General features: G+C 33.6%; 393 protein-coding genes, 4 tRNA genes, 6 pseudogenes and 2 riboswitches (1 of these 405 only partly in view). Of the genes and pseudogenes, 154 read left to right on the forward strand and 249 right to left on the reverse strand.

All coding sequences use genetic code 11. The features are described 5' to 3' along the window. Nucleotides 1–283: 283 nt before the first annotated feature. Both BUB42_RS00005 and BUB42_RS00010 read right to left on the reverse strand, forming a co-directional pair. Nucleotides 284–1519 carry an ABC transporter permease gene (locus tag BUB42_RS00005; protein ID WP_073015987.1) on the reverse strand — a complete coding sequence of 412 codons (1236 nt, stop codon included), beginning with the start codon at nucleotides 1517–1519 and terminating at the stop codon, nucleotides 284–286. Nucleotides 1520–1675: 156 nt separating this feature from the next. Next, complete coding sequence (locus BUB42_RS00010; RefSeq protein WP_073015989.1) at nucleotides 1676–2170, reverse strand: YkgJ family cysteine cluster protein; 495 nt, start codon at nucleotides 2168–2170, stop codon at nucleotides 1676–1678. Between the two features lie 127 nt (nucleotides 2171–2297). Between BUB42_RS00010 and BUB42_RS00015 the strand changes: the two genes are divergently transcribed. Next, the gene (locus BUB42_RS00015; protein ID WP_073015991.1) at nucleotides 2298–3014 is read left to right on the forward strand and encodes a class I SAM-dependent methyltransferase; all 717 of its coding nucleotides are present in this window, start codon (nucleotides 2298–2300) and stop codon (nucleotides 3012–3014) included. A gap of 91 nt (nucleotides 3015–3105) precedes the next feature. On the opposite strand, the gene BUB42_RS00020 is transcribed toward BUB42_RS00015, so the two are convergent. From BUB42_RS00020 to BUB42_RS00055, 7 genes are all read right to left on the reverse strand, one after another. Further along, nucleotides 3106–3738, reverse strand: a complete 633-nt coding sequence (locus BUB42_RS00020; RefSeq protein WP_073015993.1) for a 7-carboxy-7-deazaguanine synthase QueE — start codon at nucleotides 3736–3738, stop codon at nucleotides 3106–3108. 202 nt (nucleotides 3739–3940) lie between these two features. Beyond that, nucleotides 3941–5635 carry a tetratricopeptide repeat protein gene (locus BUB42_RS00025; RefSeq protein ID WP_317614883.1) on the reverse strand — a complete coding sequence of 565 codons (1695 nt, stop codon included), beginning with the start codon at nucleotides 5633–5635 and terminating at the stop codon, nucleotides 3941–3943. Continuing rightward, on the reverse strand, nucleotides 5625–6542 hold the full coding sequence (locus BUB42_RS00030; protein WP_073015995.1) for a PstS family phosphate ABC transporter substrate-binding protein: 918 nt from the start codon (nucleotides 6540–6542) through the stop codon (nucleotides 5625–5627). The genes BUB42_RS00025 and BUB42_RS00030 overlap by 11 nt, the downstream gene beginning before the upstream one ends. Nucleotides 6543–6775: 233 nt before the next feature. Further along, the gene (locus BUB42_RS00040; protein ID WP_073015999.1) at nucleotides 6776–7576 is read right to left on the reverse strand and encodes an energy transducer TonB; all 801 of its coding nucleotides are present in this window, start codon (nucleotides 7574–7576) and stop codon (nucleotides 6776–6778) included. Nucleotides 7577–7610: 34 nt separating this feature from the next. Further along, the gene (locus BUB42_RS00045; protein WP_073016001.1) at nucleotides 7611–8165 is read right to left on the reverse strand and encodes an ExbD/TolR family protein; all 555 of its coding nucleotides are present in this window, start codon (nucleotides 8163–8165) and stop codon (nucleotides 7611–7613) included. 18 nt (nucleotides 8166–8183) lie between these two features. After that, nucleotides 8184–8795, reverse strand: a complete 612-nt coding sequence (locus tag BUB42_RS00050; RefSeq protein ID WP_073016002.1) for an ExbD/TolR family protein — start codon at nucleotides 8793–8795, stop codon at nucleotides 8184–8186. A 36-nt stretch (nucleotides 8796–8831) separates the two neighbouring features. After that, nucleotides 8832–9650, reverse strand: coding sequence for a MotA/TolQ/ExbB proton channel family protein (locus BUB42_RS00055; RefSeq protein WP_073016004.1), 819 nt, complete (start codon nucleotides 9648–9650; stop codon nucleotides 8832–8834). A gap of 367 nt (nucleotides 9651–10017) precedes the next feature. Here BUB42_RS00055 and BUB42_RS16850 point away from each other — a divergent pair. The 3 genes and pseudogenes from BUB42_RS16850 to BUB42_RS00070 form a co-directional block, all read left to right on the forward strand. Further along, nucleotides 10018–10305: pseudogene (locus BUB42_RS16850) on the forward strand (helicase HerA-like domain-containing protein); the annotation flags it as partial. A 231-nt stretch (nucleotides 10306–10536) separates the two neighbouring features. Further along, nucleotides 10537–11799 (forward strand): NAD(P)/FAD-dependent oxidoreductase, encoded by a 1263-nt coding sequence (locus tag BUB42_RS00065; RefSeq protein WP_073016006.1) that lies wholly within the window; start codon nucleotides 10537–10539, stop codon nucleotides 11797–11799. 124 nt (nucleotides 11800–11923) lie between these two features. Then, the gene (locus BUB42_RS00070; RefSeq protein ID WP_073016008.1) at nucleotides 11924–12283 is read left to right on the forward strand and encodes a cupin domain-containing protein; all 360 of its coding nucleotides are present in this window, start codon (nucleotides 11924–11926) and stop codon (nucleotides 12281–12283) included. A 4-nt stretch (nucleotides 12284–12287) separates the two neighbouring features. On the opposite strand, the gene BUB42_RS00075 is transcribed toward BUB42_RS00070, so the two are convergent. From BUB42_RS00075 to BUB42_RS00085, 3 genes are all read right to left on the reverse strand, one after another. Then, nucleotides 12288–12572, reverse strand: a complete 285-nt coding sequence (locus BUB42_RS00075) for a hypothetical protein (protein ID WP_073016009.1) — start codon at nucleotides 12570–12572, stop codon at nucleotides 12288–12290. A 395-nt stretch (nucleotides 12573–12967) separates the two neighbouring features. Further along, the gene (locus BUB42_RS00080) at nucleotides 12968–14308 is read right to left on the reverse strand and encodes an FAD-dependent oxidoreductase (protein WP_073016012.1); all 1341 of its coding nucleotides are present in this window, start codon (nucleotides 14306–14308) and stop codon (nucleotides 12968–12970) included. A gap of 59 nt (nucleotides 14309–14367) precedes the next feature. Next, nucleotides 14368–16761, reverse strand: a complete 2394-nt coding sequence (locus BUB42_RS00085) for a penicillin acylase family protein (RefSeq protein ID WP_073016014.1) — start codon at nucleotides 16759–16761, stop codon at nucleotides 14368–14370. 157 nt (nucleotides 16762–16918) lie between these two features. On the opposite strand from BUB42_RS00085, the gene BUB42_RS00090 reads away from it, so the two are divergent. Next, a complete protein-coding gene (locus tag BUB42_RS00090; RefSeq protein WP_073016016.1) occupies nucleotides 16919–17560 on the forward strand; it encodes a flavin reductase family protein in 642 nt (213 codons plus the stop codon). Nucleotides 17561–17562: 2 nt separating this feature from the next. Next, a complete protein-coding gene (locus BUB42_RS00095; protein WP_073016017.1) occupies nucleotides 17563–19095 on the forward strand; it encodes a cryptochrome/photolyase family protein in 1533 nt (510 codons plus the stop codon). Between the two features lie 64 nt (nucleotides 19096–19159). On the opposite strand, the gene BUB42_RS00100 is transcribed toward BUB42_RS00095, so the two are convergent. Both BUB42_RS00100 and kynU read right to left on the reverse strand, forming a co-directional pair. Further along, nucleotides 19160–19591: a YMGG-like glycine zipper-containing protein gene (locus tag BUB42_RS00100; RefSeq protein ID WP_073016019.1), complete on the reverse strand. Its 432-nt coding sequence runs from the start codon at nucleotides 19589–19591 to the stop codon at nucleotides 19160–19162. 87 nt (nucleotides 19592–19678) lie between these two features. After that, nucleotides 19679–20965, reverse strand: a complete 1287-nt coding sequence (gene kynU / locus BUB42_RS00105) for a kynureninase (RefSeq protein ID WP_073016021.1) — start codon at nucleotides 20963–20965, stop codon at nucleotides 19679–19681. Between the two features lie 155 nt (nucleotides 20966–21120). Here kynU and BUB42_RS00110 point away from each other — a divergent pair, with 155 nt between their 5' ends. Then, nucleotides 21121–21855 (forward strand): SIMPL domain-containing protein, encoded by a 735-nt coding sequence (locus tag BUB42_RS00110; RefSeq protein ID WP_073016023.1) that lies wholly within the window; start codon nucleotides 21121–21123, stop codon nucleotides 21853–21855. 79 nt (nucleotides 21856–21934) lie between these two features. Here the strand turns inward: BUB42_RS00110 and queA are convergent, their stop codons facing one another. From queA to BUB42_RS00125, 3 genes are all read right to left on the reverse strand, one after another. Beyond that, entirely contained in the window at nucleotides 21935–22984 is a 1050-nt protein-coding gene (queA, locus tag BUB42_RS00115; protein WP_073016024.1) for a tRNA preQ1(34) S-adenosylmethionine ribosyltransferase-isomerase QueA, read from the reverse strand. A 215-nt stretch (nucleotides 22985–23199) separates the two neighbouring features. After that, entirely contained in the window at nucleotides 23200–24420 is a 1221-nt protein-coding gene (gene aroA, locus BUB42_RS00120) for a 3-phosphoshikimate 1-carboxyvinyltransferase (protein ID WP_073016026.1), read from the reverse strand. 98 nt (nucleotides 24421–24518) lie between these two features. Further along, nucleotides 24519–24845, reverse strand: a complete 327-nt coding sequence (locus BUB42_RS00125) for a nucleotide pyrophosphohydrolase (protein ID WP_073016027.1) — start codon at nucleotides 24843–24845, stop codon at nucleotides 24519–24521. Nucleotides 24846–25119: 274 nt separating this feature from the next. On the opposite strand from BUB42_RS00125, the gene BUB42_RS00130 reads away from it, so the two are divergent. Together BUB42_RS00130 and BUB42_RS00135 are read left to right on the forward strand one after the other, a co-directional pair. Next, nucleotides 25120–26862: an APC family permease gene (locus tag BUB42_RS00130; RefSeq protein ID WP_073016029.1), complete on the forward strand. Its 1743-nt coding sequence runs from the start codon at nucleotides 25120–25122 to the stop codon at nucleotides 26860–26862. Nucleotides 26863–26872: 10 nt separating this feature from the next. After that, nucleotides 26873–27688, forward strand: a complete 816-nt coding sequence (locus BUB42_RS00135; RefSeq protein WP_073016031.1) for a mechanosensitive ion channel family protein — start codon at nucleotides 26873–26875, stop codon at nucleotides 27686–27688. Nucleotides 27689–27693: 5 nt separating this feature from the next. On the opposite strand, the gene dtd is transcribed toward BUB42_RS00135, so the two are convergent. The 7 genes from dtd to BUB42_RS00170 all read right to left on the reverse strand — a co-directional run bounded on the left by dtd (nucleotide 27694) and on the right by BUB42_RS00170 (nucleotide 35225). Then, entirely contained in the window at nucleotides 27694–28146 is a 453-nt protein-coding gene (gene dtd, locus BUB42_RS00140) for a D-aminoacyl-tRNA deacylase (protein ID WP_073016032.1), read from the reverse strand. Nucleotides 28147–28279: 133 nt separating this feature from the next. Beyond that, nucleotides 28280–29257, reverse strand: coding sequence for a ribosome small subunit-dependent GTPase A (rsgA, locus tag BUB42_RS00145; RefSeq protein ID WP_073016034.1), 978 nt, complete (start codon nucleotides 29255–29257; stop codon nucleotides 28280–28282). A 200-nt stretch (nucleotides 29258–29457) separates the two neighbouring features. Next, nucleotides 29458–30540: a bifunctional 3-deoxy-7-phosphoheptulonate synthase/chorismate mutase type II gene (locus tag BUB42_RS00150; protein ID WP_073016036.1), complete on the reverse strand. Its 1083-nt coding sequence runs from the start codon at nucleotides 30538–30540 to the stop codon at nucleotides 29458–29460. A 34-nt stretch (nucleotides 30541–30574) separates the two neighbouring features. Beyond that, complete coding sequence (locus tag BUB42_RS00155) at nucleotides 30575–31519, reverse strand: prephenate dehydrogenase (RefSeq protein WP_084118250.1); 945 nt, start codon at nucleotides 31517–31519, stop codon at nucleotides 30575–30577. Nucleotides 31520–31529: 10 nt separating this feature from the next. Beyond that, the gene (locus BUB42_RS00160) at nucleotides 31530–32711 is read right to left on the reverse strand and encodes a pyridoxal phosphate-dependent aminotransferase (RefSeq protein ID WP_073016038.1); all 1182 of its coding nucleotides are present in this window, start codon (nucleotides 32709–32711) and stop codon (nucleotides 31530–31532) included. A 53-nt stretch (nucleotides 32712–32764) separates the two neighbouring features. Then, nucleotides 32765–33598: a prephenate dehydratase gene (locus BUB42_RS00165; RefSeq protein ID WP_073016040.1), complete on the reverse strand. Its 834-nt coding sequence runs from the start codon at nucleotides 33596–33598 to the stop codon at nucleotides 32765–32767. 382 nt (nucleotides 33599–33980) lie between these two features. Continuing rightward, nucleotides 33981–35225: a dicarboxylate/amino acid:cation symporter gene (locus BUB42_RS00170; protein WP_073016042.1), complete on the reverse strand. Its 1245-nt coding sequence runs from the start codon at nucleotides 35223–35225 to the stop codon at nucleotides 33981–33983. Nucleotides 35226–35389: 164 nt separating this feature from the next. Here BUB42_RS00170 and gldA point away from each other — a divergent pair, with 164 nt between their 5' ends. Continuing rightward, complete coding sequence (gene gldA / locus BUB42_RS00175; RefSeq protein WP_073016044.1) at nucleotides 35390–36289, forward strand: gliding motility-associated ABC transporter ATP-binding subunit GldA; 900 nt, start codon at nucleotides 35390–35392, stop codon at nucleotides 36287–36289. Nucleotides 36290–36293: 4 nt separating this feature from the next. Here the strand turns inward: gldA and BUB42_RS00180 are convergent, their stop codons facing one another. From BUB42_RS00180 to BUB42_RS00290, 20 genes are all read right to left on the reverse strand, one after another. Further along, the gene (locus BUB42_RS00180) at nucleotides 36294–37601 is read right to left on the reverse strand and encodes a TIGR00341 family protein (protein ID WP_073016046.1); all 1308 of its coding nucleotides are present in this window, start codon (nucleotides 37599–37601) and stop codon (nucleotides 36294–36296) included. Between the two features lie 282 nt (nucleotides 37602–37883). After that, complete coding sequence (gene metF, locus BUB42_RS00185; protein ID WP_073016047.1) at nucleotides 37884–38840, reverse strand: methylenetetrahydrofolate reductase [NAD(P)H]; 957 nt, start codon at nucleotides 38838–38840, stop codon at nucleotides 37884–37886. A gap of 115 nt (nucleotides 38841–38955) precedes the next feature. Further along, on the reverse strand, nucleotides 38956–42462 hold the full coding sequence (locus BUB42_RS00200; protein ID WP_084118251.1) for a vitamin B12 dependent-methionine synthase activation domain-containing protein: 3507 nt from the start codon (nucleotides 42460–42462) through the stop codon (nucleotides 38956–38958). Between the two features lie 435 nt (nucleotides 42463–42897). Further along, entirely contained in the window at nucleotides 42898–43947 is a 1050-nt protein-coding gene (locus tag BUB42_RS00205) for a homocysteine S-methyltransferase family protein (protein ID WP_073016049.1), read from the reverse strand. 251 nt (nucleotides 43948–44198) lie between these two features. Next, a riboswitch (SAM riboswitch) is annotated at nucleotides 44199–44321 on the reverse strand. A 93-nt stretch (nucleotides 44322–44414) separates the two neighbouring features. Next, nucleotides 44415–45467 (reverse strand): NAD(P)/FAD-dependent oxidoreductase, encoded by a 1053-nt coding sequence (locus BUB42_RS00210; protein WP_073016051.1) that lies wholly within the window; start codon nucleotides 45465–45467, stop codon nucleotides 44415–44417. Nucleotides 45468–45681: 214 nt separating this feature from the next. Then, nucleotides 45682–46293, reverse strand: a complete 612-nt coding sequence (locus tag BUB42_RS00215; protein ID WP_073016053.1) for a precorrin-2 dehydrogenase/sirohydrochlorin ferrochelatase family protein — start codon at nucleotides 46291–46293, stop codon at nucleotides 45682–45684. Further along, the gene (gene cobA / locus BUB42_RS00220) at nucleotides 46280–47074 is read right to left on the reverse strand and encodes a uroporphyrinogen-III C-methyltransferase (RefSeq protein WP_073016055.1); all 795 of its coding nucleotides are present in this window, start codon (nucleotides 47072–47074) and stop codon (nucleotides 46280–46282) included. The genes BUB42_RS00215 and cobA overlap by 14 nt, the downstream gene beginning before the upstream one ends. Continuing rightward, on the reverse strand, nucleotides 47064–49157 hold the full coding sequence (locus BUB42_RS00225) for a nitrite/sulfite reductase (protein ID WP_073016057.1): 2094 nt from the start codon (nucleotides 49155–49157) through the stop codon (nucleotides 47064–47066). The genes cobA and BUB42_RS00225 overlap by 11 nt, the downstream gene beginning before the upstream one ends. Before the next feature lie 108 nt (nucleotides 49158–49265). Further along, the gene (locus BUB42_RS00230; RefSeq protein ID WP_073016068.1) at nucleotides 49266–50510 is read right to left on the reverse strand and encodes a sulfate adenylyltransferase subunit 1; all 1245 of its coding nucleotides are present in this window, start codon (nucleotides 50508–50510) and stop codon (nucleotides 49266–49268) included. A 79-nt stretch (nucleotides 50511–50589) separates the two neighbouring features. After that, entirely contained in the window at nucleotides 50590–51489 is a 900-nt protein-coding gene (gene cysD / locus BUB42_RS00235; RefSeq protein WP_073016070.1) for a sulfate adenylyltransferase subunit CysD, read from the reverse strand. Nucleotides 51490–51547: 58 nt separating this feature from the next. After that, on the reverse strand, nucleotides 51548–52285 hold the full coding sequence (locus tag BUB42_RS00240) for a phosphoadenylyl-sulfate reductase (RefSeq protein ID WP_073016071.1): 738 nt from the start codon (nucleotides 52283–52285) through the stop codon (nucleotides 51548–51550). After that, the gene (locus tag BUB42_RS00245) at nucleotides 52285–53187 is read right to left on the reverse strand and encodes a sulfite exporter TauE/SafE family protein (RefSeq protein ID WP_139257254.1); all 903 of its coding nucleotides are present in this window, start codon (nucleotides 53185–53187) and stop codon (nucleotides 52285–52287) included. Before BUB42_RS00245 ends, BUB42_RS00240 begins: the two co-directional genes overlap by 1 nt. Before the next feature lie 111 nt (nucleotides 53188–53298). Next, on the reverse strand, nucleotides 53299–53709 hold the full coding sequence (locus BUB42_RS00250) for an RrF2 family transcriptional regulator (protein WP_073016073.1): 411 nt from the start codon (nucleotides 53707–53709) through the stop codon (nucleotides 53299–53301). A gap of 131 nt (nucleotides 53710–53840) precedes the next feature. Beyond that, on the reverse strand, nucleotides 53841–55013 hold the full coding sequence (locus tag BUB42_RS00255; protein ID WP_073016075.1) for a trans-sulfuration enzyme family protein: 1173 nt from the start codon (nucleotides 55011–55013) through the stop codon (nucleotides 53841–53843). Nucleotides 55014–55115: 102 nt separating this feature from the next. Beyond that, on the reverse strand, nucleotides 55116–55547 hold the full coding sequence (locus BUB42_RS00260) for an OsmC family protein (protein WP_073016077.1): 432 nt from the start codon (nucleotides 55545–55547) through the stop codon (nucleotides 55116–55118). 498 nt (nucleotides 55548–56045) lie between these two features. After that, on the reverse strand, nucleotides 56046–58460 hold the full coding sequence (gene thrA / locus BUB42_RS00270) for a bifunctional aspartate kinase/homoserine dehydrogenase I (protein WP_073016081.1): 2415 nt from the start codon (nucleotides 58458–58460) through the stop codon (nucleotides 56046–56048). 16 nt (nucleotides 58461–58476) lie between these two features. Continuing rightward, a complete protein-coding gene (locus BUB42_RS00275; RefSeq protein ID WP_244533848.1) occupies nucleotides 58477–59439 on the reverse strand; it encodes an alpha/beta fold hydrolase in 963 nt (320 codons plus the stop codon). Between the two features lie 78 nt (nucleotides 59440–59517). Further along, a riboswitch (SAM riboswitch) is annotated at nucleotides 59518–59625 on the reverse strand. A gap of 228 nt (nucleotides 59626–59853) precedes the next feature. Beyond that, nucleotides 59854–60063 carry a hypothetical protein gene (locus tag BUB42_RS00280; RefSeq protein WP_073016083.1) on the reverse strand — a complete coding sequence of 70 codons (210 nt, stop codon included), beginning with the start codon at nucleotides 60061–60063 and terminating at the stop codon, nucleotides 59854–59856. A 493-nt stretch (nucleotides 60064–60556) separates the two neighbouring features. Next, nucleotides 60557–60844 carry a hypothetical protein gene (locus BUB42_RS00285; protein WP_073016085.1) on the reverse strand — a complete coding sequence of 96 codons (288 nt, stop codon included), beginning with the start codon at nucleotides 60842–60844 and terminating at the stop codon, nucleotides 60557–60559. A gap of 262 nt (nucleotides 60845–61106) precedes the next feature. Continuing rightward, nucleotides 61107–62399, reverse strand: coding sequence for an O-acetylhomoserine aminocarboxypropyltransferase/cysteine synthase family protein (locus BUB42_RS00290; RefSeq protein ID WP_073016087.1), 1293 nt, complete (start codon nucleotides 62397–62399; stop codon nucleotides 61107–61109). A gap of 562 nt (nucleotides 62400–62961) precedes the next feature. Between BUB42_RS00290 and metK the strand changes: the two genes are divergently transcribed. Continuing rightward, the gene (gene metK, locus BUB42_RS00295; protein WP_073016089.1) at nucleotides 62962–64212 is read left to right on the forward strand and encodes a methionine adenosyltransferase; all 1251 of its coding nucleotides are present in this window, start codon (nucleotides 62962–62964) and stop codon (nucleotides 64210–64212) included. A 62-nt stretch (nucleotides 64213–64274) separates the two neighbouring features. Here the strand turns inward: metK and BUB42_RS00300 are convergent, their stop codons facing one another. Together BUB42_RS00300 and BUB42_RS00305 are read right to left on the reverse strand one after the other, a co-directional pair. After that, nucleotides 64275–67025 carry a peptidase associated/transthyretin-like domain-containing protein gene (locus BUB42_RS00300; RefSeq protein ID WP_073016091.1) on the reverse strand — a complete coding sequence of 917 codons (2751 nt, stop codon included), beginning with the start codon at nucleotides 67023–67025 and terminating at the stop codon, nucleotides 64275–64277. Nucleotides 67026–67064: 39 nt separating this feature from the next. After that, nucleotides 67065–67988 (reverse strand): GLPGLI family protein, encoded by a 924-nt coding sequence (locus BUB42_RS00305; RefSeq protein WP_073016093.1) that lies wholly within the window; start codon nucleotides 67986–67988, stop codon nucleotides 67065–67067. Between the two features lie 112 nt (nucleotides 67989–68100). On the opposite strand from BUB42_RS00305, the gene BUB42_RS00310 reads away from it, so the two are divergent. Both BUB42_RS00310 and BUB42_RS00315 read left to right on the forward strand, forming a co-directional pair. Beyond that, the gene (locus BUB42_RS00310) at nucleotides 68101–68892 is read left to right on the forward strand and encodes a hypothetical protein (RefSeq protein ID WP_073016094.1); all 792 of its coding nucleotides are present in this window, start codon (nucleotides 68101–68103) and stop codon (nucleotides 68890–68892) included. Further along, nucleotides 68892–69506, forward strand: a complete 615-nt coding sequence (locus BUB42_RS00315) for a deoxynucleoside kinase (RefSeq protein ID WP_073016096.1) — start codon at nucleotides 68892–68894, stop codon at nucleotides 69504–69506. Before BUB42_RS00310 ends, BUB42_RS00315 begins: the two co-directional genes overlap by 1 nt. Nucleotides 69507–70456: 950 nt before the next feature. On the opposite strand, the gene BUB42_RS00320 is transcribed toward BUB42_RS00315, so the two are convergent. From BUB42_RS00320 to BUB42_RS00330, 3 genes are all read right to left on the reverse strand, one after another. After that, nucleotides 70457–72814, reverse strand: coding sequence for a sodium-translocating pyrophosphatase (locus tag BUB42_RS00320; protein WP_073016098.1), 2358 nt, complete (start codon nucleotides 72812–72814; stop codon nucleotides 70457–70459). Nucleotides 72815–72925: 111 nt separating this feature from the next. Beyond that, nucleotides 72926–73456 carry an inorganic diphosphatase gene (locus BUB42_RS00325; protein ID WP_073016100.1) on the reverse strand — a complete coding sequence of 177 codons (531 nt, stop codon included), beginning with the start codon at nucleotides 73454–73456 and terminating at the stop codon, nucleotides 72926–72928. Between the two features lie 160 nt (nucleotides 73457–73616). Next, nucleotides 73617–74375, reverse strand: coding sequence for an alpha/beta fold hydrolase (locus BUB42_RS00330; protein WP_073016102.1), 759 nt, complete (start codon nucleotides 74373–74375; stop codon nucleotides 73617–73619). 201 nt (nucleotides 74376–74576) lie between these two features. On the opposite strand from BUB42_RS00330, the gene BUB42_RS00335 reads away from it, so the two are divergent. After that, nucleotides 74577–75950 carry a hypothetical protein gene (locus BUB42_RS00335; RefSeq protein WP_073016104.1) on the forward strand — a complete coding sequence of 458 codons (1374 nt, stop codon included), beginning with the start codon at nucleotides 74577–74579 and terminating at the stop codon, nucleotides 75948–75950. A 52-nt stretch (nucleotides 75951–76002) separates the two neighbouring features. On the opposite strand, the gene BUB42_RS00340 is transcribed toward BUB42_RS00335, so the two are convergent. The 3 genes from BUB42_RS00340 to BUB42_RS00350 all read right to left on the reverse strand — a co-directional run bounded on the left by BUB42_RS00340 (nucleotide 76003) and on the right by BUB42_RS00350 (nucleotide 80115). Continuing rightward, nucleotides 76003–76857: a DUF4249 domain-containing protein gene (locus BUB42_RS00340; protein ID WP_073016723.1), complete on the reverse strand. Its 855-nt coding sequence runs from the start codon at nucleotides 76855–76857 to the stop codon at nucleotides 76003–76005. A 6-nt stretch (nucleotides 76858–76863) separates the two neighbouring features. Then, the gene (locus tag BUB42_RS00345; RefSeq protein WP_073016106.1) at nucleotides 76864–79152 is read right to left on the reverse strand and encodes a TonB-dependent receptor; all 2289 of its coding nucleotides are present in this window, start codon (nucleotides 79150–79152) and stop codon (nucleotides 76864–76866) included. 249 nt (nucleotides 79153–79401) lie between these two features. Continuing rightward, on the reverse strand, nucleotides 79402–80115 hold the full coding sequence (locus BUB42_RS00350) for a pyridoxine 5'-phosphate synthase (protein ID WP_073016108.1): 714 nt from the start codon (nucleotides 80113–80115) through the stop codon (nucleotides 79402–79404). 114 nt (nucleotides 80116–80229) lie between these two features. On the opposite strand from BUB42_RS00350, the gene BUB42_RS00355 reads away from it, so the two are divergent. The 8 genes from BUB42_RS00355 to murI all read left to right on the forward strand — a co-directional run bounded on the left by BUB42_RS00355 (nucleotide 80230) and on the right by murI (nucleotide 88782). Further along, nucleotides 80230–80889, forward strand: a complete 660-nt coding sequence (locus tag BUB42_RS00355; protein WP_073016110.1) for a CBS domain-containing protein — start codon at nucleotides 80230–80232, stop codon at nucleotides 80887–80889. A 96-nt stretch (nucleotides 80890–80985) separates the two neighbouring features. Next, a complete protein-coding gene (locus tag BUB42_RS00360) occupies nucleotides 80986–81870 on the forward strand; it encodes an NAD kinase (protein WP_073016112.1) in 885 nt (294 codons plus the stop codon). A 162-nt stretch (nucleotides 81871–82032) separates the two neighbouring features. Next, nucleotides 82033–82707 carry a type IX secretion system protein PorG gene (gene porG, locus BUB42_RS00365; RefSeq protein WP_073016114.1) on the forward strand — a complete coding sequence of 225 codons (675 nt, stop codon included), beginning with the start codon at nucleotides 82033–82035 and terminating at the stop codon, nucleotides 82705–82707. 5 nt (nucleotides 82708–82712) lie between these two features. Continuing rightward, a complete protein-coding gene (locus tag BUB42_RS00370) occupies nucleotides 82713–83453 on the forward strand; it encodes an isoprenyl transferase (RefSeq protein ID WP_073016725.1) in 741 nt (246 codons plus the stop codon). Next, nucleotides 83386–86115, forward strand: a complete 2730-nt coding sequence (locus tag BUB42_RS00375) for a BamA/OMP85 family outer membrane protein (RefSeq protein ID WP_073016116.1) — start codon at nucleotides 83386–83388, stop codon at nucleotides 86113–86115. The genes BUB42_RS00370 and BUB42_RS00375 overlap by 68 nt, the downstream gene beginning before the upstream one ends. Nucleotides 86116–86126: 11 nt before the next feature. Beyond that, nucleotides 86127–87350, forward strand: a complete 1224-nt coding sequence (locus BUB42_RS00380) for an OmpH family outer membrane protein (RefSeq protein WP_317614884.1) — start codon at nucleotides 86127–86129, stop codon at nucleotides 87348–87350. A 43-nt stretch (nucleotides 87351–87393) separates the two neighbouring features. Next, the gene (locus BUB42_RS00385; protein ID WP_073016119.1) at nucleotides 87394–87894 is read left to right on the forward strand and encodes an OmpH/Skp family outer membrane protein; all 501 of its coding nucleotides are present in this window, start codon (nucleotides 87394–87396) and stop codon (nucleotides 87892–87894) included. A 111-nt stretch (nucleotides 87895–88005) separates the two neighbouring features. Beyond that, entirely contained in the window at nucleotides 88006–88782 is a 777-nt protein-coding gene (gene murI / locus BUB42_RS00390; protein WP_073016120.1) for a glutamate racemase, read from the forward strand. 13 nt (nucleotides 88783–88795) lie between these two features. Here the strand turns inward: murI and BUB42_RS00395 are convergent, their stop codons facing one another. Together BUB42_RS00395 and BUB42_RS00400 are read right to left on the reverse strand one after the other, a co-directional pair. Next, nucleotides 88796–89308, reverse strand: a complete 513-nt coding sequence (locus tag BUB42_RS00395) for a gamma carbonic anhydrase family protein (protein WP_073016121.1) — start codon at nucleotides 89306–89308, stop codon at nucleotides 88796–88798. Between the two features lie 11 nt (nucleotides 89309–89319). Further along, nucleotides 89320–90318, reverse strand: a complete 999-nt coding sequence (locus tag BUB42_RS00400) for a PorP/SprF family type IX secretion system membrane protein (RefSeq protein ID WP_073016122.1) — start codon at nucleotides 90316–90318, stop codon at nucleotides 89320–89322. Between the two features lie 161 nt (nucleotides 90319–90479). Here BUB42_RS00400 and BUB42_RS00405 point away from each other — a divergent pair, with 161 nt between their 5' ends. From BUB42_RS00405 to BUB42_RS00415, 3 genes are all read left to right on the forward strand, one after another. Then, nucleotides 90480–91379, forward strand: a complete 900-nt coding sequence (locus tag BUB42_RS00405; RefSeq protein ID WP_073016123.1) for a NifU family protein — start codon at nucleotides 90480–90482, stop codon at nucleotides 91377–91379. Between the two features lie 428 nt (nucleotides 91380–91807). Continuing rightward, entirely contained in the window at nucleotides 91808–92527 is a 720-nt protein-coding gene (locus BUB42_RS00410; RefSeq protein WP_073016124.1) for a hypothetical protein, read from the forward strand. 124 nt (nucleotides 92528–92651) lie between these two features. Next, nucleotides 92652–93488: a mechanosensitive ion channel family protein gene (locus tag BUB42_RS00415; RefSeq protein WP_073016125.1), complete on the forward strand. Its 837-nt coding sequence runs from the start codon at nucleotides 92652–92654 to the stop codon at nucleotides 93486–93488. Nucleotides 93489–93515: 27 nt separating this feature from the next. Here BUB42_RS00415 and tsaB read toward each other — a convergent pair whose 3' ends face one another. The 7 genes from tsaB to BUB42_RS00450 all read right to left on the reverse strand — a co-directional run bounded on the left by tsaB (nucleotide 93516) and on the right by BUB42_RS00450 (nucleotide 101464). Next, complete coding sequence (tsaB, locus tag BUB42_RS00420) at nucleotides 93516–94184, reverse strand: tRNA (adenosine(37)-N6)-threonylcarbamoyltransferase complex dimerization subunit type 1 TsaB (RefSeq protein ID WP_073016126.1); 669 nt, start codon at nucleotides 94182–94184, stop codon at nucleotides 93516–93518. Between the two features lie 84 nt (nucleotides 94185–94268). Further along, nucleotides 94269–95570 carry an efflux RND transporter periplasmic adaptor subunit gene (locus tag BUB42_RS00425; protein ID WP_073016127.1) on the reverse strand — a complete coding sequence of 434 codons (1302 nt, stop codon included), beginning with the start codon at nucleotides 95568–95570 and terminating at the stop codon, nucleotides 94269–94271. A 7-nt stretch (nucleotides 95571–95577) separates the two neighbouring features. Continuing rightward, the gene (locus BUB42_RS00430; RefSeq protein ID WP_073016128.1) at nucleotides 95578–97014 is read right to left on the reverse strand and encodes a TolC family protein; all 1437 of its coding nucleotides are present in this window, start codon (nucleotides 97012–97014) and stop codon (nucleotides 95578–95580) included. Between the two features lie 83 nt (nucleotides 97015–97097). Beyond that, complete coding sequence (locus tag BUB42_RS00435) at nucleotides 97098–98213, reverse strand: efflux RND transporter periplasmic adaptor subunit (protein ID WP_073016129.1); 1116 nt, start codon at nucleotides 98211–98213, stop codon at nucleotides 97098–97100. Nucleotides 98214–98257: 44 nt separating this feature from the next. Beyond that, a complete protein-coding gene (locus tag BUB42_RS00440; RefSeq protein WP_073016130.1) occupies nucleotides 98258–99523 on the reverse strand; it encodes an ABC transporter permease in 1266 nt (421 codons plus the stop codon). A 2-nt stretch (nucleotides 99524–99525) separates the two neighbouring features. Further along, nucleotides 99526–100770: an ABC transporter permease gene (locus tag BUB42_RS00445; protein WP_073016131.1), complete on the reverse strand. Its 1245-nt coding sequence runs from the start codon at nucleotides 100768–100770 to the stop codon at nucleotides 99526–99528. Further along, nucleotides 100763–101464, reverse strand: a complete 702-nt coding sequence (locus tag BUB42_RS00450; RefSeq protein WP_073016132.1) for an ABC transporter ATP-binding protein — start codon at nucleotides 101462–101464, stop codon at nucleotides 100763–100765. Before BUB42_RS00450 ends, BUB42_RS00445 begins: the two co-directional genes overlap by 8 nt. Nucleotides 101465–101629: 165 nt before the next feature. Between BUB42_RS00450 and BUB42_RS00455 the strand changes: the two genes are divergently transcribed. Then, nucleotides 101630–103024, forward strand: coding sequence for a DUF4403 family protein (locus tag BUB42_RS00455; protein ID WP_073016726.1), 1395 nt, complete (start codon nucleotides 101630–101632; stop codon nucleotides 103022–103024). Between the two features lie 3 nt (nucleotides 103025–103027). On the opposite strand, the gene BUB42_RS00460 is transcribed toward BUB42_RS00455, so the two are convergent. The 28 genes from BUB42_RS00460 to BUB42_RS00595 form a co-directional block, all read right to left on the reverse strand. Then, nucleotides 103028–103276 carry a hypothetical protein gene (locus BUB42_RS00460; protein ID WP_073016133.1) on the reverse strand — a complete coding sequence of 83 codons (249 nt, stop codon included), beginning with the start codon at nucleotides 103274–103276 and terminating at the stop codon, nucleotides 103028–103030. After that, entirely contained in the window at nucleotides 103266–103808 is a 543-nt protein-coding gene (locus tag BUB42_RS00465) for a DUF420 domain-containing protein (protein WP_073016134.1), read from the reverse strand. The genes BUB42_RS00460 and BUB42_RS00465 overlap by 11 nt, the downstream gene beginning before the upstream one ends. 2 nt (nucleotides 103809–103810) lie before the next feature. Then, a complete protein-coding gene (locus BUB42_RS00470) occupies nucleotides 103811–104497 on the reverse strand; it encodes an SCO family protein (protein ID WP_073016135.1) in 687 nt (228 codons plus the stop codon). Nucleotides 104498–104508: 11 nt separating this feature from the next. Continuing rightward, entirely contained in the window at nucleotides 104509–105150 is a 642-nt protein-coding gene (locus tag BUB42_RS00475; protein WP_073016136.1) for a hypothetical protein, read from the reverse strand. Nucleotides 105151–105578: 428 nt separating this feature from the next. Continuing rightward, on the reverse strand, nucleotides 105579–105929 hold the full coding sequence (locus tag BUB42_RS00480; protein WP_073016137.1) for a cytochrome C oxidase subunit IV family protein: 351 nt from the start codon (nucleotides 105927–105929) through the stop codon (nucleotides 105579–105581). Nucleotides 105930–105947: 18 nt separating this feature from the next. After that, the gene (locus tag BUB42_RS00485) at nucleotides 105948–106925 is read right to left on the reverse strand and encodes a cytochrome c oxidase subunit 3 (RefSeq protein WP_073016138.1); all 978 of its coding nucleotides are present in this window, start codon (nucleotides 106923–106925) and stop codon (nucleotides 105948–105950) included. A 42-nt stretch (nucleotides 106926–106967) separates the two neighbouring features. After that, nucleotides 106968–107555 (reverse strand): cytochrome c oxidase subunit 3, encoded by a 588-nt coding sequence (locus BUB42_RS00490; RefSeq protein ID WP_073016139.1) that lies wholly within the window; start codon nucleotides 107553–107555, stop codon nucleotides 106968–106970. 2 nt (nucleotides 107556–107557) lie between these two features. Further along, nucleotides 107558–108460, reverse strand: a complete 903-nt coding sequence (gene cyoE, locus BUB42_RS00495) for a heme o synthase (protein WP_073016140.1) — start codon at nucleotides 108458–108460, stop codon at nucleotides 107558–107560. Between the two features lie 102 nt (nucleotides 108461–108562). Then, complete coding sequence (locus BUB42_RS00500) at nucleotides 108563–110716, reverse strand: gliding motility protein RemB (protein WP_073016141.1); 2154 nt, start codon at nucleotides 110714–110716, stop codon at nucleotides 108563–108565. Further along, entirely contained in the window at nucleotides 110706–111449 is a 744-nt protein-coding gene (gene deoC, locus BUB42_RS00505) for a deoxyribose-phosphate aldolase (protein WP_073016142.1), read from the reverse strand. The genes BUB42_RS00500 and deoC overlap by 11 nt, the downstream gene beginning before the upstream one ends. Nucleotides 111450–111662: 213 nt before the next feature. After that, nucleotides 111663–112040 carry a VanZ family protein gene (locus tag BUB42_RS00510; protein WP_073016143.1) on the reverse strand — a complete coding sequence of 126 codons (378 nt, stop codon included), beginning with the start codon at nucleotides 112038–112040 and terminating at the stop codon, nucleotides 111663–111665. Then, nucleotides 112033–112413, reverse strand: a complete 381-nt coding sequence (gene gcvH / locus BUB42_RS00515) for a glycine cleavage system protein GcvH (RefSeq protein WP_073016144.1) — start codon at nucleotides 112411–112413, stop codon at nucleotides 112033–112035. The genes BUB42_RS00510 and gcvH overlap by 8 nt, the downstream gene beginning before the upstream one ends. A gap of 89 nt (nucleotides 112414–112502) precedes the next feature. Next, a complete protein-coding gene (sov, locus tag BUB42_RS00520) occupies nucleotides 112503–119648 on the reverse strand; it encodes a T9SS outer membrane translocon Sov/SprA (RefSeq protein ID WP_073016145.1) in 7146 nt (2381 codons plus the stop codon). Between the two features lie 24 nt (nucleotides 119649–119672). Then, complete coding sequence (gene ruvA / locus BUB42_RS00525; protein WP_073016146.1) at nucleotides 119673–120254, reverse strand: Holliday junction branch migration protein RuvA; 582 nt, start codon at nucleotides 120252–120254, stop codon at nucleotides 119673–119675. Between the two features lie 88 nt (nucleotides 120255–120342). Next, entirely contained in the window at nucleotides 120343–122631 is a 2289-nt protein-coding gene (locus BUB42_RS00530; RefSeq protein WP_073016147.1) for an NADP-dependent malic enzyme, read from the reverse strand. Nucleotides 122632–122789: 158 nt separating this feature from the next. Next, a complete protein-coding gene (locus BUB42_RS00535) occupies nucleotides 122790–123215 on the reverse strand; it encodes a CBS domain-containing protein (RefSeq protein WP_084118252.1) in 426 nt (141 codons plus the stop codon). A 70-nt stretch (nucleotides 123216–123285) separates the two neighbouring features. Beyond that, nucleotides 123286–125151, reverse strand: coding sequence for a trehalase family glycosidase (locus BUB42_RS00540; RefSeq protein ID WP_073016149.1), 1866 nt, complete (start codon nucleotides 125149–125151; stop codon nucleotides 123286–123288). 24 nt (nucleotides 125152–125175) lie between these two features. Beyond that, entirely contained in the window at nucleotides 125176–126423 is a 1248-nt protein-coding gene (locus tag BUB42_RS00545) for an MFS transporter (protein ID WP_073016150.1), read from the reverse strand. A 19-nt stretch (nucleotides 126424–126442) separates the two neighbouring features. Continuing rightward, nucleotides 126443–127378, reverse strand: coding sequence for a carbohydrate kinase family protein (locus BUB42_RS00550; protein WP_073016151.1), 936 nt, complete (start codon nucleotides 127376–127378; stop codon nucleotides 126443–126445). Then, nucleotides 127379–128557, reverse strand: coding sequence for a glycoside hydrolase 100 family protein (locus BUB42_RS00555; RefSeq protein WP_073016152.1), 1179 nt, complete (start codon nucleotides 128555–128557; stop codon nucleotides 127379–127381). After that, complete coding sequence (locus tag BUB42_RS00560) at nucleotides 128554–129858, reverse strand: MFS transporter (protein ID WP_073016153.1); 1305 nt, start codon at nucleotides 129856–129858, stop codon at nucleotides 128554–128556. The genes BUB42_RS00555 and BUB42_RS00560 overlap by 4 nt, the downstream gene beginning before the upstream one ends. Before the next feature lie 135 nt (nucleotides 129859–129993). Next, entirely contained in the window at nucleotides 129994–130911 is a 918-nt protein-coding gene (locus BUB42_RS00565) for a GyrI-like domain-containing protein (protein WP_073016154.1), read from the reverse strand. A 2-nt stretch (nucleotides 130912–130913) separates the two neighbouring features. After that, on the reverse strand, nucleotides 130914–132239 hold the full coding sequence (locus BUB42_RS00570) for a vanadium-dependent haloperoxidase (RefSeq protein ID WP_073016155.1): 1326 nt from the start codon (nucleotides 132237–132239) through the stop codon (nucleotides 130914–130916). A 25-nt stretch (nucleotides 132240–132264) separates the two neighbouring features. Continuing rightward, nucleotides 132265–135525, reverse strand: coding sequence for a VCBS repeat-containing protein (locus BUB42_RS00575; RefSeq protein ID WP_073016728.1), 3261 nt, complete (start codon nucleotides 135523–135525; stop codon nucleotides 132265–132267). After that, on the reverse strand, nucleotides 135518–138850 hold the full coding sequence (locus BUB42_RS00580; protein ID WP_244533849.1) for a VCBS repeat-containing protein: 3333 nt from the start codon (nucleotides 138848–138850) through the stop codon (nucleotides 135518–135520). Before BUB42_RS00580 ends, BUB42_RS00575 begins: the two co-directional genes overlap by 8 nt. 142 nt (nucleotides 138851–138992) lie before the next feature. After that, a complete protein-coding gene (locus BUB42_RS00585) occupies nucleotides 138993–140513 on the reverse strand; it encodes a RagB/SusD family nutrient uptake outer membrane protein (RefSeq protein ID WP_073016157.1) in 1521 nt (506 codons plus the stop codon). An 11-nt stretch (nucleotides 140514–140524) separates the two neighbouring features. After that, entirely contained in the window at nucleotides 140525–143518 is a 2994-nt protein-coding gene (locus BUB42_RS00590; RefSeq protein WP_073016158.1) for a SusC/RagA family TonB-linked outer membrane protein, read from the reverse strand. Between the two features lie 751 nt (nucleotides 143519–144269). Then, complete coding sequence (locus BUB42_RS00595) at nucleotides 144270–146276, reverse strand: kojibiose hydrolase (RefSeq protein WP_073016159.1); 2007 nt, start codon at nucleotides 146274–146276, stop codon at nucleotides 144270–144272. Nucleotides 146277–146470: 194 nt separating this feature from the next. On the opposite strand from BUB42_RS00595, the gene BUB42_RS00600 reads away from it, so the two are divergent. The 5 genes from BUB42_RS00600 to BUB42_RS00620 all read left to right on the forward strand — a co-directional run bounded on the left by BUB42_RS00600 (nucleotide 146471) and on the right by BUB42_RS00620 (nucleotide 152799). Then, nucleotides 146471–148060: a glycoside hydrolase family 32 protein gene (locus tag BUB42_RS00600; RefSeq protein ID WP_073016160.1), complete on the forward strand. Its 1590-nt coding sequence runs from the start codon at nucleotides 146471–146473 to the stop codon at nucleotides 148058–148060. Between the two features lie 50 nt (nucleotides 148061–148110). Further along, on the forward strand, nucleotides 148111–149436 hold the full coding sequence (locus BUB42_RS00605) for a sugar porter family MFS transporter (protein WP_073016162.1): 1326 nt from the start codon (nucleotides 148111–148113) through the stop codon (nucleotides 149434–149436). 5 nt (nucleotides 149437–149441) lie between these two features. Next, on the forward strand, nucleotides 149442–150332 hold the full coding sequence (locus tag BUB42_RS00610) for a carbohydrate kinase family protein (protein ID WP_073016163.1): 891 nt from the start codon (nucleotides 149442–149444) through the stop codon (nucleotides 150330–150332). Nucleotides 150333–150549: 217 nt separating this feature from the next. Further along, nucleotides 150550–151569, forward strand: coding sequence for a LacI family DNA-binding transcriptional regulator (locus BUB42_RS00615; protein ID WP_073016165.1), 1020 nt, complete (start codon nucleotides 150550–150552; stop codon nucleotides 151567–151569). Nucleotides 151570–151767: 198 nt separating this feature from the next. Further along, nucleotides 151768–152799, forward strand: a complete 1032-nt coding sequence (locus tag BUB42_RS00620) for a LacI family DNA-binding transcriptional regulator (protein ID WP_073016167.1) — start codon at nucleotides 151768–151770, stop codon at nucleotides 152797–152799. Nucleotides 152800–152806: 7 nt separating this feature from the next. On the opposite strand, the gene queG is transcribed toward BUB42_RS00620, so the two are convergent. The 10 genes from queG to BUB42_RS00670 all read right to left on the reverse strand — a co-directional run bounded on the left by queG (nucleotide 152807) and on the right by BUB42_RS00670 (nucleotide 166375). Continuing rightward, complete coding sequence (gene queG, locus BUB42_RS00625; RefSeq protein WP_073016169.1) at nucleotides 152807–153727, reverse strand: tRNA epoxyqueuosine(34) reductase QueG; 921 nt, start codon at nucleotides 153725–153727, stop codon at nucleotides 152807–152809. A 103-nt stretch (nucleotides 153728–153830) separates the two neighbouring features. Beyond that, complete coding sequence (gene ruvB / locus BUB42_RS00630; protein ID WP_073016171.1) at nucleotides 153831–154853, reverse strand: Holliday junction branch migration DNA helicase RuvB; 1023 nt, start codon at nucleotides 154851–154853, stop codon at nucleotides 153831–153833. 79 nt (nucleotides 154854–154932) lie between these two features. Then, nucleotides 154933–156726 (reverse strand): cytochrome c oxidase subunit I, encoded by a 1794-nt coding sequence (locus BUB42_RS00635; RefSeq protein WP_073016172.1) that lies wholly within the window; start codon nucleotides 156724–156726, stop codon nucleotides 154933–154935. Between the two features lie 30 nt (nucleotides 156727–156756). Further along, nucleotides 156757–157914 carry a cytochrome c oxidase subunit II gene (locus BUB42_RS00640; RefSeq protein ID WP_073016174.1) on the reverse strand — a complete coding sequence of 386 codons (1158 nt, stop codon included), beginning with the start codon at nucleotides 157912–157914 and terminating at the stop codon, nucleotides 156757–156759. A gap of 19 nt (nucleotides 157915–157933) precedes the next feature. Next, complete coding sequence (locus BUB42_RS00645; RefSeq protein WP_073016176.1) at nucleotides 157934–159406, reverse strand: cation-translocating P-type ATPase; 1473 nt, start codon at nucleotides 159404–159406, stop codon at nucleotides 157934–157936. Nucleotides 159407–159433: 27 nt separating this feature from the next. Next, nucleotides 159434–159982 (reverse strand): c-type cytochrome, encoded by a 549-nt coding sequence (locus BUB42_RS00650; RefSeq protein ID WP_073016178.1) that lies wholly within the window; start codon nucleotides 159980–159982, stop codon nucleotides 159434–159436. 8 nt (nucleotides 159983–159990) lie between these two features. After that, entirely contained in the window at nucleotides 159991–160515 is a 525-nt protein-coding gene (locus BUB42_RS00655) for a DUF3341 domain-containing protein (RefSeq protein WP_073016179.1), read from the reverse strand. Further along, nucleotides 160508–161911: an NrfD/PsrC family molybdoenzyme membrane anchor subunit gene (gene nrfD, locus BUB42_RS00660; RefSeq protein WP_073016181.1), complete on the reverse strand. Its 1404-nt coding sequence runs from the start codon at nucleotides 161909–161911 to the stop codon at nucleotides 160508–160510. Before nrfD ends, BUB42_RS00655 begins: the two co-directional genes overlap by 8 nt. Before the next feature lie 37 nt (nucleotides 161912–161948). Further along, nucleotides 161949–165005: a TAT-variant-translocated molybdopterin oxidoreductase gene (locus BUB42_RS00665; protein ID WP_073016191.1), complete on the reverse strand. Its 3057-nt coding sequence runs from the start codon at nucleotides 165003–165005 to the stop codon at nucleotides 161949–161951. A gap of 29 nt (nucleotides 165006–165034) precedes the next feature. Beyond that, nucleotides 165035–166375 carry a c-type cytochrome gene (locus tag BUB42_RS00670; protein ID WP_073016193.1) on the reverse strand — a complete coding sequence of 447 codons (1341 nt, stop codon included), beginning with the start codon at nucleotides 166373–166375 and terminating at the stop codon, nucleotides 165035–165037. A 212-nt stretch (nucleotides 166376–166587) separates the two neighbouring features. Between BUB42_RS00670 and BUB42_RS00675 the strand changes: the two genes are divergently transcribed. Beyond that, nucleotides 166588–166977 carry a sporulation protein gene (locus BUB42_RS00675; RefSeq protein WP_073016194.1) on the forward strand — a complete coding sequence of 130 codons (390 nt, stop codon included), beginning with the start codon at nucleotides 166588–166590 and terminating at the stop codon, nucleotides 166975–166977. 1334 nt (nucleotides 166978–168311) lie between these two features. On the opposite strand, the gene infB is transcribed toward BUB42_RS00675, so the two are convergent. From infB to rimP, 3 genes are all read right to left on the reverse strand, one after another. After that, nucleotides 168312–171221, reverse strand: a complete 2910-nt coding sequence (infB, locus tag BUB42_RS00680; protein WP_073016196.1) for a translation initiation factor IF-2 — start codon at nucleotides 171219–171221, stop codon at nucleotides 168312–168314. A 113-nt stretch (nucleotides 171222–171334) separates the two neighbouring features. Beyond that, on the reverse strand, nucleotides 171335–172588 hold the full coding sequence (gene nusA / locus BUB42_RS00685) for a transcription termination factor NusA (RefSeq protein ID WP_073016198.1): 1254 nt from the start codon (nucleotides 172586–172588) through the stop codon (nucleotides 171335–171337). Between the two features lie 13 nt (nucleotides 172589–172601). Beyond that, nucleotides 172602–173066, reverse strand: a complete 465-nt coding sequence (rimP, locus tag BUB42_RS00690; RefSeq protein ID WP_073016200.1) for a ribosome assembly cofactor RimP — start codon at nucleotides 173064–173066, stop codon at nucleotides 172602–172604. Nucleotides 173067–173244: 178 nt separating this feature from the next. Here rimP and BUB42_RS00695 point away from each other — a divergent pair, with 178 nt between their 5' ends. Next, on the forward strand, nucleotides 173245–174075 hold the full coding sequence (locus BUB42_RS00695) for a universal stress protein (protein WP_073016202.1): 831 nt from the start codon (nucleotides 173245–173247) through the stop codon (nucleotides 174073–174075). Between the two features lie 276 nt (nucleotides 174076–174351). Further along, a complete protein-coding gene (locus BUB42_RS00700; RefSeq protein ID WP_073016204.1) occupies nucleotides 174352–175740 on the forward strand; it encodes a phage integrase SAM-like domain-containing protein in 1389 nt (462 codons plus the stop codon). 107 nt (nucleotides 175741–175847) lie between these two features. On the opposite strand, the gene BUB42_RS00705 is transcribed toward BUB42_RS00700, so the two are convergent. Then, nucleotides 175848–176264 carry a hypothetical protein gene (locus BUB42_RS00705; RefSeq protein ID WP_139257240.1) on the reverse strand — a complete coding sequence of 139 codons (417 nt, stop codon included), beginning with the start codon at nucleotides 176262–176264 and terminating at the stop codon, nucleotides 175848–175850. A 47-nt stretch (nucleotides 176265–176311) separates the two neighbouring features. Next, entirely contained in the window at nucleotides 176312–177148 is an 837-nt protein-coding gene (locus BUB42_RS00710) for a hypothetical protein (RefSeq protein ID WP_073016209.1), read from the reverse strand. 201 nt (nucleotides 177149–177349) lie between these two features. Between BUB42_RS00710 and BUB42_RS00715 the strand changes: the two genes are divergently transcribed. Continuing rightward, the gene (locus tag BUB42_RS00715) at nucleotides 177350–177979 is read left to right on the forward strand and encodes a recombinase family protein (RefSeq protein ID WP_073016211.1); all 630 of its coding nucleotides are present in this window, start codon (nucleotides 177350–177352) and stop codon (nucleotides 177977–177979) included. A gap of 464 nt (nucleotides 177980–178443) precedes the next feature. On the opposite strand, the gene BUB42_RS00720 is transcribed toward BUB42_RS00715, so the two are convergent. The 4 genes from BUB42_RS00720 to BUB42_RS00735 all read right to left on the reverse strand — a co-directional run bounded on the left by BUB42_RS00720 (nucleotide 178444) and on the right by BUB42_RS00735 (nucleotide 179962). Beyond that, nucleotides 178444–178695 (reverse strand): hypothetical protein, encoded by a 252-nt coding sequence (locus BUB42_RS00720; RefSeq protein WP_073016213.1) that lies wholly within the window; start codon nucleotides 178693–178695, stop codon nucleotides 178444–178446. Continuing rightward, nucleotides 178695–179219: a hypothetical protein gene (locus BUB42_RS00725; protein WP_073016215.1), complete on the reverse strand. Its 525-nt coding sequence runs from the start codon at nucleotides 179217–179219 to the stop codon at nucleotides 178695–178697. Before BUB42_RS00725 ends, BUB42_RS00720 begins: the two co-directional genes overlap by 1 nt. A 241-nt stretch (nucleotides 179220–179460) precedes the next feature. After that, nucleotides 179461–179640, reverse strand: coding sequence for a hypothetical protein (locus BUB42_RS00730; protein ID WP_073016217.1), 180 nt, complete (start codon nucleotides 179638–179640; stop codon nucleotides 179461–179463). 251 nt (nucleotides 179641–179891) lie between these two features. Next, nucleotides 179892–179962 (reverse strand) — tRNA-Gln (locus BUB42_RS00735). A gap of 237 nt (nucleotides 179963–180199) precedes the next feature. On the opposite strand from BUB42_RS00735, the gene BUB42_RS00740 reads away from it, so the two are divergent. After that, the gene (locus tag BUB42_RS00740) at nucleotides 180200–183511 is read left to right on the forward strand and encodes a glycosyltransferase family 117 protein (RefSeq protein WP_073016222.1); all 3312 of its coding nucleotides are present in this window, start codon (nucleotides 180200–180202) and stop codon (nucleotides 183509–183511) included. A gap of 131 nt (nucleotides 183512–183642) precedes the next feature. Continuing rightward, nucleotides 183643–184284, forward strand: coding sequence for a polysaccharide deacetylase family protein (locus BUB42_RS00745; RefSeq protein WP_073016224.1), 642 nt, complete (start codon nucleotides 183643–183645; stop codon nucleotides 184282–184284). On the opposite strand, the gene BUB42_RS00750 is transcribed toward BUB42_RS00745, so the two are convergent. The 3 genes from BUB42_RS00750 to BUB42_RS00760 all read right to left on the reverse strand — a co-directional run bounded on the left by BUB42_RS00750 (nucleotide 184285) and on the right by BUB42_RS00760 (nucleotide 187562). Next, nucleotides 184285–184581 (reverse strand): thioredoxin family protein, encoded by a 297-nt coding sequence (locus tag BUB42_RS00750; RefSeq protein ID WP_073016226.1) that lies wholly within the window; start codon nucleotides 184579–184581, stop codon nucleotides 184285–184287. It lies immediately after the preceding gene. Nucleotides 184582–184655: 74 nt separating this feature from the next. After that, a complete protein-coding gene (locus tag BUB42_RS00755) occupies nucleotides 184656–185891 on the reverse strand; it encodes a metallophosphoesterase (protein ID WP_073016228.1) in 1236 nt (411 codons plus the stop codon). Nucleotides 185892–186095: 204 nt separating this feature from the next. Continuing rightward, entirely contained in the window at nucleotides 186096–187562 is a 1467-nt protein-coding gene (locus BUB42_RS00760; protein ID WP_244533851.1) for a hypothetical protein, read from the reverse strand. Nucleotides 187563–187877: 315 nt separating this feature from the next. Between BUB42_RS00760 and polA the strand changes: the two genes are divergently transcribed. Further along, on the forward strand, nucleotides 187878–190706 hold the full coding sequence (gene polA / locus BUB42_RS00765) for a DNA polymerase I (RefSeq protein WP_073016230.1): 2829 nt from the start codon (nucleotides 187878–187880) through the stop codon (nucleotides 190704–190706). 183 nt (nucleotides 190707–190889) lie between these two features. On the opposite strand, the gene BUB42_RS00770 is transcribed toward polA, so the two are convergent. Continuing rightward, entirely contained in the window at nucleotides 190890–191915 is a 1026-nt protein-coding gene (locus tag BUB42_RS00770) for a LacI family DNA-binding transcriptional regulator (RefSeq protein ID WP_073016231.1), read from the reverse strand. 340 nt (nucleotides 191916–192255) lie between these two features. Here BUB42_RS00770 and rplM point away from each other — a divergent pair, with 340 nt between their 5' ends. From rplM to BUB42_RS00800, 6 genes are all read left to right on the forward strand, one after another. After that, the gene (gene rplM / locus BUB42_RS00775; RefSeq protein ID WP_073016233.1) at nucleotides 192256–192711 is read left to right on the forward strand and encodes a 50S ribosomal protein L13; all 456 of its coding nucleotides are present in this window, start codon (nucleotides 192256–192258) and stop codon (nucleotides 192709–192711) included. After that, nucleotides 192711–193097 carry a 30S ribosomal protein S9 gene (gene rpsI, locus BUB42_RS00780; protein ID WP_073016235.1) on the forward strand — a complete coding sequence of 129 codons (387 nt, stop codon included), beginning with the start codon at nucleotides 192711–192713 and terminating at the stop codon, nucleotides 193095–193097. The genes rplM and rpsI overlap by 1 nt, the downstream gene beginning before the upstream one ends. A 199-nt stretch (nucleotides 193098–193296) precedes the next feature. Beyond that, nucleotides 193297–194112, forward strand: a complete 816-nt coding sequence (gene rpsB, locus BUB42_RS00785) for a 30S ribosomal protein S2 (protein ID WP_073016237.1) — start codon at nucleotides 193297–193299, stop codon at nucleotides 194110–194112. A gap of 136 nt (nucleotides 194113–194248) precedes the next feature. Further along, the gene (gene tsf, locus BUB42_RS00790) at nucleotides 194249–195073 is read left to right on the forward strand and encodes a translation elongation factor Ts (RefSeq protein ID WP_073016239.1); all 825 of its coding nucleotides are present in this window, start codon (nucleotides 194249–194251) and stop codon (nucleotides 195071–195073) included. A gap of 161 nt (nucleotides 195074–195234) precedes the next feature. Then, nucleotides 195235–195888 (forward strand): queuosine precursor transporter, encoded by a 654-nt coding sequence (locus BUB42_RS00795; RefSeq protein WP_073016241.1) that lies wholly within the window; start codon nucleotides 195235–195237, stop codon nucleotides 195886–195888. Continuing rightward, nucleotides 195885–196472: a DNA-3-methyladenine glycosylase I gene (locus tag BUB42_RS00800; RefSeq protein WP_073016243.1), complete on the forward strand. Its 588-nt coding sequence runs from the start codon at nucleotides 195885–195887 to the stop codon at nucleotides 196470–196472. Before BUB42_RS00795 ends, BUB42_RS00800 begins: the two co-directional genes overlap by 4 nt. Nucleotides 196473–196530: 58 nt before the next feature. On the opposite strand, the gene aat is transcribed toward BUB42_RS00800, so the two are convergent. The 3 genes from aat to BUB42_RS00815 form a co-directional block, all read right to left on the reverse strand. Beyond that, entirely contained in the window at nucleotides 196531–197169 is a 639-nt protein-coding gene (gene aat / locus BUB42_RS00805) for a leucyl/phenylalanyl-tRNA--protein transferase (RefSeq protein WP_073016731.1), read from the reverse strand. 153 nt (nucleotides 197170–197322) lie between these two features. Continuing rightward, the gene (locus BUB42_RS00810) at nucleotides 197323–197703 is read right to left on the reverse strand and encodes a DUF3127 domain-containing protein (protein WP_073016732.1); all 381 of its coding nucleotides are present in this window, start codon (nucleotides 197701–197703) and stop codon (nucleotides 197323–197325) included. A gap of 30 nt (nucleotides 197704–197733) precedes the next feature. Beyond that, nucleotides 197734–198609: a flavin reductase family protein gene (locus BUB42_RS00815; protein WP_073016245.1), complete on the reverse strand. Its 876-nt coding sequence runs from the start codon at nucleotides 198607–198609 to the stop codon at nucleotides 197734–197736. A 174-nt stretch (nucleotides 198610–198783) separates the two neighbouring features. On the opposite strand from BUB42_RS00815, the gene BUB42_RS00820 reads away from it, so the two are divergent. Next, nucleotides 198784–199932, forward strand: coding sequence for a sensor histidine kinase (locus tag BUB42_RS00820; RefSeq protein ID WP_073016246.1), 1149 nt, complete (start codon nucleotides 198784–198786; stop codon nucleotides 199930–199932). An 11-nt stretch (nucleotides 199933–199943) separates the two neighbouring features. Here BUB42_RS00820 and BUB42_RS00825 read toward each other — a convergent pair whose 3' ends face one another. From BUB42_RS00825 to greA, 3 genes are all read right to left on the reverse strand, one after another. Next, nucleotides 199944–201101, reverse strand: a complete 1158-nt coding sequence (locus tag BUB42_RS00825; RefSeq protein WP_073016248.1) for a transglutaminase domain-containing protein — start codon at nucleotides 201099–201101, stop codon at nucleotides 199944–199946. Between the two features lie 94 nt (nucleotides 201102–201195). Continuing rightward, nucleotides 201196–201582 (reverse strand): HIT family protein, encoded by a 387-nt coding sequence (locus tag BUB42_RS00830; RefSeq protein ID WP_073016250.1) that lies wholly within the window; start codon nucleotides 201580–201582, stop codon nucleotides 201196–201198. A 67-nt stretch (nucleotides 201583–201649) separates the two neighbouring features. Then, nucleotides 201650–202126 carry a transcription elongation factor GreA gene (gene greA, locus BUB42_RS00835; protein WP_073016251.1) on the reverse strand — a complete coding sequence of 159 codons (477 nt, stop codon included), beginning with the start codon at nucleotides 202124–202126 and terminating at the stop codon, nucleotides 201650–201652. Nucleotides 202127–202288: 162 nt separating this feature from the next. Here greA and BUB42_RS00840 point away from each other — a divergent pair, with 162 nt between their 5' ends. After that, nucleotides 202289–202702, forward strand: a complete 414-nt coding sequence (locus BUB42_RS00840) for a Rieske (2Fe-2S) protein (protein ID WP_073016253.1) — start codon at nucleotides 202289–202291, stop codon at nucleotides 202700–202702. A 162-nt stretch (nucleotides 202703–202864) separates the two neighbouring features. On the opposite strand, the gene BUB42_RS00845 is transcribed toward BUB42_RS00840, so the two are convergent. From BUB42_RS00845 to BUB42_RS00875, 7 genes are all read right to left on the reverse strand, one after another. After that, on the reverse strand, nucleotides 202865–203299 hold the full coding sequence (locus BUB42_RS00845; protein WP_073016255.1) for a hypothetical protein: 435 nt from the start codon (nucleotides 203297–203299) through the stop codon (nucleotides 202865–202867). 279 nt (nucleotides 203300–203578) lie between these two features. Further along, nucleotides 203579–205801 carry a TonB-dependent receptor gene (locus BUB42_RS00850; protein ID WP_073016257.1) on the reverse strand — a complete coding sequence of 741 codons (2223 nt, stop codon included), beginning with the start codon at nucleotides 205799–205801 and terminating at the stop codon, nucleotides 203579–203581. 397 nt (nucleotides 205802–206198) lie between these two features. Then, entirely contained in the window at nucleotides 206199–206600 is a 402-nt protein-coding gene (gene arfB / locus BUB42_RS00855; RefSeq protein ID WP_073016259.1) for an alternative ribosome rescue aminoacyl-tRNA hydrolase ArfB, read from the reverse strand. 22 nt (nucleotides 206601–206622) lie between these two features. Next, a complete protein-coding gene (locus BUB42_RS00860) occupies nucleotides 206623–208737 on the reverse strand; it encodes a DUF4301 family protein (RefSeq protein WP_073016261.1) in 2115 nt (704 codons plus the stop codon). Next, on the reverse strand, nucleotides 208698–209321 hold the full coding sequence (pnuC, locus tag BUB42_RS00865; protein ID WP_073016262.1) for a nicotinamide riboside transporter PnuC: 624 nt from the start codon (nucleotides 209319–209321) through the stop codon (nucleotides 208698–208700). Before pnuC ends, BUB42_RS00860 begins: the two co-directional genes overlap by 40 nt. A gap of 12 nt (nucleotides 209322–209333) precedes the next feature. Next, nucleotides 209334–210128 (reverse strand): phosphoglycerol geranylgeranyltransferase, encoded by a 795-nt coding sequence (locus BUB42_RS00870; RefSeq protein ID WP_073016264.1) that lies wholly within the window; start codon nucleotides 210126–210128, stop codon nucleotides 209334–209336. A 609-nt stretch (nucleotides 210129–210737) separates the two neighbouring features. Then, the gene (locus tag BUB42_RS00875) at nucleotides 210738–211376 is read right to left on the reverse strand and encodes a 4'-phosphopantetheinyl transferase family protein (protein WP_073016266.1); all 639 of its coding nucleotides are present in this window, start codon (nucleotides 211374–211376) and stop codon (nucleotides 210738–210740) included. Between the two features lie 276 nt (nucleotides 211377–211652). Between BUB42_RS00875 and ahcY the strand changes: the two genes are divergently transcribed. After that, entirely contained in the window at nucleotides 211653–212969 is a 1317-nt protein-coding gene (ahcY, locus tag BUB42_RS00880; protein WP_073016267.1) for an adenosylhomocysteinase, read from the forward strand. Between the two features lie 409 nt (nucleotides 212970–213378). Continuing rightward, nucleotides 213379–213945, forward strand: coding sequence for a hypothetical protein (locus BUB42_RS00885; protein WP_073016269.1), 567 nt, complete (start codon nucleotides 213379–213381; stop codon nucleotides 213943–213945). Between the two features lie 79 nt (nucleotides 213946–214024). Here the strand turns inward: BUB42_RS00885 and BUB42_RS00890 are convergent, their stop codons facing one another. The 3 genes from BUB42_RS00890 to BUB42_RS00900 all read right to left on the reverse strand — a co-directional run bounded on the left by BUB42_RS00890 (nucleotide 214025) and on the right by BUB42_RS00900 (nucleotide 215215). After that, complete coding sequence (locus BUB42_RS00890) at nucleotides 214025–214279, reverse strand: HepT-like ribonuclease domain-containing protein (protein WP_084118253.1); 255 nt, start codon at nucleotides 214277–214279, stop codon at nucleotides 214025–214027. Continuing rightward, nucleotides 214269–214562, reverse strand: coding sequence for a nucleotidyltransferase family protein (locus BUB42_RS00895; protein ID WP_073016272.1), 294 nt, complete (start codon nucleotides 214560–214562; stop codon nucleotides 214269–214271). Before BUB42_RS00895 ends, BUB42_RS00890 begins: the two co-directional genes overlap by 11 nt. 206 nt (nucleotides 214563–214768) lie before the next feature. After that, on the reverse strand, nucleotides 214769–215215 hold the full coding sequence (locus tag BUB42_RS00900; RefSeq protein WP_073016274.1) for a nucleoside deaminase: 447 nt from the start codon (nucleotides 215213–215215) through the stop codon (nucleotides 214769–214771). Nucleotides 215216–215304: 89 nt separating this feature from the next. Here BUB42_RS00900 and BUB42_RS00905 point away from each other — a divergent pair, with 89 nt between their 5' ends. Together BUB42_RS00905 and BUB42_RS00910 are read left to right on the forward strand one after the other, a co-directional pair. Then, nucleotides 215305–217086: a 1-deoxy-D-xylulose-5-phosphate synthase gene (locus tag BUB42_RS00905; protein ID WP_073016275.1), complete on the forward strand. Its 1782-nt coding sequence runs from the start codon at nucleotides 215305–215307 to the stop codon at nucleotides 217084–217086. 38 nt (nucleotides 217087–217124) lie between these two features. Next, nucleotides 217125–218159: a DUF3078 domain-containing protein gene (locus tag BUB42_RS00910; RefSeq protein WP_084118254.1), complete on the forward strand. Its 1035-nt coding sequence runs from the start codon at nucleotides 217125–217127 to the stop codon at nucleotides 218157–218159. A gap of 51 nt (nucleotides 218160–218210) precedes the next feature. Here BUB42_RS00910 and dgt read toward each other — a convergent pair whose 3' ends face one another. Further along, a complete protein-coding gene (gene dgt, locus BUB42_RS00915) occupies nucleotides 218211–219554 on the reverse strand; it encodes a dGTP triphosphohydrolase (RefSeq protein WP_073016277.1) in 1344 nt (447 codons plus the stop codon). A gap of 276 nt (nucleotides 219555–219830) precedes the next feature. Beyond that, complete coding sequence (locus BUB42_RS00920; protein WP_073016279.1) at nucleotides 219831–221594, reverse strand: DUF885 domain-containing protein; 1764 nt, start codon at nucleotides 221592–221594, stop codon at nucleotides 219831–219833. Nucleotides 221595–221773: 179 nt separating this feature from the next. Here BUB42_RS00920 and BUB42_RS00925 point away from each other — a divergent pair, with 179 nt between their 5' ends. Then, complete coding sequence (locus BUB42_RS00925) at nucleotides 221774–223921, forward strand: M3 family metallopeptidase (protein WP_073016281.1); 2148 nt, start codon at nucleotides 221774–221776, stop codon at nucleotides 223919–223921. Between the two features lie 78 nt (nucleotides 223922–223999). Here BUB42_RS00925 and BUB42_RS00930 read toward each other — a convergent pair whose 3' ends face one another. From BUB42_RS00930 to BUB42_RS00955, 6 genes are all read right to left on the reverse strand, one after another. Beyond that, nucleotides 224000–224362: a nuclear transport factor 2 family protein gene (locus BUB42_RS00930; protein WP_073016283.1), complete on the reverse strand. Its 363-nt coding sequence runs from the start codon at nucleotides 224360–224362 to the stop codon at nucleotides 224000–224002. A gap of 81 nt (nucleotides 224363–224443) precedes the next feature. Beyond that, a complete protein-coding gene (locus BUB42_RS00935) occupies nucleotides 224444–225352 on the reverse strand; it encodes a pseudouridine synthase (protein ID WP_073016285.1) in 909 nt (302 codons plus the stop codon). A 256-nt stretch (nucleotides 225353–225608) separates the two neighbouring features. Continuing rightward, nucleotides 225609–226562 (reverse strand): geranylgeranylglycerol-phosphate geranylgeranyltransferase, encoded by a 954-nt coding sequence (locus tag BUB42_RS00940; protein ID WP_073016287.1) that lies wholly within the window; start codon nucleotides 226560–226562, stop codon nucleotides 225609–225611. A gap of 124 nt (nucleotides 226563–226686) precedes the next feature. After that, nucleotides 226687–227625, reverse strand: coding sequence for a mevalonate kinase family protein (locus BUB42_RS00945; RefSeq protein WP_073016289.1), 939 nt, complete (start codon nucleotides 227623–227625; stop codon nucleotides 226687–226689). 45 nt (nucleotides 227626–227670) lie between these two features. Beyond that, nucleotides 227671–227865: a hypothetical protein gene (locus tag BUB42_RS00950; protein WP_073016290.1), complete on the reverse strand. Its 195-nt coding sequence runs from the start codon at nucleotides 227863–227865 to the stop codon at nucleotides 227671–227673. A gap of 41 nt (nucleotides 227866–227906) precedes the next feature. Continuing rightward, entirely contained in the window at nucleotides 227907–229031 is a 1125-nt protein-coding gene (locus BUB42_RS00955) for a diphosphomevalonate decarboxylase (protein WP_073016291.1), read from the reverse strand. Nucleotides 229032–229143: 112 nt separating this feature from the next. On the opposite strand from BUB42_RS00955, the gene BUB42_RS00960 reads away from it, so the two are divergent. After that, nucleotides 229144–229626, forward strand: a complete 483-nt coding sequence (locus BUB42_RS00960; protein WP_073016736.1) for a TspO/MBR family protein — start codon at nucleotides 229144–229146, stop codon at nucleotides 229624–229626. A gap of 44 nt (nucleotides 229627–229670) precedes the next feature. Here BUB42_RS00960 and BUB42_RS00965 read toward each other — a convergent pair whose 3' ends face one another. The 12 genes from BUB42_RS00965 to BUB42_RS01020 all read right to left on the reverse strand — a co-directional run bounded on the left by BUB42_RS00965 (nucleotide 229671) and on the right by BUB42_RS01020 (nucleotide 243690). Then, entirely contained in the window at nucleotides 229671–230408 is a 738-nt protein-coding gene (locus tag BUB42_RS00965; RefSeq protein WP_073016293.1) for a hypothetical protein, read from the reverse strand. A 176-nt stretch (nucleotides 230409–230584) separates the two neighbouring features. Further along, the gene (locus tag BUB42_RS00970; protein WP_073016295.1) at nucleotides 230585–230860 is read right to left on the reverse strand and encodes a Txe/YoeB family addiction module toxin; all 276 of its coding nucleotides are present in this window, start codon (nucleotides 230858–230860) and stop codon (nucleotides 230585–230587) included. Then, entirely contained in the window at nucleotides 230842–231063 is a 222-nt protein-coding gene (locus tag BUB42_RS00975) for a DUF2683 family protein (RefSeq protein WP_073016296.1), read from the reverse strand. The genes BUB42_RS00970 and BUB42_RS00975 overlap by 19 nt, the downstream gene beginning before the upstream one ends. A gap of 77 nt (nucleotides 231064–231140) precedes the next feature. Continuing rightward, nucleotides 231141–232364, reverse strand: a complete 1224-nt coding sequence (locus BUB42_RS00980; RefSeq protein WP_073016298.1) for a BaiN/RdsA family NAD(P)/FAD-dependent oxidoreductase — start codon at nucleotides 232362–232364, stop codon at nucleotides 231141–231143. Between the two features lie 36 nt (nucleotides 232365–232400). Then, nucleotides 232401–232808, reverse strand: a complete 408-nt coding sequence (locus BUB42_RS00985; RefSeq protein WP_073016300.1) for a GxxExxY protein — start codon at nucleotides 232806–232808, stop codon at nucleotides 232401–232403. A gap of 571 nt (nucleotides 232809–233379) precedes the next feature. Beyond that, nucleotides 233380–234057: a glycerophosphodiester phosphodiesterase gene (locus BUB42_RS00990; protein WP_084118255.1), complete on the reverse strand. Its 678-nt coding sequence runs from the start codon at nucleotides 234055–234057 to the stop codon at nucleotides 233380–233382. 100 nt (nucleotides 234058–234157) lie between these two features. Further along, complete coding sequence (locus BUB42_RS00995; RefSeq protein WP_073016304.1) at nucleotides 234158–235855, reverse strand: alpha-amylase family glycosyl hydrolase; 1698 nt, start codon at nucleotides 235853–235855, stop codon at nucleotides 234158–234160. 13 nt (nucleotides 235856–235868) lie between these two features. Then, on the reverse strand, nucleotides 235869–237674 hold the full coding sequence (locus tag BUB42_RS01000) for a glycoside hydrolase family 13 protein (RefSeq protein WP_244533852.1): 1806 nt from the start codon (nucleotides 237672–237674) through the stop codon (nucleotides 235869–235871). Nucleotides 237675–237913: 239 nt separating this feature from the next. Continuing rightward, nucleotides 237914–240220: a glycoside hydrolase family 65 protein gene (locus tag BUB42_RS01005; RefSeq protein WP_073016307.1), complete on the reverse strand. Its 2307-nt coding sequence runs from the start codon at nucleotides 240218–240220 to the stop codon at nucleotides 237914–237916. A gap of 99 nt (nucleotides 240221–240319) precedes the next feature. Continuing rightward, complete coding sequence (gene pgmB, locus BUB42_RS01010; protein ID WP_073016309.1) at nucleotides 240320–240982, reverse strand: beta-phosphoglucomutase; 663 nt, start codon at nucleotides 240980–240982, stop codon at nucleotides 240320–240322. Nucleotides 240983–240994: 12 nt separating this feature from the next. Then, the gene (locus tag BUB42_RS01015) at nucleotides 240995–242401 is read right to left on the reverse strand and encodes an MFS transporter (protein WP_073016311.1); all 1407 of its coding nucleotides are present in this window, start codon (nucleotides 242399–242401) and stop codon (nucleotides 240995–240997) included. A gap of 266 nt (nucleotides 242402–242667) precedes the next feature. Continuing rightward, nucleotides 242668–243690, reverse strand: coding sequence for a LacI family DNA-binding transcriptional regulator (locus tag BUB42_RS01020; RefSeq protein WP_073016313.1), 1023 nt, complete (start codon nucleotides 243688–243690; stop codon nucleotides 242668–242670). Between the two features lie 233 nt (nucleotides 243691–243923). Here BUB42_RS01020 and BUB42_RS01025 point away from each other — a divergent pair, with 233 nt between their 5' ends. From BUB42_RS01025 to BUB42_RS01050, 5 genes are all read left to right on the forward strand, one after another. Further along, nucleotides 243924–246899, forward strand: coding sequence for a SusC/RagA family TonB-linked outer membrane protein (locus tag BUB42_RS01025; protein ID WP_073016315.1), 2976 nt, complete (start codon nucleotides 243924–243926; stop codon nucleotides 246897–246899). Between the two features lie 38 nt (nucleotides 246900–246937). Next, nucleotides 246938–248545, forward strand: a complete 1608-nt coding sequence (locus tag BUB42_RS01030) for a RagB/SusD family nutrient uptake outer membrane protein (RefSeq protein WP_073016317.1) — start codon at nucleotides 246938–246940, stop codon at nucleotides 248543–248545. 24 nt (nucleotides 248546–248569) lie between these two features. Beyond that, nucleotides 248570–249388, forward strand: coding sequence for a SusE domain-containing protein (locus tag BUB42_RS01035; RefSeq protein ID WP_073016319.1), 819 nt, complete (start codon nucleotides 248570–248572; stop codon nucleotides 249386–249388). Between the two features lie 71 nt (nucleotides 249389–249459). Next, nucleotides 249460–252798: an alpha-amylase family glycosyl hydrolase gene (locus BUB42_RS01040; protein ID WP_084118256.1), complete on the forward strand. Its 3339-nt coding sequence runs from the start codon at nucleotides 249460–249462 to the stop codon at nucleotides 252796–252798. 2 nt (nucleotides 252799–252800) lie between these two features. Continuing rightward, nucleotides 252801–253505, forward strand: coding sequence for a fibronectin type III domain-containing protein (locus BUB42_RS01050; protein WP_073016321.1), 705 nt, complete (start codon nucleotides 252801–252803; stop codon nucleotides 253503–253505). A 182-nt stretch (nucleotides 253506–253687) separates the two neighbouring features. Here the strand turns inward: BUB42_RS01050 and BUB42_RS01055 are convergent, their stop codons facing one another. Next, nucleotides 253688–254119: a tellurite resistance TerB family protein gene (locus BUB42_RS01055; RefSeq protein WP_073016323.1), complete on the reverse strand. Its 432-nt coding sequence runs from the start codon at nucleotides 254117–254119 to the stop codon at nucleotides 253688–253690. A gap of 177 nt (nucleotides 254120–254296) precedes the next feature. On the opposite strand from BUB42_RS01055, the gene BUB42_RS01060 reads away from it, so the two are divergent. The 3 genes from BUB42_RS01060 to BUB42_RS01070 all read left to right on the forward strand — a co-directional run bounded on the left by BUB42_RS01060 (nucleotide 254297) and on the right by BUB42_RS01070 (nucleotide 256963). Then, a complete protein-coding gene (locus tag BUB42_RS01060) occupies nucleotides 254297–254890 on the forward strand; it encodes a HupE/UreJ family protein (protein ID WP_073016325.1) in 594 nt (197 codons plus the stop codon). A gap of 1 nt (nucleotide 254891) precedes the next feature. Next, on the forward strand, nucleotides 254892–255323 hold the full coding sequence (locus BUB42_RS01065) for a deoxycytidylate deaminase (RefSeq protein ID WP_073016327.1): 432 nt from the start codon (nucleotides 254892–254894) through the stop codon (nucleotides 255321–255323). A 62-nt stretch (nucleotides 255324–255385) separates the two neighbouring features. Continuing rightward, nucleotides 255386–256963 (forward strand): S41 family peptidase, encoded by a 1578-nt coding sequence (locus tag BUB42_RS01070; protein WP_073016329.1) that lies wholly within the window; start codon nucleotides 255386–255388, stop codon nucleotides 256961–256963. Nucleotides 256964–257330: 367 nt separating this feature from the next. Here the strand turns inward: BUB42_RS01070 and BUB42_RS01075 are convergent, their stop codons facing one another. The 3 genes from BUB42_RS01075 to BUB42_RS01085 form a co-directional block, all read right to left on the reverse strand. Continuing rightward, nucleotides 257331–257609, reverse strand: a complete 279-nt coding sequence (locus BUB42_RS01075) for a hypothetical protein (RefSeq protein ID WP_073016331.1) — start codon at nucleotides 257607–257609, stop codon at nucleotides 257331–257333. Nucleotides 257610–258117: 508 nt separating this feature from the next. Then, on the reverse strand, nucleotides 258118–258318 hold the full coding sequence (locus BUB42_RS01080) for a hypothetical protein (protein WP_073016333.1): 201 nt from the start codon (nucleotides 258316–258318) through the stop codon (nucleotides 258118–258120). 117 nt (nucleotides 258319–258435) lie between these two features. After that, nucleotides 258436–259014, reverse strand: coding sequence for a MarC family protein (locus BUB42_RS01085; protein ID WP_073016737.1), 579 nt, complete (start codon nucleotides 259012–259014; stop codon nucleotides 258436–258438). Between the two features lie 247 nt (nucleotides 259015–259261). Here BUB42_RS01085 and BUB42_RS01090 point away from each other — a divergent pair, with 247 nt between their 5' ends. The 13 genes from BUB42_RS01090 (at nucleotide 259262) to BUB42_RS01145 (ending at nucleotide 272476) form a co-directional block, all read left to right on the forward strand. After that, nucleotides 259262–259837: a DUF3109 family protein gene (locus tag BUB42_RS01090; protein ID WP_073016334.1), complete on the forward strand. Its 576-nt coding sequence runs from the start codon at nucleotides 259262–259264 to the stop codon at nucleotides 259835–259837. 251 nt (nucleotides 259838–260088) lie between these two features. After that, nucleotides 260089–261066, forward strand: coding sequence for a ribonucleotide-diphosphate reductase subunit beta (locus BUB42_RS01095; RefSeq protein ID WP_073016336.1), 978 nt, complete (start codon nucleotides 260089–260091; stop codon nucleotides 261064–261066). Nucleotides 261067–261371: 305 nt separating this feature from the next. Continuing rightward, nucleotides 261372–263801: a ribonucleoside-diphosphate reductase subunit alpha gene (locus BUB42_RS01100; RefSeq protein WP_073016338.1), complete on the forward strand. Its 2430-nt coding sequence runs from the start codon at nucleotides 261372–261374 to the stop codon at nucleotides 263799–263801. Between the two features lie 346 nt (nucleotides 263802–264147). Further along, nucleotides 264148–264600, forward strand: coding sequence for a hypothetical protein (locus tag BUB42_RS01105; protein WP_139257242.1), 453 nt, complete (start codon nucleotides 264148–264150; stop codon nucleotides 264598–264600). A gap of 227 nt (nucleotides 264601–264827) precedes the next feature. Then, on the forward strand, nucleotides 264828–265799 hold the full coding sequence (locus BUB42_RS01110; protein WP_073016342.1) for a hypothetical protein: 972 nt from the start codon (nucleotides 264828–264830) through the stop codon (nucleotides 265797–265799). Nucleotides 265800–265992: 193 nt separating this feature from the next. Further along, nucleotides 265993–266862: a S1 family peptidase gene (locus BUB42_RS01115; protein ID WP_084118257.1), complete on the forward strand. Its 870-nt coding sequence runs from the start codon at nucleotides 265993–265995 to the stop codon at nucleotides 266860–266862. A gap of 233 nt (nucleotides 266863–267095) precedes the next feature. Beyond that, a complete protein-coding gene (locus BUB42_RS01120; protein WP_073016344.1) occupies nucleotides 267096–267302 on the forward strand; it encodes an addiction module protein in 207 nt (68 codons plus the stop codon). Next, nucleotides 267303–267608, forward strand: coding sequence for a type II toxin-antitoxin system RelE/ParE family toxin (locus BUB42_RS01125; protein WP_073016346.1), 306 nt, complete (start codon nucleotides 267303–267305; stop codon nucleotides 267606–267608). Nucleotides 267609–268009: 401 nt separating this feature from the next. Next, nucleotides 268010–268261, forward strand: coding sequence for a DUF6364 family protein (locus BUB42_RS01130; protein ID WP_073016348.1), 252 nt, complete (start codon nucleotides 268010–268012; stop codon nucleotides 268259–268261). Then, nucleotides 268261–268680 (forward strand): type II toxin-antitoxin system VapC family toxin, encoded by a 420-nt coding sequence (locus tag BUB42_RS01135; RefSeq protein ID WP_073016350.1) that lies wholly within the window; start codon nucleotides 268261–268263, stop codon nucleotides 268678–268680. Before BUB42_RS01130 ends, BUB42_RS01135 begins: the two co-directional genes overlap by 1 nt. Nucleotides 268681–269206: 526 nt before the next feature. Next, the gene (locus BUB42_RS01140) at nucleotides 269207–271393 is read left to right on the forward strand and encodes a prolyl oligopeptidase family serine peptidase (protein ID WP_073016352.1); all 2187 of its coding nucleotides are present in this window, start codon (nucleotides 269207–269209) and stop codon (nucleotides 271391–271393) included. Between the two features lie 155 nt (nucleotides 271394–271548). After that, the gene (locus BUB42_RS16335; RefSeq protein WP_170857169.1) at nucleotides 271549–271689 is read left to right on the forward strand and encodes a hypothetical protein; all 141 of its coding nucleotides are present in this window, start codon (nucleotides 271549–271551) and stop codon (nucleotides 271687–271689) included. Between the two features lie 319 nt (nucleotides 271690–272008). Further along, the gene (locus BUB42_RS01145) at nucleotides 272009–272476 is read left to right on the forward strand and encodes an RDD family protein (protein WP_073016354.1); all 468 of its coding nucleotides are present in this window, start codon (nucleotides 272009–272011) and stop codon (nucleotides 272474–272476) included. A 419-nt stretch (nucleotides 272477–272895) separates the two neighbouring features. Here BUB42_RS01145 and BUB42_RS01150 read toward each other — a convergent pair. After that, nucleotides 272896–272977, reverse strand: a tRNA-Leu gene (locus BUB42_RS01150). Nucleotides 272978–273081: 104 nt separating this feature from the next. On the opposite strand from BUB42_RS01150, the gene BUB42_RS01155 reads away from it, so the two are divergent. Then, nucleotides 273082–274470 carry a dipeptidase gene (locus BUB42_RS01155; RefSeq protein WP_073016356.1) on the forward strand — a complete coding sequence of 463 codons (1389 nt, stop codon included), beginning with the start codon at nucleotides 273082–273084 and terminating at the stop codon, nucleotides 274468–274470. Between the two features lie 1737 nt (nucleotides 274471–276207). Continuing rightward, complete coding sequence (locus tag BUB42_RS01160) at nucleotides 276208–276636, forward strand: hypothetical protein (protein ID WP_073016358.1); 429 nt, start codon at nucleotides 276208–276210, stop codon at nucleotides 276634–276636. Nucleotides 276637–276763: 127 nt separating this feature from the next. Here the strand turns inward: BUB42_RS01160 and BUB42_RS01165 are convergent, their stop codons facing one another. Next, nucleotides 276764–278134, reverse strand: a complete 1371-nt coding sequence (locus BUB42_RS01165; RefSeq protein WP_073016360.1) for a saccharopine dehydrogenase family protein — start codon at nucleotides 278132–278134, stop codon at nucleotides 276764–276766. Nucleotides 278135–278580: 446 nt separating this feature from the next. Between BUB42_RS01165 and BUB42_RS01170 the strand changes: the two genes are divergently transcribed. The 3 genes from BUB42_RS01170 to BUB42_RS01180 all read left to right on the forward strand — a co-directional run bounded on the left by BUB42_RS01170 (nucleotide 278581) and on the right by BUB42_RS01180 (nucleotide 281974). After that, complete coding sequence (locus BUB42_RS01170; RefSeq protein WP_073016371.1) at nucleotides 278581–279000, forward strand: DUF423 domain-containing protein; 420 nt, start codon at nucleotides 278581–278583, stop codon at nucleotides 278998–279000. 47 nt (nucleotides 279001–279047) lie between these two features. Further along, nucleotides 279048–280649, forward strand: a complete 1602-nt coding sequence (gene pckA, locus BUB42_RS01175) for a phosphoenolpyruvate carboxykinase (ATP) (protein WP_073016373.1) — start codon at nucleotides 279048–279050, stop codon at nucleotides 280647–280649. Between the two features lie 224 nt (nucleotides 280650–280873). Further along, on the forward strand, nucleotides 280874–281974 hold the full coding sequence (locus BUB42_RS01180; RefSeq protein ID WP_073016375.1) for a DUF4407 domain-containing protein: 1101 nt from the start codon (nucleotides 280874–280876) through the stop codon (nucleotides 281972–281974). A gap of 209 nt (nucleotides 281975–282183) precedes the next feature. Here the strand turns inward: BUB42_RS01180 and BUB42_RS01185 are convergent, their stop codons facing one another. The 5 genes from BUB42_RS01185 to ruvC all read right to left on the reverse strand — a co-directional run bounded on the left by BUB42_RS01185 (nucleotide 282184) and on the right by ruvC (nucleotide 286052). Next, nucleotides 282184–282897, reverse strand: coding sequence for a PH domain-containing protein (locus tag BUB42_RS01185; protein WP_073016377.1), 714 nt, complete (start codon nucleotides 282895–282897; stop codon nucleotides 282184–282186). A 68-nt stretch (nucleotides 282898–282965) separates the two neighbouring features. After that, nucleotides 282966–283337 (reverse strand): MmcQ/YjbR family DNA-binding protein, encoded by a 372-nt coding sequence (locus tag BUB42_RS01190; RefSeq protein WP_073016379.1) that lies wholly within the window; start codon nucleotides 283335–283337, stop codon nucleotides 282966–282968. A 13-nt stretch (nucleotides 283338–283350) separates the two neighbouring features. Further along, nucleotides 283351–284118: a cyclase family protein gene (locus tag BUB42_RS01195; RefSeq protein WP_073016741.1), complete on the reverse strand. Its 768-nt coding sequence runs from the start codon at nucleotides 284116–284118 to the stop codon at nucleotides 283351–283353. 85 nt (nucleotides 284119–284203) lie between these two features. Next, nucleotides 284204–285442 (reverse strand): radical SAM family heme chaperone HemW, encoded by a 1239-nt coding sequence (hemW, locus tag BUB42_RS01200; protein WP_084118258.1) that lies wholly within the window; start codon nucleotides 285440–285442, stop codon nucleotides 284204–284206. After that, nucleotides 285429–286052, reverse strand: coding sequence for a crossover junction endodeoxyribonuclease RuvC (gene ruvC, locus BUB42_RS01205; RefSeq protein ID WP_244533853.1), 624 nt, complete (start codon nucleotides 286050–286052; stop codon nucleotides 285429–285431). Before ruvC ends, hemW begins: the two co-directional genes overlap by 14 nt. A gap of 189 nt (nucleotides 286053–286241) precedes the next feature. Here ruvC and BUB42_RS01210 point away from each other — a divergent pair, with 189 nt between their 5' ends. Both BUB42_RS01210 and BUB42_RS01215 read left to right on the forward strand, forming a co-directional pair. Continuing rightward, nucleotides 286242–287228, forward strand: a complete 987-nt coding sequence (locus BUB42_RS01210; protein ID WP_073016381.1) for a lysylphosphatidylglycerol synthase transmembrane domain-containing protein — start codon at nucleotides 286242–286244, stop codon at nucleotides 287226–287228. Next, the gene (locus tag BUB42_RS01215; RefSeq protein ID WP_073016383.1) at nucleotides 287225–288340 is read left to right on the forward strand and encodes a glycosyltransferase family 2 protein; all 1116 of its coding nucleotides are present in this window, start codon (nucleotides 287225–287227) and stop codon (nucleotides 288338–288340) included. The genes BUB42_RS01210 and BUB42_RS01215 overlap by 4 nt, the downstream gene beginning before the upstream one ends. A gap of 47 nt (nucleotides 288341–288387) precedes the next feature. On the opposite strand, the gene BUB42_RS01220 is transcribed toward BUB42_RS01215, so the two are convergent. Continuing rightward, nucleotides 288388–288864 carry a hypothetical protein gene (locus tag BUB42_RS01220; RefSeq protein WP_073016744.1) on the reverse strand — a complete coding sequence of 159 codons (477 nt, stop codon included), beginning with the start codon at nucleotides 288862–288864 and terminating at the stop codon, nucleotides 288388–288390. A 245-nt stretch (nucleotides 288865–289109) separates the two neighbouring features. Here BUB42_RS01220 and BUB42_RS01225 point away from each other — a divergent pair, with 245 nt between their 5' ends. The 16 genes and pseudogenes from BUB42_RS01225 to BUB42_RS01295 all read left to right on the forward strand — a co-directional run bounded on the left by BUB42_RS01225 (nucleotide 289110) and on the right by BUB42_RS01295 (nucleotide 302754). Next, entirely contained in the window at nucleotides 289110–289610 is a 501-nt protein-coding gene (locus tag BUB42_RS01225; RefSeq protein ID WP_073016384.1) for a DUF456 domain-containing protein, read from the forward strand. Nucleotides 289611–289709: 99 nt separating this feature from the next. Further along, nucleotides 289710–289783 (forward strand) — tRNA-Ala (locus BUB42_RS01230). A 400-nt stretch (nucleotides 289784–290183) separates the two neighbouring features. After that, the gene (locus tag BUB42_RS01235; RefSeq protein WP_073016386.1) at nucleotides 290184–290555 is read left to right on the forward strand and encodes a hypothetical protein; all 372 of its coding nucleotides are present in this window, start codon (nucleotides 290184–290186) and stop codon (nucleotides 290553–290555) included. A gap of 461 nt (nucleotides 290556–291016) precedes the next feature. Continuing rightward, complete coding sequence (locus tag BUB42_RS01245; protein ID WP_073016390.1) at nucleotides 291017–291646, forward strand: DUF3347 domain-containing protein; 630 nt, start codon at nucleotides 291017–291019, stop codon at nucleotides 291644–291646. A gap of 1 nt (nucleotide 291647) precedes the next feature. Continuing rightward, nucleotides 291648–291791: a hypothetical protein gene (locus BUB42_RS16620; protein ID WP_244533854.1), complete on the forward strand. Its 144-nt coding sequence runs from the start codon at nucleotides 291648–291650 to the stop codon at nucleotides 291789–291791. After that, nucleotides 291767–292110 (forward strand): annotated as a pseudogene (locus tag BUB42_RS01250) (heme-binding domain-containing protein). The gene BUB42_RS16620 and the pseudogene BUB42_RS01250 overlap by 25 nt, the downstream one beginning before the upstream one ends. Before the next feature lie 5 nt (nucleotides 292111–292115). Then, on the forward strand, nucleotides 292116–293408 hold the full coding sequence (locus tag BUB42_RS16800; protein ID WP_073016391.1) for an efflux RND transporter permease subunit: 1293 nt from the start codon (nucleotides 292116–292118) through the stop codon (nucleotides 293406–293408). Then, complete coding sequence (locus tag BUB42_RS16805) at nucleotides 293408–295345, forward strand: efflux RND transporter permease subunit (protein WP_073016393.1); 1938 nt, start codon at nucleotides 293408–293410, stop codon at nucleotides 295343–295345. The genes BUB42_RS16800 and BUB42_RS16805 overlap by 1 nt, the downstream gene beginning before the upstream one ends. Nucleotides 295346–295388: 43 nt before the next feature. Further along, the gene (locus BUB42_RS01265; RefSeq protein ID WP_244533855.1) at nucleotides 295389–296585 is read left to right on the forward strand and encodes a TolC family protein; all 1197 of its coding nucleotides are present in this window, start codon (nucleotides 295389–295391) and stop codon (nucleotides 296583–296585) included. A 2-nt stretch (nucleotides 296586–296587) separates the two neighbouring features. Beyond that, the gene (locus tag BUB42_RS01270; protein ID WP_073016396.1) at nucleotides 296588–297835 is read left to right on the forward strand and encodes a heavy metal-binding domain-containing protein; all 1248 of its coding nucleotides are present in this window, start codon (nucleotides 296588–296590) and stop codon (nucleotides 297833–297835) included. A gap of 2 nt (nucleotides 297836–297837) precedes the next feature. Then, nucleotides 297838–299052, forward strand: a complete 1215-nt coding sequence (locus BUB42_RS01275) for an efflux RND transporter periplasmic adaptor subunit (RefSeq protein ID WP_073016398.1) — start codon at nucleotides 297838–297840, stop codon at nucleotides 299050–299052. A gap of 312 nt (nucleotides 299053–299364) precedes the next feature. After that, on the forward strand, nucleotides 299365–300240 hold the full coding sequence (locus BUB42_RS01280; protein ID WP_073016409.1) for a DUF2911 domain-containing protein: 876 nt from the start codon (nucleotides 299365–299367) through the stop codon (nucleotides 300238–300240). A 312-nt stretch (nucleotides 300241–300552) separates the two neighbouring features. Beyond that, a complete protein-coding gene (locus BUB42_RS01285) occupies nucleotides 300553–301320 on the forward strand; it encodes an enoyl-CoA hydratase/isomerase family protein (RefSeq protein WP_073016411.1) in 768 nt (255 codons plus the stop codon). Between the two features lie 8 nt (nucleotides 301321–301328). Beyond that, the gene (locus tag BUB42_RS16340) at nucleotides 301329–301499 is read left to right on the forward strand and encodes a hypothetical protein (RefSeq protein WP_170857170.1); all 171 of its coding nucleotides are present in this window, start codon (nucleotides 301329–301331) and stop codon (nucleotides 301497–301499) included. A 34-nt stretch (nucleotides 301500–301533) separates the two neighbouring features. Further along, nucleotides 301534–301986, forward strand: a complete 453-nt coding sequence (locus BUB42_RS01290) for a 6-pyruvoyl trahydropterin synthase family protein (protein ID WP_073016413.1) — start codon at nucleotides 301534–301536, stop codon at nucleotides 301984–301986. A gap of 9 nt (nucleotides 301987–301995) precedes the next feature. Next, entirely contained in the window at nucleotides 301996–302754 is a 759-nt protein-coding gene (locus BUB42_RS01295) for a UDP-2,3-diacylglucosamine diphosphatase (protein WP_073016415.1), read from the forward strand. Here the strand turns inward: BUB42_RS01295 and BUB42_RS01300 are convergent. The 8 genes from BUB42_RS01300 to BUB42_RS01335 all read right to left on the reverse strand — a co-directional run bounded on the left by BUB42_RS01300 (nucleotide 302751) and on the right by BUB42_RS01335 (nucleotide 311078). Beyond that, the gene (locus tag BUB42_RS01300; protein ID WP_073016417.1) at nucleotides 302751–303107 is read right to left on the reverse strand and encodes a hypothetical protein; all 357 of its coding nucleotides are present in this window, start codon (nucleotides 303105–303107) and stop codon (nucleotides 302751–302753) included. The genes BUB42_RS01295 and BUB42_RS01300 overlap by 4 nt on opposite strands. A gap of 292 nt (nucleotides 303108–303399) precedes the next feature. After that, on the reverse strand, nucleotides 303400–304680 hold the full coding sequence (locus tag BUB42_RS01305) for an MFS transporter (RefSeq protein WP_073016419.1): 1281 nt from the start codon (nucleotides 304678–304680) through the stop codon (nucleotides 303400–303402). Further along, a complete protein-coding gene (gene recJ / locus BUB42_RS01310) occupies nucleotides 304680–306368 on the reverse strand; it encodes a single-stranded-DNA-specific exonuclease RecJ (RefSeq protein WP_073016420.1) in 1689 nt (562 codons plus the stop codon). Before recJ ends, BUB42_RS01305 begins: the two co-directional genes overlap by 1 nt. A gap of 153 nt (nucleotides 306369–306521) precedes the next feature. Next, on the reverse strand, nucleotides 306522–307712 hold the full coding sequence (locus BUB42_RS01315) for an ATP-binding protein (protein ID WP_073016422.1): 1191 nt from the start codon (nucleotides 307710–307712) through the stop codon (nucleotides 306522–306524). Nucleotides 307713–307895: 183 nt separating this feature from the next. Further along, on the reverse strand, nucleotides 307896–308243 hold the full coding sequence (locus tag BUB42_RS01320; protein WP_073016424.1) for a HopJ type III effector protein: 348 nt from the start codon (nucleotides 308241–308243) through the stop codon (nucleotides 307896–307898). A gap of 12 nt (nucleotides 308244–308255) precedes the next feature. Then, nucleotides 308256–309308, reverse strand: coding sequence for a flavin monoamine oxidase family protein (locus tag BUB42_RS01325; RefSeq protein WP_073016426.1), 1053 nt, complete (start codon nucleotides 309306–309308; stop codon nucleotides 308256–308258). After that, nucleotides 309308–310024 carry a 16S rRNA (cytidine(1402)-2'-O)-methyltransferase gene (gene rsmI, locus BUB42_RS01330; RefSeq protein WP_073016428.1) on the reverse strand — a complete coding sequence of 239 codons (717 nt, stop codon included), beginning with the start codon at nucleotides 310022–310024 and terminating at the stop codon, nucleotides 309308–309310. The genes BUB42_RS01325 and rsmI overlap by 1 nt, the downstream gene beginning before the upstream one ends. 49 nt (nucleotides 310025–310073) lie before the next feature. Continuing rightward, nucleotides 310074–311078: a hypothetical protein gene (locus BUB42_RS01335; RefSeq protein WP_073016429.1), complete on the reverse strand. Its 1005-nt coding sequence runs from the start codon at nucleotides 311076–311078 to the stop codon at nucleotides 310074–310076. 199 nt (nucleotides 311079–311277) lie between these two features. Between BUB42_RS01335 and BUB42_RS01340 the strand changes: the two genes are divergently transcribed. Then, nucleotides 311278–311883 carry a thymidine kinase gene (locus BUB42_RS01340; protein ID WP_073016431.1) on the forward strand — a complete coding sequence of 202 codons (606 nt, stop codon included), beginning with the start codon at nucleotides 311278–311280 and terminating at the stop codon, nucleotides 311881–311883. Between the two features lie 169 nt (nucleotides 311884–312052). On the opposite strand, the gene BUB42_RS01345 is transcribed toward BUB42_RS01340, so the two are convergent. After that, nucleotides 312053–312832 (reverse strand): DUF2490 domain-containing protein, encoded by a 780-nt coding sequence (locus tag BUB42_RS01345; RefSeq protein ID WP_073016443.1) that lies wholly within the window; start codon nucleotides 312830–312832, stop codon nucleotides 312053–312055. Then, nucleotides 312832–313602 (reverse strand): carbonic anhydrase, encoded by a 771-nt coding sequence (locus BUB42_RS01350; RefSeq protein WP_211517666.1) that lies wholly within the window; start codon nucleotides 313600–313602, stop codon nucleotides 312832–312834. The genes BUB42_RS01345 and BUB42_RS01350 overlap by 1 nt, the downstream gene beginning before the upstream one ends. 303 nt (nucleotides 313603–313905) lie before the next feature. Between BUB42_RS01350 and BUB42_RS01355 the strand changes: the two genes are divergently transcribed. Both BUB42_RS01355 and BUB42_RS01360 read left to right on the forward strand, forming a co-directional pair. Further along, on the forward strand, nucleotides 313906–315807 hold the full coding sequence (locus tag BUB42_RS01355; RefSeq protein ID WP_073016445.1) for a S9 family peptidase: 1902 nt from the start codon (nucleotides 313906–313908) through the stop codon (nucleotides 315805–315807). A gap of 111 nt (nucleotides 315808–315918) precedes the next feature. Next, entirely contained in the window at nucleotides 315919–318351 is a 2433-nt protein-coding gene (locus BUB42_RS01360; RefSeq protein WP_073016447.1) for a hybrid sensor histidine kinase/response regulator, read from the forward strand. On the opposite strand, the gene BUB42_RS01365 is transcribed toward BUB42_RS01360, so the two are convergent. The 9 genes from BUB42_RS01365 to pdxA form a co-directional block, all read right to left on the reverse strand. Beyond that, nucleotides 318348–319688 carry a sigma-54-dependent transcriptional regulator gene (locus BUB42_RS01365; RefSeq protein WP_073016449.1) on the reverse strand — a complete coding sequence of 447 codons (1341 nt, stop codon included), beginning with the start codon at nucleotides 319686–319688 and terminating at the stop codon, nucleotides 318348–318350. The genes BUB42_RS01360 and BUB42_RS01365 overlap by 4 nt on opposite strands. A gap of 119 nt (nucleotides 319689–319807) precedes the next feature. Then, nucleotides 319808–320104: a hypothetical protein gene (locus tag BUB42_RS01370; RefSeq protein ID WP_073016451.1), complete on the reverse strand. Its 297-nt coding sequence runs from the start codon at nucleotides 320102–320104 to the stop codon at nucleotides 319808–319810. Nucleotides 320105–320138: 34 nt separating this feature from the next. Further along, nucleotides 320139–320435 carry a hypothetical protein gene (locus BUB42_RS01375; protein ID WP_073016452.1) on the reverse strand — a complete coding sequence of 99 codons (297 nt, stop codon included), beginning with the start codon at nucleotides 320433–320435 and terminating at the stop codon, nucleotides 320139–320141. A gap of 262 nt (nucleotides 320436–320697) precedes the next feature. Then, nucleotides 320698–322044: an acetyl-CoA carboxylase biotin carboxylase subunit gene (accC, locus tag BUB42_RS01380; RefSeq protein WP_073016454.1), complete on the reverse strand. Its 1347-nt coding sequence runs from the start codon at nucleotides 322042–322044 to the stop codon at nucleotides 320698–320700. Between the two features lie 79 nt (nucleotides 322045–322123). Continuing rightward, the gene (accB, locus tag BUB42_RS01385; protein WP_073016456.1) at nucleotides 322124–322588 is read right to left on the reverse strand and encodes an acetyl-CoA carboxylase biotin carboxyl carrier protein; all 465 of its coding nucleotides are present in this window, start codon (nucleotides 322586–322588) and stop codon (nucleotides 322124–322126) included. A gap of 22 nt (nucleotides 322589–322610) precedes the next feature. Continuing rightward, entirely contained in the window at nucleotides 322611–323609 is a 999-nt protein-coding gene (locus BUB42_RS01390) for a beta-ketoacyl-ACP synthase III (RefSeq protein ID WP_073016457.1), read from the reverse strand. A gap of 170 nt (nucleotides 323610–323779) precedes the next feature. Continuing rightward, nucleotides 323780–323974 (reverse strand): 50S ribosomal protein L32, encoded by a 195-nt coding sequence (gene rpmF, locus BUB42_RS01395; protein ID WP_007137315.1) that lies wholly within the window; start codon nucleotides 323972–323974, stop codon nucleotides 323780–323782. A gap of 9 nt (nucleotides 323975–323983) precedes the next feature. Then, nucleotides 323984–324526: a YceD family protein gene (locus tag BUB42_RS01400; protein ID WP_073016459.1), complete on the reverse strand. Its 543-nt coding sequence runs from the start codon at nucleotides 324524–324526 to the stop codon at nucleotides 323984–323986. Between the two features lie 96 nt (nucleotides 324527–324622). Beyond that, nucleotides 324623–325672 (reverse strand): 4-hydroxythreonine-4-phosphate dehydrogenase PdxA, encoded by a 1050-nt coding sequence (pdxA, locus tag BUB42_RS01405; protein WP_073016461.1) that lies wholly within the window; start codon nucleotides 325670–325672, stop codon nucleotides 324623–324625. A 58-nt stretch (nucleotides 325673–325730) separates the two neighbouring features. Between pdxA and BUB42_RS01410 the strand changes: the two genes are divergently transcribed. Next, nucleotides 325731–326318, forward strand: coding sequence for a riboflavin synthase (locus tag BUB42_RS01410; RefSeq protein ID WP_073016748.1), 588 nt, complete (start codon nucleotides 325731–325733; stop codon nucleotides 326316–326318). Nucleotides 326319–326333: 15 nt separating this feature from the next. On the opposite strand, the gene BUB42_RS01415 is transcribed toward BUB42_RS01410, so the two are convergent. The 3 genes from BUB42_RS01415 to mce all read right to left on the reverse strand — a co-directional run bounded on the left by BUB42_RS01415 (nucleotide 326334) and on the right by mce (nucleotide 327353). Further along, complete coding sequence (locus BUB42_RS01415) at nucleotides 326334–326546, reverse strand: hypothetical protein (protein ID WP_073016463.1); 213 nt, start codon at nucleotides 326544–326546, stop codon at nucleotides 326334–326336. Nucleotides 326547–326734: 188 nt separating this feature from the next. Next, nucleotides 326735–326808: transfer RNA gene (locus tag BUB42_RS01420), tRNA-Ile, on the reverse strand. 143 nt (nucleotides 326809–326951) lie between these two features. Next, the gene (gene mce / locus BUB42_RS01425) at nucleotides 326952–327353 is read right to left on the reverse strand and encodes a methylmalonyl-CoA epimerase (protein ID WP_073016465.1); all 402 of its coding nucleotides are present in this window, start codon (nucleotides 327351–327353) and stop codon (nucleotides 326952–326954) included. 164 nt (nucleotides 327354–327517) lie between these two features. On the opposite strand from mce, the gene BUB42_RS01430 reads away from it, so the two are divergent. After that, complete coding sequence (locus tag BUB42_RS01430; protein WP_317614885.1) at nucleotides 327518–329212, forward strand: Ig-like domain-containing domain; 1695 nt, start codon at nucleotides 327518–327520, stop codon at nucleotides 329210–329212. Between the two features lie 4 nt (nucleotides 329213–329216). Here the strand turns inward: BUB42_RS01430 and BUB42_RS01435 are convergent, their stop codons facing one another. The 3 genes from BUB42_RS01435 to BUB42_RS01445 form a co-directional block, all read right to left on the reverse strand. After that, nucleotides 329217–329987 carry a nitrilase family protein gene (locus BUB42_RS01435; protein WP_073016466.1) on the reverse strand — a complete coding sequence of 257 codons (771 nt, stop codon included), beginning with the start codon at nucleotides 329985–329987 and terminating at the stop codon, nucleotides 329217–329219. A gap of 843 nt (nucleotides 329988–330830) precedes the next feature. Beyond that, on the reverse strand, nucleotides 330831–331067 hold the full coding sequence (locus BUB42_RS01440; RefSeq protein ID WP_073016468.1) for a hypothetical protein: 237 nt from the start codon (nucleotides 331065–331067) through the stop codon (nucleotides 330831–330833). Nucleotides 331068–331070: 3 nt separating this feature from the next. Continuing rightward, complete coding sequence (locus BUB42_RS01445) at nucleotides 331071–331607, reverse strand: RNA polymerase sigma factor (RefSeq protein WP_073016752.1); 537 nt, start codon at nucleotides 331605–331607, stop codon at nucleotides 331071–331073. A 111-nt stretch (nucleotides 331608–331718) separates the two neighbouring features. Here BUB42_RS01445 and BUB42_RS01450 point away from each other — a divergent pair, with 111 nt between their 5' ends. The 3 genes from BUB42_RS01450 to BUB42_RS01460 all read left to right on the forward strand — a co-directional run bounded on the left by BUB42_RS01450 (nucleotide 331719) and on the right by BUB42_RS01460 (nucleotide 337046). Next, nucleotides 331719–332483 (forward strand): hypothetical protein, encoded by a 765-nt coding sequence (locus tag BUB42_RS01450; protein WP_139257244.1) that lies wholly within the window; start codon nucleotides 331719–331721, stop codon nucleotides 332481–332483. Nucleotides 332484–332754: 271 nt separating this feature from the next. Next, nucleotides 332755–334620, forward strand: a complete 1866-nt coding sequence (locus BUB42_RS01455; RefSeq protein ID WP_073016471.1) for an OmpA family protein — start codon at nucleotides 332755–332757, stop codon at nucleotides 334618–334620. A 62-nt stretch (nucleotides 334621–334682) separates the two neighbouring features. Then, on the forward strand, nucleotides 334683–337046 hold the full coding sequence (locus BUB42_RS01460; RefSeq protein WP_073016473.1) for a tetratricopeptide repeat protein: 2364 nt from the start codon (nucleotides 334683–334685) through the stop codon (nucleotides 337044–337046). Nucleotides 337047–338094: 1048 nt separating this feature from the next. On the opposite strand, the gene BUB42_RS01465 is transcribed toward BUB42_RS01460, so the two are convergent. The 4 genes from BUB42_RS01465 to BUB42_RS01480 form a co-directional block, all read right to left on the reverse strand. Continuing rightward, complete coding sequence (locus tag BUB42_RS01465; protein WP_084118268.1) at nucleotides 338095–338625, reverse strand: nitrilase-related carbon-nitrogen hydrolase; 531 nt, start codon at nucleotides 338623–338625, stop codon at nucleotides 338095–338097. Between the two features lie 275 nt (nucleotides 338626–338900). Next, on the reverse strand, nucleotides 338901–339647 hold the full coding sequence (locus tag BUB42_RS01470) for a succinate dehydrogenase/fumarate reductase iron-sulfur subunit (protein WP_073016476.1): 747 nt from the start codon (nucleotides 339645–339647) through the stop codon (nucleotides 338901–338903). Nucleotides 339648–339730: 83 nt separating this feature from the next. Then, on the reverse strand, nucleotides 339731–341731 hold the full coding sequence (locus tag BUB42_RS01475; protein WP_073016478.1) for a fumarate reductase/succinate dehydrogenase flavoprotein subunit: 2001 nt from the start codon (nucleotides 341729–341731) through the stop codon (nucleotides 339731–339733). Between the two features lie 13 nt (nucleotides 341732–341744). Then, entirely contained in the window at nucleotides 341745–342410 is a 666-nt protein-coding gene (locus BUB42_RS01480; RefSeq protein ID WP_073016480.1) for a succinate dehydrogenase cytochrome b subunit, read from the reverse strand. Nucleotides 342411–342776: 366 nt separating this feature from the next. Between BUB42_RS01480 and BUB42_RS01485 the strand changes: the two genes are divergently transcribed. Next, nucleotides 342777–344138, forward strand: coding sequence for a hydroxymethylglutaryl-CoA synthase family protein (locus BUB42_RS01485; protein WP_073016481.1), 1362 nt, complete (start codon nucleotides 342777–342779; stop codon nucleotides 344136–344138). A gap of 76 nt (nucleotides 344139–344214) precedes the next feature. Here the strand turns inward: BUB42_RS01485 and BUB42_RS01490 are convergent, their stop codons facing one another. Beyond that, nucleotides 344215–345696: a helix-turn-helix domain-containing protein gene (locus BUB42_RS01490; RefSeq protein WP_073016483.1), complete on the reverse strand. Its 1482-nt coding sequence runs from the start codon at nucleotides 345694–345696 to the stop codon at nucleotides 344215–344217. A gap of 162 nt (nucleotides 345697–345858) precedes the next feature. Here BUB42_RS01490 and aceB point away from each other — a divergent pair, with 162 nt between their 5' ends. Together aceB and aceA are read left to right on the forward strand one after the other, a co-directional pair. After that, nucleotides 345859–347460 (forward strand): malate synthase A, encoded by a 1602-nt coding sequence (aceB, locus tag BUB42_RS01495; RefSeq protein ID WP_084118269.1) that lies wholly within the window; start codon nucleotides 345859–345861, stop codon nucleotides 347458–347460. Nucleotides 347461–347506: 46 nt separating this feature from the next. Further along, the gene (aceA, locus tag BUB42_RS01500) at nucleotides 347507–348787 is read left to right on the forward strand and encodes an isocitrate lyase (protein ID WP_073016484.1); all 1281 of its coding nucleotides are present in this window, start codon (nucleotides 347507–347509) and stop codon (nucleotides 348785–348787) included. Nucleotides 348788–348860: 73 nt separating this feature from the next. On the opposite strand, the gene BUB42_RS01505 is transcribed toward aceA, so the two are convergent. Beyond that, nucleotides 348861–351698 (reverse strand): WD40/YVTN/BNR-like repeat-containing protein, encoded by a 2838-nt coding sequence (locus BUB42_RS01505; protein WP_073016755.1) that lies wholly within the window; start codon nucleotides 351696–351698, stop codon nucleotides 348861–348863. A gap of 290 nt (nucleotides 351699–351988) precedes the next feature. Between BUB42_RS01505 and BUB42_RS01510 the strand changes: the two genes are divergently transcribed. Continuing rightward, entirely contained in the window at nucleotides 351989–353281 is a 1293-nt protein-coding gene (locus BUB42_RS01510; RefSeq protein ID WP_073016486.1) for an aminopeptidase P family protein, read from the forward strand. A 361-nt stretch (nucleotides 353282–353642) separates the two neighbouring features. Further along, nucleotides 353643–354443, forward strand: coding sequence for a TIGR00266 family protein (locus BUB42_RS01515; protein WP_073016488.1), 801 nt, complete (start codon nucleotides 353643–353645; stop codon nucleotides 354441–354443). Between the two features lie 35 nt (nucleotides 354444–354478). Here the strand turns inward: BUB42_RS01515 and BUB42_RS01520 are convergent, their stop codons facing one another. Further along, nucleotides 354479–355705 carry an AbiH family protein gene (locus BUB42_RS01520; protein WP_073016490.1) on the reverse strand — a complete coding sequence of 409 codons (1227 nt, stop codon included), beginning with the start codon at nucleotides 355703–355705 and terminating at the stop codon, nucleotides 354479–354481. 153 nt (nucleotides 355706–355858) lie between these two features. Between BUB42_RS01520 and BUB42_RS01525 the strand changes: the two genes are divergently transcribed. Then, nucleotides 355859–356641, forward strand: a complete 783-nt coding sequence (locus BUB42_RS01525; protein ID WP_073016492.1) for an alpha/beta fold hydrolase — start codon at nucleotides 355859–355861, stop codon at nucleotides 356639–356641. On the opposite strand, the gene BUB42_RS16630 is transcribed toward BUB42_RS01525, so the two are convergent. From BUB42_RS16630 to BUB42_RS01555, 6 genes are all read right to left on the reverse strand, one after another. Continuing rightward, entirely contained in the window at nucleotides 356638–356931 is a 294-nt protein-coding gene (locus tag BUB42_RS16630; protein WP_170857171.1) for a P-loop NTPase family protein, read from the reverse strand. The genes BUB42_RS01525 and BUB42_RS16630 overlap by 4 nt on opposite strands. 5 nt (nucleotides 356932–356936) lie before the next feature. Beyond that, the gene (locus BUB42_RS16635) at nucleotides 356937–357308 is read right to left on the reverse strand and encodes an ATP-binding cassette domain-containing protein (protein WP_170857172.1); all 372 of its coding nucleotides are present in this window, start codon (nucleotides 357306–357308) and stop codon (nucleotides 356937–356939) included. A gap of 294 nt (nucleotides 357309–357602) precedes the next feature. Further along, nucleotides 357603–360368: a PD-(D/E)XK nuclease family protein gene (locus BUB42_RS01540; protein WP_073016505.1), complete on the reverse strand. Its 2766-nt coding sequence runs from the start codon at nucleotides 360366–360368 to the stop codon at nucleotides 357603–357605. 65 nt (nucleotides 360369–360433) lie between these two features. Beyond that, entirely contained in the window at nucleotides 360434–361867 is a 1434-nt protein-coding gene (locus tag BUB42_RS01545; protein ID WP_073016507.1) for an OmpA family protein, read from the reverse strand. Nucleotides 361868–361979: 112 nt separating this feature from the next. After that, nucleotides 361980–363173: a glycine C-acetyltransferase gene (kbl, locus tag BUB42_RS01550; RefSeq protein WP_073016508.1), complete on the reverse strand. Its 1194-nt coding sequence runs from the start codon at nucleotides 363171–363173 to the stop codon at nucleotides 361980–361982. Between the two features lie 46 nt (nucleotides 363174–363219). Continuing rightward, nucleotides 363220–366483, reverse strand: a complete 3264-nt coding sequence (locus BUB42_RS01555) for a UvrD-helicase domain-containing protein (RefSeq protein ID WP_073016757.1) — start codon at nucleotides 366481–366483, stop codon at nucleotides 363220–363222. A gap of 380 nt (nucleotides 366484–366863) precedes the next feature. On the opposite strand from BUB42_RS01555, the gene rbfA reads away from it, so the two are divergent. Together rbfA and BUB42_RS01565 are read left to right on the forward strand one after the other, a co-directional pair. After that, entirely contained in the window at nucleotides 366864–367256 is a 393-nt protein-coding gene (rbfA, locus tag BUB42_RS01560) for a 30S ribosome-binding factor RbfA (RefSeq protein ID WP_073016510.1), read from the forward strand. Nucleotides 367257–367259: 3 nt separating this feature from the next. Next, a complete protein-coding gene (locus BUB42_RS01565; RefSeq protein ID WP_073016512.1) occupies nucleotides 367260–368459 on the forward strand; it encodes an ABC transporter permease in 1200 nt (399 codons plus the stop codon). 91 nt (nucleotides 368460–368550) lie between these two features. Here BUB42_RS01565 and dusB read toward each other — a convergent pair whose 3' ends face one another. The 4 genes and pseudogenes from dusB to BUB42_RS01585 all read right to left on the reverse strand — a co-directional run. Then, nucleotides 368551–369543, reverse strand: a complete 993-nt coding sequence (gene dusB / locus BUB42_RS01570) for a tRNA dihydrouridine synthase DusB (protein ID WP_073016513.1) — start codon at nucleotides 369541–369543, stop codon at nucleotides 368551–368553. Nucleotides 369544–369678: 135 nt separating this feature from the next. After that, on the reverse strand, nucleotides 369679–369930 hold the full coding sequence (locus tag BUB42_RS01575; protein WP_073016515.1) for a DUF5615 family PIN-like protein: 252 nt from the start codon (nucleotides 369928–369930) through the stop codon (nucleotides 369679–369681). Continuing rightward, nucleotides 369930–370160, reverse strand: coding sequence for a DUF433 domain-containing protein (locus BUB42_RS01580; RefSeq protein WP_073016517.1), 231 nt, complete (start codon nucleotides 370158–370160; stop codon nucleotides 369930–369932). The genes BUB42_RS01575 and BUB42_RS01580 overlap by 1 nt, the downstream gene beginning before the upstream one ends. Before the next feature lie 143 nt (nucleotides 370161–370303). Further along, a pseudogene (locus tag BUB42_RS01585) lies at nucleotides 370304–370495 on the reverse strand (tRNA-dihydrouridine synthase); the annotation flags it as partial. Nucleotides 370496–370608: 113 nt separating this feature from the next. On the opposite strand from BUB42_RS01585, the gene BUB42_RS01590 reads away from it, so the two are divergent. From BUB42_RS01590 to BUB42_RS01610, 5 genes are all read left to right on the forward strand, one after another. Beyond that, nucleotides 370609–371817 (forward strand): helix-turn-helix domain-containing protein, encoded by a 1209-nt coding sequence (locus tag BUB42_RS01590; protein WP_073016518.1) that lies wholly within the window; start codon nucleotides 370609–370611, stop codon nucleotides 371815–371817. Between the two features lie 119 nt (nucleotides 371818–371936). Beyond that, a complete protein-coding gene (locus tag BUB42_RS01595; RefSeq protein ID WP_073016519.1) occupies nucleotides 371937–372296 on the forward strand; it encodes a hypothetical protein in 360 nt (119 codons plus the stop codon). A 75-nt stretch (nucleotides 372297–372371) separates the two neighbouring features. Continuing rightward, nucleotides 372372–373040, forward strand: a complete 669-nt coding sequence (locus tag BUB42_RS01600; RefSeq protein WP_073016521.1) for a GIN domain-containing protein — start codon at nucleotides 372372–372374, stop codon at nucleotides 373038–373040. Nucleotides 373041–373060: 20 nt separating this feature from the next. After that, the gene (locus BUB42_RS01605; protein ID WP_073016523.1) at nucleotides 373061–373549 is read left to right on the forward strand and encodes a DoxX family protein; all 489 of its coding nucleotides are present in this window, start codon (nucleotides 373061–373063) and stop codon (nucleotides 373547–373549) included. Next, a complete protein-coding gene (locus BUB42_RS01610) occupies nucleotides 373546–373905 on the forward strand; it encodes a hypothetical protein (protein ID WP_073016525.1) in 360 nt (119 codons plus the stop codon). Before BUB42_RS01605 ends, BUB42_RS01610 begins: the two co-directional genes overlap by 4 nt. 18 nt (nucleotides 373906–373923) lie before the next feature. On the opposite strand, the gene BUB42_RS01615 is transcribed toward BUB42_RS01610, so the two are convergent. Next, nucleotides 373924–374562, reverse strand: coding sequence for a pyridoxamine 5'-phosphate oxidase family protein (locus BUB42_RS01615; RefSeq protein ID WP_073016527.1), 639 nt, complete (start codon nucleotides 374560–374562; stop codon nucleotides 373924–373926). Between the two features lie 418 nt (nucleotides 374563–374980). Between BUB42_RS01615 and lepA the strand changes: the two genes are divergently transcribed. The 3 genes from lepA (at nucleotide 374981) to BUB42_RS01630 (ending at nucleotide 377471) form a co-directional block, all read left to right on the forward strand. Then, nucleotides 374981–376777 (forward strand): translation elongation factor 4, encoded by a 1797-nt coding sequence (lepA, locus tag BUB42_RS01620; RefSeq protein WP_073016528.1) that lies wholly within the window; start codon nucleotides 374981–374983, stop codon nucleotides 376775–376777. 169 nt (nucleotides 376778–376946) lie between these two features. Next, nucleotides 376947–377156 carry an addiction module protein gene (locus BUB42_RS01625; RefSeq protein ID WP_073016530.1) on the forward strand — a complete coding sequence of 70 codons (210 nt, stop codon included), beginning with the start codon at nucleotides 376947–376949 and terminating at the stop codon, nucleotides 377154–377156. A 39-nt stretch (nucleotides 377157–377195) separates the two neighbouring features. Then, nucleotides 377196–377471 (forward strand): type II toxin-antitoxin system RelE/ParE family toxin, encoded by a 276-nt coding sequence (locus BUB42_RS01630; RefSeq protein ID WP_139257248.1) that lies wholly within the window; start codon nucleotides 377196–377198, stop codon nucleotides 377469–377471. 33 nt (nucleotides 377472–377504) lie between these two features. Here BUB42_RS01630 and BUB42_RS01635 read toward each other — a convergent pair whose 3' ends face one another. The 3 genes from BUB42_RS01635 to BUB42_RS01645 form a co-directional block, all read right to left on the reverse strand. Further along, a complete protein-coding gene (locus BUB42_RS01635) occupies nucleotides 377505–379283 on the reverse strand; it encodes a cytochrome c peroxidase (protein WP_073016533.1) in 1779 nt (592 codons plus the stop codon). Between the two features lie 79 nt (nucleotides 379284–379362). Continuing rightward, the gene (locus BUB42_RS01640; RefSeq protein WP_073016535.1) at nucleotides 379363–380823 is read right to left on the reverse strand and encodes a PhoX family protein; all 1461 of its coding nucleotides are present in this window, start codon (nucleotides 380821–380823) and stop codon (nucleotides 379363–379365) included. Nucleotides 380824–381295: 472 nt separating this feature from the next. Beyond that, the gene (locus BUB42_RS01645) at nucleotides 381296–382225 is read right to left on the reverse strand and encodes a 1-phosphofructokinase family hexose kinase (RefSeq protein WP_073016758.1); all 930 of its coding nucleotides are present in this window, start codon (nucleotides 382223–382225) and stop codon (nucleotides 381296–381298) included. Between the two features lie 189 nt (nucleotides 382226–382414). On the opposite strand from BUB42_RS01645, the gene thiL reads away from it, so the two are divergent. Next, entirely contained in the window at nucleotides 382415–383461 is a 1047-nt protein-coding gene (gene thiL / locus BUB42_RS01650) for a thiamine-phosphate kinase (RefSeq protein ID WP_073016537.1), read from the forward strand. Between the two features lie 71 nt (nucleotides 383462–383532). On the opposite strand, the gene BUB42_RS01655 is transcribed toward thiL, so the two are convergent. From BUB42_RS01655 to BUB42_RS01670, 4 genes are all read right to left on the reverse strand, one after another. Further along, nucleotides 383533–384252, reverse strand: coding sequence for a response regulator (locus BUB42_RS01655; protein ID WP_073016539.1), 720 nt, complete (start codon nucleotides 384250–384252; stop codon nucleotides 383533–383535). Further along, nucleotides 384243–386153: an ATP-binding protein gene (locus BUB42_RS01660; protein ID WP_244533856.1), complete on the reverse strand. Its 1911-nt coding sequence runs from the start codon at nucleotides 386151–386153 to the stop codon at nucleotides 384243–384245. The genes BUB42_RS01655 and BUB42_RS01660 overlap by 10 nt, the downstream gene beginning before the upstream one ends. A gap of 221 nt (nucleotides 386154–386374) precedes the next feature. Then, entirely contained in the window at nucleotides 386375–386662 is a 288-nt protein-coding gene (locus BUB42_RS01665) for a 3-oxoacyl-ACP reductase (RefSeq protein ID WP_073016760.1), read from the reverse strand. Nucleotides 386663–386833: 171 nt separating this feature from the next. Next, a complete protein-coding gene (locus tag BUB42_RS01670) occupies nucleotides 386834–387646 on the reverse strand; it encodes a LytR/AlgR family response regulator transcription factor (protein WP_073016543.1) in 813 nt (270 codons plus the stop codon). A 480-nt stretch (nucleotides 387647–388126) separates the two neighbouring features. Between BUB42_RS01670 and BUB42_RS01675 the strand changes: the two genes are divergently transcribed. Beyond that, nucleotides 388127–388657: a DUF3575 domain-containing protein gene (locus BUB42_RS01675; RefSeq protein ID WP_073016544.1), complete on the forward strand. Its 531-nt coding sequence runs from the start codon at nucleotides 388127–388129 to the stop codon at nucleotides 388655–388657. 111 nt (nucleotides 388658–388768) lie between these two features. Here the strand turns inward: BUB42_RS01675 and BUB42_RS01680 are convergent, their stop codons facing one another. After that, nucleotides 388769–390310, reverse strand: coding sequence for a glycine--tRNA ligase (locus BUB42_RS01680; RefSeq protein WP_073016546.1), 1542 nt, complete (start codon nucleotides 390308–390310; stop codon nucleotides 388769–388771). A 98-nt stretch (nucleotides 390311–390408) separates the two neighbouring features. Here BUB42_RS01680 and BUB42_RS16855 point away from each other — a divergent pair, with 98 nt between their 5' ends. The 8 genes from BUB42_RS16855 (at nucleotide 390409) to BUB42_RS01720 (ending at nucleotide 396668) form a co-directional block, all read left to right on the forward strand. Then, entirely contained in the window at nucleotides 390409–390648 is a 240-nt protein-coding gene (locus BUB42_RS16855) for a hypothetical protein (RefSeq protein ID WP_073016547.1), read from the forward strand. Nucleotides 390649–391191: 543 nt separating this feature from the next. Further along, nucleotides 391192–391491 (forward strand): hypothetical protein, encoded by a 300-nt coding sequence (locus BUB42_RS01690; protein ID WP_073016549.1) that lies wholly within the window; start codon nucleotides 391192–391194, stop codon nucleotides 391489–391491. Next, entirely contained in the window at nucleotides 391479–392948 is a 1470-nt protein-coding gene (locus BUB42_RS01695; protein ID WP_073016551.1) for a hypothetical protein, read from the forward strand. The genes BUB42_RS01690 and BUB42_RS01695 overlap by 13 nt, the downstream gene beginning before the upstream one ends. Nucleotide 392949: 1 nt before the next feature. Further along, entirely contained in the window at nucleotides 392950–393384 is a 435-nt protein-coding gene (locus BUB42_RS01700) for a hypothetical protein (RefSeq protein WP_073016552.1), read from the forward strand. A 278-nt stretch (nucleotides 393385–393662) separates the two neighbouring features. Next, the gene (locus BUB42_RS01705) at nucleotides 393663–394184 is read left to right on the forward strand and encodes a hypothetical protein (RefSeq protein ID WP_073016554.1); all 522 of its coding nucleotides are present in this window, start codon (nucleotides 393663–393665) and stop codon (nucleotides 394182–394184) included. Between the two features lie 47 nt (nucleotides 394185–394231). Further along, nucleotides 394232–394573: a hypothetical protein gene (locus tag BUB42_RS01710; protein WP_073016556.1), complete on the forward strand. Its 342-nt coding sequence runs from the start codon at nucleotides 394232–394234 to the stop codon at nucleotides 394571–394573. Between the two features lie 473 nt (nucleotides 394574–395046). Beyond that, nucleotides 395047–395730, forward strand: coding sequence for a ComF family protein (locus tag BUB42_RS01715; protein WP_073016558.1), 684 nt, complete (start codon nucleotides 395047–395049; stop codon nucleotides 395728–395730). 329 nt (nucleotides 395731–396059) lie between these two features. Then, the gene (locus BUB42_RS01720) at nucleotides 396060–396668 is read left to right on the forward strand and encodes a superoxide dismutase (protein ID WP_073016560.1); all 609 of its coding nucleotides are present in this window, start codon (nucleotides 396060–396062) and stop codon (nucleotides 396666–396668) included. A 320-nt stretch (nucleotides 396669–396988) separates the two neighbouring features. Here BUB42_RS01720 and BUB42_RS01725 read toward each other — a convergent pair whose 3' ends face one another. From BUB42_RS01725 to BUB42_RS01740, 4 genes are all read right to left on the reverse strand, one after another. After that, nucleotides 396989–398887: an amidophosphoribosyltransferase gene (locus tag BUB42_RS01725; RefSeq protein WP_073016562.1), complete on the reverse strand. Its 1899-nt coding sequence runs from the start codon at nucleotides 398885–398887 to the stop codon at nucleotides 396989–396991. A 130-nt stretch (nucleotides 398888–399017) separates the two neighbouring features. After that, nucleotides 399018–399941: a PfkB family carbohydrate kinase gene (locus tag BUB42_RS01730; protein ID WP_073016762.1), complete on the reverse strand. Its 924-nt coding sequence runs from the start codon at nucleotides 399939–399941 to the stop codon at nucleotides 399018–399020. A gap of 239 nt (nucleotides 399942–400180) precedes the next feature. Beyond that, complete coding sequence (locus BUB42_RS01735; protein ID WP_073016564.1) at nucleotides 400181–400573, reverse strand: hypothetical protein; 393 nt, start codon at nucleotides 400571–400573, stop codon at nucleotides 400181–400183. Continuing rightward, complete coding sequence (locus tag BUB42_RS01740) at nucleotides 400557–401144, reverse strand: RNA polymerase sigma factor (RefSeq protein ID WP_073016566.1); 588 nt, start codon at nucleotides 401142–401144, stop codon at nucleotides 400557–400559. The genes BUB42_RS01735 and BUB42_RS01740 overlap by 17 nt, the downstream gene beginning before the upstream one ends. Nucleotides 401145–401438: 294 nt before the next feature. Between BUB42_RS01740 and BUB42_RS01745 the strand changes: the two genes are divergently transcribed. Further along, complete coding sequence (locus BUB42_RS01745) at nucleotides 401439–401786, forward strand: DUF6249 domain-containing protein (RefSeq protein WP_073016568.1); 348 nt, start codon at nucleotides 401439–401441, stop codon at nucleotides 401784–401786. Nucleotides 401787–401849: 63 nt separating this feature from the next. Here the strand turns inward: BUB42_RS01745 and BUB42_RS01750 are convergent, their stop codons facing one another. Further along, a complete protein-coding gene (locus BUB42_RS01750; protein ID WP_073016570.1) occupies nucleotides 401850–402326 on the reverse strand; it encodes a ribonuclease HI in 477 nt (158 codons plus the stop codon). A 61-nt stretch (nucleotides 402327–402387) separates the two neighbouring features. Continuing rightward, complete coding sequence (gene purN, locus BUB42_RS01755; protein ID WP_073016571.1) at nucleotides 402388–402945, reverse strand: phosphoribosylglycinamide formyltransferase; 558 nt, start codon at nucleotides 402943–402945, stop codon at nucleotides 402388–402390. Nucleotides 402946–403121: 176 nt separating this feature from the next. Between purN and BUB42_RS01760 the strand changes: the two genes are divergently transcribed. The 6 genes from BUB42_RS01760 to BUB42_RS01785 all read left to right on the forward strand — a co-directional run bounded on the left by BUB42_RS01760 (nucleotide 403122) and on the right by BUB42_RS01785 (nucleotide 408483). Continuing rightward, nucleotides 403122–403358, forward strand: coding sequence for an acyl carrier protein (locus BUB42_RS01760; protein ID WP_007137004.1), 237 nt, complete (start codon nucleotides 403122–403124; stop codon nucleotides 403356–403358). Nucleotides 403359–403533: 175 nt separating this feature from the next. Then, nucleotides 403534–404787 carry a beta-ketoacyl-ACP synthase II gene (gene fabF, locus BUB42_RS01765; protein ID WP_073016573.1) on the forward strand — a complete coding sequence of 418 codons (1254 nt, stop codon included), beginning with the start codon at nucleotides 403534–403536 and terminating at the stop codon, nucleotides 404785–404787. Between the two features lie 4 nt (nucleotides 404788–404791). Then, a complete protein-coding gene (gene rnc, locus BUB42_RS01770; protein ID WP_073016575.1) occupies nucleotides 404792–405532 on the forward strand; it encodes a ribonuclease III in 741 nt (246 codons plus the stop codon). Between the two features lie 113 nt (nucleotides 405533–405645). Continuing rightward, complete coding sequence (locus BUB42_RS01775) at nucleotides 405646–406134, forward strand: IPExxxVDY family protein (protein ID WP_073016577.1); 489 nt, start codon at nucleotides 405646–405648, stop codon at nucleotides 406132–406134. Between the two features lie 5 nt (nucleotides 406135–406139). Then, entirely contained in the window at nucleotides 406140–407573 is a 1434-nt protein-coding gene (gene pyk, locus BUB42_RS01780) for a pyruvate kinase (protein WP_073016579.1), read from the forward strand. Nucleotides 407574–407718: 145 nt separating this feature from the next. Then, nucleotides 407719–408483: a Bax inhibitor-1/YccA family protein gene (locus tag BUB42_RS01785; RefSeq protein ID WP_073016581.1), complete on the forward strand. Its 765-nt coding sequence runs from the start codon at nucleotides 407719–407721 to the stop codon at nucleotides 408481–408483. A 47-nt stretch (nucleotides 408484–408530) separates the two neighbouring features. Here BUB42_RS01785 and BUB42_RS01790 read toward each other — a convergent pair whose 3' ends face one another. The 3 genes from BUB42_RS01790 to BUB42_RS01800 form a co-directional block, all read right to left on the reverse strand. Next, nucleotides 408531–409046 carry a PAS domain-containing protein gene (locus tag BUB42_RS01790; RefSeq protein ID WP_073016583.1) on the reverse strand — a complete coding sequence of 172 codons (516 nt, stop codon included), beginning with the start codon at nucleotides 409044–409046 and terminating at the stop codon, nucleotides 408531–408533. Nucleotides 409047–409141: 95 nt separating this feature from the next. Next, nucleotides 409142–410224, reverse strand: coding sequence for a DNA polymerase IV (gene dinB / locus BUB42_RS01795; protein ID WP_073016584.1), 1083 nt, complete (start codon nucleotides 410222–410224; stop codon nucleotides 409142–409144). A gap of 49 nt (nucleotides 410225–410273) precedes the next feature. Then, on the reverse strand, nucleotides 410274–412343 hold the full coding sequence (locus BUB42_RS01800) for a recombinase (RefSeq protein WP_073016586.1): 2070 nt from the start codon (nucleotides 412341–412343) through the stop codon (nucleotides 410274–410276). Nucleotides 412344–412617: 274 nt separating this feature from the next. Between BUB42_RS01800 and BUB42_RS01805 the strand changes: the two genes are divergently transcribed. Continuing rightward, complete coding sequence (locus BUB42_RS01805; RefSeq protein ID WP_073016588.1) at nucleotides 412618–413085, forward strand: CYTH domain-containing protein; 468 nt, start codon at nucleotides 412618–412620, stop codon at nucleotides 413083–413085. Here BUB42_RS01805 and BUB42_RS01810 read toward each other — a convergent pair whose 3' ends face one another. The 14 genes and pseudogenes from BUB42_RS01810 to uvrC all read right to left on the reverse strand — a co-directional run bounded on the left by BUB42_RS01810 (nucleotide 413086) and on the right by uvrC (nucleotide 431480). Next, on the reverse strand, nucleotides 413086–413604 hold the full coding sequence (locus BUB42_RS01810) for a septal ring lytic transglycosylase RlpA family protein (RefSeq protein ID WP_396177443.1): 519 nt from the start codon (nucleotides 413602–413604) through the stop codon (nucleotides 413086–413088). 72 nt (nucleotides 413605–413676) lie between these two features. Continuing rightward, nucleotides 413677–414102 carry a hypothetical protein gene (locus tag BUB42_RS01815; protein WP_073016592.1) on the reverse strand — a complete coding sequence of 142 codons (426 nt, stop codon included), beginning with the start codon at nucleotides 414100–414102 and terminating at the stop codon, nucleotides 413677–413679. Between the two features lie 93 nt (nucleotides 414103–414195). Further along, nucleotides 414196–417498: a TonB-dependent receptor gene (locus BUB42_RS01820; protein WP_073016594.1), complete on the reverse strand. Its 3303-nt coding sequence runs from the start codon at nucleotides 417496–417498 to the stop codon at nucleotides 414196–414198. Between the two features lie 354 nt (nucleotides 417499–417852). Further along, nucleotides 417853–419505 (reverse strand): glucose-6-phosphate isomerase, encoded by a 1653-nt coding sequence (gene pgi / locus BUB42_RS01825; protein WP_073016596.1) that lies wholly within the window; start codon nucleotides 419503–419505, stop codon nucleotides 417853–417855. Nucleotides 419506–419839: 334 nt separating this feature from the next. After that, nucleotides 419840–421060, reverse strand: coding sequence for a M23 family metallopeptidase (locus BUB42_RS01830; protein WP_073016598.1), 1221 nt, complete (start codon nucleotides 421058–421060; stop codon nucleotides 419840–419842). Between the two features lie 21 nt (nucleotides 421061–421081). Continuing rightward, complete coding sequence (locus BUB42_RS01835) at nucleotides 421082–422014, reverse strand: tryptophan 2,3-dioxygenase family protein (protein WP_073016600.1); 933 nt, start codon at nucleotides 422012–422014, stop codon at nucleotides 421082–421084. A gap of 2 nt (nucleotides 422015–422016) precedes the next feature. Continuing rightward, a complete protein-coding gene (locus tag BUB42_RS01840; RefSeq protein ID WP_073016602.1) occupies nucleotides 422017–422784 on the reverse strand; it encodes a DUF3108 domain-containing protein in 768 nt (255 codons plus the stop codon). Nucleotides 422785–423077: 293 nt separating this feature from the next. Next, nucleotides 423078–424238 carry a 4-hydroxyphenylpyruvate dioxygenase gene (hppD, locus tag BUB42_RS01845; protein ID WP_073016604.1) on the reverse strand — a complete coding sequence of 387 codons (1161 nt, stop codon included), beginning with the start codon at nucleotides 424236–424238 and terminating at the stop codon, nucleotides 423078–423080. A gap of 248 nt (nucleotides 424239–424486) precedes the next feature. Beyond that, nucleotides 424487–424609 (reverse strand): annotated as a pseudogene (locus tag BUB42_RS01850) (four helix bundle protein); the annotation flags it as partial. A 241-nt stretch (nucleotides 424610–424850) separates the two neighbouring features. Next, nucleotides 424851–426008, reverse strand: a complete 1158-nt coding sequence (locus tag BUB42_RS01855; protein WP_073016606.1) for a homogentisate 1,2-dioxygenase — start codon at nucleotides 426006–426008, stop codon at nucleotides 424851–424853. A 438-nt stretch (nucleotides 426009–426446) separates the two neighbouring features. After that, nucleotides 426447–426909: pseudogene (locus BUB42_RS16640) on the reverse strand (putative polyvalent protein kinase domain-containing protein). 8 nt (nucleotides 426910–426917) lie between these two features. Next, complete coding sequence (locus BUB42_RS16650; RefSeq protein WP_244533858.1) at nucleotides 426918–427067, reverse strand: hypothetical protein; 150 nt, start codon at nucleotides 427065–427067, stop codon at nucleotides 426918–426920. A 194-nt stretch (nucleotides 427068–427261) separates the two neighbouring features. Further along, nucleotides 427262–429676, reverse strand: a complete 2415-nt coding sequence (locus BUB42_RS01865; RefSeq protein WP_084118262.1) for a patatin-like phospholipase family protein — start codon at nucleotides 429674–429676, stop codon at nucleotides 427262–427264. 10 nt (nucleotides 429677–429686) lie between these two features. Beyond that, complete coding sequence (gene uvrC / locus BUB42_RS01870; RefSeq protein WP_073016608.1) at nucleotides 429687–431480, reverse strand: excinuclease ABC subunit UvrC; 1794 nt, start codon at nucleotides 431478–431480, stop codon at nucleotides 429687–429689. 491 nt (nucleotides 431481–431971) lie between these two features. On the opposite strand from uvrC, the gene BUB42_RS01875 reads away from it, so the two are divergent. The 3 genes from BUB42_RS01875 (at nucleotide 431972) to BUB42_RS01885 (ending at nucleotide 433997) form a co-directional block, all read left to right on the forward strand. After that, a complete protein-coding gene (locus BUB42_RS01875) occupies nucleotides 431972–432958 on the forward strand; it encodes a succinylglutamate desuccinylase/aspartoacylase family protein (protein ID WP_073016610.1) in 987 nt (328 codons plus the stop codon). 237 nt (nucleotides 432959–433195) lie between these two features. Continuing rightward, nucleotides 433196–433759, forward strand: coding sequence for a 5-formyltetrahydrofolate cyclo-ligase (locus BUB42_RS01880; protein WP_073016612.1), 564 nt, complete (start codon nucleotides 433196–433198; stop codon nucleotides 433757–433759). 43 nt (nucleotides 433760–433802) lie between these two features. After that, nucleotides 433803–433997 carry a hypothetical protein gene (locus BUB42_RS01885; protein WP_073016614.1) on the forward strand — a complete coding sequence of 65 codons (195 nt, stop codon included), beginning with the start codon at nucleotides 433803–433805 and terminating at the stop codon, nucleotides 433995–433997. A 176-nt stretch (nucleotides 433998–434173) separates the two neighbouring features. On the opposite strand, the gene BUB42_RS01890 is transcribed toward BUB42_RS01885, so the two are convergent. From BUB42_RS01890 to ileS, 4 genes are all read right to left on the reverse strand, one after another. Further along, complete coding sequence (locus tag BUB42_RS01890; RefSeq protein WP_073016616.1) at nucleotides 434174–436645, reverse strand: zinc-dependent metalloprotease; 2472 nt, start codon at nucleotides 436643–436645, stop codon at nucleotides 434174–434176. A 296-nt stretch (nucleotides 436646–436941) separates the two neighbouring features. After that, nucleotides 436942–437538 carry a lipoprotein signal peptidase gene (locus BUB42_RS01895; RefSeq protein WP_073016617.1) on the reverse strand — a complete coding sequence of 199 codons (597 nt, stop codon included), beginning with the start codon at nucleotides 437536–437538 and terminating at the stop codon, nucleotides 436942–436944. Nucleotides 437539–437648: 110 nt separating this feature from the next. After that, nucleotides 437649–438029, reverse strand: coding sequence for a TraR/DksA family transcriptional regulator (locus tag BUB42_RS01900; protein ID WP_073016619.1), 381 nt, complete (start codon nucleotides 438027–438029; stop codon nucleotides 437649–437651). 7 nt (nucleotides 438030–438036) lie between these two features. Continuing rightward, nucleotides 438037–441492, reverse strand: coding sequence for an isoleucine--tRNA ligase (gene ileS / locus BUB42_RS01905; protein WP_073016621.1), 3456 nt, complete (start codon nucleotides 441490–441492; stop codon nucleotides 438037–438039). 273 nt (nucleotides 441493–441765) lie between these two features. On the opposite strand from ileS, the gene BUB42_RS01910 reads away from it, so the two are divergent. Further along, nucleotides 441766–442563 carry a T9SS type A sorting domain-containing protein gene (locus BUB42_RS01910; RefSeq protein ID WP_073016623.1) on the forward strand — a complete coding sequence of 266 codons (798 nt, stop codon included), beginning with the start codon at nucleotides 441766–441768 and terminating at the stop codon, nucleotides 442561–442563. A 91-nt stretch (nucleotides 442564–442654) separates the two neighbouring features. Here BUB42_RS01910 and recO read toward each other — a convergent pair whose 3' ends face one another. The 3 genes from recO to gdhA all read right to left on the reverse strand — a co-directional run bounded on the left by recO (nucleotide 442655) and on the right by gdhA (nucleotide 447241). Then, a complete protein-coding gene (gene recO / locus BUB42_RS01915) occupies nucleotides 442655–443368 on the reverse strand; it encodes a DNA repair protein RecO (protein WP_073016625.1) in 714 nt (237 codons plus the stop codon). Nucleotides 443369–443403: 35 nt separating this feature from the next. Next, on the reverse strand, nucleotides 443404–445692 hold the full coding sequence (gene porZ / locus BUB42_RS01920; protein ID WP_073016627.1) for a type IX secretion system anionic LPS delivery protein PorZ: 2289 nt from the start codon (nucleotides 445690–445692) through the stop codon (nucleotides 443404–443406). 205 nt (nucleotides 445693–445897) lie between these two features. Then, the gene (gene gdhA, locus BUB42_RS01925) at nucleotides 445898–447241 is read right to left on the reverse strand and encodes an NADP-specific glutamate dehydrogenase (protein ID WP_073016628.1); all 1344 of its coding nucleotides are present in this window, start codon (nucleotides 447239–447241) and stop codon (nucleotides 445898–445900) included. A 276-nt stretch (nucleotides 447242–447517) separates the two neighbouring features. Here gdhA and BUB42_RS01930 point away from each other — a divergent pair, with 276 nt between their 5' ends. Further along, complete coding sequence (locus tag BUB42_RS01930) at nucleotides 447518–448318, forward strand: THC0290_0291 family protein (protein ID WP_073016630.1); 801 nt, start codon at nucleotides 447518–447520, stop codon at nucleotides 448316–448318. A 68-nt stretch (nucleotides 448319–448386) separates the two neighbouring features. Here the strand turns inward: BUB42_RS01930 and BUB42_RS01935 are convergent, their stop codons facing one another. Then, nucleotides 448387–449532 (reverse strand): cystathionine gamma-synthase, encoded by a 1146-nt coding sequence (locus tag BUB42_RS01935; protein WP_073016632.1) that lies wholly within the window; start codon nucleotides 449530–449532, stop codon nucleotides 448387–448389. A gap of 183 nt (nucleotides 449533–449715) precedes the next feature. Here BUB42_RS01935 and BUB42_RS16655 point away from each other — a divergent pair, with 183 nt between their 5' ends. Then, nucleotides 449716–450000: a hypothetical protein gene (locus tag BUB42_RS16655; protein WP_244533859.1), complete on the forward strand. Its 285-nt coding sequence runs from the start codon at nucleotides 449716–449718 to the stop codon at nucleotides 449998–450000. A gap of 33 nt (nucleotides 450001–450033) precedes the next feature. Then, on the forward strand, nucleotides 450034–450459 hold the full coding sequence (locus BUB42_RS16660; RefSeq protein ID WP_244533860.1) for a DUF3298 and DUF4163 domain-containing protein: 426 nt from the start codon (nucleotides 450034–450036) through the stop codon (nucleotides 450457–450459). A gap of 332 nt (nucleotides 450460–450791) precedes the next feature. Here the strand turns inward: BUB42_RS16660 and BUB42_RS01945 are convergent, their stop codons facing one another. Both BUB42_RS01945 and BUB42_RS01950 read right to left on the reverse strand, forming a co-directional pair. Then, nucleotides 450792–451013, reverse strand: coding sequence for a type II toxin-antitoxin system RelE/ParE family toxin (locus BUB42_RS01945; protein ID WP_244533861.1), 222 nt, complete (start codon nucleotides 451011–451013; stop codon nucleotides 450792–450794). After that, nucleotides 451003–451239, reverse strand: a complete 237-nt coding sequence (locus BUB42_RS01950; RefSeq protein ID WP_073016634.1) for a hypothetical protein — start codon at nucleotides 451237–451239, stop codon at nucleotides 451003–451005. Before BUB42_RS01950 ends, BUB42_RS01945 begins: the two co-directional genes overlap by 11 nt. A 468-nt stretch (nucleotides 451240–451707) precedes the next feature. On the opposite strand from BUB42_RS01950, the gene BUB42_RS01955 reads away from it, so the two are divergent. Then, a complete protein-coding gene (locus BUB42_RS01955; protein WP_073016636.1) occupies nucleotides 451708–452307 on the forward strand; it encodes an REP-associated tyrosine transposase in 600 nt (199 codons plus the stop codon). A 308-nt stretch (nucleotides 452308–452615) separates the two neighbouring features. On the opposite strand, the gene BUB42_RS01960 is transcribed toward BUB42_RS01955, so the two are convergent. The 4 genes and pseudogenes from BUB42_RS01960 to BUB42_RS01975 all read right to left on the reverse strand — a co-directional run bounded on the left by BUB42_RS01960 (nucleotide 452616) and on the right by BUB42_RS01975 (nucleotide 454914). Then, a complete protein-coding gene (locus BUB42_RS01960) occupies nucleotides 452616–452948 on the reverse strand; it encodes a type II toxin-antitoxin system RelE/ParE family toxin (protein ID WP_073016637.1) in 333 nt (110 codons plus the stop codon). Beyond that, nucleotides 452938–453159: a DUF2683 family protein gene (locus BUB42_RS01965; RefSeq protein ID WP_073016639.1), complete on the reverse strand. Its 222-nt coding sequence runs from the start codon at nucleotides 453157–453159 to the stop codon at nucleotides 452938–452940. The genes BUB42_RS01960 and BUB42_RS01965 overlap by 11 nt, the downstream gene beginning before the upstream one ends. Nucleotides 453160–453330: 171 nt before the next feature. Then, nucleotides 453331–453465 (reverse strand): annotated as a pseudogene (locus BUB42_RS01970) (hypothetical protein); the annotation flags it as partial. Between the two features lie 993 nt (nucleotides 453466–454458). Then, entirely contained in the window at nucleotides 454459–454914 is a 456-nt protein-coding gene (locus BUB42_RS01975) for a DinB family protein (RefSeq protein ID WP_073016641.1), read from the reverse strand. 83 nt (nucleotides 454915–454997) lie between these two features. Between BUB42_RS01975 and BUB42_RS01980 the strand changes: the two genes are divergently transcribed. From BUB42_RS01980 to nadD, 6 genes are all read left to right on the forward strand, one after another. Further along, nucleotides 454998–455354: an arsenate reductase family protein gene (locus BUB42_RS01980; protein ID WP_073016765.1), complete on the forward strand. Its 357-nt coding sequence runs from the start codon at nucleotides 454998–455000 to the stop codon at nucleotides 455352–455354. After that, nucleotides 455347–456243, forward strand: a complete 897-nt coding sequence (locus tag BUB42_RS01985) for a DMT family transporter (protein ID WP_073016642.1) — start codon at nucleotides 455347–455349, stop codon at nucleotides 456241–456243. The genes BUB42_RS01980 and BUB42_RS01985 overlap by 8 nt, the downstream gene beginning before the upstream one ends. Nucleotides 456244–456316: 73 nt before the next feature. Next, nucleotides 456317–457177, forward strand: coding sequence for a YicC/YloC family endoribonuclease (locus tag BUB42_RS01990; RefSeq protein ID WP_073016644.1), 861 nt, complete (start codon nucleotides 456317–456319; stop codon nucleotides 457175–457177). Nucleotides 457178–457484: 307 nt separating this feature from the next. Then, entirely contained in the window at nucleotides 457485–458063 is a 579-nt protein-coding gene (gmk, locus tag BUB42_RS01995; protein ID WP_073016646.1) for a guanylate kinase, read from the forward strand. 226 nt (nucleotides 458064–458289) lie between these two features. After that, a complete protein-coding gene (locus BUB42_RS02000; RefSeq protein ID WP_244533862.1) occupies nucleotides 458290–458577 on the forward strand; it encodes a four helix bundle protein in 288 nt (95 codons plus the stop codon). A 102-nt stretch (nucleotides 458578–458679) separates the two neighbouring features. Next, nucleotides 458680–459261, forward strand: coding sequence for a nicotinate (nicotinamide) nucleotide adenylyltransferase (nadD, locus tag BUB42_RS02005; RefSeq protein WP_073016650.1), 582 nt, complete (start codon nucleotides 458680–458682; stop codon nucleotides 459259–459261). Here nadD and BUB42_RS02010 read toward each other — a convergent pair whose 3' ends face one another. Further along, nucleotides 459262–460158: a LysR family transcriptional regulator gene (locus tag BUB42_RS02010; RefSeq protein WP_073016652.1), complete on the reverse strand. Its 897-nt coding sequence runs from the start codon at nucleotides 460156–460158 to the stop codon at nucleotides 459262–459264. 86 nt (nucleotides 460159–460244) lie between these two features. Between BUB42_RS02010 and BUB42_RS02015 the strand changes: the two genes are divergently transcribed. Both BUB42_RS02015 and BUB42_RS02020 read left to right on the forward strand, forming a co-directional pair. After that, the gene (locus BUB42_RS02015; RefSeq protein WP_084118264.1) at nucleotides 460245–461015 is read left to right on the forward strand and encodes a type 1 glutamine amidotransferase domain-containing protein; all 771 of its coding nucleotides are present in this window, start codon (nucleotides 460245–460247) and stop codon (nucleotides 461013–461015) included. Nucleotides 461016–461019: 4 nt separating this feature from the next. Then, a protein-coding gene (locus BUB42_RS02020; RefSeq protein WP_073016654.1) for an iron-containing alcohol dehydrogenase crosses the window boundary here: on the forward strand, nucleotides 461020–461373 show its 5' end (the start). The gene runs 810 nt beyond the window's last position; only the first 354 of its 1164 coding nucleotides appear in the window; the start codon lies at nucleotides 461020–461022; the stop codon falls past the right edge of the window.

Raw genomic sequence — 461373 nt, forward strand, 5'->3', positions numbered from 1 at the left:
AGATAGGAAAGGATAAATAAATTTGTGAAAATGAAAACGATTTCGAAATCCTATGATTGAAATAACTTGCAATGGTTGCTAAAAATCCCAAGGTTGAAACCGTAGGGTTTGCTTGGGTTGAGAAATAAATTTGTGTAAATGAAATGAATCTTGAAATCGTAAAGCTGAAATTGCAAGTGCAAGTTGATGAAAATCCCACCTTTGCAACCGTGGGGTATGGTTGGGAAAGGAAAAATAACTTTATATAAATAAAATGATTCTTGAAATTGTACGGTGGAATAACTTAATCGTACCGGATGGCTTTTACGGGAGAAATTTTAGTGATTATATATGAGGGAATGAGCAGAACTGTGAAACAAATTAGTATAGTAAGCGCATTTAATAACATAATGTATCCCCAATTAAAGTAAACCGGAGCTTGATTCACATAGTAGTTTTCTGGGTTAAGTTTTATTATACCAAAATGTTGCTGCATTAACAATAGCAGTATTCCTATCAAGTTTCCCCAGAAAAGTCCCCTTGCAATTAGGTAAAGAGCATTGTAAAGAAATATTTTTCTAACGGACCAATTGTTTGCTCCCAATGCTTTGAGTATTCCAATCATTTGTGTGCGTTCCAAAATGAGCACTAATAATGCAACTACCATGTTTATTGTAGCCACAAGTATCATTACCACTAAAATTACAATAATATTGAAATCAAATAATTTAAGCCATTCAAATATATAATCGTACTTTTCTATTATTGTTTTAGTATCTAAGGTTGAGGAAGTTTGCGCATAAACCTGTTCTCCAGTATTTTTAATGTCATCAAAATCATTAATGAAAACTTCAAATGCTCCTACTTGATTTGCCGTCCATTTATTAATGCGTTGCAAATGCCGTATATCTCCTATTACATAAGTAGCGTCAAATTCTTGAAATCCTGAATTAAATATACCCGTGATTTTAAATCTTCGAATGTTAGGCAATTTATTTTGCTCTTCTTTAATAAAAAAAGTATTGAAGACATCACCTACTTTAAGATTTAGTCTATTAGCTAAAAATTGAGAAATTACGACTTCTGGATTAAGACTCTTTGATAAATCTGGCAATTTACCTGAAACTAAATATTCTTTTATATTATTCCACTTGTAGTCTTTGCCTACTCCTTTCAGAATTATTCCTTCAAATGCAGTTTCTGTTCGTATTATTCCGGCTTTAGTAGCTACTGCTTGAATATGATTTATTCCTGTAACAGAAGTAAAACTGGGATAAAAGTCTTGCTTTTTGGAAATGGGTGTTAAAGTAACTTCGGAAAGATTGTTATCATAGTTTGAAATAATAATATGTCCATTAAAAGCGGCAATTTTTTCACGGATTTTTTTTTGGAGACCTATTCCAGTTGCCACCGATATGATCATCATTATCATTCCAATTGCAATTGCGGCAATTGCAATTTTTATTATTGGTGCCGATATGCTGCTTTTGTAATGTTTTGCAGTGATTAGTCTCGTAGCGATAAAATATTCTAAATTCAAATGATTGTGTGTGAAATGACAATTTAATTACTAGCCATTAATGTTAAGCCCAAAAATACAGCTAAAACCTTTAAATGTCTAATTGATAGAACTAAAAATTTAAAGGAAAGATTATTATATCTTGTGAGCTAGTGATTATCATTATTTAGCGTTTTTCTATAATGGTAATCTTTTTTTCATTTCTTCAACAATGTTGAAAGCTGCGGGACAAATGCTCACATTTTTCAGAGTAAGATCTGTAATTTGTTGAAACTTTTTTCGATCAGTATGTGGAAATTCTCTGCATGCTTTTGGACGTACATCGTAGATCATACAAGCATTGTCTTGATCTAGAAAAGTGCAAGGTACACTTTGCAAAACGTAATCCTGATCCTCGTCAATACGTAAATACTGATCTATAAAGTGTTGTGGTTTTTGTCTTAAATATTTTGAAACACGTTCGATATCGGCTGACGTAAACAGCGGCCCTGTTGTTTTACAGCAATTTGCACATTTTAAACAATTTGTCTTTTTAAATTCAGCATCGTGCAAATCTTGCATTACGTAATCTAAATTTTTTGGTGTTTTCTTTTTTAACTTATCGAAATACTTTTTGTTTTCGATATGCTTATCTTTGGCTTCTTTAGGCAGGTCGTTTAAAGTTGGTTTCAATTTTACGTTTTAAAGTTGATGCTACAAAAGTAGGGACTACAACCTCTAAATGTCAAACAAATAACAAATAATTGAGAATTCCATTGCTTTTCACAATATTAGAATAGCTATTTCTCACACATACTTTATGAAAGATCTTTTTGGAAAAGCCATACTTGACTATCAAACTAATAATTCTCCTGAGGATTTAATTACAGAGACTTCCATTTCTGATGAAGACGAAATGTCTGTCAGCTACTTATTTCGCTCTTTTGAAGACATGCCAATACTTGAGCAAAAAGCAATGCTACTTTCAAAGGGTAAGATTCTAGATATTGGTTGCGGTGCAGGAAGTCACAGTTTGTATTTACAGAAGGAACGAAATTTAGAAGTAACTGCAATTGACATCTCTGAAAATGCAGTTAAAGCCTGTATACTTCGCGGTTTGCAAAATGTAAAAATTCAAAATATCCTTAAAATGGAATCTAATAATTCCGAAAATAAATTTGATACAATTTTATTACTTATGAATGGGACAGGGATTTTTGGCACACTAAAAAATACATCTCAATTTCTTCAAAAATTAAAATCCTTATTAAATCCTAATGGTCAAATCCTAATTGACAGTTCAGATATTATTTACATGTTTGATGAAGATGATGAGGGAGCGTTTGTAATTCCCGCAGATGGTTATTACGGAGAATTACAATTTACTGTAACTTATAAAGGAGAAAAAGAAGATTCTTTTCCATGGCTTTATCTTGATTACAACACGTTGCAAAATGCTGCTAATGACAATGGACTCAGGTGTAATTTAATTTTAGAAGGAGAACATTACGATTATTTAGCAAAGCTTTTCATTTAAATGATGAAAAAAATTAGATATTTCAATAAGGGCATTTATTTTTAATTATAAACCCCTTAATCATTTAAAAAGTTTAAGGGGTTTATAATTATTATGGAATATTTAAATATTTATGCGTTTGCAATGAAACTCTCCATTTCGGATTTTTCATTACATACTCTACAATAAAGGGTGTCATTTCCTCACTTTTACTCCATTCTGGCTGAAGAAATAAAATCGCCTTTGGATTCACTTTTTCTGCTTGCTCTTCTGCAAAGATAAAATCATGTTTATTGTAAATAATAACCTTTAACTCATTTGCATTATTGTACACAGTTTCTGTAGGTAACTTATTTTTCTTTGGCGAAAGACAAATCCAATCCCATGACCCAGATAAAGGGTAGGCGCCAGAAGTTTCAATATGAACTTTTAAATTGAGATTTTTTAGCCTCTGCGTAAGTAAACTCATATCCCACATTAAGGGCTCACCACCAGTTACAACAACCGTTTCCGAATATTTACTAGCATTATTGACTATCAAATCAATAGCTGTAGGCGGATGTAATTCGGCATTCCAACTTTCTTTGACATCACACCAATGACATCCAACGTCACATCCTCCAATTCTAATAAAATAAGCTGCTTTACCTGTATGAAAACCTTCTCCTTGAATGGTATAAAATTCCTCCATCAGAGGTAACATTGCTCCTCTATTAACTTCTAGTTGTACTTCTTTTGATAACATTGATTTAATTTAAAGTGCAAAGATAGGTAATTTGAAAAGGAACTTATTTGAAAAACGTAGTAATCTAAGAATGCGATAAACATATCTTAGAATTACTTTAAAATCACTTTAAAATGTAGAACAAATACCTTGGCGCGTAAAAAGTTTAATCAAAAAAAAACCGATAATCGCAAGATTATCGGTTTCAATACTTTTAAATAATTTACTTCAATATTTTAATAGATTCTGCTGCATAATTATTAGTTGGATCAATTGCCAAAGTCTTATTAAAAAACTCAATGGCTTTAAGTTTATTTGTATTAGCAAAACTCGCTGCCATGTTGTTGTAAGATTCAACAAATTTAGTTTTAACAGCTGGTTTGGCTATTTCTTCTGCACCAAGCGCGGTTGTTTTTGCAATATAATCTTCATAGTTTTTAACCATTAGATCATCCTTTTCTAACAATCTATTTGTTCTTGCTTTATATAAATACGCTTCTAAATAAATAGGTGATGCTACTAATACTTTGTCGAAAGCCGCATCGCCTTTTTGCAAAGCAACGATATCTACTTTCACATCTTTACCACTATTGGCATAATAATTTGCTAAACCAAAGTATACATTATCATCCAAAAAGCTTTTTGATTCCGGTGTACTTGCTCCAAATTCAAAAATACTTGCCGCTTCTTTATACATTTTTTGAGTAAAAAGATTTTTCCCAACTGCGCTTAATTCCTGCACAGCGAGCGGTTCCATTTCAATTGATTTTTTGATATCCATTAATCCTGTTTTAAACGCAGTTGAATCAATAGCTGTCCCTTCAGGATTAGTTCCTTTTTTAATTTTGGTTAAACCTAAGTATAAATAATCTAATGCGATAGGTTTGTTTCCAGGAGAATTAATAAAATTTTCTAAGGATTTAATAGCAACATCAACATTTCCATTTTTATAAGCTGAATAACCTAAATAACGATAGATTCTCGGATTTACTTTATCTAATTCGATCATTTTTTTTGCTTCAACCTCAAGAGCTACATAATCCTCAATCAAAATTAAGAAATCGGCACGACGCATTCTTGAATTAATAGAATAATCAGTTAAAGACATGTACTTATCATAATGACCAAGGGCGATTTTATAATTGGCTGCGGCTTGGGATGGCTTATTACGCGCGATTTTATAATAAGTTTCGGCTAATTCTCTATAAACGGGACCATAATTAGGATTTATAGCTATTACTTCATTGTAGGCTTTTGAAGCTTCATCATAAGATTTTGCGCCTTTCAATAAAACACCCAATTGCATTTTAGCTCTAAGCAAACTGCTATCTAATTGAAATGCACTTCGATAAGCTATAAAAGCTTCATTTTGCTTTCCCTCTCCGTAATATGCATCTCCTAATGCCAACTGCAATTGTGCATCTTGAGAATTAATAACAACTGCTTTGTTTAAAGTTGTTAACGCGTTTTTATAATCAGGTTTCTCAGCGTTCATATAAGCTCTTGCGATATAAATGAACTCCTGAAAATCTTTCCTTTTCATCTCTTTAGTTGCAAGTGCAAAATTAGCTTGCGCTGCTGGGACATTATTGGAATTAAGATCCATTTGACCTAAACCGATATAATTTAATTGGCCTTCATCAGATGCGGTTATACCCTTGTCAAAATAAATTTTAGCGGAATCCTGAATCTTTTGTGTTAAATAAACATTACCTAAGGTATAGAACGCCTCTCCGTTCGCAGGTTTATCTTTAATTATAGTTTTTAAAATTGTTTTTGCACTTTCAAATTGTTCGGCATCAACTGCTTTTTTAGCTTGATTAATGTCCTGCGCTTGTACCGTAAAAGCTGATGCTAAAATGGCAACACTTAAAATTGTTACTTTATTCATATTCATTGTAGTTAATTTATTTATCATCATTTTTGGATTTTGTTCTAATTAGAATCTTTCTGCCTGGGATGCGTATTGGTAGCAATCCTGATTTTAAAACTATTCTTTGTCCTACATCACCAGCAACGAATGAAGCGAAACCCATTCCTAATCCTGATGTGCCTTGACAATTAATTATAAACAAATCACGTGCCAAAGGATAAGATCCTTCCGCCAAATTATTTTGAGTTGGTGGAAAAAACGTTGTACTTCCCTTTCCTTGTACACTTAAAACATTAATATTTTCAACATATTTAATTATGTCAGTAGAAGGTTGATATAACCAATTGAGCCCAACAACACCTATCATTCCTTCATTTTCCGAAACAAATTTTATCACTTCTTTATTTGACTTATAAGAAAAGACATCTTTTTGTGGTAAGTTACTAATTCCAGCCAAATCAGTAATGTATCTTACAGTACTTGAGTTTGGATTATCAAACACCAATCCTTTTATTCTCCTTTGAGGTTTCCCTTGCATAAAGAGTATTACCTCAGCCAACGAAATTAACGTGTCTTTATTGCTTTTATTCGAAATAAAAGCAATAGCATCAGATGCTATTTGTGTGACTTTTGGCTTTATTTGCATTTTTTCAAAATGTGTTTTCTCCTCATCATTCAATTTCCGAGACAGAATAACGATACGAGAAGTGTCTTGAAGAAACGAACGAATTATTTCTTTTTCAGACTTTGCATCTATTACTATTTTAGCATTATACTGACCTTGAAAAACAGCTACCTGATCTTCAATTATTGGTAGAAAAGATTCATCAACTAATAAATTAGTGGTCCCTTTAATAATAGTTTCATTGTTGGAGTCTGCGTTTTTACAGCCAATAGCAAGTAACGCTATAACAAATCCTGAAAAGCAGGCGCGATTTAAAAAATAATTCATTATTTAGTCTTTATTATCAATTATTATGCGGTAGCATCGAACAAAAGAATATATGATTAACAGACATCCAAAAGCAATCCTATATTTATAATCCATATTAAGCGGAAAATTTTTCATAAATATAACAAATAATCCTAAAGCAAAATAAAGCAATAAAAACAAAATTGCCATAACTAGAAGAAATCGCTCTTTCGGCGATTTCTTCATAATATTGTCTAATATGTTATTTGGCATTAATCAGGTGATTGAATTGTTATTGGTAAAGAAAAAAGCACTCTTACAGGCTTACCATTTTGAACTCCTGGAGCCCATCTTGGCGATTTTTTCAATACTCTAATCGCTTCTTTTCCTGTCCCATAACCAATATCTCTAATAACTTTTATATCAGTCAAAGATCCATCTTTTTCTACAACAAAAGTTACATAAACTTTTCCTTTTAAACCTTCTTCTTCTGGTGTAACATAGTTACTACCTACAAATTTATAGAATTTCTCTATTCCCCCAGGAAAATCTGGTTTAACTTCAATACCAGCCGTATTATAAATTGTATTATCATCAGCTGCTTCTACTACTGCTGCCTTACCAGTTCCAACTGGCTCAACAGTTAAGATCGCATCTGGATCACCCTTTATAGTTACTGCACCCAACTTCTTCTCCTTAATTTCAATAATTTTAGGTGGCTCTTCAGTTACATCCTCTGCTTTCGCAACCACTGGCTTCACAAATTTTACTTGATCGACCTTTGGAGGAGGTGGAGGTGGTGGTGGAACATTTAACTTCGGTTTTTCTTGTTTTGGAGGCAATTTAATGGCGGTTAATTTAATATCCCGGTCCATATCTTTATCTTCGCCTTTAGGAATTAAGTTTATCAGAACAGGGGCAGCCACAGCAAGACCAAAAAAAACAGAACCAATAATTAGCGCTTTAATTGTAGTTTTTCTGTTTGACTTTCTTAACTGATAAGCTCCGTACGCTTTATTACGTCCTTCAAATACAATATCAAGCCATTGATTTTTTAATATGTCTAATTTCATTTTTCTTAATTATTAGGTTATTAAGAAAACAAGATTACTCTTGTTTTCCTTCTAACAATTTTGTTTCCTCAGGCGAAAAATCATTAACAATCGTGTAAGTAGGAACGTCAGAAATTGCCATTTCATCAAGGATGTCTATCACATTTTTGTAATTAGACTTCTTACTTGGTTTAATTATTACAATCATTCCCTGGTCAGGCTTGCCCTTTGCAGTTGAATATGCTAAAACTTCTTTCTTTCTTTTTAACAATTCTTGACGAATACCGTCTTTTCCAAAAACCAAATCTTTCGGACCTGCTAATGGAGTTGATAATAATCCCATGTAAAAAACTAACTTGTTATTATCTCCCAGCAAAACAGTCATAGTTCGATTTTCATCGACTTTAATATCTTCCCCTTTTTCGTTTTTATCTGGCAATCCCAAGCTCATCGATTGAGGTTTAGACAACGTAGTAGTAAGCATAAAGAATGTAATAAGCAAGAAAGCTAAATCAACCATTGCAGTTAAATCTACTTTTGCATTTGCCTTTTTACTTCTTACTTTTCCACCTTTTTTGCCTCCACCGTCGCCAGTATTTAATTCAGCCATTTTAGTGTCTTTTTTTTATTAAAAATCTTTTCCTCTTAAACCAGTAACTAAACTAAAGCTATTGATTTTTTGATTTTGTAAAATATCCATCACTTTTCTAATTGCTGGATATTCCTCTTTTGCATCACCTTTAATGGCAATTTGCAATTCCTTATCATTAATCTCGATATTAGCAAGTCGAGCATTACGAACCCAGTCTTGCAATTGATTATCTAAAGAATCCACAGGAATTCCCGGTTGATTTGCTTTGCTTCTATCAGCCGCTTTTAAATCGATTATCTGTTTAAGACTTTCAATTGGAACACCAAAGTCATCCATTAAGGCAAATTTTTCTTTATCTTCTTCTGAAAAAGCTACACCATATTTTTCACCCATTAATTGCAGGGTTTTTTTACGAATAGCTCTTCCTTTAAGATCAAAGAATACTTTTCCTTTACCCACAGTTAAAGTTGCTAAATCTGTTTCAGGTAATTTTGTCTGAACAGTTGAAGCGGGAGTATCTACAGGTAAAGCCTCTGGAATTTTAGCAGTAGATGTCATCACAAAAAAGGTAAGTAACAGGAATGCGACATCACACATCGCAGTCATGTCTGTTGACCCCGCATTTTTCTTTATAACTATTTTAGCCATTCTTTTAATTTTTTAATTGATACGAATATCAATATATTATTGCTTCAAACTTCCTCTGAATCTTCTGTAAGAATTTACAATTGAAACAGCAGCTTCATCAATTGAATAAGTTAAATCATCAATTTTAGAAGTAAAGAAATTATAAGAGATAATTGCAACAGCTGAAGTACCAATACCTGTAGCAGTATTAATAAGCGCTTCAGAAATACCAGCCGCAAGCGCAGCTTGATCAGGAGTTCCAGCAGCAGCTAGAGCACCAAAAGCTTTAATCATACCAGCAACCGTACCTAATAATCCAACAAGTGTACCTAAAGAAACTAATGACGAAATGATGGTCATGTTCTTTTGCAACATTGGCATTTCAAGAGAAGTAGCTTCTTCTATTTCTTTGTGAATAGTCTCAGCTGCTTCTTCACTATTGAAACCTTCTTTCTTAACTGCTTGATATTTTACTAATGCTGATTTAATCGCATTTGCAACAGAACCCTCTTGTTTGTCACATAAAATAATAGCGTCGTCAATCTCGCCAGTTTTGATACTCAACTGAATTTTTGTCATAAAAGCATCTAATTTAGTTTTGCCAGCTGCTTTAGATATTACAACAAATCTTTCAATAGAAAAAACAAGAACCATCAATAACATTCCTAGTAATATTGGAACAACAATTCCTCCATGGTAAACTTGTCCTAAAGTATTCAATGGAACTCCTGTTTCAGGATTTCCTCCTTCAAAATTCGAAGGATTTCCCATGATGAATTTCCAAATCAAAACTCCAACACCAATACATGCAGCAATAATCAGTCCTGAAACCATTCCTCCTCCGTTAGCCGTTTTTTCTTTTTTAACGTTTGCCATTTTTTTTAATTTTAATAGTTTTAAATAAATTATCTTAGTTATAATAACTTGTAGTGGAGCAAATTTATATTTTTAGTTTAAATAAAAAAACTTTTTTTTATATAATTACATTTAAATAAATTTTATAATCATTTTTATCGCATTTTTCGTTGCATTTTTGTTGAAATCTGCAGATATATTAGTTAGAATAGATGTAATAAAGTAACATTTTATGAATATTTAGAACAATTTTTTAAAATCAAAATTCTTTAAACGACCACGTAAATTTACTACATTAACAAGATAAAAGCAAGAAAAATGAATTTTATACTAAAATTGCTGATTTTGTAAAAAGCTAATAACCTGCCTCACGTTGAAAATCTATTAAATTACAAACAAATTACAGTCTTTCAACAACCACATACTCGAGGGTTACAGTTTTAAAGGAGAAAGTATTATTCTAGGCGGAGCGTTCTTGGAAGGAGAACCAATTGCATCGGCTTTGGTGCGAGTTCCTCTAAAAACTATGAATCGCCATGGATTAATTGCAGGAGCAACCGGAACTGGAAAAACAAAGACCATTCAAGTATTTTATTAACAGTTGTCCTTTTTTGGAAGTCCTTTTTTAGCGATGGATATTAAAGGCAATTTTAGTGGAATTGCTAAAGAAGGTCAAAACTATTGCATAAAAAAAATGAATCAACTAATAATCAGGTAAAAACCTCTGATTGTTGCTTCAAGTTAATTCATACAAATTCGAACAAACAACTGTTCAAAATTACAATTTTTTTAAAGCTTTACATTACTATTTCACTATCGATAAACCCTTATTTTCTATAGGAAACGTTAATAAAGAAGACTAACTTCTTAGCTATTTGTACCTTTGCGGTTCGAAAAGAAAGTAGATATGGAAATTCAAAAAAAAATTATAATTATTGGTGCGGGCTTTGCTGGTTTACGATTAGCGCAGGATCTAGAAAATACAGATTTTGACGTTTTATTAATCGACAAAAATAATTACCATCAATTTCAACCTTTAATGTATCAAGTTGCTACTGCAAGACTCGAACCTTCCAGTATTTCATTTCCTCTACGAAAAGTATTTCAGCACTCTAAAAACGTTCGAATTAGGATTGCTGACGTGCTTAGTGTGGATACTTCTAATAAAGTTTTAAAAACTTCAATAGCCGATTTTGATTATGATCATCTTGTAATAGCATTTGGATGCACAACCAATTATTTTGGAAATGCAGAAATAGAAAAATTTGCCTATCCTATGAAGTCTGTTCCAGAAGCCATTCAGCTTCGAAATGAAATTTTGCAAACTTTTGAGGATGCTTTAATTGCTACTCCCGAAGAATTTCAGGCCTTAATGAATTTTGTAGTCGTTGGAGGCGGACCAACAGGAGTGGAACTCGCAGGAGCTTTAGCAGAAATGAAAAAAAATATTCTCCCAAAAGATTACCCTGATAAAGATTTTTCCAAATTAACAATATATTTACTAGAGGGTTCTCCCAATGTTTTGAATCCCATGAGCGTTGATTCTCAAAAAATGGCGCGAAAGTATTTAGAAGAATTAGGCGTAATTGTAAAAACAAGTACGATTGTTAATCATTATGATGGCAAAAATGTTAGTCTGCTGAATGGGGAAATTATAAAATCTACTAATGTCATTTGGGCAGCAGGAATTATTGGCAACACACTCGAGGGAATTCCTTTAGAAAGCGTAACAAGAGGAAGTAGATTTATAGTTAATAGATTTAATAAGATTGAAAATCTAGAAAACGTTTATGCACTCGGCGATATTGCATTTATGACTACACCTAAATATCCTAACGGTCATCCTCAAGTGGCAAGTGTAGCAATTGAACAAGCAAAAATACTGGCCAAAAATTTCAAGCTCGGTAAAAAAAATAGAGCATTAATCGAATATGAATACCATGACAAAGGTGCCATGGCAACGGTAGGTAAGCGAAAAGCAGTTGTTGACTTACCCAAATTTAGTTTTCAAGGGCGATTGGCTTGGTTTACATGGATGTTTGTTCATTTAATGTTAATACTAAGTGTTAAGAATAAACTCTCCATTTTTGTAACTTGGATGTTTAGCTATTTTAGTAATGACAGTACTTTACGCGTAATGTTAAAACCATCTTCGAAAATTGAAAAATAACAAATTTATCCCATCAATTTTACTTCACTTTTAAATTTAAATTTACTGTAGCGTTTGTTTCTCGCTATTTATTTAGAAAAAAATAATCATTAATTAATTTTTGTTAAAATGCTACTATTTTAAAATGAAAAAATACTTTATCCAAACCAGTCCGTTCATTGTTCCTACAACCGATGGAAAATTAATTGAAGAGCACCACGGTTTAGCAACAACTCAAAATAAAGACATTTCTATTGCGCACATGATTGCTCCAGTAGCATGGAGTGAACCTTTTCAAACACCCGAATTTGACGAATATACCTATATTATTTCTGGAAAGAAACAATTTATTATTGAAGACGAAAAGATAATTTTAGAAGCTGGTCAATCTATAAAAATCGAATCCAATACTAGAGTGCAATATTCAAATCCCTTTGATAAACCTTGTGAATATATTGCTATTTGTACTCCTGCTTTCGATTTTAAGAAAGTGCATAGAGAATAGTAAATTAATCCTTTTTCATGTCTTTTAACAATCCTATTGCAAAATAACCAATAATTGCAACTGCGAATAGTATACAAATCCACATAAATGCTTTTGATTGCCAAAACGGTTTTTCAGAAGCATTTTTCTCTTTAATTTTAACTTTTTGTAGATCTGTAATCGTAGCTTGTAGATAATCCATTTTAGATTCTTTGATAAAACCTTCTAAATCATATTGTGGTTTTGAGAGCGTAGAATCAATTATAACCAGATATTTTTCGTTGGCCTTTAAATCAGATATTACAAACAATGAATTTTGAAGAACTTCAATTTTGGAAAACGCTAGGGGTTGATTGTCATGGTTTTCAATTTCTACAGTAAAATCTTTTTCGAAAAATCCGTCAATTAGAAATGAGGTCGATGAATTAGATTTAAATATAAAATCTGAAATATTTTATCTAAAATTTTTTGTCTATTTTATAATCTTTTTGAGTTCTATTACAAAATAGAAAAGCTTTCCTTGACAATAAGTAAGATCAAAATAATTTCACTTTTTTTAAGCAGATAAGAAAATTCGGCCCAACACATTTTTGTATAACTATTTCCCTCCTAGTCTTACAATTCATCAGAGAAAAAAATTATAGTCTGAGTTATAGAATAAAGTGATAATTAGTATCTGCAATTCCCGTTGATGTTAAAGTTTCTTTAAATTAAAAGTTCCAAAATTTTATCCTCAACGTCTTTTGAATCCCAAATCACTGCAATATTGTCCATTTCTAAAACCTTTTGCATAATTTCATTTTGGTACTCACCAATAGCCAAGGCTTCAGCGTAAGGCTGTAAACTAAAAGTTACTCGACTATATAAAGGCATCCATTTATCCGGATGTTTGTCTGAAAACCATTTTTCGATTTTCTTTTGTAACAAGAAATTTTCATCGGCTGTTTTAGCGCTCATTTCATTAAAATTTCGTTCCGCTAACTCAGCGATAGCATCGGCATTGGGTTTGCGTGATTTTTGATATTCAGAAAAAATAGTGTGCCAATCATCTCCATACTGAGAAATTAGTTCACTTAAAATCGTAATATCTTCAAAGCCAGCATTCATGCCTTGTCCGTAAAATGGCACTACTGCATGGGCAGCGTCGCCTATTAAAGCGACTTTGTCCTCATAAGTCCACGGATAACATTTCATTTTAACTAAATAACTCGTTGGATTCTTGAAAAAATCTTCTACTAAATCAGGGATGACAGCAGCGGTATCAGGAAAATAAGTAGCAAAGAAATCAACTAAAGATTTTTCATCTTGTAATTGCTCAAATGAGTTTTCTCCTTTAAACGGCATAAATAAAGTACAGGTAAAACTTCCATCAAGATTAGACAATCCCATTAGCATAAATTCGCCACGAGGCCAAATGTGTAATGAGTTTTTATCAATTTTATGACTTCCATCAGGATTAGCTGGAATATGTAATTCTTTGTAACCAATTTTCATGAATTCCTGCGAATAATCAAACATAGATTGACGTTGCATTTTGTGCCGAATTCTCGAGAAAGCTCCATCAGCTCCAAATACTTTATCAAATTTTATTTCAGTCCATTCGCCACGTTCGGTTTCTCCCGTATGTAAAGTTGCATTTGACAGAGTGACATCCCATATTTTTTGGTTAAAAAAGAATTCAACACCTGATTTTTCGGCCAGGTCAATCATTTTTCGGTTTAAAATCCCTCTCGAAAGTGAAAAAATAGCTTCCCCTTCCTTTCCATAATTTTGCGTTATATAACTACCATCTTGCAAGTGAATTCCTCTTTTATCAACTGGTATTCCGATACTGCGAATTTCGTCATCAAGACCAATGTCTTCGAGTGTTTTCCAGCCACGATTTGACATTACCAAGTTGATTGAACGACCAGAAAATTCAACATTACGAATGTCAGGACTTCTATCATAAACATGAACTGTGTGACCTAATTTTTTTAGATAGATTGCTAATAAAGTTCCAACTAATCCAGAACCGACAACCGCAATTTTTTGAGGAGTTTGCATTATATTTTTTTCAAAAGTTAAGCAAAACTACCACTTTATTATTTCGGAAACTTTAAAAGTCATTTCTTTTTAACGGGCTTGAACACTAATTTTGTTGAAGTTCTAACAATCTCCGCTTTATTGAGCAACATTCTTCTAAATTTACCTGCATTGTACAACTCAGCTTGATCGCTGTAATGAGCACTCAGTGGATTTCCTGATTGTCCAGTAGGTAAAATACTCCAGCTATTTTCAACATCCGAAAAATCAACGATCCGTCTGGTTGATGGGCCACCTTTTACTTCGTAGGTTCCGTCTCCCGTAAAATCAAAAAATAGATTATTGATTACTTCAGTAGCTCCAGAAACTTCAAAAGGACCAACATTAAAAATCCCTTTTAAAGCCGCCACTTTACCCAGCGGATGTTGGTGCTCAACAGTATGTACATTGTTCCATGTCCATTTTTCAACATCTGTTCCTAATTGTTCTTCTAACGCTACAATAGATTCTTTGAATGATTTTGAAACTATTTGAGTTCTATTTTCTTTTACATCTTTTGTATTTGTATTATCCCACCACAATGAATTTTCATTTTTGACTTGTCTGGCAACTATTTGTTTGATAATGTGTGTGCTAAGAAACATTTTAAAGTTTTCAGCACCAAGCTCATCTTCGAAAGTGTTTTTTAAATAGTTAAAAATCCATTTGTTATAAATTGTAGGAGCAACATCGTTAAGATTATTGGAGCCTTTCCATCTTTTGAGAATTTCTACTGCTTGCTGTTCATTTTGAGAAAGCAATTTTTCATCAAGATTCGAAAGTAAGTTTTTTACAACTTCTGGTGAAACAGAAGATGTGTTGTCAAAAAGCATATTACCAACAGAGGCCATATCCCAGTTTGACTTACGATCTAATAATTTAGTAATTCTTTTGGCACGATCTTCTGGGAGATAATAACCTGGATATAAAAATCCGTCAATTCGCTCTGGTTGATTGTTTGCGGAATAAACGTAGTTCCACTTTGGATTTTCAGCCGAAGGATTTTTGGAGAAATCCAAATATTCAGCAATATCATCTTTTCCTGTTGCACCATTTAAAATGAAATTTGGATTTACACCCTGATTGTGCTTGTATAATTTGCCAGTTGCCCACCAAGCCACATTTCCCTCAGCATCGCCGTACATTACATTTAATCCTGGAGCAGCAATAAGAGCTACTCCTTTCTGAAAATCTTGCTTACTTTTAGCGTGCGAAAGCATATAAACGGCATCTAAAATTTGGATGGGCTGTTGTGTGTAAATCCACGACATTGAAACGGGTTTATCTTTTTGCAGACCATCTACTAAATCATTTACAACTGGACCATGACGTGTTATTTTTAGATTTAAAAAAACATCAGCGCTATCTTTTACTTTTATCGTTTTTTTTAGTGTTTGATACGCACTGAAACCACTGGCTGTTTTATAACTATTATTATCTTTTGGGTTAATTTCTTCTTGATAAAAATCAATGTCATCGTTCTCAAACATTGTTAAACCGTATGCATATTCTCTATTATGTCCCAATAAAGGATACGGAGTACCCGCTAAATAAGACCCATATAATTCAAAATCAGGTGTAACTAAATGTGCTTCGTACCAAGTGCCTGGCTGTGAAAAGCCAATATGAGGATCATTAGCAAAAATAACTTTTCCTTTTTTCGTTTTCTTAGGAGCAAGTACCCAGCTATTACTTCCTATAAATGGGGAAATTGGTGACTCATCTAAGATTGCTACAATCGATTTTGAAATTGCAGCATATTGTTGTGATTTGTCCTTAGCATTTTTAATTCTTGTCGTATTATAGGAACTATCTAAACCAAATTCCTTTAGATATTCCATTCCATATTTATTACGAATATCCGTCATTAACGGATCTGACTTTTGAGCCATCGCAAAACTAAAGGACATATACCCAAAAATATTGTAAATGTCTTTAATTGTAAATTTTTCTTTTTTGATTCCAAGTAAACTAAACTCAACAGGCGTTGTTCCCTCTATGAGATATTGATTAATTCCGTCTAGGTATGACATTGTTAACTGGTAACTCTGACTGTTTTTATCTAATTTTGCAATTGCTTTTGCAGAAGCTTCCTCGATTCCAATCCCGGCAAAAAATTTATCATTCTTCAACGCAGCAGACCCAAATATTTCAGACAGCCTTCCTGGCGCTATGCGTCTCATCAATTCCATTTGCCACAATCGATCTTGCGCATGAACATAACCTAGAGCGACCATTGCGTCCTTAGATGATGATGCATAAATATGCGGAACACCAAAATCATCAAAATATACTGTTGTTTCCTTTTGAATGTTTGCAAGTTGTTGTTCGCCTTTGTATTTTGGTTTTGAATAAATTCCGTAAATAAATGCTGCAGTGATTATGAGTGCCATTATCAAAAATAATGTAAATGCGATTTTTTTGAGTATCTTCATTTTGTAAAAATTGAAAAACAAATATATATGATTTTAAGTTCCTGAATAGAAAACAGGAACTACTAAACGACTAAGGTTTCAAAATTATTTAATTTTTGTTTAATTTATTTTATACTTGGTTAAACAAAAAGTATCTTTGTTTGAAATTTACAAGAATATGAAACACATTTCAAGAGATGATATTTCTCAAATGGAGAAAATTGAAAGACTAAATTTAATCAACTCCTGCACTGGTTATAAATCGGCTAGTTTAATTGGAACAAAATCCTTAGACGGAAAGTCAAATGTTGCTATTTTTAGCAGTGTAACGCATTTAGGAAGTAATCCAGCTATGATTGGATTTATTATGCGTCCTACAACGGTTCCCCGTGGTACTTACAAAAACATTAAGGAAACTGGATATTTTACAGTAAATCATATCACAGTTGATATGATTGAGGACGCACATCACACCTCCGCTAACTATGATCTAGATATTTCTGAATTTGACAAAACAAATTTGGAGGAAGAATATAAAAATAACATTGCAACTCCGTTTGTAAAAGGGAGCCCAGTGCAATTATATTGTAAATATTTAAACGAATATTACATCAAAGAGAATGATACCATTCATGTAATCGCTTCAATCGAAAATTTATTTTTTGAAGAACAATTGGAACACAAAGATGGTTGGTTGCAGTTAGACAAGGGAAATGTTATTGCTATAAATGGTCTTGATGGGTATTGCTTACCCAAATTAATTGATCGGTATCAATATGCTCGAAAAGAAATTCCGTCAACTTCATTTTTCAAAAAATAAGAATGAAAAAACTCCGCTTAATCCTTGGTGATCAGCTAAATTTGACACATTCTTGGTTTCAAGAATGCGATGAAAATACCATTTATGTTTTAGCAGAAATGCGTCAGGAAACTGATTATGTAAAACATCATATCCAGAAAGTTGTGGCGTTTTTTCAATCGATGCGCAATTTTTACACAACCATAAAAGGTCAAGGACATCAGGCTATTTATTTTCAAATTACGGATGTCAAAAATCCTCAAGACTTAGAAAAACTCATTCTACTTTGCATCAAAAAATACTCCGCTGAAAAATTCGAATACCAGCTGCCAGATGAGTACCGCTTAGACGAGCAATTAAAAACTATTTGTTCCAATTTAAAAATTGAATCTGAAGCTTTTGATTCTGAGCATTTTTTTACGACTCGCAATGAGCTTTCTGATTTTTATGAAGGAAAGAAGTTGCTGTTGATGGAAAATTTTTATCGCAACATGCGAAAAAAACATCATATCTTGATGAATGGCTCAATTCCTGTGGGCAAGCAGTGGAATTTTGATGCTAGTAATCGCAAGAAATACAAAGGCGAAGTTCCTATTCCAGCAGAAAAAAATTTTCATGCAAACGTGTCAGAACTTGTTACGCAAATCAAAGAAGCTGGTATTAAAACTTTCGGGAATATTGATGAAAATAATTTTAGTTGGCCCACATCGAGAGAACAATCTCTTGTTGTTTTAGATTATTTCTGTAGCCATTTGTTGAAGCACTTTGGCGATTATGAAGATGCGATGCACACTGATGAAAAATTTCTTTTTCATTCCCGCTTGTCTTTTGCAATGAATAGTAAAATGCTTTCGCCAAAAGAAGTCATTGAAACCGTTGTTTCTTTTTATCATGCCAATGAAACTTACATTTCTATTTCACAAGTTGAAGGATTTGTGAGACAAATTTTAGGGTGGCGAGAATATATTAGAGGAATTTACTGGAAAGAAATGCCAAATTATTCCCAGATGAACGTTTTGAATAACACAAATAAACTGCCTGATTTTTTCTGGACAGGAAAAACTAAAATGAATTGCATGAGTCACGCCATCAATCAAAGTTTAGATGAAGCTTATGCCCATCACATTCAACGACTCATGGTAATTGGAAATTTTGCTTTGCTTACTCAAATACATCCTGATGAAGTAGATGCATGGTATTTAGGAGTTTATATCGATGCGATTGAATGGGTTGAAATGCCTAACACTCGAGGAATGTCACAATATGCAGATGGAGGTATTATTGCTACAAAGCCTTATGTATCTTCGGGCAGTTACATCAACAAAATGAGCAATAACTGCGCTAAATGTCATTACAATGTAAAGGAAAAATTTGGAGACAAGGCATGTCCTTTTAACACATTATACTGGAATTTTCTGGATGAAAAAAAGGAGTATTTTAAAGGAAATCAAAGAATGGCAATGATGTTGAATCTTTTAAACAAAATCAATCCAGAGGAATTGTATAAAATAAAAGTAAAGGCAAATGAGATAATTGATAATATGGATTCCTATTAACAAAAAAAAGAGTGTTTAAATTCATAACGAATTTAAACACTCTATAATTTTTAAAAAGACAAATTTAATCTTTTTTCTGCGCGTCTAATATAGCTCCTGTACCCGCACCTACTCCGGCACCAGCAACACCACCAATAATTGCACCTTGTACTTTTTTCTTGCTAATTATAGCTCCAGTCGCAGCACCAACACCTGCACCTATAACAGCGCCTTTAGCTGTATTGCTCCATCCTTTCTTTTTTGTAGTGGTACTTGTTGTAGTAGTTGTTGATCTTGGAGCTTGTTGATTAACAACAATAACTTCCTTTTTAGTTTCAACTTTCGCCTCTTCAATTTTGACCATTTCTTGTTGCATAGAATCAATGACTCTTTGTTTTTCAATAACCACGTTCATTGAATCTACAGTAGCTTTTTTTGCTGCTTGCACATCCATTTTTCCTTGATTTTGACACGATATCATTACTAATGACAATAGAAAAAAATATACTAATTTCATAATTTATTGAATTTGTTTTTAAATCGCAAAGTACGGCTTAATATTGTAAACTAGTGTTACACAATTAGCATTAATATTTACAAAGCGTTAAACACTAATTTTACTCATAATTCCCGCTTTCAATATTTGACCGAAATTATACATGTCCTCGTAAGATGTGTACAATGGAGCGGGCGCTAAGCGAATAACATTTGGTTCGCGCCAATCTGTAATTACACCATTTTTCATTAAATAATCAAACAAGCTTCTACCTTCGCCATGAAGCAAAACAGATAATTGGGAAGCTCTATCGGTGGGATTTGCTGGCGTAATAATTTCAAATGTACTATCTGTTTCTTTATCTATTTCGTGCAAAATGAATTCTAAATAAGAAGTTATTGAATCTCGTTTTTGCATTAAGGCGTCCATTCCTATTTCATCAAACATTTCAACTGAAGCTAAGTAAGGCGCTAAAGAAAGAATTGGTATATTGCTTATTTGCCAACCGTCGGCTCCATGAACCGGATCAAAAGTTTGTTCCATCTTGAAACGGCGTTCTTTATTGTGCCCCCACCATCCGGCAAATCGTGGTAACGTTGCGTCATTGTGATGTTTTTCATGAATAAAACAACCTGATGCGTTTCCAGGTCCTGAATTCATGTATTTATAACTGCACCAAGAAGCAAAATCTACGTTCCAATCGTGTAATTGTAATTTCACATTTCCTGCAGCATGTGCTAAGTCCCACCCAACACAAGCTCCTACTTTGTGACCTGCAGCAGTTATTGTTTTCATGTCAAACACTTGTCCTGTGTAATAATTTACACCACCAATTAAAACTAGAGCGAGTTCTTCACCTACTTCTTCAATTTTTGCTAAAACATCTTCTAAACGAATGTTGTGTTCGCCATCGCGTCGCTTAATTTCTACAATTGCATCTTCCCGTTTGTAACCGTGAAAATCAACTTGACTCTGAAACATATATTGATCTGATGGAAAAGCTTTTTCTTCACAAATAATTTTATATCTTTTTTTTGTTGGACGATAAAAAGAAACCATTAATAAATGAAGATTAACTGTAAGCGTATTCATTACTGTAACTTCACTTGGCAGAGCGCCAACAATTTTACTTAACGGTTCTGCAAAACGTTCATGGTAATCCCACCACGGTTTTTTAGCATAAAAATGTCCTTCAACAGCAAGATTTGCCCAATCATCCATTACCTCATCAACATACTTTTTAGTTCTTTTCGGCTGCAAACCGAGAGAATTTCCAGTGAAATAAATGACTTTTTTATCATTAACCTGAGGAAAAATAAATTCTTCTTGGTATTTATGTAGTATATCATTTGCATCAAGTTGCTGCGCAAATTCAAGTGTGTTTTTAAAATTCATAATTAATAAATTGAATGGTAAAAATACTAAAAAAAGAAAATAGAGCACAGATATTGGATTGAAGATTATGATTTAATTTCAGTTAGCGGACACTTTAAACTAGATTCATGGTCTAATAATTGATTACATTTGTTCAACTATCAACATATTTAACTATGCTTAAAAACAGTTTAAACGTAATTATAATTGCTATTGCCATTGTAATTTCTTCGTATTTATTTTCAAATGCTTTTCAAAATCGGAATAAAAGCAGTGACAATATCAGCGTTACTGGTTCTGGGAAAAAAGACTTTGTATCCGATTTAATTGTTTGGAGCGGCTCTTTCTCTAAAAAAAGCATGACTTTAAAAGAGGCATACTCTGAATTAGATTCTGATAGGGCAAAAATTAAAAGCTATATGTCAAGTAAAGGAATTGCTGCTAATGAAATGGTTTTCTCTGCTGTAAATTTTAATAAAGAGTTTGAAACTAGTTATTATGAAAATGGGACAATGAGACAGCAGACATTCACTGGATTTACTTTGACCCAAAGCGTAAATATACAGTCTAAAGAAGTAGATAAAATTGAAGAAATATCGAGACAATCCAGCGAATTGATCAATTCAGGAGTTGAATTTTACTCCTCACCTCCAGAATATTATTATACGAAACTAGCCGAATTAAAAATACAAATGATTGCTGAAGCCACAAAAGATGCTAGCTCCAGAGCCAAAAGTATTGCTGAAAATGCAAATGCTAGTTTGGGAAATCTTAAAAAATCGGATATGGGTGTTTTCCAAATTACAGGTCAAAACTCCTCGGAAGATTTTTCTTATGGGGGCTCTTTTAATACACAATCAAAAAACAAAACAGCTCATATTACAGTGAGACTTGCGTATCAGGTTGATTAAAGAATTTTGATTTTAGTTAAAGCAAAAAAAAATCTCGCCATTACTGACGAGATTTTTTTGTTTCTAAAAAGATTTCAGATTATATGATTAACATAGCATCACCGTATGAATAAAATTTATATTTTTCTTCGATTGCTTCAGCGTAAGCTCTTTTCATTAAATCATGACCACAAAATGCAGAAACCATCATTAACAATGTTGATTTTGGTGTATGAAAATTTGTAATCATGCAGGTTGGAATTGCAAAATCATGCGGAGGAAATACAAATTTATTAGTCCATCCGTCAAAAGGGTTTAACGTATTTTGAGAAGAAACTGAGCTTTCAACAGCACGCATTGAAGTTGTTCCTACAGTACAAATACGTTTCTTTTTGGCTTTAGCCTGATTTACAATGTCACACGCTTCTTGCGTTATTTTTAATTCCTCAGAATCCATTTTGTGTTTCGATAAATCCTCAACTTCCACTGGATTAAAAGTTCCTAACCCTACGTGAAGTGTTACTTCGGCAAAATTAATTCCTTTAATTTCTAATTTTTTCAACAAATGCTTCGAAAAGTGTAATCCTGCTGTTGGTGCAGCCACAGAACCTTCTTCTTTAGCATAAATAGTTTGGTAACGTTCCGCATCTTCTGGAGTTACATCTCTAGAAATGTATTTTGGGATTGGAGTTTCTCCAAGTTCCGTTAATTTATTTCTAAATTCTTCATACGAGCCATCATAAAGAAAACGCAATGTTCGTCCACGAGAAGTTGTATTATCAATGACCTCAGCGACTAAGGAATCATCATCGCCAAAATACAATTTGTTTCCAATTCTAATTTTACGTGCTGGGTCAACTAGCACATCCCAAAGTCTTTGTTCAGAATTCAGTTCTCTTAACAAGAAAACTTCGATTCTTGCTCCTGTTTTTTCTTTATTACCGTATAAGCGCGCTGGAAAAACTTTAGTATTATTTAGAATTAAAACATCTCCTTCGTCAAAATAATCGATAACGTCTTTAAACAATTTATGTTCAATAGTTTGTTTCTTACGATCAATAACCATTAAACGAGCTTCGTCTCTATTTTCAGCAGGATATTCTGCAAGTAGTTCTTTGGGTAAATCGAATTGAAAATGTGATAATTTCATATTAAATTTTGGATTTTAGATTTTAGATTTAGGATTTATTAGAATCCAAAAATCTTTCAGCTGCAAATATACGATTGTGAGATAGGCGTTGTCAAGTGTTTTGCTGTTTATTTTCAAAAGGAGCTGATTTACTGCGCTTTTAATAAAAGGTCGTTTTTTTTTACTGTGTCATAAAGACACAAATTAATTAAAAAGTTAACTTTTGATCGCTAGTTTTATTCCGAAATTTCAAAACCTAGGCTTTTTAAATCCTTCCAAAAATCAGGATACGATTTAGAAACTACCTCAGCATTTTCTATGATTATTGGTACTTTTATAGCTAATGGAGCAAAAGCCATTGCCATTCTATGATCGTTATAAGTTGCGATTTTTACATTTTGATTAATGCTATGGGAAGCGATCAATGTTAAACTATCATCAGTCACGGTGATCGTTGCACCTAACTTTGTCAACTCGATTCTTAAGGCTTCCAGCCTGTCGGTTTCTTTTATTTTTAAAGTATGAAGTCCTGTTAAATGGCATCCAATTCCTAATCCGAGACAAGTCATTACAATTGTTTGCGCAATATCTGGAGTGTTATTTAATTCGAAGTTTACGTCTGCTAATTGAAAATGCTGCTGTTTTGTAAGCGTGATTTTATTTTCTCCAAAATAAGTTTCCACGCCAAGTTTTTTATAAATAGCAACTAATTCTGAATCGCCTTGTAAACTATTTTCTTTATAACTAGTTAATGAAATAGTTGCTTGATCAGCCAAAGCGACCAAACTAAAAAAGTAAGAAGCGGAGCTCCAATCGGATTCCACAACCATTTCTTTAGCTTCAACTTCTTTCTTAGGAAACACAGTAATTACATTTCCATTAAAACTAGTTTGAATAGCTAAGTCATTTAGCAAAGCCAAAGTCATTTTGATATATGGAACCGAAGTGATTTCTCCTTCTAATTTCAATTCTAGTCCGTTTTCTAATTGTGGCGCAATTAATAACAAAGCTGAAATATATTGGCTACTCACATTAGCTTCAATTGCCACTTTAGAAGCTGTGATTTTTTTTCCTTCGATGCGAATTGGCGGATATCCAATCTCTTTTTCATAAGAAATTTTAGCACCCAATTGTTGTAATGCTTCTACCAAAACTTTTATTGGCCGTTCTTGCATTCTGCTCGAACCAGTCAAAACTACTTCACGTCCTTCTTGCACAGCAAAATAGGCGGTTAAAAAACGCATTGCCGTTCCTGCATGATGAATGTCAATTATTTCTTCGTTACCATTTAATGCTACTTGCATTACTTCACTATCATCAGAATTTGATGTATTTGCTAGCGTAACATTTGGAAACAATGCTTTTAATAACAGCAAGCGGTTGGTTTCGCTTTTAGAGCCAGTAATTGCAATTTCAGCTTTTAAATTTGAGTTGGAAGTTTGTAACAGTAAATCCATATTATGGTGATGAGTTAAAATGCAAAATTAAAATTACTATAATTCAAGTTCGCAATTTAACATTCCTCGTTTGTAATTCATAATTTATCGATGGCAAATTATTTGAGTTTTTCGTTGTTTTTGTGACGATCTTTATCTCTAATTGATTTCAAATCCATCTTTTTATCAAAAGCAGCTTGAAGATCAATTCCCGTTTGATTTGCCAAACATAAAACCACAAAAACAACGTCGGCTAGCTCTTCACCAAGATCTTTGTTTTTATCGCTTTCCTTTTCAGATTGTTCTCCGTAGCGCCGGGCAATAATTCGAGCAACTTCACCTACTTCTTCAGTAAGTTGTGCCATATTTGTAAGTTCGTTAAAGTACCGAACACCGTGTTCATTGATCCAATTATCTACGTCGAGTTGGGAGTTTTTTAGGTTCATAGTTGTGATTTTAGACAAATATACAATGCTAGAAGTCTACTGTATTACTTTTGCAAACTATTTCGATTAAAATCCTATTTGTAAATATTTTATTTAAAAACTTTTAAATTTAAAAAATTATGGAAAGAGTAAGAATTTTAAAATTGGATTTTCATCAGTTTATTTTATCTTTGAATATAAATAAAAACGGAAACGCAATTAATTTCTATTTATTCCCTCAACTCTAGAGCGTTACCAGTTTAAAATTTAGGTAGCCATTACCCATTATTTAGAAATGACAAAAACTTCCCAAAAAAAATTAAATCAATTAGAATCTACTGCAATTTGTGGCAATGACATTAGCTCATCGTGTTTATATGTTTCTGCTTTAACAATAGGTTTCGCAGGACAATATGCATGGATTTCATTACTCTTTGTTGGAGTAGTATTGTTTTTATTCCGAAAAATTTATGGCGAGGTAGTTGGCGCATTGCCATTAAACGGGGGTGCATATAATGTTTTACTAAACACGTCATCTAAAAGAATGGCGTCGATTGCAGCTGTACTGACAGTGCTTTCTTATATGGCAACTGCTGTTATTTCAGCATCAGAAGCCATGCATTATTTACATAATATTATTGATTCAATCTCTATTCCTATTGCAACAATTGTTGTTTTAGTATCCTTTACAGTTCTGGCTATTGTTGGAATTGGTGAATCAGCTAAAGTTGCCGTTGGTATCTTTATTTTTCACTTAATTTCTTTAATTTTACTGGTTGCAACTTCCATTTTGTTTGTTGTTTTCAATGGTTTACAAACTTTTCATCTCAACTGGGCAATCCCACTAACTACGCATAGCTTACTGTACACCTTGTTTTTGGGTTTTTCAGTTGCTATGTTAGGAATTTCCGGATTTGAAAGTTCTGCAAATTTTGTGGAAGAGCAACAAGCTGGAGTTTTCCCGAAAACATTGCGCAATATGTGGGTGATTGTTACTTTTTTTAACCCAGTTATTGCGTTATTATTAATTGCCATTATTCCTATTGCACAATTAGGAGATCATAAAGAATCATTATTAGCTTTTTTAGGGCACACCGCAGGAGGAAATTGGCTATCATTATTGATTTCAGTTGATGCCGTTTGTGTGCTATGCGGTGCCGTTTTGACCTCATTTGTAGGCGTAACTGGATTATTGAAAAGAATGACCTTAGATCGTATTTTACCCAACTATTTTTTAAAAGAAAATAAACGCGGATCTAATCACAGAATAATAATTAGCTTTTTAATTTTATGCATTTCTGTATTATTTGTTACTAAGGGAAATTTAGTGTCGTTAGCAGGTGTCTACACTTTTTCATTTCTTGCTGTTATGGCAATGTTTGGAATTGGAAATTTATTGCTGAAGTTTAAACGAAAAAAACTACCTCGTCCAGAAAAAGCGAAGGGACTATCTGTGATTTTAGCTATTTCGCTAATTATCGTGGCCTTTACCGGGAACTATATTTTAAATGAGAAATCATTCTTTACTTTCTTAAAATATTTAACTCCTGCGGTAGCTTTTATTTTCATTATGCTAAACAGATTAATTATCATTGAGTTTATAATAAAAGCAATGGAATATTTTTATAATCCACTGCGGAGATTTGTTGTGACGAGTAGTCTTTTTTTAAACAAACTTCATAATAATATTAATTCTCAAGAATTTGTTTTCTTTACAAAAGGGGATAATGTTGCTATTCTTAATAAAGTTATGCAATATGTTCAAAACAATGAAACCACTAAAAAACTTAAAATTGTTAATGTAATTCAAGAATCAAATTCAAATCTAAAATTAAAAATAGACTTAGAAGTTTTAGATCGAGCATATCCGGAAATCCATATTGAATTTATAGAAATCGAAGGAGTTTTTGGTCCTACATTAATAACCGAATTATCCGAAAAATGGAAAATCCCAAAAAACTTTATGTTTATAGGCTCCCCAGGAGATAAATTCTCCTATCGCGTGGCTGATTTAGGTGGTGTCCGATTGATAATGTAACTAACTTATTATGAAAGAAATTTTCAATTATACCATTTTTACTTTTGATGGTTTCACATTTAAAATTGCTACTTTAATTAAAATTGTTATTTTGTTTACAATAATCGCAGTAATTTTAAAACTAGTTCGCCTCAGTATTTACAAAACTGCGAGATTTGATCAAGCTAAAAAATTCTCAATTTATACGTTGACAAAGTATGTCATTATTATTTTCTCTATTATTTATGGCTTAAATGTGATTGGTTTCAACATCTCAGTTCTTTTAGCAGGATCTGCTGCGCTTTTAGTTGGATTTGGACTTGGAATGCAAAACTTGTTCAGCGACTACATTTCAGGACTGATAATTTTGATAGATTCTACAATTAGAGTTGGAGACATCCTTGAAATAAATGGATTGATTTGTACTGTTGAACAAATAAACTTGCGAACTACAACCGTTTATACAAGGGAAGATACTAGTATTATTTTACCTAATACAGATTTGACCCGAAATCAGTTGATAAACTGGACACATAGCGGCACTAATGCTCGTTTTGAAGTCTCCGTTGGCGTAGATTACAGCTCCGATGTCGAGCAAGTAATTGCTATTATGCTTAGTATTACGACAAATTTTGATCAAATAAAAAAAGAGCCACAAGCATTTGTTCGATTCAAGGAATTTGGTGATTCTTCTTTAAATTTTTCAATTTTCTTTTGGTCAGACGAAATTTTTAGGATCGAAAAAATAAAGAGCGACTACCGCATTGCGCTTTTCAAAGCTTTTAGAGAACACAATATTGGCATACCGTTTCCACAACGTGTGATTCACAATGCGAGTATTCAATAACTACTTTACTCTTTATTTTTACTATCAATCACAATTGTTACTGGACCATCGTTTAACAAAAGTACTTTCATATCAGCACCAAAAACTCCTGCTTGAACTTTTTTCTCTAAATTAAACTCTAATTTTTGAATAAATTTATCGTAAAGTGGTATAGCAATTTCTGGCTTAGAAGCTTTAATATAAGAAGGGCGATTACCTTTTTTAGTCAAGGAGTGTAACGTAAATTGGGAAACCACAATTACATCGCCACCAACGTCTTTTACGGATAAATTCATCACTTGATTCTCATCAGAAAAAATGCGCAAATTAGCAATCTTTTGGCAGAGCCAATCGATATCTTCTTGTGTGTCGGCATCTTCTATTCCCACTAAAAGCAATAAACCATTCTGGATTTCAGCTACTACTTTATTTTCAATAGTTACAGAGGCACAAGAAACTCTTTGAATTACTACTTTCATAGCCCCTTAACTCCAATGGAGCAATTACAATGTAAATAAAAATATTCAATCATATTTCAAAATGAATTAAACCGTAAAATACACTTAATTTAAACACCCCTAATTGAGTTCCCCCTTCGGGGGTTAGGGGGCTTTACTCCCTCGTTTTATCACTAATGATTCGGTCTTCATTATGAATATCAGTGCGGTAATTTTCATCATCGCCTTCTAGAATTTTTAAGTAGCTTCTATAGCGTGACCAAGCGATTTCATCTCTTTCTAAAGCTGCTTTTATTGCGCAATGAGGTTCGTCCTTATGTAAGCAATTATTGAACTTACATTGCTCTTTCAATTTGAAAAACTCGGGGAAATAACCACTGATCTCTTCTTTTTCCATATCTACAATTCCAAAACCTTTAATACCTGGAGTATCGATGATTTTGGCATCAAAAGACAAATCATACATTTCAGCAAAAGTCGTCGTGTGCTGTCCCTGCTTACTAGCTTCTGAAATAGTCTTTGTTTTTAAGTGTAAAGAAGGTTCCATGGCATTTACTAGTGTTGATTTTCCCACACCAGAATGCCCCGAAAACATGCTCACTTTACCAATCATCAGTTGTTTAAGTTCTTCCAGTCCTTTCATTTCGGTTGAAGAAACTCGCAAACACTTATACCCTATTTCTTGATAAACGTGTTGCATGTATAATTGTTCGTCAAGCGTAGCATCGTCAAAAGTATCTATTTTATTGAAAACTAGAATTGTTTCTATTCCGTACGCTTCTGCAGTTACCAAAAAACGATCTATAAAATTAAAAGTTGTAGGCGGATTATTGATAGTTATTAATAGAAAAACACGATCAATATTAGACGCAATAATATGCATTTGATGTGATAAATTCACTGATTTACGTACAATGTAGTTCTTTCTTTCGTGAATATTATGAATGGTTCCTGTAACAGTATCTGAGGATTCTTCAAGTTCATAATCGACAATATCGCCCACAGCAATAGGATTGGTGCTTTTAATTCCTTTAATTCGGAATTTACCTTTCATACGGCATTCGATAAAATCTCCTTGTTCAGATTTTACGGTGTACCAACTTCCTGTAGATTTATAAACGAGTCCTGTCATATAGGATTTATGATTGAAGATTAACAATTTTAGATCTGTGATGCAAATCTAGTAATTTGCAAAGATAAAGGATTTATGATTTAGGAATACTGATTTTAGACCTATGATTTTATAAGAATTCTTTAAATACAAAAATCCCAAAACAATAAGCTTTGGGATCCTAAAATTTGAGATCTGAAAAATCTTGAATCTTAATTTATTTAAGCATTCAGTATTTTTTCTTGGTGTCCTATACTTTCCTGGTGAATTGCTTTGAACATTCTTAGCACAAACTCTTCCGTCAAGCCTTTTGACTCTCCATCCAAAATCATTTTTCCTAATATTTCATTCCAACGATTGTTTTGCAATACAGCAACATTTGCTTCTTTTTTCACTTGGCCTATTTCATCTGCTACTTTCATTCTTTTACCCAAAAGCTCTATTAAAGTGGCATCCAAAACATCAATATTAGCCCTTAATTTTTTCATTTTTAGAGTAAATTCGTCTGAGACATCGTTCAATTTTCGAACTTTTAAATCAATAAAAATTTGCTTCAATGCATCTGGTGTTACCTGTTGTGCAGCATCACTCCAAGCATTATCCGGATCGATATGCGTTTCTATAATCATACCGTCATAATTTAAATCTAATGCTTGCTGAGTCACCTCCAGAATCATTTTGCGATCTCCAGTAATATGCGATGGATCTATGATTAAAGGTAAATCAGGAAATTTATTTTGCAACTCAATAGCAATTTGCCATTCTGGAATATTTCTATATTTTGTTTTTTCATAAGTCGAAAACCCTCTGTGAATTACCCCTAATTTCTCAATTCCAGCATTATATAAACGCTCTACACCACCTAACCACAAAGACAAATCTGGATTTACAGGATTTTTAACCAAAACAATTTTCTTAGTTCCTGCAAGTGCATCTGCAATTTCTTGAACTGCAAACGGATTTACTGTCGTTCTAGCCCCAATCCATAAAACGTCAATGTCATATTCTAGAGCCAGTTTTACATGAGTAGCATTTGCTACCTCTGTTCCCATCAATAATCCTGTTTGTTCCTTAGCTTTTTTCAACCATTTCAATCCTATTTCACCTACACCTTCAAATCCTCCGGGCCGTGTACGTGGTTTCCAAATACCTGCTCTAAAAATACTTACATCAGAATCTTTTAATTCGTGCGCTATTTTCAATACTTGTTCTTCTGTTTCAGCGCTGCAAGGTCCTGCTATGACAAGTGGATGAGTTAAATTAAACTCACTCAACCAGTTTCTCATTTCTTTTTTATTTTCCATTTTATCTAATTATTTATTTTTTTTAAGTCTAATTTCATTTATTAACAGCCTCTGCTTTTAAGGTTGAAGGACTCATCCCATTCAATATTTCTTTTATTCTATTTACACTTTCCATCTCTTCAAATATCGCATCATAATCCTCATTTACTAGCAAATCTTTAAATTGAGTGAGATTAGAAATATATTCCTCAAGTGTTTTCACGACTTGCTTTCTGTTCTGTTTAAAAATGGGTGTCCACATTGCAGGTGAACTCTTAGCTAATCGTACTGTACTCTCAAATCCTGAACCCGCCATATCAAATATGTCTTGCTCGTGTTTCTCTTTTTCAATAACGGTTTTACCCAACATAAAAGCCGAAATATGAGACAAATGCGACACATAAGCAATATGTTTGTCATGTGATTTTGGATCCATATATCTAATCCTCATCCCCATTTGCTTGAATAAATCTAGCGCTTTTTCTTGTAATTTGAAAGATGTTCTTTCAACCTCACAAATAATATTAGTTTTTCCTTGAAACAATCCGGTTATTGCTGCTGACGGTCCTGAGAATTCGGTTCCTGCAATGGGATGCGTAGCAATAAAATTTCTTCTTCTTGGATGATTTGAAACTGCTTCGCAAATAGGAATTTTAGTAGAACCCACTTCAAAAACGATCGTTTGGTCGCCAATCGCATCTAAAACTTTTGGTAAAACAGTCAGCGCCGCATCAACCGGAACCGAAACAATTACAAAATCAGCATTAGCTAAATCATCAAAAGTCGATCCAGCATCAATTACACCAAGAGCAATAGCTTCGTCCAAATGGCTTTCATTACTGTCAATCCCAAAAATCGTAGCTTCGGGACGCAGCGATTTAATGTCTAATACCATTGAACCGCCTATTAATCCTATTCCTATAACAAAAATCCTCTCCCCAACCCTCTCTAAAGGAAAGGAAGCCGGAACTTGAAATTTGTTTAAATTGCTCTCTATCATAATTACTATATTAGTTTCTCAAAGCCCGTCCTTCGCCGGGTTTGGGGAGGAATCTATCAATTGCTTCTTGCACTTTTTCTTCTTTTACACACAACGCAAATCGAATGTACCCCTCGCCATTACTCCCAAAAATAGTTCCGGGCGTAATAAATATTGATTTCTCATATAAGATTTTATCAATAAACTTTTCCGCTGATGTGATTCCGTCCGGTAATTTTGCCCAAACAAATAATCCAACGCCTTCTTTGTGTACTTCACAGCCCAACTTCTCTGCCAATAATTCAGTCAGAACGCGTCTTCTTTTATAAATTTCGTTCATCGCATCAAACCATGATTTGTCACTTTTTAAAGCTTCAATTGCTCCTTTTTGAATTCCAAAAAACATTCCGCTATCCATATTACTTTTTACTTTCAAAACGGCATCGATACAAGCAGCATTTCCTAAAACCATCCCAACTCTCCAGCCTGCCATGTTGAAAGTTTTACTTAACGAGTTCAATTCTAATGATACTTCTTCAGCTCCTTCCACTTGCAACAAACTCATTGGATTATCATTCAATACAAAACTATATGGATTGTCATTAACCAATAAAATTTGATGCTTTTTAGCAAAAGCCACCAGCTTTGAAAATAATTCTAAGCTTCCTCGAGCTCCTGTTGGCATATGCGGATACCCAATCCACATAATTTTCACTTTCGATAAATCTAATTTTTCTAAGGCTTCAAAATCAGGCTCCCAATTTGTGCGTTCTGTTAAATCATAAAATACTGGAACCGCCCCTACTAAATTTGTGACCGATGTGTAGGTAGGATATCCAGGATTTGGTATCAGGACATGGTCTCCTTCATTCAAAAAAGCTAGTGAAATATGCATAATTCCCTCTTTTGAACCCATCAATGGTAAGATTTCAACAGCGGGATTCAAGTCAACATTATAATTTTTTTTATAAAAATCAGCCATTCCTTGACGCAATTCAGGCAACCCTTGATAACTTTGATATTGATGTGCATTTGGATCACTCATGGCTAAACTCACCGCATCAACTACCGCTTGTGATGGCTGTAAGTCAGGACTTCCAATTCCCATATTGATAATGGGTTTCCCCTCAGAAGCAAGTTGTCTCACTTCTCTCAATTTACTAGAGAAATAATATTCTTCAATTGTATCTAAACGTTTAGCTGTTGTTATCATTTTGTGCTGATATTTTCATTTAATCAATCTTATACCTATTCCTTTTTTCTAGCTTAGTAGGACTCTTTTGTGTTTTTATACTCTCCTAAAACCTTAAAATACTCCGCCATAATTACTAACAAAGATTTTGCTTTGGAGTAATCTTCGTATTTTTCGAAAGTAACATCAACAAAAAAAGAATATTTCCAAGGTGTATCTATTTTTGGTAACGACTGGATTTTGGTCAAATTCAATTTGCAGTCACTCATTACATTCAAAACGGCGGCCAAACTCCCTCGTTTATGATCTAATTCAAACTTGATTGAAGCTCTTTGTATTTCATTTTCGGCAACGAACGAATTTTCTTTTTTAATTATAACAAAACGAGTCATATTATTTTTAATCGTTTGGATTTCTGGAGCTAGAATTTCCAAATCATACATTTCCGAAGCAGTTGTACTGGCGATTGCTGCAATTCCTTTAAGCTTATTTTCTTGGATTCTGCGCGCTGTTTCAGCAGTATCTTTATCTTCTACTAATTTAATTTTTGGATACTTTTTTAAGAAATCCATACATTGTAAAATAGCCATTGGGTGCGAATGTACTTCGTGAATATCTTCTATTTTCTGGCCTTTTAAAGCCATTAAATTCTGATGAATTTGTAAATAATGCTCTCCTATAATATGTAAATTATTTTTATCAATTAATGCATAATTTGGAATAATGGGCCCAGCAATCGAATTTTCTATCGCCATAATCGCTTGATCTGATTTGCCCGATAGTAAGCTGTCTACCAATTCCTCAAAAGACAAACACTCATCGACAATCACGTTTTGTTCATAATATTCCTGTGCCACCTGATGATGAAAAGATCCCTTTATTCCTTGAATTGCAACTTTGTTATTCATTTTTTTTAAATATTAGGCAAAAAAAAATCCCGATTCACATCGGGATTGTATACTATAATTATCAATTTAATTTTCTAATTAAATAACCATACGACAATCCCTATCCTGTTTCCAGAAAAAATAATAAGAATTGCTAAAATAAAATCGGTTACTTAACATTGTAGTACTTGTTTGTATTAAACTCTGTGCGAATGTATTAATTATTTCCACCTCTTCAAAAAAAAAGTCGCTTTTTTTTAAACAAAAAAAGAATTCTCGAGAAATCAATTATTAAAATGCACTATAATTAAAAAAATGACCAAAAAATACCATTTAAATTTTACTGCTGTATAATTTAGGATCTTTTGATCGTACATTTCAAAAAAACAAAACAGTAAAAAAACTAAGGAACAAGTTGACTTGAAAGCCATTTTTTACCTTCAGAAATTCGTGTTATTAACATTGCTGAAACCACATCGCCATTAGCGTTTAATAAAGTTGCCATAGGATCTACTAATGTTCCTACAATCATAGCTGCTGGTAATGCTTGTTCCATTGGAAATCCATAAATCGTAATTGCTAGTATTTCGCCTATGTAACCACCATTTGGAATTCCGCCTTCAACAACTGACACTATTATTGTAATCCCCAACGCAACAAGAAGAACGTAAGGATCTGTAAAATCCTTACCAAATATAGCAAAAATCACTGCAATTTTAATCACTGATGACATACTCGACCCGTCCTTGTGCAGCGGTGCGCCCAGCGGAATTGCAATATTTCTAATATAGGAGGGAATATGCATTTTAGTTGTTGCTTCTAAGTTTGCGGGAATGGTCGCAATACTGCTGCAAGTGCCTAGTGCGGTTAACGCTGGCGTTATGTTATTACTCCAGAATACTTTTATTCCTAGTTTTCCGCCAGCGACAAAAGCATAAAAAGTAAAAAACACAATAAAATAAAAGGCACAAACCGCATAATAAAGTCCAAGTGGTTTTGCGTAAGCTCCAAACAATTGAGGTCCAAAAATCCCCACTTGATAGGCAAAATAAGCACCCAAACCAATTGGCGCCATTTTCATTATAATATGTAACAATTGCTTCATTACTTCATCTCCGGATGTTAAAAAAGCTCTAAAACTAAATCCCTTTTCGCCTGAGCGTAAACTCGCAAACCCTACTAAAAAGGAAAATATAATGAGTGCCAACATACTTTTACGAGAAAGCAATTCATAAAAATCATTGGCCGTAAGCAACTGTGTGATTTGTGAACCAGAACTCAAGTCCTGAATACTTTCAAACGGAATTTTAGAAATAATAATTTCTTGATGAATAGGAAAAATTAACACCGCAACAATCATTAAAACAGCTGAAATAATCACCGTTGATAAAAAAACACCAATAACAACAACAAATAACTTTCCTAATTTTTCTGATCTTTCAAGATTTGAAATTGAAGATGCGATCGTAAAAAATATCAATGGGATAATCGCTGTAAATAATAAATTTAGAAATATATCGCCTAATGGCTTGATAATTTCTACGTCTTTCCCAAAAACTAAACCCAGAATACTGCCAGCTGAAATTCCACAGAGAAGCCAAATGATACTGCTGTACGTTTTAAATAGATTGTTCTTTTCCTTAATCATGTTATTTATAAATTGTCTTTATTTTTTTATAAATATATAAATCTAAATATCAAATACAATCTTTGACGAGAGAAAACTAATACCAATACGGTTTTACATAATAGAAGTTGAAAAATAATGTCCGTCCCGTTTTTCTTTTTACTTTTGCAACAAATAATTAGTTCATGTCAATAGAAGTAAACAATATATCTAAAAGTTATGGTGCTCAAAAAGCATTGGACAACATTTCATTTTCTGTAAATAAAGGGGAAATTGTTGGTTTCTTAGGTCCAAACGGAGCTGGAAAATCAACACTAATGAAAATCTTGACTACTTATATTAATGCTGATGAGGGTTCAGCTATTGTAAACGGACATGATGTAATTACCAACCAAAAAGCGGTTCAGCTTTCTATTGGTTATTTGCCAGAACATAATCCGCTGTATTTAGATCTATATGTGCGAGAATATTTAGCGTTTAATGCTGATGTTTACAAAGTAGCGAAATCTCGAATTGAAGAAGTAATTCAACTTACTGGTTTAGCAACTGAGAGTCATAAAAAAATTGCACAGCTTTCAAAAGGATACCGTCAGCGTGTAGGACTTGCTAATGCTTTATTGCACAATCCTGATGTTCTAATTCTAGATGAACCAACGACTGGTTTAGATCCAAACCAATTAATTGAAATACGAAATGTGATCAAAAATGCTGGGAAAGACAAAACTGTTTTTCTCTCCACTCATATTATGCAAGAGGTTGAGGCCATTTGCGACCGTGTAATTATCATTAATAATGGTAAAATTGTTGCCGATAAAAAATTAGATAAACTAATTTCTGCCGATAAGGAACAAGTAATTGAAGTCGAGTTTGATTATAAAATAGAGGAGCAAGTAATTGCTAAAATCGAAAATCTTACTTCATATAAAAATACTCATGACATGACATGGGAATTAACATTTCTAGCTGATAAAGATATGCGTCCAATAGTTTTTGATTTTGCTACAGCAAATGGATTAAAAACATTACAACTGAATCAAAAAAATAAAAATCTAGAAGCTGTTTTTAGAGAGATTACCAAGAAGTAAATTTTTAAATTTGTCTATAAATCTCAATTTTTTCTTTAGAAAGCCTTTGCTTTAGCCATAAAATTAGCTTTACTTGTGAACTTCTAGAAAGTTCTTTTTTACTTTTGTAAACCATAACGGGAACAACTTTCGCATTATTACTGTTTTCATCAAAAATGTGATTTGAAATCGAAAGATTTTCAATTTCAGGGAAAATAATTTTAGCTTCAGCCAAAATTGCCGCATTGTTATAAGAGTTTTTCTTTATTTGATTACTCAAGTTGGCGATAAGCACATCCTTTTTATTCAAGGTTGATTTTTCAAAATTGATTTGATTTGAAATGTATTTCTTGATATCTGTTGTGTCCTGTCTTATTCTCAGTTGCGTATTTTCGATTCCGTAAGTCTTTAATCTTTGGTTTAGTATTTTCAACTCATTGTCAGTTGTTTTCTTTGCTAGAAACACTAGTTCGATTTTCTTAGGGACAACGTTCGTTATAATTTTTTTGTAAAGAATTGTATACCCTTTATCTGTGAATTCATTTGTAATAAATCGCTCAATTTTTTGATTAAATTTTTTTTCCTCAATTAATATATATGCAAAATAAATGCTGGGAATAATCATCACTAAGATCAGAGACGTCATTGCATACTTTACCTTTTTTGCACGCTGTTCATCAACTTGCTTTACGGGCTTATATTTCAAATATTTTACAATTAAAAAGGTTGCAATACATATAAAAACACAGTTAATGGTGTATAAATAAATAGCTCCAAAAAAGTAACTGAAATTACCTACTGCTAAACCATAACCTGCCGTACAAAGTGGTGGCATTAAAGCTGTAGCAATGGCCACGCCCGGAATTGGATTTCCCTTTTCAACTCTTGTTATTGCAATAACACCTACTAATCCTCCAAAAAAAGCAATGAAAATATCATAAATATTAGGAGAAGTTCTAGACAGTATCTCTGATTGTGTTTCTTTAAATGGACTGAGATAAAAATAAAATGTTGAAACCGACAATCCTACTATTGTTGCAATTAGCAGATTTTTTAATGCTCTTTTAAGCAAATCGAAATCGTAAATTCCTAAACCAAAGCCGGCACCCACAATAGGACCCATTAATGGAGAAATAAGCATCGCTCCAATAATCACTGCGGTTGAATTGACATTTAAACCAATTGATGCAACCACAATAGCGCAAGCTAAAATCCAAAGATTTGAACCTCGAAATGAAATGTTAGCTTTTACATTTTCTAATACTTTATGTCTGTCCTCTTCTCCTGAATTAAGATTTATAAAACCTATAATTTTGTTTACCGTATCCCTCATCAAATTCGCATTTAGTGCTTTTAAAATTAGAAATAAAAAAGCAGATCAACTTTAATAATTTATGTAAGCAAATCTAATGCTATTTTTTCGAAAAAATTACAATGAAATTGGGACCACAGCTTATATTTACGGTTACATATTATATTTAAAATACACAAAATCTTTCTACAATATAAAAGCTATCCTAAAGCAGGATTTAAAGAGGTATTACGATTAAACCCAGATTATGTGTTTGTAAAAAATTTAAATGCATAATCCGAGTTTGAGTATGTGGTTAAAGATTTAAAAAAGTTGACTCGCAATTTGGCGAATATTCTCTGATTTCCCCATAGAATAATAATGCAAAACAGGAACGCCCGCTGCTTTCAGCTCCAGTGATTGCTGAATAGCCCATTCTATACCAACTTGCTTAATTGCAGCATTGTCTTTGCAATCATCAACTGCTTGAATAAGATCTTCTGGTAAATCAATACGGAAAATTTGAGGCAAAACCTGTAAATGTCTTTGTACCGCAAGTGGCTTAATGCCGGGTATAATAGGCACTGTAATTCCCATTTCGCGGGCTTTTGCAACAAACTGAAAATATTTTTCATTGTCAAAAAACATTTGAGTTACCACATAATCAGCTCCTGCATCGACTTTTTCTTTTAAGCGTTTTAAATCTGAAAGCAGTGATGGCGACTCTAAATGTTTTTCGGGATAACCCGCAACTCCAATACAAAAGTCAGATCTATTGTCAACATGAATTACATCATGCAAATACTTCCCTTCGTTCAATAATTTTATCTGCTGTACTAAATCTATGGCGTGGCAATTCCCACCCATTTTTGGCACAAAGGATTGCTCCTCTTTCATTGCATCGCCTCGCAAAGCCATTACATTGTTGATTCCTAAATAATGACAATCAACTAGCAAATACTCCGTTTCCTCTTTTGTAAAACCACCGCAAAGTACGTGTGGAACAGTATCGACATTGTATTTATGTTTGATTGAAGCACAAATTCCTAAGGTTCCAGGACGCATTCTTGTTAGCTTTTTGTCCAATAATCCATTGCCTTTATCAACATAAATAAACTCTTCACGAGAGGTAGTTACGTCAATAAATGGCGGTTTAAATTCCATTAACGGATCAATATTATCGTATAATTCCTGAATACTTTTCCCTTTTTGAGGCGGGATAATTTCAAAAGTAAATAATGTTTCTCCTTTGGCTTCTTCTATATGTTGGGTTACTTTCATAATCGTTCCCCGACCCCCCGCCACGGCGGGGGGAGAACTCGGGTAATTTTAATTGAACATTTTTTTATTCCTTTCTCAAATCCTCATCGCCGCGACGATAGGCTGGGTGGGGATTTTAATCTGCTATATTTGGACTCAACCACTTCGTCGCTACTTCAGTGGGCACGCTTCGTCTTTTAGCATAATCGATTACTTGATCCTCTTTTATTTTTCCAAGTCCAAAATATTTACTTTCTGGGTTTCCAAAATAATAACCTGAAACTGATGAAGCAGGCCACATTGCCATACTTTCAGTTAACGTCACTCCTATTTCTTCTTCCACATTTAGCAATTTCCAAATGGTAGGTTTCTCTAAATGATCTGGACAAGCAGGATAACCTGGTGCTGGACGAATTCCTTTGTACACTTCCTCAATCATTGCCTCCGTGCTTAAATTTTCATCGACCGCGTAACCCCAAATTTCTTTTCTGATTTTTTCATGCAGATATTCTGCGAAAGCTTCCGCAAAGCGGTCTGCTAATGCTTTGACCATAATTGAACTGTAATCGTCTAAATCCTTTTCAAATTCTGCCGCCCATTCATCCACACCAAAACCTGTCGTGACACAAAAACAGCCCATGTAATCAATCTTACCAGAATCTTTTGGCGCTATAAAATCAGCCAATGCAATGTTTGGCGCTCCTTTTGTTTTTTGAGATTGTTGACGGAGAGTCAAAAAAAGCCCCCTAACCCCCGAAGGGGGAACTATCATGTTAGTAGACAATTGTTTGCCAATACTCTGAATTGTTTCAAATAAATTGTTTAACACTTCTTTATTAGTATATCTAAAAACTTTAAACCCCTTAGATTCAAGCCAAATAGTTCTCTCTTTATCGTGTTCAATTTGTTCAGGTAAACTATGAATAGATCCATCCAGCTCTATAATTAGTCTTTTTTCTAAACATAAAAAGTCAACGATATAATCCCCTATGATATGTTGTCTTCTAAATTTGAAACCTTCTATTCCTTTATTAGACAAAACATTCCATAACATTTTCTCAGCTTCTGTTGGTTTGTTTCTCATTTCCTTCGCATTTTCTTTTAAAACATCATACAAAATAGGACTGGCTGTTTCCCAAGATTGCTTTTTTACCAATTCAGTAGCTCCCCCTTCGGGGGCGGGGGGGGCTTCGTATATCTCAATATCATCATCATTGACTTGGTTAGCCGGGAAAATTCCATAAATTCCTTTCGCAGTCAGTTTCTTTTCTTTCAAAATAACTTTTAACATGTCCTGTGCATCTACAAAAACAGAGGTAGCCTGCTCACCAACCACCTCATCAGTAAGAATAGCTGGGTATTTCCCAAACAATTGCCAAGTTCTAAAAAACGGTGTCCAATCGATATATGGAACTAAAACATCTAAATCAACTTCGATGGTTTTTGTTCCAATAAAATTAGGCTTCATCGGGTTGTAGTTTTCCCAATCCAATTGCAATTTGTTTTTCCGAGCTTGCTCGATTGTAAGGAAGTTTTTGTCGCGAGATCGATTCAAAAACGTCTCTCTGAAAGCGTCATACTCCGCTCGAATATCGCTTGCATATATTTTTTTATCTTTATTAAGTAAACTTCCAGCAACTGTTACTGCTCTAGAAGCATCGTTTACGTGAATAACGGTTTCTCTATATTGAGGTGCAATTTTCACGGCAGTATGTGCTCTTGATGTTGTTGCTCCACCAATCATTATTGGAATTTTCAACCCTCGTTTGTCTAATTCTTTGGCGAGATATACCATTTCGTCTAATGATGGTGTGATTAGTCCACTTAATCCAATAATATCCACGTTGTGTTCTATTGCAGCGGCAATAATTTTCTCTGGAGCTACCATTACACCAAGATCTACAATCTCATAATTATTACACGCCAACACCACCGACACAATGTTTTTTCCAATGTCGTGCACATCTCCTTTTACAGTTGCCATGAGGATTTTGCCAGCCCCCCCCGCCCCCGAAGGGGGAGCTATTAATAGTTCCGAAATTTTGTTTAGAACTTTCTCTAATTCTAATAAAACTTCATTATTTGTAAACCTTATAACTTGATACCCTTCATTATTTAACCATTTGGTTCTCTCATTATCACTGATTTTATTTTCTGGTAGTTGATGAATTGAACCGTCAACCTCAATAATTAAATTCTTCTTTAAGCATATGAATTCAGCAATGAAATTACCTATTATATGTTGTCGACGAAATTTAAAACCTTCCATTCCCTTCCCAGAAAGAACGTTCCACAACATTTTTTCGGCATCAGTGGGTTGATTTCGCATCCTTTTTGCAAACTCTTTCAACAGATTGTAATTAAGTGGATCGGCGGTTTCCCAATGCTGCGAGCTTTTAGCTCCCCCTTTGGGGGCGGGGGGGGCTTGGTTTATATATGGCAATAAATAAGCCACCGCTTTCTTCATTACCCGAGCTGATTTTACCACTTGCGGCAAAAACATTTTACCTGAACCAAATAAATCGCCAACTACGTTCATTCCCGCCATTAAGTTGATTTCGATAACTTCAATGGGTTTTGAAGCTGCCTGTCGTGCTTCTTCAACATCAATTTCTATAAATTCATCCACTCCTTTTACTAATGAATGCGTTAATCGTTCTTGAATAGTTCCTGAACGCCATTCTTGAATTGCTTTCTCAATGCTTTTTGTATCCCCTTTTACATTTTCAGCAAAATCCAATAAACGCTCCGTTGCATCATCGCGTCTGTTTAAAATTACATCTTCAACACGTTCCAAAAGATCCTTTGGAATTTCATCATAAATAGAAAGCATTTCTGGATTCACAATTCCCATTGTCATTCCGTTTTGAATGGCATGGTACAAAAAAACCGAGTGCATCGCTTCACGAACCGTGTCATTTCCTCTAAACGAAAAAGAAACATTACTTACACCTCCGCTAATATGTGCATGTGGAAGATTCTCGCGAACCCATTTTGTTCCTCTAAAGAAATCCAAAGCATTCAAGCGGTGCTCTTCCATTCCAGTTGCTACCGGAAATATGTTCAAATCAAAAATTATATCTTGAGCTGGAAAACCAACTTTATTTACCAAAATATCATACGAACGTTGACAAATTTCTACTCGACGCTCGTAATTATCCGCTTGCCCCGTTTCATCAAAAGCCATGATGATAACCGCAGCTCCATAGCGTTTGATTAATTTGGCGTGATGGATAAAAGCTTCTTCTCCCTCTTTTAACGAAATAGAATTTACCACACTCTTTCCTTGTACCACCTTCAAACCGGCTTCGATAATCTCCCATTTAGAGCTATCAATCATTATTGGAACCCGCGAAATATCAGGTTCGGCTGCAATTAAATTCAGGAATTTTGTCATCGCATATTCGCCATCCAGCATTCCTTCATCCATATTAATATCGATGATTTGAGCGCCGCCTTCCACTTGTTCTTTTGCAATACTTAGTGCTTCTTCGTATTTTTCTTCCTTTATTAACCGAAGGAATTTTCTAGAACCCGTAACATTTGTTCGTTCACCAATATTGACAAAAACGCTTTCCGGCGTAATAATCAAAGGCTCTAATCCCGCCAAAACAAGGTTTCTTCTAGTTTCTTTTTGTATCATTTTCTTTATTTTGAATTCTACACCATTTTCAAAATGAAATAGATTTGATCTTTATTTTTCTTCACCTTTTTCTGGGCGTGTCCCTTCAGTTGCTTCGTCGTTCCTCCCCGCAACTTCGGGTCGGGCTATTCGTTCCCGCTTTTTTTCTTGCAAAAAAGCAAGAAAAAAGAGCTCCACTGCTATCCCTCACGCGGTTTTGTGCTAACAACAATACTCTTTTTCTCATTCTTGTCATGCTGAGGAATGGGCACCATCTTGTTTCGCATTATTGTAATTCCACATTCTTGTTATTCTGCCATAGGAAGAATCTTTGTAAAGTGAACAACTTGATGAGATTGCTATAACTGTTCCCTAACGCTCGAATTTTCGTTAATTACAATGACAAAAGCACTTTTTTTATTCTCGAAAAAAGCTATAAATCTGCTCCCATTTTTTTTACATGGTTGCCGTTGAAACCCTCGGTTTATAATTCTTGGCGATATCTGCAATCAACTTAATATGTGCTGGTGTTGTTCCGCAGCAACCGCCTATGATGTTGACTAAATTGTCGTCTAAATATTCTTTGATGAATGCCTGCATTTGCTCTGGTGTTTCATCGTATTCTCCAAAAGCATTTGGCAATCCTGCGTTAGGATGTGCTGATACATTGAAAGAAGTATTCTGAGACAAAGTTTGCAAATACGGCTTCAACAAATCGGCTCCAAGAGCGCAATTAAAACCAACACTCAATAAGGGAATATGTGAAACCGAAACTAAGAAAGCTTCTACTGTTTGTCCTGAAAGTGTTCTCCCAGATGCATCGGTGATAGTTCCTGAAACCATGATTGGAATATCAATATTGCGCTCGTCTTTGACTTCTTCAATTGCGAAAAGTGCTGCTTTAGCATTTAACGTGTCGAAAATGGTTTCGACTAACAAAATATCGCTTCCGCCATCAATCAAAGCTTCTACTTGTTGCTTATATGCAATTCGCAAACCATCAAATGTTACAGCTCGGTAACCGGGATCGTTTACATCCGGCGACATACTTGCCGTACGGTTTGTTGGTCCTATGGAACCGGCCACAAAACGAGGTTTATCTGGATTCTTGGCGGTGAATTCATCGGCTACTTCGCGGGCGATTCGTGCGGATTCATAATTAAGTTCATAAACAATATCTTCGAGGTGGTAATCGGCCATGCCTATTGTTGTCCCTGAAAAAGTGTTGGTTTCAACGATATCTGCTCCCGCTTCAAAATAGGCTGCGTGAACTGCTCGAATCGCTTGCGGCTGAGTCAGCGACAATAAATCGTTATTGCCTTTAAGTGAATGTGGAAAATCTTTGAAACGTTCGCCGCGGAAATCCTCCTCCGAAAAATTGTAGCGTTGTAACATAGTTCCCATGGCTCCATCGAGTATGAGTATATTTTTTTTAATGGCTTCTTGGATGAGCTCCGATTTTCCGACAGGAACAACTCCCAAAATATCTTTTGAAATGGTTGACATAGCTTTTTATTACTTTAAAATCTCGATCAGCATCGCGATTTTTCTTTTGATTTATAATTACAAAAGTTCAATATATTAGCTCTTTAGCCCCGATTGCAGTGATATCCTTTTTTTATAAACCTTGCAAGGGTTTGTAAAAAAAGATATAGCGTAAAGCGGGAAAATTATTGGCAAAAAAGCCTAATAATTCGCTCTAAAAAATATAAAATGTTGTCGTGAAAAGTTTTGAGAAATACTTAGTAAGTATTCTTGTGTTATCTATCCTTGAATTACCGAAATAAATTCAATATCAAAGTAGAATGTAGCACCTTCTTTAAAGATAAAGGGTTGCTAAGGTTTCATTGGGTCTTTCCCTCCGCCTTTCGTGATAACGATCAATAAATATAGGAACACTGCAAAGTAAAGAAATAGCGTTAATAATTCCAAGTATTAACGCTATATTTTTTTACTGCTTTTGGTATAAGTTGTTAAACTATCGCTTTTACAACCGCTTTTGGCGCTTCTTTACGAGTTCCATCAAAGCCATCAACTCCTGAAACTGTGGTGTATTTCAAGACATATTTTTTACCTGGATTGATAATTTGATAAGCTGCTTGGCACATCAAAGTAGCTTCGTGGAAACCACAAAGAATCAATTTTAATTTTCCGGGATATGTATTCACATCTCCTATTGCAAAAATTCCTGGAATATTAGTTTGATAATCCAATGAGTTATTTACTTTGATTGCATTTTTTTCAATGTCTAATCCCCAGTTTCCTATAGGTCCTAATTTTGGCGTAAGTCCAAAAAGCGGAATAAAATAATCTGTTTCTATCGTTCTTCTTGCTCCATTTTCATCAAGAACAACTGACTCAATATGTTCAGCTCCATTGAGACCTACAACTTCGGCTGGTGTTATCAACCTGATTTTCCCAGCATCTTTTAATTCCTGTACTTTATCAACAGAATCCAATGCACCTCTAAATTCATTTCTTCTATGAATCAAAGTTACTTCGGAAGCAACATTTGAAAGAAAAATACTCCAGTCTAAGGCAGAGTCTCCACCACCTGAAATAACAACTCTTTTGTCTCTAAATTTTTCGGGGTTTTTGATAAAATACTTTATCCCTTTACCTTCATAAAAATTAATTCCGTCAATAAGTGGTTTTCTAGGTTCAAAACTTCCCAATCCTCCAGCAATAGCTACTACCGAAGCATGAATTTTTGTTCCTTTATTAGAGATAACAATAAAGCTTCCATCCTCTTGCTTGTCAATCGTTTCAGCACGTTCTCCAAGTGTAAATCCGGGCTCGAATTGCTTAATTTGCTCCATTAAATTATTCACTAAATCCCCTGCTAAAACTTCAGGAAATCCCGGGATATCGTAAATTGGTTTCTTTGGGTATAACTCTGATAATTGACCACCCACTTGTGGAAGTGCATCTAATATGTGGCATTTTAATTTCAATAATCCTGCTTCAAAAACTGCAAATAAACCTGTTGGTCCAGCTCCAATTATTAGTATGTCTGTTTTAATCATTCTTTATTTGTTTATTTATTTTCCCGTCTGCCTGCTGCAAAGGACGATCTGGCTTTGACGAAATTCGTTGTTGTTATTGTATTTAATGAATTATTTTTTTATCGTACAAAGTAAATACGATGTCTTTTAATTTTCAATGACAAATATCATAATATTACGTTTCAAAAAAAACACAAAGTTGTTATTAAGATCTATTACAATTTATAATGTGGTCTTACGTATTTTTTTCTGTTCCTCCTTGGCTGGCCAAAGAGACTTTTAATGCTTCTGTAATTTCATTCATTTTTTGTACTTTTTCTTCGAAATCCCCTTTCAAGGTTTTGCGATATTCATTCAAATTTTCAACCATTTTATTGATATCGTCTGGAATTACTTCCTCAAAAAATTCGCGCAATCGCTTGGCCGTTGTTGGTGACTTTCCGTTGGTTGAAATCGCAATTTTAACATTGCCTTTAGTTACAATTCCGCCCAAATAATAATCACATAATGGCGGTGTATCAGCAATGTTACAAATCAAGAATCTTTTTCTGCACAAATCATAAATCCTTTTGTTGACCTTTAAATCATCAGTACAAGCGATAACCATGTGGCGTTTACGAAGCATCCAGCGATTGAATTTTTTGTAAGTTAGTTTTACTGATAAATGACTTGCCGCCAAGGTTTCTAATTCAGGTAAAAATCGCGGTGCAACCACCTCAACAATTGCATTTGGACTTGATTTTAATAGAAATGACAACTTTTCTAAACCTACATTTCCTCCGCCCACAATAAGGGTACTGAGGTTTTGAAGTTTTAAAAATATTGGATACAGCTCATTCCTTTCCATAAACTAGCACCTTATTGTGTTGTGATTTCAATTCCGTGTAGAAAATGCTTCTTTTCTTACTATCTCCGACCACTTCGCCAATTACAATTATCGCGGGAGAACTTAAATTATTTTCAGCCACTATTTCTTGGATGGTGTCAACGGTTCCAATTCCGACTTTCTCTTGAGGTGTTGTTCCGTTTTGAATAATTGCAACGGGCATTCCCCCTTTAGATTCTTTTTGGAACAAAGCCACAATTTGATCTAATTTGCTCATTCCCATCAAAATAACGACTGTTGCAGTAGATTGCGCTGCCAAAGCTACATCTGCAGATAATTTACGTGCAGAAGTGGTTCCCGTTATAACCCAAAAGCTCTCTGAAACCCCTCTTTTTGTTAGCGAAATTCCTTGTGATGCGGGAACTGCAATCGATGATGAAATCCCAGGAACCACAAATGTAGGAATTCCGAAACTCTCTATGAATTCTATTTCTTCTATTCCTCTTCCAAAGATAAACGGATCTCCACCTTTCAGCCGAACCACATGACCATAAGTCAATGCATTATCCACAATTAATTGATTGATTTGGTCTTGCGTATATTCATGACAGCCTTTTCTTTTTCCAACAAATATTTTCAACGCTTTTTTAGGAGCATAGGATAAAAGTTCTTCATTTGCCAAAGCATCATACAAAACAACATTTGCTTCAGCCAATGCTTTTGCCCCTTTGATTGTCAGTAAATCGGGATCACCAGGACCAGCACCAACTAATGTGACTTGAGAATTTATTTTATTTTTCATCTAAAAGGTCTTTAGCTCTGAACGTTTCTATAGTTTCGAAAAAAGTGACTGCTTCGGCTAAATATTTTTTGGCGAAAGCCTCAGAAGGTTCATTTTGATTGATCTGAAATACTAGTTCTTTCAAACTGGTTTTTAAAGGAATTTTATTCGTTGCCACAAAAACAGTATCAAATAAATCGATTATTCCAGCTTGATGATTTGTTTTTTGATTTTCTGAAAGCAACAAAGCTTTGGATCCATTTACAAAACCTGCGTAAGCATGATAAATAGCATCCGACCATTTTTGTTCTGCGAAAGCTTCCTGCGCAAAAGTTAGTTTATCTTTGGCCTCTAATAATAAAGTTGCGACCAAATCAATAACTACACCCGCGCATTCTCCCACTCCCACCGCTTTTACGTAATTATCGGCATTTCCCCAATCAATAAAATCAGCTTCGGTAAGATTTGTTAAATGCGCTAAAGGTTTCAATAATTCGTAGAAATATTTCTCGCCTTTATCGTCATAATAGTTCAAGAAAGACAATCCGTTTGCATTCGCTTCAAAATCATTTAAGATAAAGCGCAATGCATCAGGTCCTCTTCGACTTGGAATTTTAATTACTTTGTCCGAAAAACGTCCTGCTCCGTTTCCTAAATTTCCTCCACCCAATAATACTTGAAGTGCCGGCGCCACTAGTTTCCCTGAATTGATAGACATTCCTTGGAAACCAATTTCTGCCATATTGTGTTGTCCACAAGCATTCATACAACCACTGATCTTAATAGTGATTTCTTTGTTGTTGCTGTATTGTGGATATTCTGCAGTTAAAACTCTTTCCAGTTCTACTGCGATTCCGGTGCTACTCGCAATTCCAAGATTACAAGTATCTGTTCCAGGACATGCAGTAACATCCGCCGTACTATCATACCCTATTGAAACCAAATCAAATTTGGCTAATTCTTGGTAGAAAAATTCCAAATTCTCTACTTTCACATTACGGATTAAAATATCCTGACGCAACGTAAAACGCAATTCGTTGGCTGCATAATTCTTTATTAAATCAGCCAATAATCTTGCTTTGTCGGTATAGAAATCTCCCAACAAAACTTTGATTCCAATAGCAACATAACCCGCTTGTTTTTGCAGGATCACATTTGTTTTTTTCCATTTTTCGAAAGCAGCGCTATCTTCAATTATAACTTTTGGTGCAATCAATAAAGGTTCAGGAATTGGTGCATCGAAATCTGTCGTATCGATTTCAACCACTTGATGTTGTAAGGCTAATTTCTCTTCGGCAACCAATTGTAGAAATTCATCTCGACCAATATCTTTAATTAAGAATTTCATGCGTGCTTTTAACCTTTTGGCTCTTTCGCCAAAACGATCAAATATTCGTAAAACGCCTTCTGTAGTTGGAATAATTTGGTTCACCGGAATGAATTCCGATAATAATTCAGCATGATTTGGTTGCGATCCTAATCCACCACCAAGCATTACTTTAAATCCTCTTTCTCCGTTTACAATTTTCGGAATAAATCCTAAATCATGAATAAAACTCAGCGCGGTGTCTTTATCTGAAGAAGAAAATGATATTTTAAATTTTCTTCCCATTTCTTGACACACCGGATTTCTTAATAAAAATTGAAACATGGCATACGCATAAGGCGAAACGTCAAACGGTTCGTCCACATCAATCCCCGCAGTTTCACTCGCCGTAATATTTCTCACGGTATTCCCACAAGCCTCTCGAAGGGTAACATCATCTTTCTCTAATTCAGCCCAAAGTTGTGGCGTTTTATCTAAACTCACATAGTGAATTTGAATATCCTGACGCGTTGTGATATGCAAACGCCCTGTAGAATACTCATCAGAAACTTTTGCAATACGCAATAATTGTTCGCTCGATACTTTACCAAAAGGCAATTTGATACGAATCATTTGTACGCCCTCCTGACGTTGTCCGTAAACACCGCGCGCTAAGCGCAGGCTACGAAAACGCTCATCATCAATTTTCCCATCACGGAATAAAGCAATTTTTCTCTCTAAATCGATAATGTCTTTTTGGACAATCGGATCCTCAATTTCGGTTCTAAAACTTTCCATAATATATTTGTTTTTCCTCCCCACAGCCCCCTCTAATGGAAGGGGAGCCGCAACTGAGAATTTATAATTGTGCTTTTTGTTCTCGAGCTGCGGCGGGCCTAAAGGGTTTTATTTTATAAAGCCAACTCCTGCCGTTGTGTTCGTTGCAACATCAATTAAAATAAAAGCTCCATTTGATTTGTTGTCATTATAGGCATCAAAATATATGGCTTTACTCAATTTAATATTTACTTCTCCTATTTCATTAATTGCCAATTGCGTTGCTGGAGTTGAACCTGAATAATCAGTTGCAATTACATTTTTCACACTTTCAATTTTCGCCAAAACTCGATTCGTATTATGCTGTATCAAATATTTTGTTCCAGCAACTAGTTTTTTACTGTCCATCCAGCAAACTGTGGAAGTGATCTCTTTTTCAATGTTAGGAAGCTCATTTGATTTTACAATCATATCGCCTCGTGCTACATTGATATCATTTTCTAATTCGATTGTGATGGAAGAACCTGCCGAAGCTTCGTTATATTTTTTATCGAAGAAATGAATATTAGTAACTTTAGATTCTGTCAAGGACGGAAGCACAGTAACTGCATCACCTACTTTTATTGCGTCTCCATATAATTTTCCTGCATAGCCTCTAAAATCATGGTATTCTTCGGTTTTTGGTCTGATAACCGTTTGAACTGGAAAACGAGCTTGACCTTTGTCATAAACATCTTTTGGTTCTAAAGCCTCTAGATATTCCAACACCGTTTGTCCATTATACCACGACATGTTTTCTGATTTGTCAACTACATTTCCTCCGTTAATAGCGCTTAAAGGAATATAGCTCACCGTTTGTTCTTTGAAAGTACTTTTAGCATTTAAAGCTTGGAAATCAGCTTTGATCTTATTGTAAACTTCCTCGGAATAATCCACTAAATCCATTTTATTCACCGCTACAATCACCTCTTTTACTCTCAATAAATTATTAATAAAAAAGTGACGGTACGTTTGCTCAATTACTCCTTTACGAGCATCAATCAAAATAATGGAAACCTGTGAAGTTGAAGCTCCGGTAACCATATTTCGTGTATATTCCACGTGACCAGGAGTGTCGGCAATGATGTAACTTTTTTTGGCTGTCGAAAAATAAATATGGGCTACATCTATAGTGATTCCTTGCTCTCTTTCGGCAACTAAACCATCTGTCGCTAAGGAAAAATCAAGATAATCATATCCTTTTTGCTTGCTGCTTTTTTCTATTGCTTCAATCTTATCTGTAGTCAATGATTTTGTATCATACAATAATCTGCCAATTAAGGTACTCTTTCCGTCATCTACACTTCCTGCTGTTGCTATTTTTAAAACTTCCATATTATTTATAAGTATTAAGATCGTAAGTGTTAAGTATCAAGATCGTAAGTTCAATAACTTACTTTTTATGTCTTACTCCTTAAAAATATCCTTGCTGTTTTCTTTTTTCCATAGCAGCTTCAGAACGTTTGTCATCTATCCTGGCTCCTCTTTCAGAAATCGTTGAAGTTCTAATCTCGCCAACTACTTCTTGAACAGTGGCTGCATACGAATCAACCGCCGCTGTGCAACTCATGTCACCAACAGTTCTAAAACGAACAATTCTTTCTTCGATTTCTTCATCTTCTTCTTGAAAAACAAAAGGAGAATGGGACCAGATTAATCCATCTCGCATAAATACTTTACGTTTGTGTGAAAAGTAAATTGATGGGATTTCGATTTGCTCTTGTTCGATATAACTCCAAACATCTAATTCAGTCCAATTAGAAATTGGAAACACACGAACGTTTTGACCATTTTCAATTTTTCCATTCAAAATATCAAACAATTCCGGACGTTGATTTTTTTCATCCCATTGACCAAAATCATCACGTACCGAGAAAATCCGTTCTTTAGCTCTTGCTTTTTCTTCGTCGCGACGCGCACCACCAATACAAGCATCAAATTTGAATTCTTCAATAGCATCCAAAAGTGTAGTTGTTTGCAAACTATTTCTACTCGAGTATTTTCCCGATTCTTCTACTACTTTACCTTCATCAATTGCATCTTGTACGTTACGAACAATTAGTTCCAAACCTAATTCAGCTACTAATTTATCTCTGAATTCAATTGTTTCAGGAAAATTATGTCCGGTATCAACGTGCAATAGTGGAAAAGGAATTTTTGCAGGGAAAAATGCTTTTTGAGCTAAACGCACCAATGTAATTGAATCTTTTCCACCAGAGAACAATAAAACTGGTTTGTCAAATTGAGAAATAACTTCTCTAAAAATGTATATCGCTTCGCTTTCTAAAGCGTTTGTATTTAATACTATGCTCATATAATAAGCCCCCTAACCCCCGAAGGGGGAACTGTTGGGGTATTTAATGGTTAATAATTTAATTTTTTTCTCTAATAATCCCCCCTTCGGGGGTTAGGGGGCTATGCAAACCGCATTCTTTATGACTGGATTCCCACCACCATCTTCCAGCTCTAATATCTTCGTCAGGAGTAATTGCTCTGGTACAAGGCGCACAACCTATACTTACAAATCCTTCTTTGTGAAGTGTATTTTGTGGCACTTCGTTCTTTTCTATATAATCTTGAACCTCTTTCAAAGTCCATTTTAATAACGGATTGAATTTGATGATGTCAAACTTTTCATCGTATTCAAAAAGATTTAAATCATTTCTGTTTTCTGATTGTTCTGCTCTTAATCCTGTAATCCAAATTTCATTTCCTTGCAGAGCCTTGGTCAACGGCGCAACTTTTCGAATAAAACAACATTCTTTTCTATTCTCTACTGATTCGTAAAAGCTGTTTGGACCTTTTTCATTTAATAGTGCTTCAACTGCAGGTGTTTCTGGAAAATAAGTTTTAATGTCTACTCTATATTTTTTCAATGTCTGCTGAAAAACATCATAGGTTTCTTGAAATAATCTTCCTGTATCGAGAGTAAAAATGGTAATTGGCAAATTATTTGTCGCAATCAAAGCCGTTATTACCTGATCCTCTTGCCCAAAAGAAGTTGAAAAAACCACTTTATCTTTGTATTCCTTGGCTAAAAAAGCAAGTGTTTCTTCTAGCGAAAAAGTTGCAGTTCTATTTAACAAAGTCTTTATAATTGCAATACTCATTATATTAATTTAGATAATGTTCGTAAACTCAAAACAATAATTAAAATTCCAACCAAAATCATCATCGGTTGTCTTTTGATTTTATTCACTAACAGAGCGGCAATTGGAGCGGCTATCACTCCTCCTAAAATTAATCCGATTATCACTTGCCATCCTTCAATTCCTCCAAAAATCATAAATGTAATTCCGCTAGCGAATGAAACTGCAAATTCCGCTGAATTAACAGAACCGATGGTATAACGAGGATTTCTGCCGTTTCCCAATAAAGTTGAAGTCACTATTGGCCCCCAACCGCCTCCTCCTACAGAATCCATAAATCCCCCAAAAGAGGCCAAAATACCTAAGCGTTTAGTTTTCTTTTTTATAATATTTTTTTGCATTCCTTTTCTAATAATGATGCAAGCTAATACAATCATATATACAGCAATAAATGGCTTAATCACATCGCCATCAATAACATCTGACAATAAATAGGCTCCAATGATTGATCCTAAAACACCTGGTATAAGCAAGTGTCTCACTAATTTTTTATTGATATTTCCAAATCGGTGATGTGAAATAGCCGATGCACCTGTGGTAAACATTTCAGCTACATGAACTCCTGTACTGCTCACCACTGGAGGCACTCCATACGCCAGTAAAAAAGAAGTTGAAGTTGCTCCATACCCCATTCCTAAAGTTCCATCTACCAATTGTGCAAAAACACCAATGGAGAAAAAGATTAAAAACTCAGTATTAAATCCCCCTACAAAACTATTCCATGAGAATTCAGCGTGATGATTATAAATCAAAGTCGCAATTAATCCCACCAATAAAAGAACAGGAACTGTCACCCACAAACGCTCTTTGACGCTTGTTTCGATTTTTGCGGCAATATTATTCTCTTTTAATTCCTGACTCATTTTATCTATCAACTTAATTAATTAAAATCTATTGCCCTATCGGAATAGTAGATTATTGCACAAAAGTAAAGATTTTAAATTAACTACAAAATTTATTTTGTGATAAATTGTCTAAAAAGCAATGTCCGCCAGCGTATTGTTTTCCAATATCATAAGTGTATTGTCGCGGACTTCTGTCATTAGCTTGCGCACTGCGCAAGTAGCTTCATCGGAGCAGTCGGCGCAAGGCTCATAAAAATTGTGGCTGGCACAAGGAAGTAATGCAATTGGCCCTTCGAGAATTCGATAGACATGAGCCATGTTAATATCTTTAGGTTCCTTGATTAAATAATAACCGCCACCTTTTCCTTTTTTGGCACCTAAAAATCCGGAGTGACGCAATAACAACAAAATGCTTTCTAAAAATTTCAACGAAATATTTTCACTTTTTGCAATATCAGCAATTGCGATTGGCGTACTGTCCTTTTGACGTGCCAAAAAAGTCAAAGCCTTTATTCCGTATTTTGTTTTTTTAGAGAGCATTTAAGTAGATTTATGATTGTTAAATGAGGATTAACGATTTTAGATCTTGAAAAATCATAATCCTGTTTTTTAACAATACAATTTTATAGCCCAAATCTACAATCTAAAATCGTTAATCCCAAATCTAAAATCTACGAAAGCGCCTGCTCTAAGTCGGCTATTACATCTTTTACAGTTTCTAATCCTACCGATATGCGGACTAAACCATCAGTAATGCTTACCGCTAAACGTTCATCAACTGATAATTTACTATGAGTTGTAGATGCGGGATGCGTTACAATTGTTCTAGTATCCCCAATATTAGCGGAAAGCGAGCACAATTGTATTTTGTCTAAGAAAGCTCTTCCTGCTTCTAATCCGCCTTTAATTTCAAAAGCAATAATATTTCCTCCTAAAAGCATTTGCTTTTTAGCGATTTCATATTTTGGATGTGATTTCAAGAACGGGTATTTTACACTGTTCACATTAGGATTCTTCTCTAAAAATTCAGCAACTATTAATGCATTTTCGCAATGTTTTTCTAAACGAACTGCTAGTGTTTCCAAACTTTTGGATAAAATCCAAGCATTGAATGGAGATAAAGCTGGACCTGTATTTCTAGAAAACAAGTAGATTTGACGTATTAAATCTTCACGTCCAACAGTAACACCGCCTAAAACTCTGCCTTGACCATCAATTAATTTAGTAGCCGAATGAATCACTAAATCAGCTCCCCATTTTACAGGTTGCTGGATATAAGGAGTTGCAAAACAGTTATCAATTACCAGAATTAAATTGTGCTTTTTAGCAATTACGCTCAACAGCTCCAAATCAATAATATCTACTGCTGGATTCGTTGGAGATTCAGCATATAGAATTTTAGTATTTGGCTTTATGAAACTTTCAATAGTTTCTGGCTCATTAATATCAAAATAAGAAGTTTGAATATTCCATTTTGGAAAATAAGTCATAAACAAAGCATGCGTAGAACCAAATACACTTCCTGCGGAAACGATATGATCGCCCGCATTTAACAAAGCTGCAAAAGTAGAAAACACAGCTGCCATTCCAGTCGCAAAAGCATAACCGGCTTCGGCACCTTCCATTTTGCATATCTTTTCTACAAACTCACTCGTATTGGGGTTGCTAAAACGGCTGTAAATATTTCTATCTTTTTCTTCCGTAAATGAAGCGCGCATGTCTTCAGCATCTTCAAAAACAAAACTAGATGATAAATACAAAGGAACAGAATGCTCCTGAAATTGAGTTCTTTCTAGTTGGGTGCGGATGGCTTGGGTTTCAAAACCGAATTCTGAATTGTTCATAATATATAAGCCCCCTAATCCCCTAAGTGGGAATTATTGCGGAGAATTTAATTGTTAATAGTCTGTTCTTATTTATTATCAATTTTCTAATTGACAAATTTTCTAATTTTCTAATTGTTTACCATTCAAAACAACTTTATAATGTATCGTGGCGGTTGGCTCTAATGTTTTAGAAACCGAACAGTATTTTTCAAAAGATAGTTGTGCGGCTTTTGCAGCTTTATCTTCTTTGATGTCGCCTTCTAAGTAAAAAACGATATGAATATTTTTAAAAGGTTTTGCCTCTTCTACTTGCACCCTCTCGCCTTCAACCTCAGCTTTGAAAGACGTAATTTCTTGCCTTTGTTTTTTTAAGATCGAAATCATATCAATGGCGCTACAAGCCGCAACACTCATCAATACTAATTCCATCGGACTCGCGCCTTTATCGTCTCCACCAAATTCGGGACGGCTATCCACATTTACAATATGTCCTCTTTCGTTTTTCAATTCGAAATGGAAGTTGTCATTTACTCTGTTTAATGTTACTTTCATAGTATCCCCTCCCCAACCCTTCCGCCGCGGCGGAAAGGAGCCAAGACTGGAGGTACGTCCCTTTTTTATTCATTTACATTCTTATAACACCAATAGAAAAAGCAATATTGAGATGAGGTAAAATATAAAATTAAACCATCCATCAATAAATAAGGACTTATCCATTGTCCAAAATGTATCAACACTGTTTCTTTTAAACGTGAGGTAGAAAATTTTACTTAGACCGTAGTAGATAAGTTGCACAATCAACGGAACAAATAAAGAATTGACTGCTGTGTCTTTACCAATATTGTTAAACAAACAAATTGATGCAATTAAAAACAATAGCACATTTACTACCAAAAGTCTAATAAACCAGATTCTACTGTCCAATTTACTTTTATTAAATACAAATACAAGAGTAACATTCATCCCAATTAAAATAAAAATAATATTCATATTGATGTTGTCTATTTTTCAATCTAAAATCAAAAATCGTTAATCTACAATCAAAAATCACTATCCTTTATCCGACAATCTCAAAAGATCACCAAAAACTCCCCTTGCGGTTACTGCTGATCCTGCGCCCGCGCCTTGAATGACTATTGGTCGATCTCCATAGGATTCGGTATAAATTTCGAAGAATGAATCAGACCCTTTCAAGCCGCCCAGAGCTGTATCTGAAGGTACGGAAACTAATTTTACTTCTAATATTCCTTTGTCATGTTGTAAATCTCCTGATAATTCTCCTATATATCGCAGGACATGATTTGGTTTTTGGTCTGCTTTTATTTTATTATAAATAGGATCAAATTCCTTTAATTTATTTAAGAAGTCAGCAACATTGCCTTCACGTAAATGTTCTGGAATAAGATTTTGAATTGCAATTTCATCAAATTCATTTTGCAAGTCTAATTCTCTCGCTAAAATCAGTAATTTTCTACCTACATCGTTTCCACATAAATCCTCTCTTGGATCCGGTTCTGTGTATCCGTTGTCAATTGCTTCTTTCAAAATTTCGCTAAATGGAACATCTTTTGCAGAGAAATTATTAAATAAATAACTTAAAGTTCCTGAGAAAACACCCTTAATTTTCGTGATATTTTCTCCAGAAAGATGCAGTAATTTTATCGTGTCAATCAATGGCAATCCTGCTCCCACATTAGTTTCATACAAATAATTTTTCTGGTTATCCGCTAAGGATTTTCGTAACTCTTTGTAAAACCCATAACTCAGGGTATTCGCAACTTTATTAGAAGAAATTAAATCAAAACTACTCTCTATAAGTGGAACATAATTCTTCACAAAGGTGGTGCTAGCGGTATTATCTATAGCAATTAAATTTTCTAAGTGATGTTCATTTGCATACGCGATTACATCATCAATTGTATAAGAAAACCCAGTGTTTTGAATTTCATTTTTCCAGTTTGTTGTTACTCCGTTTTTGTCTAATAGAATATTTTTAGAATTAGCAATTGCAAAAACATTCAGTTTAATATCTTTCCTTTTTTCTATTGCTTCCGCAGATGCTAATATTTGATTTATCAAAGTTCCTCCAACTAATCCATGACCAAAAATGGCAATATTAATCTTCTTTGAAACACCAAAAATCTCACCGTGAATCACATTTAGCGCCTTGTTCAACTGCGATTTATTCACAACCAAACTTACATTTTTCCCCGATATAGTATTGTTAAAAAGAATAGGAATAATTTTGTTTTTAATCAGTGCAGTGTAAGGCTTGTGAAAAGTGCTCAAATCCTGACCAATGATTGAAATCACAGAAACATTATCAGTGACCGTAATTTTATTAACGTCCTTAGAGTAAAAATCACTTTCAAATTCTTTCTCGAGTTCCATCATTGCTTTTGTCGCTTTATCAGCGGCAACCACTAAGCCAATTCCCCTTTCAGAAGATCCTTGCGAAATGATACTTACGCTAATATCATTATCGCCCATCACTCTAAAAATTCGAGCATCGACTCCGGTTTTTCCAAGCAATCCACGTCCTTCCAAATTTACCAATGCCACGTTTTCTAGCACTGAAAGCGTTTTAATTCCTTCTCCTTCCGCTTTAGAAGTTATCAAAGTTCCCTTATTTTGATAATTGAAAGTATTTAAAATACGAAGCGGGATGTTTTTTTCTAATAATGGAATTATGGTTTTAGCATGCAGAATTGTTGTCCCAAAATTCGCTAATTCATTCGCTTCATTAAAAGTTAAATGATCAATCTTCTTTGCATCAGAGACTAAATCAGGATTGGCTGTATAAATTCCGTCCACGTGCGTGTAACTTTGCAATTCTTCTGCATCTAGATAATTAGCTAATAAAGATGCGGTATAATTGCTACCGTTTCTGCCTAAGGTAGTTGTGTCATTATTACTATTAGAACCAATGAATCCAGTTACAATATTCACCGCAGCATCACTATTTTGCCTGAAATATTGAATAACATTTTTCTTCGAAAGTTGCTCGAGCGGTTGCGCATTTCCAAATTTAGAATCGGTTTTTATCAGTGTTCGAGTATCTGTGAAACGAGCTTCTATCCCATTTTTAATTAAAATAGCTGTAAGTAATTTGGCAGCAAGTACTTCCCCTTTTGATAAAACCTGATCTTTTATTTTCTCGCTATAATCACCAATGATACTTACTCCTTCAAATAATTTTTCTAAAACGGCAAATTCCTCTGTTAAATCTACATCTCGATAATCGTCTTGCTGGTACTCTTTAAAAGTTTTGAAAAGAGGTTTGTAATTATGGTTTTTTGACGCTAAATCTAATATCTCTTCCAGTTCATCAGTCGCGTTTCCTCTTGCTGATACGACAACTGCAATTTCTTCGCCTTCATTAATTTTGTCTGTAATAATAGTAAGTACTTTATTTATTCCATCGCCATTCGATAAAGATTTACCCCCAAATTTTAATATTTTCATTGTGTTGTTGTTTAGTCTAAAATATATCCTTGAGCAAGTTGTGTAATTGTTGATATTCGATCAAAAAAGCATCGTGCCCATGAATGGAAACCAATTCTTGATAGCTAACATTATTTTTGATTCCCTTTAATTCTTGATAAGTCAATTTATTTTGATCGGCAGTAAAAAACAAGTCAGAATCAATTCCGATGATGTGAATATCAGCTTCAATCTTGGAAGCTATGATCTCAAAGGTTTCTTTATTTCTAGTTATATCAATAGTTTTGAGTAGTTGATTCATCATTTTATATGAAGAAAGCTGAAAACGTTTTTGTAATTTCTGTCCATGATGTAGCAACCAACTCTCCACATTAAAAACTGCTAATTCATTATTGGTTGTTCGCTCAAATTTGGCTGTAAAAGATTCAGGAGTTCGATAACATAACATCGCATGGATTCTAGCATCTTCAATTGGTTTTGAAGAGTTATTTAAGATTTGCTCTTGCAAAAAGCAATTTGCAATCATCCAGTCTGTCGATTTCCAGTCGGTTGCAATCGGGATTAAATGTCGAGTGATTTTTGGTTCTAAAGCTGACATTTCCCAAGCAATTCCGCCACCTATAGAGCCACCTAGTATAGCATAAAGTTGTTTTATTTTAAGAAAGCGAATTCCCTCGAGAAAAATTCTAGCAATATCCCTAGCTTTAAAATCCTGATAATTTTCTATTATAAAACCATCAAAACCATTTCCAGGAACGTTAAATGCGAGAACTGAATATTTAGCCGTATCAATTGTTTTGTTTAGTCCAATCAAATCATTCCACCAACCGTTTTCACCTATTATTTGTGAATTTCCAGTGAGTGCGTGATTGACCAAAACAATTGGCGCAGAATGCAGCGCTGGTCCAAAAACTTGAAAACTTAAATTTAAGGTAGCATAAAAAGCACCATTTTCAGTGGTGAAATTATTTATTATAATAGATTGTTGTTTATTTTCCAATTTCAAATCTGTTATGATTTTTGATTTGTGTCTGGAAATATTAGAAAGAAAGCTAGCAGTAATCTAGACAAATTCTTAGTGTTATCTGCCCACGTGAAGCGTGGTAGAATGCAGCACCTTCTTCGATAAATCGAAGGGTTGCTAAGGCTTCATCGGGTCTAATCCCTCTGCCTTTCTTTATAACATTTCAATACGTTTGTGAACTTATGAATGCAAATTAAGCACAATTTTTTTTAACAACCAAATTTTTATACGCAATCGAAATAGCTGTCTTTTTTATCAAAAGATAAAAAAATAAATGAAAATTGTCGTCTTGACAGGAATTTGAAAAGATATTTTTCTATTCAAGCTCGTCAAAACGACAATTTGAAAACTTCTACTAGAAATTTCATGTCTGGAAATGATTCCGATTGGTTAAATGAACAGCGCATCATTTTCTTCAGAATACATTAAAAAAAGTAATGAACTAGATACGATTTTTTGTTGCAAATCATCATTTTTTGAAATTTCAAATCTCGGGTGAATCAATTTATTTGATTCCTGACTGATTTCTTTTGAATTACTTCGAGAAGTAAAATTCTTAAAACGCCTGAACGGCCTGACGAAAAAATTAGTTGCATTCATAACTGTTTGTTTTTAGATTGATAATTTGTTTTGTTCGTGTTACATTTAAATTTAATTACAAGCATTTATAAAAGGAAAAACCCTTTTAGAGCTGAATCCAAAAGGGTTTTAAGTTGTGCTATTAACTTATACTTTTGGCTGTCAACATACGTAAAAACTCCCTATGGCATTTACGCAAGTCAAGTTTTTGACTGAGATAATAATTCCTTTCTGTGTCATATTTTTATTCATGGCAAACTATTCTTTTTTTCTAAGAATGTATTTTAATTGTTCAAATTCAAAAAAAAAGCTTTCCGTTATTTGGGAAGCTTTTACATTATAATTTTGACATAAAATTATTTGGTAAGCGACCGGCAGGATATATAACAAAATACTTTAAACATTAAACGAATTTTAGAATTGATTTCCATTTTTCCTAATTTTAAATATTAAAATTGTTTCTAATATATCCGATAAGAATATGTTTTTTACTCTCCTTAAAGGAAGTCTTTTGTCAACTTATTGTATTCATATTAATGAGCCTTTTAATTTGGTCATCGTTTAAACAATTGTTTTTGTGCGCTTTATTAATTCGCTGTTTTAACGCTTCCCGTTTTTGTTGCATGTATGGGTATAATGATAATGAAATTTTATTTCCTGCATTTGATTTTTTATAATGCAATTTGTATTCTTTTATATAATTACCATAATCATCGAGATACTTATTCCATTTTTGATTCCCTTTTCTATTTTCTTTTTTGGCTTTGTTCTTAATTACCATCAGCTGTTCATTTGTTCCCATAAGATCATTATTTACAAAATTAGTTCGTTGATTTTATTGTCAAGATTGTAGAATTAGGAATATTAATACAATTTTTGCATAATTTTATTGTTGAGCAAATTTAATAAATCTGCTGCCTTAAAAACTTATAAAATTATTTATAAAACTTACACAACTTTGTCATTTGCAACTTTATTATCTAATTTTTCAATGTAAAAAAATTTTGTTTAATTCAATAAAATCCGTTTGATAAGAAAATGGAAATCACTACGAAACCTATTGTTTAGACAAGCTGAGATTGTTTAACACTCTCGAAAACTACTTTCAAATCATCGATTAAATCTTGAATATCCTCCAGACCTACAGACAATCTAATTAAATCTTGCGAAACGCCCGTTGCTATTTGCTCATCGGCAGATAATTGCTGATGCGTTGTGCTTGCTGGATGAATTATCAATGATTTGGTATCTCCAATATTGGCCAAAAGCGAAAACAGCTTAGTTTCATCAGCTACTTTTTTAGCGGCTTCAAATCCTCCTTTTAATCCAAAAGTAACAATACCACTTTGTCCTTTTGGTAAATATTCTAGCGCTAAATCGTAATATCTATTTGATTTCAACCCAGGATAATTTACCCAAGCTACCTCATCATGATTTTCTAACCAAGTTGCTAATTTTAATGCATTTTCACTATGTCGTTGAATTCTTATCGGTAAAGTTTCTAAACCCTGAATGATTTGGAACGCATTAAACGGACTCAAAGCTGCGCCAAAATCGCGCAATCCTTCAATTCGAACCTTGGCAATAAAAGCAGCTTGACCTAAAGCTTCATGATATATTAATCCATGATAACCAGCGGATGGCTCTGTAAATTCTGGGAATTTCCCATTAGACCAATCGAAATTTCCTGAATCAATAATAACACCTCCCAGCGAAGTTCCGTTTCCTGTTATGTATTTCGTCAAAGAATGAATTACAATATCAGCTCCATACTGAATTGGATTTAATAAATAAGGAGACGCAACGGTATTATCAACCATCAGCGGAACTTTGGCAGCTTTGGCCTCAGCCGAAATACTTTTTAGATCTAAAACATCTAGTTTTGGATTTCCAAGTGACTCTACAAAAATTGCTCTTGTATTTTCCTGAACAGCACTTTTAAAATTGTTAGAATCAGATGGATCAATAAATGTGGTTGTAATTCCAAGTCTAGGCAAAGTGACTTTTAGTAAATTATAGGTTCCGCCATATAAACTATTTGAAGCAACGATATGATCTCCGGCTTTCAATAAAACTAGTAAAGCAGTTGAAATTGCTGCAGTTCCAGATGCCGTGACTACAGCTCCTATTCCGCCTTCGAGTGCAGCTAATCGTTGTTCTAGAATGTCATTAGTAGGATTATTTAATCTAGTGTAAATAAATCCAGGCTCAGCTAAGCCAAAAAGATTTGCAGCATGATTAGAATTATTAAATACATAAGAACTCGTTTGATAAATGGGTACAGCTCTAGTTCCTGCATTTTTTGTTACGTCATGTCCTGCGTGTAATGCGTTTGTTTCAAATTTTTGTGTGCTCATAATTTTAGATTTTAATTTTAATTAGTTTATTGTTGTCAGTTATTTGTTTGTGAAAATTGATTTTTGTTTTAACACATGGCTTCGATCGTAATTTTAGTTCATAAAAAAACCCCTACTTTTAGCAGAGGTTTTACTGAAGTGTTTTAAATTTTAAAACTATTTTACAGCATGCTCTGCGGATGACTCCGACATTATGCAACACATTTTCATCATGATTGAATTCATTTTTAATTTTTAATTGAAACAAATTTGCAAACTATTTTTGAGTTAACCAAATAAAAATCAATTTAATTTACAAAGCCCATCGATTAAGTAGACTATGTTAAAAAATCTTTAATTACATTAAAAAGACAAAAGATTAATTTACAATTCAAAATCGTTTCATACATTTGCACCCGAATACAAGAGGAAAAATTTGAACTGATTGCAACCTCTTCATAATGAAAACTATTCATTGTGAATACTGAAAATCTTCAGTAGAAAAAATGCTAAAGCAGAAACTCTCCTTTAGCCCTTTTCAGCAATTATTTTTCCTCGTTTAATTTTAAAAATAATATTTATTATGGCTTATTTATTTACGTCAGAATCTGTTAGTGAGGGACACCCAGACAAAATTGCAGATCAAATTTCAGATGCATTAATTGATAACTTTTTAGCATTTGATGCTAATTCCAAAGTAGCTTGTGAAACATTAGTAACTACTGGTCAAGTAATTTTAGCCGGTGAAGTAAAATCAAATACGTACTTAGATGTACAACATATTGCTCGTGAAGTCATCAGAAAAATTGGTTACACGAAAAGCGAATACATGTTTGAAGCTAATTCATGCGGCATACTTTCGGCAATACACGAACAGTCTGCCGATATTAATCAAGGTGTAGACAGAGCTAATCCTGAAGAGCAAGGCGCTGGTGATCAAGGAATGATGTTTGGTTACGCAACAAATGAAACCGAAAATTACATGCCATTGGCGCTTGATTTATCGCATAAATTATTACAGGAATTAGCTGTTTTAAGACGTGAGAATAATGAAATCACCTATTTACGTCCAGATGCAAAATCTCAGGTAACTTTAGAATACAGTGATGACAATAAACCAACACGTATTGATGCAATTGTAATTTCGACTCAACACGATGATTTTGATGAAGAAGCTATAATGCTAGCAAAAATTAAAAAAGATCTTGTTGAAATTTTGATACCTCGAATAATCGCAAAAAATCCTGCACATGCTCATTTATTTAATGATGCTATTCAATATCATATAAATCCAACTGGGAAATTTGTAATTGGTGGACCACACGGAGATACTGGACTTACAGGAAGAAAAATTATTGTAGATACGTATGGAGGAAAAGGAGCTCACGGTGGTGGTGCTTTCTCTGGAAAAGATCCAAGTAAAGTAGATAGAAGTGCAGCTTATGCGACACGTCATATCGCTAAAAATCTAGTTGCAGCTGGTGTTGCCGATGAGATTTTAGTTCAGGTTTCGTATGCTATTGGCGTAGCAAAACCGATGGGTATTTTTATAGATACGTATGGAACATCAAAAGTTAACTTAACTAATGGAGAAATTGCGAAGAAAGTAGAAGCTATTTTTGATATGCGTCCTTACTTTATAGAGCAACGTTTGAAATTAAGAAATCCAATTTATAGCGAAACTGCGGCTTACGGCCACATGGGTCGTACGCCAGAAACAGTTACAAAAACATTTACCGCTCCAGGTGGATTAACTAAAACAGTTACAGTAGATTTATTTACGTGGGAGAAACTCGATTTTGTAGATCAAGTTAAAACCGCTTTTGGATTGTAATTCAATAGATACTTAAATTAAAAAAGGGGATTTTGTTAAAACAAAATCCCCTTTTTTAATTTCTAAATATTATACTTTAAAATAAAAGTAACAAACCTTGGCAAAATAACGTTTTCACTCGCGTTGTAACCATTTACATTAAAAGTATTATTTAATCTTGATCTTGTATTGAGTAGATTATTTGCTTGAATTCGATATTCAAACTTGGTGTCTTTTTTTATGTAGTTTAAGCTAGCGGTCATGATTTTGAAATCATTGGCTACACTAGTAGTTTCATTTTTAAATCGGTTAAAAGAATAATCCCAGTTGATATTTAAACCATTTAAGAAATAGTAATTCAATTTTACAGTTGGCGATTGTGTGGTGAAAAGCGTTGCTGCTTGCTCTGAAAAATTAATTCGGTAACCTAAATCTATGTTAGGATATTTTTTAAATTGCGTTGCTAGCGCCAGGTTGTATCCATGATTTACGTTTTCAATACCTTGTATAAATTCTTGAGTATTACCATTAATTAACCTTCTGTTTAAAACGAAATTTTTATTCCAACTTGCAGTAATTCCGCCCGTTACTTTGTAATACTTCTTAAAACTTTTGGAGTAAAATAGATTTCCGTTTAAAGTTTCATTTTCTGCATCTAAATTTAATCGGTCTGAAGTCGAGTAAATGCTTTGGAATAAAATACCATTAACAACCGGATTTTTAGTAGTTGTGTAAGCGATGTTACCAAATATCGTTGTGAAATTGTATAGATTATATTTAGAATAAACTAATCTATGGGTAGTGATTAACGAATTTTCTAATTGTGAATTACCTCTGGCAATACTATTAAAATTAGTAAATATGTAACCTTCTACTAATGAATTGACATCGTTAAAACCATTTTTTACATCAAAATTATATGTTAGATTCTCTGATTTTTTCAAATCCCATCGAGCAAACATATCAGGTAAAAACCGACTGAAATTTAATTGAAAAGGTGTGCTAAATTGTGTGTTGTCAGTATTGTATTGATGAACCGAAAATCCAGGATTGAAGGTAAACTTACCCACAATAAACTTGTAATGAAGTCCTAAAAAAACATCATTAAAATTATATCGTACATCGTTATTGTACGCATCCTCTTCAATTGGATTTACAGTATTGTCTTGTAGGATTTGTAAAATACTAGAATTATAACTTTGAAAAGCATTTGTATTTCCTAGAGTCACATTAAATATACTTTTATTAGAAACTTGATAGTAATAATCAATTTTAACATCAATTTTATTAGTTTTTACAAATCTGGATTGTTGTATGTTTAATGCGTTTTCATTAACAAAAATATTAGAGGGATCATCTGGATTTGATGACGTGCTATTTTGATATGGATTAATTGCAAGTTGGGGATTATAAAATGGATCTTCGTCCTCATATTGATGTTGCATTTCTACAACCCAAGTACTCTTTGGGTTTTGAGTGTAAAATAAATTTAAACTTTGGTTAAATGCTACTGGATCTTGCTTTTGGAATGAAATAATAGAATTGGAACTATTAAAAACAACTCCATTGTTTATCGAATTAAAATTTGTCTGGCTATTATCGATTTCTTCTTGACCATTTTTCCTAAAAAACACATCGTAATCAAGCTGGAAATTATCATTTGCCTTATACTTTGACCCAAGTTTTGAAATGAAAGCATTATTCCTAGAGTCGGTTCTATTATCTCTGTTTTCAAGAGTTGCGATTTCGGTTGTATTGGGTTGAAAAATAGCTCTTTCAGAATTAGTGATGGTCCGATTAAAAGTAGATGAATATGCGGCAAATCCAGTTACGTTCCATTTCTTTGAAAAAGATTGATTTATGTTTAAAGTTCCAAATTTATCACTTGCCTTTGCCACATTATCGACCCCAGAAAGACCAAAGAAATTTCGATTAAGCGTTAATGTAGTTCCGCTTCTACCAATTGTGTTTCTGGCACCACCTGTGATCCTGAAAAAATCTGCAGAGGTCAATGAAACTTCTCCAATATTATTAAAGTTTACGATAGAATTTATGCTTGTTTTGGGCGAATAATAAAACATTTTAGGATTGATAATATACCCTTTGTCATTAGCTAAACCACCACTCACATCCCCAAACCAAAACTTATCTTTTCCCTTTTTAAGTTTTATATTTAGAGCAATATCATCATTATTATTTTCAAGACCTTTCATTTGTGAAACCTCATTGAAATTACGCAAAACTTGAATTTTGTCTACAGCATCAGAAGGAATGTTTTTAGAACCTAATTTCGTATCGCCTTCCATAAATGGTTTACCATTTACAAATAACTTAGCCACTTTTTTACCCTCCACCTGAATTTGCCCATCTGGCATGACTTCAAAGCCAGGAAGTTTCTTAAAAACATCTTCTAGTTTTCGTTCTTCTCCCGTTTTAAAGGAATCTGCATTATAAATAATTGTATCGCCTTTGATAGAAACTGGCATTTCACGTACAATTTCAACACCGTCTAATTCAATCCCGCCAGCATCCATTATGATATTCTGAATTATGTTTTCCGCTTGTGTAATTACTGCAACTTCTTTATTTTGCATGCCAATGTAACTTAACTTGATCACATAAGCCGTTTTAGCTTTTAAATTCAAAACAAACTTGCCTTTATCAGTAGTTATTGCGTAAGCATCCATGGCTTTAGTAGCTTGATTAACCGCCATCACATTAGCCATTTCCAGTGGCATTTTTTCATTATCTAAAATCAAACCTTCAAAACGAATGTTTTGTGAATAAGAAACGGACACTAAAAATAGCATCACAAAAAGCAAGAAATTCTTCATTTAATAAAATATTTATTTAAAAATTGTTGAGAATTAGTTTTAACCTCCAAATCTCATTGGCATTCCACCAGTTGCTCCACGACCTTGATTCATTTCTCTAAAATCCTTCATCTTTTTGATCACGGTTTCATCGTAGTCTTTTTGAGAAATCACTTTCCCTTTAGTTGAAGCCTTAATTTCTACTTTATCTTTAGAATTTAAAACTACTTTAGAGCATAAAGTAATAGTTTTACCATCATTCACTTCTAATATTAAACCTGGCAGTCCCCAATAACTTTCTGGCCCTTGATTTACTGGGATTTCTGGCGTGTACCAAGCCGTAATCGTAATTTCTTTTGGTAATTCAATCGCATCCATGAAATTCGTTTTCTTTTCTTCTGTAGGTTTGGTAGGTTCTTTTTTACCCAATTCTTTTTTATCTTCTTCCTTTTTCGACTCTTCTTTTTTAGGTCGGAAGTTTCTAAAGTCACTGGTGCTTGGCGCTTTGACAGCAGTGGCTTTGTAACAAGTATAACCACCAATTATTCTAGTTTCCGACTCTAATTTCCAATTTAAATTTGTCAACGAGTCTTTTACTAAAAATTCTTTACCCATAAATTCTTTATCTACCGTATAAGATTTCTCTTTAACGTTTTTATATAAAGTTCCGCCGCCGCCAGTCATAGAACTCATCATTCTCATGCCAGCACTTGCTTGTGCAGAGGCCTCTAATTTCTCTTCTTCTTTGTAAATTGATGACGATTTATTGAAATTAAGAATGAATGTTTTTTCAAACATTTTTTTCATTCTTTCTTCAATCATTTTTTGTATGTCAGGAGTCATGTTTTTATTTCCTTCCATTTGAGTTTTAAAATCAGCGGTGCTCGTTTTAGACTCATATACTGCAATTCCTTGAAATTCTTGAGCTCGAAGCCCCACATACGAGGCTATGGCTAATACTAAAGTGAAAATAAGTTTATACATAGTTTTTGATTTATCAAATTAGAGTAAACTATTCTATTTTTGTTACAAGTTTTCTGTTAAATAAGGGTAAGACTAACAATTTTATAAATGGTTTAGTTGTAATTTCGCTTTCATGAAAAATGTAATATGTTTGTTATTTATTTTATCAGTCTCTGTTGTTTCAAGTCAGAACCAGAAAATAAATCCTACCAAAATAAGTACCATTCAATTTAATGGTGATGAGTTCTTAGGATACGATCCTTTTGGTTATCATTATTCGATACAAAACAATGTGTTTTCAAAAATTAACAGCAATGAGAATTTTGAATATAAAAATGTTGCGTTGGGTAGAATTACTAAAGTAGATCTTCAAAATCCTTTGAAAATTGTGCTGTTTTATGAAAATTTCAATACAATTGTCACTTTAGATAATCAATTAAATGAAAGTCAAAAAATCAATTTTTCAGATAGTGCGATTCCTATAGTTGCAACAGCAATTGGCATTGCGTCCCAAAACCGACTGTGGATTTCTAACAGTATGAATCAACAACTAGGACTTTATGATTATTTAAATAACCATTACAAAACTATTTCAGTTCCTTTTATCGAACCAAGTAAAATTTACGCATCTAATTTTAATTATTTTTATTGGATTGACACTAAAAATAATTTCTACAATTGTGATCTTTTTGGAAAAGTAACCTTCAAGGGATTAATTCCTGATTTTGATAGTATTTCGATTGTTAATGAAAGCAAATATATTTATGCTAAAAATTCGATTTTGACTTTAAAAGATTTAGAAAAAGATAAAAACTACGTAATAGAAATTTCAGAAAAATCGTTTAAAAATTTTTACTACAGAGACCAAATTTTATCTATTTTTACCAACGAAGGAATTACCAATTATAAAATCACAATACCATAATGCACATAGCAATAGCAGGAAATATCGGTTCTGGAAAAACTACTTTGACTCGTTTACTAGCGAAACAATTTAGATGGGAGCCGCATTATGAAGACGTCGTTGACAATCCATACTTAGATGATTTTTACCATCAAATGGAGCGATGGTCGTTTAATTTACAAATTTACTTCTTGAACAGTCGTTTTCGTCAAGTCATGCAAATTCGCGAAAGCGGTAAAAAAATCATACAAGACCGAACCATTTATGAAGATGCTCATATTTTTGCGCCTAATCTTTATGCGATGGGTTTGATGACCAATCGAGATTTTCAGAATTATTCATCGCTTTTTGAATTAATGGAATCTACGGTAAAAGCCCCTGATTTATTAATTTATTTGAGAAGTTCAATTCCAAATCTCGTGGGACAAATCCATAAAAGAGGACGCGAGTATGAAAACTCAATTTCTATTGATTATTTAAGTCGCTTAAACGAGCGTTACGAAGGATGGATCGAAACGTATGATAAGGGTAAATTAATGATAATTGATGTGGACAACATCAACTTTGTAGATAACCCTGAAGATTTAGGAATCATTTTCAATAGAATTGACGCTGAATTAAACGGGTTGTTTTAAACACAGATTTACACAGAGATAAAGCAGTCCGTAAAAATAAAAAATATGCCTCAAAAAGCTAGACACTATTTGAGGCATTTTTTTTCTTATCGATATGATTGTCATACAAGTTTTCAGAACTTCAAACGTATTTGAATAATCATAATTAGATCTTCAAACTTACAAAGATTTAAATTGCATTTCCTCTCGTGCTATTTGTCACGCCGGAAGCGTCTCATAAATCTTGCTCTATTAAAAAGATTTAAAATGCATTTTCTCTCGTGCTATTTGTCACGCTGGAAGCGTCTCATTAATGTTACTCTATTAAAAAGATTTAAAATGCATTTCCTCTCGTGCTATTTGTCACGCTGGAAGCGTCTCAGTCATGTCGCTCAATTATAATGATTTAAATTGCATTTCCTCTCGTGCTATTTGTCACGCTGGAAGCGTCTCATTAATGTCACTCAATTATAATGATTTAAAATGTATTTTCTCTCGTGCTATTTTTCACGCTAGAAGCATCTCATTGATGTTACTCTATTAAAAAAATTTAAATTGCATTTCCTCTCGTGCTATTTGTCACTCTGGAAGCGTCTCAGTCATGTCGCTATATTACAAAGATTTAAAATGCATTTCCTCTCGTGCTTTTTGTCACTCTAGAAGCGTCTCAGTTATGTTGCTCTATTAAAAAGATTTAAATTGTATTTCCTCTAGTGCTATTTGTCACGCTGGAAGCGTCTCAGTCATGTCGCTCTATTAAAAAGATTTAAATTGTATCAGGTAACTATTAAACAGATTAGAGTTTTAACAGAAACGCTTCATATTCCGGCTCCTATTTTAATTAAAGAATATGCACTAGAACAGTAATTTACATGTAGCAAATAAAAATGCCTCACTCTTAATTTCTAGAGTGAGGCATTTTTTGCAAACCTCTGTCAAGTTTTAAAACTTTGACAAAGGTTATTTAGATTTTATTTCAAAGCATCAATTTTTGCTTGAACTTCAACATCGGTTCCCTCAAAGTTTTGAACTTCTCTTTTACCGTTTATAATTGTAATTACAGTTGCTGTTGCTTTCCCATCAATATTTGATTTCTCAATTGAAACTTCTTTAGAACTACTTTGAGTTGTGACTGGCTCGGTAATTATTGTATCGCTTCCCTCTCCTAAAATTGGTGCAATTACTAAACCAATCAAACAAGTTAATTTGATTAAAATATTCATTGACGGTCCAGAAGTATCTTTAAATGGATCTCCCACGGTATCACCAGTTACAGCCGCTTTGTGAGCATCAGAACCTTTGTAGGTCATTTCGCCATTAATCATTACCCCAGCTTCGAATGATTTTTTAGCATTGTCCCAGGCACCACCAGCATTGTTTTGAAAAACAGCCCAAAGCACACCCGAAACGGTGACTCCAGCCATATAACCACCTAACATTTCAGCAATTAATTGATTGTTATCGGCATAAACTAATTTTCCGAGTAACACAACTGCAATAGGAAAACCAATTGTTAGAATTCCCGGTAACATCATTTCGCGTAAAGCGGCTTTGGTCGAAATATCAACGCATTTTGCATATTCAGGCTTGGCGGTTCCTTCCATAATTCCGGGGATTTCTCTAAACTGACGACGCACTTCATAAACCATGTCCATAGCTGCTTTCCCCACAGAGTTCATCGCTAGAGCAGAGAAAACTACAGGAATCATTCCGCCCACAAATAGCATCGCTAATACGGGTGCTTTAAAAATATTGATTCCGTCAATTCCTGTAAACGTTACATAAGCCGCAAACAAAGCCAGTGAAGTCAATGCAGCCGAAGCAATTGCAAATCCTTTTCCAGTTGCTGCCGTTGTGTTGCCTACGGAGTCCAAAATATCAGTTCTCATGCGCACTTCTTTTGGCAACTCACTCATTTCTGCAATTCCTCCAGCGTTATCGGATATTGGTCCAAAAGCATCAATTGCCAGTTGCATTGCCGTAGTTGCCATCATTGCTGAAGCTGCTAATGCCACACCGTAAAATCCTGCAAATGCATACGAAGTCCATATTGCTGCTGCAAATAGCAAGACCGTTGGAAAAGTAGAAATCATTCCTGTTGCTAAACCAGCAATTACATTTGTCCCAGCACCAGTAGATGATTTTTGAACAATCGCCATAACGGGTTTTGTACCTAATCCTGTGTAATATTCGGTTACTGATGAAATAACCGCGCCCACTACTAAACCAACAATTGTTGCATAGAAAACACGCATTGAAGAAATTTCTTTAGTTCCTTCGCCAAAGAAATCCATTTTCATAGTTTCTGGCAACATGTATTGCACTAAAAAGAAACAAGCTACAGCCGTCAAAATAATTGAAGCCCAGTTTCCTATATTCAACGCTTTTTGCACTTGAGCCTCTTTAGCATTTTCATCGGTAATTTTTACTAACAAGGTTCCTATAATTGAGAACAATATCCCAAAACCAGCGATTGCCATTGGTAATAATATAGGACCTATTCCACCAAAAGCATCTTGAATATTTCCACCCATGTCTTTGATTACGTAATTTCCCAAAACCATCGCAGCTAGAACTGTAGCCACATAAGAACCAAATAAATCGGCTCCCATTCCTGCAACGTCGCCCACATTATCGCCCACATTATCCGCAATTGTTGCGGGATTACGAGGATCGTCCTCAGGAATTCCAGCTTCAACTTTACCTACTAAATCAGCCCCAACATCGGCAGCCTTCGTATAAATTCCACCACCAACTCTAGCAAAAAGCGCAATTGATTCTGCTCCAAGGGAGAAACCAGCTAAAGTTTCAAGCACAATAGTCATATCGGCTGTTGAAGTCCAAACGCCGTTCATAAAAAAGTGAAAGAAAGCAATAAAAAAAGTTGTTAAACCTAAAACAGCTAGACCGGCAACGCCTAATCCCATCACCGTTCCACCACCAAAAGAGACTTTTAGTGCTTGCGGTAAACTGGTACGTGCGGCTTGAGTAGTTCTAACATTTGTTTTGGTTGCTATTTTCATTCCCATATTTCCCGCAAGTGCTGAGAAAAATGCTCCAAAAACGAAAGCAACAACTATTAATATATGTGTAGTAGGAACAATAAATGAAATTCCGGCTAATACAGCACTGGCGCCTATAACAAAAAAAGTTAGTAATCGATATTCCGCCTTTAAAAAAGCTATAGCTCCTTCATAAATGTAATCTGAAATCTCCTTCATTTTTCCATCTCCCGGATCTTGTTTTAGAACCCATTGTCTTTTGGCAAACATAAAGGCTAATCCAATAAAGGCCATAGCAATTGGCAAGTAAATCATTATTGTATTCATAATTTCATTTTGGTTTTTGGTTAAACTAATAATGTATCTGAACGAAAATAAACAAAAAAGCAACACTCTTGACGGAGTATTGCTTTTTTGTTTATAAAATTTAAAATTTAATTACTTTATACTAAATAATCCTTTTGGTTTATTTTCAATTTGATCAAAACGCTCCGTGCATTCTTTAATGATGGCGTAAGCTTCTTTTACATCTCCCCAACCACCTACATCTACTCGCTTATTTTCAAGATCTTTATAAACTTGGAAAAAATGCTCAATCTCCTTCAATAAATGCGGATTCATATCTGAAAGGTCATTTAGTGAGTTCCAAATTGGATCTGAAACTGGAACGCAAATTACCTTTTCATCCGGTCCTTTATCATCAGCCATGTGGAAAACACCAATAGGTTTAACTTCCATTACGCATCCCGGGAAAGTTGGTTCGTTTACTAAAACTAGCACGTCTAGTGGATCACCATCTAAAGCCAAAGTTTCAGGGATAAATCCGTAATCAGCTGGATACATCATTGAAGAGAATAACATTCTATCAAAACGCATTCTTTTTATTTCGAAATCATATTCGTATTTATTTCTACTTCCTCTAGGTATTTCGATTAAAACATCGAAAGTTTTTAATTTGTCTGCCGTCATTGTCTTTTATCTTATCTATAATTTTGCGAGCAAAAGTAACTAATCTAACTGGCTATTACAATAAAAACTATTGATTTCAATTTATAAACATGAGCACGCAAAAACTAAGAATAAAACACGGTATTCACTTACGTCACTAAAATTAAATTAGACAGAAACTTTAAATAAGAAATGACATTGTTTTTTGATAGAATTCGGCTGGATTTTCGGCGTGAAGCCAATGTCCTGCATCTGGAATTGTTTTAATAATTGCGTTTGGGAACTGTTTTTTTATATCAGCGAAGTCACTATCCAAAATATATCTAGAATTCCCACCACGAATAAACAATGTTGGGTTATTAAAAATCAAGTCGGTGGATAATTCCATTCCAATTTCGTCAATTTTTTCATTGAAAACCGCTAAGTTAAATCGAAAAGCCAGTTGCGCTGGCTCCCGCCAAAATAAACTTTTCATTAAAAACTGTCTTGTTCCAAAATCAGTAATGTATTCTGAAAGCGTGTCTTCTACTGCAGATCGGCTTGGTTTAGTAGAAAAATCTACTGCATTTAATCCCGCTAAAATATCTTGATGGTGCTGCGGATATAATTTTGGACCAATATCAGCAACAATTAATTTAGCGACTAAGTCAGGATGTTTAGCTGCTAATAACATGGCCACTTTTCCACCCATCGAATGACCAATTATAAATATGTTTTCTAATTCATGGATGCGGCAATACTCCGCAACATCTTGAACCATGACTTCGTAACTAAAGTCTTCAGAATGCAAACTTCGGCCGTGATTGCGTAAATCGAGATTGTGAAGTTGAAAATCAGCTGAAAATTGTGAGGCCAATGTTTTCCAATTGTCAGACATTCCAAGAAATCCGTGAAGGATTAGAAGTGGTTGTCCTGTGCCAATTATATTTGAATATAACATTTTTTAATTTTAATAATGTTGAACAACAAATATAACAATTGAATTTTTATTTTTACTGACTAGGTTTTGAAGATATTTACAAAAATATCATTAAAAGTGGGTATTGCACAAAATTATTAATTACTTAATTTTGCAGCGCTATTAAAATTAAACAATATTTGTTTCCCAACATTAATAGTAAAAATCAGTAAATAAAAAACTATGATTAAAAAATTCCTTCTACTAGGACTTGTTGTCGCTCAAATGACAACTTCATGTAGCAATGATGACACCGAAAACAGTCAAACAAGCTCAGAGAACCTAAATGATCAAGTTGCAAACTTGATGAAACAACCTTATTCTAAACTAACTCCAGCAGAGCAAAAAGTAAAACTTGAAGCTGAGGCAAATGCAATGTTAGTTCAAATGAATAAATCGAAAACTTCTGGAGCCGTTGAAGCGATCCAAAATTTAGGAAATTTATTAGATGTTAATTCAGTTGATATATTTAGCGGTAAGAATAATAATAAAATTGCAGACATCCTAAATGTCTCAGGTGTTTATGGTATTTACACATGGAATAGCACTAACAAATTATGGATTAAAACGATTTCAACCACTGAGCTAAAGTTTGTTTTTCCTGCGAAAGCCTCTCAAACATTAAACAATGCTGTACTGTCTTCTACTGCAGTTTCATCTGATATAAAAGTAAAACTTTCAGACACCAATGGAAACTGGGTATACAATCCAAACACTCAGGCTTACACGCAAACGCCTGCGATAAATGATGAATTTTACTTACCTACTTCAGTTGATGCCATCTTAACTATTGATAAAGCCCAAGCAGCAACTTTTGTAACTAAAGCTAAATACTCAAATGGAAAAGAAACTCCAGATGAATCAAGCTTTAAAATGGTATTAAATGATGGTTATACTTTCGAGATTAGTGGCAAAAAAGGAGATCCAAATTCAGCTCAATCGATATTTACTTACAATAACAAAAATCTAATAAAATTTACTGCTGGCAGTACTGCAAAGATTGATGCGTTGTTAGAAGATGATGTATTAGTTTCTTATCGAGGAAAAGCTAATGGGCTTGTTGAGCTTATGGATAATTTTATAATCGTAGCTGATTTAGATTTGGCTACGTCAGGAAAAGAAGACGAAGCTTTAGAAAAAAGTTTGATTTACCCACCAGAACTTGACTACTCAGATCCTAAAGCGGACTGGAAAGGTTACTTTACTGCTTGGAATAATTATGATAAAAAAGAAGTAGACGGGAGCGTTGCAAACTATAATAAAAACATGAAGTTAATTTTGGTTTCTAAAAAAGATGGAACTAAAATTGCTGATGTTGTTTCCCGAGCAGAAAAAGGATATGCCTCCACCCTTAACTTGCCAATTTGGAATTCGACAGACAAATATTGGGATTGGTGGAGTGACAAAGGGGAATTATTTACTCAGCAATATTATGATGAAGTATTTTACCTAAAATTCAACGACGATACAGAAGTAGAAATGAGTGCCTATTTTTCAACTGGATTTGATGATTTAGAAAAAAAATTCGAAGATTTTTTAAAGTCTTTTGAAAGATAGATTTCTTTAAAAACTAGATTAAAACCAAACTGAATACTTTTTCAGTTTGGTTTTACTTTTTTGCAGCAGTTCTAACTATAAGTGTACTTTGACCGTAACCCGTCCAAAGCCCTAAACCACCAGATATGTTTGATTTTAAGCTCGTATTTGAAGGATAAATTGGATTTCTACCATTTACTATTTCGTTTTGCCAGCTATTCCAAAAATCAAAAGCTTCCTTATTTAAAGTTTTTAACTTTACATAAATTAAATCACCATCAGTAAAGTAAGGCTTGAATTTCGTTTTAGGAAAAATCAATATCCCTCTATTTATTTGTATAGAAACTGCGCTTGAAGTGAATCTATCATCATTGAGATTTCCGTAAAAAGCAGGTACAAAAATAGGTTCCTCTTTATCGATTCTTGTTGTTATTTGATAGTAATTCTTCTCTAAAACGGGGTCGTTGAAGGTTATAAACACATAACCTGTTGTATCTTGTGTATTCTCCTTAATGTACGTTGCAGTTTTTAAAGCAACTGTTTTAGGGATTATTGTTGTTGCTTGAATTGTTCGATCTAAATATTCTATTTTCAAAGAGTAATTTTTTCCTGACTCTCCAACTAATTCACTGCCGTAATAAACAAATGGTGGAATTCGGCTGTTATTCCTTTTCAATCTAAGAATTTCCTCCTTTTGTCCATCGGAAACAGTTACTTTCGCTGACCTAATCACATTATTTAAAATTGTAGTTGAGTCAACTGAAGCTGCAATGGGAATACTGGTAGACAATATCACTTGTGCATAATCGCCGGATTCAATCCATCCTTCAACCACAATTTTAGATTCTAATTGGGTACTATTTTCAAAATCATTGTGGTTGCAACTTATTAAAAGCAAACAAAAAATCAATAAAACAAATTGTTTCATAATCATCTAAAATTTAAATCTCCAGCTTACTGAAGGTAAAATGGAGTATAAGGTTTTTCTTTCTGGGGTAACTTCTATTTTTTGCTTTTCCGAATCAATTGAAACATTCAAAACGGTGTATATTGGATTTACGATATTAAAAGTATTGAATATTGCAAAATTAAGAGCACTTTCCTTGTCTGATTTTTTTATAAAAAAATAGTTAATAGATAAGTCAGTGCGAATATAATTTGGCATTTGTGCATTATTATATTTACCATATTCCTTTACTGGATTATTATTTATAAAGTACCACGATGTAGGTGTTGTAAAACGATTTCCAGAGCTAAAGATTTGTGTTAATCCAAAATTCCATTTTGGATTTAAATCATAAGTCACTGCTAGTGCCAAATTATGTCTACGATCAAATTTAGCAAAATACTGCTCTCCAGCATTTATTTTATCAAATCGACGATTTGCCCAACTTAAAGTATAACTCAGCCAACCTTTAAAATTACCATAATCTTTTTTTAGCATCGATTCTAAACCATAAGACTTTCCGTTTCCAACTATAACATCATTTTTAAAAGATGATATTTCATTAAATTGTGTCACCCCATAAGGGTATTCGATCAAATTATTCATTGTCCTATAAAAGCTGCTTAGTGAAAGGTCCAGCTGTTTTTTTAATTTTTGATTATACCCCATTGAGAATTCATTTGAAGATTGAGCAGGTATTCCATCAGAACTTGCTACCCAAAAATCAGTTGGAATTCCAACACTAGATGTTGTGATCAGATTTAAGTATTGATTCTGAAGCGTATAAGAAACAAAAAAAGAAGTTTTTTCCTGAGGAATATAATTTAATAGTATTCTTGGTTCTGCACGAAAGTAAGATGTCTTTCCGTTAATAGACGAATAATAATTAATTCGCAAACCCAATTCAGTGAAAATCTTATCAGATAAACTTGGTTTTGCATTGACATATACCGCCAGATTATTTGCTCTATTGATTACTGATTGCTGATTGATACCGTTAGAACTTAGATTACTAACTTCTATTTTTTGCGGTTGCAACTCATAAGTGCTCCATTGCATACCTGTTTCGTAGGATGTATCTCCAATCGAATACGTTACTGCATTAGAAAATCCATAATCTTTAATCATCGAAGATATTCGCATTTGTACAGTTGCTTGTTCCAAATTGAGGCTATTTTCATATTTAGAAAAATAAACTAAATTAGTCATGACAATTCTGTCGGATAATTGATACCGCCAATTAGGTGAAATGGTAGTATTACTCCATTTCAAATTTGCATTGAGTGCGAGATTTGAATCTGATATTCGTAAGACATCACCGCTTGTAAAAGCATCGATTGTCAGCATGCTACTTTTTTTAAAAGCAGCAATAAAAGTCAAGTTACTATCACCAAAAGTGTATCGTAAATCCTTAACATCACTATTCTCATTATTATCAAAAGAACCTATTAAAGGAGCGATAATTTCGTCTATATATGTTTTTCTGCTGGAAATGTAAAAGCCCATTGCGGGGCTTATTGGCACTGCAAAGGTCGCTTGAGAAGCTAACAATCCTAAATTCCCTTTTACAGAAAATTTAGTTGGTATACTTTTATTATTTAAGACGGCAACTGTAGCACTTAATCTTCCTCCGTTTCTTGCATTTGAATTAGATTTATCAAAATGAACTTCTTGAACATGGTCTGCATTATAAAAAGGGAAAACACCCAGTAAATGAGCCATTCCATATATCGGAGCATCTGCATAAAGCATTAAATTATGTCCTGGTTCACTACCTCTAACGTATAAATAGCCATTTGCATCACCAGAATTTTGTACTCCAGGGGTAAGTTGTAATAACTTAATAATATCCGGAACTCCCATTATAGAAGGTATGGATGCTAGTTTTTCCGGAATAAAAGATAAAGTGTTTCCTGAGGAAACGGAAATCATTTTTTTTGACCTTGACAAAACGACAACTTCTTTTAAAGAACTGCTTTCATTTTCCAAAATAAAGTTCAGCAATGTATTTCTTTCAAAGTATTTGTTTACATTTTTTGAAATAAAACCAACACAATGTACTTCAACGGTATAAAAATCATTTGGTAAATCAATTTTGTAAGCGCCATTATCATCCGTTGTGACGTTATAACTTTTGGTTTTCGAAATAAATAATAAATCAGCATTAAAAACAGCTTTTTGATCGTTATTTTTTACAAAACCTTCTATAGTATTTGCGGACTGTGCTGGAATCTTAATACTAAATAACAAAAAAGAAAATAATATAAATGCTTTCAATAGTTCATTTTTAAGAAAGCGCTAAAGTAAGCATTTTCAGTAAAAATTACTAGTTTTAAACGTATTTGATCTTACTAAATATTAATAAAAACAGCACGAAAATAGTTGTTCTTTCGGTGCTGTTTATTCCATTGTAATTAACAAAGTAGAGATTACTAATTATATCCCGCCGACGGTTCAAAAAAAGTATTGTAACAAATAGCGCAACCATTCTGTAACGCTTGCAAAAGATTGTCTCGCCTAATTATTTTATTTTAATTTTTGTAAATACATATTTATTACGTTATCTAAACCTAAATATAATGCTTCACAAATGAGCGCATGACCAATAGAAACTTCCAGCAAATTTGGAATATTTTGTTTAAAAAACTGAATGTTATCTAAACTCAGATCGTGACCTGCATTGATTCCAAGCTCAAGTTCATTCGCAAAAATAGCTGCGTTCACGTACGGATCAATACCTCTATGATTGCCCAAACCATATTGATGAGCAAAAGCTTCGGTGTATAATTCTATTCGATCCGTACCCGTTTTTTTAGCTCCTTCAATCATTTCTTTAACTGGATCTACAAAAATAGAGGTGCGAATTCCGTTGCTCTGAAATTCTTGAATCATTTCGGTTAGATAGGCTTGGTTTTTTACCGTGTCCCATCCTGCTGACGAAGTAATGGCACCAATCGCATCTGGAACTAAAGTTACTTGCTCTGGTCTACATTCTAATACTAAATCGATAAAATTATGTTGCGGATTTCCTTCAATATTAAATTCCGTATAAACAACTGCTTTCAAATCACGGGCATCTTGGTAACGGATGTGACGCTCATCAGGACGAGGATGAATTGTGATTCCTTGCGCACCAAATTTTTGAATATCGGTCGCTACTTTCAGTAAATTAGGGGCATTTTGACCACGTGCATTACGCAACGTGGCTATTTTATTGATATTTACACTTAACTTTGTCATTAAAATTCATTTAAATTTTGATAGTATTATTTACTTAGAGCAAAAATACAAAGTTAAATCTAGGAGTTTTTGCTTAATTTTGATTATTTTGCATCAAATATCGCCCATTACTTTATGACAGAAATAACAGAATATATTACCAATGATTTTAAAGCAATTGACAGTCAAGATTCAATCTCCACTGTACAGTCGTTTTTTGACGATTTGCATTTTTCGCATTTTCCAATAATCGAAGAAGGAATCTATATTGGAAGTATTGCATCAGAAGACTTACAAACATTTGATATTGAAAAAAAAGTAATTGATTACAAGTTTACCCTCGAAGGTTTTTTTGCTCGAACGACTACAATCTGGCTTGATGTACTTGAAATATTTGCAAAAAATCATACCAATTTAGTTCCCGTTTTAGATGAAAGCAACGCCTACGTAGGTTATTATGAAATTGAAGATATCATGAAGTTTTTTCATGAAACCCCCTTTTTGAAAGAACCAGGGAGTATATTAATTGTAAAAAAATCAGCAGTTGAATACTCAATGAGTCAAATAACTCAAATTATAGAAAGTAATAATGGCAAATTATTAGGAGTCTTCATTTCTGATTTAGATGCACAAAATGTTGAAGTAACATTAAAGCTAAGCATTGGAGCCATAAATGAAATTATTCAAACTTTTAGAAGATATGATTATGAAATTATATCTGAGCATGAAGAAGACAATTACATCAATAACTTAAAGGAGCGCTCTGATTACCTAGAGAAATACCTTAATATATAACTAATAAATTAAAATTTTTACTTTCCCAAAAATTGACTTCGTTCATCATTATTTTACATTTCTCATTACAATATTTCATCCCTTAACTTATCAAAAATGAAAGTAGCTATATACGGTCAATATTATCAAAACAGCACGCAACCTATTATAAACGACATCTTTGTTTTTTTTATTAAAAATGGAGTAGAAATGATCATCGAAGCTGACTTTTTAGTGATGCTTCACGAACGAAAAATTGTTGAAAACGAATACAAAACTTTTAGCTCCCATACCGAACTCGATTCTAGTTTTGATATGCTGATTAGCATAGGTGGCGATGGAACAATTTTGCGAGCTGCAACATTAGTTCGAGATTCAGGTGTGCCTATTCTTGGCATCAATGCAGGCAGATTGGGCTTTTTAGCAACGGTCCAAAAAGAAAATATTGAAACGTTTATGCAATTTGTGATTGATAAAAAATACACAATCTCAAAAAGGGCTTTGATAAGTTTAAGCTGTACGCCAAGAAATGAATCAATCGAAGAAATGAATTTTGCGATGAATGAAATCACTGTAAGTAGAAAAGATACAACATCAATGATTACGATTGAAACCTACCTGAATGACGAATACTTGAATTCGTACTGGGCAGATGGTTTAATCATTTCAACACCTACCGGATCCACAGGTTATTCCCTTAGTTGCGGTGGCCCTATTTTAACTCCTAATGTAAAAAGCTTAGTAATAACACCAATAGCTCCACACAACCTTACCGCAAGACCGCTTGTAGTTCCAGATGAAACTGAAATTCGCTTGAAAGTAAGTGGAAGAGAACCTTACTATTTAATTTCTTTAGATTCTCGTGTTACTTCTGTGAAAAACGAATCCATATTAATTCTCAAGAAAAACCCATTTCAAATAAATATGATTGAAATTCCTGAAGAAACTTTTCTAAAAACGCTCCGTAAAAAATTACTTTGGGGAGAAGATAAACGGAATTAAATCATTTTACATTACTGCGATACGATTTTATCATAATTAAACGTTTATCAAAGCAAACACTTACTCATTTCCAAAAGTTGTATATAAAAAAACAACAGATTTAACGAAATGGGTATTGAAACGAATTGATAATTATTATATTTGCACGCAATTTTTTACTTAATGAACAAAATTTTTTATTTATTTATAAGCGTATTCTCAATGATGGGAGTGCAAGCTCAAATTCATGAGGTTGGCGTTTTTCTAGGCGGTAGTAATTACATTGGCGATATAGGAAGAACCGATTATATTGCACCAAATGAACCAGCTTTAGGGCTGCTGTATAAGTGGAACAAAAGCCCTAGACATTCTTTCCGCATTTCTTATATTCAATCAGATATAACCGCAAATGATTTAGATTCAAAGGAAAGTAGTAGAAATAATAGAGGCTACCGAATTAAAACTAATTTACATGAAGTATCTCTTGGATTAGAATTTAATTTTTTCGATTTTAATCTTCATGATTCTTCCCCTAAAATAACACCTTATGTAGCTTCTGGGATCAGTTATTTTTTCGCAAAATACACCTTAACTAATGATGCATTAAGTACTTCATTTACTGATAAAATCGCAAGAGGTAATTCATTAGCAGTACCAATGATAATTGGAATAAAGTCAAATATAACGCCTCACTTTATCTTAGCCATTGAAACTGGAGCGCGCTATACGCTATCTGATAATTTAGACGGAAGTTTAGATCAAAATCTTGGTAATTTAAATAACAATGATTGGTTTGTGTTTTCAGGAGTTACTTTAACGTACACTTTTGGACAAAAACCATGTTATTGTTCACAATAAATAAAATGAATTTGTTACAAAATATTGACGAAACTAGAATTCCTAGACACTTAGCTATCATAATGGATGGTAATGGACGATGGGCCAAACAGCAGGGACTTTTAAGAGCCTTGGGGCATGAAAGCGGAACAAAATCAGTGAAAGTGATTATTGAATCTTGTGCCACATTAGGAATTGAATTTCTTACACTTTATGCATTTTCAACTGAAAATTGGAATAGACCTAAGTTAGAAGTAGAAACCTTAATGAAAGTGCTTATCAATTCACTAAAGAAGGAGCTTACAACTTTACAAAAAAACAACATAAAGCTAAATGCCATTGGTAATTTAGAAAAGCTGCCGAAATCTGCGCTCCGAGAACTTCTTGATGTAATCGACAAGACCAAAAACAATACTCAAATGACACTGACATTGGCATTAAGCTATGGGTCAAGAGAAGAATTAGTTAATGTCGTAAGAAATATATGTACTAAAGTTAAAAATAATATAATTTCATTAGACGATATTGACGATTCCATTATTAATGAGCATCTTTACACGCGAAATTTGCCAGACGTAGATTTATTAATAAGAACAAGTGGAGAACATAGAATAAGTAACTTCTTGTTATGGCAAATTGCCTACGCAGAATTATATTTTACTGATATATTGTGGCCTGACTTTAAAGAACAAGATTTATATGAGGCTATCATTAGTTATCAAAAAAGAGAACGCAGATTTGGAAAAACAAGTGAACAAATTAAATAATTTTTTAGTGTTAAATACAAGCATAAAAATAGCTCTTACAGTTTTACTTTTTGGAGGTTTTATAAGCGTTAAGGCGCAAGAACGAGTTCCATTTGATCAGGGCAAAAAATACATTCTTGCAGATGTAGCCATCGTAGGAGAAATTAGTTTTAATTCACAAACTGTTGTAACCTTTTCTGGTTTACAAAAAGGACAACAAATTACTATTCCAGGAGAAGAAATTAGTACCGCAATAAAAAAATTAGGGAAACTAGGTTTATTTGATGAAATATCTTTTTATGTAAATAAAATCGAAAATGACAGCATCTATCTTGATTTGAATATTGTTGAGCTTCCCAAGTTAAATGAAGTAAAAATTGTTGGCGTTAAGAAATCAAAAACAGAAGCTCTTATAAAGGACAACAGTTTGAATAAAGGTAAAGTAGTCAATGAGAATTTGGTTACCACTACTAAAAATTACATCGAAAATAAATACAAAAAAGATGGATACTACAACACCAAGGTAAACATCAATACCGTTAAGGATACCGCTACAATAAACCAAGTCAACATGCTTGTATCTGTCGATAAAGGCGATAAAGTCAAAATTCAAAAAATTGATTTTGTTGGAAATACAAAATTATCAGACAAAACTTTAAGTAAAGCAATGAAAGATACGAAACAGAAAAACATCCTTCGTGTCTTAAAAGTATCTAAATTCATTAAAGAAAAATACAAAGCGGATTTAGAAAAAGTTATCGCAGCTTACAAAGAAAAAGGGTATCGAGATGCACGAATCATTTCTGATTCAGTTACATACAACAAAGAAAAAAATCTATTAAATATAAAAATAAATGTTGAAGAAGGTAACAAATACTATTTTGGAGATATTAAATTTTTAGGAAATACTATCTATACAGATCAAGGTTTAAGTCAAATATTAGGAGTAAAAAAGGGTGATACTTATAACGGTGTTTTATTGGAAAAAAGAATTGCTGACAAATCTAAACCGGACGCAGAGGATATTACGAACTTATATCAAAATAATGGATATTTATTCTCAAACATAAATGCCGTTGAGGTTAAAACTGCTAATGATACTATTGATTTTGAAATTCGTGTTACTGAAGGTCCAATAGCGTACTTCAACAAAATTACTGTGGTAGGAAATGACAAAACAAATGACCGAGTAATTTACCGTGAATTAAGAACCAAGCCAGGCGAAATTTACAGTAAGGATCAGTTAGTAAGAACAATTAGAGAAATAGGACAATTAGGATTTTTTGATCCAGAGGCAATTGACCCAAAATTTAAGAATGTAGATTCTGGAGCGGGAACAGTTGATATTGAATACAATCTTGTTGAAAAGGGAGCGAGCCAAATTGAATTACAAGGTGGTTACGGCGGAGGAGGATTTATAGGAACGCTAGGATTATCGTTCAATAATTTCTCTGCTAGAAATTTATTAAAAAAAGACGCATATAGGCCACTTCCTATGGGTGATGGACAAAAGGTTTCGTTGCGTTTACAAGCTAGTACTTTCTTTCAAACATATAGTGTTTCGTTTTCAGAACCATGGTTTGGTGGTAAGAAACCAGTTTCTTTTAGCACCTCTATTTCCTACAGCAAGCAATTTCTAAATAATTTCATAACACAAAGAGCGGATAGAACAAAAAGTTTTGACATCTTGACACTTTCTGTTGGTATTGCTAAAAGGTTAACGGTACCCGATGACTTTTTTGTATTATCGCAATCAGTGAGCTACCAGCATTTTGCTTTAAACAATTATAATACTGGTTTATTTACCTTTGGAAATGGTACTTCTCGAAATTTAGCATATACAATAGGACTGACAAGAACTAGTAAAGGAGTAAATCCAATATTCCCAACTTATGGATCAGAATTTAGTGTTTCAGCAAAATTAACACCTCCATACTCCTTATTTAATGGTGTTAATTATGCAACATTGAGCGATCAGAGAGAATACAAACTTACAAACACAACAGATAGACTAAATGTTCCCGATGCGAATGGAAATATTGTAAATATTGGTGATTTTATAGATGCAAATGGCAATAAGGTAGCTAATTTTTCACAAGCTGCTGCCGATATAAGTAAAGTTGACCAGAAAAAATACAACTGGCAAGAGTATTACAAAGTGAAATTTAAAGCAGATTGGTACACAAAGCTATATGGTAAGTTAGTACTACGAACATTAACCGAATTTGGATTTCTTGGAGCCTACAATCAAGATAGAGGTGTAATTCCATTTGAGCGTTTCTATCTTGGTGGCGATGGATTAGCTAATTTTGCAATGGATGGTAGAGAAAATATACAATTAAGAGGATATCCTAATAACTCTTTAACACCAACTAATGATCGTGGAGATCAAATTGGCGGTACTGTTTTTAACAAATTCTCAATGGAGATAAGATACCCAATTACGTTGAAAGCCTCAGCTTCAATTTATGCACTAGCTTTCATGGAAGCGGGATCAGCATACAGTGATTTTAAAAGCTACAATCCTTTTGACCTAAGTCGCTCCGCTGGTGCAGGAATACGTATCTTTATGCCAGCATTTGGTTTATTAGGAATTGATTTTGGACATGGATTTGATGCGTTACCGGGACAATCACAACCAAATGGATGGGAAACTCATTTTATTATTGGACAACAATTTTAAAAATTTGATTTATGATGTTTATAAAAAGCTATAGCAGAAAAAAAGAAATTTTATATCTATTTTTAGCCTTATTTACAACAGCGCTTTGCAACGCTCAAACAAGAGGTACTAAATTAGGATATATTGACATGGAATATATTTTAGAAAATGTAGCTGATTATACCGAAGCTAAGAATCAACTAGAATTAAAAGCACAAAAATGGAAGTTAGAAATAGACACTAAAAAAATTGAAATAAACAAGCTAAAAGATTTATTGAAAGCAGAGAGAGTGTTGCTTACGAAGGAATTGATAGAAGAAAGAGAAACCGAAATATCATTTCTCGAAAATGAGAATTTAGAATATCAGCAGCAAAGATTTGGCGCTAATGGAGATTTGATTACACAAAAATCAGTTTTAGTAAAACCCATTCAAGACCAAGTTTTTACGGCCGTTCAAGACATTGCTGAACGATTAAAATATGATTTTATATTTGACAAAACTTCTGATCTAACAATGCTTTTTGCTGCCAAAAGGTTTGATATTAGTGAGCAAATATTAAGAGTTTTAAATCGCACTGATAAAAGAGAACAATTAACTAAAAAACAGTTGAAAGAGGCTGAAGCATTAGAAAATAAAGAAGATGCAATAGATGAAAATCCGGTACTTGCAGATAGAAAAAAATTATTAGAAGAGAAAAAAGCAGCTAGAGATAAAATTATAGAAGATAGAAAGTTGCTTCAAGAGCAAAAGAAAATCGAGTTTGAAAATAAAAAGAACCAAATTCAAGCAGATCGAGATGCTAAGAAAAGTGGTGTTACTAATTCTGTACTTCCCACCGATGCCAGTCCAACTTCTACAGCCGAAGCGGATGCAAAAAAACAAAGCGTCGATGATGCAAAACAGAGACAAGCAGAAGCAAAAGCAAAGATAATTGAAGATCGCAAAAAAATTATTGAGGATCGTAAAATTGACATAGAAGCGCGAAAAAAGAAAACTTTAGAAGCAAGGGACTCCAAAAAAAATGGCACGGTTTCTGACAAGGATGTAAAAGAAGACACAATATCGGCAACAATACCCCTTGATCCTAGGAAAGAGGCAATAAAAGAGGCTGTTGAAAAACAAGCGGCGGCAAAAGCTAAAACAATAGAAGAGCGAAAAAAAATCTTGGAAGATAGAAAGCGCGAACTTGAAGAACGTAGAAAGAAAATCTTAGAAGAGCGAGAAGCTGCAAAAAAAGCTAAGGAGAACAATTAAATCAATTACAAACAATAATTACTTACTTAATATTTTAAAAATGATGAAACAATTCAAAACTTTATTAATTGCTGCAATTTTAACTTTAGGAGCAAACCAAATCAGTTCTGCACAAGCAAAAACAGCTCATGTTGATGTAAGTGAAATTATGGCAAAAATGCCAGCAATGTTAGATGCTCAAAAACAATTGGAAAAATTGAGTACAACCTATGACGCTGACTATAAAAAAATGGTTGAAGAATACCAAGCTAAATTAAAAAAGTACGAAGCTGAAGCTGCTACCGTTACAGAAGTTGTAAATGGAGATCGCTCAAAAGAAGTACAAGATATGCAAAAGAGAATTGTTGATTATAGAGACAATGCTCAAAAAGAATTACAACAAAAAGAATCGGATATCGTTAAACCATTGATGGAAAAAGTGAGAGCTTCGATTCAAAAAATTGGCAAGGCAAAAGGATTCCAGTACGTTCTTGATGGAACTTCACTTTTATTAGCAGATGGTCCAAACTTAACAATGGATGTGAAAAAAGATCTAGGATTTTAAATCTAAAACGTTACAATTTAAAAAACCGCTCAGCAATATTTGCAATGAGCGGTTTTTTTAGTTTAAATGATTTTTTAGGAAAATTAAACTACACATACTAACTTTGTTTTTATGCAAAACGACCAAGCTATAGGAATCTTTGACTCAGGAATAGGCGGAACATCTATTTGGTCGGCCATTCATCAATTATTACCGAATGAAAAAACTATTTACTTAGCGGATAGTATAAATGCTCCATACGGGCAAAAATCTAAAGAAGAAATTATCGCTCTTAGCATAAAAAACACAGAATTTTTGCTTGCTCTAAATTGTAAATTAATTGTAATTGCATGCAATACGGCAACAACTAACGCTATCAAAGAGTTAAGAACTTTGTACAATGTTCCATTCATAGGAATTGAGCCTGCCATTAAGCCCGCAGTTACCAAATCTAAAACGCAAATTATAGGAATTCTAGCTACGCAAGGAACTTTAAACAGCGAATTGTTTCATAATACAACAGAAAAGTATCACGATACAAAAATAATTGAGCAGGTAGGTCACGGACTAGTGCAGTTAATTGAAAAAGGCGACATTGACTCAAACGAAATGACTCAGTTACTTCATTCCTACCTCGATCCAATGATAGAAGCAAATATTGACTGTTTGGTTTTGGGTTGTAGTCATTATCCTTATCTAATTCCGCAAATTAGAATGATTTTACCAGCGCATATTCAAATAATAGACTCAGGTGCAGCAGTAGCTAAACAAACTCAAAAAGTATTGAGGGAAATAGTTGGTTTTGCACCAGAGAATCTTAGCCTACCTATATTTTATACCAATACTAATCCAAAAGTCTTAAATGAAATATTGGAAGGTAAATACAAAGTGGAATACCAAAGTTTTTAAAGCAATTATTTTATTACTCTTTAAACCAACTTGAGTACATCACATAATTATTACTAATTCTTTCAATTTCTCCAGCAAAATTGGATTGATCAATATCTTTGACCTTCTTGGCAGGTACACCAGCCCAAATTGTTCCCGATTCTATAATGGTATTTTGAGTAATCACTGCGCCTGCTGCCACTATAGAATTACTTTCTATTATGCAGTTGTCCATTACAATCGCGCCCATCCCTATTAAAACATTGTCATGAACCGTACAACCATGTACAATAGCATTGTGTCCGATAGACACATTATTCCCAATAATTGTGGGATGTTTTTGATAAGTACAATGGATAACAGCGCCATCTTGAATATTGACTTTGTTTCCTATTTTGATAAAATTTACATCGCCACGAATGACAGCATTAAACCAAACACTACATTGCGCTCCAAAACTTACATCACCAATAATAGTAGCATTTTCAGCAATATAACAATCTTCGGGAATTAGTGGTGATTTACCATTTACTGATTTGATTAGCATAATAGATGAGATTAATTTATCGCAGGACAGTTACATTCATATTTTGCAGGTTTACAAAACAAATCAATTCCTAATGTAATTTGGTGGTAAGCCCCGTTATCAAACTTAACCGCTCCTGAAAGTTGAGAATAGGTATAAGCAAACATGAATTTATTAAAATTAACACCTACTATTGGCGTTATATATTGTAGTTTTTGTGATGTTACTACACCTCCATTTAAAAATTCAGCTCCATCAAAACTTCGGCGATAAGATAATCCAGCCCACAACCGCCCAAAGTCCATGTTTTTATATGCTTTCATATTTACATCAATCGCTTTCTCTCTGGTCTTTTCGACCGTTTGAAATAAGAGGGAAGGTTCCCATAACATTTTATCACGATCACCAAAAATGTATCCTACACTTAGTAAGTACTTCCTTAAATTATCACTTTCAAATTCAGTGTAAATATTTCGTCTTGTTTCTACCGCATTTTTAACTGTTGCATGTGCATAAAAATCTAAAAAATTATAAGAAGCGCCAAAATCAACATTAAAGTAGGCGTCTTTTTGAACTATCGTACCGTTAATTATAGGATCGAAATTACCAGATTGCAAAAATTCGGTCTCATCTAATAGACTTTGAATAAAACCAGCACTTATACCAAATGATAATTGATTTAAATCTATATCGTCGCGCGAAAACATTAAATGATAAGCATAAGTTAACTTAATTCCTTTTTGGGAATGATAACCATTTTTATCATTAAATAAGATCACGCCTGCTCCTGCTTTTTCACTTACTCGACCATTAAAACTAAGCGTTTGTAACTCCGGAGCGTCAGCTTGATCAAACCATTGTTTACGTCCTGTAAATCGTACTTTAGCACAATTAGCGGCTCCAGCCATAGATGGATGTATCAGGTAATAGTTATCAGTAAGGTAATCCGAATACACTGGGATTCCCTCCTGCGAAAAAGAAAAAAAACTTATGAAAAATAGAACAGTAAAAACTTTATATTTAAAATACATTGAAAATCAGTTTAGTAACGTGCAGAATTACATTTATAAAATAGTCAATAAAAAATAAATAATTTCCTTAGACTAAAATAAAGTTAATTTATTCATTAAAAAACCAAATATAGTTATTCGTGGAAAATAACTTTACTAAATTTGTAGAAATTTGAAAAATCATGAGCAAAGTTATCATAAAAGAGACACAAAACCCAACAATATTAAAGTTTGAATTCCAAGACTTTATCACTCAAAACGAAAGTTTTGAATTTAAAAACATCGATGAAGCAAAAGCATCACCATTAGCGCAGCAATTGTTCTATTTACCTTTTGTAAAAACAATTTATATCTCGGGTAATTTTATAGCAGTCGAAAAGTACAGCATCGTCGAATGGGATGATGTGAAAATTGAAGTGGCAGAACAGATAGAAAAATTTGTAACTGAAGGTGGTAAGATTATCACAATAGATGAAAATAAAGCTAAAAAGCAACCAGTAACAGTATATGGTGAAACAACGCCAAATCCATCTGCGCTTAAATTTGTAGTTAGTAAAATGCTAACCAAAAATGCAATTGAGTTCAAAAATATTGATCAAACTGCATCGTCACCACTAGCAAAAGAATTATTTAAATTTCCTTACGTAAAAGAAATCTTCATTGACGAAAATTATATTTCAGTAACTAAATACGAAATAAATGACTGGCAAGAGATTACATTAGAATTACGTAGTTTTATAAAACAATTTATTGAGAATGGTGGAACTGTCCTTGATGATAATTATGTTGCAACAGTTGCCGCCAAAGAAGAAACGAAAGCTAAGGAATTTGAGCATTTAGATGTTACTTCACAACAAATAATAAACATTTTAGAAGAATATGTGAAACCGGCAGTTCAAGCTGATGGAGGAAATATTGCTTTTGATTCATATAATGAAGAAGATAAATTAGTTAAAGTGATCTTACAAGGCGCTTGCAGCGGTTGCCCATCATCAACGTTTACATTAAAAAGCGGAATAGAAAATATGTTAAAAAGTATGTTAAACGATGAAAGTATAAAAGTTGAAGCAATAAACGCTTAATATTGTTAACACAAAGAAATAAGCCTACTGAAATACAAAAAAGTTAAAATCACTTAATACGTTTAGTTTTAAAAATATGATTTTAGTTTACAATTAAAATTTTAATACCATATTTTTAGTTAAATATAAAAAAGCAAGCGCCTCTGCCAAATGAGGCGCTTTTTATTTGATCAAATTATGATCTAAATCTTTTTTCCTAAAGTCAAAAGCTATCAAAAAATGAGAATTACTGAAGATTTTCCATGGGTAAATTTAAGTAAATATTTTGTCCCTATTTCGTTTACTCCGCTGTAGATTAAAAGTAAACATTATCATATTTACGGTGCCTAAATTATTTTAGATGCTGATAATCAGTAAATTAATAATAAAAAGTGACCTAAATTTAAAAAAAATGATTACTATTGCTACTCTAATTAAATAAAATAGCCATGGGAGTTTCATCATTTTTAAAAAATTTATTTGGCTCAGCCAAAGGAACCGCTACCACCTTGACAAACAAAGCGGATGATTCGTTTATACAAACGAAGGAAAAACTCAGACCGTATCTTGAAAAAGTTGAAGATTACACAGTAGATGTGATCGAAAAAGCAAGAGAAACAGTAGCACCTTATCTTGATAAAGCAGAATTATTAGCACAAGAAACTTTCGTAAATGTCAAAGAATCGGCAGGTCCTTATATTGAAAAAACGAAAAGTTTTGCAACGGAAAGTTTTGAAACGATAAAAGAAAATGCAGCACCAATTGTTGAAAACATCGAATCTTTAGCAACTCAAACTAAAGAGAAAGTAAATGAATACGCTGATAAAGCAGAGGAAATACTCGAAAATATTAAAAGTAATTTTGATGATAAAGCGGAAACAAACGCAACAATTGCAAATGCTGCGGCCGATATTGAAGTTATAAAAACAGAAAGTATAGAACAAGTTCTAGATAAAAGTGAAATTGTTGCTGACAGTTTTGATAATGCAGCTCTTGAGACCTCTCAAAAGTTAGCAGACTTCCCTGAAAATAATAAAAACCGTATTGTAGAAAATGTACAAGAAATAAAGTACAACAATGAAGTTGAGATGAATAATTCTGCCTCAACTGAAAATCTATCAAAGAAAACTGATGATTTTATTAAAGATAGTGAAACAAAAGCCACCTAAACACAAGAGCACTTGTAAATTTATTGACTAACGGTACATTCCAATTTTAAAGAATAATAATTGTATTTTTGTATAACAAAGTAAACCTTCTCATCTTGAGAAGGTTTTTTATTAAATAAAAAAAATGAATTTAGATCCAAACCAAGTAACAACATACGCTAACACTTTCATAAATGTTTTAATAGATTACTCACCAAAACTAATATCTGCTTTTGTGATATTATTTGTTGGTCTTTACGCGGTCCGATTAATCAACAGGTTTATTAGAAGAGTTATGATTAAAAGGAATTTAGAGCCAACATTAACTAACTTTCTTGCCGACCTTTTACTTTGGGTTTTACGAGTTATACTCTTTGTATCTTTTATATCTAAGTTGGGAATAGAAACTTCTTCATTTGTTGCAATTTTAGGGGCAATGGGTTTGGCTGTTGGTCTATCCTTGCAAGGTTCGCTTTCGAATTTTGCAGGCGGAATGTTAATCATACTTTTTAAACCTATTAAAGTGGGCGATTTCATCGAAGCTCAAGGAGTAAGTGGAACGGTAAACGAAATTCAAATATTTGTAACTAAATTAATCACCACAAATAATCAAACGATTTTTATTCCAAATGGCTCATTATCAAATGGCAATATCATCAATTATTCGATGGAACAAATTCGAAGAGCTGATTTAACAATCGCCATCTCTTATGCAACAAATATTAAAGAAGCCATAGAAATTATTAAAGTCGTATTAAAAAGCAATCCCAAAGTTTTACAAACTCCAGCTGCAGATGTTTCTGTTAAAAATTTAACAGATAGCGCTATTCAGATAGCCGTTCGACCTTGGGCAACAAATGAAGATTTTTGGACAATGTATGCAGAAACATTGCAAAATTGTAAAGAAGCTTTCGACGAAGCTGGTATTAGGATTCAGCCGTTTGTAACAGAATCTTCTTATACTCACAAATCACTAGAATAGAAACAACGATACTAATCAACCTGCGAACTACTTAGTTGATGTTGTAATAAGAAAATCTTTTAAGTAATATGGTTCAAAATAAGCAACATCCACAGTGTCGTTTTCTAAATGTTTTATGTAACTCAATTTACTCATTTCCTTTGCAGAAGGAAATACAATGTTTTCCAAGAAAATATGATTACTTTGTGTCAAAAATGGCTTACATTTTGCTGCACAATCTCCTACAAAATAAATTTTTTCTTTTATATCATGAAAGGAATTTTCAGTAATAATTTCTGCTCTAACTTCTCTAGTTTTTTTAAAATCTGGACTAAAAATAGCACTGTATACTTCCATCCTACGAGCATCAATCATAGGAATTATTACCCCATCAGAAATAGATGCTTGTTGAGCTAAGACTTGCAAGGTGTCAATTGCAATCAACGGAATCCCCAATGAAAAGCAAAGTCCTTTTGCAGCAGAAACTCCTATTCTTAGTCCTGTATAAGAGCCAGGTCCTTGACTAACTGCAACCGCAGTCAAATCACTAATATTTATCGACGCTTTATTAATAACTTCCTCAATAAAAACATGAAGGCGTTCTGCATGCGAATATCCTTCCTCAGCAATTTCTCTAGAGGAAATAGTAATCCCATTGTATGCAAGTGAAACAGAGCAATTTTTTGTTGCTGTTTCTATGTTAAGTATGTGTGCCAATACCGTAATATATTAAAAAATGAAAATCACAATTATAAAAAAGTATTTATAATTGTGATCAAAGAAAGTATTTTTATCTAAGCATTACTTCTTACTTTTGACTTTATCAATATCAGTTTTTAGGGCAACTTTATCACCAGAATTTAAGTCCTTGGTAACAGTCGCGTACGGTCCAGTGATAACGACATCTCCTTTTTGTAGTCCTGACAGAACTTCAATATTTGTATCGTCTTGAATTCCTGTTTTTATAATTCTGATTTTTGCTTTATCGCCTACTTTTACAAAAACACATTCAAATTTTTTATCGCTTTTTGGCGCTTCATTTTTCTGGTCGGATTCGTCAGTTACAACTATATTTTTTACAGCAGCTGTGTCTGATTTTACCACCACAGAACTAATGGGCACTGACAAAACATTACTTTTTGTTTGTGTGATTATATCAACAGTCGCCGTCATTCCTGGTCGAAAAGGTGAATAGGTATCAGGCTTTCCTACTAAAAGATCTTGGTATGATTCTTTCAAAATTCTAACTTTTACTTTAAAATTTGTCACTTGGTCAGCCGTAAGAGTTGAACTTGCCGAATTAGAAATACTTGTAACGGTTCCTTTAAATTGTTTTTTTAAATACGCATCTACTTCAACATTTGCCTCATCGCCTACTTTAATTTTTACAATGTCATTTTCATTGACATCTACTTCAACCTCCATATTATTTAGGTTGGCTACTCTTAAAATTTCAGTTCCGGTCATCTGTTGCGTTCCTAAAACGCGCTCGCCTAATTCCACATTCAACATTGAAATAGTACCATCAGCAGGAGCGTAAATTGTTGTACGCCCTAAATTATCTTTTGCCTCATTTACTGTAGCCGATGCGCTTTGAACATTAAAATATGCATTTTGCTTAGCCGCTTTGGCAACTTCGTATGATCCAATTGACTTGTCCCAATCTGCTCTGGAGATAATTCCTTTGTCAAATAAAGTTTTGTTTCGGTCATAATTAGCTTTTGATTCTTTAAAAGAAGCATCTGCCTGATTTAAATTTGCTTTCGTTCCTGATAAGTTAGAAACCGATCTATTGTATCCAGAAGTATATAAATCTGGATTTATTTTAACTAATAAATCTCCTTTTTTAACTACTTGTCCTTCTTTAACATTTAATGAGATAATTTCACCTGAAACTTCCGATGATATTTTTACTTGAATCTCTGGTTGAATTTTTCCAGTTGCCGAAACCGTTTCGACAATTGTCATTGGGTTAACATTTGCAATTTCAATTTCTGTGCCTTTGTCCTTGTTGCCTATAATACCAGTTTTGGAAAGTATAACCAGACTTGCGATAATTACTACAGCTCCGCCTATTAGAATATAAATTGTTTTTTTTGACATAATAAATTTAGTTTTTGATAAGAGGAATTCCAAAATAGAATTCTAATATTTTAATTTTGAAAATGTAGTCATATTTAGTTCGTAAAACTTCTGACTGTGCGTTTGTAAGTAAAGTTTGCGATTGATTAAAGTCAAATGAATTCATAAGGCCCACATCATAACGCTCCTTCGCATAATCATAAGCCACTTGTCTCGCCTCTACTGCAACGGTTGATGATTCGTAAGCATTTAATGCTCCTTTTGAATCTGCAAAAGCGGTAAATACATTTCTTTGTAAATCTAAGTCTTGCTGTTCAACTGCAATTTTTGATCTTTCTAAACTTACCTTTGAACGTGCCACAGTATTTCTTGCAGTGAATCCATTGAAAACTGGAATCGACAATTGGACTCCAAAAGTCTGCCCTTTATTATCGAAAAATTGATCGAAAAATGGGGCGGCACTGCCTAAAGTTCTTGTAAAATTTGGAACAAGAACAATTTGATTTGTACCCTCTACAAATCCACTAACTGATGTCGGATTTAATATATTTGGCTCTAGACCAACAACTCTATCACTGTAAGCAACCCTAGAATTAAAGTTATAAAAACCTTGTAAAGTAGGTTGGTAAGCTCCTTTAGCAATTGCTACACTTTTCTCAGCAATTTCCAAATTAACTCTTGCTATTTTTAGCTCAGTTCTTCCCTCTAGTGCTTTACTGTAAATTGCATTAGGGGTTTCCGCCATTATATTATTTTCGTCATTGATGTCAGTCGTATCAACTACATCAAAATCTTCAAAATCTTTTAGTTGTAAAAGCTGCGCTAAACTTAATTTAGAGATCAATAAAACATTTTCAGCAATTATCACATTTTGCTTATTTGTTGCAACGGTTGCTTTTATGTCTAACAAATCTCCCCGTGGAATTGAGCCTGCTTTTACTAATTGATCAGAACGATCGTATTGTTGTTCATTAATTGCAAGTTGTTGTTGTTGAACTTTTAAATTTTCCTTATTAAAAAGCACTTGTAAAAAAGCGTTGGCAACATTTAATGCTATATCTTCTTGCATTTTCAATAGTTGATACTTAGCGGCAACAATTGATAGATTTGCTCTTCTCAACGTATTTTGATTTTGCAAACCACTATAGATATTTACCCCAACATTTGCCCCAGCAGCAGTAAACTGAGTAGTTTGATTTTGAAGTAATCCGGTAGTTATATCCTGGTTTAAACCAATGTTCCAAGAGTGTGATGAATTAATGTTGAATGACGGCAGAAAATTACCAATCGCTCCTTTTCTGTCAATTATAGCTGTCTTTGAATCCAGCTCAGTTTGTTTTATAGAAATATTGTTTTCAACCGCATATCTCACACATTCTTCTAGAGTCCACTTTTTTGACTGAGCGTTAACGCACAAACTAAAAAGGGTTATAAAAATTAAACTAATACAACTATTTTTTTTCATATATTTTGAATGACAGCACAGCAAAAAAACTATGCAAATTTAACATTATTTTAAAACTAATTTTCTTTTTTATGGTACTTTATTTATGATTTATTTTCCTCAATTTTGAGACCCTGATTCCATATTTTTAGTTTATCAGATGCTTTTAATCCGCTTTTAATTTCTACATAAATTCCGTCACTCACACCTAAAATTATATCTTTTCGAACAAATTTTTGTGCCCCATTTTCTACCTCGACGTAAGGTTTTTGAGTTTTTTTGTCAAATTGAATTAAAGATTCTTTCAAGGCTAATACTTTTTCAGCTTTTTCTAAAATAATCGAGGCATTCGCACTCAAACCAGCTCTAATAAAAGTATTTTCACGATTGTCTAATGAGGCTTTTATTTCAAACTGAATTGCTCCGTTTTCCGTTTTCCCTTTCGGTGCAATGTATTGTAATACTGCATCAAACTTTTTATTCTCAATTGCACCAATAGTAATTTCAATAGGTAGTTTTTCTTTTATTTTACCAACTTCTGATTCGTCGATTTTCCCAACGAATATCATTCGCCCCACATCGGCCACACTAGCAATAGTGGTCCCTTCATTAAAATTATTGCTTTCAATTACTTGATTCCCCACTTTTACGGGAACATCAAGCACCATTCCGTTAACAGTAGAACGAATTAAGGTATTAGCATAATTTCCTAACCCAGATGAAGTTCCTGTTTTGACAATATCGAAACCTTGTTTTGATGCTGCATAATTTTGTTTGGCTTGCTTGTAGGCTAGTTGCGCTGCATCGTAATCATTAGCTGAAATAACACCTTTATCGTATAGCGTTTTTTGACGTAAAAAAACTTTTTCTTGGTTGTCTAAAGCGATTTTATCACTTTGTACTTGGTTTTGAGAAGTACTTAAATTAGACACATTGGCAACCACTCTGATTTTTGCAATTAAATCTCCGGCTTTAATGTTTTGTCCGGCTTTGATATACACTGCTTCGATAATTCCTGAAATATTGGGCTTAATTAAAACTTCTTCATCAGGAACAATGTTACCCGTTGCAATGGTATTTTTTATGATTGTTTTTACCTCGGTCTTGTCCGTTTCAAAAACAATTGGCGGAGCCTGATTTTTGGCATACAAATAATACAAAGCACCAAAGAAAACTAGTGCGATAGTAATTAAAATAGTTATGGTAAATCCCTTTTTCATGTTTGCTAATATTTAATCGATTATATTATTTTGATTGATTATTTTTATTCTGTTCGTAACGCATCAACAGGTTTAACATTTATTGCTGTTTGTGCAGGAATTAAACCTGCAAATAAACCAGAACAAATGAGAATCAGTAACGCAATAAAAACTACTGTGAGATCTACGCTTGGATTAGCAAACATCATCCCTTCACTTGGCATTGTGTCTAAAACCATGTTTACTATTGCTAATACACCAGTTGCAAGCGCAATTCCAAACATTCCAGCGATGATTGTCAAAAATATTGCTTCTGATAAAATCTGGGACCGGATATTAGCTGGAGTTGCACCGAGAGCTCTTCGAATTCCAATTTCTTTTGTTCGCTCTTTTACAACAATTAACATAATATTTGAAATTCCAATAACGCCTGAGAGCAAAACCAAAGTTCCTACAAAATAAGCGATGAATTTCAAAATAAGGAACAAGCCTTGCACTTTACTAAACTCTTGAAATAAGTCAAAATTCCCAATTGCTCGCTCGTCTTTTGGATTTATAGAATGTCTAGATTTCATAAAGTCTAAAATTTTAGGCTTTAACTCTGTAATTGACGCGTTATCATTTGCCGTCAATGCCATCCAACCTACAGTGTCGCCATAATTAAAAGCTTGCTGGAATGTTGTAAAAGGCATAAAAATATTTTTTTGTGCTGATTCTGCATTGCCGTTATTTTGAGATTTTGAGTTATAAACCCCAACAACCATAAAATTTACACCATTTATTTTGATGTACGTCCCAATAACATCCTCTGCTCTATCATACATTTCATTTATAACTCCGGCTCCTATAACTGCCACTTTTCGTTTCAGTATAATATCTTGTTGATTTACAAATCGTCCTTTAATAATATCCATAGATTCCTGCTTTATTAATTCAGGATAATCTCCGTATATCGTGTAAGCGGCTGTTTTAGTTCCTCTTACCACATTATTTGCACCTTCATATCCCCCTAATTGATTTCTGGGAGAAACATATAATAAATCGGGGAAATTTTGTTTTAAGGCAGCGACATCACCATTTTTAAAATTAAACTCTCTTGTTGCAGGCAAACCTTTAAAAGGCTTAGAGGTTGTTTGAGACCACATAAACATCGTATTAGTTGCAATGCCGTCAAATCCTTTTTTTACACCATTCTCTAATCCGTTTCCTGCGGCAAGCAATATCACCAAAATAAAAATCCCCCAAAAAACACCAAATGCGGTTAGGATAGTCCTGAACGTATTGGCTGTCAATGCTTCTAAAATTTCATTCCATTTATCTCTATCAAACATAATTATTCGTCTCTAAGTGCTACAATGGGTTTAATCTTAGCTGCTCTGTAGGCTGGGAAAAATCCCGCCAAGGCACCTGCAAATACTAGAAGTATTAAAGTTGTTAAGGCTATTCTAAAATCAACTTCAGGATTTATAAAATAATCACTGGTTACTTGCGGGCCTACTATTTCTAATACCAATAAACTGGATAAAAGTCCAATAAAACCTGCGATAGTCGTTATAAATATCGATTCATGCAAAATCATTCCTATAATTGAACTAGGAGATGCACCAAGTGCTTTTCTAATCCCTATTTCCTTTGTTCTTTCTTTTACAATAATCAACATAATGTTACTAACACCTACTACTCCAGCAATAATGGTACATATTCCCACCCACCAAAAAAATAAGCGGATATAGAGATTTAGATCGTAAAATTGTTTAGTATTTTTTATAGAATCATTTATACCTATTGCACTTTCATCATCGGGAGCAATTGTGTTTTTACTTCTTAATAAAGCTCCCAATTCTTGTGTAAACTTTGTAGATTGCGCTAGGGCTTCTTCATAGGTTTCTTTTTTCGGCAGTGTAAAATCCAAATTACTAATTTTGTCTCCCACCCCAAAAGCTTGCTGTGTTGTTGTTAATGGTAAATACACTCTTGTTTCCTCTCTTTCTCCAGCTGGATCTGTAAAAACACCGATTACTTTAAAATTAATGTTATTAATTACAAGTTGTTCTCCTATAGGACTTTTATCTTTAAATAAATCAAACTTTACTTTTTGCCCAATAACGGTGACTTTTTCACTGTTTTTAAAATCGTTCTCGTTAATAAATCTACCTTCAATTACTGTTGCATTTTCAACACTCAAATAATCTGGGTACACTCCTATGTATCTGTAATTTCCCGTTTCCTTTCCATACACCATCGCACCGTTCCAAAAAATATAATTTGCCGATTTTATTTCTAATTGATCTCCAAATTTTTGAACAGCGATATTATAATCACTGTTCCTAAATTGGATTTGTCTACCAGGATTTAATCCCTTAAACTCTTTTGTTGTGGTTCCGGTCCAAACTGAAATTAAACCTGCGGCATCGCGTTCAAATTGTTTTTCTATTCCGTTTTGAAGTCCTTTTCCAACGCCTAAGAGAATTACCAAAATAAAAATCCCTGATGCAACAGAAACACCCGTGAGAAAAGTTCTCAGTTTGTTTTTGGCTATAGCCTCAAAAATTTCTTGCCACCGTTCAATATTAAACATAAGAAGATGCTCTTACTTGTTCTACGTACTTGTCATCAATGATCAAACCATCTTTCAATAACACATTTCTTTTACACATGGCTGCAATATCGGGTTCATGGGTCACTATCAATATAGTTTTACCTTCGTCATTAATACCTTGAATTAATTCCATTACTTCATATGAAGTTTTAGTGTCCAAAGCTCCCGTAGGCTCGTCGGCCAATAAAACCTTAGGATTTGATGCCAATGCTCTAGCGATAGCAACACGTTGTTTTTGACCACCGGATAGTTCATTCGGTAAATGGTGTGAATGCGAAGCCAATCCCACTTTCTCCAAAAAATTCATTGCAATTTCGTTACGCTCTTTTCTCTTTACTCCTTGATAGAACAAGGGCATAGCTACGTTATCTAATGCACTTTTATAATTTATAAGATTAAAAGATTGAAAAACAAAACCTAAAAATTTATTGCGGTACCTTGAAGCTATCGTTTCATTTAAATTTTTTATCGGCACAGAATCCAAGATATAATTTCCAGAATCAGCTTCATCTAGAATACCAAGTATATTCAGAAGCGTAGATTTTCCAGAGCCAGAAGAGCCCATAATTGCAACTAATTCTCCTTCCTTTATGTTGAAATTAATACCTTTTAATACGTGTAATTCAGAATTACCCATTTTATAAGATTTGTGCAAGTCTTTAATTTCAATCATAATAATATAATTTTAAAAATTTAATTCTTATTTACAAACAAGAGTAGTAAATACAATCCTTCTTTCTGAGAATTTAATGATAAGACTTGTTTGATTCAAAAATGTTACACTTTAATTCTAAAAAAGAATAGTTTGATTAATTTAGCACCATTAAATAAAAATACAATGCAAGTACCTTATAGAATTATAACAGCAGTCTTTTTTGCACTATGCGTATCGGCATGCTCTTCTTCTAACAAAATAGCAACACTAAAACCTGAGCCAGACGATGCCACACCGTTATTTTACGACAGTGAAGTTTCGTATATCAATTTACCAATAAGTGTAAAACTAAAAGATATTGAAAATCAAACAAATACTATTTTAAACGGCTTAATTTACGAAGATGCAATTATCGCAGATGACGACATTGAAATGAAAGTTTGGAAGCAAGCACCGATAACAATAACGAATAACGCTGGAAAAATAAAAACCATTTTACCATTAAAAGCAATCGTAAAATATAGAATTGGCACTAAAAAAATGGGAATTGAAATGTATGATATTCAAGAATTCCATCTAGACGGACTAATTACCTTAATGAGTGACGTGTCGCTAAGCAATTGGAAATTAAATACAAAAACTGAATTAAAATCTTTAGATTGGAAGGAAAGTCCAACGATGACTGTCTTTGGAAAAAATGTCCCAGTTACTTATTTAATTAATCCTGCTGTAAAACTTTTTAGATCTAAAATCGAGAGAAAAATCGATGAAGCTATTGGCAAATCAATGGATTTTAAACCAAATGTCCTTGCTGCTTTAGAGAAAATATGCGTTCCTTTTCTAATGAATGATTCGTATAAAACTTGGTTGCGAATCGCACCTATTGAACTATACTCTACTAATTCAAGATTAAAAAATGACGCATTTTTACTTGACATGGGTTTAAAATGCAACATGGAAACATTTGTAGGGAAAGAACCAGAATCGAAATATAATGCTAACAAAATCGTTTTGAAGTCGGTTACCAAAATACCACAGGATATTTCCGCAAATATTGTTGCAGTTTCTAGCTATGCTGAAGCGTCAAGAATTATGACGAGCAACTTTAAAGAACAGGAATTTGGATCAGGATCAAAAAAAGTAACGGTTCAAAATGTATCAATTTGGCATAAAGCCGGAAAAATGATAATAGCATTGGATATTTTAGGATCTATAAACGGCACGATCTACTTAGCTGGATTTCCAAAATATAATGATAAAATAAAAGAGGTCTATTTTGATCAACTAGATTATGCTTTAGACACTAAAAATAAATTAACGCGAACTGCTAACTGGCTAGCGCAAAGCTTGATTCTAAAAAAAATAGAACAGAATTGTCGTTATTCAATTAAAGCAAACCTTGACGAAGCCCAAAAAAGCATCATGACTTATTTAAAAAACTATTCTCCTATGCAAGGTGTTTTCATAAATGGAATTGCCCAGCAAATTGAATTTGATAAAATTCAATTAACAAATCAAGCGATAATTGCAATTATAAAAGTGAAAGGAAACGTTAACGTATCCGTTGATGGATTATAATTTCTAACTTGATTTATTTTTTTTCATACGATAAACAGCATACCCGATTCCAGCGACAAGAATATACGGAATGACCATTAAATAAACAATACCATCATTTATAGCTTCTGCTTTTACTGCATTTCCCTCGCTCGTTAATGCAGCACGACACATGGCACATTGAGCGTTGACAGTCACAGAATACAAACTGCAAACAAAGATACTTAAGTAAATAAATAACTTTTTGACTTTAACTTGGATTTTAGTATACATAATAAGGTGAGATCATAAGATAAACAACAACGCCGGTGATGGCAACATATAACCAAATTGGAAATGTAATACGCGATATTTTTTTATGTCTGTCAAAAGTTTTTGCCAGCGCTCTTACATAAGTGATTAAGACCATTGGAATTATTGCGATAGACAATATGATGTGCGTTATAAGAATAAAAAAATATACATATCTAATAACTCCCTCACCACCAAAAGGAGTGGAATCAGAAGTCATGTGGTACGCAACGTACATAACAAGAAATGCAACTGACAATGCAATTGCGCCTGTCATCATTATCTCATGAAGTTTTCTTTTGCCATTCTTGATAGCAATAACTCCTATTATTAAAAGCACAGCTGTAATTCCGTTGGTTGTGGCATAAATAGGCGGTAAAAAATTAAGAGGAGCTACATCATATCCTAAATCTCTCAATTTTACACCAAACAAGATTGCAACGAAAATAGGTATCACGATTGATACCGCTATAATTAATTTACTATATTTTTGTTCTAAATTACTGACTTCCATTTTTATTCTTCTAATAAAATATTAATATCTTTTTGAATATTCCTAACTCCTTTTTTATCTAATCCATCATAGTATAAGATAGGATTCCCATAATCATCTTTTCTGCAACGAATATTACCATTTTTATCAATTAATGCAAATAATCCCGAATGTTCAAAACCACCTGCTGCTTTTTTATTTTCACCTGCATAAAGATTAAAACCTTTTATGGCGAGATTAAAAATATACTCTTTATCTCCCGTTAAAAAATTCCAATTTGCTGATTTGACACCTAATAATTTTGCGTGATCCTTCAAAACTTGCGGTGTGTCGTATTCAGGATCGATCGTGATTGAAATAATTCCAAAATTAGGATTACCAAAAAAAGTCTTTTCAATAATAAGCATGCTTTGGTTCATCTTAGGGCAAATGGTTGGACATTTTGAAAAGAAAAACTCTAATACATATACTTTTCCTTTATATGTTTTATTGGATATTTTGACATTATCTTGATTTACTAACTCAAAATTTGGCACTGCACCTATTGTCACTAATTTATCATCTGTAACTGATTTAGGTTTGGCGCGATCAAGTCGATCACCTTGAACTACTTTATCGTTTTTTATACGATCAACAATTTTCGGAACCGCATATATTCCAAAAATTAGTATTACAAATGAAATTCCGATATATGATTTATTTTTAAGCATGAGCTGTCAAATTAAATTTTTCTACTTGCGTTTTTATTTTTTTTAAATGCGGCACGATACTCATACAAGATAACTTTAAAGTCATCTTTCATTTCATTATTAAGTTCTGCTGGATGAAATGTATTGTACCCTTCTTTGGTTCCTTTTTCGGCCTTTCTCCCTCGAAGGTTTCTATTTTTGTCAATTATATAAACTTTAGAACTACCTAATTTATTATCCAGTTTTTCTACTAAACCAAGTTGTGCATAATACGATTTGATTTCCTCGGGCGCAGCAAAAACAAAACGCCATTGCGCCATGTCAGTGAATCCTCCTAAAGCTTCCATAACTTTTGCAGCATCTTTTTCTGTACCTTTTGGACATAGAATTACAAATTGAACATCTCTAAATTTGTGGTAAGTTTGATAAATCTTCTGATTTAAATTAAAAAAATTACCTCTAATATTTAACAGATCGGTTCCTGAAAAACCAATAATAGTAATCTTGTCTTTCAAGTTTACCCGTGTACCATCTAAGGTTTCCCAATTACCAAATTCGGCCGTGTTTTCTTTTAAAGTCGGTAACTTTGTATAACCATTGACACCAGATGCAAAAAACATGTAAGCAACAATAGGTAAAATAAAAAGCACGAAAAGAACAATATTTTTTTTCATCTGTAGAGAATATTTGTTTTTTATTGGTCCCTATAACTATCGGGACGAATTAACTTTTTTTAACATTTTTGTTTACGGAGTCGTTGAACTTCGTTTCGCATATCTTCACTGGTATTTGCACCAAATCTAGGTCATGCTCATTTCATTAATGTCTAAATTATTTTTTTAATGAATACGTGAATTGCTTCTTGTAAGGCAGTTTTGTCTTGTGCAATCGTTATTTATTTGCAAAACCTTCGTTTTGAAGCGATCTATTATGGTTGAAATATGACGCATTAAATAACCGAAACCTAATAACAGATTGCACTTTTCTAAATGATAGCTGACGCTAAATAATCACAACACTTATTTCAACATAATACGAACGTTTCGGGTATAAAAAAGGGTACCCATTAAAACAGGTACCCTCTTAATGAATTAATATTTAGTTAAAAATTCCACTTAATACTAGAATTTTTGAAAACCTCAAATATATAATGACCTTCTGTCAATAAAATAAAAAGCAGGTATAAAATTAAAAAAATTACTGGGTAAACTACTGAACTTCTTAAAGAACTAGCTTCACCTTCTATGTGCATAAATGCCCAAACAATATAATACGCTTTATAAATAGTAAGAGCATAAAAAATCCAGTTCAGTAAATTCATACCAAGAAAATCAGTCATATAAAGAAAATCTGGTTTTGCTATTCCTAATATAACTTCGACTATAGTTACGGCAGATAATATTCCAAAAACCTTCCAGATTCTACCTATATTGGATACGTGTACGTGTGACATAATATTTAATATATAAAATTAAGCTAGATAAAAAACTGTAAATACAAAAACCCAAACCAAATCAACAAAATGCCAATAGAGACCAACTTTCTCAACCATCTCGTAGCTTTTTCTCTTTTCGTACGTGCCTACTAGGACATTAAAAAATATAATGACATTTATGATTACTCCCGAAAAAACGTGAAAGCCGTGAAAACCTGTAATGAAGAAAAAGAAATTAGCAAATAATTTACTCCCGTATTCATTTCGCACTAAATTTGCGCCTTCCACAACATAATGAGCGTCAGTAAGCATTGCCTCTGACTGAGCTCTAGATAGAACTGTTTTCTTCTTGTCTTTAGTAATAACTTCGGTACGAACTAATAATTCAGGATTTGCTTTGAAACCTGCTTGCACTTGAGCAACAGAATATGAAGCTAATGGCGCTTCACTCATAAACCACATGCCCTTACTTTTTGTTAATTGCTCCCGACCTGCGTTTGCGCTTGAAGCAAAGTCAGCTAATGCAACACGTTTACCTTCTTTATCAACAAATTGAAGTAAGCTACCACCTTTTGTTTCAACAGCACCATATTCGCCTTTAATGAAATTTTTCCATTCCCAAGCTTGAGAACCTACGAAGATAGCTCCACCTAAAATGGTTAAAAACATGTATAAAACTACTTTGTCTTTTTTCATCTGGTGCCCTGCATCAACGGCTAAAACCATTGTTACAGAGGAAAAAATTAATATAAAAGTCATCAATGCCACGTAATACATCGGTGCATCTACACCATGAAAAAACGGGAAGTGAGTGAATACTTCATCGGCTATTGGCCACGTTTCTATAAATTTAAATCGAGAAAATCCATACGCAGCGAGAAAACCCGAGAACGTTAATGCATCCGACACGATAAAAAACCACATCATCAATTTGCCATAATTTGCACCCATAGGTTCATTATCGCCTCCCCAAATTTTTTCTCCACTAGTAGCAGTAGTAACTGTCGATTCCATAAATGTTATTCGTTAAAAAGTCCACAAATTTACGTTTTTTTCTTATTTAAAGAAATATAAAAACAAAAACAAATAAACCCACAATAAATCAAGAAAGTGCCAGTACATTGCACCAAGTTCAATTCCAAGGGTTTGAGATGAATTGTATTTTTGTTTAAAATGATTATAAATTATTATTAAAAGCGCTATAACACCACCTGCAAGGTGAATAAGGTGCACAACGGTAACAACATATAAAAAAGTAGTTGTTATTGAACTACCGCTTCCTGTAAAGTAAAAGCCTTGATCTACTATTTGCTGAAAACCTACAAACTGTAAAACCACAAACAAAATACCTAGTACTAATGTAGCTAATAAAAAAACAGTTGTTTGGCTCTGATTGTCTTTTAATATAGCTTTTTTAGCTAAGTAAAAAGTCAAACTACAACCTATAATTACTAATGTACTTACGAAAAATGCGGTAGGTAGCTGAAAATCTTTCAACCAATCCACTCGAGATTTACTTACTACAAAAGCACTTGTTAACCCTGCAAACATCATTGTCATGCTTACCATAGAAAAGAGTAAAATCAATTTGTACGATCTATTTGATCTTGATTTTTGTTCCGCTGCTGTCATTGTCATTTCCATATCTATCTTAAAAATTTATCTATTATATAAACTAATTGTAACAAGGTAATATATAAAACACTTACTAACATTAAAGTTCGAGCCGCTTTCGAGGTTCTTAATTTGTATAATCGTACTGAGTAAAAAAGCATCCATAATCCCAATAAAAATACAATTACCGCCGCAATCGGAGTTATAAATAATCTTCCCGTGTATCCAAGAACAGGTAATAAAGAGGCTAAAATAAGCCACACTGTATATAAAATAACTTGAAGAGCGGTGCCTTTATCCTTTTTACCTGTAGGTAACATAAAGAAACCCGCTTTTTCATAATCATCATATAAAAACCAGCCAATAGCCCAAAAGTGTGGGAACTGCCAAAAAAACTGAATCAAAAATAAAGTTCCTGCTTCTATTCCAAATTCTCCAGTAGCAGCAACCCAACCTAACATAAAAGGAATTGCTCCTGGAAATGCTCCAACAAAAACAGAGAGCGAAGTCATAGTTTTGAGAGGAGTATAAACACTTGTGTATAAAAATATTGAAATAGCACCAAACATTGCTGATTTTGGATTGATCGTGTAAAGCAATACAATCCCTATAATTGTAAGAACACTAGCTAAAACTAAAGCTGATGAACCAGACATCCGGCCCGCTGGAACAGGTCGATCTTTAGTTCTATCCATCAACGCATCTAAATCTTTTTCAATAACTTGATTGAAAGCATTAGAAGCTCCTACCATACAATAACCACCAATAGCCAACTTAATTAAAACCAACCAATTTAATGATTGAAAATCATTTATGCCTAGCATAAAACCCGCTATAGATGAAAAAACAACACTAACAGCGAGACGTGCCTTGGTGATTTCTCGGAAATCAATATAAATTGATTTTATTGAAAGAGTACTTTGTGTTGCGTTCAATGCTGCTAATTATTTGCTTTTTAAAACTGTTGCAAAAGTAGGCTATCAAAAGTGATTTGACAAAAAACAATTCATAAAAAGAAATTAAAATTAAAATAAGGTTTAATAGTCAAAATACCAATTAAAGATGTCAGCTCTTAAACCAATACTGAACCAATTAGTACTTTCTTTAAATGTTGTAGCTGTGTTTTTCATTGGATCAAAGCTTCTGTATATTAAACTAGCGTATAATTTTAAATTAGTTGCTGGATTTACTAAATAACCACCTTGAAAATCAGCAATAAAAATAGTCGTTTTATTACCCTGCCCTACCTTCACACCGCTGTCCGAAGCTCTTTTTTCATCATAATCTTTATAGATATTCCCTCCGTAATTAAGACTATTTTCTGTGGTATCAAAATCGAAACCTCGGGTTCCCATTGTAATTTTTGCATCGGCAAAATATCGCCCTTTATGATAACGTGCAATAGCTATTAATTCACTAAAATTAGCACCCCATTGATGCCCTAAACTTTGATTATTATGCGCATAATTAGTAATTGGCGTACTGTGCGAATACGTGTAAGGGCGAACGTGATTGTATTCGAGCTGTAAAAGCAAATTTTCAACTTTAAAAGCATTATAATACTTCACGCCTAATTGATAGCCATATTTATTTTTCCAACTATTATCTCCTTCTTTGACATCTTGTAAAGAAAATTCATCTAGTATAAACTGTCCGTAAAAATTAATTTGATTGCTCCATTTGTATTTATAAGTTAACCCTAAAATTGCATTACCAGTTCTCGCCGAAGAGGCAAATTCTACCGCGCGATAAAAAATAATAGGATTAACAAAACTCGCATCAAATCCCCTATCATTCGTGTTATTCCAAATTACAGATTCAAATAATCCAAGATTTAGTCTATTAGATATATTCCAACTCAAATAATGATGCGCCATAAATTTAGTGGCATAAGTTCGTTCTAAAGTAACTTCAGGACGAACGTCTTTTAACCATGTGTAGGTATTGGTATATTTTATTTTCCAAAAATTAGTGTTCAATTTAAAATACGGATACGGACTAGCGCCATCACTAGCTAATAACGACCGATAACCATCTCCAATAAAATTGCGACCGTAACCTAATTGTAAATCAATATGCTTGCTTGGCGCAAAAGTTAAATTGGCTTCAGCCAAAGGAAAATCATAGGAGTTTGTTTTAAACTCCTTAGCAATTCCAATTCCTGGAATGATTGCAGGATTACCCCCAGCAGGTCTAATCGACTCAGCGTAACGATTATAATAGTCTGCAAAACGTCCTTGACTTTCAAAAACGGTAGTTGTAAAATTAAGCTTCGTTCCTAATCCTCCGCGAAAATTAATTCCCCGCGTATTAATATAGGTATAAGAAATATCGCTTCTTGAATCCTTTCCCAGCTGTAAATCAAATATAGGATTTAAAGTAAACCAGTAATCGTCTCCCTTAATTTCGACCATATTTTCATTCAACAACTTTTTTTTCCACCAGCTAGAGGCTTTGATTTTTAAATTATCATTGACTGCTTTTAGATCATAATATTGTGATACTTCAGCGTAAGTATATGGTTTTGAAGCCGTATGATTATTATTGCCCATTTGGTTTAAAGAGCGATCAAATTGCGCGTAATAGCTATGTGAAAAAGGAATATTTAAATGACTTTGAAACTCTGGATTATCATATTTCTTATAAATAATACTATCTAATTCAGTTAGTTTTTTAGTTGTATCGTATAAAATTGTGGCTTTCGCCAAAGTTTCTTTGGATACCATTCCCCGTGATTTCAACGGAATCGAAATTGTCATTGTAAATTTACTATAAGTTGGTTTTCCGTTATAAGTAGATGGTTGAACTTTAGGAAATGCATCAAAAACTCTTTTTGTTTCTTGAATCAATTCATCTTCGATAGCATCTATATAAATCGTTTTAAAACTACCGCTGGCATCTACTTCAAAGAGTAGTTTAATATTTCCTTGAAAGTTGTTTTTTAATAAACGCTCTGACACAATAAAATTTTCAAAAACAAAATCTTCGACTTCATTATAAAAACAGTTTGTCAATGTTGTTCTGTCCGCATCCTTACATTCTGAAAAAATAGGGGAACGTTCCATCGCGTTGTTTGGAATAGTTCTATTAGTAGTTATTTCCTGCGCCAAACCAGAGAATATATTAAATAAGACTAAAAATGACACAAAACGTGTACTTATGTTGATTTTCATTACTATTTTAGTATTCATTATTATAATTTTGACCAGCTGCAATCATTTTTGCGCCCGAAGTTCCTATGCGCTTTACTCCTAAATCAATCATTGCAACAGCTTCTTGATAAGTTCGCACTCCACCGGCCGCTTTTACAGCAAGAGGTGATGCATTATCAAGCATCATTTTTACAGTGGGAATCGTTGCACCGTTTGGCTCATTATTTTTAGTTTTGTAAAAACCTGTCGATGATTTTACAAAAACTTTTGAGAATAACTCTTGCTCAAAATTAGAAACAACAACATTCTTAATTAGACTACATATTTGAATAATTTCTTTTTCCTCTAATGCCGCAACTTCAATGATCCACTTTACCACTTTATTATTGGCTAAGCCAAGCTGCGTACCTCGTAAAATTTCTTCTTTGAATATATCGATTTCCCCATTTATAAAAGCCTTATAATTACACACAAAATCTAAATCATCGGCACCATCTTCAATAGCTTTTTGTGCCTCTTGAAGTTTGTCTTTTATAGATGCTATTCCGTCAGGAAAATCAATTACTGTTCCTATTTCCAGCACCGAATTTGCTTGCGTAATCATTTCTTTAGCAATCGAAACTACATTTGGACGCACCATAATCAATTTGAAATGCTCATCAATGGCTTCTTGAATATATTCTCTTGCAACACGAATATTTTCATTTTCGCTAAGTCCAGCTTGTTCGGCCGTTTTTAGATAGGTAGAATCGAGGTATTGTTTAATATCCATAGTAAATGATTTTCTATTAATTTAGTCTCTTTTGCAAAAATACAGATTATAAACAGATATGTCTAAATAGGGGATTTCATTTTTGGCTGTTATCGAAAATTTTTCTTTTTTAAAACTATGATTTAAAAGAGTGAAAATAGTTTTGAAGTACTATTTTGACACTATTTAAACGAAAAAAAGTCTCACCAAGGCAAGACTTTTAAACATATAACTTTATTTACTTTTTCTAATTAGACTCAACATAATGATTAAGATTGCGGCTAATGACGCTCCAACAATATTTGCTAAAACATCAAGAAGATCAGCTCGTCTAGTCACTGTGAATGCATTTTGTGCAATTTCGATTGCTATCCCAAAGAAAAGGGAAAATGCAAACGAAAAAAGCACTGATTTTTTATCAGCTTGGTTTAATGCTTTACTTTTAAAAAATAAAAAACAAAGCGTCGTCAATACAAAATGAAAGAAACAATGAACGTACTTATCTATATTAGTAACATTACCAAGCGGCACATTGTTTAATTGAATTAAACAAAAAAAACTAATAATCCCAGACCATGTAACCGCGGCCCAAAAATACAATTGTTTACGCACCTACTAATTCTTTATATGAATCACTTGAAAGCAAAGTCTCAATTTCTTCTACATTTGTAATTCTCACTTTAACCATCCATCCTGCTCCGTAAGGATCTGAATTTACACTTTCTGGAGTTCCTTCTAAAGCATCATTAAAAGCGATAATCTCACCTGTTAGTGGAAGAAATAAATCAGATACTGTTTTTACTGCCTCTACAGTTCCAAAAACGGCATCTTTATCTAAAGTTTGATCTAATGTTTCTACTTCAACATACACAATATCTCCTAATTCTTTTTGTGCAAAATCAGTGATTCCCACTGTTGCGACATCGCCATCAATACTAACCCATTCGTGATCTTTTGTGTACTTTAAATTTGCTGGTATGTTCATTTAAATTGTAATTGATAATTATTAATAATTGAATTTTTAGAATACAAATGTAACAATCTTCTACTCAAATCTGGTTTAGATTTGAAAAATTAATTCCCGAAATTATATCGAAGAGTAAATCCCGAACGAATATTAGTAAGCGGAAATGCTGTTGAAATGACAGCCCTAGAAAAAGAGTGATCATAATAAAAAATGGCTGTCAAATTTTTACTAAATGCATAATCAGCTTTAACTCTTAAAGACCATATATTTTGTCCGCCTGCTAATTGATTGTTATCGTAATCTAAATATCGTACAATTGTTTGATTATTTCGATAGGAGATATCAGCCGCTAAATTAATATCACTTTTAATAATTCCTGTAGGACTATCAGCTAATTTAGAGGAAAAAATAACATCTTTAAAGCGATATCCTAATCCTACAATATATTCTAATCCTTTCACTTCGGTCAGCAAATTATTATCAAAACTCATAGATAACGCTCGATCCTTCTTAATTTCAGTGAGCACTTTTAGCGAGCTTTTTAATTCAAAATCCATTCTTAGCAATGGATTGAATTGCTCGACTAAATTTATATTTGACATTATGGTTTGGTTGAAAAAATTACCGCTAGCATCTACTCCATTGGGTGCTTTGTCAAATTCAAAATTTGATCTAAAAGCATTTATGGTGTAGGAAGCTCTATAGTTGTGTTGCAAAGAAAAACGTTTGAAATTCTTTTTAAATAAACCATATCGCATTAATCCGTTGTACTTAACAGCCCAATTAGGTATTGGAAAACTCCTAAAAATACCAAGTGAAACGCCAGTTGCGTCCCCGCCAGAGTATGCAGCCATAAACGCAGGTAATAAAACCGCCTGACTGTTTTTACCAAAACCTAACGGAAATCCTTCAGCATCTCTATTAGATGGATTATTTATATCAATGCCACGTTCAGTTGCTAATCTATTTGCAACCACAAGGCGATTAACTCTAAAATCATCAAAAGCTTGCGATCCAAACTCGTCACTAGCGGCGAAAGATGTTTTAATTAAAACCGTTGAAATTGAAAATATACCAGTATTATAGGGTGATCTCGCATTGTAAACACCGTTTGTAACATCATACTGCTCAGAAGAAGTTTCGGATAATGCTCTATCTAAAGTTAAATCAATTTTTAGATCTGGAAATAAATCCATATTAGCAGTAGCTTTAAAAATAGTGTTATCAACTTGCGTGTAATTTTGGTTGAAGTCTGGATAATTTGTCAGCCAACCATTTTTAGCCGCTTCAAATCGTACATCATCTTGACTACCAAAAATGAAGCCTAGCGATGGTCTTGAAGATCCTAAGAAACCAACACCTGGCGTATAACCGGGTAAAACAGTACCGCTGTTTTTTGTGTAATTCATCTGAATATTCTTAGCGCTAGTCAAGATTCCTAATAATCCGTCATAGAACGCATTGCTTTTTTGAACTTGGTTTGTGACAGCTACAACAACTTTCTCACCGGGTTTTGGTGCAGCTACGCGCGGTTTTGGTGCAGTTTTACTATTGCTTTTTCGTAATCCGACATATTTGTAAAACGTCTCCATATTAAATGTAGCGGTCAAATTATTTGAACTTGCATTTTGAATAGTGTTTCCTAAATTATAGTCTGTTCCATCTATTTGAATTTGGGACAAAGCGTTAGAAGTGCGCTGCCACGTATAGTCACCAGTATATGTGTAGTTTGCTTTAATGAAACTAAAAATTGGAATTTTATTAATTGGCAAATCGTAATTAACCACTAATTGTTGCGTGTGCTGGTTAGGGTCTCCAATATCCCAGTAGCTATCCCAAATTGTAAACGTGTCAATTGGCTCGTTGTCTTCATTCAAATAATTTTTGACAATATTGCTCGATGAAGCGGTATAATTTAGTTTTAATGACTTCGTTAAATTATAATTAAAACCATATTGATAATTAAAAGCAAAATTGCGGCGATATAAGGGCTCTAAACCAATTCCTTGTACTTCCACTTGCCTAAACTGTTGCCTATTATATTGCCTAAGGATTGAAGTATTAAAAGTAACATTTGATGGTAAATAATTAAAATTGAAATCACTTAACAACTTCCAGTAATTACTTTTCTTCATAAATTTATTACTCTTGAAAGGCTCAATGGGTTTAGACTGAAAAGTATAAGCATAATCTACTGATGAATTTACTTGTTGATCCACAAAATCTTCAATTTCAAAATCATGACGCTCCACTTCATTAAAAGATTGTGAAAAAGTAAAATTTTCAGGATCGTACACATGTTGCTTTTGTTCTGGTCTGCGTTCTTTTCTTACGCCAATAAAGTTGATACTTTTACGCTTCGTATAATCAATTGCTCTATTAGTAATATTGTCTCTTTCATCTTGATCTGTTGTATTTGCTAACAATTGTTTTAGTTTAATATCTTGATTAAAAGGGTCGTATTCGGGTGTTATAATCTCTTCTCCAATGGCGTAATTAAAAGGCAAATTAATACCCCATTTTGGCGGAAGCAATTTACCCAGATTAATATTAGTCACAATATTATATTGCCTTACATCTTCCCGACTCCGCTCATTAGGACCTTGTTCTAATGCACCAAAACCAATAGTGCTTTGTCTTCCTGATGCAGAAATAGTTGCAAAATCGGCTAAATTTGTGTCTACATTCACTACCGCAGCTGCTCCACCTTGATTATCCATATCGGCTAATCGGAGTTCGTTAAACCACACCTCACCTTTTATATCATTTCGAATATCACTATTTTTGACCCCAACCATCAACGTACGAACTAGACCAAAATTAGGATTTCCTCTTATTCCTAATCTTAGGGTACTACTTCCATCACCATCTGGTTTGCTTGGATCTGAGTCGGGATAATAGATTCCATCGGCAGGCAATGTACTTGGATCAATACTCATGGCTAAGATTTTCATTCGTGTCAACAAAGCGAGCGATAAATCAATTTCATTTTCTTCAGGCCAAACTACTTCGGCACTTAATGGAGAACAATTAGCGCTGGATGAAGAAGTTGGTACAGTCACTTTCAGCGGAATTTCTATTTGATAGAAATTTTGTGTAAAATCATTTCCAAAACGTATAAACCCTACCATTTGATCATCTTGTAATGCTATTTCATTTGGTAAAGATTCTGCGTGTAAAAACATTTTCAATTTTTTAAATTGGCGCATGTCAATACTTACATTTTTAAAAACCGCACGTGAATCCTCAGGTTCTAGTCCATTTCCTGAAACTCTAAGAGACAATGATTGTTCGTTTTGATTTATAATTGTATTGTTGTTGAATAATTGTTCACGCTGCACGTCAGGTGGCGTTACATAATTTATCGGACATCGTTCATTATTCTCTTGAATGTTTACCGCTAATACATCTAAGTTAGTGTTGTCATCGGCAACATTTGTGTCATTAAAATCAAGTGTATTTGTAAATCGTCTCCATTCGCCACGAACTAAATCTAGCGCTCCAAAACGAATCGTTACTTCAGAACTGAAACCAGTCATGAACATCCGCATGAATCGAATTGATCTGAAATCAGATATATTACCAATAATATTTTCTGGTTGCGCCACTGGAATTTTAAATTGTATCCAGCGAGCATCAGTTGTAGAACCATCTGGGAGAGATACTTGAGTATTTCGAACATCGGTTATGTAATTTTGACCTATTGCCATTGCGGGTTGCATATCAATACTGTACTCATAGTAAGCATTGATGGTATTCATGGTATTATCTCTATTAATATCTTCTACATCGGGCAGTGTAGTTGATCCTCTATTAGGATCTGTGATGTCAACAGCTGAGTTTCCTTGTGTTCCATTGTAGCTTTTATACCTTTCAACAATTCCACCATTGGCATTTAAATAAAAGCTGTAATCGTCAGCGGCAGGATCTAATTCGGAAGCAAAGTTAGTGTACACAGATCCTTCAGCGGCATTAGACAAACCGTCTAAACCTATATCTTGATTTGTTCTGTTGGCGACATTAGTATCAAAAGCATAAATTAAAGATTGAGATGCCGGAACATCACCCCATAAAGGTCGCGGGTTCGTTAAAATTTGGTCTGGTCCTAAACCATTTTCATACTGTTTACGACCATCTTTCAAGACATCTTCTGAAATTTCCCCTAAATTAAAATATATTTTTCCACTATTAGTTTGCGGAGATTGACCGTTTCCAACATAAGGATCCAGTACCCAAAACTGAATATATTCCACATTTCCTTGTTCAAAATTAGTAGAATTTAACGAACGCATGATGCCCCCAAAATTAGTAGTAGGATTTGCACTAGCATTAACATTGTTATTATACGGACCTCTTTCAGATGGAAAATAGGTTAAATCGAGTGTATTGATAACTTGCGTTTGTCCTTGCGCAATATCAGTAACTGGAAATAATTCTCTACTAAAAATTCTTCTAGTTTTATTTAAAGATAAATCTTCATTTGTAATACCAGCAGGCCTTTGCGCATAAAAGATAGGATCAATGGAGTACCATGCTATTTTTGCCCTGTTGAATCCATAGCTCAAATCATTAGCACTTGCATTAAAATCATAACTGCTGTTTGCGTTTCTAGCTGGGGTAGATGCTAAGCTCCAAGAAAAAGACGAACGCATATCTATAGTAGACTGAGATCCTTCAAAATCATCAACGTAAATAGTAGATTCGCCTTGAAATTGATCTGCTTTTGGGGTATCTGGTTTTAAAAAAGCTATTTCTCCTCGAACTGACAAGTTAGAAGGTACATCAGTATCTATGTTCGGTAATTTATTTACCAACCGAGTTAAAAAGGGAACATCCTTAGCAAAATTAGTATTGAAACCAAAAATGGTATTATTTACTGATTCCTGTCCAAAACTTGATTTTTGAGTAAAAGGTCGCTCTGACATTTTTAAAAATGTCCCCCCTATAACAAAATTTTCTGAAATTGTTGTTTCAACATTCAAACCCATAAATCTTCTGGTTTGTTGTCCAAAAACAGAGTTGTTCTCAAGTGAGACTTCTATGGGCGTATTTGATGCTTGCAGTGCCGGATCTAAGATTTGAACGCGCCCCAATTGATAATTTACACTATAATCTAGTCCTTCTACTAAGAGACGACCACCAGCAGTTACCACCACAGATCCTTGCGGGACATTGAAAGCACCAATAGGGATGCCATCGCCACCGCTTGATTTATATCTTCCTCTTAATAAAAATTTATTTTTTTCGCTATCCTGTAAAGCTCCGGCTTGAGTACTGCGATACATGCTTGTGAAAACATATTTCTTTTGATTTTCGTTGTACGTTGTAATATCATTATAATTTTCTGCTGAACCTGTATTAGACAATTTGGAAAACAACAACTCACCAAAAGGTTCTTTAGTAGTAAAAAGTATTCTACCGTTTTGTGCATCAATTGTTAGGCTTGGTAAAAAATCAAAGAAACCATCTCCTCCTGCTTGTGGATCATTATTAAAATTTAATTTGTCTAAATTGAATACTTTTAAAAGCGGAGTTTCGGCAACTTTATTTTCCGCTGAAGGATTTAATGGAAAAGGTGTTCCATTTGCCTCTGTGATATAATTTAAAGGAGATGGATCAGAATACAAAATATTGAATCTAAAATCCTCTTGGTTTAGTTGATATCCACCTTGAATTTGATAAATATTCTTCATCATTAGATTCCAGATAGGATCATTGACATTTGTCAGGTTGCTTTTTAACATTTTCAAAATCAAACTTTGCGAAATAATGGCATTGTTTGCCGGGTTATTTCCAGTCACCACGGTTGCATCAACGCCATCATTACCAAATTCCCCTACCTGATAAACCTGATCACCTATAGTATACTGATACGCAACGGCTAAAACCTCATCATTTGCTAGTCGTTGTTGAAGAGAGATAAAGCCCAGCTGTGGGTTGTAAGTGTATTCATTCGGATTTAATTTTCTCGCGTTTTCTAATTTAGAATAATCCTGACCTTCACTAACAGTAGCGTTAAAACCGGAATCAGCTGTTACAATTTCACGAACGTTCGAATTTAATAATCCTGTACCAGCAGCAATTTGTGCCGGATCAAAATCATTGTTACTATTATCTGATGGAGCGTTAATAGCATTATTAAAAATACCGATTGACGGAGTTAAAACTACAACATCATTATCAGGTACTCCTGTCAGCTGACCTTCACCTAAATCTTGTAGCGCAATAATATTTCGTAAATTATTATTGGTTGTGGTAACTCTATTTTGCCTATTAGTGACCCAAATTTCTATTCGAGATATTTGTACCCGACTATCAATAAAAGGATAATTAGCTAAGGATTTATCATAACGATCTCTGAAATATTGTGATAGAAAAAAGTGTCGGTCGCTGTCATAATCTAAAGCAAACATTTCGAAATTCTCAATTGTTCCTCCGCCTTGCGCAATTAAACTTTTAGTTTGTGATTTTTGTTCCGAGAACACGCCGGTTACTGTTGTTCTTCCAAACTGTAGTTTTGTTTTAACACCAAATAAACTTTGCGCACCTCTGATCAACGAGCTGTTTAGCGGTAAACTTACGTTTCCAACTTCAATTTTTTGAACAATATCATCTTCAGAAGGTGTGTAATCTAACTTAATCAAATTTTGAAATGCAAAAGTTGACTGCGTATCGTAGTTTGCGTTAACGGCAAGCCTTGTGCCTACTTTACCCATTAAACTCATACTAATTCTTTGATCAAAATCAAATGCAGTGTTTACTCGATTTCGGGGCGAAAATGACGGATTATCTTGCTTGGTATATCGCAATCCCAAATCCATTTCTATAGATCCGCTTGGTTTTACATCAATGGTATTACTTCCAAAAATAGATTCGAAAAGTCCTGATCTTATGTAATATCTAGGTAATAAATCTTTTTTCGCAAGGTCACTTCCTGCTTTCAGTCCAGCAACAGCATCCACTTTTTTCTTAAAATAATCGCGCATCGATTCCTTTAGAACCAATCGTTCATATTCTTTTGGAGTTAAAATTATGGGATAATTAATTGAGAATCCATCAACTGAATTAGTATAAATATACCTATCAGTTACAGGGTCATAAGTGTACGCTGAAAGAATACTTGGCGGATTTTTTAACTGCATTTTCCCTACTGAATAACCTGTCTTAACCGTATCCTTTGTAGTTTGGTCTACTTGGGCGTGTGACAATAATCCAGAGAACAAAGCAAGTAATGAAATCCAAAATTTATACATACAACTTTCTTTCTTAAATACCTTTTAAAGTATTTTTAACGCTTTTTTAATTAAGGATTCTACAGATGCATCTGGATCCTCTTTTACTATTTTTTCGATTACTTTCTCGGATGTTTTTCTAACAAATCCTAAAACTTCTAAAGCTGATAACGCTTCATCTCGATTTGTATTGCTTTGCGATATCGAAACGTCATCTAAATCATAGAGTTTCAGCACTTTTTCTTTCAAATCCAGAATTACTCTTTGGGCCGTTTTGCTCCCAATGCCTTTAATGGATTGTATTGTACCAACATCAGCAGTTGCTATTGCATTTGTAATTTGCTTTGGATCAAGCGAAGAAAGCATGGTGCGCGCAATACTCGCTCCAATGCCCGAAACGGAAAGTAGTAATCTAAAAATTTCGCGCTCTGATTTCTCGATAAAACCAAAAAGCGTATGCGCATCCTCTTTTATTTGAAGATGCGTATACACTTTAATGAAATCAGTATTGGGTAATAATGAATAGGTATGTAGAGAAATATTGATGTGGTAGCCTACACCGGCACAGTCAATAATTATGTGAGTAGCCGATTTTTCAACTAGCTTGCCTTGCAATTGTGCGATCATAATTAATAAAATATTGTCAAATATACTGAAATTAACATAGTTTTATGTTTTACTGACAATTTAAATTCATCAATTTACTCACAATTTATTAAATGTGTTTTATTTTCTTCAATTGCTTCTCTTGTGCATCAATTACCGCAATAGCAGCCATATTTACCATTTCTTCTACGCTTGCACCTAATTGAAAAATGTGTACTGGTTTTCCCATTCCAAGCATAATAGGTCCAATAGAATCTATTTTATTCAATTCTTTTAAAAGTTTATAGGTAATATTAGCAGCTTCTAGATTAGGAAAAATCAAAGTATTTACCTTTTTACCTGCTAATTTAGAAAATGGAAATTTAGCTTTCAGCATTTCTGGGTTCAAAGCAAAATCAGCTTGGATTTCACCATCAATAATCATATCAGGATGATTTGTGTGCAAATAGGAAACTGCTTCCCTTACTTTATTAGCGCTTTCAGTTGTTGAAGATCCAAAATTAGAAAATGATATCATTGCAATTACCGGCTCCACACCAAACATTTTGGCTGTTTTAGCGGTCATAATAGCAATTTTTGCAAGATCATCAGCAGATGGATCAATATTGATAGCCGTATCAGATAGAAACATTGGCCCACGAGCCGTCATCATCATATTAGTAGTAGCCACAATAGAAGCTCCGGGTGCTTTATCAATCAATTGTAACATGGGTTTTACCACTGATGGATAACTGCGAGAATGTCCAGTTACTAACGCATCAGCCTCGCCTTCATTCACCATCATGGCCGCGAAGTAATTTCTTTCACGCATAAACTTCTGCGCATCCAGAAGTGAAATTCCGCGTCTTTGTCTAGTTGACCAATAGGTGTTTGCAAACCTGTTTCTTCTTGCTTGCTCTTCATCAATTTTAGGATCTATGATTTCGACATCTGCATCAAAGCCAATTTCTTCTTTTAGTTCTAATATAATTTCTTTATTTCCTAATAATATTGGAAAACCTATGCCTTCTTCAAAAACAATTTGGGCTGCTTTTAAAACGTCTAAATGATCTGCTTCGGCAAAAACAATACGTTTCGGATCCATTTTAGCTCTATTTGCAATCAAACGAACCATTTTATTATCGTTGCCTAATCGATCCAGAAGTTCTTCTTGGTATTTATTCCAATCGGTAATTGGATTCAAAGCTACTCCAGAGTCCATCGCTGCTTTGGCCACAGCCGGAGCAACAACGGTAATTAATCTTGGATCAAATGGTTTTGGGATAATGTATTCTCTACCAAAATTTAATTTAGTAGCCCCATAAGCAATATTCACTTGTTCCGGAACTGATTCTTTAGTTAGCGATGCTAGCGCTTTGACTGCTGCCATTTTCATAGCTTCGTTAATTTTTGTGGCACGCACGTCTAATGCACCTCTAAAAATATAAGGAAAACCTAATACATTATTCACTTGGTTGGGATAATCTGAACGACCAGTTGCCATGATTACATCAGTACGAGTTGCAATTGCTAGATTATAATCAATTTCCGGATCAGGATTAGCCATTGCAAACACTATAGGATTGGCCGCCATTCCTAAAAGCATTTGAGGAGTCATAATATCTCCAGTTGACAATCCTAAGAAAACATCTGCATTTACTAAAGCTTGTTCCAAGTTCATCGCAGGAATATCTTTGGCGTATTTTAACTGTAATTCAGATAATTTAGGATTGTCTTTTGTTAACAATCCTTTGCTATTAAACATAAAAATGTTTTCCATTTTCACGCCTAATAAAACATATAAATCAGCGCAAGCAATAGCTGCTGATCCTGCTCCTGAAACTACAAGCTTTATCTCTTCTGCTTTTTTATCAGCTAATTCTAACGCATTAAGTAGCGCAGCCGACGAAATTATGGCCGTTCCATGCTGGTCATCGTGCATTACGGGAATGTTCAATTCTTCAACTAAACGTCTTTCAATTTCAAATGATTCTGGCGCTTTGATATCTTCCAGATTAATTCCACCAAAGGTTGGCGAAATATTTTTAACGGTTTGGATGAATTCTTCAACATCTTTTGTTCCAATTTCGATATCAAAAACATCAATGTCGGCAAAAATTTTAAACAATAATCCTTTTCCTTCCATTACCGGCTTTGACGCCTCTGGACCAATATCTCCTAGTCCTAAAACAGCAGTACCATTTGTAATTACAGCAACTAAATTTCCTTTTGCAGTATATTTATAAACGTTGTTGATGTCTTTTGCAATTTCAAGACACGGCTCAGCAACACCAGGGGAATAAGCTAAAGATAAATCTCTTTGTGTTGCATATTTCTTAGTGGGAACAACCTGAATTTTTCCAGGAGTTGGCTTAGCGTGGTATAATAATGCTTCTCTTCTTTTACTGTTTTTGTCCATTTTTTTAGATTTTATTCTGGGTTGGCAAAGATAGAAGTCTTGAATTAAATACTTGCTTAAATCCTATTCTTTTATAAAAGGTTGCATTATTATCAATAGGTATAAACAAAAATAGCCACATCCGAAATGTGACTATTTTTATTATAAATGAAAATTAATTATTGAGTAATGTATGTATTCAAATATTGAATAGTCTCCTTCTGCATATCCATAATGGCTTTTACGACATCACTCATTGATATTATTCCTATCACAATATTATTTTCTACAACAGGTAAGTGGCGAACTCGTTTAGAACTCATGAGTTCCATGCAATAATCTAAATTATCTGATGGAGTTACAGTTGCAACATCAGTCTCCATAATCTCATGAACGAAAGCTTTCTTTGAAGATTTAGCTTTTAAAACAATTTTTCGAGCGTAATCTCTTTCAGATAAAACGCCTTTCAAAACAGTATCTTCAATAATAAGAATTGCCCCGATGTTTTTTTCGCTCATCACTGACAACGCTTCGTATACAGTGCTAGTAGAAAGTATCGAAAATACTTCCTTTCCTTTGGTACTTAAAATTTGATTAACTGTCATAATAGATTGATTTAGTGAATGATAAAGTTAAAAAAAATATGCATTCAAAAAACATAAATACTATTTCACTTTAAAAAAGATCCTCTGGCGAAATCAATTCTGCTAATTTAGTTTTTAATTCTTCATTCAAAATTTGCAATCCGTATTGATAAGATGCATTGACCCACCCAAAACCTTCCTTTGCGATATAATCAAACTCAGTCCCAACATTTCCATATTCAGCGAAAACTTTGTGCGAGCTTATTTCCAAATCAAATTTTTCCGGAATTGTTCCATTATAGTCTACGGCGTTTCGGGTTATTAACCACAACCAGCGGTAAACCATTTCTTGAGCTTTATCCACAAAATTGTATTTTATCAACCCATCCCATAATAAAATTTGGTGTGGTGCCCAACCAAATGGGTAATCCCACTGCCTTTGCGGTGCATTTATTCCTATGTCTGCTGTGCTAGACTTAGTACTTCCAGTAATGCCGCCTGTTTTAACAAATTGTGGCAGTGCAATTTTTACTAATTTTGTTGCTTGATCGCCGTCGCACAATCCTGCCCAAAGTGGAAAAAATGTTGTTGCCGCTTCAAATGGAAATTGTTTTTGATTCACAAAATCATAATCAAAGTACATTCCTGCTTGCTCATTCCAGCACAATTCATTGATTTTATTTTTGCGGAAAATAGCCTTTTGTTCCCAATCTTCGGCCGTATATGCAACATTGTCAAATGCAAAAGTATCCGAAAAATAGGTCGTAATTAGGTACGCGATATCTTTTTCATACTTGTATAAAAAACTATTTATATCTACTGAATTTAAATTGGCACACCTATTTATTAAGCGATTTGTAGTGTCATGCCCACTTTCCCTCATGCTTCTATCATGAACAAAATATTCATCAAGATTAGAATCAATGATTGTTCGCTGTAAATATTGCTTTTCGAATTCTCTGATGGGCAAATTGTATTTTAAGGCATACGATTCTAAAATATCATCAAAATGACCAGGTTCTACTTCAAACGGCATCCCAATTCCATCCGCTTTATATCTATTTAAACCTGTTGGGGTCAATCGATTTCCTTGAACCATCCAAACAGTGTTGTATTCTAAAATTATGGTTTCCAGATGAATTTTCAACCAGTCTAAACTTTGTATTCCCTTTTTCGCAATTTCAATTATTAAAGAGGAATAAAGCGGTGGTTGCGTTCTTGTTAAATAATAACTTCTATTAGCATTTAGAATTTTCCCGTAATAAATTATTTGGTATTTGAAATTTTCAGCGATTGCCAATGCTAATGCTATTTTATTGTCAATTAATAAACCAACACCAATAAAATAGCTATCCCAGCCATACATTTCATTAAATCTGCCTCCAGGAACTACAAATGGAACGCCTTGTAAACTGTATATTTTTTGTTCCAAAGCCAATGCCAAAATCCCCGGTTTTTCATTTAAAGTCTCAACATATTCAGCCGAATAATTTTCAGGCAGAACCTGTACTTTAAAGTTTGGCAATTCAGCTTCTAAAGCTTTAAAATAAATAACTCCTTGCTTATCCTTTTCAGAAACGTACAGTGTTGACACTTTACTAGAAGTTTTTTCGTCTTCAATGATTTGTGTTAATCCCTTTTTATCAATTGTTCTGGTGAGTTCGTCCCAGTAATCGTCTTTAATTTTTCTTGAAATTCGATGTACAGGATTTTCTTGAATGCGGCTTAAATCTACTTCGCCTAATTCCGAATTGGTTTCCTTGAGTTGTGCTAATTCCTGCAGTAAGTTAGATAATTGATATGTACCAATGATTTCTTCTTCTGCTTTAGTATTTTCATCGACCAAAAGAAAACACTTTGGACCATTGTCGTCTTTTGTGATTTTTTTATCCTGATCAGTATCTTCCTGAAGCAATAATTCCTCGAATACTTTATTTATGTTGAGTACGAATTTCATGTGAATTACTTTTTTTAAGTTCTGTTAATGAATCTCCTTTTGTAATTGTAACGGAATTTCAGTTGTAGCAGTTAATTTCTTCAAAATAAAAAAGGAAATTAACAACAAAAACATTGGAATCAAAGTGTAATAAAACGCATTTTCGGGGCCTTCATTTTTAAATAAATATCCAATAACTCTAGAGCCCAAAGTTCCTCCTAGGGCTGAGAAAACTACAATTAAACCAGTCATAGAACTGTGTAGTTTTTTAGGTAACGCACTTAAAACAACTGAATTTAATAACGGATAAATAGGTGCAATAAATAGTCCAACTAAAGGAAATGCAAATCCTATAAGCGGAATATCGCCAAGCGAATTGATGTCTCGAACTTCTAACCCAACCGTTTTAGGAAGTACAAAAATCACAATAAGCATTGCAGCTACAATACAAACACTTAAAACCCAGATCCAATTGACATGCTTTGTGATGACACCTGCCAGAAGTCTGCCCACTGCTAGTGAAATTGCTAAAATACTAGCCATCATAATACTGATATTTTCAGGAAGATGTAAAACTTTACTATTGAAAGTAGGCAACCATGACATGATTCCTTGCTCAATCATCACAAATAAAAATGCACTAATAACAAAAACAATGGTCAGCAACTTTGCAAACAATTTGAACATTTGTTTAAAATCATCTGCTAAATCTACACCCGGTATTTCCGTTTGATTATCGAATTTGGTGAAAAATAAAAAACCAAAAGAAAGTAATGAAATTGCAGCCAAAAGCCAATAAACATTCAGCCAAGCATCAGGATTTCCATCAGAATTAAAAGCTGGAAATAAGAAATACGCTAGCGCAATTCCTATCATAAAAACACCTTCAATACTGCTCATTAAACTATTGTGTTCTTGCTGATTTTGAGTAATTGTTCCAATAAGTGAATAAACTGAAACTTTAATCAATGCAAAAGAAACACCGACAGTGGCAAAAAGTAACTTTGCAGTTCCAAAAGAATTACCAAAATACATACTAATGCATGCTACAGAAACTAGCGCTAGACCAATAAGCATGGCTCTTTTATAACCTATTCTTGGCAAAAACGAAGCGATTAAAAAGGAAACTATAGCGATAGGCAAATCCTTGAAAGCCTCTAAAACACTAGCTTGCAATTCATCTACACCATAATTTTTTTGTGCCTTTAATATCACAATTCCCACACTGTTCAACAAAATTGCAAACACGAAGTAATTGAGATACATGGCAATTTTAACCGTACTTTTTTTCATTTTTTATTTATATTTAACCTCAATTAGTATTCAAATATTCTTGAATATCTATGCCTTCAGGTAATCTACCTACGTTTTGAAGTTTTAATGCAGCTAATTTTTGTGCGATTGTAAGTGTTTCTTCAAAGTTTTTATTGTGCAACTGCGCATATAAAAAACCAGTCCAAAAAGCGTCACCTGCGCCTGTAGCGTCTCTGATATCTGCTACTGGAAAGGCTGCTTGGTAAAATATTCCAAGAGCAACATTAGACAATACTACTCCATCTTTTCCTTTTGTCAAACAAATAGTATCCGCGCCTAAACCATGGAAATAGTCAAAAATATAGTCGTTCGATTTTACTTCATCAAAAAGACGGTAACAGTCATCTTCGCTTACTTTCACTAACGGATTAGTAGCTAAATATTCCGTTAAAATTTGGTTTGCCTCTTTTCGATCTGGCCAAATTTTTTCTGAAAAATTAATATCAATACTAGTTTGTAATCCTAGCGCCTTTGCTCGTTTTGCGCTTTCTACAATTGTTGTACGTGCTGGGTTTTTGCTTAGAGCGAAACAGGTGGTATGAAAGATTTTAGCACTTTTTAATAAATGCTCTGGAATTTGATTTGGTTCAATATGACAATCTGCTTCTCGATACGCAATAAAATCTGGCGTGCTAGTTGATTTTGAAACAAATATTACAGAAGTTGGGTGCGTCGCCGATTTTCTAATTTGAGAAGTAATTACGTTATTGGACTTCAGTTTTCTAATGATATATTCTCCTAATCCATCATCGCCACAAGCAGCTATTAAAACTGATTTCAAACCTAAACGCACAGCATTCACCGCCACATTTGTAGGCGAACCACCTAATAAGCGATGATAATCTTTAGTTTTGTTTATTGACGAATTCATTTCATGACCAATAAAATCGATCAAAACTTCGCCAGCACAAATTATATCTATTGTCTTTTCCAACTAAATTAAAAATTTAAAATTTGTATATAAACTTTGATGTATTAACACCGCAGCAGCGGCACTCCACGCGCAAAAAGGGACTCCATTGGGCTCTTTCGTTTCACTATTGAAATTTTCGTAAAAACTAAAATCCTGAACTGCATTGACTGTGTTTATAGCATTTAGAACTTCACTAGCTTCTTTACTTTTCCCTTTTGAAAGAAGTGCCAAACCATAAAAACCATTTACCATAGACCAACTTCCTCCATTATGAAACTCATTAGGATAATTCCTAAACTCATATTTACAATTGTTTTTTAGCAAATTCCAATCTAAATCCGTTTCTTTTATTGCGGGCCAAAAAGCAGGTAATAATTTTAATTTCGTTTCATTTTTGAGACTAATTGAATAGTCTAAAATTATATCTTGAAAATCCTGAGAACCAATGTTTAGATACAATGCTAATGAATTTGCAAAAGCATCAAATTGTGTTTTATATCCTGCTGGAGAAAATGAACAAGGCATGAATTTTTCAATATTTATTTCCTGATATGCTCGCTGATGATATTTATCACCAAGGTCATTTGGGGTAAAATTGATTTCTATTTGTTCTATAATTGCTTTAATTTTAGTTGAAATCACGTCATCTTCCACAAAATAATTATAGCTTTTTAATGCCCAAACCCTCAGTAATTGATCGTACAAAACGTAGCCATCAGTAATATATTCATCTGCCCAGTTTCCTGAAAGCGGAACGTATAAAAGACCTTTGTTGTTAAATTCCCACGCATCTAAAAGTGCAAAACACTTTTCAATATGAGTATTGAATTTTGCTACAAAAGCTATATCATTAGTATAAAAAGCATATTGACAAACTCCTATTACAAACCATGTCACTGCGTCAACTCTTCCTGCTAAACCGCCATAACTCACCTCAACTATATTACCATTTGTCATCACATTTGATGGAATCGTTCCTGCTTTGTGCTGATTATTTGCTAACGTTTCTAATGTTTTTTTAAAAGTTTCTATTAGTTCTTTGTCGCCAGAAGCTAAAGCCGCCAATCCGCAAATAACTCCGTCGCGAGCCCACACTCTTTGATAATTAGAAATATTATTTGCACTCGCAAGAAAACCCTCTGGCGAAGATACCTTTTGCAATAACTCTACTGCTTTACTATAATTTATATCGGTTTTCATATCGTTGTTGGCACTTTTTTACTTTGAATTAACATCGTGCAAAAAGCACCAATTAACAATAGCACACCAGCAAACGTAATTGCTTGGCGAGGATCATTGTCTAGAAAATTTCTTAAAATATAACCAAAAGAGAGATTTTGAATAATCATCGGAATAACAATCATCATATTAATAATGCCCATGTACACACCATATCTTTCTTTTGAAATTACGGCAACAACCATTAAATAGGGAATTCCCATCATACTTGCCCAAGCAATTCCGTAACCTATGACTACCGCAAAAAATAGATATTGGTTATGCACCGTTGGGAAAAATAAAAAGGAAGTAGCTCCAAATAAAAGACAGACAAAATGAACCATTTTTGCTCCATATTTTTTGGCTAATTTTGCCAAATAAAACGCGATGGAAAAAGTGACTATGAATCCAAAAGCCCCAATCAATCCATTCCACTCCACCGCTTTTTCATAGCCTGCAGCATTCTTTGGAGTTACATCCCAGACAGATAATGCAATACTTTTTGAATTGTTTTGCCAGTAACACATCATTGCGTACCACTGAAACAAATAAACCAAAAAAAGCTGCCACATTACTTTAGGCATATCTAATACTGCTTTATAAATATCAACAAAAGGAGAAAAAATCTTTAAAGGTTCAGCTTTTAGTAGTGCCAATTCTGCTTCTGTCGGCGGAATTTCTTTGGTTTTGTTCATGCTCCACCAGATAGAAGTTACCGACAGAATAGCACCCAGAAAAAAAGAAGCATATATCCAAGTAGGCAATGAACCTGTGTAGCCCACAAAAACAATTGGAAAAAGAAATAGAGAAATATAAGCTAAAAACTGTCCGAAACCTGTGAAAAAACTTTGCGCTTGAAAACCCATTGGTTGCTGCTCTTCGTCCAGAGTATCAGCGATAAAGGCCCGATAAGGCTCCATTGCAGTATTGTTCCCGATATCTAAAATCCATAATAAGCCTGCAGCCATCCATAATGAACTACTAAAAGGAAAGAGAAAAAGTGCGATGCTGCAAATTATTGCTCCAATAAAGAAATAAGGTTTTCGACGTCCCCATCTTGGGTGCCATGTTTTATCACTCATTGCTCCTATTATAGGTTGAATTAATAAACCTGTCAAAGGTCCTGCAAGATTTAGTATTGGAATTTGATCAGGACTGGCATGTAAAAAATCGTAGATAGGATTAACCGCACTTTGCTGTAAACCAAAACTGTATTGAATACCAAAAAAACCAACATTCATATTAATGATCTGCCAAAAACTTAGTTTAACTTTTAAATTCATTCTGGTTGGTTAATTTGTTGATTTTTACTAAAATTAATTTTTAAAATGTCATTTAAAAGCACATTCAAAACTAAAACGTTTTCGAAAGTGGCGAAAACGTTTTCGATAAACTCAAAAATCTATATTAATTTTAATTTAATCAGCTGCAAAGGGCATCATAATTTCGGTTTTCCATTGCAATTCATCCCCTCCATTGAAAGGATTTGCTAAAAAATGTTCTAAAACTTGATGTTTTATTTTAATGTTTTTTCTTTTGGCATAATCTAATAATGCAAACCATGCACGATCCGACGTTCTAAAATTGCCATAATAGGTTGCTTTTAATCCGTGCAAAGCCGGTAAAGATTTAAATTTTATAACTTCATCAAAAACAACTTTAGTGTTTTTATCTACTGGGAAGCAATAGTTAAATTGTAAGGTTTCGTTTTCAAGATCCCAATTTGTAATCTCTAGATAAGGTTTTCCTTTGATTTCGATATTATTATTGTATAAAAAGCCGGTAATTAGTGCATCACTTGCAATCATATTTTGTGCCTTCCTTTGCAACACGCTTTCCAAGCTAATGTATGCAACAGAAACTTCTTTAGTTGAAGTTTCACCATCAATAACAACTTTAAACTTTTGCAAATGATCATCTAATCCCTTTTTAAAATCAGTGATCTTTCTAATTTGTTCCTTTTTGAAATCGGTATTATAAAAGGGAACTGTTATTTTATTATACCAACTCTGATTTAAATCTTTAATACCAACACTCAGTTTTGTAATAGAATCATTAATCGAAGTTATGTCCCAAACGTATTCCATTTGGACATTTTCTTTTTCCATTTTTTGTTTAATAAACTCAAAATCCCTCTTTTCTATTAAGGTGTATTTTTCTCCATCTTTTAATAGCTGCGCTACAGTCCATTCCTGTATTCCCTGAAAAACGGTTCCTGTTGCAGCTTTTACTTTAAATGAAATACAATAATCTGATTCTTTTACAGCAAAATACCAAATTAAAAACAAACTAATAAACCCAATTGACCCTACTGATATCCTCTTTTTTAATGTCATTTCTATTTAATCATTTTTAATTTTCCAACAATAAAATCCCCAATATCTTTGCCATGATCCATACCGTTTACAATGGCTGATGTGTAATGAATTCCTCCATAGAATCGGCTCATTGCGGCTTCTTTTGCAGCGGCATCAAAGGATTTAAATTTTCTTATTGGCAATCCAAACTGAACTTCAGTGTCATCAGCGTAAGCAAAATTATCTCCAAAAACTGAGGTCAAAATAGAAGCCGAACACATTGAAACTACCGAATGACCGCTGGTGTATTCCGGAAAAGGTGGTGTTTGTAGAATTGGTTTCCAGTTCTCATCGATATGTTGATTAATTACAGTTTCTGGACGAACTGCATTACTCTTAAATTTTTCGTTCCAGCAACTGATGAAACCATCAAAAATCCCTATCGAAGTTTTGGTGTAAGCAAAAACTGTTTTAGCAAAATCAGCATTTGATTTTTTAGATGCAATTTTTGTAATTCCCATCCAATGTGCTCCAGGCGTGATCTTTTTTTTAGCAAACATCATGTGCCCTTGAGTAACCGAAACATAAGGGTTACAATCCCAAAATTGGGCCATCTTTATTTCTTCAGAATCATCTCCTTTTTTAATCATCTGTTTACTTATGTCATATACTTCCTGTACTTCCTTGAAAAAGGGGGAACTTTTATCTAATGAAAAAGTGAAGGCGGGAATGGGCTTAAATTGGGAAGCGGAATCGAGTACCATAGTTCTGATTTTTCCCCAATGTGGCTCTATCGCATCCATGTATGAAGGTGGAGTTGGCTGCCATCTTCCTGGTTGATTTGCATAAACAGAAAATTTAGACATGGTTCTGGTTTCTTTGTAATTATCTTTTCCCATCCAAATCTTTATTCGTTCGGCAACTTTTAGTCCGTATTCTTTGGAAACTAAAAATTCCTCTTCATTTTCATTAGTCCATTTTTGATATAAACTATCTCGAAATTTATCCAATGTTTCTTCTGAAAAAACCAATTGCTTACTCAGTTCCATGTGCGCAATTAATGCTGCTAGCGGCTGATTAATTTTCTTTTTTACATCAAGTTTAGGAATCGAATCTAACCCATTTAATTGATTTTGAAGGCTTGTATAAGTTTTACTGTTTTGAGCCATTATTTCATAAGCGGCAATATTAGGATATACAAAAATCCTACTGGCAACCGGCGGAGAAAAAATATCATGAATCATAATTTGAGTTACATTGTCTACTGCTGCATGATATTCCTCGGTAGTAATCACGATAGATTGCTCCTTTTTACAAGAAATAAAAAGAAACATAATGGAGACAAGACTAAAAATTTTAGTTTTCATTTTTTAATGTTTTGAAAGTTGCTTTCTATTTTTTAGCTGATGGCATTTCATATACTTCTGCCTTTTTATTATTGATTGTGACTAACATGTATTTCTTACCATTAAAAGTAATAATATCAAGGTGCCTAACCGCTTTTTGGGTCAAATCAATTCCGATTTGATTTCCTAAATATATTACTTTTTCATTTTTTATTAATGCACCAGAAAACCCATCAAACCTACTGTGATATGGCGAAACTCCAAAATAATTTCCGGCAGCAAAAACTTCTTCTTTCGCATCCGAATCAAAATTAGACTTTACAAAACTCGTAATTGGAGCTACTTGCATTTTGTTAGAAAAGGGAACAAAAGTAAATTTACCATTGTCATTTTTTAAATAACCCGATTTCAAATTATGCACTTCAAACAGCTTTCCTTTTTCAAGTATTTTTGGATCAAAAACCTCTTCTAATGTTTTTCCTGCAAAGGATTTGTAATTATTGAATTTCTTCTTTAGCATTCCGCTAAATTGTTCTGCTAGCTCATCCAAACCAGAAATAGTATAATATTTTCGGTCCTTTTCTATAGCAACAATAGTTTCAAAATTGCCATTAATGTCAAAATCATCGTAATACATCTTCATTGGAAAATTTTTACTAGCTTTGAATTTAGAATTCAAACCCCAATTTCCAACTAAATAATCCTGATCGCCATCGTGATCGATGTCAAAAGGAATTACTGCTTGCCATAATCCATTGCTTTTTTCCGGAAAAACAGTTGCCGTAACATCGGTAAATTTACCGTTTTTATTAGCAAAAAAAGTAGGTTTCATCCATTCTCCAATTACAATTAAATCCATTTTTCCATCCTGATCGAAATCTGTAAAAACAGCATCAGTAACCATTCCAATATTTTGAAAAGTTTTGTTTTGGACAATTGTAAAAACTCCTTTATTATTATTCAATAAGTAGCAATCTGGAAGGCTTCCAAATCTATTATTTATGGAATTATTACCTATAAAAAGATCTAAATCGCCATCTTTATCATAATCAAAAGTCTTAACTACAGCGCCATTTTGTGCTATTTTAGGCAATGCTGCTTTAAGGAACTGATTGCTTTTATTCAAATACATTCGATCCTGTAAGTCAGCTGCATTTTCACCACCACCGGAAGCAACATACAAATCATTTAATTTATCATTATTAAAATCACCAATTACCGCTGAGGCATCTTCAAAAATAGAATCCTTTTCGATTTCAGCAACTTCTTTTTTTGCAAATCCATTGGTATTTTGGAAATAGATCATTGCCTTTTTGCCTTTGGAACCGCCAAAAAATATATCTTCTTTTCCATCGCCGTTCAAATCTCCTATTGCAGTTGCAGCGCCTCGATCTGATCGTTGATACGGAATTAATTTTTGAACTAAAAAGTCCACATAGTCATTTTCCTGATGCATAAAGTCAATTCCTAATCCTGTTTCTACCTTTTTAAAAATGGGTAAAACTGCAGGATGCAAGGTTTTGTAATCAAAAACTTTTCTATCTTTCTTTGCTTTTATCGTAAGGGTTTGAGATGTTTTAACATTCTTCAAGGTTTGATAGGTCTTGTCTGGCCACACCACCACTAATGAATCTATTTGTTTTGTTTTTCCATAGCCAAAATGAATCATTGGTTCTGACGAAGATTGAAATCCTCTACTAGTTTGCAGTTCCTTGAATTGTTTCTTTCCTTTCGAATAGGAAATTACTTTGGCTCCAATTCCAAAGGTATTTTTTCCTGTAAACCGCAATTTCAATTTTAAATAGTTTGATTTCGCATCTGTTTTATTAATGTAAACCGAAGCAATAGCATTTGTATTATTAGTAATTACATCTAAATCTCCATCATTATCAATATCAGCATAACCGCTACCGTTTGAGATTATAGAATCATTCTCTATCCAATCCTTCGAGCGGTTTTTAAATTGCAAATCAGCTGCGCCTTGAAAAACATAATTCGTTACATTTCCCTTTGGCATTCGCTTCAAAGCCTCTTTATCCAGAAGCTTCGTGGTGCTAATTTTACTTTTTATTTGATCATTTGAATAATATTTGACATAATCTAAATCATTTGGACGTTTTGGAATTCCGTTACTCACAAAGATATCCTGCTCTCCATCTTGATCATAATCGCCAAATAAAGTGCTCCAACTCCAGTCAGTAGCGGCAATACCACTTAGCAAAGCAGTTTCGGTAAATTGGTTTCCAGCTTGATTCAATTGCAGCATGTTTCTGGTATACTGGTAATGATAGCCCAACTTTTCTGTTCTCATTTTTAGCATTTGGACGTTGTCATCGCCAAGAGAAGATTTCAAAACTTTTTCATCCTCGGGAAGCATGTCCAAACTTAGAATATCGGGAAATCCATCATGATTTACATCGGCAACATCAACTCCCATCGAAAATCTAGAGGTATGTCCAAAATATTGCTTTAAACTTTCGGTAAAAGTTCCATCACCGTTATTGAGATAATAGTAATCATCTTCGTGAAAGTCATTACCCACGTAAATATCCGGATATCCATCTAAATTGAAATCGGAAACTGCCAGTCCTAATCCATATCCATTTGCACCGCCAAAAATCCCTGCCTGTTCACTAACATCTATAAATTTTCCATTGTTATTTTGAAATAGCTTATCACCAGATTCATAACTTCTATTGTTTCGAATAGTAGCATTGCCAAAAGAAGATTCAGAATGAACCGCATGATTTAATAGATACATGTCAAGATCTCCATCCAAATCATAATCAAAAAAAGCGGCTGACGAACTGTAATTATCTAAATCTAATCCGAACTGTGCTGCACTTTCTGTAAACGTATTGTCCTTATTATTGATAAATAATTCATTTTGACCTTCAAAACCATTAATTCCTACTACGGCACAAACATAAATATCGAGATATCCGTCTCCGTTCACATCGGCCATTACCGTTCCAGCGTTCCAGTCACTTTGACTTTCCACTCCAGCTTTTGCCGAAATATCTTCAAATTTATTTTTCCCTTTATTCAAGTATAATTTGTTCTTCCCTTGATTAGAAGTAAAATAAATATCGACCAAACCATCGTTATTAATGTCGCCAAGAGCTACACCGCCGCCATTGTAATAATACAAATAATCTAAAATGGAAATGTTTTTGGATTCTAATAATTCGTTATTAAATAAAATTTTACTTTCTTCTGAAGGCAACATCTCAAATAACTTTCCTTCCTTTTTGGAACAACTACTAAAAAGTACTAAAGCCAGAATTATTCTAAAATAATTATTCATTGATTCTAAATATTTTGGGGACATTATCATTTACAACTGCTATTATTGAAACCGTTTTGTTTTTATCTCTTATTACTTTCAGGTTTTTGACCTCTCCTTTAATGAAGAAACCCGATTTTTCATAAGGTAACCAAGAAAAAGTTCCGTTTTTACTGCCTAGAAGAATGCTACCAAAGTTTGCATCTAATCTTGAAAACTGCGGTTTAAATTCGTATTGATTTCCTCCCAATATCAAATCTAAAATTCCGTCATTATTTACATCCATTACACAAATTGAATTTACAGATGAAAATTGAACTTCTTTTGGAAGTTTTTTTATTTCAAACTTACCATTCCTTGTATTAATTGCAATTATACTTTCTTGAATATTAACCGTCTTTTGTATCGAATTACTAACTATTTCTGGGACGAATAATTCTTGAAATGTCTTTGTGGAATAATCTTTATAACTTAAATTTTTCTTTTTAATTGAAGGAATCTGTCTGGCTAATTCCTGCTTTAGGTTTGTAGGCAAATCTTTACTTTTAATTGATTGAGTGGCTATTTGTTCAATAGTTCCGTTGTTGTCAAAATCATTGACAAACAATTTTAATGGATTTGCAACAGCGGGTTTATAGGTTGTATTTGTTCCTTTGTTACCCAAAACCAAATCCTTTTTACCATCATTATTCAAGTCCACACAACTTACTGCGTTCCAAAAACCTTTATAATCATCAAGATTAGACTTATATTCAGTTAATCTTCGTCCTGTGTTTTTGAAAATCATCGGAGCGGTCCAGTCGCCAACCAAGATTAAATCTTTTTTAGAATCATTATCAATATCTTCCCAAACGGCATCTGTAATCATACCAACAGCATTAATTTTGAATGCTTTTTTATCTATTACATTTGTAAAATTGCCCTTCCCGTCATTCTCTAGTAATAAATGCTTAGGATCAATTCCATAAACTCCGGGAACACTTCGGCTGCCAATAAACACATCAATATCACCATCATTGTCAAAATCATAAGGAGCAATTACAGCAACATTATTATTAGTTGCTGGCACGTTCGTTTTGCTTTTTACAAAAACTCCTTTCCCATTATTCAAATACAAACGGTTTTTATAATTAGCCTGATCTGCTTTTTCGTTTCCACCGGAACCCACTAGCAAATCAATGTCGCCATCATTATCTGCATCAAAAAAACTGGCTGCTGTATCTTCAAAATTAAAATCGCCATCTAAGTCTTTCTGAGAGGTTATAGCAAAATTACCATTCCCATTATTCAAATATATTTTGCCTGTCTGCCCTTTGGCTCCACCTACATAAACATCTTCATTTCCATCTCCATTAATATCAGCAACAGCGAGTGAAGGCCCTTCTTGTGAAAGCATTTTCGATATTAATCCTTCATAATCAAAATCAATATAATCATTTTCTTTGTGCGCTACAAACGGTGTTTTCTTTTCTACAAATAATGGTTTTAATGCCTTGTTTTTTATAGTATAATCAAATTTAGCATCTAGGATATTTAGCTTTAATGTAGTATTTTTTAATATTTTTTTTACCGTTTGGAATTTTCCATTTGGCCAAATTACTTGTATGGAATCTATTTTTTTTGTGCCAATTCCAAAAGTCATTATATAATCAACAGACGATTGAAAACCTCGCGAAGGAATCAACTCTTGTCTGAGAATCTCTTTTCCTGAAAATAATTCAACAACACTCCCGACAGCGAATTTATTTTGACCTTCTCCTTTTAATTTTACTTTTATAAAGTGGTTCTTTTTATTTTTCTCTGAATTATTGCGATAAACAAAAGATTCCATATTGACGTTATTGACAATCAAATCTAAATCGCCGTCATTGTCTAAATCGCTATAAGCAGCACCATTAGAAAAACTTGGCGTGTCAAATCCCCATTTCACAGCTTCATTTGTAAAAGTCAAATTCTTATTATTTCTAAAAGCGTAATTGGGAATTGGTGTTGTTGGCATTTTACTGATAATGGTTTGAATTTCTTCTTTCTTTCCAGTTACTACCATCTTTTGCATAAATTCATTTGCAAAAAAGTCAACAAAATCTTGATTGGTTAAATCATTATAAATCCCATTACAAACATAGATGTCTTTGTATCCATCATTGTCCATATCAAATAACAAAGCGCCCCAACTCCAGTCGGTTTTAGCTACACCAGCATAATTTGCTATTTCAACAAATTGGCTAGAACCATTATTAATTTGCAATGTATTCTGCATATATTGAGTATAAAAATCAAGATTTAATTTTCTAACAAATAAATCATAATTTTCAAAATTGGTTGTCGTTTTAAGGCGTTCGTCTGGTTCCGGTAACATATCCGTTACAAAAATATCGGCTTTTCCATCATTGTTGACATCTGCCATATCAGCTCCCATCGAAGATTGACTAATATGTGAAGTCCACCCCTGAATTTGTTCGGTAAAGGTTCCGTTTTTATTATTGATGTACAAATAATCACGCTCATAAAAATCATTTGAGATATAAATATCTGGATATAAATCTCCGTTTACATCGCCTACAGTAACGCCCAAACCAAAGCCAATAAGGCTACCATAAATACCAGATGATGCACTTACATCAATAAATTTTCCGTTGTCATTACGCAATAATTTATCGCCACCACCTTTCAAAATTTCGGCGACATCCCAATCTTTGTCTCTTAGGTCTCGTTTATTGGAATAATTGAGGCTGCTTACGGGAATAAAACTGTTATTTAAAATATAAACATCTAAATCACCATCTTTATCATAATCAAAAAAAGCGGCGTGAGTAGTTATTCCTGTATCCGCTAGATTATATTCGGCTGCTTTTTCAGTAAAAGTAGCATTGCCATTATTTATAAAAAGTTCGTTTTTTTGCTGGTTTCCCAAACTATTTCCTGCATTACAAACATAAATATCGAGTAATCCATCAGCATTAATATCGACCATAACCACGCCTGTTGACCAGGTTTTGGTTCCTTCGACACCTGCTTTTTTAGAAATATCTTCGAATGTAAAATTTCCTTTATTTAAGTATAATTTGTTTGTTCCAAGATTTGAAGTGAAATACACATCCGAAAGACCGTCATTATTGATGTCTCCAATAGCAACACCGCCACCATTGTAAAAGTTTCGATATTTGAAGATGTTCATATCCGCACCATTCTTAACTTCATTGACAAAATTAATTCCTGTTTTAGAAGAGTCTAATATAGAGAATAACACGTCTTTATTTTCTAAATTTTCTTTGGAACAATTAGAAAAAAAGAGAATCATAAGGGGTAATAAGACAAAACGATTAGACATATTATATTGTAGCATTTTAGTTAGGTAATTGCAAGGATTAGAATTGCCTAATTTATATAATATTGGTATAAAAAAGAATAAAATAGTTATAAAATAAAGAGGGTAATAAATACCCTCTTTATAACTAACTCAAAAAACACATTATTTTTAAAAAATTTTAGTATCCTGGATTTTGTTTTAAATTAGCATTAAACAAAGCCTCAGCAGGAATTGGATATAAAAGGTACTTAGCGTCAGAAACGTAAGGCTTTAAACTTCTAACATCTAGGAATCTACCAAAGCGTATGGCATCGTTTCTTCTCCATCCTTCCCACCACAATTCTCTGCCTCTTTCAGCATAAATACCATCTAAAGTGGATGCCGCAGGTATAACACCAACTCTTAATGCTAAACTACTCATAATTGCCGCTGCTCCAGAACCTGAGCCGCCTCGAGCTATTGCCTCTGCTTTCATTAATATTGCGTCAGAATAGCGCATTAATACAAGATCATTGTCCGGAACATTTAAATTTCCAGTATCCGGGATGTATTTAATACCACGAATACCAGCGGTTTCAAGAGTCACGCCTGAGGTGATTAAAGTCAAAGCAGGCGTAAAAAACAAAGCATTATTGTTTCTATCTTTAAGTGGAGTAACACCTCCCGGAGCAAATTGTTGCCCCACTTGAAATCCAACTGGATTACCAAAACTAGTTATAATAGCAGGAGTAGAAAATTTAGCGCGAGTATCAGCAGCATTAAATCTATTATAATACTCTGCAACCGTGGTAAAACCATTCCATCCATCGGGAGTTTGATTATAATGTGCTCCCATCCTCCACTTAGATTGCATACCACCACCATCTAAACCTTGGTTATTTACAGAAGAGAAAATAACCTCTGGAGACGTATTGTTAGTTGGTTTAAAGTTATCCCAATAGCTTGGCGCTAATGTGTTTGTTATTGCATCTATATTTTGAACTACTTTGGTCATGTCAGCTGCATCGAAAGTATACGGACCTGCTGCGGTTGTTGATTTAAAAACAGCTTTATTCAAATATGCTTTTGCTAATAAAAATCGAGCTGCATCTTTATTTATAACAAAAGCTTGATTAGTAACCCTATTAGGTAGCGTGTTTAAAACTGCTTCTAATTCTGATATAACAAAATCTGTAGCTTCAGTCCGCGTCCAAACCTGCGGATCCACGGTCAAAGCAGAACCCGCAGCTCTGTACGGTGCTTGTCCGAACAAGTCAACTACATTATAGTAGTACCATGCTCTCAAAAATCGAGCTTGCGCAACTTGAATTGCAGTTCCACCGTTTTCAATTACAAGATTACATTTGAATGCATTTGACAATAATGAATTCCATGCGTTTCTTACCTCAGGATGATCAGGAGCCCATGTGTGTGTGTGTATTTGCCTCCACACGCCCGCATCATCCCAATCCCCTCCACGAGTTGGACCAACCATAGCATCTGTAGACATTTCATCCATTGCATAAACTCCTCCTTGACCATTAAAATCTCTTAATCCCTCAATTGCAGATTGTAATGTACCAGCAACATCAATAGTTGCTCCTGCTGTGTTATTATTGGCAACTCCATCTAAGATCTCTTCATCTAGATTAGTACAACCAATGCTCAAAGAAACTACACCTAAGTATAGAAATCCTTTTATTAAATTATTTCTTTTCATGATTTATATTATTAAAAAGTTACATTTAGTCCTAACGCAACGGCCTGTGACCGAGGGTAAGACAAATAATCGATACCAGCTGAAGGTACACCATTTAAGGTTTTATCAGTATTTACTTCAGGATCAAAACCAGAATAATTAGTAAACAATAATAAATTTTGCCCATTAACAAAGAAACGAGCTGATTTAATTTTCAATCTCTCTAAAGTTGCACCGCTAAAAGTGTAACCAAAAGTCAGATTCCCCATTCTTAAGAAATCACCCTTTTCTAAATATTTTGTTGATGGAGCATTAGGGTCTCCCTCAGCTTGCGGGGAAGTAGCTACATCAGATGGCACATTTCGTCCCGAATTAAAAGCCCCTTTAAAGAAGAATGCATTAGCTGTATTATTGTATAGATAGTGACCAAATGCACCATAAAATGAAACGGCTGCATCAAAATTTTTGTACGCTATATTGGTGGAAAAACCTAAGTTCATTTTTGGTAATCCTTGTTTTCCAACTAATTTTCTAGCAGCCAATCCTAAAGAAGCATCTGCTCCTGCGGCATCTGCATAAATTGATGCTCCGGCAGCATCGTATCCTCTAAATTCATACATAAAATAACTGTAAATAGGTTCATCATTTGTTACAACTTGAACAAAAGCATTTGATAGACCTTGACCGTTCAACGCACCTGCTTGAATAAAGCCTGCAAAATTCTCCATCCTGTTCGACAAGAAAGAAGCATTAGCAGCGAATTCCCAAGTTACATCTTTTGTGTCAATGATTTTATAATTGGCGCTCACTTCAAAACCTTTGTTGATCAGATTTCCAGGCAAGTTGACAAAACGAGGTGATGGTGGTCCTGGTTGAGTAGCTGCAGCAGGCACCGGAAAAATTAAGTTTTCAGTATCTCTCTGAAAGTAATCTAGGGAGCCTGTTAATCTATTATTAAACAAACCAAAATCAAGACCTAAACCCGAAGAAATTGTAGTTTCCCATTTCAAATCTTCATTAGCATTTGAATCTACATTTAGTGCTCCATTATTTCCGTATGAAGCACGAGCTACCGCTGAATTAACCGCAAACTCCTGGTTTCCAGTAACACCGTAATTGGCTCTAAATTTTAAAGTATTCACTAATCCTTCATTGTCCTCCAGTAGTTTATATCCTAAACCAACGGCTGGAAAATAACCATATTTATCGTTTATACCTAATTTAGTAGAACCGTCTGCACGTAAAGAAGCTGTGATTAAGAATTTTTTATACAACGTAGCGTTTACTCTACCATAATAAGACTGTAATTCTGTTCTGTTTCTAAATGAGTTAGCACGAAACTCATTTTGCAGACCGCCCTCGATGTTATCTATTAGATTCCTTTGATTTGCATTGAATCCCTTAGCAGTTACTTCGCTTCCCGCGGCATTGTAATCGTAGTAAGAATAACCAGCTAAAGCATCAAATTGGAAATTTTCACCAAATGATTTATTGTAATTTAACGTATGCTCAAAAGTTTTACTAAATCTTTCAATTTGATTTATACCTGCTTGACCAAATTTCAACTCAGAGGTTCCTTGCTGGGTGGCCTGAGCCACATTTTGTATGTTCATGGTCGGATCCAATTGGAATTTTCTTGCCGAATTAGACGTTTCAACACCAAACAAGAACTGGTAGTTCAAATCGTTTGTAATTTTCAAAGTTGATTTTATACTAGCTAACAATTTATTTGTATTTGTATAATCAGTATATGTTTGAGATAACTGTGCAGGGTTGAGAAAAGTATTGCTATCAGATGCGGATCCATTTGGTCTTACATTGAAAGTTCCATTTGGATTAACCAATCTATCCGTTGGATTCCAGTACATAGCAGCACCAATTAAGTTACCAATAAATCCCACATTATTTGTTACCAAAGCAGCTTCATCTCTCAGACTTGAATATATCACCTTAGTATCAACTTTTAATGCACCTCCAAAAAGGTCATTAGAATTATTTAAAGCAAATGTGTATTTGTCTAAACCTGTTCTATTTACAATACCCTCTGTATTTGATGCACCGATAGATATACGAGTAGATGAATTTTCCGTAGATTTAGAAAAAGATAAATCATGATTTGTTGACATTGCATTTCTTAAAATAGCATCTTCCCAGTTGTAACCAGGATTACCATTATCTCTTCCACCATTAGCAACAAACTCGGCAGAATCCATCAATTTTAAGTTACTAGCTATAGAACTAAAAACAATTGAATTAGAATAAGTTAATTGTGTCTCTCGTGATTTTGATTTTTTGGTAGTAATTACAATAACACCGTTTGCTCCTCTAGAACCATAAATAGCAGTGGACGAAGCATCTTTAAGAACAGTCAAACTCTCGATATCATTTTGATTGATAAAGTTTAAAGGGTTTCTTGCTGAAGATCCTCCTAAACCAATGTCACTTCCAGTAGAAACGTCTCCACCATCTAAAGGCACACCATCAACAACAATAAGTGGACCATTACCTGAGCGAATAGAAGAGTTACCTCGAATACGTATACTTGCACCAGCTCCTGGCTCACCACTAGACTGGGTAACTTGTACACCCGCGACCTTACCTCTTAATAAATCGGCAGGGTTAGGCGCAGCAACATTGTCAAAGTTTTTTGCATTCAACTGATCAACTGCCCCAGTGGCATCTTTTTTCGCAACAGAACCATAGCCTATAATAAGGACTTCGTCTAATTGCGATGAATCCTCCAATAATGCGACTGTTATTGAACTTCTACCGCCAACTATTACCTCTTCAGATTTAAGTCCGATGTAGCTAAAAACTAAAACCGCATCAGCACCTACATTTCTAATGGTAAATTTTCCATCAAAATCAGTTTGTGTTCCATTTTTTGTCCCTTTTACTAATACAGAGGCTCCTGGAAGTGGACCATTCGCATCGGATACTGTGCCAGAGACATCTTGTGAATATGCTACACTTGTACAGAGCATAACTACGATTGCCATCAAGCCTTTTATTAGAATTTTTTTCATATATTAATGAATAAGTTAGTTAATAATTTTTTAAGTAGTTTGTTTATTTCAATATCAAATATAATTCTAATATTATGATAAAATTAAGATTCCGCGACCGAAAACGTTTTCGATTTAACGAAAACGTTTTCGATTTTTATGTAATACTTTAAAAATTTAGTGACAAATTTATATATTCAGTAATAAATAATGAAAATTAAGACTAATTATGCATAATTTTTAGCTTTCAATCTCTAAATATTTGCGAAAATGACAGTGAAACTTCATTTGTAATCCAAAAAATGCGAAATACATAAAATTAATAGTTATATTGCTATAAATCAATAATTTAACTTTTAATCAAAATCTTAATTGCTTTTTTATGTTGACGAAAAAAGCTTTTAAAATCGAAGAACTTGTTGTTTTTTAAGATAATATTTCTGAAAAAAACCAATTTTGAGAAGATTAGAACTACCTTATCTTTTGCGTTGTATTTTTCTAAATAATCAAAACAAAATCATGTCAACTTTTAAAATAGATAAGAAATTTACAGACATATTAGCCTCTAAAATATTCTTTTCTTAATGCTTTTCAAACTTTGGGTAGAGAGATTAAATATTAAAATGATAATAAATAATTCGTACTATTTAAAAAAAATGATTTTCAGCTTTATTTACTTTATTATATCTAATAAAAATATAAGGATATAAAAAAGCCGGCACTTTATGACCCAAAGAACATCATGAAGTGCCGGCAAAAAAAATTAGATGTTTTATTTTATAGTTATCGTCTTATTATCCAGACCTAATCCAATAATTTTTAGGGATTTCCATTGCTGTGGCAACAGACCTTTATTATATTTTAATCCCTTATCTGTTAGTTCTACGCCACCAAATCCATAAATAACTGCTTGAAGCATTGCTCCTGCCCCTGTCGCAAAATATGGATTGTTACTATTAGCTGATTCAGAAAAAACGCCAAACGGCGGACGGCTGTTTGGTAGATATGATTTTACAAAATAGCTATATGCTTTTTCTCTGTCTCCTAACCGTGCATACAACACAGATAAAACTCCAGACGCCATCGCAGGGCCGTCTTTTTTATCAATTTTCTCGGCGTAATATTCTAAGTCTCTCTCAATTTGGGCTTTGTCTGTTATTACATTAAGAGGATAAGCTAATAAATTTACATCAGCCTGTTTTATCATTTGACCTTCATAGCCTTTGTAATTTTGAGTTATACCATTTTTTGTGTGGATAAGTAATTTATCAGCTATTAACGCCCATTTTGGATTAATAGGCTCTTTCAAAATTGTGGTTGCTTTGATCGTATTTTTTAACGATTCGATCGCTGAAGCATTTGTAAAAGCATTATCATCTACGTGCTGTGCATATTCGTCAGCACCCACAACGTTTAAAATCGAATAACTCCCGTCAGGATTTTCTAGTACGCGACTTACCCAGAAATCAGCAGTCTCTTTTAGCACTGCCCACTCTTTTTTAAGCCAATCTTTATCTTGAGTGTAAGCATAATAATTCCAAAAAGCAATCGACACATCAGCTGTGATGTGTTGCTCATAAATTCCAGTTAATGCCCAAGTTGGAGTTGCTTCTTCACCAGTATCATCTGATTCCCATGGATACATTGCTCCTTTGTAACCGTATATGAACGCTTTTTGTTTCGCTTTTTGCAAACGATCGGAGCGGTAATCTAAACAGGATTTTGCCATATCTGGCTGTAATGCTAAAAGAGTAGGATACATCCAAAGTTCAGTATCCCAAAAAATATGCCCGTTGTATCCTTGTGATGACAAGCCCATCGGCGCAATACTTTGTCTTGTTTCAGGACGAATAAAGGAATATAAATTGTACAACGCAAATCGAACACGCTGTTGTGCATCTAAATCTCCCTCAATTTGAATATCGCCTGTTTTCCACAATTCAGCCCAAGCCATTTTATGTCGAGTTAAAAGTTTGTCTATTCCTTCTTGTAACGCGTAAATGGGTTGCCTTTCGGATTCATTTAATGGATCAGTAACATCTTTTGAAGTACAAATTCCTCCTGCTATAGCAAAACGATATTTTTTTCCTTTCATTAATTTTTTTGTAAAACCAACTTCATTCTTAGTTTGCTTTAACGCTTCACTTTCGCCATCAAAAAGAAATGTAGTTGAAGCCGCTACTGTATATTTCCCCGTCAATGTTTTAGCAACTGTCCCAAAAACAGGCATTAAATATTGATTGTCTTTTAAAACACGAAACTGACTCTTAGCTTCTTTCAATTCATCAGGAACTGTCATATAATTATTAGCAACAATTTCTATGTCTTTAAGCGGCATAATTTCTATTATTGCCATCGCTGAAAATGGAATCGCTCGATTTGCCAAAATAGTATAATTGATATTTGCCAAATCCTTATATGAGAACGAAGTTGTACTTGTTCCGTCTTTCATGGCAATTACTTGCTTCCAGTTATCGATATTATTAGATTTGATTTCTTGATTGTCAAGCTTCAAGCGAAGGTTTAAAAATTCAATACCACGAACAATTCTACTGATACCATTTTCTGGACTACCATCATACACTCCGTTTAGAATTATCTCTTTGGTTTTTAATGGCGTGTCATCAGTTACAATCCCTATTTGCCCATTTGCCATTGCTACTCCATAATAATTTTCTCTTGAATTTGCGATTAAGTGCCACTCATCTGATATTGCTTGACTAAAAACAGTAGGACAGACCGATAAGAAGAGAAACAAAACTTTAACTCTTGAAATCATAGTTGTAATTTTTAATATTAATTTCAAACTTAGATAATTAAATTGTCAAAATATGTAAAAGCACAATATAGTATCCCTATTCTAAATCGAAAACGATTTCGGTTTAACAAATAAGCTTTTGACGAATTCAAACTAAATATTTCGTCAATACTTTATACATTTAAAATCGTATTTAAATTATAAATCCATAGTAAATGAATTATAGTGTTAAAAAAGTAGTCGTAATTTTAGCATTGGGAATTGTTTATGTCAATTCTTCTTGTTTAAGGGAAAATGAAAATGAAATCATTCAAATCGAATCTACAGAAAATATTGTTCCTGACTCCTCAAAAATTTACAAAGAACCGTTTAGACCTCAATTTCACTTTTCGCCAGAAAAAAAGTGGATGAATGATCCCAATGGATTAGTATTTCATAAGGGCATTTACCATCTATTTTATCAATATTATCCCGATGATATTGTTTGGGGGCCAATGCATTGGGGACATGCAACAAGTACTGATTTAATTCATTGGAAAAATAAAAAAATAGCATTATACCCAGACAAATTAGGATTTATATTTTCCGGAAGTGCAGTTGTTGATTATACCAATAGCTCAGGACTTGGAACTAAAGAAAATCCCCCGCTGATTGCCATTTTTACATATCACAATATGGAAGCTGAAAAAGCTGGAAAAACTAATTATCAAACCCAAGGTTTAGCTTACAGCTTAGATAATGGAGAAAATTGGAAAAAATATAGTAATAATCCAATTATTAAAAATGAAATTCTGAAAGATTTTAGAGATCCAAAAGTTTTTTGGAATGATGATGAGCAACTATGGAATATGGTTTTAGTCGCAGGTGACCGTGCTCAATTTTACACTTCGCAGAATTTAATCGATTGGAATTTTGCAAGTGAATTTGGTAAAAACTTAGGCGCTCATGGCGGCGTTTGGGAATGTCCTGATATTTTTAAATTAAAAGTAGCTCGTTCCAATGAAGAAAAATGGGTTTTACTGATAAGTATTAATCCTGGTGCTCCTCACGGGGGTTCAGGTACGCAATACTTTATTGGTGATTACGATGGAAAAAGTTTTAGAACTAATCAACAAGATATTAAATGGGTTGACAACGGCGCTGACAATTACGCTGGTATTACGTATAATAATGCACCTGAAAATAAACGGATTTTTATTGGCTGGATGAGTAATTGGTCTTACGCGAGAAATACACCCACGAAAAACTGGAGAAGTGCCATGACCTTAGCTCGCGAGCTTTCACTTGAAAAAATTAATGATCAATATCTATTAAGGAGCACTCCGGTCGAACAATTTAAAAAACAAAGTACATTGGCTTTCGCCAAAGATAAAATCATATTAGAAGCAGATTCTAAAAAGACTTTCGAGTACTCACATTTAAACCAATCTGAAATACGATTAAAAATAAAGAACGAAAATTTAAAATTAGTTTTTTCAAATGATCGCACAGATTCTTTGGTCTTAAATTATGATGCAAAGCAAAAGATTTTCTCTATTGACAGAAGAAATTCGGGGCTAGTAAATTTTGAAAAAAGTTTTGGCGCAAAAATTCACCAAACAAAAACGCCTTACTTGACAACTGAGACAATTGATTTTCAAATAATTCTGGATTGGTCTTCCATCGAAGTTTTCTTGAATGGTGGAGTTTACAGTTTTACGGAACAAATTTTTCCGAATGAGCCATACAATAAACTAATCCTTTCATCTGACCGCAATCAGGAAATCAGCAGCATGTCGATAAAAAAAATAAAAGGAATTTGGTAAAAATTCTTTCGATAAATAATTAAGCAATCACCGCTAAGAAAAACCTAAAAATGCACAAAAGAAAAATACTTTATTGGTCAGTTGTCGTCGCCTTTGCAGGATTCTTGTTTGGATTTGATACTGTTGTGATTTCAGGAGCTGACAAACAATTACAGCAATTATGGGGCACTTCTGACTTATTTCATGGGGTGGTTGTGATGTCGTCAGCTTTGTGGGGAACTGTTGTAGGGGCTGTTTTTGGGGCTTTCCCAACGAATATTTTAGGACGAAAAAAGACATTAATAATTATTGGTCTGCTATTTTTTATCTCTTCTGTAGGAACTGCATTTGCAAATGACCCTATTTTCTTTTCTGTTTTTAGATTTCTAGGCGGGATTGGAATTGGTGCTTCTACCATAGCTGCACCCACTTATGTTTCAGAAATCGCTCCTGCAAAAGATCGAGGTAAACTAGTTGCGTTGTATCAGTTTAATATAGTTTTTGGTATTTTAATTGCGTTTACATCCAACTATTTTTTACAAGATATTGGTGAAAATGCTTGGCGATGGATGTTGGGAATACAAGCATTTCCGTCTTTACTCTACACGCTTTTAGTATTTGGAATTCCTGAAAGTCCTCGCTGGCTGATCGAATATAAAAAAGACAAGGCTCGAGCTATTGCTATCTTAAAACAAATTGGCACGGAAGCAACTGTTGCGACAGAAATTGAAGCCATCGAAAAAGAAACTGCACAGGAAGGCAACAATGAATCTATTTTCCTGCCTAAATATAGAAAACCATTATTACTTGCATTTTTCATAGCTTTTTTTAACCAACTTTCTGGGATCAATGCATTTTTGTATTATGCTCCTCGTATTTTTGAATTAGCTGGATTAGCGAAATCAGCATCGTTTTTAAGCAGCATCGGCATTGGAATAATCAATTTAATATTTACCATGATTGGCATCGCATTAATTGACAAATATGGCAGAAAAACATTGATGTACTTAGGATCAGTAGGTTATATTATTTCTTTAGCTTTAGTGACTGTTGCTTTTTATTTTGAATGGCAAGGAATGTTTATCCCGTTATTTTTTTTCTTGTTTATTGCATCGCATGCAATTGGTCAAGGCGCGGTTATTTGGGTCTTTATCTCTGAATTATTTCCTAATAAACTGCGAGCTGCTGGAACATCTTTTGGCACGTCGGTACACTGGATTTTAGCCGCATTGATTCCGTCATTCATACCCTTTTTATTCAAAGAAATTGGAACCGCGCCCGTGTTTGCGATCTTCTGTTTGATGATGGTTTTCCAATTGATTTGGGTGTTTTTAAAAATGCCTGAAACCAAGGGTAGAACATTAGAAGAATTATCTGAAAGTCTATCAAAACAATAAAAATCATGAATAAAAAAGTAATTTGTTTCGGTGAAGTTTTATTTGACGTATTTCCAACACATCTAAAAATTGGCGGCGCACCACTAAATGTAGCGTTGCGTTTGGCGTCACTTGGTGTGCAATCACAAATAATAAGTCGAATAGGAAACGATGAAAAAGGAAGAGAACTGCTAGAATTTATTAAAAATAAAGGTATTGCTCACTCTACGATCCAACTAGATCGAACTCTAAATACTGGCGAAGTTACTGTTAAACTAAATGGTCAAGGTTCTGCTTCATACACGATAAATTATCCTGCTGCATGGGATAAGATAGAATTTCTTGCAGAAGATCAAAATTTAGTTCAGAATGCTGATGCATTTGCTTTCGGGAGTTTGGTGTGTAGGGATTCTGTTTCGTTTAAGACCTTGCTTAAATTAGTTGACAATGCTAAATTTTCTGTTTTTGATGTTAATTTGCGCGCACCATTTTACACAAAAGAACTATTAATTCATTTAATGAAGTTATCTGATTTTATAAAATTTAATGATGACGAACTATATGAAATAGCTCATTTCATGGAAACTCCCTATCATTCTTTAGAACAAAACATTATTTTTATCGCTGAAAAAACTAATACAAACCAAATTTGCGTTACAAAAGGATGCCATGGGGCAGTATTGTATCAAAATGGGAAAATGTTTTACAACAGCGGTTATAAAATTGATGTGATCGACACAGTTGGATCAGGCGATTCCTTTCTAGCTGGACTACTATATAAACTTTTGAACGGAAAAAATCCCCAAGAAGCTATTGACTTTGCCTGTGCTTTAGGAGCTATTGTAGCGAAGAACTCAGGGGCGAACCCTACTATTTCTTTAAAAGAAATCAATGAATTTATAAACCCTTTATCTTAACATTGTTAATTTCTGAAATGAGGTTTTAACGATAAATTTGTTAATATTTTTTAATAAATTACCTAAATATGTTATTATTGTATTTTATATATCTCATTTTTCTTAAAATCTTTTCAAATATTTCAAACGGCTTTGCAAAAAATGCAGATTGCAAAAAATAAATTGTACTTTCGTTTTTAGTAAAACGTTTTTTTGTCTCTCTCGTTATTTTAAATCTATGAATAACACTACTCTAAAAGAAATTGCGAATCAGCTTGGGATATCAATTACTACGGTTTCAAAAGCATTAAAAGGATATGCTGATGTTAGCGCAGCGACAAAGAAAGCCGTAGTCGATTTAGCGCAAAAAACGCATTACAGTCCCAACAGTTTTGCTGTAAATCTAAGAACTAAAGAATCTAAAACCATAGGTCTAATAATTCCAACTTTAGTGCACGATTTTTTTTCAACTGTAATTCAAGGTATTCTTGAAGAGGCAGACAAGAGAGATTATCTTGTAATTATTTTACAATCTAATGAAAAATTAGAATTTGAAAAAAAACAAATTGATTTATTATTAAATAAAAGAGTTGATGGAATACTGATGTCTTTATCAAATGAAACAGGTGAATTTCAACATTTAAATTCGATTATTAATCACGAAACACCCTTAGTTTTATTTGATAAGATAGCAAAACTTGTTAACTGTTCAAAAGTAACTATCAACGACCGTAAAGCGTCTTATGATGCGGTTTGCTATCTTGTAAATAAAGGTTACAAAAAGATTGCTCATTTTCGAGGATCATATATGCCACAAAATTCGATTGACCGCTTTTTAGGATACAAAAAAGCGCTTGAAGACAACAATATTATTTATGACCCTTCGCTGGTTTTTTTATGCGAAAACAATAATGATTTTGATGATGGTTATGAAAATGCAAAAAAAGCACTTAATCAACATCCTGATATAGACGCCATTTTTGCCATTACAGATTTAGTAGCGATTGGAATTATAAAATACTGTAATGAAATAGGGATTTCGATACCTAATCAAATAGCCGTTTTAGGTTTTAGTAATTGGTTTATGTCCAGTGTAATAACGCCTAAACTTTCAACAGTAGATCAGCCAGGATTTGAAATTGGTAAACAATCTGCAGCTATTTTATTTGATGAAATCAAATCTAAAAAAAGTAATACCGCTGTTACTTTTCAGTCAATTGAATTACCAACTTATGTAATAGAACGAGAATCAACATAAATGTTTGTGCGTAGTATTAACAATCTTTTTAAAAATAGCAATTCTACATTAAAAATAATTTTTGATTAGTAATTCTAAAACCGACTAATTTTAATATCTTGTGTTCTAAATTTATAGTTAGGGATCATCAACAATAATTGTTACATTAGGATTTTTATATAAAAATTCACAATAAAATTATTATCTGAAAATCGGTTTATGAAAGACATTACTCTTAAAGAAATTGCCTCTAAATTAGGAATTTCGATTACTACAGTATCAAAAGCACTAAAAAATTATCACGATGTAAGCGATAAAACTAAAAACGCAGTTGTTGCGCTAGCCAAAGAATTACAATACACACCAAATAGTTTTGCGGTAAATTTACGAACCAAAGAATCAAAAACTATTGGCTTAATAGTGCCTGAGTTAGTGCATCATTTTTTTTCAAATGTAGTCAACGCAATTATCGATGAAGCCGAAAAAAATGGATATTTAGTCATTATATTGCAGTCGAATGAAAGTCTTGCTTTAGAAAAAAAACAAATAGAACTACTTATCAACAAAAGAGTTGATGGGATTATTATGTCGTTGTCTAATGAATCTAATAATGATGCACATATTAGGGAGATAGTTGATAGAAAGATACCATTTGTAATGTTTGATAAAATTGCCAAACTGTCTAAATGTTCGAAAGTAATTATAAACGATCAGAGCGCAGCTTTTAACGCAGTTCAACATTTAATTGATGTGGGTTGTAAACGCATAGCTCATATCAGAGGCCCAATTAACCCTCAAAATTCTGTAGACAGATACATTGGTTACAAAAAGGCATTAGAAAAAAATAATATTCCGTTTGATTCTACTTTAGTCTATACCTGTGAGAAAGTTAACTTTGAAGAAGGAAAATATTTTGCTGAACAAATTATTAACGAACACGCTGATATTGACGGTATCTTCGCAATCACCGATTTAGTAGCTGTGGGTGTTCTAGCTTATTTAAACGAAAAGAAAATTAATATTCCAGCGCAGGTCGCAGTCATTGGGTTTAGTAACTGGTTTATGTCACAAGTTTTAACTCCAAAATTAAGCACCGTTGACCAACCAAGTCGCGAGATGGGCATTGAATCTTTTAATCTATTATTAGAAGAAATGACTTGCTATAAAGAAGGTTTAGTATTTACACCAAAAACAATAGAGCTTAAAACCAGAACAATAATCAGGGAATCTTCAATGAGAAAACTGATGTAACAAAAAGCTATTGTAAAAAATCAATATTTCTTTTTATTCCTTTATATTTAGCTCTTTTTAAGGGTGAATTTTTAAAAACGACTCTAAAAGTTTCCTCGGTTATTTCAGTCCATTCCTTTTTGGACATTGTTAGTAAATTTGGGTTTGGACTAAACAAAGGCTCGTTGTGAGATTTAGAAAACTTATTCCAAGGACAAACGTCTTGACATATATCGCAACCAAAGGCCCAATCATCAAATTTACCTTTCATCTCATCAGGAATATTCTCCTTTAACTCAATTGTAAAATAGGATATGCATTTACTTCCATCAACTACATACGGAGCTACGATTGCTTCAGTGGGACAAGCGTCAATACAAGCGGTACATGTGCCACAATGATCAGTGGTTGCATAGTCGTACTCCAGATCGAGATCAATAATTAACTCGGCGATAAAATAAAAGGATCCAACTTTTTGAGTCAGAAGATTGCTATTTTTACCAACCCATCCTAATCCGCTTTTCGCTGCCCAAGCTTTTTCTAAAATTGGTGCCGAATCGACAAAGGCCCGTCCCGCGACTTCGCCAATTTCACTCTGTATTGAAAATAATAATTCTTTCAACTTATCTTTAACTACATGATGATAGTCCTCGCCATACGCATATTTAGCTATTTTGTATGATTCGCTACCTTGAAAATCTTTTGGATAATAATTAAATAGCAATGAGACAACACTTTTAGCATCATCGACAAGCAACGTGGGATCGAGCCTCGTATCAAAATGATTATCCATATACGACATTTGACCATTTTGATTTTTATTCAGCCAGTCTTCGAGTCGTGGCGCTTCTTTTTCAAGATAGCCTGCTTTAGAAATACCGCATGATAGAAAACCCAAGCGTTTGGCTTCAGATTTAATAAATTGAGTATTTGAAATTTTAGAAATAATAAAAGAAATAAGGATTAAACGGTTTAACGTATTTAAATTAAAAAAGGTATTTATGAAAGAAGCTTAGAAAAATAAAAGTTCGCATTCAATTCTCCAAATTTATTTAAAATAAACCGCCTTGAATATTTTTATTTAGTTTTCCCAAATGCTTGTATGCTTTGTCGGTAACTTCTCTACCTCTTGGTGTTCTCATAATGAATCCTTCTTGAATTAGAAAAGGCTCGTAAACTTCCTCGATCGTTTCACTACTTTCAGATACAGCTGTAGCTAGTGTCGATAGACCAACCGGTCCGCCTTTAAATTTGTCAATGATGGTATTCAATATTTTATTGTCCATTTCATCTAGTCCGTGCGCATCAACATTTAAAGCTTTGAGCGCATATCTAGCAATTTCAATATCAATAGTTCCATTACCTTTTATTTGTGCAAAATCGCGAACCCTGCGCAAAAGTGCATTTGCAATTCGCGGCGTACCTCTGCTTCTACCCGCAATTTCTATTGCAGCATCCAGCGAAATAGGCATTTTAAAAATTGAGGCACTTCTCTCTACTATTGTCGTTAGTAATTCAGTGGTGTAATACTGCAATCTTGAAGCAATCCCAAAACGAGCTCTCATTGGAGCAGTCAATAGTCCTGATCTGGTAGTAGCACCTATTAAAGTGAACGGGTTTAAATTGATCTGAACTGTTCGTGCATTTGGCCCTGATTCTATCATTATATCGATTTTAAAATCTTCCATTGCAGAATATAAATATTCTTCAACAATAGGACTTAAACGATGGATTTCATCTATAAATAAAACATCTCTTTCTTCAAGATTAGTAAGTAATCCAGCAAGGTCTCCTGGTTTGTCTAAAACCGGACCTGAAGTAATTTTTATGCCTACTTGCAACTCATTAGCAAGAATATTAGCTAAAGTTGTTTTGCCTAATCCTGGAGGTCCATGAAAAAGAGTGTGATCAAGAGCTTCATTTCTTTGATTAGCAGCTTGTACAAAAACTTTTAAGTTTTCTAATATTTGGTCTTGACCTGCAAAATCATCAAAAGAAAGCGGTCTTAATCTTTTTTCAAGATCAAATTCCTCCGCATTAAGACCATCTGATGTAGGATCTAAATTTTCGTTCATAAAACAAAGATAGAGTAAAGTTACAAGTAAAAAAAAATGCCTTCCTGATAAGAAAGACATTTTATATTATTATCAAAAATTAATGGTGTAACGCTTCTTCACCCGGTTTCATCGGTACATTTTGAGGTACAAAATCTACATCATGATGAGGATTACTGTAATCGTACGGCCATCTATAAACCTCTGGAAGAGCACCTGGCCAGTTTCCATGTATGTGTTCTACAGGAGCAGTCCACTCTAAAGTATTTGATTTCCATGGATTTTGTACTGATCTTTTACCGTAGAAAATACTAGCAAAAAAGTTATACAAGAAAATTAATTGGAAAGCACCACCTACTAAAGCAAACATTGTAATTAATACATTTACATTTTGCAAATCATCAAATAATGGAAAATTAGTGTTAGTGTAATAACGTCTTGGTAAACCAGCTAACCCTATAAAGTGCATTGGAAAAAATACTCCATACGAACAAATAGCAGTTACCCAAAAGTGCACATATCCCATGTTCTTATTCATCATTCTTCCATACATTCTAGGAAACCAGTGGTAAACACCAGCAAACAAGCCATATAAAGCTGATATACCCATTACCAAGTGAAAGTGAGCAACAACAAAATAAGTATCGTGAACGTTAATATCTAAAGTACTGTCTCCAAGAATAATCCCTGTTAATCCCCCAGATATAAATGTTGATACAAAACCAATAGAGAACAACATAGCTGGATTGAACTGCAAATTACCTCTCCACAATGTTGTTATCCAGTTAAAAGCTTTTACTGCTGAAGGTATTGCAATCAACAGTGTTGTAAAAGTAAATACTGAACCTAAAAATGGATTCATACCAGAAACAAACATGTGGTGACCCCAAACGATAGTCGATAAAAATGCAATTGCTAAAGTAGATATAATCATCGCCCTGTAACCAAAAATTGGCTTACGAGAACTGGTTGCTAGAACCTCAGACACAATACCCATTGCTGGTAAAATAACGATATATACTTCAGGATGGCCTAAAAACCAAAATAGGTGTTCAAACAATACAGGCGAACCACCTTGATAATGTAAAACCTCTCCAGCAATATAAATATCAGATAAGAAAAAGGACGTACCAAAACTTCTATCAAAAATCAACAACAATGCCGCTGATAATAAAACAGGAAATGATACAACTCCAATAATAGCTGTTACAAAAAACGTCCAAATTGTTAATGGAAGTCTAGTCATAGACATTCCTTTAGTTCTCAAATTGATAACGGTTACTATATAATTTAATGATCCCATTAATGAAGATGCAATGAATATAGCCATCGATACTAACCATAGTGTCATTCCACTACCTGATCCAGGAATTGCTTGTGGTAATGCACTCAACGGTGGATAAATTGTCCAACCTGAAGATGCTGGACCAGCCTCGACAAATAAGGAACTTAACATAATAACTGCTGATATAAAAAACAACCAGTAAGAGATCATGTTCATGAAACCAGATGCCATATCACGAGCTCCAATTTGCAGTGGGATCAATAAGTTACTAAACGTTCCGCTAAGACCAGCGGTTAGAACAAAGAAAACCATTATTGTTCCGTGAATAGTAACAAGGGCTAAGTAAATATCATTAGCCATTACTCCGTTTGGAGCAAACTTGTCACCAAGTATTATATTAAAAATTCTAAATGATTCTTCTGGCCATGCTAGCTGCATTCTAAATAAAAGAGAGATCGCAACTCCTATGACTCCCATAAGTATACCTGTTATAAGGTATTGCTTGGCAATCATCTTATGATCTGTACTAAAAATATATTTAGTAATGAAAGTTTGCTTATGATGTTCGTGTTCGTGATCTATTGCGTGATCGTGACCTTCTGCTGACATATATCTTTACTTTAAATTTTCTTATTATTATTATTTCATTGCCATTTTTACAACAGCAGTAGTATCATTAGTTTTTGTCGAATCTAACTTAACTCCACCTTCAACGCCGGCGGGAGCCGCTTTAGCTTCCTTAACTTGACTAACTAATAACGCTTGCTCGCTCACCCATTTTTTATAATCCTCGGGCGTATCAACAATAACCTTCATTTGCATATTATAATGTGACGCACCGCAAATTTTATTACAAAGTAATAGGTAATCAAAAGTATACGGATCCAGCGCTGTTTCCCCTTTTGCAACAAGCAGTAAACTTTTCTTCGCTCTTAAATCATTAATATTAGCAACCTTCTTGATCATATATGGCAACTCTCTATATTCATCAGTTGTTAAAACTGGTGTAAAAGCAAATTCAGTTACCATTCCAGGTACACAATTCATTTGAGCCCGAAAATATGGAAAATATGCAGAGTGAAGGACATCTTGCGACCTCATTTTGAAGTGAATTTTCTTTCCTTTTGGGATGTGCAATTCAGTGACTACAATGTCGTCTTGTGAATACGGATCAGCCATATCAACACCAAGACTATTGACCCCTTCAATTAATCTAACATTTGCTTTCCCTAGAACATTATCTTCCCCAGAGTATCTCGCTTTCCAGTTAAACTGTTGCGCATATATCTCTATAACGATAGTATCCTCGTCTTCATCAACAAACATAATGTTTGTCCAAGCATATAAACCGTATAGGATCAAACCTGCTAAGACTACGGCAGGAATACCACTCCAGATCGCTTCTAATTTATTATTGTCAGCGAAGAAAAGTGCTTTTGTGTCTTTGGTACCGCGGTATTTAAATGCGAAATAATGTAGTAGCGCTTGCGTAATAGCCTGCACAATAAATATTAAAACCCAAGTTATATTCATCAACCTATCCACTTCTAAACCATGTTCTGATGCCGGCGTATGCAATACTAAAGGGCCCCACTTAAACAATCCATATATAAAAAATATATATATAAAAGCTAAAAACCCAAAATTTAAATAACCTTGAATATTATTATCCACATCAGTAGCTACTTCTGACTTATCGGGATTTGCTCCAACTTGCGTTAGATCGAATATTTTAGTCAATTGCCATAAAGCAACAGCTAATAAAACTAAAACTATAATTACCAACAAACTTGTCATCTGTTTTTTACTTTAAATATTAATAATGAAAATGTTTACTTTCTTCAATGAAAGGATTTCTTTTAGGCAACAATGGTACTTTAGTCATAGCTGTGAATACTACGAAAATGAATAACCCAAGAAAAAATAAGATTGAAGCTATTTCAGAAATTCCTATAAACCATCTATCACCAACCGTGCCAGGCATAATCATTATAAAGAAATCAAGATAATGACCAACCAATATTACTACTCCCGCCATAACAAGAACCCAGCTAATTCTTTTGAAATCAGTATTAATTAATATCAATAATGGAAATACAAAGTTCATTACAACTGCGCCAAAAAACGGCAAATTATAAACATCTATTCTAGTAACGTAATAAGTAACCTCTTCAGGAATGTTAGCATACCAAATAAGCATATATTGGCAAAACCACAAGTAAGTCCAAAAAACACTAAAACCAAACATAAATTTCGCAAGATCATGAATGTGACTAGTATTTACATGTTCTAATGCACCTTTTGATTTCAGGTATAAAGTAACTATAGCAATTGTAGTTACGGCGCTCACCAAAAAGCTTGAAAGTACATACCAACCAAACAATGTACTAAACCAGTGCGGATCTATCGACATAATCCAATCCCAAGACATTATTGACTCCGTTACAATAAAGAATACTAAAAACAAAGCTGAAAGTTTAAAATTCTTTTTGTAGAAAAGATTATCGTTAGCATCATCTTGTGCTAAACAATTTTTTCTAGAATAGTATCTATAAAGATTCCAACCTACTAAAAATATAGCTGCTCTAACAATCCAGAAAGGAAAGTTTAAGTATCCTGCTTTGTTTGCAATTAATTTATCTGTTGCTACAACCTCAGGATCCATCCAAATAAATAAATGATTTATATGCAAACCTGATAATAATAAAAACAAAAAGAAAATAACTGAACCTACTGGCAGATAAGCTGTAATGCCTTGCATAACTCTAAAAAGAACTGGAGACCAACCTGCCTGAGCCACTTGTTGAATAGCATAAAAAGCTAAAACACCAAGCGAAATAAGCATAAAAAAGATACATGCAACATAAAATGCTGACCATGGTTTGTTTTGCAATTGGTGAAGAACATGAGTTAAATGCTCAGTATGTTCTTCCTCTGCTGTCATCACGTGCGCTTTTTCCCTACCTTTAGTTAAATCTGATAGCGGTAAAACTTGCACCTCTTTAATTGAGTCAGCAGCATCAACACCAACAGGCGCTTCAGCATGAGATGCCTCAACTTTATCATCAACAGCTAACTCAGTGTGACTGACAGCATCTCCGTGATGGGTTGCTGAAGCCGATGCTTCATGTTTTGACCCACCATGTTCGCCATGACTTTCTGCTGCAAGAAGCTTCTCAACTTCTTGAATATCTTTTGGTGCAGAATAAAAACCATACCCTATACCTAATATACCTAAGGCCATTAAGATGTAGGAAAGTGTTTTTAATTTACTTGAAAATGTATACATATCTATTACGATCAGTTTGTTCAACAATTATAATTTTTCTTTTAGTTTGATAACGTAAGAAGCTACCAACCAGCGTTCATGCTGATCCAATTGATTTGAGTAAGCACCCATGGAATTCAAACCATAAGTCATCACGTGATATATACTTCCTTCATTAATCACTCTATCCTTATAACTAGGAATACCTAGTAATTTTCCTTGAGTAACTAATTTGCCTTTACCATTACCTTCGTTACCATGACAAATCGCACAATATATCTCGTATAATTCTTTAGATTTACCAAAGTCTTTTTCCGAAATCGTATCTAGTGGTGAAATTGAATTTAATTTTGCTAAATCGTAACCTTCTGTTGAATTTTCATACCCGTAAGGAACGAAACCTCTTTTGATTGTACCACTAGCTGGAAGTTGCCCTTCTTTACCATTCTTAAATGCAGTCGATTCGGCATATGTGTCATACCCAATATGCTCATACATGTTTGGAAAATACTGATAGTTTGGTGCCAAAGTGTCATGGCATGATGAAACTAAAATTGTTATTCCAAAAAGAAACGTTATTTTATAAATACTTTTCATATCTCTAATTAATGCTTATCTATTACTTTGACTTCTATAGCTCCAGTATTTTGAAAGAAAGAAATTAATTCTTCTTCATTATCTCTTACAGCCACTTCCATTAAAAAATGATCATCTGTAGTTCTTACATCTGGATTTTCTGCTTGCTTAAAAGGCCATAATTTACTCCTCATGTAAAAGGTAATTACCATTAAATGCGCCGCGAAAAAAACAGTTAGTTCAAACATAATTGGAACAAACGCCGGCATATTTTCAAGATAACTAAAACTTGGTTTTCCACCAATATCTTGCGGCCAGTCTTGGATCATTATGTAATACATCATCCATGTTCCAAACGAAAGACCAACACATCCGTATAAAAATGAACATATAGCTAATCTTGTAGGTGCAAGACCCAATGCCTTATCCAAACCGTGAACAGGGAAAGGAGTGAAAACTTCTTCAATATGATGATTAGCTGCTCTAGTTGTTTTAACCGCATCCATCAAAATATCATCGTCATTATAAATGGCGTATATTACTTTATTACTCATGGTGTGAATCTTTATTTGCTTCTCTTTCTCTTTTGTAATTTTGCCCTGTAGCTTTCAAAATAGTTTTAACCTCTGCTTGCGCAATCACCGGGAATGTTCTGGCATACAGTAAAAATAGCACAAAGAAAAAACCAATTGTACCTATAAAAATCCCTATATCTACAAACGTAGGTGAAAACATTGTCCATGAAGATGGTAGGTAATCTCTGTGTAATGATGTTACAATAATAACAAAACGTTCAAACCACATTCCAATATTTACTACAATCGAAATTATAAAGGAAAACATAATACTAGTTCTTAATTTTTTAAACCACATAAACTGCGGAGAAAAAACATTACAAGTCATCATCGACCAATATGCCCACCAGTAAGGACCTGTTGCTCTATTTAGAAATGCATATTGTTCATATTCTACACCAGAATACCAAGCAACAAAAAGTTCAGTAATGTATGCAACACCTACTATAGAACCAGTGATCATAATTACAATATTCATCAACTCAATATGCTGAACGGTGATGTAAGCCTCGAGATTCGAAACTTTTCTCATAATAATAAGCAACGTATTAACCATTGCAAAACCTGAGAATACTGCTCCCGCAACAAAATAAGGAGGAAAAATGGTAGTGTGCCACCCTGGTATTACTGATGTCGCAAAGTCCATTGATACAATTGTATGCACCGAAAGTACAAGTGGAGTAGCTAAACCGGCAAGAACTAATGAAACTTCTTCAAAACGTTGCCAATCCTTGGCTCTACCGCTCCATCCAAAACTAAGAATCGAATACACTCTCTTATTAAATGGTGTAATAGCTCTATCTCTCAGCATTGCAAAATCAGGTAACAACCCAGTCCACCAGAAAACTAATGAAACAGACAAGTAGGTAGAAATTGCAAATACATCCCATAGCAACGGTGAGTTAAAATTTACCCACAAAGAACCAAACTGATTCGGGATAGGAAGTACCCAATACGCTAACCATGGACGACCCATGTGAATAATAGGAAATAAACCCGCTTGAATTACAGAGAAAATGGTCATTGCTTCCGCAGAACGGTTAATCGCCATTCTCCAACGCTGACGGAATAGTAATAATACTGCAGAAATCAAAGTTCCCGCGTGACCAATACCAACCCACCAAACGAAATTGGTTATATCCCAAGCCCATCCAACGGTCTTATTTAATCCCCATGTTCCAATCCCTGTAGAAACGGTGTAGATAATACAGCCTAATCCCCAGAGAAAGGCTGTTAATGCAATTGAAAATACAATCCACCAATGTTTATTTGCCTTTCCTTCAACAGGTGCGGCTACATCTACAGTTACATCGTGATAGTTTTTATCACCTATAACTAAGGGTTTTCTAATGGTTGCTTCGTAGTGAGACGACATAATCCTTTATATTGATTCTTAATTAATTTATTTTGTACTAGGTATTTCTAACTTTAACGTGATAAATCACATTTGGTTTTGTTCCAACATGCTCTAAAAGATGATACATTCTCTCATCGCCAGCTAATTTAGTAATAGCTGCACCGCTGTCATTTATATCCCCAAACTTCATTGCTCCTTGCGAACAAGCGTTAGAACAAGCAGTTTGGAATTCACCATCAACTACCACTCTTCCTTCGTTTTTGGCTTTTAAAATAGTTGCTTGTGTCATTTGAATACACATTGAACATTTTTCCATTACCCCACGAGAACGAACATTAACATCTGGATTTAAAACCATACGACCTAAATCGTCATTCATGTGATAGTCAAATTCACTGTTTTTGTTATATAAAAACCAGTTAAAACGACGCACTTTATAAGGACAGTTATTAGCACAGTAACGAGTACCAACACATCTATTATAAGCCATGTGATTTTGACCTTGTCGTGAATGAGATGTTGCAGCAACAGGACAAACAGTTTCACAAGGTGCATGATTACAATGCTGACACATAACCGGTTGAAAAGATACCTGCGGATTGTCACCTGCTGTTTCCATTTCATTAAATGTAGATAACGAACTGCTTAATCCTGATATATTTTCTTTTCTTTCATTATCGCCCTCAAAAGTATCCTCAGACGAATAATATCTATCGATACGCAACCAGTGCATATCTCTACTTCTTCTAATTTCAGATTTACCTACAACTGGTACGTTATTTTCAGCATGACAAGCAATAACACACGCTCCACAACCAGTACAAGCATTCAAATCTATTGAAAGATTAAAATGGTGACCCACAGATCGATCAAAAGTATCCCATAAATCCACTGAAGTAGCTTCTACTTCTTTATGATCTAGCGATACCATCGGTTGTTTATTCCAAAATTCAGCATCTTTAGTGTTAAAAATTTCTAATGATGTTTCCTTAATAATGTCTCCACGACCCATTAACGTTTTTTGACCTTGAACACAAGCAAACTCATGTTCACCATCACCAATTGCTAATGTAATAGATTGTACGTTATTAAAACTTTTGTACAACGGATAAGCGTTTATACCAACCATCATTTCCTCTTTCATTGCCGCTTTACGACCGTATCCCAATGCTAATCCTACTGTTCCGATAGCTTGTCCAGGTTGAACAATTACAGGAACATTTTCTAATTTTAATCCTTCGGCTGTAGTGATTGTTGCATAACTACCATTTAAACCCCCATTCGCTACAATCTCGTTAGATAACTCATATTTCTTAGCATCAGCATTAGACACAGTTAAATAATTATCCCATGAAACTCTAGTAATTGGATCAGGGAACTCTTGTAACCAAGGGTTGTTCGCTTGTTGCCCATCACCTAAACCTGTTTTAGTGTATAAAACAAGTTCCAATCCTTGAATCGCTTTTGACTGCGCCAAAGTAGACGCGGCAGCGTTATAATCAGCCGAACCAGCTCCAATATTTGAACTAACACCTGCATAAACGCCATCATGTAAAACCTTATTCCATGAAGAGCCAGCAATTATTGCCGATGAATTCGCCTTTATATAATCATAAAATGATCCTGACTGACCGTTCAATGCTAATAAAACATCTTGGAATTGTTTAGTACTGAAAAGCGGCCTAATAGTTGGCTGAGTAATGCTATAATTACCTTTTACAATACTCAAGTCATTCCATGATTCCAAATAATGAGGAACTGCAGCTGCAATTGTACTTAACATTGCAGTTTCATCCTCTTTTAATGTAAAGGAAACAGACGTTTTGACTTTTTTCAGTCCTTCTACAAATGTTGTGCTGTTTGGTAAACTATAAACTGGATTAATTCCACTCATAATTAAAGTGTGAACACTTCCAGACTTCATATCAGCAATTAGCTGATTAACTTTGGCATTAGATCCTTTTCTAATTAGTCTCACACCCGAATTGGCGAAAGCTTCACTAGATAATTTTTGATTAATAGCTAATACTAGAAGTTGTGCATTTTTATCTTGAATACCCGAAACTAAAAGACCTTTCGATCCAGCAGCTTTCAACTGTTGAGCCGCTTTAGTAACCTCGGATTTATATGAGCTGTCTAATTTTACCGCAATAGATGAACCAGTAACAATGTTATAAATATGAACTAACGCCTGCTTTTGATTAGCAGTAGACATAGCAAGACGCTTGTCAGCTGCAGCACCAGAAAGGGTCATGTTAGATTCCATTTGAAAATGACGAGACATTCTTCCTCCCTTAGGAATCCTTCCTTGTGCATATCCAGAGGCATAAGAACCACCTTGCCAATCACCAAGAAAATCAGCTCCGACTGAAACGATCAGGGAAGCTTTTGAAAAATCATAATTTACTAAAGCTCTTTCACCATATACAGTTTCAAAAGCATCTAAGGCTTCTGATTCTGAAACGGTATCATAAATAACATGTTTAGCATTTGGGTTTTTACCCAAAAACTCCGCAACTAATTTTTCAGTCGATGGACTTGCAAGTGTATTTGTGAAAAGAACTACTTGCCCTCCTTTTGCGGAAGCATCAGCAATACTTGACTTTATTTTAGCATCCACAGCAGCCCAAGTTGAATTTTTACCTTCAATTTTCGGCTCTTTTAAACGCATGCTATCGTATAATGAAAGTATAGACGCATGAATTCTTGCATTAGCAGAAAAATTAGCTCCTGCAATAGTATTGTTATCTATTTTAATAGGACGACCTTCACGTGTTTTAATCAACAGGTTAGCAAAATCAAATCCATCAAAAACAGATGTTGCGTAATAATCAGCAACTCCCGGGATTATTTGCTCAGGCTGCAGAACGTAAGGTATTGATTTGTTTACAGGACCTTCGCAAGCTGCAAGCGTCGCCGCTGCAGTACTAAAACCAACGTACTTTAAAAAGTCACGACGAGATGTTGATGAAGATGCCAAGGCATCACTATTTCCTAAAAATTCATCAGTAGGAATTGCTTCAACAAATTCGTTATTTTTAAGCGCCTCAACAATAGAACTATTTTCGTCTAGCTCTTCAACACTTTTCCAGTATTTTTTGTATGATGACATATATAAGTATTAAAATCTTAATAATTTGATTAATAATGGCATTTACCACATTCTAAACCACCCATTTGCGCAGCGGTCAATTTCTCCACACCATATTTCTTTGAAAGTTCGTCATGAATTTTAGTGTAATATTCATTTCCTTCCATTTTAACTTCTGTTTTTCTGTGACAATCAATACACCAAGCCATTGTTAATGGGGCAAATTGTTTTTGAATTTCATATTCTTGCACAGGACCATGACAGGTTTGACATTCAACACCAGCAACATTTACGTGTTGAGAGTGATTAAAATAAACGAATGAAGGTAAATTGTGGATACGTACCCACTTTACAGGCTCTGTTTTACCAGTATATTTTTGATTTTCTGCATCCCAACCAACTGCCTTATATAACTTTTGGATTTCGTTATCATAAAAAGCTTTTGAATATTCAGGTGTAGCTGTTGTGTCAGAAACCTCTGCGATACTTTTATGACAGTTCATACAAACATTTAAAGATGGAATACCAGAATGTTTACTTACCCTTGAAGAAGAGTGACAGTATTTACAGTCAATCCCATTACTTCCAGCGTGAATTCTGTGCGAATAGTGTATAGGTTGTATTGGAGCATAATCTTGGTCAATCCCAATTTGCATAAAAAACCCATAAACAAAATACGCACCTGCTAGTAGTAGAAAGATCGAGCTAATCAATACCAAAAACTGATTTCTTACAAATACTTTCCAAATCGGCGTTGTAGGTGTTTTTGGCGTTACCTCAATACCATTAGCTTTAGCTACGGTGGTTAACACTTTATTCACTAAGAACAACATTACGACTAAAATAATCATAACCAAAGCCAATGCCGCAAGAATAATATTGTTTGACATTCCACTATCAGCAGGAGCTGCTCCAGGAATAGCTTCTGCGCCAGCAACAACTGCAGCAGGAGCTGCCGCCTTTGGTTCTGATGTATATGCAATAATATTGTCAATATCAGCATCAGACAATTGCGGAAAAGCCGACATCACTGACTTATTGTACTCTTCGTAAATTTTTATTGCCTGAGGATCTCCAGATTTAATTAACTCTGAACTGTTTCTGATCCATTTGTAAAGCCATGCGGTATCATACTTAGCGGCAACGCCTCTAAGTGCTGGCCCGGTAGCTTTGGCATCCAATTTGTGACACGCGGCACAGTTTGCATTGAACAACTCTTTACCTTTAATAGCATCACCACCACTTGCCGGAGCAGGAGCGGCAGCCGCATCGGCAACAGCAGCATCAGGAGCTACTTCCTGAGCAAAAGAATTTAGAGAGAAAATTAGCGATAAGGCGAAGCCTAAAAATAATTTCCTTGCGATCGAATTATGGTTACCCACCTTTTTCATATTGTATAAATATTATCTACTAAAAATTGGCACAGTTTTTACAACAGTTTTACTGGACTGAAGCCTTCTTTTAAACTTGCACAAAAATACGACTAAAGAACTATTCTCAAAACCCAAAATTTGCCTAAATTTTAATTTATAGTTATTCTAAATAAGACTTCTTTATCAATATAAATTTTTAAATATTATTTTTGCACAAAAACATTCACATTATGAGATTTTTAGCAATTTATACCACCTTTTTATACACCTTAACTTTATGTTTTTCATCATCAATAATTAGCGCACAAAATCAAAACACAACTGTAAAACAAGACTCTAAATTTGAACAACTACTAAATGAAAAGAGAAAAGTTTCGATATTATCTGACGTAAAGGATAAATATCAGATCCAGATATTTAGTGGAGATAGTGAACGAGCAAAAAATACTTTGACTAAATTCCGACAGGAATACACCCTTTTAGATGGAACCATTGTTTTTTTTACACCGAATTATAAAGTCTGGGTCGGCAATTTTACAACACGAATTGAAGCAGAAAGGAATCTAATCGAAATTAGGAAAACTTATAGTAATGTAAATTTAATAAGACCTTCTAAATAATAAATATTACAATTCTAATATTTAGAGTTTATCATTGTGAAGTAATATAATCACTTCCTAAAAAGTATTGATAAAAGCCATTTATAAAAAGTAAGCCACTTCAGATTGAAGTGGCTTACCATTAAACTTAAGTGGCATTCTGGTTAGATTTAAATCTTAATCTATTGTTAATATTACACTGGCACTTTATACAAATTATAATCTTAAATTAGTACGAAAAAGAAATCATTTTGCTATTTTGCCAAAGTAATTTGATACTGTTTTTTAAGTATTTCTCTCTTATTAGAGCTCGTTTTACCGCTGATTTGACACTAATTGAAAGGTTCAGTATCCAATAAAAGCATAACTTTCATCTCGAAATCAGATAAAAACGAAGGCTGTCATCTGTACTAGTCAATCAACCTAGGTATTGAAGAGCCAGAAGTAGTAAATAGTAACCCTTAGCAATCTAAACATAGCACTATTGCGATAACATTATTTAGATTATATACAACATCTTCTTTAAAATACTTTCTGCTATAATTTCTGTTTTAGTACAGTCTGAACTTGCATATTGTCCTAAGTTTATGTCAAAATTTAATCCCTTGTTAAATCTACAGTACTTTGTTAAGGGTAATTTAGTATTCTCGTTAAACAGATAAAATCGCTCCTTTTTACTTGTTGTTATAAACGCATTGCCATCGCAGTTTTATTGTTTACAACATCAGCATAAGTAAAATACAAACCTTTACCGCGAGTTATAAAAACTGCGTTATTATTATCATACTCATTGGCAATAAAAGTGGTAGTTGTTTTTTATAGAACGGTTGTATTTTTATACTTTGTCAATCAGCGTATCAAAGCTTTTTATCCTTTCTTCATGTCAACAAATACCATCTATTCCATTACTCTTGACGATAGCGGCATAAGTTTCTGCCACATCACTGATTCAGCTTTGACTTTCAAATATACCAATCACCATCGCAAATCAAAATTTTAGATGTTGTTACCCGTGTATGGCAAATTACAGCCCGATAATGCGAAAGCTATTTTACTATCGATTGTTCAAAAATCAGCTAATCTTTTTCTGTTAAAACCAACTTTTTGAACGGTTCCACAATTTTTTTTGCCTACCATCGTAAACATTTACAACATAACAATTAAAGTGTAATCCAGTATCTTTTTAACCTTTTAGAGATATTTAATTCCACTTTTGTTTTTGCGACAAACATGTAAATCCAATGGCAATATAAAGCACAATCAGAAATATGGTCAACCTAAAAATATTTACATAAGAATTCTAAAAACGCAAAAAATCCCGACGAATCGGGATTTTTATAAAAATAAAAATTATTCTATTTTAACTTCTTTTTTATTGCAACTTCATGGTACGATTCAATTACATCTCCTTCTTCGATATCATTGAACCCTTTTACTTGAATACCGCAATCGTACCCTTTGGCTACATCTTTTACATCGTCTTTGAAACGTTTCAATGCTAATAGCTCTCCTGTAAAGACAACTACTCCATCTCTAATAATACGCATTTTAGCATTTTTGACAATTTTACCATCCATTACCATCGAACCAGCAATTGAACCTACTTTAGAGATTTTAAATATCTCTCTGATTTCAGCAGTTCCAAGAATTTCTTCTTTCATTTCTGGCGCTAACATTCCTTCCATTGCATCTTTCAAGTCGTCAATAGCCGCATAAATAATAGAATAATAACGGATATCGATTTCTTCTTTATCAGCTAATTGTCTAGCATTTCCAGCAGGACGAACATTAAATCCAATAATGATTGCATCAGAAGCAGAAGCTAACATAACATCAGTTTCTGTAATCGCTCCAACACCTTTGTGGATAATATTAATTTGAATTTCTTCAGTAGATAATTTAGAGAACGAATCAGATAATGCTTCAACTGATCCATCAACATCACCTTTAAGAATGATGTTCAATTCTTTAAACTGACCTAATGCAATTCTTCGTCCAATTTCATCTAATGTAATATGACGTTGTGTTCGCACAGATTGTTCACGCATTAATTGAGAACGCTTAGACGCAATTTGTTTTGCTTCTTTTTCATCTTCAAATACATTGAACTTATCTCCAGCAGTTGCTGCACCGTCAAGACCAAGCACAGATACTGGTGTCGAAGGACCTGCTATCATTACAATATTTCCTCTTTCATCATGCATGGCTTTAATTTTACCATGATGCTTTCCAGCAAGCATATAATCACCCACTTTCAAAGTACCGTTCTGAACTAAAATTGTCGAAACGTATCCTTTTCCTTTGTCTAAGAAAGCTTCCACAACAGTACCTTGAGCAGCTTTGTTTGGATTTGATTTTAAATCTAAAAGTTCAGCTTCAAGTAATACTTTTTCCAATAATTCTTTCACACCAGTTCCTACCTTAGCAGAAATATCATGTGACTGAATTTTTCCACCCCAATCTTCAACAAGTAAATTCATACCTGCTAACCTTTCTTTTACTTTTTCAGGATTAGCGTTTGGCTTATCAATTTTGTTGATGGCAAATATAATAGGAACATTAGCTGCTTGAGCATGGCTAATTGCTTCTTTGGTTTGTGGCATGATATCATCATCAGCTGCAATTACAATAATCGCGATATCTGTAACTTGAGCACCACGCGCTCGCATCGCAGTAAAGGCTTCGTGACCTGGTGTATCTAAGAATGCAATTTTTTGACCATTATCTAAAGTAACTCCGTAAGCACCTATGTGCTGCGTAATTCCTCCAGACTCCCCTGCAATTACGTTTTCTTTACGAATGTAATCCAGTAAAGATGTTTTACCGTGATCGACGTGACCCATTACAGTAACGATAGGCGCTCTAAAGACCAAATCTTCTTCTTTATCCGCAACTACCTGAATTGCTTCTTCTATATCAACAGTTATAAATTCAACTTCGTAACCAAATTCATCAGCTACAATTGTTAATGTTTCAGCATCAAGACGCTGATTCATAGTAACCATGATTCCTAGAGACATACAAGTACCAATAACTTTAGTAATTGGCACGTCCATCATGATTGCAATTTCACCAACAGTTACAAACTCAGTAACTTTAATGGTTTTACTACCTTCATCGATAGCCCTTTGCTCATCATCAGATTTCTGACGGTGAGTATCCCTTTTATCTCTTCTATATTTAGCCGCTTTAGATTTACCACCTTTACCTTGTAGTTTCTCTAAAGTTTCTCTAATTTGGTTTTTAACTTCTTCCTCTGTTGGCTCTACTTTGGCTACAATTGCAGGCCTATTTCCTTTTACAAAACCAGGTCTCGCGCTACGATTAGCATTATATCCACCAGCACTACCACCTACATTAGGAGTAATCTTATTAGGATTAGGTGCTCCTGGAACAGCAGGCGGTCTAGGAGCACCTGGTTTAGGAGCAATCCTTTTACGCTTATTTTTATTTGCATTGGCAGCAGCCGAACCTGGCGCTCCCGGTTTATTTGGAGTTATCTTCGGCTCTTCTTTTTTCTTTTTCGGTTTATTGAATTGAGATAAATCAATTACTTGACCTGTTAAAGTAGTTCCCGATAACTTTTGATATTGGGTTGTAATCGTTTCGTCAACAGGAGCTTCATCTATTTGAGCAGCTTCAATAGTCGTCTCGACCTTTGGAGCAACTGCAGTTTCTTTTAATGATCCTGCTTTAACCTCTTTAATACCAGCAATCGGTTTTATCATTTTCTTGTCTGAAATGATTTTCTCTTCTGCAGGTTTTTGTTGTACCAGTTTTTCTTGTACTAACTTTTCTGGCACAGCCTCTGTAGTAATAGATTTTACTTCTTTGACTTTGGCCGCTGGAGTTTCCGCTTTTTCAACTGTTTTCGCAGCAGATATGATTATCGGTTTCTTTGGATTAAGATCAATCGTTCCTACCTGCACTGGACTAGCGATAACTGCTCGCGCTTTTATCACTTCCTGTTTTTTGAGGCGATCTTCCTCTATCTTACGTTTTTCCTCGATTTCTTTTTCGCGCTCCAAACGTAAAGCTTCCTTTTCCTTTCTTTTTTCTTCTCCTACTTCTTTAGAAGCTTCTTTATTCCCTTTGTCACCAGCAAACTGACCGCACAAGACATTGTATATATCATCAGAAATTTTTGCGTTTGGATTTGCTTCAACTGCAATCCCTTTATCTTTTAGATAATCCACAGCTCTTTCTAAAGAAATATTCAATTCCCTTAAAACTTTGTTTATTCTAATAATTCTCTCTTCAGACATAAAACCTTTTTATTATTATCTTTTTTTGTTATTCCTCATTTTACTCTATACTCAATACCTACTGAGCAAGATTTTGTTGTAAAATGGCATGTTTATAGTTGAAGAAATGTTGACTAACTGTCAAATTCTTCTTTTAATATTCTCATTACATCTAAAATAGTTTCCTCTTCTAGGTCAGTTCTTCTTACTAAATCATCTACATCTTGTTTTAAAATACTTTTTGCAGTATCTAAACCAATTTTTGCAAACTCTTCAATAACCCAGTCTTCAATTTCATCAGAAAACTCAGTTAATTCAACATCATCCTCATCTGCAGTTGCGCCAGCAACGTCACCTTCACGAATGACATCTAGCTCATAACCTGTTAGTAAACCGGCTAATTTAATATTGTGTCCACCACGACCTATTGCCTTTGAAACCTCTTCAAGCTTCAAGAAAACCTCGGCTCTTTTTGTCTCTTCATTAATTTTAATTGAAGATACTTTAGCTGGACTTAATGCTCTAGTAATAAACAATTGAATGTTACTAGTATAATTGATAACATCAATATTTTCATTTCCTAATTCACGAACAATTCCGTGAATACGAGAACCTTTCATTCCCACACAAGCACCTACTGGATCAATTCTATCATCATAGGAATCAACAGCTACTTTCGCTTTTTCGCCTGGAATTCTCACTACTTTTTTCACCATAATCAAACCGTCAAAAACTTCAGGAATTTCTTGTTCAAATAATTTTTCTAAAAACTTCTCAGAAGTTCTTGACATAATAATTTGAGGTTTATTTCCCTTCAATTCAACGCTTTCAATAATTCCTCTAACACTATCTCCTTTACGGAAAAAGTCAGAAGGTATTTGCTTTTCCTTTGGCAATACAATTTCATTTCCTTCATCATCGACCAAGATTACAACTCTGGGACGCACATGATGTACTTCTGCTGTGTAAATGTCGCCAACTAGATCTTTAAATTGCTTATATAGATTTGTATTGTCATGTTCATGAATTTTCGAAATTAAATTTTGACGTAAAGCCAAAATAGCTCTTCTTCCAAGATCAATCAACTTCACTTCCTCAGAAACTTCTTCACCTATTTCAAAATCAGGTTCAATTTTTCTAGCTTCAGTTAAAGTAATTTCCAGATGATCAAAATCCAAATCCTCATCAGCAACGATTACTCTTCTTTGCCAAATTTCCATATCTCCTTTATCAGGATTTATAATAATATCGAAATTATCGTCTGATCCGTATTTTTTTTTCAATGCATTCCTAAATACATCTTCTAAAATTGCCATAAGCGTTACACGATCAATAAGTTTATCATCTTTAAACTCTGAGAATGAATCGATTAATGCTAAGTTTTCCATGCGAATTCTTTAATTAAAATGTTACTGTAACAATTGCTTCTTTGATATTTCCGTAAGATAGTTTCAATTCTTTTTGAACTGTTTCTTTCCCTTTTCCTATTTTTTTGGGTTCTCTCGCTTCCCAAGACAAAATTACAAAATCATCATTAGCATCAACTAATTCTGCTTCAATTACTTCCGACTCCGTCTTAACAATTAAGGTGCGCCCTATATTTCTTTTATATTGTCTAATCAATTTTAATGGCGACCCAACACCTACTGATGCAACCTCAAGGCTATAATCTTGTTCCTCGCGATCTAAATTAGCATCGATATAACGACTTACATCAATACAATCCTGCAAAGCAACGCCATTATCCCCGTCTAAATTCACTATAACTTTGAAAGCATCAGTAACAATAAGATCAATCAAAAAAATTGAAGGCTTTTCTAAAAGGCATTCTGATAATGCCGTATTTACTTTTTCTTTAAATGCCATAGTTTTTATAAAAAGAGGGGACTTAGTAGTCCCCTCATTATCTAGATTTTAATAAATAACGGTGCAAATATAGTGTTTTTTTTTATAAACTAAAATATTCAGATGCTGTAATATAAATTCATATCTTTATTATGGTTGAAATTACATTTTATTTATCATAATTTAACACTTTGTATCTATGAAACGAATTTTAGTTCCCATTGATTTTTCTCAGTATGCCGAAAATGCACTGAAGACAGCAGCTATAATTGCTAGAAAAAATAACTCAGAAATCTTTATACTTCATTTACTTGAACTACCAAGTCAAATGCAGGATGCTTTATCTGATGGTAATAGTATCCCAGAGGTAATGCTCTTCATAAAAAAAGCGAACGAAAAAATAACAAAAATTACAGAACAAAGTTACCTCGACGATGTAATAATTCACGTAATGGTTCGATTTGAAAAAGCGTTTAGCGGAATTCTTGCCTTTGTCGAAAATAATCAAATCGATTTAATTGTTATGGGATCCCACGGAACATCAGGCATTGAAGATATACTCATTGGGTCGAATGCTGAAAAAGTTGTCCGCCTTTCCAATATCCCTGTGCTAGTTATTAAAAAAAATCCTGATTCCTTTAAACCTGATAATTTTGTATTTGCATCTGACTTTTCAAAAGAAATAAAAAAGCCATTTAAGAAAATGCTCAGATTCGTCGAAATATTTGATGCTAAGTTATATTTAGTAATGATTTGCTCGCCTAACAGTTTTAAGACTACGCTTGAGTCTGAAAAAACGATGAATAAATTTGTAAAAAAGCACAATATAAAAAACCATTCTTTACATATTTTTAATGACACAAATATTGAAAATGGTATTATTAATTTTGCACAACATGTTAATGCCGATTTAATTGGTATTTGTACACACGGTCGGACCGGGTTAGCTCATTTTTTTAACGGAAGTATTAGCGAAGACATAGTCAATCATAGCTCTAAGCCAGTGATCACTTTTAGGATCTCAGGATGAAAATGAAGATAAATCGGTCAAATAAAAAAATGAAATCATCGCTGATCTTGTAACAGAAACGTAATTTCATAAAAAAACCCCTCTAACTGAGGGGTTTCCTGTTGGTCTACAAGGACAATTATCCTAATACCTCATCAAACATCAATATACATCAAACCCCCTATAAATACTGGGATTTTTATAATTACTAAAATTACAGCACCTCAAAAAACTTTGTAAAACATCAAAGAATAGCATACATTTACTACGTGATTTACTACGTGATATTATTCGACTATGAAACAACCCAAACACTTTTTCAACTTAGAGGCTACGAAAAACAAGTCAGACGAACAACTTATATTCTTTAACCTATCTTATGGCGTAAGAATATACGTAAAAGAAATCATTAAGTATACTCCATTACGCATCTCAACACAATGGAGTATTAAAAAGGAATATTGGAACGACAAACCAACTTATAGAGCGAACCAAATCTATGTTAGAAAATACGGCAAAGACCTGAATAATTATTTAGATAAAGTTGAAAAAATAGGTTACGACCAACTATCTTACTTTAGAAACACTTATGATAAAGAACCAACCCTTGACGAGTTAAAACAATTGGTACTAGAAAAACTAAACAGATTACCCAAAAAAACCAATGATGTTGGTATAACAGAATACATAACTCAAAGTGTAGAAACCAGAACAACTCTCGATATTAAACACCCTAGACGATGGTCTGATGGAACAGGAAAACAATACACCAATTTAAAAAACCACATATTAAAATATGAGGCCGATAAAAACATAGAATTAACTTTCGGAAGTCTAACAGGTGACATTTTTATGGGGTTTTTCAAATCATTAAATGAAGTACATAAAGAAGAAACAGGTGAGTTTTATGCTCATAATACAATAGCAAAAGAAAACAAACACTTTAGAGCATTATTGACTAGTGCGAAAAATGACGATATTGAAATTGGATTCAACTACAGCAAACCAGACTATTTTATAAAAAGACGTGAAATAAAAAACGAAACTTTCCTTACCACTACTCAATTACAAACGATAATCAACACTGACGTAAGTCATTCCAAAGAATTAACTCACGGCAAAAACTACATTATCCTTTCTTCGTTTACAGGATTGAGAATTGGTGACATGGTCTCGTTGAATGAAGTTAATCCTGAAATTCAAATTTATAATTCAAAAAAATACAACTGCATAACAACACGTATTAGAAAATCACAAGAGAATAAAGACGAACTAATAGCAACTATACCACTACTTGCTCCGATAAAAGAATACCTTCAGTTGAATGACAATAGATTTCCTAAGTTCCCCGCTCAAACCAACATTCGAAAATATGTGGAAAAACTACTTACTCACTTAAAGTTTGAAAATGTTGTTGAAATTAAAAGATATTATTACACTATCGATAACGTGGTATTATCCAAGGAAAAACTTTGCGAGATATTTACCCCTCACGACTGCCGTAGCACCTTTATTTCAAACCTTAAGGAACTAGGCATACATGATGAAGACATTGAACCTATAACACATCCTAAACATAAGTACACTTCTATCGTACAAGTTTACGATAAAACCGCTATGGTTGGAAAAGCAGTAAACTTGATTAATCAACTAAAGTCAAAAAAATCAATCCTATTTAAATATTAAATTATTTGGGATATAAGCTATAAAACACAGCGTTACAAACATAGACAATTGCTCCACCAGAGGTGGATCAATAGCCTACTATATAAAGTTTTTGATTATATCTACAATTACTCTTCATCATTAACCTCATCCATGATTTCAATTAAAACAAATACTGATTTTCCAGTATCCCACAATACTTGAATTGAATTTACAAATACCGAAATTATTAATGTCTCTAGAGCAAATAGAATATAATTCGAATAAAGCACCGTCTCAACCACTCTACTGTCAATTAATAATGCCAAAACAACCCCAATAACAACTAGTACTATTTGCTCCTTCAGAGAAGATAAAAGCTCCTTTGTAATAGGCTTAATATTGATTTCTCGATGTCTTTCTTTAATTTCTTGAAGCTTGGAGACAACCAAACCACAAGTAGCCGTATTAATAGCCATCAATGCCAATTGAATCGTTGTTAAATTTGACTCTAGATACTCCATTAAGAAATTACTCCCTAAAACATGGGAAAGTAAATTAGCCATTAAAGCTATTATTAAAAAAAGCGATATATCTTTTATATAAGTCAATTTTATTCAGTTATGTTTTTCCAAAGTTTAATAACTTGGTCAGGCGACCCTTTAATATTGATTTCTGAAATTCTTTTTGTTGTGACCATATTATCTGTTTTAACTCTCATAGCAACACCAAAAACACTCATAGATATATTACCACCACCCTCACTAGAGTACTCTACCAATCCATCAACTAGCGTATTTGACTTATCTATATTCTCCAACACCCCTTCAACGGGTGCATCAAGCTTTAAGTGTGTTTTATGACTATTGGTGCTCTCAATTAAAGGTTTCAATGTGTCTTTTATTGTGTGTGAAATCTTTGAAAGATTAGGCTTAATAATTTCAAAATCTATTGATTTGATTCTTCCGTGATATTTGTCTACCCAGCTCCAAAAAGTTTTAGATTCAAAAAGCTGTTCGAACTCAATACTTAAACCATAATTTTTTAGATACTTACTAAATATACTAACAAGTACTTTTTTCGAAACATTGGGAGTCGAAAACGCTTCAGGGTTTCGACTAATTGCGATTTTCTGCACTTGTGGGTCAGTATTTATTATTATATAAATATAAGGCTCGGTATTTTCAGGTATTTCAGCAAAATTACGATATATCATTGTCGTTTTTGGATTTGCTAAACGAAATAAGTAACTATTATCTTCAACACTATATAACTCTATAGGAAAATCTTCAGTACGGTTTTGTAAGTCTTGAACAATTTCATCAAAAAATTTATTCTTTTTCTTGACCAACTCATCATAAGATATAACCTCGTCAAAAAGTGAAAATTGACTAGTTGTGATTGGTAATAAATGAAATCTGTATAGTTCAAATACAATAGTCTTATCCATTTTTATAGTTTGTTATTTTTTTATAAATATACAATTCTATAAGAGTAAACCTAACAATAACATTTTTATTAACGAAACTGTACTAAAACCTCAACTGTATCAAAATAAATCTACAAATTACATAATATGACACATCATACTGTATCAAAAATAATCTTTGATTTACTTTGATATGTAAGAAAAACCTGGTATTTTTACATTATGGAAAAAGCAATCATAATATCTCGTTGTTCAACAAATGAAAATCGCCAAGACGTAACACGTCAAAGTCAGGAGTTAATTTCTAACTATGGTAACCAGTACGAAATCGTAAAAGAGTTTACTTATTATAAAAGTGGAACTAAAAACGATGAGGTTAACGCTGAAATCCTAGCCTATGCCATAAAAAATAACATACAACACATAATTGCTATTGAGATATCACGTATCTCAAGAAAAATATCGTCTTTCGCATTATTCTTAGAAAAATGTAATGATAATGGGATTAATATAATAATCGATAATTTTAAACTTCATACGCTATTACCAAATGGCGAAATTAACGGTATGGTACAAACTATGTTGAGCATAGCTTCAACATTTGCATCATTAGAACTAACTATGATTAAAGAACGACTAAACTCTGGTCGTGACAAGTATATTAGAGATGGCGGTAAATTAGGCCGTAAAGTAGGCTCAGAAAAAGACCATAAGAAATTAATTGCTGAACATTCAGACATTGTTAAATTTCTGAAACAAGGGCAATCTATTAGAAACACAATGACCCTTACGGGTAAGAGTAGCGGAACGGTTCAAAAAATTAAAAAAATTTTACAACCCGAATTAGTATAAAATAATAAGACTCGTCGGATCGACGAGTCTTATTATTTTACATAACATTTATTCTATAACATTTGACGAACACCTTAAAGGTTTCCGCCTTTTTAGTAGCATATAACGATATTCTTAAACAAATTTACCATGTTAATACGTGGCCATATATGCTCAAAAAGGAACAAAAAATGACGTTTAAAATTTTATAAAAAAAATTTAAACACCTATTTATATGGCTATATTAAATCAAACCACCTTGTCTATTCTGTAGCAAGTAACCGTACTTGGTTTCGCAACTACCATTAGGGGAGGACGGAAGGACTACCCTATTTGTTCAATCTTCTTTTTAATAACCTCTATTTCTTTTTGAAGCTTCAACTTATTTAATTGCTTTACCAATTCTCGTTTACGTTCAGGGTTACTTTCGATACTTATCTCAATATTCTTAACCCGTATATTATCTATTAAGACCTCTTCATTACTTACCATTCCATACCTATTATAGAACTTAGATTAAATCTGTTTTTATAAATTTCACCATCTTTATAAAGGTCACCATTTTTCAGCCACCATACCTCCTCTAGCACCTCATTTTCCCACTGTATTTTAACACCAATACCACATAACACCTTCCAAAGCGAACCATTACCCTTTAGGTAATTATACATTCGTATTGTAAGTTTTGGGTTAAAATTTTTAAACCTTTCGTAACTAAGCTGTTCTAATTCATTCATTATTTTTTGTTTTTTTTAAAATTATCTATTTTTATTATTTTATTGTTATCTTTTGTGATGTACTGTTTCCAACCGACCAAATCAAATATCCCTGATTGGTGATAGCTTACAGCCGAAAACCCTAAACGAATACATCGTAACAACTTTTTCTTATTATTACACCTCACATAACAGTGTATGTGATTTTGACCATTAGCCTTCTTCTGTTCAATGACATAGTTCATCTCCACTGGCACATCATCCATCTGCTCAATAGCAAACCTCAACACTACCTCTATTTCGTCTTCAGAGTAGTCATGACACAAATCTATACTAAGAGCATAGTATTTATGTTCTCTTATCCTTTGAGGCTTAAAACGCCCTAATAACAGCTTGTGAACTCTCCAAGTATTATTCTTATCTTTATACATTAGTTCTGCAGCCACCTCACCCTGTATTCTACTTATAATCCTCCTTACATTTCTAGTTGATTGTGAAGTATGGACGCTAATCTCTTTTACATTTAAGTACTCATTGTTAATCATTTTATTAATTTATTACTACTACAAATCTATTAGGCACTGTACTAGAGTCCTTAAATAGATTACTTATTTTATAATAAATATCACGGTATTAAGCAAACGCCTTACGGACACGATATTTATTTAAACAACTATAAACAATCCTACATAAATTGTAAATAGTAGCCAAAAATTTTCATGTGTAGCCACATCAAGACCATAGCAAAATGGCCATAAGTAGGCAGTCAAACAAAAACTCTTAATGTTATTTGGTTTTTTGGAGTCTAGACAGTGAAACTAAAACGTTTTTTAAGTAATAACGTTTTCTATTGCTGATTCTAAAATCAACAACAACATTTCCTTCTGCTTCCAACTTCAGTAATGTGTTTTCGCAAATAGACAATATTGCCATCACATCTCTTGAGGTAAGGATTTCCTTATTCATTTTTAATAAAAGGTATTCTTTTGGGATTTTGTTATTCCTACTTAAAGGTAGTAGTGATGTGTGTTTTATTATAGCCGAAACAAACCCCCAGTATCTGGCTAACACTACTCTAACAAAGATACTACAGAAAAACTCATGTGTCAAGTTTTCACCCAAAAAAAAATCAGGTAAAAATTACTACGTGATTTACTACGCCATAAAAAAAGAAACCCCACAAACGTAATGTTTGCGGGGTTCTTCAGGATTGCCAGTTGGTCTACTAGGACTCGAACCTAGAAAGACTGCACCAAAAACAGTTGTGTTACCATTACACCATAGACCAGCATTGCTGCTAAGCGAGTGCAAATTTATAATAAATTTTAGTTTGCGCAAACTTTTTTTATCATTTTTTAAAAAAATTACTCCGTTTTTATAAATTGCAATTGTAAATTATTTAAAACCTATTAGCAATCAGGTCATTATTATTTTACGACGGTTTTCAAGAAAATTTTGTTAATGACTACAACCTTAAACAAAAAAACATTTTCTTTGCAACTGATAAAAATAAAAATTTTAGTACATGGAGAAAGTAGCTTTCAGTTTCAATAAGTGGAATACAATCATTGGTTGGTTTACATTTGGAATCGCATTATTAACCTATACTTTGACTGTTGAACCCACAATGAGTTTTTGGGATTGTGGAGAATATATTGCAACTGCAGCAAAACTTCAAGTTGGCCATCCGCCAGGCGCGCCTTTGTACCAAATGATTGGTGCTTTCTTCGCCATGTTTGCTGCCGATGATACTAAAATTGCATTAATGGTCAATATGATGTCAGTGGTATCGAGTGCGTTCACTATTCTATTTTTATTTTGGTCATCGTCAATAATATTGCGAAAATTAGTAGGTAGATTTGCTGATTTAGAAACTAATGACGACAATACGAACTCACTTACTACAAGCAACAATATCGTTATTTTAGGAAGTTCGTTTGTGGGAGCTCTAGCTTACACCTTTTCTGATAGTTTCTGGTATAACGCAGTTGAAGCCGAAGTTTATGCGATGGCCTCATTGCTAATTGCCTTATTGTTTTGGTTGGGTTTACGATGGGAACAAGACATGCACAAACCAAGGGGAAATAGATGGCTGTTGATCATTTCTCTGGTTGTTGGGCTCTCTTTTGGCGTTCACTTTATGGCTCTATTAACCATTCCTGCAATAGGATTTTTATATTTCTTTAAAAATTACAAAACAGTAACAGTAAAAAGCTTTCTTCTTGCCAATGTAATAGTGGTCGCTATTTTACTTTTTATTTTTAAATTACTTCTCCCATTGACGATGGGATTCTTTGGTAAAACTGAAGTCTTCATGGTAAACAGTTTAGGATTACCCTTCGACTCTGGAACTATATTTGTCACAATAGTAATGATCGCCTTGTTTTATTTTGGTTTAAATTATACACGAAACAAAGGAATGGTTACTTATAATACCTTAATTCTCTGTATCCTTTTTATCCTTATTGGCTTTTCAACTTGGATGATGTTGCCTATTCGTGCTAATGCAAATACCGTTATTAACGAAAATAAACCCTCTGATGCGCGTGAAGTTTTGGCTTATTACAATCGCGAACAATATGGTGTGAATCCGTTATTTTATGGTCCACAATACACAGAAGCATTTAGTGGTTTAGATGAAGAGAATCCTTATTTAGATAAAGCACCTAACTATGAAAGAGATTATAAAACGGGCAAGTATGTTATTGTAAATAATTTTAAAAACGCAGATCAAAATACTGACGACAATCACAAAACGGTGCTGCCACGAATGTGGAGTGGTGATCACATTGAAAATTACATGAATTTTACAAATGCACCTAAATTTAGAATAAATCCTAATTATGATTATGCCGATGATTTGGCTAAATACGGTTTAGACCCAAGCCAACTTAGTGAGGAAGATTATAACAAAGCGATAGCACAACTGAAAAGCGAAACTGAAAAAACAATCAATGAATTTAGACAAGCCTACGCTCAGAAACAAATTGACAACGAAGGTTATGTAAAATTTTTAAAAAGTTATGGAGATTATTTAATTGTTGACAAGCCTGCAACTATAGACAATTTAGGCTTTATGGTGGAATACCAGTTTGGATACATGTATTGGAGATATCTAATGTGGAATTTTGTAGGCAGACAAAGTGATGATCAAGGTCGTTACGACTATCTTGATGGGAACTGGCTGAGCGGAATAACATTTATAGATGAATTGCATTTAGGAAGCCAAGATAATTTACCTTCGGATGTGTTGAATAATAAAGGACGAAATGTCTACTTTTTTCTTCCGTTTATTTTAGGGTTAATTGGGTTAATGTATCATGCAAATAAGGATTTAAAAAGCTTTTATGTACTGCTAGCCTTGTTTCTTTTTACGGGAATTGCTCTAAAAATTTATTTGAACGAAAGACCCTTTGAACCAAGAGAAAGAGATTATGCGTTAGTAGGATCATTTTACGTATTTGCAATATGGATTGGTTTTGGAGTTTACGCATTATATGAAAGCGCCAAAAAATATATTGCTCCAAAAGTTGCTGGTCCAATTATTATAGTTGCGAGTCTACTAGCCGCTCCGGTTCTTATGGCCTCTCAAAACTGGGATGATCATGATCGTTCTGGAAAATATACAGCTGTGGCAATGGCAAAAGCATATTTAGAGTCTTGTGATGAAAATGCTATTTTATTTACCATTGGTGACAACGACACTTTCCCGCTGTGGTATGTTCAAGAAATAGAGAATATTAGAACAGATGTGAAAATTGTAAACACAAGTTTATTTATGACTGACTGGTATATTGATCAAATGAAAACTAAAACTTATGAATCTGATCCTTTACCTATTTCATTTACTCACAATCAATATGTAGGTGATAAATTAGATTATGTAGCTTACATTCCAAAAATTGATAGCCGCTGGGATATCAAAGACTTGATCACGTTTATAAAAAATCCAAAAGCAACTGTTCAAATGCAAAACGGGCAAACCATTCACTTTTATCCAACAAATAAAATTAGAATTCCCGTTGACAAAAACACAATTATCAACAATAAAGTAGTTGATCCTAAATACAACGATTCAATTGTTCCTTTTATCGATATTGATATAAAAGGAAATGCATTGTACAAAAACAGGTTGATGATGCTGGATATTGTTGCAAATAACAACTGGAAACGTCCCATCTATTTTACTGGAGGTGCTTTTGCAAATGAAGATTACATCTGGATGAAGGAATATCTACAACTGGAAGGAATGGTTTATAAATTAGTACCTATTAGAACCAAAATGTCGGAAGATGGCAGTCCGCTTGAAATGGGACAAATTGATTCAGAAAAGATGTACGCTAAAGTAATGAAATGGGATTGGGGAAATAGTGAAAGCCCCGATATTTACCACGATACTGAAACCAAAAGAAATAGTATTACTTATAGAACAAATCTTGCTCGATTAATGAACCAGTTGCTTCTTGAAGGTAAAAAGGATAAAGCTAGAAACATTATTAATCTAGCAATGACTAAAATGCCAGTTGAGTTTTTTGGCTATTATTCTCTTTTAGAACCTTTTGCAGATGGCTATTATAAAATAGGTGAGAAAGAAAAAGCACAGCAATTATTGCAAAATTTAATTGGTAAATATCAAGAAAATTTAAATTACTATGGCCAACTGAAAGCTTCAGAGCAAGGCGGCATTGCAACTACTATAATAATTGATATTGAAAGGTATAGAAGTTTGCTGCAGGTAATGAAAAAAAACGACGATATTACTTTTTACAATAAAAGCAAAATTTCGTTTAATACTTATATTAAGATGTTCGAGCGTTTTGAACGTGATAAAGAGTAATTATAAATTGAACTAAGTTGCCTAAATAATGAGCTAATTAGAAAAATTACAAAGATGTAAGTTTCTAATTAGCTCGTTTTTATTTTATAAATTTATACTTATAAGATTTTCACATTTTTTAATTTTAGTTAATGAAATTCTATTGGATAAAAACACATTGGATTGTTAAAAAAATATTTCACAATTTTATTTGGGATGTTTCCAATGACAAAAAAACAGTCTATCTCACCTTTGATGATGGTCCAATTCCCGATATTACTCCGTGGGTTCTAAATGAATTAAAAAAGCATGATGTAAAAGCTACCTTCTTTTGCATAGGTGACAATATTGATAAACATCCAGAAATATTTAAAAAGGTAATTGCTGATGGTCATTCTTTAGGGAATCATACTTTTAATCATTTAAACGGATGGAAAACTCCAAAAAATAAATACATAGAAAATGTAAAACAATGTGAGGATTTAATTTATTCTCATTTAAATACCCATTCAGAACCTAAAGTTTTTCGACCGCCTTTCGGCAAAATTACGATGAGACAGTCAAAAGCAATACGGAAACTAGGCTATAAGATAATAATGTGGGATGTTCTAAGTGCCGACTTTGATCTAAATATTTCTAAGGAAGAATGTTTAAAAAATGTACTTTCGACTGTTGAATCAGGAAGTATAATTATTTTTCATGATAGTAAAAAAGCGTTCAAAAATCTTGAATTTGTTTTACCAAAAACACTAGAGTATTTGAAAAATAATAACTTTAATTGTGAAATTCTATAATTAAAATTGTTCTTGTACGATGCTTATTAGAGTGTTGGCATCTAATTCTCCTGATTGCCTCCAGATCATTTGCCCTTGTTTATAAATCATTAAAGTAGGCAATCCTTTGATGCGAAGAGCATCAGCCAGCTCTTGATTTTTATCAACATCAATTTTAATGACTTTTGCTTTATCTCCAAGTGCAGCAGCTACATCTCTAATTACAGGATGCATCGAAATTGAAGATTCATTCCAATCCGTGTAAAAATCAATTAATACAGGAACTTGCGTACTTATTAGTTCTCCAAATTTTGACATAAAACAAAAAATTTAATTTTTATAATTTACTAAAAATCAATGTTTATTTTTACAAATGTAGCATTTTTAACGCACTATACTACTTCTACTCCTTTTTTTAGTTCTAAGACCGTAATTTCAGGCATAATACCTACTCTACCTGGATAAGCATGAAAACCAAAACCTCTGTTGACATAAACATATCGACCTAAATTTTCATATAAGCCAGCCCACTGCTTGTAAACATATTGCGCCAAACTCCACTTAAAATATCCTGGGATCTCAATCCCAAACTGCATCCCGTGTGTGTGACCTGAAAGTGTAAGGTGAAAGTGCTTATCATCGTGTTGCACTACATGTTCCCAATGTGATGGATCATGACTCATCAAAATCTTAAAATCTTCTTTTTTTAACTGACCAGCAGCTTTATTTAAATCGCCAGCTTGTTTAAAATTTTGTCCCCAATTTTCCACGCCCACTAGTGCTATCTTTTCGTCGCCCTTTTGAATAAAAGTATGTTCATTTAAAAGTAGTTTGAAATCAATATCGCCGTATAACTGTTTTATCGCTTTGAAATTTTCTTCCTTAGCTGCAGCATTAGGCCAAGTTACATACTCACCGTAATCGTGGTTGCCTAACACGGAATATTTACCATATTCGTGCGTTTTGATTCTGTTAAATGTTTCAATCCAAGGATGCATTTCCTTGGCATGTGTGTTCACAATATCGCCTGTTAGCAATATCAGATCTGAATTTTGTTCGTTCACTAAATCAATCGCGTAATTTATTTTCTCTGGATTATCAAAACTACCACTGTGAATATCTGAGATGTGCGTTATCGTAAAACCGTCAAAAGCATCGGGTAAATCAGGGAAAAATATACGTTGTTTGATCACCTTATAATTGTATTTTCCAATAGTAATACCATATATAAGTGATAAAAAAGGGATAACGGCTAAGCCAAGACCAATTTGACTAATGAATTTCCTTCGAGCAGCAAAAAAATCAGCGTCTTTATCGTAATTTATAAAATGATTTACTGTACCACTGGCCAACCTAAATATATCTTCCCCCATTAATATAAGAGTGATTATTAATTTAGGAACATAAACAATTAACATTAAAGCCATGATAAACATGGTTTGCTGGGTTTGCCCAATGCTTCGATCAAACTGCAACAACGAGTAAATTATAAAGGCAATTAGCAATATGCTGCTAAATTGAATCGAATAAAGTATTGTTTTAGATTTTATTAATGTTTTTAAAAGTTGAAAGGTGTAAAGCTCAATTATAAAAAGAATGGAGCATAAAAATGCGATACGAAATATCATTAGGATTTAATTTTGCACAAAATAACAAAAGTTTACATAAAAGAATGTTAGTATTAGTTAAAATTTAACGGTTGATTAAACTGAGAAAACAACAATTTTTACTTTTTAGTTTCAATATTATTTCAGGTCACAAAAAAGCACATTAATCACTCACGCATATTAATTTTCCAAATAAAAATTGCAAAATACTGATTTTTTATTAATTTAATTAACAACTAAATTCATAGAAACTGTCAGAATATTCCCTGAACCTGAAAAACGTTCCGCAAAAATTTCAATGAAGTCATTTGTATTCATCTCAATGATTGCTTCAATTGGCACAGCTAAAATATCATTTGTTGAATTAGAACTTACATAAACCTTTGATTGGTTTACAACCACGCCGTTTTTAGCAACATAAAATACATAGACAGTTGCATTAGCATTAGATTGAAAAGAGGCTGATCCACTTACTCTAAAGAATCTTTTCTTAGCTCCAAGATATTGCAATTTATTATCTGCACCACCTTGCGAAAACCTATAAAGATTATTAGAAGTTGTTAAACCAGATAATTTACGGGGAGTGCCAGATAATGTTGTGCCTGCACCTTGACCCACTGGATAATTATAATTAATATCACCAACTGCGGCTTCATCGCTTTCATTTGGAATACCAGCACTTCTAACGCTCCATTTATTATTGAAATTATAACCTGTGTAAACAGCTGGGGTGTATCCTTTAATATATCCCGCAACATTTGTCCCAGTAAAAACAACAGTTTCAAGCACAGCATCGCCAGTGATAACTGGGTTACTTGAAACATCAAATCCAATAGCTGAACCGTTTACATCAGAAAATCCTCCTTGCTTTTGCACCAGCCCAAAAGTACCTGTTAATTTTTCATAAGTACCTAAATTATTTCCAAACCAGCCAACATTACTTAACAAAAGCTGACTAATGTTGTTATAAGTTATACCTGTTGTATTGCCAACAAACTGAACTGTACTAACAAATACTAAACCTAAACCACTTATAGAACCTACATTAGCACAATTTGATACCACTAAATCTCTAAAAATTAAATTTTGCGTGTTAGCTGCACTTATGTTAAAAACTGTACCGCCTGTCACGCGAATCGTAACATTTCTAATACTTCCGCCAGTTGATCCTTCAAAAAGATTTCCATTTCGAACTATAATATCATCATTAGTATCTTGACCTGAGACATAAGCATTATTCAAATCGATTGGAAAATTAAAAGTAACCGTTCCGTTTATCTCATAATAAGTAGTGCTATCTAATATATATTTGCTTTGACCACCCGCTGCTAATTCTGCAGCTAAAACAGTTGCTAAAACATCAGTTGATCGAATACGCTTAAATTTTAATCGTCCTGCTGTGCCGCTATTCATGATGTTCCAAGAGGATATTCCTCCATTGAAATGAAAAAATGATTTTAAATCAGTATCATATACCATTAAACCATCGGCAGGTGTAGCTATTGCTATGCGTTGAGCCGTTGTCATTCTTGGAGTTAGCATTCCTTGAGTTGTAGAAGTAACGTCAAGCATAGCGCTTGAGTTTGGAGTAATAGTTCCAATTCCCACTTGCGAAAACACATTTGCTGTTGAAATTATGAAAAAAAACAGACAGGCGCTCAAAGCCTTCATCGCAAAGTAATAATTTTTCATAAAAATAGATTTAAATTAAATAATAAAAAGTGAGTGTTATTTTAAGATAGTTTTACGAAGATATATTTATTATCGCCTAAATACCTATATAATCGATCATCTACACAATATTTATTTAAAAATAAATAATTTCCTATAATAAATATTTTTTGATCGATACTATTTCAGATTTTGGGTACATTAATGCTTTCCCAAACAAAGTATTTAATACCACAATGAAATTTTGATCAAAAAATTACAAATGACAAATTTTGTGATCACATTCCTGTTTGTGTTTCAAGTTTTGTACTTTTGAGAACTTTATAAATTTAAATTATGTCCCAACAAAAACGGTTATTCCTACTTGATGCTTATGCCCTTATTTTCAGAGGCTATTATGCTTTTATAAAAAACCCCCGCATAAATTCTAAGGGTATGGACACCTCAGCTATTATGGGATTTATGAATTCGTTGATGGATGTTATCAAAAGAGAAAAACCAGATCATCTTGCAGTAGCTTTTGATAATGGTGGGAGCCAACTACGAAACGATATTTTCCCAGAATACAAAGCACACCGCGATGCAACACCGGAGGCCATAAAAATTGCTATTCCCTATATTCAGCAATTACTGAAAGCGATGCATATTCCAATTATTGAAGTCAAAGGCTTTGAAGCTGATGATTTAATAGGAACTATTGCTAAACAAGCTGAAAAACAAAATTATAAAGTCTTTATGGTAACTCCCGATAAAGATTTTGCACAATTAGTTTCCGAAAATATATTTATGTACAAACCAGCGAGAATGGGTAACGGCATAGAAATTTGGGGAATTCCTGAAGTTTTGGCCAAATTCGAAATCGAAAGACCTGATCAAGTGATTGACTTTCTAGGAATGATGGGCGATGCGGCCGACAATATTCCTGGACTTCCTGGTGTAGGCGAAGTTACAGCCAAGAAATTATTAAAGGAATTTGGAACCATGGAAAACCTTTTAGCCAATACTGATAAGCTAAAAGGCAAAATGAAAGAAAACATTGAAGCTAATAAAGAAAAGGGAATATTATCAAAAACATTGGCGACCATAATAATCGATTGCCCAGTTATATTTGATGAAAAAGATTACGAATTATCAATTCCTGATATTGAAAAAACGGATGCGTTGTTCAGCGAACTTGAGTTTAGACAAATGCAGGCGCAGTTTGACAAGTTATATAATTTCGAAAAAACGGAAGCGGGAATTGTACAACCACCAGCAAAAAAAACAAACGAAGATCAGTTTGATTTATTTGGATTTTATGAAGAGTCTGGTTCAGAATCAACTCTTTCCGTTGCAGGGAATTCTGGGTTGGGAACTTTAGAAACTACTGATCACAATTACCAAATCATTCAAGGCGATCTGGGTTTGAGATTATTTTTACAAAATTTAAACAATGAAACTTCTGTATGTTTTGATACCGAAACCACGGGACTTGATGCTTTGAATGCCGAGCTAGTTGGAATATCTTTTTCGTGGGAAAAAGGAAAAGCATTTTACATTCCGTTTCCCGAAGATCAGGCCGAAGCTCAATCATTAGCCGATAAATTCAAACCTTTCTTTGTAAATGAATCCATTGAAAAAATTGGTCAAAACTTAAAATATGACTTAAAAGTATTGACCAAATATGGTATTGTTATCAAAGGACAATTATTTGATACAATGATTGCGCATTATTTAATTAATCCTGACATGCGCCACAATATGGATATTTTGAGCGAAACCTATTTAAAATATGCGCCAAAATCAATAGCAACTTTAATTGGCAAGAAAGGTAAAAATCAGTTGTCAATGAAAGATGTTCCTCTAGAACAAATTAAAGAATACGCTGCTGAAGATGCCGATGTTACATTACAGTTAAAGGAAATTTTTTGTCCGATTTTAGACAAAGCTGAAACTAAAAAACTATTTGATACAATTGAAGTTCCGTTAATTCCCGTTTTAGCAGCAATGGAATTAGAAGGCATAAATCTTGATGTTCCTTTTCTGGCAGCAATGTCAGTTGAAATGGCAAAGGAAAGTTTAGAATTAGAACAAAAAATATATGAAACCGCTGGTGAGAAATTTAATTTGGCTTCTCCAAAACAGTTGGGCGACGTGCTTTTTGACAAAATGAAAATTGGCGGAGCAAAGCAAAAGAAAACCAAAACTGGTCAATATGCGACTGGTGAAGAAGTTTTGTCATATTTAGCTAATGACAATCCCATTGTAAAAGACATTCTTGAATGGCGCCAAATGGTAAAATTGCAAAGTACTTACATTGATGCTTTACCCAATCAAGTGGATGCAAAAACAGGTCGCGTTCACACCGATTATATGCAAACGGTTGCTGCTACAGGTAGATTGAGTTCTACCAATCCTAATTTACAAAACATTCCTATTCGAACAGAAAAAGGACGATTGATTCGGAAAGCGTTTGTTGCTCGTGATGAAAATTACACCTTACTTTCTGCGGATTATTCACAAATAGAATTGCGAATTATCGCTGCACTAAGTGGCGAGGAAAACATGATAAAAGCCTTTCAAAATAACGAAGATATTCATAAAAGCACTGCAGCAAAAGTATTTAATGTGCCTTTAGAAGAAGTAACAAAAGAACAACGTGGTAATGCGAAAACAGTAAATTTCGGAATTATATATGGCGTTTCGGCTTTTGGACTTTCTAATCAAACTTCGCTTTCGCGCAAAGAAAGTGCCGAATTGATTGAAGCGTATTATGCTTCTTATCCAAAACTAAAATCGTACATGTCAAGTCAAGTAGATTTTGCTAGAGCAAATGGTTATGTGCAAACCGTTTTAGGACGACGCCGCTATTTAAGAGATATTAATTCGGCCAATACGATGGTAAAAAGTGGTGCCGAACGCAATGCTGTGAATGCTCCCATTCAAGGAAGCGCTGCTGACATTATCAAAATTGCGATGATTAATATCCATAAAAAACTAATTGACGAAAACTGGAAAAGCAAAATGTTATTACAAGTCCATGATGAACTTGTTTTTGATGTTCATAATGATGAGCTCGAAAAAATTCAACCGATGATCAAATTTGAAATGGAAAATGCTTTCAAACTCGATGTTCCTTTAGATGTGGAAATTGGAGTAGGAAAAAATTGGTTGGAGGCGCATTAAGTTAGTGTTCAATGAGCGGTTTTCGGTGAGCAGGGTTCAGTGTTCAATTAGCAGCAATATTTGTTGATTTATTGCGAGGGCGAAGAAAGCTAATTTGGCTTAAAGAAGATGTATTTGCTATTCTATTTAAACAAAAGCTTACACTAATTAAAAAAATCCATCAGTGCGATGGATTTTTGGGATTTATAAATTTCTTGTGGATTCTCTTTCTTTCAGTTTTGTTTTGATAACGACCGTTTCGTAAGGAATATCCTCTTCTTTGGACTCTAATCGATCGATTAATAATTTTGCAGCAACTTCGCCTATTTCTATTCCGTGTTGACTTACTGTTGTTAAGCTAGGTGATAATCGTCTGGAGGCAAGAATTCCGTCGGCAAAACCTATAATAGACAGTTCTTCGGGGATTTTATATCCTATTTTAAGACCTATTTTTAACGCCGCAACTGAATCGCTTTCATCTAATGCAAAAATTCCATCAATTTTCTTATTACTAAGTATCGCTTCAATTCTCTCATTCAAATCCTCCTCTGAATCAGTTCTCAAAATAATTTCCTGGTTAATTGCAATATTGTTGTTTTTCAATGCTTTTAAATAACCTTCTGCTCGCAATTTTCCAACGCTTAAATTGTCAATAGAGGACAGTAACGCAATGTTCTTACAACCAAGATTGATTAGGTGTTGAGTCGAATCAAGCGCTGAGTCAAAATCATCTACAATTACTTTGTCACAATCCACATCTTCGGCAATACGGTCAAACATAACGATAGGCGTTCCATCATAAATAATTGCAGAGAAATGTTCGTACGAATGATTCTTTTGTGCTTCCTCAGAAACCGAAACTATAAATCCATCGATAGTTCCATTGCTTAACATTTCCAGCGTGTGAGCTTCTTTTTCTGATGATTCGTTAGAAATACACATAATAACATTGTAGCCTTTCTCATCAGCCACTTTTTCGATACCGCTAAAAACTTTGGCAAAAAAGGAATTTAAAATATTTGGAATAATTACACCAATAGTTTTAGTTTTTCTGTTTTTTAAATTTAAACCAATTACGTTTGGTTTGTAGTTTTTTAGCTTGGCATACTCTTTGATTTTGGACTTAGTCAAATCACTGATTTCTGGACTGTCATTAAGCGCTTTTGAAACTGTAGAAACAGAAACATTAAGTTCTTTGGCGATTTGTTTTAAGGTGGCTTTAGCTTTCATAAAGAAAATGTATGGTAGTTGATTAATCAAACACGCACAATATATAACAATCAAAGCGAATGTAAGTGTGATTTACAAAAATAGCTATTATAAAGTAGAAATTAGATTCGAAAAATGAGAAAATCTCAATAAATTTTGAAAAAATAATACATCTGCATTACATCATTAGCAACATTGCAATCATTTATCATATCAAGAAATAGATTTTTTTAAATATTCATTTGATAATCAGCACTAAAAGAGCAATGAAATAATCTTTTAAGGTATTTGTATTTAAAATAATTAATTGTACTTTTGCAACCCCTTTATTGGGGATGGAATGTTTAATTAAAATAATATTATGGACGCATTAAGCTACAAGACAAAATCAGCAAGCAAAGCCACCGTTACAAAAGAGTGGATTGTTGTTGATGCTGATGGGCATAACTTAGGTCGTATGGCTTCAAAGATCGCAATGATCTTGAGAGGTAAATACAAAGCAAGTTATACACCACATGTTGACTGTGGAGATAACGTAATTGTTATCAACTCAGAAAAAATTAACCTTACAGGTAACAAAATGGACGAGAAGACTTACATTCGTCACACAGGTTACCCAGGAGGACAAAGAACTTTAACTGCTAAAGTATTGCAATCAAAAAACCCTGCATTATTAGTAGAAAAAGCAGTAAAAGGAATGTTACCTAAAAATAAATTAGGAGCTGAACTTTTTAGAAATTTAAATGTTGTTGTAGGTTCTGAGCACAAACAAGGCGCTCAAAAACCGAGAACAGTTAACCTTAACGATCTTAAGTAATGGGAGTTATTCACAAAATCGGTAGAAGAAAAACCGCTGTTGCACGTGTTTATGTTTCAGAAGGAACAGGAGTAATCACGGTAAACAAAAAAGCATTCGAAACATACTTCCCAACTGCAACTTTACAGTACAAAGTATTACAGCCTATGTCTATGACAGAAAATGTAAGCAACTTTGACGTGAAAGTAAACGTTTACGGAGGTGGTTCAACTGGTCAAGCAGAAGCTGTAAGAATGGCGCTAGCACGTGTTATGTGTGAGGTAAATGCTGAAAACAGAGCTATCTTAAAACCACAAGGTTTATTAACAAGAGATCCAAGAATGGTTGAACGTAAGAAATTCGGTCAGAAGAAAGCTCGTAAGAGATTCCAATTCTCTAAACGTTAATATTGAACTTGTTTCAATATCTATTCACAGATATATTGAAATTATTGAACAGATGCTGAAAAAATTTCAGCATAAATTAAAAAAAACAGTTGTTGTTGCTCTCCTATTGAGGTAGGAAATAGTTTAGCATCTAAATGTATAAAGCCGAGAAATCGCCATTTACACATTGCTAATCAACAGAACGTAAACTAGAACAAAAATGGCAAACAAAATAGAAGTTAAAGACTTACTAGAAGCAGGTGTTCACTTTGGACACATGACTAGAAAATGGGATCCAAACATGGCTCCTTACATCTATATGGAACGTAATGGTATACACATTATCAATCTATATAAAACTGCAGCAAAAATTGAAGAAGCAAATGACGCTTTGAAAAAAATCGCTGCATCAGGTAGAAAAATATTATTTGTTGCTACCAAAAAACAAGCAAAAGATATCGTTGCTGAAAAAGCAAAAGCTGCAAACATGCCTTACATCACTGAAAGATGGCCTGGTGGAATGCTAACTAACTTTGTAACTATCCGTAAAGCCGTTAAAAAAATGGCAACTATTGATAAAATGAAGAAAGATGGTACATTCATGACACTTTCTAAGAAAGAGCGTTTGCAAGTTGATCGTCTTCGTGCTAAATTAGAGAAAAACTTAGGTTCAATCGCTGACATGTCTAGACTACCAGCTGCTTTGTTCGTAGTTGATATCAAAGCGGAACACATCGCTATAAAAGAAGCTCAAAAATTAAACATTCCAGTTTTTGCAATGGTTGATACTAACTCTGATCCACGTGAAGTAGAGTTCGTAATTCCATCAAATGATGATGCTTCTAAATCAATTGATAAAATTTTAACTTTAGTTACAGCTGCAATTGTTGAAGGACTTTCTGATAGAGGTTCTGATAAAGAAGGTGAAGCGACTCCAGAAGTTGCTGCTCCTGCTGCTGAAGCGGTAGAAGCTGCTCCAGTTGTTGAAGCTGCTCCTGCTACAGAAGCTGCTGCTCCAACTGCAACTGAAGAATAAAACAAATTTTAAGTTCCAAGTTTTAAATTCCAAATTCCATAAAGATTAGTAACATTAAGTTAGTGATTTATTAAAATTGGAATTTGGGATTTAAGAATTGGAATTTTTACTTTTATAACATTTAACACAACTTATTATGGCAACAATTACTGCTGCAGACGTAAATAAATTAAGAACAATCACAGGCGCAGGTATGATGGACTGCAAGAAAGCTTTGGTTGAATCAGAAGGAGATTTCGATTTAGCGATTGAAAACTTACGTAAAAAAGGACAAAAAGTAGCTGCAAACCGTTCAGATAGAGAATCTACTGAAGGCGCTGCAATTGCTGTTGTAAATGCTGATAAAACTGCTGGAGTTGTTATCACATTGAACTGTGAGACTGACTTCGTAGGTATGAACGAAAGCTTTGTAAAAATGGCTACTGAAATGGCTCATTTAGCATTGAACTTCAATACTAAAGAAGAATTTTTAGCATCTAATTTCAACGGAATCACAGTTGCTGACAAATTGATTGAACAAACAGGTGTTATTGGAGAAAAATTAGAAATCAGAACTTTTGAGAAATTAGAAGGTGCTTTTATCGGTTTTTACATTCACTCTGGAAACAAAATTGCAACTCTAGTTGCGCTTTCAGCTAAAGTTGATGGAGCTGAAGAAGCTGCAAGAAACGTAGCAATGCAAGCTGCTGCAATGAACCCAATTGCGTTAAACGAAGCTGGTGTTGATGCTGCTGTTATCGAAAAAGAAATTGAAATTGCTAAAGATTTATTGCGTCAAGAAGGAAAACCAGAAGCTATGCTAGAAAACATTTCTAAAGGAAAAATTCAACGTTTTTACAAAGACAACACTTTAGTAAACCAAGATTATATCAAAGATGGTTCTATGAATGTTGCATCTTATGTTAAATCTATCGATAAAGATCTTATCGTTACCGGTTTTAAAAGAGCTGCTTTAGGATAATCTGTTCCACAAGTTTTTCAGAATCCTAATTTTATTTTAATTCTGACAAAAAATACCAAACCCATTCGTTCAATCGAATGGGTTTTTTTATACATTAACACTCCTCAATTTTTTTTTCATCTTTTTCAAATAAAATATTAATTTAGCCAAAACATTACTTCATGTTCACAACCAAAAAAGAACTTGTATTTGTTATTCTAGCCGGAATATTCATTACAAATGCAGTAACCGCCGAATTGATTGGAGGGAAATTAATTCAAATAGGGCCATTTGTGATGAGTATTGGTATTTTACCTTGGCCTATCGTTTTCTTAACCACTGATTTGATCAATGAATATTTTGGCGAAAAGGGAGTTAAAAAACTATCATTAATTACAGCAGGATTGATTGCCTATTCCTTCCTTATTTTGCTTTTAGCAATTAGTATTCCCGCTGCAAAAGGAATCAGCCCTGTAACCGATGCCCAATTCATTGCTGTTTTTGGACAAAGTATGTGGATCATCGTGGGAAGCATTATCGCTTTTTTAGTGTCGCAATTAATTGATGTGACTGTTTTCTGGTTTTTTAAAAAGCGCACTGGGGATAACAAAATCTGGCTTAGAGCAACGGGCTCAACGATTATTTCCCAATTATTTGATTCTTTTATTGTTTTGGGAATTGCCTTTTGGTTGCCAGGCAAAATAAATTTTGATACGTTCCTTACTTCCGCATTAACAGGTTATACGTTTAAGCTTGGAATTGCAATTCTCTTGACTCCGCTAATTTATCTAGGTCATTATATAATTAAAAATTATCTAGCCTCCGAAAAAAGATGATTACAGACGACAAACGAAGATGCGGTTGGTGCGCTTCCAGCGATTTATATAAAAAATACCATGACGAAGAATGGGGCGTTCCCGTTTATGATGACTCAACTTTATTTGAATTCTTAATCTTGGAAACCTTTCAAGCAGGACTAAGCTGGATTACCATTTTAAACAAAAGAGAAAATTTCAGAAAAGCATTTGACCAATTTGATTATAAAAAAATCGCTCAATACAACGACGATAAAATCCTCGAACTTTTGCAAAATGCAGGTATTATTCGAAATAAACTTAAAGTCTACTCTGCCGTTACCAATGCACAAGCTTTTTTAAGAATCAAAGAGGAATTTGGTAGTTTTTCAAAATATATTTGGAACTTCGTCGATAATAAACCCATCATCAACAAACGAAATTCTTTAAAAGAAGTTCCTACTACTACTTCACTTTCTGATACAGTTAGTAAAGATTTGAGAAAACGAGGATTTAAATTTGTAGGTTCTACAGTTGTTTACGCATTTCTGCAAGCTGTTGGAGTTGTAGATGATCACGTGACGGATTGTTGGAAAGCCCCCCGCCCGCCAAAAAGGGCGCTGTAATGCAATAAATATAAAATACTGAAAAAGATGAAACTAACAGATAGATTGATTCTAAATATTATTCGCTCTTCAATAGTTCCATAAACTCATCGCGTTCTATTTCTCTGCATCCCAAACTTTCGAGATGCGGATTGTAAACTTGGCAATCCACTAGTTTGTAGTTTTCTTTTTTTAATTTTTCTACTAAAGCGATGAAAGCAACCTTTGAAGCATTCGATACCCTAGAAAACATACTTTCTCCACAAAAAACGTGTCCTAGGTCAATGCCGTACAAACCGCCCACTAAGGTGTCGTTTTGCCAAATTTCAACTGATTTCGCTATACCTAACTCGTGCAGTTTAACATACGCGTCAATCATGTCATTCGTAATCCACGTCCCTTTTTGACCATCTCGTTTTATATTTTGACAATTTGAAATTACATCTCTAAACTTTTGATTGAAAGTTACCGTAAAACTATTTCTATTTAGAATGTTTCGCATACTTTTAGAAATAATTAATTCATTCAAAAACAAAACCATCCTTGGATTTGGGGACCACCAAACGATTGGTTCTCCCTCCTCAAACCAAGGAAATATGCCACTTTGATACGCTAGTTGCAGCCGCTGTGGAGACAAATCTCCCCCAATGGCTAGAATTCCATCATGATTAGCTTGAGTTACAGCTGGAAAAAATAAAGTAGGAGATAAATAATACATTTTCATCAATTTCAATCGGGTTTTCAACAATCTAATGTCCACGCACAACTCACCTCAGCGGCAACATTTTTTTTCAAAAAAAAAAAAAACCAAATCCCAATTTGAAGACAAGCTCAATTTGGAATTTGGAATTAAAAAAATTATAATTTTATTTTAGAATGGCAAATCGTCAGCTTCTTCTTCATTTAAATTAGTTGCTGGTGCAAATGCTTGAGCGGTAGGCATAGGAGGCATTTGTGCTGCAGAAGGAGATTCACCTTGTAATTTAGCAATTCTCCAGCCTTGAATTGTATTGAAATAAACAACCTCTCCCTGCGGATTAGTCCATTCTCTTCCTCTCAGATTAATATCAATTTTCACTGGTTCTCCAACTTGAAAACCATTCAATAAATCACATTTATCCTGTACAAATTGTACGAGAATATGCTGTGGATATTGCTCATCAGTAGTAACAACAATGTCTCTTTTCTTGAAACCTCCAGATCCAACTTCTTTAGTCTGATCGATCATTTTAACTTTTCCTGTAACTTCCATCATCTCTATTTTTTTATTGTTTGGCTCTATTTATTTTTTCGCTAAAAGGACTTTCCAGGCAGTTAGCACTTCATTTTTAATTAAATAATCTTTAGCAAGCTGATATTTTTTTAACTCATCATCGGCACTCAAAACACCTTTTACTTCAAAATTATCTTTTACAAATATACTAATTTCTTCTTCAGTTGGCAAAGCTTCAATATTACCTAGCATACCTAAATCATTTCCATTGAACACAGTGCTTTCCTTCACAAAATTAGGAATTGCATCGACACCAATTCCTAAAGTGGAAACAGGTTTTGGCACTTCAAAAAGTCCCTGATTGGATCTTGAATACCAGTTTCCGCCTAATCTGGAAACCAAATCAATTTTATGTTGATCAATTACGCCATTTTGATCCAAAATATTTTCGTTAATATGAATTCGCAGTACCTCACAAAGAATTAAATTTCCTGCTCCTCCTTCTGTTCCTAAAGGAATAATCTGCGTCACTTTGCATTCAAACTGAACTGGCGCTTCTTTTACTCTATATGGTTTAACCACTTCAGAAATAACAGGCGTTAAACCCGATTTAATAAATTCATCAACACCATCGGCGTACTCTGTACTGGCAAGTGATATTTGCTGCACCATGTCATAATTGACAACATTGATTACGACTTCACCTGTAGCCTCGGCATTAATTAACGTATGCTTTACTGAATTATCACGCACGCGCCTTGCAGGTGAAAAAACAAGAATTGGTGGATTAGCACTAAAAACATTGAAAAAACTAAAAGGAGAAACATTTGGATTTCCTTCCACGTCCATTGTACTGGCAAAAGCTATAGGTCTTGGACCCACTGAACCTTGTAAATATCCTTGTAATTTTGCAGTTCCAATAGTTTTTGGATCAATTGTAATCATACTTTTAAATTTGAAGCTATTTAATACAAAAGTAAACAAATGAATTTAGATTTGCAGACTACACCTCAGAATTTCATTAGTTGTGTGAATCACAAATGGTCAAATTAAATTCTTCATTGAATCTGAATTATTTCCTTATTTATTTAGTTATATTTATCATTTAAAATTCTCTGTATGCAGTTTTCTGATAGAAGAAACACAAGCCGTTGGGTTATTATTTTCGCCTCTTTTTTAATAATTTCATTGATACTTTGGAATACCTATACTTTTTTTCAAATTTTTAAAAGCGAAGAACGACTCAAAATGAATCTTTGGGCTCAAGCCCAAAAATCATTTATAAATGCTGATCAGAATGCTGATGTTGGACTTCCGTTGTTGATTTTTAGCAACAATACTTCCATTCCCATCATCCTTACCGAAAATGATAGTATTATTAACACAGTTAATATTGAAGAAACTATAGTGCAAAATGAAAAAGAGGCTTTAGAATTTTTAATGAACCTGAAAAATGAAAATGAAGCTATCGTAATTGAGTATGTTCCTGGAAAATTTCAGAAATTGTATTATGGAAACTCGGCATTACTCAATAAACTGAAATATTATCCCATTGCATTAGTCCTTATTATAGTGCTTTTTGGAGCATTAGTTTATAATTTTTATAAAAGCACTAAAATGGCAACGCAAAACAAACTTTGGGCTGGAATGGCTAAAGAGACAGCGCACCAAATAGGAACGCCACTTTCATCATTAATTGGTTGGGTAGAACTACTGAAAGCAGAAAATGTCGATCAAAGCACCACTTTAGAAATTGAAAAGGATATTGAACGTTTACAAACTATCACGGATCGATTCTCAAAAATTGGATCTGCCCCAAAGTTAGAAACTAAAGATATTATTGCCGAAACACAGCAATCCTATGATTATTTACAATCTCGATTCTCAAAACAAATTGAATTTTCATTTTATGCTCCAGATTATCCAGTACTGGTGTCTCTAAATCCTATATTACACAGTTGGACAATTGAAAATTTAGTCAAAAACGCAATTGACGCTATGAAAGGAAAAGGCAAATTAGTTTTAGAAATCAAGCATGATGATAATTATGTAAAAATAAACGTTTCCGATACCGGAAAAGGAATCCAAAAAAAACAATTTAAAACTATTTTTGAACCGGGTTTTACAACCAAAAAAAGAGGTTGGGGATTAGGACTTTCATTAACAAAGAGAATTGTTGAAGAATACCACAAAGGAACTATTAAAGTCTTGAACTCAGAAATTGGAAAAGGCACTACCATGCAGGTGAGTCTCAAAAAACAACTTTAATCTAGAGGAATTTATAACCAAAATACTTTAGAAAACATTGTTTTTCTTACTATTTTGGACTTAGTTAAATAATTTTTTACAAATACTGCATGTTCTTCGGCTTGCGCCAAAGTAATAATTAAGTTTTTTTTAATCGCTGCTACTTGACTAGCATTTTGATCACTCACAATCGCTAATTTATAAATGTCATTTTCGCATTTTTTTAATTTCTCTCTGGGACTTTCAATCATTTTACTAATTTTATCATCTGAGAAAGTAGGTTTGAATTTGTTATTTCGATAGTAAATAAAATCATTTAGTAAAACAACTGCTTCATTCATTTCAAAAACAATAGCATTTAGTTTTTCGATAGTATTATTGTTGCGTAAATTGTCTAAATGCTCATTTTTCCCTTCATAACGCTCCAGAATCATTGCGCTTTTCAAACCATTTTTTTTAATTCGCTCTGCTGATTCAAATAATTGATCTTCCTTTTTTAAATTATTGTAAATGGAAATTTCTTTTTCAAAGTCAAAATATTTTTTAGATTTATTAACTTGGATTTTGCCTTGATAGAACTCACTATTTGTAATAGGATAATTCAGGAACTGCCACAAATAATCGAAAGGAATATGCGAAATGATCATTTTTTTAGGGTCAGTTTTAAAATAAATATTGTTCATTTTTTTAAAAAATTTTCCCTTATCAACATATCCTGAACCCCAAGTTGGATCAAAAATATACCATTTACCGTCTATTTTTGCGGCATTCCACGCGTGAGCCAAATTGCCTACTTTTCCATCTTTTTTTGTGTATCCTTCGATCACATACGACTGAATTCCCATTTTGTTGTTGATGTCATTAAAAGTTTCAGCGTAATGAATACAAACTCCTTTTTTAGATTTTAAAGTTGTTGCAATTTTTTCCTGAGTTGTTTCATTGAAATTTACGTCAAACATGTTCGCAACATCGTAACTTATATTTGAAGCTGTATAATAGAAAGAGGCCCGAACTTTATCTGTTTGTGTTTTAAAATTCTCTTTTATATAACTGGCAATTGCCGTTGTAGAAGTTGTTGAACTCGATGGCATTGCCTTCATTTTAGCATCTATCAACGAATATGCAGTCGTGGCTTGACCAAAATTTATTAGCGTAAAAAAGAAAAGAAGGATTACAAAGATATTTTTCATATTATTCTAAAAATTCGAAAAAATAAAAGGGAATAAATTTTCATTTATTCCCTTAATACGAAAACCATACCAGTTAATTTAATTTATAGAAACATTACAAATTGTTTTGAATATTTTGTGCCAAAGCTTCAAATTCTTCTTTAGATAGAGAGACTTTATTTTGAAAACGCATTTCATCCATATCATTTAAAGGAATTAAATGCACGTGAGCATGTGGCACTTCAAGTCCAATAACCGCAATTCCTATTCGTTTACACGGAATTGTTTTTTCTAAGGCAATAGCGACTTTTTTAGAAAATAGCATTAGCCCCACATACAAATCATCGTCGATTTCAAAAAATTTATCGATCTCTTTTTTAGGAATACACAGCGTATGTCCTTTTGCGTTTGGGTTCACATCCAAAAAAGCCAAGAAATTTTCATCCTCGGCTATTTTGTAACACGGTATTTCTCCCTTGACTATTTTAGTAAATATTGACATTGTTTATTCGTTTATATGGCTACTTGTCTAACTGATTAATAACAAAACAGATAAACTTTTCCAAAAATTAATCTCGTGTTATTTCTAAAATTTCGAATTTCAAAACACCATTTGGGACCGTAATTTCAGCAAATTCGCCTACTGATTTCCCTAATAATCCTTTTCCTATTGGAGAAGTAACTGAAATTTTTCCTGTTTTTAAATCAGCCTCACTTTCAGCAACCAACGTATAATTCATAACCATTCCATTGGTTTGGTTTTTAATTTTTACATTTGATAATATCAAAACTTTAGAAAGATCAAGATGCGTTTCATCAATTAAGCGCGCGTTTGAATGTACTTCTTCGAGTTTAGCGATACGCATTTCTAGCATGCCTTGCGCTTCTTTAGCCGCATCGTACTCAGCATTTTCAGAAAGATCGCCTTTATCTCTTGCTTCGGCTATATCAGCAGATGCTTTAGGACGCATAACGCTTTTCAAATGGTCTAGTTCTTCTCTTAATTTCTTCAACCCTTCAGCGGTGTAATACGATACTGTACTCATAACTTCTTTATTTATATAAATAGAAAAAATCCCATCAGGACGGGATTTCTTTCCACTAAGATAATACTATTGTTTTTTTGTCTATAAATATATGTTAATCATATATAATTCAAAGTTAAATAAATTAAATTTGTTTCGCTAATACTTTGACACTATTTTAAAATGAAAAAATATTCCTTCTTTTTTTTACTGTTTTTAGTTCTGAATTCATGCAGTGAGCAAGTGGCTAGGAATAATAACCCCAATCTGCCAAATTACACTGTTTTGATTGATCTCAATTTGAATTTGCCTGAATATTCCAGTCTTAAATTTGTGAGTAATGCGGTTTTAATTCCTGGAAGAGGTGTTCGTGGGGTTGTAGTTTTCAATACTGGTTCCGGATACAATGCTTTTGATGCAGCCTGTCCAAACCAACCTTTATCTTCTTGTTCTACAATGACAATAAAAGGTATCAATCTTCTTTGTGCTTGTGATAACGAGGAATACAGTTTATTTACAGGACAAGGAAAATTACAATATCCGTTGAAACAATACCGAGCTGAATTAAATGGTGATGTTTTAAGGGTTTTTAATTAAAAACACTTGAACATGGCAGAAAAGCAATTTGACTTTTATTTCATTATCCAAGGAAAATTTATAAGTAATACGTTAGGTTTCATCAATTTCTTACATTCATCTTATAGTACTCCAAGGCAAAATATAAACTTCAGTTCCAATATAATTTAGTTTTTAACCCAACTATTTTTTATCAAAAGAATATCTAATTCCAATAAGACTTCGTAATACAGCTCCATCTTCAATTCGTAATTCAGGCGTTACTTCTAAAACTATAGCAATTTTTTTAAAATCCTTGATTGGAAAAATCTCTAACGATGCAGGAATTACCAATGAATTTATTTCATCAAAACCTCTAAAGGGACTTAAATTTATACCCAAACCAATAGAGAATCGATGGTATTCTTTAGTTTCAAAATTATAAAATACATTTGTTTCGATAGGCAATTCATCGACATAATTATAAGCAAAAACTTTTAACTCGAAGTTTAAAGTTTTATTTTTACTGGTACTCATTCCCACTACATAATTAGTAAAGCCGGTGACCGCTATTTGAGAATAACTTTGAAGTCCAGTAAAAAAGAAAGTAATAAGAAATACAATTTTAAATTTTTTCATTTTTATAATTAAATAATTAATAACCCTTTGTTTATCAGAAGGTAAATATAAAAATAATCTGATTAATTATTTACTTAATTTAAAATTTGTCAAATAAACTTCTATTTATATTATTTGTAACGTCTTGCAAGAATTATTTAAAAAATAATAAAAAGAGCCTTTTGCCTATTGTTAAAAAAAAAGCCCAACTTACAACAGTAAGTCAGGCTTTTTTAATTTTAAAACTACATTGTCAATACCATGAAAACAATTTATAGATTTAAATTTGGCTAACAAAAATTAAAACTTCAACGTTAATCCCATCAAAAAATTAATTCCCGCTTGAGGATAAAACCCTGCCCCTTCAATTGTTGCCACTGCTGGCGGATTAGAAAAATCATCATCAAAAGTGTAGAAAAAACCATTCGATATGTATTTGTAATTAAAAATATTATTGACTAACGCCGAGAGATAAATTGATTTAAAAACTCCTTTTGGCATAAACTCATACGAAACGTTTAAGTCATTTACAAAATAAGATCTCAGTTTAGAACCTTCCGCGTCTATGTTTGCCATATACTGTTCACCAACGAATTTCGATAAAAAGGCAATTTGAAGATTTTTAATTGGTAAAAAAGTAATCATATTACCTGCGATAAAATCAGGGGAATACGCAATATTTGTATCACCAAGCGAAGTCAATACACCGTCCCTTCTAAAGAAAAAATCTTTGTTTTTATTGGTGCTTATTGTCGCATTTGGGCTAATAAATAGATTTTCGAGAATAGTAATTGTAGCATCCAGCTCTATACCTAAACGATAACTGTCTCCACTATTTTCACGAATTGGCGCACCAACATCGTTCAAAGCCCCAGTTACGATTAATTGATCTTTATAACCCATATAATACATGTTAGCGTTAAATTTTAATTTGCCAGTAACATGTCGCAATCCTAATTCGTAGTTGTCTAAACGCTCCGGTTTTGGACTTCCGTTTTCATAATCATTCCTATTGGGCTCACGATTAGCTCTAGCATAAGAAAAATATAAAGCGTTGTTTTTATTCAAATCGTAGTTCAAACCAGCTTTTGGATTAAAGAAATTAAAATTGTCATTTACTAAACCTGCTTCGATACTATTAGCTTGATAGTGAACATTTCTAATTTGTAAATCTCCATACAAGTTTAACTTTTCGGCAATTTGATAATTTGCTTTCGCAAAAAGGTTTCCATCTGTTTTTGACGCACTGTCCTCATAATAGCGATCGTCCAATTCAGACTGTGAGGCAAAACGCGCCCAAATAACACGGCCATAATGATCTCCTTCATATTTATTGTAACCACCTCCTAAAACAACATTCAGTTTCTCATCTTTGAAATTTGCCGAAAAAGTCGTACCATAAAAATCATTGTCCAACCATTTTTGACGAATTAAATCTGTTCTATTAATCGTAGTGCCTCCAATAGAAATTGGCGTTAATCCATACTCTGAAAATCTAGCTTTTTCTTTATAACTTTCAAAATAACCTTTCCCTTTTGTATAATGAAAAGCTAAATTAGTACTCCATTTTCCACTTATTCTTTCGTTCCAGTGCAATTGATAATGATCTTGCTGGTAGTTATCAGTTTCATTTTCATAAAAACGCATATTACCAAATTCATCTGTGAACATTCCTGAAGGATTGAAAGTACGATCATTTTTAAGTTTGTCTAGATCTTCTAAGCCATTCCAAGCTTGGTATGTTTGCTCCTTTCCACCAAAGGCTAAAGCTTTAATCAAAGTAGATTTCCCCACATACGTTCCTTGCAAGAAATACGATTTTAAATCAGAAAAAGCTCTGTCAATATAACCATCTGATTTTAGCGCAGAAACACGTCCTGCTAATTCAAAATGATCGTTTAACAATCCTGTACTGAACTTTACGGTGTGCTTCCTAGTATTAAAACTACCAAAAGAATTAGAGATTTCGCCTGTGCTTTCTTTCGAATAACTATCAGTTAACATATTCAAACTAGCACCAAAAGCTCCGGCACCGTTCGTTGAAGTTCCTACACCACGTTGCAATTGCAAGCTTTCTAAAGACGATGCAAAATCAGGCATGTTTACCCAAAAAGTCCCATGACTTTCGGAGTCGTTATATGGAATTCCGTTTATGGTAACATTCACGCGGGTTGCATCACTACCACGCACTCGGATTCCTGTGTAACCCACTCCATTTCCAGCATCAGTAGTTGTCACAACTGAAGGCAAATAGTTCATTAAAATAGGAATGTCTTGACCGAGATTACGAGATTTAATATCCTTTTTAGTTAGATTACTAAAACTTACAGGAGTTTTTATCGTTGCACGAACAGCAGATACTAAAACGTCATCCAACTGGTTAACCTCAGTAGTATCTTTTACTTGGGCAAAAGAGAGAAAAGAAAAAAGAGAAAAGAAAATAGACAACAAATAAGTTACACTTTGTGTCTTTGCCGCAGAAGCTTTAGTGTTTCGGCGAGATAAATTTGAAATAGTTTTCATCCGTAAAAAGTTTACGAATAAAAGGGGGAATTATTCTTTTTTGTTAGTTTAATTAATGATTGTTTCCTACGACATAATAATAGCGTGCACTCTATAATTGTGTCGTTTTTTCCCTTAGCAACATTACTTGCTCAGGTTCGTTGGGTATGATCTCAGCCTGTTCTTCTGAATTTTCAGAATTGAAGCACCCCTTTGAGACGGCGCAAAGATAAACCTATAAAACCTAATAAAGCAAATTTAAAATTCTAAAAAACAGCTAAAAGTTCAGTTGTTTTTTAGCGAAAGATTAAACGAATTAACACCAGGAAAAGTCGTTTAAAAAATTTATTGATTTTTCAAAGATTCGTGTAATTTTAAATCATCCGAATTTGTGCAATTTTTGTCTGACTTAGATTTTTTAAAACTCCGGTCTTTTTCTAGTTTTCTTAACTTCCGAAATAATCTTTTTATTCTTAATTCGTTTCCGGATTACCGATTTCGGAATTTTAGTTGGTTTTCTTTCTTTTGGGACAACCAAAGCCTTTTTTATCAAGTCTAAAAATCTTTTGGTAACAATTTCTTTGTTTCGAAACTGACTTCGATCTTCATCACAATTTAAAATTAAAATAGAATCTAATGTTAATCTTGAAAACAAATTAGAATTTATCAATAATTTTTCTGCCTCCGATAATCCTTGAGAATTTTTCAAATCAAAAGTTAGAACAACCTTAGATGAAACTTTATTTACATTCTGCCCGCCTGCTCCACTACTTCGTACTGCTTTATAGCTAACTTCTGATACAATTTTTTCTGTTTCCATTTAAGTTGGGTGTTATCTAAAACTATAACATTTGGTGTCCTGCTTTCAAAAGATCATTTACCGTTTTCACAGGATTAAAAGTAATTAATGGAACTTCAACAAAAACCGTCAACCAATTATACATTGCGCCATTCCATAAACCTGGCAATTCATAACCTTTAATTTTTTTTCCAAGTACAGTTTTATCGACTACAAAACCGCTACTAACATCGACAAAATTTTCTAAATTAAAGCGTGCATTTTTATAATTTTTAATTCCGCATACCAGATCAACAGGATTGAAATGTGTGGCAGCAGTTAAGATATTTTTTTGCTGTTCATTTTCTAAATCTACTTGTGAACTCTCAACAATTTGAAGTGATATTTCACCTTGACTATTTCGAACCCAAAAAGGACCACCACCAGGTTCTCCTTGATTTCTAACCATTCCACATACACGGATGGGTTTGTTCAAAGCTTTTTTAATAAACTTCACTTTCGTTTCTAAACTCATACTTTCATATTGATCAGGAACTTTCCCATACAGTTTTGTTTCTAAAAAGATTTTAATTTCGTCTAATTTTACATTTGTAATAACTTCACTATCTAATTCTTTTAAGTAACTAAAAAGCTGTTGTTGCAGTTCCATTAAAATCCCTGCCAGCGCTTTTTTATAAATCGCAATTTGTTCATTATTGCCGTAAATCACATTGTCAATGTTTTTTATAAAAATAATATCTGCGTCTAATACGCTTAAGTTTTCAATCAAAGAACCATGTCCTGCTGGTCTAAAAATTAATTGATTAGAATGGTCCCGAAATAGATTACTTTCTAAATCAATAGCTAAGGTATCCGTACGTTCATTTTGATAAGAATAAGAAACTGAAATGGCAATATTTGACTCTTCTTCTACTTTACTTTTTACTGAATCAACAATCTCTTCAAATTGTTGCTGATGCCCTTCTGAGACAGTAAAATGCAACTGTGAATTCCCGTTCCCACTAGAATAGGAAATACATTCTTGTAAATGAGCCTCTACGGGCGTGACTATATTTACTGGATATTTATGAAAAGGCAATATCCCTTTTGGCTTGTTAGCAAAATTTAAATAATCTGTTGACAGTAAAAACTTTATGAAGTAGAAATTCTTTTCATCTTTATTCAATGTTTCTGAATTAGAAAATTTAGATTTTAACATCACATTAATAGTTTCAAAAAAAGGAAATTTTTCTATTGAACTTATGAAAAGAGAAAGCTCACTATCTTTCTTCCGGTCTATATAATGTTGCAGTGTTTCAATTTTAAAGTCATATTCCTCCAGAAAAGTGATTAGAAACTTAAACATTCTTGTTGCAGCTCCTGATGCAGGAACAAATTTTAGAAGTTGTACCGAATGTTTATTATGTTCGAAAAAAGCCGATTTAGCTTCTATCTCTTTTTCAGAAAGTTGGAGAATTCCATTGCCTATAGTTGCTGGCTCTACTAAAGCTGTTTTAGCAATTCCATTTTGAAGAAATTGCAATTGCTGTTGAATTGTTTGTAACGAAATCCCTCGATCATAAATTTGTACAAGATCGTTAGAAGAAAGTCCCATATCTTGAGCCCTAGACATATCATCAATTACTGAAATTGCCTTTTTTAATCTCGACTCTTTGCTGCCAGATAGTGTAACGAAAGGTTTTTTATTGTCAATTAATGACTGTTTAAACCTTTCAAAAACACTTTCTCGTCCTTCTTTTTTATCTCGTAAATCGTCTTTTTCCCATGGCACATCAATATCAGTCAGGAAAAATAAATCATATTGATGTTCTTGAGCCGCTTTTTCTAGTAGTGGATCACAAAAATTATAATACAGCTCCGAAAAAACCTTTGTGACCAATAAATTAGTATCACAAAAAAGATATTTGTTGGCTACAGCCAACTTCTCATTTTCAAGTCTGACTTGCCCAAAAGCAATAGGTAACATATCACTAACATCGCAAATCTGCTTGCACTTATCCCACTTTTCTTGGAGATAATCGCGAGCAAACTCAGGAGCCCAAACTGTTTGATAATGTGACGCTAGTTGGGTCGCTAAAGTGGTTTTGCCAGTGCTTTCCGGACCAAACAATGCAATCTTTATGATTGCAGACTGTTCTTGTTTAAGATTTTTCTCCATTCTAAATAAGCTAATATTGCCAAAAATGTAAAGATTAAATATTGTAAAGATAATATTCCTAATCCGCGATATGCATACAGAGGGGTTACTATTATATTACCTATTATCCAAAGTGTCCAGTTTTCAATTTTCTTATTAGCCATAAACCACATTGCGGTAAAAAATACTCCCGAAGCAATTATGTCGAAGAAATTTTCAAAGTGGATTTCGTATTCAAAATATTTATAGATGCCAAAAACTAATACAATTGTGATCAAAAAAAGTAAAATACCAATAGCTTTTTCGTTATTATTAGTTCTTGTAATTGGTAATTCAAAAGTATCGTTTTCTTTTTTCGACCATTTGTACCAACCATAAATGCTCATAATTGAAAAGTAACCGTTGATCATCATATCGCCTAAATAGCCTGCAACATAAAGTAAATATACTGATATAATGGTGGCAATTAACCCTGTTGGGTAAACCCAAATGTTTTCTTTTCTAGCAAATAAAACGCTTAAAATCCCGAACACGAATACTATTATTTCAAGCATTATTTGACTTGTAGAGGCATTTTTGTAAGCATCAAGAAAAAATTCAACCATTATTTATTTCCTTTATTTATTTTGAATAATCAAATTACTAGAACTAGGTTTGGCATTTAAATACGAATCAAAAAAATGAATATCATTTTCAAACGCAGTACCTATAACTACTAAATCAGCTCCAGCATCATATGCGTTTTGAATTCCTTGTAAACTTACAATTCCGCCACCAACGATTAATGGAATTCCAATATTTCTAGAAACTAATTCGATCATTTCAAATGGAACAGCTTGGTTTGCTCCGCTTCCTGCTTCAAGGTAAATTAATTTGCTTCCTAACATTTCTCCTGCTTGCGCTGTTGCCAACGCTAAATATAAGTTTTCCCTGTCCAATGGTTTTGTTTTACTCACACGAGCAACCGCAGTTTCATTGCCGCTTTCTACTAAAATGTATCCAGTAGAAATGATTTCAAGTTGAGTTTTTTTTAATATGGGTGCAGCTATAACCTGTTGTTCTATCAAATAATCAGGGTTTCTCCCAGATAGTAGAGACAGGAATAAAATAGCATCTGCTTGATCAGAAATTTGCGATGGATTACCAGGAAACAATACAATTGGTAAAGGCTCTCGACTTTTGAATATAGTGAACTGCCGAAGTTTAAATATTAATTCATCAATATTATCATTTTCAACTTGGCTTCCGCCAATGAACACATGAGTGGCCGGCGATTGATTTATTTTTCTAATCAGAATTTCTATATTGTCCAAAACAATTTTATCAGGATCTAATAAAATAGCCAAAAGTTTCCTTTTTTCTGACTTTGCTTTAAGTATTTGGTGATATATAATATTATCTTTCTTCCTCATGATAAACACAAAAGTAAATAGTATTACCTTTAAAAAAAGTTTGTTTTATGTTTTTTTGTTCGGCGTTGTAAATAAAATCATAATATAGTAACGATGCTTTACTTCAAAAGGTCAATAAAATTAGTAACGTTTAGCTGAAATATTTAAAATATTAAAGTGTTTTATATAATTAGAAAAAATACATTTTACACCCGTGAATCATTTTAAACTACTATGAAAAAACAAATTGAAAACCGCGACGATGTAGCATTATTAGTAATAGAATTACTTAAATAGTTGAGACGCTTCCAGCGTGACAAGTTGCGGTGATTGAGTTTGTAAATAAAAAAATTGTACTGTACAATACTGGAATTGTGTATTAATTGGAAGGAAAATAGATTACTTAAAAAAGTTACGCCACGAAGTCTCAAAGTCGCTAATCTATTGATATTTTTGATTTATCAAAACTAAAAAAAATTGCAACTTTGAGGCAAAAAACAAACTAAAGATTACTTAGGAAGAAATCCACGAAGTCTCGCAGTCGCTAAGTTTTTGGTTATTTTTAATTTATCAAAAAGTTACAAATTGCGCTTTTGTGCCTGTGCGTCCAAAAAAAGTAACTTATTTGTTTTAAATACCTTCCTGAAAAGCATAAACCAAAGTAAATCCTTCGATTTCTTCAAAGTAGATTTTAAAGTCTTTGACGAGATTATTGAAATGTAGTTCCGCAATTGCTTCCTCATTATTCAAGTCAAATAAATTGACTATAATGTGATCTTTAAAACTAATTCCTTTTTCATTTCTAATTTTGAAAATAGCTTCTTTTGCACCCCAAATGACCGTTAATTTCCGAATAAATTTTTCTTTATTCTCAAGGTTTAAAAATTGATATTCAGTATCACAAAATTTATCTGCAATCTTGATAATTTTATCTCTTTGTAGCTCAATATCAATTCCTACCGTTTCGTCACTGATGATAATTGCCGAAAAATCATGAGAATGGGTGATAGAAATAAACTTGCCGTCGGTAAGATGCGGTTTTCCAAATTCATCGTAGTACAAATCAAAATCCGTGTAACCTGCGATATTCAGCAATTTACGCACACTCAAAAAAGCGCGTTGGTGCAATTGAGACTTCATTCCAGCGAGTCGGATGCTGTTTTTATCATTTAATATAATGGCATCGTAAAGCTCTTCATAGGATTCGGAAATCTTCCAAACTAGAATTTGTGTTGTAGAACTAAATTGTATTGTTTTGAATAATGGCATGTTAGTATTGTGATAGCTAGCCCTAATTGTCCCGAAGCTTCGGGAGGCATGATTTTATAAAGCTTCCAGCCTTTTGAAGGCTGGAAGCTTTATAAAAGATACAGTGGAAAGCGGGAAATAGCTCATAAAATTAAAAATAATCCGTTTGAAAAAATTATTTTACTGATTTTTAAAAGATTACAAAACTAAACAATTCATAAATATTTAGGAATCGTTTTAAAATCATAACTTTATTACGTAATTTTGCAAAAAATTTACATTACAAATATACTATAAATGAGTACTACAACTATGCCTTTTGTGGCTTTCAAAGTAAAAGACATTTCTCTAGCAGCTTGGGGAAGAAAAGAAATTGAACTAGCAGAAGCTGAAATGCCAGGTTTAATGGCGCTTCGTGCTGAATACAAAGACGAACAACCGCTTGCAGGTTCTCGTATTGCAGGATGTTTACACATGACAATTCAAACTGCGGTTTTAATCGAAACATTGATCGCTCTTGGTGCTGAAGTTACTTGGTCTTCTTGTAACATTTTCTCTACTCAAGATCAAGCTGCTGCTGCGATAGCTGCTGCTGGAATTCAAGTTTACGCTTGGAAAGGCTTGAACGAAGAGGATTTTGACTGGTGTATTGAGCAAACATTATTTTTTGGTGAAGATAGAAAACCATTGAACATGATTCTTGATGATGGTGGAGATTTAACTAATATGGTTTTTGACCGTTACCCAGAATTAATTGCTGGAATCAAAGGTTTATCTGAGGAAACTACTACTGGAGTTCACCGTTTGTACGAACGTATGAAAGAAGGAACTTTGCATTTGCCTGCAATAAACGTAAATGACTCTGTAACTAAATCAAAATTTGACAATAAATACGGTTGTAAGGAAAGTGCAGTTGATGCAGTTCGTCGTGCTACTGATGTTATGTTAGCGGCAAAAAGAGTAATTGTTTGTGGATACGGTGACGTAGGAAAAGGAACTGCGGCTTCGTTTAGAGGCGCTGGATCTATTGTTACAGTTACTGAAATTGACCCAATTTGTGCACTACAAGCTGCAATGGATGGTTTTGAAGTAAAAAAATTAGATACTGTTATTGCAACAGCTGATATTATCATCACAACCACTGGAAATAAAGATATTGTTTTAGGTTCTCATTTTGAGAAAATGAAAGATAAAACCATCGTTTGTAACATCGGACATTTTGATAACGAAATTGACATGGCTTGGTTAAATACTAACCATGGTGCAACTAAAGTAGAGATCAAACCACAAGTTGATAAATATACAATTGCTGGAAATGACATTTTAATTTTGGCCGAAGGTCGTTTAGTAAACTTAGGCTGTGCAACTGGACATCCAAGTTTTGTAATGAGTAACTCCTTTACAAATCAGACTTTAGCTCAAATCGAATTGTGGAAAAATAGTGCTTCATATAAAAATGAAGTATATATGTTACCAAAGCATTTAGATGAAAAAGTGGCTTTCTTGCACTTAGCTAAATTAGGTGTTGAATTGGAAACGTTACGTGACGATCAAGCTGCTTACATAGGTGTAGAAGTTACTGGTCCATTTAAACCAGAATATTACAGATATTAGATCTCAAATTGTTGATTAACTATTTGTGATTTTAAATTTAAACCCTTGCTTTACCGATTTTTCGGGAGCAAGGGTTTTTTGTTTTTGGGCATGACCCGCAAGAGTGCTTCGTCGTTCCTCCTTGCACTTGCGGGTCGGGCTATCCGCTGTATCTTTTGTTCCGCTAGCGCTCCGCAAAAGGATGCCGCTGCTATCCCTCATGCGAATCGATCACTTTATAGCTCTCGATAATAATATCCGCTAGTAGGTAATATTAAAAGCTTTTACAAATTCTACAGATAACTCATTGCTTACGGTTTAATTGTAAAGAATATCCAAAAACGACAAGCATCAAAAGAAATTTAATTATTGGCTAATAATAAAAAGCTATTATGTTACTTTTGAATCTTTCAAAAACCCAAATCAAGTTATGAAATTTTTATCAATCATCGTTTTACTGCTCGCAACACCTTTTATTACAACTGCCCAATTCTCCGGCGCGCAAAGACAAATGAACGCTGCAAACCAAATGAACAGACAGCAAAATCAAATGTTTATGCAAATGCAACAGCAGCAGCGCCTTTTGATTAACAATAGAAATGGATCTGAAACTATAGAAAGTAAACTTGCAAAAGAAAACAAGAAAATTGCTAAGCTGCAAGAAAAATCTCAACTACAAGAAGCGAACCTAGCGATCCAAAATCAAGAATTAGCTGACTTAAAAAACAATGGCAAAACTTTAAGCGAAAAGACAAATAAAAAAATGGTCAATAATGCCGAGAAAAAAATAGAAAAAAGCCAAGATCAACTAAACAAAATTAATGAAAATATAGATTCCCGCAACTTGAAGGTTGCGGCATACACGAAGCAAGTTGAGCAATTAAACCTCGAAAAAGAGGAATTAGAAAAAAAGCAGCAAGCGGAAAAAAAGTTAAAAAAGGATGAAAAAGAAAAGAAGATAGAAATCAAAAAAAACAAGAAAAGTTCACAAAATTAATCTTTAATAAAAAACTCACAATTAAATTCATACTTGCAAACCATTGTGGATTGCGACTATTTTTTGCACTATAAACAAATTAAAGCACTAACATTACAAGATTTCGAAGACCGATTATTCTAGCCCATGGAACAGAAGAATTATTATTTACTATTTCTGCGGATAAACGATTACTAGCCTCTCCAATAATTTCCAGCTGTCTTAAAGGAGCATTGAACATAATTGAATTTTTAAAGAAATGATCTAAATCTACATCTTTAGTGTAAGAAACGATTTCATTTAAAGATTCTATAATGTGCATCAATCGTATTTTATCCCCTAACCTATCTTGCATAAATTAATTTTTTCTCTTTATCTAAGATAGGCTGAATGTATTTGGATAGTCCTCTTGCCGACACTAAGTCTACTTTTTTAGAAAGTAAGATTTCCAAATCCAGTTGCATCTGAATAAATTCTAATCCAATTGGCTTGGTATAATCCAATTCTACCAGCAAGTCAATATCGCTATTTTCGTTTTCACCTCCTCTACTAAAAGAACCAAAAACATAAGCTTTTAAAACGGGTTGTTTTGAAAAAAAATCCTTTAATATTCTGATTTGGTTATTATTTAGATTCATTTTTTCTGTATATTAATAATGAAAATTTATTTAAAAATAACAGCAAAGTACACAACGTAAATTTAATTCATTTTTAATAAGCAGCTCATTTATAGTATTATTGGCAGCACAAAAGCAAAATTTTATAAGAACTAATGTATTTAATATCTTTATTCTATGCATCTTAACAGCCGAATTTCACGATCTTATATAAGGAAGTGTACAGATTATTTATTTCTCTTTTCCATAAAAAATCGTTTCATCAAATCAGCAGCTTCGAGGGCTAGAACACCGCTGACTACTTTAGTTTTAGGATGCAACTGTGTACCCATTTTTATAAAACCACGGTTTTCATCAGAAGCTCCATAAACAATTTTCGAAATTTGGCTCCAGTACAATGCACCAGCGCACATCTGGCATGGCTCGAGTGTAACATAAAGCGTGCAACCTATTAAATATTTGCCTCCAAGATAATTTGCAGCAGCAGTGATTGCCTGCATTTCAGCGTGAGCCGTAACATCATTTAGTAACTCGGTTAAATTATGACTTCGAGCAATGATCGTATTATCAACTACAATAATAGCACCCACAGGAATTTCATCTTTATCAAAAGCCATTTCCGCTTCATGTAACGCTTTTTTCATAAAGTATTCGTCGGTAAAAGGATTTATCATTGTAAGTTAAATTTATTGATCTTTATTTCTTTTTAAAACTAGTTTTTTAACGATTGTAAAAATACAATTTCAAATCGTACATTTGCTTTATGACGAATAATTTACTTTCAAACCTCAATAATCCCGACGATTTACGTCTTCTTGACGAAGCCCAACTTCCGCAGTTAGCTCAAGAATTACGCAATTTTATTATAGATATTGTATCTGTAAAAGAAGGACATTTAGGAGCAAGTCTCGGTGTTATCGAATTGACAATTGCACTGCATTATGTCTTTGACACACCAAATGACTTACTGGTTTGGGATGTAGGTCATCAAGCTTATGGACATAAAATTCTAACTGACAGAAGAGAAAATTTTCATACAAATAGACAATTAGGTGGTATTTCTGGATTTCCTAATAGAAGTGAAAGTATTTATGACACCTTTGGCGTAGGCCACTCCTCTACTTCTATCTCGGCTGCGCTGGGAATGGCAATTGCTTCAAACTTGAAAGGAGATTATGAAAAACAACATATTGCGGTTATTGGCGATGCTTCAATAGCTTCCGGAATGGCGTTTGAAGGCTTAAATCATGCGGGTGTTACCGATGCAAATTTATTAGTAATTCTTAATGACAATGCCATAGGAATTGATCCAAGCGTTGGCGCCTTAAAAAAATACTTGACCGCTGTTAAAGAAGGTAAAAACCCGAGACAAAATAATATGATTAAGTCATTGAACTTTGATTATTCAGGTCCAATTGACGGTAACGACATATTTGCTGTAATTAATGAATTAAAAAGACTAAAAGACATAAAAGGCCCAAAGTTCCTTCATATCACCACCATAAAAGGAAAAGGACTTAAACAAGCCGAGGAAGATCAAGTAAAATACCACGCTCCTGGGAAATTTGACGCTATTACTGGTGAGATACACAAAAAATTGGAGGGCAATCTACCTCCAAAATTTCAAGATGTTTTTGGGCTGACCGTTTTAGATTTAGCTCAAAAAAATGAAAAAATTATTGGAATCACTCCTGCAATGCCATCAGGAAGTTCTTTGAATTATATGATGGCTGCTTTTCCAGATCGCGCTTTTGATGTGGGAATTGCTGAACAGCACGCTGTCACTTTAGCCGCCGGAATGGCAACACAAGGGATGATTGTGTATTGCAACATCTATTCTACTTTTTTACAAAGAGCTTATGACCAAGTAATTCATGATGTGGCGATACAAAACTTACCTGTAATTTTTTGTTTGGATAGAGCTGGTTTAGTGGGTGAAGACGGCGCTACACATCATGGCGTTTTCGATCTAGCTTATTTACGATGTATCCCAAATATGATTGTGTACGCTCCGCGGGATGAGATTGCACTTCAAAATATTTTATACACCGCACAATTGGGCTTAAATCATCCTATTGCAATTCGGTATCCTCGAGGTCGCGGATCTATTACTGATTGGCAATCAAAATATTTAGGAAAATATGACAAAATAGAAATCGGCAAAAGTGCATGTCTAAAGGAAGGTTCTAAAGTTGCTGTTTTGTCAAATGGTACAATTAGCAACAACGTCACTTTGGCTGTGGCCAAAACAAAGCATCCTGAAACTGTTGCACATTATGATTTTCCATTTGTAAAACCGATAGATGAGATTCAATTGCATTCTATATTTAAAAAATTCGATTCAGTTATAACAATTGAAGATGGAACAGTAAAAGGTGGTTTTGGAGGTGTAATTTTAGAATTTGCAGCAGCAAACCATTATCACTCAAAAATAAACGTACTTGGAATTCCAGACCAATTTATCGAACATGGAACTGTAGCTGAATTGCAACAATTGTGCAAAATTGACGTTAAAAGTCTCGAAACACTTTTTTCAAGCTATTAAATTAATTATTTTGCTTGATTAAATATAATCGCGTCAAAATGAAATTATTTTCTTTTACCTTATTACTGTTTTTATGCTCTTTCTCTTTTAGTTGCTTAGCTCAAGACACAGTTGCAATTTACCTATCAGATACGCTAAGACCTGCAAAACTTCAATATGTGAGAGTGACTCCAAAAACAATAAAACTGAAAATTCAAACTAGAACACAATACTTACCTTTCACGTATTGGAGTAAAAAAAATACATTAGGTTTTGACATTTCTCAGATCGCTTTTGTCAACTGGAACGCTGGTGGAGCTAGCTCAATCTCAGGACTATTAAAAGGAAATTTTTATAGAAACTACAACAAAGGAAATTTGAATTGGTCAAGCGAAATGATATTTAGGTACGGGATCAATAAACAACAAGGAGAAAACATCAGAAAGACTGACGATGCGTTTCAAATTAATTCTACTTTTGGATATCGCACTGAGGAAAATTCTAATTGGTTTTATTCTGCAAAATTCAATTTTAACACCCAATTTACTAATGGGTATGCTTATCCAAATACTAGCAGAGCAATTTCAAAACCATTTGCACCAGCGTATATTTTCATGGGAGTTGGTGCTGAAAACATCAATAAAGAAAAAAACACATTCTTTTATATTTCACCTTTTACATTTAAAACTACCTTAGTTTTAGATCAAACATTAGCAAATCAGGGAGCTTTTGGGGTTGATAAAGCGGTTTTCGATTTAAACAATAATTTAATCAGTGAAGGAAAACAAACGAGAATGGAACTTGGTTTTTTATTTACCAGCAAATTTAAAAAGGAAATTTTTAAAAATATAATTTTTGAAAATCGGTTAAGTTTGTATTCTGACTATATAAACCGTTTTGGAAATGTAGATGTTGACTGCGATTTGCAATTTGCATTAGTGGTTAATCAATATGTAAAAGCCAATATAGGAGCGCAAATAATTTATGATGACGACATAAAGTCAAAAAAAGAAGTTTCAGGAGTACAGGTTACAGAAGGTCCAAAAACGCAAATTAGGCAAGCTCTTAGTATAGGAATTGAATATGTTTTTTAAGAAGAAATCCTTATTGAAAAGAAGTTTTTAGAACTTTAAAATTATAAATCACTAGTTCTTTACAGCAGTTATCGTTTTATAAAAAAGCAGCGCATTTCCATCTGTAAGCATAGAAATAAAATGGCAAATGTGAAGCAATCTTTCATAGAGATTGTCTTTTTCTACATGATACTTTTCTGGTAATAACTTTAGAATTAATGCATCATAGTTGGACTCCTTTCCATCGTATTTATTATTGTACGCAGTTATAAATTTGTCTAAAAGGGTTTGAATAATTTGGTAACCTACAATTTCTTTTTCGATCACTTCCCGACTTTGATAAATATTATCAACGCTGATTTTTATGATGTCATCCATTTGGACTTTATATTTGCTTTTATCCATCAACGAATAAGGAAATTTTCCGTTTAAAATAGCTTCTTCATTTTCAATAAAAACTTTAACTGCATCATTAATTAAACTGCCTATTGCTAGTGCTCGTAAATAACTAATTCTGTCTTCCTTAGTAGTCAGCGTTTTATATTTTGATGTATCGATGCTATCTTTTACCAATTTAATTAAATATTCCAATGCAAAATCTTCTGAAACTAAACCTAGATTTATTCCGTCTTCAAAATCAATAATGGTATAACAAATATCGTCGGCAGCTTCTACTAAATACGCCAAAGGATGTCTTTCAAATCCAATGTCATTACCTGATTTATTTGGGATCATTCCCATGTCAGCAGCAACTTCCTCAAAAAATTTTTTATCAGTTTGAAAAAAACCATATTTTTTATCGGCGATATTTCTTGTTGGTTTTTTAGGCAGTGATTCCTTTGGATATTTCATAAACGCGCCAAGGACGGCATAAGTTAATCTAATACTTCCTTCAATTCCAGGCCGTGAACTTGTTACAACCGAAAAGCCATTAGCATTTCCTTCAAAATCAATTAAATCTTGCCATTCTTTTTCAGCGAGATATTCTTTGAATTTTTGTCCATTTCCAATTGAAAAATACTCTCCAATTGCTTTTTCACCAGAATGTCCAAATGGAGGATTTCCAATATCGTGCGCTAACGAAGCTGCAGCGACAATAGCTCCAAAATCATTCATGTGAAAACCGTGAGCTTCTGTTAAATGCGGATATTTCTCTATAATCTTTTTGCCCACTAATCTACCCAAAGACCGTCCAACTACTGAAACTTCTAGACTGTGCGTCAATCGCGTGTGTACAAAGTCGGTTTTTGAAAGAGGAATGACTTGTGTTTTATCCTGTAAACTTCTAAACGGTGCCGAAAAAACAATTCGATCATAATCAACTTCAAAACCTAAACGCGTATCATCTTGTTCTACACGCAATCTTTTGCCTTTGTCGCCTTGCCTTCTTAGTGATAAAAGTTGTTCCCAGTTCATCATTGTTACACGTAATTTTCTGAATGTTTAAGGAGCGAATATAAAGAAAAAGAAGTCAGTAGAACTAAAAAATAGCTGCAAAAGATTACAGCTATTTTATTGAAAGGGCAATTCAAGAATAAGAAAAAAATAACACCTTTTTATTCTTTAACCATTGAGAAATGTAAGTCGCATTTTTACTAAACTTAATTTCGTAATGGTTTTATAAAAATTTAATGGTTGAGCGATAGATTTTTTACCCTCAAAAAAGATATAAAATCCTAAATATTCTTAAAACTATTTCTCCCCAATCCACGCATTAATTTTCTTTTCTAATAATGCCAATGGCATTACTCCAGATTCCAATACTTTTTCATGGAATTTTTTAATGTCAAATTTAGTTCCCATTTTAGCTTCTGCTTTTTTGCGAAGTTCGATTATCTTGAGTTGACCAATTTTATACGAAAGCGCTTGTCCAGGAATGGCCATATAACGCTCAATTTCGGGGATTATGCTGGCTTCACTTTCAGCTTCATTGGCTAATGAATATTTGATCGCTTGCTCTCTACTCCAGCCTTTTGAATGCAATCCTGTGTCTACTACTAATCGCACCGCTCTGTGCATTTCATTGCCTAACATCCCAAAATACTGATATGGATCTTGGTATAATCCAAGTTCTTTTCCTAAACTTTCTGTGTATAATGCCCAACCTTCACCATAAGCACCAAACCAATTGAATTTTCTAAAATCAGGCAAACTTTCATTTTCTTGTTGCAGCGAAATTTGGAAATGATGTCCGGGAATCGCTTCATGCAAAAACAAATCTTCGTCTCCATACATATTATAATTGGCCACATCAGGAATGGGAACATAAAAAATGCCAGGGCGAGTTCCGTCTTTCGTTCCTGGATTGTATTCAGCGCTAGCCGTTTTTTCTCTAAAAGCTTCCGTTCTTCTGATTTCAAATTTGGTTACAGGCTGCAACGAGAATAATTTATCTACGTTGGGTTTGATGCGGGTGTATATATTTTGAAAATTCACAATCACTTCCTCTGGTTTTGTAAAGGGCTTTAATTCCTTTTTGTTTCGCACTTCTTCAAAGAATTCTAATAATGTTCCTTTGAAACCAACTTGCATTTTTACTTTTTCCATCTCGGCATTTAGTCGCGCTACTTCTTTTAATCCTAATTCGTGAATGGCTTCAGGAGTCATTTCTGTAGTAGTCCATTGCTTCACGTATGTTGCGTAAAGCTGTTTTCCAAAAGGTAAACTTCCTATTCCGCTTGTTGCTCGCGAAGCTGGCAGGTACTCTTTAGTCAAAAAATCAGCCATTTTCTTGTACTGCGGAATCAATTTATTGGTAATTGTTGCCGTATATTTTTCGGTTAAATCTTCTTTCATGTTTTCAGGAAACGAATCGGGCATTAATTTTATTGATGAATAAAATAAATTATCCTGAATATTAGGAGTTTCCATTTCTGCAAATTGTGGAATTAACTTTACCGTTAACGCCCTGGGTAGCATAACGCCCTTACTAAGCCCTTTTTTCATGTACACCATAGCCGAATCAATCCAAACGGAATATTTATCCATTCTAACGAGGAAATTAGTATAATCTTTTTCGGTTTTAAAAGGTTGTGCGCTTGTTCCTCCAGCTAATTGTCCCATCGTGAGATGCGTGCCCCAAAATTGATGGATTGGGAGCAAATTTGTAGGTTGCTTTAACAAATCTTTGCCAATTTCAACTTCCCATTTAATGATTTCATAACTGTTTTTTTCCTCTTCAGTTAGATCTTCGAAAACAACATTTTGTAATGCAGTTTGGTATTTATCAAAAAAAGCGGCTTGCGATTTTCTATAACTGTCTGTCATTTCAAATTGCAATTGATCGTTGTACTGATTTTGACCACTTTGAGTTGCACCTAATGGATCAAGCGCATTTTTATTGTCAAAATAGTTTTTAGTCAAAGTGCTAAAATCTTCTTTTTTTTCCTCTGATTTGCAGTTTATTAAAAGGACAACAGAGGTAAGTGTAAAAAGGAAAATGGTTATTTTTTTCATGGTAGAGATTTGTGATTTATGAAGCTAATTTATTGCTTTTTTTTCAATCTTTACCATACGATTACTCGTTCTTTTGAAGAATCGATTTCTTTTTTGTCATAAAATTAAGTTAACGGCATGTTGTGATTCTTGTTTTACAATGATTTCGGCTAAATTTAGGATCTTAATAATATACCTAAATGAGAAAAAAATCCTTTTTCATTTTGTTAGTTGTGGGTAACATGCTAACAATTGAAGCGCAAGAGAAAAAAGAAACTACTACTATGAATCCATTTTTTCAGGCTTATGACACGCCTTTTCAAGTTCCACCTTTTAACAAAATTAAAAACGAACATTTTAAACCTGCTATTTTAGAGGGAATTAGCAAGCACGAAGCTGAAATTGCTGCTATTGCAAACAATACTCAAGCTCCTACTTTTGACAATACGATTCTTGCAATGGAGAATGCAGGGACGTTATTAAGTGATGTAAGTTCGGTTTTTTCTAATTTGAATTCGGCTAATACAAATAAAGAGATTCAAAACATTGCTAAAGAAGTAGCGCCAAATCTTTCTGCACACAGAGATAATATTTACTTGAATGAGAAATTATTTGCCAAAGTAAAAGCACTTTGGGATAAAAAAGGAAGCTTAGGTTTGAATTTGGAACAAGCAAAAATTTTAGATAACGCGTACAAAGACTTCGTGCGAAGTGGTGCTAATTTATCGAACGCAGATAAGGAGATATTGCGTAAAATAAATGGAACGCTCTCCCTTAACAGTTTGAAATATGGACAAAATATTTTGGCGGAGACCAATAAATATGAATTGGTTATTAATGCCAAGAAAGATTTAGCAGGCTTGCCACAAGGTTTGATCGAAGCCGCTGCCGCTGATGCTAAGGCAAAAGGCAAAGAGGGGAAATGGGTATTTACACTTTCTAATTCTAGCGTTATGCCATTTTTGCAGTACAGTTCTAAAAGGGCGTTGCGCCAACAAATTTGGGATGCATACCAAACAAGAGGTAACCACGATGATGCTTTTTATAACAAACAAAATGTAATAGAACTAGCCAATCTTCGCGGGCAAAAAGCGCGCTTGCTAGGGTATACTTCACATTCTACGTATGTGTTAGAAGAATCAATGGCCAAGACACCGCAAAATGTGAACAAATTATTGAATGATTTATGGAAACCAGCTTTAGAAATTGCTAAAACGGAGGCCGCTGATATCCAAAAAATGATGGCAAAGGATGGTATAAAAGGTGCAGTTCAACCTTATGACTGGCGTTATTACACCGAGAAAATTAGAAAGCAACGTTTTGATCTTGACGAAGAAGAATTAAAACCTTATTTCAGTTTAGACAATGTGAGAAAAGGAGTTTTTCAGGTAACTGAAAACTTATATGGAATCAAAATCAACGAATTAACAAATGTTCCAAAATACCATGAAGACGCTACAGTTTGGGAAGTAACCGAAAAAGACGGTACGCATCTTGGTGTTATGTATATGGATTTTCACCCTCGTGAGTCTAAGCGTGGTGGCGCATGGATGACCTCGTACAGAAGTCAGAAAACAGTTGATGGCAAACGAATTGCTCCAGTTGTTTCTATCGTTTGTAATTTTACGAAACCTTCCGCTAATGTACCAGCACTTTTAACTTTTGACGAAGTGACGACTTACTTCCATGAGTTTGGACATGCCTTACACGGCTTGTTGTCTAATGTAACCTATAGAAGTTTAGCAGGAACAAGTGTTCCTAGAGACTTTGTTGAGCTTCCTTCTCAAATTATGGAGAATTGGGCTGCTGAACCTGAGGTATTAAAACTGTATGCTAAGCATTATAAAACAGGAGAAGTTATCCCTGAAGCGCTAGTGAATAAATTGAAAAAGGCTGGTACTTTTGATCAAGGTTTTACAACCACAGAATATCTTGCAGCTTCATTTTTAGATTTAGAATACCATTCTCAAACCAAGGATATCACGGTTGACGCAAACACTTTTGAAAAGGCAGCAATGAAAAAGATTGGTTTGATTGAATCTATCATTCCTCGATACCGCAGCACCTACTTCAGTCATATTTTTTCAGGTGGTTACTCTTCTGGATACTACAGTTATATCTGGTCTGGCGTTTTAGACACAGATGCTTTTGAAGCGTTCAAAACAACAAGTTTATTCAATCCAGAAAAAGCAAAATTGTTTCGTGAAAACGTGTTAGAGAAAGGTGGAACCGAGGATCCTATGGTTTTATACAAACGTTTCCGTGGTGCTGAACCAAGTATCGAACCATTGTTAAGAAAACGTGGCTTAGATAAAAAGGAAGAATCGCTCAAAAAACTAAAAGGATAGATTCTACCGCATAAAAAAAGAAACCCTAGAACAATTGATAATCGTTCTAGGGTTTTTTCATTGCAATTAAAAGTGTTTTTATCCGTGGTACACTCTAGAAGCAATAATTTTATCTTCTCTGATGTCTAAAACTTCGGCAATTTGCTTATCGTCTTCGCCTTCCGCAGATCTCGTATATTCCACAAACACACGATCTCCATTAGCTGTAACCGATTTTACTTTGTAGTTCAAGCTTGGTAAACGCTCAAAAGCCTCTTGCCACCATTCTCGTAATGCTTGTTTGCCAGTGATAAAGCCGTTTGTTGTGGGTTTTAATGATTTTAGTTTCGGACTAAAATGCACAACGTCTTCGTCGTATAAAGACAACAGTTTTTCTATTTCTTTGTTGTTGAAAGTATCAAACCACTTGAAAGCAATTGATTGTAATTTTTCGGGAGTCATGTAATTTTTGGTTTGATTTAAAATAAAAATCCCATTCCGTAGAAACGGATGGGATTTCGTTTTATTATTATAAAGTTCGTTTTAAACGTTCTTCAAATTTATAATTTCTTGTTCAGTAAGTAATCTCCACGTTCCACGAGGTAAATTCTTTTTGGTTAAACCAGCAAAAGCAACTCGGTCAATTCTCAATACATCGTAACTAAAATGCTCAAAAATAGAACGAACTACCTTAACATTGGCAGATCTTAATTGCAGTCCGATTTCACTTTTTGCTTCTCCGTCAATATAACTTACATCTTCAACAAAAACACGGTGTCCGTCAAGAGTTAACCCTTTATTTATTTTTTCCAAGTCCTCAAATTTCAAATTTTTATCTAACGAGACTTGGTAGATCTTTGATGATTTCTGACTCGGTAAAGTAAACTTCCGAATCATATCGGTATCATTTGTAAACAATAACAATCCAGTTGTATTCTTGTCCATTCTTCCTACTGCGCCAATTTTTGCTGTAGTAGAGCCTCTAACTAATTCCAATACATTACGATATTCCTGACCTTCGTCCATCGCAGTTGTAAAGTTTTTTGGTTTGTTTAGTAAGATGTATACTTTTTTCTCTGGTGTAAGTGTAGATCCGTCAAAATTCACTACATCGCCGGGTTTTACCATATATCCCATTTCGGTAACGGGAATTCCGTTTACTTTTACAGTTCCTGACTGAATATAAATATCGGCATCACGACGCGAACAAGCACCGGAGTTAGCTATGTATTTGTTTAAACGAATTTCGTCTTTTACTTTTGGTCTTTTAGCCGCTTGGTTTGGCTTTTTCTCTACTTTATCAGTAACAACCTCTGCAACTTTAGTATTAATTTTTACTTTTTTTGGCCCTTGTGCCCGTTTTTGCATCGCAGGTTTTGGCTTGTTAGAACTTGGTCTTGAACTATTTGTCCTAGCACCACTTCCTTTATTGTTGCCTTGCTTATCATTCATAATATTCCTTAATTTGCGCAAAGGTACTATTTATATAATTGATAATCAATAAGTGAGCGTCATAAAACGGTAAATGCTTAACTAATAAGTATATTTATTGATTAGGTTCTTTTTTTTGGAGCTTTTTACGTCGTCAATTCGCTGCGCTCGGGTCCCACTCCCGAAGCTTCGGGACAATCAGGGCTAGCAATACAGTGCTATAATCAACTTTCTGTAAAGAGAAATATTAGTTCATATTACCGTTGTTTATAACTCATCAAATCATCAATAACAATCGTTTTCCATGCCACAATACCGCTGGATTGATTAATACGATACAAAACACGCCTGAAACAATTAAAAATTTCAAAACATTGTGCAATAATAAAAATTGTTCTTTGCTATTGGATTTCCACAAGTAAAGCAAGAAGAAAATCAGGATTATCAAGCAGGAGTAAAAATAAATATTCATTAATCCTACGTCTGAAATTTCAATTATAACATAAACGGGAACGATAATCAAAATAGTCAAAACAGTAATAATTTGCTTCGAAACTGTTTCTCCGTATACTATCGGAATGGTTTTATAATCGTTTGCTAAGTCGCCCTTTAAGTTCTCTAAGTCTTTTATCATTTCACGCACTAGAAGTAGCAAAAATAAGAAAGAAGCGTGAGCAAATATTGCGGCAAGTTGTGTTTTATAATTCTCAATATCTTCAAATGGAATCCGAGTGTAAAAGTAAAGTAATACAGCAAAAAACGGAAGAATCGCAAGTAAGGCGGCGGTTAAATTACCTATTACAGGATATTTTTTTATTTTATGAGAGTAGAACCAAATGAAAAATATATAAGCTGAAAAGAATAAAAATACACGCCAAGACACAAAAAGTGCCATTAATGAAACTATGAAATTAAGCGTGAAATAAACATTTAATTTGGTTTTTTGACTTATCAACCGATCTAGCATCGACTTTTGCGGCCGATTAATTAAATCTTTTTGAGAATCGTAAAAATTATTAATGATGTATCCGGAGGCAATTGTTAAAGAGGAAGCAAAAACTAAAATAAATAAATTAAAATCTAGTAAAACCTCAAGTGCTCTTTTTTCTGGTGCCAAAATAAAAATAGAGGATAAATATAAAGCCAGAATAATTACAGGGATATTGTAGCCTCGAACTACAGAGAACAAACTTGCAATTTTCATTAAGAGAAGTTTCTGCTTTCTGTTCATTGAAACATCTTTTTAGCCACAAAGCCACAAAGTCGCTAAGTTTTTTATTTATTAGTTTTTAAAATACTATCGTTTTTGAAATCTATTTTTGTCCTCTGGGACGATAAAAAAACAGCAACAAATTTTAAAACTGATATACCACCTCGAGTTTATAATCAGATAGAGAAGCTTTTGCTCTTTCTAAATCTTCAGTAAAACCTAGAATATATCCTCCTCCGCCAGAGCCACATAATTTTAAATAATAATCGTTGCTATCAATTCCTTGTTGCCAAATCCCGTGAAATTGTTCTGGAATCATAGGTTTGAAGTTATTCAAAACTACTTTAGATAGTTTCTTAGTATTCATAAACAATGATTTCATATCTCCGCCGAGGAAATTTTCAACGCAAGCATCAGTATATTTAACAAATTGATTTTTTAACATAGCACGAAAACCTTTGTCTTTTAAGTTTTCCATAAATATATTTACCATTGGTGCAGTTTCGCCCACAATCCCTGAATCTAGCAAGAATACAGCGCCTTTTCCATCAAAACTTTGTGTTGGAATTCCTGTTGCTTCAATATTATCTTTAGAATTAATCAAGATTGGAATACTCAAATAACTATTTAATGGATCTAAACCTGAACTTTTTCCGTGGAAAAAACTTTCCATTTGGGAAAATATATTTTTTAACTGCAATAATTTTTCACGTGTTAAATTTTCTAAAACCGTGATTTTATTGTGCGCGTATTTATCATAAATAGCAGCCACAAGTGCGCCACTACTTCCTACTCCATAACCTTGCGGAATGCTAGAATCAAAGTACATTCCTGTATCAACATCTTCTTTTAATAGTGCTAAATCAAAAGTAACTAATTTTGGTTGCTCGTTTTGTAACGTTTCTAAATAAGTTACAAATCGTTTCAGGTGGCCGTTAGATTTAATAGCTTCGTCAGAAGGATTTTCATCTCTTTTCAAAGCACCATTATAAAAATTGTAAGGAATTGAAAGCCCTTTTGAGTCACGAATGATTCCGTATTCTCCAAAGAGTAATATTTTTGAGTAAAATAAAGGTCCTTTCATATTGTGTTGTAAATTATCAATTTGGGGTTGGTAATTGCATTTTTTCTATAATTCTACTTGGTCACCACGATTTGCTTCGTGAATCCTAAGCTCTATTGTTTCTTGTTCTTCTGCTGATAATTGCATCCAAACTTCTTTTTTCTGTGAATTAAAAATCTTTTTCACAGCTTCGATTACTGCTTTATCGTCAGTTTCTACTAACAATTTGATTAGTTCTAACTTTTCTAATTGAAGATCCATAATTTCAGCTCTTTAAAAAACTAAAGGTAACTAAAAATAAATTAAATCAACACAGCACCATCTCCAACTTGGTCACAAAGATAATGACCATTTTGGCAATAGCCAACTAATTCGTCCTTAATAAATTGCAATACGTTCTCTTTATCGCTATTTGGATACAATACATGCACATTTGCACCAGCATCAAGTGTAAAACAGACAGGAATTTTAGTCTCATTTCTGAAGTGCCAAATAGCATTTATAATTTCTAATGTGTTAGGTTTCATTAGTATAAAATACGGCATTGATGTCATCATCATCGCGTGTAACGTCAAAGCTTCACTTTCTACAATTTCAATAAACTCGGGTAAGTTTCCAGTTTCAAAAACGGCAATCAATTTGTCTAAATTTTCATGCGCTTGAGCAAATCGCCTTTCGGCAAAAGGATGGTCGTGCATTAAATCATGGCCTATTGTGCTAGAAACTTGTTTCTCGCCTTTATCAACAAGCAAAATAGTGTCTTGAAAATCGATAAAATTCTCGTGAATAGTATTTGTAAATTCCACTCCAAATAAATCCGAACTTCCAGTAATATTTTGATGTTTCCCCCAAACTACAACTTGACCTTTCACGCTTCGGCAAGCGCTTCCAGAACCTAAACGTGCGAGCAATGAAGCTTTTTGGTAAAAATACTCCTCAGTCATATCAGGATTTAATACTTTTTCCAAGCTCATTAAATTCATTGCCAGAGCTGCCATTCCTGATGCCGAAGAGGCAATTCCTGAACTATGCGGAAACGTATTTTGTGTGTCAATCGTAAAATGATAGTCTTTCAAAAAAGGCAAATAGACTTCAACCCGTTCAAAAAACTTCTGGATTTTTGGTTTAAAGTCTTCTTTAGGTTGTCCTTCAAAAAGTAGGTCGAATGAAATAGAATCTGCTGTCTCATTGAGCTTGCTTGCACTTAGCGAAGTCGAAGTATCGATATTTTTTTTGGCGAAAGCCAATTTAGTTATCGTTTTACAATTATCCAATGTAAAACTAACCGAGGGATTCGCAGGAATTTGGTTTTCTTTTTTCCCCCAATATTTTACAAGTGCGATGTTACTAGGTGCGCTCCACTGAAAATTACCTTGTTCAACAGAATGTGAATATTTAGACGGAATAAAATCGTTTACTGAAATCATGAATTGAAAATTTACGCAAAGATACTTTTTTTGGCGTATTTGTTTATCCGTTTATATGACTATTCGTTCGAAAGATTTGAGTAAATTTGGCTCGTATTATAAAATTATTAAAATGAATAAAGTCACCCGAATATTAGCTGTTGTTGTTACTTGTCTTGTAATTGGTTATTTTTCAGGAATGGTAACCCGTTCTGCTATTACAACTTGGTATCCTACTTTAATTAAACCAAGTTTTAATCCGCCTAATTGGATTTTTGCGCCAGTTTGGACAACTCTTTATGTGATGATGGGCGTTGCCGCGGGATTGGTTTGGAACCGAATAGAGGAAGAGCGGGAAGCAGTCAAAAAAGCGCTTATTTTCTTTGCAATACAGTTGGCCTTAAATGCATTGTGGTCGTATTTATTCTTTGGATTACGAAACCCATTGTTAGCTGGATTAGAAATTATAGTGTTGTGGCTAATGATTTTTGAAACGTACATTCAGTTTTCTAAAATCAACAAAATTGCGGGTTATTTATTCATTCCTTACATCGCTTGGGTAAGTTTTGCTGCGGTATTGAATGGAAGTATCTGGTGGTTGAACCGAGCCCCCTAACCCCCAAAGGGGGAACTAAAGTTGCTATTATTTAAATTAAATTTCTATAACTTTTTAAATTCAATATTTTTTTTTGATAAAAAATCCATCACTGATAGAACATTTGCGTTTTCTGCAATCAATTTTGATTCGGGATCTGCATCACAAAATTGAAGAAAGAGATCAATTTGTTCCCGTTTTAAATGTAACGTTTCAAGATAAAATTTTTTGTCGCAACTGCTTTTTGCTAAAGATGTGAAATCAATTAGAATAACTTCTTTTTTAGCGGCTTCTTTTTCTTTAATGAATAATCCTAAAATCTTACCGCCAATTCGCATTATGTCCATTCCGTTTTCAATTCTTCCTGTGTAAACGCCGAGGACTTTTGGCGTGCTTGCGGCTTTATCTAATGCCATTTTATCTAGTTTTCCTTCTTCCCATTTTGCATCTTTACTCAGTTTGATAGAAGGTATTTTTGTAACTATCACCTCGTTTAATTCTTCAGGTTTCAAGTTTAGATAAATAATCAAATTATTGGTTTCAATAGTTTTTTGATTAATTATGATTTTTGTGATGTCATGATTGTTAGAAATAAAAATGAGTTCGTCGCCAATTTTTGCATAAATAGAAAAAGCTCCTAATTTATCTGTGAGTACAACATGTTTTGAGTTGAAATTGGCAATTTCAACTTTATTAAGCGACAATTGTTCGCATAAAACGGTACCATTTATTAATTGCTCTGTTTGTGAGCAAGTTGTTTGAATTACGATAAAGAATAAGAATACGAGTAATTTTACTTTCATGTAAGTGTAATTAATTGAAAGTAAATGTATTGTTACGGTCTAAACAAATATTTAATAAATACTTAAATTCTCGTTAATTTTGGATTAATTTTTGCCAGATTTTTTAATAATAAAATTTTTAATCCTTTGCAAAAATTTAATTTTGATCTTTTTAATGATTGGTTCTGGGTTTGAACTTATTCATGATCCCCCATTGCTGATACTACAAAAACAGTAACAATATTTTCTTGTATTTGATAAATTAATCTATCTTTTTTATTAATTCTTCTGGACCAGTAATCTTTTAATTCATATTTTAATTCTTCTGGATTTCCAGTACCGTATTGCGGATGCTCTTGTAACTCATTAAGTATTTTTAATATTTTTTTTATCGAAGAAATTGCGCCAGATTTTTTATGATTTAATAAATCTTTTTCAGCAGTTGGTTTGATAATTACTTTATACTTTCCCATAAGCTTTCAGCATTTACCATTAGCTTACCTTTTTCAGTGCCTGCTTTTTTAATCTTGGCAACAAACTCAGGATTGTAAGGACTTTTTTTGTCCGTCTCAATAAGTACTATTTCTGTAGAATTTTCAGAAAACACACGAGCCATTTCTAAAAAAGCCTTGCCTTTTTTAGTGTTTTCATTTATTTTTAATGTTATCGTTGTCATAACCTGTTTTTTACAAATTTACAAAAAAACTCACTTCGCAACTTCGACTTTCTTTTGATTTTGAGAGATTTAGTACTTTATTTAATGGCATTAGCCACAATAAATCCGCTTGTCCATGCATTCTGGAAATTAAAACCTCCAGTTATCGCATCAATATTGACAATTTCGCCAGCAAAATATAAATTATTGTGCAGTTTACTTTCCATGGTCTTGAAGTTGATTTCTTTTAAATCTATCCCGCCTGCAGTTACAAATTCTTCTTTGAAAGTGCTTTTTCCGTTGACTTGAAAAGTTCCATTTATGAGTTGGCTTGCCAAGTTTTGCAATTGTAATTTCGACAAATCAGCCCATTTTGTCTCGGCTTCAATTCCCGAAGCAAGTACTAAACTTTCCCATAATCGATTAGTTAATTCAAAAGGAGATTTTTTAGAAACTGATTTTTTGGCGTGTTCTTGCTTTAGTTCTTTTAGTTTTTTCTCGACTTTTTCTTGATCGGCATCGTTCAACCAATTCACGAATATCGTAAATTGATAATTTTTATCATTTAAAATTCGTGCACCCCAAGCGGAAAGTTTTAAAATTGCAGGTCCGCTCATTCCCCAATGCGTGATTAACAATGGGCCCGTCGATTCCAGTTTGCTGTCTTTTACTTTTACTGTTGCTAATGTCGCTACGCCAGGAAGTTCCTTTATTCTAGAATCTTTGATATTGAAAGTGAATAGTGAAGGAACGGGATTGACAACTGCATGACCAAAAGTTTGTAGCATTTCCCAAATTTTAGGATTACTGCCTGTGGCTAAAATTAATTTTTCAACCAAGTATTTTTCTGTTTGTGTCTCAACTTTCCAGAGCTTTTGATCTGCAATTTCGATGTTAAAAATAGATTGTACGCTTTGTCCAGTCAACACTGCAATTCCTAGTTTCTGGGTTGCTTGCAAAAAACAATCAATAATAGTTTGGGACGAATTAGAAACAGGAAACATGCGTCCATCTGCTTCGATTTTAAGTTCTATGCCGTGATTTTCGAACCATTCGATTGTATCACCAGAGCTAAATTGATGAAACGGACCCCTTAATTCTTTTTCACCCCGCGGATAAAATTTTACTAATTCATTGGGTTCAAAACAAGCGTGTGTAACATTGCATCTTCCACCGCCGGAAATGCGTACTTTCTGGAGTACATCGGCGCCACGTTCAAGAATAGCTACTTTTAATTTTGGGTTTTTTTCCACAATATTTATCGCTGTGAAAAATCCCGCCGCACCACCGCCTACTATTATTATATCAAATTGTTGATTCATTTTTTTAAACCATTAAGGTAGTTAAGATTCATTAAGTTAATCATCAGCTAGCCTCGAAAAATATTCATTAATCAAAGGTTTTGAGGATTTTGTTATGTTAGTAGTATTAAAATTAATAAGCAATCCTTGAGGAATACTTAATAGTTTCATGTAGGTTAATAGTTTGGCTTCGTCAATCGGGTGAAATTTTTCAACTGTTTTTAATTCAACAATAACACGATCATCTACTAATAAATCTAGTCTTAATGGTTGCGCCAATTCTAAATCATAATAATCGATTTCTACATTACATTGTTGCTTAACATCATGCCCATTTTTTTCAAGTTCATATTTTAAGCATTCTTCATAGATTTTTTCCAATAAACCTGGACCTAATTTTTTATGAACTTTTATGGCATAACCAATGATTTCATAGGATAACTGCGTTATTTCTTTTTTCGTCATAAACTTAATTATTTAAAACAAGACTTAATTTGCTTTTATGGCTTACCGGTTTAAAATAGAATGCTACTTGAACATACGACACATGCAATGTGCTATTACGCTTCATTTTTTAAAAACCATTAAGGAAGTTAAGAATCATCAAGTTTTACAAAATGTTAATAGTAAAATATTAATTACTTAGCGGTGATAAATTCCTTTGCATCGATTTTATTTAAAACACTGTACATTCTTTTTTGCTTTCAACTATACTGTCTACTTTCTAAATTAAATTCCTCACGTTCCTTATTATTTCAAAAATAAACCGATTTTTGAACGATACTGACAAAGCAAAATTACGTTTCATTTTTACCTAAACCATTAAAAGAATTAAGTTTATCTGTGCTCTAAATTTGTAAAATATTATATCGCTGACGGTTTATAGGTTTTTGTTGTGTTATAGGTAAAAATATAATCTATTTTTTTGATATAAATCGTAGTTATTTGTTTTGAGCTTAATTACTTTAAATTACTTAATGGTTTAAAAAAAAATTATGTTTTAATAATCAAAAGTGCAATTGTCAAAAATTCTGATTCATACTCTATCTGGGAAATCGGTAATGATTCCATTTACATTATAACTTTTTATTTTTTCAATGTCTTTTTTTTCATTGACAGTCCAAGGGAAAACATGCAATCCTTTTGATTGTATTTGCGCTGTGTTTTCTTTAGTTAATAGATGAAAATGTGGATGAAGCGATTTTGCCTGAATAAATTTGGCGAAAGCCAGCGCCAACTCCAAATTAGTTTCTGTAAGAACGCCAATTGGAATTTTGTCATTCAAAAACGCTACTTGTTGCAACGCATTCCAATCAAAACTAGAAACGAGAAAATCATCATATTTCCAATTCTTGTTTTTTACAAATTCTTCTATTAAATTGATGACTGTTTCAGTGACTCCATAACTTTTTAACTCGATGTTTATAAAACACTTTCTATTAATTAATTCCAATACCTCTCTTAAAGTTGGAATCTTCTCTTTTCTATTAATCAACAACCTTTTTAATTCCGGAACAGTAAAGGCGTTAATTAAACCTTTTCCATCAGTCAATCGATCCACTGTATCATCATGGAAAACCACAACTTCATTGTCACTGCTAAGATGCACGTCGAGTTCAATTCCGTCAACATGCATGTCTACTGCTTTCTGGAATGAAATTACGGTATTCTCAATTTCATAACCTTTTGCACCGCGATGACCAATTTTGAGCATTATTTTTTTTGGCAAAGATAAACATAAAAAAACGCCTTCATTTGTAAAGGCATTTGGATCTTTATGTTTCAGTTAATTTGTTTTTTTGAACCTAAAAAATTTAGTTTTTTACTTCCGTCTCCCTCTTCTTTGTTAGGGGTTGAGATGAAGACTCTAACAACACAATATCATATTCCGTATCTATACTTATTTTACCGTTTTCAACCACAACTTGTTTTCCGGAATAAGCATCGGTTAGCTTTGTTTCATTTTCGAATATGGTTCCAACAGAAATTTCTTTTTTACCAATTGGTAAATCCAATGCTATTACAACAGCATCTGAAAAGTTGCCTTTAGAAAAAGTTCTTGAAAAAGTATACGGTTTTGCAGAAATTTGCTTGTGTATTCCTGCTCCAATCGATGGATGATTTTTTCTAAATTGCCCTAATTTTTGCCAATGCAAAAGTACTGATTGCGTTTCAGTATTCGATTTTATTTCATCCCAATTCATAAATGATCGCAATGTTGCATCGCCTTGTGTTCCTTCAATTACCAGAGGCCTTGCGCTTTCATCGCCATAATACACTTGTGATTGCCCTGGTGAAAGTAACAATTTAGTAGCAGTTTCTCTACTTTTTATTCTTTTAGCATCAAACGGATTTCCATCATCATGAGACGTTAAATAATTTAAAACGCTATATCCTTTAAATTCATCATTTAATTTATCAGAATATTTAGAGAATAGAAATTCATAACTTTTTTGAGCATCGTACTTGAATTCAAAATTGATCATACTGTTAAAACCATTCTCGAAATAATTGATTTTTTTGTCCCCAAAATCAAATTCTTGTCCACCACTGATTCCGTAATTATAAACCTCAGCAACGGTGAAAAATGGATTGTTGTCCAGAACTTTTGTTGGATTTTGGGTTTTCCAAGAAGCAAATGAATATTCGCATTGCGTTTTAAAATCAGCCCAAAGTTCGGCTTCTGTGTGTTTTACGGTGTCCCCTCGGTAGCCGTCAATTCCATAGTCAGCAATGTAATCTGTCAACCATTTGATGATATAATATTTTGGCGCTTTTGGATATCCTGTTCTAGCAAAAAAAGCATCTAGCTCTTTGATCTCTTGTTCGTAACGTCCCTCTTTTTTCCATTTTTCAATGAGAAAAGGAGGCAAAGCAACATTTTCATTCTTTTCTGTTTTTATATCCGGCAGGTTAGTTACTAGCGTGCACGCTGTTGTGTTTTCAAATGATTTGTAATCGCAATTTGGTCCCGTTCTGACCCAGTCGTTTGGCCAAATAGTGTCTTCAGTCGTAACCGGTCCGGTGTGATTAATGACAGCATCAAGTACTATGCGAATTCCATGTTTATGCGCTTTTTGAACTAACGCAGCAAGGTCCTCTTTGGTTCCAAAATTAGGATCTAAATTAGTCCAATCTCTCGTCCAATAGCCGTGATAGCCATAACTCAGACCGGTTCCTTCATCAACTCCATCGTGAATTTGCTCCACTATTGGTGTAAACCAAATAACATTTATTCCCAATTTATCAAAATAACCTTCATCAATTTTCTGTGAAATTCCCTTGATATCTCCGCCTTCAAAACTACGAAGTTTCCCCGTTTTTTTTGTTCGATCAAAAGTAAGATCATTTGCAGTATCGCCATTATTAAAACGGTCTGTCAATAAAAAATAGACAGTAGCCGCTTCCCAAACGAAAGGAGTTTTATTGCTCTCAGAAACAGTTTTTGTACTAGAGCAACTATTTAGTAAAGTCATCGTTGACAATAAAAGTAGGATGGAATATTTTTTCATTTTTTTTATTTTATTATTTCAATTCTAAAATTAAAACCGACTTAGGCTCAATAATTATTTCGTTAGTAATATCAAAAGTAAATTCAGAAACCACATCTTTTCCTGAGGTAAAGTTTTTACTATTTTCCTTAAATCGATCTGTTTTTACCGATTTGGTTTCGTTGCTATTGTTTATTAAAACCATAATCGTTTCTTCGGCACTGTATCTAAAATAAACGTAAATGTTGCTGTCAGGAATGTAATGAGTCATTTTTCCCGAGTGAATAACCTTTTTTGTTTTTCGCCAATTGAATAATTTAGACGTAAAATCAAAGTACTCACTTTGTCCTGGAGTTCTTCCTTCTTTTATAAAAGCATTGTTTTGATCGCCTTCCCAGCCGCCGGGAAAATCTTGTCGAATGTCTGCATCTCCTTTATTTTTATCGCCAGCCATGCCTATTTCGCTGCCATAAAACAATTGTGGAATACCGCGAACGGTTGCCAGGAGAGTCATAGCCATTTTATATTTTCTAACGTCGTTTTCGTAGGTTTGATTAAAACGATTAGTGTCGTGATTTTCGACAAATAGTAGCATATTGTTGCTATTTGGATACAAAAAATCATTCGTAAAATTATCATAGATTTTTATCATTCCTCTGTCCCACTCGACTTCATCTTCATTGAAAACTTTGCTAATTGCCTCGTACAATGTAAAATCCATTACGCTGGGTAAATACGAATTGTAATTTTGGATTGCCGCTATTTTACTGTCTTTTTGCCAATACGCCATTTGCGCTTGACTTTGCATCCAAACTTCCCCAACAATATTAAAATTGGGGTATTCATCGGTTATGGATTTTGTCCATGTTGCTATTCCTTTCGGGTCTGAATAATTATAAGTGTCTACTCTAAATCCATCCAAATCAGCGTATTCTATCCACCAAATAGCATTTTGAATTAAGTATTTTAACGTCAAAGGATTTTTTAAATTTAAATCAGGCATTGTTGGGACAAACCAGCCATTTATGGCGATTTTTTTGTCAATTTCGGAAGCATTAATGTCGTGAATAACCGTTCGTTTATGGTTGGTTTGTGTGTAAGTTTCAAATTGATTTATCCAGTCTTTCGTTGGCAAATCTTTGATCATCCAATGTTCAATACCCCAGTGATTTGCCACGTAATCCATAATGAGTTTCATGTCTCTTTTATGCATTTCACTTGCCAATCGTACATAATCGTCATTAGTTCCGTAACGTGGATCTATCTTATATACATCAGATTGCCCATAAGTGTGATAAGAAAAAGCTGCATCATTATCTTCGCAAAGAGGCGTGCTCCATATAGCCGTTGCTCCTAGCGCTGCAATGTAATCTAAGTTTTTTATAATTCCTTCAATATCTCCTCCGTGTCTTCCACCAGGTAAATCTCGGTTGTATTTTTCTTTAGTGTTATTTTCACTATCGTTGTTTCTGCTTCCGTTGGCAAAGCGATCTGGCATTAATAAGTACATCATATCCGAAGAATCAAAACTTTTGCGTTGAGCTGAATTTGCTCTTCGTTTCTTCAAACTGTATTTTTGCGTAAACGTTTCTTTGCTGTTGTTTTTAAAAGTAAAAACGAAATCACCTACAGCCCCTTTTTTGGTGTCAATGGTAACAAAAATGTAGTTTGAATTTTCGGTTTTTTTAACGTTGGAGATTTTTATTCCATTTGAAACCGTAACTTGATATTGAGCAATGTCTTTACCATAGAACAATATTTGTAACTCAGGATTCTGCATACCTGCGTACCAAAACGGCGGTTCTACTTTTTCGATTTGAGCGTGTGATGTTAACGACATAAAAAAAAGGAATAAGATTATTTTTTTTATAAAGCTCCTATTTATGAACGGTAAAGAAATAATTTTATTCATTATCAACTCTGTTTTTAGTGTTTTTATTTTTCTTTACAATTCAAACTATGATATGGTTTTACGCTTTCAAAACGATATTGAATAAACAATCCCAATAGGAATTGGGATTGTTTATTAGCTAATTGGCGCTTTTGATTAACTGATGAAATAAAAGCTCTACTAATTGTTTATTGTACAGTTGCTGAATTTTCAGCTTTAACCAATACTGATTGACCGTTTACCATAATTTCCAATTCTTTATTGCCGTCAATTGAAAAAGTGGTCTCCTTATGATTAATCGCCACTTTCAAAATTTGATTTCTGAAATTAATTTTAAACGAGTAGCCTTGCCATTCTTTTGGAATTTTAGGAGAAAAATGGAGTTTATCGTTTTTGATTCTCATTCCGCCAAAACCTTCGACAATACTCATCCACGTTCCTGCCATTGATGTAATATGACAGCCTTCCTCTACTTCTTTATTGTAATCATCAAGATCTAAGCGTGAAGTTCGAAGATAGAAAGTGTAAGCCATATCCATTTTGTCCAACAAAGCTGCCTGAATGGAATGCACGCAAGGCGAAAGCGAACTTTCGTGAACAGTAAATGATTCGTAAAACTCAAAATTATTTTTTAGCTCGTCCTTAGAAAAATGATCTTCAAAGAAATAAAAACACTGCAAAACATCGGCTTGCTTTATATAAGGCGAACGTAAAATTCGATCCCAAGACCATTTTTGATTAATAGGTCTTTGGCTTTTATCCAAGTCGGCAACGCGAACTAAATCTTTGTCTAAGAAACCGTCTTGCTGCAGATAGACATTATGTTCCTCTGAAAAAGGGAAATACATATTATCCGAAACTTTTTTCCAAGATTTTAATTCTGCATCACTGATTTTTACTTTCTCAGTAATTCTTTTATGGTCTAATGGATATTCGAGCGATACTTTTTGAATTTGTTCAGCAGTATATTCTAAACACCATTTTGCAATATAATTAGTGTAAAAATTATTATTTACGTTGTTCTCATATTCATTTGGGCCTGTAACTCCCAGAATTACATATTGATTCAAATTAGTAGAAAAGTTTGCTCTTTGATGCCAAAAACGGGCAATAGCGATTAAAACTTCTAATCCTTTTTCTGGAATGTAACTGTAGTCGCCAGTATATCTATAAAAATTATAAATGGCAAAGGCAATTGCGCCATTTCTATGAATTTCTTCAAAAGTAATTTCCCATTCATTATGACATTCTTCTCCGTTCATCGTAACCATTGGATACAGCGCAGCTCCATTAGAAAAGCCTAATTTTGCTGCATTTTCAATTGCTTTGTCCAATTGATTATATCGGTATGTCAATAGATTCCGCGCCACTTCTTGATCCTTAGTAGCCATGTAAAAGGGAATGCAATAGGCTTCAGTGTCCCAATAGGTTGATCCGCCGTATTTCTCACCTGTGAATCCTTTTGGTCCAATGTTTAAGCGGGAATCTTTACCTAAATAAGTTTGGTTTAATTGAAAAATATTGAAACGGATTCCTTGTTGCGCTTTTACATCGCCATCGATTGTAATATCTGACATTTCCCAAATTTTAGCCCATGCATCAATCTGGTCTTGAAGCATTTTATCGTATCCTAATGCTAGAGCGGATTGGATCACTTTTTCTGCCGCGAGAATGGTGTTTTCATGGTTTAGAGAAACCGTGTAACCACCTATTTTTTGAATCGATGATTTTTGGCCTTGAGCCACAATTACATCATAACTAAATTGGATTTTGTCATTTTTCGCATCAATATTGGACGGAGAAATTGCCGTTTTTTCACCATTAGCTAAAATGGTGCTGTGCATAAAAGTCGTTACTTTAAAATGCGTTTTAAAAGTTTGAGCGGTTACAAAAGCTTCATTTCCTGTTTTTTTAACATCAAGTGGCTCCCAGAATTTTTCTTCCCAGTTAGCATCTTCGTTAGTTACACCTGCATCAATATAAGGTTTGTAAACAATTTTAGAATCCTTATTTAAAGGTATGATTTCGTAGTTGATTAAACCAACTTCATCCAAATTTAAAGAAAGAAAACGACGCACAAAAACTGAAATTTCAGTTCCATTTTTCAACGTTGCTTCAAAAGAACGGCTGTACCAACCTTCTTTCATATTCAGTTCACGACGAAAATTTGTAACTGACAAGCAAGTATTCAAATCAAGTTTCTCGCCATTGATTTCAATGTCAATTCCTATCCAGTTTGGTGCATTCAAGACTTTTGCAAAATATTCTGGATAACCGTTTTTCCACCAGCCAACTTTAGTTTTATCTGGATAGTAAATTCCGGCAATGTAACTTCCTTGAAAGGTTTCACCGCTGTAACTTTCTTCAAAATTAGCACGTTGTCCCATGGCTCCGTTGCCTATGCTGAACAAACTTTCAGATGATTTAACACTTACTCTGTTAAATCCCTCTTCAATGATGCTCCAATTGTCTGGCTTTATATAGTCTTGATTCATTTATTTTTCTGTTTAAAGTTTGAGATTTAAAGTTGAATTCAAAACTTCAAAACTTTTATACTTATACTTATTTTCTCTAATTTATTGCCCGTTTTAGGGTTAGGGCTTTTTTATTAAGTCCTCTATAAAAGATTGACTTATTGCTGTAAAATCCTTGAAAATATATTGTGCTTCATGCAAAATAGTTTCATCTCCAATACCAATACTGATCATTTTTGCAATATTAGCTGCTTGAATTCCCGCTACTGAATCTTCAAAAACAATTGCATCTTCTGGCTTTACATTTAATAATTGAGCGGCGTTCAGGAAAACTTCAGGATCTGGTTTAGCATTAGTCACATCATTTCCATCAACTATAACATCAAAATACGATATGATTCCTGTTTTTTCTAAAATAGGTCTAGCATTTTTACTTGCTGAACCTAAAGCTATGGGTTGGTTATTTTCTTTTAGAAATTGTAAAACTTTAAAAACTCCCGGTAAAATTTCACTTGAATCCATATCAACAAGCTGCGATAGATAGTCTTCGTTTTTTTGAGTTAACCATTTATTTTTATCTTCTTGAGAAGCTTCTTTATTACCTAATTCTAAAATTATATCAAGAGATCGCACACGACTAACTCCTTTCAGAAGTTCGTTATGTTCGTGGGTAAAATCGATTCCCAACTCAGTAGCAATTTTTTTCCATGCTAAGAAGTGGTATTTAGCGGTGTCAACAATTACGCCGTCTAGATCGAATATGAATGCTTTTTTATGTGTCATTTTGAAAATTTTTTATCCAGAAATCGCTTGTTTGTCAGTAATCAAGAAATTGCATAAACTTGCAATTAGTAATGAAATACCAGCTAAAATCATCGCGTTAATGTGTTCTTCGCCTATAAGTTTGTAAAAGAAATTTATTCCTCCCAGGGCAGCAATAATTTGCGGAATTACAATAAACATATTGAAAAGCCCCATCATCATTCCCATTTTTCTTGGATTTACCGCGCTAGAAAGCATTGCGTAAGGCATTGATAATATACTTCCCCAAGCAAAGCCAATCATTATAAATGAATACATTAATGTTGATGGAGTTGCATAATACATATAAATAAATCCCAAACCACCTATAAGCAGCGAGCCCATGTGGATGTATTTTCTGTTTATTTTATTTTTTGTGGTGTAAAAAGTCAGCAATAATGCAAAAGCCATCGAGGATAAACCATAAACTCCAGTTGCTGATCCTACTAAATCAGCCGCATCGTTAAATTCTTTATCTTTTTGTTTGTACTCAGCTGCTTTTGCACTGTTTAAAAAAACAACTTGATTCGCATCATCTTTCAATACTTCCCCTTGCTCATCAAGTCTTGCATATTCTTGATTTGTGGGTTTTGGGGATTTAAAAACATGCTCTGTTAATGCAGGCGTTGAAAGGCTCCACATGGTAAAAAAAGCAAACCAACTAAAAAATTGAATTAGCCCCAGTTTTTTCATTGTGGAAGGCATTTCCTTAAAACTCTCTACTAAATCTGGAATAAAGCGAGATTCTTTTTTTTCTAATTTAAATTGGGCTAAGTCAACAGGTGGATCTTCTTTTGTTGTAAAAATAGTATATAAAATACTGATTAAGAACACAAAAGCACCTATTGAAAAGGCGACAACTACTGATTGTGGAATGACACCGGCAGCTGCTTCATTACTAACACCTAATTTAGTAACTAGCCACGGCAAATTACTAGCAATCCAAGTTCCGATACCAATGATCAGCGTTTGAATTACAAAACCATTTGATCGTTGTGACTCTGGAAGTTTATCAGCAACCAAAGCCCGAAAAGGTTCCATGCTAATGTTTATCGAAGAATCTAAAACCCACAGTAAACCAGCCGCTACCCACAAAACTGGGGAGTGAGGCATAAAAAAAAGTGTGATTGAAGCTAAAATAGCACCAATTAAGAAAAAAGGTTTTCGTCTCCCGAATTTTGGACTCCAAGTATTATCTGACAAATAACCAACTATAGGTTGTACTAATAAACCAGTCAACGGTGCGGCAATCCATAATCCTGGAATATCGTCAACATTTGCGCCAAGAGTTTGAAAAATTCTAGACATGAACCCACCTTGAAGGGCAAAACCAAACTGTATTCCTAGAAATCCGAAACTCATGTTCCAAATTTGCCAGAAACTTAACCTACGCTTTTCCATTATCGTAATTTAAAATTGATACGATAAGCGCTATGCTTATCAAAACCTGCCTTATTTTCGAAGTAAAAGTCAGCGCTTTGAGTGGTAAATATAAAAATATATTTCAAATTTCTGATTTTCGGAAATAAATATATAGGAACTTTTTTCACTACAAGGTTGTAGTAATAAATAAAATAGGAAAAAAAAGATAATTATGTGATTTAGCAAATCTCTTTAGAGCTCCTATTTCACGAAATAGCGACATAAATAGCAATTAACGAACTGACTTAAATTGTCGATTCTCTTTCTATCAGATGGGTTTCTATTACTTCTGTTGTATAGTTTTCGTTTTCATGCTCTCCCTCTGATTCTAGTCGGTCAATCAGCATTTTAGCAGCTTTACTTCCCATTTTTATGCCGCTTTGACTCACCGTTGTAATTGTAGGAGTAGAATATTTAGATATAATTCCGTCAGTAAAAGCAATTACAGCAAGGTCTTTTGGGACACTTAGACCTATTTTATTGGCCGTTTTTATAATCGTTACGGCAAACAATTCATTGACAGCGAATACGGCATCAATTGCTTTATCTTCCAATAACTTTCCAATAGTGATTTCGCAAGTGTCAATATCTTCAATTTTCATTATTAAGCTCTCATTGAAAGGAATGTCATTGTCAAGAAGCGCTTTTATATATCCGTCAGTACGAAGTTTACCTACACTTACATAATCAACAGTAGTCACGAGTGCTATTTTTTTACGGCCTTTATCAATCAAGCTTTGCACCGCTTCGTATGCAGCTGTTTTGTCATCGATGATTACTTTATCACAAAGAATTTCATTGGTAACTCGGTCAAACATTACCACTGGCATTCCTTGATTTATTACTTCTGTTATATGGTGAAAATCTCCTTTAAACTGGGTTTCTTTAGAAAGTGACATTATAAAACCGTCAATACTCCCATTAGCCAGCATTTCCATATTTCTAACTTCCTTATCAAAAGAATCATCTGATAAACAAATAATTACACTATATCCATTTTCGTTTGCGACATGTTCTATACCGTTAATTACTGTCGAGAAAAAGTGATGTACAATTTCGGGAATGATGATCCCAATTGTTTTAGTTTTTCGGTTTTTTAGACTTAGTGCAATATTGTTGGGTTTATAGTTGTAGAATTTGGCGAAAGCCTGCACTTTTAATCTAGTCTCTTCGCCTATTTCAGCACTATTTCTAAGTGACTTAGAAACGGTTGAAATGGAAACGTCTAATTCTTTTGCAATTTGTTTAAGCGTTATTTTCCTTTTCATGATGGAATTTGGTAAAAATTAATTTCGTAATAAAGATAAAATTTAATTTCACAATTGGTAAAAAAACAAACTAAAATATAAATAATTCGGTAAGTTTTCAACACTATTACGTTTTCGTAAGCCATAGAAAAAATCACGATGTCGAATGAAGTAAAATTTACATAAATTTAACATTCGAAGTAAAAGTTAGACTTAAAAAGTCGAAATAAATTAAATTAATTTAAACAAAAAGTATGAAAACAATTTACAAAAAGTTGTTAATTTTAGTACTGCTACTCCCTTTTAGTATTTTAGCTCAAAATACAATAACTGGAATTGTCCTTGACAAAGCGTCAGGACAACCTATTCCGGGAGTAAATGTAAATGTGCAAGGAGCTGCAAGTGGCAGTTCAACTGATTTTGATGGAAAATATCAGCTTGCAAATGTTAAAAGAGGAGATAAAATTTTATTTTCGTTTATTGGGTACACTAACACTATTGTGGAATTTGTAACGCAAAGAACAGTAAATGTATCTCTTGTAGAAGATGCAAACCAATTAAATGAAGTCGTAATCCAAGTGGGTTATGGAACGGTTAAGAAAAAAGATGCTACGGGAGCAGTTTCTCAAATTGCTGAAAAAGACTTTAATAAAGGAATAAATATCACTCCAGAAAGTTTGATTAGTGGTCGAATTGCAGGAGTAAATGTAACAGGAGGCGGTGCTCCGGGTGCTAAAGCGGATATTCGTATTAGAGGAGGATCATCTTTAAACGCTTCGAATGAGCCTTTAATTGTATTAGACGGATTGCCTCTTAGTAATGCTGTGCCATCAGGTGCAACTAGTATTTTATCTACTATTGATCCAAATGATATCGAGTCGTTTACAGTTCTTAAAGATGCGTCAGCAGCGGCAATATACGGCTCGAGAGCAGCAAATGGTGTAATTGTTATTACTACTAAAAAAGGTACGAAAGGAAAAGTTAAGGTAAGCTTTAGCTCCCAAGTAGCTGTTAATACTGTTGAAAACACAGTTGATGTTTTAAGTGCAGATCAATTTCGTGCTTTAGTCAATGAAAGAGGAACTACTGCACAAAGAGCATTATTAGGAAATGCCAATACAAACTGGCAAGATGAGATTTTCAACAGCTCTTTGACTACTAATAATAATATCTCCGTGAGCGGGGCCTTATTTGATAAATTACCAATACGACTTTCAGTAGGTAACGTAGATAATCCTGGTATTCTTAAAAACACTTCTTTTGAAAGAACTACAACATCAATCTCGTTAAATCCGGTATTGTTTGACAATCATTTAAAAATTGATGTTAGCGGTAATTTATCTTTTGGTAACAATCAATTTCAGGATGAAGGCGCAATTATAGGAAGTGCAATAGGATTTGATCCAACACAGCCCGTTTTTCAAGCGAACTCCCGCTATAATGGATATTATGAATGGTTAGAGCCAAATGGTAATGTGCCTTTATTACCAGCTAGAAACCCGGTAGCAAGATTGAATCAAGATGAGCGTCGAGCTACTTCTACTAGAAAATGGGGGAATGTAAGTCTAGATTATAAATTTCACTTTTTTGAAGATTTAAGAGTGGTTGCAGAGGCAGGTATCGATCGATTTGACAGTAGTGGTTTTACTGAAGTGAGTACTCAAAGTATTTTAGGATTTCAGCCAAGAACTTTTACTGAAGCTAATTATGTAAATTTAGGTAATTATTCAAGTTATACAGATGCGCTTCAAAATAAAAATTTAAATGCATACTTTAATTATATCAAAAATTTTGGTAAATTGCGTGTTGATGCAACAGCTGGATACAACTACCAATTGTTTGAAAAAGAACGTTATCAATCAGGAGAAATCAGACAGCCTAATCCAAATGAGGATGTCATAACAGATCCAGATATTAACTTACAATCTTACTTTGGTCGTTTAAATTTAGGATTTGATAGTCGCTATTTATTGACTGTAAATTATCGTCGAGATGGGACTTCACGTTTCTCGCAACAAAATAGATGGGGTAATTTTGCAGGAGCTGCTCTTGCATGGAATGTTGCCGAAGAGTCATTTTTAAAAGATAACTCTACCATTTCAACCTTAAAATTAAGAGTTGGTTACGGTACAACTGGTCAACAAGATATATCAGCTCAATATGATTATTTAAGACGTGTAACCCTTGGTACAATTAATTCACAATATATTTTTGGAAATACAGTTTTTGCAACTGCAAGACCAGAAGGATACAATGAGAACATCAAGTGGGAAGAATTAGCAGAGATTAATCTTGGTATTGATTATGGATTCTTTAATAACAGAATTACTGGATCTGTAAACTATTTTGACAAGGAATCAACTGACTTATTAGCTGATATTGCCGTACCAGATGGTGCAAATATTAGAAATCAAGGTTTCTTTAATGTGGGTGCTGTAAGAACTAAAGGAGTTGAATTCAGCATTGAGTCTGATATTGTCAAAAATGATAATTTAACTTGGAACGTAGCCTTCAACACTACTTTCATTGAACAAAAAATATCAAACTTAGGAATTACCGTTCCAGGTTTTCAAGGGTATCTTGCTGGTGATAATATTGCAGGAGGTAGCGGAAACAAAATTCAAGTTAACTCTGTAGGATTTACTCCAAATTCGTTTCTAGTGTATGAGCAATTATACGATAGTAACAAAAGACCAATTCAAGGTGCATACGCTGATAGAAACCAAGATGGGAAAATTGATGCAGGAGATCGTTATAGATATCGTAAGCCAGCACCTGATTATACTTTTGGTTTATTCTCAACTTTGAATTATAAAAAGTTTGACTTAACAATGAACTGGAGAGCAAGTTTAGGTAATTATATTTTTGATAATGTGAGTTCTAATTTAGGTTATCTAGATGCAGGTTTAAGAAGACAAACAGATTTGTCTAATGTGAGTGCGGACTACTTTAACACTGGTTTTACATTTGAAGATAATGGTACACAACGTTATTTGTCAAATTATTTTGTAAAGGATGCTTCTTTTATCAAATTAGATAACGTAACGGTGGGTTACACTTTTGATAAATCATTACTACGTGTTGCGACTTTAAGACTTACTGCTGCAGTTCAAAATGTTTTGATTTTAACAAAATATGACGGATTAGATCCAGAGCGATTTAACGGAATTGACAACAATGTTTACCCAAGAGCAAGAACATTTTTGCTAGGAGTAAATTTGAACCTATAAAAGCACACTGAAAAACAATTAAAAAAAAAATAAACAAAATGAAAAAATCATTTAAATTTATATCATATTTTTTCCTATTTATTTTAGGAGTGAATATGACGCTTATATCGTGTACTGGCGACTTAGATGTCACCCCAGACGATGATGATGAATTTTTATCTGAAGCCTTTTTTCAAGATCCAGCATCGTACAAAAAAGTACTAGCAAAATTATATGCTGGTCTTTATGTAGGAGGTAATGATGGAGATGGAGCAGCAGATATCGCTGGTTTAGGTGGAGACTTTAGTAGTTACCTTCGTTTACTATTTGTAACTCAAGAATTGCCTACTGATGAAGCAATTATCGCTTGGGCTGATGGTACCTTACCAACATTAAATGCTCAGACTTGGTCACCTGCCAATGAATTTTTAGAAGGAACTTTTTCGAGAGCATTCTACCATATAAGTGTCGCAAACGAATTTTTGAGACAAACTTCTGATGATAAATTATCAGCGAGAGGTGTTGATGCAAACTTGAAAGCCGAAATTGCTACTTTTAGAGCTGAAGCTCGTTTTTTAAGAGCCTTTTCATATTACAACTTAATGGATTTATTTGGAAATGTTCCGATTACTACAGAAAATGATCCAGTTGGTTTTTTCTACCCAGAACAAAAAACAAGAGCTGAAGTTTTTGCTTATGTGGAATCTGAGTTAAAAGATATTGACAATACTCTTGCCGCTTCAAAAACAAATGAATATGGACGAGTTGATAAAACCGCTGCTAAATTTTTATTAGCTCAAGTTTATTTGAATGCTAGAGTATATACTGGAACAGCTAGATTTAATGAAGCTACAGTATTACTTAAAGCTATCATTGATAACTCTGGCTACACATTTGCAAATATTCCTTACGCACATTTGTTTTCTGCTGATAACAATAGAAACGGTGCACAAAGCGAAGTAATATTTCCAATTGTAAGTGATGGAAATGCCATTAGAGCTACAGGAGCTGGAATGAGCTTTATCATGCATGCTGCAATTGGTGGTAGCTTGGACGCTGCAGCTCGCGGAATGGATGGTGGATGGCAAGGACTCAGAACTCGCAGAGAGTTTGTAAATCTTTTTCCAGATACAAATGCTATTGCAGATAAAAGAGGAACTTTTTATACCGATGGTCAAACATTAGATATTGCTAACGTAGGAATATTTACTAATGGCTTCGCTGTTACAAAATATATAAACAGAAATGCAAATGGGTCCGCAGCTCAGAGAAATGATATTCCAGATATTGACTTTCCAATGTTTAGATTATCTGACGCTTACTTGATGTATGCTGAATGTGCTGTGCGAGGAGCAACTGGAGCAGATATAGCAACGTCTGTAGGATATATTAACAGATTAAGAACTAGAGCAAATGCACAACAAATTGCCGCTTCAAACTTAACGTTGGATTTTATCATAGACGAAAGAGGAAGAGAATTGTTCTGGGAATGTCACAGAAGAACAGACCTTATCCGTTTTGGAAAATTCACTGGCGGATCGAAGATTTGGCAGTGGAAAGGTGGCTCGGTAAATGGCAGTGCAACTGACGCTTTCAGAGATTTAATGCCTATTCCGGCAAGGAATATTCAAGCAAACCCAACATTAAAACAAAATCCAGGATATTAATCAAATCAATAAAATCATAAAAAAATGAAAAATATTAATAAAATTTTAATCGCATTTGTAGCTCTATTAGCAGTATCATGTACTGTGGACGATGTTGAAGAGCGTCCTGTAATTGAGGCAGCTACAGCACCTGTTTTACTAACTCCGAAAGGCGATTTTAGTATTGTACTCTCTAAAGCAACAGAAAACGATATTGCAACCACTTTGGTCTGGAATGATGCTGCATACACAGGATTGACAACGGTGGTAAATTATAGCATAGAGGTTGCCAAAGTAGGAACTAAATTTGCAACTCCTGCTGTAGTAGGCACAACAACAAGTCGTTTTAAAAGCATTACTGTTTCGGAGTTAAACTCAGCATTAATTAATGGAGGCTTTACGCCAAGAGAGGAAAACTCCGTTGAGATTCGTATCAAATCAACGGTTGGTGGAACAGGCAGTGTTGCCCAATTTTCTAATGCTTTCACTATCAAGGTAACGCCTTACCGCACACCGCTAGCAAGTTCACTTTGGCTTGTAGGAGCAGCTACTCCAGGTGGTTGGTCATGGGATAATGATGCTGAAACTGAATTTCCATTGGTTTTAGGTAAAACTGATGTTTACTCAGTATCATTAATGCTTAAAAACGGTGAGGCCTTTAGAATTTTTCTAGGTAATAACTTTACAAGCAATGGCAATTGGGATGCAAGTCGTAACTTTCCATTTTATTCTACTGCAGGATTTACAATTACTCCTCAATTAGTAAACGCAAATGATGGGGATAGCAATTTTAGATATACAGGCCCAACAGCTGTGAGAGTTCTAAAAATTGACAGCACTGCTAAAACAATTACTTTAAACTAATTGTAAAACAATATTGAAAAGGCTACTTGATCGGTAGCCTTTTTTGTTATCTAATATAATTTTCAACCGCTATGAAAAAAATTATACTCTTACTATTGTTTTTCTTTTCGGTGCTGGGTTTTGCCCAGCAACAAACCGTTACTAGCACCATAAGCCCAAATCCATTTGAGGAAACAACGGTAATAACAATTACTGTTAATGGTAATGCAGTAAACGAAAGTTTGTGGGGGATTACAAATAATTCATTGTATTTGTGGGCTTGGTCTTTTGACATAAGTGATTTAAATAGTGTCGACTGCCCTACTAATGGGTTATGGATATCAAGTAATGAAGCTAATAAATTTGTTTATAATGAAGCTACTGATACTTACACTAAAACGTTTACGCCAACTACTTTTTACAATAGAACCGCAATAGGTCGAATAGGCTTTCTGATAAAGGCAAAAGACGGAACTGGAGACAAAAAATCGCAGGATAAGTTCGCTGAGGTTGGAGCCTTTCAAGTAAATCTAACTACACCCATTGAAAATAGCGCAACCATATTAACAGCTGGTGCAAGTTTCACTATTTCTGCAACTAATACAGGAGGTATCGCAAACTATATTTTAAAGTCCAATGGAACTACAATAAATGTGAGCAACTCTACTGCAAATTATAGTTTTACACAGTCCAATATTACCGTAAATCAAAATTATCAGCTTGAAGTTACGCAAGGTGCTACAACCGTAATCAAAAAGTTTTCTGCTATTGTTAATCCTGGTGCAGCTTCGGCAGTATTACCAACTAATTTAGTTGATGGTATAAATTACAATAATACCGATGCTACAAAAGCGACTTTAGTACTTGATGCGCCCTTGAAAGATTTTGTATATGTTGCTGGAAGCTTTAATGCTTACCAACCAGATGCAAACTTTGCAATGAAAAAAGATCCATCGTCGGGAAAATTTTGGTTGGAATTAACCGGACTTACTTCGGGCGTTAATTACACCTATCAGTATTGGGTTGTTGATGCAACTCCACTATTAAATTCTCCATCATTAGTTAAAACAGCTGACCCCTATTCTACTCTAGTGTTGTCACCATTTGATGATCCGGGAATTTCGATAATTACTTATCCTAACCTTCCCGTTTATCCAGTTGGACAACAAAGAGAAGTTACAGTATTGCAAACCGGGCAAGCAACTTATCCTTGGAGTATTGCAACTACTAATTTTGTAAAGCCACAAAAAGAAAAGTTAGTAGTATACGAACTTTTGGTCAGAGATTTTGATGCCGCTCGAAATTATCAAAGTATCATTGATCGCATCGACTACTTTAAGAATTTAAAGATAAATGCAATCCAGTTAATGCCAATAATGGAATTTGAAGGAAATGAAAGTTGGGGTTACAATACCTCGTTTCACATGGCTTTAGATAAATTTTATGGTACTTCAAGTAAGTTAAAAGAGTTGATTGACGTATGCCATCAAAACGGAATTGCGGTAATTCTTGATATAGCTTTAAATCATGCTTTTGGACGAAATCCAATGGTAAGAATGTGGATGAATGATCCTGATGGCGACGGTTGGGGATCTCCATCAACCGAAAACCCGTATTTTAATACTGTAGCAAAACACAGTTATAATGTTGGCGAAGATTTTAATCATCAATTAGCAGGAACTCAAAATTATGTAAAAAGAGTAATTCAACAATGGGTTCAAGAATATAAAATAGATGGATTTCGTTGGGATTTGACTAAAGGATTCACGCAAAATTGTACTGCTTCTGATGAAAGTTGTACCAATGGTTATCAACAAGACAGAGTTGATGTTTTAAGAAAATACGCTGATTATTCTTGGAGTTTGGATCCTAATCATTATGTAATATTTGAGCATTTAGGTTCTAACAATGAGGAACAGCAATGGGCAAATTATAGAATTGCTGAGACCCCTAGTAAAGGGATCATGATGTGGGGTAAAATGACTGATCCTTACAATCAATTATCTATGGGGTATGCTGCTAATATATCTGGTATGACTAGTTCTAATCGCGGATTTGTTTTAAACAGATTGGTCGGATATGCCGAAAGTCACGATGAAGAACGTTTAATGTATAGAAATTTACAGTCTGGCAATAGTACAAATACTGCGCACAATGTAAAAACCTTGAACACAGCGCTCTCAAGAATGTCTGCTATTGGAGCTGTTTCATTATTAGTTCCAGGACCAAAAATGATTTGGCACTTTGGAGATTTAGGTTACGATGATTCCATTTTTACTTGCAATAATGGAACGGTTAACGGCCCTTCAGATGCGGCGGCAGGAGACTGTAAATTAGATACAAAACCCCAATTGCAGTGGACAGATAATTGGTTAGCTGTTGCAAATAGATTTAAAATATACTCAGATTGGGCTAAGATGATTCGTCTAAAGACGGAGGAACCCATATTTTCTGGTGTTGCTACAATGACTAATTCTAGTTCGCTGCAACAAACTATTAAAATCACAGATAATACGCTTCCTGTTGCTTCTCTAAAAGATGTGGTAATTATTGCTAATTTTGATGTTACTGCTAAAAATGTGGCTACTGGCTTTCCTTACGCCGGAGAATGGTTTAATTTGATGGATAATACAAGTTACAATGTTGTCAATGTAAATGATGCTATTTCAGTCGCGGCGGGTCAATTTAGAATATATGGAAACAAACAAGCTTTTGCTGCAAATACACCGTTTGCTTTACCAGCTGATAATTTCAAAGTCGAATCAAGAGCTGAAACTTGTATCAATACCAATAATGGCCAAATTGTAATTGAGGCTGTGCAAACCTATAATTATGTAGCCAAGATAAATGGTACTGACTATAATTTTGTAAACAACGCTTTGAATGTTTCTAATTTAGCTCCGGGTGCTTATACGGTTTGTATCACAATTACTGGAAAAATCTATGAGCAGTGTTTTACGTTGAACATAGCTAGAGGAACATCATTAACCGGAAGATTATCGGTGAAATCTAAAGTAGCAGTTGTTGAAATAGAAGAAGGAACAGCACCTTTTCAAGTTTTTGTAAATGGTAATTCCCAATTTGAAACAACGGCAATGAATTTTACTGTTCCAGTTGAATTAGGAGATTTTGTTGAGGTAAAATCAGCTAAAGTTTGCGAAGGAAGTTATACTAAAAGTATTTTAGAAGACATAAGTGGTATTGCAGGTTATCCAAATCCAACGCGTGGCTTAATCGAAATTGCAACGCCAACAGTAAAAACGGCAGTCTCGGTTGAAGTGTATAATTTGAATGGTCAATTGATTTCAAATGGAATGTATGCTGTTCTAGATGGCAAAGTATCACTGAATATAGAAAATGAGGTTTCGGGAGTTTATATTGCAAAAGTGTATTTGGACATACCTGTTAGTTTAACAATTATAAAAAAATAAATATGAGAAAAATTATAACTTTCGTATGTCTAAGTCTTTCACTTATTTCATGCGGAGGTGGGGGTTCTGATGAGCCTGCACCTGCACCAGAGCCGGTAAACACTGCTCCGAGTATTCCTACGTTAGTCTCGCCTACAAATAGTAAATTATGCGTTAGTAATGCGCTTGTACTAGAATGGAGTGCCTCAACAGATGCCGAAAATAATCCTATTGTATACCAAATTCAAATAGCAACTGATAATCTGTTTACCCAGATTGTTAGAACAAATGAAGGAACTACTCGCACGTTTTCAATCACATTAGAAAAGGGTAAAGCGTACTACTGGCGAGTAAAAGCAACAGATAGCAAAAACGCAGCAAGTGCTTATTCAACTACTTTTAACTTTTACACTGAAGGCATTGCTGTTATTAATTATTTACCTTTTTTGCCATCTTTAATACAACCTGAAATCAATGCAACAATTTTAGGAGCAACAGCGTCTTTAAAATGGTTTGCATCAGATGTTGATGCATCAGATATATTAACTTATGATGTGTTCTTTGGTACAACTAATCCTCCAACAATTAAGTTGGTAGATAGCAAATCCGAAACAACGTTTAATGCTATTTCATTGCAAGCGACAACAATTTATTATTGGAGAGTTGTGGTAAAGGATAACAAGGGAGGAGAAACAAGAGGTCAAGTATGGAATTTTAAAACTAATTAATAGGGTTTAAAACTTGTTTATTTTAAACTGCAATGACGCAAGTATCGACTTTAGTCATTAATAAAAAGTTTGAGCAAAACTAGAACCATTGCCTCTGCAAATAAAAAAGCGATTAAACAAAATGAATCTTTGTTTAATCGCTTTTTATTATACTGGCTTTTTTGAAAGTAAAAACAATAAATTTATTTATTCATATTTTTCATTTCAATAATAAAAGTATCTAAATCTACTTCTTTATCAACTAATTTAAGTGCTTTGTCTACAATATAACCAACATTGTCAACATTGAATCCTAAACCTACGGAAATCTTTTTTAGTACATTTTCTTGTTTATTGCCTAAATGATGATCCACATGAATAATTCGAGCCAAATCGAATAAACGCTCAATTCTTTGCTCATGCAAATAAGGAGGGTTTATTGGATAATGTGTAGGATTTTCTAAAATTAGCTCATATTCCGCTGGAGAAATTTCTAAGCGAACCGCTAGTTTATCTAAAAATGCTTTTTCCTCAGGAGAAAACTTCTCGTCAGTAAATGCTATACGCACAATTGATGCAAAATGACCTTTATTTCTTTGCTGAAATTCGCTATCGAATAAATCTGAAAATGACATAGTTATTGTTTTTTAACGCACAAAGATAAATCTATTTTTAAATTTATTGATTTTTAAACTTTAATTTTTCGATTTTGATAAGTCCCCCTTAAAATCTTGATTTTTTAGATCTTCAAATCAATCGTTTTCAAAAATAATCGTAAGTTTACATCCCTTTATCAACTTAATATTTTACTGATGTCAGAATTTTGGATTTACTTTCAAATAGGTTTAAAACATGTTTTAGATATAAATGCTTATGATCACGTTCTTTTTTTAATTGCACTTGCTGTTCCTTTTTCTTTCAGTGATTGGAAACGTTTAGTTTTGCTAGTGACGCTTTTTACTATTGGTCATACAATGGCATTGATGCTCTCTGTTTTTGAAATAGTTGCGATAAAAGTAAATGTTGTCGAGTTGCTAATTCCAATAACAATTCTGATCACCGCACTGTTCAATCTCTTTACAGCAGGCAAATCAAATAAGAAAGAAAGTATAAATTTAGTATTTTTTATCACGCTATTTTTTGGGATTATCCACGGTCTAGGTTTTTCAAATTATTTTAAGTCAATTTTGGGAGGTACTGCTAGATCTAAAATACTACCTTTAACTGAATTTGCTTTAGGAATCGAAGCCGCGCAAATAGTCGTGGTTTTTGTAGTACTCGTCCTCTCTTATATCGTTCAAACTATTTTTCGCTTCTCAAAACGCGATTGGACTTTGGTAATGTCAGCTTTTATAATTGGAGTTGTAATCCCAATGATTGTAGCAAGTGAAATTTGGAACAGATAATATGAGCGAAAAAAAACTAAATAAGTACGATAAAGCATACCTCAGAATTGCAAAGGAATGGAGTCTTTTATCGTATTGTAAACGCAAAAAAGTAGGAGCAATAATTGTACGCGATCGAATGATTATCTCTGATGGTTACAATGGAACACCAAGTGGCTTCGAGAATTGTTGCGAAGATGAAGAAGGAATTACACGTTGGGATGTTTTGCATGCTGAAGCAAATGCGATATTGAAAGTCGCAAGATCAACGCAATCCTGCGAAGGTGCTACGTTATATATCACACTTTCCCCTTGCAAAGAATGCAGCAAATTGATTCATCAATCTGGAATTAAAAGAGTGGTCTACCAAAATGGTTATCGCGACAACGCCGGACTTGAATTTCTTATCAAAGCAGGAGTGGAGGTTGAGCACATTCCAGTTTTAGAAGAATAATTACCCAAGTTTGCGTAGAAAATCAATTGCATTATCATTAAACTCAAAAATAGAATTTAGAGATGAAGTATAATCCTAAATATTTACCTATTGTTATTTTCGCAGCGCTGGCTCTAGGAGTTGTGCTGGGAGGAATGCTTAATTTCCCTAATACAACAGATTATTTAGTTAAAAATAATTCGAAAAATAAGCTAAACAAACTGATCGATTTTATCGACAATGAATACGTTGATGATATTAATACAGATTCTATTGTAAACCTTACCGTTGATAATATTTTAGCTAAATTAGATCCACATTCTGTTTATATTCCGCCAAGTGAACAACAACAAGTCGCCGAAAGTATGAAAGGAAATTTTGTTGGGATCGGAGTGAATTTTTACATGTACAAAGATTCAGTTGCAGTGATAAAACCGGTTGATAACGGCCCTTCGGCAAAAGCAGGAATAGAATCTGGCGATCGTATTTTATATGCCGACAAAACTAAATTATTTGGTAGAAAATTGCCAAGTGATAGTTTATTTTCCAAATTAAAAGGAACGATTGGATCTAATATCGAACTTACTATTTACAGAAAATCAGAACGGAAAAAGTTGAAAGTTAAAATTATACGGGACATCATTCCAATTAAAAGTGTCGATGCAGCTTTACTTTTAGACGGAAATATTGCTTACATAAAAATAAACCGGTTTGCTGAAACAACTTATAGTGAGTTTATGACTGGTTTAACTAAGCTAAAAAAACAAGGTGCAAAATCACTTATTATCGATGTTAGAGATAACGGTGGCGGGTATATGGAAGAAGCCATCGCCATCGCTGATGAGTTATTGCCAAACAAGCAGCTTATTGTTTTTACCAAAAACAAAAATGGAAATATTGATAAAACATTTGCAACCGAAAAAGGCAGTTTTGAAAAAGGAAATATTTCTGTTTTAATCAATGAAAATAGTGCGTCGGCTAGTGAAATTCTTGCCGGAGCAATTCAAGACAATGATAGAGGAACTATTGTTGGTCGCCGTTCTTTCGGAAAAGGCTTAGTGCAGCGAGAGATGGATTTTGCTGATGGCTCAGCTGTGCGATTGACGGTTGCAAGATACTACACTCCTACAGGTCGATCAATTCAGAAACCCTATTCCAAAGGCAATGAAGCGTACTTCAAGGAATCGGAATCCCGAATTGGAAATGGGGAGTTGTATGAAAAAGACAGTATAAAAATTACAGAAACTATAAAGTTCAAAACTAAAAAAGGAAAAACAGTTTATGGTGGTGGCGGAATTGTTCCTGACGTATTTGTGCCGCTTGAGGTAGAACACGGCAGTGAGGGAACTACTTACTTATTGCAATCTGGTATTCTAGGAAATTTTGTGTTTGAACAATTAGACAGAGACAGAAAAAGTTTCAAAGGATTAACTTTTGAGCAGTTCCAAAGTAAAATGAACCAAACGGATATTTATTTTAGTGGGTTCCAAAATTTCATTTTTGGAAATGGATTAAACTTAAATTTTGGAAAAAGCAAACCAATAGTAAAACGATATTTAATGGCTGAATTTGCCCGACAAATTTTTGGCGAAAGCTATTACTACGAAATCATTTTAAAAGAGGATGCAATGATTAAGGCGGTTTTAGTTCAAAAACCTTAAAAACATCGGCAGTTAGACAAAACCGGGTTTATATTCTTACAACGAAAAGAAATAACTAATTGTCATTTTCTACTTTATCAAACGGACTTTTAATTTTTTTAAAAAAAAGAGCTTGAAATATATTTGACCGAAAGTAAGTGTAAAAAGAACCAAATCCTGTTTATGCTAGTTTATATTTAACAGATTACGAAATTGTAGTTAGTGATAGAAACTATTTAAACGTGTGTTGCGTTCAAAAAAAAGTTCATACCCGCTGAAGTAAGTAATAAAAATCAGATCGAGAAAATTGATAACAGGAAGGTAAATTATTTCCAAGCGCATTAAATGTGAAAATTTAAAAAGGGAAAGAATTGAAATAAACCTAATTTTATTTTAGTAAAATGGTTGCATACAAACCTAAAATCATCAACATGAGGGAAACAAAAAATGCAAAAAACCATTTTATCATTTCGCTCTTAGTATCCGCAATTTTTATATCTAGTTTTAGCATATCTTCCTTGAAAATGCTTTTATATTCTGTAGCGGTTTTGTTAGTTTGATTTTCTATACTCTCAAACAAAACTTCGGCAAATACTTTAGCACGGCTATCATCAAGTTTCAAGTCCTTTCTAAAAAAATCATAAAGCTTTATTTCTGTAGTACTCATTTTTTTTGCTTTAATTTATTCACAAATGTACAAATAATTAGTTTTTCATAATCATCTGCAAAATTAAAAGTTTAGATTTTGCTTATTCTTTTTAAAATAGTTCACCACTACACGTAATTTAACTCATTACAATAAGTTGATTGCGATCTAAAAAGTATAATTTGAATGCATTTAATCTATTTCACAGCAATTGGATAATGAAAAACTGTATTTAAAGTAAAGTATGGTCTAAAAAAGCAATCTTCAGGAGCACATTTTATTGCGGTAAATAAAAACTGAATTTATATCTTTTTAACCAAGAAGGTTCAAGTAAGTTAAGTTCTTGTGTAGCTAATTGAATATATGCAATATCGCCCGAAATTTTTTCTTAAAGCGAAGAGGTCATTTGTTTCATAAAATGCAACATACTTTTGAGGTTACAAAAGTTATGTTTTCCGATAATGTTATCGCGCACTTTCTTTACATTTTACCAATGCCAACGCCAATAAGTTGGGTTAATTAAAAAGGATTATTTCTCGTTAGTTTTTTCCTCTATTCTTTTAGATATTTTAAAGATCAACAAAATTAAAACTGCACAAAAAGCTGCTGCGATTCCGATGAAAGCGACTACGCTATCTCCTTTAAATGGATTTCTAAAATCAAGAAGGGTAATATTAAATACAATTAAAGCGACTGCCAAAAACACTAAAATGTTAGTAAAAATTTTCATAAATCAAATTGATTAAAGATGAAGGGTGAGTAATGGATTTTCCATGTGATATTACAATTTATAATTGCAATATATAGAATAATAAAAATTTAAGCGGTAAAATTAAACAAATTTATTTCAGACAAACAAACCTTTAACATTCGCAGCAAATAATTTAACAGCTATTGCGAGAAGTACAACGCCAAACGTTTTTCTAATAACACCGAGTCCGTTTTTTCCGAGCATTCTCTCAATTTTAGAAGAGGACTTTAGAACGAGATACACTACTATTATATTCAGGATAATTGCAATGATAATGTTTACCGTGTAAAATTGAGATCGTAATGACAACAAAGTTGTCATGGTTCCTGCTCCAGCGATTAATGGAAAAGCTAGTGGAACAATGGAGGCTGAACTCGCCTCTTCATCACGGTAAATACGAATACCTAAAATCATTTCTAGCGCTAAAAAGAACAATACGAATGAACCAGCAACGGCAAACGAATTAACGTCAATGCCAATCAATTTTAAAAGTTCCTCTCCAACAAACAAGAAGGTTATCATAATAATTCCCGAAACTATTGACGCTTTTTCAGATTCAATTATTCCAAATTTTGCTCTTAAACCAATAATTATTGGAATAGATCCAATAATGTCAATTACAGCAAAAAGCACCATTCCCACAGTAATTATTTCCTTAATGTCAATTCCAAACATGGTTTTTTTTGGGTGTAAAGTTAAACTTTTTGGTTTAGTATCGGTCAATTTTTACTATCGATTAAAAGGGAGTATGTTTCTTAAAAATCGGCCTTTTCACAAGTGATCTTGCCTTAAATTTTAAAATTTCTTGTATATGAATTGATTTTTTTGCCAATGAAGTATAAAGGTTAAAATTGATTTTTAAACCCTAGTGATCCGTTTCTTTAATTACCTTTGCAACTAATTATTTAAGTACTACAATTTAATGTTTCAATTAGGAAAAACGATCGTTTCAGAAGACCTGCTCCAAAAGGATTTTGTTTGTAACTTGACTGCTTGCAAAGGTGCTTGCTGTGTAGATGGTGACGCTGGAGCCCCGCTCAGTCTCGAAGAAACTAAAATTTTAGAGGAGATTTATCCTAAGATAAAACCTTTTTTGCGCAAGCAAGGGATTGAAGCAATTGAAGCACAAGGAACGTGGGTAAACGGCACTGATGGTGACCTAGAAACTCCGTTAATTGACAATAAAGATTGTGCTTATGTAATCTTTGATGGGAAAACAGCTCTTTGCGGTATCGAGCAAGCCTATAATCAAGGAATAATTGATTGGAAAAAACCGGTTTCCTGCCATCTTTACCCAGTGCGTGTGAAAGATTTCACCGAGTTTGCAGCAGTTAATTATGACAAGTGGGACATTTGCGATCCGGCCTGTTCTTTAGGTCAAGAATTAGAAGTTCCAGTTTATAAATTTGTTAAGGAAGCTTTGATTCGCCGGTTTGGCGAAGATTGGTACGCTGAACTAGAAACTGTGGCTCAAGAGCTAAAAAAGAATCCAAACTAGAATAGAAAATACTTGTTTTCTATTTTTAAAATCCTATATTTTACGGTACTTTACACTCATTTTTAATTTTTAAACAACTGATTTTAAGTTATTTAAAATTTAGAAAAAGAAGCTTATATTTTATTGGTTTGTTAAAAACTAATAGCGATTGTGAATAAGTTTGACTTTCAATTTCGCCAATATTTTACAATCTTTGTAATTCCCTGATAGCATAAAATTTCTTTAAAATCACAAAATAAACAAAACATAAAATGACACAAATTGAGCCAATTTTACAAGAAAACAAAAATCGATTCGTAATTTTTCCTATCAAACACCATGATATTTGGGAGTGGTACAAGAAAATGGAGGCTAGTTTTTGGACTGCAGAGGAAATCGATTTGTCCCAAGATTTAAACGACTGGAATAATAAGCTAAGCGATGACGAAAGGTATTTCGTTAAACATATTCTTGCGTTTTTTGCTGCGTCAGATGGAATTGTGAACGAAAACTTAGCAGAGAATTTTGTTAACGAAGTGCAATATGCTGAAGCAAAGTTTTTCTATGGTTTCCAAATCATGATGGAAAATATCCATAGCGAAACGTACTCGTTATTGATTGACACTTACGTAAAAGACGAAGCTGAAAAAGATGAATTGTTTAATGCGTTAGAAGTTTTTCCTGCGATTAAGAAAAAAGCAGATTGGGCTTTAAAATGGATTGAATCGGATTCGTTTGCGGAGCGCTTGATTGCTTTTGCAGCAGTAGAAGGAATTTTCTTTTCGGGTGCTTTTTGTTCTATTTACTGGTTGAAAAAACGTGGTTTGATGCCAGGTTTAACGTTCTCTAACGAATTAATTTCACGTGATGAAGGCGTTCACTGTGACTTTGCGGTGCATTTACACAACCACCACTTAATTAATAAAGTTCCAAAAGAAAGAATTAGAAGTATTATTGTAGATGCTTTAAACATCGAAAGAGAATTTATCACAGAATCGCTTCCAGTGAGTTTGATAGGAATGAATGCGGTGCTTATGACGCAATATTTAGAATTTGTTGCTGATAGATTGTTAGTGGAACTAGGTTGCGATAGAGAATACAATACATCAAATCCATTTGACTTCATGGACATGATTTCGCTGCAAGGAAAAACAAACTTCTTTGAAAAGAAAGTAGCCGAATATCAAAAAGCAGGAGTTATGAACACTGATGTTGATGCTCAAAAAATAACTTTCGACGCTGATTTTTAATAATTAGCCCAAAGCGCAAAGGAAAAAATTCTTTTTATAAGTCATTAAAAGTGCTGAAAATGTTATTTTCCTTATTTACATCTTGAATTTAAACTGAATTTCTTTCTGCTACTAAGCACTAGCCCAGATAGTAGTGGAAATCCTTTTTCTTTTTTTTTAAAAGAAAAAGATTGTAACGGATAGCTGGAAAGAGCTCCAAAAAATAATGAGAAACTACACTGTAGAATTGATTTCAAAGTTCCTCACAATAACAAACAAACAACTAAAACAGTGAAGGGATTTGCTGTTTTAAAAACCAAAAAATTATGTACGTAATAAAAAGAGACGGTCACAAAGAGCCTGTAATGTTTGACAAAATCACAGATAGAATTAAAAAACTATGTTATGGTTTGAATGATTTAGTAGATGCTGTAAAAGTGGCAATGCGAGTAATTGAAGGACTTTATGACGGAGTTTCTACGTCGGAATTAGATAATTTGGCGGCTGAAACTGCGGCTTCGATGACCATTGCGCATCCTGATTATGCACAATTAGCCGCTCGTATCGCAATCTCAAATTTGCATTCTAATACTAAAAAATCATTCTCGGAAACAATGAACGATATGTTCCATTATGTAAATCCAAGAAATGGTCAAGAGGCGCCGTTACTTTCTGATGAAGTGCATAAAGTGATTATGGAAAATGCCGAATTTTTAGATTCGCACATTATATACAATAGAGATTTCAATTACGATTACTTTGGTTTCAAAACCTTAGAACGTTCGTATTTGCTAAAAATAAACGGTAAAATCGTAGAGCGTCCGCAACACATGTTGATGCGAGTTTCAGTTGGGATTCACTTAGACGATTTGACATCAGTGATTGAAACATACGACTTAATGTCGAAAAAATTCTTCACCCACGCAACTCCTACTTTGTTTAATGCTGGAACTCCGAAACCACAAATGTCTTCTTGTTTCCTACTAGCCATGCAAGATGATAGTATTGACGGAATTTACGATACGCTAAAACAAACCGCCAAAATCTCACAATCAGCGGGTGGAATTGGACTTTCTATTCATAATGTACGTGCAACAGGTTCTTATATTCGTGGAACCAACGGAACTTCAAACGGGATTGTTCCCATGTTGAGAGTTTTTAATGATACCGCACGTTACGTAGATCAAGGTGGTGGAAAACGAAAAGGTAGTTTTGCTATTTACATTGAAACTTGGCATGCCGATATTTTTGATTTCCTAGACCTGAAAAAGAATACAGGAAAAGAAGAAATGCGTGCGAGAGATTTATTTTTCGCGATGTGGACTTCGGATTTATTTATGAAACGCGTGCAGGAAGACAGTTACTGGACATTGATGTGTCCTAACGAATGTCCGGGATTGTATGATGTGTACGGCGAAGAATTTGAAGCGATGTACATTGATTACGAGAAACGCGGCAAAGGTAGAAAAACCATCAAAGCACATGAACTGTGGGAGAAGATTCTAGAATCGCAAATCGAAACTGGAACACCTTATATGCTGTATAAAGATGCAGCAAACAGAAAATCAAATCAGAAAAATCTAGGTACAATACGTTCATCGAATTTATGTACGGAGATTATGGAGTTTACGTCTAAGGACGAAATCGCCGTTTGTAACTTGGCTTCCCTTTCTTTACCAATGTTTGTAGAAGACAAGAAATTCAATCACGAAATGCTGTACACCGTTACAAAACGGGTGACTAGAAACTTAAATAAAGTTATCGATAGAAATTATTATCCTGTAAAAGAAGGAGAAAATTCTAATAAGCGCCACAGACCAATAGGTCTTGGAGTACAAGGATTAGCCGATGCATTTATCATGTTGCGTTTGCCGTTTACGAGTGATGAAGCGAAGAAACTGAATCAAGAAATTTTTGAAACTTTATATTTTGCAGCTGTAACGGCATCGATGGAAATGGCTAAAGAAGAAGGCCCGTATTCTAGTTTTGCAGGTTCGCCTATGTCTCAAGGAGAATTCCAGTACAATATGTGGGGAATGAAAGATGAAGAATTGTCAGGTCGCTGGGATTGGGCTTCGCTTAGAAAAGAAGTGATGGAACACGGTGTTCGCAACTCATTGCTTGTAGCGCCTATGCCAACGGCTTCTACGTCTCAAATTTTAGGTAACAATGAAGCTTTCGAGCCGTACACTTCTAATATTTATACGAGAAGAGTACTTTCGGGAGAATTCATTGTGGTAAACAAGCACTTATTGCATGATTTAGTAGAACGTGGTTTATGGACCGAAGCTTTGAAACAAGAATTAATGCGTAATAATGGATCAGTCCAAGACTTGAATATTCCGCAGGATTTGAAGGAATTGTATAAAACCGTTTGGGAAATGTCCATGAAAGATATTATTGATATGTCACGCCAACGCGGATATTTTGTAGATCAATCGCAATCACTGAACTTGTTTATGCAAAACGCTAATTACGCTAAATTGACTTCAATGCATTTCTATGCTTGGCAATCGGGATTAAAAACAGGAATGTATTATTTAAGAACAAAAGCTGCGGTGGATGCTATTAAATTTACATTAAACAATGATAAAAAAGCGGAACCAATTGAAGTAAAAGCGCAACCCGTTCCAGAACGATTAGAAGCTATTGCCGTTTTGAACGAACCTGCAGTAATGTCGCCTGAAGAATATAAAGCGATGATTGAGCTATCTAAAAACGCTAATCCAGATGATTGTGAGATGTGCGGGTCATAGTTTCACACTTACCACGAACGAAGATTTTATATAATTAGAAAACAGTCGTTCTCCTTTTTGTGAGGAGAATGGCTTTTTTTATATTTTTTTGGAGCTATTTCCTGCTATGCGTTACAATCTTCTGTGCCGAACGCCGGCACATAAGGATTTCCACTTCTATCAGGGCTAGGGGAATTAATTTATTTTCACAGTTTTTTTTTAAAATAATTATAAATTTTGTAGGAATAATTTAATATATTTGAAAGAGGGAAAAGTGAATAAAATATGCGCTTACTAGTCTAAATTAGGTGAAAACTATTTGGAATGGGTGAGTATGCAAAAGTTAGGCGTCATTTTAAAACATCATATGAAAGACACTTTAGAATATAAAATATTAAAATATCTATCTGAGAACGATAATGGCGAATTTATAAATATTAATTTGTTATCAGAAGATAAAGTTTTACTAAATAAATCAATTTTAGATCTAAAAAATAAAAGGTTAATAAATGCTAAAAAATATACTTCTAATGGATATGACAAATATTTCTTGTGCCAAATAAATTTTGAAGGTAAAATATTTTTTAACGCTATCAAACCTGAACAAAATAAAAAAAGTCACAATAATTCTGATTTTTTGAATAATCAAAGTACTGATAATTTAAAGTTGTTAACAAATTCAGAAGAAGTAACAAAGTCAAAACTAAAGTCTTTATTTTCAAATTCGTGGTTTATTGGTATTTCACTAGTTGTTTTAGCTGCAATATTTAGTGGAAAGAGAGTAATGAACTTTATTAATAATATATTGGATGGTTTATAATTACTTCTGATTTAAAAGGTGTGAAAGCGAAATTGCATATGTTCAATAAACAACAAACCAAAGGCATAAACGCCGTTTAGCAAGATTTTGCTATTCGTGTCAATAAAGTTTTAAAGTACCTTTACGTTTAACATAAATTAGTCGTTTTCATAATTTGATAACCTCTCCAAACGACCACACGATATGTTATGGTGACTCAAGAACCGCAAAAATCATACAAATAGAAAATGACATTAAAAGAAGCAGTATTAAAAAGTTTAGAAGACATTAACGATATCACCAATTATTTGGTAGTGCTAAATCACATAAATGAAAAAAACTATTATGACTTTGGTTTTGCTAAAACTCCTGGTTCTACGATTTCGGCAGTTTTAGGAGATTTTATTCGAAATGGAGATACGAGAGTAAAACGAATCAAACAAAATGGAGCTACTTATTCTTACTATCTGACCAAAAACGAGCAGAATATTGGTATTGAAATTTTGAGTGGTGAAACGGTAATTCCCTCAATAAAAACAACAAAGAACAATAAGTTCAAAACCTACGAAGAAAGGGATTTACATAAGATCTTGAGTAGTTATTTAAAGAATACTGACACTTACTCAAAGACAATATTTCACGAACAATCTAATGGTAAAGACAATAACCAAATTTGGACACATCCAGATATGATTGGTATAAAGTTTCTGCATTTGCAGACAAAAGCAAGTCAAAACTTCCTTAAATCAATCAATAGGGTTGATACTTTCAAATTAACTTCCTATGAACTCAAAAGAGAAATTAATAGCGATAGTGAACTTAAAAAAGCATTTTTTCAAGCGGTTTCAAATTCTAGCTGGGCAAATTATGGATATTTAGTTGCCTTTGAATTTAGCGACAGTTTAAATGAAGAAATGGCAAGACTTAATCAATCATTTGGAATAGGAATTATTGAGTTAAATGCAAATCCGTATCAAAGTAAAGTCCTCTATCCTTCTGTTTTTCGGGACCTAGATTTTAAGACAATTGATAAACTTTGCAAAATGAATAAAGAGTTTGAAAAATTCATAGAACAAATAGAAAAACTAATGACAGCAAGTGAAAAATATGTTTTGGGAGCGGAAAAAGAACTAGACGAATTTTGTGATGGATACTTTATTAATGATACAGAAGTGGAAAATTACTGTGCCGAAAGACATATACCTACAAACCCAGAATAAAAAGAATCAATGGCTATGAATCCATTTACAAAAAGTGCGAGACTTCAGTAGAATTGTCGTTTTGCGCCACGTTATTGTTAAAACGAAAACTGAGGGTTTACTAACTTCCAGCCATCTATAAGTGACAAAAGGTTATGTAATAGTTTCGCGCTAAGTAAAAAATTAGCCAGATAGTTTTAAACCAGACAAGATCATGAAAAATTTATTTATCGTCTATATACTTCTTCTCGTGACTGAAACTTCATTTTGTCAAGTTCCACATATCACTGAACAATTAACATATAATTCAATTCGAATTGAAACCGATAAAGCAGTTGGGACAGGCTTTTTCTTCAATTTTAAAGTCGAAAATGATTCTACAAAACATATTCCAGTTATAATTACAAATAAACATGTCATACAAGGAGCCACAAAGATTTTTCTTTACTTTAGAAAATCTATAAATGGAAGCCCTGAGAATGGCAATGCTTTTATTTATGAAATTCCTAATTCTTCTAAAACAGTAGTTCAACATCCAAGCACAAACATAGACTTAGTAGCAATTCCAATTGGACAAATACTTCAGCAAGCACAAAAAAACAATACTTTCATTTATACGGTAGGCTTTTCAGAAAATGAAATCCCAAATGACGAATTTCAAAAAAAAGAATTCAAAACATTTGAAGAAATTTTTATGATTGGATATCCAAATGGTTTATGGGATGAAACTAATAATATGCCAATTGTTAGAAAAGGAATAACAGCAACACCATCATATTTAGATTATAATGGTAAAAAAGAATTTTTAATAGATATCGCTGCATTTGGTGGTTCAAGTGGGTCTCCAATATTTCAATATAATGATTCAGGCTTTGTTGATAAAAAAGGCAATGCTCAATTTGGCGCTTCAAGATTATTTTTACTTGGTATTTTGTATGCAGGACCATTATATACCGTAAATGGAGAAGTGTTAAAGGCAATCCCTGGAACGTACTCTGAAAAAGTTAAGTCCGAAATGCCTATGAATTTAGGCTATGTTATTAAATCGTCTGAAATTTTGGAATTTAAAAAAGTTTTAAAATAAAACAATCACTAAGGGATTAAATGCGTCCAGATCACAAGCATTGAATGCGCCTCGCGCAGTCTTTAGTAGCAACACTGTACGAAGTCCCGGGTCTAGCGCAAGCATATCGCTGGTGCCCACAACTAAAGAAGGTAAAACGAAGAAAGAAAGTCGCTCAAGCGACTGTCTTTCTTTTTATAGTGAAACGTTTTAATTTCTCCACACATTCAAATAAATTTGTCTAATTTTATAAAATGGAAATTAAAGATTTAAACAAAATAAGTACTGCTGAGAAAATTGTTTTAGTAGAACAGTTATGGGATAGTGTTTCCAAAAAAGACATTGTTGTTTCACCTGAAATTAAATCCGAATTAGATTTTCGATTGCAAAAAGTTAAGGAAGGTAAAGCTGAATATTTTACATGGCAAGATGTAAAAAAACATATTGACACAATTAGATAAATGTATAATTTACATTTTATAAAGGAAGCTTTATTAGATATTGAAGAAACAGTTCTTTGGTATGAAGAACAGAGGAGTGGGCTTTCCTATGATTTTGAGCTTTGTTTAGAAGCTGGCTTAAATAAAATATCTAGAAATCCTTCTTCATTCCAAAAAAGATATAAATCTGTAAAAATTCTTTTCATATCTCGTTTTCCTTACGGAATACATTATATAATTAATGATGAAAAGATAAGCATAATTGGAGTCTTTCATACTTCACGCTCTCCAAGGAATTGGGAATTTAGATTAAACTCTCCGCTATAGAGTAAGCGCACGCTCCCAGAAGTCTTCATCAACATCGCTCTACGAAGTCTCCTGACTTCGTCCCTATTTTTACATGCCTTTACAATTATGTAATTACATGAATCATTAGCTTATTTACATATTCAAATATCAATATTTTGCATTAAAAATAAATACTTGTGTTCATTGATCATTGGATTGGGTGCGACGACGGAGACATTTGCGCCTTACAAGCCGTTTTCAAGAAGATCTTTTTTGACAAACCTTAGCTGATAAATGAATTATGTTTAATAGACAGTTGCGGTTTTTTAAAATTTTAGCGGTTTTAGACCTGCTTGAGTTACATGATAATTTAAAATACACGTGCTAAATATAAAATAAACACACGTGCTTTAAAATATTTATTATCTTTGAAAAAAAAAATGAACACAAAGTTAACTTTAACAATCGAACAAGAAATAATTTCAAAGGCAAAAGAATATGCCAAACAGAAAAACAGAAGCCTTTCAAATATCATTGAAAACTATCTAAAATCTTTAACAAAAGCGGAGGATAAGGAAGAAAAAATTAAACTTTCTCCGCTTTTAAAATCTTTAAAAGGGTCATTTCAAATGCCTAAAGACTTTATTTACAAAGAAGAACTTACAAAAAGACTTGAAGAAAAATATTTATAATGGAAAATGTTTTAATCGATACAGATGTAATTCTAGATTTTTTCTTTGACCGCCAACCCTTCGCAGAATTTGCTGCCGAACTATTTTTGCTATGTGAAAACAATGAAATAAAAGGATTTGTAACTCCTGTAATAATTAGTAATGTGTATTATTTACTAAGAAAAACAGCGAAACACGAAATCATTACAGAAAAATTAAAACAGCTTCTTACCATAATTGATATTGTTGAAATGAATAAAGAAGTGGTAATTGATGCTCTTAATTCAAAATTTAAAGATTTTGAAGATGCGTTACAAAATTTTGCTGCTTCAAATAATGGAACTATTCAAATTATATTAACTAGAAATATTAAAGATTTTCGAAATAGTAAACTCGCTATAATTACTCCAGAAATTTATCTAAAAAACAAATCCAACTAGTAAAATCAAAAGATTCGTTGCAACCGCCACGGCAAACGAACATCCGAGCAACAATGGACGTATTAAAGAATGAAGCCGCGTTTAAATCCTCCACGGCTCAAAAATTTGTAAAAAAATACATGCAATTAACACGGTGGAATTATCGTCAAAATATCAACAGTCTCCCAAGCAACTGGAATTAAAAGACAAAGTAGGCCTCTTTTTTTTGCAATGCAATGAGATTGATTTTTTATATTGCTTTCTTTCAAATTTGAGTATAGAAAACCTTATTCATGAAGATGTGATTTTAGATTCTTAATTTATTTGATCTAAATCTGGAATTAAAGAATCTAAAAGTATTAATCTCATTTCTCTTTTTTTTCAGCCCTTTTTTATGCTTTATAATTTCTAAGAGCTATTACAAATTATTTTAAAAGATCCCCTTTTAGTGTACGATAATTAATTATATTTACCTAAGGTTCAGCACTTTTGAACACAATTTAAGCTTTTATACAAACTTTTGTAGGGATAATTTAAATGAAATCTTATGATAATTCTTAAAAATTCCAGAATAATTAATAGAAGACCTTATTTGTTTTTATTAATTATAATAGTTAGTCTGTTCAACAGTTTTACGTGTAATGCTCAATTCAAATACCCAACAGCTAGAAAAGAAGCTTTTGACAGTCTGATCCATGGCAGGAAATTGATTGATGATTATTTTTGGATGAGCCGTAAGAATAATGAAAAAGAAGTGACAGAATTTAGCAGGCAACAGAGCAAACTTACGCAAACGATCTTTGATAGTATTCCGGGCGATTCTATTATAGAAAAAGAATGGAATGAGGCTTTTACCACACTAGATGATGAACTATGGAATGGTGAAACTGTTGGGGAATATATTTACTACAGCAGGGTAATTCCAAAAGAAGGCATGTGGTATTGCAGGAGAAAAGGATTAAATGGCGCTGAGGAAAAGGTATTGAGCTCTGTTAAAATAAATGGCCAGCGGTATTCCATCCAAAAGAGAGTCTTTGCACATAGCAAATCTTTATTGGCACTTATGCTCACACAGCAAGGAGAAGCAAACCCACAGATAAGAATTTATGACATTGATAAAAAAGAGTTTTTAATAGATAGTATTGCTCCAGTGATGTTCAACGATTCTCGGGGAGTTTCTATGACATGGCTGCCTGACGACAAAGGAATTTTATACTCTCAGGCCCCACCAACAGAAATACATGAAAAAAAATATTATAATGGAATGATCAAGCTGCATATGTTAGGTAATGCTGTTTCAAAAGATGAGATTGTTTTTGGTATCGATCAAAATCCACAAATAAAATTACAACCACACGAAACACCTTATATCTACAGCTTTCGTAACTCACCTTACCTTGTTGCCAGAATAAGAGCTGGGGATAATGATAATTATGCTTTTGCCGTTCACTATACAGAACTAAGCGGGAAGAATACGCCCTGGAAAAAACTAAAGAATTACACCAATCTCGGTGATGGCTTTGATGCAAACGGTAATTATTTATATGCTGGCACAAAAGACATACCTGGTTACAATATAGTTAAGATTAACTTGGAAATTGGAGCAAGTCCCGAAGCTTTTTGGCAACAGGAAAACACTGTTATCGCTGTTACAGATAATAATCATAATTCGGGTATTATTGCGGGTAAGGATGTGCTTTACGTACTGACTAGAAAAATTGGTGATATGCGAATAATAAAAATAGATTTGAAAACAAAATCCGCTTCAGTTTTACCACTTAAATTTAAAGGTTCCATCAATAGCTTATCTCTTTCAGGAGCTAATGATCTTTTATTCGCCAGTTTTTCTGCAACACGCAGCGTTCAATACTTTCTGTATGTATTTAAGTCGAAAGAAACGATGTCTGTTCCATTTGCCGATAAAGTATACGATGCAGGTGAATTTTTGCAAACCGATCTAATGTGGGTACCTTCTCGTGATGGTAAAAGAATTCCAGCTTCACTAGTGTATAAAAAAGGACTAGATCTTACAAACAATAACCCACTTTTAATAGATGGCTATGGCAATGGCGGCGCGGTAACTGACCTTGGTTATGATCCTAACAAATTACCATGGATAATGCGCGGTGGTATTTATGCTGTTGCCCATGTTCGCGGCGGTGGTGAGTTGGGAGAAGAATGGGCAAAAGATGGGCAGTTTCCGAATAAAATGAATTCGATCAATGATGCAGTTGATGTTGCCGAGTATTTTGTAAAAAATAATTATACCTCTGCGAATAAGCAATTGATCATGGGAGCAAGCGCCGGATCTTTCCTTGTTGGCAATGCCATTAATCAACGTCCCGATCTCTTTGCCGGTGGTATTTTTCTTTCTGGCCTTCCTGATCTGGTTACCAACATGGATGCCGCAGGTGGTAGGGAACAAAAATCAACAGGTCCTTTGACTACGAAAGAAGGGTTTAATTCAAGATATAGCATTAGTGCCTATTATAATATCCCCCAGAATAATAAATTGCCTGCAATGCTAATCTTGCATGGCGCTACAGATTATATACTCAGCATGCACCCTGTAGCAAGGTATACAGCCAAATTGCAGGAAATGCAAAAAGGAAATAGGCCGATCTTACTTTCGGTTGATTGGAATAGTGGTCACGGGGGTTCTCAAAGTGAATTATTATATATTCTGAAGTTTGCCTTATGGCAGACGGGCCATCCGGATTTTCAATTAAAATGAAAATTATTTACTACAAATTACCGCCGTCACCTAACCATAATATCTAATTAAAAATGGGCTGTTAATTAAATAAGGCCATTTATGGCTTTTGTTTAAAAGTGGTAAAGACAAAAAGAAAGTGCAATTAATAAAACTATTTTCTGCAGTTTTATCAAATGAAAATCAAAGATTTAAACACCATAAGTGCTGCTGAAAGAATTGTTTTAACGGAACAATTGTGGAATAGTTTGCCAAAAAAAGAAATTGAAATTTTATCTTATTTAAAATCCGAACTGATTTTAGGTTATAAAAAATAAAGGAAGGCACTGGTGAATACTTTACCACGCAAAAGGTTAAAAAGCATTTTAATTCCCTTCGATAGATAAATCATTTTAGACAGCATAAAACTACCGTTACACTATCAATAATGTCTCTGAGATACTACACCAATAAATCTTTCTATATAAAATGCAACAATTTAACCATTTTCATAAAAGTGAGAATTTCATAAAACTCTACTAATATAGTATAAGGTCCCACTGACTTACAATGAGTAACTTTATAGCATTAAATATAAGTTATCATCCCAAATAGCAACAGCACTAAAATTGTTATTTTCTAACCAAAAACCTAAATATGGAAACTAAAGAATTTACGATTACTAACGATTTATTAGCCTCGAAGGGACAACGGTTTTTAAATCTTGTCATTGACTCATTTATAGTTTACATGTTCACAGTTGGTATTGGGGCAGCCATAAATATTATAGGAGAAGTGATTGGGAATTACAAATTATCAGAGTGGATCATATCCTTGACCGTCACCGAAAATCTACTTTTTGGATTGGTAGTGCTGTTTTTTTATTATACAATTATGGAGTTTTATTTTTCCAGAACTTTTGGGAAATATTTTACAAAAACAATAGTAGTTAAACATAACGGCAGCAGACCAAAAGTAAAAAGTATTGTTATAAGAACGTTAGTTCGTATGATTCCTATTGAAGCCTTTTCGTTTTTATCAGATAACGCAAGAGGATGGCATGATACATTATCAGTTACTTATGTCGTGAATAAACATGAATTTATTTCTCGAATAAAATTATAAAGATTTTTGCGAGTAGTGCGAGCTATTTATTGCATTTTTTTTTATTTGTTTAGATTTTATGCAGCAAAATAATCTTTATAATCGGCATTTTAATATGTACCCTTGAATAGTTTCCCCGTAATACTTTATTTAATATCTAAAATATAAGAAAACTAGGTTTTTTTCAGCGTTACTGCTATTTAGCGGTCTTACTGTTTTATCAAAAATTTAAAACCTTAAATAAAATTTGATGCGGTTCAATTATATTTTATTTTTTTTACCGTGTTGTCTAAATTACTAAAATGTCGTTTAGTGAAAAAAGAACACAACTTGAAAGTCGCTTTTGATTAGAATCGTGATAATGATTTGGCAAAGGTTTATCAATTAATAAAAACAAAAAACTCAACTATCTAATAAGAAGATAATTGAGTTGTTTTAAGTGCGGATAATAGGACTCGAACCTACACGCCTTGCGGCACCAGATCCTAAGTCTGGCATGTCTACCAATTTCACCATATCCGCGCAATTGTGGGTGCAAAGATAAACATAAGTTCCACTTTACAAAGAAATTTTTAAAAAAATATTCATTCTCTTTTTTGTACTTTTGAAATTATAAAAAAAAAGTAATGGATAATATAAAATCGTACGTTCTACAACATAAAGATCGTTTTATAAACGAATTAATTGAATTATTAAAAATTCCATCTGTAAGTGCCGACACAGCTTATTGCCAAGATGTTATCGACACAGCCGATGCCGTAAAAGTGAGTTTAGAAAAAGCAGGATGCGACCATGTCGAAATTTGCGAGACCGCAGGTTACCCTATAGTGTACGGTGAAAAAATAATAGATCCAAGTTTACCCACAGTCCTTGTGTACGGTCATTATGACGTTCAACCGCCAGATCCTATTGAACTTTGGACCTCTCCCCCATTCGAACCCGTAATTAAAAAAACCGAAATTCATCCTGAAGGAGCCATTTTTGCTCGAGGCGCCTGCGATGATAAAGGCCAAATGTATATGCACGTAAAAGCTTTTGAATATATGATTCAAAGCAATACTTTGCCGTGTAATGTTAAATTCATGATTGAAGGCGAAGAAGAAGTCGGGAGTGTAAACCTGAAAACTTTCGTTGAAAACAATGTGGAGAAACTTAAAAATGATGTGATTTTAATTTCAGATACTGGAATGATCTCTAATCAGCAGCCGTCTATTACAACAGGTCTTCGTGGACTAAGTTATGTAGAAGTAGAAGTTACTGGGCCAAACCGTGATTTACACTCGGGTTTATACGGTGGAGCAGTTGCGAATCCAATCAATATTTTGGCCAAAATGATTGCGTCACTGCATGATGAAAACAATCACATCACCATTCCAGGATTCTATGATAATGTCGAAGAATTATCGCTAGAAGAAAGAGCTGAAATGGCCAAAGCGCCTTTCAACTTAGAAAATTATAAAAAAGCACTTGACCTAAATGACATATATGGAGAGAAAGGCTATGTGACTAATGAGCGAAACTCGATTCGTCCTACGCTTGATGTAAACGGAATTTGGGGTGGTTACACTGGCGAAGGTGCAAAAACAGTTATCGCTAGCAAAGCTTTCGCTAAAATATCGATGCGTTTAGTACCCAATCAAGAATGGGAACACATCACTAAACTGTTCACAAAACATTTTACAAGCCTCGCTCCTGCTGGCGTTACTGTAAAAGTAAAACCGCATCACGGCGGGCAAGGATACGTAACTCCTATTGACAGCATAGGCTACAAAGCGGCGAATATGGCTTATACAGAAACCTTTGGCGTGCCGGCAATTCCTGTGCGTTCTGGCGGAAGTATTCCCATCGTGGCGCTGTTCGAAAAAGAACTAAAAAGCAAAACAATCTTAATGGGATTTGGCTTAGACAGTGATGCAATTCACTCGCCAAATGAGCATTTTGGGATATTCAATTACCTAAAAGGGATCGAAACCATTCCGTTGTTTTATAAATATTTTGTGGAATTGAGTAAATAAAATTTCTCTAATTCATATTAAAAGCCCGTTTGTTCTTAATTGAATAAATGGGCTTTTTGTTTGGGCGTTCCCTTGTTGCAGCAATTTTCAGGAAAACTCAAGATACTGCTAGCAACACGGTCAGGTTTTCTACTGCAAATGAAATTCACTAAATACCAAAATTAAAATAAAATCATAATGAAGTAGTCTTTTTATGCTCCGTTCCTGCGTATAAAAAGGATTTCATCTGTAACCCTTAACGCGAGAATTTTTGCTAAAAATGACATTTACGATTTCAAAACAAGTGACTAAATCAGATTGAATTTATCTCCGTTGCTTTGTGAAATTAACATTAAAAGTCCGTTTGTTCTTAATTGAATAAACGGACTTTTTGTTTGGGCGTTCCCTTGTTGCAGCAATTTTCAGGAAAACTCAAGATACTGCTTGCAACAATGTCAGGTTTTCCGCTGCAAATGAAATTCACTGAATACCAAAATTAAAATAAAATCATAATGAAGTAATCATTTTATGCTCCGTTCCTACGCATAAAAAGGATTTCCACTGCAACCCCGAACGCAAGCATTTTTGCAGAGAATAACGTTTACGATTCTAAAACAAATAATCAGAACAAAATGATGTCGTCTTTGATCTATATAAGAAATTTAAGAATATATAAGTTTTTTCAATACTTCCATTATTTTAGACTTTATCAGCTTAAGCGGTGAAATTACTGTCCTGTTTTTGTCAAATCGAGCGCAGTCGAGATTACGTGCGACTTACAAACAACATTTCGTGATTCATTACAACCATGATGAAGTGCTCAACCTGACAAATTTCAATTCTTTTTACCAGTAAATTAAAAATATAAATTGGATTAATTCGATTTTAAAAAATTTCATGAAAAAGTGCTGGAATCTGGAGTAATGTTATTGGCATTATTAGAGAAGAAAATAAATGTGTGGATTGGAGAGCAATAGTTATTGGAATTATTCAAATTTTATCCCATTTTAATGTAAAGAAGTTCATCCATCAACATTTAAATTTTTATAAACCATTAAGAAAATTAAGTAAAATTAAGCTTTAATATTAATTAGTCTTTGAAATTACTGTCCTGTTTTTGTCAAATCGAGCGTAGTCGAGATTACGTGCGATTTACAAACATCGTTTCGTGTTTCATCAATCATGATGACGTGCTCAACCTGAAAAATTTCAATTCTTTTTACCAGTAAATTCAAAACGTTGCAGCAATTTTAGGAAAACTCAAGATACTGCTAACAACAAGGTCAGGTTTTCCGCTGCAAATGAAATTCACTGAATACCAAAATTAAAATAAAATCATAATGAAGTAATCATTTTATGCTCCGTTCCTACGCATAAAAAGGATTTCCACTGCAACCCCGAACGCAAGCACTTTTACTAAGAATAACGTTTACGATTTCAAAACAGTTTTTGTTAAAATCGAAAAAACCAAAATAATCTGCAACAGAAATTGAGGGTTAGTGAAGTATCGTTGCACTTTTTCTAACTTGATTATTTATTCAACAAGCTCAAAAGAACTCTTCGACCTGTTCACAAGGACTTTTCAAGAGACTCAGATCAAAATTCAATTCCTGATTTTCTGATCCTTTTTCTAAAAATTATTATCAAAAAATAATTTAACTTGGCAAAACCAAATAGTTACATTTTAAATTTTCATTTTCATAAAATAGCTATAGTTTGTAAGATAATGTTTTAAATTATAGCATAAAATTGTCAAAAATGAGAAAGTTGATATTGCTTTTAAGTTTTATTATTTTGAGTTTATCCTCTTGTAAAACGCGCCCATTAAACCAAAAAATTGATAAAAAAAGGGAAGGACTGTGGATAGAAAAATATTCGCAGGATAGCGCTCTATATAAATCCATTGGGAAATATAAAAATGACGATCCTATCAAAAAGTGGAGATATTACCAAAATTCCAAATTAATAAAAAAGGAAAAGTACAAGCAAAGCAGCTGTTTTACTCGCATTTACCATCGAAATGGGAAAATACAATCTAAAGGAAAAACAGTTTTAGACAACAGCACAAAATACGCCCACTGGTATTATAGCGGCAACTGGAATTTTTATAACGAGAAAGGCAAACTAATACTAAAACGTTTTTATCAAAAAGGCGATCTCGTTTCTGAAACATTAGTAAAAAAATAAAAAATACCTCAACTGATTAACTCATAAATACAATTAATGTCTCGCAATTTGAACAGCTCAATAGCAAATAAAAAAAATCCGCTTTTAAAGGCGGATTTTTTAAAAAACTACAAACTAAAAAAAACTACTAACTAAAATTTTTATCAGGATTGTAACCTAAATAAGCCATTTCTTGCTCTTTAAAAATAACACCATATTCTTCTAACTCTTTCAAAATAGGCTGATACACTTCTTTCAGAATTGGTCGTTGAACACCAGTTGTTTTTATTTTGCCGTTAAGTATTAACAAAGTTGCCATCGCCACAGGTAAACCAACAGTTTTTGCCATTGCTGTGTACATTTGATCCTCGCCTATACAGACCATTTTGGAATCGATTTGCTTTGTTTCTCCATCAATTTCGTAACCAAATTTATGATACATCACAATCATGTCTTTGTCGTCTGGTTGCAAAGTCCAACTATCACTCAATATTTTTTCCAAGATTTGTGCAGGAGTAGCATTCTTTATACCCACAATTTTATGGTGATTGAATAGGTCTAGTTCTAAAAGTTTGTCCCACATGATATCATCTTGATCAATTTTTAAAATCAAACGCGTTTTTATTTCAACAGAATCCGTGGGATGATAAGGCAAAAAGGAGTTAACAAAATTTCTATAACTCATCGTCTCTGAATTTTCCATCACATAACTATCATCAGTCATTCCAAGCTGAACAAACATGTTCCAAGCTTTAGAAAAACCAACTTTCCTTATCGTCCCTCTATATAAAGTGAGCACATCATCTAGTCCATAAACGGAACGGTATTTCAAAGAATCTCTATTTGAGTAACCCTCAAATCGACCGTAACCTTCCACATCTAGGAACTCAGTCCTACGAAATAAATTACAATACGGTATATATTTGTATGTTCCTTCTTGGATAAACTTTGCTGCACCACCTTGACCAGCAAGAACCACGTTTCGCGGTGCCCAAGTAAATTTATAATTCCACAGATTATTATCTGATTCTGGGGCGACAAGCCCTCCACAAAAGGACTCAAATAAAATCATTTTGCCGCCTTTCTCCTTTATTTCATCAATCACTTTCATCGCACTCATGTGATCAACTCCGGGATCGAGTCCTATTTCATTCATGAAAATTAGATTATTTTCTTTTGCAGCAACGTCTAATTCGTCCATTGCATCGCTAATATATGAAGCGGTAACCAAATGTTTTTTATAGATAATGCAATCCTTAGCAACCTCAATATGTAAATGAGCTGGTAACATTGACACAACGATAGCTGCTTTTTGAATAGCGTCTTTCCTTTGATGTTCATCATAAATATCAAGAGCAATTGGCGTAGCATTATGGTGGTTATTCGTTTTCTTTTGGGCTAGAGCCAATGACAAATCAGCAATTACAAGATGTAAATTCTCTTTCTCTGATTTATTTAGAAGATATTGAATTAGCGATGATGCTGATCTTCCGGCTCCAATAATAAGAATTGTTCTCATTTTTATAAATTTGTAACACAAACATACGATAATGTTGTATTCATAACAAATTGCATCAGTTAAACTTTGCTGTTAAAAACCAAAAGTCAAATCATTTAGTACAATTGTTAAAAGAGAATCATTTTACAATTTGTCAAATTGAAATTCTCGATAATGATTTATTGCAAGTTTTTCTACATTAATTGTTGATACTTTAACAAGCTCAAAGTGATAGTAAGATTTTATTAAATGTTGCTCATAAAATAATCATCAATATTACTACCAAATTTGCACACTACCCTAATTAATGACTTTCATAACAATAATTATACAGCAGAACAATATTCAGGAATGCACAGCTCACAACCATCCGTTTATTATGTTACAAAATTTAAAACTAACGAGCACGTTTGCTCCTTTATAATTGAATATTCAATAAATTTGTATCACTTAATTAGAAAGACATAATGGAAAAAAAGATAATTTCAACTGCGGCAATTTTAGGAATGATTGCAATCATATTTGGAGCTTTTGGCGCACATGCGTTAAAAAAGGTATTATCATTAGATCAATTGGCCACTTTTGAAACGGGAGTTCGATACCAAACCTATCATGCTTTGTTTTTACTGTTGATTGGAATCATGCCCAACTTGGCTGAGAAAACAAAAAAATATATCTATTATTTCACACTTTTTGGGGTTATTTTATTCTCAGGATCTATTTATCTGCTAGCCACAAACAATCTTACTTCATTTGATTTTAAAATTATTGGGTTTGTAACTCCTATTGGCGGACTCCTATTAATTCTAGCGTGGGGAACCTTATTATCTCATTTTTTTGACAAAAAGTCACAAAACAAGAATAATCAAAACATATCTGAGATATAATTTCTATTTTTGCAGACGATAAATTAAACCAAAATATCTAAAATTACATGAATAATAACACACCGTTTACGAAATCGATTTCGCTAATTGACATGGGAATTGAAAACGCAAAGATTCATTATCAATTATCAGCCAACGAATTACATGAAAAAACAATTACACTTGGCCAAGGAGTTGAAGTTTCAACAGGAGCTTTAGCGGTAAATACTGGCGAGTACACTGGCCGTTCGCCGCAGGATCGTTACATCGTTAGAGATGCAATTACAGAAGACAAAGTTTGGTGGGGAAAAGTAAACATACCATTTGAACCAGCTGCATTTGACTCTCTTTATAAAAAAGTCACTACTTATTTATCCAATAAAGAGGTTTACGTTCGAGATTCCTACGTATGCGCTGATCTAAATTACAGATTAAATATTCGCGTGGTTACAGAGACACCATGGGCAAACTTGTTTTGCTACAATATGTTTTTACGACCAGAAGAAAAAGAACTTGAAAACTTCACAGCCGATTGGACTTTACTATGTGTTCCAAGCTTTATGGCAGATCCAGCAGTTGATGGAACACGCCAGAGTAATTTTGCAATAATCGATTTTACTCGCAAAATTGCATTAATTGGAGGAACTGGATACACCGGTGAAATGAAAAAAGGAATTTTTTCAGCTTTAAATTTTATTCTTCCTGTTGACAAAAACACGCTTCCAATGCACTGCAGTGCTAATGTGGGGAAAAATGGAGATACAGCAATCTTCTTTGGCTTGTCTGGAACTGGAAAAACAACACTTTCAGCAGATCCTGCTAGAAAATTGATTGGAGATGATGAGCACGGATGGACGAATGAAAATACAGTTTTCAACTTCGAAGGCGGATGTTACGCCAAAGTGATTAATCTTTCTGAAGAGAACGAACCAGATATTTTTAGAGCTATCAAAAAAGGGGCTATTTTAGAAAATGTGATCATTAATAAAGAAACAAATGAAGTTGACTTTGACGATGTATCCATTACCCAAAATACACGTGTAAGTTACCCAATTGATCATATTGACAATATCCAGCCAAGTTCTATTGGAAATAATCCAAAGAATATATTTTTCTTAACTGCCGATTCCTTTGGAATTTTGCCTCCAATTTCAAAATTAACTCCAGGTCAAGCTGCTTATCACTTTATCTCTGGTTATACCGCTAAAGTTGCAGGAACCGAAGCAGGAATTACTGAACCGCAACCCAATTTCTCCGCTTGTTTTGGCGCACCATTTATGCCTTTGCACCCAACAAAATATGCTGAAATGCTTAGCAAAAAAATGAAAGATGCTAATGTAAAAGTTTGGTTGATCAACACAGGATGGACCGGCGGTGCTTACGGTATAGGAAGTAGAATGAAATTAAAATACACCCGTGCTATGATTACCGCTGCATTAAACGGTGAGTTAGACAAGGTGGAATATAAAAATCATAAGGTTTTTGGGATTGCAATTCCGCAATCTTGTCCAAATGCGCCAAGCGAAATTTTAAATCCAAGAAATACTTGGGAAGACCAAGATTTATACGATATAAAATCGGAAGAATTAGGTCAAAAATTCAGAGCTAACTTTGCTAAGTTTGAAGAATTTGCCAATGACGAAATTATGGCTGGAGCTCCGCTAGCATAAGTTAATTTTAATTCAATTAAAAAGAGAGCTGTTCCTTAGGAGCAGCTCTCTTTTTTATTTGTTAAAAATCGTAACACAAAGATGTAAATATAGACCAATCAACTAATTATACCAAGATTCATTTTTTGGCGTTACCTTTATCAATCATAAATACAAAAAATTCAATCTGCTGAAACAGTCAAAATCAATCAAATTCAATCAATCAATCAATCAATCAATCAATCATGTTAAAACAATTTTTTATTCTTTGCTCAGGAGCCGACAAAAACCTGCTTGAAAGTTGCTCCGAAGGTGAGCAAACAAAATATGTCGGCATTGGAGCTACCGTTTTTTTTACCGCCGTTATGGCATTTATAGCAAGTGCGTATGCATTGTTTACGGTGTTTGACAGTGTTTATCCCGCATTACTTTTTGGATTGGTTTGGAGTTTACTTATTTTCAATCTCGATCGTTTTATAGTTTCTACCATTCGAAAAAGAGACAAAATAGGAAGCGAATTACTGCAAGCAACGCCACGAATTATTCTGGCAGTTATTATTGCAATCGTAATTTCGAAACCTTTAGAAATTAAAATATTTGAAAAGGAAATCAATACTGTTTTGCTAAAAGAGAAAAATGCGATGGCGTTGAATAACAAAAAAGAAGTTGCAGCTTATTTCAAAACCGATTTAGACAAGAACAAAGCTGAAATTGACAGCTTAAAAGCCGCTATTAGCAAAAAAGAAAACGAAGTTGATAGTTATTACGAAACCTACATTGCCGAAGCTGAAGGAACCGCAGGAACAAAAAAATTAGGGAAAGGACCCGTTTTTAAAGAAAAAATTGCCAAACATGATTTGGCTACCGCCGAATTGGATACGCTTCGCAAAAACAACTTGGTAATAATTGCCGAAAAAGAAAGCAAAACTAAAATTTTGCAGGCAGATTTAGATAAGAAAATTAGCGAGACCCAACCCATTATTGATGGCTTCGATGGTTTGATGGCTAGAATTAATGCGCTGAATAAATTGCCTTGGTTGCCTTCGTTTTTTATAATGCTGCTGTTTTTAGCAATTGAAACATCACCTATTATTGCCAAATTATTATCACCAAAAGGCGAGTATGATTTTAAACTCGAAGATCTAGAAACTGCACTAAAAGCTACATTGGAACAAGATAAATACCAGCGAAATTTATTAGTAAAAACCAGCGCAGCAATGCATGACAAGGTTTATGAAGATATCGCTCAAGACAAAAATTTATACGCTCTTCAAAAGCAAAAAGCGACAGAATTACTGGAATTACAGGCTCATAATTTTGTGGAGAAACAGAAGAAAACTTTTTGATTATGAATACGATACCTAGTGAAAAAAAATTCCTTTTAAGCTATAGAATGAAGTAAGTGTTTAGCGTTTACTCTTTTTTAAAATAATAAACACCTTAAGTATTATAACTAGAGACTTACGTTTAATTACTGCAATAAATAATTCTATTAAATATAAAAAGCACCAGCAATTACTGGTGCTTTTTGCATGTGTTTATATAATCTTACAACTTACATGTGACTTAAAATCTCTTTTTTGAACGAATCGTATTCGCCTTGTAAAATCAATCCGTTATCGAGTAATTTTTTGTAATTCTGCAATTTTTCAAAAAGTTGGTCTTGTGACAATCCGCTTAGTGAGTCTTCGTTTATAACATTAGATGGCGGTTGTATTTGTTCTTTATCCAAATTAAAAATGGGTGGAGCAACAGGCATAATTTCGGCAAAACTAGTCACTTCCTCCGTTTCGATTTCTTCAATAATTTCATAATCATCCTCAACTGCATCGCTATTCGTTTCCTCAATGATAACAGCATCAATTGTCGCACCGTTTTTTAAAATGTCTAGTTGTTCTTTGGCGTAAGTGAAAATTTTACGCGCTTGAATTTTCGGGATATAATCAATAGAAACAGACATATCCGTTTTAGTAGAAAATGAAAACTCTGATCCTAAAATATTTTCTTTCACAAAAGTGCCTTCAATTTGATCCCAAGTGTAATCGATAAAATCCATTGATAAACCAAGATTTTTTGGTTGGCAAATGATAATACGTTTGTTAGTCATTACAATACTATCTGGCAAAACAGTGATGGCCGGCTTTTTTTGAACGGCGATATATCCTATTTCCTCATTCTTCATCAATAAATCACTCAACTTAGCAGCTATTTTTTCGATAGCTTTCGGATCTTGTTCTTCGTTTAAAAACTTCTTGAATTGCTCTTTCATTTGATATACTTAATTGGTTAAAATGGCTACTTTATTATTTGGTCACTCAGCATTTGCAAAAGTAATGCCTAATTTTCTAATTCTAGAATTTCCTGCTGTAATTTGATGGTTAAACCGACAAAAATCAATTCATAGGAATGATCAATTAATTCCTTAATAAAAACATCTGAAACCGACTGATTAACTGCCACTGTGTTCCAATGAATCTTACTCATATGATAACCGGGTTGAATTGCATCGTATTGTTCCCGAAGTTCTAGAGCTCGTTCCGGATCACATTTTAAATTTATAGATGGCGTTCCGCTTTCCCATTGCAGTAAAGAAGATAATGCAAACATTTTTCCACCCACTTTAAAAACCAAAGTGTTATCATCAAAAGGAAAATGTTCCGTTACCCCTTTTTTAGAAAGACAATACGTATAATAAGTTTCCAAATTCATAAAACTTGATTTACTATTCTATAATATCATACAAAATCGGTTTACTCGGACTCGCATCATTTTCAAAAGAAGCAATTTGTAAATTCAAAAAATAATCTCCATCTAAAACGGTATCTGGAACAAAAATCATTTCTGTAATCGTACAATTTGTTCGAGCATCTTCGTTCAGATTATCAACATCGTTTACATTCCAAAACGCTTTATGCGCTGCTAATTTTCCATCATCCTTTTCCTTATCAACACTTGGCAAATCAATCAGTAAGTGCTCGATTCCGCTTTCGCAAATGAAACGCGCCGCATCCTGATGCAAATAAGGCGGATTTGTATTGGAGTATTTTTTAGACAATTTGCTAGTTTTATTTGGAATAGTCCTGATGACAATGGCCTCTGGATTGGAACCATTTAGTGCATTTTGAATTTGAATTCCTGTAATTACAAAATCGCCATCTATTTGCTCAGGTTCAATCGAAATCAATTTGGCTGTAAAAAAAAACTGTTTCAGACATTGATTAATAGAATAAAACTCTCGGGTAATATGACCTAAACATTCTGTGTGAGTGCCGTGACCGTGCGGATTAAACTGAATAGTATTAAAATTAGTAGAAGCACCTTTTTTTACACTTCCTATCCATTCATCAAAAACTACTGGTTCAATAGTTGGCTTTTCAATATACCAAGCTATTGGATTTTCGTCACTATTAGTTAGTGGAATGGAAATATCAATGGGTTTTGATAAATTGACTTTTACGACTTGATTTTTGTGTTGAATTGTTGCCTGCACTAGATATTTTTTCTGCCACGAAGGCACGAAGACTATATAAAAATTTTATTTTTTTGTGTCTTCGTGCCTTTGTGGCGAATTAAACTTATTCCAAATTTAAGTAAAACAAATCACTTGCAATTCCATCGGTCAAAAACTTTCCTTTTTTTGTGGGTTTTAGAATTCCATTTTCAATAAAGAGTAAATCATCATCTAGGAATTTACGTGCTTGCTTATGGAGATAACTTAAATAATCAAGTCCAAATTCCTTTTCAATTTTATCCAAAGAAACTCCCCATATAGTGCGCAAACCTGTCATAATGTATTCATTATAGCGATCTGAAATTGAAAGTATTTCTAATTCATTTGGTAATTTATCATCCTGAATAGACTTCAAATAAATGGAATTATTAGAAATATTCCAACTTCTAGAAACTCCATTGTAACTATGTGCCGAAGGACCAATTCCAATATATTTTTTACCCAACCAGTATGCCGAATTGTTTCTTGAAAAATAATCTTCTTTTCCAAAATTCGATAATTCGTAATGAATAAAACCTTTGGCTTCTAGCATTTCGACTAAAATTACAAAATGTTCAGCAGCAACTTCATCTCGTGGTGCTGCAATTTTTCCGGTTTGAATTAGTTTTTTGAGTGCCGTTTTAGGTTCCACGGTCAATGCATAACTGGAAATATGTGGAATTCCAAAACTTAATGCAGTTTCAATATTTTGTTTCCATTTGTCATTACTCATATTGGGAACACCGTAAATCAAATCGATCGATATATTATCAAAATACTTTGTGGCTTCTTCTAAACATTGCATCGCTTCCGCCGAATTGTGAGCACGATTCATCATCTTCAAATCGTCTTCAAAAAACGACTGAATTCCAATACTAAGTCGATTAATTCCAATATCACGATAATCCTCAAAAATGCTTCTCGACTGCGCTTGAAGAGACAATTCGGTTAAATCATCTGGATTTGCTTCGAGGGTAATCTCTACATTTTTAGAAACTTTATAATTTTCATATACTGTATCGATCAAAAATTTTAACTCTGAAACCTGCAATACACTTGGCGTTCCTCCTCCAAAATAAATCGTCTCAATTTTATTGTAACTTCGACTGCAATCGAGAAGCTCGAACTCGCTTTTACGCATTTGAATTTCTTTGGCTAAAGCCAAAACCATATCATCTTTCTTTTTCATAGATGTCGAAAAATGAAAGTCGCAATAATGGCATGCTTGCTTGCAAAAAGGGATGTGGATGTATAGAGCCCCTCCCGTCCTCCCCAAAGGGGAGGTGCTAGAATGGGAATATAACTGTAAATTACTTGTTTCCATTTTTTTTACTAGGCACATTTATAGACAAACTATTTCCACCTTGGACTCCTCCCCTTTGGGGAGGCTGGGAGGGGCTATTCTGTTTCACAAAAGCATCCCAACCCGTATAACTTTTTTCGCCTGTCACTTTTCCTGAATTAAAGAAATGACAAACTGCGGCCGCTAAACCATCGGTTGAATCTAGGTTTTTTGGTAATTCTTTGAGTCCTAAAAGCTGTTGCAACATTTTTGCAACTTGCTCCTTTGTAGCATTACCGTTTCCAGTAATTGCCATTTTAATTTTTTTTGGTTCGTATTCGGTAATTGGAATATCTCTCGAAAGTCCAGCTGCCATTGCCACTCCTTGCGCACGACCAAGCTTCAACATCGATTGCACATTTTTACCAAAAAAAGGAGCTTCGATAGCAATTTCGTCTGGATTGTGGGTGTCGATTAACTCAATCGTTCGTTCAAAAATGATTTTTAGTTTTTGATAATGATTATCATACTTGGATAATTGCAGTTCGTTCAGTTGCAAAAATTCCATTTTCTTATTGACAATTTTGATCAAACCAAAACCCATTATTGTAGTTCCTGGATCAATTCCTAATATGATGCGTTCGTTTGCCATTTTGTTTTGGGATCATTTTTTTTTAGCCACAAAGGCTCAAAGACACAAAGATTTTTATTAAACCGAGTTTCAAGAAAAATACCTAGAGACTCGCAAACAAACCTTAAAATCTCGGGAAGGCTTTGCCATTTTTTTGTGAATCTTTGGGAAACAGCTTCTGCGCTCTTATTTTTCCTTTACTTTGCACTCATGATTTTAATTCCCCACAAAACTAAGCAATTCCTAGTACTTCTAATCAAACTTTTGATTGTAGGCGGCGCGTTTTATTTTATCTATAATCAACTAGCAAATAACGACAAACTCGATTGGCAAAAATTCATTGTTTTATTCCAAAAAAATCAATCCGTTTTAGGGATAACTTTCATTTTAATTTTGAGTATATTAAATCGATATTTTGAAATCTTAAAATGGCATAATTTAGTTCAGTATATTCACAAAATAAATGTCGCTGAAGCCACAAAGCAAGTTCTTGCAGCGCTCACGGCTGGACTTTTTACTCCAAATGGCGTAGGTGAATATGCGGGAAAAGCATTGTATTTTGAAAAAAAAGATACTAAAAAAGTGGTTTTTTTAAACCTCATTTGCAACGGAATCCAAATGGTTTTGACCGTTATTTTTGGAATTTTTGGATTACTCTATTTTAATACGCAATATGCTGTGATCACTCCGCAAACTGTTGCCGTGGTTTTTGGAATAATCCTTTTACTTTTTATCGTTCTATTTTCAGTTAAAAAAATAAAAATCAAAGGCTATTCGATAGAAAAACTAAATTATAAGATTAACGAAATTCCAAAATCAATTCACCAAAAAAACATATTCTTAGGAATTTGCAGGTATATCGTTTTTTCCCATCAATATTATTTTCTCTTTCTAGCTTTCGATGTTGATTTACCTTATTTAACTTTAATTGCAACCATTTCATCAGTCTATTTTTTAGCTTCTTCTCTGCCTACATTTCAGTTTTTAGACTTTGCTGTGAAAGGGAGTGTTGCGGTTTACTTTTTCGGAATTTTGGGAGTAAACGAATGGATTGTCATTTTTATTTCGACGTTGATGTGGTTTTTAAACGTGGTTTTGCCTGTGATAATTGGAAGTTACTATGTGTTGAATTTTAAAAGCAATAGCATCCATAAATCGGAATCTTTGAGCGAGATTAATTTAACTACAAAAGAATGACTGCGCTAATTTTAGGTACCATAATCTTTATTTACATAGTTGCGATTGCGCTTTTAATTTACGGCTTCAATAAAGTAAATTATTTTGATCTCTCTAGCTTAACGCCAGTCCCGAAGGATGTGGTAACAAAATTCACGATCATTGTTCCATTCCGAAATGAAGCGCACAACTTACCATCTTTACTAGAAAGTTTTGCAAAACTTAATTACCCAGCCCACCTATTTGAAGTTATTTTAGTAGATGATGAATCAGAAGATAGGTTCGCGACTGAAAAAACCGAATACAAAATCCAAATTATAAAAAACAAAAGAGTTTCTAATTCTCCGAAGAAAGATGCCATTACAATCGCAATGCAGTATGTTACTAGCGATTGGGTGATTACCACTGATGCCGATTGTATGGTCCCAGAAAACTGGTTGTTGACATTAAATAATTATATTCAACGAGAGAATGTCGCTATGATCTCAGCAGCAGTAGCTTATCAATGCGCTGATTCCTTTATTCACCATTTTCAACAATTAGATTTAGCAAGTTTACAAGGAGCGACGATAGGAAGTTTTGGGATTAAAAAAGCATTTATGTGCAATGGTGCCAACTTTGCTTACACTAAATCTATTTTTGAGAAACTAAATGGCTTTACTGGAAATGACAAAATAGCAAGTGGTGATGATGTTTTTTTATTACAAAAAGCAGTGGAACGTTTTCCAGAGCAAGTGCATTATTTAAAATCCAATGCCGTGATTGTGACTACAAAACCGCTAAATGATTGGAAATCTCTATTTTATCAAAGAGTGCGCTGGGCCTCCAAGACCAGCTCTTATCAAAGTGCTTTTGGAAAATCTTTAGGACTACTTGTTTTTGCTGGAAATCTGAGTATTATTACCAGTTTAGGATTAGTTTTCATCGGTTACTTATCTTGGATCACTCTTTTAATGTTAGCACTAACAAAATTTATTTTTGATACCATTTTAATTTCTAAAGCAAATAATTTCATGACATCAACTAAAATGCGCTACTTAATTTTGAGCAGTTTTTTGTATCCTTTTTTCAGCGTTGGAGTAGCACTTTATTCTCTATCAGGAAAATATGAATGGAAAGGAAGGCGATTTTAGGCTGCTTTATCCGTTAGGTAAAATAACTAATAGATGACACAATTGTATTATTCACCTTTTAATATTACTGGAAGAATAAATTGGGTTTTCACAGGAATTCCGTGTTTAATTGCGGGATTGATTTTTGGGAAATCAACTAAGCGAACTTTTAAAATACTATCAATCTTAGTGCGGTCATAAACCACTGAATCAGTTGGAAATTGTGGTTCAAATTGCATCGTGGCATTAGGAAATATAGTAACTTTTACTTCAATAGTATCTAGTTTGGGAATTAGAACAAAAAGTGTATCGATGCTTAATTTTTCCTGAATCAATCGCGTTAAAACTTCAAAAAAACATTGTTGCCGCTGCTTTTTATTGTCAATCATGTCGCAATCAATAATTGATGGATATTCATCAACTTCATTCCAGTTTATGGCTTTCAATTCCTTTTGCAATAATTCCTTCTCGGAAGGCACTTGCTTTTCGAAATATTGGCAGGAGGCGAAAAGTACGATTACTAAAATGAGATAATAATGTTTCAAGATTTTTGTTTTCAATTAAAATATAATGGATAAAAATACAATTATTTTATTTAAAGGCTTTAGGCAATTTATTTTATTGAAAAAAATTTAAATAAAATTTTATAAGTGCTGTTTTCAGCGACAACATGAGCATTTGCAATCCCTAAAATAGTGAACAAAAAAGTACAAAATTAAATTACATATTTGGTATAATTTTACAGATACCTTTGGTGACTAATTTGTATTTCGAAATTTATAAAAAAATTATGGATATTTTACTTTTAACTTTTGGTTTTATTTGCGTTTTCGTGGGACTGATTGGGAGTTTTTTGCCTGTTATACCAGGGCCAGGTTTAAGTTGGATAGGATTAGCGCTTCTGTATTTTACTGATGCTGTTCCAGCTAATTATTGGATTTTAGGAATAGCATTGGCAGTAACTATCGTATTGACAATTTTGGATTATGTAATTCCTGCACAAGGCACGAAGAAGTTTGGCGGCAGCACTTACGGCGTATGGGGAACAAATATTGGTTTGATTATAGGAATATTTACTCCAATTCCTTTTGGGTTTTTGATAGGTCCGTTTTTGGGAGCTTTGATAGGTGAATTAATTTATGATTTTAAAGATCACAATAGAGCCATGAAAGCAGCTGCGGGATCTTTTGTCGGCTTTCTAGCATCTAGCTTTATAAAATTTATTGTCTGTATGATGTATTTAGGAATGTTTTTGTGGATAGTTTGGCAGTATAAATCACAATTGTTTTAATGTGGCCTTAAAACCAAAAAATGACAGCGACGCCTGAAGTAACTATTTCAAAGTCTTTGTAGTTTTAATTCATTATTATATTATATTTGCGGGAATATTGGGGAATTAGCTCATTTGGCTAGAGTGCTTGCCTGGCAGGCAAGAGGTGACCGGTTCGAATCCGGTATTCTCCACTAGCATAATCAAGCACTTACAGAACTATTGTAAGTGCTTTTGTTTTTTTACTGCAACTATACCGCAACATTTAGTATTTTTGTAAACATGAAAAGCACTGAATCATATCCTTTAGCATATTTTGAATATTGAACAAAAAATGAACTTTACTTTAGGATTATTTTTGTTGGTGATTAATGGACTGATAAATTTATTTTGTAAAAATTGCCATTACTTTTTGCGTAAATACCTTTTGGAATGCCCTGTTTTTTAGTAATATATTGTCAATATCAAAATTTGTGCTAAATCAAATATTAGCGGAAGGAAAATAAAAGACTTATTTATAACACCTTTTTGTGAATGAATTCATTTACAGTATCTCTTAATGTTATACCTTTGTGCTTCGATATAAAATAAACAATGTCTAAAAAGTTTTACATAGTGTTATTAGTTTTACTAGGTTTTTTTATGACTCCTGGCATTGCTTTGGCTTGTGGAACAAAAACAGAGAAGGCATGTTGCAAAAAAAATACCCATTTAGAAAAAGATAAAAAAGAATGTTGTAAAAAAGAACAGTCTTCAAATGAGAAATCACATGAAGGTTGTGCTGGGGCTTGTAAAAATTTGACTTGCAGCAATTCAACCGTTTATTTAGGAATGACTACTTCTTTTTACCACGAATTAAACAATCAATTATTTAGTTTTTCTACTAAAAAACAAAATCATTATTACTCAGAAATTTTTATTTCCTCCCATTTCCTTTCAATTTGGCTTCCACCTAAAATAAGCTAAATTCTTTCGACGACAGCCAAAAAACTGTCTCTTCAACAGTTTTCAAGCTGTAAAAAATCAATTAATTTTTAAGTCAATTACAATTTTGTATCTAGCTCAATATGCTATTTTTAAAATTTGTTTTGCAACTAAATTTATTAAAAAAGAAGCCATCTGTTCTTCTATCAGTTTTGATATAGCTTTTGACAACAAACTTAGTTATCATTTTCCGTACACACAATTAGACGATACGACTAACTATAACTTGTCTTGTGGTGAGTTGATGTATCTATAAAAAATACACCCGTTGCCATAAAGACAGGAATTATATAATTAAATGTTGCGTACAGCTCCCAATAAGTTTTACTAAATTTAGAAAATACTTTTTTAATGTCTGTAAATAAAGCAGCAAAAACAACAAAATAAAGCCCGTAAAAGGCTCCAAAAAAAAACAATAATCTAAATACCTAAATTTTAAGAAAATGAAAAATATAATTAGTTCAGCCATTTCACTGGCATTCGTATTAACTTCTTGTAACCAAAAAAGTAAAGAAGAGGAAACAATTAATTCCCAAACTATTGAAACCGAATCTCCGTTTGTAAGCCCAACTCCGCAAGACACCACCAATGATGTTACTAAAACAAAACCGGAAACAACGGTTCCAACGGCCAATCAGTCTTCTTTTTCTACCAATGAAATTGTTAGTGACTATTTGAAACTAAAAAATGCCCTTGTTAAAGACGATTCAAAAGCGGCCGCAAACGCGGGTAAAAAATTATTAGTAACTTTAAACAATACAAATGCTAATTCCTTGGATGCCAAATCAAAAAAAGAATATGTTGATATCGCAGATAATGCCAAGAAACATACAGAACACATAGGGGATAATGCTGGTAAAATTGACCATCAAAGAGAGCATTTTTCCCTTTTGAGCAAAGACATAAATGATTTAATAAAAACTTTTGGAACCACACAAAAATTATATCAGGATTACTGTCCAATGTATGATGAGGGTAAAAGTGGCTATTGGATAAGTGAAATTAAAGAAATCAAAAATCCTTACTATGGTTCCCAAATGCTCACTTGTGGTGGAATAAAGAAAACATATTAAAATGAAAACAATCATCAAAAGAATAGTACTCTCAGGCGTTGTTATTCTTTTGTTGATGCAATTGTATCAACCAGTTCGTAATTTAGATTATGGACCGGTTTACCTATCCATTTTACCAAAATGTATAATGTTAAATCAAATGTAAAAATCATTTTGCAGACTTCCTGCTATGATTGTCACAGCAACAATACCCTTTGTATTCCTACATTCAGCCTGCAAGAATGTTGCTGGATAGTCACAATAAGGAAGGAAAAGAAAATTTGAATTTTAGTGAGTTGGGTAATTATTCTCAACGTAAGCAAGGGAATAAATTAGATAGAATTATAAAACAAATAAAATCAGAACAAATGCCTTCACATTCGTACACATTTATACATAGAAATGCTAAACTTACTAAAGAGAATAAAGCATTGTTGATGCGATGGATGGAGAGAACAAACGATAGTGTTTCAAAAGAAAATTAAATAACATGGTAGAAAAACTCATATCATTTTCTCTAAAAAATCGGGTAATTGTATTACTTGTTTCCGCCTGTTTATTTGCCTGGGGAATTTATAGCGTCCAGCAAAATCCTATAGATGCTATTCCCGATTTATCAGAAAATCAGGTTATTGTTTTTACCGAGTGGATGGGAAGAAGTCCACAGGTTATTGAAGATCAGGTAACTTATCCTTTGGTTTCAAACCTACAAGGGATTCCAAAAGTAAAGAACATTCGCGGTTCATCCATGTTTGGGATGAGTTTTGTCTACATTATTTTTGAAGATGATGTAGATGTGTATTGGGCGAGAACTAGGGTACTGGAACGATTAAATTATGCGCAACGATTGTTACCTCAAGATGTTGTGCCCACCTTAGGCCCGGATGGAACTGGAGTGGGACATATTTTTTGGTACCATTTAGAATCGAACGGGATGGACCTGGGAGAGCAAAGAGCTTTGCAAGATTGGTACGTGAAATTTGCATTACAAACCGTCCCTGGCGTGGCTGAAGTTGCTTCATTCGGAGGTTTTGAAAAACAATACCAATTGGTTTTAGATCCTTTAAAAATGCAGTACTATTCTGTGAGCATGATGGAAGTGATGAATGCGGTCAAGGCGAATAACAATGATGTCGGCGGAAGAAAGTTTGAAATGAGCAACATGTCTTACATTATTCGCGGACTTGGTTACATCAAAAATATAGAAGACGTAGAAAATATTGCGGTTAAAAATTACAATGCGGTTCCTGTGCGGGTAAAAGATCTGGGCTCAATACAAATGGGAGGTGATTTGCGTCTGGGTATATTTGATGAAAACGGAACAGGCGAGGTAGTTGGCGGAATAGTAGTAATGCGCTATGGCGAAAATGCCGATAATGTAATAAAAGCGGTAAAATTGAAAATGAAAGAAGTCGAAAAAGGATTGCCAGAAGGCGTAACTTTTAAAACCTCGTATGACAGAAGCGAACTAATAGGAAAAGCAATCGAATCAGTAAAGGGAACTTTATTGGAAGTGATGATTACCGTTTCTATTGTTATTCTTGTTTTTCTTTTTAATTGGCGGAGCGCGCTAATTATCCTGATACAATTACCCATATCTGTTGCCATTGGGTTTATTTTACTACAAGCTTTTGGAATTTCATCTAATATTATGTCATTGACGGGAATTGCCTTAGCAATCGGTGTTGTTGTAGATGATGGAATAGTTATGGTGGAGAATGCCTACCGAAGTATTTCAGAAAGACAAGAAGAAATAGATAATAATCAACAATCGGCTGAATAATGAAAGGCTTTTTAAAAAACATATTCAAAAAAGAACACGACCCATTATCTTCCGAAGAAAAACTGAAGATCATAGAAAAATCATCCAAGCTGGTTGGTCCGGGTGTATTTTATTCTACGATAATTGTAATCACTTCCTTCTTGCCGGTCTTCCTTTTGACTGGTATGGAAGGTAAATTGTTTAGTCCATTAGCTTACACAAAATCCTTTATCCTGATTGTCGATGCCTTTATAGCCATTACTCTTACGCCTGTTTTAATCAGTTACGTATTAAAAGGAAAACTTCGTCCCGAAAATAAAAATCCAATAAATAGAAAACTAGAAAGTATTTATACGCCCATTTTGACTTTTTGTTTAAAATGGCGAAAATCATTGTTGGGAATCAATATCCTTGCCTTATTAATTGGAGTTTTAATGTTTACCCGCTTGGGTTCAGAATTTATGCCTCCTTTAGATGAAGGTTCCATTCTGTTCATGCCTGTAACTTTACCTGATGTTTCCAATTCCGAAGTAAAACGAATTTTGCAGGTTCAGGATAAACTAATGAAATCAATACCAGAAGTGTCCCATGTTTTGGGAAAAGCCGGAAGGGCCAACACAGCTACTGACAACAGTCCGATAAGCATGATTGAAACGATTGTTTTGCTTAAACCCGAAGGAGAATGGAGAGACGGTAAAACAAAGAATGATATCGTAACAGAAATCAACAATAAACTGCAAATACCTGGCGTAACTAATGGTTTTACCCAACCAATCATAAATCGTATTAATATGCTTTCCACTGGTATCAGAACCGATGTGGGAATAAAAATTTACGGAGCAAGTCTGGATACCATTGATGCCTTATCCCAAAAAATTAAGAAAGCTTTGGAAGGAACGGAGGGTGTTAAAGATTTGTATGCCGAACCCATAACCGGCGGAAAATATATTGATATTATAGCAAAGCGCGAAGCTATTGGAAGATACGGACTTTCGATTGACGATGTAAATACTGTTGTCGAAGCTGCTATAGGTGGAATGAAACTGACCACAACGATCGAAGGACGGCAACGCTTTTCAGTAAATGCTAGGTATGCACAAGAATATAGAAATAGTATTGAAGCATTAAAAAAACTCCAAGTGCAAACCATGCAGTTTGGAGTAATCCCATTGGAAGCGATAGCCGATATACAAATAAGTGATGGACCACCGATGATCAATAGCGAAAACGCAATGCTTCGTGGTAGTGTTTTGTTTAATGTTCGCGAACGGGATTTGGGTAGTACGGTAAAAGAAGCACAGGATAAGTTAAATACGATGATAACAAAAATGCCCAAAGGTTATTATGTCGAATGGAGCGGTCAATGGGAAAATCAAATTAGGGCGAACAAAACACTAACAATGATATTGCCTATTGTTCTTGTTATTATATTTCTTGTTTTATACTTTACTTATAATTCGATGAAAGAAGCCTTGATAACGATGATCACGGTACCATTTGCCTTAATTGGAGGAATATTTATGGTTTATTTTTATGGCATCAATTTATCAGTGGCAGTGGCAGTTGGCTTTATCGCGCTGTTTGGATTGGCAATAGAAACAGCCATGTTGATGACCATTTATTTGAATGAAGCCATGAATAAAATGGTAGAAAAATACGGAAATAGCAAAGAAACGATTACTGAGGATATTTTACGACAGTATATTATTGATGGTTCGGCCAAAAGGTTGCGACCAAAACTGATGACGGTTTCCGTTTCGTTGTTTGGCTTAATACCTATTCTTTGGGCTACTGGAACAGGTGCCGATGTGATGCTTCCTATTACGGTGCCGCTTATTGGAGGGACGATAACCTCAACTATTTATGTTTTATTGGTAACACCAGTTGTTTTTGAAATGGTTAAACTACGTGAATTAAGAACAAAAGGTAAAATTGAAATTATAGATGCTAAAGAATAAATATTTTCTCGTTCTGAGTTGTTTGGTTCTAAATGTGACTGTTATGATATCACAAACGCTATCATTAGATACTGTTTTGGCTAAAATAAAAACAAATAACCCTCAATTAAAAATGTACGATGCTGATATTCAAAGCATGGATGCAGCCGCAAAAGGCGCTAAAAGTTGGATGCCACCGCAGGTGGGTACTGGTTTCTTCATGACTCCTTACAACCCAAAATTGTGGCAAGCAGACGCAATGGGACCCGGCATGGGGAGCTATATGTTAGGCGTTACTCAAATGATTCCAAATGCTTCAAAACTAAAAGCCGATTTTGATTACATGAATGCGATGTCTTCTGTGGAAGCCGAAAACAAAAACTACACTATTAATCAATTGAATGCTGTGGCAAAAACCAATTATTACCAGTGGATCGTAATTGATAAAAAGATCAAAATTTCCAATAATAATCTATTGCTTTTGGACTATATGATTAAAAGTATGGAAATAAGGTATCAGTACAATATGGATAAATTATCCACATATTACAAAGCAAAATCACAATACAGCAAATCGCAAAGTATGATAGTAATGCTCGAAAATGATATATCTCAAAAACGGATAATGCTAAATACCTTGATGGCAAGAGATAAAAATACCGCTTTTGAGATCGATGCAATCTATAAAATAATTGATTTCGATCCGATGGGATCAGATACCACATCACTTTCTGAAAATCGAAGCGACCTAAGAGCCATCGAAAAAACAATTGCCGTAAATCAATTAAAAATAAAAGCCGAAAGGACAAAATTCTTACCCGAATTCGGAGTTAGATATGAACACATGTTTGCCTTTGGACAACAACCGCAACAATTCACTTTAATGGGAATGATAAATATACCAATGCCTTGGTCAACTAGAATGAATACAGCCAACATCGATAGTTTTCAGATAAAAAACGAAAGTCTCAATTGGCAAAAACAAATGATTTTGAATGAAGCTACAGGAATGATTTCAGGGATGAATACTGAGTTGGTAAACGTAAAAAAACAATATGAAATTGCCGAAAAAAGTATTATCCCAGCCTTGCGAAGAAATTATGATACTGCAATTTTAGCGTGGCAAAATAACACGGGAGATTTATTTGTAGTTCTAGATGCCTGGGAGGCTTTGAACATGGCGCAAATCGAGGCGCTGGATAAATTACAAACGATTTTGAATATACAAGTTGAGATAGATAAACAATTGGAAAAAAAATAGTTATGAATAAATATTTGAAATATGGTTTAGTGGTATTAGTCATTTCAATTATTGGATTTACAATCTATTTCTTTGCCATAAAACCGGATAATCACACTGAAAGTTCACATGAAAAAGAAGTGTATACTTGCTCCATGCATCCCGAAATTATTCGGGATAAACCAGGAAATTGCCCTATTTGTGGAATGACCTTGGTAAAAAAAGTAAATGAGAATCAAAATGTGGACAGTACATCAATTGAGGATTTATTGCAACCTACGGATAATTTTATAGTTGGGAATTATCAAACTACAAAGCCAAAAGACACAACCATCAGTAGTGAAATAACTTTACCAGGTCTTGTGGCCTATGATCCAAATGCGGCAGTAAATATTGCAACAAGGATCAGTGGCAGGATAGAAAAAATGTATGTCAATTATAAATACCAAAGAGTTAACAAAGGACAAAAACTGTTTGATTTGTACAGCCCTGAACTGTTAACGGAACAACAAAATTTCATTTATCTGATTATAAATGACGCTCAAAATACATCAATTATCAAAGCGGCAAAACAAAAATTATTTCTTTACGGAATGACACGTAATCAAATAAACGCATTGGCGACAGCCAAAAGAGTAAACCCTATTATTTCCATTTATAGTCCTGCGAACGGAATTGTTCAAGGAACGGAAAGTATGACGAACGGCGCAACGGTCCCGATGCAAAATGCCAATGTTGTCACCGAAAACTTAACCGTAAAAGAAGGAGATTATGTTACAAAAAATGAGGTTGTTTTTAGATTATTCAATACCGATAAAGTGTGGGGTATTTTTAATGTTTTACAAGGTTATAGCAGCTTGATTAAAAAGAATCAATCCATTCGCATTTCCTCGGAATTAGATGAAAAAGATTTTATTGATGCTAAGGTGAATTTTATTGAAACACAATTCAATCAAGCTGATAAAAGCAATCGAATAAGAATTTATTTAAATAATAATATTTTAAAATTACCGATTGGTTTGCGGCTGCAAGGTGTTATCGAAACAAATCCGATTCAAGGGATTTGGGTAGAAAAAGAAGCGATGGTAAGTATTGGCAATAAAAAAATAGTTTTTCTGAAAATGAATAACGGATTCAAAGTAAAAGAAATTAAAATGGGAATTGAAATCAATGGTTTTATCCAAATTATCGATGGGATTTCCGTTCAAGATACAATTGCTAAAAATGCACAATATTTAATTGACAGCGAAAGCTTTATTAAAACAGAATAATTATGCAAAAGTTAAAAAAGATTAGTTTTCTGTTTTTACTATTCACTGCATTTATAGCCTGCAATACTAAAAACAACGAGGATAATAGCAAGGGTCAACCTAAAGAAAGTGTTTTTTATACTTGTTCTATGGATCCACAAATAAAGGAGGATAAACCCGGGAAATGCCCCATTTGTCACATGGAATTAACCCCAGTGAAAAATGACGATTCGGCGGCTAATGAAATAGCTTTGAGTGACCAGCAAATTAAACTTGGTAATATTACCACCCAAACTATTTTGGCAACAAATAGCAGTTTGGAACAATCGTTTACTGGGGTTCTTTCGATTAATCAGGAAAAAATCAGAACCATTTCAGCACGCGCAATGGGAAGGATTGAAAAGTTATACTTTAAAACTGCCGGGGATTATATTAAAAAAAATGAAGCCGTTTATCAATTATACAGCGAAGATATTGCTATAGCCAAACAAGATTATTTTATGGCTTATAAACAACTGACAATGCCCGGTGATTTTGGAAAAAATGCTAAAAACATGCTCAATGCAGCCAAACAAAAGCTTTTATTTTTTGGCTTGACCAACAGACAAATTGAAAACATAAAAGCAACCAATGATGTTTCTCCTTACACGACTTTTTATAGCATGTATAATGGGTATATTTCCGAAATAACAGCCACAGAAGGCAGTTACATCATGGAAGGTGCTGCTGTAATTAAATTGGCTGATTTAAATAGTCTTTGGCTGGAAACCCAAGTAAATGTAAACTATGCAAAAAGAATAAGCATTGGTCAATATGCCAAAGTAAGCTTTACAGATTATCCTGAGACAATTATAAATGCAAAAATTTCATTTATAAATCCCGAAATAAATCCAGATAGCAGATTGCTTTTAATTCGAATGGAAATACCCAATCAAAAACTAATATTAAAACCTGGAATGCAGGGAATTGCCAAATTAACACAGTCCAATTTAAAGGGATTGTTTATACCTATTGATGCTGTTATTAGAGATGAAAACGCATCCTATATTTGGGTTGAAAAAAGTCATGGTATTTTTGAAAATCTAATGGTAGAAACAGGTTTGGAAAATAATGGAATGATCGAAATAACATCTGATATTGACCCATCAAAAAAAGTAGTTGTCACCGGAGCGTATGCCATAAACAGCGAATATAAATTCCGTAAAGGAAGCGATCCCATGGAGGGAATGAAAATGTGATATTTTATGTTTTCCATTGAAAATTAAAAATAGTTGAGCTGGACATCTGAATTTTATCATATTACAAATTATAAGAATTTAGAAATCTTATAAAAATTGAAGATTATATTATCAACTCACAAAAACTTTAAATGTCGAATTATAAAAAACCTACAAAAATATTTTAATTGCCATAGGTATTTATATCCGATTTTAGAGTTTTGCTGTAGCCGATTACCGCAGTGTCAATGTCATTATGTTCCGTGTCAGCCATTTTAAAAGCAATGGCTCTAATAAATTTCAAACTTTAAATAATAATAATACTTGTAAAAAATGAAAAAAATAATTCTATTAAGCTTCTTAATTTATAAAATAGCAGCAGTTTCTGCTCAGGAAAAAATTGAAATAAAACTGACTTCAACAAGTCCATCAGCCTCATTACAACAGGAATTGGGTAGTGCAACTATTAAAATTGCATATAGCAGGCCTCTGGTTCGAGACCGAAAAATATTTGGTGAATTAGTCCCATTTGATAAGCTTTGGCGAACCGGTGCCAGTGATTGTACTACATTCACTACTGATGAGGATATTATTTTTGGAGATACTACTTTAAAAACAGGAAGTTATTCCATATTTACCATTCCATCAAAAAATGAATGGACAATAATTGTGAATACGGATACTTCATTGCATGGCGAGAATGGTTATGATGAAAAAAAAGATGTTTTTCGTTTCAAAGTTCCAATTGCACAAATTCAAAATTTTTACGAAACGTTCACAATCGAAATAAATGATATTAATAGTAAAGGAGAAGGTTTTCTAAAAATACTGTGGGAGAATACCATGATTAAGATTCCAGTAAAAAGCAAAGCGGATGCAAATACCATGGCATTAATAGATACCAACTTAATTAAAAAAACAAGCCAGGACCCAATGTTATTGTTTCAGGCAGCAAATTATTATTCGATTACTAAGAGAGATTCTAAACAAGCAATAAGCTGGCTTTTAGAAGCTGAAAAATTGGATACCGATAATTTTTATTATCCAAATCTGAGACAAAAATTAGCAGCAGACCTAAAAGATTATCGCAATGCCATTAATGCGGCAAAAAAAGCTATAGAAATCGCGGAACGCACAAAAATGAGAGGCGCTGAAAAATTAAAAGTAAAAATAAAAGAATGGGAATTAGCACTAAAAGATGTTCAATAAAAGAGGAATTCTTTTATTGATTTTTTACTTAATTTAAAGTTTTAGGAGAGAAATTTTTTCTACTGAGTTGCGCATTTGTAAAAACCCATAATTATGAGCTCACTTAAATGATGTTACTTTAACTTTTAAATTAGTAATTACAGAAGTGCAATATTGGTATTATAAAATAAAAAAAATGTGAATGTAAATCTGTTTCTGCAAGTTGACGATTGTTGTAGAGAATGATTTGTTCAGAAATAAACCAGATTCATATTATTTCAAAAAATCGCTCATTCCTCTTTATATTTCTAACTTTACAGCAAAATTCCAACTATGTCATTAGAAAGTTTAAATGGTACTCTCTCAACAACCATCGAAAATAAAATTGCAACCATTACATTTGGTCATCCTGCTAGTAACTCTTTTCCAAGAGAATTATTGGACAAACTTACAGCTGAATTTAAAAAGTTGAGTGTTGAAAACTCCATTTCAGTTATTGTAATTCAAAGTGAAGGAACAGGTGCTTTTTGTGCTGGTGCCTCGTTTGAAGAGCTTTTAGCAGTTACTAATCAAGTCGAAGGCACTGCCTTTTTCTCTGGATTTGCAAACTTAGTTAATGCAATGCGAACTTGCTCCAAACTCATCATTGGACGCATTCACGGAAAAGCAGTTGGTGGCGGAGTGGGAATTGCATGTGCTTGTGATTATACATTAGCAACTAGAGATGCTTCCATAAAATTATCAGAGTTAGCAATAGGAATTGGTCCCTTTGTTATTGAACCCGCTGTTTCTAGAAAAATTGGGAAAACCGCAATGAGCGAAATGACATTGGCAGCACAAGAGTGGAAATCGGCTGATTGGGCTTTCGCCAAAGGTTTATATGCAAATACATTTGAAACAGTTCAAGAACTTGATCTTGCAATTACAGATTTCAGCAGAAAATTATCAAGCTACAATCCTGAAGCTTTAACTGAAATGAAAAAAGTTTTTTGGGAGGGAACTGAAAATTGGGACACACTTTTAATAGATCGTGCCGCAATTTCGGGAAAACTAGTCCTTTCTGATTTTACTAAAAATGCATTACTGCAATTCAAAAAATAATTACAATTATGATTTTTTCACTTGTTCAAAAAGTAAATATCGAAGAAAAATTAAAAAATGCCACTGATAGCAACTACCAGATTGGTGTGCTCATTGGATCATTTATTCCTTTTGTAATTTTAATTTTGTTAGCCTACTGGATGTACACAAGTGCAAAAAAAAGAGACAAAGAACTTTAATTATTCACTAAATTTGCATCAAAATAAAATTCTAATGAGTAATATCAGAATTACAAAACAATTTAGTTTCGAAACCGGACACGCCTTATATGGCTACGATGGAAAATGTAAAAATGTTCATGGGCATAGTTATAAATTGTCTGTAACCGTTATAGGAACACCAATTACGGATCGCTCTAATGTCAAATTTGGGATGGTAATTGATTTTACTGATTTAAAACATATCGTAAAAGAGGAAGTTGTCGATCAATTTGATCACGCGACCGTTTTTAATGGAACCACTCCTCACGTGGAGCTGGCACATGAATTGATTAACCGCGGGCATCACGTTATTTTAGTAGATTACCAACCAACGAGTGAAAATATGGTAGTAGATTTTTCTACAAGAATTAGCAGAAGATTACCAGAAGGAATCACTCTTTTTTCGCTAAAATTACAAGAAACCGAATCTTCGTTTGCAGAATGGTTTGCTAGTGATAATTCATAAATCTGTTTCATGCAATTACCTAATAACAAGAAAGTATATTTCGCTTCAGATCAACATTTTGGGGCACCTTCGCCTGAACTAAGTTTTCCGAGAGAACAAAAATTTGTCGCTTGGTTAGACGAAGTAAAAAAAGATGCGGAAGCAATATTTTTACTAGGTGATTTATTTGATTTTTGGTTCGAATATAAAACTGTAGTACCAAAAGGTTTTGTTCGAATTTTGGGAAAATTAGCAGAAATACGAGATAGTGGAATACCAATCTATTTTTTTGTGGGAAATCACGATTTATGGATGGATGATTATTTCCAAAAAGAATTAAATATTCCTGTTTTTCATGATAATCAAGAATACACTTTTGCTGATAAAACTTTTCTCATCGGTCACGGAGATGGAAAAGGTCCAGACGATTTAGGTTACAAACGGATGAAAAAGGTGTTTACAAATCCGTTTTTTCAATGGCTTTTTAAATGGATACATCCTGATATTGGCGTTCGCATCGCACAGTATTTATCAGTAAAGAACAAGTTAATTTCTGGTGATGACGATGTTATTTTTCTCGGAGAAGACAACGAATGGCTGATTTTATATTCCAAAAGAAAACTAGAAACAAAGCATTACAATTATCTTATTTTTGGACACCGACATTTACCAATGAAAGTCACTGTTGCAGAAAATGCTGAATATGTAAATCTCGGCGACTGGATCACGTATTTTACTTACGGTGTTTTTGATGGAGAAAATTTTGAAATTAAAAAATTCCAAAACTAATTCATGCCTTCGCCATACAAATAATCATTTAAAGCTATTTTGAATAAAGTTCCTTCCACAAGATCTTTGACTTTATTTAATTCTTCCCTTGTAACCGCTAAATCAACTTGAGAACAAGGCGTTTTCAATAAAAATTTATGGCAGTAATTTTTTAAAGTACAATCTTCACAATTCGTATTTAAAGAAAAACACTCTTTTATGCAATTGTTAAATTGTTTTAATTCCTCAGTGCTAAAATAGAAACCAGTTTCTCTAAAAATGAGTTGTACTTTGTCAAGTATGATCTCGTTATGTTTTCTCCAATAAAATGAAGTTCCAAAATCATTGTAGTATATCTGTTTTATTGCATCCATGTGAAAATGTTTGACACAAAGATAAATATTATTTATAATTATTCTAAATAAAAATGATGAAGATTGAATTGAATGACAAAACAAAATATTTTTACCAATTGTAAGTTTATTTGGTTGTGAAAAAAAAATTCTAATATCAAATACATATTAATCAAAACAATTGACGATAATTATGAGAAATCTGGATATTGGGAAATAATAATTTCTGACACACAAGATTTATTAATTTTTAGTTTGTCCAAAGACAATTGTTTAATTTTTACAGAGTATAATTGATTTTCTTAGTATTCGCTCAACTTTTTTCGTGTTCTTCAACATCTTTTTGCAAGTCTAATTTTCTAAAGGTTGGCGACACAACTCCAGTAATAATTACCGTAATTAATGTCATGCTTCCGCCAAAAACAACAGCGCTTACCGTTCCCATCAATTTAGCGGTCACTCCACTTTCAAAAGCACCAAGTTCATTAGAGGAACCAACAAAAATCGAATTTACAGCAGCAACTCGGCCGCGCATGTGATCAGGAGTTTTAAGCTGCAAAATAGTTTGGCGAATCACCACCGAAATTCCGTCGAAAACGCCACTAAAAAATAATGCTGCAACAGATAACCAGAAAATAGATGAAAGTCCGAAAACAATAATACAAATTCCAAAGGCAAAAATTGCTGCTAATAATTTCATACCCGCATTTTTAGTAAAAGGAATATATGCAGAAACAATGAGCATCAAAAAAGCGCCAACAGCCGGTGCCGCACGTAAAACACCAAATCCCTCAGGTCCTACTTTTAGAATGTCCTGTGCAAAAATAGGCAGCAAAGCAACGGCTCCACCAAAAAGCACTGCTATCATATCAAGCGATAAAGCCCCTAATATGGTTTTATTATTAAAGACAAATTTCACCCCTTCTTTCAAACTTTCCATTATTGGTTCACCAATTTTGGGATTCATAATAGGCTTAGTTTCAATTTGAGTTAATGCCATTAACGCTAGAAAAGAACAAAATAAAACGATGGACATTGACCAGTGAACCCCAATCCAATTGATAGAAAAACCTGCAGCTGCTGGACCTAAAACAGAACTTATTTGCCAAACGGAACTACTCCAAGTGGCAGCATTAGGATATATTTTTTTTGGAACAATCAGCGCCAACAGCGAAAATATAGTTGGCCCAAGAAAAGCTCGAACTAATCCTCCTAAAAACACAAAAAAGTAAATGGAATAGAGAATAGTATTTTTAGAAAAATCCTTGATAAAAGGAGGCCAGGTGAATAAAAACAAACCTAAACTTATCACTGAGAAACCCAAAATACATTTAAATAGTAAGCCTTTTTTCTCTTTTTGATCCACGACATGTCCAGCAAATAATGCCATTGAAACTGCGGGAATAACTTCCATCAATCCAATGATTCCTAACGACAACGGATTTTTTGTTAAACTATATACTTCCCACTCGATAACAATAAATTGCATTGACCAACCAAAAACCATTGCAAAACGCAGTAATAGAAAAATATTGAATTCTTTGTACCGAAGAGCTGAATAAGGATCGTTTTTTTTTACTTTTAAAATACTCATTATTTAATACTTTTCAGTCGTAGTTGAATAGAAGTTTGTCCGTTCCATTCATTTTCGTCAATGCAATATGCCATTTGAAATGATTTTTGATTGGCAGTTAAATCATATTTATCTCCTAGCCCAAAACCAATAGCTGGAATTCCTTCGCTACCATTTTGTTTTACAAAAAGTTTTATATGTTCGTTTTCTTTTCCCATCGGTTTGCCGTAACCTGTATCTTTTACTTCCGCTGTCAAAAAAATAGGCGTCATATTCATTGGACCAAAAGGTTCAAATTGTTTTAAAATCCGGATTAATTTTGGAGTAATGTCATTAAAATTAATCTCGGCATCAATAGCAATTTCGGGAATTAGCATTTCAGGATGGATAGTTTTTTCGACTTCTTTTTCAAAGGCTTCTTTAAATAACAAGTAATTTTCTTCCTTTAAAGTCATTCCAGCTGCATACATGTGACCACCAAACTGCTCTAAATGCTCAGCGCACGCTTCAAGAGCATTATACACATCAAAGCCTTTTACGGAACGAGCAGAAGCAGCATACTTGTCACCACTTTTTGTAAAAACGAGCGTGGGACGATAATACGTTTCAATCAATCGAGAAGCGACAATTCCAATAACGCCTTTATGCCAGTTTTCCTGAAAAACGACTGACGTAAATCTTTCTTTTTCGTTATTTTGCTCAATTTGCTGTAAAGCTTCTTGAGTAATTACTTTATCTAAATCCTTCCTTTCTGAATTATAAGCTTCAATTTCAGTAGCAAATTGTTGCGCTTGGTCAAAATCAAATTCGGTTAATAATTCAACAGCATGATTACCATGTTTGATACGTCCTGCTGCATTAATTCGGGGTGCAATGATAAAAACAACATCAGTAATATCTAAAATTTTCTTTTTTATTTGAAAAATCAATGCTTTGATTCCTGGCCTTGGATCGCTGTTTATAACGTGTAAACCAAAATGTGCTAGCACACGGTTTTCTCCTGTCATTGGAACAATATCAGCAGCAATCGCAGTTGCGACTAAATCTAAATAGGGAACTAAATCATCAGTAGTTTGATCCCGATTTATGGCTAAAGCTTGAATCAATTTGAACCCTATTCCGCAGCCACATAATTCATCATACGGATAACTACAATCGTCTCTTTTTGGATCAAGAACTGCAACAGCCTCAGGAAGAAATGTCCCTGGTCTGTGGTGATCACAAATGATGAAATCGATATTTCGCTCTTTGGCGTAAGCAACGTGATCAATAGATTTTATACCGCAATCTAGTGCTATTATTAATGAAAATCCGTTATCATCAGCAAAGTCTATTCCTAGCAATGAAATACCGTAACCCTCGTTGTATCGATCAGGAATATAGGTTGCAACATCAGGATAATAACTTTTTAGATAAGAAGAAACAAGTGAAACCGCCGTTGTACCATCAACGTCATAATCACCAAAAACCAGAATGCGCTCCTGATTATTAATTGCTTTTTCAATTCTTTCAACTGCTTTGTCCATATCTTTCATCAAGTAGGGATCGTGCAAATGATCTAACGAGGGACGAAAAAAATTCTTAGCTTCTTCAAAAGTTTCGATCCCACGCTGAATTAATAAAGTGGCTACAAAATTTTCGACGTTCAACGCTTGCGCCAAATGTTTAATCTTGGCCTCAGTAGGCTTAGCTTTAATAGTCCAACGCATATTTTTAAATTATAATGATAGTAAAAAAACTAAAAACGACTTTCACTTCCTTCTAAGCTTGTTATAATTTTAGGTTTTAATTTATACCTACAAGATTATTAAAACCTTGTAGGATAAGTTTAGTTTAATCAAAACTTGAAAATTTCATTCTGATTAATACATAAAACCAAAAAGCCAAACTGGGATAATATTATTAATTCCAATTTCAATATTATCCTTAGCAAGATAACTATTTTTGACGTTGTGAATTTGTGCTTGTGTTTTGTTTTTTCCACCAATTTCGAAAGTGTACTTTTCATTTACTAGAAAATCACCTTGATCGGCCAAGTGAATAACAGCAAGATTCTTAAATTGATTTACAAAAAAAGTTTCTCTCAAATTACCTACATTAGTGCTGCTTTTTGCTAGAGCATACATTAAATTCGTATTATTTAAAAACAACTTTTCAGGTTTTGTGAGCACACCAATCCCTTTTGTTGGTCGGTATACCTCATTCACTAATCCTGCTCTTTCTAGCTGTTTTATAGCTTGAATTAACACTGCTCTTGAAGCGCCTATTCTTTCGCTTAATTTAGTGATATTTGGCGTAAAAGGGGCGCTCGTAGCAATAGCAAATAAAAGTTTTTTAAGCTTTACAATTAAATCGTAACTGATGTGATCCACTGCATTGATGTCAATTTCGATGATTAAGTTAATGGTGTTTAATAATTTTTGATGGTATAATTTGATGTTTTCTTTGTAATACGGATAGGCACCAAACTCTAAATATTTTAAAAATAACGGAATAGGTTTAATTTGCGTTAAAAGAGATTGTGCTATTTCAGTATGATTTTCTAATAAATCCTCTAATGTATGCGATTTTAAATCTAGTCCAGTTTCAAAAACTATAAATTCTCTAAATGACATTTCTTTCAAATCATAGCTAACGGCTCGCCTACTTAAATCAGATTCGGATTTGTAAATTTCCAGCATCGATGACGAAGTAAATATTACTTTGAGTTCAGGAACATCATCGTAAATCAATTTTACTTCTCTCGACCAGTTGGGATATTTATGAACTTCATCTAATAATAAATGAGTTCCACCTATTTTAGAGAAATCCTTAGCCAAACTTATCAAAGTTTTATCAATGAAGTATAAATGATCTAAACTTACAAATAAGCTCGTTTTTAAGTCTAGATTTTTCTTAATGTATTGTAACAACATCGTGGTCTTGCCCGAGCCTCTAGCGCCTCGTATGGCAATTAATTGATTATGCCAGTCAATTTCATCTATTAAATACCTTTGAAAATCTAACGAAGTGCGGGCTATTTTTTGCTGAAATTCTACTAATAGATTTTCCATTTTGTTATTTTTAAATAACAAATATACAAATTATTGTTATGTGTAGATAACAATTTTAAAATATATTGTTATTTTCAGATAACAGTTTTATTAAATATTGTTATTTTAAGATAACAATTTTGTCAAATATTGTTATCTTAAAATAACGTTTTTAGGTAATTACTTTATTTTAAAAAACCAATTTTAAGCCTTTAGTTCCAATGCACTACCATAAAAAGCAATTCCGTCCCAGCCCGATTTGATGAAGTTTCTAATGTTTTGATGATCCATTCCGTTGGGATTTTTTAAAACATCTTCACGGTAGTAATCCCCATAGCAAGCTAATGTGGCCTCTACAGATAAATAATGAATTTCAGCAAAAGCAAATATTTTGCATGATCCTAAATTCTGCTCTTTTGTATTGTGCTGTACACCGTTCTCAAATGCTGTTGGACTAAAATTATAATTTTCTTCAATGACCGCAATGGTTTCTGCAAAAGTTATCTGGTCTGGAGTTTGATTTAATTTATCTAAAAAAGTACTTACATTCATATCGTTAGCTTATTAAAATTGAGTGGCAATATTTTTTGCTGCAACTATTGCTCCTTCCATATATCCAGGATTTTTAGATGCAGTTTCTGAACCCGAAATAAATAATTTATTATTGAACAATGGTTTTTGATAGTCGGGATGACCATTGTTCTCATGTCCTAAAACTAATTGATCGTAAGGTAAAAAAGTCAGAGGTTCTTCACGCCATACTTTTTCATGATAAGCTATATAATCACCTGCTTCAATGCCATAGAGTTTAGTTAATTGAAGTAGTACTTTTTCTTTTCTTTCCTCGTGAGTTAATGTAAAAGTTCCTCCGTTTAAAAATCCCTTTAATGCAAAGCCGCTATTATCATTATTACTGTGATCATACATTTCCTGAATAATACTAGCTTGACTGAACAGTGTACCTGAATAATTCTGGTCGCGCCAAAACGGTCTATCATATTCCACGGCAAATTTTATTGATTCACCCATCCAAGTATGAGTTTTCTTGGCAAGATTTTGAATGGAATTTGACAACGGTGGTTCAAATGCGATCGTTTTCATTAATAAATGGGGCGGTAAAGTACTAATTACTTTCGCACTTGAATATTTCGCTCCGTTAAAATCTGTGACTTCTAAATAGTTATCAACCTCTTTAATAGCGATCACTTTAGTTTTAGTTTTTATATTTTCAAGACCCACCTCATCAACTAATTTTTCGACCAACGTAGATGTTCCACCTTCAATTCGATACGAAGACTCCTCTGCATCTGAGATTTCGAATTTTTGCGGAGGCACAAATGACATAGTTTCAAATAGTGAAATTCCTTGAGTATGTTGCTTGAAATACGAAATATTTAATTCAGATAATAAATCCATTAAATGCTGGTGCGGATTACTAAACCAAGTTGCGCCCATTTCCATTGTTGATCCGCTTGTCCCAATAACTGTTTCTATACGGCCGCCTATGCGAGCATCAGCTTCTAGAATTACAAACTCAAGTCCTTTTTTCTTTAATAAATAAGCAGTCATTAATCCTGACAAACCAGCACCAATGATTATGATCTTGTTGGAATTCATTATATTTCTTCTGGTGAAAATTTAGATTTCTTAGGTTCTTTTGTAATAGGTTTTCCGCCAACAACCACAACAATTTCTCCTCTTGGAGCAGTTTTTTCAAAATGGGTAAGCACTTCTCGAACCGTTCCACGAACATTTTCTTCATGCAGTTTTGACAATTCCCTTGAAACACAAATTTGACGATCTTCGCCAAAATAAGTAATAAATTCAGTTAAAGTTTTTACTAATTTATGAGGAGAAACGTATAAAATCATTGTCCGAGTTTCTTCGGCTAAAGCCAAATAACGAGTTTGTTTTCCTTTTTTATCAGGTAAAAATCCTTCAAAAACGAATTTATCATTTGGCAAACCACTATTGACCAATGCTGGAACAAAAGCAGTTGCGCCAGGTAAACACTCAACTTCAACACCATTTTCAACGCATGCTCTAGTCAATAAAAAACCTGGATCTGAAATTGCCGGAGTTCCTGCATCAGATATTAATGCTATGTTTTCACCGGCTTTTAATCGGGAGATTAAATTTTCTATCGTTTTGTGTTCATTATGCATGTGATGACTGTACATGTGAGTGCCAATTTCATAATGTTTTAAAAGTTTCCCGCTAGTGCGAGTGTCCTCAGCTAGAATTAAGTCTACTTCTTTTAGAATCCGAATGGCTCGAAAAGTCATGTCTTCAAGATTGCCAATAGGTGTAGGAACAATATATAATTTTGACATAAATAGAAATAATTAATTGCAATTACGAAATGCATTTGTTGCGAGGAGTTTATAGGAATTTCTTCTCTATAATATTCATAAACCGATCTTCATATTCTTGTTTTCCTTCCCAGTTATTGTAATCTGGCTTTACCATTTCTTGAACAAAATCCCGCGTCTCATAAAAGGTATTGAATGTTATTAACTGATTTACAACTCGATTATAATCTTCACTATTATTACCAAATAGATGTTTTATAAAAGCCAATCTATCATTTAAATCAATATTTAGACCTTTTGATAATTTATCATTTAATGAAACTTTCTTCGCATCAGAATCCTCAACTATGTCTGTTACAGCAAAATCTTCATTTTGCTTTTTAATCTTTTCCTCCACCTTTGGCGTTTCAATTACAACCGCAGTAGGGATATTTTCAACCTGCTGTTTCTTTACAAAAAGAGTATCATGGTAATTTCCACCTAACAAATCTTCAAAAGATATTTGCACCGCCTCAGTTTTCTTTGCAACTTCTGGTTCTTTTTCATCCTCTCCAATTTCTGATGTTTTAAAAGCTGGAATAAGTGGAGTTGTATTTGCGTTGTCTAGATCTTTTACTGTTTTTGTATCTTCTTCCTTTACAACATTTTTTGTGTTTTGCGGACTTGTTTTAGCATTTTCTAGAACAACTTTTGCTTCGCTTTCCAATTCGTCAGTTTCCTCTATTGAAATTTCATTTGATATAATTTCCTCGCTCACTGGCTCTATTCTTTCGTCAATAGAAGTTAATTCTTTCACAGAAGCTGTTTCAATTTTTTCTTTAGCGACTATTTCTACGGTCTCTTGTTCAGGAATTGATTCACTTTTATCGAAAATAGATTCAATTTCTTTTTCAATTTCTATGCGCCCAATAGTTGGTCTAGTTTCGCTAAAATGCTGATCAACAAATCGCAATACAGCTAGTTTTTCATATAACTTTTGCGTTTCTAAATACAATTGATTGATGTCTGATTTATTTTTTAGCTGTAATACTCGATGTGCAATGCTGATTAAATCGGCTTCCAATTGTTTTTTCATAACTTTGAGATTATAGTCTGTATTTACTGGAACTTTTCCAATATTTGTCTTTAGAAAATTTATTTTAGCTGCTAGAAGAAGTGCCCTTCAATAAAAATGTCATACTTTTGAAACGACGCAAAAGTATAAATTTTTTATGTCGGTTTGTACTTTACAAAGTAATAAAAACTATTCATTTATTAAGCCAGAATAATACAAAATGTTTCTCGAAAATACAGTAAATCACAAAGAGCAATTTGGTTGGATCGAAGTCATTTGCGGATCGATGTTTTCGGGTAAAACCGAAGAATTAATTCGTCGATTGAAAAGAGCACAATTTGCCAAGCAGAAAGTAGAAATTTTTAAACCCGCCATTGACACGCGTTATGACGAAGCAATGGTTGTATCACATGATGCAAATGAAATTCGTTCCACGCCAGTTCCCGCTGCTGCTAATATTGCTATTTTAGCGCAAGGTTGTGATGTCGTGGGAATAGATGAGGCACAATTTTTTGATGACGAAATTATCAAAATTTGTAATGACCTTGCAAATCAAGGAATTAGGGTAATTGTTGCAGGACTTGATATGGATTTTAAAGGAAATCCTTTTGGACCAATGCCCGCATTAATGGCAACCGCAGAGTATGTCACTAAAGTTCATGCGGTATGCACTCGCACTGGAAATCTTGCCAATTATAGTTTTCGAAAAAATGACAATGATAAGTTAGTTATGCTGGGTGAAACTGAAGAATATGAGCCGTTGAGTCGTGCTGCGTATTATCATGCAATGAGAGAAGAGCAAAAAAAAAGTAATGGACTGAAATAATATTAATTTTTTCAGCTCATTACTCCTTAATAAAATTGCTCGGTCTCATTAAAATTAAAATGTTTTATCTAAAGATTGGAATAAAATTAACTAATCAGCTTTATAGTTTCAAATTTATTTATCGTGATATTAGTTGCCTTTCGATTTTGTAAAAAAGCTAAATATGATCCTATTTCTTTTTAGATAAATCAAAATTAAAGATTGAATTGATAATAAATCCACTGTTGTTTTGAAAGACATTTCTATTGTTTACCTCTCTTCCTAGTTGAACTATTTGGTTCAAAAACCCTCCTTCTATTCTAAAGGTATCATTGAATTTATAGCCAAGTAGAGCACCTAATCGATTTTGATCAAAGATGTTTTCGTTCACATTGGGTCCAAATCCGATGAATATTTCATTATACAGCGCAACGTAGGGCGTTTTACTTTGTATTGATTTTCCTTTTAACGGAACCTGCAAACGAACCATGTAACGCAATCGATTTAAAAACAGAAAGTCATCTTCAGTCGTTAATTCAGCTCTAGTATACCTTCCTATCCATCGCTGTTCTAACATAAATCGATGACTAATATCAACATTAGAAATTTTATCGGAAACGGTTGCCATTTGATAAATACGATGTTCCGTAAAATCCTTGCCCATTCCATTGATAGGAATGTCACCATAAGGGTAGGTTTCGATAGCGGCATAACCTAAACGAAGCTGCAATTTTGGATTGGCCTGATAATTTAAACCTACTCGCAAAAGTCCTTGTTGTTTATCGGTTACGTAATTATCCCTACGCAATTGATATTCAGTATGGATACCAAACTTAGAATCAAGCTTAAAAGTTCCAAAATAGTTAATCCAACCTATTTGGTTTGCATCTTCTAATCTAGTATTTTGCGAAAAAGCAATGTTAACTGTAAGCAAAGCAAACATTGCTAAAAGTGTCACTTTATTTTTCATTAAGACTTTTTAAGTTGTGGAAGATTTAATAATGTCTCTTGCAAAAACTCTACTTTTCCAGTATGAATATCGTAAACTGCTCCTACGATTAAGATTTCACCATCGACGTACTTTTTATGTAAAATAGGCTCTAAATCTCTTAAATTAGCTACTTGATCCAAAACATTCTGACGAACAGCGTTATTCACGGAGTTTCCGGGTAAATGAGCACATTTTGCCACAGCTGGCTTAATCTCATTTATCAAAGTTACAATGTGACCTGGAACATTTTCCGGTCTTTCAACAGCAGCAGCGACAGCACCACATTCGGTGTGACCTAATACAACAGTGAGTTTTGTTTTTAATTTCAATACCGCAAATTCCATACTTCCATAAGATGCGGCAGCTGATACTTGACCCGCGGTTCTTATGATAAATAAATCGCCTAAACCTTGATCAAAGATCATTTCATTAGGCACTCTAGAATCTGAGCACCCCACAATTGTAGCAAAAGGCTCTTGACCGTTTTCAAGCTTTTTGATCATATCCGTGTTTTGTCTAGGCTTAATGCTTTTTCCTTCAACAAAACGTTTATTTCCGCCCATCAATTTTTTTAATGCAATCCTGGGATCAGCATAAGCTGAATCTCTATCAATTACATAATGGTCTTTTTTCCATTCTGCGGAACCAACGATTTCAGTTTTCACCGTTTTCGATTTCTTTTTTTTATCTTGTGAAAACGCAGAACTGCTAACTAAAATGCACAACAAAGGCAAGATTAAGTATTTCATAGTTTTAGTGTTTAAATTGTTTTTTTAATTTTATAGTAAATATATGCAAAATCGATAGTAACACTATTAAAATTTAATTTTTAACTTAAAATTATACTTTCTACAATTTTTATAAAAATGGAGTGCAATTTTAGATCAATGTCGCCAAGTTAAGATTTTGAAATATCAGCAAATAATTAATAATTAAAGCTGACGATCAACGATCCTATTTTTGACCAGCGGGAACATAAATTTATGTTTTTTTAGTCTTTTGGGTTAAAGATAATTAGCTATTTTTATGGTTCGAAATAAAAATATTTACAAATGAAAAAATTACTTCTAATACCTTTATTACTGATGAGTTTAAATGCTGCGGCGCAAAATGTAATGACGCCTGAATTACTTTGGAAATTAGGACGAGTTACGCCTTTAGGTCTTTCCATAGATGGAAAAAACATAGTTTACAAGGTAACTTTTCCCTCTGTGGAGGAAAATAAATCAGATACAAAGTTGTTTACTTTACCGATAAATGGTGGGAATGCAACTGAAATAAAAGATTCAAAAAGCATTCTAGCTGATAAAAATATTTCGCCTAACGGAAAATTTTTACTTTATAATGAAGAAGTCAAACTAGAAAAAGTTCATGGGAAAGATTTTTATCCAGATCTACAAAAATCTGATGCCCAAATTTACAATGGATTAGATTATCGTCATTGGGACACTTGGAATGAAGGGAAATTTAACCATGTTTTTTATAAAGAAAATGTTGAAGGAGCAATAGGAATTGATATTCTTAAAGGAGAAAATTTCAATAGTCCGCAAAAACCTTTTGGAGGTGATGAAGATTATATTTGGTCACCAGACAGTAAAAACATTATTTATGTTTCCAAGAAAAAGGCAGCAACTCAATACGCAATTTCAACAGACACTAATATTTATGAATATAATTTAGAAACTGGAAAAACCATCAATAGAACAGAAGAAAATCTAGGTTACGACATGGCTCCACAATTTTCTCCAACTGGAGACTTGACTTGGCTACAGATGAAAAGAGATGGATATGAAGCAGATAAAAACGATTTGATTGTTAGTTATAAAGGTTTGAAGATCAATTTAACAGCTAATTGGGATGGAACAGTTGATAGTTTTTTATGGAGTAAGCAGGGAAATAAAATATATTTTGTTGCGCCAATTGGTGGGACAAAGCAATTGTTTGAAGTTAATTTTCCTGGTATTAAAAAAATAGCTCTGACTGTTACCCAAATTACAAATGGCGATTTTGATGTTAACGCTATTGTTGGATTGTCTGGCGATACCGTTATTGTGACTAGAACTGATATGAATCATGCCGCTGAAATTTATTCTTATAATTTAAAGAAAAAAGTATGGAATCAATTATCTAGCGTTAATACAAAAATCTACAGCAATTTGGCGTTAAGCAAAACCGAAAGAAGATACGTAACTACAACAGATGGTAAGAAAATGCTCGTTTGGGTAATTCTCCCTCCTAACTTTGATGCTTCAAAAAAGTACCCAACGCTTTTATATTGTCAAGGCGGACCACAATCTCCTTTAACGCAAAGTTATTCTTTCCGCTGGAATTTTCAATTAATGGCGGCAAATGGATATATTATTGTAGCACCCAATCGTCGTGGTATGCAAGGGCACGGCGTAGAATGGAACGAGCAAATCAGTAAGGATTGGGGCGGACAAGTAATGCAGGATTATTTATCAGCTATTGATGATGTTGCTAAAGAAAGTTACGTTGACACAAAACGTTTAGGTTGCGTTGGTGCGAGTTATGGCGGATATTCAGCTTTTTATTTAGCTGGTATTCACAACAACCGATTCAAAACATTTATTGCTCACGACGGAGTTTTTAATACACAAAGCATGTTTGGAACTACCGAGGAAGTTTTCTTTAACAATTGGGATTTTGGCGGGCCATATTGGGACAAGGATAACTTAAATGCTCAAAAAGCATACAATAAATTCAACCCTATTAACTATGTAGATAAATGGAATACTCCTATTTTGATTATTCAAGGAGGTAAAGATTTTCGGGTTCCAATAGGACAATCGCAAGAAGCTTTTCAAGCAGCACAATTACGAGGTATAAAAAGTAGGTTTCTGTACTTTCCAGAAGAAAATCACTGGGTTTTAAAACCTCAGAATGCGCAAGTTTGGCAAAAAGAATTTTATAAATGGTTGCAAGAGACCTTGTAATTTTTTGCTTTTTTACATAAAAACCTCACTTATTAGTGGGGTTTTTTCTTAAGCCTAAAATATTTTGAATATGTTAACTATAAAGCTTTCTCTAATATTTATCTTTGAAAGATGGACGACCAAAAGAGCTACATTCCGATAAAAATATTTAGCAGTTACCTTGTTTTAGTACTTCTTTTTGGGGCAGCAGGCTGGTTTCTGTATTCTGAAAATAAAAGTTTCTCTAAAACCGAACAGAGATTTACAGAAAAAAATAGTTCCATACTTAGAGTTAGCACAATTTTATCAGATTTATATAATACAGAAAGTTTAGCGAGGGTAGCAATTCAAACAGATTCTGATGAAGATTTCACTATTTATGTTGCCAAAACTAAAAAATTAAAAATAGATATTGATTCTTTGAAAGCGGTAGTTTCTACTCAATATCAAAGAAAGTTGCTTGATAGTGTACAATTGCTATTATCTAAAAAAACAAAGAACATTCGCCAGTTAAAGTTTATAAAAAATAAAAACGCAGATGAAAACGCAGTCCGTAATGCGATCAACGATTTGACAAAAATGCAATCCTCAATGCGAAAAATACAAATGGAGGATTTTGTCAAAAATCCAGCATCGATGGGAGATTACGAGCGAAATGTTTTAAAAAAATATGTAGGATATCTGAATCAAAATATTCCTGATGATAGTTCAAATACGTTGACTAAAGAGGAATCTGACTCGATTGTAAGTGTTTCAAAAATGTTATTAAATGACGTAAAGCGAGAGACTGAAAATAAGAAAAAACTGTTAACAGCCGAAGAAAATAAACTTCTAAAAAACGAACTTCTAATTTCTGAGCAGTTAAGGAAAGTTTTTGGAATCATCGAAAGAGAAATAATTGTAAATACAACAACAAGCTATTTAGAAAGAGAAAAATCATTAGAAAAAACTAATAAAATTGTCACCATCGTGGCGGCAATTGGACTGTTTTTAACACTGTTTTTTCTCATTTTAATTTTAAACGATTTCTCCAAAACACAATTGTATAAGCAACAATTAGAATCTGCTAATCTACAAACTAAGAAATTACTCGTCAATAGAGAGCAACTTATTTCTACTGTAAGCCATGATTTAAAGACGCCTTTGAGCACCATTATTGGATATACAGAACTCCTAAGCAATTCAGAATTAACTAAAAAACAATTACATTTCACTAAAAGTATCAAAGGATCGTCTAGTTATATTTCGAAATTAGTGCAAGACTTATTAGATTTTACACAAATAGAAGCTGGAAAAGTTTCAGTTGAAAAAATTCCATTTTTATTGCCCGAAATTATAAAGGAAATAGCAACCAATGTACAGTCGATTTATTTGCAAAAACCAATAAAACTTCGCATTGAAATAGACGAAATGCTGCAGCAAAGAATAATTAGCGATCCATTTAGACTTAGGCAAATACTTTCTAATATTATTGGAAATGCTTTTAAATTTACGGAGCAAGGTTTCATCGCTATTAAAGCTAATTTGAATTTACAAACTAGTTTTGTCATCATTTTAATTGAAGACTCCGGGATTGGAATAGAAGAAAAAAATCAGCAATTGGTTTTTGAGGAATTTGCACAAGCTACTGAAAAAATTGAAAAGAAATTTGGAGGAACGGGGTTAGGACTTACAATTTCTAAAAAAATGACTGCAATCTTGGGCGGATCTTTAAGTCTAAAAAGCGAAATTGGAAAAGGAAGTGTTTTTGAAATTCAGTTTCCTTTACTATTTGCTGAAACTTTGCCTAATTTAAATAAAATTGCACCACTACATAAAAAAGAATACACCGCAATCGTGATAGATGATGATCATAGTTTATTACAACTTACAACAGAGGTTTTAAGGCAGAATAACTTTGTGGTCGAAGCGTTTAATAATGCTCTTGATGCACTTTCTTGGATCGAAAAAAATCCATTTGACTTTATTATTACTGATATTCAGATGCCAATTATGGATGGTTTTTCTTTTTTGAAAGAGTTGCTAAGTAATCCAGTGACAAATTATAAAAATCAGCCGATAATTGCCGTAACCGGAAGAAATGATTTAGACTTTGAAGATTATATAAATGCTGGATTTACAACATATATTAAGAAACCATTCACTCCCAAAACATTATTGAACTCTATCAATGCTGTTTTAAATATTTCAACTGTTGCAAAAAAATTTGAAGCAGAAATCATTCCTTTAAAACATAACGAATCTTATTCTCTTGAAGATCTTAAATCCTTTTTACCAGACGATCAAACTGCTTTAAAAGAAATTCTAACCTCATTTACCACAGACTCACTTGAGAATTTAACTATTTTAGAACAAGCACTGATAGATTCTGATTTTGAAAAAATTAAAATTATATCGCACAAAATGAATCCGATGTTCAAACAGATTAAAGCAGAAGAAATCAGTATAATTTTAGATCAATTAGAACTGAAAGATGTAGATTTAGAAGATCTAAATTCTTTAATTTCCCGTTTGAAAAACAAAATTACAGCGCTTTTTTTGCTATTGGAAAAAGAATATGATTAATTTATGTCGTAGAGCTTCAATTTATTATATAATGTCTTTCTGTTAATTTTAAGAAGTTTAGCGGCTTCAGTTTTATTATTGTTGGTTTTATTTAATGCCTCCAAAATAGTTTCTTTTTCATTTACAGATAGTGAAAAATCAGCGTTCGGCACTTTTTCTTGCTGAAAAAATTCGGCAGGTAACGAATCTCTTTCTACAAAATCTCCTTTTGTTAATAAAGTAGCTCTCTTAATACAGTTTTGAAGTTCTCTGAGATTTCCAGGCCAATTGTAATTTTGAAAAATGGTCATCACATCATCAGAGAAACCAATTACATTTTTATTTAATTCTTGATTTGATTTTTCAAGAAAAAAATCGGAGAATAGCATTAAATCCTCGTTTCGCTCAACTAACGACGGCGAGTGAATAGAAAATTCGTTGATTCTATGATATAAATCTTCCCGAAAATCACCATTTTTTACCGCTTCTCTCAAATCTTCATTTGTAGCGGTAATAATTCTTATATCAACATCAATTTCTTTATTGCTACCTACGGGTTTTATTTTTCTTTCTTGTAACGCTCTTAAAAGTTGTATTTGATTTTCGTAAGATAAATTACCTATTTCATCTAAAAAAATAGTTCCGCCATTTGCAGCTTCAAAAAAACCTATTTTATCCTGTATAGCGCCAGTAAAAGATCCTTTTACATGCCCGAAAAATTCGCTTGCGGCCAGCTCCTTTGGAATTGAACCACAGTCAACTGCGACGAAATTAGTATTTTTTCTTAAACTGTTTTCATGAATACTTTTTGCAATTACCTCTTTGCCTGTTCCACTTTCTCCGATTATTAAAACGGACATATTTGTGGGACTAACTAAATTTATATATTCCGCAAGTTTTTGAGATGCAACTGAGATACCTTTTACAAATGTTTTTTTGACAACTATTTCAGGTTTTCTGGTATTTTCCCTTAAAGTTTGCTTTGGAGCAATTCCTTCGGCATTTTGCAATGCATTTGCAATAACTAATAATACCTCTTCCGGGTTGAAAGGTTTCGAAATATAATCAGCTGCTCCGTTTTTTATTGCCTTGACAGCTGTATTTATATCAGAGTAACCAGTCATTAATACTATTGGAATAGAATCGTGACTTGCTTTTATTTCGGTCATAAGTGAAATCCCGTCGTAATCAGGCAACCTCAAATCAGTAATTATCAAGTCAAAATTTGTGATTTTTAATTTATCTTTTGCATCAGATCCAGAAAATGCCGTCACAACCTCAAAAGATTTTTTTAATAGAAATTTCTCTAATAATTTACAAAAAGATACGTCATCCTCTATTAATAATATTTTAGCCATTACTTGTTAAACTTTAACGCTAAAATAAAGTTATTTAAATAGTAATATCCTAAATTTTTGCAAAAAAAAGAGAGACTGTTAAAAACAATCTCTCTTTTCACAAATTAAATACTTTTTAATTACTTATTTATCCAATTTCCTTTGGCATCCGAATAAACAGTAGCTTTCTGATCTCCAACTGCGATGTCCAATTTATATTCCTTCTTATCATTAATGTAAGCTTTTCCAATAACTGCACCAGGATAAGCTGTTTCAAGCGCTGACTTAACTGCCTCTGGAACCTGTTCCAGTTTAACTTCTTTATACTCTTCTTGTACTACAATGTTACTAACTACTTCATTAGAACTTGGAACTGTTGCAGCGTATGTAGAAAAACTACCTAAAACGATCGCGGCTGATAAAATTAATTTTTTCATGATTTTTATTTTTAAATTATTTACTATTTATATTTTATTTTTGAATCCACTTCCCGTTTTCATCTGCATAAAGATTTCCTTTTTTATCTCCAGCAGTCACGTCTAGTTTGTACTCTTTTTTGGCATTAATGTAAGCTTTATCTAAAATAGCATTTGGATAAGCTATTTTTAATGCATCTGTGACAGCTGCGGTAACCTCTTCAACTTTCACCTCTGTATATTCTTCTTGCATCACTAATGTATTTACAACTTTCAAATCATTTGGTACGTGTGCGGCATAAGTTGATAAACTTCCTAAAACAATTGCGGCTGATAAAATTAATTTTTTCATAATGTTGATTTTTATATTATTGAATGTTGTCGTTGTTTAGTCTAATAGAATAATCATACCAATTTTATCTAGTTGCATTCGATAGCGATAAAGCCTTTAAAAACAATGAATTGCAATTTTATATGGGTTTTTTTCTTGGGAAATGTGGGTAAATGGGTTTCAAAGGTGTGTAATTTTTATACATTTAATGTCTTTTCAACGAAATTAACGCAAAAAAAAACCTTACATCGCTGTAAGGTTTTATCAAAAAAAAATATAACTTTTATTCTGGATCGTTCATTTTGAAAGTATCCATAAAAGCAGTGGTGTAATCCCCCGCAATGTAACGAGGCTCATCCATTAACTGTCTATGGAAAGGAATTGTCGTTTTTATACCTTCAATAACAAATTCGTCTAAAGCTCTTCTCATTTTGCTTATCGCTTCTTCACGTGATTGTGCTGTTGTGATCAACTTTGCAATCATAGAGTCATAATTAGGGGGAATTGTGTAACCTGAATATACATGTGTATCCAGTCGCACTCCGTGTCCTCCTGGCATGTGAAGCGTTGTAATTTTTCCTGGGGAAGGACGAAAATCATTATAAGGATCTTCGGCATTTATTCTGCATTCAATTGCATGTAGCTTTGGTAAGTAATTTTTTCCTGTAATTGGAACGCCGGCTGCAACAAGAATTTGCTCTCGGATTAAGTCGTAATCTATAACTTGTTCCGTTATGGGATGCTCTACTTGAATACGCGTATTCATCTCCATGAAATAGAAATTACGGTGTTTATCTACTAAGAATTCTACAGTTCCAGCACCTTCATATTTAATAAATTCAGCGGCTTTAACTGCAGCTTCACCCATTTTTAATCGAAGATCATCTGTCATAAACGGAGAAGGTGTTTCCTCGGTCAATTTTTGATGACGTCTTTGTACGGAACAATCTCTTTCTGATAAATGGCATGCTTTACCGTAAGAATCGCCCACAACTTGAATTTCAATATGACGAGGTTCTTCAATTAATTTTTCAAGATACATTCCATCATTTCCAAAAGCTGCTGCTGATTCTTGACGTGCGCTTTCCCATGCTTTCAATAAATCTTCCTCTTTCCAAACGGCACGCATTCCTTTTCCACCACCACCAGCAGTTGCTTTAAGCATAACTGGAAAACCAAATTCACGAGATAATTGTAAAGCTTGTTCATACGATTCTAAAATTCCAACTGAACCAGGTACACAAGGAACACCAGCTTTAATCATCGTTGCTTTTGCGGAAGCTTTGTCTCCCATTCGATCAATCATTTCTGGAGAAGCTCCAATAAACTTAATCCCATGTTCCTGACAAATTTTCGAAAATTTAGCATTTTCAGAAAGGAAGCCATAACCAGGATGAATTGCATCTGCATTTGTAATTTCAGCAGCGGCAATGATGTTTGACATCTTTAGATAAGAAAGATTACTTGGCGGCGGACCTATACAAACTGCCTCGTCAGCAAACTTTACGTGAAGACTTTCGGCATCAGCAGTAGAATAAACAGCAACTGTTTTTATCCCCATTTCCTTGCACGTTCTAATTACACGTAATGCAATTTCACCTCTATTTGCAATTAATATTTTTTTAAACATCATTTTAAAATTTAAAATTCAAATTCCAAGACTCCAGCTTCTGGGTTTTGGCACTTTACAATCGTGGTAGTTGAAAATGTTATGAAGGATCTACTAAGAATAATGGTTGGTCAAATTCAACTGGCGACATATCATCAACCAATATTTTAACAATTTTACCCGAAATTTCAGATTCAATTTCGTTAAATAATTTCATCGCTTCGATAACACAAAGAACATCACCTTTAGCAATTGTTTTGCCGACTTCAACAAACATTGGTTTATCTGGAGATGGTTTTCTATAAAAAGTTCCAATGATAGGTGATTTTATAGTAACGTAATGAGAATTTTCAACTACGGGAACTTGCAAAGGAGCAGCGACTGGAGCAACTTGTTGTTGTATTGCTGGTTGCTGTGGCATTTGTTGAACATACGTGGTTTCTGCTACATTCCCTTCTAAAGTTGTTCTAATAGTGATTTTTACATCATCCATTTCCAGCTTCACTTCTGCAACTCCTGAATTTGCTACAAACTTAATTAGATTCTGAATTTCTTTTAAATCCATGATTATTTGTTTTAGTTTAAATTTATTTTTTGTCGTATGCCCATGTTAAATAAATAGATCCCCAAGTGAATCCGCCTCCAAAAGCAGCGAAGATCAAAGTGTCTCCTTTTTTAAATAAATGTTCAAAATCACTAAGTACCAAAGGTAAAGTGGCTGATGTTGTGTTACCATATTTCTCAATATTCATAAGCACTTTAGAATCCTCGAGATTCATTCTATTTGCTGTAGCATCAATAATACGTTTATTAGCCTGATGTGGAACTAACCAATTTACATCATCATTTGTCAAATTATTCCTTTTCATGATTAATTCGCTAGAATCTGCCATGTTAACAACCGCATATTTAAAAACAGTTTTTCCGTCTTGAATAATGTTATGTCTATTTCCTTCTATAGTTTTAACAGAAGTAGGATTTAGTGAACCGCCTGCATCAATTTTTAAAAAGTCTCTGCCTATTCCATCGCTTCGAAGATACTCATCTTGAAGTCCGAATCCTTCATAATTAGGTTCAAATAAAACGGCTCCAGCTCCGTCTCCAAAAATAATGCAAGTGGATCTGTCTTTATAATCCACGATTGAAGACATTTTATCAGCTCCAATTAAGAGTACTTTTTTATAACGCCCTGATTGTATGTATGCAGCAGCAGTTGACATTCCATAAAGAAAACTGGAACACGCGGCTTGCAAATCGAAAGCAAAAGCATTAATTGCACCTATTTCTGTAGCAACATAAACGCCTGTGGCAGCAACAGGCATATCTGGAGTTGCTGTAGCCATTATCAATAAATCGATTTCTAGAGGATTGATATTTGCTTTGGCCATTAAATCTTGCGCAGCCTTTATTGCTAAAAACGACGTTCCTTTATCCTCATCTTTAAGAATTCTTCTTTCTTTTATTCCTGTACGAGAGGTAATCCACTCGTCATTGGTATCAACCATGGTTTCAAGAGCTTTGTTTGTAAGTACAAAGTCTGGAACATAAGCTCCAACAGCGGTAATTGCGGCTGTGATTGTATTCATTGTATGCAATTTATTTCTAGTCAAATATTGCTATTTGAAAATTTTTAAAAGACGTGAAAATTACAAAAAAAATTCCATTCTCTAAGACATAGAACTTCTTTTAACATTGATTATAAACAACAAAAAAACTCTCACGATGTGAGAGTTCGAATATAATTTACAAAAATGTATTAAGCAACAGCTACAGACTTATCTATAACAACTTGCCCTCTGTAGTACATTTTACCTTCATGCCAGTAAGCTCTGTGGTATAAATGCGCCTCTCCTGTAATAGGACATGTAGCGATTTGTGCTACAGTAGCTTTGTAATGTGTTCTTCTTTTATCTCTTCTTGTTTTGGAGATTTTTCTCTTAGGATGTGCCATTTTATGATATTATTTATCCGTTAATAGTTGCTTTAATTTGTCCCAGCGTGGGTCTATATTTTCTTCTTCTTTATTCTCTTCTTTTATTTCTTTAACTTTAAGTTCATTGAGCTTGGTTAAAGCTTCTGTTTTTAAAGTCCCGTCTTTTATTCCAGGATGAACACGTCTTAATGGAACCGACAATACAATCATTTCATAAATAAATTGTGCAATGTCAATTTCAAATTCGCCATGCGGCAAAATCAATAACTCTTCATTGTCATTATTGAATTCTTCTCCAAAACGAACTATTAATTTCATCTTGCCTTTAATTGGCAAATCAAAATCTTCACTTGTCAAATCACAAGGTACATTTACAGTCCCTTTGTGCTTTAAACTCAATTCTAACAGCGTACTTGTCTTTTCTAAAACGACCTTGACGGTAATGTTTGAATCTTGATATTCGTTAAAATCAAAGATTTCAAAGAACGCATTATCGATTTGATATTCAAAATGATGTTTTGCTAGTTTTAATCCTGCAAAAGGAATTAAAAATTCTTTTGTGTTCTTCATTTTAATAGCAATTTGCCCTTATTTCGACGCTTCGGAACGGGAGTGCAAAGATATAAATATATTGCAAAACTAATAATGTTATTCACTTTTTTTTGTTTACAACTGTTTTTCTTTTGTTTTCAATGGTTTTTCAGTGATTATCGCATGCTGATTTCTCGAATGATAAATATCTATTGCTAAATATACTGCCTCTTTAAACGAATTATAATCAGCAATTCCTTTGCCAGCAATGTCATAAGCAGTGCCATGATCTGGCGATGTTCTTATCTTGTTTAAACCCGCTGTGTAGTTAACACCGTTACCAAAAGACAAAGTTTTAAATGGTATTAATCCTTGATCATGATAAGCCGCAATTACCGCATCATATTTCTCATATTGATTACTCCCAAAAAATCCATCCGCAGCAAAAGGTCCAAAAACTAAAGTTCCCTTATCAAATAACTTTTTCAAAGTTGGCTTGATAATTAAATCATCTTCAGAACCAATTACTCCTCCATCACCACAATGCGGGTTTAAACCTAGCACAGCAATTTTTGGTTTAATAATGCTAAAATCTTGAATTAAGGATTGCTTAATTGTTTGAATTTTTTTTGCAATTAATTCCTCAGTAATATGCAATGCTACTTCGCTTACTGGTATGTGATCTGTTAGTAATCCTATTCTTAAATTATCCTGAACCATCAACATTAGGGCATTGCCTTCTAATTCTTGATCTAAATAATCAGTATGTCCTGGAAATTTAAATTCTTCTGATTGTATATTATACTTATTGATTGGTGCTGTTACTAGAACATCGATTAATCCTTCATTTAAAGCTTTAGTAGCAGCAACAAATGATTTAATTGCATATTCGCCGGCTTTTGCGTCGCTTTCGCCAAGTTTTACATCAACAACTTCTCGCCAAAGATTTAGTACATTGATTTTACCAGGCACAATTTGATCAAGCTTATCAATACCATGTAACAAGGAAGTGGACTGAAACGTTTTTTTAACAAACGATAAAAGTTTAACATTTGCAAAAATGACAGGAGTACATAATTCCAACATCCGAGAATCCTCAAATGTTTTTAGAACAACTTCGCTTCCAATACCATTTAAATCTCCAATGGAAATTCCTACGATTATATTTTCTGCTTTTTTCATAATGACTTCACGTTATTTATTGCTAATTTTGAAGTGCAAATTTAGTAAAATAAAACAAGAAATGTTTACAGGAATCATAGAAACCCTTGGTACCATCCAAGAAATTAAGAAAGATCAAACTAATGTCAACATCACCATTAATTCAACAATCACAAACGAATTAAAAATTGATCAGAGCGTCGCTCATAATGGAGTTTGCCTTACGGTTGTTGCAATAAGTAACAACTTATACACTGTTACGGCTATTGACGAAACAATAAATAAAACCAGTTTAGGTTCATGGGAAGTCGGAGACAGTGTAAATCTTGAAAGAGCAATGAAGCTTGGTGACCGTCTTGACGGACATATTGTTCAAGGCCACGTGGATCAAACTGCGACTTGTATTGTTGCCAAGGAAACTAGCGGAAGCTGGTTTTACACTTTTGAATACGATGGAAAGCCTAACAATATTACAATTGAAAAAGGTTCTATTACCGTTAATGGAGTGAGTCTAACAGTTGTTGATTCCAAAAACAATCAATTTAGCGTTGCTATTATCCCTTATACTTATGAACACACCAATTTTAAATCTTTTAAAGTAGGCACAAAAGTTAATTTAGAATTTGACATGATTGGAAAATATGTTTCTAAGCTCTACGCTAATAAATAAAAAAATCAAACCCCTTTAATTTCGTAAAGGGGTTTGATTTTTTTTATTTCTATAGATCATATAAATTCCAAAAACTACAGCCACAACAATAAATACGGTCAACAAGCCATCGATAGGAACAACAGGAGGAGCAGGCTCATTAGGTGGAGGTGGTTGAGCAGTTGCTGTATTTATAAACACAAACAGAGCAACAATTATAAAATAAAATTTATTTGATAAGATCTTCATAAATGGGGGAAATATAAAAATAAAAGCTCAATTGGCCTGATTCCATTTTAACTGCATACAAATTAAACATATAGTTTGTTTAAAAAAAAATAATCAGCGAAAAAACATGTCTTTCAACTCAATTAATAGCATTTAAATTTAAACAGCCAAAAAAAGCCTTACATTTCTGCAAGGCTTTTTTTATTTTGTGGTCCCACCTGGGCTCGAACCAGGGACCACCTGATTATGAGTCAGGTGCTCTAACCAGCTGAGCTATAGGACCGGTTTAGAGTTTGCAATATTACTACTATTTTTGGTTTGCTCCAAATGTTTTTAGAAATAGATTTACATATTCTTTTCTTAAAGTTATTTAATTTGCACAAAACAACTGGCAATTAGAACACTACTCATTCTAATTATCTGAAATTATTTTATTTCTTGACATAATTCTATTAAAACTCCATTGGTGCTTTTAGGATGTAAAAAAGCAACTAACTTATTATCAGCTCCTTTTTTAGGGACGTCATTAAGGACAATAAATCCCTCTTCTTTCAAACGCGCAATCTCTGCGGTGATATCCTCAACATCAAATGCAATGTGATGAATCCCCTCTCCCTTTTTTTCTAAGAATTTTGCGATTGGACTTTCAGGATTTGTAGCAGCAAGTAACTCAATTTTGTTTGGTCCGCTTTTAAAAAAGGAGGTTGAAACGCCTTCACTTTCAACTTCTTCATGTTTATAAGCGGAAGCGCCAAAAAGTTTTTCGAAAACTAAATTTGATACTTCTAAGTCTTTCACAGCAATTCCAATATGTTCTATCTTCCTCATAATACGTAGCATTGATTTATACGTTACTTCAAAATCAAATTGGTAAGCGAACCTGTTTGACTTTTTTTTGCCGTAAAAATAAACATTAAATAAAAATAATTAAAGCATTCTTACAGTAAGTTAAAATATAGCGATCATAATATTGCTGTAAAAATTTCGCTCGCATGATTTATAATTGTTATTTTGTAGATTTTAATTTTGAAACCATGCTTAAAAATAATTTTAAATATACCATCTTTATTTTCCTTTTTATTATTTTTAGTTGTGCCAAAAGAGGCTCTATAACTGGCGGTCTAAAAGACACAATTGCACCGGTTTTGAAAATTAGTTTCCCAGAAAATTTTAAAACTAATTTTACAGGAAATCAAATTAAGTTAGTATTTGACGAAAATATTAAATTAAAAGATTTAAACAAACAATTGATTGTTTCACCACCTATGAAAACTGAGCCAACTGTTCTTCTTACAACAGTGTCAAAAACAATTACAATAAAAATAAAAGATACGCTTCAGCCCAATACGACTTATAGTTTTAATTTTGGTCAAAGCATCGCTGATAATAATGAAGGAAATCCCTACAGCCAGTTTAAATATGTTTTTTCCACTGGTAATTTCATCGATTCTCTAAGTTTGAATGGAACTATAAAAAGCGCTTACGACAAAGAAGTCGAATCATTCGTGTCGGTTATGCTGTATGAAGTCAACGAGAATTTTACAGATTCCATCGTTTATAAAGAAACGCCTAGATACATAACTAATACGTTGGATAGTTTAAAATCATTTCGTCTTGAAAATTTAAAAGCTGGAAAATACCTTCTTGTGGCGTTAAAAGATTTAAACAACAATAACAAATACAATCCAAAGACCGATAAAATTGGTTTTTATCGTGACTTTGTGACGATACCAACTGATGCAACACCAGAGTTATCATTGTTTAAAGAGGAAATACCTTTTAAAGCTTTTAAACCCGTCCAGGCGTCTGGAAATCGGCTTTTTTTGGGTTATGAAGGTGTGGTGAATGCGAACGCAACCAAACCACAAATTACATTGAAAGACAATGATGTCATGCTATTAAGTCTTGCCACAAAAGTTCTTCAAAAAGATTCGCTTCAAATTTGGTATAAACCCATCAAAGCTGATTCTTTAAATTTGGCTGTAGCCAAAGAAAAGTACAGCAATAATTTTACTTTTAAAATCAAAAATCAAAAAAAGGACACATTGGATATATCTGCTATGCAATCCAACGAACTGAAATTTACAGATCGTTTTACCTTAGAAAGTACCACTCCGTTAATTGCAATTGATAATTCAAAAATAAATGTAGTTAATAACGCAAAAATTAAGGTGCCTTTCACAACTGAATATGACGAATTTAACCAAAGGATTTTCTTTGATTTCCAGAAAGAACCTTCAGAAAATTATAATTTTTCACTTTTGCCTGGGGCTTTAAATGATTATTATGGAAAATCAAATGATACACTAAAATATAAAGTTTCAACTAAAAATACCTCTGATTATGGGAACTTAACTGTTGTGTTGCAAAACATAAAACAGTTTCCGGTCATTATTGAACTCACTGATTCAAAAGGTGATGTTGTTGCAACCGAATATACAGAGGAAAGTACAACAATAAATTTTAACTTAATTGACCCAGCGCTTTATACATTGCGAGCTATTTACGACAGTAACAAAAATAAACTGTGGGATCCAGGCAATTACTTAGAAAAGCGACAACCCGAAGAAGTCATTTATTTTTCCAAAGAACTAGACGTAAGAGCAAATTGGGATGTCAATCAAACATTTGACCTGAGTCTGCCTTATATTCCTGAAATAAAAAAGAAAGCAGTTAAAAAAAAGTAGAATTTTATCGCTTTTCGATTCTAAAATTATCTTTATCATTCAAGAATCCCAGTTTTTGTCGCATTTCAATCATTTTGTCTTTTTTGAGAGATACAAAAAGTAAACCTTCAACTTCTTCTGGCTGCAAAACATAGTCTCCAAGAAAATCTACTACTTGTGAGTGACCTATATATTCATGCCCGTTTGCATCAGTACCTATTCTATTTACACCAACGGTATAACTCATGTTTTCTATAGCTCGAGCTTTCAATAGTGCATCCCATGCATTAATTCTGATTTTTGGCCAATTGGCCACATACAGCAACAAATCATATTCTTCATGATTGCGGGAAAATGCCGGAAAACGCAAATCGTAACAAATAAGCGGACAAATTTTCCAACCTAAATAGTTAACCACTATTTTTTGGTTGCCGCTAGTATACAGTTTGTCTTCTCCAGCCAAAGTAAATAAATGACGTTTATCATAAAACTGAAGATCTCCAGATGGAAAGACAAAAACTAATCTATTGTAGAAATTTCCATCCTCTTTAATTACTAAACTTCCAGTAATTGCGCAGTTGTTGGCTTTCGCTAAAGCTTGTAGCCACAGCATTGTTACTCCATCCATAGCTTCAGCAACGCGCTCAGGATTCATAGTAAAGCCACTCGTAAACATTTCAGGTAAAATAATAAGATCTATTGATTCAGAAATTGATTCAATCTTATTGGTGAGAATAATTCTGTTTTGAGATGGATTTTCCCATGATAGCTGGGTTTGGATCAGCGCTATTTTCATTGTTTTATAATAAACTTAAAAGGTTTCAAACTTTGATAGGATTGTAATTTATTACGGCTTTTATTGTTTTGTTGAAAAGTACTAAAATCTTTAAGATTTTCTTTTAGAATTCAAAAAAATTTTCGAAGTCCTTTCAACGTATTTTAAAAAGTGATGCCTACTATTTAAAGCATTAATAATTTTGACAGAGAATTTATTTTTAAAATTTAATTATCTGACAATCAATTATAACTAAATTATTATAATTAGATGGTGTTTTTTATTTGAGATTCATTTGATAAGTCAGTCTCCTTACACTTAAACGCTTTTATAATAGTACTGCTAATTTTCTTATACATTGCCCTTTCATTTAATAAACAAATCCAGCGTAAACGACAAACATCAAGTTTTTTTTAAAATGTTAAATTTGAAAAAAGGTTATTTAAAAATTAGAATTTATACTTGTTGCGTATTTCGATACGAAAAAGGTGATTTATGTGATGTAATAACTATCTTTATTTGATCTACTTTTAAAAAACAGGGTGTTTTATAACCATGTAACGAATGATGTAAACTCGCTTTCGTTCTTAAAAATATTTATTAAAAACAATAATTACCTCTTTGTGTTTTGTAATTGTATCAGTGACATACTTTTAGTAAATAGCGCATCATCATCTTAACACGATTTATATAAATTAGAAAACGATTCATGCAATTAAGCGTCGAACACTGTAGATCTGAGTTCTCAATGTTTTCGCCTCTTGATGTCAGGAAAACTATGTTTGGATAAAATTGCCAAAACAAAATTTCTATGTTAAATGATTGATTAAACAAATTAAAAGCACCATCCAAAAAAAGACTAAACTATCGGCTGCATAAGAGACTTACACCGGTTTTTTGATTTTTCTTGTTTTCAAACGATTGAAGTATTTCTTTTAAAATCTTACGCTCATTCAGTGTGATTGCTTTTTTTACGTTTCGTTGAAAAGCCACTTCTTCGGCAAAATCGACATCGATTTGAAGATAGTAATCAAAATTTATTTTATCCTCTTTGCTCAGACTGTTTTCAAAATAATCGAGAATTAATTGATCTTGATTCATTATTTAAATTTTAGCTAGAACTTTTAGTTGTTTTAAACATCTAGATTTTTGACTTTTTAGGACATCTTTATTTATATATCCTAAATCAGATAAGATTTCGTCTAATCTTTTTTCTTCATAATAAAAAAGGCGCAACAATTTTCTGCATTGTTCGCCTAGTTTCCCAAAACCTTTTTGTAGTTCAATTATTTGTAAATTAATTCTTTCTTCGTTATATTCCTCATACATCACTTCAACTTCTTCACACTCATCAAACGCACAATTTCTTGATTCTTTCTTAAATTTTTGAAAAATCATACACTTTCCGATTCCAAATAAATAAGTCGATAAACTACTTTTTAAATCGTCAATTTTTCCTTTTTTCGCATTTTCAATTAGCGCAACAATGGCGTCTTGATAAATATCACAAATATCATCCGATTGTAAATTGTATCTTTTAGCGAAAAGGAAGAAACCAATTTTATTTTCATCGTAAAAATCACGAATGGCTTTCTCATCATTTTTCTTTAGTGATTCAATCAAATAATTGAGTTTAATCATTTGTAGCATTTTTATAGAGAAGTAAATAAAGCTAATTTATAAAATTTTTGTTAAATAATGTTTACTTTTTCTAAGATCTTTCACTAATTAAAAAACACTAACTACTTAGTTATGACAAATTTAGCAATTATAATCGTTTTAATGCTGAGCTATCTTTCACTTATGGCGCAACAGACTGTAGGTGGCAAAGTCATAAAAAATTCAAAAGATCAAACTTACAATTGGGGGGAACGTAAGGGCAGTGAAACCGTTGACGAAGCTTTGGACAAGGTAGAAAATAAATTAAAAAATATCTTTAAAAAGAAAGACGAAAAGAAAAAAGAAGTAGCTCAAGACGACTCACAAAATTCTATAAATGATGCCAACCAAGGACAATCTTCTTCTAGTTCAACAAAAAAATCGTCTTCAAAACCTAATAAAAAGAATTCTAAATTCGATTTTGAACTAGGTCAAAAACAGCCTAACTTCGATCATTTTTCTACAACCAGCGTCAGCGATTTTCCATTAGATAGGAACACTAATTCTTCGGCTCAAATTACAACGCTGAACGATAATAGTCAAAAATGGCTTTCTATGACAAAAGATGGTTATTTTCAACCTGATTTTGTTACAAATATGCCTGATAATTTTACGTTAGAGTTCGATATCATTATGTGCTTCCAAAGCTCCAATGTTTTAGATTACCAATTCTTTATATCGCCTTCTAAAAATCCTAATAAAGATTTGGCTAACCATTATCCTGAAAATTATTTCCAATTCAACTGGACGGGTTGTTCTCAATCCGCGGGATTTACATTAGTAGAAAAAGACGAAACAATCAGTTCAAATAATAGACTTGTAATTCCTGAATTGTCGTGCAATGATAGTTCTAATTAAGGTACTATTTCTAAGTTTTCAATTTGGAGACAAAACGGAAGACTTCGCATTTATATTAATGAAAATAAGATAATTGATTTGCCCCAAGTATTTGATGCAAAACAAAAATACAACATTTTTAAAATTGGAGTAAGTCAAATGAATTTCGCCAATGGCAGAGAAAATGACGATGAATTTTTTCAGCCTACACCACTATTGCAACCACCAGATTTGGGGATGCAACAACGCTAGTAAAAAAATAAAATCTAACTCAATTAATAAAACTTTAACAATGAAAAAGTATCTTCTATTCCCAGTGTTTTTTTTGGTGTTTGCCGGTGCTAACGCACAATTTCTAAAAAAGTTAAAACAGAAAGCCGAACAAGCAGTCACAAAAAAAGTAGAGAAAGCATTCGAAAATAAGAACTCTGGAGATATCCAAGTCGATAATACAAACGATAAAGCTGCTGCTACAGAAGAAAAAGCAAGCACTGGCACCAATAATTTAAAGGTTTATAGCAAGTTTGATTTTGTGCCTGGTTCCACGATTTTATATTTCGACAATTTCGAAAAAGACAACATCGGTGAAACACCCTTGGGATGGATAACCTCCAATTCTGCTGAAGTAGTCACCATTGATGGGCTGGAGGGTAACTGGTTAAAGATGTCGTCTACCAGCGCCCAGCACATCACCCGAAACAAAAAGCAGAGCTGGGGCAATAACTTCACCATCGAGTTCGATCTGCTGATAGTGAAAAACAACTATGATCCGCGTATTGATATCAATCTTATAAATACGGGTGGCAATATGGTAACTGACGAAAATATCTTAAGAAATGATAAAAAACCAGCTATTAACTTTTCTGCAATTGTGGGTGGGGATAATAAAAGCAGGGCAAGCTTGTACGCCTTCGATAAAAAATTATCAGATGTAATGGTTGAAAGTTTGCCTTATGGCAATGCTGTACCGGTACATGTAAGTATGAGCGTGCAGGGTAAACGCTTTCGCATGTGGTGGAACGACCGCAAATTGTATGACCTTGCAGCCGTGAGTGAGGAGTACGTCCCTAACCAATTGCAGTTTGCATTTGGCAGTGTTGGTGGTTCAGAATTTTATATAAGTAATTTACGGGTAGCAAAAGATATTCCCGATACCCGCGCAAAATTCGAAGAAGGAAAATTAATAAGCAACCTTCTCTTTTACACAGGCACGGCCAAATTAAAACCGGAAAGCATGGGCGCGTTGCTTGACGTAAGCAAAATTTTAAAAGAAGCCACAACACCCGTAAAAATTGTTGGCCATACAGACAGCAACGGCGACGATGCAGCCAATCTAAAACTATCGCAACAAAGAGCAGATGCTGTGAGGGAAATCTTGATGAGCCAGTACAACATTGATGAAAATAAATTAACAACCGAAGGCCAGGGCGAATCGCAACCCATTGCTGATAACACATCGTATGAAGGCAAAGCACAGAACCGTCGGGTAGAATTTATTTTTAAACCAGGAGCTGACAAATATATTCCGCCAGCCGGAACTTCTAAAAGTTCCATTAGTACCAACAAACCTAAAGCAGCAAGCCCAGCGCTATCATCTTCAGGTGCTGCAACTGTTGCGCTACAAAGTAAAATTCTTACTATTAACCTACCTTATGCGCAATTTATGAAAACAGGCGAATCCAGTTACACCTTTATTGCCAGTATAGAAGAGGGCAACAGCAAAGAAAATTATGTCAAGATAGAGTTGCGATCTATAAACCTCAGCTTTAAACCCGAAATATTTAATTTTGAGGAAAACAACAGAAAGAACCCTTTGTATGGCACAAAGAAATTTGCAGAAATTAGAAAAACTGAAGCTATTCTTCATTATGGCGCAGCACAAAAGCCATATATCTATCAGTTCTCTCCTGTTGTGGCAAATGGTCACATGGCAACATTCTACACTGAATCGCTAAGTCAAAAATTACCACCGGCATCTCCCAATTGTAAATTTGTGATAGAAAAGGTAGAAGATGGAAAAGCAAGCGGCTATTTTATATCCGGGATCGTTGTTGAGGGTTTAAAACCTATCACAAAAGGCGATGGCATGCAGCAGACTTTCACAACGGGTTTTTCCGGTGAAATGAAATTTACTTTTAACAATGTGCCTGTGTATTGAATAATTCCCATAAACAGAATAAATTGACAATAAAATTTAATGAATTTTTGTAAAATCATCTCATGAAAAAAAGTCTTCTCTTAGCAATATTTTTTTTGATACTGGCTGTTGCTGACGCTCAAACTAAAACAAAACAAAACGAAAAAGTAAAAACGGCTCAATCGCAAATGAATAAGGCGATGGAAGTTGCTATGAAAGATATGAGCGAGGAAGAAAAAACAGAGATGAGGAAAATGATGAAAGAGGTGATGCCAGAAATGGCAAAAAAGCCCGGATCTGATGTCATTTCTTTTACCGATAACAAAAAACTTGTACCTGCAAAAGATGTCGCTCGTACGAGCAGCCTATCCAAAAAACCATTTACAGATGAAGATGTGACCGCCAATACCGCTTTGCTTTACAGTAAGCTAATGGCTAAAATACCTATGTCTGAAAAAATCCTATTATCAGGCGTTATGGCTAAAGCTAGTACGGGTTCTCTGCTTATGGAGGCGGCTACCATCTCTTTTATACAAGGGCATAATAATGTGGCCATCGGACTGGCTATAAAAGCGGTGCAAGAGGAGCCAAAAACTAGTATTTATCAAAACAATCTTGCCGCTATTCTATCTCAAAGCGGTTATCCTGAAAAAGCCATTCCTTATCTGCAGAAATTAGAGGTCCAATTCCCATCGAACAGCACGGTGCTGCACAATCTTGGCTATGCATGGCTGCAATTGGGAGACGTGGATACAGCCAGCAAGTTCTTTGGTTTTGCTGCGGCCCGCAATCCGTCCAACCCTGAAACAGCGCTTTGCCGCGGGGTGATTGAAGAATTGCGGGGCGATCCTAAAAAAGCCGCTGACCATTATGTGGAGGCTTTTGAACAGGCTCCTAATCCGTTTACTGAAAACATGGCTAAAAATGTAAATGCAGAAAACCGTCTTGATAAAATTGATTTTAATAAATTGAAAAGCCGCATCAGCATCTATGAATATTTCAAAAAAGATTGGATAAAAATTACGGTGCTGGTGGATGATGTGTCGGCTTATGAAAGTAACCGGAGCATCCAAAACGGCTTCTCGGAGATGTTCACCAGGCTGGAGGATAAAATAGATGTGATGTCAGAAGCCAGCAACGCCGAAGTTGAAGCATTGGCAGATCAAGGCGAAACGGAGTTCGCCCAAGTAATGATGAAGGAAAGTCAGAAAGGTTATAGTATGATCAGTTTACCTGCAGTTTACATACAAAAGATTTTGATGTTTCATATGTGGAATTGGCAGCAAGATTATGTTATCGAATACAGCGATTTACTTGATGAAATTCAAAAGCAAAAACAGCTGATGACAACCTATGGTGAAAATGATAAATGCGCCGATTATGACAGAAAGAACAATGAGTTTTTAAGATATGCCAACCCATTGATCAGACAGTTTCATGCAACAAAAATTGAAGAAGCTCGTGTTTGGCTGAATGCATTTTGCACCTGGGGCTGGTATATAGCAGGCAATCCCAAAAATACGGTTCTGACACAATGTATCAGTTGGACATCATTTCTTACCAAAATGTATGAGAATGCTGTACATGATCAGTATACCTTTGCGCAAACCTGTGTCAATCAAAATGGTGATGGTGTCACTTATATGGAAATGCCAACTATTCCAAATTTTACATGTCCCGCTATTGTAAGCATTCCATTTGGTTTGGATGAGTTGAGGCTGAGTGCTGACGCCGCGAACTTTGATGACAATAGTTGGGGCATTCAAAAAGCGGTAGGCTCGAGGCATCGTAATTTAACCTTAGGTTATGGCACCGATAAAAATTACATCACCGAACCTGGTAAATATGGAAACCCATTTACAAAAACCGGTAATGGGAGCATCACGCCACCAGGTATGGGTATCAATGATTTAGTACCGCTTTCAAAGGTATTGGATGACCTGAATCCACTTGACCCAGCCCTTCTGGACACCGATAAGAAATTATCTTCAAAAAGGATACGCGATGCCGCCATGGCAAGGCAACTTTTAAATGAAATGAATAAAACAGAATGCCCAGGAAAACTGCCACCGAAAAAATCGAGGAAAGAAAAGTTTGAGTTTGGTGTTGGAAAAATTGAATTGTTAGAATGGAGTGAAGACTTAAATGCCTGGGTTGACGATAAAGGCGAACTGATGTATGATAAAGATTTTAAAACCTTTGGAAAGCTTGAATTATCTTTGGGTGAACTGCAGCTATTGGAATGGAACGAAGACTATAATGCGTGGGTCAACGATAAAGGGAAACTGATGTACGATAAAAACGGTAAAACTTTTGAAAAGTTTGCAATCGGCGTCGGGGAAATTGAATTTGAGGAGATCCAAACAAGCGGTCTGCAAACGGTCATCAACAATGGAATGGAGGCAGTAGGAACAGTTACAGATTTTATTAAAGGCTTATTCAATTGATAGATTACTAAAACTAAGAAACGTGGCTCTGCATCTTTATCCTGACGTCAATAGCTCTAATAGTACACAATTGCAGAAAAGAATTGTGGTTATAATAATCGATAAAAAAAGAGTCTAAGCTGAAAAGCCTAGACTCTTTTTTTTATGATCACTTTTACTTAACTAGGATCTTTATCATCCTAATCGTGCCCTTCCAATTTGACAAGCTTGTTGTAAACACCTCGAAACAAAATGGTGAAGCCCATTGCCCAACAAATAGAGCTGTGTTTTATTGTTAAGTAATTTTAGCGTTACGGAAGCACCCAATGCTCATATAGCCGCCCACAGAAATAAATCAGATGATAATTTTGAACGCTACTAATAAAGTCGGGTATCTGCTGAGAAAAAGAGGCTTCCACATAAGTGTACTGGCTTGAGACAAGGGTCGCAACAAAGACTTCCACCGGCTTTATTTCGCCTGCTTCCCCGTCAATGATATGGAGTTGCTTGCCCGCATAATCAATGAAAAGCTTTTCCCCTGCATTGTGGGTAGTATGTATTTACTTTCCGATTTGCGGTTCCATTTATTGTAATGTTAGCAGAATTGGCTCTACATCACCCCTTCGGGGTGTTTTGCCTTATACGCTCCCCAGAGAATATGACGGAAAACATTAACACGTTTTAATTCCTTTTGAAATAAGGAAAAAAGGAATATAAATCTATGTGAATCTGATCTCTGTTCAAAGGATGCAACGCGGTGGGAACTTCAAAAAGCACCTTTAAATCTTCACCCTTGAGTTCAAGGAGTTCCTTTAAACAAAACCCCGCAAGCGGCAATGGCTCAAAGATATTTGATGATAGCTGTCCTTGATTTTCCAAGGCTTTTAGCTATTTGATTGTTTAAAAGACCGTTGTACTTCATTCTTATAACTTCTCGTATCATAACTGATCCTATTGATTTATTGACCATACTTATGTGATTTGATCACAATGTAGGCCTAAAATTCATCATCAAAACTGTTCAGTTTGAACCGGAATGGGGTGTTCAGTTTGCTCCGGAGTGAGGTGTTCAGTTTGCTCCGGTAAACCCATTATTCCTAATTTTAGCCCAACTATCTACGTAAAGCAACAAATCATAATCTTCGTGATTACTTGAAAATACAGGAAAACGCAAATCGTAACAAATAAGCGGACAAATTTTCCAACCTAAATAGTTAACCACTATTTTTTGGTTACCGCTAGTATAAACTTTGTCTTCTCCAGCCAAAGAAAATAAATGACGTTTATCATAAAACTGAAGATCTCCTGATGGAAAAACAAAAACTAACCTATTGTAATAATTCCCCTCCTCTTTAATTACTAAACTTCCAGTAATTGCGCAGTTGTTGGCTTTCGTCAAAGCTTGTAGCCACAGCATTGTTACTCCATCCATAGCTTCAACAACGCGCTCAGGATTCATAGTAAATCCACTCGTAAACATTTCTGGAAGCACAATTAAATTTACCGCCGAAGTGATTTCAAGTATTTTCACTTCAAAATAATCGCGTTTCGACTGTGGATTTTCCCAAACTAAAGGCGCTTGAATTAAGGTTACTTTCACAATAGTTTGTTTTTTATAAAGGTAAAAACAGTTGCTTATGTTAAAGTACATATCCACTACATTTTTAAGAAAAAAAAATGGTACAAAAAACAAATTTTCTTTCGGGTGAGGGATAGCAGTGAAAATCCTTTTATGAAATGGAATGGAATAAAAGATTGCAACGTATAGCCCGACATTGTGAAGGCTTTTTAGCCGAGACAATGGCACCTCTAAAAACAAAAAAACGCATTCAATTTACAAATTGAATGCGTTTTCTAAAATTATATATTAAGATTTTATCCCTTTAAACTCGCTGATAAATACTCTCTGTTCATTTGAGCTATGTACTCTAACGAAATTCCTTTTGGACATTCTACTTCACACGCACCAGTATTAGTACAATTTCCAAAACCTTCCGCATCCATTTGAGCAACCATATTCAATACACGATCAGTAGCTTCTACTTTACCTTGTGGTAGCAAAGCATATTGTGACACTTTTGCCGCTACAAATAGCATTGCAGATGAGTTTTTACAAGAGGCTACACAAGCACCACAACCTATACAAGTTGCAGCATCAAAAGCTTTATCAGCATCGTGTTTAGGAACAAGAATTGCGTTAGCATCAGTTGGGTTTCCAGATGTATTAATTGAAACAAATCCTCCTGCTTGTTGGATTCTATCAAATGAACTTCTATCTACAACTAAATCCTTGATTACTGGAAAAGCTTTTGCTCTAAAAGGCTCAATAAAAATGGTATCTCCGTCCTTAAACATTCTCATGTGCAATTGACAAGTTGGAACTTTTCTATCTGGACCGTGCGCTTCACCATTAATATATAATGAACATGAACCGCATATTCCTTCACGACAATCGTGATCAAAAGATACTGGTAAATCTCCACTGTTTATTAAACCTTCGTTTAAAACGTCTAGCATTTCAAGAAAAGACATATCTTCATCAATTCCATCTAATGGATATTCAACGATTTTACCTTCTGCTTTGGCATTTTTTTGACGCCATATTTTTAATGTAAGTTTCATATTTTTTTAGTTTGAAAGTCTTAAAGTCAAAATCTAAAAGTCATTTAAAAAAGACTTTAAAACATTTGCCATTTGACTAATTCCTATTTGTAACTACGAGTTACTAGTTTAACATTGTCATAAACCAATGGTTCTTTGTGAAGGATAGCGTCACTTGGTTTTCCCTTGTATTCCCAAGCGGCAACATAAGCAAAATTTTCATCATCACGTTGCGCTTCTCCATCTTCTGATTGGTATTCTTCACGGAAATGTCCACCACATGATTCATTACGGTGCAAAGCATCTTTAGCAAACAATTCACCTAACTCAAGGAAATCAGCAACACGACCCGCTTTGTCTAATTCTTGATTTAAGCTAAAAGCATCTCCAGGAACGTTAACATCGTTGTAAAACTCTTCTCTTAGAGCAGCAATCTCTTCTATAGCTTCATTTAATCCTTGAGCATTTCGAGCCATCCCTACTTTATTCCACATGATTTTCCCTAATTTCTTATGGAAATAATCTACTGAATGCGTTCCTTTATTATTTATCAATCGGTCTATGCGTGCTTTTACGTTGTTTTCGGCTTCAACAAATTCAGGTAAATCAGTTGAGATCGTCCCTGTTTTTATTTCTGGCGCCAAGTAATCCCCTATCGTGTAAGGCAAAACAAAGTAACCGTCAGCTAAACCTTGCATCAATGCCGAAGCACCTAATCTATTTGCTCCATGGTCAGAGAAATTTGATTCTCCAATAGAGAAACAACCTGGTATAGTAGTTTGTAAGTTATAATCAACCCAAGTACCACCCATTGTATAATGCACTGCAGGATAAATCATCATTGGTGTAGTGTATGGATCTTCATCAACAATTTTCTCATACATTTGGAATAAATTTCCGTATTTATTGGTAACAGTCGCTGCACCTAATTTAGTTACTAATTTTGTATCATTTGCATCTAAACCTTTAACATAAGCTTGCTCTTTTCCATAACGTTCTATTGCAGCAGCAAAGTCTAAATATACAGCTTCTCCCGTTTTATTTACTCCAAAACCAGCATCACATCTTTCTTTAGCAGCACGAGAAGCAATATCACGCGGCACTAAATTTCCAAAAGCTGGGTAGCGTCTTTCTAAATAATAATCTCTATCGGCTTCGGCTATTTGTGTTGGTTTTAATTTTCCTTCACGAATGCCTTTTGCATCCTCTAGTTTTGCTGGAACCCAGATACGACCATCATTACGCAAAGATTCTGACATCAGCGTTAATTTTGATTGGTGATCTCCTGAAACTGGAATACAAGTTGGGTGAATTTGTGTATAACAAGGATTGGCAAAAAATGCTCCTTTTTTGTGAATTTTCCATGCAGCAGTTGCGTTACTTCCCATTGCGTAAGTAGACAAGAAAAACACATTTCCGTATCCTCCAGATGCAATAACAACGGCGTGTGCAGAATGTCTTTCTATCTCTCCTGAAACTAAATCACGCGCAATAATTCCTCTTGCTTTACCATCCACAACCACTAAATCTTGCATTTCGTGACGCGTAAATGATTTTATTTTCCCACGACCTATTTGTCGGTTCATTGCTGAATAGGCACCTAATAATAGTTGTTGTCCTGTTTGTCCTTTAGCATAAAATGTTCTAGCTACTAAAGTTCCACCAAAAGATCTATTGTCTAATAATCCTCCATATTCACGTGCCAAAGGAACACCTTGCATTACACACTGGTCAATAATATTAACAGAAACTTCGGCTAATCTATGCACGTTAGCTTCTCGTGAACGGTAATCGCCGCCTTTTACAGTATCATAAAATAAACGGAAAGTAGAATCTCCATCTCCTTGATAATTTTTTGCAGCATTGATTCCTCCTTGTGCAGCAATTGAGTGCGCCCGACGAGGCGAATCTTGAAAGCAAAAAGTTTTAACGTTATATCCTAATTCAGCTAAAGTTGCAGCAGCAGAACTACCTGCAAGTCCCGTACCAACAACAATAATATCAATATTACGTTTGTTTGCAGGGTTTACTAAATTTATATGATCTTTATAATTTGTCCATTTGTCCGATATAGGACCATTTGGAATTTTTGAATCTAATGCCATTTATAATTTAATATTAATGATTAAAATGATGAAATAATGCAATGAAAATAAAACCCACAGGTACTACAATAGCAAATGCATATCCCAATGTATGTAATGATCTCGAATATTTATTGTTAAAACCTACAGATTGGAACGAAGAATTAAATCCATGCCATAAATGTAAAGATAGTAAAACGAACGAAACAGAGTAAATAGCAGTACGAACTGGACTTTCAAATTTATGTGTTAATTCAGCAAAGTATCTAGTCTCATCAAGCGGATTTACTTCTACATATTTGTAAACCATTTCGGGAACCCAAAAATCGTAAAAGTGTAAACCCATAAATGCGAGAACCACTAAACCAGTGATAATCATATTTCTGGAGGCCCATGAAGAGTTTGCCGCTCCATTATTCTTCACATAATTGATAGGTCTAGCTTTGTTGTTTTGATATTCTAGAACAATTCCCATTATAAAATGAAATATAACACCCAGAATTAAAATAGGCTGAATAACAAACTGAACCAGCGGATTGTTACCCATGAAATGCGAAATACTATTAAAAACGTCAGCACTAAAAACCGAGGTACTGTTTATAAAAAAATGTTGTGCTAAAAATAAAATTAAGAAAAGTCCTGAAAGCGCCATAGCGACTTTTTTTGCGATCGATGACTTTAATAATGCAGATTTTGCCATAAGAATTTGTATGTATTAATTTAAAAATCATACAAAAATAGAGCAATTACGCATTAACTACAACCTTTTCGCTATAATTTATAATGATTTTAAAGTGTTTACCTGATGAGCTGTGTAATTTACTATAAATCAATTGTTAAAGGACTGCAAATCCGCATTTTAATTAGACAAAAGTGAATTTTTTCGAAAAACAACATATATGTAAAAAGCAATAAACGTTAAGAATATTGGTAAAAATTATGATATCAATAATTTTCCTTCTAATTAAGTTTCATACTCTCAAAAATTTTAGGAAACTATTTTTTTTTCACTTTAAAATATTGTGCTTAAACTCCTAATTTTTAATTTTATAACAAAAAATAGAAGATGAAAATAGGAATTGACGCCATCTCTTTTGATGTTGCAAAAATACATTTTTCAATAACAACTTTGGCAAAAGCCAGAAATATCGAACCTGAAAAATTAGAAAAAGGACTGGGACTTCTTAAAATGACAATACCAGACTTACACCAAGATCCTGTGGTTTTTGGTGCCAATGCCTTGACAAAATTAATAGTAGATCACAAAATAAACCTAACCGAAATCGCTCGAATTTATATTGGAACTGAAAGCGCATTTGACAGTTCAAAACCAATGAGTTCATTTTTAATAGGTTTGATGGAACAAAAATTTGGAGAAAACATTCTGTCAGAATGTGATGTGGTCGATTTTGTTTTTGCATGCATCGGTGGCGTGGATGCTTTACAAAACTGTATCGATTTTATACATGTAAACCCAACTAAAAAAGTAATTGTTGTCACAACTGATGTTGCTAAGTACAACTTAAAATCAACTGGAGAATACACTCAAGGCGCTGGAGCTCTAGCAATGTTAATTACTGCAAATCCCCGAATTATTGCTTTCGAAAACAATTGGGCAACCAGCACCAAGGGAGTTTTTGATTTTTTTAAACCTTATCGAACGATTCCTAAAACAGAAATTACTGGAAATTCCGCAAATGAGCCTTGGTTTGAAAATCTAGAAAGTGAAATTGAAATCCATAAAGACCAGCCTGTTTTTGACGGTCAGTATTCCAATCAATGTTACATGGATCGAACTCGTGAGGCTTATTTCTCTTTCAAGAAATTAAAAAATAGTAAGCAAACCGTTTATGAATCTTGGAAAAGTATTGTCATGCATTTGCCGTATGCGTTTCAAGGACGCCGCATGTTATCTGAAATTTATGCTTTGGATGCATCCAATAAAACTATTTCAGGAACAGAGACTGTTTCTGAATACCAAAATAAGCTGAAAGAAATTAGCAAGTCAGAGGCGTATAAACAATTTGTGAATGAAAAATTAATGCCTGCGGAAATCGCGTCGTCATTGATAGGGAATTTATATACGGGCTCCATCTTTATGGGTTTATTATCCACATTAGCCCATTTTTATGATACAAATCAAGAAATCATTGGGACTAACTTCGGTTTTTTAGCATACGGAAGTGGCTCTAAATCGAAAGTTTTTGAAGGAATTATTCAACCTAATTGGAAATCAGCAATGACTAAAGTTCATCTTTTTGAAACCTTAGAAAATAGTTTAGAGATTGACTTTGAGACTTATGAAAAATTACATAAAAAGGAACAAAAAACGACCGTTCAAACACCAAAAACCGAATGGGCTTTAGAACGAATTGAAACAGAAATACCGACTTTAATTGGCGCACGATATTACAAATGGATTGATTAAGGTGACACTTTTGTAAAAAACATCACGAATTAAGCTGAAAATTTTTGATGCGTTTTTTAAGTTTTATAATACCAAGCTAGCTAAACTTCGCCATATATTGCTGTACAATTTTATCTGTATTTTCATTCCGCATTTTTTGTTCTAAATGAACAGGAGGCGCAGCTCGTTCCAAACAATTTTTCACGGCACAAGTCTCACACGTAACACCCACTACCTGTCTTTTTAATGCATTATTTTCGATGAACTTGAATTTCTTTTTCATTCCTGGGGTAATCAAAATCCCAACTGAAATACTCCGGATGCAATTTATTTTGAACGGATCAGGAGTTGCTGATGAAAAAACTAAATATTCATTTTTACTATTTTCATAACTGGAAATTTGCGCATCAAAAAAGTGATTTTTGTTCTGCTTCAATGATTGCTCAATTGTGCGAATAGAAACCCACCTGCGGCAATAATGCTCATTCATTTCATTAGCATGGGGTTCCTGCTGGTTCGTGATATGCAACTCCTTTTTCATCTGATAAGTATCCGTTCCTATTTGATGCGACAAACGAAGAAAAAAGAGATTTTTTAATTGAAAATCTTTTGGCAAAATATTAGTTAACCTTTGATAAAAAGATTCAGGCGAAACATTAAATCCGTTCATCAAAGCAATCATTTCCTGCGGTTTTGAATCTATCCTGGCTAGAAAAACATTCAATTGCTCGATCAGCTTTTGCCTTGGAATAAGCAAAGCGCCGGCAAAATAAGATGCGTAAAAATTATTTAGCACTTGGTCAAAATTATCAAACTTAATCCAACTAAACGTGTATAACCGTTCTGTAATTTTTAGGTAATTATAAGCTATTTCTTTAGCCAAAATAAACGCTTTTTGAGGTTGGTCAATTTCCTTGGAAAGCAATAATGTTTTACTTTTTGACACATAAATCGATCGCAAATCCCCCAGTTGTTCTTGTTCAGAAAACACTAACTCTTGTATCGTATATCCATATTCCTCAATTAAAATAGCTGTGAGTTCTTCAATGGTAATTTGGACATTCATATCGATGTGAAAAGCGGTTGAAAACTCCAGAACTTTTTGCTCTAAATCATCAAAATAGTTATTATGCGCTTCTTGATAAGAACGCAAAGACGCTAGAAAAAAGCTCTCTCTTGTCAAATTATAATGCTGCGCAATCTCAATAATGGTACTGATAAACGCATTGACTTTGGCGGGAGCATTAGCAATAATATCAATTAGATCGTTTTCTTGTATACCAAAAATATCCAAAGGAATTTCTTTTAAAATACCCGATTTTAATATTTCTCCAATTGGCGCTAAGTTATTGTCCAGCTTTAAAGAGACCATATTATCATAAGAAACATCAAGTTTTTCAGATAGGAGAATAATTTTATCGGTTTTTGGATACTTTTTCCCTTTTTCAATTTCGTTCAAATACGATTTAGAAAGATCGGTAATTTTGGCTAAGCCAAATAAAGACAAGTTTTTATTTGTACGGGCTTGCTTGAGTTTTAACCCAAAAATCAACTTAATATAATCCTTTTCTATGTTCATAAATCCAAAGATAGATTAAAAAATATTTACGTCAAAAAAATTATTTTTCATTTTTAGCGTACGTTCGCTTGTTTTATAAAAAACTTTTTGTAGTATTGCAGTGTTGAATAATTACATATTCCTATTAAAAGTTAAATAATGTTAAATTTAAAAGTCAATACAATGAAATTTACAGAAGTATATACGCATAATATGTTAAATTTTTCAGGAGAAACCACCGAAAGATATCCCGAGATTTTAAATAACGAAGCGATGACTTTTTTGTCTTTCCTACATGAGAATTTTAACGAAAAAAGATTCGTCCTTTTAGAGAATCGAAAAACACAACAAGCATTATTTGACGCAGGCGCTTTGCCTACTTTTCCATTAGAAACAAAAAACATTAGAGAAAGCAGTTGGGAAGCGGCGAATACACCAGCTGATTTACTAGACCGACGTGTCGAAATAACTGGGCCAGTTGATAGAAAAATGGTCATCAATGCCTTGAATTCTGGAGCAAAAACTTTCATGGCCGATTTTGAAGATAGCACCTCTCCCACTTGGAGCAACTTAATGACGGGCCAGCAGAATCTGAAAGATGCAGTAAACAAAACCATCACACTAGAAGACGCGGTGAAAAATAAAAAATACAGTCTCAACAATCAAACAGCGGTGCTACTTGTGCGTCCGAGAGGACTGCATTTGTCTGAGAAGAACCTTTTAATTAATGGCAAAGAAGCGTCAGGATCTCTTGTTGACTTTGGTTTGTATGCATTTCATAATTACAAAAAATTGATTAAGGACGGAACGGCTCCGTATTTTTATATTCCAAAACTAGAACATTATCTAGAAGCACGCTGGTGGAATGAAGTTTTTGAATTCACACAAGAATATTTGGGAGTGCCCAATGGAACTTTCAAAGCCACTGTTTTAATTGAAACAATCACGGCTAGTTTTCAATTGGACGAAATCATTTATGAATTAAGAGATCATATCGTAGGACTAAATTGCGGACGATGGGATTACATTTTTTCTTACATTAAAAAATTAAGAAAAAATCCAACATTCACTGTTCCAAACAGGGATCAGGTAACAATGACCTCACCATTCATGAGCGCTTATTCTCAACTAGTAATTCAAAGATGTCACAAGCGAAATATTCATGCAATTGGTGGCATGGCCGCTCAAATTCCGATTAAAAATAACGAAGAAGCTAACAAAATCGCTTTCGATAAAGTAATTACCGACAAAGAACGCGAGGTGAAAAATGGTCACGATGGCACTTGGGTCGCACATCCTGATTTAGTTTCAATTGCGATGACGGTATTTGACAAACACATGCCAAACAAAAATCAAATTGACGTAAAAAGAGAAGACGTACACGTTACCGAAAGTGATTTGCTAGAAACCCCAAAAGGAACGATTACAGAAGAAGGTGTTCGAAAAAATATCAGTATATCTGTTCTTTATATCGCTTCGTGGCTCAACGGACAAGGCGCAGCAGCACTACATAATTTGATGGAAGATGCCGCCACTGCTGAGATTTCAAGATCACAATTATGGCAATGGCTCCAAAATACGGTGGTTTTAGATAATCAAAAAGTGCTCACTGAAAAGTACTATCATCGCTTGGCCATGGAAGAATTTGAAAAAATTCGAAAGCTTGTTGGAGATGAAAATCATGAAAAACAAAAATACAGACTGGCGGAACAATTATTAGATATCCTTGTCGTGAACGACACTTTCATCGAATTCTTGACTTTACCTGGCTACAAATACATATAAAAAATCAATTACAAAATCTATTTACAAACAACCAAAAAAAAGAAAAATGAAAAGTACCGAAACAAGAATTCAAGAACTAGTGACCGACTGGATTACAAACCCAAGATGGAAAGGCATTGAGCGTCCTTACACTGCTGAAGAAGTGGTAAAATTGCAAGGTTCGTATCAAATTGAACATAGTGTCGCCCGAATTGGAGCAAATACTTTATGGAACAAGCTAAATTCTCAGGATTTTGTGGCTGGACTTGGCGCGCTTACTGGAAATCAAGCAATTCAAGAAGTCGAAGCAGGATTAGACGCTATCTATTTAAGCGGATGGCAAGTTGCGGCCGATGCCAATGTTGCTGGAGAAATGTATCCTGATCAATCCCTTTATCCAGCTAATAGCGTTCCACTAGTAGTGAAACGAATCAATAATGCACTGTTGCGCGCTGACCAAATACAAGTAGTAAACGGAACTACAGACAAAAAAGATTATCTAGTTCCTATTGTTGCAGATGCCGAAGCTGGTTTTGGTGGAAACCTAAACGCTTTTGAATTAATGAAAGCGATGATTGAGGCCGGAGCTGCAGGAGTACATTTTGAAGACCAATTGAGTTCTGCTAAAAAATGCGGACACTTAGGTGGGAAAGTATTAGTTCCTACTCAAGAAGCGATCAATAAATTGATCGCAGCACGATTGGCAGCCGATGTAATGGGCACTCCAACAATTGTTGTAGCCCGCACAGATGCTGATGCAGCTAATTTATTAACAAGTGATATTGACACAAGAGATGCTAAATTCATCACGGGAGAAAAAACGGGAGAAGGCTTTTTCTATGTAAATTGCGGTATAGAACAAGGAATTGACAGAGGATTGAGTTATGCGCCGTATGCCGATTTGATTTGGATGGAAACCAGCAATCCTGATTTGGATTACGCAAGACAATTTGCAGAAGGAATTCACGCAAAATTCCCAGGAAAAATGTTGGCTTACAACTGCTCACCTTCTTTCAACTGGGCTGCCAAATTATCAGTTGCACAAATGGAAACGTTCAGAGAGGACCTTGCTGCGATGGGTTATAAATTCCAATTTATCACATTAGCTGGATTCCACGCTTTAAATACAAGTATGTTTGAATTGTCAAAAGCGTACAAAGAAAGAGGAATGGCCGGTTATTCTGAATTGCAAGAAAGAGAATTTGCTTTACAACAACACGGTTTTAAAGCAGTTAAACATCAGGGTTTTGTAGGCACTTCGTACTTTGATGCGGTTCAAAATACCGTAACAATTGGAAAATCATCTACAACTGCTATGAAAAATTCCACCGAGGTAGCGCAATTTTAAAAAAAATAACTTTTATAAAAAAAACACGATTTCATCTGAAATCGTGTTTTTTATTTTAGAGTATAGCAAATATTTATTTCGGTTCGATAATTTCAAGATCAGTTACCACCTTATCTTTTCCTTTTTGAATGCTCACTGTATTTAATGATACTGGAAGGTAATATTTTCCGTTTTTAGCTTCTTCTAATTTTAATTTTTTATCTCTACTTTTTAATCTTTCCGCCACTTCTTTTGTAATCGAAAGGTCATACACTTGTTTGTTTAGCCCTTTTATCGCTTGTACTTTTTGGGAGAAAATAACTTCTTTGAGACTGTTTTCTATTTGTAGAATCAATTCTGTATTAGCATTTGAATAAAACCAAATTTCAGTTTCTGGAACTGATGCTTTTGCCCATGAACTCCAGCTGTTTCCCCAATCTTTCGATTTCTTTATTTGATTTATTTTAAAAACATGAAGGCTTTCCGCCATGATTTTATCATTCAATTGTTGCACTTGATCTAAATTGACTTTATAAATAGAACGCCCATGCGTTCCCACCACCAAGTCTTTCGCTTTCTTTTGAATCACTAAATCGTGAACGGCTACATTTGGAATTCCGCTAGAAAAATCATCCCAACTCATTCCTTTGTTTAACGAAACATACAAACCATTGTCCGTTCCTAAATATAAAATATTCTCATTTACATTATCTTCAACAATTACATTAACTGGACTTGCCGACACATTACTGGCTATACTTTTCCAAGTTTGTCCAAAATCATCTGACACATACACATGACTAGTGAAATCATCATTTCGATAGCCGTTTAATGTCGCATATACCCGTTCTTTTTTATGAGTCGACGCCACCACTCTAGAAACCCATAAACTTTGAGGTAAATTCTCAGAAATTTTATTCCATGTTGTGCCACCATCTTTAGAAACATGAATCAATCCATCATCACTCCCTGTGTACAGTAAACCAAACTGCAATTGACTTTCACTTACCGTAGCAATAGTTCCAAAAGCAACATTTCCCTGCTTAGTTCCATATGTTAAATCTGGCGAAATAGCAGTCCACGTTTGCCCTTGATTCATCGAACGATGCAAGAAATTAGATCCCATATACAAAATGTCTTGATTGTGCGAAGACAGTAAAATAGGTGTTTGCCAATTGAATCTAAACGGTTTTTCGTCTTTTTTTGGCTTTGGCGAAATGTATTCTCGTTTATTAGTAGTGCGATCTATTCGATAATAATTTCCAAATTGAAATCCTGTAAAAACAATGTTGGGATTTCGCTTGTCTATTTGAGTTTGCATTCCGTCACCACCCATCAAATTTTCATACGGGTATTTACCATTTTGAAGCCACTCAGATGAAAATTTATAATTACTTGGACCAACCCAAACACCATTATCTTGCATTCCACCGTAGATATTGTAGGGTTCTTGCTCATCAACATTCACTGCATAAAACTGACTCACGCTATGCGAGTTACCCTTAAACCAATGCGCTCCGTCATCATAAGAAATATTCAAACCGCCATCATTTCCATTGATCAAGTGTCCCGCCTTGTTTGGATTAACCCAAACAATATGATGATCAGAGTGCACGTTTTGTTCGCTTATGGATGTAAATGTTTTTCCGCCATCATTTGATTTTATAATGGGAACTCCCGACATATATATTTTGTTGGCATCGTTAGGATCTACCGAAATAGCACTGAAATAATATCCGTACGAATAAAAGAAATCGTCAATAAAACCTTGGTGCGTTTTAGTCCAGTTTGCTCCTCCATCAACTGATTTATAGACTTCGGCTCCTATCACTTCGGCATCTGCAAGACTGTTTACGGCTTCCAAAATTACCTTAGCGGCCTCATCTGGATTTAGATATCCATTTTGAACCCAGTGTTTGATATTTTCAGCTCTGTATTTTTCGGTTAGACCATAATTTTTTAAAATCGAATTCACACTTTTATTTGGTAGTTTCAAGAATTCGTCGCCAGGCACTGCAAAAGCAGCAGTTAATGAATTACTTTTTTTTGTATCCAATGGTCGCTTGAATTGATTGTCTAAAACGGCATAAACGGTAGTATCGTCAAACACCGCTAAACCAATACGTCCAACTCCTTCGCCACTAGGAAATCCGCTTTCAGCGATTGAAAAAAGTTTCCAAGTTACGCCTGCATCTTCACTTTTATAAATTCCTGATGTGGCACCGCTTCCTATAAAATCCCAAGCTTTTCTATCTTTTTTCCAAGAAGCCGCAAATTGAATATTAAAGTTTTTTGGCGACACAGCCACATCAATAATACCAGTTTCATTATCTATAAACAATGTTTTATTCCAAGTTTTACCTCCATCAGTTGTTTTGAAAATTCCTCGTTCTTCATTTTTCGAATACAAATGGCCAACTGCCCCAACAACAACTTCATCTGGATTAGCGGGATTAATCAATATTCTACTAATGTGATGACTGTCGTGCAATCCCATATTTTGCCACGTTTTCCCTTTATCTTCTGATTTTAGGATTCCAATTCCCGCATACGAAGATCGAGACGAATTGACCTCTCCAGTTCCTACCCAAATGGTTCCTCGTTTCCAGTCTACCGCAATGTCACCTACATTCTGCGTAGGCGCCGCATCCATAACGGGCGAAAAACTCATTCCATTATTATTAGTGTACCAAAGTCCTCCCGAGCCATATCCTACATAAAACTCAGTTGGATTTTCGGGATTAACATCTATATCAACTACTCGACCACTCATCACGGTTGGTCCTACATTATCAAAAGTAACATTCTGAAAAAGTGATTGGTTTTCCATTTGTTTTTTGGCTTCCAAGCCACGCTGAATTTCCTCAGACGAAACTTGTCCGTGAAAGACGCTTTGAATAATTAAAAACGAGAATAGTATTATTTTTTTCATTTGTAGATAATATTTGTTTTTTATTGGAATATGGAATTCGCATATCTTCATAGGTGTTTGCGACCAAATCTAGGTCATGCTAATTTCATGAAATGTAATTTGAGGTGGAAAATTAATAATAAAAATAGATACTTTAAAATTTTATATAGTAATTAACATCCGTTTCTCTCAAAGTTACTATTTTTGAATATTCAATACCGAAACACTGAATTGCGATCAATTATTTGTTGTTTCAACGAAAACAGCTTGTTCAAATTGCATTTTACACCTAAAAAAACAATACGCGACAAATGAAATACCACCAAATTAAACGAGATTTATTTATAAAAAACAGAGAAAAGTTTATGGCCCAAATGAAGCCAAAAAGCGTTGCTGTTTTTAATTCCAACGATGTTTATCCCATTTCGGCAGACAGCACTTTACCATTTGCGCAGCATCGTGACATCCTTTATTTAAGTGGTGTTGATCAAGAAGAAAGTATATTATTGCTTTTTCCAGATGCACCTTATGAACATCAAAGAGAAATGTTATTCTTGAAAGAAACTAGCAAACACATCGCCATTTGGGAGGGGGAAAAATTGACCAAAGAACGCGCTTTTGAAGTAACTGGAATTAGAACTGTTTACTGGTTGCAAGATTTCGAAAAAGTTTTATTCGAAATGATGACGCATTCTGAAACGATTTACATCAACACAAATGAGCATTATCGTGCGACAGTAGAAACTGAGACGCGTGAGGCTCGTTTTGTAAAATGGTGGAAAGATAAATATCCAGCACATGCTGTTGCCAAAAGTAATCCTATTTTGCAACGTCTTCGATCTGTAAAAGAAACCGAAGAATTGGATTTAATCCAAAAAGCGTGTAACATCACGGAACTTGGCTTTAGAAGACTTCTATCTTTCGTGAAGCCCAATGTCACTGAATATGAAATTGAAGCAGAGTTGATTCACGAATTTATTCGCAACCGTTCTAGAGGTTTTGCATACACCCCAATTATTGCATCTGGAAACAATGCTAATGTGTTGCACTACATTGAAAATAACCAACAATGCAAAGCGGGGGATTTAATTCTATTAGATGTTGCGGCTGAATATGCAAATTATTCGAGTGATATGTCGCGAACAATTCCCGTTTCAGGAACTTTTACTAAAAGACAAAAAGAAGTTTATAATGCTGTTTTGCGTGTCAAAAATGAAGCTACAAAAATGCTGACAACTGGAACGCTCTGGAAGCAATACCATATTGAAGTTGGGAAAATAATGACTTCTGAACTACTTGGTTTGGGTCTTATTGATAAAGCTGATGTACAGAACGAAAATCCAGATTGGCCTGCTTACAAAAAATATTTCATGCACGGAACGTCCCACCACATGGGACTTGATACGCACGATTATGGAATCCTCACCGAACCAATGAAAGCCAATATGGTGTTTACCGTAGAACCTGGGATTTATATTCCTGCGGAAGGTTTTGGGATTCGTCTTGAGGATAATATTATCGTTCAAGAAAGTGGCGAACCTTTTAACATGATGCGCAACATTCCTATTGAAGTAGCCGAAATTGAAGAATTAATGAACGCATAATACTTTTCAACCTAACAAATACACAGTCTAGAGCAATCTAGGCTGTTTTTTTTTGGAGCAGAAAGTACGCTTTTCAAAACAGCGTTCCCTCCTGCTGTTCGTTATATCTCTTGTTCCGTTACCACTCCACAAGAGGATAGCACTGCCATCAGGGCTGTACACAACGTCCATTTTTCAAAAGAACTAAAAATATTAAATCGATTAAAAAACAGTAACTTTATAATCAATTACTACACTTATTTAATAAACATTTCAATGGTCATAAATCAATTAAAACCATTATTGAATTAAGAAAAATTAAGTGTAGCGTCAATGAACTTAAAGGTAAAAAAAATCGAACAAAACTTAAAACATAAAAATCATGCGAGCACACGAAATAGATTACCACATATTTGGCGAGGAAATGCAATATGTAGAAATAGAATTAGACCCACAGGAAATTGTAATTGCTGAAGCAGGGAGTTTTATGATGATGGACAATAACATCCAAATGGAAACTATTTTTGGGGATGGATCTGGACAGGAAAACGGACTTTTTGGAAAACTGTTAAGCGCTGGAAAACGAGTGCTGACTGGAGAAAGTTTATTCATGACCGCGTTCATTAATCAAAATAATACTAAAAGCAAAGTCTCGTTTGCCGCACCATATCCCGGAAAAATTATTCCAATTGATTTAACGCAATTCGCAGGAAAATTCGTTTGCCAAAAAGATTCTTTTCTCTGCGCTGCCAAAGGCGTTTCCGTGGGAATTGAATTCTCCAAGAAACTCGGTCGTGGCTTATTTGGTGGTGAAGGTTTCATCATGCAAAAAATTGAGGGTGACGGCATGGCGTTTGTACATACCGGAGGAACCTTGGCAATAAAAGAATTAGCTGCAGGCCAAATCCTAAAAGTAGATACCGGCTGTATTGTAGGTTTTACTAAAGATGTCGATTATGACATTGAGTTCATTGGCGGAATCAAGAATTCTATTTTTGGTGGCGAAGGATTATTTTACGCGACACTTCGCGGACCAGGAACGGTTTATATTCAATCCTTGCCGTTCAGCCGACTCGCTGATAGAATTATCGCATCGGCACCAAGAGCGGGCGGAAACAGCAGAGATGAAGGAAGTTTACTCGGCGGATTAGGAAGCATACTTGGCGGCGATAGAAAGTTTTAAGTTATTCTAACGGCTTTCAATAAAGGGAGCCGCTTTTATCTCAAAGGAAGTTGAATTTGTGGTAAAGGTTGACAAAGTGTTTTGTTAACTATTTTTTCTCTCATTAATTTTTTCTTGTTGAAGTGTCGGGAAATATTTTGAATTATTTCGGTATAATTATCTGTTATTACATTTCGTTCAATATCCTTTTGCTCGTAATAAAAAACTTTGATTGATCGGCAATTTATATGCTCAAAAATTGTATGCAATAAAGTTCTATCAGACAAACCGCATGAGTGACCCATAATTAAAACTTGAAATCTTCCAGTACCAATATAATCAAGCAAATTTTTATAATTAGAGTTTTGTAGATATTGGAATGACTTAAAATTTTTTAGATACTCGTTATCATCAATATTTTCAATCATTTTATAATCATCATCCATTTCGTCACCAAAGCCAAAATTTATTCTATTACCAATATCTTCTAACCTCCCGTGAATTTGTATGTTTTCTATATTTCCATAATTTCTAAATTCACCATATTCCTTTGTAAGAGCAATATATTTGTCAACTGTTCTAGTATAATTAAAATTTAAAATACGGGTTTTTATTTCACTCCTTTTATTGATATAATCCTGATAAAAAGTCTTTAAATAATCCTGATCTTGACTCGAGAATTCTTGAAAATATTCTTCAGATCCTTTATTAATTTTAAATACAGCAGAAATAGGACCTATTTTAGAACTAGTATCAATTATATTGGTGATCAAATATCTCTCCAGCAGTTTTTGTACCTGTTCAAATTCCCTATTTAATTTTTCAACCTGATTTTTCTGCTCTTCCAACCAATATTGTTTGGACTTCGAAATATTTAGACATTCAGATTTTACAATTCCCTTTAATATTCCATAATATTCGTTTTCTATATCAACCCAGTTTTGGATACATTTCTGATTAATTAATTTAAAAAAAGTGTTTTTATAAATAAGGACATGAGCTCTTGGATATTTTCCCGTTAAAATATTATTGCCATACTCCCGATAAATTTCAGCATCACTAAATTTTATAGAATCATCACAAGCCAAAATCGCTGACGCTACATCATTTAAATTTTTAATGTTTTCAAATTCTACGTGGGTTTGTAAATCAAATGAAACAAACTCATCATTATGATTTGAATATATAATTCCTTTCCAATAGTCATCTATAAAATCTTTGTAAGAAGTTGGTAATCCATGCGCTAAATCAAATCCGTTTCCAATAATTACTAATCTATTCATACTTTATAATGCTTTTCTCAAATATAGCATTTTCTCTTCTATGAAATTGTATGGCTTATAAGTTTCAAAAAAATAAAATGTTAAACCAAATTTTACAACGAATCTAGTTTAAAAATAAATGCCTTAATTTTACAAAAAATCTAATTCTTTATTTTGAAACAAATTCAATTCAAAAACACGCAAATTTCTTTTTCTGATACTGGGAAAGGTACTGCTGTTGTCTTGCTTCATGGTTTCTTGGAAAACAAAAGCATGTGGGATTTTTATATTCCGGAATTTGCTAAAAAAAACCGCGTTATTGCCATTGATTTATTAGGACACGGATCAACGGAATGTTTGGGTTATGTGCAAACGATGGAAGACAATGCGGATGCTGTTCATGCCGTTTTATTAGAATTGCGTATCCGAAAGGCCGTCTTTGTTGGTCATTCCATGGGTGGTTATGTAACGTTGGCTTTCGCCGAATTATACCCTGACATTATCAAAGGATTGGTTTTATTAAACTCTTCCGCAAAAGCCGACAGCGACGAACGAAAAATAAATCGGGATCGAGCTATCAAGGCGGTAAAACAATCTTTTATGAATTTTGTTTCGCTTTCTATTGCTAATTTATTCAGCGAATCGAATAGGGAGCGACTATCTTCAGAAATTGAACACGTAAAAAAAGACGCTTTAAAAACGCCGCTTCAAGGAATTGTAGCCTCGCTAGAAGGAATGAAAATAAGACCCGACAGAGAAATTTTGTTACATATTACCCCTTTCCCTAAACTATTAATTCTGGGCAAAAAAGACCCTGTTTTAAATTATGAAGAAACTAAAGATCAGATAGAAAATACAGCAGTAAAACTGGTGACTTTTCCAGATGGGCACATGAGTCATATTGAAAACCAAGACGAATTACTCAATGTATTATTGGCTTTTTTCAAAAGCATTTAAATCATTCCTACTTTCAAATACCCTTTCTCCACTAAATCGTTTTTGTGTTTTAAGTGGTGCAGTTTGCCTTCTTTCATCAACGCTAGTTTCGCGGATACTTTTATCACGTTTTCATAATTGTGATCAGTGATAATGATACCTTTTTTGTTTGACATTTCTGTGATTAAATCATTCACTTTATCAATCATAATTGGTGATAAACCATTATAAGGCTCGTCAAGAAGAACAAATTTGGATGCGTTATTTAGGATTAATTTAATTTCTAAATACCGCAATTCTCCGCCAGACAAATGCTTTATTTTTTTGCCAATATCGATTGAATCATTTCATCGGCGCAAAAGTCTTGTATTTTATCTTTAGTAATAGATAATGCGATTGTTTTTTTAACTGAAAATGAATTTGGAATAAAATTCTCTTGAGGCAAATAACTGATTTCGTTTAGCAAATCGCTCGTTTTAGATTTTACGACACCATTAACGCGAACAAACTTAAAATCGGCAGCTTCAATTCCGAAAATAATTTTTAATAAGGTCGATTTGCCAGAACCATTTCTGCCTAAAATTCCAATAATATCGCCTGTTTGACATTTCAAGTACACATCCGAAATAATGATTTTTTCATTATAGTGTTTTTGGACACTGTCTACTTCTAATACACTTTTTGTCATACCAATCTCAAAATTTGGTTAATGAATAAAATCAAAACTAACGAAAAAGCAAAATTCATCAAAAAACTATAGACGAACAGTTGTATTTTTGAGATTCCGTTGTGATAATAAAACAAATATTCGTTTCTTGAATTCACTTCCTTAATTAACAAACTAATAAAGAAACCAAAAAAAATAAGCGCATACTTAAATAGTTGAAATCCTCCACATACCATTGCCAATAAACTGACTGAGATATTTATTATTAAAGTACTTTTATAAAACTCGAATATGTTAGCTGGTTTTCTGATAGTTCTAAATTATTTTCTCTTTAAAAGGAATAGTATCATCTAAAATTTCACTGAGTAAAAGGACTATTTGTTCGACATAATTACTTAAAATTTTATCATCAATAATACTATTCACCTCTTTATCTTCTTTAAAATTAAATGGAAGAAAACCTGCTTTTAAATTCTTGAAGGAAATAATTCCCGCTTCAATAGGTTTTTCTTTTGCTTCGCACTCGTACATGTAAGCATACGCAAGCACCTGAATAATCTTATCACTTTTAATATCATCCGTTAATCCATTCCACGATTTAAGCGTCACACTTGCTTTTTCTACTTTTCCCGTTTTGTAATCAATGATTCGAATGATTCCATTGCGTTCTTCAATTCGATCCACATTTCCTCTTATCAATACTGGGAAAGGCAAACTAGGATGCTGTAATTGTCTCTCGAAAGTTTGTTCTAACGCAAGAATTTTGATGGCATCACCATTCTTTATGCTTACCAATTCTACTTTGAGAAAGTTGGAAACATTACGCTTAGCAACTTCAAACGCTAATAAATTTCTTCCTTTTTTGATTTCGCCTTCTTTGTAAACCAATTTAAATTGTTTTAAAACCTCTTTGTCAATTTGTTTAAAACAGTTAAGAATATCGCTTTCGGAAATAAATTTGCCAATAAAAGGCTCGTATAAAACCTTCAATGTTTCATGAATAATGGTTCCCAACGTATTCAAAGCAATATTTTCCTCGACCTCTTCCACTTCGCTGATGCGCAAAATTTTCTGAAAGTAAAATTGGATTGGATTACGAATGTAACTCGTCAATGCCGATGGAGAAAAGCCTTTGTCTGCGATTTCCCTTAAGCGAACCATCACACTCTCCGATTTTGGAATAACCATTGCCTGATATGCTGTTTCAGGTAAAACAGCATTATAAATTTCGTGTGTCAATCTATGATTAACCTGTTTTTCAACTTCGAGTTGGGTGATAAATCGGCTTTTTTCACCTGCGTCTATACCTTCACTTTCGGTGTTATAAAGTAAATAGATATTCTTGGCTCGCTGCAGCAAATGATAAAAATGATAGGTATAAATAGCATCTTTCTCTTTGAAAGTAGGCAAACCTAATTCGCGTTTCACATCATAAGGAATAAACGAATTCTGGGATTTTCCAGCTGGAAATTTTCCTTCATTCATAGAGGTCACAATAACGGTATCAAAATCTAATACCCGACTTTCTAACACACCCATAATTTGTAAACCATTTAACGGTTCTCCTTCAAAAGAAACTTCAGCGAGATCAATCACTTGTTTATAAATGGCATATAGCGTTTCTATTTTATCAATATGTTTGTGCTTAGAGTAGTAATTAATCAGTTTATTGATAACTTTAAAAATTGCAAAAACAAAAGCTTTAGTAATTTTTTCCTCGTCATTATCGTTACTTAAATTTTCTTTTATGGTTTGCAATAATTTAGAAATCGTTTCTAAGACTGGAATGGACCCTTTTTCCCATTTTTGGAATAAAAGTAGAAACAACTCACTTGGAATTAGATTCAATTCTACCAATTTATGGTGCGTAATAAAAGTATAATTATTTTGATTAATAATATGAACAAGAGTGCTAGTTTTAGCATACGGTTCGACTAATGAGTGTGTCAAAATATCAAGTACATCTTTGTAATAAAATACATAACTGCTGTTATTTCTTGATATTGCATTAGTGTGCATTTTAAATAATTTAGCGATCAAAATTTGAGCTGGATTGTTCTTACTAGAATATCCCATCGTAATGTTGAGTGCTCCAACCGCCGCAGGTAGAGAATACAAAAGCGGAACTAATAGATTTTCATCTCCAAGAACGATAGCTACCTTGTCAAGTTTCCTATTTGGATTATCATGAATAATATTTTCAATTAGACTTCCAGCAATTTTGGCTTGACCAATTGTCTTGGGCGTACCAATAACATCAATATTTTTTGATTGCGAAAAATCATCTACAATCCATTCGAAAGGATGGGTTTTATAGTGCTTCCAGCTTTCTTTGAAACGACGTACAAACAAACCCGCGTCATGATAGGGATCATTCAGAAAAGTTTGATCTACATCCCAATAAATTGTTCCTTGATCTGCTGCAACAAGGTGCTGAATTATTTTTTCCTCGGCTGCATTCAACGCATTAAAACCTGCAAAGAGGAATTTTTTATCTCTTACTGAATTTGTAAAATTATTGAGATTGTTTACCGCTTCCCGATAAATAAGACCTTGGTATCCTATTCCTTTATTCAATAAATGCGTGTAGAGCGATTGATAATAATTGGGCAGTAATTTCCAAAAATCAATATATTTTTCTAATAGGGAAGTCTTATTCTCAACTTCAATTCCCCATTTTTTAATATCCTCAATGTCTTTCAAATAAGAAAGCACATGCGCTGGATCTAATAAATAGCGATCAATTTCATTAAAGTCTTGCAACAACGTTTTAGCCCAATTAGCAAATAACTCGAAAGACTGCTGATTCGATTTTTCAGTAATTGACAAATAAACTTCATAGAATTCGAATAGCAATTCGATAGGATCAATAGTACGGATACCTGCTATGTTTTGCACAAAATCTTCAATACTTATAATTTCAGGAGATAGAATATTTCTTGAAACTTGCTTTTTTAATGCTTCAATAAGGAATATTTTGGCTCGTTTATTAGGTAGAACGACAATGGTATTCGAAAGGGTAATGGAATAATTTTCAAGTAAAACGGAAGCAATCTTATCTAAAAAAGAAGTATTTATCATTTTATAAAAATAAAAAAAACGCCCCGATAAATCGAGGCGTTTTTGAAAAATATTTTAGAAGAAAATTACTCTTTGATCAAAGAAATTTCAACTCTTCTGTTTTCAGCTTTTCCTTTAGCGTTTTTGTTAGATGACATTGGTTTAGTCTCTCCAAAACCAGTAGATCTAAGTCTGTCAGTAGCAACTCCTTTTTCAATTAAATAATTTTTAACTGCAGCAGCTCTGTTCTCAGATAAAGTTTGGTTTAATACGTTACTTCCGTCGCTATCAGTATGACCTTCAACTTGAAATTTTGAGTTAGGATACTCATTCAAGATTGCTGTAATTGACTCTAATACTGTGTAAGTACCTTTTTTGAAAGTAGCTTTACCAGAATCAAACAAAATTACTTTACCGTATTCATTTAAAGTTTTTAGCACTTCTTCTGAAACTTCTGGACATCCTTTGTTACTAGCTGGACCAGCAACAGTTGGACAAGCATCATCTTTGTCGAAAACACCGTCGTTGTCAGTATCTAAATAAGGACAACCTGCGTTATCTTTAGGACCTGCAACAGTAGGACATTTGTCATCTTTATCAGCAACACCATCTCCGTCTGTATCAGGACAACCTTTCATTGCAACTGAACCAGCAACTTCTGGACAAGCATCATCTTTATCAGCAATTCCATCTCCATCAGCATCTGGACAACCTTTCAATTCAGCTAAACCAGCTTCTGTAGGACATGCATCCTCGCTATCTTGAATACCATCTCCATCAGTATCAGGACATCCGTTGAATTGCTTTAAACCAGCAACATCTGGACATGCATCATCTTTGTCATAAATTCCATCTCCGTCAGTATCTTTACCGCCAAATTTGAAAACAATACCAGCAGAGTGCTGGAAATGAGATGGAGCATCTGGAGTTCCAGAAGCATCTTCTCTGTCGCCAAAAGATTTTTTGTATCTAGTACTTAATTCTAAACCAACATTTTCAGTAAACCAAAAAGTTAATCCAGCACCAGGATTTAAAGTTCCATAACTACTATCTCCGAAGAAAGTATAACCTCCACCAACAGAAAGAGAAGGATCAATCACTTTAGATTTTATTAGACTCATGAAACTGTATCTAACAGTAGCGTCAATTCCGTAATACATTAAATCACCTGGATTTGATACTACCATTCCTCTAGAATCGTCGCCTGCAGCACCTGGTCTAAAATTCACATACTTATCAATCTTATTAACCGATCCAGTAAGACCAAAAGAGAAATTATCTCCTATTGATCTGAATACGCTTAAATAAGATACAGATGGAAGAATGTTCCAGTTGTCTTTAACTGCAAAAGGTTGAGAGAAATGACGGTCAGCCCAATTATTTCCTCCACCAGCACTAGTTCTAGTATCCACAGCATTAGCTCCAAAAGAGATAGCCCATGGATTATTGCTGTCTTGTGCTTGAGAACTTAATCCCATCACCATCATTACAGCAACAAAAATTTTGTTTAGATGTTTCATACTTACTTTTTTTAATTACAATTTAGTTAATTATTAGCAAAAATAGGACGTAAATTTTAAACTACAAAATTAAATGTTAAATAAAATATCTTTTACGATGCTAAAGTGGGAATTATATAATATTCAGTGCTTTTCCGACCTCTGTAAATGCATTTACCGCTCTATTTATTTGCTCCATTGTGTGAGCAGCTGATAATTGTACTCTAATTCTTGCCTTATCTTTTGGCACTACAGGGAAAAAGAATCCTATAACATATATTCCTTTCTTTAATAATTCATCAGCCATTGTTTGAGACAATTTAGCATCATAAAGCATTACTGGAACAATTGCAGAATCTCCATCGATAATATCAAACCCTTTTTTTTTCATTTCTGATCTGAAATAGTTAGTATTTAACTCTAATTGATCACGAAGCGAAGTGTCTTTTTCTAGTATTTCAAAAACTTTGATCGAAGCTCCTACAATTGAAGGCGCTAAAGAATTTGAAAACAAATAAGGTCTAGAACGTTGTCTTAACAACTCAATAATTTCTTTTTTCGCAGTTGTATAACCGCCCATCGCTCCACCTAAAGCTTTTCCTAAAGTCCCAGTTACAATGTCTACACGACCCATTACACCTTTTGCTTCAAGCGTTCCTTTACCAGTTGCGCCAATGAATCCAGCTGCATGGCATTCATCGACCATAACCATTGCATCGTATTTATCAGCTAGATCGCATATTTTATCTAAGGGAGCAACTAAGCCATCCATAGAGAAAACGCCATCAGTAACTATTAACTTGAAACGACTTCCGGCTTCGGTTGCTTTAATTAACTGCTGTTCTAGGTCTTCCATGTTGCTATTTTCATATCGATAGCGCGCCGCTTTGCACAAACGCACTCCATCAATAATTGAGGCATGATTCAAGCTGTCTGAAATTATACAATCCTCAGCTCCTAATAATGGTTCAAATACTCCCCCATTCGCATCAAAAGCTGCGGCATAAAGAATGGTATCTTCTAAACCGTAAAATTCAGAAATCTTTTTCTCTAAATTTTTGTGAATATCCTGCGTTCCACAAATAAATCGAACGGATGACATACCAAAACCGTGACTGTCCAGCGCATCTTTTGCCGCCTTGATCACTTCTGGATGAGAAGATAGTCCTAAATAATTATTTGAACAAAAATTTAAAACTTTCTCACCTGTAGATATCGTTATTTCTGTGCCTTGAGGCGAAGTAATAATTCTCTCCTTTTTAAAAATCCCGTTGTCTTCTATTGTTTGTAATTCTGATTGTAAATGTTCTTTTATTTTTCCGTACATGTTATTTATTTTTAAATTCTGTTTGTGCTAAAAATTAATTTTAAGACTACAAATTTACCACATCAATTTCTTTTCCTATATAAATAAGTGCTTTTTTTACGACTTTATAACCCATCAATTCAATAGCTTTTTGATAATTATCTAATTGTTGCTTGTATTTAGCTTGATGTACACCAGTTTTATAGTCCAATAGTAACACCTCATTGTTATTTGTTAAAACCATTCGGTCTGGCTTAATAATACCACCTTCCTTTTGGATAATTGTTTGCTCATTCAAAATTTCATTTCCTTCCTCAAAAAATTGGACTAACTCGGGATGATTAACAATTTCGCAAATAGTAGTGTTAACCGTATCTTTTTGAATAAAAGTAATTAGTCCATTTTCAATTGCCTTAGCCACCGCCAACTCAATGTCATCATTTCTTTTTATAAAAGATAATATTTCGTGAATCACATTTCCGTATTCTATCGCTTCCTGCTGATGCGTCCCCCACATTAATGACTCTCGCTGGGCAATTTTTATATTTTTAGGATCTAAAATCTTATCAACCATCGGAATCACTTTTGACGTGTCAACATGTTGCTTACTAATTGATAATTTGGCTTCATTACCAAAATGATAATTGAGCTGATTTTCTTGAAATAAACCTTCACTATTAATGTAATTGGTAAAAAAGGAACTCATATTGTTTTTTGGAAAATCGCCATTTCGAGATAAATTCATACTCGAAATTATATAAAGTTGCTCTTCGGCTCTGGTCAAAGCAACATACAAAACATTAATATTGTCTAGTAATTCTTCTTGTTTTTTCTGGTTGTAGACCTCCGCCGCGGCCGATCCATAACTTTCTACAGCGCTGTTATTGTCAATTAAAACTTTGGGTAAGCCAAATTCTTCTTCCTCGGCGCCAAGCCATAATTTATCTTTAGGCTTTCTATTATAGTCCTCTTCTGCAAAAGGAAAAATTACCACTGGAAATTCTAATCCTTTCGATTTATGGATCGTCATAATCCGAACTGCATTAGTTCCTTCTGGAGACGGAATACTAAATTTTTCTCCGTTTTTATCCCAGAAACTTAAAAAATCTGAGATTCCTGCTTGATTGCGAATATCTCTTTCTAAGACAATATCGAGAAAATATTGAACGTAAGCATTTCCCACTCCTGTTGCAGGGGAAGCTACTGATGTGTCCTGATAATTTTTCTCAAAACTGCTAGCTCTTCCTTTGGCGGTTTGGTGGGCTAGGAATTTACTAACGATAATTTCTACGGCTTCATACAATGATTTTTTTCGAATATTTTGAAATGACAATTCAACGTTAAAAGTCATTAGCCAATTTTCAAAATCAGCTTCCTGTTTCTGATTGATACCTTGAGCGATAAAATCGTGAACCGGTAAATGGTTCTGGCTGTTTTGACCCAAATATTGGAGGAAGTTAGCTTTTGCTTCAAGATCTGAACTGTTTTTTAAATATTTTAGTAGGTTTATGATTAAACGAACTTCAGTGGCGTTTTGAATCATTAAGGTTTCCGATGATAGAAGTGGAATCCCTTTCTCTGTCAAAAAATTTGCAATTGCAATTCCTTGACTTCGTTTTCTAGTTAAGATCACAATATCTTTGTAGAGAAATCCTTGATCCATTACTTTATGAATTGTATCTAATGTTGCTGCAACAAACAACTCTGTTTTGTCTAGTGCATCATCGTCAACTAAAGATTCAAGATTAACATCAGCTTTTTCAACTTTTGGAATAAAAGAAATATTTACATACCCGCCTGTTTTAGTATTTGTTTTTTGACCGCTATGATTTTCATACAAATCTTTATAATCAGGATGAACAAATTCATTCGATAACAGTTTAAAAAAGTCATTATTGAATTGGATTATTTGCGAATAACTACGGTAATTTTTATCTAAATGTTCGAGTCTCTTATCAGGATTACTAAACGGATTTTTATTTTTACTCAACTCAATAAACTGCTCGGCTTTTCCACCACGCCAGCGATAAATTGATTGTTTAGGATCACCTACAATCATCAGTGTTCCTTTTACTCCAAAATCATCTTGGCCTGCAAGTGCGTTATCTATTAACGGAATCAAATTTTGCCATTGCATTTCAGAGGTGTCTTGAAATTCATCAATAAAAAAATGACGGTATCGCTCGCCCAATCGCTCATATATAAAAGGAGCGGGTTGGTTTTGAATTTCTCGGTGAATGATGGCATTGAATTCTGAGATTGACAGTACATTTTGTTCCTGCTGAATCTTTGCTAACTCGTTACTTACTGTGTTTAACAAAGACAAAGGTGTGATGTTTTTAAGGAACGCTTTATAGAAATTTATTTTTTCGAAAGTAGCATACACTTTAGTCAGAATTTGTAAAAACTCTGGAATAAGGTTTTCTATGATTGCTTTATCTTTAGCTGTTTTATTTATAGCAATATCTTCAAACACATGAAACATTTTGTTCTTAGGATTGAATTTTCCTTGCTGAATGCTGTTTATGTGATTGGGGAAAGTTCCTCTTGAAAAGGATTTCACATCAATCCCGTTTTTTTCGATTAATGCTAACGCTTCTTCTGCAAAAACAATAGTTTGTCTTTCTAAATCTTTGCAAGCCTCAATTAGTTTTTTTTTAATTTCTACAAATTCCTCGATGGTTTTATCTTGAAAATGAGTAATTTCATTTCGGTTATTTTCATTGAGAACTAAACGACCTGTTTCTAAAATTTCTCTGGAAATATCCCACGATTTATCATCATCGGTTTTTTCCATTGTAAAATCGATTAATAACTTTGTCAAGGTTTCATCTTCTCCCGCTTGAGCTATGATAGCATCTACGGCTTCTACAAGTAAATTCTCGGTGTCTAATGTAACTTCAAAAGTCATGGGTAAACCCAAATCGTGAGCAAAAGCCCGTATCACTTTATGGGTAAATTTATCAATTGTGGAAATATCAAATGCCGCATAATTATGAATAATATGCTTGATAATTTGTTGCGATTTAAACTTTATTTGCAAAATGGAAAGGCCAATTGGCTCTTCAATCCATTCTTCTGGATTATCAATTTTGCGTTTACCATTGATCAAATCATGCATTAAATCTAAGGCTTTCTGATTTGGTTCCTCCTTTGCAAATTCAGATAAGCTACCCACGATTCGGCTTTTCATTTCGTGAACAGCTTTATTTGTAAAGGTAATTGCTAAGATATTTCGGTAAGCATCATTTTTGCTAGCAACAAGAATTATTTTTAGGTACTCTTTGACCAAAGTGTAGGTTTTTCCAGAACCGGCTGAGGCGTCATAGATGGAGAATGAAGGTCTACCCGCACCTCCCGAAACTTTGGGGTTTCCCGAAGAGGACGGAGTTGAAACTAGATTTATATTATGTTCCAAATTACTGTTGATTTTAGATTTTAGATTAACGATTTTAGATTTCTGATTTAAACGCAACATCTTACATTGATGAAATTCCCCAGCCTTGATCGTCCAGAAGTTTCGGGAGAAATCCTTTAGTAAAGCTAAATGCCTTTTGGCTTGCTGCTATGTAAAAGATCGTGACAAATAGCAATAAACGAGCGACGCGAACTGGCGAAGCACACAGCTCCAAAAAAACAAGCAATACTGAGTTGATTTTAAAATTTAGCTCTAAACTTCAAGATAAAAGTTAAAAGTACTATTTTTGCAGGATGGAAACAAATAGACAGAAAAAAATAGGTGGGGTGATCCAAAAAGATTTGGTTGACATTCTGCAAGGTGAAGTGAGAAAAAACGGAGTTAGTAATTTAGTAATTTCAGTATCCAAAGTTGTTGTAACGACAGATTTATCAGTTGCAACTGTGCATTTAAGTGTATTTCCTCAGGACAAAGCCAAAGAAATTTTGGAGGCTGTGAAGTCAAACTCAAAAAATATTAAGCACGATTTATCGCAGCGGGTACGGTTACAATTACGCAAAGTTCCCAATTTAGTTTTTTTCATAGATGACTCTTTAGATTATATAGAAAAAATTGACAATGCGTTAGCAAATAGAGACAATCCTATTGAAAATAGAGATCTTTTAGACAAACGTAGATTCCAATAAAGTTTGAACTTCCCACTTTTCATAGCTAAACGCTACATTCTAAGCAATAGTAAAAACAATGCTATAAACATCATCAATCGAATTGCCAGCTTGGGAATTATTGTAGGTGCAACGGCTTTATTTGTAGTTTTATCAGTTTTTAGCGGATTGAAAGATTTTAGCCTTTCCTTCACGAATGACATTGATCCTGATTTAAAAATAAGCAGCACTTTAGGAAAATCATTTTTAGTCTCAGCCGCTCAAGAAAAGGAAATTAAAAAAATTGATGGGCTTGTTTCGTACTCCAAGATTATTGAAGAGCGCGTACTATTTACTTTTAATGGAAAGCAAGAAGTTACTTTCTTAAAGGGAGTTGATTCCAATTTTATCAAAACAAATGCTATTGAAAAGAATTTATTTAATGGGCAATGGCTAGAGCCAAACACGTACCAAGTTGTTGTGGGTTATGGCCTTTCGGAGAAATTTTCAATGGGTCTGTTAGATTTTAATAATCGACTTGAAGTTCTGGTTCCTAAAGCTGGGAAAGGTGCCATTGAAAATCCGGAACAAGCTTTCAACAAAACAGATGTTGTTCCAGTTGGGATCTATAACATAAGTGAAGATTTAGATTCAAAGTACGTGTTTGCTGATTTAGGTCTTGCTCAAGAATTACTTGAATACAAAATAAATCAAATTTCTGGAATTGAAATTAAGATCAAACCAACCGCTGATGAAAATGCGATTATCGACCAGCTTAAAGTTATTTTCAATCAAAAAATCGAGGTCAAAAACAGAATTCAATTAAATGAATCATTATATAAAATGCTTAATACCGAAAATATCGCTGTTTACTTGATATTTACATTGGTAATTGTAGTAGCACTTTTCAACTTGATTGGTGCTTTGATCATGATGATTTTAGACAAAAAAGGAAATTTAAAAACATTGTTTAATCTAGGAACAGAAATAAAAGATTTACGAAAAATATTCCTGTTACAAGGGACTTTGTTGAGTGTTTTTGGCGGAATTATTGGACTTACGATAGGAGTTATAATTGTACTAATACAAGAATATTTTCAACTGATAATGATTACGCCCACACTAGCTTATCCCGTTATTTTTTCTGTTGAAAATGTGCTGATTGTAATGGGAACTATCGTTACTTTAGGTTTTATTGCATCAGTGATTGCGAGTAGTAGAGTGAGTAAGAAATTGTTAGAATAGGTTTTGCACAAATTCGCAAATTTTTATCTCTTTAAATTGACAATTTTTGAAATCCTAAATAATAATTCGTGAATTTGTGGTAAGCAAAATTTTAAACAACCTCATAACCCGCATACACATCTTCAATTTCATTTAAGGCAGCAAATAATTCTTCAGGTCGGTCTAAAGTAACTAACTGTTGTTTGTGGGGTTTAAAAGAATGAATTCCTTTGAAATAATTAGTGTAATGTGGTCTCGTTTCTACAATTCCAAGACGCTCGCCCTTCCACTCCATTGCCCACGTCAAATGATTTCGTACGGCCTCAACTCTATCAATAATTGTTGGTTTTGCTAAATGTTCTCCTGTTTTAAAATAATGTTTGATCTCGTTAAAAATCCAAGGATAACCAATCGCAGCGCGACCAATCATAATTCCATCAATACCGTATTTATTTTTATATTCTAATGCTTTTTCAGGGGAGTCGATATCTCCGTTACCAAAAATTGGCATTGTAATTCTAGGATTATTTTTAACACGTGCAATATGCGACCAGTCGGAATGGCCTTTATACATTTGGGCACGAGTTCGAGCATGAATGCTTAACGCAGCAACGCCAATGTCTTGTAATCGCTCTGCAACCTCATCAATATTTATTGAACTATCGTCCCAACCCAAACGAGTTTTTACTGTTACTGGCAAATGTGTACTGTCGATTACCGCTTTCGTCAAGCGAATCATCAAATCAACGTCTTTTAAAACTCCGGCTCCAGCACCTTTACAAACAACTTTTTTTACTGGACAACCAAAGTTGATGTCAATGATATCCGGGTTTACGGCTGAAACAATTTTAGATGACATCGCCATTGCTTCTTCGTCACCACCAAAAATTTGGATTCCAACGGGGCGTTCGTAATCAAAAATATCTAATTTCATTCGGCTTTTAATAGCATCGCGAATTAATCCCTCCGAGGAAATAAATTCCGAGTACATCATATCGGCACCATGCATCTTGCACAATCTGCGGTATGGAGGATCACTCACATCTTCCATAGGTGCGAGAAGTAAAGGGAAATCTGGTAATTCTATGTTGCCAATTTTTATCAAGGGAATTTTTTTGCAAAGATAGCAAAGAATGTAGATTTAAGATTATACTTTTCTAATTCTAATGTTTTTTAATGTAATAACTATGAAGGAATGTTGTTCAATAGTGTGATTTTGAAGAAATTCAATCAAAATAGTTTAAATACGTTCAAGATCCGAGTAATGATAGCGCAACAGAATTACTGAAACTTTCTTTTGATCGTAAGCAAAAACTAAATCTCCAAAATCTTTATCTTCCGTTAAAATTATTTTTGGTGGATGTTGAGCAAAATCTATTATTTCCTTATCAGAAATCCCTCTTTTATTCTCAAAAATTGAATAGGTTTCAACATGCGACAACCGAAGTTTTTCAATTACTGCCAATGGTATGTTTTCGTCAGCAATAATCATTAGGAAACTTCGAGCAGTTCTTCATTACCTATAATGTCCGAGGCATATCCTAAGGTTGCTAAAATTTCTGTGTGAGTTAAATGAGGATAAAGTTTTGCTAAGTCAGTAACCGATATTCCTTCAGATAATTTTTTTAAAATTAATTCAACAGTGATTCTTGTACCCTTAATAATTGGTTTCCCATTCATTACTGCTGGATCTCTAATTATAATGTTTTTGTAATGACTCATAAGTAAAACTTTTTCTGTTACTACAAATATACGAATTTCAATCCCCTTGTCGACAAAAGCGTCTAAATGGTATTATAAATACAAAAAGTAAATAAGAATTAAAAACTTCCAACAAAAACGAAATTCACAAAACAAAGTATCGGCTCAAAAATATCTAATTTCATTCGGCTTTTTATAGCATCTCGAATTAATCCTTCTGAAGATATAAATTCCGAGTACACCATGTCGGCACCATGCATTTTACACAATCTGCGGTATGGTGGATCACTCACATCTTCCATAGGTGCAAGAAGTAAAGGGAAATCAGGTAATTCTATGCTGCCAATTTTTATCAAAGCATATTTTTCTTGCAAAAATACTAAATAATAAGCGGTTATAAAAGTAAAAGGATCAATAGCATTTATAGTTCCCACTCTATAAAAATAGTTATCTTTATCTAAAAGACAGTATGCTATTCCAATTCGGGTTCTATTCTTCCTTGTTACTAATCACTTTTTCGCAAGGAATACTATATAGCTTTTTATTATTGATTAAAGGTTTGAAAACTGAGAAGACCTCCAATTATTGGTTGAGCTTTTTTATCTTTCTATGCTCGTTGTTTGTTGCCCCTTGGATGCTTGGATTCGCTGGTTGGTATGACAATCAACCGTATAGAGATATTCTTTTTTATACTCCATTTCAACATGTTTTATTTATTGGACCAACAATTTACTGTTACACCCAAAGTTTATTGAACGCTGATTTTAGATTTAGTAAAAAAAAATATCTCCACTTTATCCCGGGGATCTTGTACTTGATTTATATTTTTTCAATTTGGATTTACGATGTTTTCATCGTTGGAGATTACTATTTCTATAAAGATGGTATGGATAAAGATTTTGATAATTGGTATCAGAAATTAGGATTACTCTCCATGGTATTTTATTTTGTTATAAGCTTGCGCTATTACACCATTTACAAAAAAGTAATTTACCAAGTGGTGAGTTATGCCGATCGAATCCTTTTTAGGTGGATACAAACCTATTTGATTGCATTTCTATTAATGCTATTGCTAACGATTGTTTTTGCTGGTCTAGCGTATTTTTATCCCGATTTAAAATCCTACACAGGCAACTGGTGGTATTTCCTGATTTTTTCTTTAATTATGTATTACATCGCAATAACTGGATATTCTAATCCTGTAAATTCTACAATTCCATTTAAATTTTATAAATCTAATACCAATCAAGTTTTATTACTATCAGAAAACAATACCGTCACCGAAGAAGAATCTATAATTGACATAAGTTTTGAAACTTTTTCAGAAAATACTTCTACTGAAATGGATATGTGGAAAAGAAGAATTGAGACTTTAATTCAAAAAGAGTCGTTATTTATTGATCCCGCACTGACTTTATCTGGAGTTGCTAAAAAATTAGACACTAATGTTTCCATAATTTCCAAAACTATCAATCAAGGTTTCAAAATGAACTTTAATGATTTTATCAATAAATATCGTATTGAAGAAATTAAAAAAGCATTTGATAAAGGCGAACACAAGAAAACTACATTACTGGGAATTGCTTTTGACTGCGGATTTAATTCTAAAGCAACTTTTAATCGTGCGTTCAAGAAAAATACTGGTTTTTCTCCCAAAGAATATTTAGAAAAATCATAATCGCACTATTTTCGATACTCCCCAGCAATGAACAACTAGGTCTCAAATCATAATTTGAAGCGATTGATGATCAATTATAGAGCAATTTTGCCCTGTTATTAATCATTAAATAAAAAATTATGAAAACACTTTTTGCAACTTTTGTACTTACAATTTTAAGTGCTTCCTGTGGAGTTTTTGACTCTTTAAATTCTAATACGAGCATTAAACCCAATGATAGTTTTGTTCTTGGAAACAATGAACATGGATCTTTTACAGTCAAATTAAAAAATGTTTCTAAAAACGACATTGACATTTACAAAGCGCCAATATCTGGCGGAACTCATTCTAGAATAACGATTAAACCAAATATAAAGACAATAGTGAAAGTAGATCGGAACACAGCTTTGGTGATCGAAAATAAATCTACTGACTACGCCTCTGTAGATTTAAAAGTTACTGGAGATTTAGGGTTGTCAATGACGTATAAAAATCAGTAGAAATTAATTCTCACAATTTTTAAAAAATCTTATATTTTATCTTTACGAGAGTCAATCATCAAAAAAAAATCAAACATGATAAAATTAATTATTACAATAATCTTAACCCTGACATCATTCTTTGCAAATGCGCAATTGAAAGGATCAGGAAAAACAGTTACGAAAACCTATAATTTTCAAAATTTCAACAAAGTAAATTTTGATGATTTAGATGGAAAATTAGAAATCGAAGTTGGCAAACCGTATAGTATTTCCGTAACTATCGACGATAATCTTTTACCTCTATTTATTTTGGAAGAAAATAATTCTAAAAGTGAATTGAAAGTGTTTTTTAAAAATAATGATAATAATAAAAAATATATTGAAGACACTCATCTTAAAATCAAAATCTTAATGCCGAAACTGACTGAGATTAAACATACTGGAAACAGTTCTTTGATAATATCAAATTTATCCGAAATAAACTTCAAATTAGAAAATTCTGGTAATGGAACAACAACTGTTATTGGTAAAGTAGAAACACTGAAAGTTGTAAATTCTGGTAACGGTAACACAAAAGCCAAAGAACTTTTTGTTAAAAATGCTGAAATAAAATGTGCAGGAAACGGAAATGTCTACTTAAATGTATCTGATGAGTTGACAGCAAAAGCAACAGCAAATTGTACTATTTTCAATTTTGGAAAGGCAAAATTTGATTTACAATCGTCAAAATCAGGAAATGCAAACCTTGTTTATAAATTTTAGTTTCAAACAGAGATACAATTATGAAAATCATACAAAAAATAAGCAAACCAATTATTTTACCACATTGGTGGCAAGATTTATTTTTAATTATTCCACGAATTATCTGCGGCTATTTACTAGCTTTTAACTTTGGTTCGGATAAATTCGGAATGCCTTGGTCGCCAGTAGATAATAATCTTGGATTTTTTGAAGTTGCTTTCTGGTTTCCAAAAGATGTGGCAGAATATGGTGGAATCTTTGCGATATTTCCAGTTTTTTTTGCTTGGATGGGCGCTTTCGCCGAAGCTATTGGCGGATTGCTTTTATTGTTTGGAATTCAGACGAGATTTGCTTCTTTTCTTATCTTTTGCACTATGCTCGTGGCTATTTTTATGCAACAAATTAATAATGGCTTATGGAATTGCCTCGCCGCCATGGGTTTTCTATGGGTTTCTATTTTCTACCTTGTGTTAGGTTCAGGGCGATTTGGAATTGATTACCTTCTTACACGAAAAAAATCTTACTTATGAAAACTACAATAACAGTCATCGCCTTATCTTTAATATTAGTTCTAACGAGTTGCGTACAAAAAACACATCAAAAAACAATTGTTTTTAGCCTTAACACGCCTAAAATGGGTGCAATTTCAAAAGTGGGAATAAAAGGAAAAGACAAGCCTTTTTCATGGGATTATGATACTGAAATGAAAACCATAAAAAAGGATTGCTTGTATGAATTAACAACCACATTTGAAACTGGCTACAACGGTACTGAAATTAAATTTGTGGTAAATGATAGTTTAGAATTTGAGCACGAAGAAAACCGAAGAATTAAATTTGCCATTACACATACTACTTTTTATAACGCAACATTCAATGCGAGATAATCAGGAATCACTTTACTTTTACGGAACTGCCCAATTCCCACCCACCAAAACATTGTTTTCATAATAAAAATTAGCCTTGCGGTTGCCGTGAAAATCTAAATAAAGAAATTCAAGTTCGTAAACTGTACAAGAAACCACAGAAAAGTTTTTTTCAAAAGGATTGCTTTCATCGTCCGTGGGTTTTGTGATGGCAAAGTGCTCGTCATAACCTAAAGTGGGTTGGTCTGACTTTGTGTTTGGTGGTTCATTTGTCATGTAACCCAATCGTGCTTGTGGGCTTGTCGCTTTCCATCTATCATTTACTAATGCATTATTGCTATATATGGTTGCATATGCTTTCACAACAATTTGAACGCGTTGCCGTGCGTCGTAAAATAACAGTGAAATACGATTATCCTTAGTTAAATCATCATATTTTCTTGACCGGTTGTCGGTGTGAAAGAAAATGGTTTTTTGAACTTCGTCTACTTTCCTATTTACAACAATTCGTAACGCAGCGGCATTGTTTTCATCTATAGTTCCTACACACATGGTTCTAAAACCATTTTTTTTCTTAACAGATCCATTGACTAATTTTTTCCAAGCTAATGATTCTATACCCTGCAAATTGTATTCGGTGTCATTATAGGTGATAAATTCGTCATCTTGTTTTGTCATGGAAAGTATTTTTACGTGCTAGCGATTGAACTTGTACTATTGCTCAAAAGTACAAAAACTGTGTATAAACGAAATGTAAAATAAAATTGTTTTTAAGTTACCTTTATTATCAAGCAACGCGACTTTAACTATCCGCCAAGAATACAAGAAGCATCTAATAAAGAAACCTTTACGAAAAATAAATTTCAGATTCCTAACATTAGCTTTTGTTCAATCTACAATCAAAACTTTTAACTTATATTTGCAGATTAATCGACTGGGTTTGCGTGAGGGATAGCAGCGGCATCCTTTTGTGAATCTCGTTTTTTTAACGAGATTCACAAAAGATATAGCGAATAGCCCGACGGCTTTTTCTGCCGGCACGCCCATATTTCGATTACGCCCAACATGACATTATTGAAATTGATATTTAGATAGAATGAAACATATACGGAATTTTTGCATTATTGCACATATTGATCACGGGAAAAGTACGCTGGCGGATCGTTTACTTGGGGCTACTCAAACCGTTACCGCGAGGGAAGAAAAAGCACAGTTGCTAGACAATATGGATTTGGAGCGTGAACGCGGGATTACTATTAAGAGTCACGCGATCCAGATGGAATATACCTACAAAGGACAGGAATATATCCTGAATTTGATTGACACTCCAGGTCACGTGGATTTCTCTTATGAAGTTTCTCGATCTATTGCTGCTTGTGAAGGTGCACTTTTAATTGTTGATGCTGCTCAAAGCATACAAGCACAAACGATTTCCAATTTATATTTAGCTCTTGAAAACGATTTGGAAATTATCCCAATTCTAAATAAAGTAGATTTACCAAGTGCAAATCCTGAAGAAGTAAGCGATGACATTGTTGATTTATTAGGATGTAAATTAGAAGAAATTATTCATGCTTCAGGCAAAACAGGACTTGGTGTTGAAAATATTTTGGCTGCAATAATCGAAAGAATTCCGCCTCCAAAAGGAAATGTTGACGAACCACTACAGGCTTTAATTTTTGACTCTCACTATAATCCTTTTCGTGGTATTGAAGTTATTTTCCGTGTAAAAAACGGACAAATAAAAAAAGGCCAAAAGATTAAATTCATGGCCACTGGAAACGAATATTTTGCGGACGAAATTGGTACATTAAAACTAAATCAAGTTCCTAAAAATGTAATTTCAGCGGGTGATGTTGGGTATTTGATTTCTGGAATTAAAGAAGCCAAAGAAGTAAAAGTAGGAGATACGTTGACGGATGCAAAAACGCCAACAACAAATACAATTAAAGGTTTTGAAGATGTAAAACCAATGGTTTTTGCTGGAATTTATCCAGTTGATACCGAAGATTATGAAGAGTTGAGAAACTCAATGGAAAAACTACAGTTGAATGATGCCTCACTGGTGTTTTTACCGGAAAGTTCAGCAGCTTTGGGATTTGGTTTCCGTTGTGGATTCTTGGGAATGTTACACATGGAGATTATCCAAGAAAGATTAGAGCGCGAATTTAATATGACCGTTATTACAACAGTTCCTAACGTTTCATATCACGCTTTTACAAAGAAAGATCCAACTACAGTTTTGATAGTAAATAATCCATCGGATTTGCCTGAACCGTCGCGTTTAGACCACGTAGAAGAGCCTTTTATAAAAGCAACAATCATTACTAAATCTGATTATGTTGGGAATGTGATGAGTTTGTGTATCGAAAAACGAGGATTGATTACTAACCAAACCTATTTAACTACTGAACGAGTTGAATTGACTTTTGACATGCCTCTAGCTGAGATTGTATTTGATTTTTACGATCGTTTGAAAACGGTTTCAAAAGGTTACGCTTCCTTCGATTATACGCCAATTGGATTGCGAACTTCCAATTTAGTTAAAGTAGATATCTTATTAAATTCGACAATTGTGGATGCTTTGTCTTCGTTGATGCATGCCGATAACGCCTATCACATAGGTAAAAAAATGTGTGAGAAATTGAGAGAATTGATTCCGAGACAACAATTTGACATTCCGATTCAAGCTGCTATTGGGGTGAAAGTAATTTCGCGTGAAACAATTAAAGCCTTGCGTAAAGATGTTACTGCCAAATGTTATGGAGGAGATATTTCTCGTAAACGTAAATTATTAGAAAAACAGAAAAAAGGAAAGAAACGTATGAGACTTGTAGGGAATGTTGAGATTCCGCAAGAAGCGTTTATGGCTGTTTTGAAATTAAATGATTAATGCCATCCTAAATCCTTCTTAAAGTGAAGGACTTTAAAAATATTGAGAAACCTGATGATGTAAAAATTGTCAGGTTTTTTTGTTTAATTTTAAAAATCAACAAAACAACTCATCCTTTAGACCATTCAAAGCTTAAAATTCTATTCCTTTTTTTACTAACTTTGTTTTCATGGAAACTATTAAAATTAATGTTAATCAATTAATTGAAGCAGCAAAACAATTATCTCCGAAAGATCGTTTGAAACTCTACGATGCAATGTGGGATGATGATATGATTATTCCCGTTGAGCATCAAAGAATAGTTTTGGATAGAATAGCAAAATCCAAAACCAATCCTGAAAGATTGTTAGATTGGGATGAAGTATCAAAAACGCTTTAACTCGAGTTGAGTTATATTTTAAAAATAGATATTGATGCATTGAAAAACATTCAAGAAACTTCTGAATGGTATGAAATGCAATCTAAAGGTTTAGGGCTTCGTTATAAAACGCAGACCAAAAAACAAATCCAATCTTTAAAAAAAAACCCTTATCTTTTTTCTATTAAGTACAATCAAATTCGATGTAGGAAGATTGAAAAGTTCCCTTTTCTAATTCACTATTCAATAGATAAAGAGCAAAAAATTATTATTGTTTTTGCCGTTTTCCATACTTCGAGAAATCCTGAGATATGGAGAAAACAGGATAAAAAATAACAAACCCAATAACTTTAATTATTGGGTTTCTTGTTACTTATCGGTTAGTGTTTTCATAAACGTAACTATATCATTTTTTTCTTTTTCACTTATTTTTAAGTTGTCAAATGGAAGTGTTTGGTGTTCTAAATTCATTCCGATTCCGTTACCGCCGCCTAATTCGTAAAACTTTACCACTTCGTCTAATGTTTTGTAAACACCATTATGCATGTATGGTGCTGTTTTTTCGATATTTCTAATGGTTGGGGTTTTGAAAGCAAATCGGAATTGTTCAATTTGATTCGTGTTGTATCGTCCTAAATCTTCATCGACAACGGCTGTTTTCCAATTAACCGATTTTGGAACTCCAATTACTTCCGACTCCGAAATAGAAAACCAAGGCGGTATTGTGCCATTATAAAGCGGAACGAAATGGCAAGTGGCGCATTTTGCTTTACCAGTAAATAAATTAAATCCGTTTTCTTCTTCGATCGTCAATGATTCTTTTCCTTTAAAATAACCATCAATTTTAGAGTTAAAAGGCATTAAACTTCGCACATAAGTTGCTATTGCATTTCTGATTTCAAAAGGAGTAAGCTCTTTTTTATTTGGAAATGATTTTGCTAATAATGATCTGTATTCTTGATTACTTGTTATTTGTTTTGTGATTTCTGTGGATGACAAATCAAATTCTTTTTTGTTTGTCATCACTTCCTCAATTTGATTTTCTAAATCTTGAGATCGTAAATCATAGAAAAAAGCCCGTTGAAATCCGGCATAATATAACGTTGGCGCGTTTCTATCCACAGAAACATTATGAACATTGCTATTAGAAAACTGTAATCCGTCAGTAAAGGCTTTTTCAGCGTTATGACAAGTGGCACAACTTATCGAGTTATTCTTAGACAAATTAACATCGCTAAAAAGTTTTTTTCCTAATTTAATTTTAGCGGGATTTGAATGAGAATCAGCATAAGGAGAAAAGGCATCTGGATTAAGACCTTTTCCCTGCATTAAATCAGCCAATGTCCCGTCAAATGGTTTAATCATTTTTGGGCTGTCTTTTAAATAATCTTTAAAAATAACGGCTACTTCTTCGCTTAAAGGCATTAGATAGTTTTTGATAAAAACTAACCGATTAAAAGTATCATAGTCTTGATTCTTATCTAAATAATTTTGACTATCGTCGAATAATTTTGAGATTTTTTCACCATTTTTGATGTGGTTTATTTTACAAAAATGCATTATATTTTCCTGAATACCAGAGAGAGAATATTGAGTTTCGTGTATGGATTCAAACGCTACGGGAGAATCAAAACCAGTGATTCCCATTGTTGCATTTCGGATAATTTGATGTTGCAAAAGTTCATACAAATGATGGTTTTGAATGGGTAAATCCCTTAAGTTTTTTCTAACAAATAATAAATCTGTTTTTAATATTGCCACATGAGATTTTAATGCCGCTGTGTCAATAGGTTTGTTGCTATAAATCAATTCTTCAATAACCTGAAAACCAGTTGCTTCATTTACAACATTATCATCAATTTTTACATCTGGAAGAGCGGGTCCATTAATTCTTCTGCTGAAACCTTGAAAATAGTACTCCACAAAAGGCTCTACTTTTTTATACATTTTTCTGCTAGAAATAAAATTCTTTTTTGCAACCGCTATATTTTTACTTTGAGATATAGCGTTCAAAGATTCATTTAACGAATCTAGTTGCTTTTCTACAATTGATTTCATAGTGACTTCAACAGTTTCGTAAGATTCTTTTTCTTTGCAGGAAATAGTTATTATCAACAAAAGTGCTAAACTAAATTTAAAAAATTTCATAGTATTTCAAATTTAATAACACCTTACCAAAAAAAATGATAAGGTGTTATTGTAAATTATTATTCTTTATTTAGCTAAATTATCTAGGAACATTTTTTAAGATAATGGTTTGACCACCAGATTTGTATGGTTGTATCGAAGCCGCTTTACTAGGATTCAAAAACTTATCTCCTTCAACCCACGTATGAGCGTGAATGTTCAATAAAAATGTTCCAGGAATACCAATGTTATCTGAGATATCAGTCATTGCTCCAAATTCCCAAACACCCTTTTTAAGTTGGTTAGGTCCCACTGGATTGTATTTAGAATTTAACATTTCTGTATCCCCATTTCTCATATTCATAAACGGCACCTTTTTTCCGGTTGCAATATTGTATTGCCAAATATAAGAATCATGTGTAGCTTCTGGAAAAAATGAATCTCCATCTTCTTGAATGTATACATAGTTTTCAGTTACACAAACGTTATCTGGATTGATAACATCCATCCCTTTTACATTTGCACCAGCTGGCGAAATATCTCCATCAGCTACAATTTTCAGTTTTCCAATTAAAGGATTTGTAGCATCTAATCTTAGTTGATACATTCTACCCATATAGGTTTTTTCAGAACTTCCACTAATACCTGTAGCAACAAAATATAGCTCTCTGTTGTTTGCAGCAGAACCTTTACGGTAATCCAAATCCTCTACTCGGGCAAACTGAATTGATTTTAAAGTGCTGTTTAAGTTTTCGATTTCTGGACCTGTTAGATTCTTAGCGTTGGGAACTTCTACAAATTCAACGTTATAATCGTTGTTCCAAGTCATAGCAGTTTCGATTTGGTTCAAATCTGTTCTTCTCAAAACATACAATTTCCCATTTTCTAAATCGCCAACGGTGTTTGAAACATATAAATATACTTGCCCATTCCCTGAATCTTCACCTGCAATAATTACTGTTTTTCCAGGATAAGCATTTTTATTTAATGGTACATAATTCTCAGCACTCATTTTACCTAAAGCAGGTTTTGTTCTGCTATTGTTAGAAGGATCTGCAGCTGCAATTGGGTCAATTGCATGACACATTGCGTTGACATTAGACTCTCCAGCCGTTAAAAATAATGGTCCAAATCCATGCTCTGCAGGTGTTGCCATAGTAGCAGAACATAATCTAAAACCACCGCCATTAGAATCTACAATGTAATCCCCTTTTACAATATTTAGTTTTTTGTCTAAATATAATCTAGATACTGCCCATGTGTTTTCATGATTATTTACCATGATGAAACCACCATTTTGCGGATCATTTATAAAACCTTGACCATCTGGAGCTCCACCGTAAACCATATTGCTTGTGTTTGCGATAGGATCTTCACTACTTACTAATGTGTAAACACCAACTCCTGAAAATTCAGAAAACGTTTTTGCCAACGCAGGAGTAATAGAGCGATTTTTAAATTCTACAGCATTGGCTACCGAGTCAACACTATCTTCGTCTTGGTTGCATGATACTATAACCGCTGAAAGGATTAGCGCGCTAATAAAATAACAATTTCTCATTTTTTTGATTTTTTAGATTTCTTGTACAAATGTAAAAGGGAACTCATTATCAAAAATTATCTTAAAGTTAATGATAGATTACTAAATTAGAAAGAAGCGTCTGCAGTATAAAATGTCAAAAATTTTGCACTCTCACTGCCTTTCGAGACTAAAATACTTTAAATAGAATTCAAGAAAAACATCAAGATTTAATGTTAATGTGATGTTAAAGTAAATTTATTGCAAATCTCATCCTTACAGCTAAAAGTGCTTATTCTAAAATTGATATTAAAAAAGCAGCTGAAGCGTATATTAAAAATAATAATATTTTATTCTAGTATATTCCTCGTCGCAAAATCTTTTTTTCTTGTAAACATTGAAATTCGTTATAAAAAATTTAAAATTAGTTACATTATTTGATGAATTGCAAACAACAAGGAATCCTTTATTAAGATAAAAAACAAGAAAGTAAATGGCAGAAGTTATTGAGTTTTTATTTTTGCATTTCTTCCAACAACCGCATCACATCTTCCTTTTTAAAAAGTTGCGTTCCGTCATTCATTGTAGCTGCAGTTCCGCAACAAACACCTATTTCAATTACTTCTTTTAAAGTTTTATTTTGTGATAAAGCCCAAACCATGCCGCCAACCATGCTATCACCAGCGCCAACGGTACTTTTCTTTTCTACTTGCGGAGCTTTTACTAAATGAGTTTCGTCTTTTGAAATTAAAATAGCGCCGTCAGCTCCAAGAGAAACTACCACAATTTCTGTACTTCCATTTTCGATTAATTTATTAGCTGCTTTTTCGACCTCTGCTATTTCCAAATGATCAACACCAATTAGTTTTGCCAATTCACCAATATTTGGTTTGATTAAATAAACGCCTGTTTCTAGCACTTTTTTTAACGCTTCGCCAGAAGTATCAATAACTACTTTTATATTAGATTGTTTTGCAATTGCTGCAATTTTTTGATAAAAATCAGTTTCTAAGCCTTCATTTAAACTGCCGCTTATAACTAAATAATCAGTTGCTACACTTTTTATGCTTTGCAGTATTTGCTGCTTTTCGGTGGCTGAAAATTCATTTCCCGGAAACCCGAATCGATATTGTGATTTAGAATCGTTTTCAAAAGCTATAAAATTTTCTCTGGTCCAATTTTTAGTTTTGATAACAGTGTTTTCCATCTTTTGCTCCTCCAGTAATTGTTCCAGCATTTCGCCCGTTGATCCCCCAGAAGTAAAAATACAAGTAGAATTCCCTCCTAATTTCGCTATTGCTTTTGAAACATTAATACCGCCGCCGCCTGCATCATATCTTGGCACTCCACATCGAATTTTTTGCTCCGCAACCAGTCCTGTAAAATTTGTCGATTTATCCAATGAAGGATTTATGGTTAGGGTTGTAATTTTATTGTTTTTCATGGTTGTTTCTTTTAAAAATAAAGATAAAATAAAAGCTTTGGTTCTACCGAAAATTTTAAATCTAATTTTAGTGTTGTATTCCTGCATTTTTAGATTAATTCAAAAACACCACGAGCCGTCGAGTCTTTGTGGCAAACAAAAACACTTCCAGTCTTTACGGCAAACAAAAATCCTTCGTACCTTTGTAACATGATAGAAGATAAAAACCCGCAACGCACGAGTATCGCTCAATTAGGCGAATTTGGACTGATAGATCATTTGACGAAAAATTTTACAATTAATCAAGATTCCACAATAAAAGGAATTGGAGATGATGCTGCAGTTTTAGATTTTAAAGACAAAAAAGTAGTGGTTTCAACTGATTTATTGATTGAAGGCGTACACTTTGATTTGGCATACATGCCTTTAAAACATTTAGGATACAAAGCAGTTATAGTAAACATCTCTGATATTTGCGCCATGAATGCCAAAGCGACGCAAATCACGGTCTCAGTTGCAGTTTCTAATCGATTCCCACTAGAGGCGTTAGATGAATTATTTGCGGGAATCACGCACGCAGCAATTGAATATAACGTTGATGTTATTGGCGGCGACACCACCTCATCTCAAAAAGGATTGATCATTAGTATTACCGCAATTGGCGAAGCTAATGAAGATGAAATTGTTTACAGAAACGGTGCTAAAGAAACTGATTTGTTAGTTGTAACCGGTGATATTGGTGCTGCCTACATGGGGTTACAAGTTTTAGAGCGAGAAAAACAAGTGTTTCAAGTTAACCCAAATTCTCAACCTGATTTAGATGCTTACACGTATTTAATAGAACGTCAATTAAAACCAGAAGCTCGAAAAGATGTGCGAACTTTATTGCACGCTTTAGAAATAAAACCTACGTCAATGATTGATATTTCTGATGGATTGTCATCGGAAATTATGCATTTGTGCAAACAATCTAAAGTTGGTTGTAATTTATACGAAGACAAATTACCAATCGATCCGCAGTTTATCAATGTATGCGAAGAATTCAATATTGATAGCACAACTGTAGCAATAAATGGCGGCGAAGATTATGAGCTGCTTTTCACCATTGCGATGGAAGATTTTGAAAAAATAAAAGGAAATCCAAATTTTACCATTATTGGTCACATGACCCAAGAAAGTGAAGGAATTCATTTAGTTACTCGAGCCAACACTAAAATTGCTCTCAAAGCTCGTGGATGGAATGCTTTGAGTGAGTAAAAATTACTATAAAAACAAAAACGACATTTATCAAAATGTCGTTTTTTGTTTTATGGTTATAAAAAGAAACATTAAAATAGTAAGCCTTTATTTTTAGCTTCACGAACTAATTCGCTATCACTTTCTTGACTAATATTTAATAATTCCTTCAAATTTACTTTCCTTTGTTTTATTGCACTTATTGATATAGGAATGTACTTTGTCATATCACTTAGAGCCGTTCCTTTGGACAAATGAAATAATATTAACTTATCAAACTGATCTATTTCGATTTTATCCGCTTCAGATTGTGCTAACATTTTTAATACCGATTCACTATAATAATTCTTCGAATTGATCACTTTATCAAATGCAAAAATAAGTTCGTCAAAGGTTAAATCATTTTTAATCACTAATCCTGCAGGATTGATTGTTTTAATGATTGTCTTTATTTTTAATAATTCAGTGAACATGGTTAGCAAAATAATTTTACAATTAGGCATGTACTGCGCTATTAATTTAGCTAAATCTTCACCCGAAAAAATGTTCTCTTCTTCGTAAGCAGGCATACTGATATCTAAAAAAGCAATATCAAAAGGCGTCGCATTGGGCTCTGTAATTAATCGGTATCCTGATTCACAATCTTGTCCTTGACTAATATCAAACTTAAATTCGTCAGGAAGGTAACGCGTAATTGCGTTCTTATATCCCTCAATAATAAATCGGTGATCATCTACGATTAATATTTTTTTATGAGTAACTACTTTATTATTCAAATTAACAGCATTTTCTTCTGAATTATTTATGTCCATTGTATTGGTATTGTCACTGTAATAATTGTTCCTTCTCCTTTTTTCGAATTGATCTCCACTTGCCCTTGACATTCATTAGTTCGAAAAAGAATATTTTGTATACCAATTCCTTTTTTTACCGTTTTAAAGTTAAATCCTATACCATCATCTGAAACATTTAAAATTAGATTGTTTTGTTCCTTTTTTAGGTCAATTTTTATATGAGCAGAATTAGCATATTTATTGCTGTTTTGCAATGCTTCCTGAATAATACGATATAAATTTATTTTTATCGAATTGCTGATTTTTTCCCATTTTATATTAGAGTCAATGTTCGAATTAAATATAGAATGAAAGGTCTTTTTTTGCTCCTCAAATAAATTATCAACGATTGCGACGAAGTTATTAATTAATTCCGATTTTTCTCTACTAAGATCATGAGAAATTTCGCGAATGTCTTGTTCGATGTCTTTTAACTCGTTCAAATAAACGTCTCGTTGAATAATAGAAAGGTCATCTTGAAAACCTTTAAGTCCATCTAGATTCATACGAACACCAAACATTCGTCCTAAAACGCCATCATGTAATTCTCTGGCGACTCTATTTTTCTCTTGAATTCTATTGACTTCGATTGAATTTTGCTGCGAGATCATTAAATTATAGATTTCAGCATTAGCAACTTGCTGTTGCTGCTTAAACAATAATTCTCTATTTTTTACTTTTTGAGCTTTTACAACAAAAATAAATAAAACTAAAATTCCCAAACCACTGAAAATAAAAATCAGATTTCTATTTTGAGTTAATAAATCAGTATTTTCATTTTTTATTTGATCCGTTTCATATTCTATACGAGTAAACTTTTCTCCCATTTTACGTTCCGCCTTTTGAAGGCTATCGTTAATATGAATGTATTTTTTCGAATACTTAGCGGCTTTTTGCGGTTCTAAAATAGACAATCGCTTTAGTGCTAATAAAACACTTCTGTAGTTTTTTGAAGCTATAGATTGATTGAGTGCCTCTCGCAGATATTGTAGCGATTTTATAGAATCATTTCTTTTTAGGAAATATTCTGACAAACGCATTTTACTTACAATAATTCCCGACGTTAATTTCAAACTTTCACGAAGTTTTAGCGATTGATAAAACTGTTCTGGCAAACCATTAAAATCTCCAGTTTTAAATTTAGAATAAGCTAAATTATCTAGGAGCATTGCGTATAAAACTGGTTTATCTGTTTTTAAATTTTTTTGGTTTATGCCTTCTCTAAAATATTTTATAGATTCATTGTACTGATTCTTATTTTGATACACATAGCCCGCATTATTTAGCGATTCCGCTCTAGCTTGAAAAACTGAAGGAATTGCTTTATCGTCAATACTACTTAAAGCTTTGGCGTGATATTCAATAGCTCTATCATAATCTCCTACTTCATTTTGAATTAGTCCTAATAAATTATAAGAATTATATACAAGTTCACTGGTTCTTTCAGATCTTACTGCCCGTAATGCATTAATAACAGCGATTTCACTTCCAAGAAAATCACCCTCATTAAATTGTAATAATGCTTTGCTAAATCTAGTCTTAGCAACATTTTTAGTATCACCTTTATTCACAAAAATTTTTTCAGCTTTAAAATAGTATAGAAATGCACTATCCGAAAGAGACTGCGTAACATAGTAATCGCCTAAATAAGTGAAAGCTTTTGCTTTACCTAAAGAATCATTCATTTCCTCAGATTTTTCAACCAGAAGATTGACAATATTTCTGAATTGAATCCAATTGCTCATATTATAGTACCGATTTGCTACTTTAAATAAATTGAGTTGGTTTAAAGAATCATTTGGTTGATCCATTATAATTATGAAAGCTTTTCTATTGAGTTGTTCACGCCTCTCTAATGACAAATTAAAATCGTTTGCCATTGATAAATAAGATGAAAGACTGTCTTTGGTCTCTTTTTTAATTCTTCCAAAATTCTCTTTTTCGTTACACGAAAAAAAAAATAGCGAAATAAGCAAAATTAATTGATAATTTTTTTTCAATAGTTCTGTAGAATAATAACAAAAATAGCAAAACTAATCACAATAAAAAAGGCTGTCAATAAAATTGACAGCCTAAAGCTAATTTTTTTTCAATATTATTATTATTCATCTACTTTTTTATTTCCTCCAGCAGATCCTGCACCAATTATATCAACTTTTTTATTTCCTCCAGCGGATCCAGCACCAATTATATCAACTTTCTTATTTCCTCCAGCGGATCCAGCTCCGATAATATCTACTTTTTTATTTCCTCCAGCAGATCCAGCCCCAATAATTTCAACATTTCCATTACCATCTATTTTTACAGTTGGTTCTGTATCAGGAGTTGTAAAAGAAGTTAGTACCATTACTAGAGAGAATAAACCGGCTGTTAAGATTACTTTTTTCATAATTTGGTTATTGTTAGATTTATAAAGTTTGTTTTTTAGAATCAAGTTAGCTTTGATTTCTGAGATAAAACTACAGATAGAAAAATACTTACAGAAGTTAAAAACCCTTTATATGGTAGAACATAGCCATGTGGTAGTAAATGGCGGTCAAATTATGGTAGATGGAATATTTTATATTTCTAGGTAATTCCCATTTGCAAAATCAGCAATTATAAGATCTATATTATTCTTATAAGATCTTGAAAATGGCAGTTTTAACGCGCTGTTCTTGATGAAACATACTGAATTACCTGTGTGAATTCGGGCAATATAGTTGCGATTGATTATAAAACTATTGTGAATTCTAATAAAAGGATTTGAAAGTGATTTCTCAAAATGTTTTAACGTTTTAAACGCTGTTATCATTTCACCAGTACAAAGATGAATATCTGTTGAATTATTGTCAGCTTTCAAATAACAAATGTCTCTTGTATCAATATATCGATAATCACCATACGATTTTATACACAATATAAGGGAGTCCTGATCTACTATTCTTGGACAATGATCTGTGGTTTCCTGATTTTCAGTAATTACTGTTGCCACCAATGGTGCTGCTTGTATATTGAAATTAGACTTATTTATTTTCAAAATCATTTTGACCAAGTCAATTTTGTTTATTGGCTTTAGGATATAATCATTAACTCCATATTGAATTGCATCAAAGGCTAAATGTTTCTTTTTGGTTGTAACAATAATTTTGGGAAGTACTTGTAAATAGCGATGCAATTCATTTATTAAAGAAAGCGAAAGATTGCTGGATACATTAATTGGGTCAATCTCTAAAAAGATTATATCTGGGCGATATTCTAGTGCAAAGTTTAAACCATCGGAGTAATTTGTTGCGGATGTTATGTAAGTTAGTTCAACAATGCTGTCAGCAGCTTTTTTTGTCATCAAAACACCCTCTTGATCATCATCAATAATAATATACGAATAATTCATCAATGGTTTTTTGCTGAAACTGTTAATCGTAAATAAATTAAATATCCCAAATAGTATTATAATGGATAGTCAATAAACTTCGTTGGTTTAGTTAAGTGCTTGAAAATAAACTAATTTAAGAATGCAACAACCCTATTTTTCATTTAAAAATAGACAATTGTATATTTTGCTCATGGGGTTGTTAATATATTTGTAAAAAATGTTAAAACATTGGGATTAAAAGCAAATATATCCGCTGATCAACATAGATTTTAAGTTAACAGATTACGCAATATTATAAATTTTTAGCTAAAATAGTATTTATTGTGAATATTGTTGTTAATGAAAAATTTGTAAATAAAATTAAAAATCTATTAGGAAAAGCTCTCGAACTATTTTCCTTGTCAAATAATTAAACTTACGGGTAAAAATAGTATTAAATAAAATTAAATTAAAAACGCTAAATCTTACAAATTAATCCTGCTTTTATCAAAAAAGTCTATGAAAAAACTATTTATTGTACTGTGTTTATCTTCTTTTCTAATTGGTTTTAGCCAGCAAAAGGATACGACTGATTTCAAAAGAAATGAATTAAAAGGAAATACATTGTTTTTAATACTAGGAAATTTTGAAGCTTCATATGAACGCATTCTATCTAAAGAATCAGGTATTGGAGTTGCGATTAGTAAACCTTTTGATAAAGACCAGTGGAACATCAATTATGCGTTAACGGCCTATTATCGTTATTATTTTGGAAAAAAAGTAGCTGCTGGATTTTTTGTAGAGCGATTCAGTATGATCAATACAGGAATTTCACATGTATCGTATAGATCGGACAATAATGGTAATTTAATAATTATAGACAAAGATCGTTTTACAGATTTTGCCCTTGGTTTTGGTTTAGGTTCGAAATGGGTTCATAAAAGAGGATTTACCTTTGAAATTAATGCTGGTATAGGGCGCAACTTATTTAGTGATGAAAGTCCCGAGGTTGTTGGACGAGGCGGGATAACTTTAGGTTATAGATTTTAATTTTTTTCTTCACTAAAAGTAAAAATCCCAAATTCTATTATTAGAATTTGGGATTTTTTCAAATCTAAATTACCCTTTGGAATTTGGAATTTCAGTATTGGAATTTACTTTTCATATTTTCATCAACCAGTTTTTCATTGAAACTTCATTGTCAATAATTGATTTCAAGTCTGCTATAGCAACACGGTCTTGTTTCATCGTATCTCTATGACGAATCGTTACTGTATTGTCTTCAATAGTTTGATGATCTACTGTAATACAAAACGGAGTTCCCAGCGCATCTTGTCTTCTATAACGCCTTCCCACTGCATCTTTTTCATCATAAGTTACGTTGAAATCCCATTTCAAATCTTCGATGATTTTATGTGCTATTTCCGGTAATCCATCTTTTTTAAGAAGTGGCAAAACAGCTGCTTTGGTAGGCGCTAACACCGATGGTAATTTTAAAACAGTTCTTGTAGATCCGTCTTCTAATGTTTCTTCTTTTAATGAAGTTGCAAAAACAGCTAAGAACATTCGATCTAATCCTACTGATGTTTCCACAACATAAGGGACATAATTCTGATTTAATTCCGCATCAAAATACTGTAGCTTTCTACCTGAAAATTGCTCATGTGCTTTCAAGTCAAAATCAGTACGGGAATGAATTCCTTCTAATTCTTTAAATCCAAAAGGAAAATTAAATTCAATGTCAGCGGCAGCATTAGCATAATGAGCTAATTTCTCATGATCGTGAAAACGGTAATTCTCTTTTCCTAAACCTAGAGATAAATGCCATTTTAAACGTGCTTCTTTCCAAAATTCATAATGCTTCATTTCATCGCCTGGACGAACAAAAAATTGCATTTCCATTTGTTCAAATTCTCTCATTCGGAAAATAAATTGTCTGGCAACAATTTCATTTCTAAAAGCTTTCCCCGTTTGTGCAATACCAAAAGGAACTTTCATTCGCGCTGATTTTTGAACATTCAAGAAATTTACAAAAATACCTTGAGCTGTTTCTGGTCTTAAATATAAATCCATAGCAGTCTCGGCAGAAGCTCCTAATTTAGTCCCAAACATTAAATTAAACTGACGCACTTCCGTCCAATTCCTAGAACCTGATTCTGGACATGCAATTTCTAGTTCTTCAATCAAAGCTTTGACATCTTCAAGATCTTCGTTGCCAAGCGAACGACCCATTCTTTCCAGAATTTCTCTTTCTCTTGATTTATATTCAATTACTCTTGCGTTAGTAGTAATAAATTCTTGCTCATTGAAAGCATCTCCAAAACGAGTGCGCGCTTTTTCAATTTCTTTGACTGCTTTTTGATTTAGTTTTTCAGCATAATCTTCAATCAAAACGTCAGCTCTATATCTTCTTTTTGAATCTTTGTTATCAATTAATGGATCGTTGAACGCATCTACGTGACCTGAAGCTTTCCAAGTTGTAGGATGCATTAAAATTGATGAGTCAAGACCAACAATATTGTCGTTCAATTGAACCATCGCTTTCCACCAGTATTCGCGTATGTTCTTTTTTAACTCTACTCCGTTTTGTGCATAATCATAAACTGCACTTAAACCATCGTAAATTTCGCTTGACGGGAAAATAAATCCGTATTCTTTTGCATGCGAAATTACATTCTTAAATAAATCTTCTTGTTTTGCCATAGTGCTGCAAAAATATAAAAAGCGATCTACTAAAAAAAGTAATTCCCTCAACATTGAACGATGGTTTTGTTTATTTTTACAATTAAATCTCTGATTATATGTTTAAAAGCATCATAAATCTTTTTTTTCCAAAGGTCTGCTCTGGTTGCAATTCTTTTTTGTTAACCAATGAAAATGTAATTTGTACCGTTTGCCGGCACGATATTCCATTGACGAATCATCATTTAATTGTAGACAATGATGCTTTCAAAAAGTTTTATGGACGAATTCCAGTTCTTCATGCTTCGGCGTTGTTTTATTTTCATAAAAAGGGAATTGCACAGAAATTGATACTTTAAAATCCACTCTCAAAAAAATTTATCGAATAGAGGCGACGGACTCAACACGATTTTTGATGTAGTTTTTACCGATAAAGATCAAGACAAACATTATTTGGTTTATGAACTAATTACAACCAGTTCAACATTGGAGGCTTGCTCGCACGCGTTACTCAAAATTGTTAGCACAAAAATTAGTATTGTTTGCGTGGTTAAGGAGCAGAATTGAATAATAATAATTATCAAAATAAAACAATTCGATAGGTTTGAAACCTACAGCTACCACTATTTTAAAACAATAATTATAAAAGTTTTTCTTTGCGATAATTCAACGCAGCTAGTTTGTAAATAGTAAAAGGGAAAAAGAGCTGCCAGCATTTCTTTTGATAAACCTTTTAGATTGCCGAATAAACTTTAAGTCCTTATCAAACAAAATAATAACTTTTAAATTAACATCTCGTAGCGACAAACCCAATAATAGGTATAAAAAGAAAAATCTTATAATATCACAGTTGTAATTCAAAATATATTTTATAGATTTGAGGAACTAAAAAATAATAAACTATGACAAAAAAATACAAAATGATTGCTTTAGGATTATTTCTGGCAACTGTTGTATCATCGTGTAGCGACCATGAACCCAACTCAGAGGATAACACTATCTCTAGGGAACAAAAAGGAGTGGCTACGCAGTTGGGCAGGAAATTAGAGAATCCTTATTCGGTAAAGAATATGAAAAAAGCGTTGGAGAACTTGAAAAAATCGAAATTAGGTGCTAAAATGGCTACCGAAGATTTAGAAATTATCACGACTCATTGTATGTTCAATTTTCTCCAAAAACGGAGCAAGAAATGGATAATTTAATGATTGATTCATCTCTTGTACTTTATGATTATCCCTTAGATTATGAGATTCAATTGACTGGTGACTACTATCGTGATCCGCTAACCCCAGCTGACCAGCCTACGCCGCAATACTGTGCCGTAAAAGTAGATGATTTACAGGCTGACAATACTGCAATTTTTAATGCATCTGGATTAGTTACAAAAATGCGTGAAGTGCAAACAACCACCTTGGAAGAACTTTTTATTCCAGATGTATATTATGAACCACCACCTGCTAGTAGTCGAATTGGAAACAATGAGAAGCCAGAGGCTACGATGCGAAAAATAAACGGCAAAATGGTCTCGGTAGCATTGATCGATGCATTAGTAGAAGAAGCTCTTAGAATTACTAATAATTTAAGCACGTCGAGCACCCAAAACAATGCTAAAACAATGAACAATAGTTGGCGACCAGCGGGAAGAATTAGAGTATGGGACGATTTTATGCAAAACTTTGTTGGTGTTGAAGGTGCGCAGGTTAGAGCCAGAAGATGGTTTACCACTCATAGAGGCTGGGTTGGTGCTGATGGGCTTTATTCCTGTGATGGAACATTTAAAAGAGAGGCAAATTATAGTATCGATTGGGATCGTAATGGTGTATTTCATCTGCAAGACGGCTGGCTTAACGGCGCGACTTATAACGGTCCAAAAAGAGAAGGCAATTGGGATCTCAACCTTCGAGACGATAAACAAGCCTATTACGCTACCATTTACAGCGGCGCCTACTTTTTTTTCTACAAACCCATATTAGGACTTGCTCGACCTCCACGTGGGCTAAGAATAAAAGCTCGCATAGAAAACGATGCATCTTCTTTTGTAAAAGCACGTGAGATCTTTTTTGGATCTGCTATTTCAATGAAGGCTTATGGAAGTAATTCACAGACTGTTTTTGGAATTACTATTCACGAACTTGCCCATGCGCAACATCGCTTACTGGATCTTGGCAGTTACAATAACGTTGTTTTTGATGCTTATACAAGTCCTTGTGCTCCATCAGCCGAAAGTTGCGACAATCCTGGCCCAACAGGAAAAAATAATAGAAGATTTATGGAAACTTGGGCACAAACAGTCGAGATAGTTCTTACTCTTGAACGATATAGAAATATTCTTCAACGACCCGACTTCCAGTTTGCGCAGTCAAATCAGCAACTTAGACCAATCGCCTTTAGCGGTATCAGTAATTACTATACTTCTGCGGGGTTTGATATGATTGATGGATTTAACCAGCGAACAGATGCAAGTACAGATCCTCGTTTTATAGCTGTCAATAGAAATTCACTTCCAATAGACCGAGTAAGTGGATATACCATTTTGCAATTGCAAGGTGCATTGATAGGGTCACGGTCGTGGTGGGAATGGCGAGATAATATCAAAAACAGATACAATAATCCCACAGAAGGAAATTTAGATGAACTGTTTAACAATTGGACCAATTAAAATGAAAAAAGCAATTGTAGCACTCACAGCAATACTTATGTTTAACTGTGGTCCTGACCAAATAGAATGTACTCTCTACACCTATACTATTAGAAATGAGAGCGGTAAAAACATTACAATTAAAGCTTATCGAATAAACCGTCCTGATATTGCTCCCGTAATTACCAATCTAGCGATTGGGGAAAAATTAACAAAAAATTATAGGTCATGTCCTCCGTCCGGTAATTACAATTTTACAGATTTTTATGCGGATAGAAATACCCGAATTATAGACAGTATAACCGTAATTTATGAAAACAGTAAATTTCGTGGCTTTAGAGAGGATTGTAGTGATAGAAACCCATTAAGTTTTTGTGATTACAGTACAGAGGTCACATTTACATTTACAGCACAAGATTATGAAAATGCTCAAGACTGTAATGGTAAATGTAACTAAATATTATTGATAAAACGTAAAAAAATAGCATTCAAAGAGCCAAACTGCAAGCTTGGTTCTTTGTTGTTGTTTTCAATTTATAACATCTTGCATTGCAAGACCATTGGCTTAACGGCGCAACTTTTAACGGTCCAAAAAGAGAAGGCAATTGGGATCTAAACCTTCGAGACGATAAACAAGAATACTAAGCTACCATTTTTAGAGCAGCGCATCACTATTATTACAAAGATATTAAGGGGCTAAAAAGACCACCAACAAATTCATTTGGAAAACCTAAAATGAGAATTAGGGCTCATAATGGTCAGAATGATGAAAGCAATGGTAGTCATCAAAAAGATTTGCGAATATTTGGGGTTTTTGCTAGAATACATTTATACAATCCTCAAAATTCTACGTCGGAAATCTATGCAACCACCATTCACGAACTAGCACATGCGAGCCATTGGGAATTAAGAAAAAACAATTGGAACGACAATAACTTAGAAAGGAAAGTGAAAGAATCTTGGGCAAGAGGTGTGCAGTGGGAATTGACAAGGATGGTGCATAATGGATATCGAGGAGGATCAACGATTAGGCCTAGTTATACTCAAGTAGTTGTTGATATGATCGATAGTTCTAACGACTTTAATAATGGTTCAGAAAATTTACAAGAAGATAATGTTAATGGGTACTCTATAAAACAAATAGAAGATGTATTATCAAACTCCTCCTCTTGGGATGCCTGGAAAAACAACCTCAAAAATAAATATAATAATGAAACAGAAAACAACGTGGATGCGTTATTTAATCATTGGAACTAGCATAATATTGCTGTTAAATTCTTGTAGCTCAGGAGAGCAAGAATATATTGTTAAGGCAAATTATATATATTAACGAAACGAATCATATTATCGAAATTTTACCCTCCAAAATAATTAATCCTAACGAGAGATTAATAATTCCTTTTCAAGGTGAAGGAGGAAAAAACACAATAGAAACAAGTTATATTCCACCATTGGAATCCGGTTCTGTAATAAAATATAATTTTTTGAAATGCTACACTATCAAGCCAAATGGGTTGGGCTTTGGAAGAGGAGAAGGACCTGCTGGAATTCAAAATTATGAATGGATAAAGATTTCTGAAAGATTTTATGAATTTACATATCGTTTGACCGAAGAGGAATATAATAAAGCAGAAAATTGCAACTAACTTTTTTTTAATTTTAGAAACAGCGGCCAAAGAGTCAAACTGCAAAGTTGGTTCTTTGCTGTTGTTTTTAATAATTATTAATCAGTAATTCTCCGATCTCCAATTGGTTAAAAAAAGTACTTTACAAAAATAAGCCAGGTGATTCAAGACAACTACCGCTTAAAGGCAGTACAATTGTTTTTTTTGTTATTTGTAGAACTTAATATTAGGTAAGCAATTTCTAATTCTTTGACTGCTTTTATTACATCTTAAAATTTCTTGTTTCCAAAAGATTGCGCAATTGTTTTAAGCATTTTTTGTTTTTTAAATTTAGACCGCATAATTGTCGTATTTGTGGCAACAAATTCCTATATAATAACAGCGGCACCAAAACGAGATTTCACTTTTTAAATTTCTTTAATTGCTTTTTGACTTAGCTATTCAGCATAATCTACGATGGTTTTGCTTATTTTTACAATTAAATCCCTGATTATATGTTTCAAAGCATCATTAATCTTTTTTTCCCAAAAGTCTGCTCTGGTTGCAATTCTTTTTTGTTAACCAATGAAAATGTAATTTGCACCATTTGCCGACACGATATTCCGTTAACGAATCATCATTTAATTGAAGACAATGATGCTTTCAAAAAGTTTTATGGGCGAATACCGGTTCTTCATGCGTCGGCACTGTTTTATTTTCATAAAAAGGGAATCGTCCAGCAACTCATTCACAATTTAAAATACAAAGGGCATGAAGAAATAGGAACAATTCTAGGCGAATGGTATGCCGAAGATTTGAAAACTAGTGAACTACTAAAAACTGTAGATCAAATTATTCCCGTTCCGCTGCATCGCCGAAAATTAAAAGAAAGAGGCTACAATCAAGTCACCGCTTTTGGGGAAGCACTTTCTACAAGTTTAAATTTAGACTATAACAATTCTATTTTAGTTCGTAATATTTATTCAAAAACGCAGTCTAAAAAAAATCTATTAGGAAGAACGGAAGGAATTGAAACTATTTTTGACGTTTCGTTCACCGAAAAAGACCACAATAAACATTTTCTATTAATTGATGATGTAATTACAACTGGATCTACTCTTGAGGCTTGTTCTCGGGCATTAATGAAAATTCCAGGAGCCAGAATTAGTATTGTTTGTATGGCAATGGCACAATCTTAAAAGATAATGGTAAGCCTTTTTGAGGTGGTAAAAGTAATTTTAGATTATAATTCATTTCGGAAATTAAATAATACAATAAAATATAGGGCCTTTTTAATCCTGATTATCACTAAGCATTAGCAGAAATCCTTTTTGTAAGCCTTCTCGGTAGATAAAAAATTGAACTTGAAAGCAAGAATTATCTGCTAATTATCAACTATCTATAAATTAAACATAACACGTTACCACTTATTATGATGAAATTATAACGAAGTAGAATTTCCGTTTCCAAAGTTTAATGTTTAAATTTGAATGAAATATTATTATAAATTAATTTAAACAATCATATTATGGCTTTTGAATTACCACAATTACCTTATGCGTATGACGCATTAGAACCTAACATTGATGCCCGTACCATGGAAATCCATCATACAAAGCATCATAATGCCTACACTACGAACCTGAATGCAGCTGCTGCAGGAACAGATATGGAAGGCAAAACTATAGAAAATATCTTGATTAATCTTGATATGAAAAACATGGCTGTTCGTAACAACGGCGGTGGCTTTTACAATCACAACTTATTTTGGACTGTTATGTCTGGGGACGGAGGCGGGTTGCCAACTGGAGATTTACTAGTTGCAATTGAAGCTGCTTATGGAACTTTTGAAGAATTTAAAGCAAGCTTTAGTAAAGCTGGAGCGACGCAATTTGGTTCAGGATGGGCTTGGCTTTGCGTTCATCAAGGAGGAAAAGTAGAGGTTTGTGGAACTCCTAATCAAGACAATCCCTTAATGCCAGGTGTAGGCTGTGGTGGAACACCAATTTTAGGAATGGATGTTTGGGAACATGCTTATTACTTGCACTATCAAAACAGAAGACCTGATTACATAGAAGCATTTTTTAATGTTATTAATTGGACAGAAGTTTCTAGAAGATATGCTTTGGAGAAATAATTGCCCCTAACCCCCGCAGGGGGAATTAGCAAAACAGGCTATAAAAAAGATTTATTCGTCTTTTTTATAGCCTGTTTTTTTATTGCTTCTAAAAAAAAATTCCTATTTGTTACATCTTTTGTTCCCCGTTTGTGGGTACGGGGGCTTTGACTTTATTCCAATAAAAAAGGTGAAATTGCTTTCACCTTTTTTGCCCCAAATCTACCATAAACTTAACCTACTAATATTATGGTGCCTTAAAAGTATGATAGCTTTTCTATGTCTCCAAATAAAATAGGCAACTAACTAATAAAACCGATTAACAGCTTGTTGTGTCTTATTTAATATGCTCTAGCATCTTTTCCTTCATAAAAATTCATGAATGCACGATTCACTACACGGTTACCTCCAGGTGTTGGGTAATCACCTGTAAAATACCAATCGCCCAGATTTTTAGGACATGCAATATGTAAATCTTCAACGGTTTGAAAAATTATTTTAACTTCAGCTTTTATTTCAGGAGAACTCAACATTTGTGCAATCTTATCTGAAACCTCTTGAGGTGTAAATGGAGCGTAAATAGCTGTTACATAATTTATAACTTCAACATCATCAAAATTTTCTTGTGCTTTACATTTAGCATAAACCTCTGCTACAGTATGGTACAAGTTTCTTTCCTTTAATAATTCTAATGCTGCTTTAAATGCTACTAAACCTTCTAGTTTGGCCATATCAATTCCGTAACAATCTGGATATCGTATTTGCGGTGCCGAAGAAACAATTACAATTCGTTTAGGATTCAATCGATCCATCATTTTGATTATACTCATTTTTAAAGTAGTACCACGCACAATGCTATCATCAATAATTACAAGATTATCTGTTGGTTTTATAACGCCATAGGTAACGTCATAAACGTGAGCTACAAGATCATCACGGCTACTATCTTCAGTAATGAACGTTCTAAGTTTTGCATCTTTAATGGCAACCTTTTCAGTGCGAATTTTAACGGCGAGCAATTCTTGTAAAGACTCTTTAGTTAAAGAATTTCTATTTTCGAGAATATAATTGTTTTTCCGTTGATTTAAAAAATCCTGAGCTGCTTCAACTAAACCGTAAAATGAAGTTTCAGCCGTATTTGGAATATAAGAAAAAACAGTATTGTCTGTATCTTGATCAATTGCGTTTAAAACTGCGGGAAGAATGAGTCTGCCTAATGTTTTTCTTTCTTGATAGATTTCGGCGTCACTACCTCTTGAAAAATAAATACGTTCAAAGGAACACGCTTTTTTAACAGTGGGAGTCAATATTTCTTCCATCGAAATCCTTCCGTTCTTTTTGATTATTAATGCATTACCAGGCTCAATTTCCTGAATTTTTTCAAAAGGAACGTTAAAAACAGTTTGAATAACTGGCCTTTCAGAAGCTACTACAACTATTTCGTCATCTTGATAAAAATAGGCAGGACGTATTCCAGCTGGATCTCTAAATACAAAAGCGTCGCCATGTCCTAAAAGGCCCGCCATAGCGTATCCACCATCTAAGTTTTTTGACGCACGTGTTAATATTTTTGCCACATCTAAGCGTTCAGCAATTACTGGCGAAGCCTCCCTTTTATTTAGTCCTTCATTTTTACATTCTTGGTACAAATCAGTAACAGCATCATCCAGGAAATGTCCAATTTTCTCCATCACAGTTACCGTATCGGCCATTTCTTTTGGATGTTGACCAAGCTCAATTAAACTTTGAAAAAGTTCTTTTACGTTAGTCATATTAAAATTCCCAGCCAAAATTAGATTACGGTGCATCCAGTTATTTTGTCTTAAAAATGGATGAACACTTTCAATACTGTTTTTACCAAAAGTTCCATAACGAACATGACCCAAAAATAATTCGCCTAGGTACGGAATTTTCTTTTTTTGGAGAACTACATCATCAGCGTACTCGGGATGAGCAGCCATTTCTTCATTTATTCGATCATTAATTTGAGCAAAAACATCCTGAATAGGTTGCGCATGATTAGATCGAACCCTACTGATGTACCTTTCTCCAGGATCCACATCTAGTTTTATGCTTGCAAAACCAGCACCATCTTGACCACGATTGTGTTGCTTTTCCATCAAAAGATACATTTTTTGGATTCCGTAGAAAGCGGTTCCGTATTTCTCTTTATAGAATTCAAGCGGTTTAAGTAATCTTACTAATGCTATTCCGCATTCGTGTTGTAAAGCGTCGCTCATTGTATTGTAGTTTGTTGTTGTGTTATTCTGAAAGTGAATGAAATTGAAGTTTCACTGTACTTTAAAGCAAGACCGAAATTTATTACTTATTTTTTTAAACAAAAAAACCCCGTTTCCGAGGTTTTCACAGTTATAATTCTATATCAAATTGTGTCAATGATTTGAATTGTTTCAATCGTGACAAAACTTCACTTTTATCTAAATCAATCATTCTTTCAGTTCCAAATTTCTCAACGCAAAAGGAGGCTAAATTAGAACCTTGAATAATAGCGTTTTTCATATTTTCGAATGAAACGTTTTCACTCTGTGTAATGTAACCTGCAAATCCGCCTGCAAAAGTATCTCCTGCTCCTGTTGGGTCAAACACTTCTTCTAATGGTAAAGCTGGCGCAAAGAAAACTTCTTTGTTATGAAATAACAGCGCTCCATGTTCTCCTTTTTTAATGACAACATATTTTGGACCCATCGTTTGAATTTTGGCTGCAGCCTTAACTAAAGAATATTCTCCAGAAAGTTGTCGCGCCTCTTCATCATTAATTGTGATTACATCCACACGTTTAATAACGTCCAAAAGTTCTGGTAAAGCACAATCCATCCAGAAATTCATAGTGTCTAGAACTACTAATTTTGGCTGCGTTGTCATTTGGTCTAAAACGCTACTTTGAACTAAAGGATGTAAGTTTCCTAGCATCACTATGTCAGCATTTTTATAGTCTTGAGGAACTTTTGGCTGGAAATCAGCTAAAACATTTAATTGAGTATCTAAAGTGTCTCTTGAATTCAAATCATTGTGATAACGACCACTCCAGAAAAAAGTTTTTCCGCCTTTTACAACTTCAAGTCCTGAAATATCAATATTTCTTGAAGTTAGCAAGTCTAAATATTCTTGTGGAAAATCATCACCAACTACAGAAACGATAGCCGATTGTACATTAAAAAAAGAGGCCGACAGACCAATATAAGTTCCTGCGCCCCCTAAAATTTTATCTGTTTTTCCAAAAGGAGTTTCAATTGCATCAAAAGCTACAGTTCCAACAATCAATAATTTATTCATTTTTTTCATTTCGAATTAAGGCGCAAAGGTAGTTTATAACTACTAAAGTTGCAACGGTTTACACCCTCAAAATTTTCATAAAAAAACAGTAAGTACTACCAGTCTAAAAGTAATGTAAATGAGTAGATTATATCTTATTTTTTTGATTGCTTAAACGAAGTGTTTTTCTTTAAGAAACATCTTTTTTTCTTCAATAACGATTTCAAACGTTTTCTGATTGATGATTGAAAAAATAAAAATTACAGTTGATATCTATTATTGTAATACTTTTTTAATAAAGGTATTTGAATAAGAACCATCAAAGGAACAATTAAAATAGCGTATAAAATGTTTTTCGAAATATCCTTTCCTGAAAACAAATCAGAAACTTTTTCTGTGTAAAATCTGTTTATTCTCATATCATATTCACCACCAGTCATAAAGGAACAAATAAATAAAACAATTAATCCCCCAATAATAAGAGACCATGTCTGTTTTGAAATTAAAGGTTTGTATGCTTTAATTTTACTTTTCTCAGCTGCTAAAATCTGAGCCATAATTCTTGAAGTGAAGTCAATTGATGGTGATTCCAAATTACTTTCAGCCATCATTTTATCAATAAGATTTTCTATGTTTTTATCGCTCTCTTTCATAATACTCTAGTATTTCAGGTTCTAATTGTTTTTTAAGTATAACAGCTAATTTTTGCCTACTTCTGAATAGTTTTACTTTGGCATTGTTGGCCGAAATATTCATGATTTTTCCAATTTCTTCTATATTCTTTTCATCAAAATAAAACAGCGTCAGCAGGAAGTTTTCGTTGCTTGGTAACAAATTTAAGCAATTTTGAATAGTCTGCTTCCGTTCTTTATCTTCTAATGCACTCAAAGCATTATCCATTGTTTTAATTAAATGTGTTGAAAAAGCATCTATCGAGATAATGTTTTTTTCCTTATTATTTTTCTTTAGACGGTCTAAGCTGGTGTTGTATGCAATTTTATAACTCCAAGTTGAAAATTTAGAATCTCCTTTAAACTTGCTTATAGAATTGTAAATCTTAATAAAGGTATCCTGAGAAACTTCTTCAGCTTCTTCGCGGTTTTTCACCATTTTGAGCGCTAGGCTAAAGATCATATCCTTGTAACGATTTACTAACACGGCAAACGCATTGTGGTCACCCTGTATAATTAAATTGATATAATGCTGATCTTCTAGTGTACTCATATTCTATAGGACGACACCTTGCTGGGTTAGGTTACAATAAATTACAAATATTTCGAAACAATAAAAATTGAATCATATAAGTGATACAAGTAGATATAAGTTTCGTTTCAGCACTTGGATTAAAAATGCGATTTGGCTTTTCAGCACGATATTGTCATTCCGAAACACAATGAATCTCCACAAGTAACTCCATAAAGGAAGAGACTTAAAACTTGAAACTTTTTTCAAAAAATCTGTAACCTTATTTAAATTTCTCTCGTCATACAAAGTATTAATCAATTAAAAGAAAATATTATGTTAACAGAAGTTTTAATACCACTTAGTTTTTTTTTAATGATCTTCGGGATCGTTTATCTTATTTATTCAACGAGAAACAGAGAACGTTTAGCACTTATTGAAAAAGGTGTTGATGCCAGTATTTTTTTGCAAGGCAGAGAAAAAGGTATTCCGATGTGGAAAATCTTTGTTGTTAACCTAGCCTTTTTATTAATCGGCTGTGGCGTTGGAATTTTTATTGCTTTACTAATTACAACGTACACGTCACTAGAAGATGGCGCAGTTTACCCCTCGATCATTTTTATCATGGCAGGAATAGGCTTGCTGGTAGGATTTCGTAATGCTAAAGATTTAGACAAACGATAAATAAAACTCAAGTCAGTAAATGGAATAACGCATCAAAAACAATGTTTTTGGTGCGTTATTTTTTTATTCTTTAGATGCTGTAGCTTCATAAAAAGCGTCAATAGAAAGATTAGGCAATCCAGATGCGTAAACGGCTAGTGCATCGCATCGCTCATTCTGGATATGGTTGTTATGGCCTTTTATCCACTTGAATTCTACTTTTTGTTTACGGTAAACAACCAAAAAACGTTTCCACAAATCGGAATTTTTCCTATTGACAAATCCTTTTTTCTCCCAACCCAAAACCCATTTTTTCTCAACGGAGTCTACTACGTATTTAGAATCAGAAACAACTAACACACGTGTATTAGGGCTTTTAAGTTTTTCTAGACCCACAATAACAGCTAACAATTCCATTCTATTGTTTGTTGTCATTCGAAACCCTTCATAGAATTCTTTTTTATATGGTTTCCCCACCCACTCCATCACAACGCCGTATCCTCCGTTTCCAGGATTCCCTTTTGCTGCGCCGTCAGTGTAAATATGTACGTCGTGTTCCATAGCTATTCATAATTATTGTCACCGATCAATTCTTAATTCTGTGGTTATTTTGATGAAAATTTTAAAGTAACCTTTCGATAACTTTTGGAAAATACTCTTGTTCTAATTGATGAATTTTTGCTGCAACAATCTCAGCAGTCTCTAAACCCGTTAAATTAATTTTTTGTTGAAAAATGATCGACCCTTCATCATAATTTTCGTTCACGTAATGAATAGTAATTCCAGTTTCTATTTCTTTATTGTCAACAATTGCTTGATGAATGTGCATTCCATACATTCCTTTTCCACCATATTTTGGAAGTAAAGCGGGATGGATATTTATGATTCTATTGGGATACAATTTAATTATGTTTTGAGGAAATTTTAATAAAAATCCTGCCAGAACAATCCAATCTGGATTTATTTTATTAACTTTTTGTAATACTTTGCTTTCGTTTAGCTCTAATTTAGAGAAAATCTCAATCGGTATTTCATAGTTTTTAACTTTTTCAATTACGCCTGCATTTGGATTATTAGTAAAGACAGTGACCACTTTTGCAGAATGCCTTTTTTCAAAATATTGTATAATATTTTCAGCATTAGTACCCGATCCAGACGCAAAAACAATAATTTTTTTCATATTTAGCTTCTTTTCATTGGCACAAAAAAACGGATAAAAAACGATAATAAATAGCATTGCTCCCGCTTTATTAAAATAAATTTCATACTTTAGACTTCACATTTTTAAAGTAAATAGTTGTTTTAAAATAAAGTTTTTTATTTTTGCCAACAAATTAAATTCTAAAATTAAAGATTATGTCAGACATTGCATCAAGAGTAAAAGCGATTATCGTAGACAAATTAGGTGTTGACGAAAACGAAGTTGTAACAGAAGCAAGCTTCACTAATGATTTAGGCGCTGACTCATTAGACACTGTAGAGCTTATTATGGAATTCGAAAAAGAATTTGATATTCAAATTCCAGACGATCAAGCAGAAAACATCGCTACTGTAGGTCAAGCAATCTCTTACATTGAGGAAGCTAAAAAATAATAAAGAACACACCCGTTTGCATTGCTGTAAACGGGTGTTATTATTTTTCTAAAGTTAAATTTGGGATTGCATTTCAATCAAAAGATATTTATAAAATTACCCACAGCTACTTTGTACTAATTTATACAGTATTGGCGTGGGTTTTATTTATTTAAAGATAACAAAATAAAGGATTATGGAATTAAGACGAGTTGTAGTAACAGGTTTAGGCGCTCTTACTCCCATTGGTAATACAGTTGAAGAATATTGGAACGGATTAATCAGCGGCGTTAGTGGAGCTGCACCTATTACCTATTTTGACGCTTCAAAATTTAGAACTCATTTTGCCTGCGAAGTTAAAAACTTTAATGTAGAAGATTTTATAGAGCGAAAAGAAGCTCGCAAAATGGATCGATATGCGCAATATGCTATGGTAGCATCAGAAGAAGCTGTTCGTGACGCTGGATTTAATTTTGAAAAATTAGACAAAGATAGAGTTGGCGTAATATGGGGATCGGGAATTGGCGGATTAGAAACTTTCCAAATAGAAGTTCTTAATTTTGCGGCTGGTGACGGAACACCCAAATTCAACCCATTTTTCATTCCAAAAATGATTGCAGATATTGCAGGTGGCCATATTTCAATAAAATATGGTTTTAGAGGACCAAATTTCACAACTGTTTCCGCTTGCGCTTCTTCCACAAATGCTATTATTGATGCCTTCAATTACATTCGTTTAGGTCACGCTGATGCTATGGTAACTGGAGGATCTGAAGCAGCTGTTACAATTGCTGGAATGGGAGGATTTAATGCAATGCATGCACTTTCAACTAGAAATGATGATCCTAAAACTGCATCCAGACCTATGGATAAAGATAGAGATGGCTTTATATTAGGAGAAGGAGCTGGAGCTTTAGTGTTAGAAGAATACGAACATGCGATAGCTCGTGGAGCAACTATCTATTGTGAAATAGGCGGTGGCGGTATGTCGGCAGATGCCTATCATATAACGGCTCCACATCCTGAAGGATTAGGTGCTAAAAATGTAATGCTAAACTGCTTGAGAGATGCGGGTTTACAAGCTAGCGACGTCGATGGTGTAAATATGCACGGAACATCAACACCTTTAGGAGATTTGGCTGAATCAAAAGCAATTTTACATGTTTTTGGCGAACATGCATACGATATGAATTTAAATTCAACTAAATCCATGACTGGTCACTTATTAGGAGCGGCCGGAGCAATTGAAACTATCTCCTCAATTCTCTCTTTAAAATACGGAATCGTTCCTCCTACCATTAATCATTTTACAGATGATGAAAATATTGATCCTAAACTAAACTTCACCTTTAACAAAGCTCAAAAAAGAGATATGAATGTAGTTATGAGTAACACTTTTGGTTTTGGCGGTCACAACGCCTGTGTATTAGTTAAAAAATTAGCCATCTAATTGTATGCGTATAATTAGGAAAATATTTTCAAAATCCCGTTCGGCAGAAGACGGGATTTTTTTTACTTCTATTCAAAAAATTTTAGGTTTTGCTCCAGTAAACCTTGAAAATTACAAAAAAGCATTTACGCACCGATCTTCAAATAGACTCGATGAAATGGGTAATCCCATGAACTATGAACGATTAGAGTTTTTAGGAGATGCAATGCTAAGTTCTGTAATTGCTGCTTATTTATTTACTAAAGCTCCTGCGGGAGATGAGGGTTACTTGACAAAAATGCGATCGAAAATTGTTAGTAGAGAACATTTAAATGAATTAGGTAAAGATCTCAATTTAATACAATACATAGAGAGTAAAGTACCACTACAGCATTTTGGCGAAAATATTCATGGTAATATTTTTGAATCATTAGTTGGTGCTATTTATTTAGATCGCGGTTACGTTTATTGTGAAAAATTTATCCATCAACGGGTGATTACTCCTTACGTTGATATAACAAGACTTGAGGGCAAAGTGATAAGTTATAAAAGCTTAGTTATCGAATGGTGTCAAAAAGAAAAAAAAATATTTCATTATGATATCTTTGAAGATAATGCAATAGATGGGCAACGACTATTTGGCGTAAAGTTGAGTATCGAAGACAAGGTTATTGCAAAAGCGCGAGCAACATCCAAGAAGAAAGCAGAAGAAAAAGCATCGCAACGTGCTTATTTCGCATTTCAAGAAAAAATGGATAGAAAATAACAGTTCCAATATTAAAACTATAACGTTTTCGTTTATAAATTAACAAAAACATCTTCCTCATAAGCCTAAACACTTCAACAGAAGTACTATATTTACAGCTTATTTTTTAAGAAATGGTACTTCGTAAACTTAGTCTTGGAGAATTTGACGAGATAGATTACAATCTAATCGCAATTCATACTTCCTTAGAAGATTATCGATTGGCTTATTTTTTGAATCAAAGACTTGGTATAAATTTAAGTAAAAGTGCCAATGAAATTCAAATAAGTGTTAAAGAAGGAGAAACTAATTTTTCTAGATTTTCCTATACTGTAAAAGAAACTAATATTCGCTGGAACTTAATTCAGAACAATAGCGAGGTGATGTACCCTCACAATGGAGAAAAACTAAATCTATTTTTCAATGTGCCAATGCAAATGGCGACAAAAGTTTTTTTACTTCCCGAATTTAAGAAAGTTGACTACTTTTTAAAAATCGAAAATAATGATGAAATTTCATCTACTACAGAAACACTAATTCTAATAAATTCCATAGAGAGCATCTCAACGGTTTATATCGTAGATGCAAAGAAAATAAAATCTAAAAACAATTTAATTTTTTAATACAAATGCTTACAAACAAAAAAACTAAAATTGTAGCCACGCTAGGTCCTGCATGTAGTACAAGAGAAATCATCAAAGATATGATCGACGCAGGCGTTAACGTATTCCGAGTAAATTTTTCACATGCTGACTACGAAGATGTTAAAGAAAAAATAAATCTCATAAGAGGTTTAAACGAAGAGTTTGGTTACACAACAGCAATACTTGGTGATTTACAAGGTCCAAAATTACGCGTCGGTGTTATGGAGGAAGGCGTTGTAGTTCAAGACGGTGATTTAATTACGTTCACCACCGCAGAGGATGTTTTAGGAACAGCCAAAAAAGTATTTATGAAATACAAAAACTTTCCAAACGATGTAAATCCTGGTGAAAGAATTTTGCTTGATGATGGTAAACTTATTTTTGAAATAGTTGAAACTGATAAAAAATCAGAAGTTATAGCAAAAGTAATTCAAGGTGGCGAACTAAAGTCTAAAAAGGGAGTTAACTTACCTAATACTAAAATATCACTTCCAGCTATGACTGAGAAAGATATTGCCGATGCTATTTTTGCAATTGGACAAAAAGTAGACTGGATTGCTTTATCTTTTGTAAAAACCCCGAGAGACTTACAAGATTTACAAGAGTTAATAGCGGAGCACTCTGAATATAAAATCCCAATTATTGCAAAAATTGAAATGCCTGAGGCATTAGAGAATATTGACAAAATTGTGGCCTATTGTGACGCTCTAATGGTTGCGCGAGGTGATCTAGGAGTTGAACTTCCTGCTCATGAAGTCCCACTAGTCCAAAAAGATTTGATTCGAAGAGCTAAAACCGCACGTATTCCAGTAATTGTGGCTACACAAATGATGGAGACAATGATTACAAGTTTAACACCAACTAGAGCCGAAGTAAATGATGTGGCCAATTCTGTTATGGATGGTGCAGACGCGGTAATGCTTTCTGGAGAAACTGCTACTGGAAACTATCCTGTACAAGTGATTCAAAAGATGACACAAATTTGCGAAGCGGTAGAGAACTCTCCACTTATTCAAGTGCCACAAAACACCCCACAAATTAAAACGAAAAGATTTATCACCAAAACGATTTGTCGTCACGCTGCAAAAATGGCCAATGCTATTGAAGCCAAAGCAATCTCGACAATGACTAATAGTGGTTATACTGCTTTTCAATTATCGGCATGGCGACCTAATACGGCTGAAATCTTAGTTTTCACCTCTAATAAAAGAATTCTAACACAATTGAGTTTGTTGTGGGCTGTAAGAACTTTTTTTTATGATAAAGAAGAAAGCACCGATACAACGGTTACTGACATTAATAGAATTGCAAAGGAAAAAGGATTTGTCGTACAAGGTGATTATATCATCAACTTAGCATCTATGCCTATTAATGAAAAAGGGATGGTCAACACAATGAGAGTATCTGAAATAGAATAGTTAATTTCTTTTCCATAACTAAAAACCGTCTTATTTAAAAATGAGACGGTTTTACTTTTTTACGCAATTTGTAAAAAAATATTAGTAATATTTAAACAATCATTTGCAAAATAACTTTTATATTTGAACAACAAAAAAATTAGCTATGAATTCCAATAATCCATTTTTAAATAATAAAACTTTTACAACGGCAACCTCAAGAAATACTGAGCTTAGTAGTTCTAAATCTATAGGTTATAGCCAAGAAATGACTGTAACTGGAACAATAAACAGAAGTTTAATTTTGTTTTTATTATTAACCGCTTCAGCAACTGTTATTTGGTGGATGACTTTTAACGGTATGAATCCAATGGCTCCAGCTATAGGTGGTGCTGTAATGGGATTAATCCTTGTTGTAATTGCGGCTTTTAAACCACAATATTCTCCTTACCTCGCTCCGGGATATGCATTATTTGAAGGTTTATTTATTGGTGGTATTTCGGCGATTTTTGAAGCAATGTACCCTACGATACTTGTTCAGGCAGTAGGAGCAACATTTGTGACTTTTATAGTTTGTTTAGGATTGTATAAATACAAAATCGTAAAAGTTACAGAACAATTTAAGTCAGTTGTGATCGCTGCAACTTTAGCAATCGCTACCTATTATCTTATTTCTTGGTTGTTTTCAATGTTTACAAGCTTTGTGCCAGTGCACGCAGGAAATTCTGCATTGAGTATTGGAATAAGTGTGTTTGTTATTATAATCGCGGCGTTAAACTTGTTTCTAGATTTCGATCGAATTGAAAAAGGAGCCGAACAAAAAATGCCAAAATATATGGAATGGTATAGCGCCATGGGCTTGATGATAACGCTAGTTTGGCTATACATCGAATTTTTAAGGTTATTATCAAAATTAAGTAGTAAAAACTAAATAGCTTTAAAAAGAAAACCTTTCCGGATTGGAAAGGTTTTCTTTTTTTATGCAGCTTTTTCAAAAGCGATGTAATGGCTTAATTGACCTCTTATATCAAAAACAGGATAGCCTTTAATAAGACATTGATAGGTTTCACCATTCTTCTTATAATTTATAATAGTCTTTTCGAAAGGTTTAATGTCCAATAATGCATTTCTAATTTCATTAGACACATCTTCATTTGTGGCAACACCTTGAAACATTCTTGGAGTTTTACCTATAACTTCCGTTGGAAGATAGCCATTCATTTCAACGATATTATGCGATGCAAAAATAATTTGCAGTTTTACATCTGTAACGATAATCACTTCTTCTTTAAGACTGTTTTTTATGTCCCAATTGTTTAACGCCCATTTGTTTTGAGTCGCAATCGCTTTTAGTTTTGCTAAATCAAAATGGTAGTTCTTAACTTGCTCTAAAAAAACATTATGAAAATCCCATGAATAAATAGGTGTCGATTTACCCTTTAAGTTGCTGTTATACACTGCAATAGTTTCTTCATATTGTTTCAAGTCACTCATAATCATTTACATTTAAAGCGTCAAATGTATATTTATTTATAATATAAAAATAGTAATTAATAAACTTTAACCCTTGTTGAACGTAACTTCTATTTTTAAAAATCAAATTTTAATTGCACAACAACAAACTGCTTAAGCTCTGTATTTAAGTTACTTAACGCAATTCCCAGCAAACGCACAGAATTTTTCATTCGCTCCTGATACAAAAGTTCGCTTACTATTTCTAAAATCAAAGCTTTATCTGAAACAAAATATGGCATAGTTTTACTTCTAGTTTGCTGCGTAAAATCGCTATACTTTATTTTTAAAGTAATTGTTTTACCCGAAACTTTATGTTTTTTTAATCTTTTCTCTAATGTTGCCGCAATAATATCTAATTTTTCGATCATAAAAACTTCAGAGGAAAGATTACTGTCAAAAGTATTTTCAGCCGCTACTGATTTAGTAATTCTATTAGACTTCACTTCACCGTTATGAATACCACGAACTACATTATAATAGAAACTGCCTGATTTACCAAAATGTTTTTCTAAAAAATCCAAGGATTTGCTTTTTAATTCTAATCCTGTAAAAATACCAAGTTGATACATCTTTTCAGTCGTTACTTTACCAACTCCATGAAACTTTCGAATGGCAAGCTGCTCTAAAAAGAGAATAACTTCTTCTGGCTTTACTGTTTTTTGTCCGTTAGGTTTGTTGTAGTCACTAGCAATTTTCGCAACAAACTTGTTTACCGATATTCCGGCAGAAGCGGTTAAACCTACTGTGTCAAAAATACGTTGCCTAATTTCTTGAGCTAATAGTGTTGCACTAGGATTTCCTTTTTTATTAATAGTTACATCAAGGTAAGCTTCATCAAGAGACAATGGCTCGACTAAATCAGTGTATTCATAAAATATTTTTTGAATTTGACTCGATATTTCTTTGTACCGATCAAATCTCGGGGCCACAAAAATAAGATCAGGACAATTTTTTTTAGCAATTATACTGCTGATTGCGCTACGGACTCCAAATTTACGAGCTTCATAACTAGCAGCAGCTACAACGCCTCGATTTTCGGAACCTCCTACGGCAATAGGCTTACCACGCAATAATGGATTATCCAATTGCTCCACAGAAGCGTAAAACGCATCCATGTCCACGTGAATAATTTTTCTATTTGGAATTAAATCCTCCATAACTAGCAAATTAAATAACCTTTCTAATTACCAACTCGTGGAATATATATCACAAGTTATTTGCCAGATCAACTTCCTTTTGCTTCAGCTTCTTTTCGGTTGGAAATAAAAAACTAACTGGATTTGACTTAAAATGCTCCCAGATGGAAATTGATACAAATCTCAATTCAAACAATGAAATGGCTCTTGAGCGAAAAGCTAAACCTAATGATAGACTAAAGCTTACCAAAAAGTTGACCAGCCCTATTACTCCAATGCCAAAAATACCCCAAAAAAGCATATCATTACTTACCACATAATTTGCACCATAAAGCGCAAGAGCTAAATTTCCGCTAGCAAAAGTAATATGCCGAATATCTAAGTTTAGTCCTAGAAATAAACCAACAGACGCAGTACTTCCCATAAATACACCAAACCAAAAATTAGAGATAATGCCAGCCCATCTTTTTTCATATAATTTTGCAAAATTGGCGGTGCGTATTTTACCGAAGTTTCTTTTTAGAAAAGGATGTTCTGTAATTCGAAAATAAACTTGGTTGTGTTTATCTCTATTAGCCACACTGCCAGAAATAATTCCAGACAAAAATAAAAAAACACCCGCAATAGCTGCGTGCAAAATAGCCAGAGAATGTATCGGACTTAAATCAGTAAGTAAGGACTCCCATTTTGAAGCAGCAATATTATAATGATAAAAATAATCGATAAGCCAAATTCCAAGTAGAGATACCGGAAATGCCATAATAACATTTCCAAAAAACGCAATCAATTGAGAGCGGAACACACGAGCAAATAGAATAGCAAAAGCTTTGTATTTCTCAGATCCACGCCCCTGCTGCAGCACTCCTTCTTCTAGCGCTTTTATTAGAGCCGCCGCAGTCATTGCTGGTTGTTTTGTGGCCAATGCAAATCCTAATACATAAATGGCAATAAAACCAAAAGCATAGTTCATACTATATAGGAAAGCATGTCCAAAATAACTCACGTCGGCTTTGGATAATATAATTTTAATGACGCATAAAATCCCCACTATAAAACCGCCTCCAAGGGAAGCCTTAAACATTTTAAAGTACTCCGCACGACTTTCTGTGATATATTGCTCCCCAGTTTTTGCGGTATGTTGAGTAATTTCGTACGAGATTAATTGAGTACTTTCGGCTATGAATTTTCGAACGTTGTTTTTATAACAGTTAAATTTAATCAAACGAAGCGCTAATGAAATTCCATTATTTTTTTTATCTTTTTCAGTATCGACTGTCAATAACGAAATAAGAAATTTGAGCCGAACTAATTGTTGTCTAATTTTAAGCAAATTCTGGTTTACACGAAGCGAAATTCCGTACTTTGAACTATTATGAAAAGCTTTATCTACAAAGCCTTCACATTGTTTTTGTAAAACTAATAATTGCGAAAAAGAAATATCTTTAGCCGAAATATAATGCGTTTCAGAACTTCTAATGCGGTCCTCGATTAAATAAAGTTCTTTTTCAAAGGCTGAAAATGGACTTTCTAGATCATCATACTCTGGCACCATTTTTATCACATCCGTCTCCATTGCTCGTCCACTGATACGTTGAATTAGCAAATGCTGCGCAATTAGTAATTCAGAAAGCGCAGAATTTGGTTTTATGCTACCATAAATCGATTTAAATTTTAGCAGATCATACAATTCTGATAACTGTGCCAACGGAATTGTTCCTAACCAGATTCCATCATTTGCAAGATAAAACACTTGATTAAAAACATACTCTAACGTATCTTTCTGCGGTTGGTATGGTAAGAACTTTGCGAAAATTCTTTTTTTAACCTCAAATAAAAAATCTACGTCTTGCAAAATAGCTGCGTCTGATAAAATTTTATTAAATTTCCTCTCTTTTACTATCTCTTTTAGATAAATTGCAAGTTGCTGACGACTGGAATGATTTTCTTTTAAAAAAGAAATTATCTCCGATAAATCAACCGACTCTCCTTTTTTTATTTTCACAGGCCGAATAAACCTAATTATTTCAACTAGCGGTTCTAGGCTATCATTCGTTTCCCGCCACGACTGCGATTCACCAAAAAATTCAGTTAAAATGCCCGCTGCAGTTACTTTCGGTTTTGTTTTGAAAAATAAATTCATTGTCTTAATTCAATTCGTGTAAAAATACAAATAGGTATCAGAAAACTGTGATGTAATTCTAAAAAATTACAGCCTCAATGAAAAAAAATCATATCAAAAAGTCCCTTTGACTGTCCTATCTTTACTGGAGAAAATAATGCAATACTATTAGAATCTTGCAGTAGAAAATCATAAATAGTATTAAAACAAAATGTCAACAAACTTTACATTTCAGCCTAATCGTTTTTGAAAATAATAATTAGAACGGGAAAGAACAACATTTAAAAAACCAAATATGATCGAAATAGAAAGGAAATTTTTAGTCAAAAACGATTCGTTTAAAAAAGCAGCTAGCACTGAGAATCGCATAACTCAGGGCTATTTGAGTTCAGTAGCAGAACGCACAGTGCGGGTGCGCATAAAAGGTAATAAAGGATTTTTGACAATTAAGGGCGCTTCAAATGAGAGCGGTCTTTCTCGATTTGAATGGGAAAAAGAAATTCCTATTGAAGAAGCAAAAAAATTAATACTATTAAGTGAGGCTGGCGTTATCGACAAAACTCGCTTTGAAATAAAAATGGGGAATCACACCTTTGAAGTCGATGAGTTTTACGGCGACAACAGCGGCTTGATTATCGCTGAAATTGAATTGTCGTCAGAAACAGAAACCTTTCTCAAACCAGACTGGTTAGGAGATGAAGTTACTAATGATATTCGTTATTACAATGCTTATCTCAGCACAAAACCTTATAACAAATGGTAATTATTTAGAGAGTATTTCTATAGTAACCAGCATACCCCCACTTCCTTTATTAGTGGCGATGTCCATAAACGCTCTTTTAGAAAGATCAATTTCTCGTGATTTTACAAATGGACCACGATCGGTAATCTCTACCACTACTGATTTTCCGTTTTTTTCATTTGTTACTTTTACAATAGTTCCAAACGGTAATTTTTTATGAGCTGCAGTATATTTATTATTGTCAAACCGACTTCCGCTCGACGTTCTTTTTCCTGTGAATTTATCAGCGTAATATGAAGCATGTGCTGCTTTTTTATAAGCCTTATAAATTTCTACAGATGCTATAACAGAATCTATTTTTTTTTCTTGAACTTCTGCAAGAATTCTATTTTTTCTAATGGAGTCTTTTCCAATTGTTGCTTTAGTATTATATGCTTTTTGAACTAAAGGAATTTGTTTTGTTGCAGCTATAATTTGGGCTGTAGCGCTTGTTGCAAATCCTAAAAATAATAAAAGTGTAATGAATTTTTTCATGTTTATTAATTATTGTGATCTATTTTACAAAAACCATACCTTGATAAAAAAAAGCCCTATCACTAGAGCTTTTGGGGCTTACGCCAACCACATAGACCATGGAATTCTACTTAAAATAAGCAATAATCCTAAACCATAAAATATTGAGAAAGTTTTAAATTTAGATGCTGATGTCACTAATTTTTTATGCCTTGACCATCCTATTGTTATTAGAGCGATAGCAATAATATTGATTAATGGATGTTCAAGCGATGTTAATCGCAGTGCTTTATCAGACATTTGTCCTAAGGAAGCAAATCCTAAAGGCGAAACAAAATATAGAATAAGACCTACTAATAATTGTATGTGAATCACTATTAGTGCAATTAAGCCAATTTTGCGATTTGCAGAGGTAAATTCTGTTTTAGAAAACATTCCACTGAAGAAAGTTACCACCGCAACCACCAATACTAATAGTGCTATATAGGCCCAGCCTGAATGAAATTTTTGAATAAAATAGTACATAAATAAAATTTTTATTTGAACAAATATAGTAAAAAAGAGGGTAAAAAAAAACCACGTTTTGCAACGTGGTTTTAACAATTTATTATTTATTTCTTATTTACCGAAAGTGTATCTCAATGTAAATTGTGCTTGCCAAACATCAAAAGCCGAGGCGTTTTTCTGGAAAGAATCTTTAATTAAAACTCTACTACCATCAGCTTCTACTTGCGTTGCTAATTGGAAAAAAGGAATGTTTGCAGCAGTTGCTGTTCTGTAATTCAAAACATTCGCATTAGTAACTCTCTGTGTAACTCCCCAATCTTTATTCATGAAATTTGTAAAGTTTAAGATATCAGCTCTAAATTGAAAACTATTCTTTTTTCCAGCAATCATAATATAAAAATCTTGAGTAACTGATAAGTCTAATCTATGTAACATAGGTAAGACTCCACCATTTCTCTCCGCATACTGTCCTCTTCTAGTAGACAAATATTTATCTTGCTTGATGTAAGCTTCATAAGCAACCTGTTGTTGTACTTCAGTGTAGATTACTGTATTAGCTACTCCACCTACTGTACCTGTGATTGGCTGGAAACGAATTTCATTAGCATTATTGGGAACGTAAATTAAGTCGTTATTATTTACTCTATCTCCGTTCATATCACCACCATAAGCATAAGAAAACTGTCCAGCTTGCTCACCTATATAACCTAAGTTAACTGATGTTGCAGTACCTACTTTTTTACCGTACTCAAATTTGTAACCAAGAAGACCTACTAATCTATGTGGTGTATTGTTGTTAGACAATGCCAATGGTAAATCATTGTTTCCATTTACAGATCTTGCACCTGTCCAAGAACCAGCAGCAATTGAACCTGCTGATAAAAGATCGCTAGCGCTAGAATAAGTGTAAGCAAAAGATCCAAAAAGACCTTTTTGATAAGGATAATCTAGTTTAAATGTTGTTGAATAAAAAGTTCCTTTGTCAGTATTAGTCAAAACAATAGCACTTGAAATATTATCATTTACACGGACACCTGGATCTGTACGCGCAAATCTAGGTCTGTTGTCCGGACCAGCGAAGGTTCCCACAGGTCCTTCAAAATTCACATTAACATAATTTATTGCATTAATATTTCTTTGAAAAATTCCTTCAATCGTACCTACAAAACCGAAAGGAAGTCTTTGATCAACTGCTATATTTGTTTTCCAAACTTGTGGAAACTTAAATTTTTTATCTGAAAAAGCTAATTCAAACGTGCTTGGAAGAGTTGGAACCGCCGGAATAAAATAATCATTAGGATTAGGAGTAAAACCAAATCCTCCGCTTGCCAAAGCAGGACCGCTTGCATCAACAAAACCCGTAAGTACTCCATTGTTACCAATAGCATTTGATAGAAAAACAGCTGGTGCTCTTCCTGTAAATACACCACTTCCTCCACGAACTAGAGTAGATGCATCACCATTTAAGTCTAAATTGAAACCAACTCTAGGTTCAAGTAAATATTGAGTTTCTGGCATATCACCTGTATTAAACTTTTGTCCTTGTGCGAAAGTTAATGGCGTAATCGCAGGGTTTTCTAAAGCTGTATCAGCTAACCATACTGAAGTGGCACGAAGACCCACTGTCATTTTAAATCTATCACTTAATTTGATTTCATCTTGCACATACAAATCAAGTTTATTTGACTTCAATATCTGAAGAGGTTCTACAGCTCCTGGCAAAGCAGAATATCTAAACTGTGTACGAATTGGTAATGCAGTTGTTGAAGGTAATCCTCCAGTATTCGCCGATTGATTTGCCGCCGCGTAAAAATTATCTAATGAACTAAAAATAAAGACACCGTTTGATCCTGAGAAAAACAAGTTACTAGATTTGAAATATTCGTAGTTTGCTCCAAATAATAGGGAGTGTTTTCCAACTGTTTTACTTAAATTATTTGTAAAGTGTAGTGTTGAATATGATAGTTTGTTACCCTGAGTAAAAGGATCTAAACCTGCAGAAATATAAGTATTAGCACCATTCAAGATATCAATAGTTGGAAATAAACCACCACCTTGTAAAGCTCGATCTTCTATTTGCTTGTCAAAACCCGCAATAAAGTTGTTATTCCAAGAATTACTTAATTTACTATTTAATTCTAGTACAGCTGATCTCGTATTATCTTGAATCACATAACCACTGTTTTGAAAAGACATTGCAAGTGGGCTTGTTCTTCTATCACCGTTACCCAAAGATCTTGAATTTGACGTCAATTCATCAGAATTTGAATCGTGATGCACATAACGTGCTGTCAATTGATTATTGGCATTAATATTCCAGTCAATTCTAGCAAGGAATTTTTTTGAAACACTTTCTGAATCAAAATTTTCCCATGGTCCTGTTGTATAATTAAATTTATCTTGTAAAAATGTAGAAAGCGTTTGCATCTGAGCAAAAGTAGGTGCAGATACTTGCGCACTTGGTTGCGGGGAACCTGTAGAAGTCCATGTTGTTGCCGGGCTCGTGTTTTCTATTGTTTCAAAATTTCCAAAGAAAAATAATTTATCTTTAATTATCGGCGCGCCAATTCTAGCTCCCAAAATCTTTTCTTCAAATTTACCTGGAATGAACGTTCTATCGCCGGCCTTAGTCCCAATGAAATTTTTCTTATTACTTCTAGTCGAGTTGTAAACTGATCCTTCCACCTCATTTGTTCCACTTTTAGTGACTGCATTTATTCCAGATCCCAAGAAACCTGATTGTCGCACATCGTAAGGAGCAATACTTACTTGTAATTGTTCAATCGCGTCTAAAGAGATTGCTGTGGAACCAGTTCTACCTCCTGCTTGTGATTCATTACCTAATCCAAAACCGTTATTGAATACTGATCCATCTATAGTAAAATTATTCAATCTTGAATCCTGACCTCCAAAAGAACCATTCCTTCCTGCGTTAGCATTATATTTAGTTATAGAATTTATTGAACGCGCACCCGTTACTGGAACTGCCGTCAATTCTCTATTTGAAAATTGCTGAGATGCTCCAGTTCTACCTTTATTAAAATTACCTTTTGATTTAGTAGTAACAATTACTTCGCTCAACGCATTAGATTCTTCTGCAACTACAACATTTACGGTTAAATTACTTCCTAAAGGAGCGGTGATTTCTGTAATTTCAGTTGTTTTGTAACCAACATAAGTTACTTTTACGGTGTAAGGTCCACCTGGTCTAAGTCCTTGTACGGCGTACCCTCCATCAAAATCCGTAGTAGAAAAATATTTAGTACCTGTCGGTTTGTGAACGACCTGAACAGAAGCTCCCGGTAACGTTTCTCCAGTATTTGATTTAACAGTTCCAGACATAGCAGAAGTGGTAACCTGCGAATATCCTACAACTGATAAAAAAATAGTCAAGATAAAAATAATTCTTTTCATTTTTTTGTTTAGTTTAAATTATTTGGCAAAAATATAACATTTTTAATTTAAAAAGTTAACATAACGTTAAGGATCTCATATTTTTTTCAACATTATTTTCCCGTCATCACATAAATTATTTAATTTATTAAAAAGAGTAACGTTTACTGAGGTTTTAACCGATCCAATAATATATTTTTGGCCGTTTTTTCACTAATTTATAGCTCGTGTTTCGATTGTTTTTATAAAAACTCTTTTTATAGGGCGACTTTTAAATAAAAAAAGCCTTGATAAGTTTACTATCAAGGCTAAAAACCATCATAAAATTGAAAAAATAATTTTTCAAATCAATTTAAGTTAAAAAAATCAACTTACTTACACTTTATTTTTACAGTTCAAAAAATGATTCAATAAAAATGCTGTTGAACTATCGTGTTTTTTTACTGTTTTTGTGCTTATCTCTTCTAAAATGGAATTTGCTAGTTGTTTTCCTAATTCTACTCCCCACTGATCAAAGCTGAAAATATTCCAAATTACTCCTTGAACAAAAATTTTATGTTCGTACAAAGCGATCAATGATCCTAGAGATTCTGGGGTTAGCTTTTGAATTAAAATAGTATTTGTTGGTTTATTGCCCTCGAAAACTTTGAACGGCAAAAGAAACTTTGCTTCATCTACACAAAGTTTTTGCTGATCAAATTCTGCTTGTACTTGCTCCTCTGATTTACCTTGCATTAAGGCTTCGGTTTGTGCAAAAAAGTTTGACATCAATTTATCATGGTGGTCTTGGTTACCGTATAAAGGAGTGACATACCCAATAAAATCCGCAGGAATAAGCTTAGTTCCTTGATGAATCAATTGAAAAAAAGCATGTTGGGCATTTGTTCCTGGCTCTCCCCAAATAATAGTTCCGGTTTGATAATTTACAGTTTTGCCATCTCGCCCCACGCTTTTACCATTACTCTCCATGGTTCCTTGCTGTAAGTACGGAGCTAATTTTTGTAAATATTGTGTATACGGAATCAAAGCTTCGCTTTCTGCATCAAAAAAATTATTATACCAAACACTCAACAACGCCAAAATAACGGGCATGTTTTTATCAAAGGGGGATTCTTTAAAATGTTTATCCATTTTATTAGCTCCTTTTAACAGCCCATTAAAATTATCAAAACCAACCGCTAAACTAATAGAAAGCCCAACAGCACTCCACAATGAAAAACGGCCACCAACCCAATCCCGCATTGGGAAAACATTATCTGGGTTTATTCCAAAATTTGTGACCTTTTCAATATTGGTGGAAACCGCAACAAAATGTTTTGCTACATCTTGCTGTTTCGCTGTTCGTAGAAACCATTTTTTGATAGTTTCAGAATTTGTCAAAGTCTCTTGCGTAGTAAAGGTTTTAGAAACAATAACAAATAATGTAGTTTCCGGATCTAACTTTTTTATTATTTCATTAACATGATCTCCGTCAACATTAGAAACAAAATGAATCTTTAAGTGATTTTTGTAATACTGCAAAGCTTCAACAGCCATTGCAGGACCTAAATCTGAACCGCCAATTCCGATGTTAACAATATCCGTAAATGGTTTTCCTGTAAATCCTTTTCTTTCACCAGATGTAACTTGGTTACTAAATTGCTCCATTTTACGTTTTACCTCATGAATTTCAGGAATTACATTAGTTCCATCCACGGTAACCACAGCAGATTCGTCAGCGCGTAAAGCGGTATGTAAAACAGCTCTGTTTTCAGTTTGATTAATTATAGCTCCATCAAAATAATCGTTTATCGCATTTTGAAGACCCAGTTCGGTTGCCAATTCTGTCAAAAGCTGCATGGTTTCTGGAGTAATGATATTCTTTGAATAATCAATTAGAAAATCATTCCACTGCAAGTGAAGTTTATTAGCTCTATCATCATCAAGCTGAAATAATTCTTTCATCGAAGCATTTTGCATTTCGCTAAAATGTACTTCTAGCTTTTTCCAAGCAGCAGTTTTTGTTGGATTTGTTGTATTTAAAGCCATTTATAAGGATTTAGATTGTGTGAATTTTGCTTTCGCCAAAAATACTCAAATTAGTTTTAATATAAATTTCGTTCCGTTTCACAACGTTTAAATTTATAAAAAAGGTTTCTATAAGTCTTTCATTAAATTTGATAAGATCATTCAGAACATTGAGATTAGATAATTCTTGCCGCGAAATAACATTCTTCACGATTAAAAAAATAAAACTGTTTTATATAAATAGTTGACATTGTGTCAGATTTAAATTAAAAAACATTTAGTTTTTAATTTATAAAAAAAAGAAAGCATTACAAGATTTATATAATTACAGATTCCTAACAAAAAAACAAACACATTACAAGTTGGCAACGCTATCTAATTCAAATTTTAATGGTGTTATTTTCTCGATAAAACGAGCTTTGTTTTCGCCCGTCATGGGTTCGCCAGTTGGAAGTTTTAATCGTAAGGCATCTACTTGAATACCATTTTTCCAAAATCGATAACAAACATGCGGCCCAGTTGCAAGTCCTGTGCTTCCCACTAAGCCTATTACTTGACCTTGCGTAACACGTTGCCCGCGTCTCACTAATATTTTAGACATGTGTAAATATTGTGTAGAAAAGGTTTTGTTGTGTTTTACTTTAACAAAATTCCCGTTTCCTGCAGTGTAACCGCTCTGCTCAACGACACCGCCAGCTGTTGTAGTTATTGGCGTTCCGCGTGGAGCTGCATAATCGGTTCCTTTATGTGCTTTCCAGCGGTGTTGAACGGGATGGAACCTACTAGACGAAAAACGAGATGATATTCTACTAAATTTTATCGGCGATTTAAGAAAGAAGTTTTTCAATGTTTTTCCTTGCTCATCGTAATATTCGATTTTACTTGAATTGGAATTTTGGGCAAATGGAAATGCGTAAATAATTTTGCCTCTATATTCAAAAAAAGAGGCTTCGAGCTCTTCCACTCCATCATAAATTGAGTCATTTATAAATCGCTCCGTAAAGGTTATCGCATATCGATCTCCTTTTTTCAATTTCATAAAATCAATAGAGTAGGCGTAGATTTTTGCAATTTTTGCGGCCAGTGCTCCTTCAATTTTGGCATTGCCCAACGTCTCTGATAGTGATTCTTTTAAAACACCTCCAATGGTTCGGCGCTTAATGGTAAGAGGTTTGGTTTTCTTGTAAGCCTTGACTAAACTATCTCGAAAGTCAACTACATAATAATTTAAAGCATCTGGCTGGTAAATAAAAACTTGTAAGTCGTGTTTTTTGTTTTTAGAGCGAAGTAATGTAAAAGGCTTATTGTATCGAATAGATCTAACGTTGAATGAATCTTTTATTGTGGCGGTAATGTCATAGATTCTCCGATTTCCAATACTTTGTTCATCGATTATTGTTCCAAAAGTGTCTCCCTTTTTTATCGTATCCTGAACTACATTAAAATCAGAAAGCACGAATCCAAATTCTACCTTTTTTGGAACAATTTTTACTATTTTTTTCTCTTTTATTTCCTTTGCTTTCTCACAGGATCCCAAAGAAAACAACGCTATTATTACTATCAATATTTGTTTCAAATCTTATTTATTTTTGTAAGTCTACATTTCAATACCCCAATTTTCTAGTTCATCAGTGCTCCATAAGTCTGGAAAAAATATCCTTCTTTGAAATTTAGGATGCATGTATTTTTTCCAGTCACTTCCGCCAGTAGCCTCACCGTTTCCTATAGCGCTATGATCAATATATTTTTTTGCTGTGTTTAAATGTTCCATTACCCATGTAATATTTACAGTATAATCATAATGCCTCATTGCTTGAATAAGTTCTGGATTTGACTGATCTGATTTTGGTAATTGTTTGAATTTCTGCCAGATATTGATGGTGTTGTATTCTTCCATGTGATCCAGCAAAATGTTCTTGTATTTTTTTTCAAACTCATCTAAAAAGAATGATTTTTTACCTGATGCATAATCTTTTCCAGCGGCTTGCCAATATAAATGTTCGAACGCAAAATTATACGAAGTATTTCTATCAATTGTATTTCTATAACGGTGGTCGATTAAATTTATTAGATCGGTCGAAGAAAATTCAATTAATCGATACTGCGCACTTTGAAAGCCACTTGCTGGAGTTAAAGTATTTCTAAATTTCATGTATTGCTCCACTTCCATTCCATCACCCATTATACTAAACGAGGTTGTTAGCATATCAAAATAACGGCTAATTCGCATTAACCTTTCGGTAAAAAACAATGCGTCAATGTTCTCCTTGTACGAGATTTGTTTCATCTCCCAAAGTATCATTTTAAAGATCAATTCATTCACCTGATGATACATTATAAAGACCATTTCATCAGGGAGAATTGTTCTTTGAGTTTGAAGGCTCAAGAGCGCATCTGTTTGAATATAATCCCAGTAGGTGATGGGTTTAGACCAAAGTAAACCTTCGAGTTGAGTATCAGTTTTTTGATTTAAAGCTTGGTATTTAAGCTCAATAGCTGCTAAAAGGGAGTTTTTATTCTCGCTATTCATTCTTAATTAGTTTTAAAAGGATTTTTTAATCCCCGGTACGATTCGATATCTGCCTTAATTGAACCAACTGCAAGATTAGCCTTAATCCTAACCGGCAATTTATTGTTATCATCTGATATCCAAACGGTGAGACTTTCTTCCTCTTTAAACACACGTCCTGACTGCACCAATGGTCGGAAAACCATAGTTTGAACATCGCCAAATTTAGTGTTTATATTTTCGCGTCCAATGAACTTTAGCTTAAATTTTGTTGTTTCATCATCAAAAAACATATCGATTGGTATTGATTCGCCTACTTTTAATTTATCAATATTAGGATGATTCCTTAAATAGTAAAAAGTAGACAAAATGTCTTGAGTGTTCTTTGGTATCGTTGAAGCCTTTTCTGTGTTGTGTTTATAATCTTTTACGAGAACCTTATTAGCTGAATGATTAAAAAATCCTTCTTGATTTTTAATATAACCCCCTTCATTTATTTTCCTAACAAATTGATAGGGATTCCCTGTTTCTCTATCAATATAACTTTCATATAAATCATCTACCTTGAAGAAAAACCGGGATACCCCAGTGGTATATCCTTTACCTACCACATGAAATGATTTCTTGTTGTTAATCGTAGCATCTTTTACTTCAAGTGTTGCATAACCTGCATTGACAAAACCATAATGAATTCTAAATTTAAAATATTCGCCCACGCCATACGAATCTTCTTTTCGAGAATCGAAACTTACGGTTGCAAACAGTATTAAGAATAGTATTACCTTTTTCATTTTATATTATTTTAGATACTAACCCCAATTGCAAATTTTGTTCCAAATATATTAAAACAAAAAAACTCAGTCAAATAAATGACTGAGTTTTTATGCTATTAACTAACCAAAAAACTATAAATTATGAAATTTATACCAAATTAGGAAGGAAACCACCCCTTCCAGTTTTGCGAGTGCAAAGGTAGCTAACAAATCTATTTTTAATTCAATAAAAATTCACTTTAACAGTATATATGTAAAAATACAAGCCAGTAATACTGAAAAATTTCACATAATGTAAAAATATCATATTTCTATAACGTTCCACGTAATGCTTGTTCTCTCTCAATTGATTCGAAAAGTGCTTTAAAGTTGCCCGCGCCAAAACCTTTGGCTCCCATTCTTTGAATGATCTCAAAAAACAATGTTGGTCTGTCTTGAACTGGTTTAGTAAATATTTGTAGCAAATACCCTTCTTCATCGGCATCAACCATTATGGCTAACTTTTCAATTTCGTTAAGGTCCTCTTTCATCATTTTCATGTGGTCCCCTAAACGTTCTGGTATAGCTTCGTAATAGGTATGTGGAGGCGCTGATAAAAATTCGATCCCTCTAGCTTTTAGCTGAGATACAGTTTTTATTATATCATCTGTAGCTATAGCGATGTGCTGAATACCTGGACCGCCATAAAAATCAAGATACTCCTCGATTTGAGATTTTTTCTTTCCTTCAGCTGGTTCGTTTATAGGAAATTTGATTCTTCCATTACCATTAGACATTACTTTACTCATTAAAGCCGAGTATTCAGTATTAATTTGTTTGTCATCAAATGAAAGGAAATTTACAAATCCCATTACTTCCTCATAGAACTTTACCCAGATATTCATTTCGTTCCAACCTACATTTCCTACCATGTGGTCGATGTATTTTAAACCTGTTGGTTCTGGATTGTAATCGGATTTCCATTCTTTATATCCTGGTAGGAAAACACCATTATAATTTTTTCGTTCTACAAATATATGTACGGTTTCTCCGTAAGTATAAATTCCAGATCGCACTACCTCTCCGTGTTCGTCCTTTTCTAGTGTTGGTTCCATGAAAGAACGGGCGCCACGTTTCATTGTCTCTTCATAAGCGCTCGTTGCATCTTCAACCCAAAGCGCAGCAACTTTTACACCATCACCATGTTTTCTTAAATGGTCGTGAATAGGAGAATCTTGCGTTAAAGGCGTGGTTAAGACAATTCGGATTTTGTCTTGTTTTAAAACGTATGAAGTTCTGTCTTTTACGCCTGTTTCTAAGCCTGCATAAGCTAAAGATTGATATCCAAAAGCTGTTTTATAATAATGTGCTGATTGTTTTGCATTTCCTACGTAGAATTCTACATAATCGGTACCTAATAATGGAAGGAAATCTTGTGCTCCTTCAAATATTTTTTCTAGACCGTATTCTACTGATTTTACTTCTTTTGACATTTCTTTTTAATTAGATAATTTGTTAATTAGATGAATAGATAAATTTTCGTTTAGATAGTACTGAATGATGTAATTAATTAGAATACATCCTAATTTTACCATTTTCTACTTGTACAATTTTCTAATTTTCTAATTCTTCAATTTTGTTGTTGTTATTATTTTATTTAGTATTCTTAAAATTTCTGACAAGTCATTCAAAAAGATTTTTATAATCAGGATAAGCTCAATGCGCATGGCATAAAAAAAGAAATATCTGTTTCGTCCGCCTCTTTAATCGCAATTTTTAATTTATGTATAAAATCTGCTTTACTTTCAGCATTCTGTGATTCTTTTGAATTTACACCTATTGAAATGCCGCTTTTCAGTAATTGAATGTCTTAATCGAAAGAGCGCTGTCTTTGTATTTTTCGTTGAATGTCAATCTATTTAAATTAGAAAATTAGTTAATAATAATTAGAAAATATTGTTGTTCGATAAAACTTAATTTTTAATAAAATAAATTTTCTCAAAATTAATTACTTAAATATTTGAGTCGAATCACAATGATTAGTAAAATATTAAAAAAAGTACATTGTGCAAACAAGATTTAATTATCAAATTTTCTAATTCAGTTTACTCCACCCACGATTTGTAATACTGACCATCATCTAGTCCCATGGCTTCCTCGGTAACCATTAACGGTCGGAAGGTATCTACCATCACCGCTAGTTCATGAGTTTCTGTATGGCCTATACTTCGTTCCATAGCTCCTGGAGCGGGCCCATGAGGAATCCCTTTTGGATGCAAAGTTATATGACCTTGCTCGATATTATTGCGTGACATAAAATCGCCATCTACATAATACAAAACCTCATCGCTATCAATATTGCTATGATTGTAAGGCGCCGGTATAGATTTTGGGTGGTAATCATACAGTCGTGGGCAAAACGAACACACAACAAACGTTGCCGTTTCAAATGTTTGATGAACTGGTGGTGGCTGATGAACGCGTCCCGTTATTGGTTCAAAGTTATGAATGCTGAATCCATACGGGAAATTATATCCATCCCAACCCACAACATCAAAAGGGTGCGACGCATAAACTATTTCATGTATCATTCCTTCTTTTTTGATTTTGATTAAAAAATCGCCTTTTTCGTCATGCGTTTCTAATTCCGTAGGCAAAATAAAATCGCGTTCGCAAAAAGGAGCATGCTCCAGATGTTGGCCGGAACCATTTTTATACCGTTTTGGTGTGTAAAAAGGAGCGAACGATTCGACATAAAAAAGTCTGTTTTCGTGTGAATCAAAATCTATTTGATAGATCATTCCACGTGGGATGATAAGGTAATCGCCGTATTTGAAAGAAATATTCCCCATCATGGTTCTCAACTTACCTGTTCCTTTGTGAATGAAAATCATCTCATCGGCATCGGCATTTTTATAAAAATAGTCGCGCAATGACTTTGTTGGCGCGGCAAGACCTATTGTACAATCTTTATTAACCAACATTGCTTTCCGACTGTCTAAAAAATCGTCCTCGGGCTTTAACTCAAATCCTTTGAATAATAATGATTTGATATTTTTACCAATGGCAATTTTTGGCTCAACTGAGTATGACTTGACAATTTCTTTGACTTGCGTAGGCCTGTGAACATGATATAATAATGAAGAATGCCCATGGAAACCTTCGGTGCCAAAAAGCTGTTCATAATACAAGCCACCATTTGGTTTTTCAAATTGCGTATGTCTTTTTTGGGGGAAATTCCCCAATTTATAATAGATTGGCATGACTTTTTAAATTAGAAGTTTATAAAAATTTACCCTTAGGAAATGATAAAATTTACTTAATATATTTAAATAACAAGGAACTATCTACAGAATGAACAAATAAAATCATTTAAAGTCCTTCTCGTATTTATCAATAAATATTGATTCTCCTTGCTAATAAATTAAATTACTCAGGATTTCTCTTAATCATAAATTGAAGAAATCCTAATAAACCTTTCCAAGTTGTTTTCATATTTAGATAATATTTGTTTTTTATTGGAATATGGAATTCGCATATCTTCATCGGTGTTTGCGACCAAATCTAGGTCATGCTCATTTCATAATAACAAATTTATGCATAATTGTGAGGTCCATATCGTCAAAACTGATTTAATTAAGAAGTGGCATCCAACCAAAATTTTGCTGCAGGTCTACACATATTCTTCTTTAATTTCTGTTCTATAGCTTCTCCCAAAATTTATCTTTTAAATAGAAAACAGTATCAATAAAATAAAGAATACCATTTCTACACAAAACATTTTCATCGTGCAGGTCTTCAAGGATAATTCCTAATTCTGGATTGTAATAATCGTCATTGCGAGTATTTATAAAACCGTTTTCATCAAGAAAAATATTCACTTTATTTAAATCAGTATTTTCTGTAGTAAGAACGAAAGACTGCTTCACAACCGAGTATAAACAATCGTTATACTTAATAAAACCGATTAATTCGAATGCTGTATTGCTAAAAATAATTGTGAAGTAACAAATTGTATAAATAATCTTTCCAAGAAGTGTAATAAATTGAATCATTTAATTTTAATACATATTTTGAATCTTTTAAATAAACTTTTTGTTCAGCACCCTCACTTACATATTTTGAAAAATCTATTTCTCTAACCCAAAGATTGTTTAGAGTGATAAATTTCTCTAAGTTCTTTGTTTCTTCACTTTTGAAATGCTTTCCACTTTTAAGCGTTTCACTTGCTGTTTCGCTATCTTTAAGGTAACTGGCGATTGTTTGGATAATTCTTCCATACCTAACTTGGCTCTTTCCAAAAAGGACATTATATAATTCATATCTCACATCATTTTGCATACAAATATAACGCTTAATTAGACTTTTAACTAATTGAGATTTTTAACCCCTTTTAATTGCAAAAACATCCTCCTATTCAAGATTTTTCTTAATCATCGTTGACGATATTGTAATAAACCTTGCCATTTCGTTTTCTTGGTGAAAATTTCGCAATTTTTAACAATATAAATTGATATTAGAATATGAATCCTATACTAAACCACGTGAAACCCTTAGGCTGTTCCGGCGACCACGAATATTTTATTTCGACTGGGCCAATGGGAGTTTCTAATCCATAGCCCACTGCATATCCTGAATATTCTGGAATCGATATCCAATCAATGGTTTCAAAAATTCGATTGCCAATATTTGCAAAGTTTGCTGAAAAATTGACGTGATTGTTTTTAAAAATCTCATAGTCAAAAGTCGTTGTAGATTTTATATAGCTATTACCCGTGAGACTTAAAAAATCGTATCCATAAAAATACTTAAAATTATTTATTGGATTGTATCCAAAACCCCCTAAAATAAAGTTGAAAAAAGGCACACTGTCCTGCCCAAAAGAAAAGCCTGCATCAGTTTCAAATTTTACAGTTGCGTTTTTGAATAAAGTTGCTGCAACTCCAAAATCAGCTTTTGCAATAGAAAAAGGTTGGAAATTATTAGTATAGTTAGAAGAAAGCAAATAAGACTGAATATCGCCTGCAAAATACCAGCCTTTTTTGGGAAAATACCTACTATCAAATGAATCGAATTTTACGTAACTAAAAACACTTAAATAATTACTCCTATCTAAATATTGATCTACATTAGCGAGTGTTTCCGATTTAATTTTTAAATATTTAAGCTCGAGTCCTCCTCCTATTAAAAATTTTTGCACAAATATAGATTGGAAATAGATTTGATTTGTCAAATCGCTAAAATCAACATTGAGGGTGCTAACGTTCGGGTTTACTGGCGCTGTGGTACTTATTTCACTAGTAATATTTCTATTAAATTGATTGAAATTTGATTTAAATCCCAAACTTAAATTAAATCCATTCTCAATATAATAATCGAAATTATACCTAAAATTGTCGCCTAAAATTACATCCAACGATGCTAAATCATTTTTAAAAAGTGTTTTTTTACGTGTAAGATTAACCAAGACCCCACTTTTAAATAAATTGTCATAATGTAGTCCAAATTTTAAAAAAGTCTTTGTGGAATTCTCTTTTAAATTAAGGTTTAAATCCACACCATCATCGTTATTTTCTAAGGAGTAAGAAATAGCCCTAAAGTTTTGTGTACCGTTAATATTATCAATTCCGGTCAATAAATCATTATAACTAATTCTAGATTTAGGTTTAAATCTTAATTTACTGTTGACATACTCACTAGTATAATTAGCTAAGTCATTTGTATTAATAGATTTAATATATAGGCTATCTGTATTGATAATTAATTTGGGTTTTTTGTAAGGATTGGATTCATCAACTAACTTCTTAATTTGTTCAAACACAGCAAAAGTCGCTTCTTCACCTTTTGTAATTATTTCTTTCCCTTTATCAAATGATATTACGCCATATTGCGTAATATCTGGTTTTATATAAATATCAGTATTTTTAATGTTTCTCTTCATTCGTTCCATTGACTGAAGGTTTGTTATTTGGACTAATATTTTTGTTGCATCTTTTAATTGGTCTCTGTCCAACAAGTCATTTTGAACATCAACGCCTATTATAATATCTGCCCCTAATTTACGTACTTCTTCAATAGGGTAATTATTGACAACTCCGCCATCGACCAGAATCTTTCCATCAATTTCAACTGGGGAAAATAAAGAGGGAAAAGCAGAGCTAGCTATCATGGCTTGCGCCAAATTACCTTTGTTTAAAAGTACTTCTTCGCCAGTTTCTATATTAGTAGCGATACATAAAAAGGGAATTGGGAGCTTGCTGAACTCTTTAGTGTCATTGACATTTCTAGTAATTCGACTTAGCAAATTATAATTGTACATTCCTTTTGACAACGCCTGTGGAATTCCTAATTTGAGATTGCTAAAAGGCAAAACCAGCGCGTATAGTTCTTCATTTCTTTTTTCGTAGAAACTTTTTGAGGAACGAGGTATGTAGTCGCTCAATAATTTACTAAAATCAGTTGCTTGAAAGATAGAATCGATTTGGGCTGCATTGTAACCCGAAGCATAAAGGCCACCAATAACGGCTCCCATACTGGTTCCGCCTATGTAATCAATTTTTACACCAGCTTCTTCTAGCACTTTAAGAACGCCAATATGCGCAAAACCCTTAGCTCCGCCGCCACTTAAAACTAAACCTATTTTTGGCCGTTTTTGCTCCTGTGCGAATGAAGTGTGAGAAAGGAAGAAAAAAGCGAAAAGAAAAAAGGCAGAATAAAAAACTAAGTTGCGAGTTCTAAACTGTGGATTTTGAGACCTATTTAATTGTGATTGAATAACAAAATTAAAGCCCCAGATAGAAATGAAAAGCCGCGATGGCAAAAAATTTATTTTTTCTTGAAAAAAAAGAGCGACCTTAGAAGCTCCTTTTTTTTCACTAGAAAAAAAGATTTTTTGCAGAGAGCTTGAAATGTAAAGCTGGAATAGGCTCATAATGAAAAGACTAATTGTTTTTGTAAAAGTCGACAATTTTTTTGGCTCTTGACACTCCTATCACGGCAGAAATTTCTATTTCGGTGGCTAATTTTAATCTTTTAACACTTTTAAAATGCTGAATCAACGTCATCATTGTTTTTTCGCCAATGCCGGGAATACTTTCAATTGAAGAGTTCAACGCTGCTTTACTCCTTTTGTCACGGTGATGCGTTATGCCAAAACGGTGTGCTTCGTTTCGTAATTGCTGAATAATTTTAAGCGTTTCAGATTTTTTGTCTAAGTATAGAGGAATAGAATCGCCTGGATAAAATAATTCTTCCAGCCTTTTTGCAATGCCAATAATCGCGATTTTTCCACGCAAACCAAGTTCATCTAAACTTTTTAGAGCTGCTGATAACTGTCCTTTTCCACCGTCGATAATGATTAAATTAGGTAGCGGTTCGTTTTCATCTAGTAGTCTTTTGTAACGCCTGTAAACGACTTCGGTCATCGATGCAAAATCATCCGGGCCTTCGACAGTTTTTATATTAAAATGACGGTAATCCTTCTTGCTGGGTTTCCCATCTTTGAAAACCACACAAGCCGAAACTGGATTTGTACCCTGAATGTTAGAGTTATCAAAACATTCTATATGTCGCGGCTCGACTGGCAATCGCAGGTCTTTTTGCATTTGTGCCATAATCCTCTTCGTGTGCCGCTCTGGATCTACAATTTGTAATTGTTTTAATTGTTCAATGCGGTAAAACTTAGCATTCCTGATGGATAAATCTAGAATTTGCTTTTTATCACCTAGTTGTGGGACGGTAATTTTTACATTTTCGCCTACTTCAACTGGAAAGGGTACAATTATTTCGCGAGACAGTAAATGAAAGCGTTCTCGTAATTCTATAATCGCTAATTCTAACAACTCCTCGTCAGATTCGTCGAGTTTCTTTTTGATTTCCATCGTATGAGAACGAATGATGGAACCGTGAGCAATTTGCAAGAAGTTTACGTAAGCTGCGCTTTCATCAGAAACGATTGAAAACACATCAATATTACTGATTTTGGGATTGACTATTGTAGAACGGGACTGGTAGTTTTCTAAAATTTCAATTTTTTCTTTTATTTTTTGCGCTTCTTCAAAGTGCATATCAACGGCTAGATTTGTCATCACTCGCTTGAAATCTTTCATGCTTTCTTTGAAATTTCCTTTTAAAATTTCGCGAATCGCATCTACCTGTTTTTGGTAATTTTCTAAAGTTTCAAAACCTTCACACGGCCCCATGCAATTGCCTATATGATATTCCAGACAAACCTTAAACTTACCGCTGTCAATATTGCTTTTAGTTAAATCATAATTACAAGTTCTAAGCGGATACAATTCTTTAATTAAATCTAAAATAGTACTCACGGTCTTAAAACTAGTGTATGGACCAAAATATTCTGAGCCATCTTTTACCATTCTACGAGTCGCAAATATGCGTGAAAATGGTTCTTTCTTTATACACAACCATGGGTAACTTTTATCATCCCGCAGCAACACATTATAGCGTGGTTGCAAGGTTTTAATTAAGTTGTTTTCTAGTAAAAGCGCATCGGTTTCTGTGGGAACAACAATGTGCCTTATAGTGACGATTTTTTTGACCAGCACATTAGTTTTGGCTGTATCATGAATTTTATTAAAATAAGAGGAAACCCTTTTTTTTAGATTTTTGGCCTTACCCACGTATAAAATTTTCCCTTCTTTGTCGTAATATTGATACACGCCTGGATTGTCAGGCAAGGTTTGAATTTGAAGAGCTAAAGCGATTGGAGTCATAAAAACAAAGTTAATCTCAAATATTACGAAATACAAACTTAAATCGTGCTATTTCAAAACAAACAGTGCAATTTTCTCTACCAAGAATAACACGAATTTTTACCAATTTGGTAAAATGATTTTAATTAAAAGTTGCCTAATCCCCTTTACTACGCGGAGATTTTTTAAATAAATGATGAACAAAAAACAATGTCGTTTTTCTAAACCATGTAAAAAGCAGATAAAGATAAAAGTTTGTGCTTTCCTCTTTTATTTAATGATCTTAAAAGCAATTAGCGCAATAACTGAAAGTAAGCTGTCGGATTTGATAGGAAATAGTTTTCACTTTTTACTTAGATGTCAAATTTTATATTTTAACTTTTAATTTGTGGTTTAGTTTTTTCATTAAAAATTGCAGCACCTTTGATTGTTGTAAATCTTTTTGATAAAATTATACGAGAACCTTAGTTTCTAAAGCACTATAATTGTTATTTTTAGCCTTTTAAGAAATTATGATAAAAAGTAACAGCAAGCCCCTCGTTCTTTTTGGCGAAAGCATAATGCCTGGCGAAAACAAAACCATTAATGTTGAGATCGCTAGACTGCACACTACAACAAAACTAAACATTCCTATAATTGTACGACGTTCTAAAATTGACGGCCCTGTTGTACTTTTCTCTGCCGGAATTCATGGAGACGAAATCAATGGTGTAGAAATTGTCAGACAACTTATTAATAAAAAAATTAACAAACCAAAACGGGGAACAATCATATGTTTTCCCATAATAAACGTTTATGGGTTTGTCAATAAATCGAGAGAGTTTCCAGACGGGAGGGATTTAAATCGGGTTTTTCCAGGAAATAAAACTGGATCGCTAGCTAGCAGGTTTGCATTTCAAATTCTGACTGAAATAATGCCTATTGTCAATTATGCAGTAGATTTTCATGCAGGAGGAGCAAGTAGGTTTAACGCACCACAAATAAGAATAACGCAAGACAATCCCGAGTTAAAGATTCTAGCTGATGTTTTTAACGCGCCGTTTACGTTATACTCTAAAAATATTTCAGGTTCTTTTAGAAATTCCAGTGAAAAATTGAATGTTAAAATGCTCCTTTTCGAAGGCGGAAAATCACTAGATATTAATTCAGCAATTGCTGCTGAGGGAATTAGTGGAGCAAAGCGATTTCTAAATCATTTTGACATGTTAGATCCAAAACACAGTATTAGTCACCAAAAATTGAACACAATCTATATTGAGAAATCAGGCTGGATTCGTGCAAAATGCTCTGGATTAATGCAAGATTATAATAGTCTAGGGAAATTTGTGAAAAAAGGCACTGTCCTCGCAATTATCACCGATCCGTACGGAAAATTTGAACGAAAAGTAAAAGCGCCAAATGATGGTTATATTATCAATGCGAATCACTCGCCCATTGTTTATGAAGGCGATGCAATATATCATTTATCAAATGCTTTGGATGAAGAGGAGGAGGAATAGAAGTTTTTAGTTTTTAGTGCTTAGGTTTCAGTCCTTAGTTTTTAGTCCTTAGTTTTGGTTATTAACTTAGTGTCAAATTATTACCGCAAAATTGTCTTGAATCTTTAAGTAGAAATCTGCACTTCGGTCAGATTTAAACCCACTGTAAACATTAGCTTGTGAAATTATAGTTGGACTGACTTTAAAACAAGAACACGGGATCAAGTACTTACAATGAGCAAATAAAATATTATTAAAATGAAAAAATCAGAAATAAGATCAAAATATAAAGCGCTACGAAAACAACTTTCTGAAAATGATATTGAGGAAATGAGTTTGGCTGTTGCCAATAAATTAATTACACTTCCTGTTTGGGAGAAAACCTATTTTCATATTTTTTTACCAATAACGGAACACAATGAAGTAAACACCGAATTTATCTTGCACTTACTTTCAGGCAAAGACAAGGAAATTATTATTTCTAAAAGTGATTTTGAAACTAGGAATATGACTCATTTTCTGTTAACTGACAGTACCAAAATCAAAAAAAATGAATACAACATTCCTGAACCTGTTAATGGTATTGAAGTACCTTCAAATAAAATAGAGGTAGTTTTTATACCGCTTTTAGCATTTGATAACAATGGACATCGAGTAGGTTATGGAAAAGGTTTTTATGATAAATTCCTTGCAGAATGCAAACCCGAAACTATTAAAATAGGCTTATCTTTCTTCGAAGCCGAAGAACTAATTGAAGATGCTTTTGAAAGTGATGTTAAGTTGGATTATTGTGTGACGCCGAATGAAGTTTATATTTTTTAATTTTTAAGACGTACTTTTGCAGCAGAAAAAATTTAATTAATTCATGAGAACATTTAAAAATTCAAGATTTACCGTAAGTATTATGGTTATTCTATTTGCAATTTCATTTTCAAACTGTAGTATTCAAACTGGAAATAGCAGATCTACGTATAAAGCTAAAAAACTACCCCCAGGTCAAGCTAAAAAAATATTTGGTGGAAAAAGCGCTAAACGTTATGCTCCCGGACAAAACAAATAAATCTAAAACAGTAAAAGAGATCTATGATCTAATTCGAAATACGTCTTTTTTTCAAACAGAAATCAAAACTATTTCTGATGATAAAAAGCTTTTTTATTAAAAATAATCAGCGATAAAAAAAGGAGCCCGATGTGCTATCGAGCTCCTTTGCTTATTTCTACTAAAAGTAAGTTGCCCTATTTTGGGTCTAATATCTTTTCAATACGTTTAATACAATCTTGGTAATGATATTTGGTTTCTGTGTTTACTGCGGCATTTTTTGCAACGGATAAACTTGATTTCAAAATATTTAGTTCTCCTCTTACCAATCCTCTAACATCAGATTGCGCAACATTATAAAACTCTCTAGTTGTTCCTGCTTTTAATTCTTCATTCATCAAGAAATTCATTCTTTCTAAGTAAGCACGTTGTAAATTTCTTCTGTAAATTGTAACATTCGATCCTGAACTTGCTTCTTTCCACATACCTTTGCGCATGTCTTGAAGTAAATCAAGAGCATTATAATTATTAGCTCCTACAATTTCTGTATCCATCAATCTACCAATTCTTTCAAAACTTAATACATTATTTAAATGTCGTACTTGCAAACTTCTAAAACGTTCCGTATAACCCGAAAAATCAATGTTTTTTAAAGTTGCCAAATTAACTAACCATGTTGGAGATGCAAAAGCATTCGCTTGCAACCACTGCATCGCTTCCTGTTGTTTTGCTTTTGGCACCACATCAAATACGTTACCTTTTTGATTTGGCTTTTTAGTGTTTTCATAAACGCCACCTACATTTGTAACAACGTGACCAATATATCTGCTCCAAACGTCAAGCATTTCTTTGTATAATTCGTCTAAATCCTCGTAATTATTAGTAGCATCACTTGTCCATTTCGATAAATTAGAGGCTACAAATTCTAGGTTTTTAAGTCCATACGAACTCGCTTTCATCGAATTATTTCCAATATCCTCCGTTTGTGATGTAGGGTCAAAACTACTGCTTTGTTTACCAAACTTATAATTCAAATCCCCAGCTTTGTCCGTAATCCACTTGTCTAATGTAGCAACTTCTGCCTCTGGCGAAATAGCATTTGGAATTACACGATATCCCCAATTTAAAGCGTAATGATCGTAAGGTCCCATTTGACGAATGAAACGGATACCTTTGTCTCCGGGCTGAGCAATATAATTAAAACGGGCATAATCCATTAAACTCGCTGCAATTCCGCTTTTTTGTGTAAAAGATCCATTTCTATAATTCTCTACCTCGTAAGCGTTACTTGCTCCCATATTATGTGGGAAACCGAGTGCGTGTCCTACTTCATGAGCAATTACAAAACGCATCATCTCGCCCATTTCTTCATCGGAAGTATTTAAAGTTCGAGCAGAAGGATTAGCAGCGCCAGTCTCTAATAAATACCTATTGCGGTACGAGCGTAAATGATTGTGGTACCAAATAACATCACTTTCAATAATTTCTCCAGTTCTAGGATCAGAGACACTAGGCCCAACTGCATTGCGAGTGGTACTTGCCACGTAACGAATCACAGAATACCGAATATCCTCTGGACTAAAATCAGGATCTTCCTCCTTTGTAGGTGGATCTTTAGCGATAATTGCGTTTTTAAAACCTGCAGTTTCAAACGGTTTTTGCCATTCCTCTATTCCTTGTCTAATATATTTTCTTAGTTTTTCTGGTGTGGCAGGATCTATATAATAAACAATCGGCTTTATTGGCTCTACTAATTCTCCTCTGGCATACGCTTCAGGATCTTTTGGCTCAAGCCTCCAGCGGCGAATAAATGTTTTGCTATCTGATTTTAGTTCGTTACTTCCGTAGTCAATTTGGCTCATCGTAAACCATCCCACTCTGGGATCAGCTAATCTTGGTTGCATCGGAATTTCCGGTAATAAAATCATCGATTGATTCATTTGAATACTGATCGTCTCAGCATCTTTCATCACCGGAGGATTAGATGCATTATAGGTGAAATCCTGAACGACTTCAATATTCATTGGAAAACTCTTCATTGCAGTAATAAAACTTCGAGAGTCGTCTATAGCTTTTACTTTATACGTTTCTCGCATAGCAGCTGAAAGTCCACTTATTGCTTTCACATCTGTGCTGTAAAATTTAGTTACATCAATAACGGTATTTTCAGAATTTGTACTAAAAGCAACGATATCAAATGCAAATAAAACGGGTTCATAGTTGTTGTTTTTTACCGAAATACTGATTGGCAAACTAGGATCAGCAACGGCATTATATGATTTTACTTTTAATAAAACCTTATCCTGAAAACGTTGCCAAATTACTAATTGCTCATTGGTTTCAGAACCTGCGTTTACATAACCTCCACCCAAATCAGAAGGTAATTTGGACAACCGACTCACTAAAAGCATGTCTTTATCTAAAAGTTTATTTGGAATTTCAAAGTAATACTTCTTATCGACTTTGTGAACTGTGAAAAGTCCCTCGTCAGACTTCGCTTCTTTTGTTACTATTTTTCCATATTCCTTAATTGTGGTTTCTGGTTTTTTCTCGGTAACAGCTGCAGCTAATTTTGCCTGCTTTTCTTTTTCTTTTTTGGACTGTGCAAATTGCGTTGTAGGAAGTAACAAAAGTGTTGTAAAAAGAGTTAAAATAAAAAACTTTTTCATTTATTATTTTTTAATGGTTATTGGTAACCAAAAATAAATTTTAGAGTCTGATAACTAATAATTCTACATGCTTTTAACTATTTATTAACTAATGATGAGTGAAGAAAATATACTTTCAATAAAAATAATAGAAAATATGGAAATTTACTTAATGTCATCATTTCTGTATTTATTTTTCGGCTAAATACAAAAAACCCTTCTTATCGGATGTAAAAAGGGTTTTTGAGATCTATAATTATAGTTTTGATTTAAACTTGTTATGAAAAAATTGACAAGTAAAGTAAAAGCTAATTTTTTTACTTATGAAATGCCTTTTTATTGAAAACGATCAAAATACCAACTCCTGTAGAAATCGCCATATCAGCAACATTGAAAATAGCATTGAAAAAAGTAAAATCTCTTCCTCCCCAAAAAGGCAACCAATTAGGTAAAATTCCATGCCAAAACGGAAAATAAAACATATCTACAACTTTACCGTGAAATAATGTTCCATAAGGTTGATCAGAGAATAGGGTTGCTAATTCGTAGTGACTGTTATTGAAAATAATACCGTAAAAAACAGAGTCGATAATATTTCCAAATGCTCCCGCAAGAATCAATGAAATCGCAACAATCAAGTAATTAGAACTGTCTTTCCTTTCAACAGAATCCCATAACCAATAGCCTATTCCGCCTACAGCTACTAACCTAAAAAGTGTCAGGAATAATTTACCATACTCCCCTGGAATTTCAGTTCCCCAGGCCATTCCTTCGTTTTCAATGAATAAAATTTTGAACCACTTGAACACCTCAACTTCTTCACCTAAAATGAAATTAGTTTTGATGTATATTTTAGAAACTTGGTCAACAAGTAAAAGGATAAAAATAAGGAGATACGCTTTTCGTAAAGACATTTTGTAAAATTTGATGGCAAAAGTAGTTAAAAACTAAATCCTAAATCCCAAACACCAATAATTTTTAGGTAATTATTGGGATTTGGAATTTAGGATAGAAAGTATATTTTTTACCGTTGCAAGTTCTTTGCTTCAATACTCATAGTTGCATGAGGAACAATTCTGAGTCTGTCTTTGCCTATCAGTTTACCCGTTACTTTACACACACCGTATGTTTTATTCTCCACACGAAAAAGTGCATTCTTCAAATCACGAATAAATTTTTCCTGCCGAATTGCAAGTTGTGAATTGGCTTCCTTTGACATTGTTTCGCTTCCCTCTTCAAAGGCTTTAAAAGTAGGCGAAGTATCATCAGTCCCGTTATTCAAGTCATTCATATAAGCACTTTTAATCAAATCTAAATCTGATTGGGCTCTTTGCATTTTGTTCAATATAATTTCTTTGAACTCTGCTAGATCTAGATCAGAGTATCTTGATGTTTCGTCTGCCATTTTGGTTTTATTTAGAAATTAGTATCATTGTTTTTATTTCGTCAAATTCAATTTCGATTCCCTTTGCAATTTCATCGACAAAAACTAAATCGCTAGTTAATGTCTCTGATTTAATGTAGTCTTCATTTTTAAGAATTGCTATTTCTAAAGGTCCGTTTCGCTTAAGCTGAACTTTTATTTTGTCAGTCACTTCGAATCCAGAATCTTTACGGATATTTTGAATTCTATTTACTAATTCTCTAGCAATTCCCTCTTGTTTCAACTCTTCAGAAATGGTAATGTCAAGCGCAACGGTTATTCCATTAGAGTTTGCTACTAACCATCCTTCAATATCTTGCGATGTGATTTCGACGTCATCTTGGGTTAAAAGTACATTATTTCCTGCGATAACAATCTCTAAAGTTCCGTTCTTGTCTAACTGATTAATTTGATTTTTAGAAAAATTTTGTATCTCCTTAGAAATCAGACCCATATCTTTTCCGAAACGCGGACCTAGTGCTTTGAAATTAGGCTTTATTTGTTTCACTAAGATTCCAGACGCATCATCTAAAAGCACAATTTCTTTCACGTTTACTTCCGCTTTTATCAGGTCAGAAACGGCTTCAATTTCAGCTCTTTGATTCTCGTCAAGTACCGGAATCATTACCTTTTGCAAAGGTTGACGTACCTTGATCATTTCCTTTTTTCTAAGCGATAAAACTAGTGATGATATAATCTGCGCTTTCTGCATTTTACTCTCTAACGATTTATCAACAAAGTTTTCAACGTATTTTGGGAAATCGGATAAATGCACACTGCTAAATTCCTCTGAATGCGTGGCCAAAGTTAGGTCTCTGTAAAGACGATCCATAAAGAACGGAGCAATTGGCGCTCCAAGCTTACTTATAGTTAACAAACAAGTGTATAAAGTTTGATAAGCGGCAATTTTATCTTGTGCGTATTCGCCTTTCCAAAAACGTCTTCTGCACAAACGAACGTACCAGTTACTCAAGTTTTCTTGTACAAATTCAGAAATTGCACGTGCGGCTTTTGTAGGTTCATAATCAGCATAAAAACCATCAACTTCCTTTATCAGTGTATTTAATTCTGATATGATCCATTGATCAATTTCTGGTCTTTCACTCAACGGAATTTCCGCTTCTGCGTATTTGAAACCATCAATATTTGCGTACAAACTAAAAAACGAATAGGTGTTGTATAAGGTTCCAAAGAATTTACGACGCACCTCAGCAATTCCCTCCAGGTCAAACTTTAAGTTATCCCAAGGATTTGCATTTGAAATCATGTACCAGCGCGTTGCATCAGCACCATATTCTTTCAACGTTTCGAAAGGATCTGCGGCATTTCCTAAACGTTTGGACATTTTTTGTCCGTTTTTGTCTAATACTAATCCGTTTGAAACTACATTTTTATAGGCTACCTTATCAAAAACTAAAGTACCAATGGCGTGAAGCGTATAAAACCAACCACGAGTTTGATCGACACCTTCAGCAATAAAATCGGCTGGGAAGTCTTTGTTTTGGTCAATTTTGTCTTTATTTTCAAAAGGATAATGCCATTGAGCATAAGGCATTGAGCCGGAATCAAACCAAACATCAATCAAATCTGCCTCGCGAATCATTGGCTTGCCAGATGCAGAAACTAAAGTGATTTGATCAACCACATTCTTATGTAAATCAACCAAATCATAGTTTGATTCGGCCATATTACCAATTTCAAAACCTTCAAAAGGATTTTCTTTTTGGAAACCAGCGGCGATTGATTTTTCTATTTCTTTATATAATTCTTCTACCGAACCGATTAGAATTTCTTCTTGCTTGTCTTCCGTTCTCCATATAGGCAATGGAATTCCCCAAAACCTTGAACGAGATAAATTCCAGTCATTGGCATTTTTCAACCAATTACCAAAACGGCCCTCTCCAGTTGCTTTTGGCTTCCAGTTGATGGTTTCGTTCAAGTCGAACATTCTATCCTTAACTTCTGAGATTTTTATAAACCAGGAATCTAGCGGATAATATAAAATAGGTTTGTCAGTTCTCCAGCAATGTGGGTAACTGTGCACATATTTCTCTACTTTGAAAGCTTTGTTTTCTTCTTTTAACTGAATAGCAATTTCTACATCTACAGATCTTTCTGGAGCTTCACCATCAATGTAATATTCGTTTTTGACATATTTATTAGATAAATTTCCAAGACCTTTCACAAATTTTCCTTGTAAATCAACTAACGGAACCGGAGTTCCATATTCGTCTAAAACTAAAAGCGGCGGAACTTCTGGCGTGGCTTCTTTAGCTACTCTAGCATCATCCGCACCAAAAGTAGGTGACGTGTGAACAATTCCAGTTCCATCTTCGGTTGTTACAAAATCACCTGCAATTACTCTAAAAGCGTTTTCAGCATTTTGATAAGGCAACACCAACGGCATTAATTGCTCATAACGAATATTTACTAAATCAGCACCTTTACATTCTGCTAGAACTTGATATGGAAGCCCCCTAGCCCCCAAAGGGGGAACAGAACTAAAATTAACAAAATCCTCCTCATTTTCTGTCTGAAAGAATTTTTTATCAAATTGTTTGCCAACTAAATTTTTAGCAAGAATAACATTTGTTGGCAGAAAAGTATATTGATTTATCGTTCGCACAATAACATAATCAATTTTTGGCCCTACAGTTAATGCAGTGTTTGAGGGTAATGTCCATGGTGTTGTTGTCCACGCTAAAAAGAAAGTATCTCCTAAATTATCTAAAAAAGAGGTTTCAAGTGCAAAAGCTTTTGCAATTGAATTTCCTATTACTCCTTCGGGAGTTAGGGGGCTTTTGAACTGTGCCACCACCGTTGTATCAGTCACATCTCTGTAGCTTCCTGGTTGGTTTACTTCGTGAGAAGATAATCCTGTTCCTGCTTTTGGTGAATAGGGTTGAATTGTATAACCTTTGTACATCAAATCCTTGTTGTAGATTTGTTTCAAAATCCACCAAACCGATTCCATATATTTAGATTTGTAAGTCACATATGGATCTTCCATATCTACCCAGTAGCCCATTTTTTCGGTCAAATCATTCCACACATCCGTATAACGCATTACGGTTTTTTTACACGCTTCGTTATATTCTTCGATGGAAATTGTTTTTCCTATATCTTCTTTAGTAATTCCTAATTCCTTTTCAGTGCCTAATTCTACTGGTAAACCGTGAGTATCCCAGCCCGCTTTACGCTTTACTTGGAATCCTTTTTGAGTTTTATATCGGCAAAAAATATCTTTTATAGCACGCGCCATTACATGATGAATTCCTGGTAATCCATTTGCCGAAGGCGGCCCTTCAAAAAACACGAATGGCTGATTGCCTTCGCGAGTGTTTACACTTTTCTCAAATATGTTTTCTTTCTTCCAAAAATCAAGTACTTCTGACGCTACAGTTGGTAAGTCAAGTCCTTTGTATTCAGTAAATTTTGTGCTCATTTTATCCTTTTCTTTAATCGTGGTGCGAAAGTAAGGAATTTTAAGTAAAGATGAAAGAGATTAGAATAAAGAGAAATAGTAGCACATAAACTAGAATTTCTACGATATTGGGTATTCTTTAATTTTGGATAAAACTATAAACTGTAGATAATGAAAATTATAATTCTAACATTTATTTGGCTATTGAGTGCCACTAAATAGAGAAAATAAATTACTTTTTTATCAGAATTATCGTTTATTTTATTACTTTTGAAAAAATTTTAAAACTAAAATATGAAAACAAAATTACTTATTTTATGCTTAGTGGTTGCAAGTAGTGTTCAAAGCCAAAATTTACTTCAAAATCCTAGTTTTGAACAATTTTCGGGAAACATTCCAAATTCTTGGACGATTACTAATGGCTCGTCTCAAAAGGAAACTACAACAATTAAAGAAGGTTTAGCAAGTTTAAACGGGCTTCCAGAGAGCTTATCTCCTTTTTTTGCCCCTGCTTTTCGGATTTCTCAAGACTTCACATTAAGTGATATTGAAATTTACACCTTAAAATTTGATTATTACATACCAGGGAGCGTTTTCACTAATAATATTGACCAAATTGGATTTGAACTTCGCTTAATCAATCCTGCAGATGCGTTTTTCTTTCCCAGTCCTGCTAATTTAACTCCCGCTTTTGGTGAATGGAAAACTGTGGAGTTAGATTTTAAAATTCTTGCTTTTAGAGGGTCTGCAACATCCACAGTAATAGAACTGACTTTAGCGGCAGGATCAAGTCCTGGATTTACTGGAACAAATGCATTTTTTGATAATGTGATTGTTGCAAAAAAAAGTACTTTAACAACAACAGATTTTGAAAAGCAAGACAATCCAATTTTATATATTTCTAGAGAAGAAATAAAATTAAATAGTGGATATAAAGACTCTTCTTATGTTATTTATTCCTTAGATGGTAAAGCTATAAAAAGAGGTAAAAACGTTTCCTCTGATGGAATTGGAATTTCAGAATTGAGTAGGGGTGTTTATCTTTTAAAATTAAATGACCTCAGCACTTCAGTTAAGTTCATAAAAGAATAATTTTCTTTTACAACATTAAGAAAGGGTTGAATTTAAACTATTTAATTTGACCCTTCGTTATTATTAAAAATTTTGAGTTTATGGGACAACTTTAAGAAAAAACTTCTTTCAAAACATCTAATGATTTTGGTTTTTTAAAACCGTCCAAGTGGAAGCTATAATAATCAATTAATATTCGCAAAACAATTTGTCGTTCAATGACATGGAATATTTTTTGACTGTTTTCGAATTTTAAATCAAACAGTTTTTTAAATAAATTACTTTCATGTTCTGTAAGCGAACTAATAGCGAGAAACGGAGTAAATATGCCTTCATTCATTTCAAAAAAAGGCATGTCGATATCAGAAGTATCTGGATAAAAACCTAAATATTTTGTAATTTCTAGCAATAAAATTAAATGAAAATTGGCGATTTCGTCATGATTGTCCAACCAATTTAAAGCCGCTTCCAGAAAATTAAAAAGTGGCTCATTGGTTTCTTCTTCATGAATAGAATGGTGCAACATTTCTGAAATAAACATTACAATTGTGCTTTTGTAGATATCAGAATGTATAGAATGAAAAGCCGACGCTATTTTGATCTCCTTGAAATTTTCTAAAGTCCCTTTGTTTTTATGAACCGCTTCTATCTCAAGTATAGTCAGTGGTTGAAAATATGCGATTTTTTGGCTCGCCTTCCGACTCGAAAAAGCATCACGCACAAAATAGGATTTCAAACCGTGCGAGAGCGTAAAACATTTTACAATCAAGCTTTTCTCCTGAAATTTTAACGCTGAAATAACGATTGCTTTTGTTTTGACTTGCACTTTTTAGGATTTGGTATTTCTTTTCTTTGGAATTTTTATCGGATAATCATCACTTTTTTGACCTTAGTTTCCACGCCGTCTTGTGCCGAAACAAAAATCATATACACTCCAGATGCCACTTTATATTTGCCAAAAGCGGTTGTGTCCCATTCAATTGTACCACCTTCGGAGGTAGTTTCATAAACTAGATTTCCACCAATATCAGTAATTTTAATATTTGCTCTATCTATTAATCCTGTTATTTTAACGGCGCCTTCGTATTCAGGACGCACTGGATTAGGATAAACTATTACATTGTTCAAATTATCATTTGCAGCTGTTGCTGTTCCTTTAAAGGAAACAAGTCCTTTATTAGTAGCAATAAAAACTTCGCCCGTTATGCTATTAATACTAATATCATTGATTGTGTTACTAGGTAATGGCGAATTATTCACTGTAAAATGATATTTAGTTTCTTGACCATTTGGAGACACTAAAAACAGTCCTGAATCAGCTGTGCCAATCCACTTATTATTAGCTCCATCAACAGTTATGTCTGTGATAAATTGTTCAAAAAGCAACTCTTGTGGTAGATCATCTTCCACTATAATTATAGGATTCGTAGTCATTTGATCGTCGGACTGGTAACTATTTACATTGGATAAAATTCTCAAACCCTTTGTGGTTCCTATCCAAAGCTGGTTTCTTGTATCAACCGCCACAGCTCTTACATTCCGAAAAGGTAAATTACCTGTATCAGTTCCTTCAGTAATATTTTTAAATTTATTTGTACTCTCGTTGAAAGCTATAACACCGTTTTGACTTGATGCTAACCACTTAGTTCCGTTTTTATCAATTGCAATTGTATTAAAATTACTACTCAATACGTCTTTTACAATTGTGCTAGTTGCGAAACTTTGCCACTGTCCATTGGTTTTTAGCACTTTTAATCCGTTATTGACTAAACTGTTTGTAACCCAAAGATTTCCTGCTTTGTCAAATGCCGTTCCGTTGATCCTTATATCAATATAAGTGGGACCGCCAAAAGTTAGAGATTCCAAACCGCTATTTGTTTGATTGTATAAAATTGCGGGTTCTTCATTTTCAATTTTTAGTAACCCCGAGAAAAAAGAACTTGCGTATACTTGTTTTTCGTTGTTAGGATTCACTGTGATTTTCGCTAGTGATTTGGCTCCAAAAAGTTTTTCGTAAGGAATCTCAAACCAGCCTTTTTCATCAAATTTACTTATTCCATAACTATCTAATGGATAAGGATTATAATTTGAAGCATAATCACCGTAAACGGCCCATAGTTCTTTTGATGAAGTGGTAATTCCAAATATATTATTCCTTGCAGGTCCACTGGGTGTTATATTATCAAAAGTTGTTGAAAAGGACAGCGATGTCGTTATCAATCCATTTTCTTTTGTACCAATGAAAACCGTTTGATTTATTATAGTGGCTGCCATAAAAGCTGGACTAATACCAGCAATTTGCGAAGCATCTATTTGTCGGATCAAAGCCATTTGACTATTATAAATACTGACAGTATTAGATGTTGTAACAATAAAACTCGATGCAGTAGCGCGACTATCTAACACTGGCTGCGGCAATTGAATGATTCCTACGAAAGAACTTGAACCCGCATTAAATCTACTGACATTTGCAGCACTATTTATAGCATATAGATCTTGGCCAAAAGATGCTATGTGAGACCAGCTCCCTGCGGCAATTGTTGTCCACTGCCGGTAATCTATTAAATTTTGATTAGTAATATTAGCTCTTCGTATTCCATTTACGGTTACAGCATAAATAAATCCATCAAATAGCGCTGTTTGATTTATTTTAATTTCGGCTCCATTGTCACCAATAAAATAACTGTCTCCAAATTGCATAGTAGCCAAATTAAATTGTACGATTCCAAAGTCACAGGATATATATATAATTCCGTTAAACTCTAGGAAATGATTAATTTTCTTAATTGCAGCAGGCAATTCTTTATTTAAAATATCGACTACATTGATCACAGTCCCATCTGCGTCATTTATAACTATAATTAATCCGTTTTCGTAACCTATAATTGTTTTATTACTTTTAACGCTGTGATAAATTACTGAAATAGTTTGTCCTGAAAGTCCATCAACAGTATTTGTTGTCTTGATAAAGTTTGTTGATAAATCCTTAGTAAACAAAGCATTTTCAGATGCAGCAAAAACAGCTGTGGGAGATTGAGCAAGGCTTTTGATTTCGTTATAAGAGAAATATCCCTGCCACAATAAGTTGTTTTGAGCGAAACTCACTTGTATACAAGATAAAAACAAAAAATACAAAATGCCTTTTTTCATTATTTTGGAGGATAATATTTTACAAATATAGAACAAACGAGAGTCTTAGCATTTTCATATCTAAAGAAATCCCGAACATCATTTAAATATAATTTGTTAAAAAGTGTTTTAAATTGGACGCACTAAAAAAAAATTTACTACCAATGAAAAAGCCTTCCGTCAAATACAAGACGGAAGGCTTTTGAAAACTATATATTATAAAGATTTATACCACTCCTTGTGCAATCATGGCATCAGCCACTTTTACAAAACCAGCAATATTAGCACCTTTTACGTAGTTTACATATCCTTGATCATCTGCACCATAGTGCTTGCATTGATTGTGAATACCTACCATGATTTCTTTTAATCTAGAATCTACCTCTTCACTTGTCCAGTTTAAACGAATTGAATTTTGTGTCATTTCTAGACCGGATGCAGCCACACCTCCAGCGTTTGCCGCTTTACCTGGTGCAAAAAGCACTTTAGCTTGTAAGAATAACTTAATTGCTTCTAATGTACATGGCATATTTGCAGCTTCCGTTACACATATTACGCCATTTGCTATCAAATTCCTAGCGTCTTCTTCATTTAATTCGTTTTGAGTAGCACAAGGGATAGCAACATCCACTTTTACTTCCCAAACACTTTTCCCTTTATGAAAAACAGCATTTGGATATCTTTCTAAGTAAGCTTCTGCTCTGTTGTCACCTCTAGCTCTAAGTTCTAGCATAAAGTCAATCTTTTCTCCGGATATTCCTTCTTCATCATATATATATCCGTCAGGACCCGAAATGGTTACCACTTTACCACCAAGATCGTTTACTTTCAAAGCAACTCCCCAAGCCACGTTACCAAATCCTGAAACGGATACCGTTTTACCTTTAATGTTCTCACCAATGGTTTTTAACATTTGTTCAGCAAAATATACAACTCCGTAACCTGTAGCTTCTGGTCTAATTAATGAACCACCGTAAGCAAGTCCTTTACCAGTTAAAACGCCTGTAAACTCATTTTTTATTCTTTTATATTGACCAAACAAATAACCAATTTCTCTTGCTCCAACGCCAATATCACCTGCAGGAACATCTAACTGTGGTCCAATGTGTCTGCATAATTCGGTCATGAACGATTGGCAAAAACGCATTACTTCACCATCTGATTTTCCTTGTGGATCAAAATCAGATCCTCCTTTTCCACCGCCCATAGGCAATGTGGTCAAACTATTTTTAAATACTTGCTCAAATGCTAAAAATTTCAATACTGATAAATTTACAGTATTATGAAAACGAATTCCTCCTTTGTATGGTCCAATTGCGGAATTCATTTGTATTCTAAATCCTCTATTAACCTGAATTTCACCTAAATCGTCAACCCATGAAACACGAAATATGATAGAGCGTTCTGGTTCAACAATTCTTAATAATAGGTTTTTTCCATCGTATTTTTTTTGTTCTGCAATAAATGGAATGACCGTTTCTGCAAACTCCCTTACCGCTTGAATAAATTCAGGTTCATTTGGATTTTTGGCTTCAACTTGAGCCATAAAATCATTAATTTTTAGTAACATAAATTTTATTTATAATTAATTTAAGAAAACGATTTCGTAATAATCGCCAAAGATACATTTTTATAAAAATATCGAACTAAATCACCTTAATTTCTCGATAGAATTATCTTTTTAGTAACAATTCACAAACAAACCTGTTTTAAACCGATTTTTTTAAAGAAACTGCGCACATTTTCTTATCCAAATAACATTTTAAATGATTTTTTTATTTTTAAAAAATTATTTTAATGAATGATGTTTTTATATATTTGCCTAGATTTGCAACTTTACTATCTGATGATTAAACAAATAACAACCTGCATGCTACTTTTTATTGGTTTTTCTAATAATTTGAAAGCTCAATTTGATGGTTTTTCTCATGAAATAGGAATCATCGCAGGACCCGTGGCCTTCCAATCAGATTATGGAGAACGCTATGATTTTTCTACTAATGCTGGAAACTCCGGAATAGGTATTGGTTTGGTGCATTATTTGAATTTTACATTTGACTCCAATTATAATTATACTTCCCGATCTTATTTTAATGACCATTTTAAGTTGAGATCAGAACTCTCTTTTGTTTCATCTAAATTGAATCATTTTGGCGAATTTGTAGATCCCAGTAAAATCTCTCTTGATGCACAACAACTTCGTGCCATGTCAGGCAGCACAACTGTAACAAATTTAGGTACTCAAATTGAATTTTTCCCTTTAAGTATTCGCGACTTTTCAGCGGTTATTGGTAGTTTTGCTCCATTTGTTAGTTTTGGAGGTCAAATTAGTTATTACAGCGCAAAAGCTTCTTCAACCCTTGGTCCATTAGGAACTCCAGCCACAACATTTCCAAAGTACTTAACACCATCTGAGGGTCGACCTCATGGATTTTCAACAGAAAGCGCTACGGTATGGTCTTTAGTGTCTAGTGTTGGGACGCGTTATAAACTAAACGATTCTGCCGATTTAATGGTCGATTTGAAATTACAATATTATTTCTCAAATTGGGTTGATGGATTAAATCCTAATCCTGAAATATATAAAGAAAATAAAGCGAATGACTGGTTAATCTGGTTTAGTGTAGGTTACATCTACTACTTATAGAAAAATTTTCTGATAAAAAAAACTCCAATTCTGAACATTTTAGAATTGGAGTTTTTTTGTTATTTATTTTAAGCTAATGCTTGTTTTAAATCCTCAATTAAATCATCGGCATCTTCAATACCTACGCTTAATCGAACTAAGTCATCGGTTATTCCTATTTCTTTTCGTTTTTCTTCAGGTATAGATGCATGCGTCATCAAGGCTGGGTGATTCGCTAATGATTCGACTCCACCTAATGATTCAGCAAGTGTAAAAACTTTTACTTTTTCTAGAAAGTCAATTGCATCTTCTTTTTTACCTGAAACAAAAGTAAAAGATACCATTCCCCCAAAACCGCTCATTTGCTTTTTTGCAATTTCATGATACGGATGGCTTGGTAATCCTGGATAATAAACTGTTTTAACTTTAGGGTGATTATTTAAAAATTCAACAACTTTCGCTCCATTTTCACAATGTCTTTGAACTCGTAAATGCAGCGTTTTTATTCCTCTTAGAACCAAGAAACTGTCCATTGGTCCAAGTGTTGCACCTGTTGCAAACTGCTGAAAATGCAATTGTTCACCAAGAGCCTCGTCTTTTACAATTAGTGCTCCCGCTATAACATCAGAATGTCCACCAAGATATTTTGTCGCTGAGTGCATTACAATATCTGCTCCTAAATCTAAAGGTTTTTGCAAATAGGGCGTTGCAAACGTATTGTCTACCGCAAAAAGGATTTTTTTCTCTTTTGTGATTTTAGCAATTTCCTGAATATCAGCCAATTTCATCAACGGATTTGTTGGCGTTTCTACCCAAACCAATTTGGTGTTTTCATTGATTAATGATTTAAATTTTTCTAAATCATTCATATCAACAAAATGGAATTTTATTCCTGAATCTTTATAAATGCGGGTGAACATTCTATAGGTACCACCGTATAAATCGTCCATCGCAATGATTTCATCACCAGCTTTGAAAGAACGCAAAACGCAATCAGTTGCTGCTAATCCTGAGGAAAAAGCTAATCCGCGCGTTCCATTTTCAATACTAGCCAATGCATTTTCGAGAGCAGTTCGAGTAGGATTTGCAGCCCTACTGTATTCGTAATCTGGATTTAATGGTTGGCCAGGACTTGTTTGTATAAATGTTGATGTTTGGTAAACCGGAGGCATAACTGCTCCTGTGCTTGGGTCGTGATGCTGCCCACCGTGAATAACCTTGGTATTAAATTTCATATCGGTATAATTTATTTTTTAATAGTCAAATATGCTAGCGCCATTTAATTTATTGGTACTTATTTTATTTCAGGCGATTTCAAAATTTAATTTTTGAAGCAAAATTGTTTTGCAAATTTACTTTTTAATTTTGTCTAAGCAAGAAACAACAAACTACCTTTGTTTTTAATTAACATTTGTTAAATGAAATACTTTATAATTTACATTTTGGTTCTTTTTTCAACGGTGCAATGTTCTAATGAATTGGTATTTGAAGACCAATCGTTTCAAAGAAAAACGACTCTTCCATGTACTGAAAATTGTCCTGAAATAAAAGTAAAAATTCCAGTTGCTAATGGAGTTTCTATTGTAGCAGATAGCATCAATAAAAAAGTGTTTTCAGTTTTAAAGCAGATCATTTACTTTGGCGAAAAGCCATACACTTCAAAAGATTATAATGGTTTATTGAAATCATTTATCGATTCCTAGGAGCAATTACAAAAAGAATTTCCTCAGGATAAATTGGGCTGGCAAGGCGATATTAAAGGAAGTGTGACGTACCAATCCGGAAATTTATTGAATATAAAAATTGATCATCACACCTACACTGGCGGCGCTCATGGTCATCATGGTTTGCGTTCTTTATTGTTTAATCCTGAAACTGGAACATCGATTTCTACTAATCAATTATTTAAAGATCAAGCCCTTTTTAAGGCTTTCGCAGAAAAAAAATTTAGAGAAAAATATAAAATTCCTGCTAATAAAGAGATTAATTCAGGCGGTTTAATGTTTGAGAACGAAAAATTCCAACTGCCACAAAATATTTTCTTTACTGACAAAGGATTACTTCTTTATTACAATATTTACGAAATTGCCTCCTATGCCGATGGAGCAACGGAAATGCTATTTCCTTACACTGAAGTGAATGAGTTTTTGAATTTGAAATAGTTTTATATGAGTTTCCCAAATCCTGATAAATATGGAAACCGTCGGATTAATTTTATCAAGCGACATAGGGGGAATCTCTATAATGAGAGCAACTAACACAGATTCCCCAAGCTCCAGCTGCGCGAAGTGTTCTTTAAAATAATAGTTCTTAAAAACTACGGACTGCTGTGCGAATGTTTCTGAATTCGTATCCACAAACAAAGTCAGGTAAAAAAAGACCATAAAAAAACTGGGCAATAGGTCGGTTTTTTTATGTTATCTAACAGGGTATTTATCAGGATTTTGTGAAGTATGAAATACAGCGTTCAAGAAAACGGTTTTGCTTGGTTCGTCTACAATAAAAAAACGATATACGGAAATTTATCAAAAGATAAAAACCGATAATTGTTATCGTGAAACTGGTAAAAAGGGTTTGATTGTAACCCCTTGTATGTTTTTCTGTACTCTTTTAAAAAATCAAGAGCTACTTTTTTGGTAGTTTTTTCAATGTAATATGCAACCGCATCTTCAATATTTTTAGAAGCAATAGGCGAAACGACAATCTTATAATTCATACTTGCTTTTTAGATCAGTATAAAGGGTTTCGGCATCAGTATAAGTAGTTTTGTCGGAGTTGAGTTGGTTATCTAAAATTTGTTGTTGTTTTTTAGACAGGATATAAGGCTTGGAGTTTGTTGTAGGTTCTACAAGCGCATCAACATAACCAATAACACGTTCTAAAACACTTTGAGGAGCGTTTTTAAGTTTTTGTACCAGTAAAGCAATAGATGTAGTTTCCATTTATATTTTTTTATAGCACTAATTGTTGAATTTTCTTTTAAGTTATAAAATCACCAAAGTATGTTTTACAAAATGTTTTATTTAGTGAATAACAAATTTAATCATTTTTCATTAATTACAAAGTACAAGTAATAATTTCTTACTTTGATTATAAATATTTGCTTTAAACTTTTTTGAGTGGTTTGCATATATTGAAACAAAAAAAATCTCAATTTACACCACATAATTTCTGAATCAAATCACCTATATTTATAAAAAACAGATCAAAAAGTAAGAAAACGGCTTTTCAGAAATACCGCTTCTTGAAAAATTCTTAACACCACCTCTACGAAGTGTTCTTTAAAAAGTAAAAGTTCTTAAAAGTCTAGACTGCTGTGCGAATGTCTCTGACTTCGCACCCATTCGAATAAGCAACAAACACAAGCAGTTAATTATAATAAAAAAACGGTTATATTTGATAAAAAAGCGATGTCAGATGGCTACAAAATAAGAGACCAAACTTTACCACATTTCATAACGACAACCGTTGTAGATTGGGTTGATGTTTTTACAAGAACAAGCTACAGAGATGTAGTTGTAGCATGCTTGGATTTCTGCATAAGAGATAAGGCTATGGTTTTATATGGGTATGTCATTATGAGCAATCATATACACATGATTGTGCAATCTGGCGATGGAGATTTATCTGGTTTGCTTCGAGATTTTAAAAAATTCACAGCTTCAAAAATTTTAGAAAAAATAAAATCAGATCCAGAGAGTAGAAGAGAATGGATGTTGGAGCGTTTTAAATTAGCAACCGACGGTCATTCTAGAAACAAAAATTATCAGTTTTGGCAGTATGGCAATCATCCAGAAGAAATTTACAGCAACAAATTTATGTGGTCAAAACTGGATTATATTCATCTCAATCCTGTTCGCGCTGGTATTGTTGCGAAAGCATCCCATTATATTTATTCTAGCGCCAGTAATTATGTTTCAGATTCTGGATTATTAAAAATTGAAAAAGCAGATATTCCTATTGTTGATGTGTTGAATTTGAATAATTTTACTAAATATAATGAATATTGAGTTTGATAAAGTGAGAATGGAATATTGGCATGGGTACGAAGTCGGAGACATTCGCACAGCAATAGTAAGAATTAATATTTTGTCATGAAGAACACTTCGCAGGGCCTTTAGTAATTCTTTTTGGCATAGTTATAGTCTTTTTAATAATCTTTATAATTTAAAATCATATTACTCCCGATTGCTCAGATATACGCTAAAAACCTCGCTAACGAGCGCAGATTTGCATTCCATGCCCACCAACAAATTCAGGCGCAACAAGTCAACAAAAAACCGTGCAAAATTGCTTTGTTTTATCATTTTTAAAAAAACTACAAAAGCCCTGCGTTTTTGAGTAGTTCCAGTAAAATATGTTTAGGGATATTTTCAAATTGTCCTTTATCGAAAATATGAATAAGATAAATTTCGTTATTATCAGCTAATAAGAAATAAATTACTCTCGCTCCAGCAGATTTGCCTTTATTTTTACTTTCAATAGCCAATCTTATTTTAAAAAGATTACTTCCTAAAGATGTCCCAGTTTGGTAATCCTCTTCCAATTTTTCGATAAGTTCTCCTAAATTATCTTTCAGTGAAGGGTATTTTTTATAAAGTTTTTTGAAGAATTTTTTAAAATCGGGAGTTGGGATTATGTTATAACTCATTCAAAAAATCTTTAGCAGATTGTTTAGGCAATTTGCCTGTTCTCATTTCTTGGACTTGATTTAAACTACTTTGTATTTCTTGAATAGGCACATTATCGTCCTCTTTTTTAGTTACCTCAAAATCAATTTTGAAAGCTTTTACAATAGCTTTTAAAGCGTTGATTTGCTCAATAGTTTTGGGATGTGCAATAAATATATTTTCTGTTGCCATAATCAATTATTTAATTGTGCGTACATTTTATTCAAAGATAATAAACAAAAACCTGCTCACGCAAATAAATTTTGGAACAGAAAACAAAATTAAATATCTTTATGACGCCACAGGGCAAAAGCAGCGCAAGAAGGTTTTTTATATTGACAATTTTGTTACCACTGATTATCAAAGTTGCAATTTAATTTTCACACCAGCTTTACTTGCTTCGTACAATTTATCAATCATTTCAAAATAAGATAAGCTATTCATTTTAAGATTTATATATGTTTTTCTACCGGCTAGCGCATAGGTAATTTTTCTATCCCACTGGTGCTCGTTTGTAACGAGTGCCTACTTACTTTGTAAAAACAAATCGTAGCGTTTGCAACGCGACTCCTCCAGCTTGTGCGAGCGTAATTGACAGTAAAAGCTAGCGCATGCGTGCAGGTTGTGCCCGCCAACACAGGCAACGCCATAAAATAAGAAACTCCCAGCCTTCGCGAACATCCAGTAATTTTGGGCTAACGCGATGACTCTGGCTCGTGCCCACAACCGAGGGCAATTAAAAACAAAAAAACAAGCAAGTGCTTGATTTTTTTTTAATAAGTCAACAAGCCTGCTAATTAAGAATAGTCTTTTTTAGTTTTAAAATCATGAATAGTCAAATCAATAAATTTAAGAATCCCCAGCCGTCGCGAGCAGCAATAACCTGCTCCACATAGTTGTTAACTTTGATAATTTGATTTTCAGTTTTAAACTGACACCCGCTCCACAAAGTTTTCAACTTTGAGAATTTGATTTCGCTAAAGGTTGACAAATATTAAAACCGTCGGATTAATTTTATCATCCGACAAAGGAGGAATCTCTATAATGAGAGCAACTAACTAAGATTCTTCCTTCGTGAGAATGACAATATTGAGCTATAGAATTTATAATTGAATTAGATTAATTGTACCTGCCACGCAAAGTTTCCAAACTTTACTTTAATGATTTTCGGTTTTTATCCTACTTTAATATTTGTGTTTTACATCGGTCTGAGACTAAATAGCACTTGCTTACAGTCATAGGCTTTGCGGAGCGGTATTTTTGAACGAAAAAAAAGGGTTTTATATCTGATTTAAGAAGTTTAGGAAAAATTTTATAGTAAAACAAAACGTCTCACAACGGCTATCCCCTAGCCGCGACAGCAGTGGAAATCCTCTTGACCAAAACTCTATTTTTTCTTGACATAAAAGAACGACCAGAGGAAGCTCCTTTTATGACTTAGAAAAAAAGGGTTTTGGTCTAGAGATTGAAACAAATGGCGGGAAAAAGCTCCTAAATAAACTTACGAATACTCATCATTATCCCGATGTGAAGTCCTTCATGAAAATAATTAAATGCCATTGCATCGGCGGCACTTGTCAATATAAACCCTGTTGATGTAGGATATTCATGAAAATCTTTGAATGTTTTAGTAATAAAATCAGCTTCGGTTTTGTCAATTGTTTCTAGCAGTAACGTTTGCATTTCCTTTAACTCACTCTGGAGAACAATATGCTCTGGTTTAGTTCCTTTTTTATATTTTTCTACCATTGCATTTGAAATCATCATTGGTAAACCGGATAGATTGTAGGTCAACATTTGCTGGACAACTATTATATGGCCAATATTCCAAATGATATTATTGTTAAATCCTTCGGGTATTTTATTTAACTGATCTAATGTATAGGTCTGCAGTATTTGTGATGCAATTTTTCTGCTTGTTCTCGTGATGTCAAATGTTGAATTCATTTTTTTGATTTTGAAATTTTAAATAAAAATAATCATTTTCGTTGCTAAATGAATTTTCTTTGCACAAAGAAATTATTATTAAAATGGATAAAATATATTACCTCGCTTCCTGCGACACCTGCCGAAAAATCATTAAATCATTACCAAAAGATCATAACTTAACGTTCCACGATATTAAGCAAGATCCAATCACTGTTGAAGAATTAGAGCAAATGCGTGAACTATCTGGTAGCTATGAAGCACTTTTTAGTAAAAAAGCACAGTTGTATAAATCAATGGATTTAAAAAACAAATCTTTGACTGAAGAGGATTACAAGAAATACATTTTAGAGCATTATACGTTTTTGAGTCGGCCGGTTTTTATCATCCAAAACAAAATTTATATAGGCAATACGCAGCAAAATATGCATCAAGTAATGCTCGCTTTTGCAAATGTCTAAACGGAATCTTGCATTATTTGGAGCCACTTTTGTCTCAATCATTTATGGAGTCACATTCACGATTGCTAAAGATGTCATGCCAACATATATTGACGCCTATGGATTTATATTTTTACGCGTAGGTGGATCAGTCATTTTATTCTGGCTGGCTTGGCTTTTTATGCCAAAAGAAAAAATTGCACTAACTGATTTTCCTAGAATTATAGCGGCAGCGTTTTTTGGCGTTGCATTTAATATGCTTACTTTTTTTAAAGGTTTGAGTCTGACTTCCCCTATTTCGGCGGCAGTGATTATGGTTTCGACGCCTATGATAGTGTTAACACTTTCGGCATTAATTATGAAGGAACGCATGCAAAAACGCATGGTTTTAGGAATTATTTTGGGTTTAGTAGGAACTGCTTTTCTTATCCTTTATGGCAAATCAATTGGTAACGCAACTAATGCTGGTCTTGGTAACTTCCTCGTTTTACTAAATGCTGTATCCTATGGATTTTATCTTATTACTGTCAAGAAATTAATGGATAAATACAATGCTTTTACATTTGTCAAATGGATTTATTTATTTGGTTTTATTATGGTTTTACCTTTTGGCTGGAGCCAATTCCAAGCGGTAAACTGGGCGATGGTTCCTGATGCAATTAGCTGGAAAATAGCTTTTGTAGTGGTGTTCTCTACTTTTTTTACTTATTTACTAAATTTACTTTCAATGAGAGAATTAAAACCAACTACTGTTGCTGTGTTTATTTATTTGCAACCGGTGTTTGCCACTATTTTTGCAATTGGTTTGGGAAAAGACGATTTGAGTATGGTTAAAATTGTTTCTGCTATTTTAATCTTTACTGGCGTTTATTTAGTATCCTCCCCTAGCCCCTCAAAAGGAGGGGAATAGATCATTATTGCAATTCCCCCTTTGGGGCTAGGGGGCTTTTTTTTACTATCTTTGCCCTCTTTTAGAAAATTATATGATACAATCAATGACAGGTTTTGGGAAAGCGACTTTGCAATTACCAACGAAAAAAATAACGGTAGAAGTAAAATCCTTAAACAGTAAAGGTTTGGATCTAAATGTGCGAATGCCTTCGCTGTACCGCGAAATGGAATTAGGACTACGCAATCAGATTGCCTTGAAACTAGAAAGAGGGAAAATCGATTTTTCTGTTTTTATCGAAAGTACCGCAGAACAAACTTCTACAAAAGTAAATGTACCAATTGTAAGAGCTTATATTAATCAGTTAAAAGAGGTTTATGCTGATGCTGACGAAACGGAACTGATGAAAATGGCGGTGCGAATGCCCGACACTATGAAAGTAGAACGCGATGAGATTGATGAAAACGACTGGGTGCAAATCCAAACCGTTGTTGAAGAAGCATTGCAAAATATCTTGACTTTTAGAAAAGATGAAGGAATGTCCTTAGAAAAGGAATTTCAATTGCGAATAGGAAATATTCGCCAATACATGACTGAGGCTCTAGAACTCGATCCAGAGCGCGTTCAAGCGATAAAAGATCGTTTGCAAACAGCAATCTCAGAACTGAAAGTGAACGTTGACGAAAACCGATTCGAACAAGAATTAATTTACTATTTAGAAAAATTAGATATCACCGAAGAAAAAGTGCGCCTGACCAATCATTTAGATTATTTCCAAGAAACCATCAACGGAACTGAGGCTAACGGTAGAAAATTAGGTTTTATCACGCAAGAAATGGGACGTGAAATCAATACGATGGGTTCTAAATCCAATCACGCACAAATGCAAAAATTAGTAGTGCAGATGAAAGATGAATTAGAGAAAATAAAAGAACAAGTTTTAAACGTATTATAATATTTACATGTAGAGACGCGATTTATCGCGTCTCTTTTTATTACGTTTGTTTTACAAAATTCAATCATAATAACAATTTTAGTAAAAACAATACCTACAAGGTTTTAGAAACCTTACAATAATTAAAATACAAACCTACAAGGTTTTGGAAACCTTGCAATATATAAAAATACAAACCTACAAGGTTTTGGAAACCTTGCAGGATATCAAAACACAAACCTACAAGGTTTTGAAAACCTTACAATATATAAAAATACAAACCTACAAGGTTTTGGAAACCTTGTAGGATATTATAAAAAATACACGAATGAGCAAAGGAGGAAAATTAATCGTTTTTTCGGCACCATCAGGATCAGGGAAAACTACTATCGTTAAGCATTTATTAGGACAAGAGGATTTGAATCTTGAATTCTCAATTTCGGCGGCGTCACGGGAATCCAGAGGCGAAGAAATAGACGGAAAAGATTATTATTTCATTTCTACAGAAGAATTTAAAAAGCACATTAAAAATGAAGACTTTCTGGAATGGGAAGAAGTATACCGCGATAATTTTTATGGCACACTGAAGAGCGAGGTAGAACGCATTTGGGCTCTGGGTAAAAACGTAATTTTTGATATTGATGTAGCAGGTGGATTGCGTATTAAACACAAATTCCCTAATGAAACGTTAGCTGTTTTTGTAAAACCGCCGAGTATAGACGAACTAAAAATTCGTTTAAAAAAACGCTCTACTGAAAGTGACGACAAAATCAACATGCGTATTGCAAAAGCATCTGTTGAGTTAGCAACTGCACCACAATTTGACGTTGTTATTAAAAATTATGATTTAGAAGTTGCTTTGGAAGAAGCACATCGATTGGTGAAGGATTTTGTAAGTGAAAAATAGTGATTTAGTCCTTAGTCTTTAGTCCTCAGTCCTTAGATTTGATTTCTAAATGTTTAGTCCTTAAATTTTAGCTTTTTAATGATATGTTTCTAGGATCAGTTTTATAAAAAGTACTACTTTTAAGTACTATTAAATTAACCTAAAAACAAACTTATTATGAGCGGAGTTAAATCGTATATTACTAATTTGGCAAAAAGGAATAAAAATTGTCATTTTAGTTTATAAATTGACAAGAGGTTTTCCAAAAGAAGAAATATATGCTCTAACTAATCAAGTAAAAAGAGCTAGCTTAAGTATTCCTTCAAACATAGCAGAAGGATTTAGACGACAAACTGACAAATCGTTTAATCATTTTCTAAATATTCCGAGGGGATCACTAAATGAAATTGAAACTCAATTAATTATTGCCAAAGAATTGGAATTTCTATCTGCTGAAAATCTCTTAAATGAGATTTTTTATTTAATTGAGGAAGAGGGAAAAATGATAAACGCTTTTTCAAAAAATTTAAAGTAGTCCTTAGTTTGGTAGTCCTTAATGCTTATTCAATAAGTTGAGGCTTCTTTACTAAGGACTAAGTGCTAAGAACTCTCGACTAGGGACTAAGAACTAAAAATTATGAAAATAGGTCTGTATTTCGGCACATTTAACCCCATTCACATTGGGCATCTCATTATTGCCAACCATATGGCTGAATATTCTGATTTAGACCAGATTTGGATGGTTGTTACACCGCACAATCCGCTTAAAAAGAAAAGTACTTTGCTCAATGATTACCATCGTTTACAAATGGTACATCTTGCAACCGAGGATTTTCCTGATATAAAACCTTCGGATATTGAATTCAAATTATTGCAGCCCAATTATACTGTAAATACATTAGCTCATTTACAAGAAAAACATCCTAATTACGGGTTCTCTTTAATAATGGGTGAGGACAATTTAAAATCATTTCATAAATGGAAAAATTATGAAGTTATTTTGGCTCATCACGAAATTTATGTTTATCCAAGATTATCTTCCGAAGAAGATCTTTTAAAATTAAAAAATCATCCAAAAATTCATTTTGTTGATGCACCAATTGTAGAAATATCATCAACTTTTATTAGAGATAATATTAAAAACGGCAAAAATGTCAAGCCGCTATTGCCTAATAAAGTTTGGGAATATATAGATCATAATAATTTTTACAAGAAATAATCAATTCAAAATATCTTTCAATTTAAGTTCTATTTTTTCAAAAATAGCTGTTAGATTTTCCTTTTTATTGGCTAATAAAAAAACTTCAGTACTTGGCATTAATTTACTGTTCCATAGTAATTTAATTTTATTTTCTACTATGAGATTCTTAGCATTTAGATCCCAAACCACTGCAACACCGGTGTTTTTGGAGATAATTTCTAACATTTCATACTCTGATGGGATGATATAATTGGGAATCATTGAAGGTCTTTTTTTATTAAAAACATGCAACCAAAATAACTTTATATGCGGAATTTGCGCATTATGACTGAACCATTTTTGGTCGTTTAACCAATTTTCAGCTGCCACAAAATTTTTGTTTTTAATACTATCCTTTAATAAAGTTGCATCAATAGTATTAGAACCAACGATTATTTGCTTTATTTCTCCGAGCTTTTTCTGAATGGTATCAAACGTATCATACCTTTTAGTTAAAACTGCAAAATCAAGCTTTTTAGCATCGACTAATTCAAAAAGTACATCATTTTCATGAAAACTAAAATCAATAAAATCAAACTCTGTTACTAATGCACTTGCTAAACTACTCATCAAATGTTTTGAAATACCCACAGATATCAATCGATTAGCATCAAATGCTTTAGCCCTAAAACCATTCTCTACATTTTCTAATCGTTCAAGAGCCTCGATAATTAAATTATTAAGTAACTTAGCATAATCTGTTGGCTCGACACCTTTAGACTTTCTATTGAAAAGTTTATAACCTACATGTGCTTCCAACATTGATATTTGCTGACTAACAGCGGGTTGACTAATAAACAATTCTTTTGCTGCCAATGAAAAATTTCCGTTTTTGTAAACTGATTTAAAAGTGCGGTACCATTCTAAATTGGTCATGATATAAATTTATTTATAACAAACATAACTTAAATTATTTTTACTAATAGCACATAAGCTTTAAATTTGCATCTAACAAAAAAGTTATGAGGAAAATTGCCATATTGACAATCATAGTATTAACACTAAGTTGCATTCCAGCAACTGCACAGAAACAAAATAAAAAAATTATGAAAAAAGTATTATTTGTTCTAACTAGTCACGATAAACTTGGGGACACTGGAGAAAAAACAGGATTTTGGGTGGAAGAATTTGCAGCACCTTATTATGAATTAGCTGATAAAGGAGTCCAAATCGATATTGCTACACCACTAGGAGGTCAGCCACCAATCGATCCAAAAAGTGATGATCCATCTGCAGCAACCGAAGACACTAAGAGATTAGATAATGACACAGCTGTTCTAGACAAATTAAAACACACCCATAAATTAGCTGACGTCAAGCAAGCCGATTACGATGCTGTATTTTATCCTGGAGGTCACGGACCGCTTTGGGACTTAGCCGAGGATAAAAACTCAATTGCATTGATTGAAGCTTTTTATAGCAATGACAAACCAGTAGCATTTGTATGTCACTCTCCAGCAGCACTAAAAAATGTTAAAGTAAACGGAGAATTTTTGGTTAAAGGCAAAAAACTAACTGGTTTTTCTAACACTGAAGAAGAAGCTGTCGGATTAACTAAAGTTGTTCCTTTTTTATTAGAAGATGCTTTGCAGGCAAACGGCGCTATTTATTCAAAAATTAGTGATTGGCAACCGTACGCAATTGAAGACGGATTACTAATTACAGGCCAGAATCCAGCTTCGTCTAAACTAGTCGCTAAAAAATTACTAAATCAATTAAATCTAAATAAATAAGATTATGTTAAATTTCGAATTATATAACCCTACCAATTTAATTTTTGGGAAGGGACAAATGGAAAAACTAGCGTCATTGGTACCAAAAGGAGCAAAAATCCTTTTGGCTTATGGTGGTGGAAGTATTTTTAAAAATGGTATTCACGAACAAGTAATCAAAAATTTAAAGGACTTTGAAATTATCGAATTTGGTGGAATTGAGCCTAACCCACATTTCGAAACTTTGATGAAAGCAGTTGACGTAATTAAAGAGCAAAAAATCGATTTTATACTTGCTGTTGGTGGCGGATCAGTAATTGACGGAGTAAAATTCATGTCGGCTGCCGCACATTTTGATGGAAATCCAATGGACATTCTG

This window comes from Flavobacterium micromati, from assembly GCF_900129585.1.
Taxonomy (GTDB): Bacteria; Bacteroidota; Bacteroidia; order Flavobacteriales; family Flavobacteriaceae; genus Flavobacterium; species Flavobacterium micromati.

What these genes read in the sequence shown, in the direction of transcription:
- BUB42_RS00015 (WP_073015991.1), top strand. Translation starts at nt 2,298, where the DNA reads ATGAAAGATCTTTTTGGAAAAGCCATACTTGACTATCAAACTAATAAT.
- BUB42_RS00020 (WP_073015993.1), bottom strand. Translation starts at nt 3,738, where the DNA reads ATGTTATCAAAAGAAGTACAACTAGAAGTTAATAGAGGAGCAATGTTA.
- BUB42_RS00025 (WP_317614883.1), bottom strand. Translation starts at nt 5,635, where the DNA reads ATGATAAATAAATTAACTACAATGAATATGAATAAAGTAACAATTTTA.
- BUB42_RS00030 (WP_073015995.1), bottom strand. Translation starts at nt 6,542, where the DNA reads ATGAATTATTTTTTAAATCGCGCCTGCTTTTCAGGATTTGTTATAGCG.
- BUB42_RS00040 (WP_073015999.1), bottom strand. Translation starts at nt 7,576, where the DNA reads ATGAAATTAGACATATTAAAAAATCAATGGCTTGATATTGTATTTGAA.
- BUB42_RS00045 (WP_073016001.1), bottom strand. Translation starts at nt 8,165, where the DNA reads ATGGCTGAATTAAATACTGGCGACGGTGGAGGCAAAAAAGGTGGAAAA.
- BUB42_RS00050 (WP_073016002.1), bottom strand. Translation starts at nt 8,795, where the DNA reads ATGGCTAAAATAGTTATAAAGAAAAATGCGGGGTCAACAGACATGACT.
- BUB42_RS00055 (WP_073016004.1), bottom strand. Translation starts at nt 9,650, where the DNA reads ATGGCAAACGTTAAAAAAGAAAAAACGGCTAACGGAGGAGGAATGGTT.
- BUB42_RS00065 (WP_073016006.1), top strand. Translation starts at nt 10,537, where the DNA reads ATGGAAATTCAAAAAAAAATTATAATTATTGGTGCGGGCTTTGCTGGT.
- BUB42_RS00070 (WP_073016008.1), top strand. Translation starts at nt 11,924, where the DNA reads ATGAAAAAATACTTTATCCAAACCAGTCCGTTCATTGTTCCTACAACC.
- BUB42_RS00080 (WP_073016012.1), bottom strand. Translation starts at nt 14,308, where the DNA reads ATGCAAACTCCTCAAAAAATTGCGGTTGTCGGTTCTGGATTAGTTGGA.
- BUB42_RS00085 (WP_073016014.1), bottom strand. Translation starts at nt 16,761, where the DNA reads ATGAAGATACTCAAAAAAATCGCATTTACATTATTTTTGATAATGGCA.
- BUB42_RS00090 (WP_073016016.1), top strand. Translation starts at nt 16,919, where the DNA reads ATGAAACACATTTCAAGAGATGATATTTCTCAAATGGAGAAAATTGAA.
- BUB42_RS00095 (WP_073016017.1), top strand. Translation starts at nt 17,563, where the DNA reads ATGAAAAAACTCCGCTTAATCCTTGGTGATCAGCTAAATTTGACACAT.
- BUB42_RS00100 (WP_073016019.1), bottom strand. Translation starts at nt 19,591, where the DNA reads ATGAAATTAGTATATTTTTTTCTATTGTCATTAGTAATGATATCGTGT.
- kynU (WP_073016021.1), bottom strand. Translation starts at nt 20,965, where the DNA reads ATGAATTTTAAAAACACACTTGAATTTGCGCAGCAACTTGATGCAAAT.
- BUB42_RS00110 (WP_073016023.1), top strand. Translation starts at nt 21,121, where the DNA reads ATGCTTAAAAACAGTTTAAACGTAATTATAATTGCTATTGCCATTGTA.
- queA (WP_073016024.1), bottom strand. Translation starts at nt 22,984, where the DNA reads ATGAAATTATCACATTTTCAATTCGATTTACCCAAAGAACTACTTGCA.
- aroA (WP_073016026.1), bottom strand. Translation starts at nt 24,420, where the DNA reads ATGGATTTACTGTTACAAACTTCCAACTCAAATTTAAAAGCTGAAATT.
- BUB42_RS00125 (WP_073016027.1), bottom strand. Translation starts at nt 24,845, where the DNA reads ATGAACCTAAAAAACTCCCAACTCGACGTAGATAATTGGATCAATGAA.
- BUB42_RS00130 (WP_073016029.1), top strand. Translation starts at nt 25,120, where the DNA reads ATGACAAAAACTTCCCAAAAAAAATTAAATCAATTAGAATCTACTGCA.
- BUB42_RS00135 (WP_073016031.1), top strand. Translation starts at nt 26,873, where the DNA reads ATGAAAGAAATTTTCAATTATACCATTTTTACTTTTGATGGTTTCACA.
- dtd (WP_073016032.1), bottom strand. Translation starts at nt 28,146, where the DNA reads ATGAAAGTAGTAATTCAAAGAGTTTCTTGTGCCTCTGTAACTATTGAA.
- rsgA (WP_073016034.1), bottom strand. Translation starts at nt 29,257, where the DNA reads ATGACAGGACTCGTTTATAAATCTACAGGAAGTTGGTACACCGTAAAA.
- BUB42_RS00150 (WP_073016036.1), bottom strand. Translation starts at nt 30,540, where the DNA reads ATGGAAAATAAAAAAGAAATGAGAAACTGGTTGAGTGAGTTTAATTTA.
- BUB42_RS00155 (WP_084118250.1), bottom strand. Translation starts at nt 31,519, where the DNA reads ATGATAGAGAGCAATTTAAACAAATTTCAAGTTCCGGCTTCCTTTCCT.
- BUB42_RS00160 (WP_073016038.1), bottom strand. Translation starts at nt 32,711, where the DNA reads ATGATAACAACAGCTAAACGTTTAGATACAATTGAAGAATATTATTTC.
- BUB42_RS00165 (WP_073016040.1), bottom strand. Translation starts at nt 33,598, where the DNA reads ATGAATAACAAAGTTGCAATTCAAGGAATAAAGGGATCTTTTCATCAT.
- BUB42_RS00170 (WP_073016042.1), bottom strand. Translation starts at nt 35,225, where the DNA reads ATGATTAAGGAAAAGAACAATCTATTTAAAACGTACAGCAGTATCATT.
- gldA (WP_073016044.1), top strand. Translation starts at nt 35,390, where the DNA reads ATGTCAATAGAAGTAAACAATATATCTAAAAGTTATGGTGCTCAAAAA.
- BUB42_RS00180 (WP_073016046.1), bottom strand. Translation starts at nt 37,601, where the DNA reads ATGAGGGATACGGTAAACAAAATTATAGGTTTTATAAATCTTAATTCA.
- metF (WP_073016047.1), bottom strand. Translation starts at nt 38,840, where the DNA reads ATGAAAGTAACCCAACATATAGAAGAAGCCAAAGGAGAAACATTATTT.
- BUB42_RS00200 (WP_084118251.1), bottom strand. Translation starts at nt 42,462, where the DNA reads ATGATACAAAAAGAAACTAGAAGAAACCTTGTTTTGGCGGGATTAGAG.
- BUB42_RS00205 (WP_073016049.1), bottom strand. Translation starts at nt 43,947, where the DNA reads ATGTCAACCATTTCAAAAGATATTTTGGGAGTTGTTCCTGTCGGAAAA.
- BUB42_RS00210 (WP_073016051.1), bottom strand. Translation starts at nt 45,467, where the DNA reads ATGATTAAAACAGACATACTAATAATTGGAGCTGGACCAACAGGTTTA.
- BUB42_RS00215 (WP_073016053.1), bottom strand. Translation starts at nt 46,293, where the DNA reads ATGGAAAGGAATGAGCTGTATCCAATATTTTTAAAACTTCAAAACCTC.
- cobA (WP_073016055.1), bottom strand. Translation starts at nt 47,074, where the DNA reads ATGAAAAATAAAATAAATTCTCAAGTCACATTAGTTGGTGCTGGTCCT.
- BUB42_RS00225 (WP_073016057.1), bottom strand. Translation starts at nt 49,157, where the DNA reads ATGGAAAGTTTTAGAACCGAAATTGAGGATCCGATTGTCCAAAAAGAC.
- BUB42_RS00230 (WP_073016068.1), bottom strand. Translation starts at nt 50,510, where the DNA reads ATGGAAGTTTTAAAAATAGCAACAGCAGGAAGTGTAGATGACGGAAAG.
- cysD (WP_073016070.1), bottom strand. Translation starts at nt 51,489, where the DNA reads ATGAGCATAGTATTAAATACAAACGCTTTAGAAAGCGAAGCGATATAC.
- BUB42_RS00240 (WP_073016071.1), bottom strand. Translation starts at nt 52,285, where the DNA reads ATGAGTATTGCAATTATAAAGACTTTGTTAAATAGAACTGCAACTTTT.
- BUB42_RS00245 (WP_139257254.1), bottom strand. Translation starts at nt 53,187, where the DNA reads ATGAGTCAGGAATTAAAAGAGAATAATATTGCCGCAAAAATCGAAACA.
- BUB42_RS00250 (WP_073016073.1), bottom strand. Translation starts at nt 53,709, where the DNA reads ATGCTCTCTAAAAAAACAAAATACGGAATAAAGGCTTTGACTTTTTTG.
- BUB42_RS00255 (WP_073016075.1), bottom strand. Translation starts at nt 55,013, where the DNA reads ATGAACAATTCAGAATTCGGTTTTGAAACCCAAGCCATCCGCACCCAA.
- BUB42_RS00260 (WP_073016077.1), bottom strand. Translation starts at nt 55,547, where the DNA reads ATGAAAGTAACATTAAACAGAGTAAATGACAACTTCCATTTCGAATTG.
- thrA (WP_073016081.1), bottom strand. Translation starts at nt 58,460, where the DNA reads ATGAAAATATTAAAATTTGGGGGTAAATCTTTATCGAATGGCGATGGA.
- BUB42_RS00280 (WP_073016083.1), bottom strand. Translation starts at nt 60,063, where the DNA reads ATGAATGCAACTAATTTTTTCGTCAGGCCGTTCAGGCGTTTTAAGAAT.
- BUB42_RS00285 (WP_073016085.1), bottom strand. Translation starts at nt 60,844, where the DNA reads ATGGGAACAAATGAACAGCTGATGGTAATTAAGAACAAAGCCAAAAAA.
- BUB42_RS00290 (WP_073016087.1), bottom strand. Translation starts at nt 62,399, where the DNA reads ATGAGCACACAAAAATTTGAAACAAACGCATTACACGCAGGACATGAC.
- metK (WP_073016089.1), top strand. Translation starts at nt 62,962, where the DNA reads ATGGCTTATTTATTTACGTCAGAATCTGTTAGTGAGGGACACCCAGAC.
- BUB42_RS00300 (WP_073016091.1), bottom strand. Translation starts at nt 67,025, where the DNA reads ATGAAGAATTTCTTGCTTTTTGTGATGCTATTTTTAGTGTCCGTTTCT.
- BUB42_RS00305 (WP_073016093.1), bottom strand. Translation starts at nt 67,988, where the DNA reads ATGTATAAACTTATTTTCACTTTAGTATTAGCCATAGCCTCGTATGTG.
- BUB42_RS00310 (WP_073016094.1), top strand. Translation starts at nt 68,101, where the DNA reads ATGAAAAATGTAATATGTTTGTTATTTATTTTATCAGTCTCTGTTGTT.
- BUB42_RS00315 (WP_073016096.1), top strand. Translation starts at nt 68,892, where the DNA reads ATGCACATAGCAATAGCAGGAAATATCGGTTCTGGAAAAACTACTTTG.
- BUB42_RS00320 (WP_073016098.1), bottom strand. Translation starts at nt 72,814, where the DNA reads ATGAATACAATAATGATTTACTTGCCAATTGCTATGGCCTTTATTGGA.
- BUB42_RS00325 (WP_073016100.1), bottom strand. Translation starts at nt 73,456, where the DNA reads ATGACGGCAGACAAATTAAAAACTTTCGATGTTTTAATCGAAATACCT.
- BUB42_RS00330 (WP_073016102.1), bottom strand. Translation starts at nt 74,375, where the DNA reads ATGTTATATTCAAATATAATTGGCACAGGACAACCACTTCTAATCCTT.
- BUB42_RS00335 (WP_073016104.1), top strand. Translation starts at nt 74,577, where the DNA reads ATGATTAAAAAATTCCTTCTACTAGGACTTGTTGTCGCTCAAATGACA.
- BUB42_RS00340 (WP_073016723.1), bottom strand. Translation starts at nt 76,857, where the DNA reads ATGAAACAATTTGTTTTATTGATTTTTTGTTTGCTTTTAATAAGTTGC.
- BUB42_RS00350 (WP_073016108.1), bottom strand. Translation starts at nt 80,115, where the DNA reads ATGACAAAGTTAAGTGTAAATATCAATAAAATAGCCACGTTGCGTAAT.
- BUB42_RS00355 (WP_073016110.1), top strand. Translation starts at nt 80,230, where the DNA reads ATGACAGAAATAACAGAATATATTACCAATGATTTTAAAGCAATTGAC.
- BUB42_RS00360 (WP_073016112.1), top strand. Translation starts at nt 80,986, where the DNA reads ATGAAAGTAGCTATATACGGTCAATATTATCAAAACAGCACGCAACCT.
- porG (WP_073016114.1), top strand. Translation starts at nt 82,033, where the DNA reads ATGAACAAAATTTTTTATTTATTTATAAGCGTATTCTCAATGATGGGA.
- BUB42_RS00370 (WP_073016725.1), top strand. Translation starts at nt 82,713, where the DNA reads ATGAATTTGTTACAAAATATTGACGAAACTAGAATTCCTAGACACTTA.
- BUB42_RS00375 (WP_073016116.1), top strand. Translation starts at nt 83,386, where the DNA reads ATGAGGCTATCATTAGTTATCAAAAAAGAGAACGCAGATTTGGAAAAA.
- BUB42_RS00380 (WP_317614884.1), top strand. Translation starts at nt 86,127, where the DNA reads ATGATGTTTATAAAAAGCTATAGCAGAAAAAAAGAAATTTTATATCTA.
- BUB42_RS00385 (WP_073016119.1), top strand. Translation starts at nt 87,394, where the DNA reads ATGAAACAATTCAAAACTTTATTAATTGCTGCAATTTTAACTTTAGGA.
- murI (WP_073016120.1), top strand. Translation starts at nt 88,006, where the DNA reads ATGCAAAACGACCAAGCTATAGGAATCTTTGACTCAGGAATAGGCGGA.
- BUB42_RS00395 (WP_073016121.1), bottom strand. Translation starts at nt 89,308, where the DNA reads ATGCTAATCAAATCAGTAAATGGTAAATCACCACTAATTCCCGAAGAT.
- BUB42_RS00400 (WP_073016122.1), bottom strand. Translation starts at nt 90,318, where the DNA reads ATGTATTTTAAATATAAAGTTTTTACTGTTCTATTTTTCATAAGTTTT.
- BUB42_RS00405 (WP_073016123.1), top strand. Translation starts at nt 90,480, where the DNA reads ATGAGCAAAGTTATCATAAAAGAGACACAAAACCCAACAATATTAAAG.
- BUB42_RS00410 (WP_073016124.1), top strand. Translation starts at nt 91,808, where the DNA reads ATGGGAGTTTCATCATTTTTAAAAAATTTATTTGGCTCAGCCAAAGGA.
- BUB42_RS00415 (WP_073016125.1), top strand. Translation starts at nt 92,652, where the DNA reads ATGAATTTAGATCCAAACCAAGTAACAACATACGCTAACACTTTCATA.
- BUB42_RS00425 (WP_073016127.1), bottom strand. Translation starts at nt 95,570, where the DNA reads ATGTCAAAAAAAACAATTTATATTCTAATAGGCGGAGCTGTAGTAATT.
- BUB42_RS00430 (WP_073016128.1), bottom strand. Translation starts at nt 97,014, where the DNA reads ATGAAAAAAAATAGTTGTATTAGTTTAATTTTTATAACCCTTTTTAGT.
- BUB42_RS00435 (WP_073016129.1), bottom strand. Translation starts at nt 98,213, where the DNA reads ATGAAAAAGGGATTTACCATAACTATTTTAATTACTATCGCACTAGTT.
- BUB42_RS00440 (WP_073016130.1), bottom strand. Translation starts at nt 99,523, where the DNA reads ATGTTTGATAGAGATAAATGGAATGAAATTTTAGAAGCATTGACAGCC.
- BUB42_RS00445 (WP_073016131.1), bottom strand. Translation starts at nt 100,770, where the DNA reads ATGTTTAATATTGAACGGTGGCAAGAAATTTTTGAGGCTATAGCCAAA.
- BUB42_RS00450 (WP_073016132.1), bottom strand. Translation starts at nt 101,464, where the DNA reads ATGATTGAAATTAAAGACTTGCACAAATCTTATAAAATGGGTAATTCT.
- BUB42_RS00455 (WP_073016726.1), top strand. Translation starts at nt 101,630, where the DNA reads ATGCAAGTACCTTATAGAATTATAACAGCAGTCTTTTTTGCACTATGC.
- BUB42_RS00460 (WP_073016133.1), bottom strand. Translation starts at nt 103,276, where the DNA reads ATGTATACTAAAATCCAAGTTAAAGTCAAAAAGTTATTTATTTACTTA.
- BUB42_RS00465 (WP_073016134.1), bottom strand. Translation starts at nt 103,808, where the DNA reads ATGGAAGTCAGTAATTTAGAACAAAAATATAGTAAATTAATTATAGCG.
- BUB42_RS00470 (WP_073016135.1), bottom strand. Translation starts at nt 104,497, where the DNA reads ATGCTTAAAAATAAATCATATATCGGAATTTCATTTGTAATACTAATT.
- BUB42_RS00475 (WP_073016136.1), bottom strand. Translation starts at nt 105,150, where the DNA reads ATGAAAAAAAATATTGTTCTTTTCGTGCTTTTTATTTTACCTATTGTT.
- BUB42_RS00480 (WP_073016137.1), bottom strand. Translation starts at nt 105,929, where the DNA reads ATGTCACACGTACACGTATCCAATATAGGTAGAATCTGGAAGGTTTTT.
- BUB42_RS00485 (WP_073016138.1), bottom strand. Translation starts at nt 106,925, where the DNA reads ATGGAATCGACAGTTACTACTGCTACTAGTGGAGAAAAAATTTGGGGA.
- BUB42_RS00490 (WP_073016139.1), bottom strand. Translation starts at nt 107,555, where the DNA reads ATGGAAATGACAATGACAGCAGCGGAACAAAAATCAAGATCAAATAGA.
- BUB42_RS00500 (WP_073016141.1), bottom strand. Translation starts at nt 110,716, where the DNA reads ATGAATACTAAAATAGTAATGAAAATCAACATAAGTACACGTTTTGTG.
- deoC (WP_073016142.1), bottom strand. Translation starts at nt 111,449, where the DNA reads ATGGATATTAAACAATACCTCGATTCTACCTATCTAAAAACGGCCGAA.
- gcvH (WP_073016144.1), bottom strand. Translation starts at nt 112,413, where the DNA reads ATGAACATACCAGCAAATTTAAAGTACACAAAAGATCACGAATGGGTT.
- sov (WP_073016145.1), bottom strand. Translation starts at nt 119,648, where the DNA reads ATGTATAAATTTTGGATTTCATTACTTGCTTTGTTCTCTGGATTATTG.
- ruvA (WP_073016146.1), bottom strand. Translation starts at nt 120,254, where the DNA reads ATGATCGCACAATTGCAAGGCAAGCTAGTTGAAAAATCGGCTACTCAC.
- BUB42_RS00530 (WP_073016147.1), bottom strand. Translation starts at nt 122,631, where the DNA reads ATGGACAAAAACAGTAAAAGAAGAGAAGCATTATTATACCACGCTAAG.
- BUB42_RS00535 (WP_084118252.1), bottom strand. Translation starts at nt 123,215, where the DNA reads ATGACAGTTAATCAAATTTTAAGTACCAAAGGAAAGGAAGTATTTTCG.
- BUB42_RS00540 (WP_073016149.1), bottom strand. Translation starts at nt 125,151, where the DNA reads ATGAAATTCGTACTCAACATAAATAAAGTATTCGAGGAATTATTGCTT.
- BUB42_RS00545 (WP_073016150.1), bottom strand. Translation starts at nt 126,423, where the DNA reads ATGAAAAAAAGTACGGTTAAAATTGCCATGTATCTCAATTACTTCGTG.
- BUB42_RS00555 (WP_073016152.1), bottom strand. Translation starts at nt 128,557, where the DNA reads ATGAAAACCGATATAAATTATAGTAAAGCAGTAGAGTTATTGCAAAAG.
- BUB42_RS00560 (WP_073016153.1), bottom strand. Translation starts at nt 129,858, where the DNA reads ATGAATTTAAAAGTTAAACTAAGTTTTTGGCAGATCATTAATATGAAT.
- BUB42_RS00565 (WP_073016154.1), bottom strand. Translation starts at nt 130,911, where the DNA reads ATGACATTAAAAAAGAGGATATCAGTAGGGTCAATTGGGTTTATTAGT.
- BUB42_RS00570 (WP_073016155.1), bottom strand. Translation starts at nt 132,239, where the DNA reads ATGAAAACTAAAATTTTTAGTCTTGTCTCCATTATGTTTCTTTTTATT.
- BUB42_RS00575 (WP_073016728.1), bottom strand. Translation starts at nt 135,525, where the DNA reads ATGAATAATTATTTTAGAATAATTCTGGCTTTAGTACTTTTTAGTAGT.
- BUB42_RS00580 (WP_244533849.1), bottom strand. Translation starts at nt 138,850, where the DNA reads ATGCTACAATATAATATGTCTAATCGTTTTGTCTTATTACCCCTTATG.
- BUB42_RS00585 (WP_073016157.1), bottom strand. Translation starts at nt 140,513, where the DNA reads ATGAAAAGAAATAATTTAATAAAAGGATTTCTATACTTAGGTGTAGTT.
- BUB42_RS00590 (WP_073016158.1), bottom strand. Translation starts at nt 143,518, where the DNA reads ATGAAAAAAATTCTAATAAAAGGCTTGATGGCAATCGTAGTTATGCTC.
- BUB42_RS00595 (WP_073016159.1), bottom strand. Translation starts at nt 146,276, where the DNA reads ATGATTTCAAGAGTTAAAGTTTTGTTTCTCTTCTTATCGGTCTGTCCT.
- BUB42_RS00600 (WP_073016160.1), top strand. Translation starts at nt 146,471, where the DNA reads ATGAATTATAGTGTTAAAAAAGTAGTCGTAATTTTAGCATTGGGAATT.
- BUB42_RS00605 (WP_073016162.1), top strand. Translation starts at nt 148,111, where the DNA reads ATGCACAAAAGAAAAATACTTTATTGGTCAGTTGTCGTCGCCTTTGCA.
- BUB42_RS00610 (WP_073016163.1), top strand. Translation starts at nt 149,442, where the DNA reads ATGAATAAAAAAGTAATTTGTTTCGGTGAAGTTTTATTTGACGTATTT.
- BUB42_RS00615 (WP_073016165.1), top strand. Translation starts at nt 150,550, where the DNA reads ATGAATAACACTACTCTAAAAGAAATTGCGAATCAGCTTGGGATATCA.
- BUB42_RS00620 (WP_073016167.1), top strand. Translation starts at nt 151,768, where the DNA reads ATGAAAGACATTACTCTTAAAGAAATTGCCTCTAAATTAGGAATTTCG.
- ruvB (WP_073016171.1), bottom strand. Translation starts at nt 154,853, where the DNA reads ATGAACGAAAATTTAGATCCTACATCAGATGGTCTTAATGCGGAGGAA.
- BUB42_RS00635 (WP_073016172.1), bottom strand. Translation starts at nt 156,726, where the DNA reads ATGTCAGCAGAAGGTCACGATCACGCAATAGATCACGAACACGAACAT.
- BUB42_RS00640 (WP_073016174.1), bottom strand. Translation starts at nt 157,914, where the DNA reads ATGACAAGTTTGTTGGTAATTATAGTTTTAGTTTTATTAGCTGTTGCT.
- BUB42_RS00645 (WP_073016176.1), bottom strand. Translation starts at nt 159,406, where the DNA reads ATGTATACATTTTCAAGTAAATTAAAAACACTTTCCTACATCTTAATG.
- BUB42_RS00650 (WP_073016178.1), bottom strand. Translation starts at nt 159,982, where the DNA reads ATGAAAAGTATTTATAAAATAACGTTTCTTTTTGGAATAACAATTTTA.
- BUB42_RS00655 (WP_073016179.1), bottom strand. Translation starts at nt 160,515, where the DNA reads ATGAGTAATAAAGTAATATACGCCATTTATAATGACGATGATATTTTG.
- nrfD (WP_073016181.1), bottom strand. Translation starts at nt 161,911, where the DNA reads ATGTCGTCTCACTACGAAGCAACCATTAGAAAACCCTTAGTTATAGGT.
- BUB42_RS00665 (WP_073016191.1), bottom strand. Translation starts at nt 165,005, where the DNA reads ATGTCATCATACAAAAAATACTGGAAAAGTGTTGAAGAGCTAGACGAA.
- BUB42_RS00670 (WP_073016193.1), bottom strand. Translation starts at nt 166,375, where the DNA reads ATGAAAAAGGTGGGTAACCATAATTCGATCGCAAGGAAATTATTTTTA.
- BUB42_RS00675 (WP_073016194.1), top strand. Translation starts at nt 166,588, where the DNA reads ATGAGATTTTTAGCAATTTATACCACCTTTTTATACACCTTAACTTTA.
- infB (WP_073016196.1), bottom strand. Translation starts at nt 171,221, where the DNA reads ATGTCTGAAGAGAGAATTATTAGAATAAACAAAGTTTTAAGGGAATTG.
- nusA (WP_073016198.1), bottom strand. Translation starts at nt 172,588, where the DNA reads ATGGAAAACTTAGCATTAATCGATTCATTCTCAGAGTTTAAAGATGAT.
- rimP (WP_073016200.1), bottom strand. Translation starts at nt 173,066, where the DNA reads ATGGCATTTAAAGAAAAAGTAAATACGGCATTATCAGAATGCCTTTTA.
- BUB42_RS00695 (WP_073016202.1), top strand. Translation starts at nt 173,245, where the DNA reads ATGAAACGAATTTTAGTTCCCATTGATTTTTCTCAGTATGCCGAAAAT.
- BUB42_RS00700 (WP_073016204.1), top strand. Translation starts at nt 174,352, where the DNA reads ATGAAACAACCCAAACACTTTTTCAACTTAGAGGCTACGAAAAACAAG.
- BUB42_RS00705 (WP_139257240.1), bottom strand. Translation starts at nt 176,264, where the DNA reads ATGGCTAATTTACTTTCCCATGTTTTAGGGAGTAATTTCTTAATGGAG.
- BUB42_RS00710 (WP_073016209.1), bottom strand. Translation starts at nt 177,148, where the DNA reads ATGGATAAGACTATTGTATTTGAACTATACAGATTTCATTTATTACCA.
- BUB42_RS00715 (WP_073016211.1), top strand. Translation starts at nt 177,350, where the DNA reads ATGGAAAAAGCAATCATAATATCTCGTTGTTCAACAAATGAAAATCGC.
- BUB42_RS00720 (WP_073016213.1), bottom strand. Translation starts at nt 178,695, where the DNA reads ATGAATGAATTAGAACAGCTTAGTTACGAAAGGTTTAAAAATTTTAAC.
- BUB42_RS00725 (WP_073016215.1), bottom strand. Translation starts at nt 179,219, where the DNA reads ATGATTAACAATGAGTACTTAAATGTAAAAGAGATTAGCGTCCATACT.
- BUB42_RS00730 (WP_073016217.1), bottom strand. Translation starts at nt 179,640, where the DNA reads ATGAATAAGGAAATCCTTACCTCAAGAGATGTGATGGCAATATTGTCT.
- BUB42_RS00740 (WP_073016222.1), top strand. Translation starts at nt 180,200, where the DNA reads ATGGAGAAAGTAGCTTTCAGTTTCAATAAGTGGAATACAATCATTGGT.
- BUB42_RS00745 (WP_073016224.1), top strand. Translation starts at nt 183,643, where the DNA reads ATGAAATTCTATTGGATAAAAACACATTGGATTGTTAAAAAAATATTT.
- BUB42_RS00750 (WP_073016226.1), bottom strand. Translation starts at nt 184,581, where the DNA reads ATGTCAAAATTTGGAGAACTAATAAGTACGCAAGTTCCTGTATTAATT.
- BUB42_RS00755 (WP_073016228.1), bottom strand. Translation starts at nt 185,891, where the DNA reads ATGATATTTCGTATCGCATTTTTATGCTCCATTCTTTTTATAATTGAG.
- BUB42_RS00760 (WP_244533851.1), bottom strand. Translation starts at nt 187,562, where the DNA reads ATGAAAAATTATTACTTTGCGATGAAGGCTTTGAGCGCCTGTCTGTTT.
- polA (WP_073016230.1), top strand. Translation starts at nt 187,878, where the DNA reads ATGTCCCAACAAAAACGGTTATTCCTACTTGATGCTTATGCCCTTATT.
- BUB42_RS00770 (WP_073016231.1), bottom strand. Translation starts at nt 191,915, where the DNA reads ATGAAAGCTAAAGCCACCTTAAAACAAATCGCCAAAGAACTTAATGTT.
- rplM (WP_073016233.1), top strand. Translation starts at nt 192,256, where the DNA reads ATGGACGCATTAAGCTACAAGACAAAATCAGCAAGCAAAGCCACCGTT.
- rpsI (WP_073016235.1), top strand. Translation starts at nt 192,711, where the DNA reads ATGGGAGTTATTCACAAAATCGGTAGAAGAAAAACCGCTGTTGCACGT.
- rpsB (WP_073016237.1), top strand. Translation starts at nt 193,297, where the DNA reads ATGGCAAACAAAATAGAAGTTAAAGACTTACTAGAAGCAGGTGTTCAC.
- tsf (WP_073016239.1), top strand. Translation starts at nt 194,249, where the DNA reads ATGGCAACAATTACTGCTGCAGACGTAAATAAATTAAGAACAATCACA.
- BUB42_RS00795 (WP_073016241.1), top strand. Translation starts at nt 195,235, where the DNA reads ATGTTCACAACCAAAAAAGAACTTGTATTTGTTATTCTAGCCGGAATA.
- BUB42_RS00800 (WP_073016243.1), top strand. Translation starts at nt 195,885, where the DNA reads ATGATTACAGACGACAAACGAAGATGCGGTTGGTGCGCTTCCAGCGAT.
- aat (WP_073016731.1), bottom strand. Translation starts at nt 197,169, where the DNA reads ATGTATTATTTATCTCCTACTTTATTTTTTCCAGCTGTAACTCAAGCT.
- BUB42_RS00810 (WP_073016732.1), bottom strand. Translation starts at nt 197,703, where the DNA reads ATGGAAGTTACAGGAAAAGTTAAAATGATCGATCAGACTAAAGAAGTT.
- BUB42_RS00815 (WP_073016245.1), bottom strand. Translation starts at nt 198,609, where the DNA reads ATGATTACAATTGATCCAAAAACTATTGGAACTGCAAAATTACAAGGA.
- BUB42_RS00820 (WP_073016246.1), top strand. Translation starts at nt 198,784, where the DNA reads ATGCAGTTTTCTGATAGAAGAAACACAAGCCGTTGGGTTATTATTTTC.
- BUB42_RS00825 (WP_073016248.1), bottom strand. Translation starts at nt 201,101, where the DNA reads ATGAAAAATATCTTTGTAATCCTTCTTTTCTTTTTTACGCTAATAAAT.
- BUB42_RS00830 (WP_073016250.1), bottom strand. Translation starts at nt 201,582, where the DNA reads ATGTCAATATTTACTAAAATAGTCAAGGGAGAAATACCGTGTTACAAA.
- greA (WP_073016251.1), bottom strand. Translation starts at nt 202,126, where the DNA reads ATGAGTACAGTATCGTATTACACCGCTGAAGGGTTGAAGAAATTAAGA.
- BUB42_RS00840 (WP_073016253.1), top strand. Translation starts at nt 202,289, where the DNA reads ATGAAAAAATATTCCTTCTTTTTTTTACTGTTTTTAGTTCTGAATTCA.
- BUB42_RS00845 (WP_073016255.1), bottom strand. Translation starts at nt 203,299, where the DNA reads ATGAAAAAATTTAAAATTGTATTTCTTATTACTTTCTTTTTTACTGGA.
- BUB42_RS00850 (WP_073016257.1), bottom strand. Translation starts at nt 205,801, where the DNA reads ATGAAAACTATTTCAAATTTATCTCGCCGAAACACTAAAGCTTCTGCG.
- arfB (WP_073016259.1), bottom strand. Translation starts at nt 206,600, where the DNA reads ATGGAAACAGAAAAAATTGTATCAGAAGTTAGCTATAAAGCAGTACGA.
- BUB42_RS00860 (WP_073016261.1), bottom strand. Translation starts at nt 208,737, where the DNA reads ATGGAGAAAAATCTTAAACAAGAACAGTCTGCAATCATAAAGATTGCA.
- pnuC (WP_073016262.1), bottom strand. Translation starts at nt 209,321, where the DNA reads ATGGTTGAATTTTTTCTTGATGCTTACAAAAATGCCTCTACAAGTCAA.
- BUB42_RS00870 (WP_073016264.1), bottom strand. Translation starts at nt 210,128, where the DNA reads ATGAGGAAGAAAGATAATATTATATATCACCAAATACTTAAAGCAAAG.
- BUB42_RS00875 (WP_073016266.1), bottom strand. Translation starts at nt 211,376, where the DNA reads ATGCCATTATTCAAAACAATACAATTTAGTTCTACAACACAAATTCTA.
- ahcY (WP_073016267.1), top strand. Translation starts at nt 211,653, where the DNA reads ATGAGTACTACAACTATGCCTTTTGTGGCTTTCAAAGTAAAAGACATT.
- BUB42_RS00885 (WP_073016269.1), top strand. Translation starts at nt 213,379, where the DNA reads ATGAAATTTTTATCAATCATCGTTTTACTGCTCGCAACACCTTTTATT.
- BUB42_RS00890 (WP_084118253.1), bottom strand. Translation starts at nt 214,279, where the DNA reads ATGCAAGATAGGTTAGGGGATAAAATACGATTGATGCACATTATAGAA.
- BUB42_RS00895 (WP_073016272.1), bottom strand. Translation starts at nt 214,562, where the DNA reads ATGAATCTAAATAATAACCAAATCAGAATATTAAAGGATTTTTTTTCA.
- BUB42_RS00900 (WP_073016274.1), bottom strand. Translation starts at nt 215,215, where the DNA reads ATGATAAATCCTTTTACCGACGAATACTTTATGAAAAAAGCGTTACAT.
- BUB42_RS00905 (WP_073016275.1), top strand. Translation starts at nt 215,305, where the DNA reads ATGACGAATAATTTACTTTCAAACCTCAATAATCCCGACGATTTACGT.
- BUB42_RS00910 (WP_084118254.1), top strand. Translation starts at nt 217,125, where the DNA reads ATGAAATTATTTTCTTTTACCTTATTACTGTTTTTATGCTCTTTCTCT.
- dgt (WP_073016277.1), bottom strand. Translation starts at nt 219,554, where the DNA reads ATGAACTGGGAACAACTTTTATCACTAAGAAGGCAAGGCGACAAAGGC.
- BUB42_RS00920 (WP_073016279.1), bottom strand. Translation starts at nt 221,594, where the DNA reads ATGAAAAAAATAACCATTTTCCTTTTTACACTTACCTCTGTTGTCCTT.
- BUB42_RS00925 (WP_073016281.1), top strand. Translation starts at nt 221,774, where the DNA reads ATGAGAAAAAAATCCTTTTTCATTTTGTTAGTTGTGGGTAACATGCTA.
- BUB42_RS00930 (WP_073016283.1), bottom strand. Translation starts at nt 224,362, where the DNA reads ATGACTCCCGAAAAATTACAATCAATTGCTTTCAAGTGGTTTGATACT.
- BUB42_RS00935 (WP_073016285.1), bottom strand. Translation starts at nt 225,352, where the DNA reads ATGAATGATAAGCAAGGCAACAATAAAGGAAGTGGTGCTAGGACAAAT.
- BUB42_RS00940 (WP_073016287.1), bottom strand. Translation starts at nt 226,562, where the DNA reads ATGAACAGAAAGCAGAAACTTCTCTTAATGAAAATTGCAAGTTTGTTC.
- BUB42_RS00945 (WP_073016289.1), bottom strand. Translation starts at nt 227,625, where the DNA reads ATGAAAGGACCTTTATTTTACTCAAAAATATTACTCTTTGGAGAATAC.
- BUB42_RS00950 (WP_073016290.1), bottom strand. Translation starts at nt 227,865, where the DNA reads ATGGATCTTCAATTAGAAAAGTTAGAACTAATCAAATTGTTAGTAGAA.
- BUB42_RS00955 (WP_073016291.1), bottom strand. Translation starts at nt 229,031, where the DNA reads ATGATTTCAGTAAACGATTTTATTCCGTCTAAATATTCACATTCTGTT.
- BUB42_RS00960 (WP_073016736.1), top strand. Translation starts at nt 229,144, where the DNA reads ATGAATAAAGTCACCCGAATATTAGCTGTTGTTGTTACTTGTCTTGTA.
- BUB42_RS00965 (WP_073016293.1), bottom strand. Translation starts at nt 230,408, where the DNA reads ATGAAAGTAAAATTACTCGTATTCTTATTCTTTATCGTAATTCAAACA.
- BUB42_RS00970 (WP_073016295.1), bottom strand. Translation starts at nt 230,860, where the DNA reads ATGGGAAAGTATAAAGTAATTATCAAACCAACTGCTGAAAAAGATTTA.
- BUB42_RS00975 (WP_073016296.1), bottom strand. Translation starts at nt 231,063, where the DNA reads ATGACAACGATAACATTAAAAATAAATGAAAACACTAAAAAAGGCAAG.
- BUB42_RS00980 (WP_073016298.1), bottom strand. Translation starts at nt 232,364, where the DNA reads ATGAATCAACAATTTGATATAATAATAGTAGGCGGTGGTGCGGCGGGA.
- BUB42_RS00985 (WP_073016300.1), bottom strand. Translation starts at nt 232,808, where the DNA reads ATGACGAAAAAAGAAATAACGCAGTTATCCTATGAAATCATTGGTTAT.
- BUB42_RS00990 (WP_084118255.1), bottom strand. Translation starts at nt 234,057, where the DNA reads ATGCTCAAAATTGGTCATCGCGGTGCAAAAGGTTATGAAATTGAGAAT.
- BUB42_RS00995 (WP_073016304.1), bottom strand. Translation starts at nt 235,855, where the DNA reads ATGAAAAAATATTCCATCCTACTTTTATTGTCAACGATGACTTTACTA.
- BUB42_RS01000 (WP_244533852.1), bottom strand. Translation starts at nt 237,674, where the DNA reads ATGTCGTTAACATCACACGCTCAAATCGAAAAAGTAGAACCGCCGTTT.
- BUB42_RS01005 (WP_073016307.1), bottom strand. Translation starts at nt 240,220, where the DNA reads ATGAATCAAGACTATATAAAGCCAGACAATTGGAGCATCATTGAAGAG.
- pgmB (WP_073016309.1), bottom strand. Translation starts at nt 240,982, where the DNA reads ATGACACATAAAAAAGCATTCATATTCGATCTAGACGGCGTAATTGTT.
- BUB42_RS01015 (WP_073016311.1), bottom strand. Translation starts at nt 242,401, where the DNA reads ATGGAAAAGCGTAGGTTAAGTTTCTGGCAAATTTGGAACATGAGTTTC.
- BUB42_RS01020 (WP_073016313.1), bottom strand. Translation starts at nt 243,690, where the DNA reads ATGAAAAGGAAAATAACGCTTAAACAAATTGCAAAAGAATTAGACGTT.
- BUB42_RS01025 (WP_073016315.1), top strand. Translation starts at nt 243,924, where the DNA reads ATGAAAACAATTTACAAAAAGTTGTTAATTTTAGTACTGCTACTCCCT.
- BUB42_RS01030 (WP_073016317.1), top strand. Translation starts at nt 246,938, where the DNA reads ATGAAAAAATCATTTAAATTTATATCATATTTTTTCCTATTTATTTTA.
- BUB42_RS01035 (WP_073016319.1), top strand. Translation starts at nt 248,570, where the DNA reads ATGAAAAATATTAATAAAATTTTAATCGCATTTGTAGCTCTATTAGCA.
- BUB42_RS01040 (WP_084118256.1), top strand. Translation starts at nt 249,460, where the DNA reads ATGAAAAAAATTATACTCTTACTATTGTTTTTCTTTTCGGTGCTGGGT.
- BUB42_RS01050 (WP_073016321.1), top strand. Translation starts at nt 252,801, where the DNA reads ATGAGAAAAATTATAACTTTCGTATGTCTAAGTCTTTCACTTATTTCA.
- BUB42_RS01055 (WP_073016323.1), bottom strand. Translation starts at nt 254,119, where the DNA reads ATGTCATTTTCAGATTTATTCGATAGCGAATTTCAGCAAAGAAATAAA.
- BUB42_RS01060 (WP_073016325.1), top strand. Translation starts at nt 254,297, where the DNA reads ATGTCAGAATTTTGGATTTACTTTCAAATAGGTTTAAAACATGTTTTA.
- BUB42_RS01065 (WP_073016327.1), top strand. Translation starts at nt 254,892, where the DNA reads ATGAGCGAAAAAAAACTAAATAAGTACGATAAAGCATACCTCAGAATT.
- BUB42_RS01070 (WP_073016329.1), top strand. Translation starts at nt 255,386, where the DNA reads ATGAAGTATAATCCTAAATATTTACCTATTGTTATTTTCGCAGCGCTG.
- BUB42_RS01075 (WP_073016331.1), bottom strand. Translation starts at nt 257,609, where the DNA reads ATGAGTACTACAGAAATAAAGCTTTATGATTTTTTTAGAAAGGACTTG.
- BUB42_RS01080 (WP_073016333.1), bottom strand. Translation starts at nt 258,318, where the DNA reads ATGAAAATTTTTACTAACATTTTAGTGTTTTTGGCAGTCGCTTTAATT.
- BUB42_RS01085 (WP_073016737.1), bottom strand. Translation starts at nt 259,014, where the DNA reads ATGTTTGGAATTGACATTAAGGAAATAATTACTGTGGGAATGGTGCTT.
- BUB42_RS01090 (WP_073016334.1), top strand. Translation starts at nt 259,262, where the DNA reads ATGTTTCAATTAGGAAAAACGATCGTTTCAGAAGACCTGCTCCAAAAG.
- BUB42_RS01095 (WP_073016336.1), top strand. Translation starts at nt 260,089, where the DNA reads ATGACACAAATTGAGCCAATTTTACAAGAAAACAAAAATCGATTCGTA.
- BUB42_RS01100 (WP_073016338.1), top strand. Translation starts at nt 261,372, where the DNA reads ATGTACGTAATAAAAAGAGACGGTCACAAAGAGCCTGTAATGTTTGAC.
- BUB42_RS01105 (WP_139257242.1), top strand. Translation starts at nt 264,148, where the DNA reads ATGAAAGACACTTTAGAATATAAAATATTAAAATATCTATCTGAGAAC.
- BUB42_RS01110 (WP_073016342.1), top strand. Translation starts at nt 264,828, where the DNA reads ATGACATTAAAAGAAGCAGTATTAAAAAGTTTAGAAGACATTAACGAT.
- BUB42_RS01115 (WP_084118257.1), top strand. Translation starts at nt 265,993, where the DNA reads ATGAAAAATTTATTTATCGTCTATATACTTCTTCTCGTGACTGAAACT.
- BUB42_RS01120 (WP_073016344.1), top strand. Translation starts at nt 267,096, where the DNA reads ATGGAAATTAAAGATTTAAACAAAATAAGTACTGCTGAGAAAATTGTT.
- BUB42_RS01125 (WP_073016346.1), top strand. Translation starts at nt 267,303, where the DNA reads ATGTATAATTTACATTTTATAAAGGAAGCTTTATTAGATATTGAAGAA.
- BUB42_RS01130 (WP_073016348.1), top strand. Translation starts at nt 268,010, where the DNA reads ATGAACACAAAGTTAACTTTAACAATCGAACAAGAAATAATTTCAAAG.
- BUB42_RS01135 (WP_073016350.1), top strand. Translation starts at nt 268,261, where the DNA reads ATGGAAAATGTTTTAATCGATACAGATGTAATTCTAGATTTTTTCTTT.
- BUB42_RS01140 (WP_073016352.1), top strand. Translation starts at nt 269,207, where the DNA reads ATGATAATTCTTAAAAATTCCAGAATAATTAATAGAAGACCTTATTTG.
- BUB42_RS16335 (WP_170857169.1), top strand. Translation starts at nt 271,549, where the DNA reads ATGAAAATCAAAGATTTAAACACCATAAGTGCTGCTGAAAGAATTGTT.
- BUB42_RS01145 (WP_073016354.1), top strand. Translation starts at nt 272,009, where the DNA reads ATGGAAACTAAAGAATTTACGATTACTAACGATTTATTAGCCTCGAAG.
- BUB42_RS01155 (WP_073016356.1), top strand. Translation starts at nt 273,082, where the DNA reads ATGGATAATATAAAATCGTACGTTCTACAACATAAAGATCGTTTTATA.
- BUB42_RS01160 (WP_073016358.1), top strand. Translation starts at nt 276,208, where the DNA reads ATGAGAAAGTTGATATTGCTTTTAAGTTTTATTATTTTGAGTTTATCC.
- BUB42_RS01165 (WP_073016360.1), bottom strand. Translation starts at nt 278,134, where the DNA reads ATGAGAACAATTCTTATTATTGGAGCCGGAAGATCAGCATCATCGCTA.
- BUB42_RS01170 (WP_073016371.1), top strand. Translation starts at nt 278,581, where the DNA reads ATGGAAAAAAAGATAATTTCAACTGCGGCAATTTTAGGAATGATTGCA.
- pckA (WP_073016373.1), top strand. Translation starts at nt 279,048, where the DNA reads ATGAATAATAACACACCGTTTACGAAATCGATTTCGCTAATTGACATG.
- BUB42_RS01180 (WP_073016375.1), top strand. Translation starts at nt 280,874, where the DNA reads ATGTTAAAACAATTTTTTATTCTTTGCTCAGGAGCCGACAAAAACCTG.
- BUB42_RS01185 (WP_073016377.1), bottom strand. Translation starts at nt 282,897, where the DNA reads ATGAAAGAGCAATTCAAGAAGTTTTTAAACGAAGAACAAGATCCGAAA.
- BUB42_RS01190 (WP_073016379.1), bottom strand. Translation starts at nt 283,337, where the DNA reads ATGAATTTGGAAACTTATTATACGTATTGTCTTTCTAAAAAAGGGGTA.
- hemW (WP_084118258.1), bottom strand. Translation starts at nt 285,442, where the DNA reads ATGGAAACAAGTAATTTACAGTTATATTCCCATTCTAGCACCTCCCCT.
- ruvC (WP_244533853.1), bottom strand. Translation starts at nt 286,052, where the DNA reads ATGGCAAACGAACGCATCATATTAGGAATTGATCCAGGAACTACAATA.
- BUB42_RS01210 (WP_073016381.1), top strand. Translation starts at nt 286,242, where the DNA reads ATGATTTTAATTCCCCACAAAACTAAGCAATTCCTAGTACTTCTAATC.
- BUB42_RS01215 (WP_073016383.1), top strand. Translation starts at nt 287,225, where the DNA reads ATGACTGCGCTAATTTTAGGTACCATAATCTTTATTTACATAGTTGCG.
- BUB42_RS01225 (WP_073016384.1), top strand. Translation starts at nt 289,110, where the DNA reads ATGGATATTTTACTTTTAACTTTTGGTTTTATTTGCGTTTTCGTGGGA.
- BUB42_RS01235 (WP_073016386.1), top strand. Translation starts at nt 290,184, where the DNA reads ATGTCTAAAAAGTTTTACATAGTGTTATTAGTTTTACTAGGTTTTTTT.
- BUB42_RS01245 (WP_073016390.1), top strand. Translation starts at nt 291,017, where the DNA reads ATGAAAAATATAATTAGTTCAGCCATTTCACTGGCATTCGTATTAACT.
- BUB42_RS16620 (WP_244533854.1), top strand. Translation starts at nt 291,648, where the DNA reads ATGAAAACAATCATCAAAAGAATAGTACTCTCAGGCGTTGTTATTCTT.
- BUB42_RS16800 (WP_073016391.1), top strand. Translation starts at nt 292,116, where the DNA reads ATGGTAGAAAAACTCATATCATTTTCTCTAAAAAATCGGGTAATTGTA.
- BUB42_RS16805 (WP_073016393.1), top strand. Translation starts at nt 293,408, where the DNA reads ATGAAAGGCTTTTTAAAAAACATATTCAAAAAAGAACACGACCCATTA.
- BUB42_RS01265 (WP_244533855.1), top strand. Translation starts at nt 295,389, where the DNA reads ATGATATCACAAACGCTATCATTAGATACTGTTTTGGCTAAAATAAAA.
- BUB42_RS01270 (WP_073016396.1), top strand. Translation starts at nt 296,588, where the DNA reads ATGAATAAATATTTGAAATATGGTTTAGTGGTATTAGTCATTTCAATT.
- BUB42_RS01275 (WP_073016398.1), top strand. Translation starts at nt 297,838, where the DNA reads ATGCAAAAGTTAAAAAAGATTAGTTTTCTGTTTTTACTATTCACTGCA.
- BUB42_RS01280 (WP_073016409.1), top strand. Translation starts at nt 299,365, where the DNA reads ATGAAAAAAATAATTCTATTAAGCTTCTTAATTTATAAAATAGCAGCA.
- BUB42_RS01285 (WP_073016411.1), top strand. Translation starts at nt 300,553, where the DNA reads ATGTCATTAGAAAGTTTAAATGGTACTCTCTCAACAACCATCGAAAAT.
- BUB42_RS16340 (WP_170857170.1), top strand. Translation starts at nt 301,329, where the DNA reads ATGATTTTTTCACTTGTTCAAAAAGTAAATATCGAAGAAAAATTAAAA.
- BUB42_RS01290 (WP_073016413.1), top strand. Translation starts at nt 301,534, where the DNA reads ATGAGTAATATCAGAATTACAAAACAATTTAGTTTCGAAACCGGACAC.
- BUB42_RS01295 (WP_073016415.1), top strand. Translation starts at nt 301,996, where the DNA reads ATGCAATTACCTAATAACAAGAAAGTATATTTCGCTTCAGATCAACAT.
- BUB42_RS01300 (WP_073016417.1), bottom strand. Translation starts at nt 303,107, where the DNA reads ATGGATGCAATAAAACAGATATACTACAATGATTTTGGAACTTCATTT.
- BUB42_RS01305 (WP_073016419.1), bottom strand. Translation starts at nt 304,680, where the DNA reads ATGAGTATTTTAAAAGTAAAAAAAAACGATCCTTATTCAGCTCTTCGG.
- recJ (WP_073016420.1), bottom strand. Translation starts at nt 306,368, where the DNA reads ATGCGTTGGACTATTAAAGCTAAGCCTACTGAGGCCAAGATTAAACAT.
- BUB42_RS01315 (WP_073016422.1), bottom strand. Translation starts at nt 307,712, where the DNA reads ATGGAAAATCTATTAGTAGAATTTCAGCAAAAAATAGCCCGCACTTCG.
- BUB42_RS01320 (WP_073016424.1), bottom strand. Translation starts at nt 308,243, where the DNA reads ATGAATGTAAGTACTTTTTTAGATAAATTAAATCAAACTCCAGACCAG.
- BUB42_RS01325 (WP_073016426.1), bottom strand. Translation starts at nt 309,308, where the DNA reads ATGAATTCCAACAAGATCATAATCATTGGTGCTGGTTTGTCAGGATTA.
- rsmI (WP_073016428.1), bottom strand. Translation starts at nt 310,024, where the DNA reads ATGTCAAAATTATATATTGTTCCTACACCTATTGGCAATCTTGAAGAC.
- BUB42_RS01335 (WP_073016429.1), bottom strand. Translation starts at nt 311,078, where the DNA reads ATGAAAAAACAATTGGAAGCCGATTTAATCAGCATTGCACATCGAGTA.
- BUB42_RS01340 (WP_073016431.1), top strand. Translation starts at nt 311,278, where the DNA reads ATGTTTCTCGAAAATACAGTAAATCACAAAGAGCAATTTGGTTGGATC.
- BUB42_RS01345 (WP_073016443.1), bottom strand. Translation starts at nt 312,832, where the DNA reads ATGAAAAATAAAGTGACACTTTTAGCAATGTTTGCTTTGCTTACAGTT.
- BUB42_RS01350 (WP_211517666.1), bottom strand. Translation starts at nt 313,602, where the DNA reads ATGAAATACTTAATCTTGCCTTTGTTGTGCATTTTAGTTAGCAGTTCT.
- BUB42_RS01355 (WP_073016445.1), top strand. Translation starts at nt 313,906, where the DNA reads ATGAAAAAATTACTTCTAATACCTTTATTACTGATGAGTTTAAATGCT.
- BUB42_RS01360 (WP_073016447.1), top strand. Translation starts at nt 315,919, where the DNA reads ATGGACGACCAAAAGAGCTACATTCCGATAAAAATATTTAGCAGTTAC.
- BUB42_RS01365 (WP_073016449.1), bottom strand. Translation starts at nt 319,688, where the DNA reads ATGGCTAAAATATTATTAATAGAGGATGACGTATCTTTTTGTAAATTA.
- BUB42_RS01370 (WP_073016451.1), bottom strand. Translation starts at nt 320,104, where the DNA reads ATGAAAAAATTAATTTTATCAGCCGCGATCGTTTTAGGTAGTTTTTCT.
- BUB42_RS01375 (WP_073016452.1), bottom strand. Translation starts at nt 320,435, where the DNA reads ATGAAAAAATTAATTTTATCAGCCGCAATTGTTTTAGGAAGTTTATCA.
- accC (WP_073016454.1), bottom strand. Translation starts at nt 322,044, where the DNA reads ATGTTTAAAAAAATATTAATTGCAAATAGAGGTGAAATTGCATTACGT.
- accB (WP_073016456.1), bottom strand. Translation starts at nt 322,588, where the DNA reads ATGGATTTAAAAGAAATTCAGAATCTAATTAAGTTTGTAGCAAATTCA.
- BUB42_RS01390 (WP_073016457.1), bottom strand. Translation starts at nt 323,609, where the DNA reads ATGAATACAATCACAGCCGCAATTACCGCTGTTGGAGCTTATGTTCCA.
- rpmF (WP_007137315.1), bottom strand. Translation starts at nt 323,974, where the DNA reads ATGGCACATCCTAAGAGAAAAATCTCCAAAACAAGAAGAGATAAAAGA.
- BUB42_RS01400 (WP_073016459.1), bottom strand. Translation starts at nt 324,526, where the DNA reads ATGAAGAACACAAAAGAATTTTTAATTCCTTTTGCAGGATTAAAACTA.
- BUB42_RS01410 (WP_073016748.1), top strand. Translation starts at nt 325,731, where the DNA reads ATGTTTACAGGAATCATAGAAACCCTTGGTACCATCCAAGAAATTAAG.
- BUB42_RS01415 (WP_073016463.1), bottom strand. Translation starts at nt 326,546, where the DNA reads ATGAAGATCTTATCAAATAAATTTTATTTTATAATTGTTGCTCTGTTT.
- mce (WP_073016465.1), bottom strand. Translation starts at nt 327,353, where the DNA reads ATGAGGAAGATAGAACATATTGGAATTGCTGTGAAAGACTTAGAAGTA.
- BUB42_RS01430 (WP_317614885.1), top strand. Translation starts at nt 327,518, where the DNA reads ATGATTTATAATTGTTATTTTGTAGATTTTAATTTTGAAACCATGCTT.
- BUB42_RS01435 (WP_073016466.1), bottom strand. Translation starts at nt 329,987, where the DNA reads ATGAAAATAGCGCTGATCCAAACCCAGCTATCATGGGAAAATCCATCT.
- BUB42_RS01440 (WP_073016468.1), bottom strand. Translation starts at nt 331,067, where the DNA reads ATGAATCAAGATCAATTAATTCTCGATTATTTTGAAAACAGTCTGAGC.
- BUB42_RS01445 (WP_073016752.1), bottom strand. Translation starts at nt 331,607, where the DNA reads ATGATTAAACTCAATTATTTGATTGAATCACTAAAGAAAAATGATGAG.
- BUB42_RS01450 (WP_139257244.1), top strand. Translation starts at nt 331,719, where the DNA reads ATGACAAATTTAGCAATTATAATCGTTTTAATGCTGAGCTATCTTTCA.
- BUB42_RS01455 (WP_073016471.1), top strand. Translation starts at nt 332,755, where the DNA reads ATGAAAAAGTATCTTCTATTCCCAGTGTTTTTTTTGGTGTTTGCCGGT.
- BUB42_RS01460 (WP_073016473.1), top strand. Translation starts at nt 334,683, where the DNA reads ATGAAAAAAAGTCTTCTCTTAGCAATATTTTTTTTGATACTGGCTGTT.
- BUB42_RS01470 (WP_073016476.1), bottom strand. Translation starts at nt 339,647, where the DNA reads ATGAAACTTACATTAAAAATATGGCGTCAAAAAAATGCCAAAGCAGAA.
- BUB42_RS01475 (WP_073016478.1), bottom strand. Translation starts at nt 341,731, where the DNA reads ATGGCATTAGATTCAAAAATTCCAAATGGTCCTATATCGGACAAATGG.
- BUB42_RS01480 (WP_073016480.1), bottom strand. Translation starts at nt 342,410, where the DNA reads ATGGCAAAATCTGCATTATTAAAGTCATCGATCGCAAAAAAAGTCGCT.
- BUB42_RS01485 (WP_073016481.1), top strand. Translation starts at nt 342,777, where the DNA reads ATGAAAATAGGAATTGACGCCATCTCTTTTGATGTTGCAAAAATACAT.
- BUB42_RS01490 (WP_073016483.1), bottom strand. Translation starts at nt 345,696, where the DNA reads ATGAACATAGAAAAGGATTATATTAAGTTGATTTTTGGGTTAAAACTC.
- aceB (WP_084118269.1), top strand. Translation starts at nt 345,859, where the DNA reads ATGAAATTTACAGAAGTATATACGCATAATATGTTAAATTTTTCAGGA.
- aceA (WP_073016484.1), top strand. Translation starts at nt 347,507, where the DNA reads ATGAAAAGTACCGAAACAAGAATTCAAGAACTAGTGACCGACTGGATT.
- BUB42_RS01505 (WP_073016755.1), bottom strand. Translation starts at nt 351,698, where the DNA reads ATGAAAAAAATAATACTATTCTCGTTTTTAATTATTCAAAGCGTCTTT.
- BUB42_RS01510 (WP_073016486.1), top strand. Translation starts at nt 351,989, where the DNA reads ATGAAATACCACCAAATTAAACGAGATTTATTTATAAAAAACAGAGAA.
- BUB42_RS01515 (WP_073016488.1), top strand. Translation starts at nt 353,643, where the DNA reads ATGCGAGCACACGAAATAGATTACCACATATTTGGCGAGGAAATGCAA.
- BUB42_RS01520 (WP_073016490.1), bottom strand. Translation starts at nt 355,705, where the DNA reads ATGAATAGATTAGTAATTATTGGAAACGGATTTGATTTAGCGCATGGA.
- BUB42_RS16635 (WP_170857172.1), bottom strand. Translation starts at nt 357,308, where the DNA reads ATGACAAAAAGTGTATTAGAAGTAGACAGTGTCCAAAAACACTATAAT.
- BUB42_RS01540 (WP_073016505.1), bottom strand. Translation starts at nt 360,368, where the DNA reads ATGATAAATACTTCTTTTTTAGATAAGATTGCTTCCGTTTTACTTGAA.
- BUB42_RS01545 (WP_073016507.1), bottom strand. Translation starts at nt 361,867, where the DNA reads ATGAAACATCTAAACAAAATTTTTGTTGCTGTAATGATGGTGATGGGA.
- kbl (WP_073016508.1), bottom strand. Translation starts at nt 363,173, where the DNA reads ATGTACGGAAAAATAAAAGAACATTTACAATCAGAATTACAAACAATA.
- rbfA (WP_073016510.1), top strand. Translation starts at nt 366,864, where the DNA reads ATGGAAACAAATAGACAGAAAAAAATAGGTGGGGTGATCCAAAAAGAT.
- BUB42_RS01575 (WP_073016515.1), bottom strand. Translation starts at nt 369,930, where the DNA reads ATGATTATTGCTGACGAAAACATACCATTGGCAGTAATTGAAAAACTT.
- BUB42_RS01580 (WP_073016517.1), bottom strand. Translation starts at nt 370,160, where the DNA reads ATGAGTCATTACAAAAACATTATAATTAGAGATCCAGCAGTAATGAAT.
- BUB42_RS01590 (WP_073016518.1), top strand. Translation starts at nt 370,609, where the DNA reads ATGCTATTCCAATTCGGGTTCTATTCTTCCTTGTTACTAATCACTTTT.
- BUB42_RS01595 (WP_073016519.1), top strand. Translation starts at nt 371,937, where the DNA reads ATGAAAACACTTTTTGCAACTTTTGTACTTACAATTTTAAGTGCTTCC.
- BUB42_RS01600 (WP_073016521.1), top strand. Translation starts at nt 372,372, where the DNA reads ATGATAAAATTAATTATTACAATAATCTTAACCCTGACATCATTCTTT.
- BUB42_RS01605 (WP_073016523.1), top strand. Translation starts at nt 373,061, where the DNA reads ATGAAAATCATACAAAAAATAAGCAAACCAATTATTTTACCACATTGG.
- BUB42_RS01610 (WP_073016525.1), top strand. Translation starts at nt 373,546, where the DNA reads ATGAAAACTACAATAACAGTCATCGCCTTATCTTTAATATTAGTTCTA.
- BUB42_RS01615 (WP_073016527.1), bottom strand. Translation starts at nt 374,562, where the DNA reads ATGACAAAACAAGATGACGAATTTATCACCTATAATGACACCGAATAC.
- lepA (WP_073016528.1), top strand. Translation starts at nt 374,981, where the DNA reads ATGAAACATATACGGAATTTTTGCATTATTGCACATATTGATCACGGG.
- BUB42_RS01625 (WP_073016530.1), top strand. Translation starts at nt 376,947, where the DNA reads ATGGAAACTATTAAAATTAATGTTAATCAATTAATTGAAGCAGCAAAA.
- BUB42_RS01635 (WP_073016533.1), bottom strand. Translation starts at nt 379,283, where the DNA reads ATGAAATTTTTTAAATTTAGTTTAGCACTTTTGTTGATAATAACTATT.
- BUB42_RS01640 (WP_073016535.1), bottom strand. Translation starts at nt 380,823, where the DNA reads ATGAGAAATTGTTATTTTATTAGCGCGCTAATCCTTTCAGCGGTTATA.
- BUB42_RS01645 (WP_073016758.1), bottom strand. Translation starts at nt 382,225, where the DNA reads ATGAAAAACAATAAAATTACAACCCTAACCATAAATCCTTCATTGGAT.
- thiL (WP_073016537.1), top strand. Translation starts at nt 382,415, where the DNA reads ATGATAGAAGATAAAAACCCGCAACGCACGAGTATCGCTCAATTAGGC.
- BUB42_RS01655 (WP_073016539.1), bottom strand. Translation starts at nt 384,252, where the DNA reads ATGGACATAAATAATTCAGAAGAAAATGCTGTTAATTTGAATAATAAA.
- BUB42_RS01660 (WP_244533856.1), bottom strand. Translation starts at nt 386,153, where the DNA reads ATGGCAAACGATTTTAATTTGTCATTAGAGAGGCGTGAACAACTCAAT.
- BUB42_RS01665 (WP_073016760.1), bottom strand. Translation starts at nt 386,662, where the DNA reads ATGAAAAAAGTAATCTTAACAGCCGGTTTATTCTCTCTAGTAATGGTA.
- BUB42_RS01670 (WP_073016543.1), bottom strand. Translation starts at nt 387,646, where the DNA reads ATGAATTATTCGTATATTATTATTGATGATGATCAAGAGGGTGTTTTG.
- BUB42_RS01675 (WP_073016544.1), top strand. Translation starts at nt 388,127, where the DNA reads ATGAAAAAACTATTTATTGTACTGTGTTTATCTTCTTTTCTAATTGGT.
- BUB42_RS01680 (WP_073016546.1), bottom strand. Translation starts at nt 390,310, where the DNA reads ATGGCAAAACAAGAAGATTTATTTAAGAATGTAATTTCGCATGCAAAA.
- BUB42_RS16855 (WP_073016547.1), top strand. Translation starts at nt 390,409, where the DNA reads ATGTTTAAAAGCATCATAAATCTTTTTTTTCCAAAGGTCTGCTCTGGT.
- BUB42_RS01690 (WP_073016549.1), top strand. Translation starts at nt 391,192, where the DNA reads ATGACAAAAAAATACAAAATGATTGCTTTAGGATTATTTCTGGCAACT.
- BUB42_RS01695 (WP_073016551.1), top strand. Translation starts at nt 391,479, where the DNA reads ATGGATAATTTAATGATTGATTCATCTCTTGTACTTTATGATTATCCC.
- BUB42_RS01700 (WP_073016552.1), top strand. Translation starts at nt 392,950, where the DNA reads ATGAAAAAAGCAATTGTAGCACTCACAGCAATACTTATGTTTAACTGT.
- BUB42_RS01705 (WP_073016554.1), top strand. Translation starts at nt 393,663, where the DNA reads ATGAGAATTAGGGCTCATAATGGTCAGAATGATGAAAGCAATGGTAGT.
- BUB42_RS01715 (WP_073016558.1), top strand. Translation starts at nt 395,047, where the DNA reads ATGTTTCAAAGCATCATTAATCTTTTTTTCCCAAAAGTCTGCTCTGGT.
- BUB42_RS01720 (WP_073016560.1), top strand. Translation starts at nt 396,060, where the DNA reads ATGGCTTTTGAATTACCACAATTACCTTATGCGTATGACGCATTAGAA.
- BUB42_RS01725 (WP_073016562.1), bottom strand. Translation starts at nt 398,887, where the DNA reads ATGAGCGACGCTTTACAACACGAATGCGGAATAGCATTAGTAAGATTA.
- BUB42_RS01730 (WP_073016762.1), bottom strand. Translation starts at nt 399,941, where the DNA reads ATGAATAAATTATTGATTGTTGGAACTGTAGCTTTTGATGCAATTGAA.
- BUB42_RS01735 (WP_073016564.1), bottom strand. Translation starts at nt 400,573, where the DNA reads ATGAAAGAGAGCGATAAAAACATAGAAAATCTTATTGATAAAATGATG.
- BUB42_RS01740 (WP_073016566.1), bottom strand. Translation starts at nt 401,144, where the DNA reads ATGAGTACACTAGAAGATCAGCATTATATCAATTTAATTATACAGGGT.
- BUB42_RS01745 (WP_073016568.1), top strand. Translation starts at nt 401,439, where the DNA reads ATGTTAACAGAAGTTTTAATACCACTTAGTTTTTTTTTAATGATCTTC.
- BUB42_RS01750 (WP_073016570.1), bottom strand. Translation starts at nt 402,326, where the DNA reads ATGGAACACGACGTACATATTTACACTGACGGCGCAGCAAAAGGGAAT.
- purN (WP_073016571.1), bottom strand. Translation starts at nt 402,945, where the DNA reads ATGAAAAAAATTATTGTTTTTGCGTCTGGATCGGGTACTAATGCTGAA.
- BUB42_RS01760 (WP_007137004.1), top strand. Translation starts at nt 403,122, where the DNA reads ATGTCAGACATTGCATCAAGAGTAAAAGCGATTATCGTAGACAAATTA.
- fabF (WP_073016573.1), top strand. Translation starts at nt 403,534, where the DNA reads ATGGAATTAAGACGAGTTGTAGTAACAGGTTTAGGCGCTCTTACTCCC.
- rnc (WP_073016575.1), top strand. Translation starts at nt 404,792, where the DNA reads ATGCGTATAATTAGGAAAATATTTTCAAAATCCCGTTCGGCAGAAGAC.
- BUB42_RS01775 (WP_073016577.1), top strand. Translation starts at nt 405,646, where the DNA reads ATGGTACTTCGTAAACTTAGTCTTGGAGAATTTGACGAGATAGATTAC.
- pyk (WP_073016579.1), top strand. Translation starts at nt 406,140, where the DNA reads ATGCTTACAAACAAAAAAACTAAAATTGTAGCCACGCTAGGTCCTGCA.
- BUB42_RS01785 (WP_073016581.1), top strand. Translation starts at nt 407,719, where the DNA reads ATGAATTCCAATAATCCATTTTTAAATAATAAAACTTTTACAACGGCA.
- BUB42_RS01790 (WP_073016583.1), bottom strand. Translation starts at nt 409,046, where the DNA reads ATGAGTGACTTGAAACAATATGAAGAAACTATTGCAGTGTATAACAGC.
- dinB (WP_073016584.1), bottom strand. Translation starts at nt 410,224, where the DNA reads ATGGAGGATTTAATTCCAAATAGAAAAATTATTCACGTGGACATGGAT.
- BUB42_RS01800 (WP_073016586.1), bottom strand. Translation starts at nt 412,343, where the DNA reads ATGAATTTATTTTTCAAAACAAAACCGAAAGTAACTGCAGCGGGCATT.
- BUB42_RS01805 (WP_073016588.1), top strand. Translation starts at nt 412,618, where the DNA reads ATGATCGAAATAGAAAGGAAATTTTTAGTCAAAAACGATTCGTTTAAA.
- BUB42_RS01815 (WP_073016592.1), bottom strand. Translation starts at nt 414,102, where the DNA reads ATGTACTATTTTATTCAAAAATTTCATTCAGGCTGGGCCTATATAGCA.
- BUB42_RS01820 (WP_073016594.1), bottom strand. Translation starts at nt 417,498, where the DNA reads ATGAAAAGAATTATTTTTATCTTGACTATTTTTTTATCAGTTGTAGGA.
- pgi (WP_073016596.1), bottom strand. Translation starts at nt 419,505, where the DNA reads ATGGCTTTAAATACAACAAATCCAACAAAAACTGCTGCTTGGAAAAAG.
- BUB42_RS01835 (WP_073016600.1), bottom strand. Translation starts at nt 422,014, where the DNA reads ATGAATAGCGAGAATAAAAACTCCCTTTTAGCAGCTATTGAGCTTAAA.
- BUB42_RS01840 (WP_073016602.1), bottom strand. Translation starts at nt 422,784, where the DNA reads ATGAAAAAGGTAATACTATTCTTAATACTGTTTGCAACCGTAAGTTTC.
- hppD (WP_073016604.1), bottom strand. Translation starts at nt 424,238, where the DNA reads ATGTCAAAAGAAGTAAAATCAGTAGAATACGGTCTAGAAAAAATATTT.
- BUB42_RS01855 (WP_073016606.1), bottom strand. Translation starts at nt 426,008, where the DNA reads ATGCCAATCTATTATAAATTGGGGAATTTCCCCCAAAAAAGACATACG.
- BUB42_RS16650 (WP_244533858.1), bottom strand. Translation starts at nt 427,067, where the DNA reads ATGAATTATATAATGTCCTTTTTGGAAAGAGCCAAGTTAGGTATGGAA.
- BUB42_RS01865 (WP_084118262.1), bottom strand. Translation starts at nt 429,676, where the DNA reads ATGAGCCTATTCCAGCTTTACATTTCAAGCTCTCTGCAAAAAATCTTT.
- uvrC (WP_073016608.1), bottom strand. Translation starts at nt 431,480, where the DNA reads ATGACTCCAATCGCTTTAGCTCTTCAAATTCAAACCTTGCCTGACAAT.
- BUB42_RS01875 (WP_073016610.1), top strand. Translation starts at nt 431,972, where the DNA reads ATGATAAAAAGTAACAGCAAGCCCCTCGTTCTTTTTGGCGAAAGCATA.
- BUB42_RS01880 (WP_073016612.1), top strand. Translation starts at nt 433,196, where the DNA reads ATGAAAAAATCAGAAATAAGATCAAAATATAAAGCGCTACGAAAACAA.
- BUB42_RS01885 (WP_073016614.1), top strand. Translation starts at nt 433,803, where the DNA reads ATGAGAACATTTAAAAATTCAAGATTTACCGTAAGTATTATGGTTATT.
- BUB42_RS01890 (WP_073016616.1), bottom strand. Translation starts at nt 436,645, where the DNA reads ATGAAAAAGTTTTTTATTTTAACTCTTTTTACAACACTTTTGTTACTT.
- BUB42_RS01895 (WP_073016617.1), bottom strand. Translation starts at nt 437,538, where the DNA reads ATGTCTTTACGAAAAGCGTATCTCCTTATTTTTATCCTTTTACTTGTT.
- BUB42_RS01900 (WP_073016619.1), bottom strand. Translation starts at nt 438,029, where the DNA reads ATGGCAGACGAAACATCAAGATACTCTGATCTAGATCTAGCAGAGTTC.
- ileS (WP_073016621.1), bottom strand. Translation starts at nt 441,492, where the DNA reads ATGAGCACAAAATTTACTGAATACAAAGGACTTGACTTACCAACTGTA.
- BUB42_RS01910 (WP_073016623.1), top strand. Translation starts at nt 441,766, where the DNA reads ATGAAAACAAAATTACTTATTTTATGCTTAGTGGTTGCAAGTAGTGTT.
- porZ (WP_073016627.1), bottom strand. Translation starts at nt 445,692, where the DNA reads ATGAAAAAAGGCATTTTGTATTTTTTGTTTTTATCTTGTATACAAGTG.
- gdhA (WP_073016628.1), bottom strand. Translation starts at nt 447,241, where the DNA reads ATGTTACTAAAAATTAATGATTTTATGGCTCAAGTTGAAGCCAAAAAT.
- BUB42_RS01930 (WP_073016630.1), top strand. Translation starts at nt 447,518, where the DNA reads ATGATTAAACAAATAACAACCTGCATGCTACTTTTTATTGGTTTTTCT.
- BUB42_RS01935 (WP_073016632.1), bottom strand. Translation starts at nt 449,532, where the DNA reads ATGAAATTTAATACCAAGGTTATTCACGGTGGGCAGCATCACGACCCA.
- BUB42_RS16655 (WP_244533859.1), top strand. Translation starts at nt 449,716, where the DNA reads ATGAAATACTTTATAATTTACATTTTGGTTCTTTTTTCAACGGTGCAA.
- BUB42_RS01945 (WP_244533861.1), bottom strand. Translation starts at nt 451,013, where the DNA reads ATGAATTATAAGATTGTCGTTTCGCCTATTGCTTCTAAAAATATTGAA.
- BUB42_RS01950 (WP_073016634.1), bottom strand. Translation starts at nt 451,239, where the DNA reads ATGGAAACTACATCTATTGCTTTACTGGTACAAAAACTTAAAAACGCT.
- BUB42_RS01955 (WP_073016636.1), top strand. Translation starts at nt 451,708, where the DNA reads ATGTCAGATGGCTACAAAATAAGAGACCAAACTTTACCACATTTCATA.
- BUB42_RS01960 (WP_073016637.1), bottom strand. Translation starts at nt 452,948, where the DNA reads ATGAGTTATAACATAATCCCAACTCCCGATTTTAAAAAATTCTTCAAA.
- BUB42_RS01965 (WP_073016639.1), bottom strand. Translation starts at nt 453,159, where the DNA reads ATGGCAACAGAAAATATATTTATTGCACATCCCAAAACTATTGAGCAA.
- BUB42_RS01975 (WP_073016641.1), bottom strand. Translation starts at nt 454,914, where the DNA reads ATGAATTCAACATTTGACATCACGAGAACAAGCAGAAAAATTGCATCA.
- BUB42_RS01980 (WP_073016765.1), top strand. Translation starts at nt 454,998, where the DNA reads ATGGATAAAATATATTACCTCGCTTCCTGCGACACCTGCCGAAAAATC.
- BUB42_RS01985 (WP_073016642.1), top strand. Translation starts at nt 455,347, where the DNA reads ATGTCTAAACGGAATCTTGCATTATTTGGAGCCACTTTTGTCTCAATC.
- BUB42_RS01990 (WP_073016644.1), top strand. Translation starts at nt 456,317, where the DNA reads ATGATACAATCAATGACAGGTTTTGGGAAAGCGACTTTGCAATTACCA.
- gmk (WP_073016646.1), top strand. Translation starts at nt 457,485, where the DNA reads ATGAGCAAAGGAGGAAAATTAATCGTTTTTTCGGCACCATCAGGATCA.
- nadD (WP_073016650.1), top strand. Translation starts at nt 458,680, where the DNA reads ATGAAAATAGGTCTGTATTTCGGCACATTTAACCCCATTCACATTGGG.
- BUB42_RS02010 (WP_073016652.1), bottom strand. Translation starts at nt 460,158, where the DNA reads ATGACCAATTTAGAATGGTACCGCACTTTTAAATCAGTTTACAAAAAC.
- BUB42_RS02015 (WP_084118264.1), top strand. Translation starts at nt 460,245, where the DNA reads ATGAGGAAAATTGCCATATTGACAATCATAGTATTAACACTAAGTTGC.